This window comes from Levilactobacillus yonginensis (assembly GCF_964065165.1).
GTDB classification, from domain to species: Bacteria; Bacillota; Bacilli; order Lactobacillales; family Lactobacillaceae; genus Levilactobacillus; species Levilactobacillus yonginensis_A.
Map to the genome: position 1 here is coordinate 1,152,620 of NZ_OZ061549.1, position 461,373 is coordinate 1,613,992.

Here is a 461,373-nt window from a genome sequence, read left to right on the forward strand (position 1 = left end):
CTCGCTCGGGGTCTACGAAATTACTCGCCAAATCTGTGATAATTTCCAACGTAACTACCCGACCAAGACGCCGGGCGATGGTGGTTGGGACGATAACGAACGCTTGACTGCGCTGTGCGCTGCCCTGCTCCACGATATCGGTCACGGACCATACTCGCACACCTTCGAACACATCTTTCACACCGACCACGAAGCCATCACCGTTGAGATTCTGACTTCCCCCGAAACCGAGGTTAACCAAGTCTTACGGCAGGTAAGTCCAACCTTTCCAGCCGAAGTCGCCAGTGTGATTCAAAAAACGTACCCGAATCCACAGGTCGTGCAAATGATTTCCAGTCAAATCGACGCCGATCGAATGGACTACCTCCTACGTGACGCCTACTATACTGGCACACAATATGGAACGTTCGATCTCACCCGGATTCTGCGAGTCATGCGGCCCTACAAGGACGGAATCGCCTTTGCCATGAACGGTATGCATGCGGTGGAAGACTACATCGTCAGTCGATTCCAAATGTATCAACAAGTCTACTTCCACCCGGTATCGCGGGCCATGGAAGTCATCTTAGACCACCTGCTGGGACGAGCTAACGAACTTTATCAGGCCGGGGAAAGTGACGAAAGTTTCATCCCTCACCTCCTCTTACCGTTCTTCAATCACCAGTTCAACCTCCAAGACTACTTGAACTTGGACGACGGCGTACTCACGACCTACTTCATCCATTGGCGCCAGTCACCGGACGAAATTTTGGCCGACCTCGCGCACCGCTTTCTCGATCGCAAACCGCTAAAGAGTGCGGAATACACCGCTGAAACCCAATCCCTGTTGCCCCAACTTCAGGAAATGATTCGCTCCGTTGGCTTTAACACCGACTACTATACTGCTACGGATAATAGCTATGACTTGCCATACGATGACGCCTACGATCCGAAAATGACGTATCCGTTGACCCAGATTGAGCTGCAAGAACCAGATGGCACATTGCTCGAACTTTCGACGGTATCCGACTTGGTCAACGCTATTCGCGGTAAATTCAGCGGGGATCAACGCTTCTTTTTCCCGAAGGAAATGTTGAATCCTGGTGACGACGCACCCGAAATTTTCCAACCAATCTACGACGAATTCGGGAGTTATATTCAAAACAACCAACTCATTCAACCCAAGGAGATTTAACCAGATGACCATCAAATTAATTGCAATCGACATCGACGGTACCCTGCTGAACGAAAAGAACGAACTGGCTCCCGCAACGGTGACTGCCGTTCAAGCCGCCCTCAAGCAAGGCATCAAAGTCGTCCTCTGTACCGGCCGGCCCCTGGCTGGGGTTCAACCCTACCTAGACGCTCTAGGCATTAGTGGCGACGAACAGTATGCCATTACGCTCAACGGCTCAGTGGCTCAAACTGTCTCTGGCAACGTATTGACGTACCACTCACTAAGCTACGATAACTATGTTGATTTAGAAGCTGCTGCCCGGAAACTCCAAATTAATTTCCAGATTGAAACACCCGACTATATCTACACCACCAACAAAAACATCAGTGCCTACACGATTGGTGAAAGTTATCTGGTCAAGATGTTGATTCGGTACCGTGAACCTAGCGAAATGAGCCGCGACTTGACCATTTCTAAAGCCATGTTCGTGGGTGACCCGAAAGAAATCGACCGCATCGTGCCGTTGATTCCACAGGATTTGAAGGACCGGTTCTACGTCGTGCAAAGTGAGCCCTACTTCGTGGAGATCATGAACAAGAACGCCAGCAAGGGAAATACCCTCCACGAGCTGGTCACCAAGCTGGGCCTGACGCCGGCTGACGTCATGGCCTTAGGCGATCAAGGGAACGACTTGACCATGATTAAATACGCCGGCCTAGGTGTCGCCATGGGTAACGCCATCGACGAAGTCAAAGAAGCCGCTCAAGCGGTCACATTGACCAACGCCGAAGATGGTGTAGCCGCGGCCATTCATAAGTACGCATTAGACTAAATCACCTTACTAAGTCATTGAAAATACTATCCCCAAGTGACGAATCCGACTAAACTCGGCGTGACTTTGGATAGTATTTTTTAGCTTGCTTTATAGGAAATTACCAATGCTTTGATTACCCAAAACATTACAAGTGTTATCGACTTACCCGCCAAGCAGATAAGTCGATTTTTTTATAAACCAAACGAACCTCGGTTAAAATTTGGGATTTAACCGCGTTATTTAAACCTTTAGTGGGCGAGCGTGTTATCCTAACGGCAATCAGAGGAGATGATTGATTATGAACATGACTGAATTTGCGGCTAAGGTGGGGTGTAGTCGAGATACGCTGCGGTTTTACGAGAAGGCTGGCTTGCTAGTCCCCGTAAGAACCGCCCGTAACTACCGCCAATACACAGTAAGTGACCTTGCGACTTACCGAATTATTCATAGTTTGAAGCGGGCGGGCCTCCCCCTCGCAGAGATCAAACACATCTTACAGTTGCGTTCGGAAAATGTAAGCGCCACCTGTTGCGCGGATACCTTACGCTTTATCACGGGTAAACACACCCAGTTCATCGACAATCAGCATTTCTACGCCGCCCTCTCAGGACTGACCGATGAAATGGCTGAAGCACTGACTCGTTCCACCCTCTCACACAGTGAGTTAGAAACCATGATTGAACAAATCGGCGAATTAGATGACCAGGTCATCTAAAATTTGGACCGGATGAGGCAAATTGACATGAAGCAAACCTAGTTTCGGGGTGCCCGTTGGTTGGTACCTCGATTTTTTTGTCGCCAATTTAGTTCAACGGTAAGTACCTAATAGCTAACCGTCTATGATTGGCGGTAAACCCCCGATATGATAACGTCATCAAGATTTTTGTTAAAGAAAAGTGGTGTTAATTACCACGAACCGGCAATTAACACCACTTACTACTTCAGATTTTAGAGTTTGACCCCAGACCCATTCTTTGATGTATTAATTATTTTCTGGCTATAACCATTGGGTAATTACTTCACTCTCTGGGCAATAGCAAAAGCATAGAACTTAACGGTAAGGGGAGCATTATCTTTAACCTTATTGCCAGTTGTATTTTCGGCAATATTCAGCCCAATTTGATAGTTCTTCAAACGTTTTAGCTTTGCAGTTGTTAATCCGTAGTCTTTTGCTAGGATACGCTTAACTTTTTTAACTCGGGTAGCAGTTGCGACATTATTGCTCTGCTTTAAATAAGCAGTAACTTTAGGGAAATATGTAATATGCGTGTAGTTTTTTGTCTTTAGAGAGCTAGATTTAATACCGGAAATCGCCGGGTCTTCATCGGACATAGTTTCCGCAACTTTATAAGCAGCAATATTAGTTAAATCTAAGTTTAACTTCATATTGGGCAATGCTTTGACTAAAGCTTTAGTAATTCTTGGGTGTTTAAATAATTATGTGTAAATAGAAAAATAAGCAATTGAAAAGGGAAAGCCTCTCCCTTATGATAGTTAGCAACCACACTCACTTCATAGGACATAGGAGGCTTTCCCCATGACTCAGTTTAACAAAGAAATTATGGCAGCACTAGCACAAAAGCAAGATTTAGATGAAGTTTTTCGGCAACATTTGGAAACGGCCATCAATGATTTAATGCACGAGGAACTTTCGTCGTTCCTCGGTTATGAGCCTTATGATCGCCAAGGTTTTAACAGCGGCAATTCACGCAATGGGCATTATCTGCGGACCTTTAAGACTAAGTATGGAGAATTAAATTTGGAGATTCCACGCGATCGAAATGGTATTTTTAATACGAAAACTATCCCGAGCTATCAACGACAAACGGATGGCTTAGAGGCTACTGTTGTCCAGCTCTACGAAAAAGGGATTACCACTAGTGAGATTGCGGATTTGATTGAGAAAATGTATGGGGCTCATTACACATCACAAACGGTTTCGAACCTCACGAAGGTCGTTGACCAACAGGTCAACGCCTTCAAAACGCGTCCTCTAGCGAGCCGATACGCAGTCATTTATGTGGACGCAACATACTTACCACTTCGCCGGGACTCAGTGGCTAAAGAAGCCGTGCATATCGCCATTGGCATTCGACCAAATGGAATGAAAGAGGTCCTAGCATACCAAGTCGCTCCAACTGAATCCAGTACCGTTTGGGAAGAGCTTCTCGTGGACATCCAGCAGCGTGGTGTAAAGGAAGTCCTCTTATTCGTGGCCGATGGCTTAGTCGGCCTTACCAACACAATTGGTGACCACTTCCCTAAGGCTAAGCTCCAGCAGTGCCTGATCCACGTCAGTCGGAACATTGAAGCTCACGTTCGAACTAAGAACGTGTTTGGATACTTTGACATTCGATTTGATTTTAGTTAAATTAGATCAAAAACAGGAGTTTTTAATCCATGAAAAGCTTTGCACACCATTATAGTAGCGACATCTCTCGTGAACAATTTGAACTAATCCGGACAGATCTAGAAGGCATACGTAAGCGGACTAAGCCAAGAAAGGTTGATTTATATGATATCTTTTGTGCCCTGCTTTATACCTTGAAAAATGGGTGCGTTTGGCGCGATTTACCCAGCGATTTTCCTAAATGGGAAACCGTCTATTATTACTGGTTACTTTGGACTAAAACGCCATCTCCTGCTGGTATCACTCCTCTGGATAAGGTTTTAAAAAAATTGTCAGCCAACATCGGTTGGCTCAGAAGCGTTCAGTTTATACATCGTTCGTCATTCTAGATGCTCAAAGTGTCAAGAATACCGATCCTGCTGAAAGTAGCGGCTACGATGGTGGTAAAAAGGTGAGTGGGATTAAGCGCCATCTTGCTGTAGATATCAATGGGCTGCCGATGGCAGTCCATGTGACAACCGCCAATGTTTCTGAGCGTGATGGCGCCAATGCGCTACTGGCGTTAAACAAATCACAGTTTGACCTGGTTCAACGAGTAATGGCCGATGGTGGTTATACTGGTAACAACTTTGCTCAATCAGTTCAGGCAATGATTAACGCTGAAGTCATTATTGCTAAACAGAGTGACCTTAGGCACGGTCAAGTGACCCCGCAACGCTGGGTTATCGAACGCAGTTTTAGCTGGCTAGGAAAATATCGGCGCCTCTGGCGCAATTGTGAGCGAAAGCTGAACACCAGTAAGATGATGATTAGCTTAGCCTTCCTGCGAATACTCTTGAAAAGATTCTAAACACGTTCTAAGGACCGACAAGAGGTTCTTAACGACTTCAAACTGATCCATCAAGCAGCTACCATGGACGACGCAAAACAAGCCTTAGCTGACTTCATAGACAAGTGGCAAAAGACGTATCCAAAAGTAACGAACAAGCTAGAAGATAATCTTCATCTCTTGACCTGTTTCACGTTTCCAGCTGCGATACGCAGTAGCATCTACAGCACAAATCTCATTGAATCGTTCAACAAGAAGCTAAAACGACAGACAAAGAAGAAAGAACAATTTCCAAATGAACCAGCGCTAGAACGAGTTCTGGTCACAGTTATTCGTGACTACAACGGCCAAAATTTTGAGCGAACGCATCGAGGTTTTAAGCAAATTCAGGACACGTTAGAATCCATGTATTAGAAACTAGCTAATGGGAGAGGACTTCCATTTACACAAAAAATTTGACACTCCCTAATTCTTTGTGATTTAGAGTATTTAATGTAATTGGCATAGTCTGTGTTGTTATAAAATAGTTCTATTGGAACATAACGCCGCTTGAGCTGATCCATTGCTAATCCTTTGGTTAAGTATCCACGCCAAACATAGCCAAGCGTTTCTTTAGGATGCTTCTTGGTGCCATCAGCACTTACATAATAATAGACGGCTTTTGTATTGCCGTGTTTAAGAACCGCAATTGAAGTACGTGAGAACGTCGCGTTGGGACGATCGGTCAAATAACCGTATCTTTTAGTGTGCTTCTTATTCCAAAGGGCAACCTTTTTATTAGGGTACTTGGCCCGAAAACAAATTGGTGTGACAATGCGCCAATTTTCTGAAACTACAGTGTACTTTGTCGCAGCTTGAGCTGGTTGGAAAGATAGCAGACATAACACAGTGCCAAGTGCGACACCCAAAACAATACCTAGTCCCCTTCTTAATTTCATAGCATTCACTCCTCTTACTTGAGTCTACCATAAATTGGAGACGATTTAAGACAATGTCCGATGGCTAGGCTAAGACAGATAGATCCGGACAATCTGCTATATCAAGGGATTAGACGGTGTAATTTTGCGATTCATATCCAAGATAGCGGTCCTCTCACCACTTTTAAGTTGGATTGTTTTTTTCCGGTAGGGAACTTAATTCTACACTGAACTCCCAACTCCCTTCGTGAATCCGGACCAGTCTTTGCGGTGTCGACTAAAACGAATTGACTTCATTGCTAAGCAGTTACCCATTTGGTTAAAGGCACCGCCAGGTTCTGTTATTGGTAATTATATAATACCAACGCTCGTTAGGTTCACTGTAGATGAGTGAGCAAAGTATGCGTCAGTGGACAAAACGTCTAAGCTAATTAGACGGTTCACCTTTAGCAGAATGTCACCGATGTTTCGTGCTTCTTAGTGACAGATATGATTGTAATTAGGAAAAACATATCCGTAGGTACTAACGCTCAACGACGTCACTACTCATAAACTACGTAAAAACTGACAGGCTTCACGCCATTCATTGAAAATTTTTGTCAAAATAAAAAGCGACGCTATTTTTCAACGGTCCGTCGCCAGATTCAGGTAAGTCTAAATTGTAAATACGATTCCTAAAATAATGTAGCAGATGCCGGTCACTAAACCAAACCGGGCCAAAGGGTTCACCACAATGGGAGAGTTTTTGACACTAGCCACGTGCCGCACACCTATTTTTTCGCCGGGCAACGGATCTTGGCCCTTTTTCCGACGATGTCGCCACCCCGTAAAGAGGTGACCCTTCGCCAACACACAGAGAGCCCCGAAGACCAAGAAAGCTAGTCCCAACATAAAAAGCAGGTTGCCAATCAACATAAATGATTGACCTAAGACTTTCATAATCAACGCAATTAACAGTCCCGCCGCAACGGTCCCCGTTGTAGCTCTTTTCCAGTTTTTCATTGAATCACAGTCCTTTACAGAATCTCATTTGGGCAACTTGATGATGACTAACTTGCTACGTTGCCGATACATGCAGAATGAGGCAGTCAGCTCCGCTTAACCCCGTTAATACTCACCGACTAACCGCCTCATTCTACACTCTAAAATTTATAAAAAAAACTCAAGTCAACGCCCAGCGCTGCTCAAGTTTTTCCTGTCGTTTTATTGTTCGTGACTCCGGAAACGGTTCTTGAACAATGGGCTGACTGGCCGGTTTTCGTTAATCCGCTTGATGGCTTGACCAATCAGTGGACCAACTGAGATTTGTTCAATCTTATCAATTTGCTTATCTGCCGTCAGTTGAATTGAATCAGTGACCACTAATTTCTTAATTGGCGAGTCCTTGATTCGTTCGATGGCGGGGCCAGACAACACGGGGTGGGTACAACTAGCATAAACTTCCGTGGCGCCAGCTTCCATCAACGCCCGGGAACCTAAAGTGATGGTACCGGCCGTATCAATCATATCATCGATCATGATACAACGTTTGCCTTTTACATCCCCAATGATGTTCATGATTTCCGCCACGTTGGCTCTTGGCCGCCGCTTGTCGATAATGGCAATTGGGGCCTTCAAGAATTCAGCTAAGGCCCGTGCCCGCGTCACCCCACCATGGTCGGGTGAAACAACAACGGCGTCTTCTGCTAAACCATTGCTCAAGAAGTAATCCGCCAGCAAAGGCGCACCCATCAAGTGGTCAACGGGAACATCGAAGAATCCTTGGATCTGTGCAGCGTGCAAGTCGAGGGCCAAAACCCGTGTCACACCAGCTGTTTGTAACATGTTGGCGACTAACTTCGCCGTAATCGGTTCACGAGACCGGGCTTTCCGGTCTTGCCGTGCGTAGCCGTAGTACGGAATGACCACGTTGATGGTGGCCGCACTCGCCCGCCGCAGGGCATCAATCATAATCAACAGTTCCATCAAATTGTCGTTGACGGGTGCCGACGTTGATTGAATGACATAAACGTGACTGCCCCGGACACTTTGTTCAATGTTAATCCGAATTTCACCGTCACTAAACCGGTCCACCGAAGTTTTCCCTAATTCAACCCCAACTTCGTTAGCGATTTTTTCCGCCAACGGTTTGTTGGAATTCAACGCAAAGATCTTTAATTTAGGGTCAAAATATTGCGTAGCCATAATTTCCTCCAATAGCAAGTAAGCTGCCTGAATTTACTACAACAATTTTATGCTAACGGGTCGCGAAACACAAGACCTTAGCCTTAATCTTCACCACGATATGGTAGTTTCTGATAATAATTAGGCTTGTTGGTCTGGCGTTCCCGTGCGATTGCCATGTCATATTGATTAACAGCATCAGTAATCGTCGAACCCGCTGCGATAAAACTATGGTCCGCCACATTCAGTGGCGCCACTAAGTTAGAGTTTGAGCCAATGAAGGCGTCATCCCCCACCACCGTTTCGTGCTTGTTCTTGCCGTCGTAATTAACGAAGACCACACCACACCCAACGTTGATGTTCTTCCCCAACTTGGCGTTCCCCACGTAGGTCAAATGCCCCACCTTGGTTCCTTCGCCAATCGTGGCTTTCTTAACTTCCACAAAATTTCCAAGATGAACCTTAGGCCCGATGTGTGATTCTGGTCGTAAATGACTGTTAGGGCCAATATTACTGCCACTTGCCATATCGGAGTCTTCCAATAGGGATGACGTCACCGTGACGTGGTCAGCTAATTTGGCATTACGTAACTCTGAGTGAGAACCGATGTAACAGTCATCACCGATAACCGTGTCACCCTTTAGCAGGACGCCAGGTTCGATGATGGTGTCGGAACCAATCTTCACATCCGCCTCAATGTAAGTCGTGGCGGGATCAACCAGCGTTACACCGTTACGCATGTGCTGTTCGTTGATCCGGTTACGCATAATGCGTGTAGCGGCGGACAGTGCGACTCGGTCGTTGACCCCCATGGATTCGTCGAAATCAGCCATTTGGTAAGCCGCAACGATGTCACCCTTGCTCTTCAAGATCTCAATAACATCAGTCAGGTAATATTCCCCCTGAGCATTGTCGTTGGATGTTTCGTGCAACGCCTTGAATAACTTTTGGTTATCGAACACGTAGACCCCAGTGTTAATTTCATGAATTTCTTGTTCTTCGGAACTGGCATCCTTTTGTTCCACGATTTTTTCGACAATACCAATGTTGTTCCGCACGATTCGACCATAGCCAGTAGGATCTGGTGCCATCGACGTCAAAATCGTTGCTGCGGCGTGCTTCGCTTCGTGATAAGCAAATAAATCTTCAAACGTTTCAGCTCGGAATAATGGCGTATCCCCACTGACGATCAGGGTCGTTCCCTCTTCGTCCTTTAACATAGGTTCCGTCTGCAAGACCGCGTGGCCCGTTCCTAGTTGTTCAGCTTGTAAGGCGTACTGTGTCCGGTCACCCAGCGTTGACTTTACTTCTTCAGCACCGTAACCAACGACCGTCACAATCTTATCCATCTTAGTCTGTTCAACCTGGCTCAACACGTGGTCGACCATGGCCTTACCACAAACCTGATGTAACACTTTGTACAGCTTAGACTTCATCCGGGTGCCCTTACCGGCAGCGAGGATAATGGTATTTCTCGTACTCATTCCGATATCTCCTAGTTTAATTGATTATTTTCATCGCCAAAAATCTGCGTCAGGTAATTACCTGGAGAGACGCGGATTTGTTCGTCCTTGGTCTGAATCTTCAAGAGCGAGGTGTATTTGCTGACAGTCCGTTGACCGTCAAAATCACCTTCAGCGAATACGGCAACCCCAGCCAGTTGAGAATCAAATTCATCAACCAACGAACGCAGACCCCCAACGGTCCCGCCGCCTTTCATGTAGTCGTCCACGATTAAGACCCGTGAACCTGGCTTCACGCTCCGCTTAGAGAGTGCCATGCGTTCAATCCGCTTGGTTGAACCAGATACGTAGTTCACACTGACGGTCGACCCTTCAGTAATTTGTGAATCATGCCGGACAATCACGAACGGAACGTTCAAGTAGTTCGCCACACTTTGGGCCAAAGGAATTCCTTTGGTCGCAACGGTCACAACCACATCAACGTTTTGATTCAGGTACTGAGTGGCTAGAATCCGTCCAATCTGACGCAATGCTGCGGGCCGTCCGAGAATATCGGACATATACACGTAACCACCTGGCAGGTAACGATCCGCTTCGGACAATTCAGAAATCATGTCGTCAACGAACTGCTGTGCTTCCTCGCGCAATACGTACGGAATGAACCGTGCGCCACCAGCAGCCCCAGGAACCGTCTCAAGCAAACCAGTTCCCCGAGCCTGGAAGGTCCGCTTCAGAATGGTCAAGTCTTCACTGATTGAAGACTTGGCCGATTCATAGCGCGCTGCAAAGAACGTCAACGAAACCAATTGATGCGGCCGTTCCAATAAATACCGGGTCATGTCAACTAACCGGTCACTTCTTCTGACTTTCAACTTCTTCACCTCAACATATTATTTTAGAGTTAATCGTAAGGCCAATTTTAGCATAATTGTTCGGGTTTTTCGTTACATTTCCGTGAGAATTGAAAAATCTTATGGAAAATCAAGAAGCCAATGCGAAGAAAAAAGCTTCGCACCGGCTGATTCTCTTGCTTTTCACAAATATAATTATTCTGGAAAGATTTACAGCGACTAAATGCGAACCACTGACGACCCAGCTTTCTCCGTTTGTGAGCAAGCTAAAACCACCATCTGAATAGTAATCTCCCAGTAGCCACTTAATTGCCAATAGTGGCGACTTTCTGCCTAACTGGCAGCGCTCGCAGCAAACAAAAAACGGTGACCGCCATTCAAACTGACTAGTCACCGCCGACCTATTGGTTAAATTAAGTTTACTCAGCTGTCTGTAATTTCTGCCACCCCAACGCAATGAAGTAGAAAATAGCTTCAATGGCTGCAATGAAGAACGAGACAGGATAATTTGTCACGTAACTCAATGTCAAACCGGCCCAAACACCGACCAAGGCCAGTGCAATTGCCAGCACCATCATTCCACCCACAGTATGGGCAAAGTACTTGGCGGTCGCAGCAGGTAGGGTCAATAGAATAAAGATCAACAGGGACCCCACGATTTGAGCCGCCACGCTGACGCTCAACGCCAACAACACCAAGAAAGTGATCGACAAAGCGTTGGTCCATAATCCCTTGACTCGTGCCCCGGTATGATCAAATGAATCAAATTTCAGGAACCGGTAGATTACAAAGATGACTAACAGCACGAATAACGACAGCCACAGCATTTGTTGGACATCACCAGCACTGATTCCAATCACGCTACCAAAAAGAATGCTAGTCGCATAGCTAGCGTTCTTATTGGCTAACGAAAGGAATAGAATCCCCAGACCAATGAACAACGCTGAGATGGCACTCGTTGCTGCCTCACGACGTTCACTGCGGGCACTTAGCTGGCCCACAATCACCGAACTAACGACCGTAAACAGCAACATCCCGTTCAGAGGTGCCCAACCGGCGAAGACCCCGAACGCCGCTCCGGAAAAACCAATTTCAGACAGCGTATGTGTCAAAAACGACATATTACGGGCAATGACAAACACACCCATGATGCCACAAATGATGGCAATAATGGTTCCAGCCGCGAAGGCGTTGCGCATAAATTCATAACTAAACATTTTCGCCCTCCCAAACCTTCTGTTGTGTCAAACCAGCGATCTGCCCCTGCTCCGTACCATCCGGTGTCAACATCAAGTACTGTGAACTATACTTACGTGCCATTGGAATATCATGGGTCACGAATAGGACCGTCAATTGTAGTTTTGTGTTCAATTCCTGAACCAAGTCTAACAACTCGGTCTTCGTTACAGGGTCCAGACTGGCCGTCGATTCATCCAAGATCAACAGGTTAGGCGCCTCAACCAGTGCTTGCGCCAGGTAGGCTTTCTGGCGTTCACCACCGGAGGCCTGACCAATTGGTCGGTTGGCGATCTTCTCTAAGCCCGTTTCACCGAGAATTTGTTGCACAGCTGCTTTTTCTTTGCGGGAAAGCCATGGCCATTTCCAGCCAGTTAGGTTTAAACCCACAAAGTCGCGAATAGTAAGCGGATAGTCCGCATCGATATTCCGAAATTGAGGTACGTAGCCAATACGAACGTCGCCAGCATTCGGCCAATAGCTCACGCGCCCATGGGTTGGCCGCAACTGATGTAAAATCGTCCGCATCAGTGTTGTTTTACCAACGCCGTTTTTACCAACGATACTCCAAAATTCTCCCTGATTGATGGTGAGGTTCAAATCCGTAAAAACCGGATGGTTGGGGAAGGTCACCCCGAGATGTTCAAGTTTTAAAATGGGTGTCTCCTTCATAAGCGACTCTCCTCCTGAATCCGTTGGACTTGGCGATACTGTTGTAACATCCATGCACGATAAGTTTGCTTGGCTGGCATAGTTTCCGTGACTTTAACCACAGGAATGTGGTGTTTCCGTGCCAGTTTAACCATCGCCGTCACGTTCTTACTTGAATTTTGCGTATTCTCAACAAAGAACGCAATGTCGTGCTGCTTAATCTGCTTTTGTAGCTGGGTAATGTCCGTTGGTGTGGGGTCACTATCCTCCTCAATGGCCTGGGCGAAGTGATTATCACTGACCTCATAACCCATGGCCTTTAACGCCAAATCAAAGACTGGCTCACTGACGGCTACCTGATGTCCCTTCGCTCGTTGCGCGATCCGCCGAGCAACTTGTGGCAGAATGGCCAATTGCTTTTCATAGGCTAGCCCCCGCTGCTGAAACGCCTTCGCGTGCTGCGGGTCCACTTTACTGAATTGCTTAACTAGCTGATGGGTCACCAACCGCATCGTCTGAGGATCCGTCCATAAGTGTGGATTAGCCCCAGTCGTTTTGCCCATCAGTTGCCCAATATTGAGGGTCTTGGTTCCAGAATTCTGATTAGCCGCTACGACTTTATCCATCCAACTATCGTAGCCCAAACCATTCTCAATCACTACGTTAGCTTTAGCTACCTTCTTCGCAGTGCTAATGTCGGGTTGATAGCTCTCGGCATCAATACTGGGACTGTTGATGACGGTGGTCACTTGTCCGCGATCACCCAAGATAGCCTTAGCAGCTTCACCGTAAAAGCCAAGTGTAGCAACAACTTGAATCTGACTGGTGTGCTGTGGTTGAGTGTCCTTAGCACACCCCGTCAACGTTAGAATCACCGCCAGCAAGCCAATTACGGTGAAAAACCGATACTGCTTCATCTGCCTGCTCAACGTCCGTCATCTCACTTCATCTAAAATTTATGTAAACAGTAATGATTACCGTTTAGTTATTTTACCAGAGATTGAAAACTTGTCAACAGGCCTTGTGTATTTCTTAATCAACGTAAGGTTTTAGAAAATCTGCCACCATTTGATCATACAAAACGGGGTCTTGGCTGCGCGTCGCGATGTGGGCAGCTACAGGGTCCCGGTACTTCTGCTTAGGTCCGGCGGCAGCTTGGTACAAGATGTTGAGGTTTTCAACCGGCACCGTCTGATCGTTGGCCCCCTGAATCAGTAAAATTGGTAAATTGCTCTTCTTTAACTGGCCAGCAATATCGCCATCTGCCAAACGATAGTCAGCAAATCGGGAATATTGATCAGCCAATGATAACGTTGGCGTTGCTGGCAAATGATATTTATGATGCAGCCGGAACCGGGCTTCAGCCATAACAGAAGCATATCCAGAGTCTGCGATGATCGCTTTAACGTTGTTAGGCAAGTCTTCACCAGCTGTTGCCATGACTGTAGCAGCTCCCATTGAAATTCCCATCAGGACAATTTGCGTATCCTGACCACACTGCGTCAAGACTTTTTGAATCCAGCCCTGATAATCGATTCGGTCCGGCCAACCATAACCAATCGTATTACCTTCACTATCACCATGAGCGCGGGCATCCGGCATTAGGACAGCATACCCCCATTCATGAAAGACGCGAGCGTAGGGAATCATCTGCTCACGCGCATGGCCCAAGCCATGGGCAAGAATCGCCACTTTAGTCGTCGGCTCATCAGCCTCAATAAAGCTCCCCCGCAAGAGGAGACCATCCAGACTCGTTTGTGTCCATTCAATTGGATGTTGACGTAAATACCAAGCGTTATCTGCCGCAGAATTTTCCGCAATCGCACGCTCCTTCGCCTTTAACCGCCCACGTGAAAAGGACTTTGTCGCCATCTGATAGACGATAGCGGCACCACCTAATACACCGACAGCACCAGCAGCTACCAGCACCCCAGCGCCAGTCGCAAATTTTTGCCAAGTCTTCATCGTTCACTACCCCATTTCATTTCTAGTTACCTTCACTGTACCCAAAAAGCGTAAGCGTTACCACTATTTCCAAAAATAATCTTAAAATTCTTGAAAACCTGGATAAAATGGTCGTAGCGTCCTAAGCCACCTAAATACAATCCACGGCCTCTTTTACGCTTTTCTTCCCTGCTAGTAGTCCACCTGGTTTTTAGACCGTCAGCGCGTTATCTGGGGCAAATAGCAATATAAAAGCCGGCCACCCCACCGAAATGACCGACCGTCCTTAGTTCATTTGATTGCCAATTGTAATTTTCTAATCTAATTCAACTTTTTCATGATTCTTAGCAGCCTGATACAACAACTGAATCAGTTCACTCTGACTAAGTTCCGCGTGACGGAGCGCTTCACACGCTTCCGCTACCAGCTTAGGATCCACGGCCACCCATGATGTCTCTTCTCCCAATCTTCTCACCTCACAAACTTTAGAATGCCGCTTTACTGAAACTAGTGCAACCATACCGTCTTACAAATTAAATCATGCTAAGAACGCCGCTAAATCAACGATTTAACTATCACAATTCTTATAAAAACGTCACTAAAAAAGTCGCCCATCAACTGAGCGGCCCACTTGTTTGTCTTAACAATAATTTATGTGCTTAGCCTATAATCGTATGCACCCGTACTTGAAGCTCTGGGACCACATTATCTACAAACCAAGGATGTTGATGCATCCAACCATAATTCAGGGGTGACGGATGGACCAGTGGAAAATACGTTGGTAGATAATCCTGGTAATGGGCCACCGTCGCCGTTAGCGTCTTCTCCCGTTTGGATAAATACGCTTTCTGCGCGTACTGCCCAATCAACAAAGTCAACCTGATGTCCGGCATTAATGCCAGCAACGGGGCATGCCACTTCTCCGCGAACCCTTTTCGTGGTGGTAAGTCCCCACCATGCAGATGTTTTCCCGGATAATAAAAGTCCAGCGGTAACACGGCCACCTTTCCTGAATTGTAGAATTCATCCTTCGTGACGCCCATCCAATCACGCAATCGATTCCCACTAGCATCATCCCAAAAGGTCATGGAGGCTTGAGCTTGCCGGCTGGGCGCTTGGCTAATCAATAAAATCTCTGCGTGTGGATCAATGTGATACAGCGGCAAGATTCCCTGCGCCGTGAACGTTTGGTTCATTGGATCTGCCTGAATCGCTTGAAAAATATCATCAGCTGACTGAATCGTAACCATCCACCTTCCTAGGGTAACGGTCGAACGAGATACACCTCTCGACAGAAACCCTTCATGCCATTAAAAACTCGCTGTGCCCGGGACTGCTTCCCACACAGGCCAAAGACCGTGGGACCCGTCCCACTCATCTGAGCAGCATCCGCACCAAACTTCAACATTTGCTGCTTCAGCTGCGTAATCTCGGGATAACGATGAGCCGTCAGAGGCTCCAATGCGTTACCCATCCGATCACACATCGCGTTGATGTCTTGATCCCGCACAGCTCGCAACAGGCCTTCAATATCCGGATGCTCCAATCGATCATAACGAATCTGCTGAAGAATACTGGGCGTTGAAACGCTGACCTTAGGTTTGGCTAATACGACCCAAGATGCCGGTAATTTAGAAAGCGGCGTAATCCGCTCTCCCCGACCACGAACGTGTGCTGTCCGGCCGTACACACAATAGGGCACATCCGAATCAATATTTAAACCCAGTTCGGCTAATTCCTGCCAACTTAGATGCAGCTGCCACAACTCATTCAATCCTCGTAAAACGGCAGCTGCATCTGAAGAACCACCACCTAGTCCGGCGGCCACAGGGATGTTTTTGGTGATTCGGATATTGACGCCCTCCGCGATATTAAATTTAGTCTGTAGTAAATGCGCCGCTTGAAAGGCCAAATTTCGTTGATCATTCGGCAAAAAGCCACTATCCGAAGCCACTCGAATGCGTCGATGCTTCGTTAACGTTTGAATTTCTACGTAGTCCGCCAAGTCCACGGACGTCATGACCATGTTCCACTCTTCCGCCCCATCCTGGTGATGAAAGGGAGTGTCGAGGCCGAGGTTGATCTTGGCTGGCGCCTTTTCAATCAGTTGCATGAGCTCACCTGAATTCCAGATAGACCCGCGTCTACCTTCTCGTGAATTTAATTAAGCTTATTATACTATGCTTACCCGTAAAATAAAAAGGATTCTCTGATTTACCGGGTAAGTCGCCCTAATTTTGTTGGCGAGTAGAACAGATGGTTCCTAGCATTTATGTGGCCTGAAACAATCTAAACTGAATCTCAGTCCCCCGGAAACCACCAAGCATCATTCCTCGATGTAATCGAATGTTGGCAGAGGGGAACTGACTGTGTCACCGGTGTTTACCGATGAATTATCCAGCTTACAGTGTAGGACTCAGTGTTTTTCTGCGACCGCTAGTCGAGGAACGAGGCCAGATTGTGGCTCGTTTCAGTCTCCACAGCGAGCTCTTCACTGCTAGTCCTCAGCGAAAAAGTTATCGATTTTTGGGTAAAATAAAAAGGCCAATCGGCCCAATTATTTATTCATCAAAGTCTACTTCGATGTTTTTAGTTAAGATATCAGTGTAACTATATGAAACCCGTTCAAAAGAGTTTTCGTTTTGGTCTAAATCCACAACGAAGACAGCTGGATAGGTTTCCCGAAGAATTCCATGCCGCTCTGTCGTCTTCTTACGCCCGGCCTGCGCGATCACCATCAACTTTTCGCCGATGCGATCGTCCAGTTTGTTCTTAATGTTCGCTAAACTTGTTGGCATGCATTTCACCTCTGTGAAACAATTATACCAGGGTTTCACAGAAATTGCAAATTATACCACAACCACTTACAAACCGCAAGAATCAGCAGTTGGTAAGGGTTACATCAATCCATCATTGTGGAATGCATTGGTTAATTCAATGAAATTAATCAGTGTTAGCCGTTCGGGCCGTAGTTGCCGCGAGATTCCGACTTCATTCAGAACCTTTTCAATCCGTTCACGAACCTCTGGCTGCTTTCCAAAGATGCCTTGAAGATTGTTCCACAGCGATTTCCGCCGATGAGCAAAGCAACCCTTAACAAACTTGAACAGCGCACTATCTTTGTACGGTTCAACTGGTAAGGTCTCACGCGGCGTCAACCGAATAATTGCGGAATCAACGTTCGGCTGTGGAATGAAAGCCGTCCGTGGAACGGAGAAAGCCACTTCAACGTGAGCCCGATATTGCATAATGACAGACAATGACCCGTAGGCCTTAGTTCCTGGTTCGGCAACTAAGCGATCGGCCACTTCCGCTTGCATCATGACTACGATAGCGTCAAACGGTACCGTACTTTGTAGAACCCCCATCAGGATTGGCGTTGTAATGTAGTACGGCAGGTTGGCCACCAACTTCAAAGGATGGCCAGGTTCAAACTCTGCCTTCACCACCTCTGGCAAGTTGGCTTTCAGAATATCTTGATTGATGATTTTCACGTTGTCGTAATCCATTAAAGTTTCATCCAAGACAGGCAATAGGTTTTCATCGATTTCAAAAGCCACGACTCTTCTGGCTTGCTTAGCGATTTGTTCCGTCAGCGCACCAATTCCGGGGCCAATTTCGATGACGTTGTCTTGTTTGGAGACGTCACCCGCTACCACGATGTTTCGCAAAATGTTTAAATCTGAGAGAAAGTTTTGTCCCAGACTCTTCTTAGCTACCAAGTGATAGCGCGTCAGGATGGCCTTTGTCCGGGCCGGAGAACCAATTTCAGGTACACTATTCTTCATACTTATCCTCCTTTGCACGAACCTGCTTCAGAGCAGTCGCAAAGTCCTCGGGTTGAATACCAAACATTCGGAGACGCTTCGCCAATTGCTTGCCATTAACATAACCAATCTGTAAGATTTCTCCCAATTGTTCCCGACGTTCTTTGGCGCCGGGACCACCAATCAACCCCGCCGCCATCAAATCCTCGTGCGTAATCAACGTAGGAGCCGCCGTGGTCTCGGTATAAACGTGATCCAAGGCTGCACGGATAGCGGCCGGACTAGCATGTTCAACCCCTAAAGACCCACCGGCCTTATCTGGGCGACCCTCAGCTTTCGGCAAAAAAGCGTGCTTAGCGTTGGGAACTGCTTCCGCCACAATTTTTCGAATCTTTTCTCCGGAAAAATCTGGGTCGGTGAAAATGATGACGCCCCGCTGATCTGCTAACTTCGCAATTAAGGCCAGCGTATCATCATCAATGGCCGATCCCCGCGTCTCAATGGTATCAGCGTTAACCGCCCGATTAATTTGTTTGGTATCATCCTTGCCCTCAACCACGAGGACCTCTTTAATCTTTTTCATTCGTTTTGTAAAACTCCTCTGCGTTTTTAAACGTGGCCGCGGCAATTTTTTCTGGCGTCGTCTCACGTTCCTTGGCAATCGCCTCAACCGTATAACGGGTAAACCCTGGTTCATTTTGTTCGCCACGGTGTGGTTCTGGGGTCAGGTACGGCGCATCGGTCTCCACCATCATGACATCAAGTGGCGTAGCCCGTACGGAATCGTGGACCTCATGGGCGTTCTTAAAGCTGGCCACACCAGAATAAGAAATGTGCATACCCAAGTCGAGGAACTTCTTCAACCATTCTGGATCACCGTTAAAACTGTGCATGACTCCACCGATTTCACTAATATCAGCATCTTTAATAATTTGATAGGTATCTTCAAACGCATCCCGATTGTGTACCGCAATAGGTTTACCAACCTCTTTGGCAATTGCAATCTGACGGGCAAATACCTTGCGTTGCACGTCCTGTGGCGAACTGTCCCAGTGATAGTCCAGGCCAATCTCACCTAAGGCCACCACCCGTTCATCAGCCAACTGTTGTTCCAACAGTTTTTCAGCCGCTGCATCATAATTTTTCGAATCTTCAGGGTGCCAACCGACTGCCGCGTACATTTGTGGGTACTGGTGCGCCAGCTTGATGGCATCAGCATTCAACTTCGCGTTGGAGCCAATGTTCGTCAACTTAACGACTCCCAAATCCGCCGCTTGTTTAAGGTAACGGGGTACGTCATTGATGAATTCTTCACTGTTCAGGTGCGTATGTGAATCAAATATTTTCATCTTGGTCCCTCCTTGAATTATTTGTTTGTTTTAAATTAGTTTTTTTGTGCCGCCCACGGCAGTCAGGGGCCGTGGCTTTAGTTTGGTGAACCTTGCTTAATCAGAACTGCTAGATACCTACAAATAGCCACAATGCCCGATCAATTCTAACGTTCATTAGCCCTGTACGAGAATAACCTGGTTTAAGCACATTGTCTACCACTGCAGCCAATTGACGCATTCATTACTCCCTATTGATTATAACAACCACCATAAACAAATAATACCGTCCCCGCTATTTGTTTTGGAAAATTGACAACCATCTTAGCCGGCGGCCAATTTTAAAAACTTCCCAAATAAAGAAAAGCGCGGGCAAGCGTCTCCATAATGGTCCGCCGCCCACGCCTCAATTTTTAATTATCATTCAAATCAATCTAGCTAACGGAGGATCCGTTGACCAAACTGTCTGGTAACGTCAGCAATTGAACCTTACCGTCGTGTTCAGCAGACAACAACATCCCCTGACTCACTTCGCCACGCATTTTCCGTGGCTTCAAGTTGGCCACGATGACGACCTTCTTACCGACTAGTGCTTCTGGTTCTGGATACCATTCGGCAATTCCAGAAAGAATTTGCCGGTTGCCTTGGTCTCCAGCATCTAGTTGGAACTTCAACAATTTGTCGGCACCTGAAACGTGGTCAACCGCTTTGATCTGAGCTACACGAAGTTCAACTTTTTCAAATTTGTCGAAACGAATTTCCGGCTTTTCCAAAGTTAATTCCGTGTCCTCTGCCTCGCTCTTAGCAGCTGCTTGCTGTGCCTGAGCCTTGGCAGCCATAGCGGCCCGGCCTTTAGTCTTTTCAGACTTCGTCATTTGACCCTGAATAAAGTCGACTTCTTCTTGTACGTCGATTCGTGGGAAGATTGGGGTTCCCTTGGCAACGACTTGCTTGCCAGCCGGCAGGTCAGCCAATGCTAAATCGCTCATCGTCATAGTAGCAGGATCTAAGCCTAATTGGTCAAAGATTTCCTTTGGTGCGTGCGTCATAACGGGACTGATCAACGTAGCAATAACCCGCAAACTAGCAGCCAAATGAGCCATTACTGCGGCCAAAGCTTCACTTTGACTATCGTCCTTGGCTAACTGCCAAGGTTCCGTTTCGTCAATGTACTTGTTGCTGCGAGAAACCAGTTTCCAAATTTCTGACAGTGCATCAGCAAAGTGCATCTTGTCCATCAAGTCGTGGTAGTTCGCAATGACGTCCACGGCCGTTTGCTCTAATTCAGCATCAAATTTGGTAACACCAACGTGGTATTCAGGCAGCTTACCGCCTTCGTACTTGTTGATCATGGCTACGGTCCGGTTCAACAAGTTTCCAAGGTCATTGGCCAAGTCGTAATTCAACCGGTCAACGAAGTCTTCAGGAGTGAAAGTCCCATCATTTCCGTAAGGCATGGCCCGCATCAGATAGTAACGCAAGGCGTCCAACCCGTAACGGTCAACCAACGTTTCGGGGTAAATGACGTTTCCCTTAGACTTGGACATCTTACCGTCCTTCATCAATAACCAGCCATGCGCAAATAATTCGTCCGGTGCTTCAACCCCCAGCGCGTGTAACACGATTGGCCAGTAAATGGAATGGAAACGAACGATTTCCTTCCCCACCATTTGAACGTTGGCTGGCCAGTATTTCTTAAAGAGGCCTTCATCGTCACTGGTGTAACCCAGGGCAGTGATATAGTTCAAGAGGGCATCGATCCACACGTAAACCACGTGCTTCGGGTTACTCTTGACGGGGACCCCCCAGGTAAACGTCGTCCGAGAAACGGCGAGGTCTTCCAAACCAGGCTTGATGAAGTTGTTGATCATTTCGGTCATCCGTGATTCTGGCTGGATGAAGTGTGGGTGACTGTGATAGAAGTCTAACAACCAGTCGGCATACTTACTCATCTTGAAGAAGTAGGACTGTTCCTTGACCAGCGAAACTTCGTGACCAGAAGGCGCCTTCCCACCAATCACTTTACCGTTGTCATCATGGTAAACTTCAGCGAGTTGTGTTTCGGTGAAATATTCTTCATCATCTTCGGAGTACCAGCCTTCGTACTCACCCAAGTAAATGTCACCTTGCTTTAACAGGCGTTCAAAGATTTCTTGAACGGCAGCCACGTGTTCTTGATTCGTCGTCCGAATGAACTTGTCGTTAGAAATTTCCAACGTTTTCCATAGCTTCTTGATACCTTCGGCCATACCATCCACGTATTTTTGGGGTGTTTGACCCTGTGATTGTGCTTTATCCTCAATCTTCAAACCGTGTTCGTCGGTCCCAGTCAAGAAGAAGACGTCATACCCATTGCTACGCTTGTAGCGGGCAACCGTGTCACAAGCAATCGTCGTATAGGAGTTACCGATATGTAACCGCCCTGATGGGTAGTAAATCGGCGTCGTAATGTAAAAAGTTGGTTTTTCAGCCATAAAGAAAATGCCTTCCCTCGCTCTAATTTTTCCGTTATTTTCGGGTTAAATTTTAATGTAAATTCTAATCCAGTATAGCATAAACCCCTGGTGAGCCATAGCGTTCACTTGGGGTTTTTCATCGTTAAATTTTGCTGAAGCCTCGCCTATTTTACCGGTGAAATGAAAAAAAGCACCCCGTCCGTCACGAACAGATAGGTACTTCCCTGATTGTTTACCTAAGGACCCTTAAAAGAGATCCAGTTGTTGCGGCGCCAAATTTTGCCAATGCAGCCCCAAGATTTCCTGAAGCCGCTGGGCATTGGGCGCAGCGTCCCGACCGGAGTTGTTGTTAAAGATCACGCAAACAGCCCGCGCCGATGCCGCTAACCGTTTGGTCAGGGCCGCCAGCTCTTGGAGCTCCGCTTCCTGGTAACGGTAAAGCGTCCGCGTCTTGCGCCAGTTCTGGCCTTGATTGAACCAGCCCTCAGCGTTACGACCATGGAGACGCACCACCGCTAAGTCTGGTGTGGTCACGGTTTCCACCAGCGGAATTCCGTTATTCAAGTTGTGCGGTTCGTCTGTGATCACGTTGGTAAGTCGTAGCGACTGCAGATATTGCATGACGTCAGCCGTCATCTCTGGGGTCTCAAACCAACTGGGGCTACGGAACTCAACGGCCACTGGTAAGTCCCCCATCAGCACTCGAACGTCACGCAAATACTGAATGTTAGCCGTCGTACGGTTAAAGTACGGCGGAAACTGAAAGAGCACCGTTTGCAGCTGCTGGGCTCGAACTAATGGGCGAATTGCCTGACGGAACTCGTCAAACGCCATGTTCCGCGCAATTTCATCCACCGGTTCCTTACGGTCATCATGGTGTGTCATGACCTGATTGGCTTTCAAAATGTACTGAAACCCATCGGGAACGGCCGCTTGCCACTTGGCAACAGTACTCTCCCGGGGAATTCCGTAAAAGGGCGTATCGAGCTCCACCATCGGAAAATTACTGGCATATTCAGATAACGTTACCGGACGGTTTTCCCCACCAATTAGTGCCGGATGTTCCGTCCACGTCGTCAACCCAATCGTTATCACGTTGTCACCTTCTTATTTGAAACGTTCAAATTGCTTGATCAATTCAGCCTCTGGGGTCGTTAACCGACCGCTAAGCTGACTGATCAAACGCTTACCAGCCAGTCGATCATTATAGCGAATCCCCGTCACACAGAGATCAATTAGGGCAAACATGACGGTCACCATCACCGCCTGCCGCCGAGCAAAGCTCGCATTGAACAGGGTCACTAACTGACTACTGAAAGCTAACTGCAGAATCCCGTAAATCACGAGTGTATCTGGAATTAGCTGAATCACGTTTAACCACTGCAAACGTCGCACCAGATGCCGCAGTTGATTGATTACTTCTTCATGGTTCATCGGCAGGACCTCACACTCGTAAGTTGTTGAAAAATTCAGTGGCATCAGCTTGGACCATTTGGTAATCGAATCCTAAATCTAGTTTTTCCTGGTTGACCACGACGACCCGTGCACCATCACTGCGATAATCCAGCAATCCAGCAAATGGGTAGACCCGCATGGAGGTCCCAACAATCACGACCAGGTCGGCTTGCCCCATAGCGGCCACGGCCCGCTGAACGTTCAGCGTGTTCAACCCCTCATCGTAGAGTACCACGTCTGGCCGGAGCCAGCCGCCATCGTCCTGATGGTACGGCGATTTCAGGTAGTCCTGCCAGTCGACCGTGGCACCACAAATCTGGCAGTAGACCTTGTACAAGTTGCCGTGGAACTCAACCAAATGCTTCGTTTTTGCCACATTGTACAGGTTATCAATATTTTGCGTAATCACGGTGGCCCGATCCTGCTGGGTCAATGCCGCTTGCTTCTGGTGAATGACGTTGGGTTTGGCATCCGGATAATACAGGTTTTGCTTCACATAGTCGTAAAAGACCTGTGGTTCCTGAACTAAACAGGTGTGACTCAAATAATACTCGGCGTTACGGTGTCCGGTGTACAAGCCATTTTTCGACCTGTAATCTGGGATACCAGACGGCGTCGACACGCCCGCACCCGTCAAGAATACGATGTGCTTTGCGTCATCAAAGGTTGCTTGTAAGCGCGCTTCCATCCCCATCATCCTTTCTTAAAAAGCCTTAGCGTAAAATATAAGGCATCTTTAATTCCTTGAAAAGTTCTTCAACCGTCATGCTGTAAATCTTCGTAAAATATTCTGGTGTATCGTTCTTGGGCGCTGGAGCGGGCAGCACAAACGCATTTTGATTGTCTGCGCGGTTAAACCCGACGTAGCCCCGCCGTTGTGTCGTCTTCTCGTGCATATCGGAATGATATAATTCAAAAATTTGCTTAACGGTCAAGCTAAGTTGCCGCTTGGACAAGACGCTCGTCAGTGTTGTAAATTCCGTGTTGTGCAGCGCTGGTAAATGCCAAGCTTCCAATTGTTCATCGAAGGCCTTGAATAGTTTGACCACGTTCCGCCGTAACGTAAATGGCGAATCGATTGGCTTAGCGGTAATGATTGCGTACAGTTTTTGGGCTGCTTCAAAACTAATTGGATAGTCCCGCTTGAACTGCGCCATCAACTGATCATCATCCGTACCGAAGAAGACCAAGGCATCTAACAACGTCAAGGTCCGCAACGTCATTTCATCGTCCACAGGGGTTGGCTCTGGTTTAATCGTGGCTGTGACCCCGTTTAAGTATAGGTCCTTAATATGGTCATCAATCAAGTGATGCTTCTTTTGTTCACTGACCACCACAATGTGACTGACAATATCGTAGAGTTCAGTTCCCATGATCATCAGCTGCTCATCCAGCTGGTCCTGACCAGTCGTCAATGAGAAAAAGACCTGTGGGAAACCAGATAAGATCATTAAAAGATGCAGTAATTCATGGGAAGCCGTATAGTTTGGTGCCGTCAGGTCAGCCACCTGAATGGCAATGTCCTTACCCATTTGCATCTGTTGGGCTTGATCATGTCGGACGAAACCGGCTTGCAGTTCACCAATAAATTGGACTTCAACCTTCCCTGGGTACAGGGCGTTGACCTGGTCCAATAAGCCTTGAACCTCATCGTTCAGTTGAATATCTTGTGCTTTCATGCGTTTCAATCCACCTATTTCTTTAAATTTGCCCGGCGCACGGCCGCCAATGCTGCTTGGGCTTGAGCCGCGGTCGGTTGTTTAATTGCTTGTAATTGTGCCACAACTGCTGGCAATTCGGCTGATGTGGTCCCAACGGACAGAGCCAATGACTTTCGTTGCAAAGCCATGTGCCCTCGTTGAATGCCATCGGTTACGAGCGCTCGTAAAGCCGCCACATTTTGAGCCAGTCCAACCGCCGCCGTCACTCCCATCAACTGCCGTGCACTCGTCAAGTGAGCGACTTGCTGGTTGATGGCTACGAGGGGAAATACCTTAGTAGCGCCCCCAACAAATCCTAACGCCAACGGAACCGTTAACTCGCCGTGGAGCTCACCATCCGTGAGCCACCAGCGACTGAGTCCACGATACTGACCTGAGCGACTGGCATAAGCGTGAACACCACTTTCGACGGCTCGCCAATCATTGCCCATTGCTAAGACGACCGCGTCGATGCCGTTCATGATTCCCTTATTATGGGTCACTGCCCGGTACGGATCAACTTGCGCGTACTCACTCGCCGCCACCAGACGTTGTGCCACCACGGCACCAGACATGGTTTTCGTCCGCAATTGAGCAACGGGCACCACACAAGAGGCAGTTGCTAAACTGTGTGTGGCATAATTACTTAGAATACTCATTAAAATATCTACGTCGCAGCTGGCTTTAATATCCGCCGCAACGGCTTCAGTCAACGTATTGACCAAGTTAGCCCCCATAGCTTCACCAACGTCAATGAACAGGTCTAATGAGACCCAATCTGGTGGTAAGCAACGAACCCGAATCGAACGGGCCCCACCGCCATGTGTCAATAATGATGGGTGAGCAGCGTCAGCCACCTTTAAAAGACGAGGTGTCCTATGCTTCAACCAGGCTGCCAGCTCTTCCTGATCTGCCACGTGACTGAAGACAATCTGCCCCATCACTTCACGTTGGCCGACCTGCGTCGTGATACCAACATCGCTGGTTAATAACCGGCCACCATTGCTCGCCGCAGCAATCACAGAGGGTTCCTCCGTCACCATCGGTACGGCAATCGTTTGCCTATCGACGCGTAGATTAACTGCAACCCCCTCCGGTAAACCATAGGTTGTCAGGTAATTCTCTATGAGATCTTCATCGGTTGCCTGCCGGTGAGTGGCCAACGTTCCTAACTGAGCCACCGCTAAGTGACTCTGGGCAGCCAGCTGATCTCGCCGAACTCCATAAGGTAACTTGTAGAATGGACGATTGTCCATCGCAAACACCTCCTAGTGTTGACTCACGTACTCAGAAATAATGCCCTCGCGCACACCACTTTCAGAGAAAATGACTCGGTCAGAGTCCAGCATCTGCAGTAATGTAACCAATGGCAGCATCCCACCGACAATAATGTCGGCTCGCTCTGCTTCCAAACCGGAAATACGTTTTCGTTCCATCAACGGCACACGGAGTAACCGCTCAAACGTCTGCATCACTTGCCCCGTAGTCAATCGGTAACCGTGGATATTTTCCACGTGCAGAATCTTTTGTTGCTGGCGATTCATTCGAGCCAGAGTTCGGTTAGCACCGCCTAGCAAGACGAGTGGCAATTGCTTGGCATCGTTTAACCACCAAATATCGCGGAGTCGTTCACGCAAAAAGACTTGTGCGGAAAAGAGATCGACGGCCGTCACCAAATCGTCCAGGTGGAACTGTTCCGACAGGTTGACTGCACCAAAAGGAACACTGATCAGACTGGCATCTTTGCCATCCCGCACATGGACCAGCTCGCAACTGGCACCACCAGTGTCGAGCAACAAGCAATCCTTGACTTTCAGCCGGTTTACAGCGCCCAGATAATCATAATAGGCTTCCTGGTCACCAGACAATACTTCGATCTGGATTCCGGTAGCGGCAGCGACCCGGGTCAAAAATTCATCCCGGTTGCGTGCCTGACGAACAGCCGCCGTCGCAATCCCCCGGACGATGAGGTTGGGGAGGTGTTCATAATAGGGCCTGAAAGATTTTAAGGCCGCAACGGTCCGATCCATCGCCTTAGGCTGCAGGATTTTCTCGGGACCCATTCCCTCGGACAGACGACTGTCGACCTTTACCCGATTGACCTCACGGTAGGAACCGTCGTCATGCAGTTCATTAACGGCCATCCGGACTGAATTAGAGCCCAAATCAACAATGGCTAGGTTTTGCATTGTTCATCCCCCGTTTCGCTTTAGCCGAAGTAATCGATACCAATGGCGTGACGGACTTCGCGAAGCGTTTGAGCAGCCACTTGGTTGGCCTTCTCACTCCCCTGCTTGAGGATATCGTAAACTGCACCCTCATCAGCAGCGAAGGCTTCACGACGTTCACGGATTGGCTGTAACTTCGCCTGTAAGACGTCGTTTAAGTACCGCTTAATTTTAACATCGCCGAGACCACCGTGCTGGTATTGTGCTTTCAATTCTTCGACGTGTTCATGGTCGTCCGCGAAAATGTCCAAGTAAGTGAAGACCGTGTTGCCTTCCACGTGACCAGGATCTTCAATGTGAATATGTTCAGGATCAGTGTACATGGACATGATCTTCTTTTGAATCGTGTCGGCACTGTCACCCAAGTAAATGGCATTGTCGAGGGACTTGCTCATCTTAGCATTCCCATCGAGCCCAGGAATCCGGCCTTGGCCCTTAGGTGGGAAGTAGCCCTCAGGTTCCACCAGAATTTCCTGCTGATAGATATTGTTAAAGCTCCGCACAATTTCACGAGTCTGTTCCAGCATTGGTTCTTGGTCTTCACCTACGGGAACCGTGTCGGCCTTAAACGCAGTAATATCAGCAGCTTGGCTAACTGGGTAGATAAAGAAACCGGCTGGGACACTTTCACCAAATGCCTTTTGTTTGATTTCAGATTTAACCGTTGGGTTCCGATTTAGCCGGGAAACGGAAACGAGGTTTAAATAAGCCATCGTCAATTCATTCAGGGCCGGAATTTGTGATTGCACCAAAATCGTGGATTTAGCGGGATCGATACCCACAGCTAAGTAATCCAAGGCCACTTGTAAGAGACTGTGGCGAATTTTTTCGGGATCACGGGCATTGTCGGTCAGGGCCTGCATATCAGCAATCATGATATAGGTGTCATAGTCACCGGTGTTTTGTAACGCCACCCGATTTTTAAGTGACCCAACGTAATGGCCGATGTGCAGTTTACCGGTTGGTCGATCACCTGTTAAAATAACGTGTTTCTTGCTCATAAATGTTCATCCTTTCTGAAAAAGCGCCCTACTGACTAATGCCAATAGGACGCTCATGCGCGGTACCACCTAATTTGTGGCCAATTTGACCACCACTTTTGTCGTTAACGGGACACCGCGATAATTTAATTATCGGTTTAAATAACACACAGCTTGAGTCCATTTCAACCATAAAATCGTTTCAGCACGGGCGATTTCTCTCTGATATCGGTCTACTACTCTCAAGTAACTATCCCTATATTTTAGTGGTTTTGGGGCAGAATGTAAACTGTCAGGGACTTGCAAAATTTCTGGCCCACCAAGCATCGTCTGAAAACGGCCAAGTCTTTTTCTAATCATCGCCCATCTGGCGGTCAAGGTCAATCAAATTCGGTGGTACAGACCCAACTATCGTTTCACTGATTAATTCACCGAACTTAACGACTAATTAGCTGACGAGTGATTGAAAGGAATACTTATTATAGGAACAATCTGCTCGACTAGCAGCGCTAATTTGCCTGACTGATCGGAGGTTATGGGCTAAAAGTGGGGACAACTTGAAGTCGTCAGGACCAGTCGCCCAATCAACCGTCTACTGATATTTTCCGCCGCGGTAGCCCTTCAGCTGGCCGGGTGAGTGACAGCTGAGGCTGACAACCGGGATTATTCACAATAAGTTGGCTCAAAGCGGTGTGTTTGATTGACACAGCCTCGAATAATGACTAAACTTGTTAGGCAATTTAGCCTATCCAAAGGAGGCGGTCATTTTGACCACCAGCGAACAAACACAGGAACAACAGCGTGTTGACCACGTGGCCCAGCAAATCGGTAACCGCATTGATAAGACGACGGCGGATTACAATGCCGCCCATCAAGAACTGCGGAACGTGCTGAAGAACTACAGTGAAAACACCTCGGTCAACTGGTTCGAAGTCGATGACCGAATTGAAACCAGTGCCGAGCTGCAACAGCAACGGGCGTTGGTCTCCCGGCTAACTGAAAACCAGAATATTATTCAAGATCAACTCGACACTTTTAAAGAACTCCAAAAATCCCCGTACTTTGGCCGTATTGATATTCAGGACCCAGAAGAAACGTCTCCTGAATCCCTCTACATCGGCACCGCCTCCTTCGTGGACGATGACCAAAACTTCTTGGTCTACGACTGGCGAGCCCCCATTTCTAGTATCTACTACAATGGCGTGCTGGGCAAAGTTGCCTATAGTACGCCCGCTGGTGACCAACAGACGGAACTCTTGAAGAAACGGCAATTTTTGATTCAAAACGGCAAAATTGAAAGTATGTTCGATACCAACGAAACTGTTGGTGACGAGATGCTCCAACACGCCCTAGGTGAACAAAACGACGCCACTATGCAAAACATCGTGGCTACCATCCAGCGAGAGCAAAACGACATTATCCGGGATACCCGCAGCGACCTGCTGGTGGTTCAAGGGGTCGCGGGGTCTGGTAAAACGTCCGCTATTTTACAACGGATCGCCTTTCTGCTTTATCACAGTCGGCGGGACTTAGAGGCCGACCAAATCGTCCTCTTCTCGCCTAACCGCTTATTCAGTCACTATATCAGCGACGTCCTCCCTAGCCTAGGTGAACGAAACATGCGTCAAGTCACGCTGGCTGAATTTTTAACACAACGGTTCCAGGGCCTCAACGTGCAAACTCAGTTCGAACGCTACGAGGCCGACCAACAACAGCCCGTAAACCTCCCACTGCGAAATTTCCGCGAGAGCGCCGACATGATGACCGCCGTCAAAGACTACTGTTACCAAGTTACTCCCGCCGAGCTAAAATTCACCGACATTCGTTTCAAGAGTCGGGTCTTCTTCGACCGCGAGGAAATTCGTGAGATTTATGCCCAATTTCCAGACGCTACGGCACCGGCCGACCGGTTACTTCGCACCAAGAACGCACTTGAGAAACGCCTTAGACACCGAATTGCCGAAGAAGCTAAGGAAGACTGGGTTCGCGATGAAATCGACCAGTTAAGTGATGAAGACTATCACAACCTTTTGGGTGAAAAACACCTGGGTAAGTTTGAACAACTCGACGATGAAATCGACTTTATTGCCCGCCAGATTGTTCGAAAACGATTGCGACCAGTCGACGACGCCATTTACAACGGCTATTTTCTAGACACTTACAGTCAATACACAGCTTTCCTTAAACAGTGTCCACTACCAGAGACCGTCGCACCGGCTGACTGGCAACACGTCATCGCTACCTACCAACACGACATTGAGTTTCACAAATTGGCACTGACGGATGCCGCCCCATTGCTTTACCTGCGGGACATTCTTGCAGGTGGCGGCGCCAACCACCGCATGCAACACCTCTTCGTGGATGAGATGCAAGACTATTCAATGGCCCAACTGATCTACTTACAACACGCCTTTCCACGGGCTAAGCTCACGCTGCTAGGCGACAGTGAACAGGCCCTCTTCAAGGCCGTTGAAGCCCCCGAAAAAATTTTAAAGAAGCTGGATAGCGCCCTAAACGTCAAACGATCGCGTTTGATTACGCTGCACCGGTCTTATCGATCCACGCTCCCCATCACGACCTTCGCCAAGGCCCTCTTACCTGACGGCGACAAGATTGAAGCCTTTAACCGTCCGGGAGACTTGCCGAAAGTTGTTCTGCGTTACGATGAAGCCTCAGCGTTCAAAGCACTCGCCCATGAACTCAAATTAGAGTTGGCCACTAGCGGCACCGTGGCGATTCTGACCAAGAGTACTGCTGAAGCCAAGTACGTTTACCAGGAGCTTCACCGGGACTTTGACCTGACCCGGTTAACGGATACTGACCGCTCACTGCCCAAAGGGGTGGTCGTCCTGCCAATTTATCTGGCTAAAGGGTTGGAATTTGACAGTGTCATTGCCTACAACGTGTCTGCAGACAATTATCCGGATGAACAATTGACCGGGACACTTTACACCATTGCCTCGCGTGCCATGCATCACCTGACGCTCCTGTGCATTGGCCCCGCTTCCCCCCTAATTGCTTCTGGCAACATTCCTCAGGCGGACCTGCAGATTGAACATGAATTACAAAACTAACGCGATACTTTCACGGGGGTGTTACGTGAAACATCGCAGGTCAATTCAGAACGGATCGTAGCGTTGGCTACGATTCGTTTTTTGTCTCCGCCACCACCTTCCGTTACCTTAACGAAACCGCTATACTGAAAGTTAAGGGGATGACGGTATTATGCATTTATCTAAGGGACAACAGCTAACGGTGGCCTTCATCGGTTGCATCGTCTTAGGCTTCCCACTATTCTTAATTATTGATGGCAGTCTTGAATTTGCTATGGGCAACTTAGACCACCCTGACACGTTCATCCTTTTAGGATTATTACTCCTAAGCCTTGTTGGTCTAGTAGGCACTATTGTCTTCGGCTGGCGTTGGTACTATTACCGATGGCAAAATTTGCCGACCAGCTCAAAAATACTCACCGGCTTGTACATTCTGGCCCTATTGATTGGAACGGTTACGTGGATTATCCTCAATCATAACTTGCCACTTAAGTAAAGATGATAGCGGCAAGTTATGATTAAAATAAAAACCACCCGTTGAACGGGTGGTTTTCTCGAGGGCTATAAGCCCTGGATACTGGCCAGCGTCTCAAGGCGCTGGCTTTTGTGTGTCAAAGCCAAATTGCGTTTGCCACTTTTGCTGCCGCTTTAAGCGGCGTTTGTATTACTTACCCTGACCCTTGAAAGGGTCTTCATACTCCCGAACGCTGAGTCTATCCACCGCCTGATCACTTTTTTCTTGATCACGAATATATTTTTTGATGGTGGCTTCGTTCAAGCCCACCGTGCTCACGTAGTATCCGATTGACCAGAAATGTCGATTTCCAAATTTATATTTCAAATTTGCATGCTGGTCAAACATCATCAACGCACTTTTTCCCTTTAAATATCCCATAAAGCTCGACACACTGAGCTTGGGTGGGATACTTACCAGGAGATGAACATGATCTGGCATCATATGACCTTCCAAAATCTTGACCCCTTTATACTGGCATAAAAGTCGAATATCCTCCTGTAAGTCACGTCGATATTGATTATAAATCATCTTTCTCCTATACTTTGGAGTGAATACGATATGGTACTTGCATAACCACTTTGTGTGCGCAAGACTGTTGAGTTTATTCGCCATTTAAAAAGTCCCCTTTCGATTTAGCAATGTTGGCTTCGACACCTACATTCTAATTCTTATGGAGGGCTTTTTGGTACAACCGATCTATTATCCGCCCGCATAGCGGGTGGGTTTTTGTTTCGCACGCTTTAGCGTGCTCAACTGGGCCTAAAGGCACTACTCAAAAAGGAGCAGGAAAATTTCCTGCTCCTTTTATATGTCCTATCATTTCACAGTTATGCGTTCACAGGACTCTTCATCGTCTTAAACTTTGCCTGACGATCGTAGGTCTGGTACCCTTTGTAAAAGTGCACGTGTTTTTTGGTAACCTTTACCTTATAAGTCAACCGTTGACCGTCGAACTGAACCTGAGTCCCTTTGGGCGAATACTGAATACCAGATAACCGGTAAACATGCTTGCCTAGTGACTGGTACTTCAGCTTTTTCAATCCATACCCTGGTAACCGATAGAAACGATGGCTAACGGCATCCTGTTCAAAAACATTCCCCGTGCTTTTGGACTTGGCGTACGTAATGTAGGCTTTATTGCCATCCTTGCCGTTGTAATACCAAGTGTGGCGCAGCCCCTTGGGTGTTCCGGCGTGCCAAGTTGCGGCATCTGCTGATGAAACATCGACCATCGCCAACCCCATAGTGGCAACGGCCAAGCCAATCAAAAAAACTGATTTATGCATCATGATGGTTCCTCCCCTAAATTGTCTGAGTCAATGTGCTTTCTTGAGAGTACACGTTACGGTCGGGAAATACAAGCACAGATTGGACAAACACGCTGATTGTCTTTTCTATAAATACTTAGCAATCCTATCTCAAAAACTTAAAATTATACCACGTCCTAAATCCCCCAACCGATCAACGGCAGGGGGATTTAGGACGTGCTCCCTCGAGCTATTTAAAGTTAAGAATGACGCTCTTTGCAATCCATGCCTTGTGACCCGCCCGGTCATTTACTTGAAAATAAGTGGCCGCTTTTCCATTAATCTTAACCTTTTCTTGCTTGACCAATTGCCACTTCTTTTTACTGTGTTTTGGCGTATGTCCCTTAATCTTCTGCAGGTGGGCATCCTTGAACCACACCTTGTTGCCCTTTAATCGGTACTTATAGGTCGTACGCAGTTTCTTAGTCGAAACGATTTTAACCACTTTCTTTTTCCCTGGTTTGTGGGTCCCACCGGTCGTGTTCGTTGGCTTGCCTGGTTGGGCGGCCTCATTAGAAGTCACATTGTTTGAGGTGTTGGTCCCGCCCGTTTGATTGGCACCACTGCTATCATTTTGGTGGTTATCATTCGTCACGTTACCCGTGCCACTATTTCCAGAATTACCCGTGTTATTTCCAGGTACGACTGGTTTCTGAGCTGCCGGATAAGGGGTCTTTTTACCATCCGTAGAGACCAGGAACTTAGCTCGCAACTGTTCCTGTTGCGCCGGACTGAATTCTAAACACTCCGTGATGTAGGCTTCCATCGAGCCGTAATTTTGCAGAACTTCCTTGTAGTATTCCATCAGCCAAGCCCGTTCAACCTTTTTACCGACCTGGTTCGATTGCATGTAGTCGGCAATAATTGTGTTACGGCTGACACCCATGATGGAAAGCAACAGAACGGTCGCAATCCCCGTACGATCTTTACCGGACGTACAGTGATAGAGTGTGGCCTGTGGGTTCGCCAAGACCATGTTCAAAAATTTATGGTACCCAACAACGGCCGGGTGACCAAACGCTAATCGTTGATTGTAGAATTCGCCATCACTCCCTGAATCCGTGTAGGCGTGCGGTCCCAGTACTGAGATATTCGTGTTCTTAGCCCCAGGGAGTACTTTATCCGGCTTCCCCTTAACCTGGCCGGGAGTCCGTAAATCAATGATCGAAGTAATTTTAAATTCCGTCGTTAATTTTTGACTATCTTCCGTCGTCAGTCCAAAGAGTTGATCCGAACGCAACAGGCTGTGAGAGCGAACCTGCCATTTGCCATCTGCCGTCGTGTACCCACCCAAGTCCCGGGTGTTCACCGTCCCTGCTAAGGGAACTAATGTCTTGTGAATATCGCCGTAGTCGGCTGGAGGCGTTGTCGGTTTAACCGGCGCTGTTAACGCTGTTTGGTCGACCGCTGAGGTGGTCGTTGCGGCTAACGCACTAGGCGTCCCAATTCCCATAAGTGACAGGACCACTGAAGCGAGACTCAAAGATTTAACGATAGCTGAACGTTGCATGTAATCCTCCTGATTAGACCGTTTTATTTTGTTTTTGATAACAGATATAAGAATATCAATTCAATGTAGATTATTCGTAAAGATAACGTACAGACTAGGTAAAGGTGGGTTAAAAATCACTCTTTCATACCGATAAGTTAAATGAATAACTAACCTTATCGTCATCGAATTGTACTAATTATTCAGCAACTAAAACAAGGCCTTATTTTTGAAAAATTCTCTCAAAAATAAGACCCGTTATTTAACTAATTCGGTTCGATTCATAATTATCTGCCTCTCCGACCGCTAGCGCAAAAACGTTAGTAACCAGTTAAGCCGTTTCTTCCGTGACTGTCTTAGTCTTAGACATCCGCTTTAAGGTCTGTTTCAGTAACAATGGGGCCACGATAGTTGCTAGAATAATTACCAGAATCATTGCGGAGTAGTCACTCTCACTCATCAGCCCAGCTTGGTGGCCAATTTGGGCGGTGATCAGTCCCATTTCACCACGCGCAATCATCCCAGTACCAATCACGGCGCTACTGGTACCGTCAAACCCACTAAGGCGTGCACCTAAACCACAGCCTAGCAATTTGGTCAAACAAGCTAATACCGTTAAAATTACGATGATTCCTAAATTACCTAGGAAGTGATCAAAGGTCATGTTCAACCCCACGCTCACGAAGAATACTGGGATAAAGATGGCGTTCCCCAGTGGCTCAACGTGATCGGCTAAAACAGCTCGGTAAGGTGTGTGTGCGACAGCAATTCCGGCAAAGAAGGCGCCGATAGCCCCACTCAAACCCACAATATTCGCGAGCCAGGCCATTGCCATACAGATGACCATCGACATGATGGTTACACTAGAAGCCATAACTAACCGTTCGCTCAGATGCATCAGATACGGCGCAATCCATTTGACCAACACGTAGGTTCCTCCGAAGAAGGCCACCTGTTCAATCAGAACCAAGGCCAAAGCTGGCTGACTTCCCGCCGCCTGGATTCCTTGACTAGCCAATAGACTAATCATCAGGGACAGTAGCACGACCCCAATAATGTCATCCGCTACCGCTGCTCCCAAAATGGTTGCCCCCTCACGCGTGGACAGTGCGTGGTACTCTTTAAGCACGGCCACCGAGATAGAAACGGACGTGGCTGAGAAAATGACACCGATAAACAATGATTCCAATAGCGTAAACCCCCACCACCAAGAAGCTAGCCCCATTAAAATGATGGGGAAAATTACCCCAGAGGTTGCCACAACAATGGCCGGGCGCAGATATTTCATCAGTAACTGCAGATTGCTCTCCAGCCCCCCGAGAAACATCAAAATAACCACACCGATGTCAGCGAATAAACTGACCAGATCATTTAATTGGACCCAGTTCAAAACTGCTGGGCCGATTAAAATACCGACCAATAGCTCACCAATCACAGCCGGAACACCCAACCGGTTCGACAAGTTACCCGCTAAAGTCGTCAATACCAGGATTAAACATAAAGTCCCTAGAAATGCCACGCGGACCCCTCCTTTAAGAATTTTATAATAAAACCCATGATACACCAAAACGCCGCCACGCAAAACCCATCCGTCGGAATTTTCTGACCTGACCGACCAATAGTTCTTAGTGACGACGCTTAATCTAAATAGCTTTAAGTCAAATGGAGTAACAGTGAATATTTGAAGAACTGGCCCGATGGCTGCGGCAAAAGGAAGCTAAAGCGTGCCTCCTGTAGCCGTGCCTGATAACTCTCATCAGGCACTGTAAATTCAAGAAATCCCGACTTCATTCCCGGACTATGAAGCTCCTGTTCGGTAAATAACTGGCCTGAAGGGTGCGTTAATCCCCGTGACTGATTACTGATTGCATAGGGGATATTTAGCCACATGTTCTCAGCCAGATTAGCATTTCCCGCCTTCAAGCCATAGTGATACACTCCCAATTGTTGAATCTGCAGGTGAACTTTGACCCGCTTCTCGGCGGTTGCCGATTGGTGTTCGACCTGAGTGACCTTGAAGCGGACGTTTGAATCTACCACCCAGTTGCCTTGATGGAAAATCTTTTCCACCACCAGCGGTTGCTTTGCTTTCTGATTGACATGCCGATACTGCCAAGCACTCCCAATACTCAAAAATAATAGGGCGAAGATAATCAACAACGTTTTAAACTTCATAAGCTGTTCCCGCCTCCACTAAAATCCGCTTATCCGAGATGGCAGACACAAACTCGTGGTCGTGAGAAGCTACCACCAATGTGCTGCCAGCCGCCTTCAACGATTGCAGGTAGGTAATCAGGGCTACAACACTTTCGGTATCAAGCGCATTGGTAGGTTCATCCAACACAATCAACTCACTTTGGCCTAAAGTTGCCTGGGCAATTCCCAATTTCTGCTTCATCCCTAGCGAGAAGTGCTTAACCTTTGCCCCATTATCTCGGGGTAACTGAAACTGATGGAGTAACTGCACAATGTCTTGGTTGGTGACCCCGGGCATCAGATTCGCCAGCAATTTCAAATTTTTATACGCCGAAAATTCTTCGATGAAGCCCGGTGCTTCAATCAAGATGCCTGCTTGAACCGGATAACGCTGGCCAGTCCGAAGGGGGATATCGTTCACTGTCACACGTCCCCGGGTCTTAACCAACCCCAACATGGCCTTCAAAACCAACGTTTTTCCTGAACCATTAATCCCCTCTAAAGTAGTAATGCTTTGCTGCTCCACAGTAAAAGAAACATCCCGTAACACAGGTTGCCGCCGAATTGTCTTAGAAATCATGCTCAACTGAATCAACGTCATTGCTATATTCCCCTATCTCATCATAAGTCTCGGCGATTGACGATCATCACCATCAGGCCCCACAGTAACCCCATACCACCAATCAACAGGCCCGTTGCGACCCAATCCATCTCGGGAGTTGACGGTGACTGAAAGCGTAAGAACGGTGACTGCGGCTTGGCCAATACATCCTCGAGCAGCATTTCACCCAGCCAAGTACCCATAATGGCAATCAACTTCTGTTGGGTCGCGACATAAACTGCCAGCGCCACGCTAACAAAAAAGCCCTGATTGATTCCAACTTGGACACAGCCCCATAACACAATCCAACTAGGCGGCCACCCCGCCAGTTCAGAGAATCGTGCCACTATAATTCCGCTCCACATTAGCCACAACGTTCCCTGTAGTAAAAGACTTTGTACACCAAGCTGCCGAATCCAAATTAGCCGGGACCCGGTTACACCATAGTCATTTAACCGCGGTGAAATCACGCTGAGTCCGACAATTAACCCGATGGGCAAGTAACCCCAGCTAAATCCGCCAATCTCAAATAAAGCTTTATACAACGCTAACGGGGCTAAGTGAGTTGACTGGGTCCAATGCCATCCTCGTAATCCAGAAATAACCGTCGCAAATAGCCCCATAGACAAAAGCCATCGGTAACGGGTCAGTTGGCTACACTGTTGCCGCCATAATCTACGCGTGAACAAGTTGTTGCCACCCCCGAGCTACTAAATACAAGGTGATGCCACTAAATACGATTGTCACCCCCGCTGTTGTCGGCCAGCTGACATTGGCATTGGCCGTCTCACGGAGAAAATCAGCTGGCGCTAAACTATGAGGCACCACTCCCAACGGCTGCACTAAAAATAACCCCAATTGTGTCAGAACAACCGTCCCGATACCCATAAAACGCTGACGCGTGTATAACCCCGTCCCCGTGACAAACAGAGAAAAGAGTCCACCCCAGACAAATGTCCGCCCAATAGCCAAACCAGCGTGTAAGAGGGGCTGGGAATAATACATGCTTACACTCAGGGTATTAAAACTGATTGCCAAGATGTTGCTATGTAAGAGATTGTCCGGCCGATAGCTGGGAAGTACCAACAGATGGCCCCAGAGGTTAACCAGCAATGGCAAGGCCGTAACCAAACCGCCTAGTATGAACGACCAACCAAAATAGCCTCGAAACAAAACGGTTGTCGGAACCTTCATTCGTAACTGCGTTAAAAAGCCATTCATGCGATCCTGGTTTAGCACGGTGCCCACAGGCAGTGCCGCTAGTAGTGGTAGGACGAAGTAATAAGCCTGACTAACTGATTGAAAAGTGTCCACACCTAGCCACTTGGTATATGCCGAGTCAAAATAATTAGACTGGCCGTCGATGAGTCGTAAGGTTGGATAAAGTTGGCTCATCGCTAAAATCAAAGACACACTAAATGCCAAAATTAACGTTCGTTTGTTGAGTCGCTGCCAAACTACCCCCATTAATTTCTCCCCTTCACTCCCGTTTTCGCCACTATACAGGACTTTGGTGGAGATGCCAATAGACCGTTCTAATAAGTCACCAGTTGATATTAAACCATTAATTTTTTCTCTTGCCTCAGCCTACAATCTGGGGCCCATACGCAAAGGAAAGCATCCTAAAAAGTCGCTTAATTTTCAAAATTCGTCACTACTCGATATTTATTTAATTATGCCCGCTAAGCTAATCTTGCCAGCCAAAAAAGAGCCACGGCAACTGCCTTGGCTCTAGTATCTCTAAGTTTTAAGTTTCAAGCAGGCCAGCTACTAGCTAAAGTACGTCAGATCAGACGCCAGAGTCGGGTAGGCCGTAATCGTTTGACTGATATCCGCTGGTCCCATATGATTCTGGATCACGAAGTCCAGGTAATTAATCACCTGTTCGGCCTCGCTACTCAGCACAGCTGCCCCAACAATGTGGGCAGTCGATTTATCAATCACAACCTTGATTCGAGCATGCAGGTCCTGAATCCGCTGGTAACTGTACCAGTGCGTCAAATCCAGGTCACTTACCCGATACGTTTCTGGTTCGGCCGCTGCCTGTGCCGTAGTGACCCCCAGTTGAGCCAGCTGCGTTTTACCATACACGACCGATGGGATGACCGGATACTTGATGGCCGGCGCATCACAAGTCGTCAACGTCTCCGTCAAATAGCGACCTTCGTAACCCGCAACGGGAGTTAACTTAGGTTGCGGCCGATCAACAACATCCCCTAACGCAAAGATGTGAGGATTCGTGGTTCGCAACGTACCGTCAACTTTAATGCCATGCGTCGTCGTGGCAACGTCCACCCTGTCTAAATGGAGACCAGCAGTAACTGGCACTCGTCCAGCCGTCGCAAAAACCATTCCGGTTGTCCAACTCCGACCATCAGCTGTGATCACACGATACTGATCATCAGCCGGGGTCACCTGGGTGATTTCCGTGTTAAGTTGTACATCGATGCCATTAGCCTTTAAACGGTCCAACAAGTCACCGACAAGGTCATCATCAAAGGCACGTAACGGACGATCACTGTGATGGATCAAGTGAACCTGCGCGCCAGCCGCGTTAGCAATAGCCGCCAACTCAACCCCCACGTACCCGGCACCCATCAACGTAATGTCCTCGGGTAAGTTGTCTAAATCCAAGAACTCGTTACTGGTTCGCAACCATTCCTGACCGTCAATCTGTGGCAACCGGGGTTCCTGACCAGTCGCAATAATCCAATTGGCGGCATTCAACTGATCATCACCAACAGTCAAGGTACCATCATCATTGAAGCTGGCTTCCCCGTGAAAAGTGGTCATACCGGCCGCTTGCAAGCCGCTGTGCGTGCCAGCCGGAATCTTCTCCGTATACGCTCGCTTAGCAGCCATCAAAGCCGGCCAGTCCAGCTGTGGAACCCCGCTTAATCCGTGGCCCCGCAAAGCCTCACTATGGCCCTGTGCCTCCACAGCAGCCATTAGAATTTTCTTGGGATCACACCCGCGATTAGGACAAGTGCCGCCCCACAGATCCTTTTCCACAACTGCCACGTTCATCCCCCGGGCATGTAACCCGTAGGCTGCAGCTAGACCACCAGGACCGCCACCAATCACAACGATATCAAATTCTTGCATCTGCTTGAACCTTCCCTTCCTGAACCCTTAACTCTGATTCTAGCACGCTCCCCTTTATTCACCAGTATTTTGGTCTTGACGCAAAACTAAGATTCCCTATTCGCCCTTTCTAAAAATTATCGTGATAAACTATATAGTAGAAATTATTTTAGGGGGAACACGATGACATTTTATACTTATGGCTATCTAACAACCCATCACAACACTTGGCAGTATGCCCGTATCGCCCTACTAATTGCGTTACTCGTCATCTTCATTGGTTTTTTCATTCACTACCTTCGGAATCGTTGGAACGTGAAATACAAAGACCTAACCATTATCACGGGGACACTTCTTCTACTCGTACTAGGATTTCAGATCAATAGTCTGGTTTCCCTACAGTCCGCCACCAAACAAACGGGCGAGGTCACAGCCACGGTGCAACAAGTTGCCAAGCAGCTCAAGGTACGACCAACCCAATTGAGTATTAACACGACCTCCACCGGGAGTAACTTTCTGGTCAAGGCACCGCAGGGATACTACCGCCTCAACTACAACTCAGACGGATCTGCTTTTGTCTTGGAAAAAATCACGCTAGAAAACCCGAAAATCACACTGGTAAAGGAGTAGCCCATGTTCGTTTATTCAGACGTTTTTATCAAATTAGTTGTCGGTTTTATTTTTATGACATTGCTCATCAATTTTTCCGGTAAGGGAAATCTGGCACCAACGTCCGCCATTGACCAAGTTCAGAACTATGTTTTGGGGGGAATCGTTGGTGGCGTTATTTATAATTCCGCAGTCACCTTACTACAATTTATCATTGTGCTGTTAATCTGGTCCCTGTTGATCCTAGTAACCCGCTACCTAAAGATTCACATCCGAACTATCGGCAAATTCATTGATGGTGGCCCCATCACTGTCATTCGTAACGGTCAATTACTCGTCCACAACTGTCTAAAAGCCAACCTCTCCGCCAAGGAAATCGACTTCAAACTCCGAACAGCCGGGGTCTACCGAATTAACGACGTGAAGCGGGCCATCGTTGAACAAAACGGGAACTTAACCGTTCTGCGCCAGGGTGACGGTTCCATTCGCTATCCAATTATTGTGGACGGTCAGATTGACCAAGACGTACTCGAACTTATGAATCACGACGAGGCTTGGCTGCTGACTCAGTTAAAAGAACTCGGCGTAACTAACGTTCGGGACATCTATATGGCTAAATATGAAAATCACCAGTTTGAAATTACCCGTTACGATGAATCTTAAGTTAGGTTAGGAGGCAATTATCATGGCAGCAGACCGCCTGAATGAATATTGGGATATCTATAACCGCGACTTGCAAATCACCGGTCGCCGTCAGCGGCGAGAAGCTCTCCAGTCCGGGGAATACCATCTGGTAGTCGATGCATTTATTTTTAATGAGCACGGCCAAGTGTTACTTCAGCAGCGCTCATCCAACAAGATTCACTTTCCCGGTTACTGGGACTGCTCTGTCGGTGGGTCAGCCGTGGCAGGCGAAAGTATCGAAGCAGCCATGAACCGTGAAATAGCTGAGGAACTTGGTCTGATCATCCCCGTCACAGCAGCTGACAACTTTTTGATTGTGCCCCACACCCGCTGGATCGAAGCATGGTTTGCGTTTCAAACGACCGAGTCTGTCACCCACCTAGCCCTTCAACACGAGGAGCTACAACGTGTGGCCTTTTTTGACCAAGATGCGGCCCAACGCCACCTCCATCAGGTTGGATTCAACCCGTACACCGTGGAAATGCAACGAGCATGGTCCCACCTTTTGGAGCACGCTCAGTAATTGGGAGAGCACCTTTAAGATTGCCGCTTGATAAATTCAACAAATCCAATGATGTTACTAACGAAGGAGTTGGGACAAAAGTCTCAGCTCCTTTTAGTGCGCCAGGCGTCTATAGTCGCAGCGTGCGACAATAGACCGTCAACTCCGCTTAACTCTGATAGACCAACGTTTCAAGGCCGGAATTGTTCGCCTATCGCCATTAATGCCCAGTGACTGACCGCCGCTTGCCTGACGCTCTTCTTTTTAAGCGTTTATTTTTTCTTTCGCCCGAGTAACCAACTCAAAATAATTGCTCCTACTAAAGTCACACTTAACCAAATAACGGCGTGTGTTTTTTTCTGCTTTGGCTGAGGCGTTACCATGTGCTTGGTAGCAACGACTTTTACCGTCCGCGGTGGCGTAGGCGTAGTCACTGATTTAACTGGCTGAGGGCCTTCACCTCCAGCATATCCAGTAAACTTATCGTCGACAACCGGGGATGATGCCCCTGCAACTTTCTGGGTGGCTACTACCCGCCGCTGAACCTTGCGTGTCTGTTGTGCTACAGGACAATACCGGTAGGTCACAGTCTGTTGGTTAACTAAAAACTTTCCCCGCTGATTCTTAGGCAGCGTGGCAATCACGTACCCAGCCATTCTAACTGGCGCCGTCACATAATGGTGGCCCCGTTTCCCCGTCACTAGCTGATCTGCTGTGACTCGATTTCCCCGTTGATCTAAATGTCGAACTGTCACCTGGGACTTCGTTTCTAGTCGATAAATGTACGTAATTTCTTGCGGAAAAGTCGTGAACTCACCAGTTGCGGCTCCAATCATCCGGTCGAGTCGGTACCCTGCAATAGTGGCCGGCTGTACTTTGTACCCTGTTGCCACCTTGCCCACCAACGCCTCGTCAGCTGCTAGGATCGCCCCATTCACACCTCGATGATGAACAGTCACCTCCGCTGAACAGTCCGAATTGTCTGCAGCCAACAATTGTGGCGAAACATTGGCTACTTCTGTCGGAATCACGGCCGTTGCAGTGGCCTCCCCCATACTCACTTCAGACCCATTTGCAACAGCATCAGGACCGGATGTGCCTAGTAAAATCATCAGTGTCGTAATCCAGGCCCACTTCTTAAAATACAATGACATGTCTCTCTCCCCCGCGGATTGTGCTTTTTTGAACAGATAAGATATGCCCTAGCATAGCAGGTTCAATGCCTGAATAAAATTGAAATCCACCTTCACAATCAAAAAAGGAATCATAGTAATCTAACTATGATTTCCCTTTCATAATTGACCTAATCATTACCCCATAACTTGGCCAAAAACATATTACGTTCGTGATTGGAGCTGTGCTGTTTGCTCAGCTAAGCGTATTTTCTGCTGCCGTCGTTCCCGATTGATTTGCCACCCGCTGACTACAAAAAGGGCCAAGAGGACGCCAAACCAGCTAAGCTTTAATAACGGCTGTATACCACTTTTATTCGTTCGACGACTTACATCATCGGTGTGATGCAGTTCTTGCGGTTGATCAAAATCCTCATCAATTGGCGTTGTTCGAACGGATGCTGATCCCTTCTGTACCACAAAATCGACTGATTCTTGTTCCGGTTGAATTACCGCCGCATCAGCAGTCACGATGTTACTTAGAAGAACCATCCCCAATATCATTGTCATCATAATTGGCCAAATGCTAGTAAATTGGTAGTACTTTCCTTGCATAATAACTATCACTCCCCGTTAATTGTCCCCGTCCATAGCAGGGTTCCCCTCGTTTATTCGTTAATAATTGCATAATCCCATAACTCGAAATACACTTCTACTCCACCGATTAGGCCCTGCTATTCGCTTAAAACTAATCATTAATTTCTTTAACACCACTACTTCAGTTAATGACTATTGGCCCCCGTTGGTTGGACCTAAACTTACTAAACTGTTGCCCACAGCGTTCTCGATTATGAAACTCCCCTTTCCACTTGCTCCTTGATCTCACGCCGATAACCACATGCTAACAGTTGCCCAACCTAAAGAAAATACAAAACCTTTATCTCTGTCAAAAATGAAATCGTTTTCCGCTACTAGTGATTTCAACTTTGTGAAGCTTTAGATATCGTCGATTTAAAATCCTGATACATCAAGGATTGAGCGTGTTTATTTATTCACCTGAGAACGTTTTCTCAATCTAGTCAGCAATTTATTTTGGACCATCAGTACTGACGCCTATCGTATTGGGCCGCAACCAATACTGTAATTTCATACATTTGCGACTAACTAATATAAAGAATGCCTATGCTACACATCAAAGGTGACATGCAACATAGGCATTCTCTTATATTATTTTTATAGGATTAAAATTTCCATCTAGGCTTGCTTGCGGCGAAAAATCCGGCTAAGACCCAATGTCATGATTCCCAGTAAAGCGCCTAACCAGCTGAGTTTACTACCAGCTTCATTTGTTTGCGGCAGCTGACCATCAACCTGCGTAGGACGGCCCAATTGGCCATCACCAGGTCCAGCTACCAAAGCTAGCGGATTCGTTGAAACATCCGTAATCACGTCAGCCGCGCCACCAACGTCATCAAAGGACCCCTCAAGAATCTGATTGTCATCGGTTTCACTCCCAGTTGAACTAGTTTGAGAATTAGAGCCGTCAGGTGCCTGATCCCCAATGCCGGCAGTATCTCCCTCATTACCATTGACGTTACTGCTGTCATCTACCGGGTCAATAACCCCATTATCACCAGTTTGTCCTTCATCATTTTCATGATTGCCAGAACCGGTGTCAGTCCCACTGCCTGAACCACTGTCTGAACCACCATTATTACCAGTGTCTGAGCCACTGCCGGTATCGTTCTCAGAGTCAGAATCCAGGTCGGAACCTGAATTGCTATCGGAATCTGAATCACTGTCGGAGTCCGAATCGCTATCCGAATCCGAATCACTATCTGAGGCTGAATCGCTGCCGGAATCTGAGTCACTGTCGGAGTCCGAATCGCTATCCGAGTCTGAATCGCTGTCGGAATCCGAATCACTGTCGGAGTCTGAGTCACTGTCGGAGTCTGAATCGCTGTCAGAATCTGAGTCACTGTCGGAATCTGAGTCACTATCCGAGTCCGAATCACTGTCGGAGTCTGAATCGCTGTCAGAGTCACTATCCGAGTCCGAGTCACTATCTGAGTCTGAATCGCTATCCGAGTCTGAGTCACTATCCGAGTCCGAGTCACTGTCAGAATCTGAGTCACTATCTGAATCTGAATCATTGTCGGAATCCGAGTCACTGTCGGAGTCTGAATCACTGTCTGAGTCCGAATCGCTATCGGAGGCTGAGTCACTGTCGGAGTCTGAATCACTATCTGAATCCGAGTCACTATCCGAGTCTGAATCGCTGTCAGAATCTGAATCGCTATCGGAGGCTGAATCACTGTCTGAGTCTGAATCACTATCTGAATCCGAGTCACTGTCGGAGTCCGAATCGCTATCGGAGTCCGAATCGCTATCGGAGTCCGAGTCACTATCGGAGTCTGAATCACTGTCTGAGTCCGAGTCACCATCCGAGTCCGAGTCACTGTCGGAATCTGAGTCACTATCTGAATCTGAATCACTGTCGGAATCCGAGTCACTATCGGAGTCTGAATCACTGTCTGAGTCTGAATCACTGTCAGAATCCGAGTCACTGTCGGAGTCCGAGTCACTGTCGGAGTCCAAGTCACTGTCGGAGTCCGAGTCACTGTCGGAGTCTGAGTCACTATCCGAATCCGAGTCACTGTCGGAGTCCGAATCGCTATCGGAGGCTGAATCGCTATCAGAGTCTGAGTCACTATCGGAGTCTGAGTCACTATCGGAGTCTGAGTCACTATCGGAGTCTGAGTCACTATCGGAGTCTGAGTCACTATCGGAGTCTGAGTCACTATCGGAGTCTGAGTCACTATCGGAGTCTGAGTCACTATCGGAGTCCGAATCACTGTCAGAGTCACTGTCAGAGTCACTGTCAGAGTCACTGTCAGAGTCACTGTCAGAGCCTGAATCACTATCCGACTCTGAGTCATTGTCGGAATCTAACCCATTACCAGGCTTAGCGTCACTTTCTGAGTCAGAGTTACTGTCGGAATCTGAATCGCTGCCCGACTGCGAATCCCCTGCTGAATCATTGTCTTGACCTGAATTATCATCAGTCTCCGAGCCATTTCCTTCAATATCCGAGTCTGCGTCAGACACATTTCCCTGACTAACGTCTTCATCCCCGGCATTCCCATCAACATTATCGCTAGTGTCTGACCCACTCCCAGTCCCCGTCTCATTACCTGAGGTCAGATTATCTCCTGGTTCAAGTGAGCCGTCTGCGTCAGAATCTGAGGTATCCCCCCCGTTGGGATTTCCACTCGTATCATTATCTTCATCAGTATCTGCGCCCGCATCGACGTCTGTATCAGGAGTTGCACTAGTATCATCAGTACTATCTTCACTACCGTCCGCCGATTCGCCGTTGGTGTCTTGGTCGTTGGTATCAACCTCTGTCCCTTGGGCTGGGCCACCGGGATTATCTGTGCTGTCCCCAGTCTCTTCCCCAGTGCCCGTTACATCCGTCGTCGTGTCATCACCGTTACTGCCATCACCGTTACTGCCATCACTCGACGTGGTTACCTCAGTACTATCCAGATTTTCATTCGTCGCATCACTATTATTCCCATCATTACCAGCATTATAATCACTTGTCTCACTGTTATTGACACTCACGTCTGGTGTCCCAGTCTGACCAGTATCTGCGCCATTCGACGTTCCTTCGGTCGTGTCAGTCGTCGTGGCGCTTCCTGTAGAATTCACATCAGTCGTCTCGTTACCACCATTAGGTGATGGCGTCACTGGTGCTGGTGTTTCTACCTGTGTCTGCCCTGTCTCAGCAGAATTCCCCGTTTGACTAAGGCCAGCTTGACTAGCCCCTTCAGCAGGAGTCGCTTTCGTCTGAAGTGACTGTTCGGAAATTGTCACCGTCGCCGCACGGGCCTTACGCTGGTCATCAGTAGCCATCATTCCCGTACCAACCAATGCGGCCGCTGCTGTGAGCCATAAACTCGTTCTTAAATTTTGTGACATGTGTTTTCTCCTTCTCAATTGACCTTAGTCTGTTTCTCAGTAAACAACATGTTATCAGGTTCACAACGAGAAGAAAATAAGAATAACTAATCACAATCAAAAATGGAACCATAGCCTTCTGGCCATGATTCCATTCTACACAATCAACGAATCACAACTGCTCGTGAATGCCGGCTGTGATAGACTTTCATAAAGTTATTGGTACTCGTCCAAAATACCTTGTTGGGCCATCCCTTTTGCATGTATGGATCTGCCACTAAAAACTTGCCGTGCTTATAGCCAACTAAGGCTAAAACGTGATATGGTCGTGACTTTTCCATATGCCAACCACCAGAAAAAACAATCGCATTTCCCCGTTTAACCTCACGGATCAGTTGGGTCTTAGCGGCCCCAGAAATGTTAGCTGCCCGTTTGTCATAGGTCTGGGCGTAGGCAGTCAGTGGTGCTGGATAGATTGTCCGCGTTTCACCAGGACGACTCTCTGTGTAAGGATTCCCAGTAAACCCTTTATTAGGTGTCTTGGCCTTGGGCATCCGATTAATCACCGTCTTCAGACTGGTCTTGGTCGCTACTCCTTTAACAGATAGGGCCATCTTAAGACTGGCCGCTTCGCAAGCGTTAGGCGCATACAGCGGATAAAGTTGACTGTTATACGTATATGGCAAACGGTAAGTCGTGGTCGTCTTCAGGGCCTGAGCGTTGAGCCAACCGTAGTTATGTCCCCGCCGACTAATCCGGAAATACGTTGCTTTCTTCGTCTTCGCCACGCGGTCTAGCTGAACCAACTTACCACTCAAGCTTCCCGTCTTTCTAAGCACTTTCGTAGTGGCTGGACTACGCCAAAGCCGCCACCCCTTACTCTTCACTACCCGTGAATTGTAGGCTCGCGCTGACTTAGCTGTCACCAAACTGGCACTAGCAACCGAATTTACGCTAAATATTCCTAAAGCAACTGCAACGCTAATAACTAACTTTGTCCATTTTCTCACAGTAAATCCTCCTCTACTGAATTGCCACGGCAAAATGCTTGTATTGATAGCTTCGTGCAAATTTCTTCGCACTGACCCAGTACTTTCCCTGGTTCGGATCAGCTACGTGGTACGCACCCTTCTTATACCCGTCTAGCAGCATGACGTGACTGTTATTGATACCCGTGCCCCAGAAATAATGTCCATACTGGGCCTTGGCAAAGTGTAACGTCACATACACCACCACCGGATTATGCAGGCGTAATTGCGATCGCAGCTTGCTCAAGTTGGCACCGCTAACGTTCTTAACTTTGTGATAACGATTCCCCCACTTAGCCAGTGGCTTAGGGAAAATCGACTGAAAGACGCCGGGGGTGACCTTGTAAGGACTGCCAGCGAAACCAGTGTTCGGATTATTGGTCTTGCTACGGGGTAATTTTTTCATGAAGGCTACTAAACCGGTTGATTTCAAAACACCCTTATAGTGAAGACCTTCCAGTAAGCTAGCAGATTCACACCCCATCCAGGCTTTAACTGCTCGCTGACTCACGTAGGGTGCACCTAAATTCACCTTTGTTGGTGTCTTCAAGTCACCACGCCAAACCCAACCGGAATACGTTTTCTTGGACTTAGCATTGGTGCTGGTCACATAGTAATACCGGTAATGCTTGCCGTTCGCCTTTTGAATGAGAGCCGACTTACGGATGATCCAAGCCATTTTGGGAAAACTTTTCAACTGGTGCGTGGTCGTCAAGGTAAGGCCAGTGCCATCGTTTTCAAACGCCACCAGTTTTCCCTTGGAATTACCAGTAACCTTGCCGAACGGCGTGACTTTTTTCTGTGACAAGATCTGTGAAGTCGTTGCAGCCTGTGCAGTAGCAACACCCAACCAGGTTGTTAGCAGGGCCATCCCCACCATTAATATTTTTTTCATATGATCGACTCTTTTCTAATACTGAAAGAGTTGAGCCATCATGCCAGATCCGTCAGCAGCAAAGCTAAAGCCAACTTCACTGTAGTGGGCCCACGTATTCAACTCAGTATCCCGATGTAATTTATCACAGGTCATTAACTCATTGACCGCGGTCTTTGCCGTTCCCTTGTAAGTAATATTGCCTTTCGCATTATATACCAACGTGGCACCTAGGCCGCCCGCCATGTAACCGGCTGGCAAGTAGTACGCTGGAAGTTCCGCCATCGTTTCGGCGTAACCACTCATCTTGGCATTGTAGGATTGACCGTTCGGCCGAATGTGATCGTCACGAACCCACAGTTCATGCGCCCGGACATTGACCTTTTTCAACAAGCTCTTCCGATGCTTCAAGGCACTGAGCCCCTGGTGTTTCCGGTAGGCATTAAATTGTTTCAGATAACTCTTCCCAACTTTTTTATTCAGAACAGATTCCTTAACGTATTTAACAGTAACCTTAGCCGGTAACTTACTATAGCTGTACGTTTTTTTGAGGGAAAATGGCACGTATCCCTTAATTTTTGTAACATACCCTTTGCTGGTATTCCAAGGATCACCAGTTCCTTGCGGGCCAAATTGGCTTCCATAGCTCTTAACACTGGCACCTGTGCTAGTAAAGGTTTTGTTCGCTTTCAATCTTTTACCAGTGGTCGATTGATAGTGGACAACCATCTGCTTGGCCGGTTGTTGCGTTGTCGCTGCATTTGCACCGACTGGAAAGGCTAACCCCACTAAGGGCAATAGTAATAGTGTCCATTTAGATGATATTTTCATAATTAGATTCCTTTCAAATTTAAAATGGTTGACTCATCACATTCATAACGTTGTAGACTGTGCCGTTTGACGTAACCTTAGTGGCAATCCCGTAATAAATGAACTGGGATTCCATCAACAGTTGCCAGTGAGCCCCCTGGTCATTGCCATGTTGATAATCGTAGGCAATGCTCTTAGCAGTGGCGGCGTTTGTCTTCCCCACGCCATTCATATCAAGCACCTCACCGTGAGAAGCGTGCTCTAACCCGGCATTCTTAAACAACCCCTGCTGAATCACGTGGCCTGCCCGGTCATAGTGACTGAAGTTGGTCGTAATTTGCGTAACCCGGACATTTGAGACTTGTGTTTGAATCAGCTGATTCGCTTGTAAAGCAGAGAGTCCCTTAGCAGTCCGAGCACGATTTAACTGGGTGATAAAGTCTTGGTTAACGGTCGCTGCGTTAAATGATTGCTTGGCGTTGGCTTGGGATCTGGCTGGCTTGGTACGCTTAACTGGTCCCTGCTTCAAGTAACGGCGTGAAACCCACCCCGTGTGTTTGCCATTAGCACTCGTCACTTGGTAGTAGATCCGCGTCTTATGCGTTTGCTTGACGAGTAATTTTTCATGCTTGGTGGTGTACCAGGTCGTGTGAGGAAAAGTCTTGAGTGCTTGATAGCGATCGCCAAGATGCTGACTATACAAGTAACCGGTAGTGCCATGAAAGGCGTGTCGCTTCATCGACTTACGCCAAACTACCTTAACACTTCGACTACGTTTGGCGCTGTATGTACTGGCCTGTGCTGAAGTTAAACTGCTTAAACCAATCACGCCACCGCTAAGAACCGCGATGATGGTCATAAGCTCATGAAACTGATTCATCAATTGTCCCCTGCTTTCCTGATATAGGGCGTCATACCACTCACTTCAACAGAGTCGATACCGTCCAATTTGAATCCAGCATATGTTCTATTAAGTCAATAACTTAAGTATACCGCTAGTCATGATAGCGAGACAATGAGACTTTAAGTCCTGATTGATAATCAAAAAGCATTTAGTTGACGGTCGACTTAACCGAAAACTAAACGCTTAGTATTTCATTCTTAATAGATACTTGATGGTTTAACCTTGATGGTCTTACGAACGTGCGTCTTATGATGACTGTATACTAGCGCTGTCTTGCTACTAGATGGCACCTTCGTATATTGCAGGAGCACTTTTTGTTTCTTACCATTGAACTTCATGGTTTTAACCTTGTAATCAGATGCAATCACGTACCTTGCCGTGACAAATGATGTCCAGCCATTCTTCATCTTAGACATGCTGAAAGCTTTTTCGTAGTTGCCCTTGATCTTAAAGACTTGGGTCTGCTTGAATCCTTTATGTAAGTATGGAAAACCATAGTATTCTAATTTACCGACCTTGTCAGCAGAAAATTGATAAGTCGATTTTGAAATTTTAACGTGTTGATACTTTTTAGCCTTTTTATTATACGCGTACCAGTTGCCTTTCAAAGCACTCGGAACCTTATGAACCTTAGGCCAAGTTCGAAAACCAGAGGACGCAGAAGCAGTTGTACTGGTTGAAACAGTGACACCACCGACGGTTAAACCAACTAACAAGGCGGCAGACATGATAAATTTTTGTTTTGCTTTCATTGAGAAACAACCCCTTTACATTAGTTAAGGTACGCTTTGATTTTAACCTTAAATAATTTATTTATCAATACAAAATATCAGCGAATTTCTTTACGACGTCTTCAACTATCGACTGTCGTTGACAATTTTAACCGGCTGTAAGCCATAAAAATGTCCGCTTCTGTTCACTAATTATTTCCAGCTTTGAACGACCAGTTAGTGTGTCACAAAAAAAGACCCATAAGACGGACGGATTAGTCCAAACTTACGGATCTACTTTCAGCGCTGTAAAAGGTATTAGCCTAGAGACATTGTCGATTTAATTTAAGCCGCTTATTGGATTTGAACCAACGACCTCTTCCTTACCATGGAAACGCTCTACCTACTGAGCTAAAGCGGCATAACATCCTCTATTATGGACGAAATTTATCACAATAGCAATAAAAAAAGGAATCCATCACTGGATTCCTTACTCTTTGCGTAGCGACGTCCTATCCTCGCAGGGGGCGATCCCCCAACTACTATCAGCGTGCTGAAGCTTAACTTCCGTGTTCGGCATGGGAACGGGTGTATCCTTCAGGCTATCGCCACTACACTATGAAAGAACTTCTTCTCTCAAAACTAGATATTATTCAATTATTTCCTTTGAGAACACCAACTCTACTTGGTTAAGTCCTCGACCGATTAGTACTGGTCCGCTCCACGCCTCACGGCGCTGCTACTTCCAGCCTATCTACCTGATCATCTCTCAGGGGTCTTACTTCCATATAGGAATGGGAAATCTCATCTTGAGGCGAGTTTCACACTTAGATGCTTTCAGCGTTTATCTCATCCATACATAGCTACCCAGCGATGCGCCTGGCGGCACAACTGGTACACCAGAGGTATGTCCATCCCGGTCCTCTCGTACTAAGGACAGCTCCTCTCAAATTTCCTACGCCCGCGACGGATAGGGACCGAACTGTCTCACGACGTTCTGAACCCAGCTCGCGTACCGCTTTAATGGGCGAACAGCCCAACCCTTGGGACCGACTACAGCCCCAGGATGCGATGAGCCGACATCGAGGTGCCAAACCTCCCCGTCGATGTGGACTCTTGGGGGAGATAAGCCTGTTATCCCCAGGGTAGCTTTTATCCGTTGAGCGATGGCCCTTCCATACGGTACCACCGGATCACTAAGCCCGACTTTCGTCCCTGCTCGACCTGTCTGTCTCGCAGTCAAGCTCTCTTCTGCCTTTACACTCAGCGAATGATTTCCAACCATTCTGAGAGAACCTTTGGGCGCCTCCGTTACTTTTTAGGAGGCGACCGCCCCAGTCAAACTGCCTACCTGACACTGTCTCCCACCACGATTAGTGGTGCGGGTTAGAGTGTTCACACAGCGAGGGTCGTATCCCACCAGCGCCTCACTCGAAACTAGCGTTCCGAGTTCTACGGCTCCGACCTATCCTGTACAAGCTGTGTCAACACCCAATATCAAGCTACAGTAAAGCTCCATGGGGTCTTTCCGTCCTGTCGCGGGTAACCTGCATCTTCACAGGTAATATAATTTCACCGAGTCTCTCGTTGAGACAGTGCCCAGATCGTTACGCCTTTCGTGCGGGTCGGAACTTACCCGACAAGGAATTTCGCTACCTTAGGACCGTTATAGTTACGGCCGCCGTTTACTGGGGCTTCATTTCTGGGCTTCGCCGAAGCTAACTCATCCACTTAACCTTCCAGCACCGGGCAGGCGTCAGCCCCTATACGTCATCTTACGATTTTGCAGAAACCTGTGTTTTTGATAAACAGTCGCCTGGGCCTTTTCACTGCGGCTACACTTGCGTGCAGCACCCCTTCTCCCGAAGTTACGGGGTCATTTTGCCGAGTTCCTTAACGAGAGTTCACTCGCTCACCTTAGGATACTCTCCTCGACTACCTGTGTCGGTTTGCGGTACGGGTAATTAATCACTAACTAGAAGCTTTTCTCGGCAGTGTGACATCTGGCACTTCCCTACTAAAATTCGGTCCTCGTCACGCCTTGTCCTTAGCGATAAGCATTTAACTCATCGCCAGACTTGACGCTTGAACGCACATTTCCAATCGTGCGCATACCGTAGCCTACTGCGTCCCTCCATCGTTCAAACATGATTAACTAGTACAGGAATATCAACCTGTTATCCATCGCCTACGCTTCTCAGCCTCGGCTTAGGTCCCGACTAACCCTGGGAGGACGAGCCTTCCCCAGGAAACCTTAGTCATTCGGTGGATCAGATTCTCACTGATCTTTCGCTACTCATACCGGCATTCTCACTTCTAAGCGCTCCACTAGTCCTTGCGGTCTAGCTTCGTTGCCCTTAGAACGCTCTCCTATCACGCGACCTATTGGTCGCATCCATAATTTCGGTAACATGCTTAGCCCCGGTAAATTTTCGGCGCAGGATCACTCGGCTAGTGAGCTATTACGCACTCTTTAAATGGTGGCTGCTTCTGAGCCAACATCCTAGCTGTCTGTGCAACTCCACATCCTTTTCCACTCAGCATGTATTTAGGGACCTTAATTGATGGTCTGGGCTGTTCCCCTTTCGACGGTGGATCTTATCACTCATCGTCTGACTCCCGGATATAAATCAGTGGCATTCGGAGTTTATCTGAATTCAGTAACCCATGACGGGCCCCTAGTCCAAACAGTGGCTCTACCTCCACGATTCTTAACTCCGAGGCTAACCCTAAAGCTATTTCGGAGAGAACCAGCTATCTCCAAGTTCGTTTGGAATTTCACCGCTATCCACACCTCATCCCAGCATTTTTCAACATACACGGGTTCGGTCCTCCAGTGCGCTTTACCGCACCTTCAACCTGGACATGGATAGGTCACCTGGTTTCGGGTCTACGTCAACTTACTGCAACGCCCATTTCAGACTCGCTTTCGCTACGGCTCCGATCTTTACATCTTAACCTTGCAAATTAACGTAACTCGCCGGTTCATTCTACAAAAGGCACGCTATCACCCATTAACGGGCTCTAACTAATTGTAGGCACATGGTTTCAGGAACTATTTCACTCCGCTTCCGCGGTGCTTTTCACCTTTCCCTCACGGTACTGGTTCACTATCGGTCACTAGGGAGTATTTAGCCTTGGGAGATGGTCCTCCCGGATTCCGACCACGTTTCACGTGTGTGGCCGTACTCAGGATCCTGAACTGAGGGTCAACGATTTCATCTACGGGGGTATCACCCTCTATGCCGTGCCTTCCCAGACACTTCGATTATCATTGACTTTGGTAACTCAAATGTTCAGTCCTACAACCCCAACGAGCAAGCTCGTTGGTTTGGGCTGTTCCCCGTTCGCTCGCCGCTACTTAGGGAATCGATTTTTCTTTCTCTTCCTGTGGGTACTTAGATGTTTCAGTTCCCCACGTCTGCCTCAACTTAAGTATGTATTCCCTAAGTTGTAATAGTTGGTTAAAACTACTGGGTTTCCCCATTCGGAAATCTCCGGATCAAAGCTTACGTACAGCTCCCCGAAGCATATCGGTGTTAGTCCCGTCCTTCATCGGCTCCTAGTACCAAGGCATCCACCATGCGCCCTTCATAACTTAACCTAACGATTACTTCGTAATCGCTGATTAATTGAGTATTAGCGATATAAACTAATTAAAAGAACTCAAAATTACGCGGTGTTCTCGGTTTAATTATCTTTAATAAAAATAATTAATAAGAAAATAATTGATAATATCTAGTTTTCAAAGAACAAGTTAGAGAGGTAAGCCCCTCAAAACTGAACATTGTTTCGCCAAAGTATGTGTAGCCTCCGTATATTCCTTAGAAAGGAGGTGATCCAGCCGCAGGTTCTCCTACGGCTACCTTGTTACGACTTCACCCTAATCATCTGTCCCACCTTAGACGGCTGACTCCCGAAGGTTATCTCACCGGCTTTGGGTGTTACAAACTCTCATGGTGTGACGGGCGGTGTGTACAAGGCCCGGGAACGTATTCACCGCGGCATGCTGATCCGCGATTACTAGCGATTCCAACTTCATGTAGGCGAGTTGCAGCCTACAATCCGAACTGAGAACGGCTTTAAGAGATTAGCTTAGCCTCACGACTTCGCAACTCGTTGTACCGTCCATTGTAGCACGTGTGTAGCCCAGGTCATAAGGGGCATGATGATTTGACGTCATCCCCACCTTCCTCCGGTTTGTCACCGGCAGTCTCACCAGAGTGCCCAACTTAATGCTGGCAACTGATAATAAGGGTTGCGCTCGTTGCGGGACTTAACCCAACATCTCACGACACGAGCTGACGACAACCATGCACCACCTGTATCCATGTCCCCGAAGGGAACGTCTTATCTCTAAGATTTGCATAGTATGTCAAGACCTGGTAAGGTTCTTCGCGTAGCTTCGAATTAAACCACATGCTCCACCGCTTGTGCGGGCCCCCGTCAATTCCTTTGAGTTTCAACCTTGCGGTCGTACTCCCCAGGCGGAGTGCTTAATGCGTTAGCTGCGGCACTGAAGGGCGGAAACCCTCCAACACCTAGCACTCATCGTTTACGGCATGGACTACCAGGGTATCTAATCCTGTTTGCTACCCATGCTTTCGAGCCTCAGCGTCAGTTACAGACTAGACAGCCGCCTTCGCCACTGGTGTTCTTCCATATATCTACGCATTCCACCGCTACACATGGAGTTCCACTGTCCTCTTCTGCACTCAAGTCTCCCAGTTTCCGATGCACTTCTCCGGTTAAGCCGAAGGCTTTCACATCAGACTTAAAAGACCGCCTGCGCTCGCTTTACGCCCAATAAATCCGGACAACGCTTGCCACCTACGTATTACCGCGGCTGCTGGCACGTAGTTAGCCGTGGCTTTCTGGTTAAATACCGTCAACTTCTGAACAGTTACTCTCAGAAGTGTTCTTCTTTAACAACAGAGTTTTACGAGCCGAAACCCTTCTTCACTCACGCGGCATTGCTCCATCAGACTTTCGTCCATTGTGGAAGATTCCCTACTGCTGCCTCCCGTAGGAGTTTGGGCCGTGTCTCAGTCCCAATGTGGCCGATTACCCTCTCAGGTCGGCTACGTATCATTGTCTTGGTGGGCCTTTACCTCACCAACTAACTAATACGCCGCGGGATCATCCAGAAGTGATAGCCGAAACCATCTTTCAAACAAAAACCATGCGGTTTTTGTTGTTATACGGTATTAGCACCTGTTTCCAAGTGTTATCCCCTGCTTCTGGGCAGATTTCCCACGTGTTACTCACCAGTTCGCCACTCGCTTCAATGTTGAAATCAGTGCAAGCACGTCAATCAACGGAAGCTCGTTCGACTTGCATGTATTAGGCATGCCGCCAGCGTTCGTCCTGAGCCAGGATCAAACTCTCATCTTATAGATGATGTGCTTGAATAGCTCATCGATTGTTGTTACATTTTTAAAAGCGAATTGACTTCGCAAATATTGTTTGGGTTTGATACCAAGTATCAAACCGCCCTACACATATTTGGTTTGTCGAAACAATGTTCAGTTTTCAAAGGTCTACCAGTCGTCTGCTCTCGCAGACAACTTAATAATCATATCATTCAATCAATATGATGTCAACAGGAAGTTTGATTTAACAACGTTTCTCGTTGACCATTGTCTCAATGAGACAACAAGAATAATATATCACTTTATTGGCACGGCTGTCAACAACTAATTTCAATCTTTCGAATTGGTCTAGCTGATGAATCGCCGTGACAACGTATATAACTATACCAACCAGAGGCCGACGCGTCAACTAAAATATGAAAACAAATGAATGCTTTTTCAAAGGCATATTTTACATATGAAAACCACTAAAATAGTTACCCGACGGCCGTGTGTTTCCTGATTCATTAATTATAACCGTTCGGCTTTATTTTAGCCAGCAATAACCCCGAACATTCTCGATGAACGTTCGGGGTTATTTATGTCCCGCCATTTCCCAGCAACCCACTCAAAAAGAGCTGTAGAAACCCCAAATGGATTTCTACAGCTCTCTCGAGTTTAAACTAACCTGCTACACGTACCAAGAAATACCGTTTCTTACCACGACGAACAATAACAAACTTACCATCAAAGGCACTAGCTGGATCAATATCTGCATCCGTATCTGTAACCTTAGTCCCATTGATGCGAATAGCACCGTTAGTCAAATCTTCTCGTGCTTGACGACGAGAAGATTCAATCTTGGTATCATCAACTAGCCATTCAACGATATTCTTCTTGTCGGCATTGACTGTCACAGAAGGCATCTTCTTGAAACCTTGTTCAATTTCATTAGCCGTTAAATCGGCAACATCCCCGGAGAACAACGCCTTCGTAATATGCTGCGCCTCAATCACGGCGTCTTTACCGTGCACAAATTCAGCCACTTCTTCAGCTAATCGAATCTGAGCTTCACGCTTTTCAGGATGAGCTGCTACGGCGTCTTCCAAGCGCTTGATTTCGTCTTGGTCCAAGAAGGTGAAGTACTTCAAGAACTTGATGACGTCACGATCATCCGTATTGATCCAGAATTGGTAGAATTCATAAGGAGACGTCTTCTCGGGATCAAGCCAAACATTACCGCCTTCAGACTTCCCAAATTTGGTCCCATCAGCCTTCAACAACAACGGAATGGTCAACCCGTAAGCCTTAGCATCTGCGCCCTTTTGCTTATGGATCAAGTCAATCCCAGCCGTAATGTTCCCCCACTGGTCAGCACCACCAATTTGCAGTTGAACGTCTTCTGCTTCAAATAAATGAAGGAAATCAATTGACTGCAGGATCTGGTAAGTGAATTCCGTATAAGAAATCCCAACTTCCAACCGTGAAGCAACAACTTCCTTATTTAACATGTTGTTCACGTTAAACAGCTTCCCGTAGTCCCGTAAGAAGTCCAACAGAGAAACCTTAGACAACCAGTCGTAGTTGTTCACAATCTTAAAGGAGCCATCTTGACCAAAGAGGTGTTCCATTTGGCCCGTCAAACATTCTTGATTGTGACGCACTTGATCCATCGTTTGCAGAACCCGTTCTGCCTTTTTACCTGAAGGATCACCAATGGAACCAGTAGCCCCACCAATCACAATGTATGGTCGGTGACCAGCTAATTGGAATCGTTTCAGAATCATGAATGGAATCAAATGACCAATATGCATGGAATCCCCAGTTGGGTCGATACCAGCGTACAAACCAACCGCCTTTTCATTGACCAACTCACCTAAACCAGCTTCATCAGTCTGTTGGTTGATAGCGCCGCGCCACTTTAACTCATCAATAATCGACATATTTTTTCCTCCTACAGTGTTTGTCTCAACAAAAAAGTCCCCAATGGCCCAAGGCCATCAGGGACGAATTGAAATCCGCGTTACCACCCAAGTTGTTGTCAATTGACAACCGCTCGTCATTTTTAACGGAATGACCCGCCGATTACTCGGCCGCTCCGCAGCGTAATTCATGAAGACGGACGTTCTGACTCCCAGCACCGTCAGATCTCTTGACCGGAGCCGCCCTCACTACTGAACTGTTTCCTAGCTTATGAACTCGATGATACCGGGACACCGGCGAAAAGTCAATACACCAGTTGGTTAAAAGAGATCGGTCAGCGTGGTCCAGACAATCTGAATATTCAAAATGGTCAGCACAATCGTACAGATCCACGCTAGAATCGTCACCCATTTTTTATTAACCCATTGTTCTCCCATAATCTTCTTCGATGACGTAAAAATCGTCAACGGAATCATTGAGAACGGCAACGCAATTGATAAGAAGACTTGCGAATTAACCAAGAGATTATCCAACGCCGCTTCACTACCACCATATATGATAGTAATAATGATAACGGGAACGACGGAAATCAACCGGGTCACCAATCGCCGCACCCAAAGTGGAATCTTCATATTTACGAAGCCTTCCATGATGACCTGCCCAGTCAAGGTTCCCGTAATCGTTGAATTTTGACCCGAAGCCAGCAAGGCAACTGCAAATAGCGTTGATAACACTGGTGATGCAACGGCCCCTGCCAAATGATTGTCTTGCAAAGCAGCATACAGGTTACCAAACGTGCCCAATTGGTCCGTACTCTTACCGAAGAACATAGCTGCTCCCAATAATAGTAAGAGACAGTTGATCACGAACGCACCGATTAATTGAATGTTGGAATCCCAAGTTGTGAATTTGACTGCACGGGCCATTTCTTGAGGATCTTCCCGGTTAAACTTCCGCGTCTGTGAAATGGAAGAGTGCAGGTAGAGATTATGCGGCATTACCGTTGCGCCCACGATTCCCAACGCCATCGTTAATTGACCAGGGTGGGCAATTTCGGGACGGGGAATAAAGTTGGCTACCGCTGCTCCCATATTTGGCTGCGCAATGATGACCTCATAAGCAAAGACCACCAAAATCACGGTGATCAAACACAGTACGATAGCCTCAATCTTACGAAACCCAAGTTTAGTTAATAGTAATAGTAGTAATACGTCAAAAACGGTCAGGGAAACTCCGATAATTAGGGGAACCCCAAACAGCAGTTGCAGGGCAATCGCGCCCCCAATCACTTCCGCGATATCAGTTGCCATGATAGCCAACTCCGTCATGACCCACAACACGGCCCCAATCCGCTTACCCGTATGTGCCCGAGTTGCTTGAGCCAAATCCATCTGCGTCACAATGCCCAGTTTAGCCGCCATGTACTGAAGCAACATCGCGATTAAACTCGAAATCAAGATTACAGACATCAGTAGATAACCATACTTGGCCCCCCCACCGATTGACGTTACCCAGTTTCCTGGATCCATGTACCCCACGGCAACTAATGCACCAGGACCAGAAAAGGCCAATAAATTCTTCAAGAAGCCCTTTTCCTTTGGAATCGTCACGGTCCCGTTAATTTCTTCTAATGACGGGCCGTTTGCGTAACCGCCAAGATTAGTCGGCTTCGTTGAAACGTTGTCTGTCATGTTTTCAACTCCTCTTTCTAAATGGTATTTTATCATTATACTGGCTCACCGGCGATTGTAAAGCATTTTTTAACTAGTCCTAACTTTGTTTTTAAATTACCCATTAAATAAATAATCCTAAAATTGCAAATTATCCTTGCATTTCCAATAGGTTTGCAACATAATATCTTTCATATTGTTTTTTTACAGAAAGTGGTGAATTAAATGACCAACACACGAATTTTCATCGATATGCTTGCCCCCTTATTCATTGCGATCATTGCGCTTGCCGGATTGGCCGCATTGATTAACCTCCGCATCACCGCTGCTGTTATCGGTCTCGGAGGACTGGGCTTTGGTGGACTCGCCATCGTAGTGATTGGCGGTCTCCTTACTGATGCCATTGCCCATCTGAAAGAATCTGCTCAACTTAAATCGCCAACAAAAAATCGGTAGCCTACCAGCCAACTTGCTGATAGTCACTCCCGATTTTTTTCTTGCCTAAAAATTGAAAAATAAATTGTTTACTTAAATCCAGGATTACCAAGCGACGGCCACTCCAGCCCATCTGTAGCGGCCGGTAAGGTAAACTGGCTGCCAAATCTTAGTTAGCCGACCCGTATAGCTCCTGAAGTGTCTTATGTAAAATATCTGGTAATTGCTGTTGAATTACAGCCAGCTGCTGTTGGCCCTGCACTGTTAAGGCCAAGTACCGTCGACGGCGATCATTTGAGGCAACATGCTGCTTAAGATAGCCCCGCTTACATAGATCAACCACCAAATTGGACGTCCGGGTCGCCGAGAAACCTAGCTTATGGGCGACCTGGGCTACTGAAAGTTATTCACTGCCAACGTATCCCAACAATTGACATTGCGGCAAATTAACTGCCATGTCTGCCAGGGGTTGATTGTAACACTGCGTCACGACCGTATAAATCTGGGTCAGACGTTGTAACTGATCTTGCGCCACCATGCGCCCCACTCCCTCCAAATCTTTTTTGTATCCGCTTTCATTGTACCACGACCACATTTCTGTGGCGACCTGCTTAGGCCAATCTATAGTCCATAAAGGCAGCGTAATCCGTCTTAACCTGTTCCGCGTAAGCCCAGGAAAAAGCAGCTAAACTCTCATCAAAGTGTTTACCACTCCCAATGTATCCACGAATCTCCGCGGCCGTTGGGCTTTGACAATGAGCAATTGCCAACGTCCAAGCGCAGGTATTCGCATAGCTCTGGAACTGGTCCCAATCTAACTGAGCCAAATCGATTGATTCCTTCATATCCCGAAACTGCCGAACGTAAAAGCTCTGCCGCTGCCCAGCAAAGTAGCCTAAGAAGGGATCTGAAGCCGACTGTAGAATTTTCTGGCAATCCACAATTCGTTGCCCTTCTGTTTGTTCAAGCGCCACCGTAATCTCGGTTTCTGCCTGACTACCGACCTGCCGAGTTGGCAACGCCTCTTTGACCTGCAATACCAGATGAGAACCGTCGATACTCGTCAGTAGTACCAGATAGCAACGGGAACCGAAACTGCCAACCCCCACGCTGTGCCGAACTATGTCCGTAATGTGGTACTGCGAAAGCAACAAATTCACGTCCGGCCGTAAAGACTGCCGATAAGCCGCAAAGTAAGCCGCAATGTGACTAGTCACATCATCATCCACGTGCATGGTTCGTGGTACATTCTCACGAAAACACAAGTTTCCACGAACATCCAGCGTCGTAAATTTTCGAACAACTTGTTCTGAGTCCCGCTTACTAGCCCGATTGATAATTGTGGTTAACAGCTGAGAATTATCATTGTCCAACGCACTGGCCTTCACCAACCGGTCCACATCATTCAACGGGTAAAAGCGGGCCAGCGTTGTTTGCTCAAACATCTGTTTGTTACTCTTACGATAACTCTCAGCCACTAATGGTAATAGTTGCCGCAATTTCTTTTCCTTGAAACCATTCGCCTCACCCGCTAGAAGAACGCTGACCAACAATCGCTTCAGGTCCCACTCCCAGGGATTGATACCCGCTTCATCGAAATCGTTCAGGTCAAATAATAATCGGCGCTCTGGCGACGCATAAAACCCAAAATTACCGATGTGGGCATCCCCACAAATAAAGGTCGTGATTGGCGTGTTCAACTGCTGGCGTAGGTCAGCTTCCATTAATTCTGCCGTTCCCCGAAAAAAAGCAAAGGTCGACGCCCCCATACGGCGGGTCCGTTCCGGCAAAAGCTCTGGTAACAATAATTGACGAATACGATCCATCAGGAGGTTGCTATCCCGGTCAACGGGGCGATAAACGCCAAGCTGTTCAAATGAAACCTGTCCCCGGGCCCGCTTACCCAGCTGGCGTAACTCCGCAATCGTCTTATTCACTTGAACCTTTCCGGTACTAAAAGCTGCTGGCGTCATAGCGCCACCTCCCGTCATTAATTGTCCCCTATTTTACCGCAAATCAAGCTAACCGAGTCAAGATTAACTGCAACCATCCAGCAATTGTCGCCGCCAACGTTCAGCGCTGATTTTCCTCTGAAGACCCGCTCCATTTCATCACGACATCGACCACCGAATGTTGTTCACCATCACCTAATCTAAAAAACTAGCTAACGCCCTTTATATATAGTAGGTTTTCGACAAAAAAATTTGCTGTTAGTGGTTACTAGCCCCCAGTACCAGACTGTTTCATGACAAACGGGGTTACCAAATTTATACAATCAGTAAAGGGAGACCCCGACTTACGTCGCAGTCTCCCCATTATCTACCTGTGAGTGTTCAACCAACTTAGCCGCCATTCACGCCATCCCGATGCGTAATCTGATTGCTCCGGTTATTGAAGTCCAACGCAAATAATGACAATTCATGGTGGCGTAACGTCCGAATCAACCGATCCAGATTTTCCCCGTATTCCAGTTCCTTGACCCAGTGAAAGGCCTCTAACTGGTGGCGTTGCGCAAAATCAGCCGCCAACGGGTCGATCCCATATACCACCAGATAATTATCTCGGTGGTTCTGATCGATTACCGTTTGATTCGTGAGTAACGTTAAATGCACGATACCACTTAACAACCGGTTAAAAATATCCGTGGTGACACCAATCATGTCGTAGGTCACTAAGATTTCAACCTTAGCCGCCGTCAACGTCAAACCGTTCGTATATTTACTCAGGTAACGTTGAACGAGTCGTAGGTCAGCTGGCCCCACTTGTCCCGGGTACAACCGCCCCATACTGTCAGCCAAGGCCAAAGCCGCCGCCATGGATGCTGGCGTTGGTCGGTACAATGCCGTGATTTCTGGGCGTAAGAGCGGATCGACCCGAAAAAGGAGCATGAACTGGCAGAGTGCAAAGAGCCAGTTGGCGAACCAATCCGCCCCACTGGCGTAGTCTTCAAGCTCAGTGACCCCCGGCGCCAATTGATAAAAGCCGCCGTGTTGTTTGAGTCCCCGATACAGCCGAGCCATTGCTTGTGGCTGCAGAGCCCGCACAAAGTATGGCGAACTGGTCAGTAAATAATCCAGCGTGGCTAGTTCCGTCAGCACCTCCTGTGGTGAGTCGCCCAGCTGGGCCTGCATTTGTTCGGCCAACGTGCGAAGATCCGTCAAGTGAGCCAACGGAAATCGGAGTGCTTCGAACCGGTGTCCCTGCTCCAACCGTAACAGCGCTATCGTGATCATTAGGTCGCGTCGTTGCGCCAGACTAGCAGAATCTTGATATAACCGTGAAGACTGATAAGTCTGCACCAGCTCATCGTGAAACGTCATCAACCGTTTCGCTAGCCGCGGCAAACCGACCACCGGCGTCAATGTAGTAGTAAACAACATAAAATAAAAGAGTTGAATCAGGGTTTCATCCCCTACGACCTGCAAAGGACTGGCAGTCAGCTGTAAATTATACTGCGCCAGTTGCAGCTTCATCGGCCGCATCCGGCGATTAAAGGTGGATAAGCTGATATTGTGACGTGCGCAAAAGTCTGCCGTCTCCTGTGACGGTGTCGTGATTGTCGACAATAAAGCCTGATAGGGAATACTCTGTAAATACAGCCAGTGGCGGTACGTGTCCATTGAAACGGTTGTTTCTAGATAATCCTTACTCAAACTCGTGGTACCATCCAAAACTAATAGGTCAGTTCGCAAATTAAGCAACACATGATAAGCGCGTGAATAACTCACATCGGCCGCTGTCGCAAAGGCGGTCAAGCTAAAACGTTGTCCATGGTCGTTGATAAACGTTAACAACCGCAGTTTCAGAATATCCTTAGCCGTTAACATGGCAAAATCAATTTTCACTGCAATCCTCTCCCCCACGCAAGTTTAGATAGCGAAAACCCCTGAGCCATGGTTAAACCTACCACCAGCTCAGGGGCCCGTTACCCGCACGTTCTCTCTCAGTCGATGCTAGTAATGGTCACGCCACGTTCATCGAATTCCGCTAAGGTTTCTTTTAAAATGATTCGGGGATCGTCGTACCGAATTCCCGGTAACACGCTACTGGTAAAGTTTCCGGTCAACTGACCGTCTTGAACTTCCGGTGAAATCCGAACATCGGCGCCCTCACTGGTTGACAGCGTAACACTCTGTCCTTCAGTTAACCGATCGACTAACGGTAAAATTGGCATCTGTTGCATCAATTCGATCACCCTTCCCATACTTACTTTCTCCCTCATTCTACCACGGTCTGAGCGAAACAGCCGTTGCCCCCGCTCAGCGAACCAGAATTAGAAATAACTTTCTTAATAACTCCTTAAGTTTCCCCCACATTTGCCATCTACTATTCCCTGAATACGCTGGTTGTGGTATTCTCAAGGCCGTCTATTTAATAGCATGAACGACACATTCTGGGGGAGAATAATAAGTTATGTGGTTTAACAATCTGAACACCGGCTTTGTGGTGGGCTACCCAATTTTCGTTTCCATTATTTGGATTACTGGGTGCCTATTCTCAGGCCTTTTAAGGCGTCATCAAGTACGCCCCGCACTCAAGCTGACAACTGAACCATTCGTCTCAATATTGGTTCCGGCTCATAATGAATCGGATACACTCCGATCAGCCGTCCAGTCTTTGGCAGAGCTAGAGTATGAAAAATATGAGGTCGTCTTGATTGACGACTGTAGTTCTGACGACACGTTGGCCATCATGCACGACTTAAAAATGCAGTGGTCCGACGAACTTGCCATCACCGTTGTCGGACTCCCCGTTAACCAGGGAAAAGCCAATGCGCTGAACCAAGGACTTAAAGCAGCTAAGGGTGACTACTTAGTTGGCATCGATGCTGACTCCTTGTTAGCCCCCGATGCTGTGACCCAACTCATCACGACCCTGACCATGCAACCAGATTATGGCGCGGTCACTGGTAAACCAGTCGTCCGCAACCGGTCAAGTCTATTAGGTCGTCTTCAGTTGCTAGAATACGTCGGTGTCATCGATATCATCAAGAAGGCGCAGGCCTACCTAACCGGGAGTATCACCACGGTATCCGGCGTAATTGTCGCCTTTCGCCGGGCGGCCCTAGAGGACGTTGGTGGGTGGAATCCCGCCGTGATGACCGAAGATATCGATATCACCTGGCGGCTATACCGGCACAACTGGCGGGTAGCCTACGAACCGCGCGCGGTTTGCTGGATTTTGGTTCCAGAACGTTTTCGTGGTTTGATTAAGCAACGTCAACGCTGGTCACGAGGAGGTCTAGAAGTCCTCTTCACCAACTGGCGTGGCTTCTACCGTAACCCATGGGGCCAACGCTTCCTGTTGCTCGAAACGGTCATCAGTAATATTTGGGCCCTAATGACAGCACTCAGTGTCTTGACCTACACCATCAAATTGATTTTCCTGCACGGTCTATCACTGGACGGGAACCTGCTATTGATTTTGTTGATTCTTAGCTTTGTACAGTTCACATTGGGATTCCTGGCTTCTCAGGTCACGGCCAAACTAGCTGGACCAGAACTGCTGCTGGTTCCCATCTACGTGCTGTACTACTGGATGATCAACTTGATCAGCTGTTTGGCCGCCATTTCTTCGTACATCATTGATCCTAAGCGACGAGGCACTTGGCGTAGTCCGGATCGGGGTATCTAATTATGAAAAAACAAACGAACTTTGACCCCGTCATTCGTCACCAGACGGGTCACACCAGCCACCTCATTCGCATCATTATCTTAATTGCTTTGTGGATCTTCGTTGCGTTGGTCGTGTGCATGAATATTGCTTTTAAGCTCGGAATCTATAGCGACAGCCTAGTCAGCATTTACCTACTGTTGAACCTGACGCCACACGCCAATGACGGCTTTCTTGCGTTGATTGGCTGCCTGCTGATTATCGCACCCATCTACTGTATTTACCGCTGGATTCACATTAAAAAGGAGGGTCATGCATGACGCCCCGTTCACGAAAAGGCCTCTTGATTGGCCTCCTAATAGCTCTCGTCTTTAGCCTCGGGTGGACCTTTCAGCGCCAAGCTGTTAAGCTGCACCATACGGAGGAAAGCTACGCCCTGCCCGCGCGCTACCAAAAGGACCAGAACGGCATCATGGTCTTCTGTTACCACCGGGTTGTTAAGGGAACCGTCCCCACCCAAATCGCTCAGAAACTTTCAAACAACTCCCAGCTACATGAGTTCAACGTTCCCGCCAGTGAGTTTGCTGCTCAGATGAAGGAACTACACGAGAATCACGTTAAAGTCATTTCATCTGAGCAAATGACCCGAATGGTTGCGAGTCACCAGCCCATCAAGGGTAAATACGCCGTACTTTCCTTTGACGACATTGACCGCAGTGTTCTAGATAACGCTGTACCCGTGATGAAGAAATACAATTTTCCTTTCACGGCCTTCGTAATCACCGGAAATACCGGCCAATACCGGGAAGGTAGCCAAATGGCCACTTGGTCCCAGATCAAGGCGGCTAAGAAGCTGATGGGTGACAAGATGACGCTGGGCTTGCACACGCACAACCTACATCATTTGACAGCTAAAATGGAACCGGTCTTCATGCAACCCCACTACTTGGGCAAGTTTGAACGAGACTTCCACCTATCTGCCAAGGAACTCAAAGCCCACACTGGTGTAACAGCGAACGCGTTCGCCTACCCCTATGGTGGTGGGACGACGCAGATTAACAACTTCCTAGCCCACCAACAACTGAACTGGGTGGCTACCCTAGATTCTGGAATTGTCACCAACCAGACCAACATGAATGCGACGCCCCGGTTGATTGTTAACCACGAAAGCTGGCCGTCCATCATCAAATGGTTGAAAACCAGTAAGTGAACTTGATATTACCTCAAAGAGCTAGTTATGAAATTACTTATAATTAGCTCTTTTTATGACCCTTTTAAAGCCTGTTATAACCCCAATGTTAATGTGTCTTCCCACCTTACCGGTCGTCAGATATGGGCTGGAACGGTGCAGACACAACTTGAAGCCTCGAAAGATCCGAGTCTACAAGCTTGGTCTTCTGCTAAGCCAGCAGGAAAAGCACCTACTGGCAAAGCAGAACGATGCGCCTGAGCCCATATCCGACGACCTCTCGGCTTACACACTATCTTACTGCCAGCTGTCCGTTATCAGTGAAACTATCCAGAGTGGCTCAGCCCCTCTGGCAGCGATAATCATGCTACGCCACAATCAGTGCCAGAGGAGGCCAGGGATGTAGCCAGCCGTGAAAGTGGTGTTAGCTGGTGATTTTGAAGACACGGGGGGCTTCGTGGCTTCAAAGCGAGCGAGAAGCCCGCCCTTTGGCTGAAGCGTCCCCACAGCAGGCGGAATCCCTGGCCTCCGGAGTGCAACCAATTTAACTAATCGATAATTAAAAACCGGGTCCCCGCCAAAGGTGCGGGAACCCGGTTTTTATTTTTATTAATCCTGGTAACCCGCTTAGCCTTCACCAAAACCCGCGCTGAGTTACACAATTTTAAACACTTATTTTGCTGGAACCGCCCGTGCCCGGGTTGCCCGCATCAAGAACCAGTAGATTACCGCTGTAATGGCCATCGCAATAAACGTTGCCCCAACGGTATTAGCAATCGCTGGTACCTGCTTTAGTCCCCAGTAAGAGACGACTCCCAGAATCCAACTGATAACCGCCAGCCAATTAATTCCGTGCGAGTACCAGTAAGCACCTCTGACTTTTGTGAACTCATCAAGCTGATACTGCTTACGTTTCAGGAAGAAGTAATCGACCAAGAAAATGGCAATTTCCGGTCCTAAGAACATCCCAATTCCATCCAAAAACGCCTCAAACACGTCCAGAAAACTGGCCAAGTAAACCGGAATGAACGTCACCAACGTGGCCGTTAACGTCACAATCCACAGACTGACATTCAACGACAGCCGATGCGTCATGTTCGTCAGCGCCGACCCGGCCGACATCAAGTTCACCGCGTTAGCCGTAGTACTAGTCAGGACGATGACCAACAGTGCAATGATGCCTAAGCCTAATTTAGCAGCGACCGTACTGGGATCAGAGTTATTCGGGTCGAAATGGTTCAGCGAGACCGCCGTCCCAATCGTGGCGAACAACCCAATGAACGCGAACCAGAAGAGACCGAGATTAGCTCCAAGGAAGGAATAGGTCGTCGCTGCCGACTTCTTAGCCGTGAACCGACTAAAGTCAGAGGCCGCCGTTACCCAGGCTAAGTTGAATGCTGCTAGTGTATCAGCCGCAACCCCCGAGGACATCCGCAAGCTGTGCGGTGGCTGCCAGGACACAATGTCGTGGAAGGAGACCGTTTGAAAGACGACCACTGATTCCCACAAGACAAAGATGACGACCAGCACAATGCCGACCCGTTCAATCATCCGCACAGACTTTTCCCCGACTGAAATACTCAATAAATGCAGGATACTCATAATAATGATGCCGACAATCAGCCCAAACGTACCACCTGGCTTGCCGTAAAGCGGCCAGCCAAACAATTCCCCAAAGATATAGCTGATCGACGTCGCCGCAATGAAGGTGTTCACTGCAGCCCACCCAATGAATTGAATCACATTGATTACGGAAGGAATAAAGCTCCCCCGTAACCCAAACGATGCCCGAGTCAGTGCCATAGCTGGCACACCGGTCCGATAACCCATGTAACTCGCAACCGCGAGCAGGGCGTATGAAATCAGCCCCACAATCACCAACGTGGTCGACGCCGTTAGAAACCCACAGGCGGCAATGACTCCCCCAATGTACCAAGTTCCGTTGTTCGCGTTAGCCCCGATCCACGTTGCAAATAAGTCCCAGTTAGACATCCGCCGATGAGCCAGCGGAATCGATTCAACCCGTCCAAACTCAGCCGGGCCTTTGTTGCCAGAAGGTTTCAGGTCTTGTGCCATGGATTCTCACCTTTCTCTTTAGTTCTGCGAAACTGTCCCTAACTGCCACGCTACACATTGATTGTCAGATTCACAATTGATGTCACTGGCTTAGTTAACTCAAATGACTGGACATATTTCATTTAATCAATAACCCACCAAGTTGTAACGTCCGCCCATCAAGATGTGCCAGAATTTCAAATATTTACCGAACATAAATTACCACTATTTAGCTAGCGGAAGGCCGTGGGCTCAGCCGTGGAACTGCCTTAACGGCATGATTTTCGCCGTTTAGGCAGTTCCGGCTTGGGAGACCGCTTTTTGGCTCCCAAACGTGCGCACAGCGTTCCAGCCCTACAAGGCCTGTAGCTAGCGGCATACACCCGACAACGTTTACTTAAAGGATTTCACCAACAAATTCGCCAGGAGTCATCTGATTAAAATCATACGTTTCAAAGTCGGCAACATTCTTGGTATACCAGTACATGCTTTCAGTAATCATCAGGTTAACCGCTTCATCCTTTTCCTGCAGGGCTAAAATTGGCTTATCGCTCATCGTAGCGACGCCCAATTCGTAGGCCGTACCAGAGTCTAAGTTTTTAGCCTCGAAGTCAATGACCGTCACAATCACGTCCGCTGCGGCAATTTGCCCCATATCGCGGTGGAAGATTTCTGTGGCCCACGGCTTCGTGAACTGTTCATGCTCAGCATCTTGATGCAACCGGGGTGAATAAAAATCGGTCACCGTCGGGTTGGCTTCCAAAGCGGCCTCCAAGCGTTTCACCCGGTCGACCTGTTCGGGACTAAAGAACGGACTTGCTACGTAAATCTGTGCCATGTATAAAACTCCTCCATCGTTTGTCTTTCAACCAATTGGCCATGAAAAAAGCGGCCAGATTCCGCAAGGATTCAGGCCGCTAGGTGCATGCCAAGGGCATACTTCTACCGAACCTTTGTTAGCCTCACGGGACTAAGTTAAAAGGACTATTTGGTTGTTGTTAGGTATTATACGGGGCCAAAAAGTATCCGTCAATCACCATTCAGTAAAATTAGTTTGAGGTTAACCGTTACACTCTGCAGACACCACGGCCTGTCAGCCTTTTAATTTTTATTTTTAACACGGCCGGTTAACCAACAGTGGCGAATTTTATAATCAAGTTAGCCACTTGAAATTTAGGACAAAATAAATACACCAAGACGTAAATCTCAGGTATCATTGGAGTTCTCACACAAACAATGAAAGAGGTCTTCGTCTTGATGCAAGAACAGCTTACCATGAATCGTCCCAAGGGTCACCATCTAACTTTGAAAGAGCGTGGAAACATTGAGGTCTACTTTAACCACGACAAGCTTTCTCGGCGGAAGATTGCTGAGTTACTTGGCGTTAGCCCGCAAACCATAAACAACGAAATCAAGCGAGGCTTGGTAACCAATAAGAAAATCGTTAACGGTAACGTAGTCTTCTATGAGGTCTACGTGGCGGAACTAGCCGACCAGCGGTACCACGAGAACCGCAAGGCCTGCCACAGGCCTTGTAAGTTCTTCCAGGCGGCTGACTTTATAGCCTTCTTTGTAGAACACTTTAAGACTGATGGCTGGGCTCCAGATGCTGCTGTAGGCCGCGCCAAGGTGTTAAACCTTTTTCGGCCTGACGAGATGGTCTGTACCCAAACGTTGTACAAGTACATCGACGAACAACTTTTAGAGGTCTGTAACTTAGATCTTACCGAGAAAATGCGGCGGCGACTACCCAAGCACGTTAATCACAAAAATAAGCGTGTAATGGGACGGAGTATTGAAGAACGTCCGGCTGAAGTTGACTCTCGCAAGACGTTTGGTCATTTCGAGATTGATACTATCGTTGGTAAACGTGATGGCCATGAGAGTGTGATTATGACCCTGATTGAGCGTCAAACTCGCTTCCAATTTATCCGTCTGATTGACGGGCGTGACGCCGATTCGGTTGAGTACGCCCTGCGAGAAATCCTCGCAGAGTATGGACCAGTTATCAAGTCGATCACCGCTGATAACGGACCTGAGTTTGCCTTGCTGAGCGAGGCATTGCGTTCAGTGGCACCAGTCTTTCATACGCACCCGTTCACCTCTAGTGAACGGGGAACCAATGAGGTCCATAACCGGATGGTCCGCTATGACTTTCCCAAAGGCATGTCCTTAGACGCCGTAAGTCCTCGGGCTGTTGCTAGAACAGCGGACAAGTTGAATAACACACCTCGTCGTCTGCTAGGCTTCCAGACTCCCGCCGAACTCTTCGCCGCCGCCTGCGGCTAGGCTCCTCGCGCCACCAACTTCAACCCCTGAGAATCCCTTGGTATCAGTATTTGGTCCTAGTGACTAACTTGTTCTTGCAATTTGCGGTTAACCAACAGTTAGAATAAGTCCAAGTTTTGAAACTCGCGGTCTGCGAAGCTTCAACCTGTGTCGGCACTGTTCCGGCCGATCTACGTTGGCTGGTAAGGCGGTCAATAGCGGTCAACTTGTCAGGGCCACGGCCAGTTGCTACACTAGAAACAACTCAGGAGAGGAGTTTCATCTATGACATCAACGACCCACCATTTACCACCCCGTATCAAGTTGATCTGGGGATTTAGCGCACTGGGAAGCTGCGCTGCACTCATGGTCATCACCGCCCTACTGTGGCTGACCTACCGTTACTGGAACTGGCCCTTTTGGATCACCATCGCTGGCCTCGTCATCGCCATTGGTGAACCACTCATCGAGGCGGGACTGATTCCCTACCGCTATCGCTTTACACGCTACCAGATATCAGATTTAGCTGTCGAAATGCAGGCCGGCTTCATCTTTCAAAAACGGGTGGCGATCCCAATTGCCCGCGTGCAAAACGTCACATTAAAAGCCGGTCCCCTCCTCCAGTGGCAAAAGTTGACGGCCATTTCGATTGCCACTGCCTCAACCAACCACAACATTGAGGGGTTAGAACTAGCCGAAGCAGAACAGCTCCGGGAACAAATCATGCGGCTAGCACAGGAGGCCCGCCATGACAACGCCTAGGCGAACCAACATTTTAGGACTAATTCAACACATTGCGACGGCCATTAAGGATTATTGGTATCTCTTTGTTATTTTGTTAGCCCAAAACGGTGTCCCCGGCTTCATCCTCTGGGGCGGGATTTTCCTAATGCTTCTTGTATTTCTGATTTGGCCAATCCTAAAGTGGGTGACGCTAACCTACGCTGTGACCTCTGACGCCCTTATCATTCACTCGGGTATCTTGGTCCGGCACCACGAACACATCCCCTACGCCCGGATTCAGACCCTTCAACGTAAACAATGGTTTTATCTCCAACCATTTCACCTCGAAGAAGTTCAGATTGAGACGGCCAGCCACGAGGAAGGCAAACCAGAGGCTCGCCTGGCTGCCGTTCCTTTAACGGTAGCGCAAGAAATCAACCGATTGCGTCAAGCAGCGCCAGCCAGCGCCACATTGACCCCAGACGTCGTCAAAGGCGTCCCAGTCAATACTCCCACAGCCCACTACCAAATCAGCTTAGCTGACCTCATTAAATTTTCGCTGACTTCCCTGATTTTTTTGCCATTTTTACTAGTTCTGTTGGGGCTTTACGATAAACTGCCCCACTCTTGGACGAACCTGCTCGTCAACGAAGCCAGTCATCTCGCCATCTTATTCCTAATCGGTAGCCTGATTATCATCATCGGGTTGACCTGGCTAGTGGCCTTCGTGGGGACGCTTTTGCACTATTATCGCTTCACCCTAACTCGCGACGGCGATCAGCTTCACACCGCTAAGGGGCTAGTTCAGCGAAATACCATCAGTGCCCCGCTGGACCGCATCCAAGCCCTGCGTTTCAAACAAAACCCGCTTCGTCGGGGGCTACACCTCCAAACGGTGCAGGTCTTGCTTGCCTCCAAAGCAGCAGCCAAGGATGACGACAACGACCTCACCATCTTACCGGTGATCAATGAACGAGTAGCTCGCGACACGATTCACCCATTTGTCGACTGGCTCCCTACCCAGACACCTAGTCTCACAGAATTACAGGTCAGCCGAACGTGGTACCAGATTCGAAATGCCGTGCTGACTGTCTTGCTTCCAGCCCTTCTGATTGCCTGGCTCTGGCCGACAATCGGCTGGTGGCTTTTCCCCATCTGGTTAATCATCGCGGTGGCAGCTGGTCGGTTTGCGGCACGCCACACGGGTGGTGGCCGCTTACAACACGAACTACTCGTTCTCCAAACGGGCCATTTTTTTACTCTGGATCAAACGTTCGTTCCACTGCAAAATATTCAGTCGGTTCGCCTGTCTCAGTCTATTTGGATGAAACATACCCACCTCGCTCACCTGACAATCGACATCCGCCGGGGCAATGGTAACCAAGCCATTCGCCTTCGCTACCTGCCTCAACAAAACGCACAAGCCATTTACGATTGGTACCGTACTCACAGCTAGAAAGGAATCTTGACAATGACGAAACCCAGAATCTACAGCATGCCCTTCGCCAAAATTTACCCCCTCTATCAACAAAAGTTAGCCAAGAAGGGACGAACCACGGCTGAACTTAACCAAGTAATCACTTGGCTCACTGGCTACGATCACGCCATGCTCGAACAACAACTTGCGACGACCATCAGTGTTCAAGACTTCTTCACCCAGATGCCACGGCTGAACCCCAAGGCTAGCGAAATCACAGGCAGTATCTGTGGCGTTCGCGTCGAAACCATTGCCGACCCCACCATGCAACGGATTCGCTACCTGGATAAACTCGTTGATGAGCTAGCCAAGGGTAAAACGCTGCAGAAGGTTTTACGCGAAGAGTAGCAACTATTTGTGAATGGTGCCGTAAACCACTTAACGATCTAGCTAGCATTATCAGCAACACTGCAGACAACATTAGTTAGAATCAGCGATACCCGTAGTCACGGGCTGGCCCGTGACGGCAATCGGAAACGCTAGATTTTAAATTCCAAGGAAAACAAAAACAGGCACCGCAGCGAAGTCCGTTGCGGTGCCTGTTTATTGTCACAGCTACGTTCCCAACGTAACCGTGCTCCCCTTGGTATCGGCTGCGCTTCCCCAAGCCGCTACGACACCTAAAATCAATTTTAATTCCTACTCTCTAGCCAAAATAAGTCTTTATTGATGTTGACGCCATTGGTGCCAAGCTTCACCGATTCGTGGCCGCCAGAGCCAAATATACCCAAAGACAACGGTCACGACAAAGGTGATTAAAACAGTGTTGAAGTCCGCTTGGTTAAAGAGGCTTAACCCCGTTACGTAGACCACGAACACGATGTACACCGGCAGCTTCAGTCCTGGGAACAAAAGGTACTCCCCATTATGCTCCAAGGACAACCGGTTGTAGAGGTACGCACCCCAGATAACCAACACGATGGCAAAAACCAAGAGCGTCAAGATGATTGTCCAGTCACGTTGTGAACCGTTCAAGTGAAACGGACCTCCGTGTAACATATTATCATAGATTGTGTCTAATCCAGCTAAAGAAATTGTAAAGCCGAGCAAAGTCAGAATCATCGTTCCCGTTTGACCCATGATCAAAGCGGCAAACCAACCGATAGAGAAGAGGCCAAAGGACATCATCAGCCCATAGGCCCAGGAAGTGAGCAATCCTGGCCAAGCCAGCTGAAAGCCCATTCCTGCCGGTGCGGCCACCCAGTAAGTCAGGTACTGCAACCCAGTCACCACAATGACGATACCTACCAACACGGCCAAAACAATGCGTAACTTGGCCCAGTAGACCTGTTTGCGTGAAAAGCCACTACTGAACAAGAACTGATTGAAGTTATCCTTCAAGTCCTGATTCATGAAGGCGGCCCCGATACCTAAGAACATAAAGTGGAAAAATGTGCTATAGGCCACGAATTGGTCATCCGAATAGATCTGCCAACGGCGGATGCTAACATCCACGATTTGGGTCGTATCCACGTACCTTAAACCTGAAATAGTGGCAAACGTCATGGAAACACAAATTAGGATTGCTAACACAGCCATCGTCGCAAATAATTTCCGGTGACGGCGCCAAATGAGTCGATCTAATTGAGTCGTTAACATATGAATCCGTCCCCCCTACTTAATTAATTGATAACCCGTATCGTGTGCCAAGTTAGCACGGAACAGGTCCTCTAACGTCAACGGTAATTCTTCAAACAAGACGGGATGCAGTGCCCGTAGTTCTTGGTCGATCTCTGGTGTGTAGTCCGTGATAACCACGACTAAGACACGACCAGAAGCCCGAATCACCTGACTGTGCGCCTTCAAGACTGCCGGAATCTCCTTGTCGTTAAAGACTAACTGAAGTTTCTTAGCCTTCGACCGGACGTCCTCCAAGTTATAATCATGGAGTAATTTAGCATCCTTTAATAGTAGTACCCGGTCACTAAGGCCATCCAACTCGTTGAGGTCATGGGACGAAATCAAGAAACCCTTCTCCTGATCGGCTACTTCATCAATAATCATGGTGGCGATATTTTCCCGTACGATAACGTCCAGTCCATCAAACGGTTCATCCAAAATGATATAGGTGGCGTTCGATGACAGCGCCAGAATCATGTTGACCAGGGCGCGCATCCCCTTAGACAAACGCCGATACTGGCTGTTTCGATTGAGCTTAAAGTCAGCCAACAGCTGCATATAGCGTTCCTGATCAAACCTGGTATACACCAGTTTGAAAAAATCTGGTAGCTCCCATAACCGGTAGTTGTTTAAAAAGTTGTATTGTGTGTCCAGAAAGAAGAGCCGTTGTTGCAACGCTGGTTTGGTGAGCGTGCTGGTTCCATCAACCAGCACTTCGCCCCCGTTAGCGACGTAATGATTCATCATCGTTCGAAAGAGCGTGGTCTTCCCCACACCGTTCCGACCAACCAAACCAATAATTTCACCAGGCGCCCACTCAAAACTAATATCTTCAATGATTGGTCGCTTATCAATTTGCTTACTTAATTGCTTTACTTGTAAGGTCACTGGTTCTTTTCCCCCTCGTATGCTGCCTTGATCCAAGTCACCACTTCTTCAAGTGGGACACCCAGGTAACGAATTTCCGTCAGTAGGGTCAACAGTTGCTTTTTCGTTGCCACCACCTGGGCACTATCCCCTGGTTGTTCAGTCGCTTCACGGACGTAGGTTCCTTTACCATGGACGGTGGTGATGACCTGCTGAGACTCCAATTGCTTATAGGCTTTGCTGACCGTATTTGGATTCAGCTGTTCTTGCCGCGCCATGTCTCGGACAGACGGTAGCCGGTCCCCCGGTTGCAGAATGCCTTGGACAATCTGTTGTTTGACGCGTAAGACGAGCTGCTCGTAGTACGGCAAACCCGATTGATCCTTCATTTGCATATTTTCACCCCTTGGTGTCTGGCGATGTGTCCTGTGTGTACTATTATACTTAGTACACTCGTTTTGACAAGGGGTATTTTACTCCCTCAGCAAAATCACACACTTACCAGTGCTACCGGATACCCGTTAACTGCCAACTATCAAGGGACTACTCAGCTAATCCCCGTTAGCTCATCAGAAAGCGTTTCACTTGCCGCCCGTCCTCCTACGACCGCTGATTATTTTCCACCAGATTAGGCTAACTCTCACCCCGGCTTGACTCACTAGACCAATTCCGCAAACAAATTTTGTTATCCTTCAACAAGTTCCTCAGAAATAAAAAAGACGCCTGTTAGTGGCGTCTCCGATTATTTAGAATTACGGTCTAAACCCAGCTGCTGATTCCTGTTCCTTTTGCTTCAGTAGCAGTTGGTTATAGAACTTAGCCTGCGTTTGCCAGAAGTACGGCAGAATGAACAGGTTGGCCAACCCATACGTAATGGACCCGACAATGAACCACAGCAGAAAACTCAACGCCATCAGAAACATGAAGCCCTTTTCTCCGTTCATCAACTCCCGTGAGCGGGTAATCGCGTCAATCAAACGAATTTCTTCGCCTCGATCAACGGCATCCCGGTAAATGTAGAACGCCTGCGAGTACGAAAAGGCTTTGATGATCCCCGGCACAATCAATAGCAATGACCAAAGCACCACCAGAATCGTACTGATGATTCCGATGCCAATCCAACCCCAGAAATACCGCGACTTATCAAATAGAGCAAACGACCGTTCAATAGGCTTATCAAAATCCGCCTTTCCCCGGTCAATATCAATCATGGTGATACTCATGCCAGCGTTTAGCATCCCCGCTACCAGGTAGAGCACAGTGCCCATCAACTCATCTCGCATTGACGGTTCCACGTCCAACGAGTAAGTCTTGGTTACCCAATCACCCAAGATGAATAGGGCCACCATTAAAATCCCGTTTAATAGATAAAAACTACGGTGGTCAGCAATTAATTTTCGAGCACCAGCTTTAAATCTTTTGCGATCTTCTGAATCCATAACGTCCTCCTCCAATGGTGACTAAGTTCATCTCCCCGAATCATTCACCCACCATGCTTTAATTAGTCTACACTTCTAACTGCATACTGCCAACTGGTAATTCAATCACGCACAGCTCCCACAGTGACACACCACCCCTTGACCAACCCTCATCCGGTTGTCATTCAAAAATATAATTGCTAGAATGACAGGAGTAAGTTAAAAGGACCTAGTGTTAATCATTTGAAGGAGTTAGTTACATATTATGAAGAAATTTTGGAAAATCAGCCTAGGCATCATGTTAGCCCTGATTATTATCGGTGGTGTAACGGCCTACCATGAGCGCCACAACGTTCGGCGTCTTCTGCTGGTCCACCAGCATTACCACCGAAGAAATATTCTCTCGGAGAACCAGATCAAGCTCAATCTCCGACCGGCACTTTCAACGAAACACACCACGGCCACTAACCGGCTCAGTGCGACGTACAAGGCACAGCTCAACGCCTTAAAATCCGGTTCCGCCAACGCTAAGATCATCGTCAATCCTTACAAGACTTCACCGTTGAGTGGCCTGATTTTGGTGAAGACCCAGGCAGCCACCAAGGTTAAAGTGACCGTCCACGGGGATACCCCGGCGACGACCATTACCAAACACCTCAAGGGCTATCACACCACCCATTCAGTTGGTGTTTTGGGACTCTACGCCAACCGGACCAACCGGGTGACGCTCCAATTTACGAAGGAAAATGGGAACAAGTCCTACACCACCTACACCATGACCACCCACGGCACCCCCAAAGACATTGGCAAAAACACGCTTAAAACCAGCCAGCCACAAAAAATGGCGCTGGGTAAAGGCAATCAACGTCTGACCTTTGCCGTCAGCAGTCAGGGAACCACTTACGGGCTGGATGCCAACGGGCAGGTGCGCTGGTACAGCACTGCACCGATTTCACACGTCTTTAAGCGCCTTAGCAACAATCACCTACTGATTCTGACCAAGATTTCAGCCAGTGAACACAAGTACAACGCTCTGCGGGAAACGGACTTCTATGGCCGCGTCTACCGCCAATATAATTTCAGCGGTCTCTTCCCTACCCGGAAGGACCACTCGAAGCTGGCCACGAACACGGTCATTCACCACGACGCTATCGAATTACCGAACCATAATCTGTTATTGACGGTGGACGACGGGAGTAGTAAGTACGTCGAGGACACGATGGTTGAAATCAACTACCAGACGGCGAAAATCGTCAAAGTCATCGACCTGAAACGCTTGCTACCCAAGTCAGCCTATACGCAATACGACGGCACCCACCGGCCGGATGGTAAAATCGATTGGTTCCATCAAAATTCCATGGTCTATGATCGAAAACGCGACGAACTCATCGTATCCGGTCGTAACCAAGATATGATTTTTGCCATCAACTACAAGACGACCAAGCTGAAGTGGATTCTTGCCGCACCGGACAAGTTGCCGAAGAGCTACCACCACTACCTTTTGCAGCCGAAGTCCCAGCACTATCGCTATAACGGCGGGCAGCATGCCGTTAACCTCATCCACAAAGACACGCATCAGGGGAACACACTGGCGCTTGAATTCTACGACAATAATGTGCCCGTCACTCGGGGTAAGACCAAGCAATCCAAACAGTGGTCGGCCGGTGAAATCGTTTCGATTAACCAACTCCACCGAACAGTCCACAAGACCTGGAGCTTTGGTAAGTCACTGGGTAAGCGAAACTTCACCAACATTGTTGGAAGTAGCTACGCCGTTGGTAAGGGAAATACCCTGATTGGTTTCGGTTACGCTAGCAAAGGCAAACGCAGTGAATTCGTCGAGGTCAACCGTAAGACGAACCACATCGTCTATGACGTCGACCGGACGGGCTTCCACCACGGTGATTGGTCATACCGGGCACAACGCATGAGTCTCTATCCCGGGACCGGTGCCGTTGGGCTAAAGGAAATCACACCAACTAATTAAGAATAGGCTTTGCGCCAGTCACCCGTTTACGGGGTTGCCGGCACAAAGCCTATTTTTATGTTCTATTTGACGCTTGCCAGACTCTTATCAAATTGCCGCTTGGCCTGTAAATATAGCCGCATGGATGCCTTAGAATCACGCCGGTGTTTGGCCAGGGTCGCCAACGCCCATTTAGCAGACACATAGGCTTTCGCCGTGTCATTCGGTAACACGTACAGAACCTGCCCCTTCTTCTGGGCCCGCTGTAGCCGCTTATGTAGAGGTTGTTGCCTCAATAGTTTGCGCGTGACTAATGCCGTGTTCCCCGCGGCTTCTAGCCGTGAATCCATCAACGTCTGCCAATCCGCGTGACCGTAATAATTGTACTGGCTACTATCAGCTAACACCCCCACCGTCCCCTGAGCGGTCGTCTTTGGTGTCACCATGTCGCCATAGTCTGCGGCGGTCCAGGGCGTGGCCTTATGATAAACCTGCTTTTTTCCGTGCTTGATTGTGAAGTCAACGACGAGCCATTTCACACCCTTGGACCGACCGACGACATAAGTAAAGTGCCAGTTAGACCGCTTTTGGGTGAGTATCAGTCCCACCTGACCTTGCTTGCTAACCTTAAGACCAGCAAAGTGATAACCTAACTGCGCCGTGGTCGTCGTCAACCGGGCGCTGTCGCTGGTATCGATGATGGGCTTGCTCTTCGCCTGTGCTTGAGCCGTTCCCAGAACCCCCGCAATGAACACCGCGGCCATCATAATAACCACTCGTAAACCTTTAACTCGCATCTTACAATCTCCCCTAAAACAAATATTCGATTAACAATCAATCCCTATTAACCAATGATTATATAATCCCCTTCTCCTGGTACCTTGTCAATCCGAATTAAGCCACGGAATGACGCGTAATACTACCTTTTGTCGCACGTCTTGACTATAGACGTTCAGAGAACAAAAGGGGGGTGAGACTTTTGTCCCCCCCTTCGCTAACTGTAAATTTATGCCGAAGCGTGTACCAGCAGGCAGCTCACTTTGCTTAATCCTAAAGGTCACCGCTCACTAGCTAATCTCCGCTGGCCTACTTTATTTAAAAATTAAAACTATCATTGGTCAGGACACCTTCGCGGAGACCCAAAAAGATGGTTAGGATCAGTAGATCGGCCGACCCACCCAGGCTCAGGTTACGATCGTCAAAGACCCGGTTCAATTCCAGCAATTTTTCCCACCCCGTCGGCGTCTTGCTGCCTCCGGCGGCCAGATAAGCGTTGGCTTGTTCGTGGGCCCACGCCACCACATGGCTATCACCACCGGAACGTTTGACCAAGTTAGTATCCACACTATTGGCCACGATTGCCATTAGGGTATCCAGCAACCGTTGATTGGCGGTTCCTGAACTCTGCCGCAACGCTGGCAAGGCGTGGGCAAAGACCGTTGGATAACCCTGTTCGGCTTCCCCCCGAATGCCCGTGATGCCGTAACGCAGATACAGCCGTTCTCCGGCCGTTAAGTCTGCTTCCAGCTTATCACCTACGTGAGCAAAATCATTGGTCGTAAGACCCTTGAGCATGCCTTTAATGGTCGCTTCCAGGTCTAGACCCAGCCGTTCACTGTATGCGCTAGCCGCCACCAAGATTCCTAAGGAAAAGACGGCACCTTTGTGCGTATTTACCCCGTTAGTTGCCTGAAACATGGCGCGTTCAGCCGCGATGCCAATTGGCCGTAACTGCGCGAACAATGCCGGCAGGTTGGCATCGTTAAACGCCGTCCCAGCCGCCGCACACTGCTCGAAGTAGGTTCGCAGGCTCAGTGCACTGTCGATGAACGTGAAGACCGTCATATCCGGGTGTGGTCCCTGTGATGCGGGATCGACTAACCCAGGCTTGGGCGTCACACTCACTTCAAAGAGCAGGGCTCGCAAGGCATCGTTCGCAATGGTGGTTGACTGGTTCGTGTTTTCCATGACTTCTCCTACTTTCTAATGATTGCTTGGTAGACCTGATCAATGTGATCCTGCAACTCTGCCACGGAATGACGCCGTGACCGCGCACACTCTTTAGCGGGCCGGTTGCAAATAAAACACCGACGAACAGCGGAGCCTAACGCGGTCCGTGACAAGGAGGTGCCACTCCCCGCCATCAATACATCCACGTCAAAGATGCGGCCCAGGTCGTCCTCATCTTCAAACGCCACGGCAACCTGCTTGACGGTTTGAGCTACCATTGGCGTTACCCAGAACAGTTCGTTACCGGCGGCAGTATGCCACTGAGCCAGCTCAGTCGTTGTGATACCAGCCTGCTTAAACGCTGCCGTGAGCCGCTCGATTCCCACCGTAAACAGGTCCTGAATTCCCTGATTGTTCTTGATGGGTCCAGGAATGTTGAGTTTCACCGCAACCAGCGTCTCTGCCGGATGCTTAGCGAGGACTTCCTGCTGAAAGGCCACTCGCCGGTCTTTGTTGGCTAGGACGTCGGCAATGGTCAGGTCCTGCCCCTTATCAAACAACGTGGACATGTTGATTCCTCCTTAGGTTTTGTTATGGTTCTTAGTTTTAAAATTTTAAAATAGTCGATGCCACCTTCGGGTGGCCGGGATGGGGGCTGCTGTGGGGACCGCCTGCGGCCTGAGGTGCGGTCCTCCGGCTCGGTTTGAAACCACGCTAAACCCGCGCGTTTCCAAACACGTCCCGTGCTGTAAGCTCGGGAATCCCCCCCCCGAGCAACACCACCGACACAGCAGCCCCCATCCCAACCACCCTGCGGTTACACTAGTTGTTAACAATAACCGTCCATGAACGTGAAAACCAACATCGTTCAATCAACATTCTGGGCGTTAAAGCACTGACAATTACCGAGATAGTTAGAAATTAATCATCACTAGAATAGCAGCAATTGTGGCTACCATCATAATGACTTGTATATAACGGCACAGCTATTGAACAAGTATCAACCAAGCAATTTGGTTAATAACAATCAACCAGCTAATTTACCATCATTCCAGCCGTGAGGCCACAAAATATGGGCTCAGGCGCCTCGTTGTTCTTAGTCCCGGTGATTTCCCGGGGCTTAGAACAAGACCAAGCTTGTAGACTCGTGTTTTTCGAGGCTTAAAGTTGTGTCGGCACCGTTCCAGCCCATATTTTGTGGCTGGTAAGGCGGTACACCAACGGCTCCTCAACTGAACAACCACCAACCAAGCAAGCTGATTGTAACGTTCAAACAACTGATTTACCGTCAGTCCAGCCGTGAGGTCACAAAATATGGGCTCAGGCGCCTCGTTGTTCTTATCCCCGGTGATTTCCCGGGGGTTAGAACAAGACCAAGCTTTAAGACTCGTGTTCTTCGAGGCTTAAAGTTGTGTCGGCACCGTTCCAGCCCATATTTTGTGACCGGTAAGGCGGCAACACCAACGACCAAATCCAGTCTTTGACTCTAACCAGATTAGCACTTGTGAATAAGTAAGGCCACCCAAACCTGATTGAGTGGCCTCACATTTATTGAGCTGTCATAGGAAAAAACTTAGTCCTTAACTTGCTTGATGGAATCGATCACAGTCCCGTCACGGTATTCGATCAAAGCAACCGTCCGGTCAGTGTATTCCAATGGCTTTGGCGTACCAACGCGCTTTTCAGCCATCTTTTGTAGGTCTTCAATCTTGTAGACTGGTAACCCAGGAATGTTGCTCAAAGCGTCCAGTAAGTCTGTCCGCTTAGGGTTGATAGCAATCCCAAATTCAGTGACTAAGACGTCAACTGAATCACCAGGCGTAACCACCGTGGTAACGTCAGGAACAACCGTAGCGATCCGGCCCCGAACCAGTGGTGCGGAGATGATCGTCAATTTACCAGTAGCGGCGTCTTGGTGACCACCAATGGCCCCACGGATCACACCGTCAGAACCAGTCATGACGTTGACGTTGAACTTGGTGTCAATTTCCAAGGCACTCAAGATAACGACGTCTAATTGGTCAACCATGGCACCCTTGTTGTCGGGGTCAGCGTACCAAGAAGCATCGATTTCTTGTTGGTCGCCGTTGGTGTGCATAGAATCCGCAGCACCCTTGTCAAAGTCTTGAACGTCCATAACCTTCTTGACCAAGCCTTCATTTAACAGGTCGGTCGTTGGCTTCGTAATCCCACCCAAGGCAAAAGAGGCTTTGATTTGGTTGTCGATCATTGCCTGACGCAAGTAACGCGTAACGGCTAATGCGGCACCACCAGAACCCGTCTGGAAGGAGAAGCCATCTTTGAAATATGGTGAATGGGTGATGACATCGTTTACCATGGAAGCAATCTTTAATTCCTTAGGATCCTTGGTGAAACGCGTAGCACCGGAACCAATTTTGTCGGGGTCCCCTACCTTGTCGACCTTGATGACGTAGTCAACTTGCGTTTGCTTGATAGAAGCTGGCGTGTTGGGGTAATCCACGATGTTATCAGTCAGTAAGACAACTTTGTCAGCGTATTGGGCGTCCATTAAGGCATAACCCAATGACCCAAAGACAGCGTCACCCTTCATCCCGTTGGCATTCCCTAATCGGTCAGCACTTGGAACACCTAAGAAGGCTACGTCAATCTTAATGTCACCGTGTTCGATGGAACGAGCCCGGTTTCCGTGAGAACGGAAGATAACCGGGTTCTTCAAACCACCGTGTGAAACGAAGTTCCCGAGGGAACCACGCATCCCAGAACTGGTGATGTTCGTGATAGTCCCAGCCTTGATGGCTTCAATGACCATGTCGTTCATGACACCAGTCAATGAGGAAGGTGCCAAGGTTAAGTTCTTGATGCCGGCGTCAATGATGACCCGCATCACCTTGTTGAAGACGTAGTCCCCGTTACGGAAGTGGTGATGGAAGGAGATGGTCATGCCATCTTCAAGCGTTTCATCAACGACCTTCTTAATAGAGTCGACAATCTTGTCGTCCCCCGTTGAAACGTGAACTTTAGGCGCAACCCGTTGGATTTCGGGGTTACCAATTTCAGTCGTTTCAAATGGCTGGTAGTTTAATTGCTTCATCAAATCATCTGGTAATTCGCGATTTACTTTACTTTTCAAGATAATTACCCTCCTCATCAACTAAGTTGGAAGCCTTGGCCAAGCTCATGACCCGTTGTGCCCGGAGTACAACGGGGCGGTCAACCATTTGACCGTTCATGGAGATAACACCGGAGCCCTTTAATTTAGCTTCTTGAATAGCGTTGATTACGTTCTTAGCATTCTTAATTTCAGCGGCCTTTGGTTCGTAAACCTTGTTGACCATTGGGATTTGACGTGGGTTAACCAGGGACTTCCCGTCGAAACCAAGTTGGTGAATGTATTCAGTTTCACGGTAGAAGCCTTCCGTATCGTCCATGTTCGTGAAGACCGTATCGAAGGCGGCCACACCAGCAGCACGGGCAGCGTGTAAGACCATGTTCCGGGCAAATTCAAGTTCCTTGCCGTCTGGGTAACGGTGAGTCTTCATGTCGGTCGTGTAGTCTTCGGCAGAAAGCGCGATCCCAATCATCCGGTCAGAAGCAGCGGCGATATCAGCAGCCCGAAGAACACCCTTGGCGCTTTCGATAGCGGCCATCAGGTGCGTCGAACCAGCTTCACGGCCAAATTGCGTTTCAGCAGCGGCAATGTCTTGGTCCAACTTTTCAACCATTTCTGGAGATTCAGCCTTAGGCAAACGAATAACATCGATGCCAGCCTTAACCATTGCCTTCACGTCGTTGTCATAGAATGGCGTATCTTGGCCGTTGACCCGGACAACCAGTTCAGCGTTACCGTAGTCTTGCGTTTGCAAAGCTTCGTAGACCAATACCCGAGCGGCATCCTTTTCTGGCAAAGAAACGGAGTCTTCCAGGTCAAACATAATGGAGTCGGCACCGTAGATCCCGGCATCCTTGACCATCGCTGGGTTATTCCCTGGCACGAACATCATGGTTCGGCGTAAACGTTCTTCATTTTCAGCCATTAGAGTACCTCCCATTCTGGTGTGTCCGTCGTTTCAGCAGCACGTTGAATTGCGGCGATCGTCCGGGCCTTGATGACACAGTCCAAGGCACCCTTGTCGACAGCTTTGACCTTAGCGTCTTTGACGTCTAGCTTAGCTAACGTGTCTTTGATTACTGATTCGATTTGATCCCCAAATACTTTTTTAACATCCGATTGCAGGTCGATGCTGATTCCGTTGTCGGCCTTAGAAATCGTTAACTGAATGTCGGAGGATTCAAGGGTTCCGGCAATCGCAGTCTTTTTAATTTCCATGAATAGTCATTCCTTTCTGAATTCTGGCTTGTAAGGTGGTTAGATGTTTTTGGATAAATTGATAGGTCGTGGCGGGCAAGAAATCTTGCACCGTCGCAATCTCATTCTGGGCAATCGCCTCGCGAACCTGGGTGGCCGTGATGACTTGGCCACTGGCTTGCTTACGATCAACCACGTGCACGGTAATGGCTGGCGCCAATTCCTTCTGCAGAACCTGATTGTAGATTCCCGTCGTCCGGGAAAAGGGTTCACTCCCCAGGTACCGTTGTGTGATGTTCAATCCTGGCGCGATGGCATTCTTAAAGATCCGCGCGTCCAGCGTCGTTTGATACGTGATGGCTTCATCCGGCGTGGGTAAAAAGTACGCCGGGAACGTGACGTAACTGACCATGTACTGGCCACCATTGACCACGATCACGTTGCTCAAGTCGGCCGTCCCAGCTTGAACTAGAGCTAACCGTTCCGTCGTGCTAAACAGGGAAACGTCGTCGCTAACAACGAAGACGTAGACCAAGTCGTTTGCCGCGGCCGCCTGCTCAACCAGGTAGCGGTGCCCCAGGGTGAACGGATTGGCGTTCATGACAACGCTGGCCACCTGTAAGTCTGCTTGGTTGGGCTGTTGCGGAATCCGGCGAACGTAATCCTTGACGTCGGTGTCCCCCGTTTCCAGGATAGCGCCTAAGTCCGTGTGGGCTAACTCGTTGAAGCCAATGTGTTGAAAACTCTGAGAGTACTTTAGTTTGGTGAAGACGAACACATGAAAGATGTCATTTTGCGCCAACAGGTTCATCAGAGACGAGATAATCGTGTTGAAATGGCTTCCGTGAACGGAAAACTTGTTGCAGACCCCCACGTACTTGAGGACGTTACCAGCAACCGAGCCGGTTGCCACCAAGCTACCGGCATCATTGTACATGCCAAGTGTGCTATCGATCTGTGCGAGTTCATTTTCTTGGAAGTTACTGATACCTAGGGATTCCAGGAACTCTTTCCATTCGCGAAAGACCTCACGATCCTTAAGATTCAGCAGTTGCACATCGTTATTAATGAGTCGTCACCACTTTCTTAACTATCAGAGACAGCAATTACATATTTTGAATAACCATGATGATTGGAACCACCACGATGAACAATACTGAAGTTGAAACCACGATGTTCGTAGCAAATTTCACGTCACCATGGTACGTGTTAGCCAAGATTGGTAGAACGGCCAGTGAAGGCGTAGCGGCTTGGATGATCAACGTTTGTTGGAACACGTCGTTCATGTGAACCCCCACGTGCAAGCCGGCAAAAATAATAATTGCCATGATGATTGGTGAAATCACGAACCGACCCAGTAAGGTCCAGATTACGTTGCCGTCGAAACGCATGTTTAAGATACCAAAACTCTTTAACATAATCCCAATGTAGATCAAGGATAGTGGCGTTACCAACGCACCAATATCAGATAAGGCGGTTGTGGCAAAAGTAATCTTCATTAAACCACTTTGCCATCCTGGAATGTAGATAACTGGTAGGGCAATGATGAACCCCCAGAGTGGCGTAGGAATCAAGTGATGCCAATCAAAGCTGGCCTTGCTGCCATCGTTGGTTGGGTCGTCACCGGCAATGACCCAAACCCCTAAGGTCCAGATGATAACCGTGTTGACAATGTAGTAAGTCAGTAAGTAAGGAACGGAAACTTCACCGAACAAAGCAACGTTCAGTGGCATCCCGATGAAGACGGTGTTGGCACCGTTGATGGCCGTCATCATCAAACCACGCCGGCCGCGGGCCACGTGGAACATCCGCACGGCGATCCAAGCGACAATGTAGCCGATCAGGATGGACATGACGGTGTAGATGACCCCAGTTGACAAGTTAGCCAACTCTGAAGGCTTAAAGAACTTCATCATTGCCATAAAGATTGAAGCGGGCAATGAAATCTTCATAATCAGTTTAGACAAGGAACCGGAAAACTTTTCATCAAACCACCCTTTTGATTGGCCGAAGTAACCAACGGCAATCATCAAAACAATGGCTAAAACACTTTGGATAGAGGTTAAGAATACATTCATGAGTCGTAACTTCCTTTACTATAGGAATATTTATTTTTGTGACGCGATAATCGCTTTCGTAACTGTCTCAACGACGCCTTCATCAAAGACGCCGGGAACAATCTTGTCAGCCGTTGGTGCCGCAATCGTCTGAGCCAAAGCTTCAGCAACAATCTTTTCAACATCCATGTTGACCGTCTTCAAGCCGCTCTGGAGCAAACCTTTGAACAGACCGGGGAAGACCAGGATGTTATTAACTTGGTTAGGATATTGACCTGAACCAGTTGCAACCACACCTGCACCAGCTTCGTGGGCAATGGCGGGGTCAATTTCTGGCTTAGGGTTGGCCAAGGCGAAGATGATTGGCTTAGCAGCCATCCGCTTAACTTGGTCACCAGATAAGAGGTCGGCATCGGATAAGCCGATGAAGGCATCCTGCCCGTCAATAACGTCATCCAAGGTCGTGCCTTGAACATCGTTACCAACTTGCTTAGCAAAGTCTGTTTGGTAACAATTGTCCTTGGTTGAATCGGGTTTAACGACCCCGTTGATATCAACTAAGGTCAGATTCTGGATGCCCACACCGTAGAGTAACTTGGCAGTGGCCAAGCCTGAGGCACCGACACCGTTCAAGACGATCTTTAAGTCTTTCAGCTCTTTGCCAACCACTTTAGCAGCGTTGATCAAGCCGGCCAAGACAACGATGGCGGTTCCCTCTTGATCATCGTGGTAAACGGGAATGTCTAAGGCTTGCTTCAATTCATCTTCGATTTCGAAACACCGGGGTGCCGCGATATCTTCCAAGTGAATCCCAGCAAATGACAGGGACAAGTTCTTCAGCGTGCTAACGAAGTCCTTAACGGGTACTTGGTTAACGGCCAATGGTAAGGCGTTGACACCGGCTAAGTCCTTGTATAACAATGACTTGCCTTCAACAACGGGTAACCCACCGGCTGGACCAATGTCACCCAGACCCAAGACAGCGGAACCGTCAGTCACAACCGCAACCAACTTCCCACTCAACGTCATCTTGTCTTTAAGACTAGGATTGGCTTCGATGGCCTTTGAAATGGTTGCAACACCGGGTGTGTAGGCTTTGCCTAAGTCGCTCTTGTTATTGACAGCCATTTCGGCTTCCATCCCAAGAACACCCGTATGTTCTTCATGCAAGGCAACAATTTCATCTTTATCCAATGCATTCATTCCTTTCGCGTATGTAAACAAATAGTTTGTGAATACTTTATCTTATTAGCTAACAAAAGCTATCTTACACGCATTTTTTAAATATTGCAAATTTAATTGATATTTTTTAAAATTTAAAAGTTTATCTTTGGATAATTAACAATACTGTTGATTTTTTTGGTAATATTAAAAGAGTTAAAGTGCCCACATCACCCCTAACTTGTGCTCGGAGTCGGAAGTTACCACTGTGTGGGCTCACACAACACCACACAAGCTCGGCATCTCCAGCGGTACGAACCGCCGATTGCCGGTTGAACATGGTATACTAATAATAGAAGATTGACCCAGCGGAGGACCCTAATTATGGACAAGAATATGACCCACGAGGAGCTACTCGTTCAAGTGTCGCAGGACTACTACTATAGTAACCTGGCCGTTTCAGAACTCTCTCGTAAATACAATTTAAGCCGCTATCTTGTGACCAAATACCTGGAAGAGGCCCTGCAATCAGGAATCGTCACTATTCACGTGAATTCTCCAGTGGCCCGTAATTTTCAATTGGAAACAGAATTCAAGAAAATCTTTGATATTCCCCACATTGCAATTCTGCGGGGTGACGGCAGTTCCGACGCCAATGCTAATAACATCGTGGCGTACTCTGCCAAACGAATTCAGCTCTTAATCGCTGAAAGCCACGTGGTTGGACTGACCTGGGGGAGCACCGTCCACAGCATCATCGACCATTTCAACTCTGAACTGGTCGATGGCCTGGTCTTCACCCAGTTTGTGGGCGAAAACATGAAATACAACTCACGGACTGGTTCGACCCGCATGGTGGAACACGCCGCCTCCCGGTTCGACGCCAACTACCACGTCCTGCCAGCACCGCTGTACGTGGTAAATCAGACGGTTCACGACCTCTTGCCACAGGAACCCGCCCTTCAACAGACCATGACGCTGGCCTCGCGGATGGACCTCCTCTTCTGTGGGATCGGAACGATTGCCTCAATCGATTCAATTCCTACTTGGAACAATACCAAGGCGGACCTCTTCCCCGGCGTTGACCCCAGTCAGATTGCCGGCATGTTGTTCGGCCGGCCGTACGATATTCAAGGAAACTTCTTGATTCCTGAGCGAGACACCGTCATGGGCATTTCGCTCGACAAAGTTCTGGCAACTCCCCGGCGGTTTGGGGCCATTAAGAGTAAATTCAAAACCCATGCAGCACTTGGTGCGTTGCGGGGTAAGCTTTTGACCGATCTAGTCATTGATGAAGGCATTGCCCAGCGAATCCTAACCGCCAATAAAGACTTAAACGAAGACTAATGTACGCAAAAGCGCAAGAATCCTAGCTGGATTCTTGCGCTTTTTGCATTCATTGCTCACAATGCCCGCCTCCGGTGATCAGGACCGGGGCCTGCTATGGGGACCGCCTGCAGCCAAAAATCGGGCTTCCGGCTCGACTCGAAGCCCCCGCCAAGTTCGCGCGGTCTCCGAGCTCGTCACATGCTGTAGGTTCGGGAATAACCCACCCGAACCAACACCATCGTCACAGCTGTCCCCGGTCCTGACCACCTTCGGCTACGTTGTCGCTTAAGGGACAACGTAACTAAGCGGTCTCTTTGAAATTGAACAATGGTATACCTCTATTTCTATTTGTTCAAGCTATCGCTACCTGGTCGATTGGATTTAATAGCTAGCTATGACAAGATTTTTTACACTCTACAGTTTTCCCAAAAATCCATCTAACACCTGGTTAAACGCCACTGGCTGTTCTGCCATGACGATGTGCCCGGCGTGAGCAATCACTTTGGCCGTTCCGTTGGGCGCCAGGTTCGCGCAGGCCGCTGCGAATTTTGGATTAAAGTATGGTGACTCCTCACCAGCCACAATCAGCAATGGTACTTTTAATTGAAGCAAAACATCTCGCCAATCCTGGGCGGCATGGTCGACCAATAGTGGATAATTCAATTCCGCATCGTAAGGATACTGATCGTTGACCGCCTGAACCTTAGCAAACGTGGTATCACTGATTCGACTGACCGTCGCTTTCCCCAGTGGTTCACGTAATAACGTGGGGAATTGTTCCCAGGTAAGATTCTTGAACCCAAATGACCAGTCGGCATCGGCCACCATCTTGGGACTTTGATCAACGTCAATAATGGCCTGAACCTTAGCCGTTCCAAATAAGGAGACATAAGCAAAAATTGTGGCCGCACCCATTGAATTTCCTAATAAAATAACATCTTGTACGTTCAAGTGATCCAGCAACTCTGCCAGATCCATCGCGTGCCGCGTAATTCGCCGGCCCTTAAACGTATGGGCAGATGCCCCTTGGTTGCGGGCATCCACATTAATTACCCGGTAGCCTTGAGCTAACAGGTGCTCAACTTGATTTTCCCAAATAACCCGGCTTCCCCCGATTCCGGTCAAAATCACGACCGGGGTCCCAGTTCCCTGGTCATCGAAGGCGAGTTGAACGCCATCGTTGGTTGTAAACTTCATCGTTGTTTCCCCCTCTTCGTCGAAATTTAGTGTACGGCTATGTTGGAGGCGGGTCAACTTACCGTGAAAAATTGCTGCAAAAATCACATAAAAAACGGCCCCGGTAAACCTAACTAGGCATATCGAGGCTGCTTTTAGAAATAATCTACCTGAAGCTTGATGATTTTTAAAACCCAATCTTGCTTGTCGTGACACCGATTTTAGCAGGCCAACCGGTTGTGGCCGGACTGGAATGACACAGGTTGAGCCGTCACTGGCAGCCTATTCCTCTATCAACTAAACGCTATTATCAGTTAGCCCATAAAGAGTGGCACGCATACATCCTTCAGCTTTGATCATGTTAAACCACAATCAAAGCCGGAGGAGGACAGGGATAGCGTCAGCCGTGGAGGTGGTGTTAGCTGGTAATTTTCCAGCATACAGCACGGGCGACTTTGAAGACACGGATTTTTCGTGGCTTCAAATCGAGCGAGAAGACTGGTGATTTTCCAGTCTGAAGCGTCCCCACAGCGGATGGAATCCCTGGCCTCCGGAGTGCGCTCAATTCAGCAGTAGCTATACTTGCTAACACTGGATTGAAACAAACAATTCATCTTTAAGCCCTTAGTGATTTACACTTAATGTTCGTTAATTATTACTGCTAGTTTTACTTGGTATGCCTTTTGGAGCGCCGGATGGTTTGCCACTCATGCCTTTAGGCGCGTTTTTCATCTGGGTCGTTTGTGCTGATTTTTCCTGTTGTTGGCCGAGCAGGTACCCCGTGCCACCACCGCCAGCGAATAATATCATCCCAGCAACGACTAAGGCCAACCAATGTTTGGGACCTTTACGACTTGGTTGCATGTAAACTTCATCCTTTCTGATCAATCGGATACCTTGACCATGATTCCTAGTATACGGCGGTTTCCTTAAGCCTAGCTAAATCAACTAACAACATTACTTGCAACGTCTCCAACAATTCGTTAAAATGAGAACTATCAAATGGCAGTTCCTTATTAATATTCGTATATTGGAGGATGACTATATTTATGCGTAACGTCTATTTTAACCATGATGGTAGTGTTGATGACCTGGTTTCCTTGCTGTTATTGCTCCAAATGGAAGATGTCCACCTGACCGGCGTGGGTGTCGTTGGTGCCGACTCGTACCTGGAACCCGCCTTAGCCGCCAGTCGCAAAATCATTGACCGGTTTGGCCATGGTGAACAACTGGACGTCGCCGCTTCTGATTCCCGCGGCGTGCATCCCTTCCCTAAGGAATGGCGATTAGACGCTTTTAGTTTAGATGCCTTGCCAATCCTGAACGAAGCTGGTACCGTACATACACCAGTGGCAGCACAACCCGCTCATTTAGACTTAGTAGCTAAGGTCCAAGCCACCGACGGACCCACTACCCTAGTTATGACCGGTCCTTTGACCGATCTGGCTCGGGCTTTGGAATCCGATCCCAGCATCGCCGAGAAAATCGACCGCTTGTACTGGATGGGTGGTACGTTTGATGGTCGTGGTAACGTCGCAGAACCCGAACAGGACGGCACCACGGAATGGAACGCCTACTGGGACCCAGAAGCCGTTAAAACCGTTTGGGACAGCCAAATTCCGATTCAAATGGTTGGACTCGAAAGTACCCGCCAGGTACCATTGACACCAGCGATTCGCCAACACTGGGCCCAACTTCGTCAACACCCAGCCATCGATTTCATTGGCCAAGGCTACGCGCTGGTTCCTGCCCTCCAACATTTTGAGACCAACTCCACCTACTTCTTATGGGACGTCCTCAACACGGTGGCCAGTGAATTTTCTGCTACCGTCACGACTAAACAGGTCATGAGTGACGTACTAACAACCGGACCCGGCCGCGGTCGAACCTTTGAAACGCCGGATGGTCGCCCCGTCACGCTAGTTACTCAGGTCGACCACGATGCGTTCTTCCAGCATATTGATGACCTCGCTATCTTAGCGGATGACTAGCATCCCCTGACTTTTAGATAAAATCCAGCAAAAAAGCTGACCTCATTGGTCAGCTTTTTTTAGTCGTTACTATCGAATTCATCATATAGCGTTGACGTATCTGGAATCTCAACTGAGACAGATTTTTCATACTTCACATCAGTTATATTAATATCCACAGATGTACTATCGCCGTAATCATCTTCCACGGATGCGTAGCCTGAATAATGGTCCCCACCCGTGTGTCGCTCAACGGTGACATCTGTCGCCTTAGCATCCAAGTCAAAATCATCTTGAATCATGTTGGTAACGACATCAACCGCATCCTTGGACAATCGCCGTTCTGTCGACTGTATCTTAGATTCACTGGACGACCTTGAACGACTGACCCGGGCAATTGAAGCTTGTTCAGCTTTTTGCTTGGCTTCTTGTTGTTTTTGAAAGATAACGTTCATGGTAATAATCACCACGAGAGCTAGACCAATTGCAACACCACCAATGGTGGCCCACTTTTTAAAATTAGGACTATTAAGAAACGCCCACCAATTCGTGGTGGTTGACGTTGGCTGTGGCGTCGGTGTTGATTGCGTCTGCTGTGGCGTCTGTGGTTGTTCACTAAACTTATACCCGCAGTTCCGGCAAAAGACCGCGTCCGCTGGTAACTTGGTTCCGCATTGCGGACAGAATTTTTCCTGTGTCATTTTAATACCCCACTATATCACTAACGTAATGGTGTTCTGCCCCCGTCACGTCCTTAGTTTGGACAATGACGTGTTGTGGTGCAGAAATATCCGTTGCAAATAAATCGTAGCCCTGTAAATACACCGCGGTGACGTTATTACCACCGCCGATGCTATCCTGATGGCCGTTGCTATACATAAAATACCGTTGATTGGCGACCCAGAGTCCTTGCAGTTTTTGTTCGGGACTCTGCCTAAACCGCAGCACGGCCGCGCCATTTTTTTCGCTCAAGGCGGCAAGTTGATCCGTACTGCTCATCGAAAGTTGTTTCCCACCATTCACCAATAGTGGGACCCGCAAGGTCTTACCATTGAACGTTGCCGTAATTAAGGTCATGCCATCAGCGATTGGTGTCACGTTCCCCCGCTGATCGACCGTCGCAACCGCTGGCCGTGTACTACCCCAGACCACGGGATGGCTGACTGTCGTATCATCATCGTAATAGATTTCCACGTCCGCCTTCTGTCCCGGTTTCACAATTCGGTATTCACCCTTGTTGTCGTCAAACCACGAGGTTGCCAAAGCGTCCAAGGACAGCTTACGTACTTTCACCGACCGCTTCACGTTGAAGCGATAACCAGCCGTATCCGTGACGTGGTAAGTCACCGTGTACTTACCGGGAACTTTGGTGTTCACGTGACTAGTAGCTGTCACCTGAACTTTATCCGGTCGGGTAACCCGGAGTTGCTTGCCCGCTAGTGGTTTAAAAGCTGCGTCCTGCTGGACTGATTGCCGTTTAAACGTTAACTGGGGTCGTTGAACCTTAGTCGTAGCGTTAGCCCGAATGTAGCCTAAATTTTGGTGATGATTCGTTAATCGATAATATGTATACCCCTTGCTGCGTACCCGTTTCGTCACCCAGAGAATCCGCTTACTGTAAGTTTTGCCACGATGCTTAATGCCTGTCGAACGAGGACTCTTCAATAAGTTCACGCGGGTGTTACGGATGACCACCGGTTTTTCTGTGGCGGCTTGGACTGGGTAACTAACTCCCATGCCCATTAAACCGATAACCACTGCTAACCAGAATTTGACGCCCTTATTCATGTGGGACTCCTTCCAAAACAATCTTTCAACCACTAAACCGGTCATTAATTATGATAGTTGAATATTGTCCGTTTGACAATCTCAGATTCTTACTTATTGAAAGAAATACCGGACTAGCTGATAATCGGTCACGCTCGGCCACCTGCGGCGGTCAGAGATTCCGCCTGCTGTGGGGAACGCCTCCGGCCTGAAAAGCGGTCCTTCGGCTCGGTTTGAAGCCTGGAAAGATCGCCAGTCTTCAAACACGTCCCACGCTGTAAGCCGAAAATCGGCTAACACCGTTGACACAGCTGGCTCCACCTCTGACCTCCTCCGGTTAAACGGGTTCTTGGAACTAAGCTAGCTTAAATGACTGCACTTACTCATCATTATTGGCGCGCTACTAGGTAACCGAGAGTGAGTCAAATTTAAAAATAGCGACTTGAAGACATGCTTTGCGGCTTCAAGTGAAGGGCAGGACCACCTTTTGGTTTGCCCTGCCCCTCCTACCGCGTTCCAATCCAAATTTGGCGAATAGTAAGGCGGCAATTTCCCACTATATCTGACTAAACCCCAATACCCAATCTTGATTGAATCAGGCATAGTGGGTGTTTCAATGTTTTCACCTTTAGTTAAAATATCTAACCTCAACTATCATCCTAATACCTTCTAATTAACTGCTAATTAATAATTCCACAACAAGTCTCAATCTGTTGCTAGCACACCAAAAAGGCCATGACATCCGCCACAGCCCCGCTAAATCACTATTTATCAAAATCTGTAAATAGATCCAGTCGATTCACCGGATTCACTGATTATCGTTCAAGTCCTGCCAGAGTTCCTCGACCGAAGCAAAGGTCTGAGTCTCGCCCATCTTCGCCTCTCGTTCAACTTCCTGACGCAACGCTTGCTTAGAGAGCTCAACGTCAAACGGCAGGGAACCGTCCGCCACGGATTGTTGTAGAAATAAATTAATGGCCGTGGTCAGACTCATGTCGTACTGCGCATATACTTTGGTTGCTTGTTCTTTTAGGCCGGCAACTAACGCCACATCAAGGTGTTCCGGTTGATTGATGTTCAGTTCTGAATGGTTCATGCTCTTCACTCCTTCATAAAAGTCTACCTAACCTCACCTGCAAGCCAACTTTAGCATGGCCTTATAGGGTCAGACAACCATTATCGTTTTAGGGTCGTCAGCCATTAAGATATTCAATTATTTGTCGGCAAATCGGCAATGCGGTCATCTTTCTAGGTACCAAATCGCCAGCCACCTGCATCTGTCAGAGATTCTGCCTGTTGTGGGGAACGCCTCCGGTTAACCGGGTTCTTAGGCTTAAATGCCTGAATGACAGGAACTTACGCAATATCATTGACACTCAACTAGATAGCCGAGAGTGAGCCAAATTTGGACTCAGCCGTGGGATTTTCAAGTGATTTTCTTGAAAATGGCGACTTGAAGACGTGCTTTGCGGCTTCAAGCGAGGGGCAAGACCGCTTTTTGGCTTGTCCCGTCCTACCCACCGCGTTCCAGTCCAAATTTGGCGAACGGTAAGGCGACATTTTTTCACTATGCCTGACCCACTCCTGGTTGTATCAGGCATAGTAGGTGTTTCAGTACTTTCAACCTTTAGATAACAAAAAAAGACGTCTGTCCCCCGTCCAGTCAGCCCTGAGGCTACCGTCGTGGTGTCAGACGTCTATGAATATTAAAGCTTATTTTTCATCGTAAAGTGCAGCGACTTGTTCCTGAACTTGCTTATGATTCAGGAATTCGTCATAAGTAGAATCTGCCCGGTCAACGATGCCCTTAGGACTTACTTCGATGATCCGGTTTGCAATCGTTTGGATGAACTCGTGGTCATGGGACGTGTAGATGATACTGCCCGTAAACGAAACCAGGCTGTCGTTCAATGACGTAATGGATTCCAAGTCTAAATGATTCGTTGGGTCGTCCAGTAACAGGACGTTGGCCTTACTCAACATCATCTTGGAAAGCATTGCCCGGACCTTTTCGCCCCCGGACATCACGTCGACTTCCCGATTTACGTCATCCCCAGAGAAAAGCATCTTCCCTAAGAAGCCGCGCAAGAAGGTGTTATCGCTCTCTTCCTTGGAAGCAAATTGCCGTAACCAGTCAATGACGGATAGCTGGTTTTCAGCAAAGTAATCGTTGACGTTCTTGGGGAGGTAGGTCGTGCTGGTCGTTTGGCCCCACACAACGTTCCCACTATCTGGTTCCATTTCACCAGCGATGATCTGCATCAACGTCGTGGTGGTCAAGTCGTTGCGGCTAGTGAAAGCCGTCTTTTCGCCTGGCCGTAACGTGAAGCTCACGTCGTCCAAAATCGTCACGCCATCAATCGCCTTAGAAACGTGTTCCACCCGCAGGAGGTCGTTACCAAGTTCCCGTTCCGGGTTGAACTTGATGAAGGGGTACTTCCGTGAAGAAGGCTTGATGTCGTCCAAGGTAATCTTTTCCAACTGTTTCTTTCGTGAAGTGGCCTGCTTAGACTTGGAGGCGTTGGCACTGAATCGCGCCACGAAGTCTTGTAATTGCTTGATTTGATCAGCCTTTTTGGCGTTGGCGTTCGCCTTCAGCTGGGCGGCTAACTCGCTGGATTCCATCCAGAAGTCGTAGTTCCCGACAAACAGCGTAATTTTCCCAAAGTCCACGTCACACATGTTCGTGCAGACCTGGTTCAAGAAATGCCGGTCATGGGAAACCACAATGACGGTGTTTTCGTAATCTGCCAGGAAATTTTCCAACCAACTAATAGATTGGACATCTAACCCGTTGGTCGGTTCGTCCAAGAGTAACACGTCAGGATGACCAAACAAAGCTTGGCCCAACAGGACTTTCACTTTTTGTGATTCCGTCAGTTCACTCATCAAGACCTGGTGTAAAGACTCATCAATACCCAGCGCTTGTAACATCTGAGATGCTTCGGATTCGGCTTCCCAACCACCCATTTCACCAAATTCACCTTCTAATTCAGCCGCGCGAAGTCCGTCGGCGTCACTGAAATCAGGCTTCATGTAGATGGCGTTTTTTTCAGTCATGATATCGTAGAGCTTTTGATGGCCCCGAATGACCGTGTCCATCACCTTTTCATCTTCAAAGGCAAAGTGATCTTGGTTCAAGCTGGACATCCGTTCGTTTGGTCCCATGGAGACGTTCCCGGTCGTGGGCTTCAACTTACCTTCGATGATCTTCAGGAAAGTGGATTTCCCAGCGCCGTTAGCGCCAATGACCCCATAACAATTCCCCGGGGTGAACTTAAGATTAACATCGTCGTAGAGCTTCCGGTCGGAGAACTGCATACTGACATTATTGACGGTTAACATGAACGATACCTCCTGTGATTTGTGCGTAAAAAACCAACGCGTCTGATTAACGGCAACGTTGGTTTCAACTTATATTCGTTATGACATGTTAGGGTAGTTTACCATAAAACCAAGCGACAAGCAACGCTTACGCTACGTCCAGGTCTGTTGGGCGGCGTAACGTTCCCGATAAGACTTCGGGGTCATCTGGAAACGCTGCTTAAACGTCACAAAGAAATTTTTCTCCGTCCGAAACCCCGTCTTGAGGGCAATGCTTTGAATGGATTCTTGCGATGTCATCAACAACTGGGTCGCCCGTTCCAACCGAATCTGTCCGAGATACGCTTTGGGCGAGATGCCCATGTATTCTTTGAAGTACCGAGAAAAATAAACACTGGAGTAGTTTAGTCGTTCCGCTAACTCAGCAATGGACACCGCCTGGCTATACTTTTCCTGAATCTCCGTAACTGCCTGGCGCAACGGTTGGGGTAACGGTAACTGGTCGCTATTGACCTGACCGTTAACAGTTAGCTTCTTTAACAGCTGACCCACCAATTGATACTCCGCACCTAGGCTGGCAAGATAGTCCGCCTGATCGACTGGTTCTTCACCACCACTCGCCGCCAGCGTTCTCACCGAACGCGCTAGTTCTTGGTACGGTTCACTATTTAAGTCCAGATCCAGCGGCCCCCAAATAGGCAACTGGTCGTTACCCACCACGTTACGCAACCACGCTGCTGGTAGCAACAGTGTCATCACTTGATTATCTTCATCCAAGAAGGTCTCATAGCTATGGACCACTTCCGAATTAATCACGTACAGGTGGCTTGGCTGCATTTCATAAGTTGAACCACCAATGTGGACAGTTCCTGGTCGGCCCTTGTAGGCAAAGGCCAGTTCAACCGCCTGGTGCCAATGTGGTAAAACTAGCTTCAGACCAACTGTTCCGTGTGAAATCACTCGTAACGGTAACGCCATTTTAAAATTCAAACGCTCATGATAAGGCCGTGGCATGACAGGTCCCCCATTTCTGTTCGCGGCAAATAGAAAACGGTTTCATTCCAACATCTATTAAATAGACCAATTTCTTTCATCTAGCATACCACGTCTGTTCGCTAGATGGTTAAATTTAGTAATTTAATCATCATATTACGGGATTATGCAATTATTCAATCCCCGGTACAATGAACTTGCAACATGCGGTGGGGGACTAAAATGTTTCCCGCCAGTCAGGTTGTCCGTAGTCTGCAAAGACCGCAAACGTTCACCGCTTGGTCTTGGGGGCCAAGCACGAGCGCATTCTTAGATAGCGTGGGCCGTAACCAGGCTATTTAACCAATTGAAACAGACCGCACTGATCAGGTGTTGGGGGACAACTGATCAACTGAAACTTTCCAACGATTTCATGCGACCGACAGGGCTTGCTTGGGGGAGCATTCACTGTTGGCTTCTTCTGGAGAATGATATGGCCATTGGAGGCTACTGGGGGACTAAAAAGGGCTTGTTGAAGTGAACCCCCAAGGTTGGACAGAAAGTCCAACCTTGGGGGTTTTACTATGGTTAAGTTTGATTTAGATTTTAGAATTAAGGTCGTCACTGAATATTTGAGTGGAGTTGGATCAACCTCATTGGCCAGAAAACATGGTATCAGCAAGGAAGAAACTATCCTTCTTTGGGTTAGTCGCTTCCGGAAATACGGTATAGCTGGATTGAAGCTGAAGGATCAGAAGCCAGAATATTCTAGTCAGTTCAAGGTTGATGTATTAAACTGGAGAAAACAACATCAGGCCTCGCTTCCGGTAACGGCTCTGCACTTCAATCTATCTTCGCCAAGCACCATCTGGCAATGGGAGAAGCGCTTTGAGGAGCAAGGAATCGCTGGCCTTGAACGGAAGCGAGGAAAGCCTAAAATCATGGCTAAACATAAGCAAACGAAGCCTTCAAAGAGTCGCAATAACTCCAGTACCGCCGATGAATTGAAGCAATTAAAACAAGAAAACTTGATGTTAAAGATTGAGAATGAATACCTAAAAAACTCGATGCCTTAGCTCAGAAGAAGTCAGCAGACAAGAAATCTCGCAAATAGTGACCGAGTTAAGGCAGGTCTTTCAAGTGCCCATCAAGCTCCTACTCAAGGTCGTCAAAGTACCAAGAAGTACGTATTATTACGCACGCTCACATCGTCAGCGTGAAAAACTAGATGATTCTCCAATCATTCAGGCAATCGATGAGATTCGGCAGGAGGATTCTAAGTACACCAAGAAGTATGGTTATCGACGACTAACTAAAGCCTTACAAGAACATGGATTCACAGTGAATCATAAGCGAGTCTTACGCTTAATGCATGAGCATGATTGGCTTTGTTTAGCATACAATCGCCAAAAACGTAAATATAATTCATACAAAGGAACCGTTGGTAAAATTGCGTCAAATCGGTTAAACCGACGATTCAAGACGGACCGTCCTTATCAGAAACTGGTCACAGATGTTAGTGAATTTCGATATGGTGGTATGAGTCAAAGTGAACGGGTCTACTTAGAACCAGTCATTGACCTCTTCTCAGGCGAAGTATTGGCTTTCAACATCAGTGACCATCCGACAGTAGAGTTCGCTTTAAAACCGCTTAAAGAAGCCTTAGAGAGATTGCCAAAATTAGGCTATCGAACAACAGTCCACACGGATCAAGGCTTCCAGTACCAACACAAATTCTGGCGAGAAACACTCAAAGAACATCGCGTATTTCAAAGTATGTCACGCAAAGCAACTTGCCTAGACAATGCGTCAGTTGAATCATTCTTCCACATCATGAAGGTCGAAGTTATGGATGAACATTTTGAGAACAAGGAAGACTTGACTCAAGCTATGACTGAATGGATCAACTTTTACAATAAACGTCGGATCAAAACAAAACTGGATGGCAAGTCCCCGGAAAAATACCGGGAACTCGCCATCCAGAAGGCAGCGTAAATTCTGTGTCCAACTTTAAGGGTTCACTTCATGTGGCACTGTTGCCGCAAGCCCTTTTTCATGTTTGTTAGTAAATTAGAATCTAAAGTACCGTCCTCCGGCTACGTTACTTTTCACCCGCAACATGGTTAAACTTGCCGTCAAACTGACCACGACGTTAGCATCGGTTTCACCCTCATTATTCATGGTAATCGTGCTTACTAACTTATATCAATTGGCTCGTCTAAACAGCGAATATAGCAAACCACCCTGCCACTAGCTAAGACCGCCGATACTTTTCGGAGCTTAAGCCACGCTCCGTTCTCCACGGTCGGCGCTGCCCTGAACGTTCAGTGATGGAGTCAAAACACTAGTCTGGTAAAATTTCTACGCTGGCTAATAAATCACCTTTAACAGTCATCCGGAACGGACTAACCCCGTTGAAACCCTTGCCAGTCACGCTCAGATGGACCGTCCAGGTCGTTGCATCATCCTGCGTAAAATCCTGTAATGCAAACTGAGACTCCTTACCAATATTGTCGGTCTGATTCCACTTGGCAATCTCAGCTGAGCCACGGTAAACATTGCCCCAATCATCTAAAAAAGCGTCCGGCGCGAACTGGGCGACAAATTGCTCGGAATCAGCATCGTTGGTCGCGGTAATGAAATTCGTAATTGCGGTAGGTAAAGTTAAATCATCCATAGTCGGTTCTCCTTTATGTATGGGCACATTATTCATTCAGCCCATGAAGTGTCTTTAGTATGCAAGAATCCGGTTTCATTATCAAGCAACTCGGCTCTCTAACTTAGATCCGTTAACGACGCCCAATACTGGTACCAGTGAATCTCAACTGACTGCATTACGTGCCACAAAATCATTTCTTGCAATGAACCATGCCGGGGCGTAATCTTTTCCGTAAAGGGGATTGATACTCATGGATGAAATTGTCTATTTTGAATATTCTGCAGGGGCCCAAGCATTAGATCCAAATATTTTCAAATGTAAGGTGGATGGGAAAAAGATTTTGAAAATCGATTATCCAGATAGTAATGGCTTCATCGCCATTCATAAAAAGAACGATGAAACGGAGTACGTGAAAGCTAGTTTTATGAAGTTTAAAACGCGGAAACAATAATTAATCATGGCGGGCGTAGACAAATCCGGATGGATGATGTTTATCGCCTTTTTAATTTCAGGGCCCTTCTCTTGCGCATCAAGAAAAGCCTTACCAGGCAATCCCGGTAAGGCTTAATGACTCAACGATCTCTTTATCTGCCATAGTACTCGTAGGCTTTCAAATGCTTGGATTGCTGCTTCGTCTTGTAGGCGAAGGTAGCAAATGTATTCCGCTCGCCGTATTCCTTAAGCACTTTGATTTTCTTGCCATGATAGGTCTTGGTGATAATCTTTTCGTGAAATTTAATCTCGTTAAATGCACTTAACTTAGGCTTCTTGCCTTCTGGCCAAAAAGAATAGTAAATATTATTATTGGATGTTTTGAATGCATAGAGCCAAGAATCAGTGCCCTTTTTTCGACTAATTTTGTGTAACTTGAACACTGAGGTGGTGCCTGGATCGTAATCAGTCCATTTCTTAGCGCTAATTTTCGTTCTCGTACCGTCTTCCTTGTTATACCAAGTTCCCCGGAAGTTTTTGGGAAAACTAGTCATTGCTGTCAGCTTGGCCGCGGAAGCCGTGTCAGTTGGTACCGCCACAGCGACACCACCAAAGGTCGCAGCCGCCAGTGTCGTCAATAGAATATTCTTGATTTTCATTGCTTACTAACCCCTAACTCAAATTATGTATTGTTGGGTAGCTGGCTTCGTACTCGCCCACCACCCAAACACCATTGTACAAAGTTAGGGTGTCACAATTTGTCATTTGCAGAGTCTGACAGCAAAATACTAAAATTTCTAAGTACAGTAAAGGCCCGGCATGCCGGGCCTTTACTGTACGATTTACTTTTAATCTTTAACCATCTTTTTTAACCGACTAAAAGTTGTCGCTGAAACAACAACCCAACTAATCGACTGGTCTCACAACGTAGCCGCAGGGCGCCAAGGCTGGTGCCCGCAGTGAAAGTGGCGTTAGCTCGGTGATTTTTCCGAGCTTAGGCCACGGGACGAGCTTGGAAACACGCGCTCTAGGCGTGGTTTCAAGTCGAGGAGCGAGACCGCCCTTCGGCTCGCTCCGGTCCCCACAGCAGGTACCAGCCCTGGCGGCCAGAGGCGGCCCATTCTTTCTACTGAATGTCCAAAACTAGTCTGAAGACGGTTGTTTCTGCTGCATACTCTCGGGACGTTTCAAAAGAAAGGCCATCAGATAAGAAATCACCAGGAACACCGAAACGACCAAGTAAGGGTAATGGGAGTTCATATCCAGCAACATCCCCGACATAATTGGCCCGACAATGTTCCCAACGCTAGTCAGCGACATGTTCAAGCCATTGATCAAGCCTTGGTTGGACTCACTCGCCTTAGTCAGCAAAGTGGTGATGGCTGGCCGAAGTAAATCAAAGGCGGAGAAAACGATCAACGTGGCAATCATAACTTCCAGTTTGGTATGAGCTTGCGTAATCCAAATTACGCAGACTGCACCCAGGAAGAAACACACTCGGATAACTCGCCGCTCGCCCCACTTGCTAACTAAGGTATCGAACATCGCGACCTGCAGGAACAGTGAGATCAACCCGTTCAACGTCAGCACCAACGCAATGTTGCTCAGGCTGAAGTGAAAGACCTCGTTAACGTAAATACTGTAAATACTTTCGAACCCTTGCAAACCAAATGATGATACCAAAATCATGGTAAACAGAATGATGATAGGCACCGTCCAGAACGCCCGACTCATCGGATGCGCCGTTGGCTGAATTGCCGCTTCAGAAGTATCTGCTGCCGCCCGCGTTTCGGCATCGCTAGGCAATAAACTAATCAACACGATTGCACTGATCAAGCCTAAGCCCCCGGCCGCCCAGAAAGGCGTCTTGTAGCTGATACCGGCCAAGATACCACCGATTCCGGGTCCCAGAATCAAGCCCCCACTAAATGCAGCCGACAGCCAACCAATCACCCGTGCCCGTTGCCGTTTCGTGGTAATATCTGCAGCTAAGGCCATGGCAGTTGGCACCACCATTGCGGCCGACAGCCCACCGATTACCCGCGAAACGTTGAAGACCCACAACTGGTTGGTCAGCGCAAACAAAACTTCGGACACCATGAATAGGAACAACCCAGTCGTCAGGACTGGTTTCCGACCAATCTTATCGGATAACCGCCCAATCAGGGGTGAGGCCACGAACTGGGCAAAGGCAAACAGGGAACTCATGATGCCCATGTCCGTTGCGGTCAGATGCAACTGTGTCTTCAAGAATGGCATCACTGGAATCACCAAACTAATCCCCAAACACACTAAAAATTCACTAAATACTAAAATAAAAATGGCACGCTTCGTTTTCTTGGTCACGGCGGCTCACCCCTTCTCTCGTTTTTTTCGACAATATTATCATAATAACAATAACCTGTATAAATTGTCTAATTAAACGCTCATTTTCACAGAGAAGTTTTAATTTTAGTTGACATGTATAGGGGAGTCAGATATGGACTCAGGCGCGTCGTTTGCTTGGTCAGTAGGTGGGGTCCCTACTGGCCTAGCAGAACGACCAATCTTGAAGACTCGGACCTTTCGAGGCTTCAAGTTGCGTCCACACCGTTCCAGCCCATATCTGGCGGCCCGCAAGGCGAGCATTCACACTAGGCTGATAATATGCACGCCACTATCATTGTCATAACAAGCTTATCTGGCATTCGAAAACTTTCAACCTTTAATGGTACCCTATTTTAACCAAGCGGCCCACTCCTGATATAACTGTGCGTACGGACTTTCATGCTGGTAGACCAAATCCAAGTCGTGGCGTAGCTGACTAGCCGTTAGGGGGAGTACTTTAAGGCGCCCAGCGGCCAAGTCTTCAGCTACCACGGAACGATACACAAAACTCACGCCGGCCCCCCGTAAAAGTAACTGGCGAATGGCGGCTGGATTATTCACCGTGATCAACTGGTGGAACTCAGTCAGGGACACGTTAGCCGCCTGCGCCAGGTTCACCAAGATTTCACGGCTTCCTGAACCGGTTTCCCGAACCAGCAATGGTGTAGTCGTCAGGTCCGTCCAATCAATGGTCGCTTGCTGCGCCAGTGGATGATTGCTGGCTACCACACCCACAAATGGTTCCTGCCGGACGACCCGAAAGTCATACCGGGTCTTATCAAAATTTCCTTCAATTAGGGCAAAATCACTAGCACCACTATCTAACGCTGCCAGCGCATCCTGAGTATTGGTCACCTGACAACTAATCTTTTGATACCGCTTGCTAGTCTGTAAGTGCTGAATCAGCTGTGGCGCCAGAAACTCACTAAGGGAAAGCGTGGTACTAAAGGTCACTTGGCGCTGCAACCGGGGGTGTTGCAGGGTGGCCACCAGTTTATCGGTCTGCACCTGAACCCGTTGAATAAAGTCCGCCAGTTCTTGCCCCGCCGGTGTGATAGTCAAGTGTGGCCGCTGATAGTGCACCAATTCCAGTCCCAGTTCCGCCTCAAGACTTTTGATCTGCTGTGTGACGGCTGGTTGTGTGACGTATAGTTGCCGTGCCGTTTGGGTATACGACTTGGTATGAGCCAGCACCAGAAATGTTTGATACCGAGTATCGAGCATAGTTAGCCTCCTTGATAACCTGTGCTTATATCATTATTAAATATGACAATTTTAACTTATAACGAGTTTCCAGTAAACTAAGGATATTCATTTTTGAGGAGGAAATTAGCTTGGATATTCGAACGACAATGGTCACCCGGAGTTTCTGGGGAGCAGCGGTGTTGACATTGATTTGTGCCGTCGCTGGGAGTGAACTAGCTCAGGTTCCTTACCTGAACCTGGTCGGTGCCTTGGTTATCGCCCTGTTATTGGGTATGGCCTGTCAGTTAGCCCCCCGCGCCATCAACGCTAATCGGGCCGGTATCGGTTTTATTAGCAATAAATTTTTACGATTAGGCATCATTCTCTTAGGCTTCAAATTAAACTTGATTCAACTAGCGCAAGCAGGGGTGAAAACCATCACCTTGGCCGCCGTTGTAGTCACTGGGATGGTGTTACTCACTTTCAACCTCAGCCGGAAACTCGGCGTCGACCGGGAGCTAGCCATCTTAACCGCTACTGGGACCAGCATCTGTGGGGCCGCAGCGGTCATGGGGGTTTCTCCCCAAATTAAGGTCGGCCCGGACCAAGCGGAGCGTCAACGGGAAAACGAAGTCCTAGCGGTCGCCATTGTCGCCATCTTAGGAACGGTCTTTACGCTGATTGAAATCGGTTTGAAGCCACTACTCCACCTAACCGCCGTTCAATTTGGGGTCATGACTGGTGGCTCGCTCCACGAAATTGCCCATGCCGTCGCTGCTGGTAGTGCAGGGGGGCCGGTCAGTTTAGACACCGCCATTATCACAAAGTTGTCCCGGGTACTTCTATTAGCGCCAGCAGCGTTAATTATCGGCTGGTGGTATCAGAAACAAACCACCACGACCGCCAGTGAATCCAGCCACACGAAGTTGCCCATCCCCTGGTTCATGGCCGGCTTCCTACTGACTAGTATCATCGGAACCTGGTTGCCATTGGGTACAGCGGCCTTAGCCGCTCTGGTCAAGTTGGCGTACATCTTTTTAGGAATGGCCATGGCTGCTCTCGGAATGAGCGTCAACTTCCGGGTCATTTTCCAGCGCGGGGGCAACGCGTTCCTAGCCGCAACCCTTTCTTCAGTTGTTTTACTAACTGGCGTCACAATTGCTAGCAAACTGTTCTTTTAATCTACTTAACTGTAGCTACCTTAAATCAACCATGTTATACTGCATGTGCATGGGAGAGCGCCTAATTACTACGTTCTAAGGAGCGATACTCAGATGAAAAACATTAAGAGCTGGCTGATTGTTTTAGCCACGGCGTTGGTTGGAGCCATTGGGTTACTGGCTTACACCGCCTATCAACAAGCCCAGGAGTCAACGGTCCCGGTGGAAAATACCACCTCCAATCAGGATTAACTCGGTATTACAAATAGCGTAGAAGTCGACATGCGGCGGCTTCTACGCTATTTTTTGGTTATTTTTACCTTGGTGATTGCTACTGTCTCCGGTTATGTTGTATCGTGATCAAATAAATTTTGAAGGACGAATACGAAAATTTTTTCATTAATAGGTAACGTCTCAGGTCAATCTGATGCCATATCTACTGTGATAATTTCCCATGATAACCCTCAACGTGCTCTTCATAATGTTCCGTCTTATCTTTAATCAAATCATAGGTATGCTGAATTTCTTGTAACCGCTGCGCAATTGTCTCTAATTGCTCACGCAACAAATCCTTGCGGGCTTGTAGTGTGGCATCCCCTTGCTTAAACAGCGTAATATACTCAATCAAATATTCAATACTAACACCAGCTTCGCGCATACATTTGGCAAAAACAATCCAATCAAGGTCTTCGTCATCATAGTCACGATATCCCATCTCATTACGAGTTACGGGCGGAATGGCCCCTTCTCGTTCCCAATAGCGTAGCGTATCAGCCGGAATATTAAATTTAGCAGAAACTTCTTTAATTTTCATAGTATCTCAAGTTTACCATGGCTGGTCAGTTGGTCCTACTGTGAACTCACTGACGTTCGTATCATCTGGCTGGTCAATCGCAAACGCAATCACATTAGCCACCCGGTCCGGACTAATTTGATATTCATCGTAAAGTTTCTCAGCATCTTTAAGGGTCGCCTGATCAGTCGTCGTCGACAATAGTTCGGTTTTAATCGCCGCTGGATAAATCGTGGCCGTCCGAATGTGACTATTTTCTTGTGCTGATTCCATCCGTAAAACTTCCATTAGGTCGCGAACAGCCCACTTGGTCGCGCCGTAAACTGCTCCTCCTGGATAGGCTTTAAGCCCAGCAACCGAGGACGTTGCAATCACGTGGCCCGACTTTTGAGCCTTAAAAGTTGGCAGAACCGCCGCAATCCCGTTGAGCACCCCTTTGATGTTGACATCGATCATGCTGTTCCATTCGTTCGTCTTTAATTCTGACAACGGTGAGTTAGGCATCAACCCGGCATTCAGGAAGATAACGTCGAGACCCCCGAATTTGTCCTTGGCAAACTGAACGATTCGCTGATTGGCTTCAGCATCGGTGACATCAATGACTTCATACGCAACCGTTCCCCCCGCCGCTTCAATTTCACCAGCTAATTTTTGAAGCTTATCTTCACGACGGGCACCTAAGACCAATTTGGCACCCCTACTAGCGAGGAGCTTAGCCGTTGCAGCACCAATACCTGAGGAGGCCCCCGTAATCAAAACAACTTTATCTTTAATCATCATTAAAACCTTCCCTTCAAAACTTGATGATCAAAGCATAGACCTTTGAGTCGACTCCAAGGCAAGCCGTAAATTCTAAAAAATTTCAGTAAGCCAATCAAAATAGCATTGCTAACCGCCAAATTAGACTATCATGCCCCATTAAACCGGTCTTCACCGCCGACTAATTCTCAAGACTGTGCTCACAAAAAAGCGTGCGTGCCCCGTTCATCAAAATTTTGTTAGGTAGCCAGTGGTGCCGGCTGGGCCGATGACGTTGGGTGATTGTTTCTCCCCGGCCTTACAACATGGGACAACCTTGAACCCACAGCAGGCACTGCACCTAGAAACCGCCAGCGGCAATAACCACTCAAATTCTACAAGAAATGGGCAAAGGTGCCGTTATCCCATAGGATGTAAAGCCCAATTAGAATGTACACAGCAATGGTCAGATAACGCCCTTGCTTCTCCAACACAGTCGCTACCTTAGGCAGACAAGCCAGTCGGTAGCCAATTTCCCAAAACAGAACGACCATCACCGCAAACGTCAGCAAAATTACCGGAATAGCAACCAGTTCTACGGTCGTAAACAGTGGCACGTAAATGCCCACGTTATCCGCTCCACAAGTGGCCATGGTAATCACCGCCACGCTCATAATCAGGCTCTGAGGATTGGTTACCTGGTCGGCAATTGCTGCCGTGTCATCGTCATCGCCCTGAAACCAAAGTTTTAATCCAAGATAAATCGGAATTATTCCCAACAGTCCCAGTAACCACGGTGCGGGCACAAATCCCAATACTAACGCTAAAATGAGCGAACTGCCCACCAATACGACGGTTCCCACGAAGTCGCCCACCAGCACCAGCCACCGGTCGTGGTGCTTTACGCGACTGAAAATTACCATTAGAATAATTAAGTAGTCGAGTCCGGTCGAAATATAGGCCGTGACCCCTGTCAAAATCGTTTTCAACATAACCCCATCTCCTATGTATGTTATTTATAACATATGTTAACATGGACATATGAAAGGAGCAAGCTTTATATGGCTGATTCACCTAAACCTATCAAAAAAATCGACCAACCCATTTTAGCCGCCTCACAGGATATCTTTAAGCTCCTCAGTAATACCACCCGCCTCCAACTACTCTACCTGCTCGAGCAACGCGAACTCAACGTTAGTCAACTTAGCGAACAGCTTCAGGTTGAACAATCCGTAATCTCTCACCAGTTGGCCCTACTCAAGAAAGAGCAACTCGTGACCGTCCGCCGGGAGGGCAAACAAAATTTTTATCAGCTAGATGACCCGCACATCCTTGACATTGTCAACGAAACTCTGGCCCACGTTGATCACATTCTGCGGGGTAAAACGCACGGTCACTAACACAAGTAAAACCGATTACCGGAAATACCGCTGCGAATGCAGTATACTTTCCTTACACACTAAACCAGTTGTCGACCAATCCCTTTGGTCGGCCAATTAGAAAGATGGGTGAACTACAATGCCTACTATGAAGGAAATTGCCAAACGCGCTAACGTTTCGGTCGCAGCGGTTTCGGTCGTTTTGAACAATAAAAAGTCCCGAATTTCCAAGGCTAAAAAAGCTGAAATCAAGCAAATTGCCAAAGAACTGAACTATCACCCCAACATTGCTGCGGTCACACTCAGTAAAAATATTAGCCTGACCATTGGCTTAATTGTGCCAGACATCACGAACCCTTTCTTTGCCACGCTCACCCGGCTGATCGAACAGCAACTGGGCGCTCAAGGATACTCGACCCTCTTCGTTGACAGCAACAATTCTTTCACTGCTGAGAGTGATGCCGTGCAAAACATGGTGTCACGCGGCGTCGATGGCATCATTCTGGTACCTTCTAACGAGTTTTTTTTGAGCAAAAAGAAAGAACGAAAAGCGCTAATCGAAAAGAGCGACAAGCCCATCGTTCTGTTAAATGCGTACACAGATCTCAAGGTCAGTTACGTCAACTTCGACAACGTCCAGGGCGCTTACCTCGCCACCCAGGAATTAATCAATTATGGTCACACCCACATTGCCTTTATTCGTGGAAAAGCCAACTTTGTCAACGCCGCCGAACGACTCGAAGGCTATCGCAACGCTCTCAGGGACAACCGCATTGCCTTCAATGACAACCTGGTTTTCGAAGGCGATTACACCCTAGACTCTGGTGCCAAACTTGCGCCCAAGATTCTTGAAGACCCGGCAACGACCGCCATTCTGAGTGCAAACGACCTCATGTTATTTGGCGTCATTAAGTGGGCCAAGCAGAACTTCGTTGACATCTTCAGCCGGGTCTCCATGGTAGGATTCGATAACGACCCTTACGGTGAAATTATTGAGGTGCCGTTGACCACGGTCGACCAACAACCCCTAGAAATGGTTAACGAAACCATCGACCTCCTTTTAGAAATGTTAACAACTGGTGAGAAAGTGGTACAGCATCTCATCGTCAAGCCAAAATTAATTAAGCGGAGTTCCATTCACAAGATTGAAAACTAGAAAGCTTATGTTTAGTGACGGGACAGCACGAATTGTCGGATTAATGATTAAATATTAACAATTGCTTTCACTTATCAAAATGATAAAGCGTTTAATCATGAACTTTTCTCACCTTTTGACGCGCTAATATTCTTGACTTGAACCTTTAGCGTGCTGTATGATGGCCATAAATAAAAGCGCTTACAGAAGAGCGCTTTTAATTTTAATCAGTTGGTTAAGCGCTTAACCCAACTAAGGAGGACATTTATTATGGCAAAAGTTTTACTGGCTGGTGAATCCTGGATCTCGACGACCACCGAGTACAAAGGGTACGACTCTTTCACCAGCACGAAACTAGAAATTGGTTGCGACGACCTGTTACAAGCACTACGCGGACTTGGCCACAGTGTCACCCATTTACGGGCACACGACGTACCGGAGCATTTTCCCTGGACACTAGCCGAACTCAACCAATATGATGTCATCATTCTTTCCGACATTGGGAGCAATTCCTTCACCCTCTCCAACGGCGTCTTCGCTGGAGGGAACTCGTCCATCAATCGCTTAGAACTCTTGAAACAGTGGGTCGAAGCCGGGGGGGCCTTAATGATGGCTGGGGGCTACCTCTCATTTGGTGGCTTTGAGGGCAAGGCCCACTACCACAACACTCCCATCGAGGATATCTTACCGGTCACTGTGGCCCCTTACGATGATCGCGTGGAAGCACCCCAAGGGGTGGCCCCACAGACTACCCAAGCTAACTCCATTAGTGATGGCCTCGGTGACTTTCCGGTCATTCTGGGCTATCAGGACGTGACGCCTAAGGCTGACAGTCAGGTACTCATGACCGTGGCCGACAAGCCGCTCCTGATAACCGCCACGGTTGGTAAAGGCCGGACGTTAGCTTACACCACCGACATTGCACCGCACTGGGCTTCCCAGGAATTTATGGCCTGGTCCCACTATGGTGACTTCTTCTCTCGCTGCATCCAGTGGCTGGCCGGGGACTTAGCTTAACTTATCTGTATGGTTATCTGAATTTTAGAAATGGGGAAATAAAATGAATGAACAACATTCTTCAAACGACAAGCTAAATACTGCTGAAAAGACCGTTGTTGTGCCATTATTATTAGTTGCTACCATTCTCGCCGGCATGCTGTCACCCATGCAGTCCGCTGTGAACGGCCAAGTCGGTAAGCTACTGAAAGACGGCAATGCCTCTGCCGTTGTCTCCTTTGGTTCAGGGCTGGTCGTCATGGCCATCATTATCTTAGCCCGTCGCTCTACCCGTCAACAGTTTGCATCTATTCCGCATAAAATTGCTGCCCGTAAGATTCCTTGGTGGAACTGGGTAGCTGGCTGCTGTGGGGCCATGGTCGTCTTCTCCGAAGGGGCTTCTGCCTCCGTTTTGGGGGTGGCTACTTTTCAAACAACCTTGATCTCTGGCATGGTGATCTCCGGATTACTTTGTGACCGCTTGGGCATTGGCGTTCCCGAAAAGCAGATGTTTAACTTCCCCCGGATTTTGGGGGCTCTCCTCGCCATCTTAGCAACCGTCCTGGTGGTATTGCCTAGCTGGCAAGCACCTAAGGTCGTGGCCTTAGCCGTATTACCATTCTTAGCCGGACTACTAGCCGGCTGGCAACCAGCCGGTAACTCCGCTGTGGCTCAGGAAACCGGGTCCATGCTGGTGTCCATCACCTGGAACTTTATCGTTGGTTTCACCATCTTAGGGGCCGCCCTCTTGATCCGAGTCATGATGGGGCAAGTAGCCTTCACCCTACCAACCGCTTGGTGGATGTACCTCGGCGGACCACTCGGGTTACTCTCAATTGCCCTAATGGCCCTGTTAGTTCGTGGTTTGGGTCTGTTGTTACTGGGGCTCGCTTCCACTGCCGGCCAGCTGATTGGGTCCGTCCTGATCGACTGGATGATCCCCGCTCTGGGCGCTCAAGTCTACACGGTCACCGTCTTAGGCGCTGTTGTTGCCTTGATTGGTGCCGGCATCGCCATGATGCCTTCCGCCAAGAAGAAGGTTGCCGTCAACGACCTTGAAACCCACTGATTATGCAGAAAGGAGCTTCCTTATGGCCTGTACAGGTATTGAATTAATTAGCAAACAGGGGCATCCCTTCTGGGGTCGCACCCAAGACTTTGAACAACATTTTGAATACTCTGGCGTGAAGATTCCCAAGGGCTACCTTTTTCAAGAGGCCTTTACCCCGTTCAAAAGTGAACGTAACGTTATGGGTATCGTCTGGGCCAATGACATTCACAAATCACCGGTCCTCCTCGACGGTATCAACGAATACGGCATCTGTGGCGGTTCCTTTTACTTTGACCACTTCTACCGCTACGTGCCGACTGCAGAAATCACGGCCAGCGGTAAGACCGCGATTCGTGGCGAGGAGCTCTGCACCTGGATTCTGACCCATTACCGAAGTCTGGACGACATCAAAGAGCATCTCAGCCAAGACATTGGTATCACCAATGAATCGGGCCCGATGATGGGTATGTCCGTCCCACAACACTGCGTCTTTCACGACGAAACGGGCCGGTCCATCGTGGTCGAACCATCAGTTGAAAACGGCTTTCACATCTACGAAAATAAGCTCGGTGTCTTCACCAACGCACCCACCTTTGACTGGCACTTGAGTAACTTGAAGACCTGGTTGGAACGAACCACCGACCGCCACTACGACTTCACAGTTGACGAACCCATCGACCAGATCAAGCTGGGTGAACCAACCAGTGGTCTAGTAGGCATCCCCGCCGACTACAAACCCGAATCACGGTTTCTTCGGGCTGCCTTCTCCAAACTCCTTTCCGTGGACGTTGACGACGATGAGGCACTCAACCAGATTTTTCAGCTTCTGACCACGGTGAATACGCCGAAGGGGTCCCTACGGATTCCGCAACCGGATGAAACGTTGGTCGCCTGGACGCAGTACACGGCTGGCTACGATATTCAACAAAAAATTCTGTACGCCTTCACCTACGACAACCGGGATCTGCGGTCGCTAGACTATGGCGATCCGCGCGATTGGGGCAGTGATATCCGCTACTTTAGCTTTATCTCCAAGCAAACTGCCCGACCATTTACTGAGAAGAATTCCTGGTCAGCTGGAGAGAATACGATTTAGAACTGGATAATACTTTAAGCAAAATTGAATTTTATCACTCAGTGGATAGCTAGTTCCAAGAAAATCTTTTGGGACTAAGCTATCCTTTTTGAGTTGGGTCCGCCGGGATTATTGATTTCAGGAATCTAAACCCAATTCAAAAAGGAACTGCAATAGTTAACAGTTCCTTAGCAGTGCAAACGACATTGTATAATTGTCAGACTCCCATTCTTCCCAATAAAAACCGATAACTAGTAACGACCAGTTATCGGTTCATCAACTTAGTAGATTCATTCGTTGTTTCTTAGTTTTGAATTTGAACTGGCTATCCCTGTCCTGGCTGCTTCTGAAACGTGCTCCGTGAGGCAGACCCCTGCGCTTAGTATGAAGATAGGTTATAAGACTGGATTGGCTCTCGCCTGTTTATCCCTGTCCTGGCCGCTTCTGAAACGTGCTCCGTGAGGCAGACCCCTGCGCTTAGTATGAAGATAGGTTATAAGACTGGATTGGCTCTCGCCTGTTTATCCCTGTCCTGGCCGCTTCTGAAACGTGCTCCGCCAGACAGGTTCCTGCGCTTTGTATGAAATATAGGTTATAAGACTGGATTGGCTCTCGCCTGTTTATCCCTGTCCTGGCCGCTTCTGAAACGTGCTCCGTGAGGCAGACCCCTGCGCTTAGTCCAAAACTGGGCCTTGTCCGGCACTGCCGAACAAGGCCCAGTTTCACACTAATGCTCAGGGTCTAAACGCCTCACTCCGCACTCTTTACATCTTCATTCCCATCTTCTCATAGGAACTCATTCCGGCCAGGTGCAGGTCCTTAACGTCAATACCTCGCTCCTCAGCGACCGCATTCATTAGCGTGTCCATATCCATCAGCTTGTACGTCTGTGGATGTTGTGGATCGTACGCTTCAATTTGGGCCATCATTCCACCATCTTCATGCTCAATAATGTGGCAGTGATACATGAAGACACCCGGCTTGTCGAACCGAACCTTTAACCGGACCGTTTCACCAGGGTTGACGCCGACCGTGTCCTTAAAGCCGTGCTCGTTGGCGTACGGTTCGTGGCCATTGCGAGAAACCACTAAGAATTGGGTGCCGTGCATATGGAATGGGTGGACCATGCCGCCCTCCATGTCATTGGTATTGGTAACGTCCCATAACTCAACGTTGCCTACCTTCTGTTTGGCATCGATCCGTTGCATTTCAAATTTCTTACCGTCGATCATGACTTGTTCATCCATCCCAGACATTACGACTTTACGAATCGGCGTGTCTGGCGTCACTTCTGGGTCTGGGATATCAACCAGGTGGTCTGGTAATTTCGCTGTATCCGTCGCAAAATCATGGACTCTGAACCGAACCAATGGCACATCGTCACTGTACAGTGTGACTGTCTTACCAGGCGTGACCTTACCAAAGTCCACGATGATTTCAGCCCGTTCAGCACAGGTTAACATCAGGTGCGTAAATTCAACCGGTTCTGGCATAACCCCACCGTCGGAGGCAATCTGCGTGAATGGCAGGTCATCGTCAAAGTGTAGCCGCCATTCACGTCGGTTAGCGCCATCCAAGATACGGAGGCGAACCCGTTGGGTGGTGACATCAAAGTAAGGATTGATGGTCCCGTTGATCATTGGCGTCGGCCCTTGAACCCCGTCAGGATCGTAATCAGCGTTGTAATCCCACTGATTGTCTTCATGAAAACGCCGATCTTGTAGAACCAACGGAATGTCATCCACCCCGTAGTTCCGTGGAAATGGCAATTTGGCTTCCACGTCATCGGTCACCAACGCCAACCCGGCTAACCCGTGCCAAACCTGTTCGGCAGTTGATGGACACGGATGGGCGTGTAGCCATAACGTAGCAGCCGGTTGATCAACCTTAAAATCAATGTGACGCGTCTTGCCAGGATAAACGGGAGCGTGACAGCCACCGTCAGTATATGGCCCTGGCACGTTCAAACCGTGCCAGTGAAACGTAGTCAACTCTGGTAAACTATTTTTTAGATCAATGTGCATGGTCTTGCCCTTAGCAAACACAATGGTTTGGCCAAGTAACGAGCCGTTGTACCCCCAGGTCTTCGTTTTCTTCCCGGGCAGTAGTTGGGTTTCCCCAGCCTGAGCCTCGACCGTGTAATATGTATCCGTTGTCGTCTCTTTATCGGGTTTCAACAATGGTGGAATCCGCAACGGTTGTTGTGGTGTTTTCGGTTCTGCCAGCGGCACATACCCACCATCGTGTGTATTGTAAGCCGCCTCATCAAAGAAATAATCGGTGTAAATTGATTTTGTCATCTTAAAGGCTCCCCTACGAGTTATTTAGAACACTTACAAAGTAATCATACCGCATTCATTCAAGCGAGTAATAATAATCCGTTTGTGAAATTGCCAGGTGGACATTGCTCCCACAGCAAAAAGGCCTGAACCAAAATCGTCAGGTCTCCTTAAAAATTAACTTGATTAAAAGTTAAAATCTATAAAAATAACAATTTGAACCCCGACCAATACCAACGGACATATCGGCCAAATCACCCTAGTAGCCCCGCTGATACGACCCAAATTATCGATCCGTTCGGGCCCGCAAAGCGTAGAGAATCGTCACTGTGTCGACAATCTCTTGAAAGACAGCCCCAATGATGGCCGGAATCACCCCAAAGCTGGCAACTAGCATCAACGCAGTACAGATGAAAATTCCAATTAATACAGCCTGCTTGGCCACGCGCATAGTATCTTGTGCAATCCGTCGAGCCATATTGACTCGGGTCAAATCGTCTTTCAACACCACGGCATCGGCGGACTCACTCGCGGCCGTGGCACCATGGGCTCCCATAGCGATTCCCACGTCGGCCGTGGCCAACGATGGCGCGTCGTTGATACCATCACCGACCATCGCAACTGGTCGCTGATCAGCCGGCAATTTCGCCAGTACCGCAATTTTATCAGCAGGTAAACACTCTGCGTGAATCTGGTCAATTCCCACTTCACTAGCAATCTGCCGAGCAATTGGTTCACGGTCGCCCGAAATCATCAGCAGGTGACTGACCTGAGCATCCCGTAGTGCCGTCATGGTAGAGGCGGCTTCTGGCCGCACCCGGTCGCTAAAGCTGATATAGCCTTGATACAAGCCAGCTGCCGAAACAAACACCGCCGTCTGGTCAGGTTTGTCAACGTCTTCATCCGTTACAAAACTGGCCTTACCGACCCGGATTTTTTGACCATCGATGGTAGCTTCAACCCCTTGAGCCGTCACTTCAGTTACTTCGGTCGCGTTCAGGAGAGCCCCCGTGGTTGCCGCAACTAGTGACTGAGCTAAAACGTGGCCGGAGTGCTGTTCCGTGCTGGCAGCCAATTGAAGAAGCGTCTCCACGGTCACCGCCGAAGCAGGAACAACGCGATCAACCACCAACTTTCCCTGGGTAATCGTTCCGGTCTTATCAAACGCAAACGTATTCACCTTCGCCAGCTTTTCCAGTGTGGTCCCAGTCTTCACAATAATACCATTTCGACTAGCCCGACTCATGCCGGAAATTAAGGCGATTGGTGCCGCTAAAATCAAGGGACATGGTGAGGCCACGACCAATACCTCAGCAAACCGAACCGGATCACCCGATACTGCCCAGGCGATGCCGGCAATCACGTAAGCCAACAATGTGAACGGCACAGCGTAACGGTCCGCCATTCGAACGAACTTCGCGGGCTGTTCTTCAGCCTGTTTGACCAATCGCACAATGTTTTGGTACTGGCTGTTGCTCGCAGTCTGGTCGGCCTGTAACTGGACCGAAGCCTCCCCGTTGATACTCCCAGACATGACAGTGTTACCAATCACCTTCTCAATCGGCTGGGCTTCACCGGTCAGAGACGCCTCATTAACCGTAGTGGGCCCAGTTAAGAGAGTCCCATCAACGGGAATAACTTCACCAGGACGAACGACCAGGTGGTCTCCTACCACGACCTTCCCAACGGGGATATCCGCGAGCTGGTCAGCCACTAACCGATGGGCCGTCTGGGGTGAATTATCCAGGAGTTCTTGAAGTTCACTGTTTGCCCGTTGCGCTGCAAAATCTTCCAGCGCATCGCCCCCGGTCAACATTAATAACACAATCAAAGCGGCCCAGTATTCGCCAACCGCCAGTGTGGCCAACACTGCAGTGATGGCCAACAAATCCACCCCGAATTTACCGGACCGCAGGGTCTTGACCATGTCAATAAACATCATTAGTGCCAACAGAACTCCCAAAGCGGTCACAATCACTTGCGCCACACCAGCTTGGTGAGTAACAAATTGAAGCCATAAAGCAATTACCCCTAAAACAATGACACACCAAAACTCCCGGTACTGTCTTAAACGGCGCATGCTAGTTCCCCCTTTATAATGATTCTTATTTAGTTCGAGTATACCAAACCGTAACCGCTTTACCAATAAAGAGTGTACCTCCAGGTGGTTGGTCGACGAGCATTAACGGTGACAATCGAATCATCCGGAGTTGGGGTTACTATCAGTAGTCAGCAGAATTAGCTGTCTTCTATCACACGTTTCATCGAGATAATCTTGACAACAAAAAAGTCAGGACCTAGGCCCCGACTTAGTCGTTTCTTGCAGTTCAGTGATATCTCCCAACTGGAAGGGTACGAAATGAAACCTTAATTAGAAGTGACGACGCACCAGTGCGCTGGCACCCAACGTGGCCGTCGCTAAAGCGACACCCCAAATGCTCAGTGAAGTGGCGTTGGCTTCACGCGTCTGAGGCAACTTAGTGTTCCCTGCAGAAACGGTATGGCCACCATTTTCGGTAACCGTCGCCTTGGCTGGTTGGTGCTTCAGACTAGCAGCTTTAGCGGCAGCAGCCTTTTTAGCTGCGGCTTTCTTGGCTGCAGCCTCTGCAGCTTCCTTCTTGGCAGCTTCATCCTTTTCTTTTTGCTCACGTTCTTCTTGTTCTTTGTCGGTTTCAATACCTTCGTCAACATCGATTGTTCCGGTATTGTTGTCTTCCTCTTCTTCATCGGTTTCGTTCGTGTTCGTGTCACCACCACCAGAACCGCTGTTACCGTTAGAGGAGGAAACCTTCCCATTAGCTTCTTCGGAATTCTTGCCACCAGAGGTACCGCCACCCCAATTCATCACGGCGTTGTTCCGAAACTTATAACCAGAATCAATCAGGGAAGGGTCGGTAACCTTAGTGTAGTAGTCAATAACCACGAGGTTGTTGACTGTGTCGGTAAATGCCAGGTCAAACCCCTTGTCATTATATGTAACGTTGTAGTCGTCGCCCTCAGTCATAGCTGGCTTTTCACGCTTGTAGCTGGTTGTACTCGTCCACGTCCCATTGCTGACAGTCACGCCATGAATCAAGTCTTGGTGATCACCAATCGTATCAGTGACATCCAGGTTCTTCATTTCAAGTTCTTGACGGTTAACCAGGATCGTCCATTTGATGGTGCCATCGTCTTGTAAGACACCCTTCTTGGACAAATTGGCTTCGTCAGACACAATGTTGATCTGTGACGTGCTGTTGCCCTTATCTTTCAATTGGAACGTAACGTCCTTTTCACCAGTATCTTCGTACCGGTACTTGGTAGCTAGGTTCAACGTTAATTTATCGTTGGTCTTACCCTCAAGGGCCTCATTCATGGTAATGACGACACCAGTGTCAGAGACTACGGCGTTGCCAATGACAGTCCCATCTGTGTCATAGACTTTGAATTCATCACCCGGCGTTTTCCCTTTCAGATTCTCAGGAAAGTCCAACGTAATGGTATCCCCACTATGAATGGGGGTGTTTCCAAAATTCAAGTTGTACTGAATATCAATCGTATCTTTATGTTTGAAGTCCGGACCATTGGTCACACTTGCTGAAGTGGTGAAGTCCGCACCATTATAATTAGTGGCCGCTTTGGCCGGTATTGCCATCTGACTGACAACTAATACCAGGACCATAGCTAATAGTCCGATTATCAGTCGGTACACTTTACTATTTTTAATCAAAAAAATCCCCTCCCGAAACTTTTGCATAGACAAAGTATACGCGCCTAGGTAGTAGCTTGGCAATAGGAGCTGGACAGGTTCAGCGAACTGTGTGGAAAAAGTTTGTCCCTCGAAAAAGAACAGTAAAAAAGGGTTGAAACAAAAGTCTCAACTGAATTGAACCCCCAAGGTTGGACAGAAAGTCCAACCTTGGGGGTTTTACTATGGTTAAGTTTGATTTAGATTTTAGAATTAAGGTCGTCACTGAATATTTGAGTGGAGTTGGATCAACCTCATTGGCCAGAAAACATGGTATCAGCAAGGAAGAAACTATCCTTCTTTGGGTTAGTCGCTTCCGGAAATACGGTATAGCTGGATTGAAGCTGAAGGATCAGAAGCCAGAATATTCTAGTCAGTTCAAGGTTGATGTATTAAACTGGAGAAAACAACATCAGGCCTCGCTTCCGGTAACGGCTCTGCACTTCAATCTATCTTCGCCAAGCACCATCTGGCAATGGGAGAAGCGCTTTGAGGAGCAAGGAATCGCTGGCCTTGAACGGAAGCGAGGAAAGCCTAAAATCATGGCTAAACATAAGCAAACGAAGCCTTCAAAGAGTCGCAATAACTCCAGTACCGCCGATGAATTGAAGCAATTAAAACAAGAAAACTTGATGTTAAAGATTGAGAATGAATACCTAAAAAACTCGATGCCTTAGCTCAGAAGAAGTCAGCAGACAAGAAATCTCGCAAATAGTGACCGAGTTAAGGCAGGTCTTTCAAGTGCCCATCAAGCTCCTACTCAAGGTCGTCAAAGTACCAAGAAGTACGTATTATTACGCACGCTCACATCGTCAGCGTGAAAAACTAGATGATTCTCCAATCATTCAGGCAATCGATGAGATTCGGCAGGAGGATTCTAAGTACACCAAGAAGTATGGTTATCGACGACTAACTAAAGCCTTACAAGAACATGGATTCACAGTGAATCATAAGCGAGTCTTACGCTTAATGCATGAGCATGATTGGCTTTGTTTAGCATACAATCGCCAAAAACGTAAATATAATTCATACAAAGGAACCGTTGGTAAAATTGCGTCAAATCGGTTAAACCGACGATTCAAGACGGACCGTCCTTATCAGAAACTGGTCACAGATGTTAGTGAATTTCGATATGGTGGTATGAGTCAAAGTGAACGGGTCTACTTAGAACCAGTCATTGACCTCTTCTCAGGCGAAGTATTGGCTTTCAACATCAGTGACCATCCGACAGTAGAGTTCGCTTTAAAACCGCTTAAAGAAGCCTTAGAGAGATTGCCAAAATTAGGCTATCGAACAACAGTCCACACGGATCAAGGCTTCCAGTACCAACACAAATTCTGGCGAGAAACACTCAAAGAACATCGCGTATTTCAAAGTATGTCACGCAAAGCAACTTGCCTAGACAATGCGTCAGTTGAATCATTCTTCCACATCATGAAGGTCGAAGTTATGGATGAACATTTTGAGAACAAGGAAGACTTGACTCAAGCTATGACTGAATGGATCAACTTTTACAATAAACGTCGGATCAAAACAAAACTGGATGGCAAGTCCCCGGAAAAATACCGGGAACTCGCCATCCAGAAGGCAGCGTAAATTCTGTGTCCAACTTTAAGGGTTCACTTCAACCCTCGTTTGCGCTCCGACCATACATGGTCGAAACGTGCGCTAAAAGACAATCTCACACAAACCAAGACCTAGCAGATACGAGTTCCTAACGTTTGCATTTCCTTTTTTAAGTCTAAATCAGATTTTTCTTCAGCCGTGTAGGTAATTAGGCCCACCGCGCTGTCCAAAATTCCGGAGTCATCACGCAGCGACAACTGATTGAACACCCGATCCAGAATCAACCCGTTGCTGAGATACAGTTCCGTATCAGCATTGGTAAACAGTTGCAGTCCCAAGTTGTTTTCTAAGGGAATGGCATAATCGGGATCACTGTCGGTCAACGCCACAAACTGAAATTTATCTCCAATGGCACAGGTCCCACCAACCGTAGAGTACCGGTTGGAACCATCATCCGTCGTTAATAAGAGCACGGCGTCCGACTGAACGTTCTCTGCCAAATAAGCCTGTGCTGCATCCTTAATCGTGATTTTCATGATTAATTTCCCTCTTTCCTGCCAACCAACTGTCAGTTAATTGTGCACAACTATTTATACCTTTTTAATGGGAACTTGTAAACTGATTAGCTCAGAGTGTGTCTGTAGGCGCTTAGTTCGTGAGCATTTACGGTGACAGGCAGCTCTAATCCCACACTTGGATTATTTGTTTGCTGTTAAGCGGAGCGAACTGCCCACTGACGCACGTTTCGGCTAGATAAATGTGAAGACAAGAAAACGGGCCTGAGTTAATCCCCGGACCCGCATAATTTGCTTAACAAATTTAACGCAATACTGACTATGTTGCCATTTTTCAAGCAGCAAGCTTACTCACAGTAGCTGCAGGTCGGCCAGGGACTGGCCGATCGGAAGCGGATCAACGTCAATCACGGTTACTGCTCATACCCACGTTTGATCAGAGCAACCACCTCATCCTCCGACAAGTTCAGCTTCTGTGCCTCACTGGTGAACCGGCTGACATAGCGATCAAAAAACTCTGCCCGCCGCTTCTCACGAATGCTTTCTGCAGCCGTGGCCGTAACAAACATACCGACGCCCCGCCGCTTTTCAATAACCCCGGCAGCGACCAGTCGATTAATCCCTTTGAGCACCGTCGCTGGATTGATATGAAATTCTTTCGAGATTTCCGTTGTCGACGGAACCTGTTCACCCGCCCGGTAGATGCCGGTAAAAATGGCCTCTTCAACCTGTTCGGCTACTTGTAGGTAAATGGGTTCCGGACTATCAAAGTTAAAATTCATAATCATCCTACATTCTGTATAAACTCGTTTTGTCGTTACTTAACCGCGGCCTTAGGTAAGACGATCCGCCAATAAAGAACCAACGTAATCAGGTAGTAAATGGCGTACAGTCCTAAGAAAATCGCGAAGGTGCTCCCGATGCCCAGGTATGGGCTCATCGGCGATTGCATCAGTGGTTTGAACATTTGCAGACCGAACAAAACATCAATTATACCCATGATACCAGGAATCAAGAATAAAATCCCAATTTCTTTTGCGATTCCCGACCGCATCAGCTGGTAACGAACCCCAACTTTGTAGAGCATCCGGTAACGTCGCTGGTCCCCAGGAGCGCCGGACAAAATCTTGAACATTAGGCAGGAGGCCAGCATGGCCAGGAAGGCAATTCCCAGGAAGTAGCCCATAAATTCCAAGCCACCGAAGAACCCGGTCATCATTTCGTACGACTGATAACTACCAATCGTCATTTCGGTTGGTTGGCGGAATCGTTGCCGTTCCAATTTAGCCAGCTTTTTAATTGTCGGCGTATCTCGCTGTAGGTCTTTAACCCGCACCGTCGTCACCGTGGTCGTCTTTCCTGACTGCTCAGCGAATTGACTAGCCGACATAATTTTGGGCGTCAACATCCGCTGAGACGTTGTGGCTAACCCCAAGAAATCAATATCAGTGGGGCCAGTCTTCTGAAATTTCTTAATGGATTCCGTGACGTAACTGGTCTTCACGTTATCACCAGTGGTCATTTGCAGTTGTTCAAAGGGGTGCTTAGCTAATTCAGCCGCGTTATAGTAAACCATCTTCCCTTGACGTTTTTGCGTGTAGGTCGCTTGGTGACTAATATCCAGGCGATCAATTAATCGCTGTTCCTGCGCCGTCTTATCGTGAATAGCAATGGTATAGGCACCGAAATTACCCGCCATCATTGGTAATTGGCGGTGGTAGCCGGAACCGACCGTTATCGCCCCAAGGGCCATGGCAAACAGCAGTGAAACAATCGTCAACATCCGCGTGTAGTTGTGAACCCGGAAGTTTAACTGACCTAATAGGAAGCTATTCAAATGTTTCTTAGCCCAAGCCGTCTTGCGTAACGACCGAATAAACATTAAGATGGTCGCTCTGAAGAGAAGATACGTTCCCAACGTAATTGTGACCAGTGCCAGCGGAATAGCTGCCGTCTGCAGAACCTTAATGGCCGCCAAAGCCCAGTACCCGATAGCTAGTAGAATCAGCCCCAGTACCCCAGCAACTGCTTGCCGGAATGGCTTAACTTGTGTTTGATTTGCCTGTTCGTCACTATGCAGTAATTTCAGGACGGTCGTTCTGGTCAGGCGAATCAGGTTGAACAGCGATGCCAAGATGAAAAGTCCCACGTACAAGATTGCCGTGGCTATAATGGCTGGTACGTAAAAGGATGTCAAATGTGCCAGGTGTAAACCTAAACTATCTAGTAGAAAACCGACTAAAAATTTACTCATCAATAAGCCTAAGACCAGCCCAATTGCCGTGGCGACCATTCCTAGAATCAATGTTTCTAAGAAAACCAATTCCCCGATGCGCTTGCGTTTGGCACCCAACATCATGAATAATCCGTAGTCGTGCTGTCGCATGCTGAGGAGGAAGCTGTTGGCATACATGATATAAACGACGGTGATCAAAATCAACAGAACCGCACCAAAACCAAAAATCAGGCTGGCAGATGAAGCGACCGCGTTGGCTTTGATGAAGGCACGATTGGTTGCCAGGTTGGCAAACATATAGAAGATGGCGGCCGACATGGTCAGACCTGCCAGTAAGACCAGGTAGTCGCGACGGCGGTTCTTGATCCCGGCTAATGCTAATTTTCCTAACATGCTAATCCCCCTACTCGTTGAAAGTGCCGAGTTCGTTTAAGATCTCTTGGTAAAAGGCACTCCGGTCTTGATTTTCTCGCCGCAACTCTGAACCAATCTGGCCATCTTTGATGAATAGAATACGTTGGCAGAAACTAGCGGAAAACGGATCATGGGTCACCAGGAGAACCGACATGGCTTGTTTCTGATTGATGGTCGTCAACAAGTCCAACAGTTCCCGAGCACTCGTCGAATCCAACGCCCCAGTTGGTTCGTCCCCCATTAAAATTGACGGATGGTGGACGATTGCCCGTGCTGCAGCCACCCGTTGCTTCTGACCACCGGACAGTTCCGCTGGATACTTCTGCAATAGGTCAGCGATGGACAGCGTCTCCGCCACTTCATGAATGGCTTGGTCCATGACTCGTGATGACGTACCTTTGAGGGCTAGTGGTAGGCCGATATTTTCTTCCGCCGTCAGGCTTTCCAACAGATTAAAATCTTGAAAAATAAATCCAACTTCTTCGGCCCTAAAGTCAGCCAGCTGGTTGCCCCGCATCTTGGTGACGTCGTGGCCGTTGACGATGACATCGCCCTTAGTTGGTGTATCGAGCGTCGACAGCATGTTTAAGAGCGTGGTTTTCCCGGAACCAGATGCGCCCATAATCCCGACGAATTCCCCTTTGGCCACCTGAAAGTTGATGTCTTTAAGTGCCTTGTACTGGCGTTCATTAGCTTTACCATACGTCTTTTCCAGGCCAGCAACACTGACGACTGCATTTGATGTTGTCATTTTTAAATCCCCACTCTTTCTCGTTCGTTGGTTAGTTACTTGTGTAATTAACTATAACGGTTGGCGAGAAATTGTCAACCACCATTTGCAAAAAAAATTGTCAAACCTAGCAGAGACGCTCCACGAGAAATTCGTGATTATTCGGTGTACACTGGTACTTGTAAGCTTTAAATCTGACACAAAAGGAGCTTTTTTGATGAAACAATTAAATTTAGGTGGCACATCCTGGCAAGCCTCCGCAGCCGCTTTAGGGATCATGCGGATGGGCACCCTCAACGTCGATGACGCCGTAAAAGCCCTCCAAGCCGCTCACGAAGCGGGTATCAACTATATTGATTCCGCTGACATCTATGGGGGTGGACTCTCCGAAGAAACCTTCGGTAAGGCCCTCAAGGCTTCTGACCTGAATCGTGACGACTTCTACATTCAATCTAAGGGTGGCATTATCTTAGACCCTGCCCGGAGTCACGACGGTTTGGTCTTCGGCCAGCGCTACGATTTCTCCAAACAACACCTATTAGACGCCGTGGATGGCATCTTGGAACGGATGGGGATCGACTACCTGGATGCCTTTCTGTTGCACCGACCAGACCCACTGATGGAACCCGCGGAAGTTGCAGACGCCTTTGATACCCTGCAACGAGCTGGTAAGGTCCGTCATTTTGGGGTTTCTAATTTCAACGTCCAACAGTACTTGATGCTGCAGGAAGCCGTTAATCAGAAATTGATGTTCAACCAACTTCAATTCAGTGCGGCCCACTCCCAGATGATCAGTGAAGGCTTACAGGTCAACATGGACAACTCACCAGTTGCCACTGATGGTGGCATGTTAGAGTTTGCTCGGCGAAAGAACATTACCATCCAGGCCTGGTCCCCATTCCAGTATGGCCTGTTTGAAGGCATGTTCATCAACGACCCGAAGTACCCTGAATTGAACCAAAAGTTGCAAGAACTCGCTGACAAGTACGGCGTTTCTAAGAATGGTATTGCTACCGCTTGGATTCTCCGGCACCCAGCCAACATTCAGGTTCTACTCGGTACCATGAATCCAGACCACATCAAGGATAGTGCGGCCGGTGCTGACGTTAACCTGACGAAACAGGAGTGGTATGACATTTACCTGTCTGCCGGCAACATCTTACCTTAATAAAACACCTTTAACCAACCTAGGCGTCATCCGAAATCTTTCTGTCAAACTGACTCAAAGATTCCGGATGACGCCTTTTGTTTCTACTAGAATCCTTGTATAACGGGAATTGCAACGCTAAATCACCGCCATAAAATTATTTATTGAAAAGGGTTGCACTTTGGCTATTTGGTGTTAAACTAAAGGTGTTCTTAAGGGCGAGTGATTACTCGCTCGACAATCAAGAAAGGGGATTATAATCATGTTTACCACTACTTTTTGGATTTTAGCTATTTGGTTAATTGTCAACGGTGTTTGGACCTGCTTTGCCACCAACAACCAGCAGCTGATGAAGTGGTTCGGTTGGATCAACGTGATTGCAATCATCGCTGGATTCTGGGTATTCTACGGTGCAGCTAGTGTTGCCGCACTTGGCGGCTGGTTCACTGCCGTTAACTGGGTCAATGTGATTCTGGCCATCATCCAAATCGTCTTTGCCTACCGGAAGATGACTGCCAAGAATTATTAGTGAATAAGTGTGGTGGCTAAAGCTACTGAATGATCTCGTCCTAGTCTAGGTGACTCGTGTTCTGACATTCAGCAGGCGTTCCTCCTTCAAACTCATGCACCTCTAATCCAATCAATTCGATTGCTGAAAAAACCGGCGTGTCTACTGCGAGACCACGCCGGTTTTTTCTACGGGAAATAAGTCGCGAATTCCCGAATTGCCTGCTAAGATAGACTTAACTAGAAACTACAAAGGTGGTAAAGTCATGGCGAACAAAAAAATCTTGGATAAGTTTCCAGAAATCGTTCAGGCCAACCCGGAGCTGACCCAAAAACAGAAGGATGTGTTAATCGCTAGCATTCGTCTGTTTGCTGAACAGGGGTACGCGAATACCAGTACCCACCAGATTGCGGTGGCCGCCCACCAGTCAGAGGGCACCATGTTCAAGCACTTTAAGTCGAAGGCTAACATCCTACGCGTGGCTCTGGATCCCGTGATCAAGCAACTCATCCCTGATGTGGAAGCGGAGTTCAAGCGGGAATCGTTGCAGCATACTAGTGCCAGTCTCCACGAATTTCTCGACTTTTTCGTCCGGAATCGCATGGCCTTTGCTGCAGAAAATCAGGACGCCATCAAGGTCTTCTTCAGTGAACTTCTATACAATGAAGACCTGCGGCAGAAGTTTATTGAAACTGCCCGTAATGAATTGATTGCCGCCTTTCATGACACCATCGTGGAAATGCAGCGTCGTCACGTCATGATTGACTGGCCATTTAACGAAATTTTCCGGTACATCATCGCCGTCATTGTCGGTTACGTGGTCGACCGCTACGTCCTCTTCCCTGAACGCGAGTGGGACGACGATGTCGAGGCGAAATATTTAATTGCCGAACTTGAAAAAGTATTACAGCCCTAGTCATGGGTAAGGTTGAGAGAAAGCTCTCAGCCTTTTTATTTCTCAACTTTTAATACTTACTACTTGCCTTTTGGTGCTTCCTGCCCAGTTGGGGCGTTGTTCAACGTCCACTGGAAGGTGCCGTTGTAATCGCCCTGTGCAGCTCCGGCTCCCACGTTTAGGGTTGGTCCGGTGGTGGCCCCCCAGGTACCAGAGATATTTGTCTCGACATCATCCCCCGCAGTCATCTTGTGGGCCATAACCACTCTAGCATTTTCATCCAAGACAGCCGGTTGCTCACCCTTTTGGGCAAACAGGATATTTCCGTCCAGCGTCTTGCTGAGGTCATTCCCAACGTGAAATGGTTTAAGTAGGGAAACGGTCACTAACCACTGACTGTTTTCGTCACGGTCATCGTACACACCGAGATTCCAGTTGTTCGGTTCCCGACCAACCAATTGGCTGTTTCCCGTCAGTTGCGTTGATGTGAAGGCCGGCTTGTCAGGTAAGGCTGAGAAGTAAACCTTACCCGGCTCACGCGTAATCACATAGTCCACCGCCTCAGAGGCCGAAGCATCCTGGCCACCAGTTGCCTTTAAAGATAAATGATTCTCACTCTGGTTCAGCAGTTCCGCCGGAATCGTCCATTGGTAGTGACCGGGCGTTGAATCGCCGGCAATCGCGGCCTGGGTAACTTCCTTGGTGACATCTTTCCCGTTCAACGTTGCCGTGATTGGATACTTAGCGGCCTCAGCCGCGGTGGCAAATGCCTTGCCGTCATTGGTCAAGCTGGCTTTCACTGTGGCATCATCCCGATGTTTCACGGTCTGATTGGTCTCCCCCAACGCAGCCAGTTTCAACTTCACAGCATCTTGCACCTTGAAGCTGGGCTGCTTTAAAGTCGTCTGGTAGTTAGTCCCGTAGAACCGACTCGTCGTGCCTGGCACAACTGGATCGGCGTTATGGTCTTTGACCGTTCCCGTAATTGAGACAGTCGCCGTTTTATGATTCTTGCTTAACGTTTGGGTCCACGCCTTGTTGAGCGTCGCTTGGCCATTCAAGTCGCTGTCATTAAACGGATCACTCTGAGCACCCCAGTCATAGCTGACGTCACTACCACTCGTGGTCCATTTAAGTTGGGTAGGTAGCGGAACATTCATGGTTAGTGGTTGAATTTCCTGCTCACGCTCATTTTTATTTACCGGCTGCTTGTAGGTAAACTTGTATTGATACTTGACCTTGTGACCACTAATCACGGTCTCGCCTTCAGCAATCGGTTTACCAGTGGTCTCATCAGTTAAGCTAACTTCTGGAACTACCCGGTCTAAACTATCGGGATCATCAATGACGACAAAGCCATTTTCACTTCTATCCGGGTCTGGGTTATTTACAGTTTGATTAGCCGTTCTACCAAAGTTGGAACCGGTAAATCCCCAGAAAACATCCCCATTGCTAGCTGGCGCAATCAGTTTCGATGTATCAATTTTGATTTCATCCCGAATAACTTTACTCTCATTCTGCTTCTTACCAGTCTGAGCATCCACGTCATCATACTGATACGTCATTGTTTTATTTTGCGCATCCCAATCTAACGTAACGTGGTGCCATTGCCCGTCATTAAATCCCTCTAACACCTTGGGTTGAAAATGCTTCATTGAATAATAATGACGCTGATACGAGTCAGTGAACATATGGTAGGTATCGTTATCCCCCGGGTAACCACTCGCAATATGTGGACCAGTCAATTCTGGGACTGAATCCCCATCAAGATCAAACCCCTGCAAGGCATTGTAAGCTTTAGAACGATTTGAATGCGTATCGAATTCTAATGCCCAACTCGTCTGAATTGCTTTTGAAGCAATATTTTCACCTTCAATTCCCCAAACCCCTAATGATTCGCCACTTCCAGAAAGTTGTTTATCCTGAAGATAGCCGTCCTTTCTGCTGTTTTGTAGAACAAAGGCCATTCCTTCCCCAATTTGATCAATAGGTTTATCTCCAAAGTGTAACCACATTGAAAAATGGGCATTCTTATAAAGATTTAATCGGTTAGATGAATCCACTTTAGACCAAATCGCCCCCTCCTGTTCTTGCTTTCCATTCTCCGTTAACTTCATAATTGAATTGGGAACCCACTTTGATGAGCTAAATAAATTGCTATCATTCGTAAGTGCACGATCACTTAAATCTGAGCCGTCGACACGTTTGATTTTGCGAGTTCTAAACACATTATGACTGGACTTCTCATCTGTCCCTTCAAGCAACATCACGCCCTGTGGTGCCGTCTTTAACGCATTATCTAAATCTGCATCCGCATGCCCCAGAATCGTCTGGGCACTTGTCAATGTCAGTCCGGTTACGCCCGCAACCGCCAGTCCAATTAACCACCTTTTCACAATAATCTCCTCCCATTTATCATCTAAAGTGAATTATACAGGTGTCAATGGACAATGGTGTATAATATGTGCCATTATGACAATTTAAATAGTTTGTCTGTTATGGAAACGTTTACGAACGCTGTTAACTCAGTATATCCTTATGGCGCGTCATAAAGTTCCCAGGTCAGTTGCCCTGCGTACTCACCCCTGACCGCATCACTGTTAACATTCAACATTAGTCCCTCGTCCGCAGCCCATGACCGTGTGACATCAATTTCTTCTCCTTTGGGTGAAGTTGGTATGAGAAAAGCTTCGCCGGTTTTAAGATGGGTCGTCTGCTTCTTCTGCACCCAGGCCAAGTTCCCAGATAATTGACGCTGCTCCGTCGTGGCAAACGGTTCAGACAACCGCACTGTCAGCTTCCAGCCCCGGCCAGCCTCACGCGTGTCCCGGACCTTCAATCCCCAGTTCAGGTGACGCTGAACCAGCTGGCGATTACCCGTCAGTCGCGCGGCTTTAAACGTACTATCCTTGGGCAATTGAGTGAATTGTAACTGCCCCGCTCGTTTAATCACTTGCACGCTAAACGGCCGCCTGGTCACGTTGCCATACCCATCGTCAGCTGAAATAGTCACAACATTCTGGCCCATTTTAAGACTGTCATGCGGAAGCGTCACGTGGAAATCTCCCGGTTGACTGCCCGGTTGCCGGGCTTGCGTAACTTTGGGCTGCATCACGATCCGGTTATTCAGCGTCACCTTTACGTGACTGTTATCCCACTCCTCATGGGTCAACGGGTCACCACCATTAGTCAGCCGGCCAGCAATCAGGGTATGTTGTTCAGCCACCGTGTGTATCTCACTCTTACCCAAATTATCCACTCGTAGATCAGACTGGCCATTAATCAAATACGGTATCGTCGCTGAGGGACTTCGATAGTCTGGTCCGTAAAAATTCCCAATCACCGAAGGCATCCGCAACAACCGACTAGTCGGTCGAACAGTGCCTTCAATGCTCACGAGGATGGTATTTCTGGCGTGTAGCACATTAGCCGTCATTGATTGCTTCAATTGATACTGAAAACGGTCGCCCTGCAAGGTCCGCTCCTCAAAAAAAATGTCATCTGCCATCTGTAGGGCCACCTTTGCCCGGCGCCACTTGATTTCCTTAGGCAACGGGACATCAATTTTCACTCCGGCTAACTCAGTTTTGCCCGTGTACCGGGCCCGGAAAGTGTAGCGGACCCGGTGGCCCGGATCAATTTTGTCGCCCGCCCGCAGCAACCGGCCGCCCTCTTCCATACTGTGCAAGCCGGTCACATCCCGCACGACGGCAGGTAACTTATCAAATTTGGGGGTGTCGCTCAACTGGTCCACGACCACCAATCCGTTCTCACTTCCAGCCGCACTCGTTGCCCCGGTCACGCCCCAGAACACGCTGTTCGGCACGCTCCCGTTCACCGCAAACTGTTGCTGGTCAATCCGTACCTGCCCGGCTAAATAATCATCCTTACTCTGAAAGTTACCCGCCGCATCCTTGTCATTCAACTGATAGACCAGCACACTTTCCTGAGCTTGCCACTTCACGGTCAAATGGTGCCAGCGACCATCCGCCAAATTACCGACTGGCCGCGGTTGGGTCGGTCTCAACCCATAATAGTGCTGCTGAGCGGATCCCAGGCGAACGTAACTACTGGCCATCCCCGGATACCCGTGATCCACGTGCATCCCGTTGGGGATCGTCGGATCACCATCAAAGAAACCGTGCATCCCCGGCAACGGTGTCCGATTCACGTGCGTATCAAACTCCAACGCCCAGCTATTCTGAATGGCTGACTGGGCCACCGCTAATGGCTCGGTCACTACGGGCGTCCTATCCGCTCCCCACACCCCCAGAGACTGACCAGCGTGGGACTGGGCACTAGCCTGTTGCGGTGCATTATGCAAAACGAAGGCCAACCCGTCGGCCGCCGCCTGACCCTTATCCCCAAAGTACAACCAGAGACCAATCTTCTTGTCCTGCTTCAAATTTAATTTAGCCTGAACTGCGTCCTGACCACCATCCTGCGACCAAACGGACCCCGCCTGATTAGGCGCCGTTGCGGGTTGGTCTCGGGTAATCAGGGCAATTGACTTGGACATACTTGGTGAATCCAGCAGTTCTGCTGAATTTTGTGGTGCCTGTGTCGTAAATAATTTATCCAGTGGTAAGCCCACCGGGGCGGTCCGCACGGCGTGAGCCAAATCTGTGTTATCCGCTGCTTGGGCCGTGACCCACTGGCACCCCAAGCCACAGACCACGGCCAGTACCATCAAAAGTGATTTCATGTGTGTTGCTCCCCCTGCTTTAACTTTCGGACACAGATTATACAGAGACCGGTCAAGCCACACACCTTAAATGCTCGAATATAATTATTAAAATATGTAGTTAGTTGTGGCAGCGCTTACAATTGGTGCCAAAAAACGGGTAGCCTAGGTCTCAACCCCAGGCTACCAGCCAGGTCACGGCTATTTAGTGACCTCATTTTACATAATGTCTAAATTCGATTGAATTTCTTCACTAAACGCTTCACCGGCCGTGCCAGCTTGATCAAGCCCAAGGTCAGGCCGATGCTGATGGCCACCATCCCAGCGCCGAAGACGGGCGTCCAACTCAAACCAAATTGGCTCGTCACCTGACCACCAATACCGGATCCCAGCGCGATTCCCACGTTGAAGGCCGCAATATTCAGGGCCGACGCCATGGTAATGTCGTTGGGCGTGTTCTTTTCAGCTAACTGAACAATGTATAGCTGTAAACCTGGTACGTTCATGAAGGCAAAGAACCCCATGAACAGCACCGTCAGAAGGCCTAGCCAATGACTACCAGACGTAAACGTCAGGACTAGCAACGTCACGAACAGGCCGGTAAACATCTTCAAGAGCGCAGCCAACGGCTTGGCATTGGCCCAACGACCACCCAAAGTATTACCAATCGCAACCATCAACCCGTAAACGACCAGGATAATGACCACGGCACCAGCCGACCACCCCATCTTCTGTTCCAATAAGGGTGAAAGGTAGGTGTACGCCACGAAAGTTCCCCCGTAGCCCAGCGCCGTGACTAACAGGGCTAATAACAGTTGCGGATTACCTAGTACCCGCAAGATACCCTTGGCAGTAGCCTTGCTTGGCAATGGCAGGTTCCGGGGCACTAAAATGTAGTCCGCAATCAACCCGATCACACCAATCACACTAATGAAGATAAAGGACCAGCGCCAGCCACCAAGCTGACCGATCATGGTCCCCATGGGCACCCCGGTCACCGTGGCGACCGTCAAGCCGGTGAACATCACAGCGATGGCCGATGCCCGTTTGGAAGGAGCCACCACGTCCGCCGCAATTACGGACGCCACGGTCATGAAGATTCCGTGAGCCAGCGCGGCGATGACCCGACCAGCCAACAAGACGATAAAAGCCGGAGCAAAAGCCGCAACTAAATTTCCTAAAATAAACAGTAACATGATGATCACCATCAAGGTGTGCCGGTTAATCTGCCCGGTCAGCAACGTCATCAGTGGCGCACCGACCATAATACCCAGTGCGTAGACGGACACCGTCATGCCGGCCTGGGCCATGCTGACGTGGAAGCTCTGAATCAGTAACGGAATCAGGCCGACGCTGATGAATTCCGTGGAGCCGATGGCAAAGGCGCTAACGGCCAGTGCCAGTAAAGTCAAGGTTGGTGAAATTTTCTTAGTCATAATGACCTCCTCGTTTTTCGTTTGCTAACGTGATAAGTATTGATTATACTGGTTAGTAACCTGAGTACAAGAACCCACTTTAAAGTGCGATACCCACCAAAAGGTAACTATTAGATAGGAGGCCGTTTCATGCCCACAAAAACGTATCACATTGGTGTTGAAGCCACGATGGAAATTATTGGTGGCAAGTGGAAATCCATTATTCTCTGCCATCTCCGCCACCAAACCATGCGCACCAGCGAATTGGCCCGGGCCATTCCGCAGATCTCACAAAAGATGTTGACACAACAACTGCGTGAACTGGAAGCAGCTAATATTGTGACCCGTCACGTTTACAAGCAAGTTCCCCCCCGGGTCGATTACGCGCTCACCGATTACGGCGAGTCACTGTCTGGCATTCTCCATGAGCTCTGCGTTTGGGGGGAAGATAATATCGATCGGCGGCAGGCTGAGGGTGAGGAGATCACCCTGTTAAGTCGCGACGATGTCTAACGGTTGATGGATAATGGTCGCCTCCGGCTGTCAGGGCGGGTGCTAGCTGTGGGGACCGCCTGCGGCCTGAGAAACGTCCTCCGGCTCGACTGGAAGCCTTGGTCAAATCGCCAAGTCTCCCAGCTCGTCCCGTGTTCTAACCTCGGAAAATTCACCGAGCTAAGAACACCGTCACGGCCAGCACCCGCCCTGACAACCTGCGGCTACGGTAGCGCATTGACGTTAGACCAGTGTTCACCGTCAAACTTGGCTTGTCACTGATTCCACTTAACTAGATTTCAACCTCATAGTTACCAAAAAAGTAGTTGATTACTTTGGATGCTACCATCCTTAGTAATCAGCTACCTTTTTTGGGTTGAATTTGAACCGCAACTACGTGTAGTGATTCTCAGAAGTCTTTTTGTACCGCGGTGTTAGGTATGTATCCGTCGCATCCTATCCTGCTTAAGGGCAAATTTTTTATTGGTGATATGGCTGTGAAATTACCTCGAACGTTAATCTCAGCACGACCGCTGCTAGTGGCTTTACTTCTTAGGAATCCAAGCTGTCATCTTACCCATCTTGGTGTAATGACCGCCGCCATTCGGATAATACGTGACAAACTGTAGCCTTTTACCAACTTGATGAATCCGAACCTTGTAGGTCTTATTTGAGTACATGGTTTCAATTCCTTTAAACGTATAGTAGTGTTTGCTGGTCTTCTGATACTTTACCTTCCCCATGACGAAGGGATCCGCAAAAGAATATGCCGAAAAACCCTTCTTGGTGATTTTTACACCTTCTGGTGCTCTAAAAGCATTCTGACCCTTCCCAACCGTTATCTTGTGTTCCCATTTACCGCGTAAAACCTTGGGCGTTCCCTGGTGCCACTTGGCTGCACGAGCGGTAGTTGGTTGATTAATTGCCAATGGCAGACCAACTGAAAGGCTCACGACAACGAGGGCTAACATCTTCTTCATAACTTCAGCTCCTTCTAAAAAAAAAAAAACTCGACAAATTAAAAATGATATTAATGATATTTATCACCAACATCGTTAATACACCTTAGTTTACATCATTCTATATTTTATATAAATATATTTCACGCTAATGTGATACATGATACTAATCGACAGAACCACCGCCACCAAGCCATGCTGGTCAGCAAGTAGGCAGCCAAAAAGTGTTCATTAATTATCTCTACTACAAAAGATCAACCAACTATTGGCCACACGTCATCCCCAATAAATATCCCGTATTCAAATCCAACGAGTGCGGTAGCCGACGGGTGGCAGGGGTGGGGCTGGCTGTGTCGATGGTGTTAGGCCGGGCGATTTTTTCCCGACCTTACACCATGGGACGGGTTGGGAGACTTGGTGGGGTATCCAAGGCTTCCAACCGAGGGCCAAGACCGCTCCGCAGGCTTGGTCCGGTCCCCACAGCCAGCGCCGCCCCTGACGCCCGTCGGCGGCAATCCCTTCACACATCTCAGATTCCAACGATTTTTAAACCACAGATGAACTTTATTACCGGATTAAACGGTTGGCGCGTTAAATTAACGCAAAAACTTACTGAACTTCCCCCTTGAAAGGTCTATAATTATTTTTATTGCTATTTAAGATTGTTAATTTAATTAACGGATCTGGGGAGAGAATGTACTATGCACTTATTCATCAATATTGTGCCGCAAGATCAGTTGGATTGGGAACGTTTAACTACGCTCATCAGGGAAATTACCGACCAACACTTTGCAGCCATCACTTTAAACTTACAACTGCCCACGGACCAGCAGCTAACCGACGACCAGACTCGTCAGGCGGACGCTTGGTCCCTTACCCAAAACGCCCAGCCCCAACTCAGTGACAACGAGACGACCCTCCTGAACTTACGTGAGACGGATCACTTGTTGCCGGGTGCCTTCCAGCAATGGGCACAAGTCATCACTCAACACGCCAACAGCCTGGTCAGCTTGGCAACATTTGACAGCGCCGAACCAGTGGCCGACCAAATTACCAACTACCTGGCCGACTACCAAGATAGCAACACCCACCTAACGCTACAACAACTAGCCGGTGACACGCCCGTGACCAACACGACCACCCTGTGGGCCCTCCAAAGCTACAGCGTTCAGGATAATCTGCAAACGCAACGCCTGTTGAGCCAGCGACTACGGTTAACTGGGCTCTTACTACCCAAAGCTCTTCTGCGCGCCGACCTACCACTGGTTTCCCTGGCCCAAACGCTCACGGTCCTGCAGAACTCGACCGATGTCGTTCGGCTCCACGTGCCAACGTTAGCGCGCCAAGCTTGGTCTGCCACCACCCCCCTGGCATGGTTGGATCAGCTACAAAGCATTACGGTCAGCGACCTCGACGTCAGCTGGCAACCGGTCTTCACAACCTACGCCCAAAATCAACTTAATACCCTACTCGACGTTGCGGGTCGTCACGCTCTGTCATCTTCGGTTCATTTACAACTCTTACAACGGATCAAACATTTGACCATTCAGCCAACGCGCCGATGGTCCCGTCTCGGTCTCCTACAGCTCGTGTCGCCCCGTATGGCGCACCGGCTGTTCTACTAGGAGGTGACCTGATGAAATTTAGTCTGATTACCCCCGTTAAACCCGAAGAACTGGCACAACTACAGGCCCTCAAACGTAACTTAGAGGCCCAAACGACTCAGGACTTCGAATGGCTGATTGCCACGACGCTGCCAATTGACAGCAGCCAACCCGAGTGGCAAGCCGACTTTGCCATTCACGTGGTCACGCCAGCTACGGCGACCATTGGGAGCGCTCGTAACGCTGCCCTGGCTGCCGCGACCGGCGACTGGCTCGTGTTCGTCGATAGCGACGACTACCTGTTGCCTAACGCGCTCACCGAAATGGCGGCCAGCCAAGCACTGACGGCCACCACCATGGCGGACCTCAACCAGTATGCCACCTACGAGCCTCACGTATCCTTCACCAATAGTCTCACGCCGGATGCGGCTCGCGATAGCCTGCCCAAATGGGGTGGTAAGAAACGCCACGCACCTAAGAACCGAGCCCTCAATTTAACGCCTGAACTGGCGGCAGCTCTGCCCGCTGATTTACCAGCTGTAGCCCAAAATTGGCTGCAGCATAAGACGCGGCTCTATCAGGGTGAACAACGTTGGCAAGCCTTTGACCGCCAACTTAAAATCAGTGGTAAGGTCATCAGCCGCGAATTGGTGCAACAAGCCAAGTTAACTTTTGACGCAACCAACGCCCTGTATCCGGACTATCATTTCCTAACTCAAGTCATGGCCCGGACCTCCCGTTACGTCGTCCTGGCCAACCCCACCTACATTCGAGTTCGGCACAATGATCCCATCAACTCACCGGCCGTTCACCAGCTAGAAGTCCCTAACCGTTGGCATCTGCGAGTGGCAGCCTGGGAAGCGGGTCTCACCGATCTGACCGATAGCGGCCTCCAAACGGCCTTTAGTGCCTACACGCTTCGTCGCCTGCACCGGTACCTTTTTCAGGCGCTGGCTACCAGCACACCGGTGACCGTGGCAGACGTGGCCGGCCTCATGACGCAACTACAGCATTACCTGCAAGGCGTCGCGCCAGTCGCCTTTAACACGACACCCCGCTTCAGTCGTCAAATCTTACGCAAAATCCAGCACACCGGCAAACTCCCCCAAACACGAATCAACACGCTAGTGCGGCTACGCCAATTGAACCGAGTCGTCCGTCACCGGGGCCGTGGGGTCACGCGTTTGGCGTATACCTGGTGGTTTACCAAACTCCCGATCAAACCACGGACGATTCTCTACGAATCCTTCCTGGGTCGGAACTTTTCCGACAGTCCCAAGGCTATTTACAACTACCTACAAAAAAATTACCCCGGTCGTTTCAAGCACGTCTGGATCATGAACCCAGATGTAACCGAAACACCAGCGGGTCAGCCAAATACCAAGGTGGTCAAACGCTTTGGTTGGCGCTACATGTACTACCTGGCAACGGCTAAATTTCAAGTCATCAACATGCGCCAACCCAAGTGGTTCGTCAAACGCCCGGGGACGCGTTTCCTGTCGACTTGGCACGGAACACCACTGAAGCATCTCGTCTTCGACATGGACAACGTGGCCAGTGCTAATCCACTGTACAAGGCCATTTTCTACCAACAATCCCGTCAGTGGGACTACCTAGTCACGGCTAACCAATTCTCCGTGGACGTCTTTGAGCACGCCTTCATGTACCCCACCCAGCAGATGTTGCCGTCGGGTTACCCCCGCAACGACATCCTCAGTGCTCCGGACAAGGATGACCGTGCGCACCAAATTAAGGTCAAACTGGGAATTCCTTTAGACAAAAAAATCATCCTCTACGCCCCAACCTGGCGTGACGATGATTACTATGGTGTCGGTGACTACAAGTTTACGCTGAAGCTCGACGTAGCTCGGCTCAAACGTGAGCTTGGCGACGACTACGTGTTGGTCTTACGGACCCACTACTTCATCACGGAACACTTAGACACAACTGGTTTCGGTGACTTCGTTTACAACGAATCTAGCTATGACGACATCAGTGAGTTATACCTAATTGCAGACGTGCTGATTACCGACTACTCCAGCGTGTTCTTCGACTACGCTATTTTGAAACGGCCGATTCTCTACTTCGTTTACGACTTTGAGAAATACGGTAGCGTGCTGCGTGGCTTCTACCTGGACATGGCCACTGACCTCCCAGGCCCGCTGCTGAAAACGAACGATGACGTACTGGCAGCCTTGCACAACTTGCCAGCCGTTAAACAGGATTACGCAGCCGCTTACCAGCAGTTTAGTGAGCGGTTCAATGCCTGGGAGGACGGCCACGCATCTGAACGCGTCGTGAACGCCTTCTTCGCTGATGATTTGAAAGATTAACCCCTGATTGCCGCCTCCGGTCGTTAGGGGTGGCGCCTACTGTGGGGACCGGAACAAGCCTGTAAAGCGGTCTTGCTCCTCGACTTGAAGCCCCGCGAAGGTCACGCGGTGCTCCAAGCTCGTCCCACGGTCTAGGCTAGCTAAAAACGCTAGCCAACACCGTCGACACAGCCAACACCGCCCCTAACAACCTCCAGCTACACTGGGTTGAATCTTTTTACACCTAACAGTTTGTTTCTACCATAACGTATACAAAAAGGGTGAGATTGGAAATTACTTCCAGTCTCACCCTTTTTGCGTAGTATGAATTTGACAATTCAGGTTCAGACAGTCGCTTAATATATAAGACAATTCACTTAATATATAAGCCAACATAGATAAATATTTTAGATTTCATTTGACTGTAACGTTGGGGGACAGTTTATAATAAAAAAACGTTGACCGACGGCAATCCGAAATCACGGAAGAAGGAATTTGAATGTCACATCCTAATAAAGAATTTAGCAACGTGCAAGAATGGCTCGGCGTGCCTTATGGTACTGCTGACCGATTTCAAAAAGCTCAAATTGTCCCTTTTGAATCCAACCAAGAATACACTCAAAGTGGCCCCGCATCCGTTCAATTAACGGATCCTGCTTTTTTAAATTCCGACAAAGGTGAAAGTGAAGATTGCTTGAATCTTAATATCTGGGCACCAGATAATATCCAAGAAAAACTACCAGTAGTGGTCTATATCCATGGTGGTGGTTGGACTTACGGCGCTAATTCTCAAGATACATCAGATTTATCTGGCTTAGTCGCTAGTGGAAAAGTGATTGGTGTTTCCATTAACTACCGCCTAGGACCACTGGGTTGGCTTGAATTATCCCAATATGGTGGGAAATTTAAAAATGCCAGTAATTTAGGCCTGCAAGACATCGTCCTGGCTTTAAAATGGATTCACCAATACATCAGCCTATTTGGTGGTGATGCCAATCAAGTGACGCTTACGGGTCATAGTGCCGGTTCATTCTCACTACTAACGCTCTTAGCCGTACCCGAAGCCGACGGACTATACAACAAATTAGCCGCATTTTCAGGATATGCCGCCCGTTATATCCCCGCTTGGTGGGCGGAAGAATTAGCCGCTAAAGTTTTAAAAACATTGGAACTAACATCACCAGAACAGTTATTAACGGTTGATACCAAATCACTAATGAATGCCGTTAATCAAGTTTTACCAACTGACGTTTTGAAACGTGGTAATTTAAATACACTTTCAATTGGCATTGTCGACGATGAATTTTTGCCAAATGGTATCTTAAAAACGCACCCTGCTGATATTATCAAAAGTGGAAAACACAAAGATGTTGACTTAATCATCACTTCAACCACTGCCGAAGCCAGCTGGTATGCGGCCAACCTGCCAGACAACGTTGATCCAAAAACAATTGAAAATGTCATTAATGAAATGGTTTACGATTGCCATATACCACGCAAACAAGCTGAAGCTATTGCTTTACATTGTGGCGCCGGCAAAGATTCACCACTCAATGTTAGAACCCGCTTCTTTACAGATTACAATTTCACCTTACCAGCTATCCGAGAAGCCCACGATCATGCCCAAGCTGGTGGACGCGTCTATCAGCTGAGTGTTGGTCCAGTCGAAGGCTCTCCCGCCTATCATGGCACTGATATGTACGGTATTGTCGGTCAAGTTGCCCCTCATGCCAGTCAAGAGCAACTCGTTCGTGATAACTTCATTAGTCAGGCATTGCTGAACTTTGCGACAAATCAACTTGAGAAGTTATGGTCACCAGTGACGGCCGACCAATTCAACATTAAAGATATTGGTCAGCGACCTTATGAAGGAAATGCACACGCCCAAACCGTCTTGGAGCTGTTTAAAGGCATTCCACGTCCATAATTAATATTTACAAAAAGGTGGTTATAAACCCCCTTTTTTATTTGGTCAAATTAGACTTCAAGGGAGCAAAATAAGCTTTGACAAAGAAATTTTCGTTTTTTTCAAAAGATATTGTTTGCGTCATGTTAGCAACCTTTTTTTACCAATTTAGTATTCAGGCAGTTAACCCACTAATGAATGGGTATGCCCGCAATTTAGGAATCAATAGTTCATTTGCCGGGATCATTGTCGGGATCATGAGTATTACCTCGATGATACTGAGACCCTTCGCTGGAAATTTAACCGATCGAATTTCTAAATATCACTTGGCCTTAATCGGTGGTAGTTTGTGTGCGATGAGTGATTTTGGCTACCTGTTTGCTGTCAATGTGCCCTGGCTATTAATCTTTAGAATCGTTAATGGGCTAGGATTCGTCCTATGTACCATTTGTCTAGCTACTTGGATGGCCTTTTTAGTGCCACGACAACATCTGGGCGCAGCAATGGGATACTACGGTTTACTAAACGCTCTCGCAATGGCGATTGCTCCCGCCCTAGCAATCAGCGTCTATCAACTTCTAGGTTATAAATTTATTATCATATTGGCAGGTTTGAGCGCTGCGGCGATGGTGGGCGTCATCCAATTAATCCATGATCGAGCCCAACCCTCAGTTGAATTACGGGACCAGCACTTTAAAATCATCCAACGCGATGCCTTACCCGTAGCCATGATTTTTTCACTATTGTCTATTCCCTACTTCGTTACCCAAGCTGATATCGTCATGTACGTTCAAGAACGTCATTTAAACATTACCGTCAGTCTCTTCTTTTTATGTTACTCACTTGCTTTGATTGTGCTTCGAATTCTATTAAAAAATTATTTTGATACTATTCCATTTGGCATTTGGTTTTCCATCTGCATATTGGCAACCATTGGCTATATCATCCTGTTAACAATCATGCGGAACAACTTTGAAATAATTTTGGCTGCCGGCTTAATGGCTATCGGCTTTGGCGTCATGGTTTCCGTGTCACAATCGACGGCCCTCTTATTAGCCCCAATGGAAGAGCAGGGCCTGGCTAACGCGACTTATTACTTGGGAAGCGATATTGGCATGTCGTTTGGCCCCATCATTGGCGGGATCCTACCAACTATTTTCCCACTCGAGTTCTTCTATCCCGTGATGTTGCTGATTATTCCTTTAACAGCAATTCTTTACTTAAGCAATCGTCGTAAGCTCAATGCTGCAGTTCAATTAAGCTAACGTGTGATACTAACCTGTTGTAATTGAAGGTAGAGAGTTCGAAAACCGTTGTCAAATATAGACTTAAGACTAGTCCCACGCAGCCATCTGCGGCTGTCAGAGCTTCCGGTCAAACGGGTTCTTGGAACTAAGCTAGTTTAAATGTCAGAATGACAGCACTTAATCAATATTATTGGTGTTCCCCTAGGTAGCCGTGAAATCTTCAAGTGATTTTCTTGAAAATGGCGACTTGAAGATGTGCTTTGTGGCTTCAAGCGCGGGGCAAGACCGCCCTTTGGCTTGTCCCGTCCTTCCCACCGCGTTCCAATCCAAATTTGGCGAACGGTAAGTCTGCAATTTCCCACTATGTCTGGCTAAATCCAAATACCCAATCCTTGCTGTATCAGGCATAGTGAGTGTCTCAATGCTTTCAACCTTTAGTTGATAATTAACTAAAATAGCTGATCAACGAAACCAAGTTTTGTACTAGTCCCTGTCAAGTTGTCATATGAAATAATATAATTTTATGTTGTCTCTAAGCGGCCTCACTCCGGTATTCTACCGGGGTGAGGTCGTTTCTTGCTGGTGAGCGATCTAGGTGATTGAAGTAGTGGATTCCTTCCTTTACCAGCGCTTCAAATTCTTCGTAGGTTTTGGGCATTGGATGACGATCCATCCAATGCGTCTTGAACTCATTCCACCAACGTTCCATTGGCGCGTTATCGCAAGGCGTACCCGGTCGTGACATACTGCGTGTGACTTCGTAGGGGACCAGAAAGTTATTGAATTGTTTGGACGTATAAGCCGATCCGCGGTCAGTATGAACTACCGGATTGACGTCACCAGCGTACTCAAAAGCCCGCCGAAATACTTCGATTTCGGCATCTGCTGTTTCTGTTTTACTTAAGTTAGAGGCAATCAAGACCCGTCCGTAAAGGTCCAAAACGCCGCTCAACCGCATTTTGAACTGCCCATTAACGCCGTAAGATAATTCAGTTGAATCGGACAGCCAAACCTGATTAGGGGCGGTGGCCGTAAAATTTTGGTTCAAAAGATTATCTTGCATGTACTGTTCTTGTTCCTTGATTCTATGATGCTTCTTGACCCGAATCTGGCATCGAATCCCTAGGTTACCCATAATGCGTTTGACTCGCTTAATGGTAACGTCAAAGGTGATCTGCTCGTCTCGGTTCAGGTTTGATAAAATCTTACCAGCACCGATTGCTTGATGATGTTGTTTAAACCAATATGTGATGCGTTCTTCTAGTAGCTTTTCTTGAGCGCCCCAGACCGTTTCTTGACGGTGGAGGAACTTATTGTAGGCTTGCCGGCTCACGCCGACGTATGACAATAATTTTGTGATGGCACCGTGTTTCCCTTGACTGACCTCGCTGATTGCCCGATATGCCAGTCGATGTTGTTGTTTCACCCCTTGCGCTGAAGTTCCTGATATTTTTTTACAAATTCTTCCAGTAGTTTCATGTCGGCGACCTGACCTTCCAATTGTCGAATCCGTAGATTCGCTTTGTCTAGGTCGGTCACTTCTTTTTGTGCCTTACGGCGCCCACGGTTGTCTCTTAGAACCTCATATCCGCCATCTTTAGCCTTCATAACCCATGAACGAGCCTGCTGATAGGAGACTTGATAATGTTCGGCCGCTTCGCTATATGAGTGCTTGTGTTTGGTAATGAATTCAACGACTTCAATACGCTCTTCCCACGTGGTTTTTCGACTCATTTTCGGGACCTGCTTTCTTGACGGCGACGCCGTCACAGTTTTGTCCCTATTATACTTGGAAACCCAAGTCATTACTTGGGAAAATGAACGTAAACCATACTTCATAGCTAGTTCCTGTGCGGAACCTTCACCGTTCAAAAAGGCATAGATAACCTGTAGTTTGAAGGCACTACTGTAGTGATGATTTTTCTTGGCTTCCCTCAGTCCATCAAGGCCATCACGGTGGTATCGATCTAGCCACTGAGCCACCGTATGCTCACCTAAACCATTTGCTTTTCCAAAGGCTGTACTTGATAGTCCCGAAGCCTCAAATTCGTTAATCAATGCCAGCTTCTCCATGGCACTAAACTTGGCTCTTGGCATACAAAAAATCCCTCCGTCATTGTCAGATGAATTATATTATTTCATCTGACAACCACAGAGGGATCATAACATTTTGATTTCGTTGATCAGCTATTTTTATAACACAACATTTTCAAATTTAACCAAACTATCCCGACAACCATACCAACGACTAGTATCAGTCACTGGTTACTAGGGACAGAACCCTGTTGTGTCGGTCCGCTTAGCCCGGTGGTCCACCGGACTTAGCAGACGGCCGAGCTTGAAGACGCGGTGAACTTATCCGTGGCTTCAAGCAGCCCTGGGAACCGCTTCTCAGGCCCCAGGGCTGCCCTGGCCGTTCCTAGTAGCCAGTGACGCCAGGAACAACTTACTGTGTCTTAGCGTGATGGCGGGTGAGGATGCCGGCAATGATTTGGGCGAGTGTCTGCTGCTTCAATTGAATCTCCGCTGCCCGTTGCACCTCATCGTAGGCCTCCCGCAACGTATCCTGAATATTAGCCCCCACCACACACTTGGGATTGGTCTTATCATCCACGTGCAATAGGTTACCGTTTTCTTCAACGGCCTGGTAAACGTCCAGTAATGTGATTGTTGCCGGATCCCTGGTCAATCTAGGCGTAGCCGAGCCCTGCTGGGTGGTTAACAGACCTGCTCGCCGTAATGCTCCCATCAGCCGCCGCACCAGTGCCGGATTCGATTCCACACTGGCCGCAATGGTTGCACTAGACAAATCATCATTCCGATAGATCGACACGTAAGCTAAAATATGAATCGCATCGCTAAGTTTATGCGAATAGCGCATCCGATCCCTCCTTCACTCTCTTCAGGACACATGATACCAATCTGATACTACTTTGCAAGCTCCTGGGCTAAGAAGTCTGGCAATGTCTGCGCTGGCCGACCCATAATCGTCTTGAAATCATCGGTCACCGTTGCCAGTAGGCCTTGCGCACCACCAGCGTACATCGACGCCAGCATGTGTCCCTCGTTGCCTTGGTTGTACATCTTTTCAAATTCAGATAGCGTGACTGGGGCGTAGCCAATCGGTTGCCCTGAAACTTCCTGTAGGACCTGGGCCAATGCTGGCATGGTGTAGGAGCGTTCTTGGGTCAACGTGTACATTGGTTGCGTCCACAGCTCGGGACGGACAGCCACTTCAGCAAACGCCGCCGCACTCTCCATCAGACTGATAAAGCTCAGTGAGGCGTCCCCCATCGGATAGATCACGTTCTTGCGTTCAATCAATTCTGGCAGATAAGGTACCAGCGGATCGGCGTACAGGGCGTTGCGCAAAATCGTGTAGCTCAGTCCGGAAGCTGCCAACCGCCGGGGAACGTACCCATAGAAGGCGGACAGATCAAACGGATTCGTGGCCTGATCGGCAATGAAGCCCATGACAATGAGATGCCCCACCTGAGCCTGCTTAGCCGCAGCAATCACGTGTTCAAACTCCGTGACCCGGCTGAAACTATCGTGACTCTTGCTGGGCACGTAAATGGCTACGTCTGCGGCAGCTAAACTGGTAACAATACTCCCCTGATCACCATAGTCTAATGGGAGAATCTTCATCCCCTGGTCAGCAAAGTTCGCGGCCTTCGCTGGCGTGTGGACACCCAGCGTAATGTCAGTAGCCGCAACGCGTCGCGCCAGTTGTTTCACGATTTGTGACCCCAGATGACCCGTGGCGCCAGTAACGACAAATTTCATAGTAAAGACTCCTTATACGTTTTGATGTTACTTTATATGTTACATCAGTTAAGCAAAAAGTCAACGAAAGCGACCCTTCACTGATTAATTCATCCGTTGCGCCCGTTCTCGCTGATATTGAAGCCGAATCTGCTTGGGCAGCGACCCGTACATCTCCTGAAACATCTCCCGCGCGGTCCGGCGGTTAGTCAGGCCGTGCTTGTCCATTAAGACGTCCACCGGTGTATCCGTGTCGATCAGATCCCGATACAGATTATTCAAGCGAATCAGATAGACGTAACGTCCCAACGTAACCCCCGTCTGGGCCTTGAATAGCCGGGATAGGTAGCTGGCATTATATCCAAATTGGTGAGCCACCGCTTTGACGCTTAGCTTTTCGCGGTAGTGCTCGTTGACGTAAATGACGATGGACTTCAGGCTGCTGGAGCTTTCCGTCAGAGGGTCATTTGGATCGGTGAAGTTCAGAATCAACGTCTTTAACATCGTGAGTACCGTGATTCCCGTATCAATGAGGTACCCCCGCTGCCGCTCCCGATTGATTTGGTTCAACCGTTCAAAGGCCGCTATGACCTCCTGGTAAGCTGGCGTAGTCTCCAGCCCCACCGTTGAAAAATTCAGCCGCTCCGGGTGCGCAACGTACCGTTCAATGAAGCGTAACGGAATCTGTAGAACCAGCGAACGGTTCGGTGTGTTGGTCACGTCATGAATGACCCCAGACGACACAATGGAAAATTGGTTGGCTCGAATCACGTGGGCCTGACCGTCGAATTGAAAGGTCAGTTGCCCGGCTAACACACATACCAACTCAATACTACTGTGCCAATGAAACGGGACGTAACCGCTCGTCGCCACGTTGGATTCATAGAACCGAATCCCAATATCCAAATTTGAAACCACGTTCTCATGATGTTGCCGGGTCATCTGACTCATCCTCTCTAAAAAAAGTGACAATTATTACCTACTCGCCGCCAATAATCGACAACATAGTAAAACATCGTTGACTTGTATCCGCTTTCAAAGTATTCTGAGTTCAGCAATTAGTTCTCGAAAACAACTAACTTAAAATTCTGATATGACGGTTTATAAGTAACTTAATTTTAACAAATGGAGCGTGAAAATACTATGTCACGAATTCAAAATCCAATTATTCCCGGAATGGCCCCCGATCCCTCAATCATTCGGGTAGGTGCAGATTATTACATTGCCACCTCAACCTTCCACTGGACCCCCGCTGTTCAACTTTTTCATTCAACCGACCTGGCCAACTGGCAACTCATTGGTTACGCCTTGAATCACGGCGAAGTCGACTTGCGCGGAACTAACACGCCCGCTGGTATCTGGGCCCCCCACTTATCCTACGACTCGCAGACTAAGAAATTCTGGCTAGCCTACTCGCACATGCAAAACATGGCCGGCCGCGAATTCAACTCGGATTCCTTTGCCGTCTCAGCCGATAGCATCACCGGCCCCTGGTCCAAGCCCGTCTACCTGACGTCCATTGGCTTCGACCCAGCTGTCTTCCACGACGATGATGGCAAGCACTACGCCGCCATTCTGGAATGGGAGACCCGGACCGGCTACCAGGCACCCGGCCACATTGTCATCGCGGAGGTCGACCTAGAAAACGGCGGCATCATTGGCGACTGGCACCGCGTTACCACGGGCTTTACCACCCGCGGTTGCGCCGAAGCTCCTCAACTTTACAAACATAACGGGTACTACTACTTGTTGATTGCAGCGGGCGGCACCGGCTACGGTCACGGCGTTGAGATTGGCCGTGCCAAGACAATCTTTGGCCCCTACGAATCCAATCCAACCGGCGAACCCATCATCACCTCATCCCCGCACCACCTATTCTCCTTGGGCGACCCGGATGCTGGGCACTTCGAAATGTTTAACCCGAACTCTCTGATGCAAAAGGCGGGTCACGGCTCCCTCGTCCACACGCAAACGGACGAATGGTACGTCGCCCACCTGATGTCCCGCCCACTTCCTGGTCAGAAAAAGAATCCACTGGGTCGTGAGACTTCCCTGCAAAAGATGGAATGGACCGCTGGCGGCTGGCTAGAAATGGCCGATGGCAGCAACTTAGCTAAGATGTCCTTTGAGGGATTAAAGAATATCCCGACTACTCAGTCGACCACTCAATTTGATATTGACGACGACTTTACTGGGGACACCTACGACGTCCGGTTCATGACGCCGTACAGAACGCAAGCTCCCAGCTGGGTCAATACCACCGAAAATCCTGGTCACCTGCGAATTCACGGTCACAATTCATTCTTCTCACAGGTCAACCCCAGCATCATGGCAACCCGGGCCACCTCACTTGACTATACGGTCCAGACCAAGCTCACCTTCCACCCCGACCACTATTCAGAGACGGCCGGACTGGGACTCTACTATGACTCTAACAACTGGCTGTACGCTCGTCTATGCCAGGATGATACCGAAGACCACACCGTGTTGCGCATCTTACAGGCCAAGTTAGGCGACCGCGTCGATCACCTCTTTGATGAGGTCACGGTACCCGACGATACCGCTGAAATTCGACTGGACTACCACCAAGGGATTGCACAAATTTCCTACCGGCTAACCGCTACCACCGACTGGCAGCCATTAGGCGACAGCTTTGACGTCACCTACCTGTCCGACGAAGGCGTCAACGGGGCACCAGGCGAAATCGGTGGTTTCACGGCCCTGTTCAACTTCATTGGTGCCGTCGATGCCCACCAACTGCAGTCATTTGCTGACTTTGACTACTACACCGTCAAAAACCATTAAGAAAGAGGCATTCAATTATGAATAAAACGACAATCTCTCTCAAACGACTGATTCCGGGGTTAATCATCGGCCCCGCCAGTTGGCTCGGTCCTTACATTGTCATGAACAGTCTGTTCCTACCAGCGTTGATTCAACACTTCAACGCTACCCACAAAGTTGAACTAGTCGCTCTATTCTCAACCTGCGGGATGATTGTGGCAGCACTGTCTAATATGATTGCTGGCGCCCTGTCGGATAAAACGAAATCTCGATTCGGAAAACGAGCCCCTTGGTTACTGGGTGGTGCCTTCGTCTTCATGCTAGCCATGATTGCGGCCTCCTTCTCACCCAACATTCCGGTACTTCTAACAGCCTGGATGATTGGTCAAGCGGCCCTCAACTTCATCGTGGCTCCCATGGTAGCCTGGATTGACTTCGCTCCTAAGGATGGGCGGGGGACGGCTTCCTCCGCTTACGGTGGTTTAGGGATGGCCCTGGGGAACAACGGTTTCAACGTAGTTGGTGCCATGTTTCTCAGCCAGTACCGGCTTGGGTTCATCATTTTTGGGATCATCACCTTTATTGGGGTTGCCATCGCGGCTTTTATCGTCCATGAACCCTCTAACTTAGACGAAAAGCTTGAAGAAAAAGCGCCTAAGCCAAAATTAACGCTAAAGGACGCTGCTTCAATCTTCCCCCGCTGGTCGATTGGCCGGGACTACTACCTGGCCCTAATTGCTAAGCTGTTCCAAGGGGTCGGTAACTTTGCCATCACCGGATACATTCTCTACATCATGACCGACTTTCTTCACCGGGGCAGCCAGACCCAATCCTCCATTCAATTGATCAACTTGATTATGCTAATTTTCGGTGTCTTCATGGGTTTCGTTGCTGGACCCGTTTCCGACAAATTTAAAATCTTAAAACTGCCCGTTGGATTCTCCACGCTATTTCTGGCCCTAGCAGCCCTAATGTTGTTCTTCTTCCGTGACACGTTTGGCATCATCACCTACGCCCTCGCTGCCGGAATTGGAATGGGGATGTGGAATTCCCTGGATAACTTACTGAACTTGGAAGTTATTCCTGATCAAAACCGGGTCGCTTTCTTCCTGGGGGTTTACAACCTTGGGAACACGATTACCCAAGCAATCGCTCCCGTCCTCGCGGCAGCTGTAATCTCCCTCTTCGGGTACTCCGGTATCTTCATCGTTTCCTTCGTCTTCTCCCTGATTGGTGGGATTTTAATCCTAGGCATAAAATCAGTTAAACGGTAAGTAATTAACTTTAAAAAAGAGCATTTATAAGGTCATTCGTTTGGTTAATCTTGCCAAGCGAATGACCTTTCGCCTTACACCGTATTTAGTTGTCTGTTGTTGGCGAATCCATTATAAATAGCCCAACTAAATCCTATCGGCAATAACCATGTTGCATCACAATCAGCAGGCAGAACTTCTGCCCCCTGGCGTGCACTCAGTTTACCTGCACAGTTGTTGGTTACACCTGACTTGTCAACACATTGACGGCTAACCAAGTTATCGTTAAACTTATCTACATGCTAAATTAGGGAGACGAATGCACATATGGAATGGGTTACGTTAGTTGTCATTGGATTTTTAGTCGGATTACTGGTGATTTCTACCGGTGGTGGCGGGGCAGCCATTTACTTGGGAATTCTAACCAGTGTTTTTGGCCTCGCCCCGGCTGTGGCCGCGTCGACCTCACTAGTGACGGCCTTTCCATCCCTGATTGTTGGTGCGTACGGCCACTACCGGACTGGCCAAATTCATTTCAAAGTCGGTAATCAAATGTTAATAACGGCAATTCCCGCTACGGTGGTGGGAGCCTTGATTGCGCCCTACATTCCTAACCGCCCATACACTTGGATCGTGGCAATCATTCTAACCGGACTGGGTGTCCAGATTCTAGTCAAACGGTTTCTCAGTCATAGCGACCGACCCGCTAAACACCAGACCGCGCAAGCCGCCACGTATGGTGTGATTAGCGGTATTTTGGTCGGCGTTGCTGGTTTAAGCGGTGGTGGACCCATTATTGCCGGACTATTGGTCCTGGGCTTAGATATGCTCCCAGCGGCCGCGACGTCGTCCTACGTTTTAGTGGGAACATCCCTGTTTGGCCTAATTTTCCACCTCTCTGCTAACAACATTGACTGGTCGATTGGTCTCAGCCTGATGATTGGTGCGGTAGTCGGGGCATTCTGTGCACCGCGGCTGTTGGCCCACGTCAATCCGACTAAGCTTAACGACTACGCCAAACCGTTCATCGGTGTCATGCTGCTGTTCATGGGCGTGCGGATGGTCTTGCCATTGTTCTGAAATGAATCACTTTACTGGTGAGCGGCTGTGATGGCTACTCACTTTTTTATTGTCATTTTATACCTTTTATATCCCCGTCTAATTGCCGCCTCCGGTCGTCAGGGTGGGGGCCGCCGGTTTCCAGGAGTGGTGCCAGCTGTGTCGATGGTGTTAAGCTGGACGCTTGGACTTTCCCAGTTTTACAGCATGGGGCGAGCCCGGAGACGCGTTGAGTTTCACGTGGCTTCAAGTCGAGGTGGGAGACCGCTCTTTGGCTCACGCCGGCCCCACAGCCGGTACCAATCCTGGAAACTGGAGGCAGACAACGCAACAAAAAACGTGAACACTCAGAAAAGTGTTCACGTCTTTTAGATCAATTTAAATTGTCGAAACGTGCGCCAGTAGGCAGCTAGCTAACCGCCTTCTGACTTACTCTTTAGTTGCGACGTTTGCGCCGAACAACCGCGGTTCCCAGCAAACTTGTTGCCAGTGCCAATCCTAAGACTTGGGCCCAGTTACCCTTAGCTTCACCAGTTTGTGGTAAGCCATCGGCCAAGCCTAATGCTGCCAAAATCTGTTGCCGAACGGATTCCAGTTGTGCGACCAATGCCGTGTTGCCCTCAGCCCGCGCCTTAGCAATTGCTGCGTCGACTTGGTTCAGAAGTGCTTCTTCAGCGGCCGTATTGCCTTCTTGTTCGAAGTCGATCAGGTCATCCTCAAACTCTTCCGCCATGTCCTCGGTGTACTCTGGGTGTTCGTGTTCATAATTCAAATCTTCGTCGCCACCATTGGCTTCTTCACCCGGTTCGCTTGGCGTTTCAACATCTGGCGTCTCAACGTCAGGAGATTCTGTGTCAGGAACTTCGATACCGGGAACTTCTGGTTCAGGCTCGTCAATGTCAATGTCACCATCACCATCGCCCTCATCCGTATCCTTGTCCTCTTCTGAATTATCTTGCAGGTCCCACCGGTGAGTTTCGGCCTTCACAACAACCTTATCCGCAATAATGTTCCCATCAATGTTTTGGTTAGCGATAACCGTTGCGGATGGCGCTAAAATGCTACCTTGGAACGGTGCGTTGATGTTAATATCACCGGTAAATTGTTTGTCACTAGCGGTACTGTCATAGAAGTTCCACAGCAAGTGGTTATCTCCAAAGTGTTCCGTTTCTTGGTTATCCCGGTCACTACCGTCACTGTACTTAATTCTGATTTGTGAGTTCACAGTGTAGTCTTCGGCACCACCAGTATCCACATTGATAATAATCGTGGTCCCGGTATCCTCAGGAGACAGGCCCTTGATAGTCAGTGGTGTGTTCCCGGCCAGAACGTCTGGCGATAGATTAATGACAATTCGGTTATCAGCATCTGGCTTCAAATCACTGACATCGATGACCCGGTTGTTTTGGTCAGCGAAGTCACTAGACGTGTAGCTGGCTTCACTCTTCCGGTTAGCCAACGACTCATTGACCTGTTTCAATTTAGCAAATTCTTCATCAAAGTCAATGTAAGTCTGGCCCATCTGGTCTTGATAAACTTCAGATGACAGCAGGTGGTCAATGTAAGTTCCGTTAACCATGGGCCGGTTAGGATTGCTGACGTCAATTTCTACGCCCTGACCAAAGACGACTTTGTTGACCCGGGTATCCCCAGCCGAAACGAAGGAACTGCCAGCAATATTGGTGATGTTTTGTATGTAAGAAATATCTTTGTCCAACAATTCTTCAATGATGTTCGTCCCAAAGTTGACGTTCCCAATCAGGTTTTGAACAGCAACGTTCCCGTTGGTGTGGGTGTTTAACTCGGCTTCGCGAGCAAATATGTGGAATTGTGAAGATACCCCCAGGATGTTATTCAAGTCAGGATAATCATCGTATACGCTCCCACCAGCCTGGATACCCTCAGCACCAGTTGGCGTCAACGCCGTCGTAACGATCGTTTGATTGGCAATCTTGGCCAACGCCTTAGTTAAGGCTGCCCGGGCCTTGGCGGCTGCCGCAGCTTTAGCAGCAGCTGTCTGCGTACTCGTACTATTAGTTGCAGGAGCAGTGGTGGTCGTTGATGGATTCGTAGGTGCCTTAGCGACTGGTGCTGATTTCAGTAAACCAGCACGAGACTTTTTCATCTGGTTGTTGGTTACTTGTGAGCCATCTTGCTTAGAACCATTAACTTTATCTTGATCAGAATTAGAATCGCTCTTCTGGTCAGTCCCTTTACCTGAGTCGTTCTTTTGCTGACCGTCTTCCAGTTCTGAACCGGCTTTGCTCTGATCCTGAGCAGGCTGGTCCTTGTCCCCAGCTGGTGCCCCTTCGGACTCACCGGCCACCTTCGTGATTCCGTCCGCAGCGGCTGGTTGGGTAGCAGCCTGAGCCGTTACCGCGGTGCCGGCGCCTAAGGCTAGAATTGTTGCACAAGCAAAGACCCACTTACGGCCTGCCTTATACATCTTAAAATGCGTCCGTTTCATTTCCATATCGAATTATCCCTACCTTTCGCATTAAACTCCGTCTTTATTTTCTCTCTCTCGTGGGGAACATTCAACATCAAACGGAAATTATTTTACTTAAAAACTACTCATTAATGCGGTAGTTTACCATAATGACGAATGTGGATAGAAATAATGAAGCACTTTGTCATGATTTTCCAGTTTTATCAACCAAGTTTCAATATAATTTCAGCAATTGGCCCTCCACCAGACAGACTTTCAATATGACGTGAAAACCAACCATTTCTAGGAAACAGCCTCCCGCTTAAAACTTCTATGTGATTTGGTAAACAACTGTTTGCCGTAACCGTCAGCCAAACTGACAGCCACTCCCACTTAAAATAGCGGACACAATTTATATCGGTTACGTTAGGACAGGTAGAATATGACATGAACTCAGCGGCTACCCCAATAAACTTGGCAAAATTTTCAAAGGATCTACAACTTAACAAAATGACTGATCATGCTTAATTCATCAGGCCTACACGTTCAGATTCAGGTGTCATGTAACCGCAGGCAGCCAGGGATGGCACCCACTGTGTCGACAGTGTTGGTTGGCATTTTTAGCCAGCCTACAGCGTGGGACGTGCTGAAAGACTTGGCGGGCTTACCAAGGCTTTCCGCCGAGGATAAAGACCGCCCTTTGGCTTTATCCGGTCCCCACAGTGCGGTACCATCCCTGGCTGCCGAAGGCGGCAATCATAGCTACCCAATCAAAAAAGGGTGGAAGTAAGCTCCCACCCTCAAACATAGTTTAAATTTAGTTACGACGCTTGTTCTTAAAGCCAGCTAAACCAAGACCGCTGACCAATACGGCTAATCCAGCGGCGACAATACCAGCAACGGATTTGTCACCCGTTTGTGGCAACGTGGCCTTCGCAGCAGCCTTAGCCGGTTGTTCACCTGACTTAGGGCTAGCTGCTAGGTTAACCTTAGCAGCCGCTGCACCCTTTTGGACACTAGCAGCAGTTGCCGTAGCAGCTGATTGGCCGCCCTTGTTAACGACTGCAGCCGCACCGCCAGTAGTCACCGTAGCAACAGGCGCTTTGGGGTCTTTAATTGGGTTATCTGTAACGATGGTAGCACCATCACCACCGTTAGCCAGCTGGTTGTAACTGAAGGTAACCGTTGAACCATTAGCTGAGTACGTACCACTAGCAACACCGGATCCCGCGACCTGGTAACCGTCAATTTTATCAGCGGTGACGTTGTACGTATCGCCGACGTTCCCAGTCTGAACGTGCTGACTGATAACCTTACCATCTTGGTCAACGTTGACGATGGTGACCGTCCCCGTCGTCGTTCCAGGCGTTGGGTCGACAGGGTTAACTGGGTCCACCGGCGTAACCGGTTTGACCGTCTTGTCGTTCGTCAACTGGAAGGTGACGTAAGCAGAGTAGTGTGAACCAGCAGGGCCTTTAACCACGATGGTGTAGTACCCATCCCGGGTGTTGGCGTTGGCAACCAGTTGGTCACCCTTGATGGCAACGTCGCTAGCAGCGTCATCCATGCTGGCCAGATCCGTTTGTGAAACTGGGGCTGTTTCCGAATAGTTAACGGAAGCAATGGTTCCCTTCAAAGATGGGTCAATGGTGCTAGCTGTATCGAATTTGAATCCGATACCAGCACCCGTCACTGGGTTGAAAGTGTATTTTCCGTTGTAAACCGTGACAGGTTGACCAGTAAGCGTTTGATCCTGGGAATAGTACGTCTGTTGGGCAGTTGGCACAATCCCCACTGTGAGGTGGTTGTTCCATGAACTAAGCTGATTGTTTCCAATGATTGGTGCCGAGATATCGCCACTAAAGTTGTTGTACACAATGTTAACATCCGCGTTAATTTTAGAAACGTTCTCCATGCCACCGCTTAACTGGTTATATGCCAGGACTAAAATATCTAGTTTTGGCAAGTAACTGTAATCTGGAATGTCGCCAGTCAACTTGTTGTTCCACAGATTCAAGTTTTGAATATTTAGATTGTTATGCAGATCTGGTAACTGACCCACTAAACCGGCACCGTCAAGTGACAGAAAACCTAAGTTAGGATTCTTATCAAAGCGACTCTGGATAAATTGATCTGGCGTAATATTCCAGTTAGCTGGTGCATCATCTGGGTAGACCAACGTAAAGCCCGCCAAGTTTGGTGCAAACGAGAAGTTAGGAATCGTTGCCGGGTCAACGTCGGCATTTTCCAAATCAACGCTAGTCAAACCCGTAAAGTACTGTAAACCGGTCAAATCTTTAATCTGCTCTTTTTTATCCGTGCTATTAGTAAGAATATCATTCAATCCGACCCGGAACCCAGTCCATGCATAGAGTGACCAGTCTTCAACCTTGTATTGACTCCCCCACTGTTGTTCAAAGCAGGCTTCAAGCGCGTGCCGTAAAGCTGGATCAGGCATCCAGACCGACGCATTAACACCCTGAATCTTAGAGACATCGGTTGGTAGGGTCGGCGCAACGACGGCGTTACCCCGTAATAAGTCAGCCCGACTAGCAACTGGGGCCTGAATTGTCTTAACGTCTGAGGTCACTTGATTGTCCTGCTTAACGTCTGTTTCCGGTTGAACGGATTCTTCAGCAACCTGCCGCTTAGGAGCTTCTTGTTTAGGCGCAACCTTTTGCCCATTACTTTGGTTTTCTTGTGATTGGTCAACGGGTTCTTGAACATCTTTTTGACCAGATTGTTCACCGAGTGATTGTTTGTCTTTTTCATTGGAAGCGCCATCATTTCCCTGACCAGCGGACTGTTCCTGTTGCTTAGCCGGTCCCTCAGAGTCGTTTGGTTGTTCACCCTGTACACTGCCATCAGAAGTAGCGGCCGGTTCACTCACTTTGGCAACCGGTGCAGCATCACCAGTGTCAGTGTCCGCCTGAGCAGACACACTAACCCCCGCCACGCCAAGTCCTAAGCCCAGCACAGTCATGCAACAGTAAACCCAGTGTTTGCCTGCCTTGTAACTCTTATAATGTTCTTTAGTTTCCCCTAAAACTGTTTGATTCCGCATGATTTTTTCCTCCTCGTGAAATGTGTGATTCCCTAGTAACCGCCGATGTCACCTTGAGGTGGTCTATTACGTCAATATGTACTTGTCTACTTTATAATCCTATCTTCCGGGTCCTTCACCACATTTTTTGTAATGTGGGCAAAGAACCTTACAGCTTCATTATAGCCTGATAAATATTTTTTTCAATACGAATTATAAATATCCATAACAAAACTAATGTAAAACCGTTTTGGGGGACAAAAATGGCGGGGTGCCAGGTGATATACGTTAAGGTTGGCTTTCCAAAATTCCCAGTTTAACTTAGCTGAAGGTTAGACTTATCGGCTACTAGTCCCCCAGGTGGCACCGTTTCATGAAGCTTGTCATAAACCCAAGTAATACCGATTGAACCATCAAGTCCTATTTGTTAATTTAAAAAACATTTAGTCCCACTTTGCCCATCAACATATCTGACAATTATACTTAAACTGTCTGCCACTTTAAGTTGGTTCCCTGGCGTTAAATTTGAGCTACTATTTTCGCATTTTTGATAAAATCAGCGAATTGTGAACGGCAATTTAACTCAGGTATCTTCCAAAATGCCAGAGTCACTTTGAACAATTAAATTTAATTTCCGTTATCGACTAACACCGTGTAAATAAAAAATATTGTCTTATATTTTATTTTGTGCAAAAATCATTTATAACACCGACGTAACACATTCTGAAAGACGGGGTAAAATTATGATGTCCCAGAAAAAAGATTGTCACCTAATGGATCGATTTAACCGTGTGCTCATGAACAAAAATAATCATTACCTACTCTTTGCTGGCTTAATCTTAGTCAGTCTCAATATTGGACTAACGACTGGATCCACCTCAAAAGCATCAGCTGAAACGCTATCTCCCCAAGTGGCTATGACCCCAGGCTCATCACCCAGTTCCGCCCCGAGCCAAATCAACGAGACTGTCAATACCGGTAATGTTGGTTCTACGGCTGACGAAAAATCTGATTCAGGCTCTTTACCCGCTGGTACATCAGACGCTTCAAGGGACAGCAACCATGCGACGACAGATAAGCGTGCGAATGAACTGACTTTCAACGAAGATGTTTCGACTAGCCGTTCTTCCATTAAATCTAGAACTCGAACGACTAACGCCGACCTTGATGCGGCACCAAGCGTCCTCAACAATTCTGAAAATACCACAGCTAGCAATTTCGGCGATGAACCGACAACGTCGGCCCACCAACACCAGATTGCCGTACACTACTACAAAAAGGACACCACGGAGCAACTAGCTCCCGATAGCGCAATAACCGTCATCGATGGCCAAGCCTACACAGCCCCCTCAAGATCATTTACCGGCCACAACCTCAGTTCCCAGACCAATACTACTGGCAGCTACAGCGGTGCAGCCGATACCGCCTTCTACTACGCCGTTCAAAAGGGAACCGTGCACGTTTCTTACAAGACCAGTATTGGTGGCGAGCTTTTCAAAAAAACTATCACTGGTAACGTCGGCGACAAATTCACAATAGACGCCCTTGACTTCAACGATGGCGATCCTAAAGACTTCATGCTTAAGGGTGCTCACCAAGTAACCGGAACTTATACCTCGGCACCTCAAACGGTCACCTTTACTTATCAGATTCCCAGCGTTCATTCTTCTACGCAACATGGTATGACTGTTTTCACGACAACCTACGCCGACGGTAATTTGAAAAAAATCGAGATTTTTGATGGCAACTTTGACATAACCTGCGGCAAAGATTCTAAGGGGCACGCCATCGTTGCGATTCACTCGTTAGTCACGCCTTTAGCAAATAATCACGCCCAACTTTCAAACAAAGCTATCGCGAACGTTGGCAAACGTTTCGGCTATTTCGCTACTAAAGCGACCAGTTATATTTTTGAAAAATCAACAAGCAGTACTTCCGTTAAAGTTATGAAGATTAACAATCAGTTTGGCGCTTTGACTGTCGCAACTATTGATCTAACGTCCAAAAATACCAGTGCTGACGCAGTGGCCCAAACGCTGGGAATCAGTGGGCAGACCACCTTCACTGCATTCTGGCATAAATACATTGCTGGAAAGGCGCCAGCTACCTCTTCAATTCGAGAAAAGGACGCCCGTCATCCTGTGTTGAATTCACAGTCAACGGCTCCTGACAACAACTTACCAGGCCGCACCAAGCTCCCCCAAACTTCTGAAGCTCAGGCAAACTTCTCTATCTACGGCTATTTCCTACTATTACTTCTTAGTATCGTGGGACTGCTCAAAAAAGAGGGGGAAATACGGAAATTCTAAGGTTTACAATCCAGAAAAAGATGGCATTCTCAAGGCCTGAGGACGCCATCTTTTTTCAACCCAAAAAGCCCTGAGATTTTCACCCAGGACCTCTAAATTCTATTCTGCCTTTTAACGGTCACATAATTTTAATTAGGCATTCTTACAATCACATTTTATAAGAAACTAGGTTAAACACAGACTAGTCGTTCTTCCGAGACTTAACGGCTAAACCTAAGGTAGCCAGCAGCATGCCGATGCCAGCAATAATAGCACTGGCCGTACTCTGTTCGTTTGTTTGTGGCAAGGTCGTCTTAGCTGTTGCTTGGTTAACAGTTTGACCACTGGCAGTCGTACTGGTCTTGGCAACCGTTGCTGCTTGACCACTGGTCTTAACGGCTGAAGCAGCCGTCTTAGTAACCGTCACCTGAGCCGCCTGTCCGTTGGATTGAACGGCCGCCGCATTCTGATGGGAACCTGCCTTCTTTGCAGCCGCCTTAACATCTGGTCGATTAGCCTCGGCTTCATCGATAGTTGCAGCATCCCCACCATTCGTGATAACTGGTGAAGCGGCATCAGTGGTCGTATCGACTACTGGCGCAACTTCTACTGGGTGATCAACGTCAGGTGTCGGTTCAGTCGTGGTCCCAGTATTAGGAGCAACAACTGGCGCTTTATCATTCTTGATTTCAAAGCTAACGTAGGCAATGTAGCCACCGTACTGACTGGTGTAACGACTGTTCCGAATGGCCATGTAGTAAGTCCCATCTGGGGCATCCGCGTTGGCAACCAGGTTGAAGCCCAGCTTGTTAGATGGATCTGCTTCAACCGTGAACCAGCTCGTGGCATTCTCTTGCTTACCTTCCCAGGCAAGTAGGTCCGTCATCGCAATCGTAGCATCGGGTGCGCCGTAGGTGATGCGAACGCCCTTGGAATACTGGGTGAGAATGATAGGGTCGTTACTGAGTTGCCCGGTCTTACCATCTTGAACCCCACTAACCACATTCGTGATGGGGTCGAAGGTCCGGTTCTTAGCCGTCAACGTGTAACTCTTGCCGTTCAAGAATTGGTAGTAACTGTAGTTATTGATTTGAGTCGAGCCATTGTAACGGTCCAACATCCCAGATGAAAATTCATTGTAAATGCCATAGAACATACCGGTAAAGTTGCTGAGGTCTGGTAGATCACCAGACAGCCGGTTATTGTTGATATACAGGTATTGGATATCTGGCCAGTTACTGAGACTTGGCACACTCCCAGTCAATTGGTTGTTCGCCAGGTTCAGGTTGTTCAGGCTAATTAAACTGGCAATTCCAGATAGGTCACCGGACAAGTTGTTGTTAGCCATGTTTAAGTATGAGAGTGCGGTATACCGGGACAGGTCTGGAATCGTGCCCGTCAAACCAAAATGACTCACATCCATACTGCTCAACTTTGTGTTTGAAGCGAGGTAGGTGTTGAAGAAACTAGCCACGTCTTTGGTCGTTGCGGTTCCTTTTAGACTACCTAGGTCCAGTTGCTTCAGATCAGGCGCAAAGGAGAAGTCGATCATTTGGTCTGCTGGGATATCGTAACCGTAGTCGAAGTATTGCAGATTCGTAAAGTACTGGAGACCTTCAAATTCTGACGGCATTGGAATCGGGCCACTGTAATTGCTGGTGGTCAGCATCTTTGCATCTTCAATGTACTGATACAAGTTAGCGTCGGTAATCTTAGCCCACGGTGCAGACTTCTGGACATTGTTTTCCACCCAAGTCCGCATTGTTTGACTTGGCATCCATACGGAAGCGTCTACACCATCAATGCTGGGCTTAGCAACTTTGGCTAAGTTAGACCGATCAACTGCTAATTTAGATGCTGGTGCACTCATTAGCTTTGGCGCTTGCTGATTATCATTCTGGACAGGTTTCTCGGTTGCTTTTGGTTCATCCTTGACAACCGATTCCTGACTATCTTTTTGGTCTACATTTTGAACTTGTCCTGGCTGATTTTCAGGGGCAGCTGGTGTTTTCTCTTTAGATGTCTGGTCTTTGACTGGCGCAACTGGTGCTTGTGGTTCCTGTTGCTGGTCTTTATCGCCACTTGCATCTCCAGCCGTCTGGTCTTGAGCTTGATCATTAACCACACCAGCTGGCTTAACAGCGGAACCCGCATCCTGCTTTACAACGCTGCTCTGCACAACATCGGCGTCGGGCGTGTCCGCCTGGGCCACACTAACACTGGCCAGGCCCATCCCTAAAGCCAAAACGGTGATGCAGGCGTAAACCCAGCGTTTGCCTGCCTTGTAACTCTTGTAGTGTTCTTTGGATACTCCCTCAACTTTTTGTAACATGGTAGTTCCTCCTCTGTGTGAAGTCCTGTATCGCACCCTAGTAAGCGCATACATCAAACCGATCATAGCCACTTTATATTTTTGTGATTGACGATTGTGGGCATCCCTAGTTTGCCACACATTTGATAAAGTGGATAAATTTCTTTACGACCCCATTGTAACGCGTCTGTGATAAATATCAATAGAAATTGTAAATGATTATAACTATTTATTTGGTTGGTTCCACGACCTTACCAAGTAACTTTAGTCTCTCCGAGCGAGCCAGCTAAACGCCTTGGTAAGCGAGGAGCTTAAGGATGTCGTATCAAACCGTTTTACGAATTTTGGCAACTATGTCAACGCGAAAATCTTATCTGACTTTACGGCGGCACCTACTCATTTAGCCAACAACTTTAGTTGCTTTTCCGGCGACCGTCAAAGCAGCTAAATAATGGTTTATACTATAACGAAAAAGTGACCTTGTCTCAACTGACAAGGTCACTCTAATCACACAATTCCTATTTTGAGTCATTTACTGGTTCAGTTTGCCCACCCGCTTATTTCGTGCGCCGGCGGAAACCTAGCCAGCCCCCCAAGGTGAGCAGTAAAGCCACGCCCCACCATGGTGATGTTGATTGTTCATCCGTCTGAGGTAAAACTGTCGACGTTGCCGTTTGACCGACCGTCGCAAGTGGTTCAGCGGTCACAGTTGCCCCCTGACCACCGGTCGTAGTGCCGCTCCCACCAGGTGTCGCCGGCTTACCCGGCTCTTCTGGTCCTGGTAAGTCCACGTCTGGATCATCAACATCTGGATCAGTCGTCCCCTCATCTCCATCGCCACCAGTCTCAACAGCTGCATAGATATAGGTCACACTGATATCTTCGTCACCGAACGTGCCACTGGCATTGGCCGGCGTTGAAACTAACTGATACCCCTCTACTTCTAAAGCTTCAGTCGTGTAAGTCGTTCCAGGTTGGCCGGTCAAAACTTTATCCGCCGCGATCGATTGGCCGTTAGCCAACTGATAATGGACGGTCACGTTGGTATCCGCCACCGGGGTCACCACGGGTGGCGTCACTGTTCCACCGCCATCCTTCTTATAGACATAGTAAACGTCAATAGCGGTATCACCGTATTTGCCGACCGCATTTTCCGGGGTCTTCAACAACGTATATCCCTTGATTGTCTGGGCCTCAGTCACGTAGTCGTCGCCCACCATACCGGCCGGTAGTGTCACGGCGTCTGCCAAATCCTTGCCCGCTTCATCCTGGTAATGCACCGTCACGGCCGCCGCTTTATCCGCAAGCACATAAGGCTGGACCACAGCGAATTGATAGCTTCCATAGGAGTCGCTACCTGAAGCATTTCCCGTCATAAAGTAATACTCATCCATTGGAATCACGTTGACGCCGGGGTAAGTGGTCCCACCAGGTTTTTGATCAGGAATCTTGGTGAAGTACAGCCCACCCTGACCATCACTCGTCGCGGTCCCCCCCGTATTATAGATACGGTAGTACAATTCGTTATTGGTGAAAGAAACGGGTTCTCCCACAATAGACGTCGCAGCAATTTGAATGACTTTGCCATCGATCGTGGTAAACGAAATTTTTAAATGGCCCTCTCGTAAATCAGTATCAACGTTGACTGGATTCAATTTCACAAATTGACTGCCAGCGTGAAATGTCGTATAGCGGTTCCCTTTCAATGGTGAAAAATCCTGAACGTGGTTAAACGCCATCAAAAGGGTCTTCACGTTCGTCAGTCCAGCTAGCGGAGTCACGTCTTCAATCCGGTTATGTTGCAGATCCAAGTAAGTTAGCTTGTTCAGCTTAGCCAGTGGCGTCAGGTCGACCACATCCCCGTAGTAGTAGCCCGGATTCTGGTCCAAACTACTGCCGAGACTCAAGCGGGTCAGGTTGGTAGCGTACTGCAGGCCCTCTAAGGAAAATTCTGTTTTTCCGTCGATATACGTGTTAACTTTTCCTTGAATACTGAGCGTCGTCAATAACAGCAGGTCATCTTGCGTGATATCAGCAACGCTACCCCAGGTTTGGCCCGGATTCTGACCACGTAACGCAGTTAAAATAGCTTGCTGGAGAATTTGGTTTGGCATCCATTCATCAATTGACGACACCTTTGCCTGGTGATTCAGCTTAACGGGTGCCGCTTTGGCCACCTGAGCCTTAACCAATTTCACAGCCTTAATAGATGGATCAGCCCCCTGCTTGACGGTGGCCGGTGCTGGACCTTCAGCAGAAATGGGGACTGCCGTTTCCTGTCCACCCGGAGACTTTTCTGGCGTAGAAATCGGTTGAGCGACCTCCTGATCAGTCGCGGCGGCTGGTGCTTCTTCGGTGATTGGCTCATTTATGTTAGCGTTTTCATTTTCGACCGAATCAGTCACAACCGGTTCTTCTTCAGTCGTCTCTGTCTGCTCCGTAGCTGATGAATTCAGCGTCACAGAATCTGCTTGTAAGTGCCGTGAAGGCGTTGTGACCGCCGTGTCAGTGCTCGTAGCCACTGCTGTGTCTGCCTGTGCAGTCTGGTTGTCAGTTACAGCAACGACTAGTCCCGCAGTAACCACGGTGGCCCAGACCCAGCTGCGCCCCTGTTTCGTCAACGTCCAAGTCGTGGGTGTGTCGTTCATTTTACGCACGATAATCCTCCTCATTCGGTTGGCATATTGCGCTACATCCAGTTGTAAAATTTAGTGATGCCCTAGTAAAAATACCGGTTGTTTTGATTCACCCCCATTATAACTGGTTCCTCACCATAAAGCTAGTATATAGTGAATGATTAATGCTGTTGTAGCCACTATAAACCAGTTGTCCGCAAATCTATTCCATTGATTAATTTGTTGATTTGACAGTCTTTATAACTATTTTTTATATTTAATGTCGTCAATTGACTTTTCAATCATTTCCTATGTTACACAATTTCAAATTTGGTAAACACCGGTCCGAAAAGGTTTGTTTGGTCATTTCTCGAACGATTCGCTTAATTATAAGTAAATTAGGTTGTCCCACCCCTATTCCCATGCTACACTATGTCCAACTTAAAAAAGTTTCTGGGGATACCGTCATACGGCACGAGAGTAAGTTGTGAACTTTGACCCATCGAACCTGTCAGTTAACACTGGCGTAGGGAGAAACGCACGGATACTTCATCTTGCGGCGGCGACTTCCCCTGAGATGAAGCTTTTTATTTTGTAAAGGAGGTTATTTATGAAACGTAAGCTATACCCGTTAGGTAGCCTGGTCTTGCTCCTAACGGTCTGGCAAGTGGCGGTCACGTTACTTAAGACCCCGGCCTTCATTTTGCCCAGTCCCGTGGCGGTCATCCAAGCACTGGTGGCCGACGCTTCTGGCCTACTGGCAAATTCCTGGGTCACGCTCCACGAATCACTGATTGGACTACTCATTGCCTGTCTGTTAGCTTTTGGGACCGCGCTCGTCATGGACCGCTGGCAGTTACTTTACCAATCCTTCTACCCCCTACTCGTTATCTCACAGACACTGCCAGTCATGGTTCTGGGACCACTGCTGAGCCTCTGGTTTGGCTTCGGCATGGCCCCTAAGGTCATCCTGGTCGTGTTGATGAGCTACTTTCCCATCATCGTTTCCTTCTCGGAGGCGCTGGGAAAAGTCTCTAAGGAACAGATTCGATTCCTCCAAACCATAGGCGCCAAGGATTGGCAAGTCTATCGCATCCTGAAGATTCCGCAAGGCATGCAGGGCTTCTTCGCTGGCTTACGAATTGCCGCTACCTACTGTGTGAGCGGTGCCATCATCGGGGAATGGCTCAGCGCTGAGGCCGGGCTGGGATATTACATGATTCGGGTGAAGAATGGTTATCAAATTGACAAGGTCTTCGCCGCAATTTTTTGCGTTATCGTTTTAAGTTTGGGACTCAACATAGCAACGCGTAGTTTGCAAAAATTATATTATAAAACATTAATCCAAGGGAGATCATCATGAAATTATCTAAACTTTGGCTACTAGTTCCGGTTCTGCTCTCACTGACCGCCTGTGGCAACTCCAAGAGCTCATCGTCTGACACCAAATCCGCTAAAAAGTTGACCGACGTCTCAATCGTCCTTGACTACGTTCCCAACACCAACCATACGGGACTCTACGTGGCTAAAGATAAGGGTTACTTCAAGGATGCTGGACTAAACGTCAAAATCATCGAACCAGGCGACAACGCCACCAGTGTCGGCATGGTCGGCGCCAACAAGGCCCAATTTGGGGTCAGCTATCAAGAAGATGTAACCTATGCCCACGCGGACGGCAAGAACATCCCCGTCAAGGCTATCGGAACGGTCATCAAGCACAACACCTCTGGCTTCGTCTCCAAGAAGTCTAGCGGTATTACCTCGCCTAAAGACTTTGTCGGCAAGACCTACGCCGGTTGGCAGACACCCAGTGAGGAGGCCGTATTGAAGGCCGTTATGAGCGAAGCTAAGGTTAATCCAAAATCCTTGAAGATCGTCGGTGCCACTGGTGATGGTCCTAAGAGTCTTGGGAAGAAGAACGACATCCAATGGTGGTTCCAAGGTTGGGACGTTATTCGGGCTAAGGACGACGGCATCAAGATCAACTACATGCCCCTCCGTCAATTAGACCAGCGCTTAGACTACTACACGCCCGTCATCATTACCAACAACACTCAGCTGAATAAAGATCCTAAGTTGGTCAAAGCTTTCATGAAAGCCACAAAGAAGGGGTACCAGGACGCTATGGCGCACCCTAAGGCCGATGCCAAGATTCTCCACAAATATGCCAAGGATTACGACCTGAAGTTTCTTGAGGAATCCCAAGCCTTCCTGTCTAAGAACTACACGGATGACGCTAGCAAATGGGGGCAAATGGATAGCAAAGTCTGGAACAACTACACCGGCTTTATGAAGGAATATGGTCTGATCAAGAAGACCATCCCAGCCAGCACGCTGTACACCAACCAATACGTCGGAGGTTAGCCTATGGCGATCACACTGGAACACGTCGGCCTAACACTAGATGACTTGGAGATTCTAAATGACGTCACGGCCACTATCAATGCGGGCAGTTTTGTGTCCTTGATTGCACCCAGTGGTGCCGGTAAATCGACCCTACTGAAGATTCTGACCGGACTGTTACCCATTTCGACTGGGTCAGTGGTGGTCGACGGTCAACCCATTACCGGACTGAACACCACGTTTAGTTACCTTCCACAGGAGGATATGTTGTTACCGTGGCTGAACGTGGACCAGAACATTACGCTCTACCAACGGATCAACCATCAAACCGTGGATCAGGACCACGTGACGGACCTGCTAACCCTCTTTGGGTTGGTCGACTACCGCCACTTCTTGCCCCGTCAGCTCTCTGGTGGGATGCGGCAGCGGGTCGCCTTACTACGAACCATGATGAATCCGGCCAACTACCTACTCCTAGATGAGCCGTTTGGGGCCTTAGACGCCATGACTCGTGGACTGATGCAGGACTGGCTACTCAGCCTACCAACGGCCTTGAAACGAACGACGGTATTAGTAACGCATGATATCGAGGAAGCCATCTACTTGTCCGACCGAATTTTAGTCTTGTCAGCCCGACCGGCGCACGTTGTTCAGGACATTTCACTGACCCCTGCGACTCGTGACCGGGAGTGGTTGGCTACTCAGGCGCCACTGAAGACCGAAATCTACCAACTCTTACTGGAGGATTCCGATGTTAAGTGATGCCCACTGCCATCTGGCTGGAAGCCGGGAACTGGCTAACCTGCAGCAACAAGACCAGATTTTAACGATCATCAACTGTCAGTCCCCCACTGAGTGGGACCACAATACATTACTCACCGGCGCTAATCAACACTTGAGCTTCGGTATTCACCCCTGGCAGGCCACAGACTTTCGCTGGCCGGAAGTCACTCCCTACCTGGAGAAAACTGCCGTGGTCGGCGAAATTGGCTTAGACAACGTTTGGACAGACGTCAACCTACTGGACCAGTCGCGTGTCTTTGAAGCCCAGCTCCAATTTGCACATGACCACCGCAAGCCCGTCATCCTGCACACGAAGGGGTGCGAGCGAGCGGTTCTCAAAACCATTCAAAAGTATCCCAATCGCTATATGGTCCACTGGTACGCCACGAAGGAGTATCAACGTGACTACATCCGCTTGGATTGTTTCTTCACGATTGGTGTAGATGTGCTGACTGACCCCGCCGTGGCACAATTAGCGCAGGACGTCCCGCTGAACCGAATTTTAATTGAGACGGATGGTCTGGAGGCCATCCGTTGGGCGGGCGACGATAAGGCTACCGTGGCCGACTACCCCCACGTGTTGCATCGGAGCATCCGGGCCGTGGCAGCATTACGGGGAATGGCTTCGGACGAACTGGAAGCACAGGTTTATCGGAATTTAGAGGCGTTTCTGGCTTAGTGATCATTGAAGAATTGCCACCTCCGGCTACACGGATATCGATGTCACACGGCTTTCCTCAATCCAGCAGCTCAAAAAAAGTGGTCCCAGTAATCAATAACTGATTACTGGGACCACTTTTATATTGACTCATTTTCAAATGATGCACAATTTGTGTTAATCTACCAACGGTTCCCCAGAATCGGTTGGCGCTAGGTTCAAACCAATACTAAGCAAACTGTTAAGTAATTTTAAGCCGACATTTCTTTTGAAGTCGATAGCCATCTTAAGCAGATGGGCTCAGACGCCTCATTCTTCTTAGCCGTTTACGGCTTAGAAGACCAAGCTTTAAGACTCACGCTTTTCAAGCTTAAAGTTGTGTCGGCACCGTTCCAGCCCATCTACTGCGACCGGCAAGGCGGTCAAATCAAAGACTATTTTAAAAGGAATTCCAATCCAGCGGCGAGCAACCCACCGATGAGCGGCCCAAACATTGGGACCCAAGCGTAATTCCACTCAGTCGCCCCCCGGTTAGGGACGGGTAAAATGGAGTAAGCCAACCGTGGTCCCCAGTCCCGGGCGGGGTTGATGGCGAACCCAGTGGTCGTCCCTAGGCCCATCCCGATAACCATGATTAGAGCCCCGACGATGAACGGTTTCAAACCTTGGGTGAAGTCCCCCAGATTTAAGAGAATAAAGATAAACGCCCAAGTAGCCACAATTTCAGAAATGAAATTAAACAACGGATTTTTAATAGCTGGCCGGGTCGCAAAGATACCGACCTGGTTACCAGACGCCTCATCCGGTGTTGCTTTAAAGTGGGGATAGAATTGAAGGATAACCAATGCCGCACCCAGAAAGGCCCCTAAGAACTGGCCCAATAAATAAGGTAATACATCGGCCCACGGGAAGAACCCAAATACAGCGAAACCAATTGTAACGGCCGGGTTCAAATGACCTTGCGAACCCAACATGCCGGCCACGTAAACTCCCATGGTCACGGCCATTCCCCAGGCAATCGATACAAAGGTCCAGTCGCTCCCCTTCGCGTACGTCTTGTTGAGGTTGATACTAGCACCAGTCCCGGCACCTAACAAAATCAGAATCAGGGTACCGAAGAACTCGCCAATAAAACCACTCATAAAATACACCTACCTCATAATATTATGTAACGAAACTAACGATTGAAAGTTGGTTTGATGTTTGCCGCCTCCGGCTACGTGACTGCTTTGAATCAATCGAATACCGTGCTTAGTTAGCCTTTGACATCAGTCAGCCACGCAAACAACTCAACCCTAACTTTCAACCCTTAATCTTAAATCAGCGCCATTAACAGTCTACCATAGCTGACTCCTGCTGGCGCGATTATTTGTTTGCGCTTTCAAAGAAGCCGCTAACCACACAACCGTCCAAGTCTTGTAATATTACGAACACGCCATAAAAGTTAACGCCAATGATGTTCACCCGTAACTATCCTGTAAAAGAAAACGGCTATCTTAGTAAGTGTACCAGCGACATGAACTTACATATGAGGGATGGATATAAAGATGAAGACACTTAAAAAAGTCAGTTTAGCCGTGGCCTTTGCCGCAGCTTTAGTACCAGCATTTAGCCTGGGCACCACCGCTCATGCCAATGCCACGAATACCATTGTCAGCACCCGCAACATGACCGATACCGCCTACACTCGTAAGAGCGCTACTGGGTGGACCTACAACCTAGGCGGTACGGCAACCAATATGACCTTTGGAAAAAAAACGCACTACTTAAAAAATTATCCCCACACGACTTGGCACGCCACTAAGAAGCGATACATCGTGAAGAAAAACGGCGTGAAGTACCTTTACTACTATGTGACCAACGGTAGAAAGACGGCCTCAGGTTGGATCTGGCACGGCTACCTGCAAAAGAAGAGCTACGCCCACACTTCGACCAATGCCACTACAACTGGTAACGGTACTTATAGTGATGTCTACAAAGCAGCCAAATCAAAACTAGGTAAACCTTACGTGTTTGGCGCCAACGGTCCCAGTTCCTTTGACTGCTCTGGCTTTACCAAGTACGTCTTCCACAAAGCCATCGGACAAACTCTGCCGCGGACCGCACAACAACAGTACAATAGTTACGACCACGTGAGTGCCCAGAATGCTAAAGCCGGGGACCTGATTTTCTTCGGTACTAGCAAGAACAATATCTCCCACGTGGGTATCTATAAGGGCAGCAATAAGATGATCGACGCCCAATTACGAGGTGTCGTCAACGAAGCCACCAACGTATCCTGGTGGCACACGGTCGGTTACTCACGACCAGCAACGTTAGATTAAATTTAAGCGAGTGGGACAGAAAGCGGTTAGCTAGTGAGCATTAACTTCGAACCGTTAAAAATCCTGAACTTGAATTATTTGCCGTTCGGGGTTAAGCGGAGCTAGCTGCCTTCTGTCGCACGTTTCGGCTAAAGTGCATCACAAAGAGTCTGGGCTTCCAGGCTCTTTTAATTTGTCCAAACGGTTTAAATTGTCTGCCCCATCCCCAGCTCTGAAAGTGGTTCAGCACGATCAGAACTAAGATTGTGACATACTCCCATCTTTACGGACCAATTGATAACGAATTAGTTGAGTGGCTTGCATGTGTACAGTTATGGGCTCAGGCGCGTCGTCCTACTTAGTTAGTAGGTGATTTTCCAACTCGACAAAGCTTGTAGACTCGGTATTTTCGACGCTTCAAGTTGTGTCCGCCCGTTCCAGGCCGGTAAGGCGGAAGGCCACACTAGGTTGCCTAATTTTCCCGCCAATACGTTTGCTATAATCAGCGTAACTAAACTTTCTAGTTTTTGCCCAAAATCCCACAAAAAAAGCTACAACCGAAATGGTCATAGCTGGTTAAGTCTTCTATTAAGCTGGTGATACACCCAAGCCCTTGCCGTTCAAAATCTTGAAGAAACTAGCCAGTTCCTTCTTCCGGTAGGCAGCGGGAACGAATTCCCGAATGGTTTCCAAATCGAAACCAGTGGCTAACTTGTTACGATCGACGACAATCGGGTTCTTTAAGATGCCCGGATTCTTTTGTAAGAGATCAACCAATTCGTTCATCCCCATATCCTGAACGGATGCAGGTAAAGCTTTGTAGGCCTTAGAACGCGTTGAAATCAGGTCGTCAGTACCTTCTTCAGTCAAAGATAACATGTAGAGAATCTCTTCTCGCGTTAAAGGTTGTTTTTTAATGTCACGTGCCGTAAAGATAGCGTCGTGGTTAGCTAACCACTTCATAGCCTTGGTTACCGCAGTCGTTTTCGCATGAAAGTACATTTTAATCATAGAATCGCCCTCCAATAATCTGTCTTCGATGAGGTGCAGAATTTTTTAGCACTCGGATGTTTGAGTGCTAATTTATGATTCTCATTGTACACCACAATGAGAAAGGATGAAACCCAAATCTCTCGGTCTAGCCCACCTTTTAACAATTTCTTCACTTCTCGTTAATTTGGGGGTTAAATTGTCCCTTTTCATCGGCTTACAATACACTCTAACAGGGGAATGCAACCGTTTTAAGGTGGAAAAATGAAGATTTTTTGAAGATGTTCATTGAAGCTTGGAAACAGCTTACCACTTTTCATGACAAACCGTCTTTGATTTGAATCAACATTGAAGAGAAATTTAAGAAACCGTTCTCACTATCAAAAAAAGTAGCGTCGTCGAAATCTCAACCACGCTACTTGTCTTAAATCTTAATTTACCTAATTGACTGGACCGGCTTTTTATTAAGGAAACTTATTTAGCTTTTCTCAATGCAACTATCCCAAATACGAATTACCCGTCTAATTCGTGGGGTCGTCAGACACCGGTAACCAAATGTCAGCGCCATCACTCGTATCCTCCCATTCCAGGACCCCGGTGCTAGACACCCGGAACTTCCCAATGGTCGGGGCAATCTCATCGCGTCCCATATCCCGGACCGTCACGACCACCCGGCCCTTACTATCCTTCTCCGGTGTCGAAATACCAGATTGTTTGTAGGTGTGGGTGGTCCCGCCAAAGTCCGAAAGGTGACGGGTGATCCAATCATCTAGCTGCTTTTCCGTTAGCTGTTTGGCCGGATTATTGCCAAAACCAAAGGCCATCCCCGGCTTATTGGCCACCTTTGTCATGTCCTTCATCTCCGTACCATCCCCTGGCACGGTCAGCTTGTTACCACTCAGGGTCACTTTATAAACGCTGCCTAAGTACTTATCTGAATACGTCTTCAATAAATAAGTCCCTTGCCCGAGACTTTGATAGTAAACGGCGTTGTTAGCACCCCAGCCATTTCCCGTTTGATAAACGGTATAATTTTTCGTAAAGCTATCAATCTGGCCATCGATGCTCTGATCACTAATAAAGAACCGGGTTCGATCGTAAGCAATCTTTTTCTCATCGGTTCTAGTCGATGAGGTAAACCCAGTGGACCAGGTCCCCACTAACTCAGTCGGCGCACCAGTCCTCCAAACACCAGTGGTGTCACCGATAATATAGACACCCTTGATGTGTTGGTAACGCGTCTTCACGGTATAATAGGAGCTTTGCTTCATATACGTTAGTTCCAACGTATACGCTTCACCCTTAGGACTCTTCATAGCCAATTTGTACTCACCATCTTGGCTGCTTTGAATCGAGACAACCAGGCCACTCGCAATGGTCCCCCGACTCCGGGAGGTCACCTGCCAGTGCCAATTGCCCTTCCGGTAGTAAAACTGTGAGTAGGTCATTTCTCCGTTACTCTGGGTACTCCGGTCCTCAGCATTCTTCTGTGTGAGACCACTCAGCAAGGTCGTTAACGCGGATGGTTTGGGAGTTTCCGCCTTAGTTGATGTGGCCCCCGCCTTGGTGGCTGCCTGCTTCTTCACTACCGACTGGCGACTACTGGCCTTATCCGCCGACTTCGTTTGATGGTGACCACAGCCCGTTAAGCCAACTACCAGCAAGGCCAATACACTGACACCAATTACTTTGATTTTCATCTTGTTCTCCTCAATTTTAAAACAACCGTCATTCAACCCGGTTAGTGAGCCTCATCGTTGGTGTATCTACCGTCAATATTTTGATAGCTGGTCCATAAGTGGTAGGTATTGGATGACCAGTCATAGGAAACGCTCACGGTGAAGTCCTTTTGTTTCTCCATGTCTGACATCTCAAATGACGTCGGGTTCCCGGCGTAGTCCACCTTCACACTGCCGATCATGGCATGGATGATTGGCCCACGTTTCTTTGAAGAAAAGTCCCAGTACCAATGAGCATAGCGACCATTTCCACTGGGATTCATACCATAAAATTCGCTGGTCGTTTGGTCGCCGCCGTTGGTCTGCGTGCTGGCATCTTCGTAGCCCTTTCCACGACCGACCGTCGACTGGATAACATCTTGGAGGTTCACATCTTTGGCTGGCGTCACGTCATCTTCAGTATCGCCCAACGTGTAATCGCCGTTGATCTGCTTAAAATCCGTATTTAAATTATACTGGGTGTTTGATCCCGCTAACCAGTGAAAAGTCAACGTGTAGTCGGTTCCCTGATCATAGTACTCACTCTTCATCTTCAGCTGTGCGGCCTGACCATCCTTAGCCACACTGCGCACCTCGCCAACTTCAATCGTTCCCCGTTTGCTGGAGGTCAACCACCAGTACCAGGTCCCGTTCTGTTGTTTAAATTGTGAATAGGTCTTTTCATTGTTGTTCGTTCGGGTACTAGCATTCTCGCCCGCCTTCTCCGTCAAATCTGACAGAACGTCGACATCCCCAGTTGAATCAGGGCGCCGACTGCTAGCCACCTTATGGCTGGATTGAACCTTGACCTTACTACTGGTAGCTGTGCTGGGCTCAGTCTCCGTTGACTGGTGACCCGCTATCGACAAGCCTAGGAAGAAGGCTAACCCAACAACGACAATGATGCCGACGCCCGCCCAAAGCTTGCGAGTAGGTGTCCATTTTGGCGACGATTGTTTATGACGCATAAATTTTCCTCTTTTCTCTATGTATAATTAAAATATTTTAGCTAATTGATTCTTTTATGTATAACGTTATTCTACCAGTTTACCGGATGCTTGACAGCCATGGATTCGGCAAATTAGTTCAATTGGATATATTTGATAGGCTGGACTAATCGGTGACGGAGAGCTAGGTCATTAAAAGAAAGACGATCAAAGGTGGTTTAATCAATGAGCATTAACGTTAATAGACGAATAAGCCTGGTCTTGGATTGTTTATCTAGCGAAGTTCTGCCCGCTGTCGCACGTTTCAACTATCGACGTTGGGCGCGTAAAAAAAGGGCTTGAGACTTTTGCCTCAAACCCTACGTATTTACTTTAGCTGAAACGTGCTACCGACAGGCAACTGGCTCCGCCTAACCCCATAAGACCAAGAATCCAGATTCAGGATTCTCAGTCTTATGACGTTAATGCTCACCCTTTGTTTTTTACTTAGCTGAAACGTGCGTCTGCCGGGCAGACAGCTCCGCCTAACCCCGCTAGACCAAGAATCCAAGTTCGGGATTCTCGGCCTAGCGACGTTAATGCTCACCGTCTAAACGCCCTTCGTCGCACTCTATGAATCTAAATCAAACGCCAACGCCCGTGTCCACAGGCCATTGCTCATTTGGTAGTAGGTTGTGACCTTGCCATTTGAGTCTGTGCGCTTGACCCGATGTGTAATCGTGACGCGCCGTTCCGCTAAATCAGCCGTTGTGCCCTTTTGCTTGGCCAACAGCGGATCATTAAATGGTCGCGTGTAGACTGGGTAGATCTTCATCAGCGTTAAATCGCGGTCGTATTCTTCAACATTGAAGGTATCAAACTGCAACGCCCCCGTCCGAATCCAGTACTTTGTTTTAGCATTCTTACCAAATCGAATCCGGTACCACTTACCAGTGTCAGCCGTGGCACGCATGTCAACGTAGACCCGCTTGCTCTTGAGCTTCTTCCAGTTGAATTTCATGATGTTCCAATTCTTGTGCCCGCGAATGTGATTGTACACGGAGTAAGTCTTATAGTTCTTTTTCAATTGTGCGTGTTGCGTGGCTAAGCCGCCCACGTACTTTTCACTCTTGTTGGTCTGCTTACGCTTCTTCAACTTTTGCGAAGAGGTGCTGCTAGAACTGCTAGAATTAGAAGTTGGTTTGTGTACTGTCGTGTTCGTAATCGTCTGTTGCGCCGCCACGTTGGTGATGACTGCCTTTTGCTTCTTCACCGTGTTATTGGCAATATCAATGTCCGACCCGGTCAGATCAAAGTTTCCTTTCACAAAAGCTGCTTTGGTCCCGGATTGTGTCGTGGCCTTGTTATCTGTAATTGAGACACCCGTCATTGGATTGTTAGCTTTCTTACTGTCCAGGTAAATATATTGCTTAGTTGGGTTGACGTTAGTGAACGTGTTATCGGAAATATTTAGGTTTGTCATATTGTATTCGGGTTCAGAATTGTACAGGTAAATGTAGTTTCCAGATCCTAATACGTGTTGATTGATAAACTTGTTGCCAGTGATCCACAGGTCGGAAATCCCTTTAAAGTGAATCGTAGCGACCCCATCAGACATCAGTGGTTTAGGATCGACCACCGTATTGTTGGTGAAAAAGACATCATGAATGATGCCAGCTTTACCGTGACCATAGATGGCATGTTCACCAATTGGGTTAGGCGCGTATGAAGCCACCTGACCGGAAGCCTTAGAGACTGGCAAGAATTGGTTATGATCGACCTTCACGTTAAAGCTTGGCAGATTATCGTACTTGTCACCCTTGTTCTTGTAGGACATGGCTTTCGCGTTGGAATAATCCACCTGAATGGCTTCCTTGTAATCCATAGAGCCGTTGAACCCGGTAAAGACAGAATTCTTAACCCTCACAGCGTGGCTCCCATCGATATCGATGTAGTGACCAGTTGGTGATTCGGCGTTATCGAAGACACACTTGTTAAACGTCACGTTGCTAGCGTGGTGAATACTTTGGGTGAAGACGCTCTGTCCAGCAGCGGTGTTGTCCCCCTGGAAGGTTGCGCCCGTCCAAGTCACATTACTGATACCGCCGTCATAGCCAGCTTCAGGACTAGGGTAGACAAAGTTAACCCGCTTGCCCGAAGTCACACGGAACACGGCACCCTTATCAAATTTAAAGTTGATGTTTGAGTGAAGCTTGATGGCCCCCGCATTAAAAACATACGTCCCCTTGGGCACGTGAATCGTAACCGCTCCGCTCCATTTGTTGATCATATTCTGCAAGGCGGCATTGTTGCTCGTCTTAGCATCGCCAACCATCCCCTGGTGCTTGGCATTGATCTTGGTGGCCGCATAAGCCACCGATTCATTGGCCGAACGTGGTGTTACTGTTACCGGATTTAGTCCCAAAAACGTTGCTCCCGCAACAACCACGGCGAATAAGCCAAATTTTGCTCGCAAATTCAAAAAATCCCCTCCACTTCCTAATTTCTTTCTTCATAACTCATTATAACTAAGACATGCAAGCGTTGCGTTGTCTTAATCAAAATGTCATACGAATGAAAGATTCCGGACTTAAAGGGGACCCTTTTTTAATTATATAATTTCTTTATTAATTACATTAATTTAGCGATATCGTTGTGTAAGTTGGTGAGTCGTTCAACAACTTGGCCACGAACTTGCGTGTAAACCTTCACGCCATCTGGTGTCAGCTTCAAGTTGTGTTGCCGACGATCGACTTGTGAGGCGATGCTTTCGATTAAACCAGCCCGCAACAACCGTGAAATCTGGCCAGAGATCATCGACTTGGAAACACCGATTTGACCGGCAAATTTCGTTGGCGTGAATTCTTCACGTTGATCAGTGATGGCGTGTAACAAGTTGAATTGTTCCAAGGAGATCGTGATATCCTCCGTTTTGATGGTCGTTACTGGCCGCATGATTTTTTGGAGTTGAGAAAACCATTCCAAGGATTGGTTTAAATCGTTCGTTTGCGTCATTAATCTTTCTTCCTTTCTGCATAGCTCTAGCAGGGATGACTCTTACTATCTTACCCGCTAATCATTTATTATAGCCCTTATTTCTACTCTATATGTTACCGATTCATTAATAGTTTATAGCATAGTGCTCAATAAAACTAGTAATTGCAATCATTTTGTTATATTTCTTCCCCAGCGTCCCATTGAATTCCCAACATCAAGCCATTATGATTAAGGTTAAGAAATTCTAAACACAAAGGGAGAACTGTATGACTCAAATTAAACTGATTGCAACCGACGTCGATGGGACCTTTTTAAATTCACAACGGCAGTACAATCATGACCGTTTCGATGAACAACTCACCCGTTTGGCAGCGGCCGGCATCCACTTTGTCGTGGCCAGTGGTAACCACTTAGGTCACCTTCACCGCGTCTTTGCGCCCACCCCCGCCGTTCAAACGTTCGTTGCCGAAAACGGTAGTCTGATTGTGAACCAAGGCAAAACCCTATTTGAAACCGCGATTCCCAACCCCATCGTCAATCAAGTTGTCACCGCAATTCTAGCCGACGACCATTTACGACCACAAGTACTCCGATTATCTGGTGCTCACGGCACCTACATTAACCGGCGGGACCATCCCACGGACGAAGCCTCCCAAGATTACTTCTTCAATAACATTGTCCGCGTTGATGACCTCACAGAGGTTCACGACACCATCTACAAAATCAACGGTGAGTGGCCCAACGAGACGATTCAACACTTAGCCGCCAAGCTTAACGCCCGGTTCCCTGGGCAGATTCACGCCACCGCTAGTGGATTCGGCAGCATTGACATCGTTGCGCCCCACATGAACAAAGCCATTGGCTTGATGCAACTGGCCGAGTCCTGGGGCTTACGTAAGGAACAGGTCGCAGCATTCGGGGATAATGATAACGACCGCGAAATGCTAGAACACGTTGGTCTCGGCGTTGCCATGCAAAACGGGACAAAGTCCGTCCGTGACGTAGCTAACTTGATTACTCCCACTGACAACGATCACGATGGCGTGCTGAACGTCATTGACGCCATTCTAGCCGGTGAAGTTTAAAACTAGCTAAACGGTTCAGTGACTCGTTAGCTTACCTGGTGACCAGAGTAGTCGAGCAATCAAACGCCACATGGCAGGACTGGCGTGCAGTTGTCCGTGACTAACGCCGCGAACATGGTGTTCCTGATAGGTGACCGGACTGCCGACAACAATTTGCCGGAGCGCCTGTACTTGCGTCGCAGGAACTGAACCATCCGTCTGCCGTCCTAAGAGCGTGCCGTAGACGTTATAAATGGTCAATAGACCCACGGCCTGCAAATTAGCACGCTGGTCGCGTAGCCGCTCAAATGCCTCATCAACGGGTCGCGTTGGCTGACTTTCGTCGACCGGCGCACCTAACAGAATCAAGCGATTAGGCCGGGGCAGATTCACCGCAGGCCCATGCAGGACCAAACTGCCGACCGCCGCACTGCCGCCCCACGAGTGGGCAACCACGTTATAGCTCGTAATACCATAACGGTGCCTAAGTTGACGCAGAATTTCCGTGATCCAACGAATCTGTTGCTGATAATCCGCCGTAAAACTGTGCGTAAACAGGACTTGAATCAAGGGATTAGTGGCCTGGCCAGTCCACGTTCCAGTAAAATGGAGCACACCGATTCGCGAGACGGTCACGGTCAACACCTTGTGACCGTATCCGTGACGGGCCAGCCAACGCAACAACCCATTATAGGTCCACGCGTTGCCACCCCATCCTGGTATAAATAGGGTGGGGACGGCCGTGTATTCAGTATCCGCCCGACGATTAGTCAAAGGAACTGCTGGCGTAGCGACCTGAGTCGTCCACCGGTAACCCAACCAACTACCACCAAGGAAAACCGCTAACCATCGCCATTTGCTTGCCATGTCACGACCCCCTTAAACTAACCTATTATGCCAGTTTCATCGATTGCGTACAAGTGAAATTTTGTTCACTAAACATTTATACCAGTTACCGACTCAGTTTACAAATTTGTCCGTACAAACGTAAATGGCACAAAATTAAATTGTTCCTAGGTAAATTGTTGGGTGCTGAAGGCTTCACCAATTAAACGTTTATGCCCAAACTTCATTTGACAATTGTCCGGATAAAAAAGTACTATAGGGATAAATGAAAACGCTTTATAACTCTTAGAATCGAGGAATTTACCTATGAAAACTGCTGTGAACCATTGGGATACTTACCAGGCGCAAGCTGTCACAGAGTACGCCATTGAAAATAAAAATGGGGTTAAACTCTCTATCTTAAGCTGGGGAGCTACCCTCCACAAGCTGACCGTTCCAAGTGCCAACGGAGACAAGAATTTGGTGCTATCTTACCATAAGATGGCCGACTACCTCGACAATCCATTCTACGTTTGCATGGGAATTGGCCGAACCGGTGGTCGAATCGGTGGAAGTTCATTTGAACTCGGTGGTCAGACCATCCACGTCGATACCAACGAAGGTGATGACACCAACCTCCATGGTGGTCCTAACGGTTTTAACACGGTCAATTGGGAGGGTGAAGTCGACGACAGTAATCCCACTGAGGCTAAGATTATTTTGTCCCACACGTTCAAATCCAGCGAAGATTCCTTCCCTGGCGATATGCGGGCCAAAATGATCTACTCTCTGGATGACCACGACCACGTTAACCTGAAGTTCGAAGCCAATTCAACCGAACTGACCCTCTTCAACCCAACGTTGCACGTCTACTTCAACCTGAGTGATGACCAACTGATCTCTGGTCAAACGTTACAGATCAACGCGCAGGAACACTTGGAGGTAACTGACAAGAAAATTCCAACGGGCAACATGATCGCCAACGCTGACACACCTTACGACTTTGCCAAGGGGCAAAATCTGGGGCAAGCTATCCGTGGCCTGCAAGGTATTCCGGAAAAAGGTTTCGATGACCTCTTCCACGTAGAACCCGCTGCTGATGGCACGATTGCCAAGTTGAGCGACCCCCAATCCAACCGCGCAGTCACCATCAAGTCCCAGCGCAATGGCTTAGTTGTCTTCACTGCCAACTCCTTCACGTCCGATATGAAATTAACGACTGGCCCTGGCCAGCCATACATGGGCGTTGCGTTGGAAGCCCAAACGCTCTCCGACACGCCGCATCATCCTAACTTTGGGGACGTCAGCTTACCAGCTGGTGAAACGCAGAGTTACGAGATTTCTTACGACGTTACCTATTAATGTTACTAGAAACGACCCCTCACTGCTAGTGAAGAGTCGTTTTTTTGACGAAATTGTAATGTTTCATCCACTATTGGCCGCCTGCGGCTGCCAGGGACCACGCTGTGGGGCAACCCCTGAAGCCTCGAAAATCACGAGTCTTCAGGGCGCCCAGAAACCTCGTGGCAGACCACCCCGAGTTTCCTAGGTCGGCCCATGTTCTAGGTGGCATAGCCCCCGCCACCAAGAACATCGACACAGCGCGGTCCCTGGCCTCCTCCGGCTTAGGATTGGTGTAAATTTAAAAATACTCAAATTGAGCATGCTTTGTTCATCAATATTTCTGCCGAGATAACTCTTTAATTGCAGTTTAGATATAGCATTTTCTACCGCCTAACAAGTCCTCGTCCAGCTATGGTCAATTTAGCCTACGTAGTCCACTAAGACTTGGTATTTCATCTTTCAAAGGCGCTGACAATCTCAACGAGTCACATTCGTTGACAGGCTATTTGCCCTATGATAAATTGGTAAAGCGTAATTATTATCATTTAATAGTAAAGGAGCCTCATCTATTCATGGCAAAGAAATCCAAAATTGCAAAAGCAAAACGTATTGAAGCTACTGTCGAACGCTATGCTGAACGGCGAGCCGAACTTAAGGCCGCTGGCGACTACGCAGCATTAGCTCTGCTTCCTCGGGATGCTTCCCCTACTCGGATGCACCATCGTGACCATTTAGATGGCCGGCCTCACGCTTACATGCGTAAGTTTGGGCTCTCACGCCTGAACTTCCGGCAACTCGCCCATGAAGGCAAGATTCCTGGCGTTAAAAAAGCTAGCTGGTAAGCATCCGTTCCTCTAAATTCAACTCAAAGTAACCCACGTCAAGCGCTGTCCGCGGCTCCGTTTGACGTGGGTTTTTCTATGCCGTACACTGAATTCATTACGTTTAACAAAAGGAGTACACCTCACATGGCAGAAGTTTTAACGGTTATCCGGGCTTTCGACGTCTTCGGCAACGGTGCCCAGACACCTTATGGTATTGACACACCTAAAATTAACGCCCAATTTGTTGGCATCAGTCCAGCGATGGCTTTCGACGTGAATAATCAACCGAAATTAGCCCGCCAAATCGAACGGCAGCTACGGCAAATCGAAGCGGAAATCCGCGATCAATTCCGCGATGAACTCATCAATCTGGGTGGCACTGATTTGACCCAAAACCTGCAGGTTACCCAACAATTGATCACCACTTTTAAGGAACGGTTGGAACAGGACCTCCTGGTTAAAAATCAGCTCGAGCTGGAAAGCCTGACGACCAGTGGCGAGTGGCTCACTTACTGGCAGGATGATGCGCCCTTAGTTAAGACCAAAGCGCAGCAACAACAGAACTTGCCGCAAGATTTCTAACAATTACTTAGTTAGATTGCTGCCTCCGGTTGCCGGGAATGGTGGCCGCTGTTGGGGCCGGAGAAAGCCAAAGAACGGTCTTTCTCCTCGGCTTGAAACCGGGCCCAACAGCGGCCGTTTCCAAGCTCGCCCTACAACATAAGCTGGCCAGCCAGCTTATGTTGTCGTCACTGCGACCACCATTCCCGTCAACCTACGGCTATATTTGCGTTTAAGTTAAATACGACGGAAATTCCATTATTGTTAGTTGTTGCGTCATCTCGACTAACTTTGAATTTTCAAACAAAAAGCGATCATCCGGCATTTCAGCTGGGTGGTCGTTTTCGTTTATCTATATTTTAGATACAGTCTAATTGTAGCGTCAGTGCTGAACGCACCCACGGCACAGTTCCCAGCGGCCATAGACGGTTAAACACAAAAAGCAGCCACCTAACTAATAAGTCAGGGGACTACCTCATTTACATACAGTTTAATTGTACTGTCAGTGCTGAGCGCACTCATCAGCAATCCAGTGAGCAACGCTCAGCCGGAGGACGCCAGGGACTGCGCTGTGTCGATGTTCTTAGCGGAATGATTCTTTCCGCTTAGAACATGGGCCGACCTGGGAAACTCGCGTATTGGGCGAGGTTCTCAGGCGCCTGGGGAGACCGCACTTCGGCTCTCCAGGGTCGCCCCACAGCGCAGTCTCTGGCGGCCGCAGGCGGCCAAGCTCCACCACAACTCAACAACCTACTTCAGTTCAACACTTTCACCAGCGACATCAATGGTCAGAGGATCACCACTAATCAGCTTGAAGTGTGGCCCGTCAGCGTGAACGCTGACTTCGACCAACCGGCCATGGAAGACCTGACGGAACGTGTAACTCGTCCAAGTCTTTGGCAAAAATGGAGCATAGTGCAGCTGGCCATTGCGAACTCGCATACCAGCAAACCCTTGAACCACAGCAATCCAACCACCGGTCATAGCTGTGATGTGCAGCCCATCCGTGGTGTCGTTGTTGTAATTATCCAAGTCCAACCGTGCCGTCCGTGAGTAAAGTTCCACAGCCTTATCCTTGTAACCCAGGTCGGAAGCCAAGACGGAGTGAATAGCTGGTGACAGACTGGATTCGTGAACCGTCAGTGGTTCATAGAAATCAAAGTTGGCCTTCTTTTGTTCTGGCGTGTAATCGTCGATGAAGTCCCAGATTCCTTGCAGCACATCCCCTTGCTTGATGTAAGGTGACCGCAGAATCTTATCCCATGACCAGTGTTGGTTGATTGGCCGTTGGTCGGCTGGAATTGAGCTGACCGGTTCGATATCCTTGTCCAGGAAACCGTCATGTTGGACGAAGATGTTCAAATCCTTGTCATAAGGCAGGTACATCCGGTCAACAATGTCTTGCCACTTAGCCTTTTCTTCATCAGAAATGGCCAACTTCTTGGCCGTTTCCTGGTCGACCTTACCCAAGATTTCCAACGTGTATTTCAACGTCCACTGTGCCAACATGTTTGTGTCCCAGTTGTTATCAACGTTGTTTTCGTACTCGTCAGCACCGGTAACCCCGTGGATCATGTATTTCTGATTCCGCTTGCTGAAGTGTACCCGGTCAGCCCAGAAGCGAGAAATTTCGCTGAGGACCTTGGCCCCTTCATGCAGAACGTAGCTGGTATCACCGGTGTAACGCGTGTAATTGTAAATGGCAAAGGCAATATCACCATTCCGGTGGATTTCTTCAAAGGTAATTTCCCATTCATTATGGCATTCGATCCCGTCAAACGTCACCATTGGGAAGAGTGCCCCGTTCAGGCCCTGTTCCTTGGCGTTGACGTAGGCTCCGTCAAGTTGTTTGTAGCGGTACATCAACAGATTGCGCGTCACTTCGGGGTTCGTAATCCCCAAGTAAACGGGAACGGCGAAGGCTTCGGTATCCCAGTAGGTGGCACCACCATACTTCTCGCCAGTGAACCCTTTTGGTCCAATATTCAAGCGAGAATCCTTGCCATAGTAGGTAGAAAAGAGTTGGAACAAGTTAAAACGAATTCCTTGTTGCGACTCGTCGTCACCCTTGATGACCACGTCAGACTTTTCCCAACGGTCAGCCCAGATAGCGGTATGGGCGTTGAGCAATTCTGCGTAGCTTTCCTTAGCGACCTTGTCGCTAAGTTCATGCATGGCCGCGGTCAGCTTTTCCTGCGTGTCGTAATCACGTGAAGTAACCACGATGACCCGCTTTTCCAACGTCGTTTCAGCTTGAGGGGCCAGCTTGCCGTTGAAGGCAGTAACGACTTCCTTGTCATTAGGTTGGGCAACGTTGACAGCGTTTAAATCAGTAACCGTCCGCATTTCCATCCCAGAAGTGAACTGTGGCGTGCCAAATGGATTTGGCGTCGTCTTGGCAATGATACTGCCACTCTCAGCCCGTTGATCAGCATCCAACACGTCCCAGAAACGTTCGTCATAGTTGGCTTCTTCGTTCTTCACGTCGGCGTCGATACTTGGCTTGATGGTCACGTCTACACTGTCCGCGCTCAAGTTCTTAACGCTGACCCGTTGAACGGAAAGTTCTTGTTGGCTAACACTCAGAAAACGTTCAAACTTAAAGGCTACCCGCACGTCACCCCGTTCAACCACGAAGGACCGGTTTAATACGGCCTGCTTCATGTCTAGGTCCAAGACAAAGTCGCTGATCTTGTCCTTGGCCAAGTCGATGGCTTCACCATTAATTTCGATGGGCAATTTGATGAAGTTGACAGCATTCACAACTTTCCCAAAGTACTTAGGATAGCCGTTCTTCCACCAACCCACTCGGGTCTTGTCAGGATACCAGACACCACCTAGATAGATTCCTTGCAGGGAGTCACCGCTGTATCCTTCCTCAAAGTCACCACGCATCCCCATGTACTCATTCCCTAAACTGGTCATGGATTCCTGGAGGCGTTTGTCTTTGGGATCAAACGTATGGGTAATGACGTTCCATGGCTGTACCTCAAAAATTCGTTTCATGGTCAACATTTCTCCTTTATCTACGTTGGACTAAATGGTCTGACGTTGGTTCGCCTGCGGATGACAAGTACTGCGCTGTGGGGCAAACCTGAAGCCTCCAAAACCGAGTCTTCAGGGCGACTTGAAACCTCACCTAACCCGTGAGTTTCCAAGCTCGGCCGTGTTGTAAGCCAGGACAAAACCCTGACTAACAACACCGACACAGGCTCCGTACTTGTCTTCCTCCGGCTAAACTGTACGTCAAAGACAACTAGTCAACGAAATGATTTTCAAAATTCATTAATTAACTTTGATATAGCCAAACGTTAACGTTGGTTTTCTTTTAATCAAGCATAACAATGATGGTTACCTATCACCAATGACTGGACTTGGCATTTGGAAATCACTGATTAATCTACCTCTCAGGGCATAATTTCCAATCGTTTGTCGCCGTCATTTTTTTCGTTTATGCTCGGAAAGTTTCTTTGATACTCATAACTGAAATTGCACCGATTGCCATGATGACCCCACCTAACAAGAACATGTTGGCTTGGGCACCACCAAGCAGTGGGAACAGTGCAAAGCTGGCCAGAGAAGCCACGATTTGTGGCAAACAGATGGAACCGTTGAACAGCCCCAGGTAAGTTCCCATGTGAGCACCAGACAGAGCGTTGGTAACCATGGTCAGTGGGTAAGTGTTCATCGCAGCCCAAGCAATCCCAACTAAGATAAATGAGCCAATCAAAGCGTATTGGTTGTGGATGAAGAAAACGGATAAGAATCCGAGTGCCCCTAACCCTAAGCTACCGGCATAACCCAATTTATGAATACTGTTAGGTAACTTAGCCAAAACGTATGACCACACCACAGCAGCAATAGATTGCACGGCGGCTAACACCCCGTACCAGTTACCAGCAGCCTGGTAGCCAGCAGATGCGGCGTTCGTGGTGTGCCAAACGTTGGAAGCAATGGCCCCAGCGGAGTAAGTCCATAAGTATTGGAAGGCCACCCAGCAGAAGAATTGAACTAAGGTAACGGTCCAGAAAACCTTGGGTGCGGACTTCAGTAATGCAAACCAGTTCCCACCCTTTTCGTTATCTTCCTTTTGGATACCATGGTACTTGGCGTAAGTATCTGGATCGTATTCGTGAACCCGGAAGATGGTGAACAAACTGGTGATGACTAACAGAATCGCCCCAACGTAGAAGGCAACTTTAACCGTCGCTGGTACAACCCCTTTGGACGCCGTGTTGGCGATCCCAATAGCGGCAAACAAGAATGGCAGAATGGCGGCTAAAACGGCACCCGTGTTGGACAAGAAGCTTTGAATCCCGTAAGCATAACTCTTCTGATCATCGTTGACCATGTCCCCAACCATCATCTTGAACGGTTGCATCGCAACGTTCGATGATAAGTCCAGGAAAGCCACGGTGATGGCCCCGAACAACAAGGCTGCCAGTGACGCGTAGCCAAAACCCATACTTCCTGAGTTTGGTAGCAGACACATGACAATGACCGCGACAATCGTTCCTAACAACAGGTAAGGCAACCGCCGACCACCAAACTTAGGTGCCCAGGTTCTATCGGAATAGTACCCGACAATCGGTTGCACAATTAAGCCAGCCAATGGTGGCAAAATGAAGAACCACCCTAAACTGTTGGGGTCTGCCCCAATGGTTTGAAAAATCCGACTCATTTGAGAACTTTGTAACGTAAAGGCCGTTTGCACCCCTAAGAAACCAAAGTTGATCATCCAAATAGTACTAGCAGACAACGTCGGCAAACCGTTTTTCTTTTGCGCGGCGGCCGCTGACGTGTCTTCTGAAGCTGCAACGTCTGACATAGCGAAAACCTCCTCAAACTAACTTTAAATAATAGCTAAATGACTTTACGAGATACATTATGGCACCGCTTTCATTCTAATGCAACCGTTTGCGCAAATTTTTTTTGGCCATTTGTTTGCTCACTTTGAAAACGCTGACAGTTAAAAAAGGCTCGCCAACTGGATTTAGCACCAGTTGTGCGAGCCCTCACAATTTATTTAATTTCGTACGGAATTTTTATTTGACCAGGCGTTGGTGACTCCAATGGTTCACGATCACTAAACAACAAGGCCACCGTGGCGGATCCCATTTTTTCTGGGAACAAGTCCACTGAATGAAGGTTAGCGTCCGTCAGGCCGTCAGGTAGTGAGTGGTTGAAACTAACGATGGGAAACCGGCTAATGTCGTATTGTTCACGCAACAGCCGGTAGAACTCAATGGCATTATAGTCATCAGTGGCCATGATACCGTCAATTTCAGGGTGCTGCTTGATAAAGAGTCGCACCCGGTTCAACTCGCCCAACTTGCACGTCAACGGCTCCACGTTAAACTCAGCAGTCACCCGTTCATACCCTTCTCGCCGTTGCTGCTCATAGCCCCAATCATGTTCGGATTCCACGAAGACTGGGTGCTTGACGGCCAACTGGTCGAGTAGGTAGGTCGCCCCACCGATACCGGCCTGTAGGTTATCGTTGTCCACGAAAAAGTCCTCGGCGTGATCGGCGGGATGGCCAATCGTCACGAACCGCAGTTTGTGTTGCCGCAGGAAGTTCGTGATGGGGTCGTCAGCTTGCGCGTAGAACAAAATAAACCGTTTGATTTTCCCCTGCGCGACCATCGACTTCACGTTCTTCAGCAGGTCCTCTGGGGTCTTACTGATGGCAACGGATAACACGTATTGGCGCTGAACCAACTGGGTGTTGATCCCCCGCAACAGGTCAATGTAAAACGGGTTCTCGGGCAACGTGTGGTTAGCCGTCGGAAAAACCACGCCCACCGCGTTGGCTTCCCCCGCCGTTAGATTTTTAGCGTTGTAATTTGGCAAATACCCTTCGGCATCGGCCAAAGCTTGAATACGCTCCCGGGTCGCTTGACTGATCCGGGGATTATTATTTAATGCACGTGAGGCTGTCGATACCGACACACCAGCCTTGGCGGCAATATCACGGATAGTTAACATCTCTAAAGGCTCCTTATACGCAGACACTTCTCATAAGTCAAATCTTACCATACATGTTCGGGTATTGAAACTTTTTCCAGCGCCTTAACGACAGGCTTCACGGCACGCAAAAAGGGGGGGTCAACAAGGAACCCCTCTTTGCGTTTATTCCTAACTAATGGTTGAAAGGACTGAAACACCCACTGTTCCTGATACAACCAGGATTGGGTATTGGTGTTTAGTCAGACATAGTGGCGTGCCAATAATATTGCGTAAGTGCTGTCATTCAGGTATCTAAGCTAGCTGAGTTTCCAGAAACTCGCTTAACCGGAGGCAGTCAGAGGTGGAGCCAGCTGTGGCGACGGTGTTAGCCGATTTTCGGCTTACACCGTGGGACGTGTTTGGAGACTGGTGCTTCTTCCAGGCTTCAAACCGAGCCGAAGGACCGCTTTTCAGGCCGCAGGCGTTCCCCACAGCAGGCGGAATCTCTGACTGCCGCAGGTGGCTGGGTGAGACTAGTTTTAAGTCTATAACGCTTAGGTGCAACTGATAGTTAACCAGTTGCCATTACAAGTTCTTACTTGTACCGGTAATAATAGGCACCTGAGGTTTTAACCAAAGCACCCGGATAAGTGGCGTGGAGCGCCGTTTTACCGTGATGCTTGACTCGGGTCCAAACTGCCCAGTCTTTAGGGTACAGGTCATCCTTTGGTGAAACGCGGTAACCCTTACCGACTTTTTGCAGCTGTAAAGGACTTTGCGTCGACGTCGTCTTATTTGACTTACCCGACATGGTAAACCAATGAATTTTAAACCCAGCGGTTGTGTTCTTAGATTCCCATTTCGTGAAAATTTGCATTTCATAATGATGGAACCCCTTGTCATAAAGTCGCCAGTGACCGCGCAGTGACTTGGGAATCTCCGTACGTTGCGTAGCGGCCTGAGCGGTGACGGGTGCCGAAGTAATCAGCGAGAAACCACCGATCACCGTGAGACCCAACGCTAAAGTTAACCAAAGCTTTTTCATCCGAACTGTTTCCTACTTTCCGTTAATGATAGTATCTCGTGACTAGTCTTGGTTCCGGCGACGACGCATGAGCGCGAAGAACCCGGCAAAGGCCGCAGCAATCAACACAACCACACCGGCAATCGTGGTGACTTGCTTACTGTTGTCCTGCTTGCTGGAGGATTGGTCAGCCTTGGGTGAAGCCGTCTGCTTGCTGGTACTGGTTGACGTGTTCGATGAGGTCTTCGCCTTCTTTTCAGGCTTAGCCTTAGTCGTGTCAGCCTTCTTAGCAGTCTGCTTGTCAGTTGCCGACTTCTTAGTAGTGGTCGTGTCTGGCTTAGTTGCCGCATGGGCCACCGTTTCACCAGTCAATTGGTCTGCCGCCCGGGTAACGGCTGGAATAATCACGTTCAGGGCGTGACCACCAGCGTTCCCGGCAAATGCTAAGACGGAGGTTCCGCCGTTGGCAGCAGAATGCGACGTCGTCAACGTAGCCTTCTTACCAGTTTGGCCACTAAGACCGTATTGGGCTAATTGCCGTGAAGTAGTCGTACCGGCCTTCTTAGCGCTGGTCTTGGCTGTCGTCTTCTTGGTAGACTTCTTCGTGGCCTTGACCGTCTTCTTAGGCGTTGTCTTAGGTGTCGTCGTTGTCGTTGCTGGAGTCGTTGCTGGGGTCGTTGCTGGGGTCGTCGTTGGCGTGGTTGTGCCGGTCGTTTGGCCAGGGTTAGCTGGTTGAACTGGCGTGGTTGGTGTCGTCGTCCCGGTTTGACCACCGTTATTCTGACCAGCGGCAATCAGTTTGTCTAAGACAGACTGACGGACGGCGACGAGGTTATCCTCAGCGTCTTTTTGATCTGTTTGAGCTTTTTCAAGAGCAGCTTCAGCATCTGGCAACTTAGCCTGAGTGTCAGTCAAAGTCTTTTGAGCTGCGGCCAGAGTTGTACCAGCATCGGTAACAGCTTGGTTAGCATCTTTAAGCGCAACAGCGGCAGTTTCTGCCTTAGACTGTGCATCCTTAACTGCCTGGTTAGCAGCGTCCAAACTAGGTTGATCCTTAGCTAATTGTGCGTTCGCATCAGCTAACGCCTGTGCCAGTGGTTTTTGCGCCGTATTAGCTGCATCCAGTTTAGCCTGGGCAGGAGCAACGGCAGCATCAGCCTTGTCCGCTGCTGCCTGGGCATCAGCAACGATTGACGCTGCTGAATTGTAATCCTTCAAGGTTGAGTTGAGGCTATCCAGATCACTTTGATCTTGTTTAACTGTCGCATTTTGATCAACTAAATCACTTTGCAGCTTGGTTAAGGCTGTCTTCTCAGTTGCTTCAGCGGTTTGGGCAGCAGTCAATGCATCCGCTGACTTCTTAGCATTATCTTGTGCCGTTGTCAATTTGGTGTTAGCAGCCGTTAAGTTGTCCTGCATTGACTGTGCGTTATCCTTGGCATCTTGTATACTCTTAGTTACTTGGTCTACCATGCCTTGTGCATCGGATACTGCTGTAGTGGCATCCGTCACGGATTTATTAGCAGCTGTTACTGCGTCCTGCTTAGCAATAACGTCGGCATTAGCTTTGTCAATTGCAGCTTCAACGCTAGCTGCATCTGCGACAGCGGCATCCTCAGTAGCTTGTGCAGTTGCTGTGGCGGCCGTAGCTTTGGCTAATTCAGCCTGTTGGTCATTAAGAGTCTTCCGCATAGCCTCGGATTGCTCAGTACTGATACTCGTATCTGGGTTAGCAATGACTGCACTAGCTGACGTATCAAACTTGGTTGCGTCCTCAATATAAGAAGGGCTTTCTGTTACCGTTTCAAAGTGGACTTGTCCCATACCATCTAAGGCCATCCCAAAGTATTGCGTTGTGTACTCATTTAGAGAATCATAGCCTGCTAACCCCATCAAATGACCAAAACCAGAACTAGCATCATCAAACAGCATACCGGTAATTGTCGTGTAAATGCCGCTTCTGATATCATCTAAAGTTTTAGCGGTGCTTAAGGTCGTGTTCGCACCCATGTTTTCATAATAGTTCCCGGTTGCCGATAAACCATATTCCCCAGCAACTGCTTCAATGGCTGGCACATCATGAGCCCGCTTATCATAAATATTCCAGTTATCCGTATCATACTTGGCGGCAATTTCCTTAGCAAAGGACATCATCGTCGTCGTAATCGTTACCTTTGGTTCACCAATTAATTCCCGAACCTGGTTGATCAAGGTTGCCGTGTACTTTGCTAGATCCTGATACTGAGCATCCGTCAGCGAAGCAGCGTTAGTGTAGGTAACAGCGGCAGCACTAGCATTCGTCTGATATTGATTGCTATCAAGACCTAACCCAGGACTGGCAATTGCATTCAAGGTAGCCGCTGCTGAAGCTGCAGCTTCACTCGTTGCATCACCACTTGTAGTAGCAACATATTCCTTAAGGGCATCCAACGTCAACCCAGCTGGTAGCGTAATCGCGTTACCAGTCATACCAGTCAGTGAAGCCGCCGTCTGGTTTACCGTATCTTTAACAAGTTGTTGGTAAGCTGCCGCCTTGTCTACTGCCGTCTTGGCAGCATCAATCGCAGCTTCTTTATCAACTGCTGCGGTAGAAGCAGCTGCGGCTGCATTAGAGGCCAACGTCAAAGCATCGCTTGCTGCGATAGAATTATCGGTTGCAGTCTTAAGTGCTGTATTGGCATCCTTTAAACTGTCATTGTAATCAGACAATGCTGATTGCTTATCCGTCACTACCTCGGCAGCAGCATCTGCCATACTTGCTGCATCAGTTTGCGCTTTTTGAGCTGTCTCAACTGCAGCAGCTGAGTTGGCAGCGGCGGTACTAGCAGCCGCGGTACTATTAGTTGCCGTGGTAACCTTAGCCTGCTTAGCTGGAATGTCAACGTCAGACGTATTCTTAGCAGTGGCAGTATCAGTCTTCAATTTATCTTCTTGAGCTGAAATCTGTGTCTTTAGGTCTGCGATGCTCCCTGGTGTTGCATTCCCAGCCGTCGTCTTAGCATCAGCCAAAGACTTCTGTGCAGCGGCTGCAGCACTCGTTGCTGCATCAGCAGCTTTTTGAGCATCATTAACCGTATCTTGACCGGCCTGGCTATTTTGGGTTGCAGTATCAACGGCAGTCTGATCGTCATTAACTTTACTCTGTGGATCAGTAACGCCCGCTTTCGCAGTGTCAACGGCTCCATTCGCTGCTTCCTGATCCTTAGTTGCTTGATCAACCTTAGTATTTGCATCAGTAACAGCTTGGTTGGCCTGATCGACAGCACCCGAATCAGTCGTAATTTGACTGTTGGTATCGTCAACCGTCTTTTGTGCCCCGGAAGTGGCGTTTTGGGCTGCCGTAACGGCAGTCTTAGCATCCTTAACCTCTTGAGAAGCCTCTACTTGTTGATTCAGTTCATCTGAAACTGATTGTGATTGCGTAGCACCACTACTGACAGGTGCTGTTGAATCCGCGTGAGCAACTAATCCACTGCTTAAAGCGGTTCCTGCTAAAATAGCAGCTGTCCCAGCAGCGATTTGAATGGTTTTTTTCATCTAAATTATCCCCTTAGATTATAGAAATATTTATTTCTCAATGATTGATGCTTGGTCTGTCGAACTGACCGAAAAGTCCCAGCCGGTTCATAGCCGTACTGACGGTTGCACAAATTGACCAGAGTGCTGGGCAGTGTCTATCTGATTCTTCCCTTTATGTACATACACCCGAAAAAGCTTAGCCACGTGTCAAAATAAGAAAGCGTTTCATTTATCGATCAATTTGTGACCGGCTATCTATCAAACATCCGGTACCGCCAACTTTCCAGGCCGATAAGCCACCTAGAAAGCATACCGCTCTAAACCACCACCTAATTTTTTTAAAATAAAAATATTTTTGTTATGTATTTGTTTGCGGCATAACTAGTTATTGCCACCCTAGTTTACACCTTTATCCCGTTGATATAAATAATATTTTCGGGGTTTCATAAAGCCCTTAAAAAGGCCCAGTGACAGTCATCACCTCTCGATTAATTTCTAGAACGAGAGATGACCATCACTGAGCCTAATAACATCAACGAATTCATAATATTTCACAGAAAATTTCATTCAATTTTTAAGTGATTCTACCCAGACAAGTCTGCTAAAATCATCATATTTATTTACTAATCTGACGAATCACTGAATCAACCACTAATCAAAAAACATTATCCAACGTCAGGCAAAGCACCACTACTACCGTTAAATAACGACCACAACGGTAGCCTTCGGTTGTCAGGGAGGGGCTCGCCGTGTCGGTGGTGTTAGTCACGGGTGACTTGGCCCGGGGCTTACAGCACGGGACGAGTTTGGAAACTTGCGGGTTGGGCAAGGTTTCAAATCGAGCCGGAGGACCGCTTCTCAGGCCGCAGGCGGTCCCCACAGCGGGTCCCTCCCTGGCGGCCGAAGGCGGCCACTCTAGTCTTTGCCACGACGGTTGAGCCCAGTCGAGGCATTCAGTGGCAAGGTCGTCACAAACTGGCTTCCCTGCGGACTATTAGGCTTAACCGCAATATTCCCATGATGCAAACTAACAATCCAGCTCGCAATCGACAATCCCAACCCGTTACCACCAGTCTGGCGACTTCGGGAAGAATCGACCCGGTAGAACCGATCAAAGATGCGTTGCCGTTCACTCGACTTAATCCCGATACCCTGGTCAGCCACCACAAGTTGCCATTTACGACCGGTCAATTTCGCCGATATCGTAATCGTACTGTCCTTGGGTGAATACTTCATCGCGTTATCGATCAAAATATTCATTAGCTGATGAATCAGATTCTGATCCATCACTGCCGCAAAGTCCTCGACCGGTGCTAATTTTAACTGCTTACCTTGACTGGCCGCAATCTCCGTATACGGTTCGACCGTGTGCGCCAAGAAATTTGCAACCTGAGTACTCTCAAAGTTCGTTTGGACCGTGTTGGAATCAGACCGTGCCAGCGCTAATAAATCCTGCGTCAACTTTTGGAGCCGTTGACTTTCACTATTGGCCACCGCAATGCTCTCCGCCTGATCAATAATTTTATCGTTCGGCTTGGTCAGCAGTAGTTCCAGTTTATTTTGGATAATTGTGAGTGGCGTCCGCAACTCATGGGCGGCATTCCCCACAAACTCAGTCTGCCGCCCCCACGACTTGAGGATTGGCCGCATGGTCAGTCGCGACATCCAACTGCTCATGGCAATCGATAGGAGCCAGAAGACCCCCATCGTAATCAACATAACCTTAGTAAAACTACGCATAGCCGCCTTCTGGGGATCAATATTTTCCATGATCAGCAGGTAGCGTCCAGCCACGGACTTGTCCGCGTTGCTCTTTGGTACCTTGACCAAGAGCGTTCGAAAATTATACTTGTCCTTGACTAAAATTGACCGGAGTTTGCCCACCTCGGTCGTATCTAACGTAATGTTTCTTAACGTTTCGTACCGCGACCCCAGTTGCAACTTGTTCATCACTTGCCCTTCATTGTTGAAAATCAGGGTGGTCGTCATGAACGGGTGAATCGAACGATGCGGCCGCGCTAACTGTTTATCCTGCGCCCCGTCCTGTCCAAAGGGTTGCACACCATCTTGCCGTGGTGGCCCAGCCAACCGAGCACTTCGTTCGACCCGCAGTGCTTGGTCAGTACTAGTCAGGATAGCTTGTCGAAACAGCACAAACACAATGATGCCCAGCAACAAGAAGATAATGGAGAACCCAATAAAATTACTCCAAAATAGGCGCCACTGTTGGGCGCGATTAACTCTATTGCTCATCGGGGGCCTCCATAATATACCCCGCGTTCCGGATAGTTCGCAACGACAGGTCGCTACCGGCGTGCTTAAGTTCCTTACGTAAATTGCTCATATAAACTTCAACCACGGACAGACTAGTCTCCGAGTCAAACCCCCATAAACGATTAAATATCTGTTCCTTCGTGATAATGGTCCCGGGATTGGCTACCAGATAAGCCAACAAATCAAATTCCCGACCTTTTAAGGTTAATGGGTTACCGTCAAAAGTTGCCAGGTGCTTGCTGGTATTGATTTCCAACTGACCCAGACTGATGACATCACTGCTATTTAGGTGCCCCGTCCGCTTCAACAGCGCCTTCATGCGAGCTAATAGTTCTTCCCGGTGAAATGGCTTGGTTACGTAGTCATCCGCCCCATCGTTAAACCCCCGCAACTTATCGGCAATCGTATCCTTAGCGGTTAAAATCAGCACCGGTGTGCCTACCCCTTTGTTGCGGATGTGTAGCAACAGGTCTAAGCCGCTTTCGCCAGGCAACATCAAGTCTAGAATAATGGCGTCAAACACACCCTGACTCGCTAGAAATTCTCCCTGTTCACCGTCAAATGCGGTGGTTGTTTCACAAATCGGCTGGATTAATTCAACAATGTCCGCAGACAGTTCTTTTTCATCTTCTACAACTAATACCTTGGCTGAGCTACTCAACGGGCGTTCCTCCTTTAAAATTCTAAAGTTAACAATAGTTATTAATATTACGTAGTCGTTGTTTGGCCGCCTACAGCCAACAAATTACTTAGCTGCAGGTTGAATATCCGCTGACTTCCCGGCTTACACAGTGTTCTTAGACGACTATGATCAACGACTGAAACAGTCGTTGTCAATTGGACCAAAGCTGCTAAGTGTCCGCATTTTCCGACTGTCGTCGTGGTAAAACACAATCAGAGTCGAAAGCAGCCAAGGATGGAGCCGACCGTGTCAGTGGTGTTAGCTGGCGATTTTTTCAGCCAGCTTATAACACGGGCGACTTTGGCGGCACGGGTCCTTCATGGCTGCAAGCGAGCGAGAAGACTGGTGCTTTTCCAGTCTGAAGCATCCCCACAGCAGGCGGAGTTCCTGGTAGCCAGAGCGCGGCCAATTTAGAACAATTCAACGGTTCAAATTCTTACCAATACTGGGACAAGCTACGTATTTCAGCTTTCTACCTTTAGTTCTTAGCAAAAAAGCTCTCTACCAGTAATCATCCCTAACAATACGTCAATTAGGGAACCCACGCAATCATTGCATCACGCGGCATTGTTAGACTTTAACTAGACACCCAATCGTAAATGAGCAACCTTTCAACTAAGAGATTCACTACGTCAAACACCCCGACATCTCCGACAATCGGTTGCTACCATCCACTACTTGGCAGTCTGAGGTTATAGTGTACCTGCTTAACGATAACGTAACCTTAAGTTGTTTGCTTTACCAAACGCTAAATTTTTTCGAAGATTCGGCCATCAACTACGGAACTTATCTTAAAGTGAGGTAGACTTTTATCAAAGTAGTCTGCATGGTATCCTATTAAGGTCAGACATTTTGTTCGTCATCAACGGAGGGGTTTTCATGAATCAACAACGTCACACTCTAGCTGCCCTACGCGTTAGCCGCTGGGTGTATGGGGGAGCATTCTTACTACCACTGATCATTATGTGCGTGGTTTTCTTTGAACTAAAAATCACACCGTTTGGTCACCGGAACCTATTATTTAGTGATATGGGCGCACAATACATTCCCATTCTCGAGAATTTACGACACACAATTTTAAATGGACAGTTCCACCTATTTTCATTTTCACTAGGAACTGGTAGCGGCATCTTGCCGTTACTGACCTACTACGTCATCAGTCCGTTCAACCTACTGATTTTCCCGTTTTCGGCGGCGCACTTACCGACCGCCATCACCTGGATCATCATTTTAAAAATTAGTACCATTGGCCTCAGCATGGCCGTCTTCCTCCGCCACGCCTTTCTTCGCAGCGGCTGGTCCATGCTACTATTCTCCACGGCCTTCAGTCTCTGTGGTTTTGTGGCGATGTACTTCTACGATATGATGTGGCTCGACGCCTTAATCTGGTTACCGCTGGTTGCGTTAGGCCTTCACCGGATCGTTAGCCGCCACCGCTACGGACTCTACACTGTCAGCCTAACCGCCACCATCATCTGCAATTACTACTTAGGCTATATGACCTGTCTCTTCTCCGTCATGTACTTTATCTATTTAATTATTGAACATCAACCAAACCCAACCCCGTTCAAAGACGTTTGGCACATGCACCTGGCCGCCATCCGTCAATTCATGATTGGCTCGTTGTTAGCAGGCGGGATGTCCATGATCGTCCTAATTCCGACGGCAATGGGCATGCTACTGACCGGAAAAAATGCCATGTTCGTGGCAAACTTCCTACCAACACCACTCTTCGGACCGGAAGTCATGGCCCAATTTGGACCCTTAGCTGGCAACTATCAGTCCCACCTGTACCACGCACCATCAGTCTTTATGGGAACGCTGATGTTCCTGTTGCTCATCGTTTACTTCGTTTCTCCACGTATTCGTGCGGTAGAAAAACGTCGGACCATGTGGCTCCTAATTACTATGGGATTAAGCCTATTTGTGACCCTCTTCAACACCATCTGGCACATGTTCCAGCAACCAGCCGGCTTTCCGTTTAGAAACGTCTTTTTCTTCACCTTCTTGGTGTTAACGACGGCCTACCGCGCTTGGCAAACTCGGCCTGCTCAAACCATGAACGACCCCCAAAAGGTGCTCGCTTTGGTTTGGGGCATGGGCCTGCTGGCGATTGGCTTTCTCTCAGCGCAAGTCATTCCCCGCATCTGGGCACGCTTCCTACCTAGCTACAACAACGACCTCTACTTACACAGTCAACCGCAATTTCACTTACTCTGGCTGGCGTTGGGACTCCTACTCCTAAATACCATGCTCTTATTCATTAGTGAGTGGCGACCGATTCGAATCGGCCTGCTGGGATTGCTCCTATCGGTCGAACTCGGAAGCAACTTCTACACGGGTACGCAGGGCATCAATTTTGGCTCACAAACGAAATTTGAAAAATCCTTTAAACAGGACGCGGCTATTCTAAATAAAATCCACGCGAACCAGGCTAAGGCCAACCTTCACCGAATCGACTACCAGCATTCCGAAATTGGCCAAGCTTACAGTGGGGCTTACAACCACTACAATGATCCGATCATGTTCGACTATCCTGGCGTGAGCCTTTATAGTTCAACGTTGATGGAACAATCGCGCGTTTTCCAACATGATTTAGGTTATTTCAGCGCCAACGTTCGCCGTATCAGTACGCAGGGGTACACACATCTGACAGATACTTTGCTGGGCGTAAAATACCGGTTAAATGCTGGTAACCCCCACCCGGTCACCAAGTTGAGCGCCTATGCCGGCATCGGTTTTGCCGTACCCAAAGCGATGACCGACCTCCAACTGAATGACCAATCGGCCTTCTACAACCAGCAACGTGTGTTAAATGCCCTGGGTGCAGAACGTGACACGCTCGACCCCGTTACGGTTAAGAGTGTGGCCACCCGGCGGGCTAAGGTGGCCGAGGTCAACAGCATTCCTGATAAGACCTACATTCCGGGCCCGCGCTACCTACAGACGTTTACGGTCCGGATCAACGCAACTGGCTTATTACACGGCTATTCACCGTCCAACACGCTGGTCTATTCCAGCCTGAGGGTCAACGGCAAGAGTGCCAAGCCGATGATCAATGCCGACGGTTACCGTTACATCTTCCGACTTGGTCAGTTCACACGAGGCCAAACTTTGAAAATCAGTTACATTACGCAGGAACCCGCTGCGGGCTACAGTAACCAGTTCGTTTCATTGAATCAAACGCGGTACGCATCACTAGTCACCCAGCTAAAGCAGAACCGTTTCAAGCTTCGCAAGAATAGCGGTGTTTCCTGGTTGTCTGGTGATGTGAACGGCACCAAGCAAAAATCAATGCTATACCTGGCCATTCCCAAAACACCGGGGTGGTCAGCCACCGTGAATGGTCGACCGGTTAAGATACAATCGGCTATGCATGCGCGGTCGGTCGTGCCCATCATCCGCAATTATGACGGGATGATTGCCCTGCCGTTGCAACGGGGTAAGAACCACGTAACATTGACGTACCAAACGCCTGGGTTGAAGGCCGGTGCGCTCATCAGTGCGGCCAGCTTCATCATTTTCGCCTTTCTGTGGGTCACCGTCGAGTGGCGGCGCCCATTGGCTAAGCGGACGGATGATCAGAAGAAGGAACGACATTTCTAACTGAATTTTCTGGTGTCCAGGCTTTGATTGCCTGGACACTTTTTAATTATCCTAAGGACAGACAGGATGGATTGCCGCCTCCAGAGGTTGGGGGCAATCCTCGCTGTGGGGACCGGGGGAAGCCACAGAACGGTCTTCCCCCTCGACTTGAAACCTTGCCCAATCCGCAAGGCTTCGAGCTCGTCCCGTGGCGTTAGAACGAACATTGTCTCCAGCCTCTTCCGGCTACATGACTACTTATCTGGTACATTATGCGCATTCTATTCAGCAATTAGTCTGATATAGTTGGCAGAAATAACCTCAGATCGAGATGTCATATACATTTACCTTGCCAAGTTAGAAAAAATCGACTCGAGTAAGCAACTCTTGCCAGCCTGACCAATCCAATCTCAACCATACATCAGCCTAACATTCGTACCGTAATCGCCCATATAACGTTAATGACTCACCGTAGCCAGCCAGTGCCAGGGAGGGTTCCCGCAGTGTCGATGGTGTTGGTCTGGGTGAACTTCCCGGACTTACAGCATGCGATGCGTTTGAAGACTTATTTGGGCTTTAATAAGGCTTCAAACCAAGCTGGAGGACCGCTCCTCAGGCCGCAGGCGTTCCCCACAGCGGGGATCCTCCCTGGCACTGGCTGGCGGAATCCCGAATCTACACCACGGGATGCGTTCCTCACAGCGGGCAGCGGGGACTCTCCCTGGCGCCGGCTGGCGGAATAACTCCACAATATTTAAACAAATTACGGTTTGAAGTTAGCGGTGTTCATTTCACGACGAGGGGTGTATCCTGAACGCAGGAGGGGATTTTTTATGACTGGATTACATAAATGGGGATTGGCCTTAGCCGTCACATTGCTCGCTGTTGGCGGTAGCGTCACCGGTGCTTCTGCGGCAACCAAGACCAAAGATTTACCGTTATACACGACGTACGTTCGAACCAAGAAGGCCATGACCATCGGGGCTAAGTTGAAAACCAAGGCCGGATACCGAACCGTTTACGTTAAAAAGAATCAACTGTTAGCTGTGAACACGGTCGACACCAAGCAAGTTGGTAAGCAATTTAAGGAATATGCGACCTTCACTCTGGGGGCGGTCCATTATGCTAAGATCAAGAGCTTGAAATACAGCCCGAAAACTATTCGGTTCAGTACTGCCAATTTTAAACGGGTCAAAACACTGAAGGCACCCGTTCGCACACAGCTGTTACTCAAGGGAACGGGCTACAAGATGGGCCGCAACCGGATTTACCAACCAGGCCTCGTACTGACGCTGGATAACTATCTACAAACTTATAGCAAGTCCCAGCTCAAAAAATACGATCCCAACTGGACCAATCCAACAACCGATGTCAGTGACTTCACGTTTATGAACAAGAAGCCACTCGGCAGCGTTAAAGTGACGAAGCTGACCAAAAAGGGCCAGACCTACATCCTGGATTACAAGACGCCACTCAAGGGTTTCGCCGACAAAAAAATCAGTAAACACCACTATCGTCTAACGATTAAGCAATTAGGCACTAGCAAGCAAAATTATCTGCCAATCGACGATACCTACGATGCTGCGGCTTCTTGGACCAATTACCAACTCAACAACAAGCCCTACTTCGCTGGGCAAATGGAATGGGGTCTCGACTAGTCCCTACCTCTACTAACGAAATTGGGACCGAATTTGTCACCCATTTTCACGAAAAAAGTCAATTTTACACAGAAACGGTCCTCACCCCGGCATATTGCCGTTGGTGAGGACCGCTTTTAGATTTAAGCATATCAGACAAACCATTACTACTCGCTGACCACTCAACAGCAACCGTAGGCGAAACACCAATCCTATTCTGCGGGTCGAACCTTGGAACGGTCGACCTGACCACGCCGCACGTGGTCCATCGCCCAGCGTAACAGAAACGGCGCCAATAAGGTGGCAACAATGATGGCCGCAACGATAGCAGAATACCGGACCGGTGACATTAGCTTGGCCTGGTACCCGATTTGTGCGATGATCAATGCCATTTCACCCCGGGAAACCATTCCGGCACCAACTGCTGTGGAGCTCCCCAATGAGAAACCAGCCATTTTGGCCCCAGCCCCAGCACCAACCAATTTGGTCAGAACTGCCACAATGGTCAGGACCGCGATGAAACCGATTTGTTTGCCCAGACCATTGAAATCCATGTTCAGGCCGATACTGACGAAGAAGACAGGGATAAAGAGGGCGTAACCCACCGGTTCGATGTGCCGGTCAACCGTAGAACGAGCCGAAGTCTGCGAAATAGCGATACCAGCGAAGAATGCTCCCACCACATCGCTCAACCCAACCAGCTCAGCAACGTAGGCCATCCCAAAGCACAGGATAATTGCCATTAACGTTGCACCCATCGGAATCATCAGCCGGTCGCCGATTTTTGCCATGTAAGGCGCTAACCAGCGGACGACAAAGTAAATGGCTGCGAAGTAAATGATTTGTTCAATCGTCGTTAATAAAAGGCTGCTGGATTGGGCGGCACTCTCGCCGACAGCCGTTCCGGTCGTGCTAACCAAAACACTCAGAATCACAACGGCCAGCACGTCATCCACCACCGCGGCACCCAAGATGGTGGTCCCTTCACGGCTGTTGAGGGCGTTCATTTCCTTCAGCACTTCGACGGAAATTGACACGGAAGTTGCGGCAAAAATCACGCTGATGAACAAACTCTCCGTGGTTCCCAGATTGTAGAACATCCCGACCAAATAAGTCCCAATGACTGGAATCAGTACTCCCATCAACGCGACCAGGACACTGGGTTTCAAATACCGTTTCAGCAGTTGGAGGTCACTTTCCAGTCCAGCAATGAACATCAGGATAATGACCCCAATTTCCGCAAAGCTTTCCAACGAATGGGACAGGGTAATCCAGCCTAAAAGTGCTGGTCCCACTAGAACCCCCACGAGTAATTGCCCAATAACGGCCGGAATTCCAATTCGGGTACAGTAGTGGCCCACCACAGTTGTTGCCAACAGAATCAAGGTTAAGTCTTTTAATAGTTCCACGAGTAGCCTCCTTCAATTTAAACAGTCATTTTATTCAATAATTGCTGAATCCTTCACCCAGCATAGTCTTCCAACGCCTAAATAGCGACCTGGTAGCCTGTCAGTTAGGTGAGTAAATTTAGTCCGTTTACCCGTAAGCAAACAAAAAGCGACCGCCAAAACGGTCCCCCCAACCCAAGGAGGACGCCGTTCTTGAAAGCAGTCGCTTCAACCATCTCTAATTCAATTAAGATTTATTATACGGGAACCCCTGACAATCCGCAACCCAGACGCCTCTGGCCAAAAAGTTCCAATCAAAACATCAAGTTATTTACCCGCTGAACCCTGAATCGTGGTAGAATTATATCGATTGTGAGGTGACGCGTGTGAAGTGGCTTGAATCTAATTTAGTCGTGATTTTCTGGGCGGTTATCTTCGGTGAAGTTGTTGGTTACATTGGCGGAACTCTGGAACAAATGACCTGGAAGCCCCTACAAATGGGAGTTTCAATGGCAGTTGTTGCTTTGATTGCGGTCAACGGAATCACGCTACTCAGCCGTGATGACCAAGCTTCGAGCGAAAAATAACGCTCTGAATAAGCATGATCGTAAACTTTAGTCTTAGCATTTATGCTAAGGCTTTTTTTGACTGGTCAGGTGCCCATCGTTCCGGTGGTCAGGTACGCCGCCTGTGGGACCGTCTAAAGCCTATGGTGCGGTCTTTAGACTCGACTTTAAGCCTCCAAGGACGAGTCTTAAAGATCGTCCTAGTCTTGTAAGACCAAGCAGCCCACTTGTTCTAACAAGACCGTCACGGGCGCCGCACCTGACCACCTCCACTAGCGACTAACCAGTAAATACAGATATGCCTTCTCCACTAAAATTGACTTACTCAGCAACTAATTCTGTACTTCTAGTCGTCATCAAAACCATACATAATGAGCCTAGTTTGCTTGACGTAATTTCTACCGTCAACCAGACTAGGCTCTTTTTTATTTAACGATTCATGAACACTAGAAATACACCAACCGATTGGAGAACGAAGCCAATTTCACCTTCGGAACCAGGGCCTCCCTGACAATCGCAGGCGGCCCAGACACGTTAGGACCGCTTTTCCTCCGCCCGAATCTGGTTTTTAATGGCATTCATATCCTGGTCGAGTTGATGAACCAACTCAGCCTTCGCCACCAGTTCATGTCGTAGTTCATCCTGGTGCTGGACGTTTTTCTTATAACTTAACTCATGTTCCAGCGAAGCCCAGAAGTTCATGGCAATCGTACGGATCTGTACCTCAACCGTTACCTCTTCGACACCCGCTGCCAGAAAGACCGGGACTGCCAGGATTAAATGCAAGCTTCGATACCCGTTTGGCTTAGGCTTCGATACGTAGTCCTTACGGTTCAAAACTTTAATGTCCGGTTGTTTTTCTAGCCGCCGCTCCATAGCTAAAATATCGTCCTCAAATCGCACGATAATCCGAATACCCGCGATGTCATGCATCTGTTGCGGTAACGTCTCAAAGTCAAAATTCAAATGCTTCCGTTGCACCTTTTCCAAAATACTTTCGGGTGACTTGATCCGGGACTGGAGACTATCCACCAATGTATGACCATTTTGAATGCGATATTCTTGGTCCAAGTAGTGAATCTTCGTCTCCACAACCTGCACAGCACTCCGGTAATTCAACATCAACGAGCGAAACCGATCGATTGCTTCTAGAGACGTTGGGTCATTAGGAAACTGGGCGGGCAAATTATTTGTCGTATCTGTCATTCATTTATGTTCCTCTTAGTAGGTTTACTGCGCCACTGGCGAATCTCTGGAATCAGCCACCATAGTAGTAGAAAGTTTAGTAACAAGGTAAATGCGGTAAACGTAAATACACCACTATAATTAAACCAATTGGCCACTAATCCCCCAACTAGCGCTCCCAGCATACTGCCGAGTGCTTGGAAGGATTGGTTCCAGCTGAAGACCGTTCCCACCAATGAGTGAGGCGCGTTCTTGGTCAACATTGTTTGGACGGCCGGGAATAGCGCCCCATCGGAGACGCCAATCATGAACCGGAACACGCCAAGTAGCCAGACACTGGACACGAAGCCTTGCGGAAAGTACATTAAGACGGCAAAGACGTACCCGAAGACCAACACTCGTTGTGTCCCGTGACGGTCACCGTACTCACCTAGCTTAGGTGCCGCTAACAGCGTTGAAATTCCGGGTAACGCCGCAATGATCCCGGCAACCAACGTAATTGGTCCCGTACCATTCATGAGTTGTTTGACGTACAGACTGATAATTGGCGTGATGGAGTTATTCCCCATTTGAATAAACATGGTTGAAACTAACAACACCAAAACGAGTTTAGGATTTTTAACCTGTTTGAGCCAACTACCCGCTTGCGCTTGTTTCTCGCGGCTGATGGGGGTGAAATGTTCGTGGACCAACGTGGCGCTTAGAATAAAGACCACAATCAAGAAGAAACCAGTCAACAGAAAAGTCCAGCGAATCGTGAAAACCTGGGCCAAAATACCACCCAAAACTGGGCCAATCAAGTTCCCACTCACGTACCCCGTTGTCAGCACACCCAACGCGTTGCCACTCTTTTCCTTGGGCGTTTCGGCAGCAATCAGCGCACTAGCGTTAGGAATATAACCGGCAAAAAAGCCCTGCAAAAAACGCAAGCCAATCAACTGCCAAACGTTCGTCACAAAGCCCATGAGGCCAATCACGATGGCCATCCCGATTGATGACCGGAGTAACATCAATTTCCGACCCTTACGATCGGCCAGCTTGCCCCACAGCGGTGAAACCGCCGCAATGACGAAGAAGGTGGCCGCATAGGTCAACCCACTGTAAATGGTGACTTGGCCCTTCGTAAAGTGGCCCAAACCTTCAACGTACAACGATAAAAATGGCATAATTTCACTGAAACCCATGCCAGCAATAAACGTTCCTAACCACAAAACGGCCAAATTCCGCCGCCACTGTTCAGATTTACCTTTGCGTGTTCCCACGACTTCTTCGCCTCTTTAACTATTTATTTACACAATGACATTCCGCAAGATTATCCATGTCATTCGAGATTCAAATCGTCTTTTAATTTAGAAATCCAAAATAAGCGACCATACCGATGACCATCACCACCAAGCTCATAACAAAACTTAACTGGATACAATTATTTAAATTTTTAAACTCACTGAATCTATTAGTAACTAGTGTAGCATAAGTTGAGCAGCTCACTGCAAATAAGGGTAGTGTCCCAATCGAAAGAAATTACTTCACAAATGAATGGTTTTCAGGCATAATAAATTTCGGCATGTGATTAGAGTAACAGAAAATTGATAATGGAGGAGATTTTATGTCAAATCGTTTAGATGGTAAAGTTGCAATCGTTACGGGTGGCTCATTGGGCATCGGTTTAGCCGTTGCCCAAAAGTTTGTTGAAGAAGGCGCAAAGGTGATGATTACTGGTCGCCACGCCGACGTTGGTGAAAAGGCTGCTAAGTCCGTTGGCACCCCTGATGTCATTCAATTCTTCAAGCATGACGCCACTGACGAAGAAGGCTGGAACGACTTATTTGATGCCACTGAAAAGGCTTTTGGCCCCGTTACCACGGTCGTTAACAACGCCGGGATGGCCATCGCCAAGAGCATCGAAAACACGACGACTGCCGAATGGCATCAACAATTAGGCGTTAACCTAGATGGTGTCTTCTTCGGTACCCGTTTGGGTATTCAACGGATGAAGAACCAGAACCTCGGCGCTTCCATCATCAACATGTCCTCCATTGAAGGTTTGGTTGGTGACCCTAACCTGGGTGCCTACAACGCCTCCAAGGGTGCTGTACGGTTGATGTCAAAATCTGCTGCTTTGGATTGCTCCTTGAAGGACTACGATGTTCGGGTCAACACCGTTCACCCTGGTTACATCAAGACGCCATTAGTTGACGCACAACCTGGTTTCGAAACGAACATGTCTCAACGGACCAAGACGCCAATGGGTCACATCGGTGAACCTAACGACATCGCCTACATCTGTGTTTACTTGGCTTCCAACGAATCCAAGTTCGCTACGGGTGCTGAATTCACTGTCGATGGCGGTTACACTGCCCAATAATCTCTGATTTTTCTGACGAAGCAACCGACCTACTTGGGGTTGGTTGCTTTTTAATTGGATCTGAGGTAAAAGTCTCAGACCCTTTTGGCGTTCTGAACGTATATAGTCGAAACGTGCGACAAAAGGCAGTCAACTCCGCTTAACCCCGCTAGACGAGTAATCCAAGACCAGGATTATTCGTCTAGCGACGTTAATGCTCATTGACTAACCGCCTTTTATCGCACTCTCCTTACTTGTCCAAAATTGATAAAACACTTAACAAACTCAGCGAGTTGTAGCATAATAGTAATTAACTTGTATGTGAAACTAATCACGTAAACACTTTATGGAGGTTATAATTATGGCAAATCGTTTGGATGGAAAAGTTGCAATCGTAACTGGCGGAACGCTTGGAATTGGTTTAGCCGTTGCTCGTAAGTTTGTTGAAGAAGGCGCAAAGGTCATGATTACTGGCCGCCACGCTGACGTTGGTGAAAAGGCCGCCAAGTCCATTGGCACTCCTGACGTGATTCAGTTCTTCCAACAAGATGTTTCGGAAGAAGCCAGCTGGAACGCCGTTTTCGATGCAACTGAAAAAGCCTTCGGTCAAGTTACTACGGTGGTTAACAATGCTGGTATCGGTTTAACTGGCCCTATTGAAAGCACAACAACGGCAGACTGGCACAAATTACTCTCCGTTAACTTAGATGGTGTCTTCTTCGGTACCCGGTTAGGGATTCAACGGATGAAGAACAAGCATCTGGGTGCTTCCATCATTAATGTCTCCTCCATCGAAGGCTTAGTTGGAGACGCTAACGCCGGCTCCTATAACGCTTCTAAGGGGGCTGTGCGGATCATGTCCAAGTCAGCCGCTCTAGACTGTGCCATGAATGACTACGACGTCCGGGTCAACACGGTTCACCCTGGCTACATCAAGACGCCAATGGTCGAAGCCGTTCCTGAAATCGAAGCAGCTATGTCTGACCGTTCCAAGACGCCAATGGGCCACTTAGGTGAACCTGACGACATCGCTTACATCTGCATCTACTTGGCTTCTAACGAATCCAAGTTTGCTACCGGTGCTGAATTCGTTGTCGACGGTGGTTACACCGCCCAATAAACACCTCTCCTTGCGGCATTTCCTGCCGCCACTCAACTCGTTCACGTTCATTAATACCGCAACAGCAAAGAAGCTCCGACCAATTTGGCCGGAGCTTCTTTGTCTCTTCTATTCTCTTTGCTGGTCGTTTTCCCTGTATTTCCGCCTTCGGCTACCTTAGCTCGAGCTACCGACCCACTATCACTACAACTTTACGTCACATTCATGCTTCCAAGTAAGTCATTAATCCAAGCTCAACGGCACACGCTTGATTCTTCCAAATTTTTGGTTAAAGCAACGTCTGACCATTTTATCTAATACTAGTGTCAGTCGCAGGCTTTCGGGCAGGGTGTGGCTGTATGGAACCGGAGACGGCGTTTAGCCATGAACCCCAATTAAGAGGGCGGCAATCAAAATGAATAAGACTAACGTGGTAATCGCCACGTACAGGTGATCTCGCTCTTTGTAGAACGCGTAGATGGAAACGATAACCCGTAAAACGGGCGTTAAAATCAAGCAGTACACGCCTAACATCATGATGGCATACGGCCGCAATTGCCAGGTTCCCGTTAAAATCGTGGCCATCCGCCGCGGAACGAATTCTCCCTCATAGCCCGAATAACCGGTTGTCAAAAACATCGCTAAACCAATCAACATAATAATGGCTGAAACAATTACACCAACCTGTAGAATTCGACCAATAACGGTTTCAACTTGAGCCATTTCATTAGCCGTTGCTTTCTTTGATTCCATTAGAAGTGAACCCCCAATCCTTTAAACAACATTTGAAAACCGATGTACAAAATAATGGGAATAAACACAATACGAATCCACCGAGCTGGTAGGACTTGCATGATCCGCGACCCAATCACGGCACCGACCAAAATCCCCAAAGCCATCGGCACGGCAATTCCTGGTAAAATGGCGCCATTGAAGAAGTACACAGTTGCACTAGCCGCTGCCGTAACCCCCATCATCAAGTTGGATGTTGAGCTGGAAGGCTTCAACGGCATCTTCATAAAGGTATCCATCGCCATGACCTTGAACGCCCCGGAACCAATTCCGAGGAGCCCACTAGCTACGCCGGCCCCGAACATAACGGAGAAACCGGCCGGTACATTTTCAACCTGGTAATCAATACTCTTCTGTTCGGCCTTGTCGTAGTAGCTGCCATTTAGTTTAAGCTTGGCAGCAATCTTGTCTGGTTCCACGCGTTGTAAAACCTCTTGTCCCCGCTGTAACTTCCGGTACATGTTCCACCCAGAGAAGACCAATAGACACCCGAATAACAGGTACAGGTACTTGGGGTCCAAAACCCCGGTTAACAAAGCGCCCACGATGGCCCCTGTGGTGGTCGCAATCTCCAAAAACATGGCCACCCGCAAGTTCAACACATTGTCCCGTAAATAAGCGATAGTTGAGCCCGAACTCGTCGCAATCACCGCGATAATGCTGGCTCCAATTGCATATTTAATATTTAGCCCCATCCCTAGGGTTAAGATTGGCGTGATGATCATCCCGCCACCAATTCCCAGGATTGATCCCGCAATCCCGGCAAAGATACCCACGGCTAACATGATTAATGCTGTATGAATCATAACTTTTTACCTCCTGACCAATTCCCAATGTCGTCTTTGATTATCAACTTTTACGCGACTGGTGGCAAGTTGGTCAGCTCTCTCAGCGAGTAAAAAATGAACTTGATTCACAAACGAAATTCTTGTAATTACGGTTCTTAATTTTAAAAAATCGCTTATTTATATAACCCTTCACAAAACAACTTGTTTCGGCTATCTGTCTATCTTCCCAATTGACCAGGCACATATTCCCGCTATAACGGCATTTATGACTAACAATAAACGGCAACTCTCCCATACAAAAAATATATGGAAGAGTTGCCTAAATTGTATTTACAATATATCTAATAACTGTCAATAAACCGCTGTACCAGTGGACTCGGCGTAATCTCTGCCGACCACACTAGCTTCAAGGTGGTCCGCCACGGCTGATAACGAATTAGCCGGACACTGGTCTGTGGCCCACTGACCTGCTCAGCTACTGAGTGTGGCACGATGGCCACCCCCATCCGGGCTTCAGCCCACTGAACGGCTGTCCGAGCATCATCACAGGTACAGGCAATGAACGGTGCCATCCCTTTCTGACTAAAGGTCGTCTCAAACAATTGTTCAAACCGCCGATAGATAATTAGCGGCACACTTTCAAGATCTTCCACCTTCAGGGTAGCCGCCGCAAAGTGATCGTACTTTTGCGGTACAACTGCCACCATCGATTCCGTAGCCAACTCCTTGCTAGTAAGCCCCGGTGCCGTGAACGGTGTCCGTACAATGGCTACGTCAATCAGATGCTTCGCCAGTCGGTCGATTAGGCCATAAGTGTTGTCCTCAAACAAACGAATCTGAACCTTGGGGTAATGCCGAGTCAGCGTCCGCAATTTAGCGTTTGGCGTTGCCCCGATTGACGACGAAATAACGCCAACGGATAACGTCCCCGCTAGGCCCTGGCCTAGTGAGCGCACCTGCGTATCCGCCCGATCTCGCAAATCAACCAACTGTTGCGCATAATCTCGTAACAGTTGACCGGCTGGGGTCAACGTGGTTCCCGTTGCCGAACGATTCAATAGCGTAACCCCCAGCTCACGCTCAAGCTGTTTCAGCTGGTAACTCAACGGCGGTTGTGCCATATGCAACTGTTGAGCCGCTGCCGTGATTTGGCCCGCATTCGCAACTGCTAAAAAGTATTCAAGTTGGCGAAAATTCACAAGCAAGACCTCCCACTGTTTCCACCAATTATAGCAGAAATGATCTTACGGTTGCGTCGTTTCTCCGTTCAAGGCTCGCCGCTTGGCCTGTTGGTTCTGCTGCCGCTGATCTGCCGGCAAATTCTCTTGCAGGAGGTACTGACGAATCAATAAAACAATTTGCTTATTCTGCGGCAAGTCAGAGTGACTGGTTTCATCCCCAGTTACTGTGATTTGGGTGTAATGGGCCACTTGATTTTGGAACACATACTTTCCCTGGTTCACGCTATTAGCTGGAACCGTGCCATCACTCGAATAGTTTTCAGTCCCCGCAACGGAATAAACCGTCAGTTTTTTCGGTAACTTTTGCCGGCCCGCAATCAACTCTTTCAACATGGTTGTCTGTTGCGTCGTGCTATCGGATTCCATATTGTACGGTGTCGCAATCGTCATCAACCGGTCGATACTGACGTGCTGAGTCTCCCCGAAGTACTTCTCTAAAAATAGACTCAAAATCAATCCACCGTTAGAGTGACCCATCGCTGAGAAATGATTAAAATGATAAGTCTTCACTAGATCCTTAAAGGCAATATTTAGCCACTTTGCCTGCTTATTAATGTTCGTGACCCCATCCTGATTATTGTCAAAGGCAATCACGATGAAGGGATGATTATCTCCCTGACGAATCGATCCCGTGTAAGTAACGCGACCATTCGTTTCCACCTGAACCTTCAAAACACTATGACGTACCTTGGTTTCTTTACGTAATTCCTTAATCAATGCATCAAACCGATTCTGACTAGCACTAGACCCTGGTACCATAATGGTCGGATTCAGTGCCGTTTTATATTGAGTACGATAGTGCGTCGTTCGTTGCCGCATCCAAGCTGTGCTGGGGACAAAGACGGCCAGAATTACTAGAACACCCAATACCCAATGCCACCATTTATGCCCCATGGTTCGCACCCCCTTGGCCGTTTAATAAGCGAACAAATGGCAAATAGACCAGCACAGAAATGCTCAAACATACCAAGCTTAAGGCCAACGCCCGCCAATCACCACCGGTCCCCACGAAGGCAATTAGGGGCCCCGGCGTCGTACTTGGCACCGGATAGACAATCGGCGGTACCAGTTTGAGCGTAATTGCCGCCCAAGCCACCCCAACGTTAACTGCTGGGGCCACAATAAATGGAATCAACAACACGGGATTATAAAGTAACGGCAATCCTAGCAGCGTTGGTTCATTCAAATTCACTAAATTAGGTAGAAAGGTCTGGTTGGCGATTCGCCGATAACTGACTTGTTTGGACCCGATCCAAATAGCAATCAGTAGCGCCAGCGTCATCCCCGCGCCCCCAAAGTTGGCGTAAGCGTCGCCCAAAGTATGGAGCGTTACTGGATTAGGCGCCCCCCACCCGGAACCGTGCTGGACCGCATAGGCTAAATTTTGAAGTGACGTCACCGCACTGTTACCGGCCAAAGAGACCGGTCCAATCAAACCGAACCACCACAACAGGTTGTTTAAGACCGTCACGCCCAGAATGACGAACCCCCGATGCCCCGGATTAGCCACCAGTTCGCTCAGACCCTGATAAACCAAGCCGTTTAATCCACCAGCAGTTAACCAACTCAAACCATAACCAATGCCAATGGTGACAATCAACACCACGGTCAACGGCCAGGCAACCCGACCAGTCCACGACAGTTGGTAGCGCGGGTGCTTTAATTGCCAGCGCGTTAACCACTGCATGAGGTGCGTGGCAAACCAACCCACACACAGCCCGACCACGATACCTAAGAAGATTCCTTGTGGTCCCAGGTTGGGCTCCATGAATTTAGACATGCCCTCACCGGTACTGCGATTGATCTGTTCTAACGCGTCATAGTTCACATTTAACGTTAAGAAAGCTAGCGCACTCATGACGCCAATAGCCTGGCCATCACCACGATAAGTCTTGGCCAAATAGCGACCGGTAGTGAAGGCAATAATCACAGCCACTACGCCGTTGATCACGGTACTGGCAACCTGAATTAGTTGTTGCCACAAATCCAGTCCGGGCAACCAGTCACCCACATGATAGATTTGAAAAAAGAACCCGTTACTGGCTAGAAAGCTCTGACCAATAACGTCGATCAACGTCATGACTAAGACAAACGGATAAGCGATACGTAAGGCTTCTCTAATTGCGCGAGCCGCCCGCCATCGACTCACCCGTTGATTGAACCGCCACAATCTCCTTAAAGGTCGCCACTGTTCCATGGTGCCACCTCTCCCCAACTACACATATTTATCACTATTATACGAGTTTCCCAGGCAAGATTAGCCCTGACGTCTTATAAATTATTCTTTAGATTGGTCAACTAGTCGATGGGCTACCTCCCCCATTAGTCACGAAAAGTGCCTATAAATACCCGTTCTCCCGGCGTATACTAAAGGCGTGTCAAAATACATAGTAATTGGAGATGGAGTCATGCAACTCAGACAGCGCCTACTAATCGCCACCCTGTTGGCCCTTGGCTTACTCATCGGCCCAGGATCATCGGTGACCGCCCACGCCAAATACAAGGGACATTCACAAACCCCAACGGAATTACGGGGAACGTGGTACCAATATCAGGGTCATCATAAATGGACAAAAATTAAAATCACAAAGTACAAAGTGATACATAACGGCAAAACGTTATATTCTAAGAAGAAAAAGGGTTCACAACGACTCTATGTTAAAAAATACAAGAAAGGTAATGGTGGTGTCAACTATTGCTTAAATGGTAAATTTAAGTATGGCTACCAGACCATGGGAAACTTTTGGCTGTCTAAGAAAAAAGTTCACGGTAAGCGAATTATGAAGTCTTATTACAACATGGGGTACTTCCAGGCTTATACCCGTGCTAAACTTGCTCACAACTACTCCTATCAATATGATGGGGCCGACTATATGAATAAAATTGGCCGCTAGCCTAAAAAATACCTCACCAACGCAAAGAAGTTGGTGAGGTATTTTTTAGTTCTAGACATTGAATCTCCTACGCCGCGTGATCTCGGCAGGAAAGCACGATAACCGTTTGCCCTTCGACACGGTAAATTATGCGTTGACGTGCATCGATTCGTCGTGTCCAGCATCCCCCAAAGACGCCGTGCAGGGCTTCCGGTTGTCCCGGTCCCTTAGTCGGGTTCTCCATGATAGCAGTCAGTAAGTCGTTGACTCGTAGTAATAAGCCCAAATCAGCCCGTTGCAAGGCTAAATAATCGGACCACGCATTCGTGGTGAACAAACTATTCATCCTGTTCAGCCACCTCCTGCTCAGTCAGTAAGGTGTGTGTTGCCACCTTACCGGCGTTGACCTGAATCAAAGATTCTTGCAACCAGGCCAGATTTTCCGGCTTATTCAGGACGTAACGACTCTCCAACAGATTGTTATACTCCTCAACCGAAATCAAGACCGCGTTACGCTTATTTTTACGCGTGATAATAATGGCTTCGTAGTCGTCTGTCACTTGGTCCACGAACCGTTTCATTTCCTTACGAAAACGTGCAAAAGTTGTTGCGTTCACTTAAGCTCCTCCTCTAGTCAAACCCCTACCAGATACCTGTTCTTCGGTGCCAGGCCATACTTTCGATCACAGCGAATTGCGTGAGTATCAGCCAAATTGAACGTGACCCTTGGTGATACATCTTTGGTTTCTTCAAGTCCGTTTCTTCCCCCCACAAAAGAGATTAGACCCAGCATAGCGTAATTTTAGTAAATAGGCAACAATAAATACAGTGCTATCTATATTATTGGATTTATGACAGCCGTTTCATCACCAACTTAACGGTATCAAAAAGGCCGTGAATGCCAACGAGTTCACGGTCAATTTATTTTTTTATGGTTTTCTGACCACTACACCAATCCCTTAAAGAAAATGCAGATTAACCGCAACGGGCGCAAAGTAGCCATGTTTAACCTTACTATGTGTGTAAACCGTGGCCGCATATCCCACGTCCTGAACAACTGTCGCCAACCCACCAAAAAAGCGTTGCTGGCAGCCCGCCATCCAGTGGCCACTTACTAGCAACGCCTCTTTAAATTGCTACCAATTCAATGAATTACCAGCCAAAATCTCCGGTTGATGGTTACTCATCAGGTAAGCCTGACCATCGCTCCCAAAAGTCAATCCCTCAAACTCACGGTGAGAAGCGAAACCGGTCCACTTAACATCCCCACTGTTAAGATGCTCGATCTTTTTAGCTGGTAAACTGGCAATGGAGTCATCCGCCACCAGATAGAGCCGCCCGTTGTCCGGATTGTACGCCATACTCTGAACACAGGTCCCAGGACCGTGCGCCAAAATCTGCTTCGTCAGCCGGAAGCTAACGTGATTCCGATGAACGTTCCCTTGGTAAATATAAACTTCATTCACACGTGGTCGCGTCCAAAAGTAGGCGTGGCCTGCCTGATCAAACGCCAACACGTGACCACCAGGAACCGCAAAGTGCTTCGCTTTCAACCGAAATTGAATCCGGTGGATCGGCTGCAAGGACGTTGCACTAATTTGTTGTAAGACCCCATACTGACTCATGTTGACGCGTGGAGCAGATTCTCGATCACACCACATATAGAACTGGTGGTTGTGCCAGTCGTAAGCTAATGATTGACCGTGACCCGTCGTAAAGGCTGGCCCCACCTTGATGGCCGAACGAATCATCATTTCTTGCGCCGACTGCGCCGCAGCATTGGTGTACACCATCTGTAACTGCCGCGGTGTTGCCTTCAGATCAGCCAAGGTCTGTAAATTAAACCGAACGATTCGGCCCCGATTATGCCAAGCCGTCGGACAGTAAACAACATAGAGGTAATGCCCCACGACCGCCGAGCTCTGAGGGTCGCCCCAGGCCTGATGTTGATACCCTGGGATTGGCAATAAATATTTCGTTTTAAACGTCACCGCACTGCCCCGATTACTGGCAATGGTGTTCACACCTTGTGGGTGGGCTGCGTTAGCATAACTACTTGGAACGGGTACGTAATGCACCTGGCGATCATTCAGCGTGGTCATTCGCTTAGACGTGACTAAGGCCGCCGAGGTTTGTTTAACCATCGTATCCGCATGTGCTGGCACCGTCGCTGTCAGGCCAAGGCCTAGACTAAGGATTAGTGCCCCAACTAAATGAATTGTTCTCATAATCCCTCATCCCCCAATCTTTTGCGCAAGTATAAAACCTGTGCTGAAGAGTGGCGGACTTCAGAACTTTTTTAACGATTTAAACTTACCAACTGGTGCGGTTACTAGTCAGAACCTCAGGATTATGGTTACTCAAGAGGTAAGCTCGTCCGTTCCGCGCAAAGGCTAAGCCTTCCAGTTCACGGCGGGGCGAGAACTTGTTCCATTTAACGTTGTGTTTCGTCAGATGGCCATTCCCATTCAACTTTTTGGCTGGCAGGTTGGCAATCGACCCATCAGATACGAGGTAGAGCTTGCCCGTGTGCGGGTTGTACCCCATACTCTGCACCCGTGTACCGGGACCGTGTGATAAGACTTGGTGCGTCAGGCGGAAATGAACCTTATTTCGCGAGATTCGACCCTTATAAATATAAACGCGATACGTGGATGGTCGAGACCAAAAGTAGGCGTTCCCATACTTATCAAACGTCAGAACATGACCACCAGGTACAGAGAACTTGTGACTCCGCAAGCGGAACCGAATCTTGTGTAGCACCTTCATTTTACTGGTACTGATTTCACTAATGTATCCGTACTGATTGACGGGTTGGCGGGGGGCCGATTCCTTGTCACACCACATATATAAGTGATGGTTATGCCAATTATACGCCAAAGATTGGCCGTGACCGGTGGTGAAGACGGGGCCCACTTTAATGGCCTTCCGAATAGCGCGTTCTTTCTTAGTGTGAGAAGAATAGGCTTTTTGCACCTGACGTGGCGTGGCCCGCAAGCCATCTAACTTCGTCATGTCATACCGAACGATTCGGCCCTTGTTCTTCCAAGCCGTTGGGCAGTAAACGACGTACAAATAACGTCCACTGGTGGCGATACTTTGGGGATTACCCCAGGCCTGATGCTTGTAACCCGGATATGGCAAAAGATATTTCGTATTAAATTTAACGGAAGACCCCTTGATACTCTTAATTAAGTTACTACTATGTAAATGCCTAGCGTGGGTATACTTACGAGGAACCCCCGTATAGTGCACGGCGCTGTCATTGATACTCCGTAGACGACCAACGCTTAAAGCCGAAGACCGCTGATGGACAATTTTATATGCATGAGCTGGTACGCTGGGGGTCAGGCTAACTCCCAGTCCAACCAGTAGCACCAACCAAATATGTCTAAACTTCATAGATGCGTTCCTTTCTTCCTAATAACTTGTTATCGAAATTATTCAACATATAAAGTGTATCGCATAAGATTCAGGCCATCAATTGAAATATTAATTTTTTAATAAGCAGGATAGCGGTCCCAATTAGGCTGTCATTACTTTAACGGGCGGTCAACCTCAATAACTGTTTAATTAATTACATTGAAAAAATTGTAGAAACTAGCGTACCCGGCCGACGATAATCCGGTCACTCAACCAGCTGCCATAGCATGTTGTGATTCAGTAATACCCGTCAATTTGAGGGCAGATAACGGTAGGCACGAACAAAAAAAGCCCCATCAGGTCATTAGACCAAACGGAGCTTCAACTTAAGTTTAAATTCGTTAAATAACTTCGCGTTTGAATGGATCCTTAGAGATTCCCTTGTCGAGAATATCCTTGCACCATTCTTGAGCAGAAAACAGACTGTGGTCGCGGTAGTTCCCGCAACTGTATTTGTCAGTCCCTTGAACGTCCTTCCATTCCGTATCAAAAGCAATCCGGTGAAGGGCAGCCTTCAGGGCCTTAGCAACTTCTTCAGTGGACTGTTCACCCCAAGTAATCAGATGGAAGCCGGTCCGGCAACCAAACGGCGAACAGTCAATAACGCCAGCCATTTCGTCACGGAGGTACCCCGCTAAGAGGTGTTCAATCGTATGTAACCCAGCTGTTGGAATTGCGTTTTGGTTTGGTTGAACCAATCGTAAATCAAAGTTAGAGATAACGTCGCCTTTGTTCCCGGTCTCACGAGTAATCAACCGAACGTAAGGTGCTTTAACAGCTGTGTGATCCAAAGTGAAACTTTCGACTTTTGCCATTATGTGCCAACTCCCTTTTAATTTATCTGTACTTTGCTTGCAACTTGGTTAGGCCTTTGGTTGTCGCCTTACCGGACGAACCTGTAGGTGCTGGAACGCCATGGGCACGGTTTTGAGCCAAAGAGCGGTCTCAAAAGCCGGCCCTTCTCTAACCTGAGAAAACCACTCAGCTAAGAGAAATTTCATGGCTGAGCACCTACAGGTTCGTCCTCACGGCTTAGTTTGATAATGCCATCAATACACTCTAATACGTGATGAGCGGCATGCATCAGCCGAGAGGGCGGGAAAAATAGGCTCAGCCGTGGCACTGTCTTAACACGGTGACTTTCCGTGGTTAGGCAGAACCGAGTTTCGAGACCGCTTTTTGGCTCGAAATCGTGTTCACAGCGTTCCAGCCTATTTTTCACGCCCGGCAAGGCGCAAAACCAACCACTTAACAAATTGCAAAGACACGTACGTCCTTACTGTAACCAAATTATTAAGAAATTGCCATCATTTTCTCCGAACGTTAGGTTTCCTTTCCGAACAGATGACAGATCTGCTAAGAAACCGTAAAAACCAATGGCTCTCACCGCCATTCTAGCTAAGGGTGGGTATACTAGATTGCGGATTAAGAGAGTAAGGGGAGGAATCATCATGCAAAATACACCATTACCACCACGACGAGAAAGTTTTGCTCCTCGTCGCCATCATTTACGCCACTGGCTCATCGCTCTGTGCAGTCTACTGGCGATTGGCGGTGGCGTCTACGGCTGGCATGCTTGGCACGCGGCCCAGCAGACCTTTTCTGCCACTTATCATGCCGTTGGCAAGCCCAGTGACACCACCATCACCAGCGGTAAGCCGTTTGCTGTGCTACTCCTAGGAACCGACACGGGTGCGCTTGGGCGTCACGACGTTGGCCGCACGGATACCATGATTATTGCTACCATCAATCCCCAAAAACAGACCGCTAAATTAACGAGCATCCCTCGTGACACGCTAGTCAACATCTGGGGAAGCCAACAGGACGAGGAAAAAATTAACGCAGCCTACCCCCTTTATGGTGCCCAAACCACCATCAAAACGGTAGAGCATCTGGTAAACGTCCCCATCCCCTATTACGTACTTCTCAACATGGGGGGCCTTAAGAAAATGATCAATGCCGTGGGTGGCGTTACGGTCGACCCACTACTGACTTTTCACTACCAACAGGCTAACGTAGCCAAGGGCGTCAAGATTCATTTGAACGGCACTAGCGCCTTGGCCTACTCACGGATGCGTGACCAAGATCCATTAGGTGACTACGGCCGGCAAGCCCGGCAACGCCAAATTATCAAGGCACTCGTCCTAAAGGAAGCTAGCATCGGGTCTTTGCCACGGTATCAATCCGTCCTGGACTCCCTGACTAACAACCTCCAGACCAACTTAACCTTCCAAGACCTCGTCTGGTTACGCGCCAAGGATGGCCACACCAGCCGCCACATTCAATCACAAACGCTGCAAGGGCAACCAGCGACCATCAACGGTATCGACTACCAAATCGCTCCCCAGTCTGAGATTGACAAGGTCTCTACCAGCCTACGTCAGGCCTTGAATCTATCAAGTAATGCTGGCTTTCAAACGGACGCGTTGGATCCCGTTGGTTTTTAAAGCAAAAGCTTAGAATCGGAGGTGATCAAGTAGTGCTAGTTGCCTTCTACTCCACGTTTCAGCAATCTAAATTTAGAGTCAGTAAAAGGACCTGGAAGAAATCCCAGGTCCTTTTTGCGTCGTTAACTTAAATCACACTATTTGCCGACTAGCCTTGACTTTGCTCATTCTGCCGAGCAGTCCAGATATGCCAACCAATCACTAAGACGCTGACATCCCCGAGAATCGTACCCAACGCAATCAACCAGCTACCAGCTGAAGTAACCATCAGACTAGATGTCAGTGGAATTCGTGCTAATAGGGCTAGCAACGTCGTAATCCACAGGCTCCCCAGGATAGCGGGGAACCAGGAGTTGACGTGCCGTCGCTGATGCCACCAGGTCAACCCGGTCACAATCAACGCAAACAATAGGAGTGTGATACTCCCACCAACACGCGTTAAGTAGACCAATCCTACGGCCGGAACTGTCCGTGCCGCAATCCACATTGCCACCAGTAGCCCAATAATAATGATCAACCAGCCAACAATCCTCCCTCGTGCGGACGCGCGTTGTGTCAACCACAGGCCCAAAGCCATGGCAATCACGAACAGGCCATACTGCACGGCCACTAACAAGAGTTGAAACGGAACTGCTGGCAAAATCACACTTGGTAAAATGGTTCCTAACGTAAAAATCAACAGTGGTACCAAGAGATCCCAGCTCCACCATTGGGGCTTCGTTTGTTTGGTCACAACGTTTGCTCCCTTCTTTTTCTTCAATGTGTTCAATGATAAAGAAGTTCCAGAGAAAATACCACTGATTTATCGTGATCAGCCGTGGGTAAGCCCCCACCAGAAGCCCGCCGCAGCCAGTAAGCACCCACCTAAGACACTCAACAGTAAGTAACCCAGCACTGCACCAAAACGCCGCTGATCAGCCAGCATCACGACCTCATGGCTAAAGGTAGAGAAGGTCGTGAATCCACCGAGAATGCCCGTCCCCAATAAAACGGCCCAAAGATTACTAGCCCGTAATCCGGTTAAACCGCCTAATAGCAGGCAGCCCACCCAGTTGATGGTTAGAGTAGCCACCGGCCAATGATTACTATACCAACGTTGAACCAATCGAGTTGTCCCGTAGCGGCCCAGAGCGCCGAGCATGGCCCCTAATCCTGCTAGTGCCGCCATCATCGTTCAGCCACCGGAAACGTTCCCCACTTACGCGCGCTCCACAGGCCGAACCAGCTACAAGCCAATCCGCCCACCAGGGTCAGCGCCAAGTAGCTCGCCGCGAGGCCCCATTGTTGCTGTTGCAGTAAGCGAACCACATCGACACTGAAAGTCGAAAACGTGGTGAAAGCCCCGACACCGCCGACACCCAAACCAACGGTAATAGCGCTCGGCCAATGAGCCGTTACCCGTTTGGCATGCGACAACCAGGCTAATCCCCCACTTCCCATCAAGTTAACCAGGACAGTGGCCCACGGAAATCCAGACGTCGGCGGCAAGCTCTGACCAATGAGGTAACGGCCACTGCCACCTAAAAACGCAAAAAGTGCAATCGAAACGATGTTTGCCAAGCCATTGACCTCCTTGTAAATGCTTCGCCCATTATAGCAAAAAAGGCCGCCCCACGGCGACCCTTCATCACGTTCTAATGCGTTTTAACCACGAGGTCTAAAGCATCTTGGAGTGCTGCCTGTTGATCTTCATTGAGTTCATCCTCGGCGACACACTGCTTAACGTTCTCCGCAACAACCACGCCCATCATGCGCTCCACCCCGGAACGCACGGCAGCTAATTGCGTCAAGATATCCTGACACTCCCGTCCCTCGTCGACCATCTTCAGGATTCCCTGAAGTTGGCCATCGGCACGTCGCAAGCGATTTTTCAATTGATTAGCGGTCGTTTGCACCATTAGGCTTTCACCTCAGTCAACTTTTCGTCGAGATACTTCTTCAAAGCCGCTTTAGGATGGAACCCCACCACTTTTTCAGTTGGCATGCCGTTCTTAAAGACGACCATGGAAGGAATGCTCATAATTCCTAATGATTGTGCCAGCTCCTGATTCTGATCAACATCTAGTGAAGCGAACTTGACCTGGTCACCATATTCTTGATCTAAGGCTTCCAAGACTGGCGTCTGCATCTTACATGGCCCGCACCAATCGGCCCAAAAATCGACAACGGTTACCGCGGTATCGTCGCCTACGTGTTCAAAGTCCTTACTCGTAATTGCTTGCATGAAAGAATCCCCCTCAAATTTTATTAATGTGGTTAGTATACCCCAAGGGGTATTAAAAAGCGAGATTTTTGTTTTCAGTTAGCCAGCGAGTCAACCCTCTAATATACCAGTCACAGGCACCCTCCTTGGCCAGCTTCAGTAAACCGCAACAATCAAGCAAATAAAAACCACCCGTTGAACGGGTGGTTTTCTCGAGGGCTATAAGCCCTGGATACTGGCCAGCGTCTCAAGGCGCTGGCTTTTGTGTGTCAAAGCCAAATTGCGTTTGCCACTTTTGCTGCCGCTTTAAGCGGCGTTTGTATTACTTACCCTGACCCTTGAAGGGGTCTTCATACTCCCGAACGCTGAGTCTATCCACCGCCTGATCACTTTTTTCTTGATCACGAATATATTTTTTGATGGTGGCTTCGTTCAAGCCCACCGTGCTCACGTAGTATCCGATTGACCAGAAATGTCGATTTCCAAATTTATATTTCAAATTTGCATGCTGGTCAAACATCATCAACGCACTTTTTCCCTTTAAATATCCCATAAAGCTCGACACACTGAGCTTGGGTGGGATACTTACCAGGAGATGAGCATGATCTGGCATCATATGACCTTCCAAAATCTTGACACCTTTATACTGGCATAAAAGTCGAATATCCTCCTGTAAGTCACGTCGATATTGATTATAAATCATCTTTCTCCTATTACTTTGGAGTGAATACGATATGGTACTTGCATAACCACTTTGTGTGCGCAAGACTGTTGAGTTTATTCGCCATTTGAAAAGTCCCCTTTCGATTTAGCAATGTTGGCTTCGACACCTACATTCTAATTCTTATGGAGGGCTTTTTGGTACAACCGATCTATTATCCGCCCGCATAGCGGGTGGGTTTTTGTTTCGCACGCTTTAGCGTGCTCAACTGGGCCTAAAGGCACTACCAAAAAAACGAGGTGCGACCTTCGTCTCACCCCGCTTCCAATTCAAGTCTTTAAATTAATCTTCAGAAAGTTCAGGATCTGGATCCATCCCAGCAGTTAACCGCGGATTGTTGTGGCCCCGCTTGGTTTCCTTTTCCACTGCCTGTTGCGCCACGATGTTAAGGAAATTAAACGGATCATCAAAGTTCGGGTTGAACAGCATGTCCACAAAGGCCAGGTCATCAATCGTGTTCCGGTTTTGGATAGCAATTGAAATGGCATTAGCCGATTGGGCAACTTCATGCTTACTGAGGAACTGGGCTCCTAGAATCCGTCGGTTCTTCCGGTTGTAGACCAAGTTGATGGTTAAATCATCCGTAGATGGCATATAACTTGGCCGCCAAGTCCCTTGGAAGGTTACCTGATCAGCGTCAAATCCCGCTGCCAATGCATGGTCGATGGTTAACCCAGTTGAGGCTAACGTCCGACCGAAGATCTGCATCGCAGACGTGGCTTGCGTTCCCATATATTTCTGGATGTCACCAAAAACATTAATCCCGGCAAGCATCCCTTGACGCACAGCGTTAGTAGCGAGTGGCGTGTACGCTGGCTTCCCCGTAGGGTTAAAGTTAACAACACTAGCGTCCCCACAAGCAAAAATGTCTGGGTTGGATGTCTGAACGTAGTCATTAATGATGATGGCCCCGTGCTTGTCCATGTCCACTTGTCCTCGTAAGAGCTCAGTGTTAGGGACAAAACCGGTACATACAACCGCTAGGTCAGCCGTAAATTCACCATTTGTCGTTTCAATGACTAACTCGCCATCGTCATTCCCAGTGAAGGACGTTACCCGCCGATTCAATAGCACCTCCACCCCATTATCCTTTAACAGACTGACAATGTGGTCAGATAATTCTTTATCGACGTAGTGGTTTAAGATGATGTCCCGTGATTGGATCAATTGAACATCATGCCCGGTCCGAGCGTAGCTTTCAGCAAGTTCCGTTCCAATATAACCAGCACCAATGATGGCAATCCTTTTGTTGCCCTTAGCAGCGGCATCAATTGCTACCGCCTGTTCGTAGTTCTTGCAAAGCATAACCTTATCTTCATCGATCCCAAAGATCGGTGGCACGGTCACCGTAGAGCCCGTTGCCATAATTAATTTATCATAAGTATCAGTAGTCAATTCGCCAGAATCCATATCAATGACATCAAGCGACTTGTTTTCTGAATCGATCTTAACGACGTTGTGCCGCGTTAAAACCTTAGCACCCGCTTCCGCCAGTTGTTCTGGTGAAGAATAAAACATGTCCTCCAAGTGCTTGACTTGTCCGTCTAAGAACAGAGAAATACTGCAAGACAAGAACGAAACGTTCGTGTGTCGTTCGTAAATGGTCACATCTGTATCTGGATGGTCACGCAAAATTTGTAGCGCGGCGTTAGTGCCAGCGTGTGTACTCCCAACAATGATGACTTTCATGTTTACCCTCCTACGTGAAAAACGATTCTGAATTAAGTCTACTTGAAAGTTAGCGAAAGATAAATGACTTCGTCTTGGAAAAACGATGATTTAGCCCCAAAACCTCACACATCGTCAAGATTGACGGAATTATGTGCTCTTTGCACACTTATTTCCCACTAAAATTCACATAATCATTACATAAATAATCGCTTAAAAAACCGTCATAATCACGTCGAGAGCATTTTCAACCTAACTTTAAAATTCACTTAGTTTGTTCAGTTACTCAGCTAATGTCGACACCATAATCCGTATACCCCAATGAAAGACTAATGGTTAATCGGCAACGGGTTAAACTGTCAGAAAGCCCGATACCGTTAGGAATACCGGGGGATTAAGCTTTCCCCTATCACCTGCTAACCTGATTGGGACGATGAACTGACTTGGGGTGCTCAACTACTAGCCATTTTTCGGAAATAGTCACATTTTGGTTGCAGTGTTTTTCAGAACTGACTATGATATCGATAGTTAGTTCGTGATACGTTCTGACCTTAAGCACTGTGATAGATGATAGGAATCACTGTCTATAGATGCACTCCCCCCAAAACAAGTGATTTATTAACAGATTCCTAATATTGGCCCTAAGTAATCCGCATGTTACTTAGGGCTTTTTTATTGTCTAATTTTAGGCGCGGTGGATCCGCAAATAGTGCCAGCCTTGCCGAACTAAGAATGGAACTGCCAGCAGAATCAGAAACAACCAGGTGAAGTTTTGTTGAATGAAGGGCGTGTTTCCAAAGAAATAGCCAACCGCCGAACAGCTAAAAACCCAGATGAAGCTTCCCGCCAGATTTAGAGCCCGAAATTGCCGCCAATTCATGTCAGTCGTGCCAGCAATAATGGGAACAAACAGGCCGACAAACGGAATAAACCGGCCAATCAACAAGGTTTGATCCTGATTACGATTGAAAACCGCCGTAGCCTGTGCGACCTTCTGCTCGGGTAGCTTACTGATGAGGCGTTCCTGCAGGTCACCCCATCGCAACGTCGTCAGATACTTGACCGCTGATCCAGCCGTAGCCGCCAACGTAAACATCAGAACGAGCCACCAGATGTTGAGCTGTGACTGGGGACTCGCCGCAATTGATCCGACCATGAATAAGAGCGATTGCCCAGGAATAAACGAGAAAATCAACATCCCTGATTCCAGAAAAATTAAAAAGAAGAGCACTGGATAAATACCAGTTCCCAGTTGATTCGTTAATGGAACCAACACGGTTAGGGGATGCCAAATCACATCCCAAACCATCGTCACCAGACTCATACGATCCTCCTAACTGCTCTCATTTTGTAAGGGGCAGTTTTGCTTGAATGTCCTCAATTATACGCTGACTTCGTGAAATACAAAGGTGGCTGTCCACCGTTTCTAGCTTGAGATTCTAATTCCCACTAATATTTAGGATTTTCAACAAGCCGGCCAACACTCGTCGAGCTTGACGTCTCCTGGTTCTACCCTATAAACAATTAACAGGTACTCGACAATCGCTTTTTGGGAAATATAAGTTATTTATCCCGAACGCCTTTAAATAATGTGCCTACTTCTAGCAACTCAAATCAGTGCCTGGGTGCTGCTATGATATCGATTACCACCTAGCCACTCCCCCTGAAGTGTCGCCATTGGCCGGCTTTACGTTGCCGAACCCAACACATGGACCGGTAGCATCCGCCATTACCAATCGGACCCACTGACCAAGTAACTAAAAACACCGGTCTTATCAGGTTCCTAGCCCTATTTACCACTGGAAATACTTCTGATTTTGCTGAACTAGCACCTGATATCTTACGTAAAAAGCCGTTGACGATCCTCATCGTCAGCGGTCTTTGGCGTTATTAGTAAATTTATGAAACCAATCAATTGCACCTAATCAGGCTAGGGGTTACACTACAAGCAAGTTAGTAACAACGAGTGTTACTGACGAGGTTGTACCAAATTCTTAATACTCTTTTACGAGCAGCACTTAGCACTCCCCCAAAGTTTCTATATTCTGCTCGTATCCCCCCTCAAGCCACGACGAGAATCGTGGCTTTTTTTGTTGGCATCAATCCAGGACTTGAACGCCGACACCGATCAAGCCTGGCCCCGTATGGACTCCTAAGGCTGGTGAGACGTCACCGGCATACCACTGTTCGACGTTAGGATGCGCTTCTTTCAGTTTTGTCAGCACCCGTTCCCTGAGGTCGGGATCAGCCCCGTCACACACGGCAATGTTGACGCGCTTGGCGTCCCCCACGGCATCATTGACTAACGCCAGTAATTTAGTCAACGTTTTCTTCTCACCACGAACCTTGGCAATTGGGTAATAGATACCCTCACTATCACATGAAATGATTGGTTTGACATTCAACAAGGTCCCTGTCATCCCAGCCACCTTCCCAATCCGGCCACCAGCCTGGAGATACTTCAGTGATGGCACGTAAAAGAAGACTTTGGTCTGTTTGGTAACACGTTCAACCTCAGTGACGATCTGGTCAAAGGTCAACCCCTGAGCACGTAATCTGGACGCATAAATCGCCGCAAATCCGCTTCCAATACCAACACTACAGGTATTGATCACATGGACCTTCAGCGGTGAATCCTGTGCTAATAACTGGGTCTCCTGAAAGGTCCCGGACAGAGCCGCTGAAATTGTCACAGCAATCACGTGGGTGTAGCCTGAAGCTTGAATTCGTTCCAAAGCTTCTACAATTCGCTTACCCGTAGGACTAGCCGTTGAAGCCTTCTCAGTTGCCTGACGACGATAAAATTCTGTTGGCGTAATAGTCAACCGGTCTTCGTAGACGTGATCCCGAAAAATCACGTTCATGGGCATCAGTGCCATATCCGCAGCCTCCAGGACGGCGGTCGGAACGTCAGAACATGAGTCCACTAAAATAGCAATCTTTTCTGGTTGCATGGGGGTTACCTCGTTTCTCCTAGTATCAGGTTCTCATAATAAATGTCATTATAACGCAATCACCTAGTTTTGGGAACTAGATGTGCTATCGTTTGTAACTTATCACGTCGTAACAGAGGTTTCTAACTTGCCTTTTAAGCTTTACTGATACCACTCCTAGTGGCTATTACTGATGATGCCTAATCACGATTAAAAAAATTTTTTTAACCGGTTAATTAACTCGGCACTAATAGTTAAATTAGCTTACCTGCCTGAAAAAAAAGCAGTCATTAATGACCTATTTTTTGTATAGGATTTCACACACTTTGCCGGGGCAAGCATGAAAACGGCACCAGTCTAAAAATTTAGTTAAGACTGCTACCAATAGGTTCTAGCAAATAAATCGTTACTTGAATATAAAATCTTTTTTGGCTCACCAAAATTAATTCCCGTCATGGTTGACATTGCGGCCAAATAGCCTATACTTACGGGTGGAATTAAAGCGCGTCATTAGAGTTAGTTTCGTTAATTTTGCCATTATTCGCACCATTTACGCCACGCTGACGCTGACTCGCGTTTACCAGGAAAGGCAGAAGTCAATCGACTACCTGAATTTCTAAGCCAATAGAAAAGAGGGATTTTATGAAGAATCATGAAACCGACGAAAAGACCAAGCACCATATGATTCAGTCAACCGGGAGTAACCAAAAGAGCCTGGATGAAGTCAATGGGACGGTGGAAGTTCCGCAAGATGCGGGCTTCTGGCGTACTTTGATGGCTTACACCGGGCCTGGTGCCCTAATTGCTGTGGGGTATATGGACCCCGGGAACTGGATCACGTCTATCGCCGGTGGTGCCCAGTACAAGTATACGTTGCTGACGATCGTCCTACTCTCCAGTTTAGTTGCCATGTTACTACAAGCCATGTCAGCCCGATTAGGGATTGTGACGGGAAAAGATTTGGCCCAACTCACCCGTGAACGGACCGGTAAGCGAACCGGCCTCTTCCTCTGGGTAGTCACTGAATTAGCTATCATGGCCACCGATATTGCCGAAATCATTGGGTCGGCGATTGCCTTGAAGCTGCTATTCGGTTTCCCATTGATCGTTGGTATCATCATCACCGCCATGGACGTTTTGATCCTGTTGGTCCTGATGAAGTTAGGGTTCAGAAAGATCGAAGCCATCGTGGCCACCTTAGTTGCCGTGATTCTCTTCGTCTTCCTGTACGAAGTTATCCTCGCACAGCCACACATGGCTGAGGTGCTCGAAGGCTATATTCCTTCCAGCAGCGTGGTCACAAACAAAGGGATGCTCTACCTCTCCTTAGGGATTGTCGGAGCGACCGTGATGCCCCATGACTTATACTTGGGGTCATCAATCTCACAAACCCGGAGCTTTGACCGTAAGGATCGTAAGAGTGTTGCCAAGGCCATCAAGTTCACGACCATCGACTCAAACATTCAACTGACCTTGGCGTTCGTCGTCAACAGTCTGTTACTGATTTTGGGAGCCGCCCTCTTCTTCGGAACAAACAGCGACTTGGGTCGGTTCGTTGACTTGTTCAACGCCCTGAGCGACAGCCAAATCGTTGGTGCCATTGCCAGTCCGATTCTCAGTATGTTGTTTGCCCTAGCCCTGTTGGCTTCCGGGCAAAGTTCCACCATTACGGTCAAATCATCATGGAAGGGTTCATCAACTTGAAGATGCCACTTTGGGCACAACGGTTAATTACTCGGCTACTCTCCGTGACACCAGTTATCATCTTCGCTGTCATCTACCATGGCAATGAAGCCAAGATTGAAAACTTACTGACACTATCACAGGTATTCTTGAGTATCGCGTTACCATTCGCCATGATTCCACTGGTTATTTTCACCAGTAGCAAGAGTCTAATGGGCGAGTTCGTTAACAAGACTTGGGTCAAGGTACTCGGCTGGATCATCGCCGTCATCCTGATCATCCTGAACGTCTACCTAATTTTACAAACCTTACACATCGTGAAGTAAACCTAAGTGGTTGAGACCGTGGTCTTGACCACTTTTTTGTTTGGTCTTTGCGGAAACCCTGCCGCTTCCGGTCGGTAGAGTGAGCGCTGGCTGTGGGGGCCAGCTCACCATGTGACGTAGACTCGAAAATTCACCCAGTTAACGCCAATTTCATAACCAGCCCCCACCCCTTCCCATCCTACCCACTATTCTTAGTTTGTAAGCGCTTTGACTTTCCCTAACAGAACAGGTATAACAAAATTATACTTATAAAACCTGAGGTGGATTCCATGCAATTATCCGTTACGGACAATATCTATATTGAAACACCGGCCATTAGTGACGCTGCTGGCCTGTACCCATTGATTGAGCAAGACCGGGAGAACCTAGCGCAGTGGCTACCCTGGGCGGCCGCGACCCAATCCGTCATTGATGAAGCCGGCTTTATCCGGAACTGTCTCCAGCGTATTGAGGACCAACAACTTTGGTTGGGCGTTATCTGGGTCGACCATCATCCTGCCGGCATGATCGACCTGCATGATTTCAAAGATAGCCACGCCGCCATTGGGTACTGGCTGGGCAAAGACTACCGTGGCCAGGGTATTTTGGCCCAGTCCTTAGCTGCGCTTGAAAAGTTTGGGTTTGGCCGTTACCGACTCCATAAGATCAGCATCCTGGCAGAGCCTGACAACGGGGCTAGTCGGGCCGTCGCCGAACGGGCGAATTACCATCAAGATGGCATATTGCGTGAACATATCCCCCATCAAGACAGTTTTGCCGACGCTGTTGTTTACTCGAAGCTAAGCACCGAAGCGTAAAGCCGACGAAATAAGTTTAATTGCAAACTAAAAGTGAGGTCCGAACGTCATGTTCAGGCCCCACTTTTTTAGATTTAATTTGTCAAATACTTAAGCACGTTGGCCGCCATCGACGGTAAACTCAGCGCCGTTAGCGAAGTGTGATTCGTCACTGCCTAAGTAGACACAGACTTCACCAATATCTTCTGGCTTGCCCATGTGACCAACGGGAATCGACTTGATAATCTGTTCCTTAGCCGCAGCTGGCACAATCGACGTATCGATCCAGCCGGGATGAACGGAGTTGACCCGAATATCCACGTGCCGTTGGGCTAAATTCAAAGCCGTCGCGTGTGTTAACATCCGACTACCACCCTTGCTGGCTGAGTATGCCGGGGCAAAGGGTAAGCCGACCAGTCCGGCAACGGAGGAAACGTTGATGATCGATCCCTTAGCGTCATTCGTTTCTTTCATTGCTTTGATGGCAACCTTTTCGCCTAAGAAGTTCGCCGTCAAGTTGACGTCGATGACGGATTGCCAATCGGCTAAGGATAGGTCTTCAATGGCACCGTTAACGCCACCAATTCCCGCATTATTCACCAGAATATCCAGCTTACCAAATTTTTCGAGTGTGGCATCCATCGCCTTTTGCCACCCCGCTTCAGTCGCAACGTCCATTTGAACAAAAAGACTAACGTCACTACCAAACTTTTCAACGGCGGCTTTCCCACCATCGACGTTATGGTTAGCGGTTACAACCACTTTTGCCCCTTCACGAACGTAGCATTCAGCAATTCCTAAACCAATCCCTGCAACGCCACCAGTAATGATAGCAACTTTACCTTTTAACCGATCTGCCATTCCTGTCACCCCTTAGTTATATTCTTACTCGTTCAGGGTATCACACTATGACGGTTAGAAAAATAATTATGCTCAATTACATTGGTAGATCATGAATAGCTAACCTAACTGTTAAAAAAATGGTTGATCAATAAACATTAACGTCGCTAGCCGAATAGTCCCGGTCTCGAATCGTTGGTCTTTTGGAGGTTAAGCGGGATTAACTGCCTTTTATCGCACGTTTCGACGATATTCGTTCGGAACGCCAAAAGGGTCTGGAACCCTCGTCCCAAACCCTCGGATTGACTTTACCTTCAAATTTTGTAGCCAGCGAGTCAACCACGCCCGTTTAAAAAACGGACGCTTGTGAGAACCACACCCTTTGGCATGGTGACCACAACTTGCTTAGATACAGCGTTAGCCTACGAATAGGACTTATCCGCTAATTACCAAAGCCTTTTAGGTCCGCAGGTTGCCAGACGGACTCGTTTCCTATAAGGTAGCTAACCCCTTAGCTAGAATATTCTTAGCTGCATTATGATCACGGACATGAAACGTCCCACAACTAGGACACGTCCACTTGCGATCAGCCAACGTCAACTTGTTCTTCCCGGTCATGACGTAACCGCAATGGCTACAAGTTTGCGTTGTATTTTGAGGATTGACCGTCAAAAACTTCCGGCCATACAAATCAGCTTTGTAGGACAACATGTTCAAAAGTGTTCGCCAACCGACGTCCGAGATGCTCATTGCCAAAACGTGGTTTCGTAACATGTTTTTACTCCGCAGTTCTTCAGCTACAACTAAATCGTGGTTTTTGATCAAGGTCGTAGAGACGTGGTGCAAAAAGTTCTTACGTTGATTGGCAACTTTAAGTTGTAATTTGGCCACTAATAATCGTTGTCTTTGATAATTCTTTGCTTCTGATAACCGTCGTTGACTCCTTTTAGCTCGTCTGGCTCGCCGTGACAGTTTCCGTTGAGCCTTAGCCAGCTTTCCTTTAATCACTCGGTAGTAACGGGGGTTATCAATCACCTGTCCATTGGAGTCTGTCAGAAAATTGTCAAGATTCAAATCAATGCCGACTTTAGATTTGACGACCGGTCGTTTGACAGCAAAAGAGTATTCTGACCCAATCTGTAGAGACACAAAGTAATGGCCCACAGCGTCCATTGAGACCGTTGTTGTCCCAATTCTAATGTCCTTAGCCCGGTCTAAAATCCTCAATGGAAGCTCCTTGAATCGGAGATACCCTAGCTTGGGTAGTTGTAGATGGCGGTTGTCGATTAGTCTAACGCTACCATTCTCCATAGTTGGGACTGTCACTTTAGCACTATAAAGACACGATGTTTGATAAGTCTGTGTGTAGCCACGCTTATGGAACTTAGGCGTCCCGGCCCGATGAACCTGGTGGAATAGCTTCCAAGCAGTCTTGTAATTTTTGATAGCGTTGGCTTTCATCAGACTGTCAAAATCCGGGTGATTTAACCACCCATGAATATTGGAGATAGCAGTCGATGGCTTCTTTAGACGTGCAGTCAGATCAGCGATTCGATCCAAGACAATTGTAATTGGAATCTTCACTTGTTTTAACCAGAACAGGTCATTATTCATTCCGTTCATCTGATTATAAATAAACCGACTAGCGTCACTGTTACGTTTGATCAGACGTTTCTGCTCGGTTGAAGGGAAGACTCGGAGCTTAACCCCATAGTGATAAGGTAATTGAGACATCGTTTTCGTCATAAACTGCCACCTCCCTTTGCTTGATAACCAGCGTACCATATGAATATACTGTATCCATAGCAAAGCGTCTTACAATAATATTTATGGAGATAGCATATGAGTATTACTGATCAACGAAAGGTATATTGGCATTCATCCCTTGCTTGAAAGCAAGGGAATTCCGCCTAATTTATATTAAATTAAAACTTGTGTGGCAGAATCAGTCCACCAGTTTCATCGTCATTAGGATGTTCCCGCTTAACCACGAGTTCTTGGTTCACAAAGCTCGAAATCCCAGTTTGGCCTAATTCACGACCAAAGCCAGACTTCTTAACACCACCAAATTCAAGCTCTGGCAGTGAGCTGAAGAACGTGTTTACGAAGACCATTCCGGTCTCAATCCGTGAAGCCAGTGCAGCACCAGATTCAGCGCTCCCAGCAAAGACAATACCACCCAAGCCGTAGTCAGCATCATTAGCTAATTCAACAGCTTCATCGTCATTGGCCACCTTGTAAACCTGCGCTACGGGACCAAACATTTCTTTTCCGTAAGCAGGGTTATCCTTGTCAATATTCGTTAAAATCGTTGGCAAGAAGAACTGACCATCACTATCTACCGCATCATGAACAAAGTACGCAGTGGCACCACCAGCAATCGCTTCATCAACCTGGGCTTGTAACTTTTCCTTGGCCTTCTTAGAGTTCATCGGTGCCAACGTCGTGGTTGGATCCATTGGGTCCCCCAACTTGACGCTGGCAAAGGCCGCTTTCAAAGATTCCAAGAATTCATCATAGTGGTTAGCCGTAACAATAAACCGCTTAGAAGACGTGCAGACCTGACCTGCGTTGTACAATCGTGCTCGTGGAGCAACCGCGTTTACGTCAGCCATATTGGCATCTTCAGCCACGATAAAGGCATCGACACCACCCAGTTCCATGGTATTCTTCTTCAAATATTTGCCGGCAACTTCAGCGACGGCAACCCCGCCTCGTTCAGAACCAGTCAAGGCAACCCCCTGAACCCGCTTATCAGCAACCACCTGTGACACTTGGTCATAAGATAAGAAGAGGTTGGTCAGCGAACCATCTGGTGCGCCAGCCCGCCGAACAGCATCTTCAAAAGCGAGAGCTGAACCTGGTGTAATAGCGGCATGCTTAAACACAATCGGGTCACCTACCGCAAAGTTAGGTGCGAAGATCCGCATCATTTGGTAGTACGGAAAGTTCCAGGGCTCCACGGCCATTAAAACACCCAGTGGGTGATTTTCCAGCTGTGCTTCACCAGCAATCGTTTCAATCGCTCGGGGCTTCAACATTTCTTCCGCATGATCAGCGTAGTAATCCGCAATCATCGCACAGAGTTCGACCTCACCCTGCGCTTCCGTAAACAATTTACCCATTTCTGTGGTTAATACTTTAGCTAAGCGATCCTTTTCATCACGAAAAAGCTGAGCTAGCTGGTGCAGTACGGGAATCCGGGTGGTAACTGGATCATTCCGCCATTCTTTATAGAGTTTTTGCGCCTTAGCTAAACTTTCTTCAACGTACTCGGGCGTGGCATTTTCATAAGTCTTGACGACTTCATTGGTATAGGGATTGGTCGTTTGATAAGCCATACTATAATTCCTCCTTATAGGTCCATTTGCATTCACAATGTAACCTCTTACAAAGGTAACTATACCCCCGTCAACCGCTTAATACCAGCAACTCGTTTGTGATATAATAATCAAAATGTTTGTGAAACAACCAAGCCTTGGTTGTTTCAAACGGTTGCATTTTTCGAAAATTGGTCTACAAAAAAAGCCGCCAGCTTTCGCCAACAACTTTACGCAAACGTTTAACTTAACTTCCAACGATCCAAAATCCCGTTCATCAGCCGGTTGGCCGTCGTAATTTGGTCGAGGACCGTTCTTGGGCTGGCGGTAAAACTATCATCCGCCCATTTGTTGATAATGCCCAATGAACCTGCAGCAATAAATTCTGCTGATTTATCAATAACGTCTTCTTTCAAATACCGATACTCCGGCATTGCATGTAGCAAAATTGACAGTCGTGAAGCCACAAATTCATTCATTGACTGGCGCCAAACCCCATCATCATAGGGGTAAGCGTTTAGGAAAATCTTTGAATTATCCGCAATCCGCTCCAATAATTGGATAACGGCCGGACGCCAATTTTCCAGAGTCAAGGTTAATGGTTGTTCGCGGCGTGGCGCTTCAACAATGAAGTGCTCGTAAACAAACGCTAACAACTCATATTTGTCCGCGAAGTAGTAGTAAAAAGTTTTGCGGTGGACATCTGCCTCATCCGCAATTTCCCGAACAGTTACCTTATCAAATGTATTGTGGTTCAACAACGAAGCCAAGGCCTCAGCAATCCGCTCCTTAGTTTCTGATGCAGCCATCGTGATACCTCCAATCGTTCACACACCATATTTTATTTAAATTTCGTTCGCTAGTAATCCCCCCCGGATGCTAGTAAACCTAACTAACGCCCTAAGCTGACTAAAATTATACGCGTTCTAACGAAAGAAGGAACCCCTTTCGTGAAAAAACACCCGTCAAATTTTGCTGGTTATGTATATTAACTGTGATACTCCTCAGCTTTTGAACACGCTTGATTATAGCATAACTAGCAGCTCATTGTACGATAGATTTGTGCACAATAAGTAATAAATCGGTAAACATTCAGCAAACACCCTAGTTCTTTGTGAAAGTCACCCGGTCCGCCGCATCTGTCAGTTGTCCTTCCAGCTGCAACAAAGCCACTTTACGGGTCAATCCACCGGCATAACCGGTCAGATCCCCGTTCCCTGCGACCACCCGATGACAGGGAATCACGATACTAATTGGGTTGTGTCCCACTGCACCACCAACCGCCTGACCACCTACAAAATGGCCGACCTGTTCAGCCGCAAGGCTTGCTAACTCCCCGTACGTGCAGACCTTTCCGTACGGAATTTCTTGTAGCAATGACCAAATCGTTTGGCGAAACGGTGTTCCTTGTGGTTTCACTGGAAAATCAATAGTCGGTTGTTCCCCAGCAAAGTAGGCATTTAGCCACGTTTGAACCCGATCAAACACCGGCCGGTCGCTGACTACCGTTAATCTCGGCATCGTGCTACCGTAGTATTTCTGATCGGTAAACCACAGTCCCGTCAAAGCGAGGCCATCGGACATTGCCGTGACCGGACCTAGTGGTGTGGTTAGACGTTTTTGTAGCATCGTCTTCCCCCTTTTCTAATCATTTTACCATTAAATAGGCGAGCCGGCTAACTTTACCCACCCATTAACGGAATTTTTTTATATTTACTTTATTTATGCTGCTGCACCACTCGAAACGAATAAAATCGGACTAATCAATCTTATAAGTTCAATGGTCTTGTTGGTAGGTCGGCATTACATACCCCCCTTAACGGTCTCATCCCTTCTAAAGGAAACACAAAAAGCCTGACAAATTCATGTCAGGCTTTCAATTGATTTTCCGTCAGTTTCGCCGATGTGTAACAGAACATTATTGCCCGTCTACCGGTCAGTAACTCACTTCTGTTTTAGTGGTACAGGTCGAAACGCCCCTTAGCCAGCGTAGTACTCAGGTGAGCACTTTCCATCAGCGAACGATCCGTGATAACCTTCTTCATAGCTGAAGCAATGTAACCATGAATCTTACGCTTGCTGGCAAAGATTTCACCAATACCATCCCGATCACTCAGAGAGGCAACGGTCCCACTAGACTTATAAACGAACGGCCGAGTTGCGTGTCCTCGTAACGATAAGCCGATATTTTTAGCAGCCTGAGCCCCACAAGCCAACGCAATTTGCGCGGTAGTTGGGTATGGGCGGCCACTTTCTGGATCCATTACAGCGGAAACGTCGCCCACAATGTAGACTTCTGGGTGGCCTTCTAAGCTCAAGTCATCCTTAACAACGACCCGGTTTCGACGTTGTTCAAAGCCAGAGTCAGCAATGACTTGGGAGCCACTGACCCCAACGGTCCAGACAATCGTGTTAGCAGCAACTTCATGTTCCGTATCGTCTTCACTATCCTTGTCTTTGTAAACCACAGCACCTGGCTTGATTTCAGTAATAGCTGCGCCCAGCTTCATTTCAATGTTGTTCTTAGACATGAAATTCAGAGCGTAGTCAGCTAATGACTTATCAAACATTGGCAGGATCGTCTTTCCCATTTCTAAACACACAACCTTGATGGCGGGTGTGTTGTAACGGGTCTGTAGCTTTGGTAAGGATTGGCTCAGCTCACCTAATAACTCGATTCCAGTAAACCCGGCACCACAGACGGCAATGGTTAAATCATTCTCATCCTTGGTCTCCGCGTAACCCTTGATCTTATCTTCAATGTGGCGGTAAACCGCCTCTGACGTCTCCAAATCATCCATCGGTAAAGCATTCTCAGCTGCACCCTTCAAGCCAAAGGTTTCGGACTGGAAGCCTAACGCTAAGACTAAATAGTCGTACGTAATCGCTTCATGGTCAGCCAAGGCTACCTGCTTTTGATCAACGTCAACGTTCGTGACCGTGTCTTGAATAAACTCGACCCGACTGCCAATAACATCATTGATTTCGTACGTAATCCGGTCCGGCGCAATAGTTCCTGCGGCCACCTCATGTAAATTGGTCTTTTCTGTATGCGTTCCGGTCTTATCAACCAAAATAATCTTGTCTTGACTGGGAACCTCTTTCTGCAGGAACTTGATGGCACGCATGCCAGCATATCCGCCACCTAGAACTAAAATCGTTGCCATAATTTAACGACCCCTTTTCTAATAAAGTTCTCCCCGATCACAGTTAGTCCGATACGTTCAATTTAGTTAAAACGGTTACATTTAACTAGTCACCACTACTCCCCCCAAACGGAACCAGTGGGTGATCTAACTGTCAGGGATGATTTGTCTCTATTATACGGCTTATCAGGCGAAAAACCAGTTCAAAGCTATCGTAATCTACTTCACAAATAAGTGTACACAATTGAATCGTTACTAAGCCAATGATTGCACGGTGTTTCGCTTGGCTGCCTTACCGGGTGAGCTGGTAGGTGCCGGAACACCATAGGTACAATTTTGAGCCAAAGCGCGGTTTCCAAGATCGACGTTTCTCCAACCTGAGAAGACCATTCAGCTAAGAGAAATTTCATGGCTGAGCACCTACCAGCTCACCCTCTCGGCTAACGCAGATACACCGCTGCAACAATCATACGCTTTAAGAATTTATCAAACTAACTTGAATAACGAATCTTCATTAATAGGCAAGCAATCTCACCCGGTAAGGCGTCAATTTTTCCAATCATCTATGAATTTGAGCATAATTCACAAGTCATTATTAATGAAATTATAGCTAAAAACATTTATGGTGAAGTTTGTAAGGTAACTTTCGAATGGAGGTATTTTGATGACAACATTAATTATTGGTGCGCACGGTCACGTTGGCCAGCACATTGTGGAACAACTCGCAGCGACTGGTGAGACCGTCTACGGCGGCATTCGTAAACCAGAGCAGGCTGAAACCATTACCAAATTAGGTGGCCAAGCCCGCGATGTTAATCTGATGGGCACCGTTGAAGACCTACTGCCGGCCATGAAAGGCGTTGACACCGTGATTTTCTCCGCTGGTTCTGGTGGCAGTACTGGTGATGACATGACCATCAACATTGATCTGGACGGGGCCATCAAGTCAATGATTGCTACTGAAAAAGCCGGAATCAAGCGCTTTATCATCGTCAGTGCAATGGGCACCGACGACCGCTCCTTCTGGGATAAATCAGGTATTCGTCCTTATTATGCAGCCAAATACTACGCCGATCAGTGGTTACGTCATCGGACTGCCCTGGACTATACAATTGTCCGGCCAGGAATTTTAACCAATGACGCCCCCACCGGCAAAATCACGACCAATTCCGCTGCCAGTGACAACAAGAAAATTAGTCGGACAGACGTTGCGGCTACGGTGGTGGCTATCGTTCAACACCCACAATCAAAGCAAATTATCGAAATGGTTAACGGCAATGCCCCCATTGCTGACGTCATTAAGTAATCGAATTGAGTTCCGTCTCCAGTGATTAGAGTGGGGTGCGGTCACAAGAACCACTTCCGGTCTAATCACCCACGGCTACGTATTAATTCAATTTACTTATAACTACAAATAAGAGCAACTAAATTATGGAGAAGAATGTACCGAAAGCTGGGTACTTTCTTCTCCATTTTTGTAGACTGCCAAGCCATGCTTCATTGTGCACAATTGATGCCGTAAAAGTATGCTAGAATAAGCTAAGTAAGCGCTACACAGCAGTCTAAACATAATCTCAAGCGATATCACTTAACCAGCGATACGCCCCTCATGCTGTTTAGCTTGTCATCGTCGCTGTAGCCACCGGTGCCAGGGTGGCGGCCACATTCCACCACTTGGAAGTACCGAACCAAACTAAAAAATCAGCAACGGTCCCGCCGTTACTGGTCAGATAGCTTCTATTCTGGTTGGTTGGCATTGCGCTGAACAACTGGCATCGTTTGGCGATGTTGCTTACTTCAGCTGACTCTCCGTGTGTCGGTTATCCAGGTTCAACGCACTGGCATCGATCACCGTCTGTACTTGACTGGAAATGGCTTTGGTTGTCACTCGTTTCAAGCGAATTTTAGTTGGCTGGATCTCGGCGTTGGGCCGGGAGCCAATTTCAACGGTCGTGTCCACGTCTAATCGTGGAGTGGCCACTGCTACCGTTGAGGTGGTTGCCGCTGAGGCCCCCGCCGAAGTTGCCAATAAAGTCGTTACCGTCATTGCCCCAAGCATTACTTTAGTCATCATTGATTTAATCTTAGTCATGTTCACCACTCCTTGGTTTGATTGTCTGATTGCTTTCGATGTATTAGTTATACCATCCAGAGTGGGGGCAAATCTTGAACCTACTTTAAGCTTAAAATATGAATTTCTTATTTTCGAAAACCTTTTTTATGATACTATGCCACTAAAGCTCGTCAAATAAAGGAGTCAGACCATTTATGAAGAATACAATTTTACTCGTTGAGGACGAAGAAGGCCTTGCCAGCTACGTTGCTAAAGAACTCACCTTCGAAGATTTTGACGTGCTGACCGCCACCGATGGTGAGGCCGCCTGGGAAACCTACCAGCAAGAAAAAGATAAATTGCTCTTAGTCCTCCTCGATTGGATGCTCCCTAAGATGGACGGGATGGAAGTCCTCCGCCGAATTCGCAAGCACGACGACCTGCCCGTCATTATGATGACGGCCCGCGACTATCTCGGTGATAAGGTTACGGGACTGGATAATGGGGCTGACGATTATATTACAAAACCATTTGAAATTGAAGAGCTACTCGCTCGGATTCGGGTGATTCAACGACGGACTGCCCACCAGAGTGGCCTAGATCAGACCTACCATCTCGGCGACCTCACCCTAGTCACTAAGACCCGCCAGGTCGACCGCGCTGGTGAAACCGTTCAACTGACCCAACGGGAATACGACCTACTTCTCTTCTTAATGCAACATCCGAGCCAGGTTTTCACTCGCGACGAACTACTCGACAATGTCTGGGGGGTCGACTTCTTGGGCCAACAAAACGTGGTCGACGTCTACATTGGTTACCTCAGAAATAAAATCGACGTAGCGGATGCTCCTAATTTGTTCCATACCATTCGGGGCGTTGGTTACAGTCTAAAGGAAGATGATCGTGATGCGCACTAACTCTCAGCCACGAACGTACGAAGATATTATCCGCCACTCCGTAACCAGTCTCCTGATGACCATTGGCTTAATCATTGTGCTCACAGTCAGTGTCACCCTAACCGTTGACCAACTTCTCCGTGCCCAGGATCAGGCCCAACAACTGAGTACCAGTTTACAAACGACTCAGGTCAGTAATTTCGAAGACTGGCTTATGGTCAACAAGGGAAGTGGTCTAAACTCACATAACACCTTTGTTCTCGTTAAGAATGCTAAGGGAGAAACCACTTCCTTGTTACCCCACACTGCCGCGCTGGCTAAGGCCAATACCTGGTCAGTGCCGTTCACCCATCTGGTTTATATCAAGGGTTGGGGGCTCTATTTCTCGGAAATGTTAAAGACTCGCTCACAAACCTACTTTCTCTTCATTGGGATGCACGTACTAGTAGGCAACCTTCACGTTTTAATCGCTGTGCTGATTATCGCCATTGGCTTGAGCCTACTGATTGGCTTACTCTACGTTCGACGTTTAGCCAAACGTCTGAGTGCCCCCACCATCGCCCTCGCCAATGCGGCCCAACAAGCGGCGGCCACTCCCGAACTCACCCAGCCAGAATTACCTCAGCCACAGGAACCGGTCGAAGTGGCCCAATTAGCTCGCGACTTCAACCAACTATTAGCTGCTCAAAATGGCCGTCTAGAACGAGAACGTCAGTTTATTTCCGACGCCTCTCACGAGCTCAGAACGCCCATTGCCACGATTCGGGGTAACATTAAACTAATTGAGCGGCGGGGTGATAAGCATCCTGAGGTCATCCCCGAGTCAATTGGCTTCATCGACCAAGAGTCACTGCGAATGCAACATTTGATTGAAAACCTGCTACACTTGTCGCGCGCCGATAAAGCGACGGTCACCCTACAATCCCTTGATTTGGCCGAGCTGACCACCAGCGTAGTCAGTCACTATCAACCCTTGATCCCACAGCCAATCGAGTTAACCGTTCCTGACCAGCCCGCGCTGGCGTTAGGCAATGCTGACATGCTCTACCAAGTGTTGACGGCCCTACTGGATAATGCCCACAAATACTCACCCACTGACCAACCCATCCAAGTCACCGTCACCCAACGACCTGGTTTGGTCAGCCTAGTAGTCGGTGACAACGGCCCAGGGATTCCCGAATCTGAACGCACCCACGTCTTTGAACGCTTCTACCGAGTCGATGCTTCCCGTTCCACTAAGATTGAAGGGAATGGCCTAGGATTAGCCATTGTTTCCCAACTTGTCAAGCTCAACGAAGGCCACATCACCATCACAGACAACCTTCCCAATGGTGCTCTATTTACCGTGACCCTGAAGGACACTAAGGAAAACTAAGAAATTCTCAGATAATCCTTAACGAAAATCGCTAGTTTCCTTCACGTTTTCTCGATATACTGGGTTCATAACTTGAAAGGAAGCGTGTAATATGCTGATTGATGACAACCCTAAAATTCACACGATTACTCCCGCCCGGATCACGAAGGTTTTCTACCCTTACGTCATTGCCCAAACGGAAGCTGGGCGTTACGTCAACATTAACCTGAGCGATCAGGAACGCCAAGACCCCCTGTTTTGGGAGTCCATCGCCAACATTGCCAAAGCTAAACTTTGGGTCCCCATTGGCGAACGGTTCCATCAGCTCCTCTCGTACGACTGGACTTACGCAGCCGAGTAAGCTTACAACTAAATACAATTTAAAAGGCGCTAATTAAGCGCTTTTTACCAAAATCTTGAGGTCCGAGACTAATCGTCTTGGACTTCTTTTTTTCATGCAACCAGGGCCTGAGACAAAAGTCTCAAGCCCTGGTTGTGCTCCGACCGTAGATAGTCGGAACTAGAAATAAATATTTACAGTTCACTGTCACCGCAACGAATTACGTAGAATCTCTGCCTTTTTCCGAAGTTGCGCACGGGTCTGGGTTAGCTGAATCTTTGTCGGTTTGGCAAGATATCCATCCAACGTCCCGCCTAGACTCGCTAGGCTAAACGCTAAGAGCCCCCACTCATGAGCTGACCAGCCACCCCCTAGCAACAGTGCTAGCAGTGCACTTAAACCGAATAACCCCAGGTCGATCAATGCTGAAGGTCCCTGCCGACCGAAGCGATTGAAGTAAGGGTACTGCCACGTCCAGAAGCTGTCGATAATCAGGAAGGCCAACACCACCCCCACCGTTAAGCGCAGCGCGTGGTGTTGTGCGACCACTGACGTACTCAATAAAATGACTAGAACCATCAGATACCAGAATGAATGAAACGCATACCGCCAGTCAAATTTCATGTCGTTCGCCTCACTTTCATCAGTTCGTTTGACCTTTTGTAAGTGAAGTTTAGCACGCGACAAATCAATAAAAAATAGCGTTACCCTCCTAAGTTAGGACAGTAACGCTACCAACTTGACACCAGCCTCAGTAATTACTGGACGGTCGTCACTTTACTCAATTTCAGTCCAATAATCATGCATACCAGCGTTCCAACACTCGCCACTAATAAGACCAGCAGGGCCCACTGTGAACCAGCCGCCGTCTTCACGAGCGTACTGCCCACACTTCCCGCCTGACTGGCACCAATGATGGCCGACACGATTGCCGTCCCCATGGCACCGGCAAATTGCTGCATGGCATTCATTAGCGCATTACCATCCGCCTTTAAGTTTCTGTCTAAACGCTTCAAGCCAGCGGTCATAATATTCCCAAATGCCAGACCAATGCCAACCATGTAACCCACGTAGAGGCCCAGAATTGCCAAAACGGACAGGCTGCGGGCGAAGCTCATCATTACTGCCAGCATAATAGCGACCAGCGTCAAACCTAATAGGATTGGCCGTTTAGCACCAAAGCGGTCCAAAATTTGCCCGCCAATTGGTGAAAAAGCAGCCCCAATAACTGCCCCCGGCAAGACAACCAGACCCGCAATAAAGGCGGACTGTTGATTAACCAATTGGAGGTAATTTGGCAGGACAAATGACAGCCCCAGCGCCGTGATCTGTAGCAAGAAGAAAGCCGCCAAGTGCCAGGCAAACGCTGGATTAGTGACGGCTGCCAGCTGAATCAACGGGTGGGCACTCCGCTTCGAACGATTGACAAAGTACAATAGGCCGAGAACTCCCAGTAGGAGCGCACCGCCCACCGACCAGCTGAGAAACGGCTGACTACTCAGCGAGCTAAAGCCAAAGATGAGACCACCAAACGTCACAATAATCCCCATCATGCTCAAAAAATCAAAGTGCTCATGCGTGGTTGGTGCCACCTGCTTAATGGTCTTAATTCCGACAAAGAATGAAATCACTAAGAAGGGCAGGAGAATCCAAAAAATATATCGCCAATTTAAACGGGTAACTAAGATTCCACCATACGTGGGGCCAATGGCTGGCCCAATGGCGGTAATCAGGGTACCAATTCCCGTCATCATACCAATCCGGCTAAGCGGTACCTGTTCCAAGATAATGTTAAACATCAAGGGCAAGGCAATCCCCGTCCCAAATCCTTGAATAGCCCGGCCGGTCAATAGCCACGGAAAGCTAGTTGCACAAGCGTCTACGACCAACCCCGTGATAAAGAGTAGGTTGGCGACGATAAACAGCTGTTTTAGCTTAAAACGCCGCTTGAGGTACGAAGAAATTGGGACGATGCAAGCGACAATCAGGAGATACAGGGTCGTCATCCACTGCACAGTCCCGGTCGTTACGTTAAACTGCCTCATTAAGGTCGGGAAGGTAATGTTCATCGCCGTCTCAACGATGACCCCGCTCAGGGACATCAGGCCAGTTGCCAATACGGCACCTACGACCCGTGGATCAATTCTGTCTGTCTTCGTCATTTTAAAGTTATTCCTCCTCTGATGTTGAATGATGCCAATGCGAAATCTGAATCAACGCGCGTTGAAAAGCGGCCGCCTCACTGACTGACAACCCTGCAACCATCTTGGCATCCTGTTGTACCAGGTGTGCGGTGACGATGGGGACCAGTTCTTGGCCCTTCGCAGTCAGCTGCAACTGCCGTTTGCGGCTATCTATCGTTGCCACGACCCGTTTCACCAAGTCTCGTTCAACCATCCGTCTCACTAGCAGTGATGCTGTCGACCGTTGAACGTGAAACTCCCGTTCAACGTCCACCTGATAGGTCACCGCATCCCCTCGTCGACCGAGGTAGTCAATGACGGACATTTGCATCCCCGTGAGCCCATAGTCGCGCGCGAAGTCATTCATTTCTTGATTCATTTGGTGCTCGGCATCTCGCAGCCAAGCCCCTAGTCTTCGATTCGCCAAAATCTCCGCCTCCTATTTTGTTAGTCAGCTAACAATTTTAACGTGCTCCTCGACTGATTGCAAGTGCAAACTGGTAGCAACTAAAAAAATCTCGGACTAGCCATCGGCCAATTCGAGATTTCTTTGATTAATAACGATTATTTTAATGACAAGTCGCAGTTTATAAGTTGTCACCCTTAGCCCGTAACAGTGCACCTAAGGATGGCTGCTTGGCGACGTCGATGTTATTTGCTTCAGCGTAGGCCTTCACTGTGTCTTCACCGTACAATTCAGGATCCAGTGGCATGAAGGCTGTTCCAATTGGGTCATCATCCTTGATAACGGCATTGACCACGATTGGCTTTTGATTGCCTTGAGCTTGCAGGTCTTTAATTTGATCAAAGACTCGTTCCACTTCAACGTTGTTGGTAACCGTGAAGCCAATACCACCCAGACCTTCGGCAACCTTAGCCCAATCAGCATCAGTCAAGTCGACCCCGTACAAGTGTTGCTTCGTGTCGACCTGTTCTCTGTAAATGAATCCAAAGCGCCGGTTACTAAAGACCACGTTGATCACTGGCAGCTGGTACCGGGCTTCCGTGATAATATCTGGTGCCACCATGGCGAAACCACCGTCACCTGACAGTGACCAGGCCTGAGCATCAGGAACACTCAACGCACCAGCTAACCCAGCCGGCAGACCATAACCCATCGTGGCAAACAATCCAGACAACGCAAACCGTTGTTCCTTATCCATTGGTAGTCCACGAACAGCCCATTCGGAGACGTTTCCAGTGTCGACACCGTACGTATCTTTAGGTCCCACCATTGAAGCAATCTTTTGGGTAACTGCTTCAGGAGCCAGGCCCTTGCTATCATCGGCGGCTTGCTCTGCCAACCAGGCATTCCAATTCTGCTTATTTTGCCGGTTAGCCGTCAGCCAATCGGTTGCTGGCAACGTCTCACCCGTAGCAATCATCGCCTGCAGATAGCTCTTCGCATCACTGAGAACGGCGTAATCAACGGGAACCATTTTCCCAATATCAAATGAATTATTGTTAACCTGGATGATCTTGATGTTCTTTGGCCAGAACTGGGCAAATGGAAATTCGGAACCCAGGAAGAGAATCAAGTCGGTATGCTGTAAAGCTTCAAAACCAGACTTCGACCCTAGCCGACCAAACGTCCCAATGGCATTAGGATTGTCGGTAGGAATCACCCCCGTCGCTGGCACCGTATTCAAAACTGGTACGTTGAATTGCTCACTGAACTTGACCAGCTCTGTTCTAGCCCCCAGTAAACCGCGGCCCGCGTATACCAACGGGTGTTTAGCCTGCTTCAACAGCTTAAGCGTTTCCTGAACAGCGGTTGGATCGATAACTTGAGTGTATGTGTTGGAAACAACGTTAGGTGTCTTGACAGGTTCGTAGTCAATTTCCTTAGCGGATAAATCTTCAGGGATGATGACGACCGCTGGCCCCTTTTGCCGGTAAGCTTCTCGAATGGCTTGGTTGACCATGTATGGCAGCTGTTCCGCCGTCGTGGCCGTCCGGTTGTACACCGCAACGTCACCAAACATAGGCGTTTCATCCATTTCTTGGAAGTAGTTCGTATTCATCGTTGGCTGAGGCACTTGCCCAACCAAGGCTAGCATTGGGACGTGATCCATCTTGGCATCATAGAGACCGTTGAACAAGTGTGTTGCACCGGGACCCGCTGACCCAAAGGCAACGCCAACCTTACCAGTGAACTTTGCATCAGCGGCTGCGGCTAGAGCACCAACTTCTTCATGACGCACCTGAATATAATCAACTTTATCTTTTTCAAGATACAACCCTTCAACCGTATGGTTAATTGAACCACCAGGAATCCCATAAATGTGGTTCACGTCCCATGCTTCTAAAACCTTTACTAACGCTTGTCCCGCAATCATTTTTGTCATGTTAATCGCGCTCCTTAGGTCAGGGGTCCTGGCAGTGAATCGTTCGTCGAACACCCCAAAATTATTGATTGGTGTCATCATAGTCCCCTTCAACCACGAATGCCAGTAATTATACTTACTTTTTGTTAGTGAATATTTTCACGGCAGAAAGCGGTTTTACCTAAACCGATAATATTGCCGCCGGTGGGCAGGGCCGTCGGAGATGACTGATTTCGACCAATGCCTCATCAAGTTGCTCTTGACGAAGCCACCATTCCTGGTCAATTTAAGCACTAAAAAAGCAAGACTGAACCCACCTCAGCTCAGTCTTGCTTAATTGCTATTGCATAGAAAAATCCGTGCTGCGACAGCTATGACAATGCCGCTAGCTTGCGTACCCCCACAACAGGCGAAATTTTTGGTCGGTTCTGTCGGCACAACACAAATCCTGGTATCTACCAGAAATGACGATGGCGGAGCATCATGGCTACGAGACCCATGACCCCCAGCATCAGTAATACCGTGAAGACCCAGGAAACGGCATCGTTTGCGAATGGTAATTTGACATTCATCCCGTAAAAACCGGTAACGATTGTTGGAATCGTTAGGACCAGTGACCAAATCGTTAAAAACTTCATCGTGTCGTTCAGGTTATTGTTCAAGACGTTGTTAAACGTATTCGATATCCGGTCGACGACGTCCGCCTCAATCGCCGTCATTTCAGATGTTTGTCGTGCTTCGATTACAGCATCCGCCAAGTGTTCATTGTTCTTGTCAGATAGCTGTTTTCCAAACGGTGTACTATTTAAGTTCACGACCATCATAGCGTTATTTCGGGTGGCACTCACAAAGTACGCCAGACTCTGCTGCAAGTTCGACAGAGCAATTAAATCTTTGTTGTCGGGCGCCTTATTCAGTTGCCGATCCAACCGGTTCTGCTCGGCATTGATTTTACGAATTGGCGGAATAAATTGGTCAAACAGGATAAACATCCCAATCAACATAAATTCATTGGTATCCGAAATCTGCGGTAACTTTAACCGTTCGGTCAACGTTTGGTTGACCCACTGCGTTCGCTTGGTGGTAATCGAGAAGACCTGATTACCCTTCAATAGAAACGTTACTGGTCGCGTGATATACCGCTGCGACACTTGATCGATCACCACGGGAACGTGGAGCACAAACAATTGTGTGTTCAAATACTCATCACGGTCATAGTGGGACCGTTCGTTTTCATCGGTTACGTAGGTCAAAATCTCATCAGTCAGTCCATACGTCGTCTGCAAGGCGGTTCGGTCCTCTTCGCCTTCAACCATGGCCATGACCCACACCAGGTCCTGTTCCCCCGTCCCAATCTTTCTCTCGACAATCATTGGGGAATCCCCCTTCTCTTATTAAGCAATTGGTTTAAGTGTACCACGAGCGACGAGGAAATTCTTTAAGATTATCCGAACGAATCGAAGGGCCTGACTGACCGCCGTAACTGGCTAGTTATTCGACTCTAAGCTAGCCGCGTAAGCTGCTTCCTGCTTAATGACCCGTTGACGCTCCTTCTCGTTATACCAGGGAGAAATCGTGAACGCCAGCACATCATTGGCCAAGTAGACGGAACTGTTGATGAACATAGCCAAGGTTGCCGACCCTTGCCGGAAGGAAATGAACCACAGCACCATTTGTGCCAAACCAGACGCAATCCACCAAACATACTGGTTGTTAAAGCGCAAGAAACAGATAATACCGGCTGCTAAACTAATGGCAAAGCTGATAGCATCAACCCATGGCCGCGGATCATCCGTGAAAGCACCAATGGCCCAACCCGAAAGCAGGTAGACGGCCACCGTCGAAACGATAGCAATTACCCAACTGCGCCCGGTAAATTTCCGAATTTTAGACGCCATGTTGACGTTCCAGCTAGCACTGATCAACACAGGAATGTCCAGGGTCGCCACGTAGGCAATCTGCTCAAAAATACTCAAGTAATTTTTGGCAGCGAAGCCCGTAACGATGAAACATAACGCTGAGACGATTCCTAGAAAACCATTAACGGACTTAGCCGCATTAATGGCCAAGACACAGAGTACCCCCAATGTAGTTCCCACAAACGTGAGTAGCGTCAGTGGCGTAATGGGCGAACTAACTAAGGTCATCACCTGACATCCCAGACTAAAAAAGAACAGGCAGTAATTCTGTTGTGGCCACCCTTTAAGTTGGTGAGCTAGAAATTGAAAATAATGGGTCATGCTGATGATCTCCTCGTAATTTTGATTTACCATATCTGGTAGTTCTCACGCCGGCAAGGTGCGATTTCAGCACAATATATTGTGGTGCCCGTTTTGAGCAACAGATTTGATTATAGCACTTCCATTTTGACCTGCGGGGCTCATTTTAAAATTTGTTTCATGCAAACCACCCCAGATTTAAGCGATTACATCCCCGCAGATTCAGCTGTGAAACAGCATTTTTAGTAAGGCAGTCAGCCTCACACATTATCCTGGTTGGGGTAAAAAAGCCAAAATAAAAGGGACTAGTCGCGTACGACTAATCCCTTTAGCAAAAACATTTAAGTATTATTCTTCAGCCTCTGCCGGATCATCTTTACTAGTAACAGCCGCTAGCATTTGCGTCAACTGCCCCACGGTCAAGGCACTCCCATTGCTGTCCAACTGAACGCCACTCATGGTTTTAGCAGCTTCTCTCAGAGCATCTAAACAGGTAATTTCAAGTTGTTCACCGGTAGACGTCAACGAAAACGGGCGGACCCGCCGGTCAGAGCTTTGATAACTTTGCACGACATAACCCCGCCGAATCAATTGGGAAATTCCCCGTGATACCGCGGCCCGTGAGATACCCCGACTATCCGCTACAGTAGCGGACGTAAGCTTACCTGGGTTCTCTAAAATATGGTGCAAAATTGCGTACTGGTCCACCGAGATCCCCATGGTCCGTTGGAAGCGCGTAGCTGCCTTTTCTAATTCTCTTTTCAACTCCATGAAAGACTCAAAGAAGCTTTCTGCATGTACGACCTTACTCTTTACCATAGTATTCATCATATCCTTATCTTCACTTACTAACCCTGAATATAATTAACATGATTAGCAATACGCAAAATGGTTGACCCCATAGAAATATCTATATAATTAATAATAAAGAACAACCTTACAAAAATCAAGCACTATTCACTGATTTGTAAAAAAGTTTACGGTATAAAAAAGGAACCGAAGATTTGTTCTCGGCCCCATACGTTTCATTCTAGCTTTCGTAAGTGGTAGAGTCGGGCTTCCCAAGGCTGAATCTGCGGCTCATCTGAGTCCGCATCCACAGCCATATTGGTCAAAATCAACTCACTGGTGTTCAGGTCAAACTCCTGAGTCGTCGCAACCTGATTACTCATGTTAACGACCACCAACCAGTTATCGCCGTTCAAAGTCCGCCGATAAACATACAACTGATCATCTTGTGTATCAATCAGCTCGTAGCGCCCTGTTGTCAGGGTCGGGACAGACTTCTTTAGTCGAATCAACTGCTGATAGAAGTTTAAAACACCATGTGGGTCGTGCCGTTCCTGTTCCACGCTTAAGCCACCCGATCCCAATCCCATATCAATCCACGGGGCGTGGTCGGAGAAGCCACCATACTGCGCATGCGTCCAAGAAATCGGGGTCCGCGCATTATCCCGACTCTTCATGGCTAAGTTATGAAGAGCCGTTGACGTCGGCACCCCGGCAGCCGTCTGCTGCTGGTAGAACAGTCGACTGTCTAAATCTCGGTACTGACTCGCTTGGGTGAACGCAGCATTGGCCATCCCTAGCTCCTGTCCCTGATAAATGAAGGGGGTCCCCTTCATCAGGAAGTACCAGAGTGCCAAGGCTTTGGCGGAACGCCACTGATAGTCAGCAGCATTCCCATAGTATGAAACAGCACGAGGTAAATCATGATTTTCAATGAACAAGGCGTTCCAACCGATACCCTCTAAGCCGAGTTGCCACTTTGAAAGCGTCTCGCGTAACGCGGCAACTGGGAGTTTGGGCTCAGCTTTTTCCCAGAAATGCACATGATCAAATTCCAAAAGTAAGTCGAAATATCCTGTCCGTGGGTTCAACCAACGTTGGGCAGTCGCCATATCAATCCCACCGACTTCCCCAATGACGAAGGTATTATTCCGTTGCAGCACGGGCTTCAAAGCAGAAAGGAAAACGTCCGTTCCAGCAACATCTCCAGTGTAACCAGTCCGTGGGCGGCCAACATTAGCAAAGTCCTGCCGCTTCTTCAGATGCATGACGCCATCCAATCGAAAGCCGTCAACACCACGGTCCACCCACCACTGAATGATGGCACTCATTTCTTGCCGAACAGCCGGATTTTCCCAGTTCAAGTCGGGTTGGCCTTCAGCAAATGTATGCAGATATGCTGCCTGTACTTCAGCACTATAAGTCCACGCAGAACCACCAAAGACGGACTCCCAGTTGTTGGGGGCAACACCTGGCTGGGCATCCCGCCAAATGTAGTAATCGTGGTAGGGACTGGTTACGTCCGTCAAGGCGGCTTGGAACCAGGGATGTTGACTGGACGTATGATTCAACGCTAAATCGATGACCACTTTGATACCAGCGGCGTGGAGGGCTTCAACCAAACGAGTAAAGTCGTTAAGGGTCCCAAACTGGGGAGCAACAGCTCGGTAATCTGTCACATCATAACCGTTATCCACGTCACCTGATGGATAAAACGAGGACAACCAGACAAAATCAACGCCCAGTTCCCTTAGGTAGTCGACTTTTGTTTGGATGCCGGGAAGGTCGCCCACCCCATCGTGGTTACTATCAAAAAAACTTTGCGGGTAAATCTGGTACCCTACCGCGTGTTGCCACCATTGTGCGTCAGCCATTCCCGTCTTCCTTTCGTTGCTCATTCTGCAACCGGTTGTCCCTCTTCATATTCGGGGATTGCATTCGCTTACAATTGTAACAATAATTATCTTATTTGTCGGCCGATTTGGCAAATTTATTGCTCACAACTAATTTGGAAGTTAAATGTTACGGCCATTATTAATTGCGGTGAGCGCTGATAACGTAGCTACGATCGACTAAAATCAACTGACAATCGAGTGTTGCCAGCTCGTCACATTTTGCTTGAAGAATCAAAATAGGCTAGTAGAAACTAAGTCTGCTAGCCTAACGATTAATGATCACAAAAGTATCGCTAATATTTACAAAATATTCAGGAGAGAAAGCTAATGCTGGCAATCAGCTGTGTCAGGATTGGCTTCCGGCACGGACCCTTTTCGTAAGTTTAATCAATTTTACGCTTAGGATTTAAGAGGTTCATTGGATCAAACAGTGTCTTGACCTGGTGTTGTAATTGATCGACTGTTTCGCCAAGTTCAGGGTTGTTCCACTGGTTCTTCAGCATCCCCACGGCATGTTCACCGGAAATAGTGCCGCCCAATTCCAACGTCTTCCAGAAGGTCTGACGTAAAGCCTCGATAACGACCGCAGGAACTTGGTCTTCGTCCTCAGACCACGTGAAAGTCGGGTGCACGTTCCCATCACCAGCATGACCAGCCGTATAAATCTTAATCCCCAGCTTCTTGCCCAAGTCCTGGAGGTAATCCATCATTGGCGCCAACTTAGACAGTGGCAGGGCCATGTCTTCCATCAGGTGATTGTTGCCCGAGAAAACGGCTGGTAACATATCTTGTCGCAATTTTTCCAGAGCAGCTTGTTCATCAGGATCGGTCGTCACCTGAACGTGTTGCCCGTTGTACTTAGCCAACAAATCGTTCAAAACGCCAACGCTCTCGTCACTACTACCATCTAGCCGGAAGATTAACATAGATCCGCTGTTTTCAGCATAGTGAGTGCCTTTGTAACGGTCCAAAGCAATGACCGTATTTCCATCCAAAGCCTCCAACATTGTTGGATAAACGCCAGACATCCGAATAGCTGAAACACCTTTGGCCAAAGCACTCATATCATCAAAGAAGGCCACTCCCATGACAGACTTACCCAGTGGAATCGACATTAATTTGACTGTGACTTCGTAAATGATTCCCAGCGTACCTTCAGAACCCACGAAGAGTTGGGTCAGGTCATATCCGAAAGCCTGCTTCAACGTCCGGCCGCCAAGTTTCACAATCCGACCATCAGCTAAGACGGCCTTCAAGCCCAAAACATTGTCCTTGGTTGCACCAAACCGCACGGTGCTCATCCCACCAGCATTGGTTGAAACGTTCCCACCAATAGATGAAAATGGCTTAGATCCTGGATCTGGTGCGTAGAACAACCCCTCTTTACGAGCAGCCTTATCCAAATCACCGTTAACGACCCCGGGTTGAACGACCGCCACGGAATCTTCCTTGCTGAGCTCCAGAATCTGGTTCATCTTACGCGTCGACAGAATGATGGCACCATCGATCCCGTCGGAACCAATCACCGTACTGCTAAACGTCGTTTGTGGAATGACCGCAATGTGAAACTTCCGAGCAGTCCGTAAGACACCCTGAATGTCTTCAACACTGGCAACTTCCACAAATGCCCGTGCTAGTCCGGTTTCTCCACCCGAAGCATTGGGGTTGAAGGATTGCTTCTTCAACGTAGCTTCATCGGTGTGAACCATTCCGTCCTTAACCTGTTCTTGAAGGTAACTTAAAATATCTTCGTCAGAATATGCACTAAATACTGTCATGGTACCGGCCTTCTTTTCTCAAAATTAAGTTTGCACGATCAGTGTAACACGTAATTTTTAAAAGTACAGGTTAAATACTTTCAACCCGTGAGTCTGAACTAACCGGGGCGACCGTTTCATCCACCTCTGGTCGTCAGAAATAGCCCCGCTGTGGGGACTGGGGAAAGCCAAAGAACGTCGACACGCAAACTTAATTCCTGACCACCTCCGGCTACAATGGTTTCGTTGTGCATAGAAAATAGCCACATGACAATTGAATTATCATGTGGCTACGGAGCCTTGTATATTAGTTAAATTATACAGATAGATTCATTGAAAAAATCAGTTAATCCGAGAATGTTTGCATATCAGTTAAACACAGTGAGTCTGTCTCTTCCAGTCATACGACTGCTGACACAATCACGCAAGTTCTATAGCCACTGGCCAACGGCGCCTCTGGCTAGCAGGGATGGGGCCGGCTGTGTCGGTGGTCTTAGCTCGATGATTTTCTCGAGGTTAGACCACGGGACGAGCTTGGAAACTCGGTGGTCTTCCGAGATTTCAAGTCGAAGAGCAAGACCGCCTTTTGGCTTGCTCCGGTCCCCACAGCAGGAGCCGGCCCTGAGCCCATGACATAAAAAGGGCAACAAAAAAGGGCCCAAGCGCTGTCTTGGGTCCTTTCGTGAAAACTAATCGCTTATCAAATGATGTAGTTTTTAAAGACGTTTCAAATAAGCATTATTGATGCTCATAAGGTCATCATACGCTTCAATTTATCAAAGTTCAATAATTTTTATCTTAACGAATGTATAACTATTTTGTGAAAATTAACACGAAATCGGATAAATCCTTACTAGTTAATTTATCCGATTTTCCCTAGATTTGCAAGAAAAAGCACTGGTTAACTTCCGCAGCCGTCAGCCCATTTTCCCCTCAAGCTAGCTCTACAAACCGTTTATTCTCTAACCGAAATTGGTGATCACACTGACTCGCGACGTCCGGTTCGTGGGTCACGATAATGACACATTTTCCTTGCTCATGTGCAATCTTTTGGAACTGTTGAATGACTTCTTTCGTATTATCTTCGTCTAAATTTCCAGTCGGTTCATCAGCCACCACCAGCTTCGCATCGCAACACATCGTCCGCGCAATGGCCACCCGTTGTTGCTGGCCCCCGGAGAGGTGTTGGACGTTGCGTTCGGCTAAATCAGCGCCAATACCTAAGTCGCTTAATACCTGGCGAGCATAGGCCTGATCACCCGTGTGATCCGCGTTCGTAATCGCCATCGCTGTGAGCAAGTTATTTAACGGTGACATATAGGTAAAGAGGTTGTAAGCCTGAAACACAATGGAGACATCGTGCCGGCGGAAGTTGGTCAAGCCAATCTGCTTAAGGGAACGATCATTTAATTTAATATCCCCCTCCTTAGGCCGGTCCAACCCGGCAATCAACGATAGAAACGTGGTCTTTCCCGATCCGGAATGACCAAGAATGGCGTAGGACTGACCAACATCAAATTCCAGATCAATCCCCTGAAACAGTGGCTGGTCCTGATCCCGATACCAGTAGCCCAAATCTTCTGTTTTTAACATCTGCATTCCTCCTTAGGAAATCAAAACTTTCTTCGGCTCTAGTCGGAGGATTCCGCCAGAAGCAAGCATGATCGACAGGAACGTAATAGCTAAGCCCAAGCCGCCCAGTTCCGCCAGGTTAACGGCGCTCACCGTCACCTCTAGTTTCGTGTCAGTTGCCTGCTTAGCCGTCTGGCCAGTGCTACCGGGGCCACCATTGCCACCTCGCAGGCCACTGCCACCATTGCCGCTAGGTTGACCAGTACTACTATTCGTCGTCTGCGTGGTGATTGCACTCTGCGAGACTAACTGAGTGCCTAGCTGATTACCGACAAACTTGCCACCAGCACCGGCAATCGCCACGGCTACCACAATAACCATCAGCATTTCCGTAAAGAATTGGGCAATGATTTTCCACCGAGCTTCACCCAGCGACAACAACACGCCAATTTCAAAACGCCGTTCCCGAATCATCAAGATGACGATCAGTGCCAGAATAATGGTTCCCGCGATGGCTACCAACCAAACGATTTTGTTGGCAAATCCTTCGACGTTGTCCATCGATGCCTTGACCGCCTGATAGCTCGCATCATCGGTACCCAAGGAATACTTGCTAGTATTGATCAGCTTTTTGCCCGCTGTCTTGACGCTGCTGACCTTCGCGGGATTGCTGACGTTAAAAGTCACTGAGTCAGCTATACCAGCGTATTTACTACCCTTAAAAGTGTTGGCTAAAGTGTACGATGTATACATCGTATTCGCCGGATCCGTACTCATTGGACTGGCGGTACTGGAACTCGTGGTACTGGCCTTGTAGATTCCAACGACTTTCAGTTTGACCTTATCCTTGTCGCCAGCGGTCTCCTTAACGGTAAGCGTATCGCCGACCGTCAAGTCATTCTGACTCGCTAAGTCCTTTTCAATCACAACGTTGTTCGTATTCTTATCCGCCGCAGTAATGCCCCGGCCCTTGATAATTTTGCTCTGCTTGTTGCTAAAAGCTGTGGCCAAGCTCGTTGCCGTGACCCCGTCGATTTGCGTATCGCCTGTGCTGGTCGCCGATTTCATGCTACCAGGACCGCCACCGTTACTCCCCATCCCCGTATTCGTGGAAACAGTATCGTAGGAACTGGCATTGACCGAGGTACTACTGGTGACGTTGTAACTACTGATATTGCTGAGTTTGGCCACCTTAGCTGCATCACTCAGCTTCACGGGTGTCAGTGTCAGTTTTGGCCGGGTCGACTTACTACTAGCCGTACGACTCTGCATTTTCTTAAAAGCTGCTTGCCGGTTCGCCGATAGTGTGACAGTCGCACCGACGTCCGCCTTCGCCTGACCGGTCGCCTTGACCGCCGCACTCCGAATCAGTAATCCCGCCAAGACAAACATTAAGATGGCGGACGAGACTAGGATCAGTAAGACTGACCGCCCCTTCTTCGACCACACGTTTAACCAGGCCCGTTTGAAAAAATTCATTGAGGTCGCCTCCATTTCATAACATGTCGTTGATTATGGCAAACCGGACTTGTTGGAAACTTAAAGTCGGGACGAATGCCGCGCAAATTAAACAATTCGCTGGTCATAAAAAATAGCGAACCCCCACGGGTCCGCCATTTTACGTACACTTTTTACTTTATAGCATCGTTAATAAATCGTTAAGGCTCAAACTCGTCTGGCGGTAAAACATCCGGGTAAAGCGACGAAAATTCTTGATACCAGGTGAAGCCAGTCGTGGCCAACACCTTGAGGACCGCAAAACCCGGCACACCGAAAATCACACCGACTAGTCCAAACATTTTGCCAGCTGCCAGTAACACGAAAACAATGGTGATAGGATGCATCGCCAGACTATTCCCCATGATCAGTGGCGACAGGACCTGGGTCTCCAAGACCCATTCAATCAGGTAGACGATGACCACCCCCAATAACATTGACGGGCTGGTGACCACCCCAATTATCAGAGCCGGAACCAACGCAATGGCCGATCCAAAGTACGGGATTAGGTTTAATGGCCCTGCCAATAACCCGATCAACAATGCGTAGCGGAGACCAATGATGGTATACCCCGTTGTAAAGATAATCATGACGCACAACGCCACGGTCAATTGTCCACGCACGTAGGAACTAACCTTCACGTTCATCTGGTCCAACATCACGATAAACCGGTCACGGTACGCGGTTGGGACGACTTGACTCACAAATTTAGGGAACCGAGACCCATCCTTCAACATGAAAAATAGAACCAACGGCGCTGTGATAATCGTAATGATCCAGTCAGAGACCGTCGTGACCACGTTTCCCAAAGAACTCAAAGTCCCGGTTAACAGGTTCAATCCCCGCTTAGAAAAGTAAGTGGTCACCCGCTCGTTGATGTCGGCCAAATTTTTGTTCGACAACCAGTGGTGTTCTTGATTCAAATGGTTGATATTCCGAAGCATATCATTGGCAAACTGAGGCAGCGCACCAATCGCTCCGGCAGTCTGCCGGGCTAGAAATGGAATCAGATTCAGAAAAATCAGGACGATGATGGCCGCCGTGAGAATCATCGCCGTTGCAATGGCAACTCCCTGCCGCATGTGCCAGCGACGTTCCATGAAGTGAACGAACGGGTCTAACACGTAGAACAAAATTCCCGCCACCACGACGGCTGGCATCGCAATGCCAATAAACTTCCATAGCGGATCTAGTAATCCCGCGTTCTGAACGATTTCGTTGAGTACCAATAAGAATAGAAAAATATTTAATAGTAGAATCGTAATATGATTGTTTAAAAACCGCTTATAGAACCAGGAGAATCCCGATTCAGGCTGACGCAAATTATTCAATGCGACCCCTCCTGTAAGTTTGCATAGCTTTAGTTTAAGGCTGGTCGGGGCTGGTGACCAGCCTTTTTTAATGATAGCTGCAGAAAGCGTGGGGCAAAGGGCGCCGAGCTAGCGATCAGTAACTTAAATACCATACCGGGATTAAGTGCCTGTTGACGCGTATTTCAACTAGATAAGCTTGAAGAGATGCTATAAGAAGAGGTCTGGAACTTTTTGCTCCAGACCTCTTCAAAACTATCTCGCTAATGATTAAGCCATTATCAACCTAATCCGTCACATTTTGAGCTACCTTTACCGTCGCATCAGCGGTAGTTCCACTAACCTTGTAAACCTGCTTACCGTCTTGCCAAGTCACGGAATTCGCTTCCTGATTCTCGTCTTGACTGTAGACAGTGACCGCTCCCGTGTCAGCACTCTTGGGGAGGTCTTTCTTAGAAAGTTGCCGGTTAACCTGCTTTGCAAACTGGGTTGGCGTCCCCGACTCATCAGCGTTACTGGTAACGGCCGTCACTGACCAGTCGCCCTTGGTCCAGTGAACGTAAGTGTGACCCATGGTGCCCTGAACCACGGCATGCGTTTGCTGGTTCAGCTTAACTGTAGCTCCAGCCGCACTACCGACGTAGTCCACCTGATCCCGCGCAGTGCTCGTTGTACCATAGGTTTTCCTCTGAAACGTTGCCGAATCTTCGTCGTTGGTGCCATCTGAGTAAGTCACTTTATAGTTCTGCTTGGTCCCACTTGCACTATCAGCCGTCAGTTTTGTACTGTCAGCACTGGCCGTTTTAGGCGCGGCCGTCTGTCCCACCGAGCTGATATCATTGGCGGCGTGCATTTGCATCATGGTGCCAGAACCTAACGCCAGAAAAGCTAACGTGGCCGTTACAGCCGTCATGATTTTTATTCGTCGTTGCATCTCTATTCAGCCTCCTTCATTATTCCGTCACGTGACTTTTAAGTGCCGTCACATATTTGCCATTACTCAAGACAAAGTAGCGGGAACCAGTCGACCGCTTTTTCACACCCGTGACCTTCAGTTTAGTCCCCTGCTTAACTGGCGTTGACCGGTTCGCCTTTTTGAAGGAAGACTTCGTGTATTCGTAGACTTTCTTCCTGGTCGTAATCTGCTTGGAAGACCCTAACGACTCGTAGTAGGCGTGATCGGAATACTTGCCGTTCCCAGAGATGTACCCCAAATTAGTCTTAATTCGATAGGAGTGGCCACTTGGAGCCTTGACCACTTTTCCAGCGACCTTGTCGCCAGCCACGTAGTAACTCCCCGTCTTCTTAGTCAAAGCAGCATCGGAATAAATATTTAGCCTATGCGTCAAATTAAAGGCCCCATGTTGGCCAACCCAATAACCGGTAGCGTCCTGAGAAAGGACCCATTTGCCTAATTCACTGATATACAAGGCTTGTTTCGATTTGGACCGGGTCAAGCGCTTCACTTTAGAAATTTTGTAGAACTTCTGCCGGTCTGAAGACGCAATCGCCGAGCCATCGGTATATTTCGTTGCGCCCTTATGTAGGTAGATGTGCTGGCGCACTTTATAACTGCTGTAGGCGTACGTCACGTGATTAAACGCTGTTGTCACACCATCCGTCCACCAAGTAATTGGGTGAACGGCGGTAACCGCCTTACTATTATCCGTGTACTCACTCAGCGCCGACAGATAATTGTGGTCCGTGTACTGCCACAAAGCATACGAAATTGTTGGCGTTGTTGAGTAGTTGGCAATCCACTGCGCATCAAAACTTTGTCGCGCCGCGTTGGCATAACTTGTCGCAAACGACTGATAAGAATAGAAAATCAATTTTTTATTCGTCAACGCACTCATTTCCGAATACCAAGCCTTAACGGCAGCGTTTGTAGTCCCAGAACTCACGTCATTTTCTTCAAAGTCCAACACGTAAAATTGTGCGTTTTTATTCGAGCGATTGTAAAAATCTTTAGCTTCCTGCTTGGCACTAGCCACGCTGGTAAAGCGGGCGTAGTCGTATTCCCCAAACGGGATGCCATACTTCACGTAAAGCGATGTATTATTTGCAGCATAAAGATCTTGATATGATGACCCGTATTGTCGCCGATTAATCACGAACGAAACCTGACTCTTTAAGTTGGCTACCTGGCTGGAAGACAGTTTGCCTTGCCATTCTGAAATATCCGGAATGGCCAAGGTACTGGCATGAGCAACTGTTTGGCCGCCCAAGCCAATCCCAATGAGGGCACTCGCAGCAACGACAGCCTGCGTTAGCCGCTTGGTCCAATGATGCTTGATCAACATAACTTGGCACTTCCCTATTTGAATTTGATGTGCCTACTCCTATTGATGCCTGTCACGTCCCCGACACCTGAAAACTCCCCGCTAACTGTTCATCACCTCGTTCCACCACTTTCTAAGATAGCCCTCTCAAATGTGCGCAACGTAACAACGTGATTGCAGTTCAGTTACCACATTTTACAATTATATTTATTACATAAGCGCTGTTAAATCAACGATATGCAGCATGGTTATTAACTTAAATTAGTTACCACCATCATCAAAAGGCAAGATCCACTCATCTTATGAATAATTGCGGCGATTGTTCGTGTTTAATAAAAATAATAATAAGGTCATTATTCTCGGCATAAGCCTAACTATCAAAATGTTTGTTCGTTAAATTAGTTTGTAAATTAAGGCAAATCCAATTCATGAATTATCCATAATATACGAATATTTATATTTTATTCCGGTTGATTGTTCAGCACAATTCGCGTATGATAAATCTAACGCAAAACGACTACAGGAGGTTACCTTATGCGCCGTGCCCTATTAAGTGTTTCCGATAAATCGGGAATCGTTGAATTCGCAAAAATGTTGACTGCCCACCAGTTTGAAGTTGTCTCGACTGGCGGCACCCAGGCTGTGCTGGCAGAAGCTGGCGTTGCCGTGACCCCCATCGAGGAGGTCACGCACTTTCCAGAAATGTTAGATGGTCGGGTCAAGACCCTGAACCCACTGGTTTTTGGTGGTATCTTAGCCAAGCGGGACAATCCTGAACACCAACAAACACTGGTTGACCACGATATCACTCCGATTGACTTGGTCTGTGTTAATCTATATCCCTTTGCCCAGACAATCAGTCAACCTAACGTCACCTTGGAAAATGCCGTTGAACAGATCGATATCGGTGGTCCCTCACTCATCCGTGCTGCCGCTAAAAACTACGCGGACGTTTTAGTGGTCTGCGATCCAGCCGACTACGATCAAATTGGAGAAGCTCTCGAGAATCACACGGATAACCTTCAGCTCCGTAAGCACCTAGCGGCCAAAGTCTTCCATCACACGGCCCACTACGACGCGCTCATCGCCAACTACTTGACGGACGAAGCAAAACCTGACACGCTGACTCTCACGTACGAACGCCAACAAGCACTTCGTTACGGTGAAAACCCACAACAAACAGCGACCCTTTACCGTGATTGCCAACCAGTACCTTTTTCCATTACCGCCGCTAATCAACTTCACGGAAAACCACTATCCTTTAACAACATCAAGGACGCCGACGCTGCCCTGGGTTTAATTCGTGAGTTTGATGCACCTACCGTTGTCGCTCTAAAGCACATGAATCCCTGTGGCATCGGATCAGCTGACGTACTGGAAACTGCTTGGGACAAGTGTTATGCTGCTGATTCCATGTCCATCTTTGGCGGTATCATTGTCTTAAATCGCCCAGTCGATCTCGCAACGGCAACAAAAATGCACAAGCTTTTCTTAGAAATTATCATTGCTCCCGACTTTGACGACGACGCCTACGATTTACTTGCTAAAAAGAAAAACTTGCGCCTGCTGACTGTCGACTTTACACACGCCAAAGATCCTGAAGCCGACGAGTTGGTCAGCATTCGTGGTGGCCTATTACGGCAAGAACGGGACAACGTCTTTGACGATCCCAATGAATTCAACGTTGTCAGCCACGCCCAACCAACTGCCGATCAGCTTGCAGCCATTGAATTTGGCTTAAAAGCAATTAAATTCGTCAAGAGTAACGCCATTCTTGTTAACACAGCAGATCAAACGTTAGGCGTTGGGCCCGGCCAAATGAACCGAATTGATGCCGTTAAAATCGCCGTAGGTAAGGCCGAAGAAAAGGACCATTTTGACCAAGGTGTCCTGGTCTCTGATGCCTTCTTCCCAATGGACGATTGTGTTGAATATGCCGCAAAACATGGTATTAAAGCCATTGCTGAACCCGGTGGTAGCATTAAAGACGAAGCATCCATTGCGATGGCTAACAAATACGGGGTCGCCCTGATTTTCACTGGCAACCGTCACTTCCGTCATTAAACTTTAAAATAACTCCGTTAGGCGTCATAGGCACTGGCTCTATGACGCCTAATTTATCTTCTCAGGCAATGTTAATCTCCCTTAAAAATCGCTTATTTTTGGAGGATTTCTCACCTTTAACCCCGCAATCGGTTTATCATAGTAGCTAATATATTAAAGGGGCTCCAGGGGGGGCTTTGAGGGAGATAAGTAAATCATGAAACTAGTCAGTGAACCACGGCTAACCATTGTGGTACCGTGCTATAACGAGGAACCGGTGCTGCAAACCAGCGCCCAGATTCTCAATGGGATTCTACAAAAGCTGATCACCACCAATCAAGTCCGCACAGATAGTAAGATCCTCTTTGTCGACGATGGTAGTCAGGACACTACGTGGGACTTAATTACCCAGTTAGGCCAGCAGAATGCTGTTTTTACCGGTCTAAAATTCAGTCGAAACTACGGCCAAGAGTCCGCGTTAATCGCCGGTATGGAAGTCGCCAATCGCCATTCAGATTTTATCATTACGATTGACGCCGACTTACAGGATGACCCTCAAATCATCCCCGACATGGTTACCCAAGCCCTACACGGCATCGACGTGGTCTATGGTGTTCGCAACGACCGAGCCAGCGATTCCTGGTTCAAACGAACTAGTGCGGAGGGGTTCTACTGGTTCATGAAGAAGCTCGGCGTTGAGCTGGTTCCCAACCATTCGGACTTCCGGTTGCTCACAAACCGGGTTGTGACCGCACTCATGGCGTGCAAGGAAAGCAACCCTTTCATTCGGGGTATCATCCCACAGCTAGGATTTCCATCAGCTAAGCTCTACTACAAACGCCAACCACGTCAGGCCGGCAAGTCAAAGTATCCACTACACAAAATGATTCAGTTTGCCCTAGATGGGATTCTGTCCTTCTCCATCGCGCCAATCCGGATGGTTCTGTACTTCGGCCTACTGGTCTGCGGTGGCGCCTTAGTTATGCTGTTATGGATTCTCATCCAGCACGCTCACGGCGATGTCGTGACCGGTTGGAGCTCTATCATGCTTTCCGTCTGGTTCTTAGGCGGCTTCCAACTCATCGCTATCAGTATTATTGGAGAATACGTGGGTCGGACCTTCACCGAAGTTAAGCACCGGCCCCGGTTTATCATTCAAACTGACACTTACTCCAAGACGTTTAAATCAACCGAATCAGCCAAGTCGCCACTCACTCGTCAAACAGTCACTAAATAAGGAGTCCGCTCATGAAAATTCGCCAACACCTAACTATTGGCTTAGGCGGTCTAATTAGCCTAACCCTATTTACAGTTTTTGCTTTAGCACTCTGGCCGGTCGTCGTTCGGGTCGATCACGATTGGCTCCAGCCCTTGGCCTTACTGATTGGTTGTGCTATTTATCTGGGTGGTGTGGGACTCCTTTTTCGCGGTCTACACCGGCTCAGCAAGCGTGCCAATCAGGCTGTCACCGTGGGACTCTGGTTGATTCTACTAGTTATTCAACTGTGGGTCGCAACCGCATGGATTGCGGCTCCTCGGGCTGACCTGTACTTTGTTCAGCAACAAGCCGTGTCGCTTCTCAAAGGGAGCTACGACTGGTTGCCTTACTTCTACACCTACCCGAACAATGTCAGTTATACCCTATTGCTAGCGGGGTTATTAAAATTAGCCAGTATGTTAGGCATTACTGACACCGGGGCCTTTCTAAACATCATTCAGTTCATCTGGATTGACCTAGGTGTGCTGGCTATTTGGCACGAACTTAAGCATCGTAGTCCCGCCCGATCCAACCTACTCATGGTTCTCGTCATCACGGCCGTTCCCTTATATGCTTACGGTCTTAACACATACAGTGACACGGCAATTCTACCGCTGGCGCTCTTCGCTATCGTTGCATTCAGACACCTTCGCCACGCCAACACGTGGCAACGAATTACCTGGTGGAGCATTCTGCTTAGTTTCGTCTTAACCGCTGCACTACTGCTTAAGCCCAACTTTCTCGTTCTAATCATTGCAGCACTAATGATCCTGTGGTTTCGCGCGAACCGGTCTCCTCATCAGGGAACGACTCGGTGTGTGGCCACCTTGCTTCTCTTAGCTACACTGGCCACTGGCACCGGACTAGCACATAACCTACAAAAATCCTATGGCTACCAGGTCGATCATGACCAGGCGCTTCCGGTAATGAGTTGGGTTGCCATGAGTTGGAACCCCAACTATTATGGCCAATACAATCGGCACGACGTCACCCAAATGATTAAGGCGCCCACGAAAGAAGCCAAAGCTACACTAGCCAAACAAACGCTGACCGAGCGGCTCCACAAACTAGGAGCCGGTGGTATTCTCTACCATTTAGTACAGAAAGCTCGACTCTTTATCGCAAATGGGACCTTCGATAGTTTCCAAATTAATCCTGCCTTCACTAAAGCTCCCAACTGGTACCGCCAGCACCGAGCAACCAGTGATTGGTTTCTAGCAAACTGGTGTCAGATTAGTTATTTGGCTCTGCTCTTGGTAAACGCAGGCTGGGGATGGCAACAAGTCCGTCGCCGTCACTTGTCAACTGGTTACCTCTTAGGCGGCGTCTTCGTCATTGGCTTGATTTGCTTCCACGTAATCTTCTGGGAATCAGAGGAGCGCTATGCACTCCCCCTTCTTCCCCTACTCCTCGCTGGAACCGCAGCCGGCTACCGCCAACCGTTGAATATTCTCCATTACTCAGAACGATCACGTTGGTTACCACTAGGAATGGCAACCGCTTTCACCGTACTTCTATCTCTAGCCGCTTGGCAAAGTAGCGGCTTGATGACCCATTCCAACAGTGAACCGGTCAGCGTTCTCAGCCAAAACGAGGGGCGCTACTATCAAAATCATCACCTCCGGCTCAAGCCTAATGCCAGTCTGACCCAGCCATTTTCGACTACGTTGCCATTTGATCAATTAATCATCAATAATGGCGAACGTTTCCCGGGTCAGCTGACGCTAAAAAAGGCCAACGGCCGAACCGTTTGGCAGTCTAAGGGAAAGACTTCCATGTTGGCCCAAACTTTTCCTGTGCAGCCAGCAGGCACGTACACCTTGACCGCTACGAATCATGGCAAACGACGGGTCAAACTCATCACAGCACCAGCCAATTATGACTTACTACCACAGTCCCTGATTGGCCATCCCAACCAGTATCTCCGTTTCGAGATCCAGCAAAGCAGTGTGGCCCCAGTCCTTTCCAACGGTAAATTTTGGTTACTCTTTGGCGGTATGTGGCTAGCTGGACTATTAGTGGTCGACCGCTTCTATTGGTATCGCCGCCATATTTAACTTTTTTGCTAAAAGACTTGCCTTAAGGTCACTCTAAGGGACTACGATGAGATACGTAGAGGTCAACCTCTTCAATCTAGTCCCTTCATCGGCAAAAAGGAGTCGAATCATATTTTGACAAAAACATTAAACCAACAAACATTTACGGGGGAACGGGTCCTCTTTCAGGCACACGACCTCCATATCACCAATAGCACCTTTGTCGACGGCGAATCACCATTGAAACACGGTGCTAATCTCACCATCGATCACACAATTTTTAAATACAAGTATCCACTGTGGTATACCAACAATGCCCAGCTCGACTACACAACGTGGCAGCCAGATGCCCACGCCGGCATCTGGTACACGACCAACCTCACCATGAGTAATTCAATGGTCCGTGCCACCAAGACTTTTCGGCACGCTAGTTATTTAAAAATAAACGATGTGACCTTTGCGGACGCTGGCGAGACACTCTGGTGGTGTGACCACGTCGAGTTGAACAACGTGACTGCTAGCGGCGATTACTTTGGTATGAACAATGATCACGTGGTGGCCAACAATCTGAAGATTACCGGTAACTACGCCTTTGATGGGAGTAAAAACGTTGAGGTCCACAACTCCACGTTCATCACGCACGATGCTTTTTGGAACTGTGATAACGTGACCGTGTACGATTCCACCATCATCGGCGAGTATCTGGCTTGGAACACTAAGAATATCACCTTCATCAACTGTTGGCTGGAAAGTGATCAGGGGCTGTGTTACGTTGAACACCTAACGTTAAAGAATTGTTCGCTGCTCAATACTGACCTGTCCTTTGAGTACTGTTCAGACATTGATGCCGACATCAATACCACCATTGATAGTGTTAAGAACCCTATCAGTGGTAAGATTTCTGCACCGAAGATCGGTCAAGTAATCTTTGACGATCCCCAGATTGACGCTTCGCGAACGACTATCACAACGACTGAGGAGGAACATAACTAATGCGTTATAACTTTTCTGAAATGGTCGACCGCCGCCACACCGCTTCTATCAAGTGGGACGTTAAGGACAAAGAGCTCCCCATGTGGGTAGCCGACATGGATTTTCGGACGGCTCCCGAAATCGTAGCGGCCATCAAGCAAAAGGCAGAAACCGGTATCTTCGGCTATGAAGAAGTACCTGCCGCCTACTTTGAGGCGGTTCAACACTGGTACGCCACCGAACACGACTGGGCACCCAACACCGACTGGATGCGTTTTGTAACCGGTGTGGTCCCAGCACTTTCATCAGCCGTGCGCCGCATTAGTCATCTTGGCGATAACGTACTGATTCAAGCGCCTGTTTACAATATCTTCTATAACTCCATTCTTAACAATGGCCGCCACGTCCTTTCCAGCGATTTAGTTGAAGATAAAGGAACCTACAGCATCGATTGGACAGACTTAGCGGATAAGATGGCAGACCCCCTCACCACCATGATGATTCTATGTAATCCACACAATCCGATTGGCCTCATCTGGCAACCGGCTGACCTCAAACGAATCGCAACCCTGGCGGCAGCAAACCATGTGACCATCTTCGCTGACGAAATTCATGGTGATATTACCGACCCTGGATATGGTTACACGCCGTTTGCATCCGTTAGTGATGACGCAGCCATGAATAGTGTTACCGCTGTGTCTCCCAGCAAAACCTTCAACGTAGCCGCCCTGCACGCAGCAACGTTGATTATTCCTAACGAAAATTTGCGTAACCAAGTCGACCGGGGAATCAACAGTGAGGAATTAGCTGAACCCAACGCCTTTGCCATCCCCGGGAGTATCGCTGCTTATACCAAGGGTGCTGACTGGGTTCATGAGTTAAATACCACCATCACGGCTAACAAGCAAATACTGAGCAAATTCATCGGCAACCAGCTACCAAAACTCCACGTAATTGCTGGCCACGCTACTTACTTGGTGTGGATTGACTGCCATGAAATCACGAATGACACCACCGCACTCTGCGACCACATTCGGCAAACAACTGGCTTATATATTTCAGCTGGCGAAGTTTACGGTGGTGACGGTCATCACTGCATTCGTATTAATGTTGCTTGTCCTGCTGAACGCCTCAAAGACGGCCTGAACCGTCTAGCTAAAGGTGTTGCCAGCTTTAAATAATGACCAAATCGATGACGCTTGTTAACTAACTTAACGGGCGCCATCTTTCTAACTGCAACCACATCGCAATTCTCAAACCGTCAAGCGCCATCCCGTCCGCTGACCATGCTATACTCGTTGAAACGACTGATTATTGAACTTCAGAGGAGGAACCTTGCATGCCTATTAACCCTGCCGACGCCCAAGACGTTTACCGTGATGCTGGTGACAATATCATGTTTACTACCTACTTGATTGACCGTGACCACTTAGATTCAGACCGTGACGCCCTCGCCGAGTTTGCCGACCGCCTAGCTGCCATCGAACGGAGTATGGCTATCCGTTATCCGGACGCCCAGTTGAAAGTGGCGTTTGGAATTGGGGCGACTGCTTGGCAACTCCTCTTTCCAACCGCTAATCGGCCCAAAGAACTCGTTGACTTCCAGGCGGTTCAGGGGCCAAAATACACGGCACCAGCCACACCGGGTGACCTTTTTCTGCATGTTCGGGCCAAAGAAATGGCCGTCGTCTATGAAGTCTTAGACCAGGCTCGCGAGTTTCTCCGTGATTGGACGACCGTCGTTGACGAAACACCGGGATTTCGGTACTTTGAAGGCCGCGCTATCATCGGCTTCATCGATGGCACAGAAAATCCGGCTGGTCCCGACGCGACACAATACGCCTTGATTGGAGACGAAGACCCAGAATTCAGCAACGGTTCTTACGCTTTCGCCCAAAAGTACGAACACAACATGGACGCATGGAACGCCCTCAAGACTGAAGACCAGGAGAAGTCGATTGGCCGACATAAGTTTAGCGACCGCGAGCTAGAAGATAATGAAAAGTTGCCTAATGCTCATAATATTGCTTCGCAGGACAACGAAGATGACATTGAACACAAAATTGTGCGCATGAACGTACCGTACGCCCTGCCTGGCCAAGGCATCGTGGGAACCTACTTCATCGGCTATGCTCGTCACTTCACCGTGACCCAGCGCATGCTGACTAACATGTTCAGCCAAAGTGACCGGCTCTTAGACTTCAGCACTCCCATCACTGGGAACGCCTTCTTCATCCCATCGCGCCGCCTACTTGAACGAATTGCCGATGGTGATTACTTCCCAGAAGCCTAACCAATCAATACTAATTTAAAACAGTAGCGGGTACGCCATCTACACGACGTACCCGCTATTTGCGTCTTGACACTGCTAGTCGCCCTTCAAGAAATTTTAAAATTTAACGCCGCATTACGCTCACAACCAATTGCGAGCGCATACAAATAAGCACTAAGCGTTGACCTTCCGGGAATATGGGGGTATGTTAGTAGGGTTGCCATTTCGATTAAGTCACGATTAGTTTGCGTTACTACGGGTAATCTCACTAATCAATTCATTCAATAAGGAGTTGAACCGTTTTGGACGAAACTGAAAGAGAACACGGACCTTGGCGTCGTAATCTGCGGGTTCTCTGGTTTTGTACGTTCGTTGCCGGCATGGCTTTCAGTGAAATCATGCCATTTTTATCGTTATATATTAGTAGTTTAGGTGATTACACCAAATCACAAGTCACCATGTACAGTGGATTAGTCTACGCGGCCGACTTCTTTGTCAGCGCCATCGCCTCACCACTTTGGGGTATGGTTGCTGACCGCAAGGGACGGAAACTCATGCTGCTTCGGTCTTCATTAGGTACGGCCGGTGCTATGGCATTGATGGGTTTTGCTACCAGCGTTTGGCAGTTGGTGGCACTGCGAGCCCTCCAGGGGGTCTTCGCCGGTTTCATTTCTAACGCGCAGGCCTTGGTGGCCTCGCAGACACCGCGGAATCACAGTGGGGCTTCCCTCAGCACTTTAATGACTGGTGTTACTAGCGGAATGCTGCTGGGCCCCGTCATCGGTGGTGTACTAGCACAGGTTTTCTCAATCCGATTAACTTTCTTCATCACCGCTGCTCTGTTATTCATCACCTTTATCATGAGCTGGGTCTTAGTAGAGGAAAAGTTCAAACCAGTTCAAAAGAAACCAGCGTCGGAACGCAGCCACAATCCACTGGCCGCCTTCCCGAATCCTAAACTAATTCTGGTGCTTCTGACATCGACCTTGATTGTCCAATTTGGGAACATTTCCATTTCTCCCATCATCAGTCTCTACGTCAAGGAACTGATGCACAACGTTGGTCCCATTACCGTGGTTGCCGGAGTCATTGCAGCCCTGCCCGGAATTTCAAACATCTTTGCCTCGCCACGACTAGGACGTTACGGTGATGAACACGGCTCTGGTAAGGTACTCATCTTCGGTTATGTTTTCGCGTTCCTGATGTACCTGCCACAAGGACTGGTCACCAGTGTCTGGGTCTTGGGGATTCTCCGGTTTATGATTGGTATTTCTGATGGGGCCCTGTTCCCTGAAATTCAAACGTTGTTGACCAAAAATTCACCGGTCGAGTTAACTTCCACCGTCTTCAGTTGGAACCAGTCCTTCCAAGCAATTGGAAACATGCTAGGATCACTATTAGGTGGGTGGATTGCCGGGGTCTTCAACTACAACGCAGTCTTCTTCTCAACGGCGGCCCTTATGCTGATCAACCTCGCGTTGATTTGGTGGCTCGTCCCAGAAATCCGCAAATCTAAGGTTCAATCGGCCGCTTAATGACCATTACCAAAATAGACGCTGTCGCAGAATGGCTTGATCTTTCAAGTCCTTCCGCGACAACGCCTATTTTTGGTCAAAAAGTTCTGGGAGCACCGTCTCCGGTCGGTCGAAACGCCACCCCGTGAGGCAGACCTGGGGCCTAAGAAACGGTCCCCAGGGCGACTTGAAGCCTTCAACCCAAGTCTTCAAGCTCGGCCAGTCCTCTAAGATCGGGAAGTTCACCCGATCTTAGAGGACCGACACGGGGTTCTGTTCCTACCGACCTGCGACTCCCACTGGTTTAAACCAAAAAGACACGCTCACTAAGGCTCGGATAGTTCTGAGGTGAATAAACTCACCGCCCAAATTTTCAGTACTTCATGCATTCACCAATATGGCAAACAGCAACCTGCGTTTTGATTGAATATCGACTACTCCAAATCATCCTCACTACAGGTGCCCGCACCCCACTACCGTAACCGGAGGTCGCCAGAAATGGTGGCTGCTGTGTCGGTGTTCTTAGTCTGATGAACTTGCGGACTTAGAACACGGAATGAGCTTGGAAACTCGGCAATTTTTTCGAGATTTCAAGTCGAGGAGTAAGACCGCTTCTCAGGCTTACTCCGGTCCCCACAGCAGACGCCATCCCTGGCAACCGCAGGTGTTGTACTTACCCCGCGAACTTAGTTAGGGGCACGTCAGCATCGTCGCTCCCAAAAACCTTAACGGGCGCTGGGTTAATTGCCAACAGCGTGTTGATTTCGCCAAAGCCATCCACGAGGTCAAAGTCCAGGCCAGCCGTCATTAGTTGCCGCCGGGCATCTCTGATTTGGCCGGGCAATTCCACAATGTCGTCAGTTCGACCGACCAACAACCGGCGCGCTCCAGCAGCCTGGGCCGCGGTAATCAGCGTTGACACCGTCTGGGTTAATTTGATAGTTGGCACCAAGGCCACCACCATATCTTGGTCGAGCATGGCGGCCGTTAAGCCACCCTCGTCCAACGTCTCACCGGTCAGTGCCATGACAGATTGCGGTAAGTCGACCGCACTCGGCGTGTACACGGTTAAACTCACGTGACTATTTTGACTGAGTTGGCGGACAAAGGTTTGGCTGGTCGTGTCTAACGCCCCAGCGAGCAGGATTCTTTTCAAGGTCATAACTCCCTTTCGTTTTGATGATGTTTCTTAGTATAAGGGGTTAGACTTAGTCGAAGGCAAGCTCTATTTTTAAAATAATTTCCGCTGAGTTTAATAAGAAATTTCTTATTAAAAATTCATTTTTCCTAGGAATTTTTGAAGGCGGTTCATTGCTTACTGCTATACGGGATAAGGGCTTACGTGAATTCGTTCACACTCACATACCATCAACACTCACAATAGTTATCTTTTGGATTACGGGGGTAATTCGTGTACAATGAGTACTAATCGAGAGTTGAGAATTCAAATACGACCGGTCCCCAGGTTGCTTCGTGACTAACGCGTGCTGCCGGCACACCGATCGTTATTTTTACGCCGAAGAATTGTCGGCGAATGTGACACCATCACACAGGAGGTTAATCTATGCTACTTTCAATGGAACATCTACGTAAAGAATATCCTAACGGTAAAATAGCCGTCGACGACTTCAACTTAGAGGTCGACCGCGGCGAATTTATTGCCTTCATTGGGACGTCTGGTTCCGGTAAGACCACGACCATGCGGATGATCAATCGCATGCTCAACCAAACTTCCGGTACCATCAAGATCAACGGTAAGGATATTTCCAAGATGGATCCAGTCAAGCTCCGGCGGTCAATCGGCTACGTGATTCAAAACACCGGGCTGATGCCCCATATGACCATTCAAGAAAACATTGAAATGGTGCCGAAACTATTGGGTTGGTCCAAGGAAAAGCGCGAAGAACAGGCACATAAGATGATTGCCCTGGCACAGTTACCAGATGAAATGCTGCAACGCTACCCCGGAGAGCTATCCGGGGGGCAGCAGCAACGGATTGGGGTCGTCCGCGCCCTAGCTGCCGATCAAGAGCTTATTTTAATGGATGAACCCTTTGGGGCTTTGGACCCCATCACACGTGAATCACTTCAGGACCTGGTTAAGCACTTACAAGAGGACCTCGGCAAGACCTTCATTTTCGTCACCCACGATATGGATGAAGCGCTGAACCTCTCAACCAAAGTCGTGATCATGAGTCAAGGGAAGCAGGTCCAGGTCGACACACCCGAAAATATTCTCCGTCACCCCGCCAACGAGTTCGTCACGAACTTGATTGGAGAGGAACGCCTGATCAGAGCACAACCAAACATCCTGACGGTTAGTCAGATCATGTTAAAGAACCCTGCCGCTATCACGCCTGACAAGACGTTGGAAGACGCCATTGATCAAATGCATGAGCGGCGAGTTGATACACTGTTGGTTACCGACAAGGACAACGTCTTGCAAGGGTTTGTTGACTTAGATGACATCAACCGTATCGCAGACGCCCACACGCCGGTCAGTCGGTTCACGCAAGATCGGGTTTTCTACGTTAAAGCAAACGCGTTGATCGGTGACACTGTTGACCGTATCTTGAAAAAGGGTGTGAAGAACGTACCCGTTGTCGATGAGAAAAAACACTTAGTCGGCATCGTTACGCGGACTGCCCTCGTAGATATCGTCTACGATGCCTTACGCGGCGCACCTGACGCTAATGAGAAACCAGCTTCACCAATTAATGCTGACATCCATGCTGCCGCAACCCGTGAAGGAGGCGAAATGCCACAATGATGCACTTTTTAGCAACTTATGGGACTCAACTGCTCAGTAAGACGGGGCAACACCTGTTGATCTCCGCAGCTGCCCTGGGGCTAGGTGTCATCGTGGCCGTTCCGCTGGGAATCTTACTCACCCGCATGAAACGCGGCGCTAACCTGGTAATGTCACTGGCCGGGGTGCTGCAAACCATCCCCGCCATGGCCCTGTTAGCGATGATGATTCCTATCTTTGGTATCGGCTCCACACCTGCCATTGTGGCCCTCTTCATTTACTCGTTGTTACCGATCCTCCGCAACACTTATTTAGGCATGCAGGGGGTCTCACCGACCGTCCGGGATGCCGCTAAAGGGATGGGCATGACCTGGTGGCAAATGATGACCCGCGCCGAGATTCCGTTGGCCGCGCCCGTCATCATGTCTGGGATTCGGCTATCCGCCACCTACGTGATTGCCTGGGCCACACTGGCTTCCTACATTGGTGCCGGCGGTCTCGGGGACTTCATTTTTAATGGGCTGAACCTTTATCGATCCGACCTGATTCTTGGCGGCTCAATTCCCGTTATCCTGTTGGCGTTACTCGTCGACTATCTGCTGGGTAAAGTGGAACGCGCTGTCATGCCCAAGCCATTACGATAGGAGGTCCGTTATGCGAAAACATTTACGCAAATGGCTCGCCGGACTTCTGGTAGTCATTGCAATATTACCGTTAAGTGGTTGCAGCTTCAGTTTACCTGGGCTATCCGGTTCGGGCGACAACACCGTTCGTATCGCCTCTCAGAACACAACTGAGCAGCAGATCATGGCCTACATGATTCAAGGCATGATCACCCACTACACCAAATTAGATTCAACCATCATCAACAACCTGGGCTCTGGTAACGTTAGTTTCAATGCCCTAAAAAATAAGCAAGCTGACATCTCGTCCATCCGATTCTACGGGACCGACTTAACGACCGTCCTGAATGAGAAATTCGAACGGGACCCCGCCAAGGTCAAGTCGACCGTCAAAGATGAATTTCAGAACCGTTACCATATGACCTATCTTAAGGATTATGGGTTCTCAGATACCTACGCCTGGATGGTCAAGCAGAGCTATGCCAAGAAACACAACCTGCAGACCGTCAGCGACTTGCAAAAACTTTCACCCAACATGACCGTCGGGATTGACCAAATCTGGCAGAACCGTCAAGGAGACGGCTACCCCGCCTTCCAGAAAATGTACGGTTTCGGCTTTGGTAAAGTTTTACCGATGCAGACTGGACTGCTCTACGATGCACTATCTGCCGATAAAATGGACGCCATCTTGGGTTACTCCACCGATGGCCGGGTCTCCAGCTATCATTTGAAATTGCTAAAGGATGACAAGAACTTCTTCCCGCCTTACGATGCCGCACCGGTTGCGACCGACGCCATCCTAAAGGCCCATCCGGAATTGAAGCCCGTCTTAAACCGGTTGGCTGGCAAGATTTCCTTGAAGACCATGCAGACGTTGAACTACAAGGTGGACGACCAACTCGAAGAACCACAGACCGTGGCCAACGACTTTTTGAAGGCGCACCACTACTTTGAAGGGGGGAACGACTAGTATGAAAGACATGGATCTGTTCAATCAGTTAATTTACTATTTCAGCCATAACGGGATGTACGTCCTCAGTCAATTCAACCAGACGTTCCTGGTCTCCATCTACGGCGTGCTCCTGGGCGCCATTGTGGGGATTCCGCTGGGGATCTGGATTTCCCAGTACCGGCGGCTCTCACCAGTGATCATCGGGATTGCGAACGTGATTCAGACGGTGCCTTCACTGGCGATGCTGTCGATTCTGATGTTAGGCTTAGGACTCGGGGAAAATACGGTGATTGCGACCGTCTTCCTCTACTCCCTCTTACCCATCATCAAGAACACCTATACTGGGATGCTCAGTGTCGATGGTGACGTACTGGACGCTGGTAAAGGAATGGGGATGACGCGGTTCCAAGTCATGAAGACCATTCGGATTCCACTGTCGCTCTCCGTCATCATTGCTGGGATTCGTAATGCGCTGGTTATCGGAATTGGGATTACCGTTATCGGCTCGTTCATCGGTTCCGGTGGGCTCGGAGACATCATCGTCCGCGGGACCAACGCAACGAATGGTGGGGCAATCATCCTGGCCGGTGCCTTGCCAACCGCTTTAATGGCAATCATCACCGACCTGGTACTGTCCTTCATCGAAAAACGCTTAACGCCGAAGACTTCTTCGGAGGGTTAATTTTAATTTGTTTGACGTCAGTATGCCGCTTGGGTATGCTGGCGTTTTTTGTTTGCTCCTAAATTGTTAGTCTTAGATCAAAGTGCAGGTAGTGGGCAGTTGGCCGCCTGTGGCTGCCAGGTAGTACGCTGTGGGGCAACCCATGTTCTAAGCGGCAAAACCGCTAAGAACATCGACACTGCGCACCACCTGGCCTCCTCCGGCTCTGAATTGCGTATCAATTTGAACGAGACCAATAAGTATCCAACTGGCGCATGATAACCTAACTAAAACACTAAAGGAGATGGTGAGGTGCACAGCGTCCGCCAAATGGGCATCGACTTCTCCGTCGGCACCCTCAACTTTTTAGCTAACATTGGCATCATGCTGCCCTACATCCTGATGCTACTAAAGTATCAACAGACCCAGAGTGAGACGTTTCTGATTGCCCTGGTTGCCTTCTACATTTCCCGAGCCGCCAGCATCTTCTACACCAAGCGGCTCAACCTGCGTTCTACGACCTATCTCATCGTGAGTCTAGTCTTTGGGGCCGTCGGTAGCCTGACGTTTGCCCTAAACAGTGCCGTTGGCTGGCTGATTGTCGGCAGTCTGTTGTGGGGCTACAGCGCCGCCACAATTTGGCCGTATTTTCTGACCGTCAAGCTCCACCTAAGTACCAGTTCCGGCTTCAAAATGAAGCGGCTTTACTGGGCCATCTTTCTAGGGCTGGGCCTCATCCTCGCTGTTGATCTGGCAGTGGGTCTCAATTACTCGCTGACTTTCATCCTGCTCGCCGTACTCTACTTGGCCGCAGTGCCCGGTGGCATCCTGCTTGATAACTTTACCAATGACTTTTATCAAAACCGCCATCTGCGGCCCCACCGGCTCCATCAAATTTGGCGGTGGGTGTTGTCCCTGATTGGGTTCGCAGCAATTGCCGTCCTGACCACTCTACGTAAGCAAAGCCTCAACCTCCCCGGCGGGCTGCTCTTGACGATCATTGCGGTGGCCCTCTTGGTCTTGGCCATCGAACTGTATAGCGACCGCCACGTGTTGCCCAACTACAAGATTCGCCTACTGAACCGCGGTTTTCTGGTCAGCCTGGTTTTGCTCTTCAACGGTTTCTTTGCCTACTTCTATTTTGGCACTGTTGGCATGTACGTGGTGTTTGCCCTGTATCTCGTCGGTTTTGAGACGGGTTACCCGGTCTTTCGTAAACTTGGTCACGGTGACCCCACTCGCGCTCTGAAGTACAGCCAAGTGGCTCTGGTGGCCGGTCACCTTTTTCTCCTGATTCCGTGGTGGCCAGCTTATGCGCTTGGCATCCCGTTCATCACCCTCTTCGTGGGCTACGATAACCCCACCATCAACGCCACCCTCTACGGCTTACCAGAAATCGATAGCGACACCGCTATCGTCCATAAATACCGGTTCTCCACCTATGGTGGTCTACTCTGCCAGCTAGTGCTCTTCGGACTCCTGATTGTCGTCAGCACGGTTCAGGGAACGTCTATTCTGGGATTCTTCAAACCCACGACAATCGCTAATTTCTGGCTGTATACTTGGACGTTAAGCTGGCCGTTGATCCTGATTTCCTTGGGGATTTCGATTGGCAATATTTGCCATGACCCTCATGAGGAGCAATCTCGTTAGGTATATCAGCATGCTGCTATCTAAGTGTGACCAAAAATAACACCGCGTTTAGGAAAAGATCCCAACCGCGGTGCTATTTTATGGCCTAATCCCCGATAACATGGAAAAGATTAATGCTTAGACCATTTCCAAGTCGGATGCCAACCGTACCCTTTAGAGGCATGGTGCATTGAATTGATAATAGTTAAGTAAATATTGTTGTTCGAATAATATGTAACGGTATGTTTATTTTTGAACTCCGGCATATACAGACTATCCATAGCATTTTCAGAATCACGGAAACTGTTGTTAACAACCTTGGTATGATGCGGTTTTACCGTAACGTACTTGTGAGGCCGATTGACATGAAAAGTTGAATCTTCATTATAATCATTATCTAACGGTGCAAAATAAAGTTTGGAAAAGTAGAATCTGACCGATTTTTTACTGCGATTCTTGATCTGAGTATCGTAAACCGCAACATTGTTCCAAGTGTTCGGGTTATTTGAAACGTGGCTCAGATGCCGATTGAACTTAAACCGGACGTAAACCCCGTGATAGGATGAGCCCCTAGCAATCGAACCATAATTGATGGTCTTAGCATTAGCGGTAGTTGAGGTCGTAGCTAATCCTAACCCCAGCGAAACCATTGCTAGACCAATAAATACAATGTTTCTTTTCATGTTCCAGCCCCCAATTTAATTACTCTTAAAAGAATATCATGGATACTAACAGTTTAATAGAACCAACATAGACGGCTAGGACAAAATCCTAACCACCGCTGCTGGTTCTATTTGTTCAATCGAAAGCTAGTCCCCAACACAGGCGATGCCGTCACAAACTGCCCATTACGTGGTGAGGTGATAGGACTGGTTAAAAAACTGGGGTGGCATGAATCGCTACACAGTTTTTCTGTTATCCGTTATAAATTATGGAGAAATCCCAGCCCCACCGTTCCCGAGTACTCAAAAACGTTAATCTACAGCAAAGTTACCCGTTTCCCCGCTAAAGCAATCAAACCATCATCTACCAGAAGTCCCAACTGGCGACTCAAAGTCTCCGGCGTAATACCCAGAAAACTAGCCAATTCCTTCTTCCGAACCGGCAACTCAAATTGTGCCGCCTGTTTTTCCCGACCGATCTGCTGGAGATAAGCCAATACCCGATTCTTAGATTTTAAATTACCAGTCAACGCTGACACGGACTCCAGTTCGGTTAGCCGCTCACCTAGGATATTCAACAAATTAAAGGCCACCGCGGGTTCCCGATGCATCAATGATTGAAAATCGTCCCGTCTGATGGAACAAATTTTAGCGTCCTCGACGACCTCGGCATAGTTAAAGTGATTCCGATTGGCAAACAGTGCCGCTTCGCTATCAATGGCACCATCCCGCAACATGTAGAGCACCTTCTCCTTACCATTTTCGTTGAGCTGATAGACTTTGACCCGTCCCTGATCGACAATCATCATTCGGTCAAGCTTGGTGGTGGGATCGTACAACACAGTCCCCTTCTTCACGGCCTGTTGGTGAACGGAAATCTTCGCCAGTTCAGCAATTGCAGCATCGTCCAATCCGCGAAAAATTGGGGCGCCCTGGACACATTTAAACGGTGAATGGGTCATCTTTTTCTTCCTTTCTTGATAATTATCAATTTTTTATTATTAGAATCATTATATACTAAGCTCATCAATTCGAGGAGGCTTTTCACATGAAAATTTATCAAGCAAATATCGTCCCATTAAATGACCAAGTTATTGGTACTGCCGCCCACGGGACGGCCCTGTTCACCGTCAATGGCGGCTCACTGACCATCAACATCGAGATGTTCGATACGCCAGCCAATCTCCAACACTGGGAACATTTTCACGGTTTTCCCGATGGCAAGCCGGCTGAAATTGCTACGGCTGCTCAGGACGTCAACCACGATGGCTTTGTCGACCTCCCCGAAACCGGTGCAGTATCCGGAACCACAATGGTCCCTTTCAACGACGCTCCTCACGAGATGGACATTCCCAACGATGCCTACCCAGTATCCGACGCCAACGGCTACTTCGCGTACACTAAAGTGGTGCCCCTAGCTGCCCTGAGTAAAAAGTTCAAGGAAACCTTCAACGATAGTGACCTAGAACTTGATAAGCGGGTCATCTACATTCATGGTGTCACAGACGATGTAACGTTGCCAGAGACAGTTGCTGGGGCAGTCGGCCACTACTCAACTCACGTAACGTTACCCATCGCCGTCGGCAAGATTACGGCGCTCAACTAATGACTCGTCGAAAAACCTGGCGATTGATTGCCGTCATTTTTTACTTTGCCGTCTTCCTACTGGTGGCTTTCCATCAAGATATGCTCGCCATGTACGGCATGGCCCTAGGGATGTTGGTGGAAGCATTGATGCAATTCATTCAAAAATAGCCAACTAAATAGAGACCCATCACGGGAACCACAATAGGTAAGGTTCCCGTGATGGGTCTCTATTTATTCGGTTAAAAACCACTATTCACAATCGGTCTCGTCGACCCACTCTCTGAGCTGGCGTCCGCATTATTAACAATGCTACTATCAGACGAGTCATCGGTTGTGGTACCAGACATGTTCGGCACATTACCCAAGTACCAGGTAACGGTCCCTTGATAGGCGGTGGAAGCTGAACCGGAGTAAACATTTGGCATAGCATCCAGGTAAATCCCTTCGGGGGTCTTACTGGTATCACTCTTGGCTGTAGCCCAACCAGCCGCAATATTCTGCGGGTAGGTGGTACTACGGTCACGTTTACCAGAAGCCACTTGGACGATAGACGACATTGGTTCTTGATTGCCGTCAGTATCCACATAAACTAGATGGCCGTTCAGCGTACGGTTAGCGCCATCTTGAGACGTAAGTTCGGAAGCCTTGGCCGTAACATACCAGTTGGTATTAGCCGCCTGACTATCATCAATCTGGATATTCGGTTGATCAGCCGGTGCAATCAACGTTTCCTTAGATGGCACGGGAACTGACCCAAAGTTTAACCCACTCATGGTCCCGAACTTGAGCTGACCATCGCTTTTGGTAACGGTGATTGGTTGAGAACCATCGCTCTTAGTTCCTGGGGTAGCTACCAACGCCGCACTAACATCAATTATCATACTCTGCTTGTCGGTCAAACTAGCAATTTTAGTTGCTAAATCAGTAGTCGCGCTTGAAAAGGTCACGTCAGAGTTCACAACTGGATCTCCGTCATGAGTCACAGTGATTCCAGCCTCACCGACCAACCAATTCAAAACTTGGGCATCAGTCTTTGCAGATATATTGTCAGACACACTATCAGGATACATGGTTAAATTAGGATTAGCGACATGTATGTCTAGAACCGGAACAACGTAATCACCGGCCATAGAAATATCACCCATATCGTTATATTGATATAGGCTAGTTCCCTTTGGTGAAACTTTTCCAAGAGGGCCCCCAAGGTCAAAGCTGTATGTTCCATCTGCACTAACCGTTTTCGTCATTGTACTATCGACACCTGAAGCAGATGTCAAAATCATCATGACTGTCATACCTGGCATCCCAGTCCCAGAAATTAATGTATCTGAGGACTTTAACCTGGCAACATTTCCGCCACCACTTGAACCATACGTTGAATTTACTTTCAAGCCATGACCTGAATTGTCCCAGCCCGTAGTAACTGACTGGTTGGGATTAATTTCGGCATACTTCATATAAGCATAGTCTGCCTGATCACTGGTCTTCACATCAATACTAATTGAAATGGGCCAATAATCTCTCAAGTCACTTAAGTTCACATCAATTTCATAGTAACCGCTAGACATCGTAAAACTCTTGGTTGCTCCAGAAAAGAGACTCTTCATCGCAATTGAATCTAGTTTCTGAGACCTAGTGATATCTGCTCTAACATTCGTAATGTTCATTGAACCATTTCCAGGAACTGAAACAGTCCCCGAAAAAGCAACGTAAATTTTAGTTGTTTTATCAGTGAGCCGACCATCTTTAACATTATTTGCCGCCACCGAAACCAAGCTAGGCTTCATAGAAGACAATGATGACCACCCAGTTGATGAGGTTCCAGCAATTCTCAATGGTGAATTCCCATATCCTTTAAAAGTTACCGAATTTCCACTGATCAAGCTAGCACCTGCTGGTACAGTTGCCGCTTTCGCTGTTTGTTCGCTTACCAAACCAACACCCACAACAATGGTCAACAGTAAGCCAAGCTGAAGCATAATTTTCTTAAATCTCATCCTGACTCACTCCTTCTCCCGCAACAGGCGTGCCTGTTGGTAGATTAATAACGCTAAGATTAGCGCAATCAGGAGAAAGATGCCTACTAAGCTTGCCAGAAACATGCGCGCTTCACTGGTCTGTGGTAAACGACCAGCAACCGTATCAGCTGCTGCAGCTCTCAGGGTAGTCACTCCTGATCGACCGTTGCTTGTTGGTGGATTTAGGGCGTCACCAGCGCCTAAACCATTCTTATTTCTTTTCGTTCCATTGGGTATACTGCCATCGATAGTTGCTGGATCACCACCATGGGACAGATTCGATGTATGATTATCCGTAAATCGAATGCCCACCTGGGTAGTCCCACTACTATTGCTAACAGTCTGAGCGAGCGCTGATGTTCCCATCTCCAGACCAGAAGCCACTATAAGTAGCAAAACCAATCGCAAGAGAACCTTCTTCACAATCAACGCCCCCTTTCTTGTTTATTTATTTGTCACCATCTTCATCTTTCTTGTCACGACGACGCCGACGAATCAAGTAAATAATCAACAGAATCAGAAGTACCAGAATCAACATACCTAAGGCACCTAAAGCAATTAAAAGCCAAATACTAATCCCAGGATTTTCAATTGCATCATGGTTATATTTATTTGCCTGAGCCTGTGTAATAGTAAAGTCACGGTCAAAAACCCACTCATGGTCACTATTTTTAGCAACCATGTGTAAATGATAATGGCCTGCTTTTAAAGGCGTCTCCCCATAAAGCATAGGGTAATTGTAAACCGTGTTCGGGGCCATCAGGACATTTTTATTAGCATCCTTCTTGACGACACTTCCACCATCACGGTTGGTAATAGTGGAATTCACTTTTAGCTTAGGAATCATAACAGCCGTTGGGTTACGTAAATCTGCAATCACCCCACGACGCTTATACGATAGTCCTGCCGCTACTTTACCCAACTTCATGTTGGGATTGGGAACTTGTCCCTTAGTGTACTTCATCCCAACAACGTAGGTATATTCGTTGCGAATATTATCAGCACCTTTAACGGTTCCGGTAACCTTATTATCAACCCGTTTAAAGTACCAACCACCAAGAATGACACCATTAAAACTCGTCTTAGGCATCTTAACTGTTGCCGTGACGACCTTTGATCCGGCCGCTGGAATCGTGATGGTCTTTTTCCCTTGAATCTTAGTAATATCACTCATTTTGTAACGTAACGAAGAATCAAACGACTTTGCTGGTTTTACATACTCAACAGATCCACCAGAGTTCGTCCAGGCCGTATGAATCGCAGTTTTAACCTGAATATCCTTGTTTGTCACGTTGTAGATTCTAACCTGTAACGTCTGTGTTTGACCTGATTTCATTCTCAAATCAAAGAATGAATTGTTCTTGTTAATCTGATTTTTAGGAATTTTAGCAGAAACACTGTAACCAACATTATTCCCAGCAGCTTGTGCAGTTGTTTCAAATGTTACCCCAGCAACAACAATACTAATAGCCATCAAAAAGAATAGGCCAACTTTTTTAATTCCCTGCATCCTCGCACCTCTACATTAACCGATTTTATATACACCTATATAATACTACACATGCCAGAAAAAAAGGCGCTCATTTAAATTCAATGAGCACCTTTAGTCATAATAAATATTAAGATTCTGGAGTGTCACCCAAAGTCCAGTTCAAGGTGCCAGTGTATGTGCCAGCCTTAACGTTAACTGGCAAGTTACTCAAGCTAATGTTGTCTGGGGCAATCTGCATAGCAGTCGTACCTGCACCATGACCTACAGCTGCAGAGTAAAGCATTTCTGCACTCCCACCAGTAGTTAAAGTCTTACTGTTGGATGCAATAGTGTCATCAGCAGAGTTCATAACCTTGTTCTTAGCATCAGTTGCAGCACCATTCAGTTGAAGAGAAGCACCAGTAATGGAAGAACCGTTGTCACCAGTTAAGTCAGAAGCAGTTACACTTACTTCCCAACCAGCGTTAGTCCCACGAGCATCACTAACTTCAGTTACTAAGTTAGCATTAGGGGTACCAGTACCGAAGTCCTGACTATCAACGCTTTCAGCTGTAAATGATTGGGCAGCTGCTTCCGTCTTAGTCGTAACAGATTGGTGAGTCCCAAAGTTGATGCCCTTTGAGACGTACAAGAAGGCTAAATCTCCGGCCTTACTTGGATCAGTAGCACCACCATGATCGGTCTTACCTGGATCCGTTTTTACAGGTGTGCTAGGGTTATCTGGATCAACTGGCGTAACTGGCGCAGTTGGCTTAGTGAATTCAACGCTGGTAGTTGTCTTACCAGTTGATGATGTAGTTGCGGCGCTTGCTGTGACTGGCGCTACGGCCCCGACTAATAATGCCCCGGCTAATACTAAACTGCTTAATGATTTTTTCATGATATCTGCACCCCTCTGTGTGATTTAGCTCTTCATTCCTCAACAATTAATTAATAACTTCACTCGATAGTAGGCACCAGTTCTCTAGCCATCCTAGTAATGACTATTTTGAAGAGTGGTATGAAGTGTAGGTCCTAAACCTTCGTTACACTTCCCTGTCTATGTAACAACATTATTATATTGCTTATATGTCGATATGTAAACAGTTTTTTTGAAAAAGTTCGATTTATTTTATATTTCTTGTTTTAAATATAAACACCGTCATGTCGCTAATCTTCGAGCCAATTTTTCTTTTCTTAATATTCCATGATCAATCTACTTTTGCCACCATCTGATAAATGTCCCAATTTATACTAGTCAGATTGTTTAATCTAAATCTGCATAACAGCAGTAATTGCCATCAATTCAAAACCATTGAATTTTACTGTTTTTACATTAAGTAATCCCTATAAACTAATATGATAGTATTACTGGTTCTTATTGTTTTTCTACCAAAGATAACTAGTAAAAAAGCAACGTTCTCATAATCAAGAACGTTGCTCACTCTAAACCTCTTATGAATAAATTGTTTTTCAGCCTAACGTTATTGTCCGGTTACTGAACTCTGACCAACAGTCCCAGGGGCATTAGTCAGCGACCAAGTAACTTCACCAGTATAAGTGGTCGACGTCGTCCCAGAATAAATATTAGGCGTTGCATCTAGGAAGATACCAGCCTTGCCTGCTGTATCCGTCGAGGTCGCCCACTTACCAGCAATGTCAAAGCTGTTACTACCAGATTGACGAGCTCCGGTAGCAACCGTAATATTCTGATCAGTCATTTGGTATTTATTACCATTGCTGTCCAAGTAAACTAATTTTCCAGCCAGTGTATGGCCATTGCCATCAGTCAGCGTGCTTGCATTAGCACTCACAGACCAATCAGAACTAGCTACCCGGGTGTCTTGAACGTTAACCGACAATCCCTTAGGGGCAATTAGAGTCTCCTTCATTGGAACAGCTTGACTACCAAAGTCCATGCCTTGACTGATATCGCCAAATTTTAGCTCGCCATCGTTTTTGGTTAGCTTAATTTCAACATTACTATTAGTCTTATCACCGGCAGTATCAGTTGCACCCACACTCAAAGTTGTGCTAGCACCATTAGCCAAGCTACCGATGGTCTTCGCCAGATTCGTATCATCACTAGTATATTTCAGGCCATCCGTATCTTCAGTAATAGCTTTCGAATCCTGCGTAACATTCATCCCGGCGTGGCTAACCAGCCAAGCATACACGGAATCATTCGTCGTCCCCATTGCTTCAACATCAGCGGGCGTGATATCCAGACTCTTATTCGTTGCATCAATTACCAATGGCTGTTTAGCCTGAACATAGGCCGTTCCAGTCTTAGAATCACCAAAATCATTCGTCTCAGTAAAGGTTAATTTACTACCGTCAGCGACATTCTTTAGTCCGTCGCCCACAGAAATAGAGAAATTCCCGTCAGAATCAGCTGTTGTGCTATACATTTTACTCGTTCCATCAGCACTCAAAACTGGAACACTAATGACCGCATTTTTGGCAGCTGTACCAGTAATTGTTGAATCGACCGTTTTAATCGTCGGATTGCCATCAGCGTTGGCGGTCGCCGTCCCTGTCACTTTAACTGGGGCCATCAAGGCTTCTGCCGTTGTATCAGCCTTAAGTGTCACAAAGGCACGTGGTACCGTGATTACAGTACCATAATCATCTGCAGTATACGTATATCCAACTAAGACTGGTAACCTGGATTTCGTTCCTAAATCAGAAAAATCTACATTGATTAACTGATAGCCACTAGGCGCTGTTACGCTGGCAACATTCGTCGCAATGTTTGGCGTCTTTGTACTTGCCGCTGAAGAAACATCATCACTTGTTCCCGCTCCGGTCGTTTTTAAAACATCAGCGTATACGCTCAGAAAGTTATGTCCATTCTTAAGTGTCATGGGTTTACCCATTAGGCCTAACGTATATGCTACATAAAGTTGGGTTGTCTTTCTGGTAATTCGACCGTTAATCGTATTATTCCCATAAATATCGCCCACAAGCATATTCTCTGACGTGTTAATACCATCGCTATCCCAACCAGGCGCCACGTTACCAGCATAGCCACCATTATCTATAGTAGAACCAGTTAGCTTAGCAAAACCAGTACTCGGTATACTGGCAGCCTTTGCAGTCCCTGTATAAACAAAACTAATTCCAAACACAGTTAAGAGCAAACCAAGAAAGATCAAAAACTTTCTAAATTTCATCTTGATTCACTCCCTTCCTGCAGTTTCCGCGCTTGCCGATAGATCAGTGCCAGCAAAAGTAAAACTATCAGTAAGAGAAAACCAACTAAACTCACTAACATCATTTGAGCTTCACTCGTCTGAGGCAATTTCCCAGCTACAATATCTGCAGCAGTGGCTTTTAACGTTTTAGCTCTAGAGTGCCTGTCAGGCGTAACCGTTGCACCTGATCCACCATTAGTCGGTTTCGGCTTAACGGGTCCATTTGGAACCCCAGTATCTCCGCCGCCACCACGTGTCACTTTAGTCGGCGAACTGGTAAACGTCACACCCGTAGTCGTGACACCACTACTATTCGTCGTACGAGCGAGCGCTGACGTTCCTGCACCGAAGCCAATCGCAACGATGATTACCAGTACTAGTCGTGTGATAATCTTTTTCACGGTCAACGCCCTCCTTTCCATAATTAAAGAGGTTATTTATAAGGTAATCATTTTTAACAGACATAAGTCGACTTCAAAAGAAGTTAAGCACACCTACAATCTAAACCCTAGTCATAATAATGCCATGCCCAAACTGTACGTATTGGTTAAAAATAATCTAACTACTCTATTCTTTTGTAAAACCCTTAAGGCCCTATACAAAATATCCAGAATCAACCATTCAAAAGCTAATTACAGCCTTTGAATGGTCATCAACCACTTTCTTATTCAACCTATGTAAGATAAAAGGATGCTCATTAAGCTAATGAGCACCCTCAGTCTTCGTAAATATTAACCTTCTGGAGTGTCACCCAAAGTCCAGTTTAAGGAACCCGTGTAAGTACCGGCCTTAACGTTAACTGGCAATTTGCCTAAAGTAATGTCGTTTGGGGCAATCTGCATAGCGCTGATACCAGCACCAGTACCTGCAGCTGCTGAGTACAGAATAGCACTGTCAGCACCAGTAGTTAATGTTGGGGTACCGGCCGTAATCTTGTCACCAGCAGAGTTCTTAAGAAATTCAGGGTTAGTGTTGGCAGCCAACTGGATTGAAGCACCAGTGATGGAAGAACCATTGTCACCAGTTAAGTTGGAAGCTGAAACAGAGACTTCCCAACCAGCGTTTGTCCCACGAGCATCACTAACTTCAGTAACTAAGTTTGGGTTAGCAGTCCCAGTACCGAAATCTTGGGTGTCAACCGTTTGAGCTTTAAATGACTGAGCATCAGCAGCTGCTTTGTCAGTCACTGACTGGTGACTCCCGAAGTTGATTCCTTTTGATACGTATAAGAAGGCTAAGTCGCCGGCCTTACTTGGGTCAGTGGCACCACCATTGTCACCACCATCTGGCGTCTTTGGATCAAGTGGCGTTGTTGGATCAGTTGGGTTAACTGGTGCCGTTGGTGCAGTTGGCTTAGTGAATTCAACACTAGTCGTCGTCTCTCCAGTTGAAGGTGTTGCTGCCGCGTTTGCCGTAACTGGTGCAACGGCCCCTAATAATAATGCTCCGGCTAATACTAAACTGCTTAATGACTTTTTCATAATTAATGCACCCCTCTATTTGTGTTTGTTCTTAAGTAATTCATGTCTAGTTCCATACGATAGTTGTTGCGCTCCCCGCTCGGTAAGTTATCCCTAGTGACAACCTGCTAGCTTCGAAGTTAACCAGAAGCTTCATCCCCTCAAAGATGTAACGCTTCTTTAACTATGTAACAACGTTAGTATATGACTTAGATGTCGATATGTAAACAGTTTTTTATAAAAAAGTTGAACTTTTTTTAAAAATAATTAGGAAGTCCATAAATACCGCCATTCCGGGCTGCATAGCAATTTCAAAGTGACTATTTGCACCGCTAATCATTCATATTAAGTGAGCACAATGCTATTTGTGTCCCAAAAATTTCGTATTTTCCTAGAAAGCGCTTCAGTCGTTGGTATAGTACTTTTTAAAAAGCACTCATCTTCCCTCAAATCGTTCAGGGGCATCGTAAATAACTGTAACCCGTATAAACTATTTCGTTAAGGTTCTGTCATAATTCTTCAATCCCAGCACCATTTAAAACGCTTACTATAAATTAAAAAACCGGACGGAGCACGTTTAGCTACTAAGCATCAATGACGAAAATTCTGGTCCGGGATTATTTGACGTTTGAGGTTAAGTTAAGCTGAGTTAGCCGCCTACTAACGCACGACTTGCAAAATAAAATTGGCAATAAGAAAAGGTCCAGGACTTTTATCCCGAACCCAGTCTTCAATTTATTTCTGTTTGAACAATTGCGTCACCAAGTTGTCAGTTGCCTGCTGGCGTTGGGCCCGTTGATCCGCCACTAACAACGTATACCGTTGCAGCGCCGACAGGGTTACCGCCTCAGCCTCAGCTGGTAAGGCATACAAGCGGTGATAAGCCTGAGCCGTTGCTGCAAAGTTCGGTTGCCGGTCCACTAACCGCCGCAATTGCTTGGGTGTGACGTGATTTTTCTTGGCTGGCACCCAGCCGGTCTTGGGTTGTCGCGCTAATCGTTCTGAAATAGCGATCTGTAACGCCTGAGGCCAGTCAGTTGGTAAGGCAACGCCGTTTACTAGTCGCTCCCGTAATGTCGCCAGTTCTAGATACACCTGTGCCGGAACCCGCTGTCCCTCCCAGCTGTCATGCAGCTGAGCTAAGCGACTCTGCCGTTCCGAAGGTGTGAGGTCGAACCCGACGGCTGCGTTGAACACGTCATCGTTCCAATCCCGCTGGCGTTGAGCCGCCAACTGCCGACTCACCTGATTCAAATCAGCTACTAAATAACGTGGCACAATCTGCAACCGCGCCGCCTGAATCTGACCAGTCCGGGCAAACTCCGTGGCCATGACGCCTAGCTGATAAGAATTTATTAGCCGTTGGAGGGAGCGAGGCATGTTCAGTTCGCCCAAGCGCTCCTTGAACCCAGCTAACGGTAAGTGCTGAACAATCAGCGTCGCCACTGCCTGCAAATACCCACGATAGTCAGTCGACGCCCGCAACCGTTGTTCCGCAGTCGTCTGAGCCTGGTTAGCTGCCGTCCACGCCGCTGCCGCTGCCTGTTCAGCAACTCGTTCATTGGCTGCTACCACCTGTTCCTGCTGTTTAATCTGAGCCGTTGCGGTCGCCTGATCAACGTCTCGTAGGATCTGATATTCCGTTAAATAGGGTGCCAACTGTTCCTCAGGCAGCGTTGGACTACGATGCTTCAGGTACCCGGTCACCGTTGACTTCGTTCCCTTTTTGACCCAGTGTTGGCGGCGCTGATGGCTCTGCGGCAAGTGTGGCAACGCCTGATTATCCCACAAAATTTCTGGCACCTGTGGGTAGTGCGCGGTCAAGTCATCGTACTGCGCAACCGCGTGGAAATTATCCTCCGTCGTGATTGTCATCAGGTACTGCATTTCATCGCTCATAAACTTCTTGACGCACTCAGACCCCACCACAATTTCATGGCCGTCCGTTCGCAACACCACGTGATATTCATAACGCACCGGCTTATGGCACAGCGCACAGTGGCGCCAATCCGTGCGGTGATCACTGTCGTTGATGGCGTATGGCAATCGCGCCAGCAACTTCCACGCCTCACTCCCCTGTACCAGCCACGCCACCCGCTGGTCTAACAGGAGCTGACGGGCCGAGCGGGACAGAAACTCACTGCTGTCTTTTATAGTCGGGTGGTCGCGCAGTAGCGGCATCACCCTAGTCAAATCCGGCAACTGTAGGGCCGGCTGACTCAATTGTAGGAACCGGTTCTCAGCCGGCGTCAAAATAGTCGTTGCCATCAGAAACTTCTCCTCTGTGATGAAAATAGTCTTTTAAGCATACCATATTTCGACGGCAAAAGAACATACGTTTTCTCGAAAGTTGCGGTCCTTCCGGTAAAGTAAAAGCACGCGGCTACTTCGCCACGTGCCAGTAATCTTATTAAATTTGTACCATCACCACAGCGCCAAAGATCAAGATGGCTAACCCTGCCGTAGTTGGCTTTAATTGTTTGGCATCGGCTTCCCGCAGAATCACAATCCCCAGAATCGTCGAGACCACCACGTTCAACTGAGTCAGAATAAACGCGTTGACTAGGCCGTTTAATCGTAGTGAAATCAGGTAGGTGGCTGCCGCCACAGAGAAAATCAGACCTGACGTGATATTCCGCACGCCCCACGCATCGTTGCCTGAAAACTTCTTACGACCACCCAAGTAGATGAAGAACGAGGTCGTCAGCATCCCCAATGACTGTGGCAGGAACCCATTTAACCCCGTCGCACCCGAAACGAAGTGGGGAAACGCCGAGTAACCCCAGTAGCCTGCCGCCGTGACCAGCAACAGTAGGTACGCCCCCAACTGATCACGTGCAATCTGGATCATACCGTTAGTCACCATGACGCCAATGAGAATGATAATCAACGCTAAGATTCCCAGCAGGCTATCATGCCAACCGGCCCACTCGCCGAAGGCCCAACCACCAATCAGAGAATTACCAATGATTTGAAACGCCGTCGATACGGGAACGGCATTGCTGACGCCCAGGCGCGTGTACCCCCAATACTGACCGCCCTGGCCAATGCTCCAACAGGCACCGGACAGATAGTACAACAAAAAGTCCGGCCAACTAATGTGAAACCGAAAAATCAGCTGCAGAATGATCGCACTGATGACGATTCCTGAGCTGGTACCAAGAAGTTGTTGTAAAAAGCTACCGCCTGTTTTCTTTTGCATCCAGATGGGCAGGACGCCCCAGAACAGGGCGGGCAGCAGACCAATCAGTAAGTTCATATGTATTTACCCGCTTCTTCTTTAGTGACGGTTCTAAATGGTAAATATCGCTTTACCAGCCACCCAATATAGGCTGGAGCGGTGCCGGCACAATTTTGCGTCTCAAAACTTGCCCTTATTCTAAGCAGAAGCGCCCCGGCTAAAATATCGAGGCGACTGAGCCGATATTGAGTGGTTTTTCGGTTCAACACTGCCTTTCATCGCTTTATTGCTTTAGTAACTGCAATATTGCCAGCAATGACGGCAGTCCAGTCAACGATGATACCACCCATGTATGGTTATCGTACGCCAGTCTTGAAAGCGCTGTCAATGACTATTCTACAAGTTTTTTTAAGTCTACCCCGAACTCTCAGAAATCAGAAGAGAGTGCGCCAAAAGGCGGTTAGTCAATGAGCATTAACGTCGATAGGCGAGCAATCCCGGTCCTGGATTGTTTGTTTATCGGGGTTAAGCAAAGTTGATTGCCTTTTGGCGCACGTTTCGACCATGCATGTTCGGAGCACAAAAAAGGTTTGAGACTTTTGTCTCAAACCCTAGTTTCTTCTATAGATTACTTTCTGGTAGTATCACCCATATCGCTCACGCTTCTAGTTAGCCTAATCTGCCAGTCATAAACTGCGCTTCACCATCACCAAAGCTCCAGTCAGCCTTCGTGTTACTGGTAATGTTAACCATCACGTCACTAGGAGCAACGCCAGCACCGGCTGCTAATTCCTTGACCAACCGCGCGTAGAACCGTTCCTTATCCCCTTCGTCACGAGGACTGGACGTCAGGCTAAAGACCAACACCTTATCCGTGCGATCAAAGCCCAAACCCACGTCTTCAATGATCATTTCTTCTGGATCGTGTTGCGTGACGATTTGATAACGGTCCCGCGGTAGTAAATGTAATTCTTCGGTCGCAACTTTGTAAGAGATATCCAGAATGTTTTTGATTTCAGCTTTACTCCGACCTCTGAACATATCGATGCGCATTAATGGCATTATCTACAACCCCTTTTCGATTCTTCTGTGACTCACGGTGAGTTACTATTGCTGACTCAGTTTTATAACTAACCCAGCTTGGATTCCCGCTTATTTATAAGAGACGTTCCTTAATAACCTGATTTAGTTTACTGCGGAATAGGTGCGACTAAATTGATATTTATCAAGGAATCTATTGGCTACTTGCGATAACTTAATTAGGGCAGGTGATTTTCTATGGCTGAAACGTGCTCTGGAAAGCAGTCAGCTCCGCTTAACAGCGATAGGGCCAAAATCCAGGACCGGGATTTTCACCCTATCCCCGTTAATGCTCACTGACTAACCGCCTTCCAGACCACTCTTATTCTCAATCCACGCCTTCAACGCTACCCCCGTCCGGGACGTTGCTACCTTAACTGACTCTCTAGGCGTGCCGCTATACTGAATCTGGCCACCATACCGACCAGCGTCCGGGCCAACGTCAATTAACCAGTCAGCCTGGCCAATCACTGCCAAGTTATGTTCGATGATAATCAACGAGTTTCCTGCGGCGACCAGCTCGTTGAACAAGGTCATCAGGCGTGCTGTATCCTTCAAATGTAACCCAGCCGTGGGTTCATCCAACAGATAAATCGTTCCCTTCTTACCTAACTCAACGGCTAGTTTCAACCGCTGTAGCTCCCCACCAGATAGCGTGGTCAGGGGTTGGGCCAACGTCAAATACCCTAAGCCAACGCGGTCCAAGTTGTGTAGTTTAGCGGCTACCTTGGGCGAACCTGCAAAGAACGTCGCTGCAGCCGTCACCGACATCTGGAGGACCTCAGCAATGTTCTTTCCATGATAACTATACTGCAGCGCCTCCTCACTGTACCGCTTACCCTGACACAGCTCACAGGTCTGCACGACCGGGTCCATGAACGCCATGTTGGTAATTGTGACGCCTTTCCCCTTACACCGTGGGCAGGCCCCTTTACCGTTGTAACTAAACCAACTGGTCCCCACACGGTCATTGGCCTGACTAAATATCTTTCGAATCTCATCCAAAATACCTAGGTAGGTGGCTGGCGTCGAACGGATATTGATGCCGACGGGTGCCTGCGCTAAGTCGATGTAGTCCGTGGTCAACTGCTCGCGCAGTGCCGAAACCAACGACGATTTTCCTGACCCAGCGACCCCAGAGATGACCGTCATCACCCCTAGAGGGACGTCCACGTCGACCCCTTTTAAGTTATTCCGGGTGACGTTTCTCAGGGCTAAATGGCCTTTGGGTTGCCGCTCAGTGCCCCATTGATGGGCCTTCCGTAACCAAGTCCCAGTCAATGTGGCCGATGCCAATAACTCTGGGTAGGTTCCGGTAAACGTCACGGTTCCTCCACCTTGACCAGCCTGTGGTCCCATCTCAACGACATAATCGGCAAAGTCGATCATTGCGGGATTATGTTCAACAACTAAGACGGTATTGCCCTTATCCTTCAACCGGGTCAATGCCTGTTTGATCAATTGAATATCATGGGGATGCAACCCTACACTGGGTTCATCCAAGATATAAACCATGTCGACCAACGCACTCGTCAAGTATTTGGCAATCTTAATCCGTTGGGCTTCTCCACCGGACAAGGAACTTGTGCCGCGATCCAACGTCAAATAGCCCAGCCCAATATCGACCAACGACTGAATCTTAGTCGAAAGTTCTCGCACCACATCTGTCGCTAACGGCTCCGTGATTCCGTCCAAGAATTTTAGCACGTGACGCAGGTCCATAGCAGAAACTTCTGCAATATTTTGCCCATTAATATGATTGGTCAAAACCTCTGGTCGTAACCGGGTTCCGTGACAAACGGGGCAGGGCTTTCGGGTAACGATGGCCGCAATGGCTTCACGATGGTGTTCCGCTTCCTTCTTGCCAATCACCGATCGCCGAATCCGGGGCACCACGCCTTCATAGAGGGCTGTGCGGGGGAACCCCTCACCAGGATGCTCTAGTCGTTGCTGAGGCGCATGCATCAGAAGTTCATATTCTTCCTTGGTGTAGTCTTTAATTGGCTTATCGTCGTCAAACAAGCCACTGGTTCCGTACCGTCGCCAGCGCCAGGTGTCAGGCCCAAAACTGACAAATGTAATGGCCCCCTGATTCAGCGACTTCTCTGGATCAATCAACTTGCTCTCATCAATGTCGTCGACGTAGCCTAACCCCTGACAAGCCGGACACATCCCTTGCGGCAGGTTAAACGAAAATGTATCGGAATAGCCGATGAAGGGTTTACCGATACGCGAAAATAACAGTCGCAGGAGGGAGTAAATTCCGGTATAGGTTGCCAGTGTGGACCGCGCGTTCTTACCCAACCGCTGCTGCTCGATCACAATCGCCACTGGTAGGTGTTCAATGTCTTTCACGTGGGGTTGCCCGAACTTCGGCAAGTACTGTTGTGTAAAGCTTGGAAAGGTCTCGTTTAACTCCCGTCGTGATGCTGCCGCAATCGTATCGAATACCAATGACGACTTACCCGACCCAGACAAGCCCACAAATACCGTCGTTTCATACTTAGGTACCCGCAAATCAACGTGCTTCAAATTATTTTGCGTGGCGTCTTGAATCTCTATGTATCCCTGATCAAAAATTTTATCCATACGAAACTCCTCTCTGACGCGTCTTCTCTTCTCACCCGTTCACTCACAATCCACCATATCACAACAAAAAATAGAATGCGCGTGTGCCGTTCTACAAGCTAATTTCCACCGCAAAATATCTAATAAGTTTATACTTTAATTGTACTTATCCATTGAAGGAGGAATCTTTTATGTCCTTATTTAAACGTCATCCCTTAAATCTCACTGCCGCCGTAATTGCTGGCGGGGCCGCCGGGGTTATCTCCGGCCTGGTCAAACTCGGCTGGGAAAACGTCCTGCCACCCCGCACGGAAGAACGCGATGCTACCAACCCACCCCAAACATTGCTAGAACAATTTGGCGTGCCCAAGACTGTGACCCACGCAACCTATCACTACTCTGGGCACGAACTACCCTGGGTCAGCTATGTGATTCACTTCGGCTTCTCCACAACCTTTGCTGTCCTCTACCAAATCATCGGTGAGAAGATTCCAGCCGTGAAGAAGGACGCCGGTACCTGGTTCGGTCTGGCTATTTGGGTCGCCTTTCACTTAGGCATCATGCCCGCCATGGGTACCGTTCCAGCTGCTAAAGACCAGCCAAAGACGGAACACGTTTCTGAAGCTCTGGGCCACATCGTCTGGATGGTCACCAACGACCTCGTTGGCGCCGAAGTCTACCAGCGATTGATTCGGCAGAGCCAGCGTAAGTAGTCGAAAGGAGGCTACGACAAGTTGAATTCACCTTGGCAAACCAAATGGCCGGAGCGTTTGAGCTACGGTCTGAGTGACGCAGCGGACAACCTGGTCTTTCAGATGATGACCACCTACCTACTGTTCTTTTACACCGACGTCTACGGCCTATCTGCCAGTGCGGCCGCCATTCTCTTCATCGTCGCCCGCTTAGCCGACGTGGTGGAAAGTCTCATTATCGGGTTAATGATCGACCGGACCCATTCAAAATGGGGCAAGAGCCGACCGTTCTTTCTCTGGTACGCTCTGCCCTACGTCCTATTTGCTGTGCTAACCTTCGTTACCCCGCCGTTCAGTGGCACCGGCAAATTAGTCTGGGCTTATGTAACTTACTTAGGATTGGGCTTCTTCTATACGGCCGTCAACCTCCCGATTACGTCGATCCTTCCCACTATGACTCAGAATGAATCGGAACTGACCCTTCTGGGAGTCATCCGCCAATTTGGAGGGAGTTCCGTTCAAATTATTGTCGCGGTCTTTACGCTTCCCTTGGTTGCCTTCTTCGGTCACGGTAACCAGCAACGAGGCTTCCTTCTAACAATCGTGCTGTTCGGCCTAATTTCACTAGCACTGATTTGGAATACCTTTTTCCACGTCCGGGAACGCTTCACCAATCCGGAAGCCTCCCACCAGTCTTGGCACGCGGTCAGTACCATGTTGCGAAAAAATCAGCCCTGGCTGGTCATCTCGGTGGTCATCCTGCTGTATTGGCTGACCACCGCTATCAAGAATCAAACCACCATCTACTATTTCAAATACATTCAGCACAGTGAAAACCTGGTCCCCTGGGCCAATAGTTTTACGTTTGCTGCACTGATTGGTGTATTGTTGATCATTCATTCCACCCACATCTGGGGCAAGAAACGTACCATGCTCACGGGTATCACAGTGGCAGCAATCGGCCAAGGTATTCTAACGATTGGTGTTTTACTAAACCACCTGGTCGTGCTGTTTACGGGAATTCTGATTAACTCCGTTGGTAACGGCATCATCATCGGTCTGGTCTCCATCATGATTGCTGACACCATCCGTTACGGTATGGCAATGGGCATCCAGGCAGAGGGCATCCTCGCTTCCACCGATGACTTTGGCGTCAACGTCGGTTTAGGCTTGGGTGGTCTGGTAACGGCCGGTCTTTTCCACTTCTCCGGCTACGTAGCCAATCACCCGCAAAACGTCGCAACCCAACACATGATCACGTTGAACTACGCGTGGATTCCACTGATACTTTACGTTATCATGTTCAGCATCCTCTTGTTATACAATGAACGTCAGCTCGAAGCTACGATTTCTAAATAGTCTGTGAGAGTTCGCCTCCGGCTTAGATTGTGGATTTACCGCAACTTCAACCTAGGCATTCACACCATATGTAGCTAGTATCATTTAAAATTAAACTTACAGTAAAACAGAACCTGCTGGATTTCTCAGTAGGCTCTATTTTTGTTATGGATTAGGTTGTTGATCCGTAGGCGCAGGAATTCTAACAAAAATTTCCCGAACTACAAATCATTTTATGTAATCTAGTTTTCTTCCGTCCGATCATGAACTCCCCACACCATGACTAATAACCGAGTGACTTTTCACCATTGCCACCACCGCAATTTAGTGGTCACGCACAACTTAGCCGGAGGCTGCCGGGGAGTGAGACCGCACTTTGGCTCGCTCCGGTCTCCACAGCGGTCCCCCTCCCTGGCAGCCGCAGGTGGCTACAATCATCCAGCATAACCCAAAACAAAATAAAAACGACCACCAGGAAGAAATCTCCTACGGTCGTTCAGTATTATCAAACAGATTATTCATTGGTGTGCCCGTGACTCCGACTCTTGTTAGAGTTCCGACGCTTATCATGTAAACTGTCGAATCCAACAAAGCCAGCAGCAACGGCCCGCTCATTGGCTTGGTGGAGAACCCGGATAAAGCGTTCAGCTTCTTCCTTACCACCAAAGAATTCTAACCAACGGTGGAACCGTTCGTCGGTAGCCTCAGAGAGGTTCCGTTGAACGCGGCTCCCCGCAGCCGTCAGCGTAATGTACTTAACGCGTCGGTCATTAGGATCAACCTTTTGCATCACGTAGTTCTCCTTCAAAAGAACGTTCACTTGCCGGGCAATCGCACTCTTGGAAACGCCCTCGAGTTTAGCCAATTCAACTAAGGTTTGACCATTTTTACTCCGAGCAACGTTGTCCATCACCATAAACGCTTCAAAAGTTAAATTATACTTTTGTGTTGGAATGGACACAAAATCACCAATGTACTTGAAGATGTGCATGTACAAATCGTCAAATTCTTTTTTCAGTTGTGCTTCAGTAGTTACTGCCTCATTTGTCGTCTCTGTCATTGTCAGTCCATTACTCCTTCTCATTCAGCGCGAGGCGCTGCCATTTACCGTCCTGGAAAATGTGCACAGCTACGGGACTTCATTGTAGCCTAAAAAAACGCAGACGTCTTTGACCAGATTCCACGAAATGGATAACCCTACGTACATTTCACCGTCAAATCAAGTTATCCAATAATATTAAAAAACTGGTTTGCAAAAACGAACACTTGTTCTATAATGAAAACAACCTTTATTTTAAGGACGTGATCTCATGCACAGTGTTAGTCAGCGAATCAAAGCCATACTCCAAACGGCTTATCAAAACAATCAAATCACTACCCTAATATTTCATGACGTTACCTACACGGGAACGGTCGACTACGTTTCCGCGTCGACCGTTTACATGGGTTTAGCTGCTGGCCAATCGCAGGAAATTCCCCTCACCGAAATCAGCCATGTCAAGTTACACCAATTACAATCATGGTGGTATCTTTATGATCAAGCCCGTGAGTAACTTCCTCTAGTATCACCTCTATCAGCCAAAAAATAAACCCTTTTTTCTGAAATTGTTGGCATTTTCTTTACAATTTGAAGAAAACGCTACCTTGGTTAATCCGTTAGGTTTTTCCGTCCGACGCTGGCAACGTCATTTTAACGATAAAACCCCTTTTAAGTTAGTCCTAGTCTACCTAGAGTATAAACCCAAACGACCGGAAATATTGACCACAGTTTGAGTGAACTGGTAACAATCCGAAAGTTATATAGATTGACTGATTGATTGATCGAAATCAATTAGCGGGCAAAATAATAGACCCAACTCATTTCACGATAGCCAAAAGGTCGTGTACACTAGTAGATAAAGGAGGTCCTATTCTTGATCAAGATGATTGCTCTAGACCTAGATAACACGCTACTTGATAACCACAAAAAAATCAGTGAGGCCAACGTTGCCGCACTACAACGGCTCCATCAACAAGGCTTAAAAATTGTCCTATGTACCGGCCGACCACTTGCGGCTATCCACCCCTACATTGCCCAACTGGGCTTAACTGCGGAAACCGACTACACCATCACCTTTAATGGCGGTTTAGTCGTCCACAATGCCACGGGTGAGGTTCTCTATCAAAATGGCCTCCACAAGACGGACTTCGAACCGCTCTACCAGTACGCTTCACGCTACAGTCTCCCGCTAGATATCTTAGATTTTGATCAGGACTTCCAAATTAAAGAACTTGGCCCCTCACTTTATCACCGAGCCAAAAAGGTGGGCGTCGACTATTTTCCCGTAACGTTCAAAGAGTTACCCGATAACCTTTTTAGCACAGCATTAGTTTCGATTAAGCCAACAATGCTAGACGCCGTCAACCAACAACTACCAGAGGCCCTCTTTTCAACCTACCACGTGGTTCGCTCGCAGCCCCACATGCTAGAATTTCTCTCACCAGAAGTGGACAAAATCGTAGGCATCAAGGCTCTCCTGGCCCGTTTCAACTGGGATACCAGCAACTTGATGACTTTCGGTGACGCCGAAAACGACTTCCACATGATTCAACAAGCAGGCGAGGGGGTCGCTATGATCAATGGTCAGCTGGATGTAAAGGCCGTCGCCGATCACATTACCACCAAGGACAACAATGAATCCGGCGTGGCGGACTATCTACAAAGATATTTTGAGCTGGTTTAGTCGTAAAACCTACTTCCAAAGTAAAATCACACGAAACGGCCTGCTAGAAGTCATTGGGAAGATTACCCTTAATGATCGGTATGGACTTCTTAGACCATCCTTACAATCCCCAATTCGCACCATTGGTTATGGTATACTGAGACTCATTATTTGCAAACATTCATAACTTGATTAACTGGTGGTGACCACTATCTGGGGCATCACCTTTTACGTGAAGGAAGACTTTCATGAACGACGTCATCAACTACTTCCAGTCAATTCGGATTCGTGGTCTTGGCTGGCTTCTCTTGGCAAGCCTGTACTTATTCGCCAACCAGCCCATTCTAATCATTGTGTACATCTACTTAGCGACGGTAATGGTTCTGCGGACGTGGCTCGCGCAATTCCCCCGTCCAGCTAAAATTGGCCTGACCGTCATCTACGGCCTTCTCCTAGTTATTCAGCTGGTCTTCATTTCTGCGGTCGTCTTCCCGTTGCGAGGCCAATCGCTCATCTATTTCCCAGCCAAACTGATTGGCGTGCTCATCGTACTCTTCCCATTATGGGTCGAGCGCTTCGTAACGACCAACAACCAAACGGTCTTCTACTTACCCACGGTAGAAGAGACGGCCACGGTCAGCTTCGATGAATTACGTCAAAGTGCTGATAAACTGAGCGCGCTCATGGATAATGCCGCTGCGGCTAAAGATAAGGTCTCAGTCGACCACGTAAAAACAATTTTAGAAGACCTACCGCGTCACAGTTCCGTACACTACATCAATCACGGAACCCTCACAGATGCTTACTTTGATGCTGCTACGGCGACGTTAACCGATTCCAAACTTTACTTGGCCGTTTCCAACACGGGCAGTGCCGCCAGCGAGATGATCTCAGTGTTTACTCGTAAGCAGTTCAATCACGTGTCGCTCGCCTTCGACCGCGACTTAGAGACAATTATTAGTTATAATGGCGGCGACAACGTTTATCCACCAGGAATGAACGCCGAGACCCTGGAATTCTTCCACCAAAAGACTGGGGCTTCTGTCCTGGTATACAGCCTCCCGGTAACCACCGCTCAAAAGACGTTTGTCATTGACAAAATCGCCGAAATCAACCGTGAAGGCAGCGCCTACAACATGCTTGGATTGGTCTCTAAGCATTCTGCTAAGCCCAACATCATGTTCTGTTCACAATTTGTCTACAAGATGCTCAAATTGGCGGGAGTCGCCTACTTCGACATGAAGGACGGTGCCGTCCGACCAACGGACTTTATCGAACAGGATTATTATAAGAAATTGAAGTTTGAATACGAACTAAAATTCTAAGGACACGAAAGACGAGCCACCAACGCTGCATGCTGGTGACTCGTCTTTTTTAAGAAGGTTGAAAGTTTACCTGAATATACTCAGACTAGTTGCATCTAGACTGCTGCTATCTACCGACGATGCAGCTACAGGCTAGGAAGTCTTAGCTGACCCGCACGCTACCGCTAGTTGCGTAAACACTAATTGCGTGTTCTGGCTGATCACCGACCGTCCCAATCTTATGGGAGTCATCGTTTAAGCTCAGCTGTGCTTCTTGTGGTTCTCGCACGCGATCATGCTTACTCTTCAGATCCAAACGATAGTCAGTCATCAATGGCATCTGCAGGGTCACGCTGCCCCCAGCCTCAACCTTAAAATCATCAGTTAAGCCGGCCAGCTGAACGTTGACATTCCCGTTCCCAGCACGAAATGTACCGCCACCAGTAAAATTGCGGCCCTTAATGGCCCCATTATTGGCCGCAACAATGGCTTGTCCCATGTACCCGTCCAGCTTGATAGCGCCGTTTTGTCCGTGCAAATCAACGTCACCCGTGTGGTCTACCAATTTAATTGCGCCATTACGGGAATCGACCTTCAAAGTCCCGGACGTTTCCCGCGACGTCACGCTACCATTTTTGCTTAACAGTTCCAGCTTAGCCGCATGAACTTGGTCTAGCCGAATGGCACCGTTGGTGGACTTCAGTAGGAGCTCACTCACATGGTCATCAAACGCCCGCATACTGCCGTTGATAGCGTGCGCCGTAATTTTCAGTGGCGCACTGAGGTCGCTGATTTCTAGACTCCCATTACCAGCATGGACACCGACCATTGCCGCCAGGTTAGCCGGCAAAAAGATTTCTGCGCGGACGTGGTTGGGCCACAGACGGGGCCGGTCTCCCTGTTTAATTGTGAGGAGATCCCCGTGCCGTTCAGCTCGCAGGTAATACCGGGCATTGTCCCGGCTCATGTACTCATTGATCACGATTTCGTCGGCATTAGCCGGGCCCAATTTAACTGCCGCATCCCGGTAGCTCAGGTCCACATGTGCCAAATCTGCCACGTTAAAGGACTGTGTGTTGACCAGTCGCAGCGACTCCACAAAGGTCCGTCGTGGCCGCTCACCATTCACATAAACGTCGTCACCCTGGACATCGATCATCCCGCCGGCTACCGAAACATGGTCGCCATCAACTTTGACCAATTTACCAAAATCAACCTTATCATTTTCTCCATCTACCAGAACGTGGTGACCCCAAGTCACTTTGTCCCCGTGAATCTTCAATTTGCCAATTTTTACTTGGGAGTCGTCAACGTCACGTTCCGTGGCGTCATCAGCTGACCCATCCGCCGCATCTTCTGCCGCCACTTCTTTAAGCAAAGCATCGATGTCGCCCAGCTGTGCCATGGCTTCGTCCACGGCCAGTGCTGCAGCCTGTCCCTGATTCACTTTATCCGTGACGGCCTCGGTAAGGTCCCCCACAAGTTCTTCCTTCAATTCCGTCAACGCCCGTGAAGGCTGATACTGGCTGAATCGTTGATCCAACCGCGTGCGAATTTCCATTGTGATATCGTCCATGCTAATCCTCCTCGGGAACCGTTCCCGTAATTAAGTCATCAATAATTGGTTTGGCCACTTGCCAAGCCGCAGTATTTTTCTTCAGCAGGGCCACCCCCACTGGCGTCACGTGATAGTATTTTCGCCGAGATCCCTGAGATTCATCCCCCCAGTAGTCCTCCAATGCCCCATTCTTTTCCAGCCGGCGAAAGACGGTATACAACGTGGCCTCGTTGAGTTCATAATGTCCCTGACTTAGTAGCTTGACTCGTTTGGCGACCTGATATCCATAACTATCCCCCTGTTGCAGAATATTTAAAATAATCGTATCCGTATGGCCCCGGATGAGATCTTTGGAAATAACCTCAGCCATATTGCCACTCCCTTCCGTTTTCTCAATGGAACTAATGTATCACACACTACTATGTGTGTCAAAGTAATTTATCTAAAACAGTAAAATACCTAATAAAGAGAGTGAGCCAAAGGGCGGTTAGTCAATAAGCATTAACGTCGATGGACGAATAATCCTGATCTTGGATTGTTTGTCCATCGGGGTTAAGCGGAGTTGACTGCCTTTCGTCGCATGTTTCAGCTATATATGTTCAGAACGCAAAAAGGGTCTGAGACTTTTGTCCCAGACCACTTAGTCTAAAATTAAGTTTGCATGACTGGCTTGAGTTCTACTGAAGCTGGATCAGCCACAAACTAAGGTCGGTGTACTGCCTAACACGTAACCCCCACTTTAGCTACCAACCACTTTAACTACCAACCCGAGGTTTTTACGCCAACGGACAATTGCAACGACTAATGTAACCGCAGGCCCCAATTTCTGGCAGTCGAAGGCGGCTTTTAAAGTCTATTTCAGCTCAGTAAACGCCCCAGGAAGAATACCCTCAACGGTAGTCTCAGCAAAAGCGCCGGACTGATTAGTTAAGTAGACCGGTGCATCAGCATCAAAGAACTCAGCAATCACCTGCCGACAGATACCACAAGGTGCGATGGGACCTTCCGTATTGCCAGTGACTAACAGCGCCGTAAAATGTTTCTCACCAGCAGCGATACCGGAAAAGATTGCCGTCCGTTCGGCACAGTTGGTTGCGCCGTACGATGCGTTTTCAATATTGCAGCCACCATAGACCTTGCCACTAGCACCAACCGCCGCTGCCCCAACGTGAAAGTGGGAATACGGGGTGTAGGCTTTGTCCAACATTGCCGTAGCAACTTTCAATAATTCAACTTGTTCTGCCATGTTGATTCCTCCTCGTTATTAAACGGTTTTACTTCACTACATTGTTACACAAACGGCTTGTAAGCGCTACCGTTTCGGCCAACTTTCTACGTATTTCGTTAATTTTTCACTAAACTGGCTAAGCCTGAGACGAGCTATGCTAGAATAAACGTCATAACTACACCTCAATAAACCAAAATTCAGGGAGATAATTCGTCTAATGAAAGCCTTTCGCAGTATTCTAAGCTGGGTTTTGCCTATCTTGATTGCCCTTGTGGTCGTCTTGCTGGTACGCACCTACGTGTTTGAAGTCGTTAAGGTCTCAGGTGGCTCCATGGAGCCCAACCTGGCTGACCAAGAACGAATGGTGGTCGTCAAACCACTGAAGTTAAAACGGCTCAGCGTCATTGTCTTTGACGCCTACGGGGAAGACCCACAAGCCGCCAAAAACACCAACTACGTTAAGCGGGTCATCGGCCTGCCTGGTGACAAAGTCGTCAGCAAGAACGGCTATATTTACGTGAACAACCAAGCTATCAATCAGTCCTTCATCAGCAAAGACGAGCGGACTTCGGGAACTGGTAATTGGACGCTAAGCAGTCTTGCCAAGGCGCATGACTGGAAGTATCAGGGGAATACAGTTCCCCAAAACCACTACTTCGTGCTCGGTGATCACCGGAGCATTTCCGAGGATGGCCGCGCCTGGGGTTACGTGGATTCTGACAAGGTCATGGGAATTGTGAAGGTTCCCTTCTGGCAAGGCACCACAACTCATCGGACCAACGTGAATAGTCTGGCAAGCTAAGCTAACGACAGCAATCAAAAATGGATTCAGGGCGAATAACCTTGAATCCATTTTTTAACACGCTATTTACGCATCCACGTTCTATTTTTTTACAAATCGGTTAGCTCTCACGACGCTTCACAAGTGCCCCACTGATCACTGCCGCTAAAATTAAGAGTCCCAGCATAACCAGCGAAGTGGCCTTCGCTTCATTCGTTTGAGGCAAAGCACCAGCTGAACCCGCTGAAGGGGCAGCTGCAGCATGGTGTGAAAGGGTTGTCGCTGGTGTATTCCCAGTTATGGTGTCGGCACCACCCCCGTGATTGGTAACATCAGGCGTATTAGGTGAAACACCATCGCCCTCTTCACTAGTTGGTGTCTGATCATCCGGAACGGTGACCGTCTGGCTGGCATCATTGATATCCGCGTGGGTAGCAATCTCCTTGCCATCCTGGTACAAGTTTTCAAATACAACCAGTTGCTTGCCAGCTAAGCCACTTGCATCAAAGGTAAAGTCAACGTAAACGTAGCCATTAGCCGACGTTGGCGTAAAGGTCGTCGAACCGGCAACCTCTTTACCATTGACCAGCAGTGCGTTCCCCGTTTCCTTGTCCATTAAGATACCAGAAACGGTGTAAGACTTACCTGGCGTTAAATTCGTGTATTGCACCCGATCTTGTACGGTGACCGAGCTATCAGCGTCAACTGATTTGTCGCCATCACTGGCATCGGTAGCCGTCGTTTGTAGCGTTGGATTGGAAACGATAACCGTTTGACCATTATCGTTAATATCAGCGTGACTAGTTACTTGATTGCCGTTGTGATAGAGCGTTTCAAAGACCACAATGTCCTTACCACGTAGTGAACTGGCATTAAAAGTAAACTGGACATTGATGATACCATTGGGTGCTTCAGGGGTAAAGGTGGTTGAACCAGTAATTTCTTGCCCATCAACCTTGAGCGTGTTACCAGTCGTCTTATCCATCAAGACACCCTTGACCGTGTAGGTCTTACCCGGCGTCAAATTGTGGAAAGTAACGCGATCAACAATGGTTGTGTCGCGGGTTGGATTGATTACCTTATCCCCATCGTTACCATCAACCGCAGTCGTCCCAATTGATGGTTTTTGCGTTAGATTAATAGCCACAGTCTGGCCGCTATCGTTGATGTCTTCATGACTAATGACCACTTTACCATCTTGAAGTAGGCTTTCAAAAGCAACGACCTGCTTCCCGTTCAGAGCGCTCGCATCAAACGTAAACGCAACATTAACTGACCCTGCGCTTGAAGTTGGTGTGAACGTCGTTGAGCCAGTAACCTGTTTGCCGTTCACTTGTAAGGCGTTACCCGTAGCTTTGTCCATTAGAGTGCCTTTAACCGTGTACGCCTTGCCAACGGTGAGTCCTTTATACTGAACCTGATCGACAATCTTAGCCTCACCAGACTGGGTAATCGTTTTATTACCGTCACTAGTCGCCGTCGTCCCAATGGTTGGCTTCTCAACATCTGACTTCCAACTCATCGTGTCAGTGGCCTTTTGATCATCACTGACATACTTATCACCCACAACTAACGCCTGTTGTTGGTTCGTCGCAGGTCGATCGTACTTCGCGAAGGTGTAGGAATCGGTCCCACCATTAGCAACGACATCGACCGATCCATCAGCCGTCGTGTCCGGCACGGAAATGCTGAACTTATCACTGACCTTGACGTTAACGCCCTTGGTCGAACTAATTTCTGAACTCGTTCCGTCCGCCGTCTTAACCTGAGCACCAGTTACGTCCTTACTCAAAGTAATATCGGCTTGCCCTTGTAAATCATGCGGCGCGGTTAACTCATAATTCTGCGTGAACTGACCATTCTTATCAGTAACGCTTCCATCCTTTTGCAGCTGAATATCCAGGTCTTCGTATACCCACTGTTTAAGGTTAGCCATCGCATCGTTCAACGTCGGATTTACAATATCAAAATCATCAACGTTAATCCCATCGGTTGGGACAATCTTATGAACCATCCACTGCGTTGCAATGAAGGCATCGATGTTGCTCAGGGTCGAAACACCAGCCCCTTTATATGTATCGGTACCGTGTTCAACATAACCCAACTTTAACAGGTTACTCAGTTGCTTCTTCTGGGTGGCACTCAAGTCGTCTAGCGGTGACGACGAGCCATTTGGTGTTTCTTGATCAAAGTTCAAGCAGTATGCCAAAGCACCATCAGCCGTCTTAAACTTTTGACCATTCCAATCAGCGCCATTTCTTTGGGCAAATCCCCAAATTAACCCATCACTATCATATTTCAAATAGGTCCCTTGCAGTGGCACGCCATCATTCCAGGCATTGGTCGTCGTATCAATGCCAACTGGTGAAAATGTCTTTGAACCCGCTGGTGTAACCGCATCTTGGGCGGCTGAAGCCGGTGTGGGTGTGACTAAAAAGAATAGCGAAACCGCCAACAGTCCAACGAGGCTAAGAATCCCTAGTATTCTCTTTTTCATTTCTAAGACCCCCTTAAGGAAATTTTAATGTCATTTATAGTTTGATAATATTACATAACATTCAATCCTGCAATAGGTTCGTAGGGCATAATTCTAGCGGGTGTTAAACACTTTATGAATAAATTATATGACTAATCAAGTGATAAGCCCCGATATCAGACAATCGCTGTTAAAACGTTTATAAAATCGCACCACATCGGGCTATTTGGATAGTATAAACATCATAGTATGTTTAATTAAAATAATTTTTAAATGGCCGTAAACTGGGGCTATTTTGCGATTTTAGCGATTGGTTTGTTTGTTCAGCTTCATAACGTCTGCCCTCACACAAACTGAATAGTGGCTAAATATTGTGACGATAGCTTCCGACCCTTTTCACAAGCACCTGATTATTTTAGAAAACGACAGCTATGCGTACCAAGCTTCTCAACCACTACTTGTGGTCTCTGCCGCTTTTTCAAATGTGCTATACTGCTGAAAAATCGAGGTGATTTGATGGTTCGCAAATACCTAACTAACTACTGCCACAGTCTCCTGCCGATTCTCAGTTACCTGCTATTCACGGCCCACACGTTGGGCTTCACCGTTAAATTAGATCACGGACCGCTCACCATCTATCTGCTAAGCTCTTGGCTTATCTGTTATCCCTTGGTGGCGGACACGTTGCAGCGACTCCGACCCGAACGATTTTTGGCTCGACGACCTGCTATTCGATTACACAACCAGGATCTCCAATTTCACGACCACGGTTCTAACTGGCGCGTCCCCCACACCAAGGTCTCCCTTCTCGCTGCCAAAGATGTCGACACACCTGCGACGATTGGGCGCTGGCTATTCCTTCAAATTGCTATTCTGGGGCTGATTTTGCTAGCGCCTGCCTTATTACTGGGAAAATTACTCTGGCGACGTGGCTATCATTAACATTACCAAAAGACGCCTAGTCTCAGCCCAACACCACTCACATGGAATGGTGTCTAAGGCTGAAACTAAGCGTCTGCTTAATTTATTGTGTTTAAACTAAACTGTCATTATTCCTAGCTAAACATCCGCCGCGTAGCTTTCAACAAGGTCCTCTTATCCTTGTCGTAACGTGGTGTATCCACTAAGTTATCCATTGAGATTCCAGCAAAGTGGTAAGCGGCAATTTCACCTGAACGAACCGCACTCTGCTCCGTGAAGATCATCTGGTAAGGCTGCTCCGCAAACTCACCAGTGAAGGCTAAGTTAGTGGAATGCGCTGGAATGACCTCTGGCCGGTCCGTCTTAGCCCGGTTGTTAAACAGTGCTGAGGCGTAGGGCATGTAAACTGGAATGTTGTTAATGATACTGTCCAAGATTTCTGGTTCCTTATCCCGAATATTGTTGGGACCAGGGTCGACCTTAGCCAGTTGTCCAATCAATTCCTGGGCCATTTCCTTCCCATTCATCTTAATGTACTGCTTGTGGACGAACTCACCAGTCCGCCGTGGGTATAGGAAGTAGCCCCAAATGACGGATTCGTTAGGCTTTTGGGTGGTAAAGTGTGGTTGATGATGAACCACGATCGACATGTTCACGTCCTTTTGTCCCAGTGGTGTGATCGGTGTCGTGGACAGGAAGGAGTTCAACGCGTTTCCAGGAACCTGCGTCGTAATCCGGGTAATTTCGTTCAAGAGTAGGTGATTCTTGGTAGTCAACGTAAAGCTGACCCACTCGGAATTCTTACGGTCGTCGAAGAACTTGTCTGGCGTCCCCAAATTGTAGAAGCGTTCGGTGGCCTTCTTCCACAGTGCCGCACTGATCCCATATTCCATGTTCTCCCGCGCTGGGGTGTCGTAATCTCCCATGGTAGCAGAGTCCGTGATGGAACCGTTGGTGAAGATAACAGCCGTGTCACCATCCACATCGACCAGCTCTTCCGTATCATCGGCCACATTCTTAACGTGCAGGCCGGTCACGGTAATTTCATCCTGTAAGGCACTGTCCGCAAACTCCCAGTCAGTCACGATTCGGTTGTCCAAGAAGGTTACACCGTTATCCTTCAAGTAGTTGATCAGCGGTAACATAATACTTTCAAACTGATTATAACGGGTCCGGTTGACCCCAACTAAATGTTCAATCTGCGTAAATTCATAGATCATTTGGTGCATGTAGCGCCGCAATTCTTGCGCGGAGCTTTCAATTCTGAAGGCAAAGGTCGTTTCCCACGTGTACCAGAAATTGGTTTGGAACATGTGCGGGTCGTCCTTGAAGTACTCGGCAATCGTCACGTTATCGAGCTTGGTTTCCTCTTCGTCAGGCATTAAAACTAACTTGGATAGCAAGACCCGGTCCTTGTTATTCAGACCTAATTTACCGCCATCAATGATTCCTTTGCCCCCCTGCATCAACCGTGCCTTATCAAAGGTTTGGTGATGAAAATCAAAGTCGTGGGTATCTTCAGCGGCCGTCATGCCCTCTTCGGTGGCTGACGGAATCCGGTCGAGCAGGTCCATCAAATCAACGTAAGTCCGGTAGTTCAACATTCGACCACCACGGGCCACGTAACCCGTTTGGTTATCCAGCGGGTGGTTCTTGTTCCAATACTCATTACTGAACTCACCAGTCTCGCCACCGTCATTGGCCCCGTGCATGTCAGCCCCATAAAATGTAATCTGACTGCCGTTCCAATGGGCTTCTTGAATCAGGTAAACCGCTGCGGCCATATTAGATAAGCCGGCACCGATCATTACTGCTTTTGTCTTTACCATCAAAAACACCTCCGTAGATTCATAACGCCTTTTACGCCCCCATTATGCTTGCTTTGTCAGACGTTGTAAAGCGATTACTTTTCAGTATTAACCAGTTCTAAGAATCGCTAGAAATCCTTAATCTAACGGCAATTGTGATAGGTCGTGTTGTAGTTGTGGGTTATCTGTCCAGGTAGGTCAAGATCCCCAAAATGGCCGCCTCCGGCCGCCAGGGATGGCACCTGCTGTGGGGACCGCCTGCGGCCTGAGGCCCGGTCCTTCGGCTCGACTTGAAGCCCCGCCCAAGCCCAGGCGGGTCTCCAAGCTCGTCCCGTGTTGGTGGCTCGGCAACCCCACCGAGCCACCAACACTTTCACAGCCGGCACCATCCCTGACAACCTCCGGCTACGGTAGTTTTCTGGATTTAATCCGGTTTAGGCCCACGACACGACCTATCACAGTTGTCTTAGCTATCAGTTTAATCAGTAACAATTGCAGCGGCTATTAAGCACGTAACCGACATCAAACTTACTGACTACCATATCGTGATGGCAGGCTGACCAATTCCATCGAACTTCAACTGCATAACCGGCTTGCGTTTACAGTGTTGCCATTTCCCATACACAGAAGCCGCTGGTAGCTAGACTTGGATCCTGTGTATGGGGCTGGTTTCCCAAGATTAGGCCACGGGACGAGTTTGAAAACACGGTGATTTTCCGAGGTTTCAAGTCGAGACTAAAGACCGCCTTTTGGCTTTAGTCGGTCCCCCCAGCGAAACGTCTAGCTACCAGCGGCGGCAATCTACAACTAATCCCAACAAAAAAAGAAGCACGCCATCAAGCGTGCTTCTAGTTGAAACAACCACGTTAATCTGCTGCCATAAACTTACCAGCGGTCAGCAATGATGCCTTTACCCAGCCTTTGTTGGTAACGTAGAGGTACTTAACGTTCTTCTTGTTCTGTTTAATGGTAATCTTCTTAGTTGCGTAGAAGGTCTTGCTTTGTGGCAGGACGCCCTTCTTGGTCAACGTCACCTTGGCCTTGTCAGCAGCGAACTTGCCACTGAAGTAGGCCGGTGTGGTGCCCTTGAAGTGGAAAGCGGCCTTCTTGATCTTAGCAGAGCTAACCAAAGTGTAGGTTTTCCCCGCAATCTTGTCAGCAGCGGCTTTCTTAGTTGCTTTCTTACCATCAGCTGCCATAAACTTGCCTGCTGTCAATTTAGAGAGAGCGGCCCAGCCTTTGACCTTACCGTTAGCACTCTTCACGTAAGCATAGGTCACCTTCTTGGCCTTAGCCTTCTTGGTAGCCTTAGTCTTGATCACAATCTGCTTAGTGACGTTGTAAGTCTTTTCGCCAGCCAGAGTCCCCTTCTTAGCTAAGGTAACTTTCGCCTTGTCGGCAGCAAATGCGGCGCTATACAGTGCTGGTTTACCACTCTTTACGTGATAAGCGGCTTTTTTAATGTTTTTAACGCTTACCAGTGTATACGTGGTTTTTTTGGCGGCCACTTTAGCGGCCGCCATCGCAGTTGTTTCACCAGCTGCGGGAGCAATAGCCCCTAACCCTAATGGCAATACCATCGCTGCTGCAGCTGCGATCATTGCAACTTTTTTCATCATAACAATTCCCCCCAATAGATTTCGTGGTGAATCCATCCCTGAATTCACTTGGTATGTTACCACGTAACGTAATTGAGACTCTCATCTGTTTACTCGAAATGGTCCCGAATCCCCCAAGAAATTGCGTCCACTGGTAAATTAACGGAACTAACATCTCGGGGGCAAATTGGTGAACCAACAAAAAAATCGCAAATCCCTGTCAATCCGGGATTTGCGACTTGGTAAGCCACTTAAAGGTTAAAATGAACGATAGTTTTTCAAGAGATATCCTGTGTTTCATCGCCTTACCGGTTGGCAGCTATGGGCTGGAACGGTGCCGACACAACTTGAAGCCTCGAAAACCACGAGTCTTCAAGCTTGGTCTTCTTCTAAGCCATAAACGGCTAAGAAGAACAAGGCGCCTGAGCCCATAGCTGCCAACCTCACGGCTTAGACAGTGGAAAACTAATCACTAACTATGCCTTAAATAAGCTGACGACAATCAGCCAATGCTTAGCCGTCTAGTTAATCCAGTATTTAAAGTCTCATTCACCAGACAATCATTCCTCGATGATCATTCAATACACCCGATTAAGACTGACGGCCAACACACTGGTTATTTACACAACTACCGTAGCCGCAGGTTGTCAGGGCTGGTGGCAGCTGTGAAAGTGGCGTTAGCTCGGTGGTTTCCCGAGGTTACACCACGGGACGAGCTTGGAAACACGTGACCTGGGCGTGGTTTCAAGTCGAGGTGCGAGACCGCACTATGGCTCGCGCCGGTCCCCACAGCAGGCACCAGCCCTGGCGGCCGGAGGCGGCCAAGTCATGCCAACTGTTATTTAGAAGTCTTAGCCATCGACTTAGCGATCAGTGACGTGAAGTACCGGTTCCCCAAGTTATTAGGATGAACGTGATCGCTAACGAACCACTTATCATGGCCCTTAGCCGTCCCGTACCAATCGATCTCATGGACGTTGTCGTACTTGGCAGCCGTCTTAGCGATCATCTTGTTCACGGAATTCTGCCATTCACGCGTTGGGACGTGCGCGTTGACCCAGAAGATCTGGCGCTTAGGCCCAATGGCATGCACGATTTGGTCCGCTTGGTCCGCCGTCACGTACCCGTTGGTCCCAATGTTCACCAATACCGTCTTGGCCAGTTGACCTCGCTGTGCCAGACCGTTGATTACACCTGGCAAAGCATCTGCTTGCCGACCAACTGCCCCATCTACAACTGCACCAGGGAAGACCTCTTGGAGGTCACCTGAGTCATCTAGCAGAACGGAGTCCCCCACTGCCGTGATTGGCGTTTGCTTGCTAGTCGTCAGTTCCTTAGCGTTTAAGAAGTAGTATTTCGCCGTCTTCTGGTCCGCCTTGGACATCTTTGAAAAGGCCACGGCCTTCTCGTGTTTACGCTTAGAGGCAGCCGCTGCTAACGCTTTTTGCTTCTTGGCCGCAGCAGCGTTTTGCTTCTTCGTCGAGGCTTGCCGTTCCGTAATCGTCCGCTGAAGGGCCGTTGGCTTAGCAGCGGCTGGCTGTTGGACGAAGCCGACAGCGGTGACACCAAACAGAACGGCAGCAATCACCGTAAACGTGCTGGCCACCCGGTGGGCACCGGGTTGTTGCAACAAACTCTTCACATCATGCGTCAACTGACCGTAATGGTAGTGCCGCATTGGGTTTTCAATAAACCGGTAACTCAGCTCCGTCACCAACATGATCAAGGCTACCTCAACCAAAGCGTTGAACAACGGATGATTTCCGATATTCACCTTAGCTTCGTAGAAAATCATGACGGGAAACTGATACAGGTAAATTCCATAGCTCCGCTTACCCACGTAACTAAAGACGGGGGTCGAGAGCAGACGATTCATGTCACTCCCCGGATGGGCCACCGTTGCCACCAGAACACCAGCTAACACGGTGAACCAGAACATGCCGCCACGATAAGTGCTGGCTGCTTGCCCATTCATGGTAAAGAACATGTAAATTAGAACTAATAGTGACACCAGGCCCGCACCATTTAGAATCCAGCGATGGGCCTGTGAGACATTTGAATTAAGTTTGTGAGCCGGCCACAGGAAGGCCATACCCGTTCCAATCAGGATGGCAAACATCCGGGTATCAGTCCCGTAGTAGACCCGGTTCGTGTTCGCTGGGTCGTACAGTAATGCCATCAACACCGCTGATACGACCGCCACCGCAAAGAGAATGGCTACGGCCCGGGCCCGCTTCCGTAAGAAGAGTAGCAGGGCTAGCACCACGAACGGCCAAACCAGATAGAATTGCCCTTCAATGGATAACGACCACAAGTGCGTGAACGGTGACTCCCCATTAAACCGATCGAAGTAGGATTGGCCGTGTTTAATTTCAAACCAGTTATAGCCATAAATTAAGTTGGTGAGCACGGTGCCCCGAATATTCGCCAACAGACTCCGTTGGAATAGCGTGATGTAGGCAGTCGTTCCCAGGATCATGGTGACTAGCGCCGGATATAACCGTTTTAGTCGCCGCCCATAGAAGCCCCAAACGTCAATTTCATTGTGCGTATCCCACTCTTGAATCAATAGATAAGTAATCAAGTAGCCAGAAACCACGAAGAATATGGGCACCCCTAGGTAACCCCCCTGTAAGGTGGATGGTGCTAAGTGATAAATGATAACCCCCAAAACGGCTAACGTCCGGATACCATCGAATCCGGTTATGTATCGTCGCTTTCCTTCGCGCTGACTACGCAAAAGCGTTCGCGTGAGCCGCGTGTAAGTCTGATCCATAATAATTGCTCCTTCTCTTTATAAAAACCAGTAACTGTCAGACTGGTGATACTCCCCAAATGGTTGTAAAACTAGTTATTAAGTTGATTTTATTATTCGTTATGTTGATATTTTTCGCGATAATTTACCAGATATATGTACTGACCCATCTAACGGTCCTAGTTACCCGGCAAAATCTCGGTAGTTAACTAGACCTAATCATATAATGTTTACCCCGTAGAAACAACGTTTTTACCCACATTTTTGAAATTGTAAAATTTGACATCAACAAGTAACCGTTCCCATCTCACAAAAGCGAAATTATCGGGATTTTCAAGCAATCTCAATCAGCCAGTTAATTCGCTAATCAAACATTCAGAAGGGCAAAAAGACGGGTCATTCGCTTTAGCTAATGTCAGTAGTCGATTTTTCTCTGGCAGTTAAGCGCTTTCATGATATACTTAAAAGAAGCTATTCACCAAAGGAGGAGTTCACCATGTCCCGCGTCAAACCTTTTACTGAAGATAACGTCCGCCAATACCCCAAGGTTGAATTACACTGCCACCTTGATGGGTCAATTTCTCTGCCAGCTCTCCGGGAAATGGCAGCGGTGACGGGGACCCCGCTGCCCGCCGACGACCAAGACTTGCGTCACCTGGTCACCGCCCCCCTTGAAACCGAAAGTCTAATTGATTACTTACAACGCTTCCAAGTCGTAACCGACCTGATGCAGACCGCCGAACAGCTGCGAATTGCTGGCTTCGATATGGTGCGCACTGCGGCCGCCGATGGCCTCATTTACTTAGAAACTCGTTTTGCCCCAGCCATCTCCACCCAAAAGGGGCTGTCCGTCCGTGATGCCATCCAGGCAACCTTAGATGGTCTCCACGCTGGTACTGAAGAATTTGGCATTCCAGTTAACGCCATCGTCTGTGTCATGCGTGATCGCCCCATCGACGAATGCATTGGCGTCTTTGAAGTTGCCAGTGAATTCATTGGCAAGGGCATCGTTGGCCTCGATTTTGCTGGCGACGAATACAATCACCCATCCATCGACCTTGCCGAAGCCATGAAAGCTGGCCGGCAAACTGGCCTGCCATTCTCATTTCACGCGGGTGAAGCTGGCCCCGTTGACAACGTGGCCGTTGCCCTCACCATGGGGGCCGAACGGATTGGCCACGGGGTCCACATGAGTGGCTTTCCCGCTACCATCAAGCAAGCCAAGCGCGCCGACGCGACCATTGAAATGTGTCCCACCAGCAACGTCCAGACTAAGGCCGTCACTGGTTATGACAACTTCCCACTCTCTGAATTCTTGAGTGCCGGCCTGAACGTCACCCTCAACACCGACGACCGGACCGTTTCCAACGTCACCCTGACCAGTGAATTCATGACCGTTCATGCACACTACGGACTGGGCTGGCAACACTTAGAACGCCTGACTTTAAACGCCATCAACGGCGCCTTTATCTCCGACGAGGAAAAAGCCGCCCTCCGAGACAAGGTTCACGCTGCTGTCACGGCTTAAACTTTGTTTTAAGAGAGTGGGACAAAAGGCGGTTAGTCAATGAGCATTAACGTCGATAGACGAATAATCCCGGTCTTGGATTGTTTGTCTATCGGGGTTAAGCGGAGTTGACTGCCTTTTGTCGCACGTTTCGACTATTTATGTTCGGAGCACAAAAAGGGTTTGAGACTTTTGTCCCAAACCCTTTATTTTACACGCGTTTAGCGTAAATCTGGTAGACTGGAGGTAGCTTAATACTTACAGTCATTAGGAGTAGCGCTGGCTGTGGGGACGGGACCTGAACTCGGGAAATCGCAGAGTCAACGCACCGTTCACACCCAACTTTCGACCAACCAATTCAGATAATCCGACACCTGATCAATCAATAATGGCAGGGCACAATCGTAGCCGCAGGTGGCTGGGGATGGGGGCGCCGTGTCGATGGTGTTACTTGGTGGTTTTCCAAGTTACAGCATGGGACGAGCTGGGAGACCCGCTGGGCTTGGCGGGGCTGCCAGTCGAGGAGCAAGACCGCTCCTCAGGCTTGCTCCGGTTCCCACGGCGCTCCCATCCCCGGCCACCGGAGGCGGACGCTACCCACAAGACTTTCCGATTGGTTAAAGTAATTTTTAGAAAGTGAGGCGGTTGAATGCCGCAAGAATACCCGTACCAAGATGCCTTCAACCGAACGCTGGCCGACCGGTCAATGGCCACCGCCACCCGCGACGAATATACAGCAACGTTGAAGGACTTCTTTCACTACTTAGAAAACTTCAACCCCACCTACCAACGCGATCACCGGGTCAACCAGCTTCAGACTCCCGACGTGGAACAGTATCTGGCCATGCTGGTGGATGCCCGTCAAATTCAAAACCAAACCTATAACAAAATTCTGTCCCATTTAAACGTCTACTTTAAGTTTCTCTTCTCTCACCGCTGGACGCCTTACCTGCCCACGCTCGACCTCAAGAGTAAGCCTAAACAGGCCGCCCAACCGGTCAACTACCGGTGGGTCGACACCCTAGCCGACTTCTTAGCCGACCAGCGGCTCCACGTTTACACTCGGCTGACCCTGTTGCTGATTGCCCACGGCTATCCCGTCCAGGTCTTTTTGCAACCGGATTTCACGGCCAACCTGATCACCGCTGACTGGTCCGCCACCGACCAGGCCTTTCTGCAAGAATTCCGAGTATTTGTGACGCCCTTACAGGACCGTTTTCAAACCGGTGATTGGTTCTTAAAGCAGCGGGCCGCGGCCGACCCCCACCTGACATTGCCCGGCCTCCACAAGTATCTCAAGCCCGACGAAAGGATCATTGGTTTCGCCCTCAGCCCCACCGTTCTATATCAAGGTTACTTAGTTAACTATCTTCGCCGCCACCCGCAAAAGACCGACAGAGAGGTTGTTGCGACCCTCAATTTGGAACCAGATTCCATCGACTACTACCGCCGACTGGCCCAACGTGCCGATTGAGTTCACTTTTTATGAAATTAATCTTATAATATAACTTATATAAGATTAATTATTTGGGGGAATAATTATGCGTAGAAAATGGTGGTTATTGGGTGGCTGTCTGGCCCTTGCCGCCCTACTCGTATGGGGAATCAATCGTTCCCAAGAGCGGCCCAATCACAACGTGCAATCTCATCCGGCTCAGGAAAACGAAGTCTCCAGTCACGACGTCTCGGCCACTCAGGTCAAGGCGCCCAAACCGTGGTTGAAGTTAAAACACCCGTTAAAGTTGCCGATTCTAATGTATCACAGCATCGCCAGTGGCAACCAACTGCGGGTGCCCAAGAAACAGTTCGCACATGAGATGGCCTACCTGAATCAGCACGGCTACCAGACGCTAACGACGACGCAGGCGATTCGCGCACTGACAACCAACACCGTGCCCCAGAAAAAAGTCGTCTGGATCACGCTGGATGATGCGTACAAGGACAACCGCAAGATTTTACCCATTTTGAAAAAATATCATCAACACGCCACAATCAACGTGATTACTGGCTTCACACACAAGTCTAACCACCTGACCCTGGCTGAGATGAAGCAATTGAAAGACTCCGGTCACATTGATTTTGCTAGCCACACGGTCCAACACCTGAACCTCGATAGCCTCACGGCGACGGAACAAAAGCAGGAACTGACGGCTTCCAAGACTTGGTTGGACCAGCACCTTCAGCAGGACACCAAGATGCTCTGCTACCCCGCTGGTCATGCTAACAAAACAACTCACAAGCTCGCTAAACAGGCTGGCTACAGCATTGCTCTGACAACCCAGGAGGGCGTCGCTACCATGAAACAGGGCCGCTACAACCTCGCTCGCTTACGAGTCACCCCGGGCATGACGCTGGCCACGTTTGGTGCAATGATAGGTTCCGGGAGTTGATTCTTCATTACTTTGCTAACTAACGGCTCTGGCTAAGCTTCACCAACCAGGGCCATTTTATTTTGCTCGAATGTAAGCGCTTCCCATTGTTTAATCTCACCTTTCGCCGTACAATAAAACTAGTTAAAAAGATCACAAGGAGGTCTTGATTATGGGGAGCGTGGCAACGTTAGTCACTTGGTCATTCATGGTAATCTTGATCGGGGCGGAAATCGTCCGGGGCATCTTCATGTTCCGCGGCTAAAATGATGATTGGAACGGGTTTGGGACACACGTCTCAGGCCCGTTTTGTGTTTCGACCGTATTTCGTTCGCCGACCAGCCTAACTGTCGCCTCCCACTGCCAATTGCCACCGCCTCGTGCTAGGCTGTGGCAACTTCATCGAGCAAAACCGCTCGTTAGGCAATTTAGCAGCGAGAAGGTGACCCCATGTGGTCGAAGTTGAATCCTCATTTCTATCGAACGTTGCCCTTTTGGCTGGGCGTCCTCTGCATTATAGCTGAACGATTCCTCTGGCAGTTTGATAGCCAATCGGCGCGGTTACTGGGGGTGGGTACCGGCACCTTTCTCATTCTCTTGAGTTTTGACCATGAACCGAAGGATAATCCTTGAAGCGAGTTGCTGAAAACCCCAGCAGCTCGCTTTTTCGGTCAACAGCCAGGCCGTACTGTCCGTTGACAGTTTATAAATTTACTCATAAGATGGACTCGTCGAAATTATAAGGAGGAACCCCTACATAATGAAAAAAGTAACCATGTTGATTGTCACACTACTAGCCGTCCTAGGATTGACCGGGAGCACAGTTTGGCTGAGTAACCACGCCACCTCTGCACAAGCTAAAACGTCCAAGACTACGAAGGCCCCTTCCTGGAAGCAGCCTTCTGAATCCAAGCCCTATCCGAACCTAAAGAAGCACAAGCACGCCTTTATCAAGGTCTCCATTGCCAAGCAACGGGTCTACATCATGGCCAGCAGGAAGAAAGTCCTGTACACCATGAAGTGCTCGACCGGTAAGAAGTCCTCCCCGACTCCTAAGGGCACGTTCCACATTCAAAATCGTGGTAAGTCCTTCTACAACGCCAGTTCCCGTGAAGGTGCCCGTTACTGGACCTCCTTCAAGGATTGGGGCGTTTACCTGTTCCATACGGTCCCAACCAACGCCAAAGGGAAGTACGTGGTCAGTGAAGCCAAAAAGTTGGGCAAGCGCGCCAGCCATGGTTGCGTGCGCCTCAGCGTTGCGGACGCCCACTGGATCTACACCCACGTGCCAGCCAAAATGAAAGTCGTTATTCACTAGGCTTACAAGCCTGACTGATCATATCTAAAATGAACATATTTAAGCGAGGTGGCCCTCTTGGCATCTCGCTTTTTTAGTTGTCTACTGTCGTATCTTTTATCATTGACAAATGTAAACGCAGTGGGGCTCATGCAGTATCTCAAACAGCTGGCGAATGAAGATTAATGAATAAAGCAAAGTGACAAATTATGTCATGCCACTCATATATACTCTATCATAACAACTAATCTATGAAATCAAGGAGTGTACTTTCATGTTAAATCATAAAGGATTGATCAAGTTCGTCACCATGTTGGGTATCGGGGTTAGCCTGTTAGGTGTTGGTTCGGTCACCGCCAATGCCTCAAGCAAGCCATATTACGGGAGTCTTTATTCTCGGAAACTTACATATCATATTGATTCAACTTCCAAGCATTGGAAAAATATTTGGAAGGGTGCTATCAATTCATGGAACAGTCTGCATGTTGTTAAGCTTCGTGCTACGAAAAAGGCATCAAATGCTGACATCCGATTAACGACAGTCAAGGGGCTTAAAAATAATACTTACCTATTTAATCCTGTTTATGACGGATTTGAACATCGGGGCGGTATTTATTGGATCAAAGTTAGCATGAATCGTCAAGCCCTGACGCATTTAAATGAAACGGAGCTAGGAAAAGAAAAGGACGCCTTATGGGCTGTTGGAATGGCACTTGGACTGGAATCAAATGATGACGAAACAAGTGCCTTATCGGGTCATGCTTCTAAGCCATCAACTAAAGACAAGGCCAACTTAAAACTTGCATACAAGGGAATCAAGTAAATAAAAAAAGCACCCATTAACTGAGTGCTTTTTTCAATCAATCAATGTATCTCTAACCAGCGCCACGACGCCAGTCCCAAACTTAGTTGTCCCAGACGTGATAGTCACCGAGCAGCTCCTTTGATCAGTCTGGTATACTGTTACCTGTAGAGTGTTAGAGTGGTGGCGAACCCTCAACTATGATTGGAGTGATGCGTATGCAACACAACATCAAACTTGAAAGGCTCGCTGTATGTGATAGGTCTGTCGGCATGCCTCCTGGGCATCGCCGCAATCTTGAACGCTGTTGCCAAGGTGATTACGGCTTATGCCAAAATCATCGAAGCAAACAAAAAGAACCGCAGCTAACTTGGCGGTCTACTCGGTTCTTTACGCTGTAATGTGACTGGGTGAGCTGTCGCTCTACATCTACCGTGTTTCTGCGCTAATTATAGCACAGGACACGGTGTTTTTGTACAGCGTTGAATTCAGGGCAAAGGAAAGAACCGTTGCTAACTTGACCGTCCACTCGGTTCTTTACGTCGTAATGCAACTAGGTGAACTGTCACTCGACAGCTACATAACTATAACACCTAAACTATTCGATCAGAACCAGTATGCCTGACGTGTTTTGGTATCAAAAGCTATCCTTTATCTGGAGTAGCTTTTTTATTTTGGCATTCAAAAATTAAATCACGTTAACTATTGAAGCATCTCTTCAATGACCATATAATAGGTCTTATAAACGCATTGTCACTACATAAACTGGTTATTGAGGAGCAATAATATCGTGAAAACTACAAAAATGATCATCGCTACGGCAACCCTGTTAGCCGCAGTTGGTATGGGCTCGGGTACTGCAATCCCCCAAGCAGGTTTGGGAGTCGATCAGGCTAGTGCCAAGTCCGTACGTCGCACTGCAACGCCTAAGTCTTACAAGAAGTTGGCTAAGAAAGCCGTGCACGTTTCTAAAGGAAATATGTATTCATCAGCTAAGCTCAGCAAGATTTCTCACAAGGCTAAGAACTATAAGCACACCACCTTTTATCGGACTAAGCAAGCTAAGGTTGTTAAGGCTAATAAGAAGACTGCCGTTTATAACTATATTAAATCAAGCAATGGTAAGACTAAGGGCTGGATTTGGCATGGCTATGTGAAGAATGGCAAGGCTCCAAAAGCTAAGACAAGCAAAGCTGTAGCCACGAGTGCTAAGTCTAAATCAAGCTCATCTGTAAGCTCGAGCAATAAGATTAGTAAGAGCAAGTTGAAGAGCATTAATAGTGCGGCAAGTAATTCGACGCATACTAGTATTATTAATAATTGGCTTATCGAACCAGGTAAAAAAGGTTCAGGATCCTTGACTAATTCTAAGGGATATTTAAAAGTTGCTAAGGGAACAAAGTTATATAATGTCGCTGGCGGCGCTGTTATTGGAACTTTGTCTAATGGACATCGGATGATGGGTGCTAAAGCTCATCCTTCTAAGTATTTGGAAGTTATGCCCGGAACTTATAGTAATTCTACTAACTTTAAGAATAATAGTAAGCATTGGGTTGTTTATTATATTAGTGGAAATGGACTAAATAATCATGGAACAGCGGCGAGTCCTCACAAAGGATTCAAATATCTAAGCGGTATGGACCAGGGACTCAGCAATGAATTTACTGGTGTTTGGCTGAGTATGAATGCTCAATCCGATAGTGCTTTGTATAATTGGACTCAGAAAATTTTATTGATTAATAAAAAAGCAGCTCAAGCAAAGTTCTTTTAGTATTAAATGGCTATAAAAACACTCTATATTTGGGTGTTTTTATTTTACACTTTTTGATATGCGATTTGTATTAAAGTTCTTCACCTCCACCAACGTGTGAAGGACAATTAATAAGTTAGACACCATTCAAACTTATACCACTAGCTTTATGTGCTAATATTCCGCGGGCGTTGGGAGTGTCAAATTTTTTGTGTAAATGGAAGTCCTCTCCCATTAGCTAGTTTCTAATACATGGATTCTAACGTGTCCTGAATTTGCTTAAAACCTCGATGCGTTCGCTCAAAATTTTGGCCGTTGTAGTCACGAATAACTGTGACCAGAACTCGTTCTAGCGCTGGTTCATTTGGAAATTGTTCTTTCTTCTTTGTCTGTCGTTTTAGCTTCTTGTTGAACGATTCAATGAGATTTGTGCTGTAGATGCTACTGCGTATCGCAGCTGGAAACGTGAAACAGGTCAAGAGATGAAGATTATCTTCTAGCTTGTTCGTTACTTTTGGATACGTCTTTTGCCACTTGTCTATGAAGTCAGCTAAGGCTTGTTTTGCGTCGTCCATGGTAGCTGCTTGATGGATCAGTTTGAAGTCGTTAAGAACCTCTTGTCGGTCCTTAGTTCGAACGTGAGCTTCAATGTTCCGACTGACGTGGATCAGGCACTGCTGGAGCTTAGCCTTAGGGAAGTGGTCACCAATTGTGTTGGTAAGGCCGACTAAGCCATCGGCCACGAATAAGAGGACTTCCTTTACACCACGCTGCTGGATGTCCACGAGAAGCTCTTCCCAAACGGTACTGGATTCAGTTGGAGCGACTTGGTATGCTAGGACCTCTTTCATTCCATTTGGTCGAATGCCAATGGCGATATGCACGGCTTCTTTAGCCACTGAGTCCCGGCGAAGTGGTAAGTATGTTGCGTCCACATAAATGACTGCGTATCGGCTCGCTAGAGGACGCGTTTTGAAGGCGTTGACCTGTTGGTCAACGACCTTCGTGAGGTTCGAAACCGTTTGTGATGTGTAATGAGCCCCATACATTTTCTCAATCAAATCCGCAATCTCACTAGTGGTAATCCCTTTTTCGTAGAGCTGGACAACAGTAGCCTCTAAGCCATCCGTTTGTCGTTGATAGCTCGGGATAGTTTTCGTATTAAAAATACCATTTCGATCGCGTGGAATCTCCAAATTTAATTCTCCATACTTAGTCTTAAAGGTCCGCAGATAATGCCCATTGCGTGAATTGCCGCTGTTAAAACCTTGGCGATCATAAGGCTCATAACCGAGGAACGACGAAAGTTCCTCGTGCATTAAATCATTGATGGCCGTTTCCAAATGTTGCCGAAAAACTTCATCTAAATCTTGCTTTTGTGCTAGTGCTGCCATAATTTCTTTGTTAAACTGAGTCATGGGGAAAGCCTCCTATGTCCTATGAAGTGAGTGTGGTTGCTAACTATCATAAGGGAGAGGCTTTCCCTTTTCAATTGCTTATTTTTCTATTTACACATAATTATTTAAACACCCCGGGCGTTAGACCACCACGCCTAAATACGATAAACTAGAGATGATTAGTAACACGCCACATAGGTAAGAAACTTCCTGCCAACTTAGAAAGGGTTACATCCATTATGCTATTAGTCGCATTCTTCTGCACACTAGCCGCCTTTATCATGGGCATTATGGGGCTGGTTCAGCGCCCCCGGCACGCCAAACTGTTGATTGGCGTCTACGTCTTTTACTACCTGATTGCCCTGCTGGCCGTCTTCGTGATGCTGCCTAGCAAAGCGCTCTTTAGCTTGATCATCCTCAACGTCATCAGTGGTATCGCCTACCTGCCATTCTTGGCTTTCAGTAGTCCCAACGTGACGATCGAAGGTCCCGAAAAGAGTGGTCGGCCCCGCTTCCGTAGTCGTAACCGCGGCCTCAACGTCGCCGCTGCCATCCTGGGGCTGCTCTTCTTAACCAGCCTCTTCGGCGCCGCCCAGACCCGTTTCGGCGTAAAACCCGTCTACAACTCTTTGAAAATCAAGACTATGAAGACGGCGCCCCTCTTGGATAAAGACGCTACCCCCATCGCCATTGCGCCTAAGACCGTCCGCAACAAGATGAACAAGGCCATGAGCACCGTCCCCAACACTTCTTACTACAAGCTAGGTGACCTTCAGACGCAAGTCGTCAAGGGCAAGACCGTCTACATTGCCCCCGTTGAATTCGACGGATTCTGGCGGTGGCAACGCGCCCGTGAGACACCGGGGTACTTCATGATCGACGCCACCAACGTGAACGCCGAACCCCATTTCGTCAAACAGGCCATGAAATACACGCCGAGTGCCTACCTGATGGACGACGCCCAACGAGTCATCTACAATCGTTTTCCAGGTTGGGTCCAAGAAGGCCAACCGCAACTCGAAATCAAAGACAACGGCGAACCCTACTTCATTCAAACGGTTTATAAGGCGCGCGGCGTCTCCAGTCGTATCAATTACCACAGCCTGCACGTCGTGGTCCTGAACGCCAAGACCGGGACCACTAGTCTCTACGCCGCCGCCAAAGCCCCCAAGTTTATCAACGAATCGATTGCCTCCTCCACCGCTGCCGAAATGAACGACATCTTCGGCTGGTATGGCAACGGCTACTTCAACGCGCATTTCAACAAGACCGGCGTTAAGGAACCCAACAGTAACGGGACCGAGGACGGCGTCACACCCGTCGTCGACAAGCACGGCAACATCTCGTACTTTAACGACTTCACCTCACCCAAGACCAGCGCGGATTCAACCATGGGTTACTCCATGATCAACGCCAGAACGGGAACTCTGACCTACTACACCGGGAAAAATATCGGGGTCATGGACAGTGACGGTGCCAAGAAGATTGCCGAAAAGGAGTACGTCGCCCAGAAATGGACCGCTACCATGCCAATCATGTACAACATCGATGGCACGCCAACCTGGGTCGTTTCCCTGCTAGACTCCACTGGGGCCTTCCGGAGTTACGCCTACATCAAGGCGGCTGACCAGAGCGTGAAGGCTTACGCCACGACGGCGACCCAGGCGCTGGACCAGTACCGGGTGCAACTCGCCTCCGTTGGCTCCACGGCCAGCTCCACCACGAACTCCAAGCTCACTAAGACCAAGGGAACCGTAGAACGAGTCGTCGTCATTCCGAATGGGGACACCCAAAACGTATTGTTTGCCTTAAAGGGCAACGACACCCTCTGGACCGTGGGAACGGCCGATTACCCCAAAGCTGTCCTGATGAAGGCTGGCGACCAGGTCAAACTGACCGGCCGGATTAACCAAAGCGCCAAGACGGGGACCGTCGAAACCTACACGAACCTGACGTTTAAGTAATCCCTACTCTTACTAACGAATTTCAGATGAGATTTGCCACCCTCTTTTTGAATAATTGACGATTAATCTCACTTTAAGAAAATCAGGCCTCTAATCTGAAGCTCACTTGTCCAAGCAGACTGTTTGATTAAACAAAGATGTCAAAGAACATGCCGCCAAAGTTGCCTCTGGCATGGGAATAGACTTAAGTACTGCCGTCAACATGTTCTTAGTTGAACTAAGTAAAACCAATAAGTTACCTTTCACACCAACCGGTCCCGAGTTCCCAGACATTTGGAAAGATGCTCCCAAGGATATCGCAAACTTTAATCAGAGCATCGGCATATTAGATGATGGGAAAAATTATGGTAAGGAAAACAGCGATTAAACAAGGTCAACTTTTGAACAATTAGCGTATCCCAAAGAAGTTGTCCTTCGCATGCTTTAGTGATCTATCGAATGATTTTCTAAAGTTCAAGAATTTTAGAAAAGGTTTGAGACAAAAGTCTCAAACCTTTTTTACGTTCCGAACATATATAGTTAAAACGTGCGACAAAAAGCAGTCTATCACCGTTAATGCTCATTGACTAATCGCCTTTGGCCACACGCTATTTACCGTTGAAAGTTCGTATCGTCTGAAGCCAACGGTCCCACTAATTCGTGGGGCACGTATGGCTCTTCCAGATATTGTACGTCCGCCGGCGTCAATTCGAGGTCCAATGCCTTAATGGCCCCCTGCAAATGCGAGGACTTCGTAGCGCCAATGATGGGGGCAGTCACCGTCTGCTTCTGTAACAGCCAGGCCAAGGCTACCTGAACACGGTCCACACCATGCTTGTCGGCAATTTCACCAACCCGCTGGATGATTGGCATATCCAATTGCTTACTGTCATCGTACTTGGAACGGGCCACTTTATCGGTCGCATACCGCTTCGTGTCCCCGGCCCAATCACGAGTCAACCGACCAGATGCCAGTGGGCTGTATGGTGTCACCGCAATCCCCTGGTCCGCACACAGCGGCAACATTTCCCGTTCCTCTTCTCGGTAAAGGAGATTCAAGTGATTCTGCATCGACACAAATTTAGTCCAACCGTGCTGTTCAGCCACCGCTTGCGCCTTTTCAAACTGCCAGGCAAACATGGCCGAGGCGCCAATGTAACGCGCCTTACCAGACTTCACAACGTCGTTCAACGCTTCCATGGTTTCTTCAATTGGCGTAGTGTAATCCCACCGATGAATAATGTACAGATCCACGTAGTCCGTCTGCAAGCGTTCTAAACTTTGGTCGATTTGGGAGAGGATGGCCTTGCGGGACAACCCTGCCACGTTAGGCGCTTGATTCGGGGTGAAGAACACTTTCGTAACTAACACAACTTCGTCACGATTAGCTAATTTGTTCAGTGCATGACCCACAAACCGTTCGCTATCACCATGTGAGTAAATATTCGCCGTATCAAAAAAGTTAATGCCCAGGTCTAGCGCCTCACGAATGACTTGTTCACTGGCTGCCTCATCGATGGCCCAGGGAAACATCCCCGTCGACGCATTACCGAACCCCATGGTCCCTAAACACAACCGGGAAACATCCAATCCGGTACGTCCTAGTTTTACGTAATCCATTGTCTACCATCCTTTTCTGTCACAATTTTTATGTACGCCTATCAAATCCACTGACCGACTTTAGTATAGAACCTTCGACCAACTCGAAGGTAAGCCACACAGGGACGATGCTACACCCAATTGCTAGCCTTCAAATGCCAACCCACCCTGACTAACCAGCGTGTCCGCCGTCAAAATAGTGGTTGTCGATTCCTGAACTAGGGCCTGACCGGCTGCTTGATAGCGTCGATAGCCGGCTGACTGACAGAGCGTCTGGTAAGCCAACAAATCGGTATAAATGTCAAAGCGTACCCAGTTCTGTGGTGCCGTCACTGACCGCCCAATGTACGTCGCCAGAATCCCCTGAGTTCCCGCTAACCAAGTCCGGAGGGACGTTTGCATTAACTTCCGGTACGCTTCCTCCTTGCCCGCCTGCAACGTGAACTCATGTAACTGAATAAAGTGCCCGTCATCCTGAGTCCCCTGCAACGATTGTTTCAGTTCCAGTAAGAGTACCGGCGTCAAATTGATCACCGTCTGGTCGGTGACCGCTTGCTCAGCGACGCCCTTAAAAGCCGAAAACTGTGGTGACTTTGCGTGCGTGTCATAACTAGCTTGATCGCGATAAATTTCCACAACCCGGTTAGCCATCCCCGCCGCATCGACGTGGGTCGCATACATGGCGAGGGTCCCCGCCTCATTTTCAATTGAAGTTTGTAGATTGTGCTGCCCCGCCGCAACAAAAGCGTCACGTTGGTCCGCCTTAATATTTAATTTAAATAATCGAAACAATGGTGCTGGATGTTCCTGTGCCATCGAAATCGCTGCCCTTCACTCGTTTAATTAGTTGCTTATGCCAATGGTGTTAGTGGTTTGATGACCCGCGCAGGTACCCCGCCAACGACCGTATTAGCCGGCACGTCCTTGGTGACCACTGCACCGGCACCCACGACAACGTTGTTGCCAATGTGGACGCCGCCAATAATGGTGACGTTGCCACCGATCCACACGTCATCACCAACGGTAATCGGCTTGGTGTAGGTGACCAAGTAACGAGAACCGTCTGGACGCACGCCAAATCGTTGCGTTGCATCCAACGAGTGGGCCCCGCAGTAAAACTTGGTATCCGGTGCAATAATGACGCGGCTACCCAACGTAATTTTGTTGGAATCTTGAAACGTGCAATTGCCATTGATGAAGACATCATCGCCAACTGCGATGTGTTGCCCGTAGAGCGCACTAAACGTCCCAGTAATGGTCAACCGTTCTCCCGTCCGACCAAAGAACGCTCGAATGGCAGCAGTCCGCTGCGTCCCAGCCGCCGTGTTGATGATCGTAACCAACTTGCGGCCACGGGCTAAAATGCCTTGCAACTCCGAATCCCGGTAATCATAATCCTGGCCGGCTAACATTTTTTCGTGTTCCGTCATCATCTCGTTAATCTCTCCTAACGCAAATCGGGCAACCGAACCAGTTGGTTCAAGGTCACCCAATTGTCCCTTTATCGCTGACCTGATACTTACGCCATCAAGGCCTGCCAGTTATCTTTAAAAATAGCCTGCTTCTGCGCCGCTGTAATCGCCATGTCATTCACGGCCTGTTCAATGACCGCCGTTGGTCCCACTGGTGGGATGCCAAACGGTGAATCGGTCCCAAACAAGACGTGGTCAACGCCGAAGAAGTCAGCCGCTAACTCCAGCGCCTTGGGGTTACCCAGAATGGCCGTATCCACGTAAAATTTTTGAAAATCCGCGTAGTCTTCAGCCGTTTGAATGTACTTGATGCGTTGACTAAAGTACGGCACCATCGCACCGGCGTGATGAACAATGACCTGCAACCCCGGATACTTCCGGAAATACTTTGCAGTCACGATGCCATACATCGCTTGCGTAAGCTCGTATTCCCAGCTAAACGTCAAATTATTAGCCGGCTTTTGCATATCGAAAACCGGGTGCAACCAAATTGGCGCTCCAATGGCGGCCATCTTGGCAAAAACGGGTTCGTATGCTTCATCCGTAATCGGCTGGCCCAGGGCCTGCGTGAAGAGCTGGACGCCGACCAACGCATCACTGCCAGCCACCTGATCGTCGATGATCTGCAAGGCGGCGGGCACGTTATTCATCGGTAACATGGCCACGCCGGCTGGAAAAATATCGCGGTTGGCCCGTACCAAGGCGGCAATTTCATCGTTGGCAGACCGGCACAACTCAGCGGCCTGATTGGGGTCAACAAAGTCTTCCGGATTCAAGTTGACTGCTGAAATGATTTGTTGGTGGGCCGTTGGTAACGATGCTCGGTGTTGCGCAACGTCCGTCAACAGGTCGTTTTTCATGTAGGGAAAGTTGGCCAAGACGTTGGGGTGAATCGCGTCCATTTGTGCCAAAAACTCGGGTGGTAGAACGTGGGCAAAAACATCAATCACTGCCATCGTGAGCCCCCCTTAGTACCAGCTAGGCTTATCGCCGTCAGTTCCAGCCTTGTTCAGCCCAACACTAACGTTTTCGTAAGTCGTTGGCTGGTTGATGACCTTGACCACAAAGTCCGCCACACTGTGCCGGGAAACTTCGGTCCCTTTAAACCCATCAGCCAAGGTCGTCACCTCGTAGTCGACTTCGGCGTTATTCGTCAGCCAGGCTGGTCGAACTTCAGTGTAATCCAAACCGGACTTAGCCACCAGTTCCGCCGTCCGGGCAAACGCTGGTAAGTAAGCACCGATCATCTGATGGTTCCACTCGCCAAACTTGCCAGGTACTTCATCGTGAGCGCCAAGTGAGCTGATGTAGATCAACCGTGATTTGCCAGTCTGCTTCATAGCATCCACGACGCTCTGCGTTTGAACGTCCAAATCGGATCCGCCCAGGTTGGAGTAAACGACGTCGGCACTACTCATCGCCGTGGCAACGGCTGCTGTATCGTGCACATCCCCGTCCACCAAGGTGACCCGGTCATTTTGTTCATACTTAGCCAGTCGCGAGGCGTTCCGCAAGAACAGGATCAACGTATCGTCGGTCTCCTGCAGTAACCGTTCAGTGACTAATTGTGCCATGGCACCATGGGCACCGAGAATCATAACTTTTGTCATTTTAAATCCTCCTAATTTTTATCATGGGCAGCTTCGTATCTAATTTTTAGCCGCCAGTTACGCCCCGCTGAGTAAAATCTGCGAGTTGGAAGCTAGTGGGCCAATATTTCAAATATAACCCTTTCAATCGCTAAATACGCAATGATCGGTCTGGCAATTAAAAAAGTTTAGTGGCAACGTTCTGTACAGTCACACAGAGCGTTGTCATTCCGACCCGCTTCAAGTTTGAGGCTAGGGCAACTCTATCCGAACGGTTGCGCTAATGGGCCCCGCCGCAACCATTGGCGGTAAATAGGGACTCCCCGCGTACTTCGCTTCATACGCCTCACTGATAGCAGCCGTTAATTGATCGTCAGTCTGGACTGGCACGTAGGCGACTTCAAAGTCCTGACCCGCCAGATGAATGCGGCCGGCCCCCTGTTGTTTCGCCGATTGATACCACCGTGACTGTTGGCCGTTCCAAGCCCGCACGTACAGTTGGTCACCGACCACCACCGACCAGATCCAGGTTGGTGTGCCGTAGGTTTTACCATCCTCATAGAATGGTGAGACCCGCATATCATCTGCCGTGGAAAATGCGGCTAATTGTTCCTGTGTCCACTTACTCACGTAAAAACACTCCCTTCGAGTTCAACCCATTGACATCATCATACTGGCGATTAATAATTATGTAAAATACTTAGTTTTAATGCTTCACCATTCATTTTATGTATGCTTGTAGAACGTCGCTAATGCCGCTCCGGCGGTCAGGGATGGAACCAGCCGTGGGGTCGCTTCAGCCAAAGAGCGGGCTTCTCGCTCGCTTTGTGGTTTCTGAATCCGGTAAGGTCATTGACGATCGCCGTCATGCTCCTCACAATTGGCTGCTGGATTTAGAGATTGAAAAACTAGTCCCTACCCTTACTAACGAAATCCACGGTGATTTTGTCACCCCTGTAGCAAAAAATCGTCGCGACCCCCTAAATGGGTAACGACGATTTTTATGAATCGACTAGCAGTCACACGTTTCTAAAGCAATCCAGAGAAAAGAAGGTCTTATCCATGGAATTACGCGTTCTCCGTTACTTTATGATGATCGTTCAGGAGAAAAACATTAGTAAAGCGGCCAACCGCCTACACGTGTCACAGCCGACCGTGTCCCGACAACTCAAAGACTTAGAAGCCGAGTTGGGAGCCACCCTATTTGACCGAGGCAATCGAACCATTCGATTAACGGCAGATGGCGAGTACTTTGCGAATCAGGCCAAACAAATCTTAGCGCTAGCGGACAAGACACTGACAAATATTCACCGGAAACAAGACGTTGCCGGGTCCGTCTTTGTTGGCAGCGCTGAGGCCCGAAGTATGTTGACGGTGGCCCAAGCCATCGGCCATTTAAATCACCAGCACCCCCGCGTTCAGGTCAACCTGGTCAGCACCGATGCCGCCGAAATTCACCAACAGTTAAGTTCCGGGGTCTTCGACTTTGGCGTGGTCATGGAGCCCGTCGACAAGACCGACTATGACTTTCTGCGGTTACCAGGCGAAAGTCGCTGGGGCTTACTGGTTCAAAGTCGGTCAGCACTGGCCCAACAAGCCACGGTTAGTTTGGACGATGTGGCCCACACGAAATTGATTCTCCCACAACAGGGCGGTAGCCAACGCATCCACGACCTATTTGGCTTCACCCAGGCTGATTTGGACGTCGCCGCCACCTATAACTTACTGTATAACGCCTCGCTACTAGTGACTGCTGGTGTCGGCAACGCCCTAGGATTGGATGGCATCATTAACACTAACCAGACTGACCTGACCTTCATTCCCCTAAAGCCCCGCATCTCGTCGGGAGCCAGCCTAGTTTGGTTAAAAGGCCAACGCCTTTCTACGGCCGCGCAAGCCCTATTAGCTGAAATTCAAGCGACATTAGCCCCTACTCAAACTCACGAATAACTATTAACGCCACTAAGCTACGCCTCCGTAGTCCCTTTGACTCGCCGCAAAACTTTGGCTGGCGTTCCCACCACGACCACGTTGGCCGGAACATCCTTAGTCACCACAGATCCGGCCCCTACAATAGCATTCTCACCCACTGTCACGCCGGGTAAGATCATAGCGCCAGCACCGACCCAGGCATTCTTTTCAACGTGAACGGCACTGGCTTGGACGTCCCGCCGGTGGCCCGGGTCCTCAACGTGATTGACCGTCAACAACATGGCTCCAGGTCCAATCAACGCCCCGTCACCCAAATAAATCCCGCCTAAGTCGACGAACATCACGCCCTGATTCACGTAAACGTTGTCGCCGATAAAGAGATGCGGCCCAAAGTCGCTGTGGACCGGTGCGTTGATTTCAGCAGATTCCGGGACACTGTAGCCAACGACTTGACTCAGAGTCGCCCGCCGCTGTTCGTTGGTTTGATCAATATGGTTGAACTTCTTTAAGAGTTCCTGCGTACGTTGGACCGTTTGGTTGATGAGTTGAAAATCCTCACCGGTAAAGTCTAAGGGTTCTCCGGCCAACGCACGTTGAAAAATTGCTGGTTCTGTCATTAAAATTCACGACTCCTTCTTTGTTCTCTAGCCGTTAGTATAGAGACGACGCAGACGTATATCCAATACTTATCTCAAATTAGAAGCCATAGCATTTAGGCATGGCTGTAGACGCAAAAAGCAGAACCGCCACGGGGGAGTGACGATTCTGCTTTTTAGTTTGTTTGTTTTCTCTTGTCGTTGTGGATATTTGATGATTGTGTTATTTAAAGCTGTTGGAAAAAGTATACCCGTCGTTGCCTTTAGCTGCTGGGGACTAGCAGCCTCTGAAACGTGTTCCACGAGCCAGGTCCCTGCGCTTTGACTCTCTAATGCTCAGGACCTAACCGGCTCGTTCCACACTCTTTAATCCCCAACCGGATGCCAGCCATTGGCGTCACTTAACCGGTTCAGGAAGGCCATATCCTTTTCGCTGATGTCGAAGTCCAGCTGGGCGTTGGCTTCAACGTGGGCCATTGCTCGGGCCTTTGGCAGTGGTGCGACACCATTTTGAATGACGAACCGCAGTGCTAATTGGGGAATGGAGACACCGTAGTTACCAGCAACGCGTTCCAGTTCTGGGCTGTCAACCAAACCACCAGTTGCGAGTGGTGAGTACGCCTGAACCACAATTTGGTTGGTCTCAGCTGTCTTTACAATAGTTGGTTGGGTATGACCCACGTAGTATTGAATTTGGTCAACAGCTGGTTTGACCGTTAAGCCATCCCAGGTTAACAGGTTTTCCAAGTCGTGGGAGTTGAAGTTTGATACCCCAATCGCCTTGGCCCGCCCACTGTTATAAATGTCTTGCATCGCCCGCCAAACTTCACGGTTATCAGCATCGTGGTTTGACCCCATTTGGGCCCATGGCCATGGTGCATGGATGATGTAGGAGTCGACGTAATCGAGATTTAAAGCGGCCAAACTACTCTCAAAGTCAGCCATAGCTTCGTCATAGGACTTCGATTCAGCTGGCAACTTCGTTTGTACAAAGATATCGGCACGCGCCACGTCGCTGGCAGCAATGGCTTCACCGACGCTTTGCTCGTTTTGATAGGCCTTGGCAGTATCAATGAACCGGTAACCAGCCTTTAAAGCATTACTAACGGCATCGTAAGTTTCCTTACCAGGTCGTGTTTGCCAGGTCCCAAAACCAACCTTAGGCATCTTCAGACCATTGTTTAAGTCAAATGTATCCGTAATTGTTGGCATTCAAATTCCTCCTTGATTGCTGATAGGTCTGAGTATAGACCCTTAGGGCCACACGAAGGCAACGCTAAATTAGTTAAAATTCAAAAAAACTACTGATTTATCACGCAATCAGTTAATTCTTTCAAAAAGTTTGGGGCTTGTTCACTAATCACGTGTTCAATTAGCTATCTTGCTGAATTGACAGCTATTTAACGACTTTTATCAAATGAACAAAGACGTTAAATTCCGATAATATCTTTCATTTTAATCATTTTGGATATTTGTATTTATTCTAAAAGAGTATATACTTACGAATTGTAAGCACCATTTACAAATTCTCGCGTTCTCGCAGGCGCGGATGACTACCGTTGACTTGAACTGAAAATGGAGGAATTTACCGATGGATACAACTACTACACCATGGACCAATGAACAATTAGACTTATTTTTAAATGGCCACACCTTAACGATGAAGCCTTATAACCCAGACATGACTACCTTTGAAGAAGAATCTCCCGTTTGGGAAGTCGTTGTTGATGGCAACGTTTACTCCCGCGGCTGGAACGGCCAACAGACCAAGTGGTACATGGCTGCCGTCGCCCAAAGTGCAGGTGAAATCAGCGTTAGCGACCACAACTTTGCGGCCCGTTTCGAACCAGCCGAACAATCGGCCGATTTAGACGCCAAAATTACGGCAGCGTACAAGGCTAAGTACGACGGCCAACGTTCTTTACCAAGAATGATTTCAGAAAACCCAACTGCCGCTACGCTGCACGTCATGCCTCGTTAGACAGCGTTGACGCTGAAACTGGTCAGGAACTCCAGCCTATGGGGACCGATCGAAGCCTGAGAGGCGGTCTTCAAGCTCGGTGGTAATCCTTGCCCAACCCATAAGTCTTACCACCGTCCAGTAGAATCGGACCGAAAGTTCCGGACCGATTCTACCTTCACAGGCTCAGGCCGGAGGCGTTCCCCACAGCAGGCGGACTCTCCGAGCGCCTCCGGTGGCTGAGTCAGGCTAGAGTTAAATCTAAAGTCTTACCCAGCCACCGAAATAAAATACGCACAGTCAAAGTAAACTCAAAAGAACAAGAGACCTGTGCTTGATAACTTAACGTGAAACAGCAAATAACCAGCAAACACAATTGTGCTTGCTGGTTATTTGCAATTACTGAAATCTAATGTCATGCAATCGATTTCACAAAGTGTGTTATGATTGCCTTAATACAAGCGATAATATATGAGAAACTATCGGAGGCGGTTTTATGGGGTTACGAAGACGATTTAAATGGTTACTAGCGTTAGGAAGTTTACTGATTGGTATCGGACTCATCGGGGGCTTGACCAGTGCCAATGCTGATTCTGGTGCCAGCGGCCACACCGTGTGGACTTCGATTGAGTTGGTGCCTAACCACGCAATATTAAAAGTTCACGGAACAGCACCAACAGGCACGCTCATTAACCTCACTGATACCGTTCCTCTGTATGATAATACTGGCAAAGTTGAATCGGTCCGACGACTTGCTAGGGGCTTCGAGAGTGAATCAGACCAAATCTTACTGAACTTAGATACTGGTAAAAGCTATTATCAAATCAATAAGACGGAATACCTCGATGCAGCTGATGTAGACTACACCGATCCGTCCGGTGACACGACCACCACGACACTGACCATCAATTGCGTTAACCCATCGAAGACTTCCTTACAGAAGTTGACGTTTACGGTTGGCACTCAACAAGCGGCGGCCCTAATGACCGAATTAACAACGGCCAAGCCCGCGGCTGACATTACGGGTTACAAACTAGATACGGTCGCACCTGCAGGAACAAATGAAGTCACCTACACTTACAATCCAACTGTGACCTTTAAATTTCAGGACGCCAGTGGTAATCAGCTGGCAGACGATGAGGTCGTCTCAGGTAAGCCGGGCGACAAGTATACCTTGCCGGACAAATCAACCGACGCTGCTTTCAAGGGCTTGACGTTAAAGTCCATTAAAGGTGGTACACCCACGGGTATTTACCAGGATACGCCGCAAACTTTCACTTACGTTTATGGTAAGCCAACGGCCACCACTACTGACACGAACACCACTGAAGCAAAAGCGGCGCCAGTTACGGTGCACTATCAAACGGCCAGTGGCACGAAATTAGCCAAAGATACCGTCATTAATGGCACAGTTAATGCACCTTATCAGGCTAAGCAAGGGGCAATCAAGGGGTATACCTTGGTCAAAACCATTGGCACGCCAGCTGGCAAGTTCACAACCTCTGCGCAAACGGTGACTTACGTTTATACCAAGAACGCAGCTACTTTCCAGCCATTCATGATCTACACCAAGCAGGGACTCTATCGGTACGCAAAACCAACATTTAAAGTTAGTCAACGCGATGCCCACGTGAAGGGCCTGCCACGAATCCAGGCCAAGACGTTCAAGGTCGTGGGAATTGCCAAGTCAATTCAAGGACGAACCCGCTACCAGTTAGCTGATGGAACCTACGTCACAGCGAAGAGCAACTTTGTGGCCAACCTATACTGGCAAGGCAAACACTATCAAAAACTAGTCGTATTTAATCCCAAAGGAACTTATGAATATCAACAGGCTACCTTTAGTCATGACAAACGCGTTAAACACTTAAAGAAAGGCACCGTTGTCCACGTTAAGCGGCTGGTTCGGCGGGGTGTCATGACCCGCTACCAACTAACCAATGGCACCTACCTGACTGGTAACAAACAATGGGTGTCCGTGAAGTAGCTCTAACAAACTAAAGGTTGAAAGTTCGAAAACTGTTATCAAGCCACGTTATCGACTTAAGATTAGTGCTCCACTAGGTAGCCGAGAGTGAGCCAAATTTGGACTCAGCCGTGGAATTTTTAAGTGACCTTCTTGAAAATGGCGACTTGAAGACGTGCTTTGCGGCTTCAAGCGAGGGACAAGACCGCTCTTTGGCTTGTCCCGTCCTTTCCACCGCGTTCCAGTCCAGATTTGGCGAACGGTAAGGCGACAATTTCCCGCTATATCTGACTAAACCCCAACACCCAATCCTTGTTGTATCAAGCATAGTGGGTGTTTCAGTACTTTCAACCTTTGGTAACAAAGACAAGCCGTCAACACTATTTGAAAAAGTAGTGTTGACGGCTTGTTTATTTTAATCGTCGCTATTTATGGGCCAATCCTTTAAGCTAAGGCACTCGTAACCGGCGTAACCAACGCTTTAAGCAACTGATCCGTAGTCTGCTTGCTGTGGAACACGACGCGATCCGCAAACAGCGTCGCGGTCTGCTGGGCCTTGTACACAATCTGTTGCTTGGCTCCAGTGGTTGCATCGGTGACGGTCGCCTGGGCAACCGGATCGCCGGCATCGACCATCCCGCTGCTCAACTGAGCTGGTGTCAATTTTGTCTCCACCTTGGTGCTCAAATTAGCCGCCTTCTCTTGGTACCAAACGCCCGCCTGACTGATGATCGGCGCCGCTGTAACCTTGGTTTCTAAACCATTAGCCAGTGACACTGACTGGTTTGCCAACGGCGTGGTCTCTAACTGGTACATTTCTTTCGTCTGCTTGATTAACTTGTTCATCGCGGAAAAGGTCGTGTCGCCACCGATAATGGTCGCAATCATTCGCTGACCATTGACCTTGTACGAAGCGGTATAACACAGCTTGGCACTCTCCGTAAAACCAGTCTTCAAGCCATCGATTTGGCTTTCCTTCTTATAATGGCTCTTACCCTTTAAACAACCATTTTCATTATAAATGGTGGTGCCATTGATTTTGGCTTCAGTCTGATTCGACATCTGCGTAATCTCGGGGTCCGCAGCCAACAAATGCTGGGCGACCAACGTGATCGCCTTAGCGGAAACTAAATTTTCTTCCTTCTTGCCAGTATTGGGGAGAACCAAGTTGTAATCCTTCAAATCTCCGTTATCTAACCCAGAAGAGCTAATGAAATGGGCCTCGATGCCCCAGTCCGCGCTCTGTTGATTCATCAGGGCGACAAATTTAGCATTATTGCCGGCCACGTACTCTCCTAAGGCTGTTGCGGCACTGTTCGATGAAGCAATCATGGCCGCAGCCACCAACTGTTTCACCGTAAACTTCTCCCCGGTCTTCATCCGTAGAGAGGAGAATTCATAGCTGTGACTCAGCTTTAAGAGGTCGTTGCTCATTGGCACATCATCGTTCCAACCAATCTTGCCATCATTGATGGCCTTAACCGTCAGATAAACAGTCAGTAATTTTGAAAGTGACGCGATTGGGTATTTCTTATCCGCATTTTGTTGGTAGAGTACCTGGCCACTCTGGGCGTCCATGACGAACGCAGCCCGGGCTGGGACCTTAGAAACGGTCTTTGTGGCCGCATTTGCGGTCACACCACCACCCAAGCCAATTACGGTCAGGCCAACGATAGCGGCCTGCCATAACCAGCGTTTAAATTTTTGCACGAGCGTAAACGCTCCTTTCAAGATAGTAAGTTGTATATATTATACAGAAAGTTTGGGCCCATGGGGTGACAAACCGCAATCTTGCCCAAATTTTAACCTATTAAAAATGTATTTGTAAAAAAAGTTGGCCATAACCCTTGACCATTTGTGTTTACAGTTGTAAACTAAACTCATTAATTAAGATTACAATTGTAAACGAAAGGAGTTGTATCTATGGCAGCCACAGAAGTAGCAGTCACCATTTCCGACGCAGAATGGCGGGTCATGCGGATCGTTTGGACCCTCGGTCAAGCCGATAGCCGGACCATCATTGATTTATTAGAGCAACAACACGACTGGAAAGCGGCCACCATCAAAACCTTGATTGGCCGGTTGGTCAAGAAGGGCGCCTTGGCCACAGCCAAAGATGGACGCCAATTCATCTACACCCCGAACATTGACGAACAAACGGCAATGGACACGGCACTGCAGACTGAGCTCGATCAGATGTGTGCCATGCACCGGGGAACTGCTCTAGCGCACGTGTTAGAGCAGACCGAACTGAGTCACAACGACGTTCAAGAATTACTGAACGTCCTGAATAAGAAATTAGCCACAGCGCCAGCTGAAGTTGCCTGTGACTGTCTACCTGAAAATTGCGAGAGGAGTTGTGAATAATGAAAGAAACTGAGATGCACAACATGGACATGCACGACGACATGGCGGGCATGAACCATAGTCAAATGAACCACAGCCAAATGAACCACGATGAAATGGCCCACATGGACATGAGTAACATGGATATGAGCGACATGGATATGGACATGGGCGACGGTCACATGATGCACATGGGTAACCTGAAGCGTAAGTTCTGGGTCTCCCTCATCCTCATGATTCCTGTGATTCTGATGTCCCCCATGATGGGCGTTAAACTACCTTTCCAACTCATCTTCCCCGGTAGCGACTGGGTCGTTGCCGTGTTAGGTACCATCCTCTTCTTCTACGGTGGTGGTCCCTTCTTCAGTGGCGCCAAGGCTGAGCTTCAAATGAAGCAACCTGCCATGATGACCCTGATCAGTATGGGGGTCGGCGTAGCCTACATCTACAGCATCTACGCTGTGATTGCCAACAACGTCTTCCACGTGACACCGATGGTCAACAATTTCTTCTGGGAACTCTCCACCTTGATCGTCATCATGTTGTTGGGTCACTGGATTGAAATGAACACGGTCATGAACGCTGGTTCCGCCGTGGACGCTCTGGGAAAATTACTTCCGCAAGAAGCCCACGTCGTCGACGAGCAAGGTAATCTAACCGACGTTAACCTAAGCGACTTACAAGTTGGCCAAACGGTCTCCGTCCGGGCTGGTGAACAAATCCCAGCCGATGCCGAGATTATTTCCGGGGCTTCCGACGTCAACGAATCACTGGTAACTGGTGAATCCAAGGCCGTTAAGAAGGCTGCTGGTGACAGTGTTATCGGTGGGTCCGTCAACGGTACGGGAACCTTTACCGCGAAAGTCACGGGAACTGGGGACTCCGGTTACCTAGCGCAAGTTATGAAACTGATCAACGACGCCAAGAGCGCCAAATCTGATTCAGAAAATCTGGCCGACCGGGTCGCGGGCTGGTTATTCTACGCCGCCCTCTTTGTTGGGATTCTGTCCTTCATCATCTGGCTGACTGTGGCCAACTTGGCCGTGGCCTTGCCAGTGGCCGTCGCCGTCTTCGTCATTGCCTGCCCCCACGCTTTGGGCCTAGCTGTACCCCTGGTTGTGTCCCGGAGTACCGCAATTGCCGCCCAAAACGGCTTATTGATCCGTAACCGGAATGCCATGGAACAGGTTAACCACTTGAAGTTTGCTTTGATGGACAAGACGGGAACGTTGACTATGGGTGAATTTAAAGTTAATCACCTGGTCAGCTTCGACAACCAACGCTCTGAAGACGACGTGCTGAGTCTGATGGCTAGTCTAGAAAAAGGCTCTAGCCACCCCCTTGCCACCGGAATCTTAACTGCTGCAACGACCAAAAACTTAAGCTTCACAACCGCTAGTGACACCCACCAAGAGACTGGGTTGGGCCAATTCGGAACGGTTGCGAACACCACTTACGGGGTCGTGTCCGTGAACTACTTGGAACAAAACAACTTAAACTACGACCGTGACCAATTTAGCCAATTTGCTGCTGAAGGAAACTCCATCAGTTATTTGGTTGCTGGCAAGCAGGTCTTAGGGTTAGTCGCTCAGGGTGACCAAATCAAGCCCGCCGCTAAGATGCTGGTAACCGCCCTCAAGAGACAAGGGATTACGCCCGTTATGCTGACTGGGGATAACCAAGAAACGGCAAACAAAGTGGCTGCTTCCGTTGGTATTGACGACGTCCAAGCCCGCTTGCTACCAGAAGACAAGGAACGCCTGGTTCAGAAGTACCAAGAAACTGGGAAGGTCCTCTTCATTGGGGACGGGGTCAACGATGCACCTAGTCTGACCCGGGCCGACATTGGGATGGCAATTGGTTCTGGGACCGACGTGGCCCTTGAATCCGCCGACATCATCCTAGTTTCCAGTGACCCGGCCGACGTGATCCAGTTCTTGGACCTCGCTCGCGCAACGCAACGGAAGATGACCGAGAACCTCTGGTGGGGTGCTGGGTACAACCTGATCGCCATTCCACTGGCAGCCGGCGTCTTAGCTCCCATTGGCTTCATGTTGAACCCCATGGTTGGGGCAATCATCATGTCCTTCAGTACCATCATCGTAGCCATCAACGCCATGACGTTACGGATTAAGAACGTTCCTGCTGAATAGCGGACCTTATGGGATTTGCGGAATTTGCCGTCTCCGGTCGTCAGGAGGCCGCCTGCTGTGGGGACCGGAGCAAGCCTGAGAGCGGTCTTGCTCCTCGACTTGACGCCTTGGTAAAACCCACCAAGGCGTCAAGCTCGTCCCACGCTATAAGTTGGCTAAAAACCGCCAACTAACACCGTTGTCACAGCTGGTGTCCTCCTGACAACCTGCAGCTAGGTTACAGATTCTACAAAATTTTAGACCCACTTTCCCTTTCCTAATCATTAATCATTTAAATGGCCCAGATAAAGAGCACTGAATTCATCTCCAATTGTGGAGGTGAATTCAGTGCTCTTTTAAGATCTATTTAGGTCGTACTGCGACGACGGTGAAAAAAGTTTACCAGTTTCCGACTGTTCATCGATAAGATCATAACGGCCAGGATAATCAGCGTCCCACCAACCAAATCAAAACCTGTTAGCTGAACACTCAGGAAAATAACCGAGAAGACCGTTGCCGCCAGCGGTTCAAAGGCGTCCAACAATGTGGCCGTTGTCGGTAAGATGTAAGCCAAGCTGTGAGCGAACATTTGGAAGGGAATGACCGTCCCGAAGACGATGATGATGGCCACTAACGTCCATTCAGTAGCTGTGACGGTCGTGTGGAATTGCCAAACGGGTTTAACAAAGTTCAGTGACAATCCCGCAATTAACAGGCCCCACCCCGTGACGGATAAGGAACCATACGTTGAGAACAGTGGTCGTGGCAGCAACGTGTTGGTTGCCACCCCGATTGCTGACAGGAACCCCCAGAACAGGACGACCGGCGAGATGGCTAACGCATTGACGTGGCCGTGCGTCACAATCAAAAAGGTCCCGACAAAGGCAATGACCATCCCCACACTCTCTGGCCGGGTCGGCTTTGTGTGTTTGAACAAGAAGTAGTAGATACTGATGATGAACGGTCCTAAGAACTGAATGATGGTGGCAATTGGGGCGTTCCCAAATTTAACCGCTTCAAAATAACACAACTGAACGGGAACCATCCCCAACAAGCCGTAACTAACGATTCGACCAGCCGTGTTTTTGTGCTGCCACAGCCGCATGGGCTTAGCACCAATCAGCTGAGCAATGATCAGCAGAACGATTCCCGCCGTGGTCATCCGTACTTCTGACAGCCAAAGTGCGGTTACGTGTGTGTTTAGGGTAAACAGACTGCTCGCGACCACCCCAGAAATCCCCCACATCATGCAGGCTAGACTGGCTAGCAATACCCCTCTTAAATGATGTTGTCCCGTCATGACCGTTCCTCCTTGAATTTATGTATACTTTATCTTGAAATGTAGCCGTCTCCGGTCGACAGGAACTCCACCCTGTGAGGCAGACCTGGGGCCTAAGAATCGGTCCCCAGGGCGACTTAAAGCCTCAAAGAACGAGTCTTCAAGTTCGGCCAGTCCTCTAAGTCCGGAATTCCACCAGACTAAGACGACATCCACTGGGTTACGTCCCTGTCGACCTGCGACTACCTTACGTTCAAGTAATCAATCTATTAATTTGTTTTTATTTTAAATATCTTAATCATAAATCACATTTTTATTGATAATGATTAATGACACATATAGTTTTTCGTCTCGTAGAACTCATAAGACACTATCATAGCCGGCGGTTGCCAAGGATGGGGTCCGCCGTGTCGCTGGTATTGGACCGAGTGATTTGCTCGGGGCAACACCAGGGGACGTGTTTCAAGACCCACACGATTTTTAGTGGGGCTTAAAACCGAGCCGGAAGCCCGCTCTTTGGCTGAAGGCGGCCCCACAGCGGGCCCTATCCTTGACGGCCGCAGGCGACCTTAGTTCTGCGCCTGAATAACTAACCCAAAAAATTCCACAAAGACCATTATAACAAAGGTCAGACCCGTGACCAGCACGTTTCCGGAAAACTTAGCCGATTATCATTTTCTAGTCAAAAAGGGGACCGCCCAAATGACGGTCCCCTTAGCTCTATACTTATCGTTTTGGTCGGACAATGCTTAAAAACTCGGCGAGTGCCTGTGGGTCAGTCAACTGACGGTTACACTGCGCGCTGTCGCGGCAAATATAGTTACCGTTACGCGTGTAGGTCCCCAGTCCCGACTTCTTGGTCGTCGACACAAACAACGAAACGTTCCCAATCGTCTGGCAAATGGCGCAAACACCCTTCACCACTTGGGGGGCGAGGTCACCTTGAATGCCAATTAAGCGATCCTGGTACGGTGCTACCAGATACTTCTTCTGGCTGCCACCGTCGTTCCACCCTAGATAGGTCAGTTCGTGTAAGTTTAAGTCCGCCCACTCTGGCTGCTTAAGCTTCTTCACCTTACGAAACAGCTTACTCAGTTGCTTAATCGATAGCTCCGGAAAAGGTACGACTAAGGGTTCTAACGTCGGCAGTAGCTTGGCCGCTGCGTCCCGTGATAAACGATCTGGTTGTAACCGTCGCAAGAATTCCTGGCTAATTGGTTCCTCACTAGGAAGTAGTGGCGTAATGCGCTCCAACGTCGTCGCCCGAACGGTATCCCGCATCCGTCGGTCGTTGATTGATAGGTAAGCACTGACCAGGTCATTGACCTGCTGGGTAATATAACTGTATTCATAGGTGGTAATTGTCGGTTTCATTTTTTATTTCCTTTCAGATTCAAACCTGACACTTCTCTGAAAGGTTTTGCAGAAAAGTGTCGCTAACTAGCAGCACTTTTCCGTACAAATAACGATGCCATCATCGTCGATCATCTCCTTGTCCTCAGCTTTGATAGCCGAAGTGCTAATAAGTATACAAAATATTTTCGTGGAAGGCAAGCCGTCGTTATCGCCTGTATTGATTCCAGCAAAAAGGACTCAGAACTGTCCGTTCCAAGCCCCTTGATACCGACCCAGCTCCCGAATCCGTGTCAGTAACTGTTGATGGTAGTCGCTCGACATTATCCGTTATTTCCTTGTAAAAGCTGAGTATAAACCCAAGACATCCGAACTTAGCCGCATGCCTTTAACGTTATTTTACCCAAAACCATCTACTAAGTGCCCGTCCCCCTTCCTGGTTGGCACAGTTAGAAAATTAAGCCCCACAACCTTGTTATCCTAATAAATGTACACGTTTACAATTCATCCGGATAAATGCTATACTAATGGGCAACAGGAGGTATCCCCAATGAAAACTGAAAAAGAAAAATTTCTCGCTGGCGAGCCCTACAACATCATGGACCCCGAACTCGCCGCTGATGAGACCAAGGCACGACGACTCTGCAAGGAATTAAACGAGTTAGATGATACCGCCACTCAGGAAAAAGACTACATCATCCGCCAGCTCTTTGGTTCCGTCGGTGAACGTCCTTGCGTGCAACCCAACTTCCGCTGTGACTTTGGCTATAACATCCACGTCGGTGATGACTTCATGTGTAACTATGACAACGTCATCTTGGACATCGCACCAGTTACCATTGGGGATCACTGCATGATGGCGCCCCACGTCCAAATCTACGCCGCCTACCATCCCCTTGACCCAGCAGGTCGCGATGCCTTCATTGGCCTGGGCAAACCCGTCACGATTGGCGACCACGTCTGGATCGGTGGCGGTGCCGTTATCTTGCCCGGCGTCACCTTAGGCAATAACGTGGTCGTGGGGGCCAATTCCACGGTCACCAAGTCCTTCGGTGACAACGTGGTGATTGCCGGTAGCCCCGCCCGCGTGGTTCGTGAAAACGTGCCAAATACTGATACCGCGGATATCTAGAACATCCCTCACTAAAAAATAAAATTAAAAAAGTGTTCTCCGATTCATAAACAGACTGTCTATGAATCGGAGAACACTTTTTTCAGTACAGTTGGCGTGACGAATTGTCAAACCAAGCGCAACACTTTATCAAATAAAATTTCTTCCGGGGTACGATAGTCTAAAACTCTTTTAGGTCGTCGATTTAGCCGATTCTGGCACTTCAAAACTTCCTCTAGGTTGTGACCGTTGAGGCTTTTCCCTTTAGGAAAATATTCTCGAATTAACCCATTGGTATTTTCATTGGTTCCACGTTGTTCTGGCGAATATGGATCCGGCCAGTAAATGGTCACTTGTAACTCATCGCGAATATCTGCTAGTTGTAAGAATTCAGTTCCGTGGTCCGGCGTAATTGAGTGGATAAATTCCTTAGGAACACGGCTAAACATGGCCAATAGAGCCTCGTTTATTGACTCAGAATTCTTACGCAATGCCTTAGTAATCAAGGTATATCGTGTTTTACGATCAACGGCAGTCACTAGAACTTCTTCACCAACTTTTCCTTGAACTGTGTCGAGTTCCCAATCCCCGATGCGACGACGTTCATTAATGAACGTCGTCGCTCATGGATGGAAATGTAGTCTACCTTAGGTTCACGATGTTTACGGTCACCTGGACGATGCCGTTGGCGACCTCGGTGTCTTAACTTGCGCCGAATACCAGTATCTCCATGAGAAGTAAAAGATTGGTTGAGGTTATGTTGCTCAATGTGGCGGTAGATAGTATTGTAGCTAACAAACGTTTAGCCCTCTAATTTCAGACGATTGGCGATCTGTTGTGGGGACCATTGGCGTTCCCTGATTAAATAGGCAATTCTTGAACACAGTTGAGGTAGCTGATCAAGAAGTCGGGGTTTGTGGCTATTTCGGCGTCGTTTTCGATAATCCTTTTGAGCCTCAGATGGTGAATAGTGCCCATTCAAACGACCTAATTCTCTCGAAATTGAACTAGGTGAACGCCGTAACTTCAAGGCAATCCCACGAATTGATAATCCTTTAGCCGAAAGTTCTAGAATACTTTCTCGTTCATTTATAGTAAGATGGTGATAGCTCATAGCGAGTACTCCTTTGCTTTTCTTGGTCGTTAAGTAATTGTACCCGCTATGGGTTTTTTTATTCAATTAATGTTGCACTTCAATTGTAAATTCGTCGTAGCAAAAAAGAGCCCAGGTTTTACCCCAGACTCTCCGTGATTAATCTGCATTTAAGCGGTCCACCCAAAGTAAACCGGAATATCAATCTCGCCCTTCGGTGAAATCGTTCCCTTGTAAGTGGTCCCATTGATGTCAAACGCAGCGACTAACTTAAAGCTCAAGGTGGCTACCGGCGCAATTGACTTGGTGCTTAGCACCTTGCCAGTGGCACTCCGCGTCGTTTCCTTGACTGCCTTACCATTCTGATAATCGTAAATCATCGTTTGGCTGTTTTGTTGTAGCAGTACGACTCGCTGAATTTGCCCATTGGTCGTCGCAATACCAATCTTGATGTGCGCCGCCTTATCCAACGTGGCCACCTTAGTGGTTGCCGTCGTGGCATTGCGGTTGAGCTCGCGCGTCATGATGTTCGGGTACGTCCCCTTGACCACAGCGCTCTTCGGTAACCAGCCAATTGCCTTACCAGCGGCCGTCTCGAAGTATAGGTACTGCTTCTTACTGGTCGTGGTCAGTGACTGAATGGCGTAGAGCGTCCGGTAACCGTACGTGGTACCGTAATGATTGGCCGCCGTCGTGCCGAGTGACTTGGCCGGCATGTCCCAGAAATCATGGGTCGTGGTTGGCGTCCAGTAGGCCGTCTTCTTGACCGACTTCATCTGACTGATCTGTTGGTGAAATTTCAGCTTGCTCAGTGCCACGTAACCGCCCACCAATTTGGACTTCTTGGTGGCTGTCGATCCAACAATCGTCCCGTGCGGCAGCTTCTTAGCCGTGACTTTGGCCAACCGCACGTAACGCTTGCCTTTGACCGTCATGACCTTATCCACCGTCCACTGCTTCGTCCGACTACGTTCGGTCCCCAAAACGGTGCTGTGCTTATAAGCCGCGCGTGGATAGCTGTACACCTTCGTGCCAGTCGACTTAAACGTAAAAATCCGATGCTGCGGGTAGGCTGGTAATGTCACTTTTTTGGCGGCGCTGGCCGTCGTTAAGCCACCCCAAAATACCAGTCCCAAAGATCCCGCTAAAATGAATTTAACCCATTTAGTCATGATTACCTCCTAGTCATCACTCAACCTGTGCTTACTCTCCAAGATTAACATGCTAAACTTAACATTACATTAGAGGTTTTGACCCTTTTCCCAAACCGTCTTAGATAACAAGAGGCCGTGCTTAACCAGATCATCAAACAATTGGTGCGTCCGCTTAGAGACTTCACCAGCCGTTTCCAAATTGCTCTTAGTCAAGAACTCAGTCGTGTCACCACTAACAGCTTCATCAGTTGCCGCAACCCGTTGCCGACCATAGGATTGGCACCCTTCGCGGAAGGCGTTAACTGCTTCAACGTATTCATGGAAGTGGGGCTCAATGATAACAGAGAGCGTCTTGTTAAGCCAGTAAACGTTCTCGACATCGACCGCCGTCGTTGTATTTTTGTAATCTTCCGGCGTGTCGTTGATGTTCGTAAAGAATGGCACGTATGGTGCGTAGGCGAAGAAGCCCATGGCAATCCATTGAATGGCTGCCCGGTCGGCTGGAACATCGTTTCTGATTTGGAGAATCGATGAGCATTGGTTCCGGTCCATCGCGATTGGCCGGAATTTCTTCTGGTCATCGGCTGAACCAGAGGCAAAGGTTCCAAATGGATCATACTTCGTCCCGTTGTAGTGGGAAGACAGGAAGAATTGCACGTCTTCGATGGCAATCTTCTTGGCTGGCTTCCGCGTGAATGGCATGTCTTGGTCAGTTGGCTGTTGATCCTTGATTTCAGGATTGAACAGGCTTTGGCCGTACCAAGTCCGTGGCGTGTTGTAGTACGCGTCATCCTCGCCGTGAGTTCCGAAGATTTCACGGAAGTTAAACGTGTCTGGATTAGGATTCAAATGATTCTTTTTAACAAAGTCGACCAGGTCCGTGGCCACTAAAAAGTTGTCGGGATCGTTGAGATCAACTTCTTGCATCAGCGTCTGGTTAGGTGCAATGGCGTAGGTATCTTCTGGTAAGCGCATCGCCGCCCAGTGATGACCACCGGCCGTTTCCAGGTACCAGATTTCGTCATTGTCGTTGAAGGCAATACTGTTGCTTTCACCGGTCCCGTATTTTTCTAGCAAGGCACCCAAGCGTTGGGCCCCTTCCTTAGCAGTCTTGATGTATGGCAAAACTAAGGTAACCATGGCTTCTTCGTTGATACCATCGTTCACCAATGGGTCGTAGCCCAAGACACGGGCGTTCGTTGCGGTGGTTTCGGTCGCACTCATACCAACATTTAATTCATTGATACCAGCTTCTTCGTATTGACCATCACTCTGGTCGGCCTGAGGCGTCCCCGTATAGCGGTAGGCGTGGTCGGGTAACGGTACATTTACGCCGGTAACGATCGACGTAAAGGATTCCTGCGATTGGTCCATTGCTGGGTGGACCACAAACTTGATTGGGTTGACTGGACCGTAACCATCTTCGTTACGTGCCACAATCGTTGAACCGTCCATACTGGCGGCCTTTCCCACTAAAATCTCTGTACAATCGGAACTCTTCTTCAACATTATTGTGTTCCGCCCCCTTTATTCCTTAAGTATAAGATTATCAGGTGCTAAGGGCCACCCATTTTTAACATTTTGACGTTTTAATTATTTCAGATGAGAATATTTGGTTGTCGAGGATACTGGTAAAGTGACTAGGACTAGGACCAGCATTAGCCAAATTGCCGCTTCCGGTTGTCAGGGTGGGCGTCTGCTGTGGGGACCGCTTTCGGCCTGAAAAGCGGTCCTCCAGCTCGACTTGAAGCTTCGCACAGCCCACGAATCTTCAAGCTCGTCCCGTGGCCTAGACTCGGTCAGCCCACCGAGTTAACGCCACCAACACAGCCGTCACCCGCCCTGACAACCTCCAGCTACGTTGGCTCACTGAAAGCACATTAACGTTCACTATGTCATAGTCATCATCAACGTTGACTAAATCACAACTGATAGGCCGACATCTTAAAATAGCAACCGACATTCTTCAACAAAAAAACCGGCCATTCCCAATTAAGGAAATGGACGGCTATCGTTTACAAACTTTCAGTGAGACAAGAAACCACACCGTTACCCGTAGCCAACCAACCGACGATTTGAGCCGGAGGCAGCTAGGGGGTGCGCAGTGTCGAGCCACTTAGTCAGCGTTTTTAGCTGGCTTAGTGGCTGGGTCGTCTTTGGGCATTCGCGGGTTAGGCGAAGGGCCAAGGCGCCCCGGGAGACCGCTCTTTGGCTCCCGGGGGTCGTCGCCCCACAGCACAACTCCTAGCTACCGCAGGTGATAACAAAAAAAACCGTCCACTCCCAAACTGAGGAAATGAACAGCTATCGTTTACAAACTTTCAGTGGAACAAGAGACCACACCGTTACCCGTAGCCACCCAACCAACTATTTGAGCCGGAGGCAGCTAGAGGTTGCGCAGTGTCGAGCCACTTAGTCAGCGTTTTTTGCTGGCTTAGTGGCTGGGTCGTCCTTGGGCATTCGCGAGTTAAGCGAAGGACCAAGGCGCCGCGGGAGACCGCTCTTTGGCTCCCGGGGGTCGCCCCACAGCGCAACCCCTAGCTGCCGCAGGCGGCCAAGATCAACGACCGATCTGTTGCTCACGCGTAACAGTGGTGGCATCGATGCGATGACGGATCCATTTGGCTAATTCAGTCACCAACAAGACCACGATTCCAGCAACGATTGGAATCCCCCAACCATAGTGAAAGTTCACGCTAGTGGTATGGAAGACGCCCTGCATGGCTGGCCAATAAATAATCATGGCCTGGAGCGCCATCAAAATCGCCACGATAACGAAGCTCATCTTGTTGCGGAAGAAGTACTTGGAGAAGACGGGGTGGTCATTTTGCAGGTTGAAGAGGTAGAAGACCTTCCCGAAGATAATCACGTTCAGCGTCATGGTACTCCCAATCACCGCAGACAGCCCCTGGCCCGTCAACAAGTCGTAGGCAAAGATTCCCAGTCCGGAAATCAACAACGACACGTAAGTCACCTCAAACATGTCGAGCTTAGAAAGAATTCCCTGCTTAACATCCCGTGGTCCCCGCTTCATAATGCCACTCTCAGCCGGTTCGAAGATAAACGCAAACTGAATCGTCAAGGCAGATACCATGTTGATCCACAACAATTGGGTTGGGAACAGTGGCAACTCTTGATCCATCAGAATACTCATAACCACGATTAGACCTTCAGCAAAGCTGGTTGGTAACAGAAAGCGGATCGTTTTCCGAATGTTATCAAAGACGTGGCGACCTTCACGGACCGCCCCCAGAATCGAGGTAAAGTCGTCATCGGCCAGCACCATATCGGCGGAGTCCTTAGCAACGTCGGTTCCCCGAATCCCCATGGCAACCCCAATATCAGCCTGTTTCAGAGCGGGGGCATCATTGACCCCATCACCGGTCATCGAAACCACGTGGCCGCGGGCCTGTTGGGCCTTCACGATCCGTAGTTTATCCGCCGGTGTAGTTCGGGCAAAGACGGTGTACTTATCAATCTGACTAGCCAATTGTTCGTCGGTCATTTCAGCCAGCTCAGGACCGGTAATGGCCCGCGCCTGCTCAGATAAATTCAGCTGCCGGGCAATCGCCGCGGCCGTTTCGGGGTCATCCCCGGTAATCATCTTCACCTTGATCCCCGCGTACCGCAATTGTCGAACGGCGTCGGCCACACCGGGACGTGGTGGATCAATGATACCGGCCATCCCAGCTAGGTGGAAGTTCTGACCAATGACTAGGTCATCCACCTCAGTCGCATCGGCGGCCACTGGTTGGTAACCTAACGCCACAACTCGTTTACCCTGGCGTGTTAGCTGTGACAAACGCTCTTGCCAAGCCGCTTCATCCACGGTTTCACCCTGAGTCAGCATAAGCTGAGTCAAGGTTTGTGGGGCCCCTTTGACTAACAGATAACGTTGGCCGTTATGATCCACCAACCGTGCCGAGTAACGAATGGCCGAGTCAAAGGGTCGGGAATCAATTTCTTGCGGAGCTGGGTCAGCGCCCACCAACTTATGATACAGGGCCGTTAACGCCCCGTCGGTTGGTTCACCGGTCAGAATCCACTGTCCGTCTTCCTCATGGAATTCGGCATCGGAGGTTTGCCCAGCAATTTGGACCAACCATTCCAAGTCGGTATCCTGACGCCAGTTGACGTCTTGACCTTCATCATTTTGTACCTGACCAGTCGCGTCGTAACCCACTCCGGAAACGGTGTAGGTGTCTTGCGCCGTCAAAATATCCGTTACAGTCATTTCGTTCTTGGTCAGGGTTCCCGTTTTATCAGTATTCACAATGTCGACGGCCCCCAGTGTTTCTACGGCGGGCAGCGTCTTCACAATCACATTTTGTTTCGTCATTGCCTGGGTTCCCATGGCTAACACGACGGACGTGCTGGCGGGCAATCCTTCTGGCATCGACCCCACGACCATCGTGATAACGGCAATCAGTAAGGTTGGTAAGCTGTACACGTGGGTAATCATCCCCAGGATAAACAGCAAGACTGCCGCAATTAAAATGGCAACGGATAACCCTAAACCTAAACTATTGAGGTTTTTCATCAACGGCGTGGTCTGTTGCTTAACTTCAGCAACGTTTTGCTGGATATGACCAATTTCAGTTTGGGCACCCGTCACGGTCACGATTCTCCGACCAGAACCATTTGTCACGGCGGTGGAGGCAAACGCTTGATTTGTTCGTTCGGCCAATGCCAGATTGGCCACATTCAAGGGGTCTTCACCCTTTTCAACTGAATCGGTCTCACCGGTCAAGGCAGACTCTTGGATCTTTAAGTTATCCGCGTCAATCAGTCGGAGGTCGGCGGGAACGGTGTCCCCCGCTTCCAACTGAACGATGTCTCCGGTCACCAGCTCACGTGCTGGTAACGTAATTTTCTGGCCGTCACGAATGACGACGGCCTCGGAGACCAGTAGTGCCTTGATTCGGTCCAGAGCGTTATCCGCTGACCGTTCCTGGAAATAGCCAATAAAGGCGTTCGCGACGATGACGAGTCCGATAACAATTGAATCGGAATAGTGATGCATGAAGAAAGTCATCAGTGCAGCTGCTGCTAAAATGTAGATGATGGAGTTGTTAAACTGCTTCAAGAAGCGTAAAAGATTGGATTGCTTCTTGGCAGTCAACTCGTTGGGGCCGTTAGCTTTCAGCCGTTTCTGGGCTTCAGCGGTGCTCAGTCCCTCGTCTTCATTCGTGGCAAATTCAACAAGTAAGGACTCAGTCGAACGCTGCCATAGTGGCGGCTGCTGGCTGGGTCCAGGGTCAGTGGTTTCTGCTTCTGTGTTGGTTGATGCTGTTACTTCTGGGTCTTGTGCCATGTAATAAGGTCTTCCTTTCTATCTGTGAAAACGTCTGATTAGCGGTCGGGAATTGGGTATGCAGCGTACGGTTGGTGCAAGGCGTCCACCTCCATGTCATCTTTTTTAAGTTAATTAATTCTACCAACTTTCCAGGAAAATTGCACTTCATTAGAAGTTTTGCAACATAACTTTAATAATAGGGTGAATGGCTAACGGTTACAACTAAACGAAATCCTGTAATTCTGCCGCTAACTTGGTTAAGATGAAGGTGGTGCTGCCCACTTAAACTGGTCGGCTCTAATTTTCTAGTGACAATGAATCACCGCAGATACATAACACATTAACTAATCAACTCAAAGGATGACCATAATGAAAGCTTGGACAATTACAGGACCCGGTCCCCATTCTCTAGAAGAACTCCAGTTACAAGAAATCCCGGAACCCCTACCAGCCGCCGATGAAATCAAGGTACGGGTCCGGGCTGTAGGCCTCAACCCCGCCGATTACAAAGTCATTGAAAGTGGTTCCTGGGACGACCCCCACGTTATTGGCTTAGACGTGGCGGGTGAAGTCGTCGCTATTGGTAATAATGTCAGTGACTGGTCAGTAGGTAAGCGGGTGATGTACCATGGTGACCTCCGCCGTAACGGCAGTCTGGCCGAATTCACGGTGACCACACACCTCAGCGCTGCGCCCATTCCTGACAGCGTCAGCTTTGAACAAGCGGCCGCTAGCCTCTGTGGCACGCTGACGGCCTACCAAGCGTTCTATCGCAAGGCCAACCTATCCGAGCTCCCAACCGTCTTGATCCATGCAGGTGGCGGGTCCGTAGGATTAGCCGCCCTCCAGTTTGCTCGCAACCTGCATTTACCCACGATTACCACGGTCTCTGCACGCAAACGGCCATTGGTGGAACGGGTCGGGGCCGGCACCATTATTGATTATCACCAAGCAGACGTTACCCAGGCCGTGATGAAGGCCACAGCTGGTCGGGGCGTGGGTCTCAGCATCAATCCGATTGGCGGGGAGTCACTGGCAGCCGACGTGAACCGTATGGCTTACAACGGTCAAATCATCGCCATTGGTGACGGCATGCCCGATCACCTGAACCTGAATACCAAGGCCCTGAGCATCGCCCGGTGCGCTCTCGGTGGCGTCTATCGTTCTGAGAATCCGACCGAAATTGCCGACCTAGGTCTAATGGCCGGCGTGGTCGGCCAAAAACTGGCTGCCGGTGAATTTGACCCAGTGATTGACCGCGTTTTACCATTTAATCAGGCGGCCACGGGGCTGAAGCTCCTCAAACACGATGAAAATTTAGGAAAGTTAGTCGTTCGGGTTTAACCTAATCTGACATGTATGGAGGGCTTTAGCGTTGCCCCAACACCGATTTGTTTACAATATACACGTTCATTAAAACACTTCGTTAAAATTGTAATATTACAAATTGCCAGAATTACCCGCAGGCCTTGATTTCTCTGTTATAGTAAAGATGTCGTAAAACAATTGCTTAACAAACTGACGACAAACTAAAGCTTTTTTGGTAACAGTTGTCGAAGTACCCGGAAAATGCTTCGATACTGACTGTCCCCAATTAAATAGTTAACCTGATTGCATCAGACTAAATCCCAGTTCGATTCAATCAGGTTAATTTTTTTGCCCCAAAATTAGGTTGTGCACAATTAGCTTCCCAATCGGCAACAAGCCGAACATTCAATGAACACCATCACAAAAGGGTTTGGGACAAAAGTCTCAAACCCTTTTTGTGCTCCGAACGTAAATAGCCGAAACGTGCGACAAATCTAGCCTACGCGACCCACCACTGATCCTCGGTCGGCAGGTAGATCCAACCCACGCGCCGCACGTCCACACTGAGTTCATTTTGACTAGATACCGGGAAGCCGGACATGCTCAGCATGCCGACGTCCGCTACGACTGGCCGATCAAGACTAAACGAAATCGTCTTCTCTGCTCGCCAATTACTAGCATCTGGTGTCAACTGGCTAGCCACTGACGGCAGCGGTGAATGGTATCCGGCCACGTATAACCGCGCGCTGCTCTGCGGCGTAAGCAAGGCTAGACCCGTCAATACCAAAACCGTACCCGTGACCCACTTACTGGCGCGGTCAAAGGTCACACCGAGCCGAGCGTTGGCTAACAACCAGCCTGTGAGCAAGGTCAACGCTGGCAATAACGGTGCCACGTAAACGCTCGCCCGCTCATTGGAAAATAACGTTAACACTAATAATGCAACCGAACTGATAACCCACGGTCGTTGCCGCCGCGCAAATCCCGCAACAATCACTAACCATGGCACCAGCAAAAGTAACAGCTCACCGACCGACGCCATCACCGTCACAATGTTCAATCCACTTAGGCCATTAAAGGCAACCCAGCCAATGGTTCGTAGCCACCAAAAAGCATAAAAACCAGCGGTGATCCCCCACCGCTGCCAGTTTAGTCGATTCATCAATTTCCCCACTCCAAAGTTCCCCACGTGTTTAATCGTCATCTCGCTCAGTTGCCAGTACCTTCCCGGTGGACGCATCAAGCGTCACTTCGTGGTAAGTCCGGCCACTTTTGACCTTCACTTCCCACTGTGCCTGACCGTTCTCGCGGTCCAAAGACCAAGAAATAGCGTGACCACTGACTTTTTGGGTTGCCGCTCGCGTGATAGTCGCCAACGACTTCAGCTGATTTGTGTCGAGACCCTCTTGCTTGCGAGCCACGCCCTGATCCTCATCTGCGTCTAGTTTTTCCCGGTGGACACGACTTTGCTTACCGCTTTGCGCATCAACCGTCAGCTCGTACTCGTGGTTACTGTCGACCCCCGTAAGTTCATACGCATAACGCGGACCAATTGGCTCTATGGCGAGTTCCGTCACAACAGCTGTATTCCCAAATTCTTGGTGAAATTGGCGAATCGCCCCCTCGACGGTAACTTTGATTTTCTTCTGAGCATCACCGGTTGCCGCAGTATCCGCTAGCTTACTGGAACTGGCTTCGCTAGAAGAATCGGCTGGCTTATTCGCTGATTGGCTGGCACCACACCCGCTTAAAAGGAGACTGGTCACCAGCAACGTCAATCCTAGTTTACCCATAATCTTTTCCTCCATTGATTAGTAAAGGGGTCGTCAGTTAATAACCCAAGTCTACCAATCTCCTTGAAAAATAGCTATTAGGACCCTCTAGTCCTCGGAATCTTCAGAAGAATTTAACGTACTGACCAAGTGTTGGAGAGCTCGTACGAGGTCGGCCCGTTCTGTATCAGAGTAGCCTGCTAACCGCTGTCGTAGAGCCGTCTCCCGCGCAACTTTAATCTGCAACAGTGCCCGTTGCCCTTGTGGACTCAGAGTGATCCGTCGAACGCGTTGGTCGCGCCGCTCTACCTCCGTGAGTACGCCCGCTTCGACCAGCTTATCGACCTGGCGGCTAACTGACGAGTGGTTCCGACCAATCTGATTGGCCAGTTCACCAATACTGATTTCCGGTTGCCGTCCGACCCGCACAATAATTGGCAGCGCGACTGGCTCCAAGGTAATCCCTGCTCGCTTCAACAAGTCATGATCCTGCTTTGGTTGATTAAAAAACGTGACAATTTCAAATATTGCTTCAAAAATTTCATTATCCATAGTTGTCATTATACCAGAAGCATGCTAATATGTGTGCATATTGCACCTATAAGATTTCTCACGAAGGAGACGCTCCCATGACTAAAAAAATTGGCTTAATTATTGGTTCCACTCGGCCCAGCCGCATCAGTCCTAGCATCGGTAGCTGGTTGCAGCAAGCTGCCGCGCAACCTGAGTTGACCATTGATCTGATTGACCTGGCCAAGATCAACCTGCCCTTCCTGGACGAAGTGGCAATGCCCTCAGACGGCAACTACGCGCTGGCTCACACCCAGCAGTGGAGTGAGTTGATTCAGGGCTACGATGGCTTTATTTTGCTCTTTCCACAATACAACTGGGGCTACCCCGCTCCCCTGAAGAACGCCCTGGATACGCTTTACGCTGAGTGGCGCGGTAAGCCGGTCAGCCTGGTTTCCTATGGTAGTCATGGTGGCTTTCAAGCCGCGTTGGGCATGCAATTGGTTGTCCGTGGCTTGAAGATGCCAATCATGACAAACAACCTCAGAATCGACTTGAAGAAGCCTGATCTGACCGAGGATGGTCAATTCATCGACCCCGCCCAGGCACTCGCCCCTTACACTTTTGATGCCCAACAACTAGGTGCTGAATTCGTGCATCGTTTGGCAGACTAGTTTTCCCGGGGGGGCGAGCACCAGTAGCGTTCCCAAACCTTCGTAATTTAAAATTGGTTCTAGAAATTATGCAATTTCTAGAACCAATTTTTTCGTTTCATTAATTTCAAAGCTAGTTGTGCTAAAAATTTTCAAAATCAAGTTGCGATATCTGTCACCGGAAAAACCGGGCAAAGTTACCCTTGTTTCTGATCCCGCAGACGCGTCATACCGACAAAGTCATCGGTGAAGATTCCCGCCACGTGCTTCGCAAACAGCTTTTCTGCTAAAGCCGGATCATCCACCGTCCAAATCCGTTCAGCCACCGGCACGTCGTCCTGGTAATGGCTCAAATGAAGCCCACTCAAATGCTCATTGGCCACAAAGGCCGCCGCATTCACCACCGGCTGATCCGTGAGCCAACAATACGATTCATTCGGCGCTAATTGTTGACACGTCTTTAAAGTTGGCAGATGGAAGGACGAATAAATAACTGGGTGCCGCAGTGGCGTGGCATTAACCATCCCCATCACAATTTTTTCAATTCCCGGATACTGGATGTTGTTCGTCTTAAATTCCAAATTCAGTTGGACGTCCTGGTTGCTAACCAACGTCAGGAACTCCGCTAACGTGGGAATCAACTCGCCCGCTGCTAACTGAAAGTGCCGCAACTCTGCCAGCGTATAATCTTGAATCAAGCCGGTGCCATTAGTTGTACGGTCGATTCGCTCATCGTGCATGATGACGGGCACTAGGTCCTTCGTCAGTTGAACGTCAAACTCAATCCCTTCGATACCGTGTTCAACGGCGTATCGAAAACCCGCCAGACTATTTTCTGGAAATTTTGCGGGATACCCCCGGTGACCAAACACAACCGTTTTCTCTGCCATACCTATCCGACTCCCTAATCTTGGCCGTGAACCGACCAGCTCATTTTTTGTCTTCCCCACTATTATACCGCGCTGAGTTTCTACCATAGAAATTAACCGTCAGATGCGGTGCCTTACTGGTGACCGCTCTGACGGTCGAAAGTATTTATACCTGCCGATTTTAGTTTACTCCTAATATTTCAAGAATCAGTATCGGTTCCGTACAAAAATCGTAAATAAAACGACCTTGCAGCGGGGGTCGGGGCCACTGCAAGGTCGGGTAATACCGTATTAAATGAAGGTTGACCGTTTTTAGAAATCGGTTAGTCTTTGTGATAACAACGCCGCTATATTCTAGTATGATCTTACGTCTACCGCCCGCCAAATATGGCTAGACTGGTGTGGGCGCGCCTGAACCTATAGCCGTCATGAGTGGTGCGAGTGAATCTTCAATCGTAGTACAATCAGAGCCGGAGGTGGCCAGAGATGGCACCGGCCGTGAAAGTGGTGTTAACTGGTGATTTTCCAGTTTACAGCACGGGCGACTTTGAAGACACGGGGTCTTCGTGGCTTCAAATCGAGCGAGAAGCCCGTTCTTTGGCTGAAGCGTCCCCACAGCCGGCGCCATCCCTGGCCGCCGGAGTGCGCCTAATTTAGCAGTCTCAGTAGATCACGTTAGTCCGCACCCCACACGTCGTCGGCAATCTCCTTCACCAACTTCAGCTTAGCCCACTGCTGGTCTTCCGTCAGCTCATTACCCTCCTCAGTAGAGGCAAAACCACACTGCGTGGAAAGCGCCAGATTAGCTAGTGGCACCTGCTTAGCGGCAGCCTGAATCCGTGCCTTAACGCTAGCCACGTCCTCCAACTCCGGAAACTTCGACGTAATCAGACCTAAAACCAACCGTTTATCGGGGTTGCCATTCCAAATCCTTTTGAGTGGCGTAAAGCTCCCAGCCCGTTCATTGTCGTACTCCAGGAAAAGGCCGTTGTAATTTAGCTGCCCCAGGTAATCGGCAATAGCATCGTACCCCCCTGAGAACAGGTACGTCGACTTGAAGTTACCGCGACAAATATGAGTTGTGACCGTCAGATCTGTCGGCAGGCCCGTCAACAATTGGTTGATGACCCGCACAGCATCCTCGGCTAAGCTCACATACTTTTGATGGGCCGTGGCATCACCCTGTGTTTCGTGCAGCTTACTAATTAAAAAGGCCCAAGTCGTATCATCAATCTGCAAATAACGACAGCCCAGATCATAGAAGTGTTGAATCGTTTCATGATAGGCCTTGGCTAAATCATCCAGGTAGGCGTCCCAGGTCTCATAAAATTGCTGCCAATTGTCACTACGGTTATCCCGAAACAGCATAGTGGGGGACGGAATCGTCTGCTTCACCAGCACATCAGCTGGTACCAAGCTCTGTAGATACTGGAAGCTCTCAAAGAACGGGTGGTCCGGGTTAAACGCCACTTTTCCGACCAGATCAGCGTTATCGGTCCGAGTCTTACTGCCGTGGAACTGATAACTTTGTTGGTAATCGTAGTGCCCCACGCCCGTCAGGCCCCAGAGAAAGTCCAGGTGCCACCAACTCCGGTTAAACTCGCCATCGGTGATGGCCTTCAAGCCTAGACTGACCTGAGCAGCAGCGATTCGTTTGGTTTCAGCCCGCTGAACGGTCTGTAACTCATCAGCGGTAAGCTCACCCTGGGAAAACTTCGCCCGAGCCTCCTTCAAAGCGGTTGGCCGTAATAGGCTACCCACAACATCGTAGCGGTAAGGGAATTTCGTTTGCGTCGTTGTTGTCATCTTATTTCCTCCTAGAATTCACTGTCGTCTGGTCCGTCACTGTTTTGGATAAACCGCCTAAATCGTTCGACTGGCAACGTGTTTCGCTCACACTACCAGCGTCAGTTTGCCAGTGCCTGCTCAGCGTGCACCGCTAAACAGTCACGGGGATTAGGGCTTGGGACAAAAGTCTCAAACCCTTTTTGTGCTCCGAACGTAAATAGTCGAAACGTGCGACAACAAGCAGTCAACTCCGCTTAACCCCGATAGACAAACAATCCAAGACCGGGATTATTCGTCTATCGACGTTAATGCTCATTGACTAACCGCCTTTTGTCCCACTCTCAGTCCAGCGATATAACGCAAGTCCATCCATCTTTCTAATCGATCAGGACGACGAATTTACAATTGAAGTGCAACAAGTAAGAAGAAAATAAAAAAGAACTCATAGCCTGAGTCCTGTAAAATGAAGTCACCACAACAATCACTTAAAGGAGATCTTAGGCTATGAGTCCGTACAATCATCTTACCTTAAAAGACCGAGAATGCATACTGTTAGGAGTCACTTTAAACGATACTTATCAAGGTATTGCGGAGAAAATTGGCTGCTCAAAAGCCACCGTATCACGCGAAATTAAGCGCAACGGTGGCCGTGATGCATATTCAGCTGTCAAAGCACAAGAGAACTATCAGAGACGGCGACTGAAAAGCCGACGTCCTAGGATCTTAGCTGACTTGAAACTACGAGATTTTGTCCTTCACCGCATCGTTCAATGCCAATGGTCTCCGGAACAAATCTCAGGCCGTTTAGTTCACGAAAATAGCGAATGGCAAATCAGTTACAATACTATTTATCGCGGAATTAAACTCGATAATTTAGGGATTAAACGCAAGAGTCACGGTGCTCGTGGTTTTGCCCGAAAGTTGCGCCACCGTGGCAAAACCCGTAAGGTCAAAGGAACGGTTAACGAACGACGTGGTCGGTTTAACGAAGTTCTTTCAGTTCATGAACGACCAGTTTCGTGTAATAAACGGAGCTGGTTCGGCCATTGGGAAGGCGACACCGTTCGGGGTAAAACTGGGCGTTCAGCTTTGGTTACATTGGTGGACCGTAAATCACGGTACTTATTGTCTCAACGAGTTTCCAAAGTAAACGCCAAGAACGTCACGCAAGCTATGATTGACCTACTGCATACTGTGACGCCCAAACGAGTTCGTACGCTTACGCCGGATCGTGGAACTGAATTCGCAGGATACCGCGAAGTTAGTCAAGAACTTGGTATTCCAGTCTATTTCCCAGATCCACATGCGCCCCAGCAACGGGGAACCAATGAGAATACCAATGGCCTTATTCGTGAGTACTTCCCCAAGGGAACCGATTTAGATCAGCTCACTGACCAAGATATTTATCAGTTCGTTGAAGTGCTAAATAACCGACCACGCAAGATTTTAGGCTGGAAGAGTCCATCTGAAGTTTTCTTTGGGACAAAGTTACACTTGATTTGACAATTCGTCACACAAAAAAACGCGCTCATCCCCAGAACTAATTGCTTAGTTCAAGGGACGAACGCGTCGTTTTACCACCCTAATTCACACAGCCCTCACAGACTCTGCCTCAACGGTACCAATTGATACCCGGAAAGTTAACGGTTCCTACCGACCAAACAGCGCGAACCGCTTGATAGCTATCGGGAGCTCATCTTCATGGCTAACCACTGGCCCGTTTCCACTTACCGGGCTCACTGAACAGCGGCGTCGTCACTACTCTTCTCCTAGCTGAGATTATGACAATTCGATTAGAAATTAATGATAAGCTTATGCTCTGGCCTCATAATTGTCAAGTGGTTTTTTAGGAAAGCACCACCACTTTGCCAAAACTCTGGTGGCTCGCTAAATATTCGTGTGCTGCCCGCATATCTTGCAGGGCAAAGACTTTAGCCGGTCGTACGTCAACGTGATGCGTATCGATCACCCGGAACAACTCCCGTAACCGGGCTTCGTCGATATCTCCGGAGCTAAATGCCGTCAGGTACGTGTTGCTGGGAATCCTAGCAACCGGTTCAAAATCCTGGAATCCCCACTGCCCACCTAGTTCTCCAGTAGCACTCACAATTCCGCCAGCCGTCAGATGTTGCAAGGAATTCGGCACCGTCGCGGCACCGATCAGTTCTAAAATTTTGTCGTACCGCTGGTCGGTCTGCAGCTCCCCATCCTTATCCAAAATAACTGCATCAAAACCTGCCGCCAGGAGTTGGTCACGTTTGGCTAAATTGCGGGTGGTCGCGGTCACCGTGAAATCAGCAGCTAGCGCATGGGCTAATTTAGCCGCCATCACGCCGACACCGCTGGTGCCACCCCGGACCAGCAACTGATCATGGTTCCGAATCTTCAGCCCCTGAAGCGCGCCAAAGGCCGTATAACCGGTCTCGGGGACAGCCGCCAGGTCAGCCCAGGATAACGTGGTTGTCACTGGGAAAATCTGCTGATTAGGAATCAAGGCAAACTCAGCGTAACTGCCATTGTACGCCCGACCCATCTCACCCATAAAGGTGACTACCGTCTGACCCACCGGAAGCCGCTGGACATCAGTCGTCTCTGCCACGACGCCCACCGCCTCAATCCCCAGGATCCGGGGAAACTTAACGGATGGTGACTCACCATCGCGGGTGAAGATTTCAGAGTGGTTGACGCCCCGACCTTTGACCTCAATCAACGTCCAGCCTGGTTTAACGGTTGGCCGGTCAACCTCATGTAACGTCAATACTTCTGGTCCCCCGGGATGCTCTACGACAATTGCTTTCATTTTTACCAGTCCTCCCTAGTTCAACAAACCGTGACTCTTCAAGTAATCCCGCGCAACGGTCGCTGCCTTCTCATGCTTGACGGTTACCCGGTAATTCATTTTCTGCATGTCAGTTGTTGACACCTTACCCGCTAATTTGTTCAACGTCGTCTGAAGTTCCGGATGCTCTGTCAATAACTTTTCCGTCATCAACGGTGCTCCTTGATACGGTGGGAAGAACTGCTTATCATCCTTTAAGACCACCAGATGGTACTCCTGAATCTCGGGATCAGTTGTATACCCATCGACCAAGTTAACCTTCCCGTTGGCAATGGCCTTGTAACGAATGGAAGGTTCCATCGTCTTAGCACTGGCGAATTTGAGATTGTAGGCCTTACTCAATCCAGGATAGCCGTCCTTCAGTTGATAGAAGTCCGGATCAAACCCAGCGTGAATCTTATCCTCAACGGCAACTAAGTCAGAAACGGTCTTTAAGTTGTACTTCTTAGCAAATTGTTTCGTCACAGCCAAGTCGTACCCATTTTGGTACTTCATCGGCTTCAGGTAGGCCAACTGCTGTTGCGACTTGAGCGCTTGCTTCGCCACCCGGTAGGTGGTCGCCGGATTGTGACTCGCCGACTTCTGCCCTGTGACTAGCGACTCCAGGACCGTCCCAGTAAATTCAGGATAAATATCAATGGACCCCGATTTCAAGGCCTTGTACAGGAAGCTGGTTCCACCGAAATTAGCCTTGGTGCTGACCTTCATGTTTGGATGATCGTTCTCAATCAAGTCCTTGTACATGTTGATCAGAATTTCGGGCTCACTGCCCATCTTCCCAGCAATGGTAATGGTCGTTTCTGGTTTGACCAGCTTACGATAGCCTGCGAAGCCCCCAATCAAGACCACCAACGTGGCTAAGACGATACCGACCTTTTTAAATGACAGCCGGCCCAACCAGTCGATCGCGGCACCAAAGACTAGCGCCAAAATGGCGGACAGTACGGCACCAATAATCAGTAATGCATTATTGTTGGTTTCAATTCCCAACAGAATGTAGGTCCCTAAACCACCGGCACCAATCAGGGCAGCCAACGTCGCGGTCCCAATGATCATGACCATGGCGATGCGGATGCCCGAGATGATCATGGGCAAAGCTAATGGTAATTCAATGCGAAATAATTTCATCCGGCGGGACAGGCCAAACGCCGTCGCCGCCTCCTCCAGGTTTGGATCAATCGTCGTTAACCCGGAATACGTATTTTGAAAGATGGGCATCACCGCGTAGATCACTAAGGCAATGATCGACGGAATCGTCCCGATCCCCACAATGGGAATCAAAATCCCCAACAATGCCAGACTGGGAATCGTCTGCAAAACACTGGTGATCTGAAGCATCACGTTGGCCGACCGCTTATGAGTCATCAAGACGATGGCCAAGGGAATGGCAATGACCGCCGCAATCAGCAATGAAATCAGTGATAACCCAATATGCTGGCCAATGGCGTGAACGATGTCACCACCCTGGGTCTGCAAAATATGCATAATCTGTTGCAAGCTAGTCCGCCTCCTTCGTGGCTAAATAGTCCAATAGATCTGGCGTCGTCAGCGACTGTGAACCGGTCGGTGTCGCCACCACGACCGCACTAGTCGTTTGCAATGCTGCCGCCAACTCACGCACGAGTGCTGTTGCTGACAACGTTGCCGGCGTCGTGACCGGCGTCCCGTAACCCGCATCCAATAAAGCCTGAACGGTCACCATTCGAGACGCGTGTTCATTCTCAAAAAAGCCGCGAACAAAGTCGTTGGCGGGATGTTGCATGATTTCTGTACTCGTTCCCACCTGTTGAATGTGCCCCAACCGCATCACCGCAATGTGTTGGCCCAAACGCAACGCCTCGTGCATGTCATGTGTCACGAAGACAAAGGTCATGTCTAATTCATGATGAAGCCGGAGCACCAGGTCCTGTAACTGCTTTCTGGAGATAGGATCCAACGCACTAAACGGTTCATCCATCAAAACGACCTTGGGCTTAATTGCTAGTGCCCGAATGATACCGACCCGTTGCTGTTCCCCACCGGATAGTTCACTAGGCATCCGGGTCGCATACTTATCCGGATCCAAATCCACCTGCTGCAGGAGGGTGCGGGCTCGTTCAATGCGTTGCTTGCGGGGCCAACCCAGTGACTCTGCTTGAATGGCAATGTTATCTTGAATCGTTAAATTAGGAAATAGCGCAATATTTTGTAAGACGTAACCCATCTGTAAACGCAACTGAGTCAGGTCATAGTCGATCAACCGTTTACCATCGAAATAAATGTTCCCCTCAGTGGGAGCAATCAAGCGATTAAGCATCTTGAGGGTGGTCGTCTTCCCACTCCCACTGGGACCAACCAACACAAAAAAATCCCCCGTCGGAATGGTCAAGTTTAGATCATTGATGGCTTGGTTCCCGCTATAACGCTTGCTAACGTTCTTAAATTCTATCATGTTGACCTCCGACCAATAATTTTTGAGACAAACTCACGGACTCATCTGCCGCTCAAGCAGTTAGAGCAAATCCTTAAACTCGCTGGACTATCTGCGGATCGACGCCTTTAAATTCACGCCAACCGAAATTTCTACCGTCTATGCATAGGGTCAATTATACAAACATTCATCTCATAACCGAAGCAAACGGCTTGTAAAGTTTTCTCAGCAACATTGTCTACTTTACACGCCGAACTAGCGACTGTTAATATTAAAACGAAAGAGTTTTAGCCCCGAAAACTTAGAAAACAAGGTGTTCTTCATGTCAGACGAAATTGATCTTGCCATTATCAAAGAACTTAACCGTGACAGCCGCATCAAGGTCAGCCATCTGGCCCAACTGGTTCACCTGACAGCTCCGGCAGTTGCTGCTCGAATCCAACGGCTAGAAGAAATGGGAGTCATCACCAAATACACGATTGAAGTCGACCTCGACAAGGTGGGCTTGCCCCGCCAAGTCTTCATCCAGGTTGCTGTCCAGGCTCAGAAACAATCGGCCTACCTGGCCTTCATCAAGACCCACCACAACGACTTCCGTCACCACTACCGCACGACCGGTAAGTTTGACTATCTCTTAGAGGGGGCCTTTCTCGACCGACACGTGTTGAACGACTTTCTTGTCCAGCTCAACCAGTTTGCGACCTACCAAGTCATTGACGTGATCGACGACATTTAGCTACTTAGATTCTTGACCCCTTCCAGGAAAAGTGCTGTAATCAAAATGTACACAACTGTTTCTTTCCTTAATAAGTTATAGTATCCAGAATAAATTTCAAATCTAAGGTGGTAGACAACATGGATGAAGTAGTCCAAGCATTAAGCGATATCATTAAATTAAACACGGTCAACGGCCACGAAAAACTGGTCGCTGATTATCTAGCAGATTTACTGAAACAACACGGCATTGACAGTCGCACTTACGCTTACGAACCTGACCGGGTCAGCCTGGTCGCCGAAATTGGTGATGGTAACGGCCCCGTCGTCGGGTTCGACGGTCACGAAGACATTGTCGCCCTGGGTGACGCGGCCAAGTGGCAAGTTGACGCGCTGTCCGCCACCATCAAGGACAATATGATGATTGGCCGGGGAACGTCCGACATGAAATCCGGTTTGATGGCCGGGGTCTTCGCCATGATTCATTTGAAAGAACAAAACGTGCCCCTTCACGGAACGTTCCGGTTAATGGCCACGGTTGGTGAGGAATACGGCCAATATGGCGCCAAGCAGTTATCTGAAGAGGGCTTTGCCCAAGACCTCGACACACTAATTGTCGGTGAACCTAGCGGGGTCAACAAGCAATTGCTACTCCAAAAGCAGATTCAATTTATGCTACAAATCAATGAAGCTGGCGCTAAAAAGCTCTTAGACGCCAACCAAACCGGTGAACAACACTTTATTGAATTGGCTCATAAGGGATCTCTGACCTACACCGTTCACTCCAAAGGGGTGGCCGCCCACAGTTCCATGCCTGAGATCGGTAAGAACGCGATTACACCACTGATGGCTTTCTACCAAAAGGAAGAGGATTACTTTGCCTCCATCAAGGACTACCGCAACCCCGTCTTAGGTGCAATTACGCCAGTCGTTACCATGGTTAAGGGCGGCGAACAGATCAACACGGTTCCCGCCACCGCTGATCTCTCTGTCAAGATTCGGACCATCCCTGAACTTCCTAACGCTGACATCACGGTTGCTATCAAGGCCATCATCGCTGATTTAAACGCTACCGGTGCTGACTTAACGTTGGAAATACACAGCGACTTACGGCCAATGCACACCATGGAAGACACGCCACTGGTTCAGGCTGCCAAGGAAATTGGGAGCACTGAACTGCAACAGGCTTTGCCATTGATTGGCGTTCCTGGTGGCACCGATGCCTCTTCATTCCTGGCAGCCAACCCCGATATCGACGTCATTGTCTTTGGACCGGGTAACATCACGGCGCACCAGGTCAATGAATACGTCGACCTCGACATGTACCACCGGTTCATCACCATCTACGAAAAACTCGTCACGAAACTGTTGAAATAGTTTCAGCGATGGCCGCCTTACCGGCCACCGCGGATGGGCTGGAACGGTGCCGACACAACTTTAAGCCTCGAAAACCACGAGTCTTAAAGCTTGGTCTTCTTCTAAGCCGTAAACGGCTAAGAAGAACGAGGCGCCTGAGCCCATCCGCGGTGACCTCACGGCTAATATAGAGAACACTTATTCAACAGTTCATTAACCATTCCTATAACAGTTGGCCGTACCCCGGCGACCAGTGCGACCAGTGATTCCGCTAGCGGTGGGGACGCTCCAGACTGAGAAGCGGCCTTCCGCCTCGATTTAGAACCGCTAAAGACCAGCGTCAAAATCAACTGTGGTAAGCCACCAGTTAACACCATTGGCACTGCTAGCTTCATCCCTGGTCCCCTACGACAAAAGTATGGGATTACGTGATTTGGGCATTGACCTTCTACAAAATACCCGCTTAAATTTGTAACAAAATAGTCGTTTCATTTCGCCGAGGGTATCAGTCCAGCTCTGACGAAAACAACTAAAATAAGTTGCCAATTAACCACCAATGTAGCCGTAGGTTGCCAGGGCAGGTGTCAGCAGTGAAAGTGGCGTTAGCTCGGTGGTTTCCCGAGGTTACGCCACGGGACGAGCTTGGAAACGCGCGTACTTTGCGTGGTTTCAAGTCGAGCCTGAGGACCGCTTCTCAGGCCGAAGGCGGTCCCCACAGCTGGCGCCGGCCCTGGCAACCGGAGGCGGCAATCAGCGAGTAACACAATAACCAAACAAAAAGAAAAGGATCACGGCAAAATTGCCGTGATCCTTTTTGACCATTCAGTGAGATGCAATTCAGAATACCTTCTGGCATTTACCACTGGCAATAACGACTAACTAGGTGCGTCCAACAACGTCCAAGTAATGGTTCCTTGGTAGTCACCAGCTGCGGCGCCACCATTCAGTTCCAGTAGGACCCCGGTATCCGGTGTCCAGGTCTTGGCGACGTTGAACATCCCATCATCAACGGAGTCATCCGTAGTGTGAGTCAGGACCGGCGTCGGTGTCTCGCCAAGTGAGATCACCCGGAAATCGTCGACGTAGACTGGCTGCCCTGACATTACCGTTCCATCACTGGTGGTAAACGGCGATGCCTGTGCAACTAACGTCCACTGCTCACCAGTTCCACGGGTGTCTGAGATAGCAAGTTGCCAGTCACCCTGACGTTTGACGAACTGGGTCTTCCCCGTCAGCTTGCTAGCCGCAAACGTTTCGTTCGACGACACAGCTGCAAACTTCAATTCTCCAGCCACCGTGATAGGTACGACCACTGTTTGTGAGGTATCTCCTAGGAATGACTTTGCCACTAACCGAAGTCGGTTAGTCCCGGCCTGTAGCTGTTTGCCCGCCAACGGGATTTTAAAGGTTCCGTCCTTCTCGACCGTCACCGTGCTCAACTGCTTACCATTTAGAACTGGGCGAACCATGACCTTAGGCGATGTCGGTGTGTTGGAAACAACGTCCACCCGCCCTTTGACCGTGGTACCTTCGCCCTTATTCAGACTAGTAGCGTGGTTGCTGGTTACCGTCAGCTCAAGGTGTGCGTTCGGGTTGATGATAAATTGGGGGGTATCTGCCGAACTGATTCGGGCTGAAGAGGTAAACGACCCACTTGCTGCCGGCACAACCTTAGTTTCTTTAACGGTATCCGCCCGCCCCACTAATTTAATAGTCGCGTGCGCATTACTCTGACTCAGGCTCTCTGCCAACCGAATACCCAGCTTGCCATCCTGAATGCTGTCCAACGGAATCTTCTGCGTTGCCCCGTGACTGTAAGTCACTTCGGCGGACTCATAGGTGATACCCGTTGGCAGATCAATGTTCGTCTGAATGTCCGACCAAGGTTGCTGACCATCCTGATAATCAAGGTGATAGTCCACTTGTAGCTTATCATTACTGAGAACCTGACTATCCGTGGTCAGTTCCCGTTTCCGTTTAACGTCCGTGATTTCACCAGAAGTGTTAACCACGATTAACCCCGGGATGTTTTCAAAGACAACCATATTGTTCTCGTACCGGTCGGTCGTCGTTGCGGTAACCCCCCAACGTACCCGATTACTCCGCTGCGGATCAATCTTTTTGGTGTCAATGTGAACCGTCTGGCTCTTCCCAGGAAGCTTGGCTTCCGTCACGGGATTCTTGTCATCAAAAACATAAGTCATGTTCTCGGCCTTAGCATCCCACTTCAACGTGAGATGGTGCCAGCTACCATTCGACAAGAAATCCGGACGATTAGTATTGGTAATTAACCCCTGATGAATCAACTGGTAGTGGTAATCCTTTTTGCTAAAGAGGCCGCCCCAGAAGCCATAGTCCGTCACGAGCTGATCGTACGAAGAAGCCTGCGCGGGATAATTCGAAGCAATGTGGACCCCAGCCATCCCAACGTCAAATGAGTTAGCATTGCCAGGGGCTTTACTACCCGTTACCCCGTTATACTGCGTGTCAAATTCCAGTGCCCAACTATTCTGAATTGCAGTCGCCGCAATTCCACTTTTAGTTGACTGGGATTTGTTATTATCAACACCCCAGACACCTAACGTTTCACCAGGCAGTGACTTCTTTTTTACAGAAGACTGAGACATCGCCGCCAAATTACGTGAATCATTTTGCAGAACAAACGCCATGCCCTCACCGGCTAAGTTTCCCCGGTTACCCAGGTACAGCCACACGGACAGCCGTTGATCCTTCTTCAGATTCCAGTAACCAGAATTCGTGGACCAGATTGATCCAAACTGATTCTTGCCGTTCGTTAAGACAGCGACTTGTGTTCCTGGTGAAGCAGGATTCTCGCCGTTCACAATGGTCGCCGAGCTCTTATTAGTCGTGTCCGTTGTTAAGAACGGGTTTGTCTTGCTGATTAAAATTCCTTGCGGCGCTGTTGCCAACGCCTGCTGGTTATCATTATCAGCACGGGCTGTGATCACACTACCCCCAAGACAAACGGCTAGTAGAATCAAGCCAGCGCTCAACCACCGTTTGAACAACTTTCATCCCTCCTATTTTGCTGATTTTTCCCGACGATTACGATAGAGCAGGTAGCCAATGATGGCTAACAACATCGCAATCAGTAACCCTAACAAAGCGTAAAGCCAGTAGTTTGGCTGCTTAGCCGGTGTCAAAACCGTCTTATTCAAACGCCGCACCGTCTTATTCGCAATGGTAAAGTTACGCGTGAACTGCCAATTCTGTCCGTCCGCCTTGGCCGCTAAGTGAAGCGTGTACCGACCAGCTGGAAGGTTCTGGTTCCCCCACGGAATGCCGAAATTAAAGTTACTATTCGGCGCCATTCCCAGGTTAGCTTGTTGTTGCCGAATCAAGGTTTGGTTGGAAGCCACTTTGGTAACGCGCGCATTAACCGTGAGTTTCTGCATGATACCGGGTTGGGGGTTTTGCAAATTAGCCGTAATAAAATTGCGTCGGTTGATTTGTACCGCTTGAATCTGGTGTAGCTGCATGTCTGGCACCACTGTCAGTGGACTCTCCCGAAGGCGAATCCCAATGGCGTACGCAAATGCGTTATTGAGCAAGATTTTCGCCGCGGACTTCTTATGCGTCTTTGACGGCACTTGTTCAACGTAGACCCCACCAAGAATAATGCCCCGCAGCCTTTTTGCAGGCATGGTGTAGGTGAGATACACCCGTTTCTGAGTATTTGCCGGAACCGTAACCTTCTGATTCGACCCCTTAGTGAAGATGTCCTTAGTGCCCACCTTCAGTGAGGGATCTAACTTAGGTTTCAACTGACTGTAGTCGATCACCCCGTTATCGTTGGTGACCGCTTGATTCACACTGACCAGGTACTGCTGGCTGCTATTACTAGTGTTATTGATCAGAACTGCCAAACGTTGATGTTCTTTCGGCTTAACCCGTAAGGCAAAGTAATTGGCTTGCGGGTCATCCTGATTGCTTGGCAAAATTGCTCTGACGGAATAGCCCACACTGTCGGCAGCGACCGTTGGTAATTTCCAGGCCAACACTAAAAGTGCTAACCCAATCGCGAGCAAAAGTTTCAGTCCTCGTTTCATCATCACTGACTCCCCCCATCAGTCGTCAGGAAAATTAACGCCATCCTCACTGAATAATTGCTGCACCTACTGTGGTGTGTCGCTTAACTGCCAGGTCATCGTCGAGGTGTAAACACCACCCAATTGCCCAGCTGGAACGGCTAAGTTAACGTTAGCGAGACCATATTCGGCGGACCAAACACCTAAGCCACCCTTAGCAGCAGCAGAGAAGACGATTTGATTCGTCCCGGTGCCGTTCAAAGAGGTGCTAGCCCCAGCCGTTGGTGCAGTCGAAGGGTTGCCGGTGTTAGCGGCTGCGACGTCAGGTTCTCCCAAAGACAGAACCGCGCCGCCCAAGCTGTCCCCCGCTGCGTCCGTAAATGGTGTGTTCTTCAATTGAACGCTCCACCCACTTGGTAACCCAGGGTTGGAAACTTGAACGGGATTGTCTGCCGTTAAGGCTGTGTAACTCCCATTAGTCTTACTGTTAGGCGTTACATTGGTGCCAAAACCGATGTTCGGTGCAGAATCGAGAGAAATCGCTGCGGTGGGACTCGTATCAAACTCGGCCGTAGTGGTCGTGGTCTGAGAGGTTGGTCCCACTGAACTACTAGAACTGCTACTTGCACTAGTTGATGTGGTGTCGGTCGTTTCTGCGGCAGCTGGTACTGCTGCAACAAATCCGGCGCCTAATCCTAATACAGCTAGGCTACTCAGCAGAGAAATCTTTAATCTGCGAGTCATCATACTCACTCCTCTAAAATAATATCGTGATTACCAGTTTTAGAGTAAACGAGTAGCTCCGGTAATGGTTGAACCACCCGCTAGTGACTTTCCTAACTTGTTCCATGCCGACCACTTTGTCCGCCGACTGTCTGACCGAATAAACCATTTCTATCTCCGACGCTTGATTCAATGAAGATAATAACTTGTCCAAAATAAAAAGGCCAGCTTTTCGCTAGTCTTTCGTATCGACACATTTAGTCATGGAAGTCGCTCACCGTTAAGGCCAGCAACCCATTTAACCATTGATGGACTGGTTCATCCGCCGAGGCAGTCACCTGGAAGTTCATTGGGCTAAACAGGCTTTCTATAGCGGGCCACTGAACCTGACCAGTAACTAGGAAGCTCTGAGTGAGCCGCTCACGCTGTTCGACAGTCACAGGGGTTGCCATAGTCGTTAACAAGTTAACAGCCAACTGGTCGGCTATCAGGGTCTTCCAGGCGGTCGCCGTTAACGGCGTGATTACTTGCCGTGGTGTCGGCAATGGGACGACGGGGCCCTCCCGGAGGAGAAACTTCTGCCAACGCATGACCTGCCCCAACAAAACGCCATAGAACTGCCAGGGAACCTGATTTCCAATCCGCTTCAAAGTTGTGGCAGAAATCGCGGCAATATCCCACTGAACTTGTTGCTCGCCCTGAGCTAAAGCAGTCTCCAACCATTCACTGAAGAACCGCTGAACAGTGACATCCACCAGCTGCGGTAATTTGCCCCCTTGAACCAGCTGATAGCGGGCCAGTAGAAAGTCCTCCGTCTGGTCCCAAGTGATGGTCCGACTAGTCTGCGACTGTTTACGCCGACGCAATTGCCGAATCTTTTTAATGCGACTAGATTTACCATAATTTCCGGGACGACTCATATAAGTTACCTCCAATTTTAACCGTGAATGAAATGAATTTTGACATCTCCTAAAGTGAGATGCACCGTTCGTTGATTGTCTTAGTTATCTTACCACGAATCACGCCTAACTAGAGATTGAATGCTAAACCAGTCTAAATTGAGCGCTTCGGCGGCCAGGGCGGTAGCCTGCTGTGGGGACGCTTCAGCCAAAGTACGGGCTTCTCGCTCGATTTGAAGACACGAAGGCCCCCGTGTCTTCAAAGTCGCCCGTGCTGTAAGCTGGCCAGCCAGCTAACACCACTGTCACGGCCGGCTACCGCCCTGGCCACCTCCGCTCTTGATTGTAGTTTTATATGACTACCGCTAACGGTCTTACGTGGGTCACGATTTCTATGGGCTAACTGGTAACAACTTTCTCGTCACTACTAATGTTAAGACGAGAGGTCGCCAGATACCAGCTACTCTAAATTGCCTAAATTAACACACTAATAACGTTGGTATAACCAACTTGATTGACTTTTACCAGGACTCAACCTTCAGTCCGCAAAATAAAAAGGACCCACCAGTCAGCTACGAAAAATCAGTAGCGACTCGCAGATCCAGTTAAATGCCAACTAAATTGTGATACTAACAACGCGGCTAATTCAGTCCAACCAACCGGAATCAAGGCTAGCCCAGTTGGTGAGTAACCACTAAGCAGCAATTACTCACCAATGTAGCCGGAGGCCGTCAGGACTGGTGCCGGCTGTGAAAGTGGCGTTAGCTCGGTGGTTTACCGAGGTTACGCCACGGGACGAGCTTGGAAACACGCGCCCTTGGCGTGGTTTCAAGTCGCGGCGCGAGACCGCACTGTGGCTCGCACCGGTCCCCACAGCAGGTACCAGTCCTGACGGCCACAGGCGGCCATTTGAACGAATCAATAATCAATCCTGTTTGTTCTGCTGCTTAGCCTTAGCAACTTCCTTAGGATGGAATTTCACGAAGTAGAGTACCGTCATGATAGCCAAGAAGACCACCCCAACGAGAATGGAAATTCGCGTCTCAGGGTTCAAGAACATGAAGAACAACGTAATCACCAGGAAGGCTAACGTCACGTAGTTTGAGTAAGGTGCCCATGGCATGGTGAATGGGTGATTGACCAGTTCATCGGCTTTCTTCTTCCGGAAGTCAATTTCACTGATCAAAATCACGAACCAAGGAATCATCCCGGGTAAGACACTGGAACTATAAACCATCACGAAGATTTGGCTAGCATCCTTGTAGATCAGTGGCAGAACCACGTTTAAGATGACCCCGATACCGATACCGAGAGAAATCGCAATAACTGTGATGTAAGGCACACCGTGCTTGTTCAGCTGAACGGCCTTTTTAGGTAATTGACCCTCTTCAGCCAACGTGTAGGCCATCCGACTGGCACTGTAGATTCCGGAGTTTGATCCAGACAAAGCCGCCGTAATAACCACGAAGTTGATGATGGAAGCTGCCGCCGTGATCCCAATTTTGGCGAAGGTTTGCACAAATGGTGAGCCCACGGAATTCAGTTCATTCCAAGGGAAAATGCTGACAATCACGAAGATTGCCCCCACGTAGAAAATCAAAATCCGGAACACGGTGGAACGAATAGCCTTAACCAACGTTTCCTGTGGATTTTGAGCTTCACCGGCAGTAATCCCGATCAGCTCAACCCCTTGATACGACGCTAATACGATGGCAATCGCAAAAATAAAGCCCTTGGCACCACCAGTAAAGAAGCCATGCGTCCACAAATTGCTAATTCCTAATGGGTGACCACCATTCCCAAAACCAAAGAGAATGACGCCTAACCCAACGATGATCATCAAAATAATCGTCACAACTTTAATGAGTGAGAACCAAAATTCTAGCTCCCCAAACATCTTAACTGAGACCAAGTTAGCGACACACAAGAACGTAATGGCCACTAATCCAGGAATCCATTCCGGCAGGTTGGGCCACCAGAAACGGAAATAACCACCCAATGCAATCATTTCACTCATTCCAACAACGATCCACTGAAAAATGTTACTCCAAGCGGTCAGGTAACCAAAGACGGGGTGCATGTATTCTCTGGCAAACGTGGAGAATGACCCGGTCGTTGGGTGAACGTACAGCATCTCTCCCATCGCCCGCATGATTAAATACAAAAACATCCCAGAAATTATGTACGCCAACAAGACGGATGGTCCCGTCCACTTAATGGTGGAACCGGACCCCATAAATAATCCGACACCGATTGTTCCACCCAACGCAATCATTTGCATTTGGCGGGCAGTTAGTTTTCTTTGCAATCCAATTCCTTCTCTCTATCTAATTGATTATAAATTAAAGCTTCATGAGAAAATGCTACCTGATTTTTGCATATTTCGCAAATTTTTCTTCGAAATATGCCACGATATCATTAATTTAATATATTGGCCATTATGCAACAGAACCCGGTTATATTCAATGATTATTTAGCTAAAAGATTACGTCCCTAATCAATTAATTTTTTGCCCGATTCCCAATGAAAGCTTACGCCCTTTAACGTTATAACAAAAAAACATTACCAGATTTTCTCTGATAATGCTTTGTGCTTAGAGTAACTTTTCATAAACGTAGCAGTAATCAGTTGGTTGATAAACACCAACAATTTTGCCAACCCGTTTGAAACCAAATTTTTCAATTAAGTACTGCATCTTCGTATTATCCCGGTGGGTATCGATCCGGATACTGTCAGTCGTCGAGTGGTTCTCGGCAATGTAATCGAACAAGTCACGGAACAATTTAGAAGCGTAACCCTTTCCCTGATGATGGGAGAAAATGGCAACCCGGTGAACCGTCACGTACTTGTCAGAAGGCCGTAACCATTCACCTTCCATAGTATCATACGCATGGTCAGGCGCCTCGTTGATCACAGCAACCCCCAACGTTTCGTGGTCATCACTGTTATAAATAACGGCCCGGCCATCTTCAATATCCCCTTTGATAATATTGCGGTTAGGATAGTCATCCTGCCATTGGTCAATACCGGCATCAGCCAGTTGCTGCTTGCCATCTTCAATAATATCGCAAACTAAATCTAATTCTTCCATCCGTGCTTTACGTAAATACATCTTGTCTTCACCTCGTCATTAATTCCTAAGCTAAGCTGGCCAGTACGTTCTGGGCTAGCTGATCCAGACGTTGATAGTCTGCGTCGTCAGGATCTTGATCAATTTTAACGCTGTCTGCTACTTGTTCACCGTTGCTAGAATTGAATTGAATGGTCAAATAGTCAACGGCTCGACCGAAGTGGATGTGGCTTTTCGAGCTCGATCCGCAGACCGCAAATTTTGTCCGTTCGAGGTCGACTTCCTTTAAATCTTCAAAGAAGTCCTGGGCCTCGTCCGGAAGGTCACCATCATGATAAGTATAACTCACCATAATCACAGCGTCCGCTTGTGTTAAAGCAAAGGCATCGACCTGCGAAATTTCCGTAATCACCGTCTGCGCCCGTGACGCGAGCTGGGCCTGCAAGTGCCCAGCAATGGCCCGATTACGGCCAGTTTGACTAGCAAAAATTATTTGAATTGAAGGGGTCATCAGTTTAAATTTCTCCTTGAGTCTAGAATTCGTTAGTAGGCCAAACGTTAGACTAGGGCCCACTAGAAACTGCTAAATATTATAGACCTTTTTGGCCCATTACCCCAGTAAAAAGATGCATCTATCGGTTAAAAATACAGCCGCATTCCGTAAAATAGTCACTGAGCCACACTAGAAACTAAGCAACGCCTAAAACCTCAAGTCAGCCAGCTGATCCAAATCGACGACATCCCCCACGCCCGGCACCGCAAACCCGTTGAGCTGACGGAACTCCCGCCGAAATTCCTGATAGCCGATCAATTCCGGTGAGAAATTCTCTGGTGTCAACTGTGGGAGTAGGCGTTCAACTTCTACCTGGACTGCGGGTGCTAACTCGCGGGCATCCGGGCGTAGGCGGCCCTCCTGATCACATTCCCGGTGTGCCCCGTAAAACATGTCCCGAAATAGCCGGTCAATGTGGGCGCCCGTTTGCTCGCGTAAGCCTAACGCCTGTTCAACTTGATAAAGCGCCAGACAGTAGCGAGAAAATCCCGGGATCACAGCGGACGCCTTGGTCGTTACTGAGCGGTTCACGCTGATTAAGGCCTCCCCACCACTGGGAGCTAATTGTCTCTGTAACCGGCGGGCACTGACCTCGGCTGCGCGTTTAGCACGACCCAACGTCCCATCGTGGTAAATTGCTGCCGTAGCCCGCGGCCCTTCATATGAATAAAGAATCGTTTTGAAATTAGGGGCCAACACACCCGCTGCCTGGAGTGAATGCACCCACAGCTCCCAGTCTTCACCACCCATGACGTGGGTGGTGGCACTGATTTCAGCAGGAGTCGCCGGTTCTAAGAAAATTGACTCTAATCGCTGGTGTTCAAGGTTGACGGAAAAGTCGCTAACGGGTTGCCCAATTGGCTTGATGACAGAACGCCAAACGTTATCTGGATCAACCGGATCCTGCCGTTTCGGAGCAGCAATCGAATAGACCAAGAGGTCAATGCTCCCGCCAAAATTCCTTTGAATCGCTTCGATCACAGCCCGCTTAGTCGACGGCAAAAAAGCGTTGGCGTTGATATTATCCGCTTGTAATCCCGCCGCTTCAGCAGCCTGTTTAAAGTAAACTTGGTTCCACCAACTAGCGGTACCGAGATAATCATCCTGGGGCGGTCGACTGTACCCCACAGAAAGGGTGGCGGCTCCAGCACCAAAGGCGGCAGTGATTCGACTAGCCAAACCATAACTGGAGGAGCCACCCAGAATCAATGCGCGTTGTGGCCCGGTAAAGCGGCCTGCATCGGTCACTGCTTGAATCTGCTGCTGAACCATCCGTTGAATTCCCAGTGGATTGACCGACCGCGCTACGTTGCCCGTAATTTTTTCTGCTACCGTCACCTGTGTCATACCGTCATCACCTTCCACCACTTTTCTTTAGCTTAACACCCCGACGCCAGAGTCTCTTCTAATTTGTCTTATATTTTAAGCGGCGCTAGGTCACAACAATAGACTGCCTCACTCGTGGACACATCCGCCATATAATAGCGCAGCAAAAAAGCCCGAAACATACACGTTCCGGGCCATAGTTTTAGAAATTTGAAGATATAGTTGGCCATTTGACCAGCACGGAAACAGTGATCACGCTTGGACTTCATTAAACACTTAACTTGATATAACTATCTAAGCCGAGAGGTCGGCAGATATGGGCTCAGGCGCGAAATTATTCTTAGCCAGTGGGTGCTTTTCCCCAATGGCTTAGAATAAGGCCAAGCTTGGAGACTCGTGATTTCCGAGGCTTCAAGTTGTGCCCGCACCGCTCCAGCCCATATCTGCCGACCGGTAAGGCGCTGAATCCGTGCCAATCTTAGTCAGTAAAGTCTGACTCCGCCAACAGCTGACGCACCTCATCCGTAGTGTGTGCCTCCATCATCGCGTTTCGCAAACTCGCAGCGTTCCGCTGGTTACGCACATAAATCTTGAAGAATCGCTTCAAGGACGGGAAGCGCGAGGTGTCAAAGCGCCGTTCAAAGTCATCGTACAGGTCGAGCTGATAATTCAGTAAGCCCAACAATTCCTTGATATCGTGCTCCTTAGGTTCCTTTTCAAAGGCAAAGGGACTAGTAAAAATCCCCCGGCCAATCATAATACCGTCAACGCCAGGATGTTCCTGGGCTAGCTTGACGCCCTCTTGATAGTTCTCAATGTCGCCATTCAATTGAAGCAACGTGTCCGGTGCAATCTCGTCACGCAACTTCACGATGTCGTCAATCAGTTCAAAATGGGCCGGTACCCGACTCATTTCCTTCTTGGTCCGCAGGTGAATCGTCAACAACGGAATATCCTGTTTAAAGAGGAAGGTTAACCAATCGCGCCATTCATCCAGGCGGCTGTATCCCAACCGTGTTTTCACACTGACGGGCAGGCCCGCCGTCTTCGCGCCAGCAATCACAGCCGCCGCACTATCAAAATTGCGGATCAAGTCACTACCACCGTGATTCTTGATGACAGTTGCGTCCGGGCAACCCATGTTCAGATCGATGGCTTCATAGCCCCGGTCCTTGACATCTGCTGCTGCCCGTACAAAGGCGTCAGGATCATTGCCCCATAGTTGTGCCACTGGCATGTGAGCCTCTTCAGGCGCCACGTAGAGCCGGCCCTGGACCGTGAATTTGGCCTTGGGATGGGTCACACTGATAGCATTCGTAAATTCAGTGAAAAAGACATCAGGTGCAGCCGCACGGGCCACAACCTGGCGAAAGATAGCGTTAGTGACGGCTTCCATGGGAGCCAAGCTAAAGAACGGCCGGTTCTCGGCCTTAGCGTGGTTCGCAATGTTTTGCCAATAGGATGATGAATCAGACACGATAAAGTCTCCTCGATTACTTAAATTTGATGTTTAGTCCGGTATATGCAGTCTTTACATTCTACCACGTTTCTAGCCTGAAGCCACCAAAAAGGTTGCCCACAATGGACAACCTCATTTAGTTACTTATCCGTTGATAGATGAATATCCCCATCATGTGAGCTTAGTTGATACCAAGCTTTGGCGCCGCGATTCAAGCGGTAGCCACTCTTCTGGGACTTACCTAACACGTGAATATCTCCATCAGCACTGTTAACGACCGCCCCCGCTGATCGGGCAATGTGTGCCTGCACATCCCCATCGGTGGTCGTCGCGGTCAGGTGATCCTGTAACCGGTTATTTTGCAAATGAATATCCCCATCATGCGTCGTCACCCGGCCACCGCCCAGCTTCGATTCAGTCAGCCGAACATCGCCGCCTTCCTGAGCGGTAACTTGGTTATGCTTGCTAGTCAAGTCAACGCTAGTCAACGTAATATTCCCATCGGCCGCCTGAACTTTTAGCTGTGGCGTCGTCAAGGAGGCCAACCAAACGTCACCATCTTGGCTAGTCACGTTGGTTGGTTCCGTGGTCGTCACCTGTTGTAGCGATACATCGTCAGCCGTTGCTACCGTTAATTGACGTAGCTTCAGGTAGCGTAGATTGACCCCTTCTTGACTCTTAATGATTCGAACGTTCCGCAACTTTTGGCTAGCTGGCACCGTGATGGTAAGCCCATTAGCCGCCGAGCTCGACAGGTCTGCGCCAAAAATAACGTTGTCATGGCTACTTCGTGAGCCTGCCGTTACGGTCAATTGTCCCCGTTTGACTGTAACCTTGGGTTGCTGAGCCATCCCCGAACCCGAACGCACCGTTACCTGACTAGTTGCGCCCCGTTTGATGGTCACTGGCAGCGCCGACGTCACCTGAATGTCTTGATACTTTCCAGGATAATAGACTTTGTGAGCCGTATTCGCCACGCGTAACCGTCGTGACTGGTTGTTCCAAACAATGGTTTTATCCCCGTGATTCCACCATCCTAAACCGGCTAAAATTGCACCTAAAATCACTAATACTAGTGAGATTTTCACACTGCGTTTCATAATTTCCGCCCCCGTTCTGCTCGACTACGCGGAATGAAACGCCGGTAAATATCCCGGGCCAACCACGCCATGACTGCTAGCAGTTTTACACAGATCCATTTTAAAATAATTGCTGCAAAGCCCATCATCCCCAGAGCTGTTAACCCAATCCCCAGATAGAAGATACCGACCCAAGGTGCCTGCCAAATGACCAGCACACCAACGACTACACCAACCACGCCGACCGCTACGATACTGAATAAGACGGCAATCAAAGCTATGACCAATGATCCCACCACGGCCACGCCGGCAAACCCCAGCGCAAGTACGACAATCATAATCGGAATCGTAATTGGTGTTGAGAGTAAGGCTAGAATGATCAGCCAAATCGTCTTTGCATTGCTCCTGGCAGCCTGCGTCGTGGTTCGCGATTCCTGGTGATTGCTTTCAACTAACCTAATAGAATAGTCCGCTAAGACTTTACGCGCCAGTGACCGCGGCGAACCTAATTCATCGACGGCCTGCTGATAGGTCGTAATCTCCGCGTCCTGCAGGTATTCACGGTAATATTCCACAACGTCTTCCTGCTCAGCCGTTGTGAGTTGGCCGAGTAATTTTTGTACGGCCTGAATGTACTCATTCATCTTGATTGCCCCCCAGTAACTTGGTAATGGCCTGATTGAAATCAGCCCACTCCGCTTGTATTTCGGCTAGCCGCTCGCGACCACTAGTTGTCAGACGATAGTAGCGCCGATTACGTCCCTGAAAGGGTTCGTCGTAAGTCGTCAGCCAACCATTCTTCTTTAGCCGCCGAAGCACCGGGTACAGCGTCGATTCTGAAATAGGAATCAACTGTCGCACCTCCTGAGTCAGCGTATAACCGTAATGATCTTGACGTGTTAGTAAACCGAGTACGCTGCCATCGAGCAACTCAGTCGGCACTTGAATGGCCATGTCTTAGCCTCCTTCTATACTATATCACGTATAATATAAATTCATTAATAATATACGATACATCCCAAATCATGTCAAGCTGACTGCAGCAATCTTTTAGCCAAGAACGACGCTCGCCAGCCATTCTTGTTTAACTTAAGGGCCTTCAATATCACTTAATTAATATAAAAAAACAAATAGCCACTTTCGTTGACTTATCCCCCGGCAATCCGCATACTAACAGCAATTATAAGGAGGATTCCCAATGACAAATCAAGCGTTACTAATCATCGATTACACCAATGACTTCGTCGCAGATAAGGGTGCACTAACCTGTGGACCAGCGGGCCAAGCTCTCGCTCCAGCCATCGTTCAGTTGGCGGAAAATCTTCACCGCAATGGCGAATGGATCCTCTTCCCAACAGATGTTCACACTCCGCATGATCCCTACCACCCCGAGAGCCAGCTATTTCCCCCACACAACGTCCGTGACACTTGGGGCCGCGAGCTCTTCGGTGAAGTCAATGACTGGTACCACCAACACCGGGCTGACGATAATGTTTGGCTCTTTGACAAGACCCGCTACAGCGCATTTGCCGGCACTGATTTAGATTTACGGCTGCGTGAACGCCGCGTCGACACCCTTCACTTGACTGGGGTTTGCACGGATATCTGTGTTCTGCACACGGCCGTCGATGCCTACAACTTGGGCTACCATCTGATTATTCACCGTGATGCTGTAGCTAGTTTCAACCAAGCCGGCCACGACTGGGCGTTGAACCACTTCGCTACGGCACTAGGTGCGCAATTAATTTAATGGACTGGGGTACGTCCCTACCTTTTCCGGTGTCTAACTAAGCGTTACAATAACCACATAGACGATTAAATGTTAGGTGGTTTTAAAATGCAACGTTCTCTTAAACTCATTGGGGCCCTATTATTGGCCCTGCTCATCGACGGGGTCACCGTCAGTCAGTCCGCCCAAGCAGCAACCCCCTTGCGGACAGTGACCCGAACTAAAAAAGTAAATTACTACACCAAAATCGGGCCCAATAAAACGCATAATTATCGGGTTTATAAGTCTGGTGGAGCCAAGTCCTCAACTGCTAACCTGACGCCCATTGCCACTGGCCGACAGTATGCAAACAAGCAGGTCCACATCACGCGAGAACAAACGATGGCGGACGGAACTTGGCTTAAATTCACTTACAATCACACGAAAACGGGCTGGATTCACCGTAACGGAACCGTTAAGTCCTACCGTTGGTTGAACGTCCCGTTGATTGGCCAACGACCACAATTACCACGCGGCTGTGAGGTTACTGCTACCACCATGATGGTCCAATATGCGGGTGCCAAGGTTAGCAAAGTTCGGCTGGACAAGGCCCTCCCCCGCAATAGCAACCCCAACAAAGGCTTTAACGGCTGGGTCGTATATCCTAAGGGCTTGATGAAACTAGTTAAACAGAATACCGGCTCCGCTAAAAACCTGACAGGGGCGTCTTTTAAACGCCTCAAGCGACAAATTAATGCGGGGCACCCCGTCGTAGTCTGGATTGCGTGGTTTGATGGTTTCAATACCCACGCCATTACGCTAACGGGCTACGGTCACAACCGTGCCTACTACAACGATCCCTGGACCAAGAAAAAGACGAGTATGTCTCTAAAAACGTTGCATAAGCATCGCCAGCAAGACGCTTACCGGGCTTTAAGCTACTAATTTGGCTCACGGCAAACACCAGCACCTTCGTTACGTTAGACCGCACAATTAGTTGAAACCTAAACAAAAAACACCGACATTAGCTGAACACCTAGAAATTCACTCCAATTTTTGGGGTTCACTTCAACCCGTTAATGTCAGTGTTTTTTTACTATCAGTCGGTTGTGGCCGATAGGCAATTTTAGCTTTGCCAAGCACTGCTTTGGGCGACTTAGAATTCGCAATTCTACTTGAAACCCACGATTGTTTCAACACATCTTATTAGTAGCGTAATGTTCCTTTTGTAAAGTGTTGTTTACCTAAACAATTTTGATGTACAATTAAAGGCGTACCTAGTCGATATACATATATTTAGGAGGAATCCGCATGGATAAACAACATTTTAGTAAGCGCTTAATTCGTAGTGGTGCCGCTTTATTAGCCACCATTATGTTTGGTAGTAGCGTCCTGCCACTGGCTGCTCCAGCCGAAGTCAGTGCCAGTGCTGCGACTACCACGGTACCCGTACAAGCCAGCAAATCTTGGAAATCCTACAAACACAGCATTCACTTTGTTAAAAAAGGCTATAAGGTCTATCAGGATAAGTGGCACGCCGTCTCATCTTCAAACAAGCTGTTCCATAAGGCTTATAAGGCCAACGGCAAGTACAAGTTGAGCAACGGGCGGACCTACTACCGGCTGTACAACGCTAAGAAGAAGTACTTAGGCTACGTGAATGCTCACGCAGTTGCTACTAGTACGACCAGCAAGATCATGAAGGTCCCTTATATCAGCCAATATAAACCCGTCTTCGCCCCTTGGGGCTGTGCTTCCGCTGCCATGACAATGCTACTTCGTTACCGTGGCAACAAAGTCAACCTGCGTTATGCGCAAAACCACTTACCAATGGTCCCAACCAAGGGTGGCCAAAAGGGTAACGTCTATACTGGGGTTGGCTTTGGCCACGTAATTAACGCCGCAGCTTTGACGAAGTACTCACATCACTGGACAAAGAGCACCAAAAACATTTCTAAGTCGAGTGCGAACACTATCAAGATGTACGTTCAGGGTGGCTACCCCGTTCTGTTCTACGGTTACTCTTCCTACCAGAAGAACGGCGACAAGAAGCGGAACCACTGCAAGGTCATCGTGGGCTACAAGAACGGTAAGTTCAAGGTCAACGATCCCCTGTACTACAGCTCAAAGGACAAAGCTGGTTCTGGTGGTAAGAACATGAAGTACGACCACGGCGCCATCAGCTGGGAATCCATGAAGAACTTTAAAAAGGAATACGGTAAGCAAGCTATGACCATTTTCTAACACGTCCACTAGCTAGTTCCAAAGAAAAGTTCTTGGTTCCCAACTAAAATTTCAAAAGATCTGAGGCTGTGATGAAAATCATAGCCTCTTTTTTTAGATTCCCCCGCTTAGGCCATTAGGTCATTGGTTTGATTGAATCATTACTGACGGCCTTCATGACTTTTTTAGCTCCACTGAGTTGTGATATTTCCCGGGTTAAAGGTGTGCCCCTTTACTTCATCCCACAATACATCGTAACGTCTACTTTTCCATAAATTCCTTTATCGTCTTCACAGCTTATTCACAAAAATGTTAGGAATTGGTAACATCTCTAAAACAAACAAGGTGTACGATTGTAGGTGTTACATAAGAAATTTGGGGGAGATTGGTCTGGTGACCAGTCTCTCCTTTTTTCGAAATTTCATTAAGGAGATGGCTCATTTGCAATTCAAACACCCCCGGATGGTAGCGCTTGCTGCTGCCTCCCTGGCGATTCTGACGGTTGGCCTGGCCGGCTGCTCTTCAGCGACCTCGTCTGCATCCAAGGAATCGGAAAGTTACAACATCAAGGATAACAAGCCTGTTCTGACAACGGCCCAGATCACCAAGAATCTGGACACTAAACTCATTACCACGCGTCAAGACAATCAGAAAAGCTTGACGGCGACCTATAAAGCCGCTGCCGAAAATGATAAATATACACTAGACCGTCCGTTTGTAAAGGTCGACCCTTACGCTGCCTCCCCTCTTTCTGCGCTGGTAACGTTTAAGACCGATGATGCCGTTAAAGTAACCTACACGGTCGTCGGTAAGACAGACAAGACATCTATCACCAACACCGTTAAGGGGGGCTACACCACAACTCATCAAGTTCCTGTGGTCGGCTTATATGCGGATACCAATAACACGGTGAAGATCACCACCACTACCAAGGGTGGCAAAACCCAGACCAAGACCCTCATGATGCAGACTGGTTCCCTACCAAAATACATCAAAGACGCCAAAGTAACCGTCTCAAAGAATGATAAAGATCAAATGGAAATCGGCAAGAACAAGCTGACTATCATGAACCGAACCACGAAACAGCCCTTTGCCATTGACGCCGACGGGGCCGTACGGTGGTATGATAAGAACTATTCGCAACACACCATTGAGCAGTGGTCGAACGGCCACATTATGATGCTCTCTAAGAAAGATGTGAACTCAGACGTTTACAACGACCTGCTGGAGACCGACTACCTGGGCCGAGTCTACAAGGAATACAGTTTCTCTGCTGGAACCAGTAGTTCCGACGGAAGCAGCATCTCCAAAGCAGCCGCCAAGGCCAGCTCAGAAACGACGGTCATTCATCACGATTTGGTTGAACTACCAAACCATAATTTCCTGGCAACCGTCTCCGATGGCTCAAAGTACAAGGAAGATACGATGATTGAGGTGTCCCATAAGACTGGGAAAATCGTTAAGGTCATCGACATGAAAAAGCTTCTGCCGAAGTCCATGTGGACCAAGTTTAAGAAAGGCTTGGACGGTAAGGTCGACTGGCTACATCAAAACGCCGTGGACTACGATAAGAATGATAAATCCATCGTCATTTCTAGCCGGAACCAAGACATGATCATGAAACTGGATTACAAGACTGACCATATCAAATGGATCTACAGTGGGAAGAAGAAGTCCACCTGGCCTAAGGCGTACCGTAAGTACCTGCTGAAACCAACCAAAGGAACGACGATTACCGGTGGGCAACACGGGCTGTACCTGTTGAATAACGGCGGAAAGAACACCGCTAACAGTGAAAACTTCCTACTCTATGACAACAACATTGCAGTCACCAACGGGAATAAACAGACCTCTGGTAAGTACTCACAGGCCGTTGAATACCACGTGGATGCCAAGAAGATGACCATCAAACAAACCTGGTCATACGGCAAGTCCCTGGGTAAGACTAACTTTACCCCGGTCATTGGTTACGCGCAAAAATTGGCCAACGATAACGTACTGATTGACTTTGGCTTCAAGAACGGCGGAAAAGAAAGTAATGCTATTGAAGTTACGCAGTCGGGTAAACAGGTCTTCAATGTAACGATGAAGAGCGCGGCCTCTAAGGCCTACGCTTACCGGACTTACCGCGTACCATTCTACGGTACCGCTTATCAGTTCGACGCCACTAAATAGCCGATTTGTCACGCTTCGGTTGGTAGGCCCGGCATCTGCTGTAGGCTCGAAAAACCATCGAGCCAACACCACTGTCACAGCTGACACCAGCCCTACCAACCTGCGGTAATGATTGCTATTTAGCAACAATGACTGGCTCTTTAACAGTAAACTCAACTGCAGCTGGTTAACGCATGAATCATTAATTACTTACAACCAAAAGCGGCTTCACGCCACTCTCACAATGAGGGTGACGTGAAGCCGCTTTGATGTTAACGAATTTACTATTTATTCCTAGATTTAATTTCTATCGATTATTAAAATTTCAAAAGTTAATGTTTCCATTTACGTTGGCGCGTTTGTTCATAGAGCCAGATCGTCAATCCCAACACAATCAGTACCGGAATGAGCAACGCCCAATTTCCCAACGTTTTCGTAAACAAGCCCACCAAGAAGGCCCCAGCAATAAAGCTGAGCATTAAGGTCGCCGTATCCAAGGCCCGGCCACGTGCCGCCTTGTCACGATAGCGAACACCATCATAAGCAGACTCAGACAACCGCCGCACATTTCCCGTCATCATCAACGGCGTAAAGGGCGCTCCCTTGATCTGCCGGAATTCCTGCAACTCCGCAGCAGCGGCTAGAGATAACAGTGCCGCCACTAAGAAACCAGGAAGTCGCTGCCCCAGAAATAAAACTGCTCCCAGTAGCACCAGCATATAACTCAACACCACTAGTTGACGATTTACTCGCCGCTTATCAAGGATGTGCTGCAGAACGCGAACAATAACCGACCCCAAGGCAAAAGCCAGTAGTGACGCTAAATAGCGCCCACCCGCGGTAAATTGTAGGTGGCTTAGACTGGTTCCCAATAAAATCAGATTCCCAGTCTGTAAACCAGCAAAGACCTGCCCGTGGACCAGATAGGAATACGCATCCAATCCACCAGCAACCATAGTTAATCCGCACCCAAAAATTAATTGCTCGTGGGCGGGAAAAGCTGTTTCTCTCAATTCAGTTCACCTCTCCGAAGTTTTTGCGTTCAGCTAGTATAAACTAAATTGTTAATAAATCAGTTAAATTTCTTACGCAAATTGCAAGAACAAGTTAGTCACTAGGACCAAATACTGATACCAAGGGATTCTCAGGGGTTGAAGTTGGTGGCGCGAGGAGCCTAGCCGCAGGCGGCGGCGAAGAGTTCGGCGGGAGTCTGGAAGCCTAGCAGACGACGAGGTGTGTTATTCAACTTGTCCGCTGTTCTAGCAACAGCCCGAGGACTTACGGCGTCTAAGGACATGCCTTTGGGAAAGTCATAGCGGACCATCCGGTTATGGACCTCATTGGTTCCCCGTTCACTAGAGGTGAACGGGTGCGTATGAAAGACTGGTGCCACTGAACGCAATGCCTCGCTCAGCAAGGCAAACTCAGGTCCGTTATCAGCGGTGATCGACTTGATAACTGGTCCATACTCTGCGAGGATTTCTCGCAGGGCGTACTCAACCGAATCGGCGTCACGCCCGTCAATCAGACGGATAAATTGGAAGCGAGTTTGACGCTCAATCAGGGTCATAATCACACTCTCATGGCCATCACGTTTACCAACGATAGTATCAATCTCGAAATGACCAAACGTCTTGCGAGAGTCAACTTCAGCCGGACGTTCTTCAATACTCCGTCCCATTACACGCTTATTTTTGTGATTAACGTGCTTGGGTAGTCGCCGCCGCATTTTCTCGGTAAGATCTAAGTTACAGACCTCTAAAAGTTGTTCGTCGATGTACTTGTACAACGTTTGGGTACAGACCATCTCGTCAGGCCGAAAAAGGTTTAACACCTTGGCGCGGCCTACAGCAGCATCTGGAGCCCAGCCATCAGTCTTAAAGTGTTCTACAAAGAAGGCTATAAAGTCAGCCGCCTGGAAGAACTTACAAGGCCTGTGGCAGGCCTTGCGGTTCTCGTGGTACCGCTGGTCGGCTAGTTCCGCCACGTAGACCTCATAGAAGACTACGTTACCGTTAACGATTTTCTTATTGGTTACCAAGCCTCGCTTGATTTCGTTGTTTATGGTTTGCGGGCTAACGCCAAGTAACTCAGCAATCTTCCGCCGAGAAAGCTTGTCGTGGTTAAAGTAGACCTCAATGTTTCCACGCTCTTTCAAAGTTAGATGGTGACCCTTGGGACGATTCATGGTAAGCTGTTCTTGCATCAAGACGAAGACCTCTTTCATTGTTTGTGTGAGAACTCCAATGATACCTGAGATTTACGTCTTGGTGTATTTATTTTGTCCTAAATTTCAAGTGGCTAACTTGATTATAAAATTCGCCGTTAAATTTCTTAACAACCCCCTGATGCAGTAGCCAGTATCCTTGAAATACCGCCAATTTCGTACCTAGTTAAAAGTATCTAAAGAATCAAATACAAAAAACTGGCCTGAGAAATTAAACCGCGGCTTCTCAGGCCAGCTCAAGTAAGTTAAACAACGGTAATTCTTAAAACCAATGGGTCAACCCCTAACTATTGATAACTAATCTAATCCATTATTAATAATTAAAAGTCAACATCATTTTTCTTCAATGACCAGACATATCCGTCCACGTCAATTCAGTCGAACCAAAATTTCTTGATTTCACGCCACAGGGATAACCTCAAAACTGAGCGGTCATCGCCGCTGATCATGAAACCCAAGATAGCCCCGCAAGCTTTAATTTTTCAACGCGGGGACATCTGGCCATTGCGGCCGACACGTTCTTAGCTAGTCCTTGTCCCGTTTCACAACGGTTAAGCCTAAGGCCTCCAGCTGATCTGCAGACACCGTTTCCGGTGCATTAGTCAGCGGCTCCGTTGCCTTAGAATTCTTAGGGAAGGCAATCACGTCACGAATATTCTTACTACCCGACAGAATCATGGCAAACCGATCAAGCCCAATCGCTAAGCCACCATGAGGTGGAAAGCCCATGTCGAAGGCGTGAATCAAGAAACCAAAGTTCCGCTCAGCCCGTTCCTTAGTAAACCCAAGGGCTCTGAACATCTTCTCTTGAACTTCACGCGTGTGGATCCGGATGGACCCGCCACCAATTTCATACCCGTTCAAGACAATATCGTAGCTTTGCGCGTGGGCCAAATGTGGGTTCTCGCCCTCTTCTAGATAATGCAAGTCTTCTTCGTTTGGCATAGTGAATGGATGGTGAGCGGCAATCCAGCGTTTAATTCCTTCATCGTATTCAAACAGTGGCCAGTTAACAACCCACAGGTAAGCAAATTGAGACTCATCGATCATACCCATTTCCTTGGCAATCGACTTCCGCAAGTAGCCCAGCGTATCCGAAACCACCTTAAAGCTATCCGCAATGAACAGGATCAGATCGCCCGCCTTAGCACCAAGAGCGGCACTGATTTCGGCCTCCTTACCCGTCACAAACTTACTAGTTGGCCCGGTAAAGCCGCCGTCATCCGTTACCTTGACCCAAGCGATTCCTTTAGCACCAAAGCGCTCAACGTACTGCGTCTTCGTATCGAGATCCTTGCGGGAGTACTTATCAGCCCCGCCAGGAACACAGATAGCTTTCACGAAGCCCCCATCGCTAACCGCATCGTGAAAAACTTTGAAATCCAAATCCTTCACGATGTCAGACAGGTCGTGTAATTCCATATCAAACCGAATATCTGGCTTGTCTGAACCAAAACGATCCATGGCTTCCCGCCATTCAATTCGCTGGAATGGTGTTTTGATATCCTTACCCAGAACGTCGTGCATTACTTGCTTCAGTAGGCCTTCGACAATACTCTGAATCTCGTCAGCCTCTAAGAAACTCGTTTCCAAGTCGATCTGCGTAAATTCTGGTTGCCGGTCGCCTCGTAAATCTTCGTCACGGAAGCAACGCGCAATCTGGTAGTAACGGTCAAACCCTGACCCCATCAGCAACTGCTTAAATAGTTGTGGTGACTGTGGTAAGGCGTAGAAGTGACCCGGGTAAACTCGAGACGGTACCAAGTAGTCCCGAGCCCCTTCCGGCGTTGACGCCGTCAAATCTGGCGTTTCGATGTCAAAAAAGTCGTGAGTATCCAAGTAGTTTCGGGTCGCCCGCATAATCAGACTCCGGGTCTTGATGTTATGCTGCATTTCTGGCCGGCGTAAATCAAGATACCGGTACTTCAACCGCAACTCATCGGACACATTGTTGTCATCCTCAATGTAGAATGGTGGTGTCTCCGCAGCAGCTAACAGCTTGGCTTCATGGACTTCTACTTCCACCTGACCAGTCTTAATATTGGGGTTAACACCATCTCTGGCCCGCTTTTTAACGGTCCCTTTGATCTCAATCACGTACTCACTACGCAAGCCATCCGCAACTGCTAGTGCATCCGCACTAAATTCTTGACTGAAGACCAATTGAACAATTCCTTCACGGTCTCGCAAGTCAACAAAAATCAGATTACCCAGGTCCCGACGCTTCTGAACCCAGCCCTTCAAAACAACTTCTCGATCCAATAAATCAGTATCGACTAATCCGGCATAACATGTTCTCTTCATTGTATTAACATCTCCCGTCGGTGAGTATGGGCCATAAACCATCAAGGCTATTTAATAATTTTTTTCAAAAAAAAGATAAAACCCAAAATCGAGCCTTATCTTTTTTAAAGGAACTGTGACTTATTTAACTGCGATGCTCTACCTTTTCTAGGACTGGGTGGTTAGGCGCCTCGTCCCGAAAAGGCTTATTCTGCTAACCAAATCGCTTAGCTCAAGAGAACTAAGAAGATCGGTCCAAGCAGCGTTAAGACAATGTTACCAATTACATATGCAGGAGCCACGGTAGCCGCGTAGTATGGACCACCAATATCTCCAGCACGTTCTGAAATGGCGTTCAGTCCAGCGGACAACGTATCCGCCCCAGTCAATGACCCAATCAGTGCAATTGGTTCCATGTGCAGGACATACTTACCAAAGTACAAGGCAATGATATGTGGCACGATGGAGATAAGAGCACCAATCAAGAAGATACTGATCCCCAATGACTGGAAGGCGCTCGTAAACGTCCGCGCAGCGTTCAATCCAACAGTAACGATGAATAGGTTCAAGCCTAAGCTTTGGAAGAATCCACTGACACTGTCAGGAATGGATTCAAGGTATTGATAACGGTTAACCCAGATACTTAATGCTAACCCCATCAACAGACTGGCAGTCCCATCACCTAATTGCAATGGAATACCATTAACCTTGAAGCCGGCAATCCCTAAGAGGGCACTGATTGCAATCCCGAAACAGAAGAGTGCAAAGTTGATAGCGTCCCGGTCAGACCGCCATAAGCCCATGGTATGCAATAGCTTACCACTGTTGCTGGTATCACCGGTCAGCCCAATAATGGAACCTGGCTTCAGTTCATCAGCTTTTTGCTTTTGACCATCCTTAGGATCGAACATGTTGATGAAGACATTGTCTGCCTTCAATTCAGCAAGTTGACTCTTGTTAAAGTTCTTAGCAAGAACAAACATTTTTTCTTTGAAACGGGTCTTTTGACCCAGAACTTCGGCGACATCTTCACCGTTGATCGCTTGTGAAACGTTGTCGGCATAACCAGCCAACGTAATGCGGTCCCCAGCTTGTAAGAGGTAGTCTTGATCAGCAATGCTGTTGCCTTTGCTATCAAAGGCTTCCAAGGCGTTCACGCCGAAACCAATGGACTTCCGTAACATTGGCATCGTCCAGCCAATGAAGCGAGATTCACTTTGGATTGCAAAGGTCCGTACCCGAGTAGGGCTTGGAGCTGCAGTATGGAAGTTCATCTTCAATGCAACGTCAGTTGATTGCTTCTTGATGTCGATATGCAACAGTTTTGGTGCAATATCACGCAAGAAGATCAGAACACCGATAGTCCCAAATACGTACGTCAAAGCGTAAACAATTGGAACCTGTGCGGAGTAGGTTGCCCTGACCGCCGCACTGACGGGTAACTTAGAAATGGTTTCCAGAGAACTCCCAATAACAGCAGATTGTGTTAAGGAACCAGCAATGGCCCCGGCAGCAATCCCTGGTCCAACGTGGAATACTGTGAAGCAGGCCCACGCAACCAAGAAGGCTGAAATTAAGAAGACACAACTAGAAATCAGGATCTTAGTCCCGAATTTCTTCATACTTGAAATGAATGAAGGTCCAACTCGGTACCCAACGGCAAACATGAAGAAGTCGAAGAAAATGGCACCTAAAACTTTATCACGGGTAAATGCCCCGATTTGGCCGATAATCAAGGAAACAATCAAAACACCAACGGTTGCCCCAAGGTTAAACGAACCAATTTTTACTTTTCCTAATAAATATCCCAAAGCTAGACAAATGAAGATTGAGAATACTGGTGTTGCCACCATAAAACTAGCTATTGCGCCCATAGTAATTACTTCCTAAACGTGATTATTTTTTATGCTTTTTGGTCTTGTTGAAATTCCATGTAGTACTCATCAATTAATGACTTAATGCACTTAGCAAGATCACGGTAATCATCGGAAGTTAAGTTAGCTAATGAGATCCGAACGTAGCCCTTACGAGCACCAAATCCAGAAGCATCCATAACAACGGCACCGAATTCCTTAGCTAATCGGTATGGGAAGCTCAGGTATGAATATTGAGAACGGAAGTACTTCCCAAATTCTTCACCATGAACCTTTTCAACCAGGTCATAAATATCAACCAACGTGTAGTACTTCGTGTTGGCATGTGAGTTATCAACGTTAACACCGATTTCATCCCAAAGGGCGTGGTAACGGTAGTTAACAACTTTCTTAGAAGTCAACAGGTAATCATCAACGTCGTCAGTAATCAAGCTGTTCAAAGCGAACAGATCCATCATGATTTGTTGAGGAGTTGACAGACCAGAAGTATGGTACAGTCCGATGGCACGACTGTCAGCAACAGTCCGGTCAATGAACTTCATTTCGTTTGGTTCTGGAACGACCATGGCATAACGCTTTTCCATAGCATCCTTGACGGACTTATCGTTGTTCGTAACTTCCTTGATAATCCGATCGCAAACGTTGTTCTTGTTAGCAGCAATCAAACCTAAGCGTTGGCCAGTTGCACCGTAAAGCTTAGAGAATGAGTAAACCAACAGGGTGTTGTGAGGAATAGCAGCGTAGATTGATTGATAGTCATCTGCGAAGGTCCCGTAAACATCATCTGAAATAACCACTAAGTTAGGGTTAGCTTCAACGACTTCTTTGAACTTATCAAGTGTGTGAGGACTGTAAGCACGAGCTGAAGGGTTAGTAGGGTTAACATCGAAGAAGCCCTTGATAGATGGGTCCTTCAAAGTATCCATTTGCTCGTCAGTCATCTGCCAGTTGTCATCTTCGTCAGCAGCCAACTTAACGATCTTCAAGTTGTATTCTGCTAATTCAGGAATTTGTAAGTAAGGCGTAAAGATTGGTGAGTTAATAGCAATAGTGTCACCAGGGTTTAAAATATGTGATTGCTTTAATTCTTGGAATAAGTAAACCATTGCGGCAGTCCCACCTTCAGTTGGGAAGACATCAGTCTCACCAGCCAGGTCGACACCCTTGTATAAGTTCTTTTGTAAGTAAGCGTTCAAAATCTGTTCCGTGTATTTGAGTGCACGAGAAGGAACAGGGTAGTTGTTACCAATTACTCCGTCTAATAATTCTTTAACGAATGCATCCTTATCAAAACCTAACTTGTCGACACAGTAGTCGAATGCAGAACGTAGGAATTGATCAGTTGAATCCGTATCTGATAAGGTAGCCAAGAAACGGTCAGCAACGCCTTCGCCTTCAATAAAGCCGGCCATGGCGCCATCGTCACGTTCAAAGGTACGCTTTGATTCTTCAACACCGAAGTTAACTAATTTTTGGTTAGCTAAACGGGCAGTCGTGTTGATCCAGTTAGGATTCCCACGACCGGCGTTGATAACCCGGTTATTTCTGATGTTCTTTGCAGCGTATTCCAGGAAAATTGCAGAAACTTCAAAATTTGATAGTTTGGTGAATTTGTCTAAACCTGATTCGTCAATCTTATTAAAAGTAGCTAAATCAGCATTTGCCACAACATCTTTGACAGTCATAAGAATAGCCCTCATTTCTAACGCCCTTCTCCAAAACTCAAATAATCGGTTCAAGTTATAAGAAGAAACACGTTAAGTATATTTTTTCTACTGGCCAGTAGTTGTGGATTCAACAATTTAAGCTTGCGGGGCTCTGTAATCGTTTTCATCCTTCTTTGTTATAACACTTACTTTATTTCATTGCAATATGTGAAATCACCAACAATGAAATTTAGGGCACCACAAAAAGGGCCCAATCGCTTGACTAGGCCCTTGCCAACGGTAATAATTTAATCTCCAAAAAAAACTAAAATGAAATGAGTTATTTTAGTTTTCGGAGCTGATTAGACTCCGGGAGGTCACGATACTTATCTCTATTTACGTGTTAAAGCCCCGCAAGAACTAACACACTTACAGAAAATTCACCAAGCTATCGTAAATCATCCAGAACCGTGGCTCGTTTTATGTATCGACATAATCGTTACCTCCTTACCAGTCTTCTTTTTCCAACATGCCATTAAATATCTAATTAAAAAATTGTACAAAAAAGCGCCCTTGCAATTGCAAGGGCGCATGACGCTGTACCACCTTAAATAGTTTCACTTTATTGATAACGTTCCTAAAATTTCCGAACGGACAGCCAGATACGCTGCCAGCCTAAGAAGTGTCTTCACGGATTTAGAAATACGATCTCCCACCAATCATCGCTCGCTAAAACCCATCAACCCGCTAATAATCTTCTAATCACGGCTTAATACGTATTTAATTTAACTGCATTATATCGCCTAGATTTACCCCTGTCAACCGATAAGTAAAATTAATAGACGGCATGTTGTATAATTTATATGATTAAATCAAAATGTATTCAATCAATTCATAACGAATATAATTTCAGGACAAACTTTCTCTACTACTTGTGACCCCATTTGAGTTTGCCGTTTTTGCTTGTGCAACAAGTAATTAAGCGCTACCAAAAATAAGACTTATTTTTCAGAAAATCTTTTTTTACAGCTAAAACTTTACTTGCAGGTTCAACTTAATTTAGCCGAAAAAAAACTACCGTCATAGCAATTGCTTGCTAATCGGTAGCGTTTAAGGCGTAACGAATTGGGCTAGCTGGGTTCGAACCAGCGCATCACGGGATCAAAACCCGTTGCCTTACCACTTGGCTATAGCCCAAAAATTGACGTCATTACTGACTCAACAGGTAATAATTTTAGCATTTATGCCCAAGAGTACGCAAGTCTTTTTTTACTTTTTTTCATCATTTTTCAAGATACGTTGACGCTAGTCTATCTAAAACGCTACCATAGAGGATAATTCAATGGACCGGGGACTCCTTTTTAGTCCTAATAATCGTAATTTTATTAATAAGAGGTGAATCTGTTTGACTGGAAAAGTAACCATTAAAGACGTAGCGAAGGCGGCCGGTGTTTCAGAAGCCACCGTTTCGCGGGCCCTCAGCCAAAGCCCGCGTGTCAAACGTGACACGCGGCAAAAGATTCAAAACATTGCCAATAATCTCGGATATCATCCCAATGGTCTTGCTCGCAGCATCCGGCTACAACAAACCCACACCCTTGGCGTCATCATTCCCGATATCCTAAACGACTTCTTTACCCGCCTAATTCGAGCGATTGAGGACGCCGCTGGCAAGGCTGGTTACGACGTTTTAATCGTCAATACTGATGAAAGCCTAGCTAAGGAAGCCAACGCGCTCAACCTGATGCTGGAAAAGCAAGTGGACGGCGTCATCATTACCAGTGCCGGCGGGCCAACGGATTATGCCGCCATTCTGGGCGACACACCTGCCGTCTTCGTAGACCGTATGCCACCCACTGGCGTTGAAACGCCCTTTGACCGCGTCTTAGTTGACAATGTCCAGGGAACACAAGACATCGTCGCCCAATTGCTCACTCAGGGGGCCCGGCGCGTGGGCATCATCAACAGTGCCGTGTCCTTCACCGCTACTGAGCGCTTACAGGGGTACCAACAAGCGCTCACTGCCGCCGGTCTAGAACCGGATCCCGCCATTGAAGCCACGGCCCGAACGGACAATAGTAACGTTCCTCAGATGACCCGCCAACTGCTGGTCAACCAGAAGTGCGACGGCCTCTTTGTTGCGGACAACACCATCATGGAGGGCGTTCTTCGGAAGTTACCTGAGCTAGCCATCCCCACCCTTCAGCTGGGAGGATTTGACGATCAGGACTGGTTTGACTTTCTCGTCCAACCCATCGTCACCGCTCGTCAACCAATCAATCAGCTGGGTAAGACTGCCATCGACCGCCTATTAGAGCGAATCAACGGCGCCGATATGCTACCTGCTGAGATTCGTTTAGCTGCCACGACCGTTTCACATTAGCCAGTCAACGCCGAGAAATAGTTGGGCGAAGTAGGCGGCCTGCTCCGTTGTCATCTGACAGCCTCGTACGTCCAGTGCGGTTGCTTGCAGTGTGGTAAACTCACAAGTCGTTATGTTTATCTTTTTTAACGACGTTTCCATGAAATTGGCGGCGTCTATATCACAGCCAACCAACTTCACCTGACGTAGCTGGGTTTCCAAGCAGTTTAATTCTCTCAAGTGAGAATCAGTAAACGTGACATTCGTGAGTTTTGCCTGATTGATGTTGGCTAATGACAAGTCACAATCCTGAAAAGACACGTCCTTTAAACCGGCGTGGTCCAGTGTGGTGCCCACCAATTTACAGTTCTTAAATTGCACCCGGTACCAGCTCGCACCAACCAATTGGCAATTCGCCAGGGTACAATTTTCAAAGATCACATCCGTTAGTTCAAATCGATCAAAGGTATCGTTTAAAAACGTCATGCCTTTAAACTAGCATTGCTCAACCAGCGGATGCTTCTGGGTCATCCCTTCAACCGCCTGACCTTGCAAGTCACCAAACTGTAGCAAATGGTCCTCATCCTGCTTAATGCTGGTAAAGTCAACGGACGACAGGGCGGACAAATTTAATCTAGGGGCATTCATTCAGCAAACTTCCTTTCTATTTTCACCAGTCACTTTAATGCTGCAAAGCTTAATATACGTTGAATCATTTGGCATTGCAATCCCTGATTACCATACTCAATCATAAAGCGATTAGTTTCATCATAAAAAGCATTGTAACCGTTTGCAGTTATGCTTGGCTTTCCCGCAATCAACAGGTATACTTGGCCAAACAACCAAGGGAGCCTATCATGAAAAAACGGACCGTTTACCCCATTATTGCGACTGAGTATCACAATCAGGAGGGTCACTACTACGTAGCAACCTCCCCCACGCTGCCTGATCTGAAAACCCGGGGAGCCAGCGTAGAACTACTGACCGTCGCAGCCAAAGCAGATATTCAGCAGCTTTTGTGTCATCCAGTTACCACCATCGATCAGGACCCCAAGCATTGGCGGCTCACCGCCAACCAGCGCGTCTTTGCTATCACGGTTACACTATAATTGCGTTAACTGCAAAAAGACTTATGCTACATTGATAAAAATAGCCACAATGTCTAAAACTATCAAATAACCAGATTAACAAAAAGAGGATTGCGGCAGCTAGGTAAAACCCCAGTTGTCTCAATCCTCTTTCTATTTGTAGAATTTCAATTTAGTTAACATAATATCGTCTCAAAAATACGTACAAGTTAACGATCAGTTCACCGAAGACGGTAAACTTACTGGATTGGTTCGTAGTTGGCACGAGGACCACCCACGTACTTTGGCCGTGACCGCAGCGCCGTAACGTGCGCGCCGCCTAATTCCAGTTGTGATGGGCGCACTGGAACCTGAACAAACTTGACGTGCATCCCGATTGATGTATCACCAATGTCCAACCCGGCTTGTGCAACAATGTGTTCGACTTCAACGGGGTCCTTGAATTGCTTGAAAGCGGCAATAGAACCAGCTCCACCAGCGTGCATAGCTGGCACAACGGTTACAATTTCAAAGCCCTTTTTCTCGGCCACTTCACGTTCAACAACCACGCTACGGTTGATGTGTTCACACCCCTGGACGGCTAAATGAATGCCCAGTGGTTCTAGCTTGCTCCGCAAGGTTTCGATAACGGCCATCCCGACATCCAAGTCAGAATTCTTACCAATATGGCCCCCAACGATTTCACTGGTTGAACACCCTAAGACGAACAGGTCGCCCCGGTGTAACTTTGCGGCGTCCAAGACGTCCTGCACAATTTTAGCTAACTGCTGTTTCAACTCATCCAAATTAATATCCAACATACCAACACACACTCCCTAGACTAAACTAAATTTGGTTTCAACTTGGCAAGGCTACCCACGATTGATAACGTGACCACCATGCCGAATCCAACTTGAATAATATTACTGAAGATTGAGGCTAACCCCGCAGGCCAGCCGAATAGTAAGGCCGTGGCAAAGAAGTACCCAACGACCATGATAACGCTACCAATCAACAGTGGCACAATCATTGTTTTGATTGACTTGTTATTTTGTGGGGTAAAGTACCCGACTGCTAACCCTTGCGTCCCGTGAATGACCAACGAGAACAAGCACCAAACTGGATACCCCGTTAAAATATCAATCAGGAACCCACTGGCACCACCGACTAGAAATCCCATCCGACCACCATACAGAATGGCGCTAGTGTAGATACCTACCTCACATAACGTCACCATCCCTTTGGTTGCGGGAATGGGGATAACGACTAAAATTGACAACGCCACGGTCATGGCAATCAGCACAGCTGCTAGAGTGTTTTCTTTTAACGATCCACGTTTCATTTTGTCTCTTCCTCCCATTGTCGACTTGCTCCCTGCCAAACACTGCCTAGCCGCTCGCTAATCCTTACACCGTGGGTAATCCCCATGTGGACGAACCGCTTGGCTACCTCAACAGCTTCCGGTAACGCCTGGCCCTTCGCCAATTGCGCGGTAATTGCCGCGGAGAAGGTACACCCAGCACCATCGGTCGTCTGTCGATCGATCTTTGGACTTTCAAACCAATAATCAACATCGCCCATTCGCAGACAATCGCTGGCCACGTTCCCAGCTAACCGGTTACCGCCCTTGATAATCACGTTATGGCAACCCGTTTCCTGAATTCGTTTGGCCGCTTCGACCATCCCCGTCTTATTGGTGATGGTCAACCCACTTAGCTGCGCCGCTTCCGCCAAATTTGGCGTCGTCACGTAGCCCAAGGGGAGTAGCCGTTGCTTAACGGCGGTTATGTAAGTTGCTTGTAATTGTGACTGTCCTTCCTTAAAGACCAGGACCGGGTCAACCACCAATTGCATGGTCGTCGACTCGAGCTGTGCACACACGGCCTCTAAGGTTGCCAAATCACCCAACAGACCCGTCTTAACGAAATGGATCGGCAATTGCGTCAGAATCGACGTCAACTGGTCATCAATTACCGTCGCGGGTAACTGATGAAGGGTTAAACTGGTTGGCGTGATGCTCGCCACACTAGTCAGGGCACTCACGCCAAAGACGTTGAGCTCTTCAAAGGTTTTTAAATCGGCTTGAATACCACCACCGGCCAGACTGTCTGATCCAGCAATCGTTAAGACGTTTTCCATGTGATCTCCTCCTACACGTTCTAGTATTGGTTTTTTGTGAAAAAATCACAACGGCCAATTGGCTTGTTTTTAATCCAGCCAATTACTATACTGGGGTCAAAAGAAAGGAAAATTACTTATGATCAATTGGCACGAAGATCTCCCACCTATTAAGCCCAAATACCTCGCCATCACCCAACTGGTTAAGCGCCTCATCCAAGAGGACAAGCTACTTCCCGGGCAACGACTCCCTGCGGAACGAGACCTAGCCAAACTGCTTCACGTTGACCGGTCGACCGTGACTCGGGCCTTCATGGAGCTGACCGCGAGTGGCCTACTGATTAAAAAAACTGGAAGCGGTACCTTTATTTCCGAGCTCCCACAAGTTAATTCACTCACAACCAGAGTAAACTGGAATGTCTTTCTGGAAAATGCCAGCTCATCTCGTGACGACACCTATCAGAGTAAACTCCTCCAGGCACGAACGTTAGATAAGGGCCATCTGATCGACGGCGCTGCTAACGAGCTACCAATGGCTTTAATCCCCCAGCTGGGATCCCTCCAGATGGATTGGCGAAGCTTCTTAATGGCCCAAAAACAGGAACAGGACGCGGGCTATCAACCATTGATCCATACGATTAGTCGACTCCACACGCAGCGCAACCAATTTAAAACCACCAATCAGTCTATAATTATTACTGGCGGTGCCCAGCAATCTTTGTTATTAATACTCAGAAGTCTGCTACAAATAGGTGATGCCGTGGCATTCGCCACCCCCTCCTATTTCAACTCCAGTGCTATTTTTAAGACTATTGGCGTGAAGACCTACGCCGTCCCAACCACCTCTGCCGGCCTAGATTTGGACGCACTGGAGGACGTAATTCTTAAGCATCGAATTAAATTATTAATACTTAATCCCACCTTTCAAAATCCAACCGGTCGTGTCATGCCCCTAGCTGAACGCCAGCGCATTCTACACCTGTGCCAATCCTACCAGGTCGCCATCATTGAGGATGACGTGTTTGGCTGGCTCGTACCCAAAGAAGACATTGTCCCAACATTCAAATCCCTGGCTCCTGAGAACGTCATCTACATTAGCTCCCTTTCCAAATTGCTGGGTTCCACGACCCGTCTAGGCTGGATTGTCGCTCCGCAAGCCATTGGTCAACGATTGCTTCAGGTTCAGAAAAAGCTCGACATCGTGCCCAGCATGTTGGCCCAGGTCATGGCGCACTTGGCACTCAGTAGTGACACCTTTACAGCTGAAATTACCAAGCTCACTGCCGAACTGGCCACCCGCCGTGAAGCCGTGACCGCCATCTTTCGCCAAGAACGGCCCAACTGGGAATTCATCACCCCCCGGGGCGGCTTCTACCTGTGGATCACTCAGGCCAATCCCGACATCTTCAACGATTTACTGGAAAGCCAGATTCTGGTTAAACCCGGTCCCATCTATGGCGCCACTAAGCAATCCTTCCGGTTCAACTTTGCTGGGATGGACGCTAACTTGCAGCAAGTCTTAACGCAAAAATTGCAGTGAAAATAGACTGGAAAAACCGGCAGCTAATCAAGGGGCCTTAGCCTCACCCCGGTCTTGAATTGTTTGTCCATCGGGGTTAAGCGAAGTTGATTGCCTTTAGTCACAGATTTCAGCGAGATAAAATTGACAATAAAAAAAGTTGCGGCCGTAGCCACAACTTTTTTTGCTGGTTATTCACATAGGAATCAAGCTAGCCCTTTGCTGACAGCGCCGGGCCAGTCCTAGTGAACGGACCTGCTGAACGTTTCACTTGAAGTGTTCGGCGCAACGTGATCCCCCCAGAATCGCGTTATCGCTAAACGACTTACTTGAGAATCTGACAGAATTCAATCGTTTCGTGATTAGGTCCTAAAATATTAAAGAACCGAATACCCTTGTCCCAGAATGATGGGATCGATTGAATCTCACTGTTGACCAAGTCCAAGCCCTGCTCCTTAGCAGCGGCAAAAGCCTGATCGACGTCGGTCGTGTTCAACGAAATGTGATTGATGGCACCAGCCGTTGGATTGGTTGGATCGCCCTCCCACGTTTCAATCGTCAGGTTACCAAACCGCATGAAGGCACACCGGTTGGCCCCGTTAGGAAATAGTCCGGCCTGTTCAAAGCCTAAGGACTTGTAAAACGCAATGGTCTTATCCAAATCGGCAGATGGAATGCCGACGTGTTGAATTCCAGTAATGAAGTCATTAATTGCCATGTTAACGGACGCCTCTTTCTTTTTTCAATCGTTATTTACCAACATCCACAGCCTGATGTTTCAGCTTAGGAAAGATGACGCGGTCAGCGACCCCAGTGATTCCACCCTGTGCCAGGAAGGCAAACACGGTTCCCAGACCAAAGTTGGTAAATTGACGGGTAATGATGATCGCAATGATGGCCATAATGGTTGGTGGAATGTACGATGCCCACATCGCCTTAGCAGCTTGCCCCTTAAAGTATCGGAACCGAAGAATCTGCATTAGATCATCAGCCGGATGTAAGACCAGGTTAACCCGCTGATAGATGGAAATGGCAACCGCAATGAAGGCCACTCCCAAGAAATTTAGGGCGATGTAGAAGATAACCATCCCCGTGCTGCGCGCATCTGGCAGTCCGGCAAACAATGCCGGATACTTGCCATCAAAGAAGTCTTCAAAAACTTGGATCAACGCGGAGAACGGCACCATGAAGACCATGTTCCCGGCGATTCGTTTCCAATCCCAGTGGTGAATCAGGACTGCGTTTAAGACTGCCGTCAAGAATCCCATGATCAGGAACGCCCAGAACAAATTCCAGTGGAAGGCCGTCCCCAGGTTGGCCTCCGCGGCTGACCAGTACGCCGCCCCCAAGAAGGACGGGTGAATCTTAGCGCTGGTAACCAATGTCAGCACATTTCCTGCCGAGTTGATGACCAGTGACAGGGCGAAGTACGCGATTGCCTTGGACATTGAAATGGTTCGTTGACCAGTTAACGCCACGTCCGGCGCCCCCTCATTCAAATTGCTCACTGCTTCAGCTTTCATGCTTATCCCTTACCTTTACGTGACTAGTCGGCAACCTTGACGACAGCCTTGCTGACGCCAGCGACCTTACCATTCAAGACGTCTTCGACTTGTTCCAGACTAACTTCGTGGCTGATCAAAGATTCTACGTCCAATTGACCGCTAGCCAGCAAAGCAATGGCATCTTCGAAAGCGTATGGGTTGATGAATGCCCCTTGGATCTTCAATTGCTTTTGGTAAACTTCATAGGTGTTCATGGAGAACGTCTGGTTAGGCTTCCCCACACCAAACATCAAGACTTGAGCACCCTTCTTAGTTGCTTCAACTGCTTGCTCCTGTGTTTGTGGCAACCCAACGGCTTCAATCACAACGTCGTAGTCTGCTGGTAAGCTATCGTGCTTGGTGTTGAAGGTGTTCGTAACGCCAAATTTTTCCTTGTTGAAGGCTAACTTCTGGTCATTGATACCGGCAAAATCCACTTGGTGAACGCCGTAAGCCTGTAATAATTGCACAAATAATTGACCCATGAAACCATCACCGATGACCAGGGCCTTTTGATAAGGCGTCAAGTCGAGTAATTTAACCCCGTGAACCGCACAAGAGATAGGTTCAGTCGTTGCGGCAGCTTTCAAGGAAACACTGTCAGGAATTGGGTAAACCACGGAGGAAGGCGCCGTAAAGGATTCTTCCAAACCACCATCACGTGTAACCCCAACGGCGGACAAGTTGTCACACAGTTCTGGACGATCAGTCCGGCAATATTCACATTGACCACAGTAGATGTTAGGGTCAACCGTTACCCGGTCGCCAACCTTCACGTTGGTCACGTTGCTACCAATAGCAGCGACAATTCCAGAGTTTTCATGACCTAACACGATTGGTGGCACAGCATCGGCGGAACCGGGAAGACCCGCGTACAATGCGCGGTCGGTTCCACAAATTCCAGCGTAGGCAGTGTTGACTAACACTTCATCCGCTTTAACTTCTGGCTTGACGAGGTCTTGAATCTCCATTTGCTTGGTTCCAGTTAATACTAAGGCTCTCATAATCTAGTTCTCCCTCTCTCACTTGTTATATTCATTGAGCGCTAAGGCAAAGTCACCTAGCGTGGCTGAACCGTTGTCTTTAACCGTTGGCATCACGATGTAATCTTCCAGTTTGCCAACGCTGACGTAGCCGTTCAATAGCTTGTCGAATTCGGCCCGGACCTTGACCAAGAAGTCTTCACTGACGACTCCGCCACCAAAGATGATCTTGTCAGGCCGCAACATCAACGTTTCCTGCAGGGCTGCTTGCGCCACGTAGTAGGCTAAGATATCCCACACGTGATCAGTTAATGGCACGTCCTTACCGGGTTTCCCCAGCCGCGCGTTGAACGTTGGCCCACTGACCAATCCCTCTAGACAGTCCCCATGAAACGGACAGATCCCGGGAAAGTCTAAATCATCAGGATGCCGCTTCAGGCGAACGTGGCCCATTTCGGGATGGCCTAGGCTCCCCACAAAGTTACCGTTGATAATCGCCCCAGCACCAACGCCAGTCCCAATCGTAAAGTAGACCAGTGAGTTGATGTTTTCGTTAAACAGCGTCGACATGACGTATTCACCATAGGCCGAGCCGTTGACGTCGGACGTCCAGTACATTGGCACGTCCAAATCCTGCTTGAGCCGCCCAATAAAGTTGGTGTTGGACCAGCCCTTCTTAGGCGTGTCTGTGATATAACCGTACTTGGGTGAGTTGTGCCGCAGTTCAATGGGACCAAATGATGAAATGGCAATGGCCTTGATTTCTGGGAATTGTTTAAAATAGTCGATGGTTTTGCTTAACGTCTCTTCTGGGGTGGTCGTTGGGATCCGCACCTTGTCCTGGACACGGTAATCTTCGTTACCGACTGCACAAACAAATTTAGTTCCCCCAGCTTCAATACTTCCGAGTTGCATAATTGCTACCTCCATATTTACGCCGGGGGCCGTGACCCGCGGCACCTTTTTCCAAAGCTATGAATGACCGGTACAGTCATTTTTAAATCGTTTTCAGTATAGCATCGCCTTGGACGTTTTTAAGGGGCCGATTCACACGAAAATTTTCAGAAAATCCGCAAAAATCCTATCAGGACGGAAATACAATCGATTGTATTTTTCGTGAAATTCGTCACTTATATGGGTAATAGCACGACTATCGCAGCTTCTTACACAAATTTTCACGCCCAGCTTGCCTCCTGTTTCAAACCATGCTAAACTAACGCTACTGACTCACAACTGAAGAAAGTTCTCTAGGGTTCCGCCACTACCATGGGTCTGGTCCGAGAGAGAACCCGTAGCCGCGGCTACGGCCACGGAAGGGAAAAAGCCTGGGAGATATCGTCGTTTATTCGGCAATATTTCTCAGGCTTTTTATTTGGTCGTGAGGATTAAGGAGGAACAGCATTTATGCTTAAACAGTGGTTACTTGTCGTCTTGGGCGCCGTCTTTGAGGTCAGCTGGGTCGTGGGCTTCAAACACGCCACCGCCCTTTGGGAATGGGGCCTAACTGGTCTCGCAGTATTTCTCAGCTTTTACCTATTGATTCGGGCCAGTCAGGTTATTCCCGCTGGCACCGCCTACGCAGTCTACGTTGGGCTCGGTACACTGGGTACCACCGCCGTGGGGATGCTGGCCTTTGGTGAGCCCATCAGCTTTAATAAACTCGTATTGGTCGGACTGCTAATCATCGGCATCGGTGGCCTTCAGTTCACCACAAATCAAGGAGGAAACTAATCATGGCTTGGCTATTTTTAATTATCGCCGGACTCTGCGAAATGTTGGGCGTCACGTTCATGAACTGGGCCCTTCACGCCCGCAAGTGGTGGCTGTGGGGACTGATGACCCTGGCCTTCACCCTTAGCTTTGGCGGCCTGGAACTCGCTTTGAACACCCTACCAATGGGGACCGCCTACGCCGTTTGGACGGGAATCGGTGCCGCCGGTGGGGTTATCACTGGGATGCTCTTCTTCCACGAGTCCAAGGACTGGCGGAAGTTACTCTGGGTGGCGGTGATTCTAGGCGCCACTATGGGATTGAAACTAATCAGCTAGTCTACCAATGGTAAGACCAGGTTGTACCAGGTCTCTCCCGCGTGGACCGAAGCGGAGACCCCTTCGTTCACATACCCATTGGCCTCATAGAAGGGCACCAGCCGCTTCAGGCAGGTCAGTGTAATGGCTTGACGGTTTTCCTGTCGGGCAACCTGGGCCAGTGCCGTCAAAAGTTGCCCACCAACGCCCTCACCCTGATGTTGCGGACTAACTGCCAGACTCAACACCGTTTGGTACGGTGCCCCAGCGGCATTGGGTGTCGATTTGGCAAAGAGGTCATCGGTCAGGTATCGGTGGTCAAACGCCGGCCCCACCACGTAGCCCAGCACCTCAGCACCTTGTTTGGCAACCAGAAAGGTATCTGGAATCTGCTGGATGCGTTCGGCCATACTGGCTTCACTGGCTGCTTCAGCAACTGAGAAACCAGCATTCTCAATCGCCATGATCTGTGTCAGGTCGGTTGTTTGTGCGTTCATAATTGTGACTGTCATCTTAATCAACCTCCATTAAGTATTCATGCCCTCAGTATACCTGATATCTAACCGTTTAGCGGCTAAACACAACCGCTATAAATTCAGGCCCTAGCAAAATGAGTATCTGTTATAATTGGATGGGTCTCAGGGGAACACTTAAGGAGGGGCACTTATCAAGAACGCAAAAACCATCTTCATTATCTATGACTTCTACTGTCTCGTTGCCGTCTTACTGATGGTCACGAGTCTAACCACCACCACCTTTTTACAGCTGGCCTTCGGTTACTATCTCTGGCTGATGTTGATCACCTATTTCTGGTTTGGTCGCAAACTCTGGCGGCAACACGTTACCAGCTATCTATCCACCCAGGTCATTCAGGTGGCGACCATGATTTTACTAACCATTACGCTGCTCACTAAACTGTTTGTCTAAAGGTTGAAAGTTCGAAACCGCTATCAAGCCAAAAATAGGATGGTGTTATAGACTTAAACTTAGTCTCACCCAGCTACCTCCGGTTAAACGGGTTCTCGGAAAATAAACTAGCTTAAATGATAGCAATTACGCAATATTATTGGCACTCCACTAGGTAGCCGAGAGTGCGTCGAATTTGGACTCAGCCGTGGGATTTTCAAGTGGTTTTCTTGAAAATGGCGACTTGAAGACGTGCTTTGCGGCTTCAAGTGAGGGGCAAGACCGCCTTTTGGCTTGTCCTGTCCTTCCCACCGCGTTCCAGTCCAAATTTGGCGAACGGTAAGGCGGCAATTCCCCACTATGTCTGATTCTTGTTGTATCCGGCATAGTGGGTGTTTCAATGCTTCTAACCTTTAGATTCAGACACTAAAATGGTCCCCAACCAAGGCTTTTACCACGGTTAGGGACCATTTTTATGGCTGATAGACTATTCGTCGATTCCACTGCGGTAACCGTCTCTGCAGCTACCTGCCAGCCTCACCATCGGCCACGATTTAACTTAACCAACCTTCACCAACGAAATCAGTTCACCATCCACGCTTACGCCGTAAGTCGGAATTGGGCCGCTGATGACCGTGACGTTAGTATCGTTAGCCGTGAGTTCAATCTCTAAGACACTAGCCGCAATCTTCATCCGGTACGTCAGTTTAGTGATTTCTTTTGGTAGGTGATTGTTGAAGTGCACGACCTCATCCTGCACGTAGAAGCCAGAGAAGCCAGCAACCAGCGCTAACCAACTCCCACCTAAGTTGGCCAAATGAAGGCCGTCAGCCGTATTCTTTTGCAGGTTGACCAGATCCATTTGCGCCGTATCCATGAAGTACCCGTAGGCCTTTTCTGGATCGCCCATCCGGGCTGCTAAAATACTGAAGATTGACCGGGACAGTGACGAATCGTGGGTCGTTACCCCCTCATAATACCGGTACTCACGCTTCAACTGCTCCGGCGACAAGTCTTCTGGAAAGAGGTAGTCCGCCAGCAACGTATCGGCCTGCTTAGCAATCTGGTAACGATAAATCGTCAACGGGTGATAGTGTAGCAATAATGGGAAGTTTTCCGGCGTCGACCGATCGACCGGCCAGCGCGGCTTGCTCAGGAAACTATCATCCTGTTCGTTGATCTTCAAGTCTGAGCTGTACGGCAGGTAGACGTGTTCTGCCAAGTTTTCAAAGACATCCAAATCCCCCTGACCAATACCGTATTTTTCCAACCCGTGTGAATCTTGCCTTAATATTTCCTTGGCTAAATAAATCACTAGTTCAAAGTTATGTTTAGCCAAACGGTTCGTATAGTAATTATTGTTGACCAGCGCCGTATACTCATCGGGCCCCGTGACCGTGTGGAACTCAAACCGGTTCTCCGTGCCTACCTGGTGCCAGCCCCCGAAGGCCTCCCAGAAGTGAGCCGTTTCCAAGACCATTTCAAACCCACACTGTTCAATGAAGTCGATGTCCCGAGTGATTTCGTAGTACTTCCCCACAGCGTAGGCTACGTCGGCATCAATGTGATACTGTGCTGTCCCCGCCGGGAAGTAGGCTGAGGCCTCTTCACCGTTGATGGTCCGCCAAGCAAACAACGCTCCCTGACTAACACCTAACGCTCGCGCCCGTTGCCGCGCCTTTGGTAGCGTCTGATAGCGGTATAACAGGAGCTGGCGCGCCATCTGTTGATTGGTATAAATGAAGTATGGCAACATGTACATTTCTGTATCCCAGAAGTAATGGCCCTCGTAGCCAGAACCACTGAGGCCCTTCGCAGCAATGTTCGTCCGGCCATCCCGGCCAGCCGCTTGATTCAACTGGAAAATGTTGTAGTGGATAGCGAGGTTCAACTCCTCATTACCACCCACGGTGACCTCACTGCGGTGCCAGACGTCCTGCCAGAATTGGCGGCTATCATCCTGCAAAGCTGAGACCGTGCTCGCCAGAAATGGGGCGGCAGGATCAATCGTATTTTGTTCACCAATCTCACCGACGTAAACCTCGTACTCTAGTTTATGCGTCGCACCATCACTCAGATCGACCGGTTGCTGTAAGAGGCTGGCCGTTTTATCGAGCATCCCCAAGTAAATGGTCACGGCCTGTTTGGTGCGTCGGGTCTTCACGTGATAGCGTTGGAGTCCCCGCGAAACAAACTGCGTTTCACAGATGGGAAGCCCCGCCATCCGAGTCTTCCGCGGGTCGGCCGACGGGATTGATTCCGCCTCAGCAGGTACGGCAATCGACTTGCTGACCAGCAACCCCCCAGTATAATTGCCGGCGGTAAAACGATAACTGGTCGCCCAAAAGTTAGTCTGGCGTTGCCCAATCACGGATTTCATCCCCATGGTGATGGTCTCACCCTGTTGCGTTTGTAAGATAAATTGTTCAGTTAATTCCCCGGTCGTTAAGTCCAGGTCGACCACCGTCCGTTCACTACTGGTAAACCGGTGGCCGCTGTCGGTCGTCACGTGAATGTGCCGCAGATCCGATAGATTTAGAATGGTTTGATGCTGTTGGGCGTAGCCAATCCCCGCTTCACCGTAGGTAATTGGCGACGTCTCGTAGAAACCGTTGATCAGCGTTCCAGTGATCGGATTGCCGCTGATCGGGTCGTTGGCGCGGACCCCGAAGTGGCCATTGGCCAGTGAAAAGATCGTTTCCAAATACTCCGGTTGATGGTCGGCTACGTCGTGTAACGTCAAATGATAATCGCGTAAAGTCACAATAATCCCCCCGTTTCGCTGCTATTTTAAATCAATTTAGCCCCCATAGCCAGTGCGTCCTCCACTGCCGGTACATTTCCGGTAAAGTTTAGGAAAGCGTGGCTGATACCCCCGTATCTGAAGTAGTGGGCATCCCCGTTGGCCTGACCGGCTTGCTGGACGAAGACCTCATCTTGTAGTCGGAACGGATCGTACTCGCCGACCAGCAGTGTGACGTTCTTAAAGGTTGCTGGGTCAGCTAGGAGTGGGGAAAGTAGTGGTGCCGTTAAATCGACCGGCTGATCCGCCACGTAATAGCCACTCATGATAGTGTCAAGTTGTTCAAATAACTGATAGCTACGGTGCAGTGCGTCTCGCTGCTCCGGAACCACGTCAATGCTGTGGTCATCCCACAGGGAACCACTCAAGTCGGAGCCCTGAATGACGGTTGGGTAAAATAATAGGTGACTTTCAATCGTGCAGATACCCATCGATTTACACAGCTGGCTGACCGCTAAGGCAATCGATCCCCCAGCGGAGTCGCCCCCCACACAAATGTGCCGATAAGATTTGACCATTGCCGCTACAACCGCCAAGCCATCCAGAATACCGGCTGGATAGGGTTGTTCGGGGGCTAACGCGTAGTCCACGTTGTACACCACGCAGTTGGCTTGCTCTGCCACAAATTTCAATGCCAACAGGACATCTTCGGGTGTCCCACCATAGTAGGCGCCGCCGTGGAAGTAAATCAACGCCTTGTCCGCGGTCAGATGGTCCATCCGGGCAATCCGAACGACACGGACCCGGCGATTCATGGCCACAATCTGTTGCATTTCAACCTTCATTTCCACGCTGGTCAAATCACGTTGCCCGCTAGTCTCGGTTCCCTGCCGCAGACTAAACAAATCAGTTGGCAATTGTGGATTCTCATCGATGCCTGCCACGGTCTCCCAGACCAGTGGTTCAAAGGTGTGGATGGGGTCCCGTTCCTTGATCCAATTGGTAACACCATCTACTTTGCCAGTTGGCTTGATGCTTCGCAGTCGTTTCAACTCTTCGTTGTACCCCAATGACTGCTTAGTTGTCGTATCATTCAACATCTTGATTACCCCTCTCTTGGTGAAAAAGATTTATAAATGGTTTAGTTTCGCCTGCCGGGCGCCAAATCTGGGCTGGAACGGTGCCGGCACAATTTGAAGCCCCGCACCCCCGAGTCTTCAAACTTGGCCTTACTCTAAAGCCGAGGGAAAAACACCCGCAACTTAAGAATAACGAGGCGCCTGAGCCCATATTTGGCACCCTCTCGGCTAACCTTATTAAGTCCACAATACGTTGTGGTCAATTCAGATTAGCCAACTAGGAAGAACCTCTACAGCTTACACAACGCTGCTAACTGGTCAGCCCTGATTCAACCAAAACTCATCCAGGTGCCAGAGTTCCCCTAGCCAAGCCATTTCGTTGGTAAACCATTTCGCCACGTCCGGCCGAATGAACCGCTCCCCTAAAGTCGGATCAAATTCTCTGGGAAATGCCGTGACCGCCCGAGCTAGGCTCAGTCCGTGGGGGCCGTGGGGATATATTTTACTGGTTACGGAAACTCTATTCTGTCGAAGAGCTGCCGTATAGCACTCTGTGTTCACTGCTGGCACCGTTTCGTCGTCCGCTGTTGTCCAGATGAACGTTGGTGGATTCTGCGATGTCACCAATTGATCTGCTTCGTGAGCGGGCCAATTGGCTGTAATGGCAGCTCTGGTTGCCTCGTCAGTCGGCCAGCCTAATCGCAAGCCAATGACCGGATACGCCAAGGCTAACGCATCGATCTTCAAATCGGTCGTCGCTACGTGACAATCCCAGCCTAGTAACGGCCAGAGGTCTGCATATAGAGCTGCTAAGTGACCACCAGCCGAAAATCCAGCCAACAGGATGTGATCTGAACTGATACCATAATCCGCTGCGTGGCGGTGAAATTCAGCTACCACCATCCCCAGTTGAATCAACGCGGTTGGTAACACCGGTGGGGCCGTTATCAAGCGGTATTGGACAACCGCTACGGTGAACCCCTGTGCCAAGTATTGGAACGCCACAATTTCATTTTCTCTATCCGAGTAAAAGCGATAACCACCACCCGGCAATAGAATCACCAACGGCCGCCGCGGCTGGTTGTGAAAATCAGCGATGGCGGCCGGTTGCATGAGTGTCACGGTGACCGGAAAGTTCGGCTCGCCGCAAATAAATTCATGATTAATCATTTTGTAACTTCGCTTGAGCAGCTTTATCGGCAGAGTCTCTGGCCTCCTTCGCAGAAGCGACTTCGTCCTCATCCAGCTTGTAGGCTCTGAGAATCAATGCAATCAGAATAGCGAGAATCACTGGCAGCCAAATGAAGGCAGTCCCAATAGCCGTCTGAGCATGAGCACTCTGAACCTTTGCGGCGGCATCAAAGCCACCCCAAGCCAGGATCCAACCGGCTAACGCGCCACCGAATCCCATGCCTAATTTTGCCCCAACCATTGGCACAGAAGACAAGATACCGGGTTCATCGATACGTAATTCTGACCGAGAATATTCAACTGTATCAGCAATCATGACAAAGGAAATGGAGAACGCTGCCCCCATGGCAATCAGGGAAATCACATTCCCAGCGAATAGCAACGGGATACTGTTGAAGGCCATCATGGCTTCCCCTACGGCAAACGTCAACAGTGACAATACCATCACGTTCTTGTGTTTCATGAATTTGCTGAGGAATGGGATGAAAATGTTCCCGATGACCGCGCAGATAACCAGCCCGTTGAATAGCCCCACCAAGTCTGGGCGCTTATAAACGTAGTTCAAGTAGTAGACAGCCACTTGCAGCCGCATTACCCAGAATGTTTGTAATAGGATAAAGCTCAGACTCAAGATAACCCACGGCTTATTCTTCGCAGCGCCTCTCAAAGATTCCTTAACCGATAGATGGCTCTTAATTTCTGAGCCATCCAGTGTTTCTGCCGTTTCCTGTTCACGTAGGTTAGCAAAGGCACCTAAGAAGAGCACGATAATCAACGCCCCAATAATGACACCCCAGATTGACCAGCCGCGCTCGGCATTTTTACCACCTAGGAAAGCAACCATTGGCAGTGAAACTGCACCGATAACCGCCGTCCCAATGTTGGTCATCACCATCCGGGCACTGGCTAAGTTCGTCCGTTCATCGGGATCCTTCGTCAGACTAGGCAGAATAGCTGTGATTGGCGTGTTAGCACCAGAGTAGACCAGGCTAAACAGCGTGTAAACGACGGATATCCAGACCAATTGGAACGTCTTGTTGCCACCAAACGATGGGTTAAAGAACAGGGCCATGGTTAAGATCCCTAGAGGAATCCCGAACCATAAGAAGTATGGCCGTGATTTCCCATACTTGGAATGCGTGTGGTCGATTAAAAATCCATAGACCACACCATCAAAGGCATCAATGAATCGAACGACTAAGAATAGCGTTCCCACGAAGGCTGGCGAAATTCCCATGACCGTCGTGTAATAGAACAACAGGTACAAACCAACAATTTGCCAAATCAAGTTGCCGGCCAAGTCGGTTGATCCATAGAAGAAACGCTGTTTCCACAACTGAAGCTTACTCATAATAAAAACCTCCCCCAAAGTCTAAGATAAATAATTGCACACACTCTTGTAACCGCTTACAGATACAGCATACCCAAAACTGGGTAACTTGATAATCCACATATCTAACTACCCACTTACCTTTTCTAACCTACTATCAACTGACCAGACTACCACTTAACAACCGTCAAGTTAACCTTTATCGTCGACTCTATCATAATCGATTCTGTCTGTCAGGCCAGTGTTTAGTCCCTTCATTAGTTTCCCAACCTAACTTTTTGCTTAGTTGGGATAAATGGCCGCCTCCGGCCGCCAGGGCGGGCACCTGCTGTGGGGGACGCTTCCGGCCTGAGAACCGGTCCTCCAGCTCGGCTTGAAGCTTCGGCAGCCCACCGAATCTCCAAGCCCGCCCCACGCTGTAGACGGCCACAGAACGCCCGTCAACACCGTCGACACAGCTGGTACCCACCCTGGCAACCTCCGGCTACATTAGTCGACTATTTCACCGTTAGTTATTTCTAATTATCAATGTTGGTGAGTCTCAATCGTTTACTATTAATCATTAGCTGAGTATTAAAGGTAACTGTCATTTCTAACCAGTCGGTCGAGGGAGCGTCCTGATACTTTTACTAACGAAATTCGCCAGAAATTTGTCACCCAAATACTGGTGAAAGTTCAAAATTCGTTGAGAATGCTGCTAAATTTGACCTATTCACTTAAACGGACTTAAAAAATGCTACTGCAACAGCCTCGATGGCAGTTACAGTAGCATTTTAAAACTTCTCAAATTTTGGAATCTTGAACCCATTTATTTTCTGATCACCGGCAATGAATAATGTCTGCTAGCACTTACGAGTTGAAATCCGCTAGTCCCCGTATTCTAACTCGCCAAAGAAGTAGGGCTTACCATTGACGGTGTAGTTGGTCCAAGTACCGTACAGATCAAAAACATCGTCCATTGGCAGCATCCCCAAGTTGCCAGTCGTCTTCTTATTTGTAATCGTCAGGCGGTAATGGTGCTTGCCGACCTTTTTGTTAGGCAGTCCCTTCAATGCCTTAGCGTAGTCAACCGTAGTCGTGTTGCCCTTCACGGTGACCTTCGACGCTTTCACAGAACGCGTCGGCTTGTAGTTTTGACTCGTGCCTGCCCAGCGTTGGCTCATGAGTCCGGAATCTTTAGCCATCTGGGCCTTACTATAGTACTGCAAGTAGTTATCCAGCGTCAGGAAAAAGCCGGGCGTGGGTGCCGCGTTAGTGTTGTCACTATTGGCAGTGTACCCCTTTCCAACCTTAAAGATTTGTGTGCGAATAGGTGCCTTCAAGCTGACCCGTTTGAAATTTGCCTTGGTAAACGGAATCGTGGCCCGTTCCTTATACTTCAGCTGATTAGCCCGCGCATAGTTCACGACGCCATAGGTGAACAGGGCCGTCGTCTTAACGCCACCGTTGGCCGTCCCCGTTGACATCGTACTCTCAGCATTTAGCAGCGTGTTCTTCTTCACCTTGACCTGGTGATACTTGCCATTTTTCTTCTGATAAATACCTACGTACATGGCCTTTTTAGTCCGCACGTAACCCGTATTCCCGGTTAAGTATTGGCTAGTCGCCGCGTGGGCCGTGACCCCACTAGCGCCGATTGCGGCTAACCCCAGCAAAGCGGCGACCCACCATTTTCCCCATTTTTGCATGTAATCTCCTCCTATTCATAGCTAGAGTATACAATATTAAGCTTAAATTCACCTGTCTTTGGCATCGCGCTTCAGTGAGGGGGAATTGGTCATAAAAAAGACCTGAAATTGTTATTCCAGGTCCTCAAAACTAGTTATTATTAAAACCACCTATTAATGATTACAAAATCATCGGCAACCTACAGACTATCTAAGCGCAGGCGGCCAGGATGCCGCCGTAGCGAACAATCAACCTAATGAGCTAAGTATTTCTCCAACCATTCAACGTAGTGTTCCTCACGTTCAATGGCGTGGTCCAAAATTAGGTAATGCCCGTACGCCTGGTCAATTGCCCCTTGATCTGGAAACACCGTGGTCTGTCGCTGACGCAGATGAGCTAGCTGGGCGCGATGCAGTGCCGCCTGTTCCTGCAACATTGGCTGCAGCCGCGGATCATCAACTGTCTTGATAAAGTACAATTTTAAAATAAATTCATCCTTAATGGCTGTCAACTCGGGCGATGGTTCCGTGACCCAGGCGACCAACTTCTCGTGCCCCGCTGGCGTTAATGAATATTGCTTTTTCGCCAGCTTTTCGCCAGTCACCGTATCCTCGTGGGTAATCTCCCCTGCCGCTTCGAGTCGTTTTAGCATGGGATAGATTTGGCTATGCTTGGCCTGCCAAAACTCACCAATTTCATTTTCAAACGCCTTGGTCAGGTCATAGCCCGTCTGGGGGCGTTGGTTCAATAGACCTAAAATAATGTATTGTAGTCGATTACGCTGGCCGATGACTGCCATCCCCTTACTTTCGTGAAATTACTTGTGTCTTCATTGAACCAGTTCCCCGCAGAAACATCAAGCGTCAATCACTTAAATCATCAGCAACTGAACCCACACGACTGACAAAATTGTTGACACTGCTGGCAAAACGATTTATAGTAATCAAGTAAATTAAAACATGTAATTAATTACATGTTTGACTCAGCAGAATAGAAACCAATTCATTTTTTAAAGGAGCAGACGACGGATGGCAAAAGAATTTAAAACACTTGATGACTTTTTAGGGACACACTTCATTTATACCTACGATAATGGTTGGGAATACGAATGGTACGCGAAGAACGACCATACCGTTGACTACCGGATCCACGGCGGCATGGTCGCCGGCCGTTGGGTCACCGACCAGGAAGCCAACATTGTGATGCTGGTTCCTGGTATCTACAAAATTGCCTGGACCGAACCAACCGGGACGGACGTCGCTTTGGACTTCGTGCCCAACGAAGGCAAGTTAAATGGGACAATCTTCTTCCCTAAGTGGGTTCAAGACCATCCTGAAATCACGGTTACCTACCAAAACGAACACATTGACGTGATGGAAGCCGCTCGGGAAAAATATGCCACTTACCCTAAACTGGTCGTTCCTGAATTTGCTAAGATCACTTACATGGGTGATGCTGGCCAAAACAACGAAGACGTCATCAGTGAAGCCCCATATCCAAGTCTGCCCGACGACATTCGTGCTGGGAAATACTTTGACGAGAACTATCACCGGTTGAATCAGTAATTACAAGGGACGATTCACGTGCGCTAAGTAGCGGCGCGTGGACCGTCCCTTTTTAGTTCATTACTTTTGCTGTTTTAATTAATATGATAATGCTCCCGAATGTGTTTTATCGCTTCTGAAGTCGTCATCCCAATCACCTCAGAGCCACTATGCCCTTCAAGGGGACTATCAGCGATTACACAACCTGGGAAACTTTTTGAAGGTTGATTTCAAAATCCATTCTGGATTTAGCAGTATACTAAAGACACCTTCACGTAGAAAGTAGGTTTGATACGATTGGCAAATTACATTAAAGAAATTCGCGAATTAGTCGGCCATAAACCGTTGATTCTTAACGCTGCGGCCGGGGTCGCTACTAACGACCAGCATGAGGTTCTGCTTAACCTACGGACCGACACGCACAACTGGAGTCTCCCTGGTGGCTACCTCGAATACGGCGAGACGTTCGACCAAGCTATGGTCCGGGAGTACAAGGAAGACGCCGGTCTTGACGTCGAACTCGTCAAATCGCTGGGGATCTTCGATCAAGGATTCACCAAATACCCCAACGGTGACGTCACCCAGGTCATTTCTCAACTGTACCTAGTCAAACCAGTCGGCGGCCACACGCTAGAAACAGCCACCGATGAGACCCTCGATCTGAAATACTTCTCGTTGGACGACCTGCCACCCCTGTTGAATCAACAGACTACTGATATGTTAGCAGCGGTTCAGGCTTACTTTGGGGACTAATCATTCCAAATTCAAACAACACTACTAAGTCAAAAAGAGCGCCCGTGGATGATAAATCCCAGGCGCTCTTCCTAACCAAAATCTAATCATCCAGTAAAAGTCACTTGGATTTGTCAGAATTGTCCACTTAATTTAACGTCTAATTCTCTAAATCCAAAACCGCATTAAACACTTCCTGTGGTAAATCAATATCGCTGTGGGCGGCCTGCCGCTTGTTCACACTTTGCCGCCGCAACAAGGCTTGCTTCTTAGCGGTACTACGCTTCTCTCCGTTAGCCGCGGCGTTCTTCCGTAACGGTGGCACGTCTACGCGGGACAGCGCCTTCCCTTCCACCACTCCCTGAACGGGCATGGGGTAAAGTTTACGTGGAATTACGAACTTCAATTTGTGGACTAGCTCCTGGGTCACCTTGGGCGCATCCTCCCGGTGAACCACAAAAGATAAGGCGTCTACTTTGGCGTAGTTGACGTGGACCTCAATCTTGACCACGTCAGCAATATCATAGCCTGCCAGCGCTGTCGTCAACGTGGCATAACCGTGGGACACCGACTTCAGCGCGTTGAAGAAATCATAAGCAATTTCCGCGAACGGTAGTTGGTAGACCAGGACCACCAGGTCACCCTGATTGCGCATATCCTGGAGCTCACCGCGATGTTGAGTCGCCAACTTCATGACGTCGCTCAAACTGTCACTAGTAGTTGTAATGGTCGCGGTGGCTAACGGTTCCTCCACGAAATCAATCTGCGAATAGTCTGGGAACTTAATTGGGTTATTCACCACCACGGGTTCCACTGCATTTTTCAAATGCACCCGATACGTGACGTTGGGCGCTGTTGTCAGAACGTCCAACCCGTACTCATCGTGCAGGCGTTCGCGAATAATCTGCAGGTGGAATATGCCTAAGAACCCACAACGGAAACCAGCTCCCAAAGCGTCCGAACTTTCTGGCCGGTAATGAAACGACGTATCGTTCAAGGCCAATTTTTCGACGGCCAGTTGCAGATCGTGGTAGTGGTCCCCCTGTGGATAGAATCCCGCGAAGACCATGGATTGCGATGGTTCATAACCCGGTAAAGCGGTCGCAGTGGGATTGGCGCTAGTCGTCAACGTATCCCCTACGCGCAAAGCTTGCGGATCCTTTAACCCGGTCACCACGTAACCAACATCGCCAGACCGCAACTGTTTAGTAGCCACCCGTTGCGGGGCAAAAATGCCGATTTCGTTCGCAGTGACTGCCTGACCATTCGCCATCAACGTTAGCTTATCGTTGGCGTTCAACACACCATCGACCAGCCGGACGTAAGCAATAATCCCTTTAAAAGCATCGTACTGAGAGTCAAAGACCAACGCTTTTAGTGGCTGCTGCTCATCACCCACTGGCGCTGAAATCCGCGTGTGAATGGCCTCCATGACGTCATGAACGTTGAGCCCCGTCTTAGCGGATATTTTCAGCATTTCTCCGTCCATAAAGTCTGGTGACAGCGCCCGAATCTGCTCGGCGGTCCGGTCAACGTCGGCTGCAGCCGCATCAATCTTATTAATGACGGGAATCACAGTCAGATGATTTTCCTCAGCTAAGCGCAAGTTAGCCACCGTTTGGGCCTGAACACCCTGAGTGGCGTCGACCAGCAACAGCGCACCGTCACTGGCGGCCAGGCTCTTAGAGACTTCATAGGTAAAGTCGACGTGCCCCGGGGTATCGATAAAGTTGTACGCGTACTCCTGACCATCGTCGGCCTGGTAATAGTTCCGCACGGTTCGCGACTTAACGGTCACCCCGTGAGCCTGTTCAACCTGCAGGTCATCCAGCAACTGGGCCTTACTTTCGCGGTCACTGACAGTCTGAGTCTGTTCCATGATGCGGTCGGCCAGGGTCGATTTACCATGGTCGATGTGGGCAATGATAGCAAAATTACGAACGTTAGATTGTTCCATGAATTTCCTCCTGAAAGATGCCGTCAAGGTAATAGCCAAAGGTGCGGCAAGCCTCGGCTTCGAGATTGATTTGAAAGGCGGGAAAAGCCGCCGTCAGCGTCGTGTGATTAAACTGGTCAAGACCAGCCAGGTTCATGAGGCCACTGATAATGGCACTCTGAATCACGAAAAGGTGCGTGGCGGTTTCCACTGATAGACCAGGAACTTGCTGCGCCAAAACGGCCCCTAACTGGGTATTCACGGTATAGAGGGCTTGACGATCCTGCTCTGTGCGCTGGCGGTCGGCGTGGGCCTCTAATACTGGGCCCCGCAAGGCGTTCAGCCGAACCAGCGTGCTGTGGTCATTAATCAGCGTCCGGGTCTCAGCCAACAGCCGCGCTTTGAGCGCCGCTGGCGTGCGCACGGGCTGAACGACGAACTTTTGCGTAAGGTCTGTCAGATACAGACGATACCCCGTCAGTAGGCCCGTCATAAAGATGCTTTCCTTAGTCTGATAGTAGTTAAAGAGCGTTCCCTTAGCGACCCCCGCCGTCTCAGCCAGCTGGGTCATCGAGATATCATTGAAGCTATACTGAGAAAACAGTTGCCAGGCAGCGGTCGCAATTTGTTGGGCCTTAGCAGACTTTTGGTCCCGGCTTAAAACGTTAACCACACAGAATTCCTTCTTCCTAAAATGACCATCAGTCATTTTTCAATCTTGTTATCGTAAACCTCTCGTCCACAACTTGTCAATTAATTTGTGAAAATAGTTATTCCACTTACCTTCTATTAGCGTATAATGACAATATGGTAAAAACTTAATATTTAGGTCGTGTGTGATGCGCAACTTTTTCAATTTTTGTGCATTTAATACCATACATAATTATCACGTCATTTATTCAAACCGGCTTCAGCTAACGCGAAGGGTTATCATGAACGCGGAGCTAGAGCCTTTTTTCGTACCTACCCACTTTTAAGGAGAGAAATTATGAAGAAATGTCCTAATTGTCACCAAGAAGTCGCAGCCGACAGCATTTTCTGTGAACATTGTGGCTACGACCTGCGCCAGGCAACCACCAAATCTGCTGCTCAGCCCAAGTCCAAGGCAAAACGACTGGGACGCCGGCGGAAGAATTCTGCTGCAAAACCTGGTAAGCAACCGAAGTCCAAGTGGTTCAAGCGTAGCGTCTGGGCCATCATTGGCATTGCAGTCATTATTGTCATCGTCCTAGGCGCCTCGTTCTACAACAAACAGGCCGGCAAAGACAAGCAGATTGCCAACATCACTGATATGATCAGCGATAACCAAAGCAACGACCTCGCCAAACTGTTGGTTAGTGATAATCCTAACCTAAAAATCACGGGTGACACCGTTCAACCCCTGTTGACCTATGCACGCACCCATCAGGACTACGTCACCAACATGCGGACGGACCTGCAAAAGAACGGGCAATCTGCTGATCACACGTTTACCCTGATCAAGTCGGGTCACACGATGTTGTTCTTCCCCGTCTACAAATTGAAGGTCACCACCATGCATCCCACCATTTCTACTAACGTCGCCAACGCCACGATTACAGCGAACGGCGATGCCCTGGCCACGTCCAAAAATGACCACTACAGCTACAAGGCGGGCCCACTGTTTCCTGGTCACTATACGTTTAAACTTTCTGGCAGCCAGTCCAACAAGAGCGTCAAAGTCAACCTGATTTCTAGCAGTGACACAACTAAGGACGTTAACCTGAGTGTGAAGACTGCCAAGGCTGGCAAGGACACTACCAACAATACCAATGACGATTCAACTGGTGCCACAACCACGGCTAACGACGACAACAACTCTGGTACCAACACCCACGATTCAGATGGCGATGACCAGGGCAACGGGCGCACATACTCGGACTACGACGACCTATCTTCCGATGGTCAAGATGCCGTTGATCAAATTTACCAAGCTACCGACTACATGGACGACATCGATGACTACGATTACACCACCACGCAGGCCCATGACAACGTTATCCAAGTTAAAGTTTACGACGATGATGACGGTGACCACATGGACACGTTCCGCTACGACAATGCAAACGACATCCTCGCTATCTACAACTCTGATACCGGCCTCTTCGACGAAGTTACTGACCGTTAAAATCCTACCCCCGAAAGGAAGATTCTCCCAATGAAACAGACTTACTACCGTATTTGCTCCAACTGTGGCAACCAAAATAGTGCCGACGCCAACTTTTGCCTCAAGTGTGGGACCACGCTGACCACAGCTGACGACTACGCCATGATTCCCCATGCCGCCGACCAATCGTTTCCACTCTTTGACTTGGAACTGACGCCCGACGAAGTGGCTCAGACCAAAACCTTTATCATTACCAAAGACACCGAAATTCCGACGGGCTACCGAACCGTTGGCATGATTTTCGCCGAAAGTGACGTTGCTCCCCGGGCCGGCGCTAAGGCTGCTTGGGAGGACATGATGAAGCACCTCTACGCCCTACTCTTAGCCAAGGGTTACGCCGGTGCTGCTCGCATCACCATTCAGGCCGAACCCATGTCTCCTGGCCAACTTTGCCTGTATGGCGAAGCTTTAGTTCACGATTCCCAACACTAATTCTGGAGGTTTAATCCATGCATTTAACACCGTTCATGGCTCCCGCGGATAATCAACCCGGCGGCCAATCACATTTCTGTCCCAATTGTGGCCAGCCCGTTGACCCAACGGACACCTTCTGCCAAAACTGCGGGTACAACCTCAATACTGGCCAGGCCTCAGTCGACCAGCCAACGACGCCCGTTCAACCGACGCAAACTGCTGCCGCTACGACGAAGCCTGCCCGGGTACGCAAGCCCCACAAACCGTGGGATAAGAAAAAGAAGCTCAAATGGGGCGGCATTGCCATCGCCGTTGTAGCAATTGCCGGCTTCTTCATCTGGGGTGGCACCCACTACTCCCGCTCGGCCACGTTAGACCGAACCATCAGCCACATCAAGAGTGGTAAGAACATGGCGCCCTACTTCACCACCGCCAGCTCAGATTTGAAACTGTCTAATCAGACGTTACTGCCCGTGAACCGCTATTACAGCGACCACGGCCAAGCACTGAGCGACTTGAAGTCTGCCTTGAACAGTAACGGCCGCAGTGATGATGGCACCATGACTTTTGAAAAGAGCGGCCACCATTTTCTGATTTTCCCCCGCTACAAAATCAACGTTAGTCCGGTCTATCCAACCGTTAAAACCAACCACTCTGGCAACGTCATCAAGCTGGATGGCAAGAAAATTGCCACGGCTAGCGTTGACGGCTACACCAAGAAATTAGACGCCATGGTTCCCGGTGAATACCACCTGGAAGCCTCTGGTACGGTAGGTGGCCACAAACTGGCTAACAGTAGCGACTACCACATCACCACCAGTAAGACCTACAACCTGGAACTGAAGACGATTTCCCTGTCATTTAACACCGTTCCCGGCTCTGCCATCTACTTAAATGGCAAGAAGCTTGGGACCGCGGATAGTAACGGTTCCTACAGTCTGAAGGATGAACCTTGGACTTCTGATATGGCCGTTTACGCGCAATACGCTTCGACCGCTGGTAAAGCAACGACCAACACGGTCAAGCTAAGCGACAGCGATGATCAAGGCAGCGTCGACCTGAAGTATCCTGACGTCATTTCCAACAGTGACGCTGATGACTTCATTAGCAACTTATTCGTAGCCGTTGACGGAATCACCCTTGAAGGTGATATGAGCGATGCTACTGACAGTGACGACAACGACTTGGCTGACTTCTTCACTAACGGTAGTGGTAACTCCGATTACTCTGAGTTAGTCTCCATGGCCAAGGGGTACGCCAACGATGCCGACGTCGACTCTACCGATATGACCACCACCATTAAGGACGTTAAACCTGGTCCAAATGGCACGAGCCTCGTCACATATAACGTGAAGTACGGTTTCTGGTTAGAGGACGCCGACTACACCCACGTTCAGGTCTTGCAATACACCGCAACTGTTAAGGATTCTAACGGTTCCAACTTGGGCTACGTCATTTCCTCTATCGGGCCTGCAACCAAGATCAGCGACTACCATGACAACGACGATTAGCACTTATTCAGGAGGCCACGCATGAACGAACCACAAAAATTCTGTCCCAACTGTGGCCACGCGCTACACGCGGACACACAGTTTTGCCCGCAATGTGGGTATGCCTTAAGCGGCAATACACCCGCAACCGACATCCCCGTAGAGCCAGAAACAACACCAACAGCCACGCGGATGGCGTCCACAACGACGCCCGCCGCAACGAACTTTATATCCTGGTGGTGGACTTCTTTGAAACGGCCGGGACAACCAGTCGCTGGAAGCACCAGCCTATTTGGTATTTTAAACCTAGTCCTGATGGTCATTATTAACACGGCCATGATTACCTCAATGGATAATCGCTACCTTCATTGGTTTAGTGACTATCCAGCGTATCTCAAGCGAATTCCAGGTCTCACGCTACGCTTTTCAGCGATTACCGCCCTTTCAGAGGGGCTGATCGTCCTCGTTGCCGTAGCTATTGGCTTCGGCGTGCGGCGGCTATTAGATCGTGACCAAACCTCCAACAATTTTCTCGAATACGTAAACCAGTTTGGACATACAGCAACTCCTGCAGTAGTCGTCAGTGTTCTGATGCTGCTGATCAGCTTCTTTCAAGATGGGTCTTACGGAACTTTTATTAATGCGAGTCGGTCCCTCTTGGTTCCTGGTTTTCTGCTCCTAAACGGCTGCTTCATCTACAGTCTGGTTCACAATATCAAGACACCCCGCTTTGATAAGCTCTACGCCGCTTTGCTGGGGCAGATTGTTTTAGGGCTGGGCATCACGATCCTAGTAAATCTGTTAAATGCTCTGCGTCTGTTCCCATTCACGCTTTAGGAAAGGAGTCCACCAATGTCCAACGAAACTAATTTTTGTCCAAATTGTGGGACTGCCCTTCCCGCTGGCTCCAGCTTCTGCCCCAATTGTGGGTACCAGTTGGCGCAACCAGCAGCTAGTGAACCGGCCCCAGTCATACCAGAACCAACTCCAGCAGCCGACACTACCGCTAAACCGCAACGCCAAGCGTTAGCCACAGGTACTTTGGCCAGTCGCAACTACTTCTCTTGGTGGTGGGAATCTTTCAAACATCCCCTGTCACCCGTTGAAAATGCCAATCACTTGTTTGGTGTCCTGACAGTCTTGCTCGAAGTGCTCCTAAACACAATTATTCTGTCCATGTTCATGCAACACGCTGTCAATGTCGCCTTGCGCGTGATTGGTTCTGACGGCAATGCCATCAATGGTGGTTCACTGATGACTGCTGTGCGAATGGACTTCTTCATCTGTGTCTTCGCGCTGTATGCGCTGGTGGTCGGCGCGGCCTATGGTTTACGCCGTCTGATCAACGCCCATCAGCCCCTGAATTTCTTCGAGTTCACCAACCACTTCTTTGGGGCGACGAGTTCGATTCTCGCGATTAACCTGGTAGCGTTTCTGATTGCTTCTATTCTGGTGATCAACGCGGCCACGATTACTGACTTGGGGTCATTAGCCTTGCACTACGCGATTCTGGCAACGAGTATCTTCGTACCCAGCATTGCCGTACTGGTTCTCGGCTACTACCTCACAATTATTCGGGACGTGACGCGTCCTCGGCTAGACCCACTTTATACTTGGATCTTAGCTTCCTGCTTACTGTTCGTCATCATTATCATTGTGATTCTGTTAGTGGCACTCTTTACTGCAGCGCCTCTGAGCAGTCTCGGCGATGCCATCGATACCTATTCAGGTTACTAAACCGGTCGCACTCCGGCTTTAATTGTCGTTTAATATCATCACCGCAAAAGATTTACGTACACCATTCATGATGACTAACTGTTAGCACATTAGTCAGTCACGAAATACAGTGTAGGCCGAAAAGGTCACCTCGCGGGGTGACCTTTTTATTAGTAGTGCCTTTAGGCCCAGTTGAGCACGCTAAAGCGTGCGAAACAAAAACCCACCCGCTATGCGGGCGGATAATAGATCGGTTGTACCAAAAAGCCCTCCATAAGAATTAGAATGTAGGTGTCGAAGCCAACATTGCTAAATCGAAAGGGGACTTTTCAAATGGCGAATAAACTCAACAGTCTTGCGCACACAAAGTGGTTATGCAAGTACCATATCGTATTCACTCCAAAGTAATAGGAGAAAGATGATTTATAATCAATATCGACGTGACTTACAGGAGGATATTCGACTTTTATGCCAGTATAAAGGTGTCAAGATTTTGGAAGGTCATATGATGCCAGATCATGCTCATCTCCTGGTAAGTATCCCACCCAAGCTCAGTGTGTCGAGCTTTATGGGATATTTAAAGGGAAAAAGTGCGTTGATGATGTTTGACCAGCATGCAAATTTGAAATATAAATTTGGAAATCGACATTTCTGGTCAATCGGATACTACGTGAGCACGGTGGGCTTGAACGAAGCCACCATCAAAAAATATATTCGTGATCAAGAAAAAAGTGATCAGGCGGTGGATAGACTCAGCGTTCGGGAGTATGAAGACCCCTTCAAGGGTCAGGGTAAGTAATACAAACGCCGCTTAAAGCGGCAGCAAAAGTGGCAAACGCAATTTGGCTTTGACACACAAAAGCCAGCGCCTTGAGACGCTGGCCAGTATCCAGGGCTTATAGCCCTCGAGAAAACCACCCGTTCAACGGGTGGTTTTTATTTAGTCAGTCGCGTACTACACCAACATCAAACATGTTAGAGAGAAGGCATCCGCTCATGAGTTTGATTTACATTCGCCGCGCACAACCGACCGATATTCCCGCCATCATACCGATCATTGCACACGCCAAGGCCCAATTAAAGGCCAGTGGTAGTCCCCAGTGGCAGGACGGCTACCCCAACGAGTCAGCCATCGCAACCGACATTGATCACCAAAACGGTTGGGTCCTGTTGGTCGATGGTCAAATCGCCGGAACTGCCACGTTGATTATCGGTGACGATCCCAACTACCATCGAATTGACGGTGCGTGGGCCAACACCACGGACCCCTACGCTACGATTCACCGCATTGCCCTCGGTGCCGGCTTCACAGGCAAGCACCTCAGTCACTATTTCTTTTCCAATCTACTGACCATGGCCTACCAGGCCGGTGTCCGTAACTTTCGTGTCGACACCCACGCCATGAATCAACAAATGCAGGCGTTAGCAACTAGCCTGGGGTACCAGTACCGCGGTCTGGTCAACGCCAATGGTGTCCGCCGGGCGTATGAACTCAATTTAACGACGTCCGACTAACCGATACTCCAACGATAAAAATGGCCCCGCCACGTCACCAACCATTGGTGACGTGGCGGGGCCGTTTGCGGTCTCAATTATGATAAATATTCGTTTAAAGTGGCCTCACCCTGGCCATCGACCCGAAACTTGGTTAAGGGTCGACCGCTGTTTTGGTACACGATGCGTGAGCCCAGGAAACCAATCTCCGTGAGGAAGTCCACGTACTTTTTGGTCGACACCCGGGATAACCCCGTCTGATCCGCAACATCTTGATTGGAAAACTCAGCATCAAACTGGCGTAACGTCTGAACAATCCGCTTGAGTGACAGCTTGGCTAACCCCTTAGGCAAATCCCGGCTCGTTTCCGGTTGCACTGTTGCCGTCATTCCCTGAAACAGGCTATCCAGGTCCGTCTGAGAGACGGTATGCTTATCGTCGACCACTTGTAGCCGGGTAAACTTAGCCATCGCCTGTTCAAACCGGTCAAACGAAAACGGCTTGATCAAGAAATCTAAAACACCGTAGTTGACGGCTTCTTTCAGGGTCTGCTGATCGTTGGCCGCCGTCATCATGATGACCTGCGGATGTAGCTGACGCTTCAAAAGTTCCGCTAAGAACTCGGTTCCACTCACCTGTGGCAAGTACATATCCAGTAAGATCAGGGCATACTCGTCCAAGTCTGCTAGGTCTAAAGCCGCCACTGCGCTCTCACACTCGGTGACCGTGGCACTGGCCAACTGTGGAATGCGGTCCAAAAACTTGTGATTGATCAACCGGACCATGGGATCATCTTCAATTATTAATATCTTCATTTCAACGCTTCCTTGGTTTCAACTAGAACGGTCATAATGGTGCCGTAAGGTTGATTATCGGTAATGGCTAATTGCCCATGCAGCGCTGTCACAGCGGCATGAATAATTCCCATCCCATACCCGCGATGGGGACCTTTGGTGGAGAAGCCCTGCGTAAACATCTGTTGGCGCACGTCAGGCGCAATACCACTCCCAGTATCACTGACCACAATTTGCAGGCGCGACCCCGTCAGGACTAACTTCAGACTAATCAGGCTTTGGTCATCGGGTTGACGAATGGCCCCAATCGCGTTATCCAGCAGATTGGAAACGATCCGGAGTAATAGGACCTCAACCTTCCCGTCAAAGGTTACCTGAGGTACTGAGGCGTTCTCAGCTACCTTAAACGCAATCCCCTGCTCCTTAGCTTCCTTGCTCTTCCCCAGAATCAAGCCAATCATGGCCGGCCACTTAATCTTATCCGTGACGTAACCAATATCGTGATGATAATTATCGGTAATCTGACCCACAAACTCTAAGGCTCGTGGATATTCTTCTAGCTCCAGTAGCCCGTTGATCACCTGGAGTTGGTTCATAAATTCATGTGTCTGTCCCCGTAATGAGGAAACGTAGTGTTCGGTCCCAGCGAGCTTATCGATAAGCCCAGAGATTTCAGACATGTCTCGGATCAGACAAACCTGACCAATTTGTTTCCCCCGAACCAGCAGGTCATTGGTGGATAACAGCAGCTGCTTATCACGGAAAGAGGCCTCGATACCTCCCGTGGCAGCCTGGGTCACCGCTGCTCCAGTAAAAAGTGTCTCCCGCAAGTCTACCGGCAAGACCTGGTTCACAACCAGCTCTCGACCAAACAGGGTTTGGGCCGTGTGGTTGGCGGAGATGACCACGCCGTCGCGGTTAATGGCAATGACACCTTCGGGTAGCGAGTTATCAATCAAAGCCTGTTGCGCAGTCTGTTCGGAGATTTCGCTGGGTTCCATCCCTAGCAACAGATAACGCAGATACATGCCCAGCAAAACGGAAAGTATCAAACCAACTAGTAAACCCAGCAGGCCTCCAATAAGGATGGGCCGCGTCTTATGTTGCAATTGTTGATTCAAATTTTGCTGCGTAACCCCCACGCAGACGACCCCGATGATTTTACCGTGAGTTCTAACTGGGTAAAAGACCCGGTACTCAGGACCCAGCACACCGGGTTTGGTGGAATAGCGGGTCCGCCCTTGCAGGGCTGGTGCGGGGTCCGCCAGTGAACTAAAATGGTGACCCACGTCCTGACTGTGCGGATGGGACAGCCGAATCAGGTCATGGTTCATGACCACGATAAAATCCACGTCGTCCCGTCTGACCAACGGTTTAATGTAAGTCTGTAGATCAGCCGACGCCCCCGCATTGGATGCAGCAATAACGCGTTGAACTTCCGTCATCTTAGCAGTCGACTTGGCAATTTTGAGAATGCGGCTCTGAATGGCCTGTTTATTCTCCGTTACCGTATCCCGATGAATCAAGAAAACGGTAGTTGCCACAGAAACCCCAATCGTTAACGTCATGATTGCTATCACCATCGCCCAAAATGGCAGGTGTTTTTTGAAAATCTTCATCAGCAATGTCCCCTCACTCCTCCTAATATACTGAAATCGGTTGCGTTAGGCAACTGTTAAGGCCAGTCGAAATGGTGGCCGTTAATCCCCTTTCAAACGGGTACGTTTCAGGGTAACCGGTTTAGCCACCCCATCAAAGTCAACATAGAACCGCGGGCTGACGCCAAAAAGGGTGCGGAGAAAGATTCCCCGCACCCTTTTAAAGGCAATTGCTTATTTAGCGTGAATGGCGTTCTTAGTAGAACCCGTCGTCAAAATATCGTGGAAGTTATCGTAACTAATGCTGATCATATCTTGCAAAGCTGGTTCCGTGTAAGAACCAACGTGCGGCGTAATCAGGACCTTAGGGTTAGCCCGCAACAGGTCTTGGACCTCTTGATTAGGCACAGCGTCAACGCTGTCGAACTTCTTGCCTAAGATATTCACTTCGTCTTGCACAACGTCGGCACCGTAGCCGTCAATTTGACCATCGTCCAAGCCCTTTAAGATGGCTGGGATGTTGGACAATTCACCACGCGCGGTGTTAATCAACACGGCACCCTTCTTCATTTGAGAAACGAAGGTGGCGTCGACCAGGTTTTCGTTCTTACCTGGGAAGTAAGGCACGTGAATGGAAACAATGTCACTTTGCTTAAGCAAGTCTGGCAGATCCATCAATTCAGCTAATTCCTTGGCAGCGTCAGATGGGTATGGGTCGTAAGCAACAACCTTGGCACCCAAAGCCTTGTACAACTTAGCTTCCGTGTAACCGATCCGACCGATACCTACGATACCAACGGTGGCCGTATGGATTTCCTTGCTGAACATTGCTGGGGAAATGGTGAAGTCGGCTTGGCGCGTTTGGCTAATGCCCAAGTTTACGTGACGGAAAAGGGTCATGCCCAAGGTAAAGGCTAATTCGGCAACGGCGTATGGGGAGTAGCCTGGTACTCGCGCCATTTCGATACCTAAATCAGCGGCAGCCTGCAGGTCCATGTGGTTAAATCCAACGGAACGGGTGAAAACGTACTTGATGCCCCAGCTGGCAAACTTTTCCAAGTTCTGGCGGTCGGCAACACAGTTCCCACGAACCAACACGGCGTCGGCACCCTTAGATGCTTCGGCGTTATCGTGAGTTAAAAGGTCTTCAACGTAGGTCATTTCAAAGTCATACTTGTTCAATTCATCAAAGTAAGGCCGTTCGATTGGCCGAACACCGTAGGACGTAATTTTTACCATTTTAAAAGCACTCCTTTTCTTTAATTAAACTTCTAGTGGAAAATACCTAAACCATTGATAACCGTCAAGATAGCAATCCAGATTGGCATCATTACCACGGCACAGATGGTCGAAATAAAGGACGCGTTGGAAGACATAACGGCTTCACGGTCAAAACTAATAGCGTAAGCGGAAGCAACGGCGGCAGTTGGTGTTGCCATCATGACAACGATTGTTGCAACGGCCGTGAAACTCAGTGGCAGGATACCCGTGATGTCGAGCACCCAAAGCAAAATTAGGTTCAATAATGGCACGATGATAACCTTGTTGAAGGCGTAGTACCAAGGCGTCTTGTCCTCGGCAGCGTCCTTGAAGGAAATTGATCCTAAGGTAACACCAATTGCCAACCAAGCTAATGGTGAAGACAGGTTAGCTAAGTAAGTCAGTGGCTTAAAGATCCAAAGCGCTGTTTGATCAATTCGGTAGAACGCCACGGTCGTCATGCCGGTTTGTTGAACCCCATTGATAGCGGCGTGAACCGTTACTTGAGGAACCAGGTGTTGACCGAGCCACATGAACAGACCTAAGAAAGTAGCGATAACGATTGGGTTGGCGAACATTTTCTTAATGTTCTTACCTTCCATCTTCAGGCCAGACATCTTGATGTAGGCGTAAGAGTAAAGGAAGATCCGGTAACCAATGTTGAAGATGGAACTGTACATAACCCCCTTGGCACCGTAAACGGCCCCAACGATGGGAATACCGAAGAAAGTGGTTGAACCGAAAGTGGTTAAGATAGCTAAGACTTCACGTTCTCCCTTAACATAACGTTGGTACATAAATGGGGTAACAAAAATCAAAAGAATATAAATCACAATCCCCCAAACTAAGACGCCCATACCTTGCTTGAAGGCATCGCCATCCATGGGTTGCATGAATGAATTAAAGGCCAGAGCTGGGATAGCCACGCTCAGGGCAACCTTGGTCAAAACCTTTCCAAAGTTTTCGCCGAAAGTTCCCCGCCGACGGAGGAAGAAGCCTAATAGGATAATGAAAATGGTAGAAGTAATGGAACTAATAATTGCTGCATTTGTGAATGTAGATTCAACTGCTTTAAGCACGCTCATTCTTGTCGCCTCCATGATTAATCTATATGATGATTCCATATTATCGTCCTTTTGCTCATTAATATACATATCGAAAGTTTTGTAAGTAATGTAACTTATGTAAGTGCTGGTCTAACCAGTGAAAAAACTCACGTTTGGTTATTTAACGGGACAGTTCGGAGAAATTGACGGACAAAATAAGGGACGACTTATACCATTTGGGCTGTAAATAAATTTGGCGATGTTGTATACTGAGTTTTACCGTTTAGCCTTAGAGTGCAACGGGAAAGAGGGTTTTATTCTAAATGTATCGATTCTTCGTTCAACCGCAAATTAACGCGGTCACACAAAAATTAGCGGGCTACGAACTGTTATTACGTTCGTACTGCCACGACTACTGGGTCACGCCAACTGATTTTACGGCCCTACCGATGGACCAGCAGGTCTCCTTGTCCTATCAGGAGATTACGAACATCCTGAAGGACCATCACGACAACCCTGAGATTTCATTTAACCTAAATCGCAAACAATTTATGGATCCCCAGACTATTGGGCACATGATCCATCTTAAAAAATCAATTAAGCAGCTCCACCTGACCGTTGAACTAACGGAGACGCCATCATTGGCAGAGCTACACCGGTACGTGCCCCTGTACCGGGTCTTCCACATTCAATTGAGTCTAGATGACGTGGGTACTGACAATCCGTGGTGTGCAGCGGTTCAAGCGGCACTGCCGTTTATGGACAGTATCAAGTTCGCCATGCAAAACTTTCGGTTGCAACACCGACAGGCGGAACTCATGGATAGCTTGAACGCTTGGCGTAAGATTGCCGACATGTATCAGCTAAAACTGACCGTCGAGGGCGTTGAAAACGAGGACGACGTCGCCCTAGCCCAGCACTACAATGCCCAGATGACCCAAGGGTACTTTTATAGTAAACCGGTGCCTTACTGCGCTGGGTAATTCATCCTAGAATCACCATGGAGACTTATTCTGACATCTATTTAGATGCAGATAGGTCTCTATTTTTATGCCTAGTTTCTCAAACAACCTCTTCATCCAGGACTTGTTAAACTGCAAAATGCCATCGTCTATTAAGTAATTATCCTAATAGTCATTTTTTACATAAATTATGAGTATTCCATGAGTCTATAAAATAATTTCCCAACCACTTCACCCCAATCCCTTCTATAGACCCTTTATAAATCCTGTAATACCGGATTTTAATGAATTTCAATTCAACTGTTGACAAAGCACAAGCCCCTCGTTATTATTAGAGGCATATTAGAAATACACGAACGCATCACCAGGAAGAGTAGCTGTTCACGCTAAGTCTAGAGACCACCGGTAGCTGAAAAGGTGGCTTACAACTGAGCAGCGAAGATGAGCCTGGTAGCTAACAGCTGGTGCAAGCCGGTTGTTCGACATGAAGCCCGTTACCGCTTCCGACTTTTGGCAACAGAAGTTACGGAGATGGTGGGCGCGAGTCCCCCATAAAACAAGGTGGCACCGCGAGTGAAATCGTCCTTATGTAGAGATTACATAAAGACGATTTTTATTTTAGGAGATGTTTTGGGATGAAGAAAAAGGGAACAGTTTTAGCAGTTGCAGCAGTTATTGGCTTAACGTTAGCTGGTTGTGGGAGTCAGTCTAGCAGTAGTAGTTCCACCGGCAAGTATGCCGCCAAGCAGGAGTTGAACTGGACGGAGTCTTCCGAACTCGCCTCCTCCGACCTGGCCCAAGCTACCGATACCCTAAGTTTCACGGTCTTGCAAAACACGCAGGAAGGTCTCTACCGCTTGAACAGTAAAGGCGTTCCCGCCAATGCCCTGGCCACAAGCACCAAGGTCACCAACGGCGGCAAGACCTACACTTTCAACCTACGCAAGGGTGCCAAGTGGTCCAACGGTGACACCGTGACCGCCAAGGATTTCGTTTATTCCTGGCAACGGACACTGGACCCCAAGACCGCTTCACAAGACGCTTTCTACCTCTACCAAGTCAAGAATGCTGAAGCCGTCAACAAGGGAAAGAAGTCGCTCAGTGCTTTAGGTATCAAGGCCGATGGCAAATACAAGCTGACCGTACAACTGACCAAACCCGTTTCCTACTTCAAAAAACTACTGGCTTGGCCGCTCTTCTACCCGTTGAATGAAAATGCCGTCAACAAGTTCGGCAAGAAGTACGGGACCAGCTCCGCTACCACAGTCTACAACGGCCCATTCCGTTTGACCGAGTGGAACGGAACTGGTAAGTCCTGGACATTAGCTAAGAACAAGACCTACTGGGACAAACAAGCCGTTCACTTGGATAAGATCAACGAGCAAGTGACCGAATCCACCACGACCAGTTACAACCTGTACAATGCCAAGAAGACCGATGAAACGCTCCTAAGTGGTCAACAGATCAAGAACAACAAGAACAGTAAGGATTTCGTTAAACGCCTCCCTACTGGTTCCCAACGGTTGGATCTAAACCAAAAGAAAGTAGCTGCCTTCAAGAACACCAATGTCCGCAAGGCTCTCTCCTTAGCCATTGACCGGAACCAATTGGTCAATGACGTTCTACAAGATGGCTCCATTGCCTCCAAGGGCTTCGTTCCAGCTGGCATGGGCAACAATCCTAAGACTGGTGAGGCTTTCAACAAGGAAGCCTACGTGAAATCTGGCGTTTCCTACAACTTGAAGCAAGCTAAGAGCCTGTTAGCCAAAGGCTTGAAACAAACCGGTGATAAGAAGCTTGACGTGACCCTGTCCGTTTCCGACACCGATACCAGCAAGCAAACCGCTGAATTCGTTCAAAGTTCCCTCGAAAAGTTACCAAACGTTAAAGTCACCATCAAGACCGTCCCTTACGTGCAATTGATTACCCAACAAAACAACGGAAACTACGAACTGACCTTAGCCGGCTGGCAATCCGTTTTCGCCGACCCAATCAACTTCTTGGACGTCTTCGAAGCCAACTCCAGCTACAACACAACTGGTTGGAAGAATACCCAATTTGATAAACTCCTCGATGAAGCCGAAAACCAAGACGGCAACAAGCCAACAACGCGTTGGAACAAGTTGGTCAAGGCTGAAAAGGTGCTGATCAACGACCAAGGAACGATTCCACTGTACCAAGCTGCTAAATCACAACTGTTACGCAGCAGCGTCAAGAGCATTGTGTACAACGGTGCCGGTGTCCCTTACGATTTCAAGACGACCTACATCGCCAAGTAATCGCCGACCGCTACCAAACGATTCGACTCAGTCCCTAACTCCCCCTCTTGTATAAACGTATTAATATAGAAGAAACAGGTTCCAACTAGCGTTTGAAGTGCGCGTAGTTGGAACCTGTTTTTTTAGTTTGTATTGGTTTAAAAATCGAAGGGAAAGTTGGTGAATGGCCGCCTCCGGTTGCCAGGGCAGGGGCCTGCTGTGGGGACCGCCTGCAGCCAAAGTACGGGCTTCCGGCTCGACTTGAAGCCCCGCTAAAACCCCTGCGGGTCTCCAAGCTCGTCCCGTGTTATCTGACCAAAAAACCGGTCAGATAACACCGACACGGCCGGCCCCCGCCCTGGCAACCTCCGGCTACGATAGATCAACAATCTTACACGGATCAGCAGGTTATAGACGTTATAACTGGTTCGTTTGCGAAAGCTAGGTTACGCTAACTCAACAACAGTAGGCGTAGGTAGTTATTGCCCACCGAAGTGGCTTGAGTGGTTTTTTCTTACTCGTATAAGTCCGCAGCGTAAAATTCTTGGTCAAGGATAATTTGACCACGCCGTAATAACGCCAATCATTCTCGTCTTTTCCTAAATAACCGTACTAACTTCCCTTGAGGTTACTAGGCAGTTTGACCCTTTTTGCTGGCCGGCCTGAACGGGGGTCGTGGTCCCAACTAGAAATAAACCGACGCTGACAATCCCTAAGATTACCCCTTTAAGTCCTGTTTTGATCTCACATTCGCCCCCTAATTAAAGTAGTTATCTGGTCCCCATGAATGGGTGCGTAGCGGTCGTCTAAAGGCATAGGTGTTGTCCCCCTCTGCCCGAAGCCAGAGCGCTGTCGTCTTTTTACCATTGACCTTGACCTGTTTCTGCCGCAACGTTGGCAAAGCTGAACCGGCAAACTTAACCGCATTGGCCCGTAAAACGTAGCGCTCATGACCCTTTTGGTTAACCTTCTTCGTGATAGCTAGTGGCAGAACCAAACTGTATTGCCACTTCTGGTGAGTTAAATTCTGGTTCGACGAAAACATATCGGCAACCGTGAGCCGAATATTGGTAATCGTCATCTTATCGACTTCATAGTAAGTTTTACCATGTTGTTTCGTCCTACCAACGTACCCGTACCACACACCCTGATAACTTACCGGTAACTTTGTCGATTGGCTAGCCGCCTGTGCTGGTACGCTACTGGCCGAGGCTAGTCCAAATACAGCTAACCCTAAGAGCATCAATTTTTTCATGATTAGGTATCCTCCCTAGACATCCGTTGGCGCAAAATCTTCAAAATCCCAACCCCAAGCGTGCGTCCGTAACGGCTTCCGGAAGGCATAGAGGTTATCTGGTTGTGCCGTCAGCTTCAGTGCCCGCAGCCGTTGACCATTGACCTTAACCGTGACCAATCGCATGTGATTGATGTCGTCAGCGAATCCCGCCGTGGAAATAGTGTAGTACGTTTGATGGTGTTTGTTGACCTTTTTGCCATAACTTGTCAGCGTGTGTTCTTCCCACTGCCAGTCCAGTTGACTGAGGTCACTGTGGGTCGTTTTCAAGTATGCGTAGTCGAATCGATTACGGGTAAAGCCTACCTTGACCACGTTGTACGTCCGCACGTGATCCACCTTTTCTGAACACACGTACCCGTACCAAGTTCCCTGATAACGCTTAGGTAACTGACTCTTCGCCTGAGCAGTGACCCCACCGGCCAATAACGTGAGTCCCAGACTGACCAGGACCACTAAAATATGTCGTTTCACTTGTCTCATCCCCACTCACACCCTCTCCGTATCACTCATAAATATCAAACGAATCTTCGTACTCTTCACCCCAGGCGTGACTACGGATCGGCTGACGAAAGAGGTAGAGGTTCTCGTACCCCACGTTCAAGATAAGCGCCGTCCGGGTACTACCCACACCCTTAACGCTACCCAAACGAATCTTCCCCAGCGCATCCTCATCGGTACGCGTGGTGAAGATCCGATAAGTCTGACGACCTTTCCGATCAGTCTTGGCGCGGTATGATACCTTCGCTGAAGCTCCCCAGGTCCACTTTAAATTCTTAAACCGAGGGTTAGTCGTGTTTTGATAGTCGTAACTAATGTGATTGGACTTAATCGTCACCTGATTGAAGTAATACCGCCGAACGTGGTGACTCTTTTCCGAACTAATATAGCCGTACCAAGTCCCCTGATACTGCGTTGGTAGCGTATCAGCCTGAGCCGGAACTGTTAACAATACGCCGCTTAAAACGACGCCTGCCAAACCAAACAGCAATCTCTTAACGTTCATCCGCTTCCCCTGCTTTCCGAAACAATTGTTGATTAAACTAACTAAATTAAATATAGTTCAACATTGTTAATAAGACAAGGCGTTTTTGTTTTCCAAGGATAAAGTCTGTCTTGATGCGAATATAGTTGTAAATTCGGTGTTTCTCAACTCCTTCAGTCTGTCCAAAGTAGGCACAAAAAAGCGCTGTGAATGACTCATCCACAACGCTGGCATACTCATTTTCTATAAAGGAAATAATGGTAGTTTTGCTAAATACTGGATGTCAGTACGGTCGGCCGCAGCCCCTTCGGCCAGCACTGCTACCTGTCCAACCACCGTGGCCCCAGCCTTTTCAATTAGGGCCTGTGCGGCGGCTAAGGAACCCCCACTGCTGATAACATCGTCGACAATCACGACGCGTTGATTGATCAAACGGTCAGCATCGACCCCGTCTAATACCAATTCTTGGGGCGCACTGGTCGTAATGGCCGTCACCGGTACCTTCAATGGCGCTCGCATATAATCCTTCTCTGACTTCCGCAAAACAATGAACTGCGGGTGTTTCGTCACCCGACTCAGTTCCTGAGCCAGTGGGATTCCCTTACTTTCCATTGTAACCAAATAATCAAAGTCAGCTGGCACCTGCTCAGCCAAAGCCCGAGCAGCATAGTCCGTCAGTTCAGCGTCACCCAACAACACAAACGAGGCAATAGCCACTTTGTCACTGATTGGAACAATCGGTAACTGTCGCGTTAACGGCCCCACTTTTAGTTCATACGTTTCCATACGCTCCTAGACCCCCAGTCCGATGAGTGGCAGAATAAGCTTCAACGCGGCTCCCGACAACAAACCAGCAAACGGATCAGCCACTGCCGTCACTACGAGGGTGATGGCTGCGACAGTCCCGTCCGCACCATGCAGAGCCGCGGTCGCATTCTCCGGAAAAATCACAACGGTGCCCAAAATAAACAGGAACCCCGCAATGGACGCACTTGGCACGTATTTCCCTAACTTGGGTAACCAGCCAACCGCTAAAATAGCCGCCATGATCAACATCATCATGATTCCGGCAACGACTGGTTCCGGCGCACTGGCCGTCGCGGAGATAATCGCCTCCACCGGTGCCCCACCTAATAGACTGGTTCCCATATCCGCCAACGCCTGCGTTCCCGTTAACAAGTTCAGGTCGACCGGATTGGGTTTCTGCCCCGTCATTTGACCGGTAATCAGGCCGTACGAAATGTTAGCCCCAATGTTCAGACAAGCCAGACTCAATGCTCCCCGAACGACCCGCAAACTGATGGTTGGCTTCGTGAAAATGAAACGCCGTGCTGTCACATGCTCCGGCAAATCAGCGCGGTAATGCTCGATAAATACCGCCGCCAAACTGGAACCGACGACGGAAATCACGATGGTCCATACCAGGTCCTTGGTTACCAGGTAAGTGATAGCGGCCAGACCAACTGATAACCAGCCAGTCAATCGTTCATCCTTTGCCATACCCAACGCAATCTTGGCGAGCATGATACCGACACCGGCCATCATTCCTGCCATAATATTATTCCCCAAGACCGCAACAATCTTAGTCAGCGTTCCCGTGACCCCAATCAGTAACATGATGATTGAGCCACCCAAAATAATGGACGTTCGCTCACGTAGGTTTCGACCCAATTTACCAGTCAGTGCTAACGACTCCGCCTGAAACGACAGCGGTGCCACGGCGCCGAAAGCCCCGTTGACCGCGGAAGCAAAAATAAAAGAAAACATGGTCGGAAAAATGGCAAATCCCAACGACATGGCCATGATTCCCTGTGGAATACCGTTTAAAACAACACCGATGGCTGCTAACAGATCAGCTAACCAATGCATATCCGTTCCCCCCTATGTGTCCACTGCTGTGCCAGTTACTATGTCCATAACCTCAGCCAGCCTCCGACTATCTTCAGAGGCTGGCAACTGCTAAATTCGTATTTATTGCTAATAATACGTGATTTACGGGTGGCTGTCTATCTATTTCACTTATATTTACGAACTATTTATATGAAATTCTTAATTAAATTCGTATATAATTTAGTCACAAAAAAATGTCACCCAACATTGGTCGGGTGACATCATAAATTCAATCCTGATTAGTTGTGGTTGCTAAACGTTGCCGTTCGATAACCGCCAAACGAATAAGTTGCCAGGAGGCTGGTAGGCGCAAAGCACTCACTTGTTGGTGGTTCAACGCCAAGACTTCATGAACCAGACGACGGCTACGTTGCCCACAACTCTCTGGTTCTTGAAATTTAGCCACAGCTATTGGTTCTCGTAACTGTCGCAGCAGACGCCGGAGAACTAGCATTCCTTGCGGTTGAAGCAACTGATGTGCGGTCAACTTAGTTTGCCATAACCAACAGAAAGCTTGCTGAGCTACCGCCAACGCATCGAGGGAATCCGGGGCAACCGTTAGTCCAATCAACGCGGCTGCCGTGCTCACAAGGTCCGCGTGACTCAACGCCGCAACATCCAGTAACAAGTACCAGCTTGCCTGCGTCAGAGCATCCCCCGGTCCTTCATTTGCTAGTGTCATTTGGGAAAGGAGGCGGTCAAACGGCGTTCGTTCCAGTCTTTGGATTACAGCTTCCAAAGTTGCCTGTGGCACAATTTCCATCAGGTCCTCATCGTCATCCAACACCAGCAAATCTCGCTGATCATTTGCCACTAAGGCCCGCACACTATCAGTTGACTCCGATGACCATCGCAACTCTGGCACAAAGTCTGCACCATGTACCTGTACGTTATACTGTTTCACACCGCTCGCCCCCATTTCTTCATTGAGTGTACCGCATTAGGGCGGGTAGAAGGCAACCAATTTATCTACATAATCCCGCTATTTTAACATTTAAAAGTATAAATTATTGCAGTTTAATTCATGAACGCGTAAGATGATTGGTATTACTTAGAGTTAGTCGAACACTAACCGTTTAGGAGGAGACCTGATGTCTTACACTATCCATGAAGTCGCCCAAAAGATGGGAATTTCTACTTATAGTATCCGTTATTACCACGATCACGGCATGTTACCTTACGTACAACGTGACGAAAACAACAACCGGATCTTCAATGACGTTGACCTTGAATGGCTGAACATCATTGTTTGCTTCCGCAAGACCGGGATGCCAGTGGAACGTATCCAACACTACTTGGACCTCGTCCAGGAAGGTGAAGCCACCGTTGCCGAGCGCTACGAAATGGTCAAGGCACAGCAAGAACGCACCTTAACTGAGATTGATGAACTCAAGAAGCACCTGGAAACCATCAACTACAAGGTTGACCACTACGCTGCTATCGTTGAGAATCACGAATCAGACTCTTTTGTTCCATCTAATATTCGCAATCAAACATTAAACCACTCTTCCTAAGATCTATCGATTTTTACTAACATCAAGCAACTAGAATCAACCCCAATGAAAGTCACCCATAACCTCAACGTTATTGGTGACTTTTTTGGTATCAATCTGGCTAGTAATGCGAGTATTCCCATCCTAAATTCGCTTTGGTTGGCTAGTCGAATAGTCGACAACTAACGGCCACGGTCGGGCTATTTTTTACAATTCATTTCTCTTGCACCCCCTTTACTAATTTGTTAATATAATAAGCCTGTGTGGGTATTAAGTTTATTTTTATAAGGGAGGCCTGACCTTGGAGACTTCACTGTTGCCGCATTGGCGGCGCAATATTTATTTATTTTTAACCAGTCAGTTCTTGTCTGGCATTACTAGTATGGTCGTTCAATACGCTATTATCTGGTACCTCACCAAACAGACAGGTTCAGCGACTGTCCTCAGCCTGGCCACGCTGCTTGGCATGTTGCCAATGGCCTTACTCAGTCCGTTCGTTGGCCCCTTCGTCGACCGTCTCAATAAAAAAGGTTTGTTGATTGTCCCCGATATTATTGCTGCAGTTTTTGCGATTATTCTTTCGGTCGTGGGCACGCTTCAGGATACCTTCCCGCTCTGGCTAATTTTTATTTCCTTACTCGTACGGGCCATCGCTCAGACCTTTCAAATGCCAACCATTCAGTCGATTTTACCAACCATGGTGCCAACCGAAGAGTTGACGAAGATCAACGGCCAGCTGGGAATGGTTCAATCCGCCAACATGATCATTGCCCCGGCGTTGGGCGCCTTTCTCTTTGCCATTGTGCCCATTAACTTTTTGATTCTACTCGATGTGATCGGCGCTGCCATTGGAATTGGCCTGTTACTCTTTGTCAGCATTCCCGAACATCCAGTAATTGATGACCCGGTCCACCTTCTGACCGACGCAAAATTTGGTCTGGATAAGCTCAGAAATACATCCGGACTGTGGGCCTTCACGCTGATTGGCGCCGTCTTCACCTTGATGTTTATGCCCGCCGCCAGCCTGTATCCACTGATGACCATGGGCTACTTCCACGGTACAGTAGGGCAAGCTGGTTTGATTGAGGTCGTGTACTCGGTCGGGATGCTAGCCGGTGGGACGATCATTGGCCTTATTCGGCAATTGGCGTAATCGGATGAAGCCCATTCTCTGGTCAATGTTGGCCATGGGACTGACATTTGGGGCTAGTGGCTTTCTGCCAGGCACCCAACACGGTTTTATTTGGTTCGTCATTCTCAACGCCTTGGCCGGAATAGCCACACCATTCTTCAGTACCCTAATGATGGCCATGATTCAGCAAAGTTTTCTTCCGGAACATTTAGGACGCGTCCTGGGAGTAATGAATTCAATCACCAGTATTGCTGGCCCCCTGGGACTCATCTTTGCGGGACCCTTGGCCGACGTCATCGGTGTTGAAAAGTTGTTCACTATCGGCGGTGTGGGCTCCCTGCTCTGTGGTCTCGCAATGCTAATAATGCCAACGGTTCGGCGCTACGATGCTCAGCTACAGGCCACTCAGCTAACCAACACCACTCACTAACTAGGGCATTCGGATTTTAGAAAGGGTTTGGGAGAAAAGTCCCAAACCCTTTTTGTGCGCTTACCCTAAATAATCGAAGCGAGCAACGAATGAATTGACAAAATGAATGAATTGAGATAATATTCATTCGAAAAGAAAAGGAGGTTTCTGGTAGTGGAACCAAAACAGCAGCGCCTATTCATGGCGGCCCATGACCTGTTTATCTCACAAGGTTTCAAACATACCAGTATTGCTGACATTGCCCAGCTAGCTAATGTCGCGGTCGGCACCTTTTATAACTTTTACGACTCCAAGGCCGACATTTTTGTCCAAGTTTATAATCATGAGAATGAACAAATCAAAGCTAAAATTATGAGTCGAATCGACCTGGACGCGCAACCAGCCGACTTGGTCCACACTGTCGTTCAACAAATTTTCCAACTCTCAGACGGTAACCAGATTCTCCAGGAGTGGTTTAACAACGCCAAGCTCAACGCGCTGATTGCACAAACCAATCAAAATGCCGTTGAGGAAAGCCTAGTCTACGCCACACTGATGCGACTGATTGATCGCTGGCTAGAACGGGGCTTAATTAAGGATGGTCTTACCAAGGATCGAATCATCAGTCTGTTTAACACGTTGACCGTCGTGGACTTCCATCAAAGTGAAATTCAAACAGATGACTATTATCAACTACTAAACGACTTAATTGATGGTATCTTGTCAGTCATTTTAAAATAACCCCCAACGGTTATTTTTTTAAATCAAAAATGAATGAATTTACTTTATATTCATTCACCAAGGAGCAGCTCATGAAAAAATTATTACTTAGTATCTTAGTTATGTTCATCGTTCTCGCCATTGTCTTAGGCGGCACCATCATCTGGGCCACAACCCAGCATCAAAGAATTAACGTCAACTCCCTGACCATCACACCACTCAAGACCCAACGACGCTCGTTAACAAACTCGCCCAAGAACGTGAATATCGCCGTTCACACCGCTAAGGTCATCATCAAACGCGGCCAAGTTAACCAACTAACCCTAAATCACGTCACGCCCAATCAATTTGACGTGACCATCAAGGGTAACCAACTGACGTTGCTGCAAAATGCCGCTAACAATCATCACGTTGAGTTGGGTAAGTCGGCCATCATCACCCTCACCGTTGCTGAACCTGCGGCATTTACTGACGTGACTATCCACCAATTTAACGGCACCCTACAGCTCAATGATCTAACTACTCAGCGACTGGCCATCGATCACACAAATGGCACGACCAACGCGAACCACCTCACCGTCACTGCGGGCGGCCACCTCCGCAAGCAAAACGGGGCCACCACGTTGACCCATTTGAAAACGGCCGGTCTACAGGTCAGTGTTAAGACTGGTCAATTTAAATTAAACGGGCATAAACGAGCTGGCAATCACCAACAGGCCAGCCTGCCCGGTACGCACCCACTGACGATTTCAAGTGGCTCTGGGCAAGTCCAGATAACGGACTAATCGACCAAAAAAAGCGTCTAGGAATTCTCGTCCTAGACGCCCACACTACCTAATTTTAGCAATGATTTTATACCAACCTACAGCTTCTTTTCAAACCCTTCCATGGGTGCTGCCTGATTCTGGTAGTCCTCAACCGTAGCGGGGTCATCCGTAAAATGCATGACTGAGTAGAAAGCACCCTTTAGATAATCCTGCATGGCACGCGGAATCTTAAGCGCCGTCATCTCACTCGGTGCTAACTGATAACGAATGCTAGCTTCGTCGCCGACTGCCACCTTTTCTACCCACTCTGGTTCACGAATCATCTCACGACCCATGGCAACCAAATCGGTGCCCATGGCCAAGACGGCGTCCGCATCAACTGGTGTTTCAACTGAACCCACACCAATCAGCGGCTTACGACCAGCCAATTGCTGGACCACCTTCGTCAGAATTGGGTCGTGGTCTGTCTTGTCATTCAAAGACGTCCGCTGAGCTGACCCCATTGACACGTGAACGTAGTCGATAGTCGTTTCCGCTAACATATCCACGAAGGCCAAGCTATCCGCCAAACGAATCCCCGGGGTTTCAATCTCTTCCGGAGAAAAGCGGTAACCCAGCAAAAATGGTCGGTCAGCATTTTCCGCAATAGCAGCATGTGCACTGGCAATGACGGCCTTAGCAAAACTCATCCGAGCCTCGCGGTCACCACCCCACTGGTCTGTCCGCTGATTAGAGTTAGGAGAAAAGAACTGCTGTAACAGGTAAGTGTTGGCCCCATGGAGCTCTACACCATCAAAACCAGCAGCGATGGCCCGACGAGTTGCCGCACCAAAAGCCGCAATGATCTCATCGACTTCATTGGCGGTCAGTGCCCGGGGTTCCTGAGAGTCGGCAGGATAGGCCGCAGCGATGGCACTGGCGCTAACGGGCTGTTCACCCCGCAAAATACTGTCGTTCGACTTTCGACCCGCATGGAATATCTGCAGAATTGCCTTGGTACCATTGCGTTTCATGGCGTGGGCTAACTCGCTCAAGCCAGCAATATCACCATCATCAGCAATCGACAGTTCCCCTTCAAACCCTTTACCGCTGGCAATCACATTAGCCACTTCACCGATAATCAGACCAAGACCGCCGGAACGGGCCCCGTAAAAGGCAATCTCATCGTTCGTGACCCGGCCATTGTAAAAACTAGACATCGTGGTCGTGGGTGACATGACCATGCGGTTCTTTAAGGTTAAACCATTGGCAAACCTGTACGGTTGCATAAAGTTATACGTCATTTGAACTTTCTCCCTTCACTTCTGAACATTTTTGAATGGCACTTAGGACGGGCCGCAGCGTCTCACCGGTAGCGGTCAACGTCCAACAGCGTTGTTTCATGTGAAACATCACGAGTTGGTGGCGTTGAAGTCGAACCAACGCACTAAAATACTGCCATTTTCGTTGCCACGGAACTTCTTGCCACAACGCCAATGACGTCCGCGGTCCCATTGCAAGTACCAGCAACAGGTGCCATTGGGCGGGCTGAGTCACCGTAGCTCGCATCACGTTAAGCCCCGTTATAGTCGATTTCATTTGCCACCTCCTCAACAGAATCTAGCATAACCGTTACCCAGCCATTAAAAAAGAAGGCACTTTAAAGTGCCTCCTCAAGAATTTTGTAAAAGTTGGTTGAAACCTTCGTGGTCGTGAGTGATTTCCATGTCGGGGACTTGATTCGCTCGCTGCTCACCCCACAACGACATCTGTACCAAAATTTCTCCCAGTGAATGGCCCAGCTCAGTCAGGGCATACGTCACTTTAAACGGTGCCCGGTCACCAGAAATCTGACGGGTAATGATACCATCCTGCTCCAGCTCCCGCAACTGTTGGGTCAAGACCTTCTGTGAAATAGCCGGTAACTTCTGGCGAAGATCACAAGTCCGTTGGGGCCGATTGCCTAAGTGGCAGAGCAGTTGGGGTTTCCACTTACCACTGATTACGCCCAACGTTGCTTCAACCCCGTTATTATACGACTTCTTCACGAGAAGACCCCCTTATCTTTTCACCCATTCTAATCGATACTCATCGTTTTGAACAGTAGGTACTTTTTGGTAACCATATCATTCAGCGAAACCGCCATTGGTCAGCTACAACCTGGCAGTTCAATTATCAGCCTTAAATTATTAATAACTGATTGATAACAAAAAAGAGGACCAGACAGCCGTCTGAGTCTCCTCTTTTCATTCAAAAACTTTACCAACTAGCTGCCAGGAATCGTCATGACGTCGGTATCAACAATTCCAAATTGGCAGCGCATCCGTGCCTCAATTTCTTCGCCCAGTTGATAACTATCTCGGACCTCCATGTGAGGATCCACGACAATCACCAAATTCAGCGTAACCACGTTCCCGTTGTAGTGGGCCTTGAGTTCCGCAACCTCCTGAACTGCCTCAAACTCATTAACAGCTTGACGAAACTTATCCTCTACTTCTGGATCAAAGTAATCTGCTAAGTTCAAACTGCTTTCCCGAAAAATCCGCACACCAGCCATTAGAATATAGATCCCCACTAAAATGCTGGCCACGCCATCTAGCCAGCTAACCTTAAACCATAAGGCACCGCCGATGGCTAGCATCGTTCCTAAACTGGTGACCGCATCACTTAAACTATCCTGGGCAGCCGCAGTCAACGCAGCGTTTTGTAATTTCCGACCAGCCCGCTTGTTTAACCACCAAACACCAACCATAATTACGGTCGCAATTCCAGCACCCACTAGGGTAATCGCCTGCGGGACTTCCTGAGTCGCTGGGTTCATCAACCCCCGAACGCCACCATAGATAACGCTAGCCGCAATGGCAATCATAACGATCCCGGTAATCATCGTGAAGACCGTTTCGTAATGAAACCGGGTCAGTTGTAGGCGCTGGCTACCATTGCCGTCTTCTTCAGGCAACGGTTGGCCCATCAAATCATCATCGTGGATATCCCGGGCAATGTAGATTCCAACCAACAGGAGGACCGTCGAAATAATACCAGACAGATTGTTGAAAGCATCTGCTCGCAAGGTTTGCGAATGGCCAATGATTGCTAGATAAAACTCAATCACAGAAATCAGTAGGTAGGCCCCAACGTTTAAATACAAGTGGCACTGAGCTCCGCGAAGCTTCTTTAATTCCTGTTGCTGACGCTTAGCCCACACCACCTGTTCAGCCTGACGATGGGCCTTAATGTCTTTCATCTGTATCCCTTCCTACCCATTAAAATTAAGTGCTAATTTACCCTAACTAACTCCCATTATAGCGGCTTCTGCAGCTAACCGTGGTGAATCTTTCGAATTATCTAAGTCACTTACTTAAAGACCACTGCATCGACCTGTTTGCCCAACTGGTTCATGGCCGCAACCTGTTCGGCCAACGTGCCACCCTGTGACAGGGCTACCACAATAACGGCCCGTTTGCCCTTCACAAAGATTGCTGCATCGTTTTCAACCCCGTAAGTGTCAAACTCACCAGTCTTGTTATAAATCTGTCGATCACTCGGAAGCAGCTTGGGAAGCTTACTGTGATTAGTATTGGCCGCCATCAACTTCAACATCGCCGTATCAGCCGACTTTGAAACCAACTGGTGCTGCCACAATTTCACTAATAATTGCCCCAAGTCACGGGCCGAGGTCATATTATCTTTACCCGCTGCTAACGACTTTTGATCCATCATCTTCCGTTGGAGAACTGTCTGAGTGGCTCCCAGACGTTTAATCTCTTGATTGACGGCGTCAAAGCCACCTACCTTACGAATCACCACGTTGGTGGCCGTATTATCACTCACCGTCATCATATATTTCAAGAGTTCTTGGTTCGTCAACCTGGTTCCGGCCGCCATCCCCTGCAGGCTCCCAGTTCCCCCGACCTTGTCACTATCCTTTAACGTGTACGTGGCCGTTAAATTAAATTTCCCCGTCTGAACCTGTTGATATACGGTAGCTAAGATAAACAGCTTGATATCACTTGCAGCCTTCTGTGACTTAACGTGCCACTGATAGGCTGCGCTCCCAACCGGTTGAACGTAGACGGCATTCTGTCCCTTTAAGCGGCCCATGGTTTGTGCCACGATTTGCTTAAACGGCGATGACTGTTTGGTTTTAACTGGTGTCGCCCGCTGTTTACCGACAGAACTACCCGTTTGTTTGCGAGATGACTGAGCCTTCGTGCTTGACCGAGTCGCCTGATCCACTGACTCCTTGTCGCTATTGCTCGTCTTTTTCTGACAACCACTTATTAAGGCAACAACGGCCAATGCGCTCAGACTCATTAAAACCCATTTCTTCATATGGGACTCCCTTCAATTTGATTAAAAAATACACGGGTAAGTTCTCAATTATTAGAGAGTCCCCCGTGTATCGTTTAATTATTAATCTTTAATAGTGAACCCAAACTTCGTTGACCAGGTCGCCATCGTAGCTCTTACCATCGGTCAGCACGGAATCACCGTCATATGACATGTAGCCATAGTAGGTTTCGTGTTCACCGTTACTCCAAACGACATCAACTTCAACGTTTGCATTGATACTCTTGGTATCGTTAGTGTCTGACGTCACATCATAGGACAGAACGCCTGTCTCACCAGAACTCTTCACCGTGGCGGACCCGTGGAATGCGGACCCGTCATTATTGTTTTGGATCACAGTGCCGTCAGAATTAATGGTCAGACTGGATTGTTGCCGGTCGCCATCATCATCGTTGTAAAAGTAGTAATCCCCAGTGAACTTCCCATAGCTATTGAAGCTATTGTTGGTCGTTGGCGCAGTATTGGACGTCGTTGACCCGCCATTGTTCGTAGCAGCGGTCTTACTACCGGACTGGCTCTTCTTCAACAGGAATTTATCGTTACTCTTCTGCAGGTTGAAGAATTCCGTCTTCAGCGTACCAAAGCCTTTCTTGTTTAAGTCAGCTAGATCAATGGTACTTAACTTTTGGTTGGACTTCTTGTATTTACCATCCGCGTTTAATTCTTGAGCTTCCTTCAAAATGGACTCATCCTTCGCCGTCTTGGCATTGGATGAATTACTTGAACTCGCCTGATCAGCATTCTTAGCTTGATCATTCACGCCAGATGAACATCCAGCTAAACCACCAACGGCCAACAGTGCCACAATTGCAATGAGCCAGTGTTTTCTCACTTTCATGTTGTCTTACCTCCGCATAAAACTTTTCTATGTATAAATGATGTGCCAATAAGTTAATTTTAAGCTATCTAATCAATAACTACAATGGCTAACGCGAAATATAAATCATACGATTAATATTTTTCTTTTCATTAGATGCCGGCCCTAAAAGGGTGTATTTAAGCGCTAATTCGTGCCTGCTCGTGAAATACATCATAATTTTCATAGTCAGGACGGTTAACTTGAAATCAAACGGTTTAATTTCAGCCGTTAACTGAAAAGCCTTAATAGCAAGGCTAGAAACGATTTGTAAATAAATTAACAATCTTTTTAGTAAAGCGGTTGTCAACTGTAAGTATTTCGGCTATAATTACATTGTGAAATTGATACTAATGGTTTTCAAAACTTCTGAAAGAAGGCATTTGCTTTATGGCTGAACGTAGTTATGATTTTCTGATGCCCAGTGTCAACTTTTTTGGCCCTGGCGTTATTAACAAGATTGGTGATCGTGCAAAGACTCTTGGCATGAAGAAGCCCGTCATCGTTACTGATAAGTTCCTTGAAGGTCTTGAAGGCGGTGCCGTTCAACAAACGTTGGCCTCATTAAAGGCCGCCGGTATTGACTACGTTGTTTACAACAACGTTGAACCAAACCCTAAGATCCGTAACATTAAAGAAGTTAAAAAACTTTATGAAGAATCCGGTGCGGACGCCATCATTACCGTTGGTGGAGGCTCTGCCCATGATACTGGTAAAGGTGCCGGGATCATCTTAACTAACGGTGATGACATCACCAAGTTAGCTGGGATCGAAACGCTCGACAAGGCTCTACCACCACTGATCGCCGTGAACACGACTGCCGGGACCGGTTCAGAACTGACCCGTCACGCCGTTATCACGAACGAAGAAACTCACTTGAAGTTCGTGGTTGTTTCATGGCGGAACATTCCGTTGGTTTCCTTCAACGACCCAACCTTGATGCTGGACGTTCCTAAGGGCTTAACTGCCGCTACTGGGATGGACGCCTTTGTTCAATCCATCGAACCCTACGTTTCTGTGGACCACAACCCCATCACCGACTCACAATGTATCGAAGCTATCAAGTTAATTGAAACTTCCTTACGTGAAGCCGTTGCTAACGGTCACAACCTGGATGCCCGGACCAAGATGGTCGAAGCTGAAATGTTAGCCGGAATGGCCTTCAACAACGCCAACTTGGGTTACGTTCACGCCATGGCTCACCAACTCGGTGGCCAATACGACGCTCCTCATGGTGTCTGCTGTGCCCTACTTCTGCCATACGTAGAAGAATACAACATCATTGCTTGCCCAGAACGCTTTGCCGAATTAGCTAAGATCATGGGTGAAAACACGGACGGCTTATCAACCCGCGATGCTGCTGAATTAGCTATCAAAGCCATGAAGCAAATGTCACAAGACGTTGGTATTCCTAAGTCTATCAAGGAAATCGGTGCTAAGCCTGAAGACTTCGAACTGATGGCCGAAAACGCTTTGAAAGACGGTAACGCCTTCTCTAACCCTCGTAAGGGAACGAAAGAAGACATTGTTAAGATCTTCCAAGCTGCTTACGACGCTGAATGATTTTTGCTAACCGAGTAACCTAGATAGCTTTAACAGTCAACCACTGCACCGCTACCCTAGTTGAAACGATTGGTATTACTGAAAAAGCCACCCGGCTGGGTGGCTTTTTCAGTATCGTAATTGACTAACCAATCACTACTTCGTGCCCTGTTCGATGCGGTATCGCAACACCGTTTTCGCTTTTTCCGGTGCCGTGCGCCGTGCATCGGTGAGATAGATTTCTCGGTGCCAATAATCTCCCATCGTGGGGATAACACGATAGTCGCGTTCCCTTAAAACCGCCTGTAACTTCGCAAAGGTTGCAGGTTCATCATCAAACGGACCGTGATGAATGGTCTGTAGGACCAACCCTTCCGCGTACGTTTCCCACTTCACCTGCGACAGCCAAGGATTGTCTTTCTTCTGTCGAACCCGAGCGAGCGCTTGAGCAAAATCATCCGCAGTCAGGCGGTCGGGTTGACGCAGCATAATTTTATACGTCAGTGCTGCCTTGTTGAGAGTGGTTCCCCGTGAGCCATCACTAGTGGACCACACCCCCTCTAACGGATAGACGGTATACGCGTAAGGCTCGCCCAACTCGCCGCGCTTCAGTGCCATCCGCAAATCATACGCAACGGGATAGAGCGCCGCCACGTGCTCACCAAAGGCCGGTTGATTCGGATCTCCCACTCCCGTAATCGTAATGAAATTCAGCTTGGGTAACGTCAATACTTGCGGTTCTTTCGGCAGATACCAAGCTTTTTCAGCCTTACGCCATTCGTGTTTCATCGGTTCAGCCTCCCTAACCTACTTCTCGACTAAAGGAACCAACATCTCACCGTGAACACCATTGGCATCCGTTCCAGTCATGTAAGACGTGTTAGGGCCACCTACGTAGGCGTAATCAGCCAACTGTGGCAGAATTTCACCGAAGGCGGGGCCTTCCAGGGAATTGTAAAGACCCACTTGATCCGCTGCCGTACCGGTGATCACCAGGTATTTCCCGGCAGGAAATTCAATCAGCCGTTGCCCAGCCGCCGCCTGCGTGTCAGCAGCAACCTGTCGACCGGCATAGTAGTGAAACTCACCATTAATAGCTTCGTTGACAGCGAATAGATAGTCATTGATACCAGGCAGCTGGTCCAGCGCGTGGTCGGCGGTAACTTTTTGCCAGAAGTCCTGCTTCTGTTGGCCCATTTCTGGGAACCCGCCCGTTAAGACCGTGTCTAACCCTAAAACCGTGAATGCTGGTTTCGTTTCAATCGTGTAATTTGCCATATTGTCGTGGCCTCCTTAAGATGATAGACTCAGTATACAAATTAATAGTTTCAAAAACTGACACCATTAGGAGGAAATTCATGAATAAAACGGCTCGGGTCAATACAATGATGCGTTATATCAATAACCGCCAATTCTTTACGATTCGTGAACTGATGACCCACTTTCACGTCTCGCGCAGTACGGTAATCCGTGACCTAAATAACATCCAGGAACTCGGCATGCCCTTGACAGCAAATGTCGGCCGCGATGGCGGTTACGCAGTCATGAAGAATCAACTGCTTCCAGCTGTTCAATTCAACAGTGAGGAACTCAAGGCCCTGTTTGTGAGCTTTCTGGCGACCCTGAACACCCAGTTACCCTACCTGCAGAACCGGAATACGCTGACCGAAAAGCTCGTTGCAATTGCCTCCCAAGCCCAGCAAGATGACCTCCTGACGCTGCAAGAGCTTCTAATCTTTAGTCACACTAATCCAGCCAACACCAAACTGACCGAGCTCACCGACTTTGCGCCAGCCATGCTTAAGACCTTACTCAACGCGTGCCTAACCAACCGACAATTACAGTTCCAACTGACAGATACCACTTGCACGATCTGGGTGCGCCACGTATACAGTCGTCAGGATGCTTGGTACGTCGATGCCTGGGACCTGACGACACAACACTTTCGAGAAATCGCCGTGACAGCCATTCAGCACATTACACCCGTTACCCAGGCTCAAACGTTGGATCCCCAAGTGATTGCAGCCGCCATCAAGGCTGCCCGTCCTAAGCCCAACGTTACCTTATCTTTACGCGCCACGGCTATTCAACAGTTCCGCCAACACCCGCATCCTACCGCAGCACTGCAGTTTCTGGATCCTTTTCAACAGACAGCCAAGCTCGAATGCACCGTGGATATTACTCAGCCACAGCAGCTAAGTGACTTCGCCCGGTGGTGCCTCTATCTGGGGCACGAGGCCCAGCTAACAACGGCGCCAACGGTCGTTAAGCAAGCCCTCCGTCAGGAACTCACCACGCAACTAGCTCAGTTGGACTAGCAGTATTTAACCTGAATTAGAGAGTTTTGTTTCAATAATGCGTTACCTTCAGTAACCACTCAGACACTGTGTCGCATACCGGCCAAAAAAGGGTCCAGGACAAAAGTCCTGAACCCTTTTTTGCGCTCCGAACATACATGGTCGAAACGTGCGCCAAAAGGCAGTCAGCTCCGCTTAACCCCGATAAACAAACAATCCAGGACCGGGATTGTTCGTCTATCGACGTTAATGCTCATTGACTAACCGCCTTTTGTCTCACTCTCTTCTGATTTATTTATCTGACATTTCAGCCTGCTTATCTTTATGACGTAATTCCATTTCGATTTCTTCCAGTGACTTGCCCCGTGTTTCAGGAACCAAGTAGTGGACGAAGAACATAGAAAGAACTGCAAAGACGGCAAAGACAGCGAATGGGCCCCCAACATTGTTATGGAAGTATGCCAGCATAACCAGGAAGAATTGTGAAACTAAGAAGTTCCCAATCCAGTTGGCAGCGGACCCAATGGAAGAACCGATTCCCCGCACACTCAATGGGAAAATTTCACCAATGGTAACCCAGGCAATTGGTCCCCAAGAAATGGCGAACCCAAAGATGTAAATCGCAATCAAAATCATGGTTGGTACGGCTGCGGTTTGAACATCCATGGTGAAGTTCATCACCGCAAGTACACTCAGTGAAACTGCCATGACGATTGACCCAAACATCAGGAAGGTCTTCCGATTGAATTTATCCATAATAAATGTTGCCAAGACGGTCACGACAAAGTTCACGATCCCAATCCCAACCGAAATCCAGATGGCACTGCCTTCAGGAAAGCCGAATCCCTTGATGAACACTTGTGGTAAGAAGTAAATCACGGAATTAATCCCAACTAACTGTTGGAGCAACATAATACCGACGGCAACGATAACGGCCGGCCGAGCAACTGTGAAGAGTTCCTTCAGGCCACCCTTAGGTTGGTTGGCAACGACTTGGATGTCAGCCAATTCCTTCTTAGGATCGTCACCACTACTTTTACGTAACATTTTTAAAACACTTAAGGCTTCATCATTTTTACCCTGTTCAGCCAAGAACCGTGGTGATTCAGGTAATAACAGGCCACCGATCAACAGCAGTGCGGCTGGAATCAAAGCTGACCCCAACATCCACCGCCAGTCCCGGACACCCAGCAGGTTATGGTGCAAGAAGCCCAGGTTAGAAACGTAAGCCAACAGAATCCCTAAGGTGATCATCAGTTGGAATAACGTCCCCAGTGAACCCCGACGTTCTGCGGGAGCCAATTCAGCCAAGTAGGCTGGCGTTAAAGCTGACGCAGACCCAACGGCTAAGCCCAAGATAATCCGGGCAATGACCATGGACCAGAACCCAACGGCGACCATGGACAGTGATGACCCCAGCAAAAACATGATAGCTGCTAAAATCAACAGACGCTTCCGGCCATACCGGTCAGCCAATGGTCCCACTCCCAGTGCCCCAACTGAAGACCCAATCAGGACGGACGAGGTAATGAATCCCGTCTGGGCAATGTTTAAACTAAAGTTATGTTCGATTAATGGTGAAGCCCCCGAAATAATCCCGGTATCAAACCCGAATAGTAGGCCACCTAACGCTCCGAATGTGAATATGAAAAAAGTACTTAAATGTCGATTCATGTTAATCGTCCTCACCCTTCATAAATAATCAGCAAATACACTATAGCGCTTACACGTTTCCTTGTAAACGCTTTCTTTCGTGACGGACTGAGCATTATGGTTGGCTAGTTTCGGTTATTCCAAACAATCAGTCTATACCAATTCAAGGCCCTGAAAACATGAAAAAGGGCCACCGCCACTGGCAACCCTTTTTCAGAAAACTAGACCAATTATCCCTAGTTTTCTAAGAAAACTAGCACGATCGATTAAAAGTTTTTTTATTTTTTTAAGACAACGTCATACGGCCATCCATAATGGTATACGTTTTGTCCGCAAACTCCTGCAACCGCAAATCATGAGTCACCACGACGATGGCCTTGTGATGCTGTTTGGCCAAATCGTGTAATAGACCCCCTACGACCTTAACCCGGTCGCTATCCAGAGCAGCCGTTGGTTCGTCAGCCAGAATAATTTCAGGATTCTGGTACAGCGCCCGCGCAATCGCCACCCGCTGAGTTTGACCACCAGAAAGTTCCCCGGGATACTGTTGGGTCAATTCTGCAATCCCCAATTGTTCCAACAGGGTTGCGAGCTTTGCCGCTGACAGGTTACCCTGTTTTTTAACCCGGTCAACCAGCCTAAATTGATCTGCAACCGTCAGATATGGTACCAAATTGTAGGCCTGTAGAATAAAGCCAATCTGATTTAGACGAAAAGCGTCCCGCGCCTTCCCCGACAAGGCTAGAAATGACCGGTCTTCAACCAATACTTCCCCCGACGTAGGCGTCTGAATCCCCCCGGCAATCGTCAAAAAAGTGCTCTTACCGGAACCTGACGGCCCAATCACCAAGCTAACTTCGCCAGCAACGGCTTCAAAGTTAACGTCAGTCAGGACCTGAACCTCGTTGGTACCGTGACCAAAGGTTTTATTCACATTTTTCAAAGTTAACGTTGGCATCATTCTTAACCTCCAATCACGCTGACAGGGTCAACGTGCAAAATAATTCGGACGGGAATCAAAGCGCCAATCACCCCAGTCAACAGGATGCCACCAGTCACTCCCGCTAACAGTGGCACGTTAAAGGCCAATGGTACGCCGAACGGCAAGACTGATACGGTCAAAGCGGTTAACCCGGCCCCAATCAGCAAACCACCCACAACTAGCAACAAGGCCTGAGTGAGCGTCGTGGTGACCAGCACCTTCGCTGGAATCCCCTGTGCCCGCAGTACCGCATAGTTCGGCAGTTTCTGCATGGTTAAGATGTAGAGGAAGACGGCAATCACCACCATGGCAATAATCATGAGAAAACCGATCATGAAGCTAAACGTCATATTTTGAGCAGAGTAACCGGGTAATTTATTGATGAATTGGCTGAGACTCAGTGTCCGTAAACTACCGTCGGCCCCCTTAAAGGTCGATCGGTCAGAAACAATTCCCCCGGCTTGGTACGCGGGCATCACATGGCTCAACGCCCGCCAAGTTGGCAACGTTCCGTATACGACGGGGGCCACGCTGAGCTTGGCATTGTGGGTAAAGCCGACAATCTGATACTTCCCAGTCAGTGAATTCAGAGTTACCTTATCACCCAACCGATAACCATTATCCTTAAAACTATCATCCACTAAAATCTGATGATTGGTGGTCGGCTTATGACCAGCAACCGTCGTTAATCTATGGTAGATAAACTGATTGTCTTGAATCCCCAGGAACTGAGCCGATAATTTGGCCTGTCCCTTAGCCTTGGCCACCACCCCCGCTTGACCAACGTAGGCTTCATGCTTGGTCAGGCTCAACTTATCGGTCGTCTGTTTCGTGATCAATGACTGCGACAAGCTATCGTTGGCATCACTGTTGAGTGCAATCTTGCTCGCATTCCAGGTATCTAGCGCTTGCGTATTTTGCTGGGCAAGGCCATAGGCCAGACCGCTCAGTACAAATACCAGGTACGTGACTAGAACGATCATGCCAACGATTAAGCCGTACCGCAGCTTCTCGTGACGAATCTCTCTTAGTGCTAAAAACACAGGCGTCCCTCCTACTCTTCTAAATGTTGCAAAGCTTGGCGAAATCGGTCCAGCGCGGCATCCCGGTTAGCGGGAGCCAGCATGATTTCTTTAATCGTTGCGTGACTTAGCGTCATTGCCGCCCAATCCACCACTGGTAAGTCGACTGAGATCGGTGTCTCCGGCAAAAGACTTTCATTTTCTCCATAGTGTCGTCTAACCAGTTGATCGTACTGACTGCCACTAAAGTGATCCACAAACGCTGACACCGCTTGATAGTACGACTCTGCAGAAAATTGCGCCGTTCCCTGAGAACTGAAATCACGATGAATTTCCTGCATTGCTTGTCGGTACAAGGTTTGATAGGCATCCGTCAGGTCATCAAAATATTTATAGAAGGCGCCCCGGGCAATCCCCGCGGCCTTCACAATTCTTGCAACCTGCGCATCTGCTAGGCTGTGAGTGGAAAATTCCGTTAGCAAAGCCGCCATAATTCGTTTTTGTTTGTCTGATGATAAATTTTCAAATGTCGATGAGGGCACTGTTAAGACTCCTTTCAAGGCAGGTGACACCGTGTCACTATTGAGGAGATTATCACGAAAGTGACATTGTGTCAACTTTTAACTCAAAAGAAAAGAGTAAGCCAAAGGACAGTTAGTCAACCAGTCTTAACGTTGCTAGACGAATAATCCCGGTCTTGGGTTGTTTATCTAGCGGCGTTAAGCGGAGTTGACTACCTTTTGTCACACATGTTCAGAACGCAAAAAAGGTCTGAGACTTTTGTCCCAAACCTTTCTACTTCTTTTAAATTAAAATTGCTGAACGGGGCAGCCAAGGCCGCCTAATCCGTTGCCAACTTGTCAGGCTCATCAATAATCAAGTGGCTGAGTACCGCTAACATCAGGAAGACCACGGCAACGCCACAGACACCATTCCAGCCCGCGTGACTCCAAGCCCAGGTTGCCGTCAGCGTACCAATCGAACCACCCAAAAAGTAGCTGAACATGAAGACCGAATTATTCCGGCTACTTTCCTTACGATTCAAAGACTGCACAATTGCTTGGCAAGAAACCTGGCTAAACTGCGTTCCCAAGTCGAGCAACACAATTCCGACGATCAAGCCCAGTAACCAGTGACCAACCAACCAAAAGATTCCGAAAGCAACGCCGGAAAAAACCATCCCCAGGCCCACGGTCAATCGGGGCGAACGCTGATCAACCAGTGTTCCAATCATCGGTGCGGCAATTACTCCCGCAACCCCGAGTAGACCCAACAACCCGGCAACGTTACTGCCCAGATGGTACTGAGCCGCTAAGTAGAAAGCCAACGTTGACCAGAGCACGTTGGACATGCCAAAGAGACAGAAACCATTGATGGCGGCTCCACGTAAAGGCTTTTGGGTTGCAAATAACTTAGGCAACATCCGAATCACTGGCCAGTACCGTAGATTTTGGTGGCCCCGAGCATCATGTGGTAGCTGGTAGTGAACGATTGCCAAAAATACCAAGTCAATAGCTGCCGCCACTAAATAGATATTTTTCCACGGCATGACACTACCTAGGAGTCCGCTAAACGACCGTGACAATAGAATTCCGGTCAAGAGCCCACTCAAGACAATCCCTAACACCTTGCCCCGTTGTAAGGATGGTGCTAAGTAACCCGCGTACGGAATGATGATCTGTGGGGCGACCGATGTAATTCCCACTAAAGCGGTGGCAACTGCAAAGATGCCCGCGTTCGGCGACCAAAATGCTAAGAGTAAGGATAGAATTGAAAGCCCCATCATAAACTGAATCAGGTGATATCGGTTGAAAATGTCTCCCAACGGAACAATCAGTAACAGACCAAACGCATACCCTAACTGGGTCACCATGGCCAGCATCCCCACCACGGCCTTAGATAAATTAAAATCTGCCGCAATCAGGTTTTCAATCGGTTGAATAAAGTTTAAATTGGCAACAATGACCCCCGTCACCACTGCCATTAGTAAAATTGTCCTTCGTGACAACGTTGCTTGTTCTTTCACAGGAAAAACCTCCTGATGAAAGTTTAAGACTTTTTTCAAGAATTGAAAACCAGTAAATTGAGATTAAATGGCTTACAGCTAAAACATTTGCTATACTTGTCCCCATCGGAGGGGATTTATATGAATAAGTTTGTAACAAGTGTCGCTATCGCGGCGGGTCTACTTGGCAGTCTTGGTTGGGGAACCACGACTGCACAAGCCAAGTCAAAGTGGACAACTGGGACGCCAAAAGCCCTCAGGGGTTCTTGGACGCAACACCGGATCCATCACAGCGGCCACGACACCGAAGTTTCAACCAATGCTATGATCTTAACCAAGAAGTGGCTCTTCGTGATGACTAACTTTGGTGGTCACGATTATGGGGGCAATCACCTGGTCTATCGCCAGAGCCGCGGCGTTTATCGGCTACGGGCATATGACACTCTAGAAAAGTCTTGGTCTTACACCAAAGTCACCCGTGACGGAAAGAAACTCACCTTACAGAAATACGGAAAACGTAAGTCAGGACAGCATTTCAAGCATGTTTCTGGTAAGATCACGCACTTGAAATATGACGCTCGTACTAGTCATGCGTTATTAAAATAGAATCTAGAAATCACTTAGGCGCTGTTTTTGAGCGTCTTTTTATTTTCCCCGCAATTTCGTCAATTGAGGGGCAATCACGGTCGACCACATGCTCTTCAAGAGGACGTAACCCACTAACGCGCCCACCATTGCACTCATGAAAAAGCTCGGTAGGAACAGCCAAACTGCTCCCGTCGTTCCCATTAACCACGCGGCCACTGGGTAAGCCACCAAGGCCCCTAAGATTCCGGAGCCCACCATCTCTCCAAATAATCCCGCTACCAGTTTACCCGTCAACCGAAAGAGCCAGCCGCTGAGAAAGGCCCCAATCATACTTCCTGGGAAAGCCAGCACCGTTCCCGTACCCATAAGATTACGAATCAACGAAGTGAGAAAGGCCTGTGCAACGGCCCACCACGGTCCCAATAACACGCCTGATACTAGATTGATCAAGTGTTGCATGGGTGCTACCTTAGCAACCCCAATTGAAAATGAAAACAAACTGCCACCAATCACGCCTAATGCCACTAACATGGCCGTTAATGTCATGGGATAAACTTTCTTAGACATCTAACTCACTCCCCAGTTTTTTTACCCAAAAGGACCCCCGTTCTACTCACCGCAAAACGAGGGTCCTAGGGTTCTCCCCAATCAACCGCACACTTTCCTTCGCGAGCATTAACTCAACAGGTTCAAAGGGATTGGCATCTGCCATCTCAGCCGCTTGGCACCCCTAGTGTCATCTTAAGTTAAGCCCAACTATACCGGGTCTGGCTGGCCGAAGCAACTCATAATAATCTGTACCAATTCGCCCTTAAATTGGTTAGCTAAACTGGTATACTGACTTGGGAGGGGATTTGTATGAAGAAATTCAGTTTGACCCTGATGTTGGGAATTCTCAGCATCTGTTTAGGTGGCGTCACAACGGCTAAGGCAAGTAGCTATCAGTTAAACAGAAGTCATAACTTACCTTACACGCAGGTCTTTCACAACCGTAATGCAGCCACACACTATCTCTGGAACAACACGCACACCCGTAAATTACATAATCTACGTAACTATCCACATACAACTTGGCACGTCAATCGCGAAGCCTGGTTCAGCCACGGTACCACAACTGCCCACTACTATTACGTCGTTAGCGGTAACCACCGGGCAACCGGCTGAGTTTGGTGGGGCTACTTAAAAGACGGTAGCTATTACCGCGAAACGGTCAAGAATGACGGCCTAAAGTTGGCTTCACCCGTAAGTTTCAACGACCGCGGCCAATTTGACCGATTTATCTACCAACGACTCCAACACGACGGTTACCCACTGAATAATCAGCTAGCTATGATGGTCAATTATTATTCATCTGGCAATGACCGCCTCGCTGATTACACCGTCAAAGATGTCATCCAAACGCTCAAGCTGAAGAACTTGAACGCTCACAACTTGACGCTGATCAATCAGCCAACTGTTCACCACCTCAATCGGCTAGCTGATCCACAGCATGGCAAATTGTCTATTGAAACGACCGGTAAGGGGCAACTGGGAGTAGGCCTGGTTCGGACCATAGAAAAACAGCTGCGTGCCGCTAACGCCTCAGAATATGCCATTCGTACCAACCTGACTGGTAGCGCACAAGCTGGGACGCTCAAATTACAGTACATCCTGTTGATGCGCTAATGCTAATTAATGTACATTTTTTGAATGATCTGATTAGGAGGACATAGTGACAATGAAAAAATTGTTGATTGGATTCATGGCCGCCGCCATGGTGACAACTGGGTTTGCCACCATCCCAACAACGACCGCACAACGTTTAAGGGGAATAAACTTAAAATTAGAATTGTGGGTCACACCTACCACTGGCGCTTAACTGGTCTGAAGAAACACAGCAAAACCATCTACTACGGTCGCCTGCACTTCAACTGGAAAAAGTCCAATAAGGGCTCCAAGCTAGTTAAGATTAAAATTCAAAATAAGCAGAAGTTTGATATTATCCAGAAGCATTTCTTTAACCTACGCGGCAACTACACCGGAAACGAGAATTACGGCGCGATGATTTTTAAACGTTAACATCAAGCACTTTAAACCAACACACACGAGAGTGAGACAAAAGACGGTTAATCAATGAGCATTAACGTCGCTAGACGAATGATTCCAGTTCTGGGTTGTTTATCTAGCGGGGGTAAGCGGCGTTGACTGCCTTTTGACGCACGTATCGACCATGTATGTTCGAAACACAAAAAGGGATTGAGACTTTTGTCTTAACCCCTTTTGTCTATTCTACTTGATAGTCTGGAAAAATTTATTTATGCACTTTAACTACGTGTGCCTTCAAGATCCAAGCTGTATGCCCCTTGTGATCTTTCACTTGGTAGTAAGCGTACGTCTTACCTGAGATCTTCACGCGCTCAACCTTGGCTAATCGCCATTTCTTAGCAGAGTGCTTGGGGGTGTGACCCTTGCCAAAGACTTTAGATAGCAAGGCGTCCTTAAACCATTTTTTATTTGCTTTCAACTTGTACGTAAATTTCGTGTGCAGCTTCTTGGTTGAAAGAATTTTGACCTTCTTACCCTTTACCGGCTTGTCAGCTGCGCCACCATGAATAGGCTTGACTGGCGTTGGCTTAACTGGCGTTGCCGTTTCTGGCTGCTTATCTGGCTTAGCCGGCGTCACTGGCGCTGTTGGTGCTGGAGTAGGAGCCGGTGTTGGTTTAACCGCCGTCTTATCCACGTATGGCGTATTCTTGCCATCAGTTGAAATCAGATATTTCGCCTTCAATTGTTCTTGTTGGGCTGGCGTAAAGCCCAGAACGTCGTTGATGTACTTTTGAAGAGAACCATAGTTTTGTTCAATTTCACGGAAGTATTCTGAGATCCATTCGATTTTCACAGTCCGTCCCGTGTATTGTGAGAGCATGAAATCGTTAACCATCGTTTGCTTGTCCATCCCAAAGATCGACATCAACAGAACGGTCGCAATCCCCGTCCGATCTTTCCCTGAAGTACAGTGGTACAGGAACGCGCCGCCTTCATTCTTCAAGACCATGTTCAAGAATTGACGGTAACCCATAACCGCTGGGTAGCCAAATTCTAAGCGTTGAACGTAGAAGGCACCGTCGCCTTGGCCATCAGCGTAGGCGTGCGCACCCAGCACTGATAAATTGATGTTGGGGGCACCAGGAATAACCTTATCCGTCCCCTTGCCTGAAGCTTGACCAGGCGTTCTAAAATCAACAACTTGCTTGACCCGGTACTTGTCCGTAAACAGCTTAATATCGTCTTCATCCAAGTTACTCAAGGCATCGGAACGTAACAAGCTGTTTGGCTTAATTTGCCACTTACCATCGGCCGTCTGATAGCCACCAATGTCACGCGTGTTTTTAGTCTTATGGAAGGTAATTAGGTGTTGCTTAAGGTCAGCTTCCTTAGATTGGTCGGATAATAAATACCTACCCAGTGATTCAGTTGGAATAGGGTTGATTGGTTTTGGCTTAGGCTTAGCCGGCGTTGTAACCGGTGGCGTCACTGGCTTACCAGTATCAGTCCCCGTAGCTGGCTTGTCTTTGTCACCAGGCTTAGGTGTCGTTTGTTCCGTTGGTTGGCCAGCAGTATTGGCATCAGCAGCGGCAACAACGCTTGGGACGCCCGCTCCCATTAATGATAGTGTGACCCCGGCTAGGCTAAGGGTCTTGACAATTGAGCTTTGCATTATATTCTCCCCGCTTATAGTTATTATTAGTGTTCAGCGCTTATCACAAGAATTGATATTAGCAAGGGATTGTGTTGTATTTGCAAACGTTCTGTACACGATTGGTAAAGACCATTACGATAATCTTTATGCAACCGCCGACAGGAACCGTTGTCACTAGCTTTAGTCTAAATCCAAATTAGCCAATCTTTTAAAAAAGTTGCGGACAAACTAGCGTACACCTCCAAACATCGAGTAATTTCTGAGTATTTTAAATATTTGTTATAACGTTTTACCTAAAGTCCTTGCGCCCATCAACTGAATCCTTTAAACTGTTGATTACAATAACCGTGTAAGCGTTTGATTAGTAAAGGGGATTCTGTATGAAAATTAGTAGAAAAGTCTGGTTGGATTCAATTGGGGTGGGATTGTTCACTCTCGTTTATAGTGTCGTCATGGGTAGTCTTTCCCTCTGGATGGGCTCCGCCGCTTTCGTTGCGGTCTCCTACTTTTTCGGCGCTGGCTTCCCTAAAGATAAGATTTGGAATATCTTGGTGAGCTTTGCCTTGGGCATTGCTTGGGGGTTAATCGCCTTTCGTCTGCTCCAAGTACCAGGAATGGACGAACTGTGGCCAAGCGCCATCATGTTTGGCCTCCTGACGTTCATCGTGCTATTCCTGCAAGGAACGATTATGAAGTTCACGATTGTTCCCGCTTGGCTGATTGCCTGGGGAACGACCATGTTGATCATTACCAACGTTCCCGTCCATCACTGGGCCCTGTTCGTGGGCCAACTCTACGGCTCTATGTTGCTGGGAATTTTTCTGATCGGTTACGCATCAGATTACTTCAACCAGATTATGGCACGGCTTCTTCCAGCAAAGGATACGTCTGAAGAAGCCCCCGCGGATTCCGCCGAAGAAGACTAGTCATTTCCATTTCGGACTGCCTTACCCAGTCACCACGACCGGTATTTATGGTCGTATAACGTCAATACCGGCTGTTTTCTTGAAAACATTGTCCCAATTTCAAAAATAATCCTTACGCCGTCAAATGAAACGTGGTATGCTAGCATCTCGTGGGAAATTCAAACGAGGAGCAACACAATGCCAAAAAATTTTAAAGAAGAACTACTTTTCACCGCCGTCATGGCTGGCCTCATGGTCTTAGTCATGGCTGGCTACAACATCGCCTTAGCCGACGGATTTTCAAATCACTTCATTCGTGAAGTGCTGACTGGCTATCCATTGGCCCTAATTGTCGCCGCAATCTGCGACTTGGGCATCATCGGCCCTGGTGTTAAATACATCTTTTTCCACTTTATCATCAACGATTACATGAAAAAGAAACAGATCCGCATCGCCCTCACCATCTCCGTAATGATGGTGGCCGGGATGGTTACTCTGATGTCGCTCTTCGGGATGGTCGTTACCCAAAACTTTGGTGGTAACTTCTTCCTGACCTACTTGCACACCTGGGTCTTCAACCTCTTCATGGCGTTACCTTTACAGCTTTTAATCGTTGGACCCATCGCTCGCGCT

Annotated in this window: 395 protein-coding genes, 2 tRNA genes, 3 rRNA genes, 10 pseudogenes, 3 riboswitches and 1 other annotated feature (2 of these 414 only partly in view); of the genes and pseudogenes, 141 read left to right on the forward strand and 269 right to left on the reverse strand. The window is 48.4% G+C overall.

Annotated features, from left to right (window positions below; translation table 11 throughout):
- From AB3Y94_RS05660 to AB3Y94_RS05670, 3 genes are all read left to right on the forward strand, one after another.
- On the forward strand, positions 1–1,174 hold the 3' portion of the coding sequence (locus AB3Y94_RS05660) for an HD domain-containing protein (protein ID WP_367295379.1). 191 nt of this gene lie to the left of the window's left edge; only the last 1,174 of its 1,365 coding nucleotides appear in the window; its start codon lies beyond the left edge, outside the window; it ends in the stop codon at positions 1,172–1,174.
- A 4-nt stretch (positions 1,175–1,178) separates the two neighbouring features.
- On the forward strand, positions 1,179–1,988 hold the full coding sequence (gene yidA, locus AB3Y94_RS05665; RefSeq protein WP_125694066.1) for a sugar-phosphatase: 810 nt from the start codon (positions 1,179–1,181) through the stop codon (positions 1,986–1,988).
- 280 nt (positions 1,989–2,268) lie between these two features.
- Positions 2,269–2,685 carry a MerR family transcriptional regulator gene (locus AB3Y94_RS05670; RefSeq protein WP_125684068.1) on the forward strand — a complete coding sequence of 139 codons (417 nt, stop codon included), beginning with the start codon at positions 2,269–2,271 and terminating at the stop codon, positions 2,683–2,685.
- 299 nt (positions 2,686–2,984) lie between these two features.
- Here AB3Y94_RS05670 and AB3Y94_RS05675 read toward each other — a convergent pair whose 3' ends face one another.
- Positions 2,985–3,356 (reverse strand): hypothetical protein, encoded by a 372-nt coding sequence (locus AB3Y94_RS05675; RefSeq protein WP_367295380.1) that lies wholly within the window; start codon positions 3,354–3,356, stop codon positions 2,985–2,987.
- Positions 3,357–3,507: 151 nt separating this feature from the next.
- On the opposite strand from AB3Y94_RS05675, the pseudogene AB3Y94_RS05680 reads away from it, so the two are divergent.
- The 3 genes and pseudogenes from AB3Y94_RS05680 to AB3Y94_RS05690 form a co-directional block, all read left to right on the forward strand.
- A pseudogene (locus tag AB3Y94_RS05680) lies at positions 3,508–4,302 on the forward strand (IS256 family transposase); the annotation flags it as partial.
- Between the two features lie 68 nt (positions 4,303–4,370).
- Positions 4,371–5,170, forward strand: a protein-coding gene (locus AB3Y94_RS05685) for an IS5 family transposase (protein WP_097558290.1) whose coding sequence is annotated in 2 segments (ribosomal slippage) — positions 4,371–4,641 and positions 4,641–5,170 — 801 coding nt in all. Because the reading frame shifts where the segments join, the coding sequence is not laid out codon by codon here.
- An 18-nt stretch (positions 5,171–5,188) separates the two neighbouring features.
- A pseudogene (locus AB3Y94_RS05690) lies at positions 5,189–5,563 on the forward strand (transposase); the annotation flags it as partial.
- Here AB3Y94_RS05690 and AB3Y94_RS05695 read toward each other — a convergent pair.
- The 24 genes from AB3Y94_RS05695 to trpS all read right to left on the reverse strand — a co-directional run bounded on the left by AB3Y94_RS05695 (position 5,560) and on the right by trpS (position 28,309).
- Positions 5,560–6,087, reverse strand: coding sequence for a hypothetical protein (locus AB3Y94_RS05695; protein WP_367295381.1), 528 nt, complete (start codon positions 6,085–6,087; stop codon positions 5,560–5,562). The pseudogene AB3Y94_RS05690 and the gene AB3Y94_RS05695 overlap by 4 nt on opposite strands.
- 633 nt (positions 6,088–6,720) lie before the next feature.
- Positions 6,721–7,068 (reverse strand): DUF3899 domain-containing protein, encoded by a 348-nt coding sequence (locus AB3Y94_RS05700; protein ID WP_367295382.1) that lies wholly within the window; start codon positions 7,066–7,068, stop codon positions 6,721–6,723.
- 201 nt (positions 7,069–7,269) lie between these two features.
- Positions 7,270–8,250, reverse strand: coding sequence for a ribose-phosphate diphosphokinase (locus AB3Y94_RS05705; RefSeq protein WP_125684175.1), 981 nt, complete (start codon positions 8,248–8,250; stop codon positions 7,270–7,272).
- Positions 8,251–8,333: 83 nt separating this feature from the next.
- Positions 8,334–9,713 carry a bifunctional UDP-N-acetylglucosamine diphosphorylase/glucosamine-1-phosphate N-acetyltransferase GlmU gene (gene glmU / locus AB3Y94_RS05710; protein WP_367295383.1) on the reverse strand — a complete coding sequence of 460 codons (1,380 nt, stop codon included), beginning with the start codon at positions 9,711–9,713 and terminating at the stop codon, positions 8,334–8,336.
- An 11-nt stretch (positions 9,714–9,724) separates the two neighbouring features.
- Positions 9,725–10,564 carry a pur operon repressor gene (gene purR, locus AB3Y94_RS05715; RefSeq protein WP_125684179.1) on the reverse strand — a complete coding sequence of 280 codons (840 nt, stop codon included), beginning with the start codon at positions 10,562–10,564 and terminating at the stop codon, positions 9,725–9,727.
- A gap of 398 nt (positions 10,565–10,962) precedes the next feature.
- On the reverse strand, positions 10,963–11,760 hold the full coding sequence (locus AB3Y94_RS05720; protein WP_367295384.1) for a metal ABC transporter permease: 798 nt from the start codon (positions 11,758–11,760) through the stop codon (positions 10,963–10,965).
- Complete coding sequence (locus tag AB3Y94_RS05725; RefSeq protein ID WP_367295385.1) at positions 11,753–12,451, reverse strand: metal ABC transporter ATP-binding protein; 699 nt, start codon at positions 12,449–12,451, stop codon at positions 11,753–11,755. The genes AB3Y94_RS05720 and AB3Y94_RS05725 overlap by 8 nt, the downstream gene beginning before the upstream one ends.
- Positions 12,448–13,347 carry a metal ABC transporter solute-binding protein, Zn/Mn family gene (locus AB3Y94_RS05730; RefSeq protein WP_367295386.1) on the reverse strand — a complete coding sequence of 300 codons (900 nt, stop codon included), beginning with the start codon at positions 13,345–13,347 and terminating at the stop codon, positions 12,448–12,450. Before AB3Y94_RS05730 ends, AB3Y94_RS05725 begins: the two co-directional genes overlap by 4 nt.
- 115 nt (positions 13,348–13,462) lie before the next feature.
- Positions 13,463–14,395 (reverse strand): alpha/beta hydrolase, encoded by a 933-nt coding sequence (locus tag AB3Y94_RS05735; protein ID WP_367295387.1) that lies wholly within the window; start codon positions 14,393–14,395, stop codon positions 13,463–13,465.
- 295 nt (positions 14,396–14,690) lie between these two features.
- Positions 14,691–14,840, reverse strand: coding sequence for a hypothetical protein (locus AB3Y94_RS05740; RefSeq protein WP_367295388.1), 150 nt, complete (start codon positions 14,838–14,840; stop codon positions 14,691–14,693).
- Positions 14,841–15,033: 193 nt separating this feature from the next.
- Positions 15,034–15,615, reverse strand: a complete 582-nt coding sequence (locus tag AB3Y94_RS05745; protein ID WP_367296487.1) for a uracil-DNA glycosylase family protein — start codon at positions 15,613–15,615, stop codon at positions 15,034–15,036.
- Positions 15,616–15,632: 17 nt separating this feature from the next.
- On the reverse strand, positions 15,633–16,487 hold the full coding sequence (ispE, locus tag AB3Y94_RS05750; RefSeq protein ID WP_367295389.1) for a 4-(cytidine 5'-diphospho)-2-C-methyl-D-erythritol kinase: 855 nt from the start codon (positions 16,485–16,487) through the stop codon (positions 15,633–15,635).
- A gap of 448 nt (positions 16,488–16,935) precedes the next feature.
- Positions 16,936–17,172: a Veg family protein gene (locus AB3Y94_RS05755; RefSeq protein WP_061777444.1), complete on the reverse strand. Its 237-nt coding sequence runs from the start codon at positions 17,170–17,172 to the stop codon at positions 16,936–16,938.
- 99 nt (positions 17,173–17,271) lie between these two features.
- A complete protein-coding gene (rsmA, locus tag AB3Y94_RS05760) occupies positions 17,272–18,162 on the reverse strand; it encodes a 16S rRNA (adenine(1518)-N(6)/adenine(1519)-N(6))-dimethyltransferase RsmA (RefSeq protein ID WP_367295390.1) in 891 nt (296 codons plus the stop codon).
- The gene (rnmV, locus tag AB3Y94_RS05765; protein ID WP_367295391.1) at positions 18,152–18,724 is read right to left on the reverse strand and encodes a ribonuclease M5; all 573 of its coding nucleotides are present in this window, start codon (positions 18,722–18,724) and stop codon (positions 18,152–18,154) included. The genes rsmA and rnmV overlap by 11 nt, the downstream gene beginning before the upstream one ends.
- The gene (locus AB3Y94_RS05770) at positions 18,711–19,490 is read right to left on the reverse strand and encodes a TatD family hydrolase (protein WP_367295392.1); all 780 of its coding nucleotides are present in this window, start codon (positions 19,488–19,490) and stop codon (positions 18,711–18,713) included. The genes rnmV and AB3Y94_RS05770 overlap by 14 nt, the downstream gene beginning before the upstream one ends.
- Before the next feature lie 413 nt (positions 19,491–19,903).
- Entirely contained in the window at positions 19,904–21,943 is a 2,040-nt protein-coding gene (metG, locus tag AB3Y94_RS05775; RefSeq protein ID WP_367295393.1) for a methionine--tRNA ligase, read from the reverse strand.
- Between the two features lie 228 nt (positions 21,944–22,171).
- A complete protein-coding gene (locus AB3Y94_RS05780; protein ID WP_367295394.1) occupies positions 22,172–23,020 on the reverse strand; it encodes a DUF72 domain-containing protein in 849 nt (282 codons plus the stop codon).
- 12 nt (positions 23,021–23,032) lie between these two features.
- Complete coding sequence (locus AB3Y94_RS05785) at positions 23,033–23,359, reverse strand: hypothetical protein (protein ID WP_367295395.1); 327 nt, start codon at positions 23,357–23,359, stop codon at positions 23,033–23,035.
- A gap of 10 nt (positions 23,360–23,369) precedes the next feature.
- Positions 23,370–24,068 (reverse strand): NAD-dependent protein deacylase, encoded by a 699-nt coding sequence (locus AB3Y94_RS05790; protein WP_367295396.1) that lies wholly within the window; start codon positions 24,066–24,068, stop codon positions 23,370–23,372.
- 25 nt (positions 24,069–24,093) lie between these two features.
- Positions 24,094–25,059: an IpaB/EvcA family protein gene (locus tag AB3Y94_RS05795; RefSeq protein WP_125684203.1), complete on the reverse strand. Its 966-nt coding sequence runs from the start codon at positions 25,057–25,059 to the stop codon at positions 24,094–24,096.
- Between the two features lie 14 nt (positions 25,060–25,073).
- Positions 25,074–26,336, reverse strand: a complete 1,263-nt coding sequence (locus tag AB3Y94_RS05800) for a hydroxymethylglutaryl-CoA reductase, degradative (protein ID WP_367295397.1) — start codon at positions 26,334–26,336, stop codon at positions 25,074–25,076.
- Between the two features lie 12 nt (positions 26,337–26,348).
- Positions 26,349–27,269, reverse strand: a complete 921-nt coding sequence (locus AB3Y94_RS05805; protein ID WP_367295398.1) for an exopolyphosphatase — start codon at positions 27,267–27,269, stop codon at positions 26,349–26,351.
- A 20-nt stretch (positions 27,270–27,289) separates the two neighbouring features.
- Positions 27,290–28,309, reverse strand: coding sequence for a tryptophan--tRNA ligase (gene trpS / locus AB3Y94_RS05810; protein ID WP_367295399.1), 1,020 nt, complete (start codon positions 28,307–28,309; stop codon positions 27,290–27,292).
- Positions 28,310–29,055: 746 nt separating this feature from the next.
- Between trpS and helD the strand changes: the two genes are divergently transcribed.
- Entirely contained in the window at positions 29,056–31,362 is a 2,307-nt protein-coding gene (helD, locus tag AB3Y94_RS05815; RefSeq protein ID WP_367295400.1) for an RNA polymerase recycling motor HelD, read from the forward strand.
- A 151-nt stretch (positions 31,363–31,513) separates the two neighbouring features.
- Positions 31,514–31,837, forward strand: coding sequence for a hypothetical protein (locus AB3Y94_RS05820; RefSeq protein WP_367295401.1), 324 nt, complete (start codon positions 31,514–31,516; stop codon positions 31,835–31,837).
- A gap of 168 nt (positions 31,838–32,005) precedes the next feature.
- Here AB3Y94_RS05820 and tnpA (AB3Y94_RS05825) read toward each other — a convergent pair whose 3' ends face one another.
- The 9 genes from tnpA (AB3Y94_RS05825) to AB3Y94_RS05865 all read right to left on the reverse strand — a co-directional run bounded on the left by tnpA (AB3Y94_RS05825) (position 32,006) and on the right by AB3Y94_RS05865 (position 40,556).
- Entirely contained in the window at positions 32,006–32,470 is a 465-nt protein-coding gene (gene tnpA / locus AB3Y94_RS05825; protein ID WP_367295194.1) for an IS200/IS605 family transposase, read from the reverse strand.
- 215 nt (positions 32,471–32,685) lie between these two features.
- Positions 32,686–33,147 carry a hypothetical protein gene (locus tag AB3Y94_RS05830; RefSeq protein ID WP_367295402.1) on the reverse strand — a complete coding sequence of 154 codons (462 nt, stop codon included), beginning with the start codon at positions 33,145–33,147 and terminating at the stop codon, positions 32,686–32,688.
- 208 nt (positions 33,148–33,355) lie between these two features.
- On the reverse strand, positions 33,356–34,675 hold the full coding sequence (locus AB3Y94_RS05835) for a tyrosine-protein phosphatase (RefSeq protein WP_367295403.1): 1,320 nt from the start codon (positions 34,673–34,675) through the stop codon (positions 33,356–33,358).
- A 310-nt stretch (positions 34,676–34,985) separates the two neighbouring features.
- Positions 34,986–36,173: a cation:proton antiporter gene (locus tag AB3Y94_RS05840; protein ID WP_367295404.1), complete on the reverse strand. Its 1,188-nt coding sequence runs from the start codon at positions 36,171–36,173 to the stop codon at positions 34,986–34,988.
- Positions 36,174–36,307: 134 nt separating this feature from the next.
- The gene (locus AB3Y94_RS05845; RefSeq protein WP_367295405.1) at positions 36,308–36,829 is read right to left on the reverse strand and encodes a hypothetical protein; all 522 of its coding nucleotides are present in this window, start codon (positions 36,827–36,829) and stop codon (positions 36,308–36,310) included.
- Positions 36,819–37,451 (reverse strand): ATP-binding cassette domain-containing protein, encoded by a 633-nt coding sequence (locus tag AB3Y94_RS05850; protein ID WP_367295406.1) that lies wholly within the window; start codon positions 37,449–37,451, stop codon positions 36,819–36,821. The genes AB3Y94_RS05845 and AB3Y94_RS05850 overlap by 11 nt, the downstream gene beginning before the upstream one ends.
- Before the next feature lie 20 nt (positions 37,452–37,471).
- The gene (locus tag AB3Y94_RS05855; RefSeq protein WP_367295407.1) at positions 37,472–38,140 is read right to left on the reverse strand and encodes a hypothetical protein; all 669 of its coding nucleotides are present in this window, start codon (positions 38,138–38,140) and stop codon (positions 37,472–37,474) included.
- The gene (locus AB3Y94_RS05860) at positions 38,127–38,918 is read right to left on the reverse strand and encodes a hypothetical protein (RefSeq protein ID WP_367295408.1); all 792 of its coding nucleotides are present in this window, start codon (positions 38,916–38,918) and stop codon (positions 38,127–38,129) included. Before AB3Y94_RS05860 ends, AB3Y94_RS05855 begins: the two co-directional genes overlap by 14 nt.
- A gap of 303 nt (positions 38,919–39,221) precedes the next feature.
- Positions 39,222–40,556, reverse strand: coding sequence for an NAD(P)/FAD-dependent oxidoreductase (locus AB3Y94_RS05865; RefSeq protein ID WP_367295409.1), 1,335 nt, complete (start codon positions 40,554–40,556; stop codon positions 39,222–39,224).
- 162 nt (positions 40,557–40,718) lie between these two features.
- Between AB3Y94_RS05865 and AB3Y94_RS05870 the strand changes: the two genes are divergently transcribed.
- From AB3Y94_RS05870 to AB3Y94_RS05880, 3 genes are read left to right on the forward strand one after another with little or no spacing between them, the layout of a single operon-like run.
- Positions 40,719–41,165, forward strand: a complete 447-nt coding sequence (locus AB3Y94_RS05870) for a DUF3290 domain-containing protein (RefSeq protein WP_367295410.1) — start codon at positions 40,719–40,721, stop codon at positions 41,163–41,165.
- 3 nt (positions 41,166–41,168) lie between these two features.
- Entirely contained in the window at positions 41,169–41,807 is a 639-nt protein-coding gene (locus tag AB3Y94_RS05875) for a DUF421 domain-containing protein (RefSeq protein WP_367295411.1), read from the forward strand.
- 22 nt (positions 41,808–41,829) lie between these two features.
- Positions 41,830–42,351: an NUDIX domain-containing protein gene (locus AB3Y94_RS05880; protein WP_367295412.1), complete on the forward strand. Its 522-nt coding sequence runs from the start codon at positions 41,830–41,832 to the stop codon at positions 42,349–42,351.
- Positions 42,352–42,602: 251 nt separating this feature from the next.
- On the opposite strand, the gene AB3Y94_RS05885 is transcribed toward AB3Y94_RS05880, so the two are convergent.
- From AB3Y94_RS05885 to AB3Y94_RS05950, 14 genes and pseudogenes are all read right to left on the reverse strand, one after another.
- Positions 42,603–43,484, reverse strand: a complete 882-nt coding sequence (locus AB3Y94_RS05885) for a MucBP domain-containing protein (RefSeq protein WP_367295413.1) — start codon at positions 43,482–43,484, stop codon at positions 42,603–42,605.
- A 183-nt stretch (positions 43,485–43,667) separates the two neighbouring features.
- Positions 43,668–44,015 carry a hypothetical protein gene (locus AB3Y94_RS05890; protein WP_367295414.1) on the reverse strand — a complete coding sequence of 116 codons (348 nt, stop codon included), beginning with the start codon at positions 44,013–44,015 and terminating at the stop codon, positions 43,668–43,670.
- A gap of 681 nt (positions 44,016–44,696) precedes the next feature.
- A pseudogene (locus AB3Y94_RS05895) lies at positions 44,697–46,835 on the reverse strand (hypothetical protein); the annotation flags it as partial.
- Between the two features lie 734 nt (positions 46,836–47,569).
- Complete coding sequence (locus AB3Y94_RS05900) at positions 47,570–48,415, reverse strand: C39 family peptidase (RefSeq protein WP_367295415.1); 846 nt, start codon at positions 48,413–48,415, stop codon at positions 47,570–47,572.
- A gap of 13 nt (positions 48,416–48,428) precedes the next feature.
- A complete protein-coding gene (locus AB3Y94_RS05905; protein WP_367295416.1) occupies positions 48,429–49,328 on the reverse strand; it encodes a C39 family peptidase in 900 nt (299 codons plus the stop codon).
- Positions 49,329–49,343: 15 nt separating this feature from the next.
- Complete coding sequence (locus tag AB3Y94_RS05910; RefSeq protein ID WP_367295417.1) at positions 49,344–50,138, reverse strand: hypothetical protein; 795 nt, start codon at positions 50,136–50,138, stop codon at positions 49,344–49,346.
- 19 nt (positions 50,139–50,157) lie between these two features.
- Entirely contained in the window at positions 50,158–50,997 is an 840-nt protein-coding gene (locus tag AB3Y94_RS05915) for a hypothetical protein (RefSeq protein WP_367295418.1), read from the reverse strand.
- Positions 50,998–51,218: 221 nt separating this feature from the next.
- Positions 51,219–51,773 carry a hypothetical protein gene (locus tag AB3Y94_RS05920; RefSeq protein WP_367295419.1) on the reverse strand — a complete coding sequence of 185 codons (555 nt, stop codon included), beginning with the start codon at positions 51,771–51,773 and terminating at the stop codon, positions 51,219–51,221.
- 306 nt (positions 51,774–52,079) lie between these two features.
- A tRNA-Thr gene (locus AB3Y94_RS05925) sits at positions 52,080–52,152 on the reverse strand.
- A gap of 78 nt (positions 52,153–52,230) precedes the next feature.
- Positions 52,231–52,347 (reverse strand): 5S ribosomal RNA (rrf, locus tag AB3Y94_RS05930).
- A gap of 69 nt (positions 52,348–52,416) precedes the next feature.
- Positions 52,417–55,335, reverse strand: a 23S ribosomal RNA gene (locus AB3Y94_RS05935).
- 224 nt (positions 55,336–55,559) lie between these two features.
- Positions 55,560–57,125 (reverse strand): 16S ribosomal RNA (locus AB3Y94_RS05940).
- Together the 16S, 23S and 5S rRNA genes with 1 tRNA gene alongside form the textbook arrangement of a ribosomal RNA operon.
- A gap of 640 nt (positions 57,126–57,765) precedes the next feature.
- Positions 57,766–59,025: a tyrosine--tRNA ligase gene (tyrS, locus tag AB3Y94_RS05945; protein WP_367295420.1), complete on the reverse strand. Its 1,260-nt coding sequence runs from the start codon at positions 59,023–59,025 to the stop codon at positions 57,766–57,768.
- A gap of 56 nt (positions 59,026–59,081) precedes the next feature.
- Positions 59,082–59,279, reverse strand: a binding site (T-box leader).
- A 46-nt stretch (positions 59,280–59,325) separates the two neighbouring features.
- Positions 59,326–60,696, reverse strand: coding sequence for an Nramp family divalent metal transporter (locus tag AB3Y94_RS05950; RefSeq protein WP_367295421.1), 1,371 nt, complete (start codon positions 60,694–60,696; stop codon positions 59,326–59,328).
- 204 nt (positions 60,697–60,900) lie between these two features.
- Here AB3Y94_RS05950 and AB3Y94_RS05955 point away from each other — a divergent pair, with 204 nt between their 5' ends.
- Complete coding sequence (locus tag AB3Y94_RS05955) at positions 60,901–61,131, forward strand: hypothetical protein (protein ID WP_367295422.1); 231 nt, start codon at positions 60,901–60,903, stop codon at positions 61,129–61,131.
- 148 nt (positions 61,132–61,279) lie between these two features.
- On the opposite strand, the gene AB3Y94_RS05960 is transcribed toward AB3Y94_RS05955, so the two are convergent.
- The 5 genes from AB3Y94_RS05960 to AB3Y94_RS05980 form a co-directional block, all read right to left on the reverse strand.
- A complete protein-coding gene (locus AB3Y94_RS05960) occupies positions 61,280–61,453 on the reverse strand; it encodes a hypothetical protein (RefSeq protein ID WP_367295423.1) in 174 nt (57 codons plus the stop codon).
- Between the two features lie 60 nt (positions 61,454–61,513).
- Positions 61,514–61,648, reverse strand: a complete 135-nt coding sequence (locus AB3Y94_RS05965) for a hypothetical protein (RefSeq protein WP_367295424.1) — start codon at positions 61,646–61,648, stop codon at positions 61,514–61,516.
- 73 nt (positions 61,649–61,721) lie between these two features.
- Positions 61,722–63,083, reverse strand: coding sequence for a DUF2252 domain-containing protein (locus tag AB3Y94_RS05970; protein WP_367295425.1), 1,362 nt, complete (start codon positions 63,081–63,083; stop codon positions 61,722–61,724).
- Between the two features lie 369 nt (positions 63,084–63,452).
- Positions 63,453–64,955 carry a helix-turn-helix domain-containing protein gene (locus AB3Y94_RS05975; protein WP_367295426.1) on the reverse strand — a complete coding sequence of 501 codons (1,503 nt, stop codon included), beginning with the start codon at positions 64,953–64,955 and terminating at the stop codon, positions 63,453–63,455.
- A gap of 98 nt (positions 64,956–65,053) precedes the next feature.
- Complete coding sequence (locus AB3Y94_RS05980; protein ID WP_367295427.1) at positions 65,054–65,314, reverse strand: hypothetical protein; 261 nt, start codon at positions 65,312–65,314, stop codon at positions 65,054–65,056.
- A 209-nt stretch (positions 65,315–65,523) separates the two neighbouring features.
- Between AB3Y94_RS05980 and AB3Y94_RS05985 the strand changes: the two genes are divergently transcribed.
- Genes AB3Y94_RS05985 through AB3Y94_RS05995 form a run of 3 tightly spaced genes read left to right on the forward strand, consistent with a single transcriptional unit; the run spans position 65,524 to position 67,933 of the window.
- A complete protein-coding gene (locus AB3Y94_RS05985; protein WP_367295428.1) occupies positions 65,524–66,744 on the forward strand; it encodes a glycosyltransferase family 2 protein in 1,221 nt (406 codons plus the stop codon).
- 2 nt (positions 66,745–66,746) lie between these two features.
- Complete coding sequence (locus AB3Y94_RS05990; RefSeq protein ID WP_367295429.1) at positions 66,747–67,043, forward strand: hypothetical protein; 297 nt, start codon at positions 66,747–66,749, stop codon at positions 67,041–67,043.
- On the forward strand, positions 67,040–67,933 hold the full coding sequence (locus AB3Y94_RS05995) for a polysaccharide deacetylase family protein (RefSeq protein WP_367295430.1): 894 nt from the start codon (positions 67,040–67,042) through the stop codon (positions 67,931–67,933). The genes AB3Y94_RS05990 and AB3Y94_RS05995 overlap by 4 nt, the downstream gene beginning before the upstream one ends.
- 651 nt (positions 67,934–68,584) lie before the next feature.
- Here AB3Y94_RS05995 and AB3Y94_RS06000 read toward each other — a convergent pair.
- Both AB3Y94_RS06000 and AB3Y94_RS06005 read right to left on the reverse strand, forming a co-directional pair.
- The gene (locus tag AB3Y94_RS06000; RefSeq protein ID WP_367295431.1) at positions 68,585–69,988 is read right to left on the reverse strand and encodes a cytosine permease; all 1,404 of its coding nucleotides are present in this window, start codon (positions 69,986–69,988) and stop codon (positions 68,585–68,587) included.
- A 376-nt stretch (positions 69,989–70,364) separates the two neighbouring features.
- Positions 70,365–70,805, reverse strand: coding sequence for a nucleoside 2-deoxyribosyltransferase (locus AB3Y94_RS06005; protein ID WP_367295432.1), 441 nt, complete (start codon positions 70,803–70,805; stop codon positions 70,365–70,367).
- Positions 70,806–71,203: 398 nt separating this feature from the next.
- Between AB3Y94_RS06005 and AB3Y94_RS06010 the strand changes: the two genes are divergently transcribed.
- From AB3Y94_RS06010 to AB3Y94_RS06025, 4 genes are all read left to right on the forward strand, one after another.
- The gene (locus AB3Y94_RS06010; protein WP_367294742.1) at positions 71,204–72,256 is read left to right on the forward strand and encodes an IS30 family transposase; all 1,053 of its coding nucleotides are present in this window, start codon (positions 71,204–71,206) and stop codon (positions 72,254–72,256) included.
- Positions 72,257–72,520: 264 nt separating this feature from the next.
- On the forward strand, positions 72,521–72,997 hold the full coding sequence (locus AB3Y94_RS06015; protein WP_367295433.1) for a PH domain-containing protein: 477 nt from the start codon (positions 72,521–72,523) through the stop codon (positions 72,995–72,997).
- Positions 72,984–74,414 carry a PH domain-containing protein gene (locus tag AB3Y94_RS06020; protein ID WP_367295434.1) on the forward strand — a complete coding sequence of 477 codons (1,431 nt, stop codon included), beginning with the start codon at positions 72,984–72,986 and terminating at the stop codon, positions 74,412–74,414. Before AB3Y94_RS06015 ends, AB3Y94_RS06020 begins: the two co-directional genes overlap by 14 nt.
- Positions 74,415–74,429: 15 nt before the next feature.
- Positions 74,430–74,783 (forward strand): DUF2200 domain-containing protein, encoded by a 354-nt coding sequence (locus tag AB3Y94_RS06025; RefSeq protein WP_367295435.1) that lies wholly within the window; start codon positions 74,430–74,432, stop codon positions 74,781–74,783.
- A gap of 315 nt (positions 74,784–75,098) precedes the next feature.
- Here the strand turns inward: AB3Y94_RS06025 and AB3Y94_RS06030 are convergent, their stop codons facing one another.
- The 4 genes from AB3Y94_RS06030 to AB3Y94_RS06045 all read right to left on the reverse strand — a co-directional run bounded on the left by AB3Y94_RS06030 (position 75,099) and on the right by AB3Y94_RS06045 (position 78,361).
- The gene (locus AB3Y94_RS06030; RefSeq protein WP_367295436.1) at positions 75,099–76,034 is read right to left on the reverse strand and encodes an ABC transporter permease; all 936 of its coding nucleotides are present in this window, start codon (positions 76,032–76,034) and stop codon (positions 75,099–75,101) included.
- Between the two features lie 15 nt (positions 76,035–76,049).
- On the reverse strand, positions 76,050–76,943 hold the full coding sequence (locus AB3Y94_RS06035) for an ATP-binding cassette domain-containing protein (RefSeq protein ID WP_367295437.1): 894 nt from the start codon (positions 76,941–76,943) through the stop codon (positions 76,050–76,052).
- Entirely contained in the window at positions 76,940–77,317 is a 378-nt protein-coding gene (locus AB3Y94_RS06040) for a GntR family transcriptional regulator (RefSeq protein ID WP_367295438.1), read from the reverse strand. Before AB3Y94_RS06040 ends, AB3Y94_RS06035 begins: the two co-directional genes overlap by 4 nt.
- Positions 77,318–77,674: 357 nt before the next feature.
- The gene (locus AB3Y94_RS06045) at positions 77,675–78,361 is read right to left on the reverse strand and encodes a DUF975 family protein (RefSeq protein ID WP_367295439.1); all 687 of its coding nucleotides are present in this window, start codon (positions 78,359–78,361) and stop codon (positions 77,675–77,677) included.
- Between the two features lie 244 nt (positions 78,362–78,605).
- Here AB3Y94_RS06045 and AB3Y94_RS06050 point away from each other — a divergent pair, with 244 nt between their 5' ends.
- Entirely contained in the window at positions 78,606–80,327 is a 1,722-nt protein-coding gene (locus tag AB3Y94_RS06050; RefSeq protein ID WP_367295440.1) for an aryl-sulfate sulfotransferase, read from the forward strand.
- A gap of 62 nt (positions 80,328–80,389) precedes the next feature.
- Here AB3Y94_RS06050 and AB3Y94_RS06055 read toward each other — a convergent pair whose 3' ends face one another.
- From AB3Y94_RS06055 to AB3Y94_RS06095, 9 genes are all read right to left on the reverse strand, one after another.
- Complete coding sequence (locus AB3Y94_RS06055) at positions 80,390–81,103, reverse strand: hypothetical protein (RefSeq protein ID WP_367295441.1); 714 nt, start codon at positions 81,101–81,103, stop codon at positions 80,390–80,392.
- A gap of 298 nt (positions 81,104–81,401) precedes the next feature.
- On the reverse strand, positions 81,402–82,274 hold the full coding sequence (gene citG / locus AB3Y94_RS06060) for a triphosphoribosyl-dephospho-CoA synthase CitG (RefSeq protein ID WP_367295442.1): 873 nt from the start codon (positions 82,272–82,274) through the stop codon (positions 81,402–81,404).
- 8 nt (positions 82,275–82,282) lie between these two features.
- On the reverse strand, positions 82,283–82,825 hold the full coding sequence (citX, locus tag AB3Y94_RS06065) for a citrate lyase holo-[acyl-carrier protein] synthase (protein WP_367295443.1): 543 nt from the start codon (positions 82,823–82,825) through the stop codon (positions 82,283–82,285).
- Positions 82,826–83,829: 1,004 nt separating this feature from the next.
- A complete protein-coding gene (gene citF / locus AB3Y94_RS06070; protein ID WP_367295444.1) occupies positions 83,830–85,368 on the reverse strand; it encodes a citrate lyase subunit alpha in 1,539 nt (512 codons plus the stop codon).
- Positions 85,358–86,272, reverse strand: a complete 915-nt coding sequence (gene citE, locus AB3Y94_RS06075; RefSeq protein WP_367295445.1) for a citrate (pro-3S)-lyase subunit beta — start codon at positions 86,270–86,272, stop codon at positions 85,358–85,360. The genes citF and citE overlap by 11 nt, the downstream gene beginning before the upstream one ends.
- Positions 86,272–86,565, reverse strand: coding sequence for a citrate lyase acyl carrier protein (gene citD, locus AB3Y94_RS06080; protein WP_125684446.1), 294 nt, complete (start codon positions 86,563–86,565; stop codon positions 86,272–86,274). The genes citE and citD overlap by 1 nt, the downstream gene beginning before the upstream one ends.
- Complete coding sequence (gene citC, locus AB3Y94_RS06085) at positions 86,555–87,601, reverse strand: [citrate (pro-3S)-lyase] ligase (protein WP_367295446.1); 1,047 nt, start codon at positions 87,599–87,601, stop codon at positions 86,555–86,557. The genes citD and citC overlap by 11 nt, the downstream gene beginning before the upstream one ends.
- 49 nt (positions 87,602–87,650) lie before the next feature.
- A complete protein-coding gene (locus tag AB3Y94_RS06090; protein ID WP_367295447.1) occupies positions 87,651–88,622 on the reverse strand; it encodes an AEC family transporter in 972 nt (323 codons plus the stop codon).
- 30 nt (positions 88,623–88,652) lie between these two features.
- Positions 88,653–89,804 (reverse strand): NADP-dependent malic enzyme, encoded by a 1,152-nt coding sequence (locus tag AB3Y94_RS06095; RefSeq protein WP_367295448.1) that lies wholly within the window; start codon positions 89,802–89,804, stop codon positions 88,653–88,655.
- Between the two features lie 342 nt (positions 89,805–90,146).
- Between AB3Y94_RS06095 and AB3Y94_RS06100 the strand changes: the two genes are divergently transcribed.
- On the forward strand, positions 90,147–91,109 hold the full coding sequence (locus tag AB3Y94_RS06100) for a sugar-binding transcriptional regulator (protein ID WP_367295449.1): 963 nt from the start codon (positions 90,147–90,149) through the stop codon (positions 91,107–91,109).
- A gap of 396 nt (positions 91,110–91,505) precedes the next feature.
- Here the strand turns inward: AB3Y94_RS06100 and AB3Y94_RS06105 are convergent, their stop codons facing one another.
- The gene (locus AB3Y94_RS06105) at positions 91,506–92,288 is read right to left on the reverse strand and encodes an alpha/beta fold hydrolase (protein WP_367295450.1); all 783 of its coding nucleotides are present in this window, start codon (positions 92,286–92,288) and stop codon (positions 91,506–91,508) included.
- Between the two features lie 627 nt (positions 92,289–92,915).
- Positions 92,916–93,131, reverse strand: coding sequence for a hypothetical protein (locus AB3Y94_RS06110; RefSeq protein WP_367295451.1), 216 nt, complete (start codon positions 93,129–93,131; stop codon positions 92,916–92,918).
- Positions 93,132–93,316: 185 nt separating this feature from the next.
- On the opposite strand from AB3Y94_RS06110, the gene AB3Y94_RS06115 reads away from it, so the two are divergent.
- The gene (locus AB3Y94_RS06115) at positions 93,317–94,258 is read left to right on the forward strand and encodes a nucleoside hydrolase (RefSeq protein WP_367295452.1); all 942 of its coding nucleotides are present in this window, start codon (positions 93,317–93,319) and stop codon (positions 94,256–94,258) included.
- A gap of 59 nt (positions 94,259–94,317) precedes the next feature.
- Here AB3Y94_RS06115 and AB3Y94_RS06120 read toward each other — a convergent pair whose 3' ends face one another.
- The 5 genes from AB3Y94_RS06120 to AB3Y94_RS06140 form a co-directional block, all read right to left on the reverse strand.
- A complete protein-coding gene (locus AB3Y94_RS06120; RefSeq protein WP_367295453.1) occupies positions 94,318–94,938 on the reverse strand; it encodes a zinc ribbon domain-containing protein in 621 nt (206 codons plus the stop codon).
- A 1-nt stretch (position 94,939) separates the two neighbouring features.
- Positions 94,940–96,025 carry an immunoglobulin-like domain-containing protein gene (locus tag AB3Y94_RS06125; protein ID WP_367295454.1) on the reverse strand — a complete coding sequence of 362 codons (1,086 nt, stop codon included), beginning with the start codon at positions 96,023–96,025 and terminating at the stop codon, positions 94,940–94,942.
- A 787-nt stretch (positions 96,026–96,812) separates the two neighbouring features.
- Positions 96,813–97,100 carry a type II toxin-antitoxin system RelB/DinJ family antitoxin gene (locus AB3Y94_RS06130; RefSeq protein WP_125684873.1) on the reverse strand — a complete coding sequence of 96 codons (288 nt, stop codon included), beginning with the start codon at positions 97,098–97,100 and terminating at the stop codon, positions 96,813–96,815.
- Positions 97,101–97,717: 617 nt separating this feature from the next.
- Positions 97,718–99,349, reverse strand: a complete 1,632-nt coding sequence (locus AB3Y94_RS06135) for an ABC-F family ATP-binding cassette domain-containing protein (protein WP_367295455.1) — start codon at positions 99,347–99,349, stop codon at positions 97,718–97,720.
- A gap of 132 nt (positions 99,350–99,481) precedes the next feature.
- Positions 99,482–100,342 (reverse strand): helix-turn-helix domain-containing protein, encoded by an 861-nt coding sequence (locus AB3Y94_RS06140; RefSeq protein WP_367295456.1) that lies wholly within the window; start codon positions 100,340–100,342, stop codon positions 99,482–99,484.
- Positions 100,343–100,884: 542 nt separating this feature from the next.
- Here AB3Y94_RS06140 and AB3Y94_RS06145 point away from each other — a divergent pair.
- Positions 100,885–102,295 (forward strand): annotated as a pseudogene (locus tag AB3Y94_RS06145) (IS3 family transposase).
- Between the two features lie 349 nt (positions 102,296–102,644).
- Here the strand turns inward: AB3Y94_RS06145 and AB3Y94_RS06150 are convergent.
- A complete protein-coding gene (locus AB3Y94_RS06150) occupies positions 102,645–102,977 on the reverse strand; it encodes a nuclear transport factor 2 family protein (RefSeq protein WP_367295457.1) in 333 nt (110 codons plus the stop codon).
- A gap of 232 nt (positions 102,978–103,209) precedes the next feature.
- Between AB3Y94_RS06150 and AB3Y94_RS06155 the strand changes: the two genes are divergently transcribed.
- Positions 103,210–103,410, forward strand: a complete 201-nt coding sequence (locus tag AB3Y94_RS06155) for a hypothetical protein (RefSeq protein ID WP_367295458.1) — start codon at positions 103,210–103,212, stop codon at positions 103,408–103,410.
- A gap of 133 nt (positions 103,411–103,543) precedes the next feature.
- On the opposite strand, the gene AB3Y94_RS06160 is transcribed toward AB3Y94_RS06155, so the two are convergent.
- From AB3Y94_RS06160 to AB3Y94_RS06170, 3 genes are all read right to left on the reverse strand, one after another.
- Positions 103,544–104,050, reverse strand: coding sequence for a hypothetical protein (locus AB3Y94_RS06160; RefSeq protein WP_367295459.1), 507 nt, complete (start codon positions 104,048–104,050; stop codon positions 103,544–103,546).
- Positions 104,051–104,534: 484 nt separating this feature from the next.
- A complete protein-coding gene (locus AB3Y94_RS06165) occupies positions 104,535–105,737 on the reverse strand; it encodes an MFS transporter (RefSeq protein ID WP_367295460.1) in 1,203 nt (400 codons plus the stop codon).
- Positions 105,738–106,106: 369 nt separating this feature from the next.
- Entirely contained in the window at positions 106,107–106,982 is an 876-nt protein-coding gene (locus AB3Y94_RS06170) for a LysR family transcriptional regulator (protein ID WP_367295461.1), read from the reverse strand.
- A 110-nt stretch (positions 106,983–107,092) separates the two neighbouring features.
- Between AB3Y94_RS06170 and AB3Y94_RS06175 the strand changes: the two genes are divergently transcribed.
- Together AB3Y94_RS06175 and AB3Y94_RS06180 are read left to right on the forward strand one after the other, a co-directional pair.
- A complete protein-coding gene (locus AB3Y94_RS06175) occupies positions 107,093–108,124 on the forward strand; it encodes a YeiH family protein (protein WP_367295462.1) in 1,032 nt (343 codons plus the stop codon).
- Between the two features lie 93 nt (positions 108,125–108,217).
- Positions 108,218–108,355, forward strand: coding sequence for a hypothetical protein (locus tag AB3Y94_RS06180; protein ID WP_367295463.1), 138 nt, complete (start codon positions 108,218–108,220; stop codon positions 108,353–108,355).
- Positions 108,356–108,539: 184 nt separating this feature from the next.
- On the opposite strand, the gene AB3Y94_RS06185 is transcribed toward AB3Y94_RS06180, so the two are convergent.
- The 3 genes from AB3Y94_RS06185 to AB3Y94_RS06195 all read right to left on the reverse strand — a co-directional run bounded on the left by AB3Y94_RS06185 (position 108,540) and on the right by AB3Y94_RS06195 (position 110,626).
- Positions 108,540–108,917, reverse strand: a complete 378-nt coding sequence (locus tag AB3Y94_RS06185; protein ID WP_367295464.1) for a MerR family transcriptional regulator — start codon at positions 108,915–108,917, stop codon at positions 108,540–108,542.
- Between the two features lie 12 nt (positions 108,918–108,929).
- Positions 108,930–109,673, reverse strand: coding sequence for an SDR family oxidoreductase (locus tag AB3Y94_RS06190; protein WP_367296488.1), 744 nt, complete (start codon positions 109,671–109,673; stop codon positions 108,930–108,932).
- Between the two features lie 356 nt (positions 109,674–110,029).
- Positions 110,030–110,626, reverse strand: a complete 597-nt coding sequence (locus tag AB3Y94_RS06195; protein ID WP_367295465.1) for a cadmium resistance transporter — start codon at positions 110,624–110,626, stop codon at positions 110,030–110,032.
- 69 nt (positions 110,627–110,695) lie between these two features.
- On the opposite strand from AB3Y94_RS06195, the gene AB3Y94_RS06200 reads away from it, so the two are divergent.
- The 5 genes from AB3Y94_RS06200 to AB3Y94_RS06220 all read left to right on the forward strand — a co-directional run bounded on the left by AB3Y94_RS06200 (position 110,696) and on the right by AB3Y94_RS06220 (position 115,291).
- Positions 110,696–111,034 (forward strand): ArsR/SmtB family transcription factor, encoded by a 339-nt coding sequence (locus AB3Y94_RS06200; RefSeq protein ID WP_367295466.1) that lies wholly within the window; start codon positions 110,696–110,698, stop codon positions 111,032–111,034.
- Positions 111,035–111,152: 118 nt separating this feature from the next.
- Positions 111,153–112,169: a LacI family DNA-binding transcriptional regulator gene (locus AB3Y94_RS06205; protein ID WP_367295467.1), complete on the forward strand. Its 1,017-nt coding sequence runs from the start codon at positions 111,153–111,155 to the stop codon at positions 112,167–112,169.
- Positions 112,170–112,418: 249 nt separating this feature from the next.
- Positions 112,419–113,165: a glutamine amidotransferase gene (locus tag AB3Y94_RS06210; RefSeq protein ID WP_367295468.1), complete on the forward strand. Its 747-nt coding sequence runs from the start codon at positions 112,419–112,421 to the stop codon at positions 113,163–113,165.
- Between the two features lie 43 nt (positions 113,166–113,208).
- Complete coding sequence (locus AB3Y94_RS06215; protein ID WP_367295469.1) at positions 113,209–114,213, forward strand: DMT family transporter; 1,005 nt, start codon at positions 113,209–113,211, stop codon at positions 114,211–114,213.
- A gap of 22 nt (positions 114,214–114,235) precedes the next feature.
- On the forward strand, positions 114,236–115,291 hold the full coding sequence (locus tag AB3Y94_RS06220; protein ID WP_367295470.1) for a linear amide C-N hydrolase: 1,056 nt from the start codon (positions 114,236–114,238) through the stop codon (positions 115,289–115,291).
- Positions 115,292–116,034: 743 nt separating this feature from the next.
- On the opposite strand, the gene AB3Y94_RS06225 is transcribed toward AB3Y94_RS06220, so the two are convergent.
- The 3 genes from AB3Y94_RS06225 to AB3Y94_RS06235 form a co-directional block, all read right to left on the reverse strand.
- Positions 116,035–117,570 carry a multicopper oxidase family protein gene (locus tag AB3Y94_RS06225; RefSeq protein WP_367295471.1) on the reverse strand — a complete coding sequence of 512 codons (1,536 nt, stop codon included), beginning with the start codon at positions 117,568–117,570 and terminating at the stop codon, positions 116,035–116,037.
- A 265-nt stretch (positions 117,571–117,835) separates the two neighbouring features.
- Positions 117,836–119,629 carry a heavy metal translocating P-type ATPase gene (locus AB3Y94_RS06230; protein WP_367295472.1) on the reverse strand — a complete coding sequence of 598 codons (1,794 nt, stop codon included), beginning with the start codon at positions 119,627–119,629 and terminating at the stop codon, positions 117,836–117,838.
- Positions 119,630–119,920: 291 nt separating this feature from the next.
- A complete protein-coding gene (locus tag AB3Y94_RS06235; RefSeq protein ID WP_367295473.1) occupies positions 119,921–121,258 on the reverse strand; it encodes a collagen binding domain-containing protein in 1,338 nt (445 codons plus the stop codon).
- A 203-nt stretch (positions 121,259–121,461) separates the two neighbouring features.
- Between AB3Y94_RS06235 and AB3Y94_RS06240 the strand changes: the two are divergent.
- Positions 121,462–122,872: pseudogene (locus AB3Y94_RS06240) on the forward strand (IS3 family transposase).
- 101 nt (positions 122,873–122,973) lie between these two features.
- On the opposite strand, the gene AB3Y94_RS06245 reads toward AB3Y94_RS06240, so the two are convergent.
- The 4 genes from AB3Y94_RS06245 to AB3Y94_RS06260 form a co-directional block, all read right to left on the reverse strand.
- On the reverse strand, positions 122,974–123,378 hold the full coding sequence (locus tag AB3Y94_RS06245; protein ID WP_367295474.1) for an iron-sulfur cluster biosynthesis family protein: 405 nt from the start codon (positions 123,376–123,378) through the stop codon (positions 122,974–122,976).
- A gap of 392 nt (positions 123,379–123,770) precedes the next feature.
- Entirely contained in the window at positions 123,771–124,139 is a 369-nt protein-coding gene (locus AB3Y94_RS06250; RefSeq protein ID WP_367295475.1) for a GntR family transcriptional regulator, read from the reverse strand.
- Between the two features lie 35 nt (positions 124,140–124,174).
- Positions 124,175–125,986 carry an FtsX-like permease family protein gene (locus AB3Y94_RS06255; RefSeq protein WP_367295476.1) on the reverse strand — a complete coding sequence of 604 codons (1,812 nt, stop codon included), beginning with the start codon at positions 125,984–125,986 and terminating at the stop codon, positions 124,175–124,177.
- 10 nt (positions 125,987–125,996) lie between these two features.
- Complete coding sequence (locus tag AB3Y94_RS06260) at positions 125,997–126,758, reverse strand: ABC transporter ATP-binding protein (RefSeq protein ID WP_125684632.1); 762 nt, start codon at positions 126,756–126,758, stop codon at positions 125,997–125,999.
- A gap of 196 nt (positions 126,759–126,954) precedes the next feature.
- Between AB3Y94_RS06260 and AB3Y94_RS06265 the strand changes: the two genes are divergently transcribed.
- The 3 genes from AB3Y94_RS06265 to AB3Y94_RS06275 all read left to right on the forward strand — a co-directional run bounded on the left by AB3Y94_RS06265 (position 126,955) and on the right by AB3Y94_RS06275 (position 129,308).
- On the forward strand, positions 126,955–127,905 hold the full coding sequence (locus AB3Y94_RS06265; protein WP_367295477.1) for an aldo/keto reductase family oxidoreductase: 951 nt from the start codon (positions 126,955–126,957) through the stop codon (positions 127,903–127,905).
- Between the two features lie 241 nt (positions 127,906–128,146).
- On the forward strand, positions 128,147–128,413 hold the full coding sequence (locus AB3Y94_RS06270; RefSeq protein ID WP_367295478.1) for a hypothetical protein: 267 nt from the start codon (positions 128,147–128,149) through the stop codon (positions 128,411–128,413).
- A 244-nt stretch (positions 128,414–128,657) separates the two neighbouring features.
- Positions 128,658–129,308 (forward strand): TetR/AcrR family transcriptional regulator, encoded by a 651-nt coding sequence (locus tag AB3Y94_RS06275; RefSeq protein ID WP_367295479.1) that lies wholly within the window; start codon positions 128,658–128,660, stop codon positions 129,306–129,308.
- Between the two features lie 59 nt (positions 129,309–129,367).
- On the opposite strand, the gene AB3Y94_RS06280 is transcribed toward AB3Y94_RS06275, so the two are convergent.
- The 3 genes from AB3Y94_RS06280 to AB3Y94_RS06290 form a co-directional block, all read right to left on the reverse strand.
- Positions 129,368–131,683: a lectin-like domain-containing protein gene (locus AB3Y94_RS06280; protein ID WP_367295480.1), complete on the reverse strand. Its 2,316-nt coding sequence runs from the start codon at positions 131,681–131,683 to the stop codon at positions 129,368–129,370.
- A gap of 140 nt (positions 131,684–131,823) precedes the next feature.
- Complete coding sequence (locus tag AB3Y94_RS06285; RefSeq protein ID WP_367295481.1) at positions 131,824–133,992, reverse strand: lectin-like domain-containing protein; 2,169 nt, start codon at positions 133,990–133,992, stop codon at positions 131,824–131,826.
- 209 nt (positions 133,993–134,201) lie between these two features.
- Positions 134,202–135,407: an MFS transporter gene (locus AB3Y94_RS06290; protein ID WP_367295482.1), complete on the reverse strand. Its 1,206-nt coding sequence runs from the start codon at positions 135,405–135,407 to the stop codon at positions 134,202–134,204.
- Positions 135,408–135,536: 129 nt separating this feature from the next.
- Between AB3Y94_RS06290 and AB3Y94_RS06295 the strand changes: the two genes are divergently transcribed.
- Positions 135,537–135,899: a helix-turn-helix domain-containing protein gene (locus tag AB3Y94_RS06295; protein WP_125684644.1), complete on the forward strand. Its 363-nt coding sequence runs from the start codon at positions 135,537–135,539 to the stop codon at positions 135,897–135,899.
- A 524-nt stretch (positions 135,900–136,423) separates the two neighbouring features.
- Here AB3Y94_RS06295 and AB3Y94_RS06300 read toward each other — a convergent pair.
- Positions 136,424–136,858, reverse strand: coding sequence for a hypothetical protein (locus tag AB3Y94_RS06300; protein ID WP_367295483.1), 435 nt, complete (start codon positions 136,856–136,858; stop codon positions 136,424–136,426).
- Positions 136,859–137,538: 680 nt separating this feature from the next.
- Here AB3Y94_RS06300 and AB3Y94_RS06305 point away from each other — a divergent pair.
- The 4 genes from AB3Y94_RS06305 to AB3Y94_RS06320 all read left to right on the forward strand — a co-directional run bounded on the left by AB3Y94_RS06305 (position 137,539) and on the right by AB3Y94_RS06320 (position 143,924).
- Positions 137,539–138,462 (forward strand): hypothetical protein, encoded by a 924-nt coding sequence (locus AB3Y94_RS06305; RefSeq protein WP_367295484.1) that lies wholly within the window; start codon positions 137,539–137,541, stop codon positions 138,460–138,462.
- Between the two features lie 11 nt (positions 138,463–138,473).
- Positions 138,474–140,774 (forward strand): CDP-glycerol:glycerophosphate glycerophosphotransferase, encoded by a 2,301-nt coding sequence (locus AB3Y94_RS06310; RefSeq protein WP_367295485.1) that lies wholly within the window; start codon positions 138,474–138,476, stop codon positions 140,772–140,774.
- A gap of 478 nt (positions 140,775–141,252) precedes the next feature.
- The gene (locus tag AB3Y94_RS06315) at positions 141,253–142,680 is read left to right on the forward strand and encodes a carboxylesterase family protein (protein ID WP_367295486.1); all 1,428 of its coding nucleotides are present in this window, start codon (positions 141,253–141,255) and stop codon (positions 142,678–142,680) included.
- Positions 142,681–142,757: 77 nt separating this feature from the next.
- Positions 142,758–143,924, forward strand: coding sequence for an MFS transporter (locus AB3Y94_RS06320; protein WP_367295487.1), 1,167 nt, complete (start codon positions 142,758–142,760; stop codon positions 143,922–143,924).
- Between the two features lie 514 nt (positions 143,925–144,438).
- Here AB3Y94_RS06320 and AB3Y94_RS06325 read toward each other — a convergent pair.
- The 5 genes from AB3Y94_RS06325 to AB3Y94_RS06345 all read right to left on the reverse strand — a co-directional run bounded on the left by AB3Y94_RS06325 (position 144,439) and on the right by AB3Y94_RS06345 (position 148,622).
- Positions 144,439–145,332 carry an IS3 family transposase gene (locus AB3Y94_RS06325; RefSeq protein ID WP_367294846.1) on the reverse strand — a complete coding sequence of 298 codons (894 nt, stop codon included), beginning with the start codon at positions 145,330–145,332 and terminating at the stop codon, positions 144,439–144,441.
- Positions 145,329–146,003, reverse strand: coding sequence for a helix-turn-helix domain-containing protein (locus AB3Y94_RS06330; protein WP_367294845.1), 675 nt, complete (start codon positions 146,001–146,003; stop codon positions 145,329–145,331). Before AB3Y94_RS06330 ends, AB3Y94_RS06325 begins: the two co-directional genes overlap by 4 nt.
- Before the next feature lie 349 nt (positions 146,004–146,352).
- Positions 146,353–146,787, reverse strand: a complete 435-nt coding sequence (locus AB3Y94_RS06335; protein ID WP_367295488.1) for an Rrf2 family transcriptional regulator — start codon at positions 146,785–146,787, stop codon at positions 146,353–146,355.
- Between the two features lie 47 nt (positions 146,788–146,834).
- Positions 146,835–147,692 carry an SDR family oxidoreductase gene (locus AB3Y94_RS06340; RefSeq protein WP_367295489.1) on the reverse strand — a complete coding sequence of 286 codons (858 nt, stop codon included), beginning with the start codon at positions 147,690–147,692 and terminating at the stop codon, positions 146,835–146,837.
- 84 nt (positions 147,693–147,776) lie between these two features.
- Positions 147,777–148,622 (reverse strand): helix-turn-helix domain-containing protein, encoded by an 846-nt coding sequence (locus AB3Y94_RS06345; RefSeq protein WP_367295490.1) that lies wholly within the window; start codon positions 148,620–148,622, stop codon positions 147,777–147,779.
- 192 nt (positions 148,623–148,814) lie between these two features.
- Between AB3Y94_RS06345 and AB3Y94_RS06350 the strand changes: the two genes are divergently transcribed.
- From AB3Y94_RS06350 to AB3Y94_RS06360, 3 genes are all read left to right on the forward strand, one after another.
- On the forward strand, positions 148,815–150,476 hold the full coding sequence (locus AB3Y94_RS06350) for a family 43 glycosylhydrolase (protein ID WP_367295491.1): 1,662 nt from the start codon (positions 148,815–148,817) through the stop codon (positions 150,474–150,476).
- A 17-nt stretch (positions 150,477–150,493) separates the two neighbouring features.
- Entirely contained in the window at positions 150,494–151,729 is a 1,236-nt protein-coding gene (locus AB3Y94_RS06355) for an MFS transporter (protein WP_367295492.1), read from the forward strand.
- A 306-nt stretch (positions 151,730–152,035) separates the two neighbouring features.
- Positions 152,036–152,788 (forward strand): sulfite exporter TauE/SafE family protein, encoded by a 753-nt coding sequence (locus AB3Y94_RS06360; RefSeq protein WP_367295493.1) that lies wholly within the window; start codon positions 152,036–152,038, stop codon positions 152,786–152,788.
- A 415-nt stretch (positions 152,789–153,203) separates the two neighbouring features.
- Here the strand turns inward: AB3Y94_RS06360 and AB3Y94_RS06365 are convergent, their stop codons facing one another.
- Positions 153,204–155,240, reverse strand: a complete 2,037-nt coding sequence (locus AB3Y94_RS06365; protein ID WP_367295494.1) for a collagen-binding domain-containing protein — start codon at positions 155,238–155,240, stop codon at positions 153,204–153,206.
- A 772-nt stretch (positions 155,241–156,012) separates the two neighbouring features.
- On the reverse strand, positions 156,013–158,259 hold the full coding sequence (locus tag AB3Y94_RS06370) for a MucBP domain-containing protein (protein ID WP_367295495.1): 2,247 nt from the start codon (positions 158,257–158,259) through the stop codon (positions 156,013–156,015).
- 752 nt (positions 158,260–159,011) lie between these two features.
- Between AB3Y94_RS06370 and AB3Y94_RS06375 the strand changes: the two genes are divergently transcribed.
- Positions 159,012–160,547: a MucBP domain-containing protein gene (locus AB3Y94_RS06375; protein ID WP_367295496.1), complete on the forward strand. Its 1,536-nt coding sequence runs from the start codon at positions 159,012–159,014 to the stop codon at positions 160,545–160,547.
- Positions 160,548–160,728: 181 nt separating this feature from the next.
- Here the strand turns inward: AB3Y94_RS06375 and AB3Y94_RS06380 are convergent, their stop codons facing one another.
- Together AB3Y94_RS06380 and AB3Y94_RS06385 are read right to left on the reverse strand one after the other, a co-directional pair.
- Positions 160,729–162,858: a KxYKxGKxW signal peptide domain-containing protein gene (locus AB3Y94_RS06380; protein WP_367295497.1), complete on the reverse strand. Its 2,130-nt coding sequence runs from the start codon at positions 162,856–162,858 to the stop codon at positions 160,729–160,731.
- A 536-nt stretch (positions 162,859–163,394) separates the two neighbouring features.
- Positions 163,395–165,485, reverse strand: a complete 2,091-nt coding sequence (locus AB3Y94_RS06385) for a MucBP domain-containing protein (RefSeq protein ID WP_367296489.1) — start codon at positions 165,483–165,485, stop codon at positions 163,395–163,397.
- 411 nt (positions 165,486–165,896) lie between these two features.
- Positions 165,897–166,002, forward strand: a riboswitch (TPP riboswitch).
- A gap of 60 nt (positions 166,003–166,062) precedes the next feature.
- On the opposite strand from AB3Y94_RS06385, the gene AB3Y94_RS06390 reads away from it, so the two are divergent.
- From AB3Y94_RS06390 to AB3Y94_RS06405, 4 genes are read left to right on the forward strand one after another with little or no spacing between them, the layout of a single operon-like run.
- Positions 166,063–166,815: an ABC transporter permease gene (locus AB3Y94_RS06390; protein WP_367295498.1), complete on the forward strand. Its 753-nt coding sequence runs from the start codon at positions 166,063–166,065 to the stop codon at positions 166,813–166,815.
- Positions 166,812–167,816, forward strand: coding sequence for an ABC transporter substrate-binding protein (locus AB3Y94_RS06395; protein WP_367295499.1), 1,005 nt, complete (start codon positions 166,812–166,814; stop codon positions 167,814–167,816). The genes AB3Y94_RS06390 and AB3Y94_RS06395 overlap by 4 nt, the downstream gene beginning before the upstream one ends.
- A gap of 3 nt (positions 167,817–167,819) precedes the next feature.
- Positions 167,820–168,557, forward strand: coding sequence for an ABC transporter ATP-binding protein (locus tag AB3Y94_RS06400; RefSeq protein ID WP_367295500.1), 738 nt, complete (start codon positions 167,820–167,822; stop codon positions 168,555–168,557).
- Positions 168,547–169,257 carry a TatD family hydrolase gene (locus AB3Y94_RS06405; protein WP_367295501.1) on the forward strand — a complete coding sequence of 237 codons (711 nt, stop codon included), beginning with the start codon at positions 168,547–168,549 and terminating at the stop codon, positions 169,255–169,257. The genes AB3Y94_RS06400 and AB3Y94_RS06405 overlap by 11 nt, the downstream gene beginning before the upstream one ends.
- 413 nt (positions 169,258–169,670) lie before the next feature.
- Here the strand turns inward: AB3Y94_RS06405 and AB3Y94_RS06410 are convergent, their stop codons facing one another.
- Positions 169,671–170,378 (reverse strand): MIP/aquaporin family protein, encoded by a 708-nt coding sequence (locus AB3Y94_RS06410; RefSeq protein ID WP_367295502.1) that lies wholly within the window; start codon positions 170,376–170,378, stop codon positions 169,671–169,673.
- 405 nt (positions 170,379–170,783) lie between these two features.
- Here AB3Y94_RS06410 and AB3Y94_RS06415 point away from each other — a divergent pair, with 405 nt between their 5' ends.
- Positions 170,784–171,560, forward strand: a complete 777-nt coding sequence (locus AB3Y94_RS06415; protein ID WP_367295503.1) for a C40 family peptidase — start codon at positions 170,784–170,786, stop codon at positions 171,558–171,560.
- 567 nt (positions 171,561–172,127) lie between these two features.
- Here AB3Y94_RS06415 and AB3Y94_RS06420 read toward each other — a convergent pair.
- The 5 genes from AB3Y94_RS06420 to AB3Y94_RS06440 form a co-directional block, all read right to left on the reverse strand.
- Entirely contained in the window at positions 172,128–172,550 is a 423-nt protein-coding gene (locus tag AB3Y94_RS06420; RefSeq protein WP_125681434.1) for a Spx/MgsR family RNA polymerase-binding regulatory protein, read from the reverse strand.
- Between the two features lie 500 nt (positions 172,551–173,050).
- Positions 173,051–174,229: a hypothetical protein gene (locus tag AB3Y94_RS06425; RefSeq protein ID WP_367295504.1), complete on the reverse strand. Its 1,179-nt coding sequence runs from the start codon at positions 174,227–174,229 to the stop codon at positions 173,051–173,053.
- 41 nt (positions 174,230–174,270) lie between these two features.
- A complete protein-coding gene (locus AB3Y94_RS06430; RefSeq protein WP_367295505.1) occupies positions 174,271–175,215 on the reverse strand; it encodes a hypothetical protein in 945 nt (314 codons plus the stop codon).
- Positions 175,216–175,804: 589 nt separating this feature from the next.
- Positions 175,805–177,655 (reverse strand): N-acetylmuramoyl-L-alanine amidase, encoded by a 1,851-nt coding sequence (locus tag AB3Y94_RS06435; protein WP_367295506.1) that lies wholly within the window; start codon positions 177,653–177,655, stop codon positions 175,805–175,807.
- Between the two features lie 149 nt (positions 177,656–177,804).
- Positions 177,805–178,188 (reverse strand): MarR family winged helix-turn-helix transcriptional regulator, encoded by a 384-nt coding sequence (locus AB3Y94_RS06440; RefSeq protein ID WP_367295507.1) that lies wholly within the window; start codon positions 178,186–178,188, stop codon positions 177,805–177,807.
- Positions 178,189–178,436: 248 nt separating this feature from the next.
- Here AB3Y94_RS06440 and AB3Y94_RS06445 point away from each other — a divergent pair, with 248 nt between their 5' ends.
- Positions 178,437–179,255, forward strand: a complete 819-nt coding sequence (locus AB3Y94_RS06445; protein ID WP_367295508.1) for a Cof-type HAD-IIB family hydrolase — start codon at positions 178,437–178,439, stop codon at positions 179,253–179,255.
- A 15-nt stretch (positions 179,256–179,270) separates the two neighbouring features.
- Here the strand turns inward: AB3Y94_RS06445 and AB3Y94_RS06450 are convergent, their stop codons facing one another.
- The gene (locus AB3Y94_RS06450) at positions 179,271–180,101 is read right to left on the reverse strand and encodes an alpha/beta hydrolase (RefSeq protein ID WP_367295509.1); all 831 of its coding nucleotides are present in this window, start codon (positions 180,099–180,101) and stop codon (positions 179,271–179,273) included.
- A gap of 285 nt (positions 180,102–180,386) precedes the next feature.
- On the opposite strand from AB3Y94_RS06450, the gene AB3Y94_RS06455 reads away from it, so the two are divergent.
- The 3 genes from AB3Y94_RS06455 to AB3Y94_RS06465 all read left to right on the forward strand — a co-directional run bounded on the left by AB3Y94_RS06455 (position 180,387) and on the right by AB3Y94_RS06465 (position 182,809).
- Complete coding sequence (locus tag AB3Y94_RS06455; protein ID WP_367295510.1) at positions 180,387–181,421, forward strand: aldose epimerase family protein; 1,035 nt, start codon at positions 180,387–180,389, stop codon at positions 181,419–181,421.
- Positions 181,422–181,975: 554 nt separating this feature from the next.
- Positions 181,976–182,245 (forward strand): 30S ribosomal protein S14, encoded by a 270-nt coding sequence (gene rpsN / locus AB3Y94_RS06460; protein ID WP_367295511.1) that lies wholly within the window; start codon positions 181,976–181,978, stop codon positions 182,243–182,245.
- A gap of 126 nt (positions 182,246–182,371) precedes the next feature.
- Complete coding sequence (locus tag AB3Y94_RS06465) at positions 182,372–182,809, forward strand: hypothetical protein (protein WP_367295512.1); 438 nt, start codon at positions 182,372–182,374, stop codon at positions 182,807–182,809.
- A 729-nt stretch (positions 182,810–183,538) separates the two neighbouring features.
- Here AB3Y94_RS06465 and AB3Y94_RS06470 read toward each other — a convergent pair.
- From AB3Y94_RS06470 to AB3Y94_RS06500, 7 genes are all read right to left on the reverse strand, one after another.
- Positions 183,539–185,794: a glycoside hydrolase family 65 protein gene (locus AB3Y94_RS06470; RefSeq protein ID WP_367295513.1), complete on the reverse strand. Its 2,256-nt coding sequence runs from the start codon at positions 185,792–185,794 to the stop codon at positions 183,539–183,541.
- Positions 185,795–186,239: 445 nt separating this feature from the next.
- Positions 186,240–187,616: an SLC45 family MFS transporter gene (locus tag AB3Y94_RS06475; protein ID WP_367295514.1), complete on the reverse strand. Its 1,377-nt coding sequence runs from the start codon at positions 187,614–187,616 to the stop codon at positions 186,240–186,242.
- 194 nt (positions 187,617–187,810) lie between these two features.
- Positions 187,811–188,776, reverse strand: a complete 966-nt coding sequence (locus AB3Y94_RS06480; protein ID WP_367295515.1) for a LacI family DNA-binding transcriptional regulator — start codon at positions 188,774–188,776, stop codon at positions 187,811–187,813.
- 556 nt (positions 188,777–189,332) lie between these two features.
- Entirely contained in the window at positions 189,333–189,782 is a 450-nt protein-coding gene (locus tag AB3Y94_RS06485) for a hypothetical protein (RefSeq protein ID WP_367295516.1), read from the reverse strand.
- Positions 189,783–189,824: 42 nt separating this feature from the next.
- Positions 189,825–193,298, reverse strand: a complete 3,474-nt coding sequence (locus AB3Y94_RS06490) for an SEC10/PgrA surface exclusion domain-containing protein (protein ID WP_367295517.1) — start codon at positions 193,296–193,298, stop codon at positions 189,825–189,827.
- 897 nt (positions 193,299–194,195) lie between these two features.
- Positions 194,196–195,533 (reverse strand): ATP-binding protein, encoded by a 1,338-nt coding sequence (locus AB3Y94_RS06495; RefSeq protein WP_367295518.1) that lies wholly within the window; start codon positions 195,531–195,533, stop codon positions 194,196–194,198.
- The gene (locus tag AB3Y94_RS06500) at positions 195,523–196,215 is read right to left on the reverse strand and encodes a response regulator transcription factor (RefSeq protein WP_367295519.1); all 693 of its coding nucleotides are present in this window, start codon (positions 196,213–196,215) and stop codon (positions 195,523–195,525) included. Before AB3Y94_RS06500 ends, AB3Y94_RS06495 begins: the two co-directional genes overlap by 11 nt.
- A gap of 900 nt (positions 196,216–197,115) precedes the next feature.
- On the opposite strand from AB3Y94_RS06500, the gene AB3Y94_RS06505 reads away from it, so the two are divergent.
- Entirely contained in the window at positions 197,116–199,842 is a 2,727-nt protein-coding gene (locus AB3Y94_RS06505; protein ID WP_367295520.1) for a YfhO family protein, read from the forward strand.
- Positions 199,843–200,654: 812 nt separating this feature from the next.
- A complete protein-coding gene (locus AB3Y94_RS06510) occupies positions 200,655–201,479 on the forward strand; it encodes a hypothetical protein (protein WP_367295521.1) in 825 nt (274 codons plus the stop codon).
- 191 nt (positions 201,480–201,670) lie between these two features.
- On the opposite strand, the gene AB3Y94_RS06515 is transcribed toward AB3Y94_RS06510, so the two are convergent.
- Positions 201,671–202,867: a cation:proton antiporter gene (locus AB3Y94_RS06515; protein WP_367295522.1), complete on the reverse strand. Its 1,197-nt coding sequence runs from the start codon at positions 202,865–202,867 to the stop codon at positions 201,671–201,673.
- Between the two features lie 365 nt (positions 202,868–203,232).
- On the opposite strand from AB3Y94_RS06515, the gene AB3Y94_RS06520 reads away from it, so the two are divergent.
- Positions 203,233–203,433: a YjzD family protein gene (locus AB3Y94_RS06520; RefSeq protein ID WP_367295523.1), complete on the forward strand. Its 201-nt coding sequence runs from the start codon at positions 203,233–203,235 to the stop codon at positions 203,431–203,433.
- Positions 203,434–203,946: 513 nt separating this feature from the next.
- On the opposite strand, the gene AB3Y94_RS06525 is transcribed toward AB3Y94_RS06520, so the two are convergent.
- Both AB3Y94_RS06525 and AB3Y94_RS06530 read right to left on the reverse strand, forming a co-directional pair.
- Entirely contained in the window at positions 203,947–204,618 is a 672-nt protein-coding gene (locus tag AB3Y94_RS06525) for a GTP pyrophosphokinase family protein (protein ID WP_367295524.1), read from the reverse strand.
- Positions 204,615–205,859 (reverse strand): multidrug efflux MFS transporter, encoded by a 1,245-nt coding sequence (locus AB3Y94_RS06530; protein WP_367295525.1) that lies wholly within the window; start codon positions 205,857–205,859, stop codon positions 204,615–204,617. Before AB3Y94_RS06530 ends, AB3Y94_RS06525 begins: the two co-directional genes overlap by 4 nt.
- Positions 205,860–206,203: 344 nt before the next feature.
- Between AB3Y94_RS06530 and AB3Y94_RS06535 the strand changes: the two genes are divergently transcribed.
- Complete coding sequence (locus AB3Y94_RS06535; protein ID WP_367295526.1) at positions 206,204–206,962, forward strand: SDR family oxidoreductase; 759 nt, start codon at positions 206,204–206,206, stop codon at positions 206,960–206,962.
- 340 nt (positions 206,963–207,302) lie between these two features.
- Positions 207,303–208,061, forward strand: a complete 759-nt coding sequence (locus AB3Y94_RS06540; protein ID WP_367295527.1) for an SDR family oxidoreductase — start codon at positions 207,303–207,305, stop codon at positions 208,059–208,061.
- A 357-nt stretch (positions 208,062–208,418) separates the two neighbouring features.
- Here the strand turns inward: AB3Y94_RS06540 and AB3Y94_RS06545 are convergent, their stop codons facing one another.
- From AB3Y94_RS06545 to AB3Y94_RS06565, 5 genes are all read right to left on the reverse strand, one after another.
- Complete coding sequence (locus AB3Y94_RS06545) at positions 208,419–208,793, reverse strand: DUF1634 domain-containing protein (protein ID WP_367295528.1); 375 nt, start codon at positions 208,791–208,793, stop codon at positions 208,419–208,421.
- Positions 208,793–209,638: a sulfite exporter TauE/SafE family protein gene (locus AB3Y94_RS06550; protein ID WP_367295529.1), complete on the reverse strand. Its 846-nt coding sequence runs from the start codon at positions 209,636–209,638 to the stop codon at positions 208,793–208,795. The genes AB3Y94_RS06545 and AB3Y94_RS06550 overlap by 1 nt, the downstream gene beginning before the upstream one ends.
- A 323-nt stretch (positions 209,639–209,961) precedes the next feature.
- Entirely contained in the window at positions 209,962–210,819 is an 858-nt protein-coding gene (locus AB3Y94_RS06555) for a LysR family transcriptional regulator (RefSeq protein WP_367295530.1), read from the reverse strand.
- A gap of 45 nt (positions 210,820–210,864) precedes the next feature.
- Positions 210,865–211,755, reverse strand: coding sequence for an alpha/beta hydrolase (locus tag AB3Y94_RS06560; RefSeq protein WP_367295531.1), 891 nt, complete (start codon positions 211,753–211,755; stop codon positions 210,865–210,867).
- On the reverse strand, positions 211,745–213,058 hold the full coding sequence (locus AB3Y94_RS06565; protein WP_367295532.1) for a PTS transporter subunit EIIC: 1,314 nt from the start codon (positions 213,056–213,058) through the stop codon (positions 211,745–211,747). The genes AB3Y94_RS06560 and AB3Y94_RS06565 overlap by 11 nt, the downstream gene beginning before the upstream one ends.
- A gap of 211 nt (positions 213,059–213,269) precedes the next feature.
- Here AB3Y94_RS06565 and AB3Y94_RS06570 point away from each other — a divergent pair, with 211 nt between their 5' ends.
- Complete coding sequence (locus AB3Y94_RS06570; RefSeq protein ID WP_367295533.1) at positions 213,270–213,755, forward strand: hypothetical protein; 486 nt, start codon at positions 213,270–213,272, stop codon at positions 213,753–213,755.
- Between the two features lie 67 nt (positions 213,756–213,822).
- On the opposite strand, the gene AB3Y94_RS06575 is transcribed toward AB3Y94_RS06570, so the two are convergent.
- The 6 genes from AB3Y94_RS06575 to AB3Y94_RS06600 form a co-directional block, all read right to left on the reverse strand.
- Positions 213,823–214,080 (reverse strand): Txe/YoeB family addiction module toxin, encoded by a 258-nt coding sequence (locus AB3Y94_RS06575; protein ID WP_367295534.1) that lies wholly within the window; start codon positions 214,078–214,080, stop codon positions 213,823–213,825.
- Complete coding sequence (locus tag AB3Y94_RS06580; RefSeq protein ID WP_367295535.1) at positions 214,073–214,351, reverse strand: type II toxin-antitoxin system Phd/YefM family antitoxin; 279 nt, start codon at positions 214,349–214,351, stop codon at positions 214,073–214,075. Before AB3Y94_RS06580 ends, AB3Y94_RS06575 begins: the two co-directional genes overlap by 8 nt.
- 342 nt (positions 214,352–214,693) lie before the next feature.
- Positions 214,694–214,834: a hypothetical protein gene (locus AB3Y94_RS06585; protein ID WP_367295536.1), complete on the reverse strand. Its 141-nt coding sequence runs from the start codon at positions 214,832–214,834 to the stop codon at positions 214,694–214,696.
- Positions 214,835–214,870: 36 nt separating this feature from the next.
- Positions 214,871–215,962: a hypothetical protein gene (locus AB3Y94_RS06590; protein WP_367295537.1), complete on the reverse strand. Its 1,092-nt coding sequence runs from the start codon at positions 215,960–215,962 to the stop codon at positions 214,871–214,873.
- Between the two features lie 85 nt (positions 215,963–216,047).
- Entirely contained in the window at positions 216,048–217,136 is a 1,089-nt protein-coding gene (locus tag AB3Y94_RS06595) for a hypothetical protein (RefSeq protein ID WP_367295538.1), read from the reverse strand.
- A 362-nt stretch (positions 217,137–217,498) separates the two neighbouring features.
- On the reverse strand, positions 217,499–217,972 hold the full coding sequence (locus AB3Y94_RS06600; RefSeq protein ID WP_367295539.1) for an S-ribosylhomocysteine lyase: 474 nt from the start codon (positions 217,970–217,972) through the stop codon (positions 217,499–217,501).
- Positions 217,973–218,608: 636 nt separating this feature from the next.
- Between AB3Y94_RS06600 and AB3Y94_RS06605 the strand changes: the two genes are divergently transcribed.
- Positions 218,609–219,604: an LCP family protein gene (locus AB3Y94_RS06605; protein ID WP_367295540.1), complete on the forward strand. Its 996-nt coding sequence runs from the start codon at positions 218,609–218,611 to the stop codon at positions 219,602–219,604.
- Positions 219,605–219,752: 148 nt separating this feature from the next.
- Here the strand turns inward: AB3Y94_RS06605 and AB3Y94_RS06610 are convergent, their stop codons facing one another.
- The 9 genes and pseudogenes from AB3Y94_RS06610 to AB3Y94_RS06650 all read right to left on the reverse strand — a co-directional run bounded on the left by AB3Y94_RS06610 (position 219,753) and on the right by AB3Y94_RS06650 (position 227,150).
- Positions 219,753–220,337: a hypothetical protein gene (locus tag AB3Y94_RS06610; protein WP_367295541.1), complete on the reverse strand. Its 585-nt coding sequence runs from the start codon at positions 220,335–220,337 to the stop codon at positions 219,753–219,755.
- A 78-nt stretch (positions 220,338–220,415) separates the two neighbouring features.
- On the reverse strand, positions 220,416–220,775 hold the full coding sequence (locus AB3Y94_RS06615; RefSeq protein ID WP_367295542.1) for a CrcB family protein: 360 nt from the start codon (positions 220,773–220,775) through the stop codon (positions 220,416–220,418).
- Positions 220,772–221,164 carry a CrcB family protein gene (locus AB3Y94_RS06620; protein ID WP_367295543.1) on the reverse strand — a complete coding sequence of 131 codons (393 nt, stop codon included), beginning with the start codon at positions 221,162–221,164 and terminating at the stop codon, positions 220,772–220,774. Before AB3Y94_RS06620 ends, AB3Y94_RS06615 begins: the two co-directional genes overlap by 4 nt.
- 74 nt (positions 221,165–221,238) lie before the next feature.
- Positions 221,239–221,502 (reverse strand): metal-sensitive transcriptional regulator, encoded by a 264-nt coding sequence (locus AB3Y94_RS06625; protein ID WP_367295544.1) that lies wholly within the window; start codon positions 221,500–221,502, stop codon positions 221,239–221,241.
- Positions 221,502–221,828, reverse strand: a complete 327-nt coding sequence (gene trxA / locus AB3Y94_RS06630) for a thioredoxin (protein WP_125681515.1) — start codon at positions 221,826–221,828, stop codon at positions 221,502–221,504. The genes AB3Y94_RS06625 and trxA overlap by 1 nt, the downstream gene beginning before the upstream one ends.
- A gap of 301 nt (positions 221,829–222,129) precedes the next feature.
- Positions 222,130–222,595 (reverse strand): annotated as a pseudogene (gene tnpA / locus AB3Y94_RS06635) (IS200/IS605 family transposase).
- A 215-nt stretch (positions 222,596–222,810) separates the two neighbouring features.
- On the reverse strand, positions 222,811–224,217 hold the full coding sequence (locus AB3Y94_RS06640) for an FAD-dependent oxidoreductase (RefSeq protein ID WP_367295545.1): 1,407 nt from the start codon (positions 224,215–224,217) through the stop codon (positions 222,811–222,813).
- A 664-nt stretch (positions 224,218–224,881) separates the two neighbouring features.
- Entirely contained in the window at positions 224,882–225,520 is a 639-nt protein-coding gene (locus AB3Y94_RS06645; protein ID WP_367295546.1) for a VTT domain-containing protein, read from the reverse strand.
- Positions 225,521–226,295: 775 nt separating this feature from the next.
- On the reverse strand, positions 226,296–227,150 hold the full coding sequence (locus AB3Y94_RS06650; protein ID WP_367295547.1) for a DegV family protein: 855 nt from the start codon (positions 227,148–227,150) through the stop codon (positions 226,296–226,298).
- Positions 227,151–227,771: 621 nt separating this feature from the next.
- Between AB3Y94_RS06650 and AB3Y94_RS06655 the strand changes: the two are divergent.
- Both AB3Y94_RS06655 and AB3Y94_RS06660 read left to right on the forward strand, forming a co-directional pair.
- A pseudogene (locus AB3Y94_RS06655) lies at positions 227,772–229,138 on the forward strand (Nramp family divalent metal transporter).
- Between the two features lie 269 nt (positions 229,139–229,407).
- Positions 229,408–229,935, forward strand: coding sequence for a GNAT family N-acetyltransferase (locus AB3Y94_RS06660; RefSeq protein WP_367295548.1), 528 nt, complete (start codon positions 229,408–229,410; stop codon positions 229,933–229,935).
- Positions 229,936–230,025: 90 nt separating this feature from the next.
- Here the strand turns inward: AB3Y94_RS06660 and AB3Y94_RS06665 are convergent, their stop codons facing one another.
- From AB3Y94_RS06665 to AB3Y94_RS06690, 6 genes are all read right to left on the reverse strand, one after another.
- Positions 230,026–230,775 carry a glucose 1-dehydrogenase gene (locus AB3Y94_RS06665; RefSeq protein ID WP_367295549.1) on the reverse strand — a complete coding sequence of 250 codons (750 nt, stop codon included), beginning with the start codon at positions 230,773–230,775 and terminating at the stop codon, positions 230,026–230,028.
- A 471-nt stretch (positions 230,776–231,246) separates the two neighbouring features.
- A complete protein-coding gene (locus tag AB3Y94_RS06670; RefSeq protein ID WP_367295550.1) occupies positions 231,247–232,500 on the reverse strand; it encodes an RNA-guided endonuclease InsQ/TnpB family protein in 1,254 nt (417 codons plus the stop codon).
- Between the two features lie 179 nt (positions 232,501–232,679).
- Positions 232,680–234,095 carry an NAD-dependent succinate-semialdehyde dehydrogenase gene (locus tag AB3Y94_RS06675; protein ID WP_367295551.1) on the reverse strand — a complete coding sequence of 472 codons (1,416 nt, stop codon included), beginning with the start codon at positions 234,093–234,095 and terminating at the stop codon, positions 232,680–232,682.
- Between the two features lie 221 nt (positions 234,096–234,316).
- Positions 234,317–234,883, reverse strand: a complete 567-nt coding sequence (locus AB3Y94_RS06680; RefSeq protein ID WP_367295552.1) for a TetR/AcrR family transcriptional regulator — start codon at positions 234,881–234,883, stop codon at positions 234,317–234,319.
- Positions 234,884–235,178: 295 nt separating this feature from the next.
- On the reverse strand, positions 235,179–235,703 hold the full coding sequence (locus AB3Y94_RS06685; protein ID WP_367295553.1) for a methylated-DNA--[protein]-cysteine S-methyltransferase: 525 nt from the start codon (positions 235,701–235,703) through the stop codon (positions 235,179–235,181).
- 326 nt (positions 235,704–236,029) lie between these two features.
- Positions 236,030–237,241: an NAD(P)/FAD-dependent oxidoreductase gene (locus AB3Y94_RS06690; RefSeq protein ID WP_367295554.1), complete on the reverse strand. Its 1,212-nt coding sequence runs from the start codon at positions 237,239–237,241 to the stop codon at positions 236,030–236,032.
- A 643-nt stretch (positions 237,242–237,884) separates the two neighbouring features.
- On the opposite strand from AB3Y94_RS06690, the gene AB3Y94_RS06695 reads away from it, so the two are divergent.
- On the forward strand, positions 237,885–238,526 hold the full coding sequence (locus AB3Y94_RS06695; protein WP_367295555.1) for an SDR family oxidoreductase: 642 nt from the start codon (positions 237,885–237,887) through the stop codon (positions 238,524–238,526).
- Positions 238,527–238,836: 310 nt separating this feature from the next.
- Here the strand turns inward: AB3Y94_RS06695 and AB3Y94_RS06700 are convergent, their stop codons facing one another.
- Together AB3Y94_RS06700 and AB3Y94_RS06705 are read right to left on the reverse strand one after the other, a co-directional pair.
- Positions 238,837–238,977, reverse strand: coding sequence for a hypothetical protein (locus tag AB3Y94_RS06700; RefSeq protein ID WP_367295556.1), 141 nt, complete (start codon positions 238,975–238,977; stop codon positions 238,837–238,839).
- A 35-nt stretch (positions 238,978–239,012) separates the two neighbouring features.
- Complete coding sequence (locus tag AB3Y94_RS06705; RefSeq protein WP_367295557.1) at positions 239,013–239,312, reverse strand: hypothetical protein; 300 nt, start codon at positions 239,310–239,312, stop codon at positions 239,013–239,015.
- A gap of 176 nt (positions 239,313–239,488) precedes the next feature.
- Between AB3Y94_RS06705 and AB3Y94_RS06710 the strand changes: the two genes are divergently transcribed.
- The 3 genes from AB3Y94_RS06710 to AB3Y94_RS06720 all read left to right on the forward strand — a co-directional run bounded on the left by AB3Y94_RS06710 (position 239,489) and on the right by AB3Y94_RS06720 (position 241,884).
- Positions 239,489–240,190 carry a response regulator transcription factor gene (locus AB3Y94_RS06710; RefSeq protein WP_367295558.1) on the forward strand — a complete coding sequence of 234 codons (702 nt, stop codon included), beginning with the start codon at positions 239,489–239,491 and terminating at the stop codon, positions 240,188–240,190.
- Positions 240,180–241,544, forward strand: a complete 1,365-nt coding sequence (locus AB3Y94_RS06715; RefSeq protein ID WP_367296490.1) for a sensor histidine kinase — start codon at positions 240,180–240,182, stop codon at positions 241,542–241,544. Before AB3Y94_RS06710 ends, AB3Y94_RS06715 begins: the two co-directional genes overlap by 11 nt.
- Before the next feature lie 91 nt (positions 241,545–241,635).
- Positions 241,636–241,884, forward strand: a complete 249-nt coding sequence (locus AB3Y94_RS06720) for a hypothetical protein (RefSeq protein ID WP_367295559.1) — start codon at positions 241,636–241,638, stop codon at positions 241,882–241,884.
- A 186-nt stretch (positions 241,885–242,070) separates the two neighbouring features.
- Here AB3Y94_RS06720 and AB3Y94_RS06725 read toward each other — a convergent pair whose 3' ends face one another.
- From AB3Y94_RS06725 to AB3Y94_RS06790, 14 genes are all read right to left on the reverse strand, one after another.
- A complete protein-coding gene (locus tag AB3Y94_RS06725) occupies positions 242,071–242,487 on the reverse strand; it encodes a hypothetical protein (RefSeq protein WP_367295560.1) in 417 nt (138 codons plus the stop codon).
- A 134-nt stretch (positions 242,488–242,621) separates the two neighbouring features.
- Positions 242,622–244,025, reverse strand: a complete 1,404-nt coding sequence (locus AB3Y94_RS06730) for an MFS transporter (protein ID WP_367295561.1) — start codon at positions 244,023–244,025, stop codon at positions 242,622–242,624.
- Positions 244,026–244,032: 7 nt separating this feature from the next.
- Positions 244,033–244,473: a MarR family winged helix-turn-helix transcriptional regulator gene (locus tag AB3Y94_RS06735; protein WP_367295562.1), complete on the reverse strand. Its 441-nt coding sequence runs from the start codon at positions 244,471–244,473 to the stop codon at positions 244,033–244,035.
- 160 nt (positions 244,474–244,633) lie between these two features.
- Positions 244,634–246,394, reverse strand: coding sequence for a thiamine pyrophosphate-binding protein (locus AB3Y94_RS06740; protein WP_367295563.1), 1,761 nt, complete (start codon positions 246,392–246,394; stop codon positions 244,634–244,636).
- Between the two features lie 434 nt (positions 246,395–246,828).
- On the reverse strand, positions 246,829–247,746 hold the full coding sequence (locus AB3Y94_RS06745; RefSeq protein WP_367295564.1) for a magnesium transporter CorA family protein: 918 nt from the start codon (positions 247,744–247,746) through the stop codon (positions 246,829–246,831).
- 114 nt (positions 247,747–247,860) lie between these two features.
- Entirely contained in the window at positions 247,861–248,613 is a 753-nt protein-coding gene (gene pnuC / locus AB3Y94_RS06750) for a nicotinamide riboside transporter PnuC (protein ID WP_367295565.1), read from the reverse strand.
- Positions 248,614–248,940: 327 nt separating this feature from the next.
- Positions 248,941–249,363 carry a MarR family winged helix-turn-helix transcriptional regulator gene (locus AB3Y94_RS06755; RefSeq protein WP_367295566.1) on the reverse strand — a complete coding sequence of 141 codons (423 nt, stop codon included), beginning with the start codon at positions 249,361–249,363 and terminating at the stop codon, positions 248,941–248,943.
- A gap of 254 nt (positions 249,364–249,617) precedes the next feature.
- The gene (locus AB3Y94_RS06760) at positions 249,618–251,255 is read right to left on the reverse strand and encodes an alpha-glucosidase (protein WP_367295567.1); all 1,638 of its coding nucleotides are present in this window, start codon (positions 251,253–251,255) and stop codon (positions 249,618–249,620) included.
- 404 nt (positions 251,256–251,659) lie between these two features.
- A complete protein-coding gene (locus tag AB3Y94_RS06765; RefSeq protein WP_367295568.1) occupies positions 251,660–253,054 on the reverse strand; it encodes an FAD-binding oxidoreductase in 1,395 nt (464 codons plus the stop codon).
- A 912-nt stretch (positions 253,055–253,966) separates the two neighbouring features.
- Complete coding sequence (locus AB3Y94_RS06770) at positions 253,967–254,626, reverse strand: ABC transporter ATP-binding protein (RefSeq protein WP_367295569.1); 660 nt, start codon at positions 254,624–254,626, stop codon at positions 253,967–253,969.
- 12 nt (positions 254,627–254,638) lie between these two features.
- Entirely contained in the window at positions 254,639–256,084 is a 1,446-nt protein-coding gene (locus tag AB3Y94_RS06775; RefSeq protein WP_367295570.1) for an ABC transporter permease, read from the reverse strand.
- 179 nt (positions 256,085–256,263) lie between these two features.
- Complete coding sequence (locus AB3Y94_RS06780) at positions 256,264–257,433, reverse strand: AI-2E family transporter (RefSeq protein ID WP_367295571.1); 1,170 nt, start codon at positions 257,431–257,433, stop codon at positions 256,264–256,266.
- Positions 257,434–257,698: 265 nt separating this feature from the next.
- Complete coding sequence (locus AB3Y94_RS06785; RefSeq protein WP_367295572.1) at positions 257,699–258,346, reverse strand: hypothetical protein; 648 nt, start codon at positions 258,344–258,346, stop codon at positions 257,699–257,701.
- Between the two features lie 19 nt (positions 258,347–258,365).
- Positions 258,366–259,715 carry a GH25 family lysozyme gene (locus tag AB3Y94_RS06790; protein ID WP_367295573.1) on the reverse strand — a complete coding sequence of 450 codons (1,350 nt, stop codon included), beginning with the start codon at positions 259,713–259,715 and terminating at the stop codon, positions 258,366–258,368.
- Between the two features lie 513 nt (positions 259,716–260,228).
- Between AB3Y94_RS06790 and purH the strand changes: the two genes are divergently transcribed.
- From purH to AB3Y94_RS06825, 7 genes are all read left to right on the forward strand, one after another.
- A complete protein-coding gene (gene purH, locus AB3Y94_RS06795) occupies positions 260,229–261,758 on the forward strand; it encodes a bifunctional phosphoribosylaminoimidazolecarboxamide formyltransferase/IMP cyclohydrolase (RefSeq protein WP_367295574.1) in 1,530 nt (509 codons plus the stop codon).
- A gap of 196 nt (positions 261,759–261,954) precedes the next feature.
- A complete protein-coding gene (locus AB3Y94_RS06800) occupies positions 261,955–262,974 on the forward strand; it encodes a glycosyltransferase family 2 protein (RefSeq protein WP_367295575.1) in 1,020 nt (339 codons plus the stop codon).
- Positions 262,975–262,985: 11 nt separating this feature from the next.
- Positions 262,986–265,052, forward strand: a complete 2,067-nt coding sequence (locus AB3Y94_RS06805; RefSeq protein ID WP_367295576.1) for a hypothetical protein — start codon at positions 262,986–262,988, stop codon at positions 265,050–265,052.
- Positions 265,053–265,166: 114 nt separating this feature from the next.
- Positions 265,167–266,024: a DUF3737 family protein gene (locus AB3Y94_RS06810; RefSeq protein ID WP_367295577.1), complete on the forward strand. Its 858-nt coding sequence runs from the start codon at positions 265,167–265,169 to the stop codon at positions 266,022–266,024.
- A complete protein-coding gene (locus AB3Y94_RS06815) occupies positions 266,024–267,184 on the forward strand; it encodes a MalY/PatB family protein (protein ID WP_367295578.1) in 1,161 nt (386 codons plus the stop codon). Before AB3Y94_RS06810 ends, AB3Y94_RS06815 begins: the two co-directional genes overlap by 1 nt.
- Before the next feature lie 158 nt (positions 267,185–267,342).
- Entirely contained in the window at positions 267,343–268,296 is a 954-nt protein-coding gene (locus tag AB3Y94_RS06820) for a Dyp-type peroxidase (protein ID WP_367295579.1), read from the forward strand.
- A 281-nt stretch (positions 268,297–268,577) separates the two neighbouring features.
- Positions 268,578–269,810 carry an MFS transporter gene (locus tag AB3Y94_RS06825; protein ID WP_125694654.1) on the forward strand — a complete coding sequence of 411 codons (1,233 nt, stop codon included), beginning with the start codon at positions 268,578–268,580 and terminating at the stop codon, positions 269,808–269,810.
- A 652-nt stretch (positions 269,811–270,462) separates the two neighbouring features.
- Here the strand turns inward: AB3Y94_RS06825 and AB3Y94_RS06830 are convergent.
- Positions 270,463–270,945: an NAD(P)H-binding protein gene (locus AB3Y94_RS06830; protein ID WP_367295580.1), complete on the reverse strand. Its 483-nt coding sequence runs from the start codon at positions 270,943–270,945 to the stop codon at positions 270,463–270,465.
- A 408-nt stretch (positions 270,946–271,353) separates the two neighbouring features.
- On the opposite strand from AB3Y94_RS06830, the gene AB3Y94_RS06835 reads away from it, so the two are divergent.
- The 5 genes from AB3Y94_RS06835 to AB3Y94_RS06855 all read left to right on the forward strand — a co-directional run bounded on the left by AB3Y94_RS06835 (position 271,354) and on the right by AB3Y94_RS06855 (position 276,427).
- Complete coding sequence (locus AB3Y94_RS06835; RefSeq protein WP_367295581.1) at positions 271,354–272,559, forward strand: betaine/proline/choline family ABC transporter ATP-binding protein; 1,206 nt, start codon at positions 271,354–271,356, stop codon at positions 272,557–272,559.
- Complete coding sequence (locus tag AB3Y94_RS06840; protein ID WP_367295582.1) at positions 272,556–273,182, forward strand: ABC transporter permease; 627 nt, start codon at positions 272,556–272,558, stop codon at positions 273,180–273,182. The genes AB3Y94_RS06835 and AB3Y94_RS06840 overlap by 4 nt, the downstream gene beginning before the upstream one ends.
- Positions 273,183–273,192: 10 nt before the next feature.
- On the forward strand, positions 273,193–274,131 hold the full coding sequence (locus tag AB3Y94_RS06845) for an osmoprotectant ABC transporter substrate-binding protein (protein WP_367295583.1): 939 nt from the start codon (positions 273,193–273,195) through the stop codon (positions 274,129–274,131).
- Position 274,132: 1 nt separating this feature from the next.
- Entirely contained in the window at positions 274,133–274,795 is a 663-nt protein-coding gene (locus AB3Y94_RS06850) for an ABC transporter permease (protein ID WP_125681599.1), read from the forward strand.
- A 291-nt stretch (positions 274,796–275,086) separates the two neighbouring features.
- Positions 275,087–276,427: a hypothetical protein gene (locus AB3Y94_RS06855; protein ID WP_125681601.1), complete on the forward strand. Its 1,341-nt coding sequence runs from the start codon at positions 275,087–275,089 to the stop codon at positions 276,425–276,427.
- A gap of 110 nt (positions 276,428–276,537) precedes the next feature.
- On the opposite strand, the gene AB3Y94_RS06860 is transcribed toward AB3Y94_RS06855, so the two are convergent.
- A complete protein-coding gene (locus AB3Y94_RS06860; RefSeq protein WP_125681603.1) occupies positions 276,538–277,089 on the reverse strand; it encodes a hypothetical protein in 552 nt (183 codons plus the stop codon).
- Between the two features lie 296 nt (positions 277,090–277,385).
- Positions 277,386–278,030 carry a Crp/Fnr family transcriptional regulator gene (locus AB3Y94_RS06865; protein WP_125681605.1) on the reverse strand — a complete coding sequence of 215 codons (645 nt, stop codon included), beginning with the start codon at positions 278,028–278,030 and terminating at the stop codon, positions 277,386–277,388.
- A gap of 86 nt (positions 278,031–278,116) precedes the next feature.
- On the opposite strand from AB3Y94_RS06865, the gene AB3Y94_RS06870 reads away from it, so the two are divergent.
- Together AB3Y94_RS06870 and AB3Y94_RS06875 are read left to right on the forward strand one after the other, a co-directional pair.
- A complete protein-coding gene (locus AB3Y94_RS06870; protein WP_125681608.1) occupies positions 278,117–278,674 on the forward strand; it encodes a hypothetical protein in 558 nt (185 codons plus the stop codon).
- Complete coding sequence (locus tag AB3Y94_RS06875; protein ID WP_164506418.1) at positions 278,674–278,823, forward strand: hypothetical protein; 150 nt, start codon at positions 278,674–278,676, stop codon at positions 278,821–278,823. Before AB3Y94_RS06870 ends, AB3Y94_RS06875 begins: the two co-directional genes overlap by 1 nt.
- A gap of 71 nt (positions 278,824–278,894) precedes the next feature.
- Here AB3Y94_RS06875 and AB3Y94_RS06880 read toward each other — a convergent pair whose 3' ends face one another.
- From AB3Y94_RS06880 to AB3Y94_RS06930, 11 genes are all read right to left on the reverse strand, one after another.
- Complete coding sequence (locus AB3Y94_RS06880) at positions 278,895–280,652, reverse strand: WxL domain-containing protein (RefSeq protein ID WP_125681610.1); 1,758 nt, start codon at positions 280,650–280,652, stop codon at positions 278,895–278,897.
- Between the two features lie 6 nt (positions 280,653–280,658).
- Entirely contained in the window at positions 280,659–281,096 is a 438-nt protein-coding gene (locus AB3Y94_RS06885) for an LPXTG cell wall anchor domain-containing protein (RefSeq protein WP_125681612.1), read from the reverse strand.
- Positions 281,097–281,121: 25 nt separating this feature from the next.
- Positions 281,122–282,147 (reverse strand): DUF916 and DUF3324 domain-containing protein, encoded by a 1,026-nt coding sequence (locus AB3Y94_RS06890; protein WP_225428382.1) that lies wholly within the window; start codon positions 282,145–282,147, stop codon positions 281,122–281,124.
- Between the two features lie 145 nt (positions 282,148–282,292).
- Positions 282,293–283,045, reverse strand: coding sequence for a WxL domain-containing protein (locus tag AB3Y94_RS06895; protein ID WP_125681616.1), 753 nt, complete (start codon positions 283,043–283,045; stop codon positions 282,293–282,295).
- A 583-nt stretch (positions 283,046–283,628) separates the two neighbouring features.
- On the reverse strand, positions 283,629–285,320 hold the full coding sequence (locus AB3Y94_RS06900) for a hypothetical protein (RefSeq protein ID WP_125681618.1): 1,692 nt from the start codon (positions 285,318–285,320) through the stop codon (positions 283,629–283,631).
- The gene (locus AB3Y94_RS06905) at positions 285,317–285,742 is read right to left on the reverse strand and encodes an LPXTG cell wall anchor domain-containing protein (protein WP_164506419.1); all 426 of its coding nucleotides are present in this window, start codon (positions 285,740–285,742) and stop codon (positions 285,317–285,319) included. The genes AB3Y94_RS06900 and AB3Y94_RS06905 overlap by 4 nt, the downstream gene beginning before the upstream one ends.
- 330 nt (positions 285,743–286,072) lie before the next feature.
- Positions 286,073–286,822: a WxL domain-containing protein gene (locus tag AB3Y94_RS06910; RefSeq protein WP_125681622.1), complete on the reverse strand. Its 750-nt coding sequence runs from the start codon at positions 286,820–286,822 to the stop codon at positions 286,073–286,075.
- Positions 286,823–287,536: 714 nt separating this feature from the next.
- On the reverse strand, positions 287,537–289,069 hold the full coding sequence (locus tag AB3Y94_RS06915) for a hypothetical protein (protein ID WP_125681624.1): 1,533 nt from the start codon (positions 289,067–289,069) through the stop codon (positions 287,537–287,539).
- Between the two features lie 142 nt (positions 289,070–289,211).
- A complete protein-coding gene (locus AB3Y94_RS06920; RefSeq protein WP_367295584.1) occupies positions 289,212–290,060 on the reverse strand; it encodes a GRP family sugar transporter in 849 nt (282 codons plus the stop codon).
- 591 nt (positions 290,061–290,651) lie between these two features.
- A complete protein-coding gene (locus AB3Y94_RS06925) occupies positions 290,652–291,044 on the reverse strand; it encodes a tautomerase family protein (RefSeq protein ID WP_367295585.1) in 393 nt (130 codons plus the stop codon).
- A 318-nt stretch (positions 291,045–291,362) separates the two neighbouring features.
- Positions 291,363–293,651 carry an excinuclease ABC subunit UvrA gene (locus tag AB3Y94_RS06930; protein ID WP_125681629.1) on the reverse strand — a complete coding sequence of 763 codons (2,289 nt, stop codon included), beginning with the start codon at positions 293,649–293,651 and terminating at the stop codon, positions 291,363–291,365.
- Positions 293,652–293,821: 170 nt separating this feature from the next.
- On the opposite strand from AB3Y94_RS06930, the gene AB3Y94_RS06935 reads away from it, so the two are divergent.
- Together AB3Y94_RS06935 and AB3Y94_RS06940 are read left to right on the forward strand one after the other, a co-directional pair.
- Positions 293,822–294,343, forward strand: a complete 522-nt coding sequence (locus AB3Y94_RS06935; RefSeq protein ID WP_125681631.1) for a DUF1440 domain-containing protein — start codon at positions 293,822–293,824, stop codon at positions 294,341–294,343.
- A gap of 21 nt (positions 294,344–294,364) precedes the next feature.
- Positions 294,365–295,681: an MFS transporter gene (locus AB3Y94_RS06940; protein WP_125681633.1), complete on the forward strand. Its 1,317-nt coding sequence runs from the start codon at positions 294,365–294,367 to the stop codon at positions 295,679–295,681.
- A 493-nt stretch (positions 295,682–296,174) separates the two neighbouring features.
- Here AB3Y94_RS06940 and AB3Y94_RS06945 read toward each other — a convergent pair whose 3' ends face one another.
- Positions 296,175–296,720: a MarR family winged helix-turn-helix transcriptional regulator gene (locus AB3Y94_RS06945; RefSeq protein WP_125681634.1), complete on the reverse strand. Its 546-nt coding sequence runs from the start codon at positions 296,718–296,720 to the stop codon at positions 296,175–296,177.
- A 250-nt stretch (positions 296,721–296,970) separates the two neighbouring features.
- Here AB3Y94_RS06945 and AB3Y94_RS06950 point away from each other — a divergent pair, with 250 nt between their 5' ends.
- The 3 genes from AB3Y94_RS06950 (at position 296,971) to AB3Y94_RS06960 (ending at position 299,687) form a co-directional block, all read left to right on the forward strand.
- Positions 296,971–297,213 carry a hypothetical protein gene (locus AB3Y94_RS06950; protein WP_125681636.1) on the forward strand — a complete coding sequence of 81 codons (243 nt, stop codon included), beginning with the start codon at positions 296,971–296,973 and terminating at the stop codon, positions 297,211–297,213.
- A 369-nt stretch (positions 297,214–297,582) separates the two neighbouring features.
- The gene (locus AB3Y94_RS06955) at positions 297,583–298,383 is read left to right on the forward strand and encodes a Cof-type HAD-IIB family hydrolase (protein WP_225428384.1); all 801 of its coding nucleotides are present in this window, start codon (positions 297,583–297,585) and stop codon (positions 298,381–298,383) included.
- 227 nt (positions 298,384–298,610) lie between these two features.
- Positions 298,611–299,687, forward strand: a complete 1,077-nt coding sequence (locus tag AB3Y94_RS06960; protein ID WP_125681640.1) for a hypothetical protein — start codon at positions 298,611–298,613, stop codon at positions 299,685–299,687.
- Between the two features lie 142 nt (positions 299,688–299,829).
- On the opposite strand, the gene AB3Y94_RS06965 is transcribed toward AB3Y94_RS06960, so the two are convergent.
- From AB3Y94_RS06965 to AB3Y94_RS06975, 3 genes are all read right to left on the reverse strand, one after another.
- Positions 299,830–301,242 (reverse strand): DUF4097 family beta strand repeat-containing protein, encoded by a 1,413-nt coding sequence (locus AB3Y94_RS06965; protein WP_367295586.1) that lies wholly within the window; start codon positions 301,240–301,242, stop codon positions 299,830–299,832.
- Between the two features lies 1 nt (position 301,243).
- Entirely contained in the window at positions 301,244–301,594 is a 351-nt protein-coding gene (locus AB3Y94_RS06970) for a PadR family transcriptional regulator (RefSeq protein ID WP_125681643.1), read from the reverse strand.
- A gap of 483 nt (positions 301,595–302,077) precedes the next feature.
- Positions 302,078–302,470 carry a cytidine deaminase gene (locus AB3Y94_RS06975; RefSeq protein ID WP_125681645.1) on the reverse strand — a complete coding sequence of 131 codons (393 nt, stop codon included), beginning with the start codon at positions 302,468–302,470 and terminating at the stop codon, positions 302,078–302,080.
- A gap of 199 nt (positions 302,471–302,669) precedes the next feature.
- Here AB3Y94_RS06975 and lepB point away from each other — a divergent pair, with 199 nt between their 5' ends.
- The gene (gene lepB, locus AB3Y94_RS06980) at positions 302,670–303,254 is read left to right on the forward strand and encodes a signal peptidase I (protein ID WP_125681647.1); all 585 of its coding nucleotides are present in this window, start codon (positions 302,670–302,672) and stop codon (positions 303,252–303,254) included.
- Positions 303,255–303,354: 100 nt separating this feature from the next.
- Here lepB and AB3Y94_RS06985 read toward each other — a convergent pair whose 3' ends face one another.
- Positions 303,355–305,730: a VaFE repeat-containing surface-anchored protein gene (locus AB3Y94_RS06985; RefSeq protein ID WP_367295587.1), complete on the reverse strand. Its 2,376-nt coding sequence runs from the start codon at positions 305,728–305,730 to the stop codon at positions 303,355–303,357.
- Between the two features lie 495 nt (positions 305,731–306,225).
- On the opposite strand from AB3Y94_RS06985, the gene AB3Y94_RS06990 reads away from it, so the two are divergent.
- A complete protein-coding gene (locus tag AB3Y94_RS06990) occupies positions 306,226–306,651 on the forward strand; it encodes a hypothetical protein (RefSeq protein WP_367295588.1) in 426 nt (141 codons plus the stop codon).
- A gap of 113 nt (positions 306,652–306,764) precedes the next feature.
- On the opposite strand, the gene AB3Y94_RS06995 is transcribed toward AB3Y94_RS06990, so the two are convergent.
- The 3 genes from AB3Y94_RS06995 to AB3Y94_RS07005 all read right to left on the reverse strand — a co-directional run bounded on the left by AB3Y94_RS06995 (position 306,765) and on the right by AB3Y94_RS07005 (position 312,812).
- Positions 306,765–308,459, reverse strand: coding sequence for an oleate hydratase (locus AB3Y94_RS06995; RefSeq protein WP_367295589.1), 1,695 nt, complete (start codon positions 308,457–308,459; stop codon positions 306,765–306,767).
- An 845-nt stretch (positions 308,460–309,304) separates the two neighbouring features.
- The gene (locus tag AB3Y94_RS07000; RefSeq protein WP_125681655.1) at positions 309,305–310,057 is read right to left on the reverse strand and encodes a hypothetical protein; all 753 of its coding nucleotides are present in this window, start codon (positions 310,055–310,057) and stop codon (positions 309,305–309,307) included.
- A gap of 817 nt (positions 310,058–310,874) precedes the next feature.
- Entirely contained in the window at positions 310,875–312,812 is a 1,938-nt protein-coding gene (locus tag AB3Y94_RS07005) for an acyltransferase family protein (protein ID WP_367295590.1), read from the reverse strand.
- Positions 312,813–313,287: 475 nt separating this feature from the next.
- Here AB3Y94_RS07005 and add point away from each other — a divergent pair, with 475 nt between their 5' ends.
- The 7 genes from add to AB3Y94_RS07040 all read left to right on the forward strand — a co-directional run bounded on the left by add (position 313,288) and on the right by AB3Y94_RS07040 (position 320,537).
- Positions 313,288–314,319 carry an adenosine deaminase gene (gene add / locus AB3Y94_RS07010; RefSeq protein WP_367295591.1) on the forward strand — a complete coding sequence of 344 codons (1,032 nt, stop codon included), beginning with the start codon at positions 313,288–313,290 and terminating at the stop codon, positions 314,317–314,319.
- A gap of 628 nt (positions 314,320–314,947) precedes the next feature.
- Positions 314,948–315,772: a phage integrase N-terminal SAM-like domain-containing protein gene (locus tag AB3Y94_RS07015; protein WP_367295592.1), complete on the forward strand. Its 825-nt coding sequence runs from the start codon at positions 314,948–314,950 to the stop codon at positions 315,770–315,772.
- A 67-nt stretch (positions 315,773–315,839) separates the two neighbouring features.
- The gene (locus AB3Y94_RS07020; protein ID WP_367295593.1) at positions 315,840–316,688 is read left to right on the forward strand and encodes a polysaccharide deacetylase family protein; all 849 of its coding nucleotides are present in this window, start codon (positions 315,840–315,842) and stop codon (positions 316,686–316,688) included.
- 429 nt (positions 316,689–317,117) lie between these two features.
- Positions 317,118–317,300: a hypothetical protein gene (locus tag AB3Y94_RS07025; protein WP_367295594.1), complete on the forward strand. Its 183-nt coding sequence runs from the start codon at positions 317,118–317,120 to the stop codon at positions 317,298–317,300.
- A 127-nt stretch (positions 317,301–317,427) separates the two neighbouring features.
- Positions 317,428–317,985 (forward strand): L,D-transpeptidase, encoded by a 558-nt coding sequence (locus AB3Y94_RS07030; protein ID WP_367295595.1) that lies wholly within the window; start codon positions 317,428–317,430, stop codon positions 317,983–317,985.
- A gap of 253 nt (positions 317,986–318,238) precedes the next feature.
- Positions 318,239–318,787 carry a hypothetical protein gene (locus tag AB3Y94_RS07035; RefSeq protein WP_367295596.1) on the forward strand — a complete coding sequence of 183 codons (549 nt, stop codon included), beginning with the start codon at positions 318,239–318,241 and terminating at the stop codon, positions 318,785–318,787.
- Positions 318,788–319,556: 769 nt separating this feature from the next.
- Positions 319,557–320,537, forward strand: coding sequence for a hypothetical protein (locus tag AB3Y94_RS07040; protein WP_367295597.1), 981 nt, complete (start codon positions 319,557–319,559; stop codon positions 320,535–320,537).
- A 224-nt stretch (positions 320,538–320,761) separates the two neighbouring features.
- On the opposite strand, the gene AB3Y94_RS07045 is transcribed toward AB3Y94_RS07040, so the two are convergent.
- Positions 320,762–321,934, reverse strand: coding sequence for an IS256 family transposase (locus AB3Y94_RS07045; RefSeq protein ID WP_367294952.1), 1,173 nt, complete (start codon positions 321,932–321,934; stop codon positions 320,762–320,764).
- Positions 321,935–322,152: 218 nt separating this feature from the next.
- Here AB3Y94_RS07045 and AB3Y94_RS07050 point away from each other — a divergent pair, with 218 nt between their 5' ends.
- Both AB3Y94_RS07050 and AB3Y94_RS07055 read left to right on the forward strand, forming a co-directional pair.
- Positions 322,153–323,877 (forward strand): hypothetical protein, encoded by a 1,725-nt coding sequence (locus AB3Y94_RS07050; RefSeq protein WP_367295598.1) that lies wholly within the window; start codon positions 322,153–322,155, stop codon positions 323,875–323,877.
- 145 nt (positions 323,878–324,022) lie between these two features.
- Positions 324,023–324,244, forward strand: a pseudogene (locus tag AB3Y94_RS07055) (type II toxin-antitoxin system RelB/DinJ family antitoxin); the annotation flags it as partial.
- 224 nt (positions 324,245–324,468) lie between these two features.
- Here AB3Y94_RS07055 and AB3Y94_RS07060 read toward each other — a convergent pair.
- The 6 genes from AB3Y94_RS07060 to AB3Y94_RS07085 all read right to left on the reverse strand — a co-directional run bounded on the left by AB3Y94_RS07060 (position 324,469) and on the right by AB3Y94_RS07085 (position 329,146).
- Positions 324,469–325,476, reverse strand: coding sequence for an aldo/keto reductase (locus AB3Y94_RS07060; RefSeq protein WP_367295599.1), 1,008 nt, complete (start codon positions 325,474–325,476; stop codon positions 324,469–324,471).
- Positions 325,477–325,599: 123 nt separating this feature from the next.
- Entirely contained in the window at positions 325,600–326,271 is a 672-nt protein-coding gene (locus AB3Y94_RS07065; protein ID WP_367295600.1) for a putative quinol monooxygenase, read from the reverse strand.
- A gap of 35 nt (positions 326,272–326,306) precedes the next feature.
- On the reverse strand, positions 326,307–326,888 hold the full coding sequence (locus tag AB3Y94_RS07070) for a DapH/DapD/GlmU-related protein (protein WP_367295601.1): 582 nt from the start codon (positions 326,886–326,888) through the stop codon (positions 326,307–326,309).
- Positions 326,889–326,974: 86 nt separating this feature from the next.
- Positions 326,975–327,883: an amidohydrolase family protein gene (locus tag AB3Y94_RS07075; protein ID WP_367295602.1), complete on the reverse strand. Its 909-nt coding sequence runs from the start codon at positions 327,881–327,883 to the stop codon at positions 326,975–326,977.
- A gap of 12 nt (positions 327,884–327,895) precedes the next feature.
- Positions 327,896–328,537, reverse strand: a complete 642-nt coding sequence (locus AB3Y94_RS07080; protein ID WP_367295603.1) for an NAD(P)H-binding protein — start codon at positions 328,535–328,537, stop codon at positions 327,896–327,898.
- Positions 328,538–328,768: 231 nt separating this feature from the next.
- Positions 328,769–329,146 (reverse strand): DUF2255 family protein, encoded by a 378-nt coding sequence (locus tag AB3Y94_RS07085; protein ID WP_367295604.1) that lies wholly within the window; start codon positions 329,144–329,146, stop codon positions 328,769–328,771.
- Positions 329,147–329,578: 432 nt separating this feature from the next.
- Between AB3Y94_RS07085 and AB3Y94_RS07090 the strand changes: the two genes are divergently transcribed.
- Positions 329,579–330,466 carry a LysR family transcriptional regulator gene (locus AB3Y94_RS07090; RefSeq protein ID WP_367296491.1) on the forward strand — a complete coding sequence of 296 codons (888 nt, stop codon included), beginning with the start codon at positions 329,579–329,581 and terminating at the stop codon, positions 330,464–330,466.
- 17 nt (positions 330,467–330,483) lie between these two features.
- Here AB3Y94_RS07090 and AB3Y94_RS07095 read toward each other — a convergent pair whose 3' ends face one another.
- Complete coding sequence (locus AB3Y94_RS07095; protein WP_367295605.1) at positions 330,484–331,065, reverse strand: sugar O-acetyltransferase; 582 nt, start codon at positions 331,063–331,065, stop codon at positions 330,484–330,486.
- Positions 331,066–331,410: 345 nt separating this feature from the next.
- Positions 331,411–332,256: an aldo/keto reductase gene (locus AB3Y94_RS07100; RefSeq protein ID WP_367295606.1), complete on the reverse strand. Its 846-nt coding sequence runs from the start codon at positions 332,254–332,256 to the stop codon at positions 331,411–331,413.
- 379 nt (positions 332,257–332,635) lie between these two features.
- Here AB3Y94_RS07100 and AB3Y94_RS07105 point away from each other — a divergent pair, with 379 nt between their 5' ends.
- Positions 332,636–333,025 carry a DUF2255 family protein gene (locus AB3Y94_RS07105; RefSeq protein ID WP_367295607.1) on the forward strand — a complete coding sequence of 130 codons (390 nt, stop codon included), beginning with the start codon at positions 332,636–332,638 and terminating at the stop codon, positions 333,023–333,025.
- Positions 333,026–333,500: 475 nt separating this feature from the next.
- The gene (locus AB3Y94_RS07110; protein WP_367295608.1) at positions 333,501–334,991 is read left to right on the forward strand and encodes a MucBP domain-containing protein; all 1,491 of its coding nucleotides are present in this window, start codon (positions 333,501–333,503) and stop codon (positions 334,989–334,991) included.
- 423 nt (positions 334,992–335,414) lie between these two features.
- Here AB3Y94_RS07110 and AB3Y94_RS07115 read toward each other — a convergent pair whose 3' ends face one another.
- The gene (locus AB3Y94_RS07115) at positions 335,415–336,680 is read right to left on the reverse strand and encodes a D-alanyl-D-alanine carboxypeptidase family protein (RefSeq protein ID WP_367295609.1); all 1,266 of its coding nucleotides are present in this window, start codon (positions 336,678–336,680) and stop codon (positions 335,415–335,417) included.
- Positions 336,681–336,893: 213 nt separating this feature from the next.
- Here AB3Y94_RS07115 and AB3Y94_RS07120 point away from each other — a divergent pair, with 213 nt between their 5' ends.
- Positions 336,894–337,337: a CopY/TcrY family copper transport repressor gene (locus AB3Y94_RS07120; protein ID WP_125684713.1), complete on the forward strand. Its 444-nt coding sequence runs from the start codon at positions 336,894–336,896 to the stop codon at positions 337,335–337,337.
- 95 nt (positions 337,338–337,432) lie between these two features.
- Positions 337,433–339,469, forward strand: coding sequence for a heavy metal translocating P-type ATPase (locus tag AB3Y94_RS07125; RefSeq protein ID WP_367296492.1), 2,037 nt, complete (start codon positions 337,433–337,435; stop codon positions 339,467–339,469).
- Positions 339,470–339,815: 346 nt separating this feature from the next.
- Here the strand turns inward: AB3Y94_RS07125 and AB3Y94_RS07130 are convergent, their stop codons facing one another.
- Both AB3Y94_RS07130 and AB3Y94_RS07135 read right to left on the reverse strand, forming a co-directional pair.
- Entirely contained in the window at positions 339,816–340,748 is a 933-nt protein-coding gene (locus tag AB3Y94_RS07130; protein WP_125684715.1) for a DMT family transporter, read from the reverse strand.
- A 705-nt stretch (positions 340,749–341,453) separates the two neighbouring features.
- On the reverse strand, positions 341,454–342,101 hold the full coding sequence (locus tag AB3Y94_RS07135) for a FusB/FusC family EF-G-binding protein (protein ID WP_125684717.1): 648 nt from the start codon (positions 342,099–342,101) through the stop codon (positions 341,454–341,456).
- 529 nt (positions 342,102–342,630) lie between these two features.
- Between AB3Y94_RS07135 and AB3Y94_RS07140 the strand changes: the two genes are divergently transcribed.
- On the forward strand, positions 342,631–343,212 hold the full coding sequence (locus AB3Y94_RS07140; RefSeq protein WP_125684719.1) for a sugar O-acetyltransferase: 582 nt from the start codon (positions 342,631–342,633) through the stop codon (positions 343,210–343,212).
- A gap of 107 nt (positions 343,213–343,319) precedes the next feature.
- Here the strand turns inward: AB3Y94_RS07140 and AB3Y94_RS07145 are convergent, their stop codons facing one another.
- From AB3Y94_RS07145 to AB3Y94_RS07165, 5 genes are all read right to left on the reverse strand, one after another.
- Positions 343,320–343,802, reverse strand: coding sequence for an IS30 family transposase (locus tag AB3Y94_RS07145; protein ID WP_367296493.1), 483 nt, complete (start codon positions 343,800–343,802; stop codon positions 343,320–343,322).
- 191 nt (positions 343,803–343,993) lie between these two features.
- Positions 343,994–344,371, reverse strand: coding sequence for a transposase (locus AB3Y94_RS07150; RefSeq protein WP_367295610.1), 378 nt, complete (start codon positions 344,369–344,371; stop codon positions 343,994–343,996).
- 83 nt (positions 344,372–344,454) lie between these two features.
- Positions 344,455–345,456, reverse strand: a complete 1,002-nt coding sequence (locus AB3Y94_RS07155; RefSeq protein WP_125684721.1) for a GW dipeptide domain-containing protein — start codon at positions 345,454–345,456, stop codon at positions 344,455–344,457.
- Between the two features lie 69 nt (positions 345,457–345,525).
- On the reverse strand, positions 345,526–346,944 hold the full coding sequence (locus tag AB3Y94_RS07160; protein ID WP_125684744.1) for a C69 family dipeptidase: 1,419 nt from the start codon (positions 346,942–346,944) through the stop codon (positions 345,526–345,528).
- Between the two features lie 1,054 nt (positions 346,945–347,998).
- Positions 347,999–350,752 carry an HAD-IC family P-type ATPase gene (locus AB3Y94_RS07165; protein WP_367295611.1) on the reverse strand — a complete coding sequence of 918 codons (2,754 nt, stop codon included), beginning with the start codon at positions 350,750–350,752 and terminating at the stop codon, positions 347,999–348,001.
- A gap of 351 nt (positions 350,753–351,103) precedes the next feature.
- Between AB3Y94_RS07165 and AB3Y94_RS07170 the strand changes: the two genes are divergently transcribed.
- Positions 351,104–352,078: an alcohol dehydrogenase catalytic domain-containing protein gene (locus AB3Y94_RS07170; protein WP_367295612.1), complete on the forward strand. Its 975-nt coding sequence runs from the start codon at positions 351,104–351,106 to the stop codon at positions 352,076–352,078.
- Positions 352,079–352,541: 463 nt separating this feature from the next.
- On the opposite strand, the gene AB3Y94_RS07175 is transcribed toward AB3Y94_RS07170, so the two are convergent.
- From AB3Y94_RS07175 to AB3Y94_RS07185, 3 genes are all read right to left on the reverse strand, one after another.
- Complete coding sequence (locus AB3Y94_RS07175) at positions 352,542–353,246, reverse strand: hypothetical protein (protein WP_367295613.1); 705 nt, start codon at positions 353,244–353,246, stop codon at positions 352,542–352,544.
- Positions 353,236–353,835 (reverse strand): PepSY domain-containing protein, encoded by a 600-nt coding sequence (locus AB3Y94_RS07180; protein ID WP_367295614.1) that lies wholly within the window; start codon positions 353,833–353,835, stop codon positions 353,236–353,238. The genes AB3Y94_RS07175 and AB3Y94_RS07180 overlap by 11 nt, the downstream gene beginning before the upstream one ends.
- An 87-nt stretch (positions 353,836–353,922) precedes the next feature.
- Positions 353,923–354,366, reverse strand: coding sequence for a MarR family winged helix-turn-helix transcriptional regulator (locus tag AB3Y94_RS07185; protein ID WP_367295615.1), 444 nt, complete (start codon positions 354,364–354,366; stop codon positions 353,923–353,925).
- A 77-nt stretch (positions 354,367–354,443) separates the two neighbouring features.
- Between AB3Y94_RS07185 and AB3Y94_RS07190 the strand changes: the two genes are divergently transcribed.
- On the forward strand, positions 354,444–354,998 hold the full coding sequence (locus AB3Y94_RS07190; protein ID WP_367295616.1) for an NADPH-dependent FMN reductase: 555 nt from the start codon (positions 354,444–354,446) through the stop codon (positions 354,996–354,998).
- Positions 354,999–355,174: 176 nt separating this feature from the next.
- Here the strand turns inward: AB3Y94_RS07190 and AB3Y94_RS07195 are convergent, their stop codons facing one another.
- On the reverse strand, positions 355,175–355,867 hold the full coding sequence (locus AB3Y94_RS07195) for a glycerophosphodiester phosphodiesterase family protein (RefSeq protein WP_367295617.1): 693 nt from the start codon (positions 355,865–355,867) through the stop codon (positions 355,175–355,177).
- A gap of 465 nt (positions 355,868–356,332) precedes the next feature.
- Between AB3Y94_RS07195 and AB3Y94_RS07200 the strand changes: the two genes are divergently transcribed.
- The gene (locus AB3Y94_RS07200; protein ID WP_367295618.1) at positions 356,333–356,503 is read left to right on the forward strand and encodes a hypothetical protein; all 171 of its coding nucleotides are present in this window, start codon (positions 356,333–356,335) and stop codon (positions 356,501–356,503) included.
- An 18-nt stretch (positions 356,504–356,521) separates the two neighbouring features.
- Here the strand turns inward: AB3Y94_RS07200 and AB3Y94_RS07205 are convergent, their stop codons facing one another.
- Positions 356,522–357,652: a vitamin B12 independent methionine synthase gene (locus AB3Y94_RS07205; protein WP_367295619.1), complete on the reverse strand. Its 1,131-nt coding sequence runs from the start codon at positions 357,650–357,652 to the stop codon at positions 356,522–356,524.
- Positions 357,653–358,138: 486 nt separating this feature from the next.
- Here AB3Y94_RS07205 and AB3Y94_RS07210 point away from each other — a divergent pair, with 486 nt between their 5' ends.
- On the forward strand, positions 358,139–359,137 hold the full coding sequence (locus AB3Y94_RS07210) for an IS30 family transposase (protein ID WP_367294841.1): 999 nt from the start codon (positions 358,139–358,141) through the stop codon (positions 359,135–359,137).
- A 343-nt stretch (positions 359,138–359,480) separates the two neighbouring features.
- Here AB3Y94_RS07210 and AB3Y94_RS07215 read toward each other — a convergent pair whose 3' ends face one another.
- The 3 genes from AB3Y94_RS07215 to AB3Y94_RS07225 are packed head-to-tail and all read right to left on the reverse strand — an operon-like array spanning position 359,481 to position 362,904.
- The gene (locus AB3Y94_RS07215) at positions 359,481–360,434 is read right to left on the reverse strand and encodes a zinc-binding dehydrogenase (RefSeq protein WP_367295620.1); all 954 of its coding nucleotides are present in this window, start codon (positions 360,432–360,434) and stop codon (positions 359,481–359,483) included.
- A 15-nt stretch (positions 360,435–360,449) separates the two neighbouring features.
- Entirely contained in the window at positions 360,450–361,970 is a 1,521-nt protein-coding gene (locus AB3Y94_RS07220; protein ID WP_367295621.1) for an ABC transporter permease/substrate-binding protein, read from the reverse strand.
- A 1-nt stretch (position 361,971) separates the two neighbouring features.
- On the reverse strand, positions 361,972–362,904 hold the full coding sequence (locus tag AB3Y94_RS07225; protein ID WP_367295622.1) for an ABC transporter ATP-binding protein: 933 nt from the start codon (positions 362,902–362,904) through the stop codon (positions 361,972–361,974).
- A 301-nt stretch (positions 362,905–363,205) separates the two neighbouring features.
- On the opposite strand from AB3Y94_RS07225, the gene AB3Y94_RS07230 reads away from it, so the two are divergent.
- Together AB3Y94_RS07230 and AB3Y94_RS07235 are read left to right on the forward strand one after the other, a co-directional pair.
- Positions 363,206–363,619 (forward strand): Lrp/AsnC family transcriptional regulator, encoded by a 414-nt coding sequence (locus AB3Y94_RS07230; RefSeq protein ID WP_367295623.1) that lies wholly within the window; start codon positions 363,206–363,208, stop codon positions 363,617–363,619.
- Positions 363,620–363,738: 119 nt separating this feature from the next.
- Positions 363,739–364,974, forward strand: a complete 1,236-nt coding sequence (locus tag AB3Y94_RS07235) for an ArgE/DapE family deacylase (RefSeq protein WP_367295624.1) — start codon at positions 363,739–363,741, stop codon at positions 364,972–364,974.
- 854 nt (positions 364,975–365,828) lie between these two features.
- Here AB3Y94_RS07235 and AB3Y94_RS07240 read toward each other — a convergent pair.
- From AB3Y94_RS07240 to AB3Y94_RS07295, 12 genes are all read right to left on the reverse strand, one after another.
- Positions 365,829–367,982 (reverse strand): lectin-like domain-containing protein, encoded by a 2,154-nt coding sequence (locus tag AB3Y94_RS07240; RefSeq protein WP_367295625.1) that lies wholly within the window; start codon positions 367,980–367,982, stop codon positions 365,829–365,831.
- A gap of 12 nt (positions 367,983–367,994) precedes the next feature.
- Positions 367,995–369,026, reverse strand: coding sequence for a DUF916 and DUF3324 domain-containing protein (locus tag AB3Y94_RS07245; RefSeq protein ID WP_367295626.1), 1,032 nt, complete (start codon positions 369,024–369,026; stop codon positions 367,995–367,997).
- Positions 369,027–369,089: 63 nt separating this feature from the next.
- Entirely contained in the window at positions 369,090–369,746 is a 657-nt protein-coding gene (locus AB3Y94_RS07250) for a WxL domain-containing protein (protein WP_367295627.1), read from the reverse strand.
- A gap of 236 nt (positions 369,747–369,982) precedes the next feature.
- Positions 369,983–370,645, reverse strand: a complete 663-nt coding sequence (locus tag AB3Y94_RS07255; protein ID WP_367295628.1) for a hypothetical protein — start codon at positions 370,643–370,645, stop codon at positions 369,983–369,985.
- Between the two features lie 904 nt (positions 370,646–371,549).
- Positions 371,550–372,932: an amino acid permease gene (locus tag AB3Y94_RS07260; RefSeq protein ID WP_367295629.1), complete on the reverse strand. Its 1,383-nt coding sequence runs from the start codon at positions 372,930–372,932 to the stop codon at positions 371,550–371,552.
- 285 nt (positions 372,933–373,217) lie between these two features.
- Positions 373,218–373,736 (reverse strand): GNAT family N-acetyltransferase, encoded by a 519-nt coding sequence (locus AB3Y94_RS07265; protein ID WP_367295630.1) that lies wholly within the window; start codon positions 373,734–373,736, stop codon positions 373,218–373,220.
- 25 nt (positions 373,737–373,761) lie between these two features.
- Positions 373,762–374,205, reverse strand: coding sequence for a flavodoxin domain-containing protein (locus AB3Y94_RS07270; RefSeq protein WP_367295631.1), 444 nt, complete (start codon positions 374,203–374,205; stop codon positions 373,762–373,764).
- Between the two features lie 189 nt (positions 374,206–374,394).
- Positions 374,395–375,594: an enoyl-[acyl-carrier-protein] reductase FabV gene (gene fabV / locus AB3Y94_RS07275; protein WP_367295632.1), complete on the reverse strand. Its 1,200-nt coding sequence runs from the start codon at positions 375,592–375,594 to the stop codon at positions 374,395–374,397.
- Between the two features lie 457 nt (positions 375,595–376,051).
- Entirely contained in the window at positions 376,052–377,050 is a 999-nt protein-coding gene (locus AB3Y94_RS07280; RefSeq protein ID WP_367295633.1) for a tRNA dihydrouridine synthase, read from the reverse strand.
- Between the two features lie 122 nt (positions 377,051–377,172).
- Positions 377,173–378,132 (reverse strand): DUF4097 family beta strand repeat-containing protein, encoded by a 960-nt coding sequence (locus AB3Y94_RS07285; RefSeq protein WP_367295634.1) that lies wholly within the window; start codon positions 378,130–378,132, stop codon positions 377,173–377,175.
- Positions 378,129–378,755 (reverse strand): DUF1700 domain-containing protein, encoded by a 627-nt coding sequence (locus AB3Y94_RS07290; protein WP_367295635.1) that lies wholly within the window; start codon positions 378,753–378,755, stop codon positions 378,129–378,131. Before AB3Y94_RS07290 ends, AB3Y94_RS07285 begins: the two co-directional genes overlap by 4 nt.
- Positions 378,748–379,065 carry a PadR family transcriptional regulator gene (locus AB3Y94_RS07295; RefSeq protein WP_367295636.1) on the reverse strand — a complete coding sequence of 106 codons (318 nt, stop codon included), beginning with the start codon at positions 379,063–379,065 and terminating at the stop codon, positions 378,748–378,750. The genes AB3Y94_RS07290 and AB3Y94_RS07295 overlap by 8 nt, the downstream gene beginning before the upstream one ends.
- A gap of 244 nt (positions 379,066–379,309) precedes the next feature.
- On the opposite strand from AB3Y94_RS07295, the gene AB3Y94_RS07300 reads away from it, so the two are divergent.
- The 4 genes from AB3Y94_RS07300 (at position 379,310) to AB3Y94_RS07315 (ending at position 384,217) form a co-directional block, all read left to right on the forward strand.
- Entirely contained in the window at positions 379,310–379,861 is a 552-nt protein-coding gene (locus AB3Y94_RS07300) for a cysteine hydrolase family protein (protein WP_367295637.1), read from the forward strand.
- An 87-nt stretch (positions 379,862–379,948) separates the two neighbouring features.
- Positions 379,949–380,764 carry a C39 family peptidase gene (locus AB3Y94_RS07305; protein ID WP_367295638.1) on the forward strand — a complete coding sequence of 272 codons (816 nt, stop codon included), beginning with the start codon at positions 379,949–379,951 and terminating at the stop codon, positions 380,762–380,764.
- A 366-nt stretch (positions 380,765–381,130) separates the two neighbouring features.
- Positions 381,131–382,063, forward strand: coding sequence for a C39 family peptidase (locus tag AB3Y94_RS07310; protein ID WP_367295639.1), 933 nt, complete (start codon positions 381,131–381,133; stop codon positions 382,061–382,063).
- Between the two features lie 411 nt (positions 382,064–382,474).
- A complete protein-coding gene (locus AB3Y94_RS07315) occupies positions 382,475–384,217 on the forward strand; it encodes an aryl-sulfate sulfotransferase (protein ID WP_367295640.1) in 1,743 nt (580 codons plus the stop codon).
- Positions 384,218–384,528: 311 nt separating this feature from the next.
- Here AB3Y94_RS07315 and AB3Y94_RS07320 read toward each other — a convergent pair whose 3' ends face one another.
- From AB3Y94_RS07320 to AB3Y94_RS07345, 6 genes are all read right to left on the reverse strand, one after another.
- A complete protein-coding gene (locus tag AB3Y94_RS07320; protein WP_367295641.1) occupies positions 384,529–385,209 on the reverse strand; it encodes a YoaK family protein in 681 nt (226 codons plus the stop codon).
- Between the two features lie 161 nt (positions 385,210–385,370).
- The gene (locus AB3Y94_RS07325; RefSeq protein ID WP_367294742.1) at positions 385,371–386,423 is read right to left on the reverse strand and encodes an IS30 family transposase; all 1,053 of its coding nucleotides are present in this window, start codon (positions 386,421–386,423) and stop codon (positions 385,371–385,373) included.
- Positions 386,424–386,948: 525 nt separating this feature from the next.
- On the reverse strand, positions 386,949–388,727 hold the full coding sequence (gene aspS / locus AB3Y94_RS07330) for an aspartate--tRNA ligase (protein ID WP_367295642.1): 1,779 nt from the start codon (positions 388,725–388,727) through the stop codon (positions 386,949–386,951).
- Between the two features lie 206 nt (positions 388,728–388,933).
- A complete protein-coding gene (locus tag AB3Y94_RS07335; RefSeq protein WP_367295643.1) occupies positions 388,934–390,580 on the reverse strand; it encodes a YidE/YbjL duplication in 1,647 nt (548 codons plus the stop codon).
- A gap of 29 nt (positions 390,581–390,609) precedes the next feature.
- Positions 390,610–392,265 (reverse strand): bifunctional aspartate transaminase/aspartate 4-decarboxylase, encoded by a 1,656-nt coding sequence (locus AB3Y94_RS07340; RefSeq protein ID WP_367295644.1) that lies wholly within the window; start codon positions 392,263–392,265, stop codon positions 390,610–390,612.
- Between the two features lie 1,086 nt (positions 392,266–393,351).
- Positions 393,352–393,423, reverse strand: a tRNA-Gln gene (locus AB3Y94_RS07345).
- 208 nt (positions 393,424–393,631) lie between these two features.
- On the opposite strand from AB3Y94_RS07345, the gene AB3Y94_RS07350 reads away from it, so the two are divergent.
- Positions 393,632–394,609 (forward strand): LacI family DNA-binding transcriptional regulator, encoded by a 978-nt coding sequence (locus AB3Y94_RS07350; protein ID WP_367295645.1) that lies wholly within the window; start codon positions 393,632–393,634, stop codon positions 394,607–394,609.
- Here the strand turns inward: AB3Y94_RS07350 and AB3Y94_RS07355 are convergent.
- Together AB3Y94_RS07355 and AB3Y94_RS07360 are read right to left on the reverse strand one after the other, a co-directional pair.
- Positions 394,601–395,074, reverse strand: coding sequence for a pentapeptide repeat-containing protein (locus AB3Y94_RS07355; RefSeq protein ID WP_367295646.1), 474 nt, complete (start codon positions 395,072–395,074; stop codon positions 394,601–394,603). The genes AB3Y94_RS07350 and AB3Y94_RS07355 overlap by 9 nt on opposite strands.
- A 9-nt stretch (positions 395,075–395,083) precedes the next feature.
- The gene (locus tag AB3Y94_RS07360; RefSeq protein WP_367295647.1) at positions 395,084–395,236 is read right to left on the reverse strand and encodes a hypothetical protein; all 153 of its coding nucleotides are present in this window, start codon (positions 395,234–395,236) and stop codon (positions 395,084–395,086) included.
- Between the two features lie 209 nt (positions 395,237–395,445).
- Between AB3Y94_RS07360 and AB3Y94_RS07365 the strand changes: the two genes are divergently transcribed.
- On the forward strand, positions 395,446–395,697 hold the full coding sequence (locus AB3Y94_RS07365; RefSeq protein WP_367295648.1) for a hypothetical protein: 252 nt from the start codon (positions 395,446–395,448) through the stop codon (positions 395,695–395,697).
- 218 nt (positions 395,698–395,915) lie between these two features.
- Here the strand turns inward: AB3Y94_RS07365 and AB3Y94_RS07370 are convergent, their stop codons facing one another.
- Genes AB3Y94_RS07370 through thiD form a run of 3 tightly spaced genes read right to left on the reverse strand, consistent with a single transcriptional unit; the run spans position 395,916 to position 397,794 of the window.
- Complete coding sequence (locus tag AB3Y94_RS07370) at positions 395,916–396,476, reverse strand: TIGR01440 family protein (protein ID WP_367295649.1); 561 nt, start codon at positions 396,474–396,476, stop codon at positions 395,916–395,918.
- 20 nt (positions 396,477–396,496) lie between these two features.
- Positions 396,497–396,997 carry an ECF transporter S component gene (locus AB3Y94_RS07375; RefSeq protein ID WP_125691844.1) on the reverse strand — a complete coding sequence of 167 codons (501 nt, stop codon included), beginning with the start codon at positions 396,995–396,997 and terminating at the stop codon, positions 396,497–396,499.
- Positions 396,994–397,794, reverse strand: a complete 801-nt coding sequence (gene thiD / locus AB3Y94_RS07380) for a bifunctional hydroxymethylpyrimidine kinase/phosphomethylpyrimidine kinase (RefSeq protein ID WP_367295650.1) — start codon at positions 397,792–397,794, stop codon at positions 396,994–396,996. The genes AB3Y94_RS07375 and thiD overlap by 4 nt, the downstream gene beginning before the upstream one ends.
- 118 nt (positions 397,795–397,912) lie before the next feature.
- Here thiD and AB3Y94_RS07385 point away from each other — a divergent pair, with 118 nt between their 5' ends.
- The gene (locus tag AB3Y94_RS07385) at positions 397,913–399,313 is read left to right on the forward strand and encodes a PLP-dependent aminotransferase family protein (protein ID WP_367295651.1); all 1,401 of its coding nucleotides are present in this window, start codon (positions 397,913–397,915) and stop codon (positions 399,311–399,313) included.
- A gap of 304 nt (positions 399,314–399,617) precedes the next feature.
- Here the strand turns inward: AB3Y94_RS07385 and AB3Y94_RS07390 are convergent, their stop codons facing one another.
- From AB3Y94_RS07390 to scrK, 4 genes are all read right to left on the reverse strand, one after another.
- Positions 399,618–400,010, reverse strand: a complete 393-nt coding sequence (locus AB3Y94_RS07390; protein WP_367295652.1) for a VOC family protein — start codon at positions 400,008–400,010, stop codon at positions 399,618–399,620.
- 31 nt (positions 400,011–400,041) lie between these two features.
- Positions 400,042–400,740, reverse strand: coding sequence for a fructose permease (locus AB3Y94_RS07395; protein ID WP_367296494.1), 699 nt, complete (start codon positions 400,738–400,740; stop codon positions 400,042–400,044).
- Positions 400,741–400,838: 98 nt separating this feature from the next.
- On the reverse strand, positions 400,839–401,840 hold the full coding sequence (locus AB3Y94_RS07400; RefSeq protein ID WP_367295653.1) for a zinc-dependent alcohol dehydrogenase family protein: 1,002 nt from the start codon (positions 401,838–401,840) through the stop codon (positions 400,839–400,841).
- Between the two features lie 18 nt (positions 401,841–401,858).
- Positions 401,859–402,734 (reverse strand): fructokinase ScrK, encoded by an 876-nt coding sequence (gene scrK / locus AB3Y94_RS07405; RefSeq protein WP_367295654.1) that lies wholly within the window; start codon positions 402,732–402,734, stop codon positions 401,859–401,861.
- 321 nt (positions 402,735–403,055) lie between these two features.
- Positions 403,056–403,153: riboswitch (guanidine-I (ykkC/yxkD leader) on the forward strand.
- Positions 403,154–403,223: 70 nt separating this feature from the next.
- On the opposite strand from scrK, the gene AB3Y94_RS07410 reads away from it, so the two are divergent.
- Positions 403,224–403,550: a multidrug efflux SMR transporter gene (locus AB3Y94_RS07410; RefSeq protein ID WP_367295655.1), complete on the forward strand. Its 327-nt coding sequence runs from the start codon at positions 403,224–403,226 to the stop codon at positions 403,548–403,550.
- 2 nt (positions 403,551–403,552) lie between these two features.
- Positions 403,553–403,867 (forward strand): multidrug efflux SMR transporter, encoded by a 315-nt coding sequence (locus tag AB3Y94_RS07415; protein WP_367295656.1) that lies wholly within the window; start codon positions 403,553–403,555, stop codon positions 403,865–403,867.
- Here the strand turns inward: AB3Y94_RS07415 and AB3Y94_RS07420 are convergent.
- Complete coding sequence (locus AB3Y94_RS07420; RefSeq protein WP_367295657.1) at positions 403,864–404,358, reverse strand: GNAT family N-acetyltransferase; 495 nt, start codon at positions 404,356–404,358, stop codon at positions 403,864–403,866. The genes AB3Y94_RS07415 and AB3Y94_RS07420 overlap by 4 nt on opposite strands.
- A 217-nt stretch (positions 404,359–404,575) precedes the next feature.
- Here AB3Y94_RS07420 and AB3Y94_RS07425 point away from each other — a divergent pair, with 217 nt between their 5' ends.
- Entirely contained in the window at positions 404,576–404,773 is a 198-nt protein-coding gene (locus tag AB3Y94_RS07425) for a hypothetical protein (RefSeq protein WP_367295658.1), read from the forward strand.
- 538 nt (positions 404,774–405,311) lie between these two features.
- Here AB3Y94_RS07425 and AB3Y94_RS07430 read toward each other — a convergent pair.
- The 6 genes from AB3Y94_RS07430 to AB3Y94_RS07455 all read right to left on the reverse strand — a co-directional run bounded on the left by AB3Y94_RS07430 (position 405,312) and on the right by AB3Y94_RS07455 (position 413,553).
- Positions 405,312–407,516: a glycoside hydrolase family 65 protein gene (locus AB3Y94_RS07430; RefSeq protein WP_367295659.1), complete on the reverse strand. Its 2,205-nt coding sequence runs from the start codon at positions 407,514–407,516 to the stop codon at positions 405,312–405,314.
- 26 nt (positions 407,517–407,542) lie between these two features.
- Positions 407,543–408,595, reverse strand: coding sequence for an alpha/beta hydrolase fold domain-containing protein (locus AB3Y94_RS07435; protein ID WP_367295660.1), 1,053 nt, complete (start codon positions 408,593–408,595; stop codon positions 407,543–407,545).
- Between the two features lie 297 nt (positions 408,596–408,892).
- Complete coding sequence (locus AB3Y94_RS07440; RefSeq protein WP_367295661.1) at positions 408,893–409,744, reverse strand: alpha/beta hydrolase; 852 nt, start codon at positions 409,742–409,744, stop codon at positions 408,893–408,895.
- Complete coding sequence (locus AB3Y94_RS07445; protein WP_367295662.1) at positions 409,737–411,116, reverse strand: MFS transporter; 1,380 nt, start codon at positions 411,114–411,116, stop codon at positions 409,737–409,739. The genes AB3Y94_RS07440 and AB3Y94_RS07445 overlap by 8 nt, the downstream gene beginning before the upstream one ends.
- Before the next feature lie 845 nt (positions 411,117–411,961).
- A complete protein-coding gene (locus tag AB3Y94_RS07450; RefSeq protein WP_367295663.1) occupies positions 411,962–412,783 on the reverse strand; it encodes a hypothetical protein in 822 nt (273 codons plus the stop codon).
- Positions 412,784–413,016: 233 nt separating this feature from the next.
- Complete coding sequence (locus AB3Y94_RS07455; RefSeq protein WP_367296495.1) at positions 413,017–413,553, reverse strand: PadR family transcriptional regulator; 537 nt, start codon at positions 413,551–413,553, stop codon at positions 413,017–413,019.
- 238 nt (positions 413,554–413,791) lie between these two features.
- Here AB3Y94_RS07455 and AB3Y94_RS07460 point away from each other — a divergent pair, with 238 nt between their 5' ends.
- Together AB3Y94_RS07460 and AB3Y94_RS07465 are read left to right on the forward strand one after the other, a co-directional pair.
- The gene (locus AB3Y94_RS07460) at positions 413,792–414,328 is read left to right on the forward strand and encodes a phenolic acid decarboxylase (RefSeq protein WP_367295664.1); all 537 of its coding nucleotides are present in this window, start codon (positions 413,792–413,794) and stop codon (positions 414,326–414,328) included.
- Positions 414,329–414,604: 276 nt separating this feature from the next.
- On the forward strand, positions 414,605–415,060 hold the full coding sequence (locus tag AB3Y94_RS07465) for an NUDIX hydrolase (RefSeq protein WP_367295665.1): 456 nt from the start codon (positions 414,605–414,607) through the stop codon (positions 415,058–415,060).
- A 139-nt stretch (positions 415,061–415,199) separates the two neighbouring features.
- On the opposite strand, the gene lepA is transcribed toward AB3Y94_RS07465, so the two are convergent.
- Complete coding sequence (lepA, locus tag AB3Y94_RS07470; RefSeq protein ID WP_367295666.1) at positions 415,200–416,996, reverse strand: translation elongation factor 4; 1,797 nt, start codon at positions 416,994–416,996, stop codon at positions 415,200–415,202.
- Positions 416,983–417,648 (reverse strand): TetR family transcriptional regulator, encoded by a 666-nt coding sequence (locus tag AB3Y94_RS07475; RefSeq protein ID WP_367295667.1) that lies wholly within the window; start codon positions 417,646–417,648, stop codon positions 416,983–416,985. The genes lepA and AB3Y94_RS07475 overlap by 14 nt, the downstream gene beginning before the upstream one ends.
- 315 nt (positions 417,649–417,963) lie before the next feature.
- Here AB3Y94_RS07475 and AB3Y94_RS07480 point away from each other — a divergent pair, with 315 nt between their 5' ends.
- From AB3Y94_RS07480 to AB3Y94_RS07510, 7 genes and pseudogenes are all read left to right on the forward strand, one after another.
- Complete coding sequence (locus AB3Y94_RS07480; protein WP_367295668.1) at positions 417,964–419,121, forward strand: TcaA second domain-containing protein; 1,158 nt, start codon at positions 417,964–417,966, stop codon at positions 419,119–419,121.
- Between the two features lie 30 nt (positions 419,122–419,151).
- On the forward strand, positions 419,152–419,592 hold the full coding sequence (locus tag AB3Y94_RS07485) for a zinc ribbon domain-containing protein (RefSeq protein ID WP_125680905.1): 441 nt from the start codon (positions 419,152–419,154) through the stop codon (positions 419,590–419,592).
- Between the two features lie 17 nt (positions 419,593–419,609).
- A complete protein-coding gene (locus AB3Y94_RS07490) occupies positions 419,610–421,085 on the forward strand; it encodes a zinc ribbon domain-containing protein (RefSeq protein ID WP_367295669.1) in 1,476 nt (491 codons plus the stop codon).
- Between the two features lie 21 nt (positions 421,086–421,106).
- Positions 421,107–421,901 carry a zinc-ribbon domain-containing protein gene (locus AB3Y94_RS07495; protein ID WP_367295670.1) on the forward strand — a complete coding sequence of 265 codons (795 nt, stop codon included), beginning with the start codon at positions 421,107–421,109 and terminating at the stop codon, positions 421,899–421,901.
- Between the two features lie 15 nt (positions 421,902–421,916).
- Positions 421,917–422,801: a zinc-ribbon domain-containing protein gene (locus AB3Y94_RS07500; protein WP_367295671.1), complete on the forward strand. Its 885-nt coding sequence runs from the start codon at positions 421,917–421,919 to the stop codon at positions 422,799–422,801.
- A 312-nt stretch (positions 422,802–423,113) separates the two neighbouring features.
- Positions 423,114–423,579, forward strand: a pseudogene (gene tnpA, locus AB3Y94_RS07505) (IS200/IS605 family transposase).
- 197 nt (positions 423,580–423,776) lie between these two features.
- A complete protein-coding gene (locus AB3Y94_RS07510) occupies positions 423,777–424,295 on the forward strand; it encodes a GNAT family N-acetyltransferase (RefSeq protein WP_367295672.1) in 519 nt (172 codons plus the stop codon).
- Between the two features lie 77 nt (positions 424,296–424,372).
- Here the strand turns inward: AB3Y94_RS07510 and AB3Y94_RS07515 are convergent, their stop codons facing one another.
- The 4 genes from AB3Y94_RS07515 to AB3Y94_RS07530 all read right to left on the reverse strand — a co-directional run bounded on the left by AB3Y94_RS07515 (position 424,373) and on the right by AB3Y94_RS07530 (position 429,011).
- Positions 424,373–425,089 (reverse strand): response regulator, encoded by a 717-nt coding sequence (locus tag AB3Y94_RS07515; RefSeq protein WP_367295673.1) that lies wholly within the window; start codon positions 425,087–425,089, stop codon positions 424,373–424,375.
- Positions 425,086–426,687: an ATP-binding protein gene (locus AB3Y94_RS07520; protein ID WP_367295674.1), complete on the reverse strand. Its 1,602-nt coding sequence runs from the start codon at positions 426,685–426,687 to the stop codon at positions 425,086–425,088. The genes AB3Y94_RS07515 and AB3Y94_RS07520 overlap by 4 nt, the downstream gene beginning before the upstream one ends.
- 213 nt (positions 426,688–426,900) lie before the next feature.
- On the reverse strand, positions 426,901–427,905 hold the full coding sequence (locus AB3Y94_RS07525; protein ID WP_367295675.1) for a 2-hydroxyacid dehydrogenase: 1,005 nt from the start codon (positions 427,903–427,905) through the stop codon (positions 426,901–426,903).
- Positions 427,906–427,937: 32 nt separating this feature from the next.
- The gene (locus AB3Y94_RS07530) at positions 427,938–429,011 is read right to left on the reverse strand and encodes an AEC family transporter (RefSeq protein ID WP_367295676.1); all 1,074 of its coding nucleotides are present in this window, start codon (positions 429,009–429,011) and stop codon (positions 427,938–427,940) included.
- A gap of 284 nt (positions 429,012–429,295) precedes the next feature.
- Here AB3Y94_RS07530 and AB3Y94_RS07535 point away from each other — a divergent pair, with 284 nt between their 5' ends.
- Both AB3Y94_RS07535 and AB3Y94_RS07540 read left to right on the forward strand, forming a co-directional pair.
- Positions 429,296–429,955, forward strand: a complete 660-nt coding sequence (locus AB3Y94_RS07535) for an EAL domain-containing protein (RefSeq protein ID WP_367295677.1) — start codon at positions 429,296–429,298, stop codon at positions 429,953–429,955.
- A gap of 614 nt (positions 429,956–430,569) precedes the next feature.
- Positions 430,570–432,213 (forward strand): peptide ABC transporter substrate-binding protein, encoded by a 1,644-nt coding sequence (locus tag AB3Y94_RS07540; RefSeq protein WP_367295678.1) that lies wholly within the window; start codon positions 430,570–430,572, stop codon positions 432,211–432,213.
- Positions 432,214–432,949: 736 nt separating this feature from the next.
- Here AB3Y94_RS07540 and AB3Y94_RS07545 read toward each other — a convergent pair.
- The 6 genes from AB3Y94_RS07545 to AB3Y94_RS07570 all read right to left on the reverse strand — a co-directional run bounded on the left by AB3Y94_RS07545 (position 432,950) and on the right by AB3Y94_RS07570 (position 437,265).
- Entirely contained in the window at positions 432,950–433,447 is a 498-nt protein-coding gene (locus AB3Y94_RS07545) for a hypothetical protein (protein ID WP_367295679.1), read from the reverse strand.
- A 15-nt stretch (positions 433,448–433,462) separates the two neighbouring features.
- Complete coding sequence (locus tag AB3Y94_RS07550) at positions 433,463–433,969, reverse strand: hypothetical protein (protein ID WP_367295680.1); 507 nt, start codon at positions 433,967–433,969, stop codon at positions 433,463–433,465.
- 22 nt (positions 433,970–433,991) lie between these two features.
- Positions 433,992–434,492 (reverse strand): hypothetical protein, encoded by a 501-nt coding sequence (locus tag AB3Y94_RS07555; protein WP_367295681.1) that lies wholly within the window; start codon positions 434,490–434,492, stop codon positions 433,992–433,994.
- Between the two features lie 222 nt (positions 434,493–434,714).
- Positions 434,715–435,257, reverse strand: coding sequence for a phosphoribosyltransferase family protein (locus AB3Y94_RS07560; RefSeq protein ID WP_367295682.1), 543 nt, complete (start codon positions 435,255–435,257; stop codon positions 434,715–434,717).
- Positions 435,258–435,263: 6 nt separating this feature from the next.
- On the reverse strand, positions 435,264–436,340 hold the full coding sequence (locus AB3Y94_RS07565; protein WP_367295683.1) for an NCS2 family permease: 1,077 nt from the start codon (positions 436,338–436,340) through the stop codon (positions 435,264–435,266).
- Between the two features lie 250 nt (positions 436,341–436,590).
- A complete protein-coding gene (locus AB3Y94_RS07570) occupies positions 436,591–437,265 on the reverse strand; it encodes a hypothetical protein (RefSeq protein ID WP_367295684.1) in 675 nt (224 codons plus the stop codon).
- A gap of 187 nt (positions 437,266–437,452) precedes the next feature.
- Here AB3Y94_RS07570 and AB3Y94_RS07575 point away from each other — a divergent pair, with 187 nt between their 5' ends.
- From AB3Y94_RS07575 to AB3Y94_RS07590, 4 genes and pseudogenes are all read left to right on the forward strand, one after another.
- Entirely contained in the window at positions 437,453–437,875 is a 423-nt protein-coding gene (locus AB3Y94_RS07575) for a MerR family transcriptional regulator (RefSeq protein WP_367295685.1), read from the forward strand.
- Positions 437,876–438,155: 280 nt separating this feature from the next.
- Positions 438,156–439,416: pseudogene (locus AB3Y94_RS07580) on the forward strand (MFS transporter).
- Positions 439,417–439,569: 153 nt separating this feature from the next.
- The gene (locus AB3Y94_RS07585) at positions 439,570–440,136 is read left to right on the forward strand and encodes a TetR/AcrR family transcriptional regulator (RefSeq protein ID WP_367295686.1); all 567 of its coding nucleotides are present in this window, start codon (positions 439,570–439,572) and stop codon (positions 440,134–440,136) included.
- A gap of 71 nt (positions 440,137–440,207) precedes the next feature.
- Positions 440,208–440,900, forward strand: a complete 693-nt coding sequence (locus AB3Y94_RS07590) for a hypothetical protein (RefSeq protein WP_367295687.1) — start codon at positions 440,208–440,210, stop codon at positions 440,898–440,900.
- Positions 440,901–440,977: 77 nt separating this feature from the next.
- Here AB3Y94_RS07590 and AB3Y94_RS07595 read toward each other — a convergent pair whose 3' ends face one another.
- The 6 genes from AB3Y94_RS07595 to AB3Y94_RS07620 form a co-directional block, all read right to left on the reverse strand.
- Positions 440,978–442,165: an NADH-dependent flavin oxidoreductase gene (locus AB3Y94_RS07595; protein ID WP_367295688.1), complete on the reverse strand. Its 1,188-nt coding sequence runs from the start codon at positions 442,163–442,165 to the stop codon at positions 440,978–440,980.
- Positions 442,155–442,460 carry a hypothetical protein gene (locus AB3Y94_RS07600; RefSeq protein ID WP_367295689.1) on the reverse strand — a complete coding sequence of 102 codons (306 nt, stop codon included), beginning with the start codon at positions 442,458–442,460 and terminating at the stop codon, positions 442,155–442,157. The genes AB3Y94_RS07595 and AB3Y94_RS07600 overlap by 11 nt, the downstream gene beginning before the upstream one ends.
- A 74-nt stretch (positions 442,461–442,534) precedes the next feature.
- On the reverse strand, positions 442,535–442,909 hold the full coding sequence (locus AB3Y94_RS07605) for a winged helix-turn-helix transcriptional regulator (protein ID WP_367295690.1): 375 nt from the start codon (positions 442,907–442,909) through the stop codon (positions 442,535–442,537).
- 218 nt (positions 442,910–443,127) lie between these two features.
- Positions 443,128–444,105, reverse strand: a complete 978-nt coding sequence (locus AB3Y94_RS07610; RefSeq protein ID WP_367295691.1) for a cation diffusion facilitator family transporter — start codon at positions 444,103–444,105, stop codon at positions 443,128–443,130.
- Positions 444,106–444,215: 110 nt separating this feature from the next.
- Positions 444,216–445,193: a serine hydrolase gene (locus tag AB3Y94_RS07615; RefSeq protein ID WP_367295692.1), complete on the reverse strand. Its 978-nt coding sequence runs from the start codon at positions 445,191–445,193 to the stop codon at positions 444,216–444,218.
- Between the two features lie 88 nt (positions 445,194–445,281).
- Positions 445,282–446,049 (reverse strand): hypothetical protein, encoded by a 768-nt coding sequence (locus AB3Y94_RS07620; protein WP_367295693.1) that lies wholly within the window; start codon positions 446,047–446,049, stop codon positions 445,282–445,284.
- 408 nt (positions 446,050–446,457) lie between these two features.
- Between AB3Y94_RS07620 and AB3Y94_RS07625 the strand changes: the two genes are divergently transcribed.
- Positions 446,458–447,630 carry an iron-containing alcohol dehydrogenase gene (locus AB3Y94_RS07625; protein ID WP_367295694.1) on the forward strand — a complete coding sequence of 391 codons (1,173 nt, stop codon included), beginning with the start codon at positions 446,458–446,460 and terminating at the stop codon, positions 447,628–447,630.
- A 135-nt stretch (positions 447,631–447,765) separates the two neighbouring features.
- Here the strand turns inward: AB3Y94_RS07625 and AB3Y94_RS07630 are convergent, their stop codons facing one another.
- Both AB3Y94_RS07630 and AB3Y94_RS07635 read right to left on the reverse strand, forming a co-directional pair.
- Positions 447,766–448,398, reverse strand: a complete 633-nt coding sequence (locus AB3Y94_RS07630) for a GyrI-like domain-containing protein (protein WP_367295695.1) — start codon at positions 448,396–448,398, stop codon at positions 447,766–447,768.
- Positions 448,399–448,416: 18 nt separating this feature from the next.
- Positions 448,417–448,887, reverse strand: a complete 471-nt coding sequence (locus AB3Y94_RS07635; RefSeq protein ID WP_367295696.1) for a GyrI-like domain-containing protein — start codon at positions 448,885–448,887, stop codon at positions 448,417–448,419.
- Between the two features lie 80 nt (positions 448,888–448,967).
- On the opposite strand from AB3Y94_RS07635, the gene AB3Y94_RS07640 reads away from it, so the two are divergent.
- Complete coding sequence (locus AB3Y94_RS07640) at positions 448,968–449,927, forward strand: helix-turn-helix transcriptional regulator (protein ID WP_367295697.1); 960 nt, start codon at positions 448,968–448,970, stop codon at positions 449,925–449,927.
- A gap of 270 nt (positions 449,928–450,197) precedes the next feature.
- Here the strand turns inward: AB3Y94_RS07640 and AB3Y94_RS07645 are convergent, their stop codons facing one another.
- The 5 genes from AB3Y94_RS07645 to AB3Y94_RS07665 all read right to left on the reverse strand — a co-directional run bounded on the left by AB3Y94_RS07645 (position 450,198) and on the right by AB3Y94_RS07665 (position 455,589).
- Complete coding sequence (locus AB3Y94_RS07645; RefSeq protein WP_367295698.1) at positions 450,198–451,580, reverse strand: sugar porter family MFS transporter; 1,383 nt, start codon at positions 451,578–451,580, stop codon at positions 450,198–450,200.
- Between the two features lie 265 nt (positions 451,581–451,845).
- Entirely contained in the window at positions 451,846–452,517 is a 672-nt protein-coding gene (locus tag AB3Y94_RS07650; RefSeq protein ID WP_367295699.1) for an ABC transporter ATP-binding protein, read from the reverse strand.
- Positions 452,518–452,522: 5 nt separating this feature from the next.
- A complete protein-coding gene (locus tag AB3Y94_RS07655; RefSeq protein WP_367295700.1) occupies positions 452,523–453,584 on the reverse strand; it encodes an FtsX-like permease family protein in 1,062 nt (353 codons plus the stop codon).
- Positions 453,585–453,595: 11 nt separating this feature from the next.
- Complete coding sequence (locus AB3Y94_RS07660; protein WP_367295701.1) at positions 453,596–454,105, reverse strand: TetR/AcrR family transcriptional regulator; 510 nt, start codon at positions 454,103–454,105, stop codon at positions 453,596–453,598.
- Positions 454,106–454,404: 299 nt separating this feature from the next.
- Positions 454,405–455,589 (reverse strand): MFS transporter, encoded by a 1,185-nt coding sequence (locus AB3Y94_RS07665; protein WP_367295702.1) that lies wholly within the window; start codon positions 455,587–455,589, stop codon positions 454,405–454,407.
- 120 nt (positions 455,590–455,709) lie between these two features.
- On the opposite strand from AB3Y94_RS07665, the gene AB3Y94_RS07670 reads away from it, so the two are divergent.
- Entirely contained in the window at positions 455,710–456,174 is a 465-nt protein-coding gene (locus AB3Y94_RS07670; protein ID WP_367295703.1) for a hypothetical protein, read from the forward strand.
- A gap of 39 nt (positions 456,175–456,213) precedes the next feature.
- Here the strand turns inward: AB3Y94_RS07670 and thiW are convergent, their stop codons facing one another.
- On the reverse strand, positions 456,214–456,723 hold the full coding sequence (gene thiW / locus AB3Y94_RS07675) for an energy coupling factor transporter S component ThiW (protein ID WP_125680824.1): 510 nt from the start codon (positions 456,721–456,723) through the stop codon (positions 456,214–456,216).
- Between the two features lie 77 nt (positions 456,724–456,800).
- A riboswitch (TPP riboswitch) is annotated at positions 456,801–456,898 on the reverse strand.
- Between the two features lie 116 nt (positions 456,899–457,014).
- Between thiW and AB3Y94_RS07680 the strand changes: the two genes are divergently transcribed.
- The 3 genes from AB3Y94_RS07680 to AB3Y94_RS07690 all read left to right on the forward strand — a co-directional run bounded on the left by AB3Y94_RS07680 (position 457,015) and on the right by AB3Y94_RS07690 (position 458,014).
- Positions 457,015–457,320 carry a hypothetical protein gene (locus AB3Y94_RS07680; protein WP_367295704.1) on the forward strand — a complete coding sequence of 102 codons (306 nt, stop codon included), beginning with the start codon at positions 457,015–457,017 and terminating at the stop codon, positions 457,318–457,320.
- A 66-nt stretch (positions 457,321–457,386) separates the two neighbouring features.
- On the forward strand, positions 457,387–457,821 hold the full coding sequence (locus AB3Y94_RS07685) for a hypothetical protein (RefSeq protein WP_367295705.1): 435 nt from the start codon (positions 457,387–457,389) through the stop codon (positions 457,819–457,821).
- 52 nt (positions 457,822–457,873) lie between these two features.
- A complete protein-coding gene (locus tag AB3Y94_RS07690) occupies positions 457,874–458,014 on the forward strand; it encodes a hypothetical protein (protein ID WP_367295706.1) in 141 nt (46 codons plus the stop codon).
- Positions 458,015–458,446: 432 nt separating this feature from the next.
- Here the strand turns inward: AB3Y94_RS07690 and AB3Y94_RS07695 are convergent, their stop codons facing one another.
- On the reverse strand, positions 458,447–459,853 hold the full coding sequence (locus AB3Y94_RS07695) for a tyrosine-protein phosphatase (protein WP_367295707.1): 1,407 nt from the start codon (positions 459,851–459,853) through the stop codon (positions 458,447–458,449).
- A 362-nt stretch (positions 459,854–460,215) separates the two neighbouring features.
- On the opposite strand from AB3Y94_RS07695, the gene AB3Y94_RS07700 reads away from it, so the two are divergent.
- Together AB3Y94_RS07700 and AB3Y94_RS07705 are read left to right on the forward strand one after the other, a co-directional pair.
- Entirely contained in the window at positions 460,216–460,761 is a 546-nt protein-coding gene (locus AB3Y94_RS07700) for a DUF1097 domain-containing protein (RefSeq protein ID WP_367295708.1), read from the forward strand.
- A gap of 177 nt (positions 460,762–460,938) precedes the next feature.
- Positions 460,939–461,373: the 5' portion of a DUF2798 domain-containing protein gene (locus tag AB3Y94_RS07705; protein ID WP_367295709.1), read on the forward strand. The gene runs 72 nt beyond the window's last position; 435 of the gene's 507 nt are visible here — the first part of the coding sequence; its start codon is at positions 460,939–460,941; its stop codon lies off the right edge, out of view.

Bases quoted from the DNA above. Each gene is read 5' to 3' on its own strand.
- yidA (WP_125694066.1), top strand. From the start codon at position 1,179: ATGACCATCAAATTAATTGCAATCGACATCGACGGTACCCTGCTGAAC.
- AB3Y94_RS05670 (WP_125684068.1), top strand. From the start codon at position 2,269: ATGAACATGACTGAATTTGCGGCTAAGGTGGGGTGTAGTCGAGATACG.
- AB3Y94_RS05675 (WP_367295380.1), bottom strand. From the start codon at position 3,356: ATGAAGTTAAACTTAGATTTAACTAATATTGCTGCTTATAAAGTTGCG.
- AB3Y94_RS05695 (WP_367295381.1), bottom strand. From the start codon at position 6,087: ATGAAATTAAGAAGGGGACTAGGTATTGTTTTGGGTGTCGCACTTGGC.
- AB3Y94_RS05700 (WP_367295382.1), bottom strand. From the start codon at position 7,068: ATGAAAAACTGGAAAAGAGCTACAACGGGGACCGTTGCGGCGGGACTG.
- AB3Y94_RS05705 (WP_125684175.1), bottom strand. From the start codon at position 8,250: ATGGCTACGCAATATTTTGACCCTAAATTAAAGATCTTTGCGTTGAAT.
- glmU (WP_367295383.1), bottom strand. From the start codon at position 9,713: ATGAGTACGAGAAATACCATTATCCTCGCTGCCGGTAAGGGCACCCGG.
- AB3Y94_RS05720 (WP_367295384.1), bottom strand. From the start codon at position 11,760: ATGTTTAGTTATGAATTTATGCGCAACGCCTTCGCGGCTGGAACCATT.
- AB3Y94_RS05725 (WP_367295385.1), bottom strand. From the start codon at position 12,451: ATGAAGGAGACACCCATTTTAAAACTTGAACATCTCGGGGTGACCTTC.
- AB3Y94_RS05730 (WP_367295386.1), bottom strand. From the start codon at position 13,347: ATGAAGCAGTATCGGTTTTTCACCGTAATTGGCTTGCTGGCGGTGATT.
- AB3Y94_RS05735 (WP_367295387.1), bottom strand. From the start codon at position 14,395: ATGAAGACTTGGCAAAAATTTGCGACTGGCGCTGGGGTGCTGGTAGCT.
- ispE (WP_367295389.1), bottom strand. From the start codon at position 16,487: ATGCAACTGATTGAAAAGGCGCCAGCCAAGATCAACCTCGGCCTCGAC.
- AB3Y94_RS05755 (WP_061777444.1), bottom strand. From the start codon at position 17,172: ATGCCAACAAGTTTAGCGAACATTAAGAACAAACTGGACGATCGCATC.
- rsmA (WP_367295390.1), bottom strand. From the start codon at position 18,162: ATGAAGAATAGTGTACCTGAAATTGGTTCTCCGGCCCGGACAAAGGCC.
- rnmV (WP_367295391.1), bottom strand. From the start codon at position 18,724: ATGAAAAAGATTAAAGAGGTCCTCGTGGTTGAGGGCAAGGATGATACC.
- AB3Y94_RS05770 (WP_367295392.1), bottom strand. From the start codon at position 19,490: ATGAAAATATTTGATTCACATACGCACCTGAACAGTGAAGAATTCATC.
- metG (WP_367295393.1), bottom strand. From the start codon at position 21,943: ATGGCTGAAAAACCAACTTTTTACATTACGACGCCGATTTACTACCCA.
- AB3Y94_RS05785 (WP_367295395.1), bottom strand. From the start codon at position 23,359: ATGAACCATGAAGAAGTAATCAATCAACTGCGGCATCTGGTGCGACGT.
- AB3Y94_RS05790 (WP_367295396.1), bottom strand. From the start codon at position 24,068: ATGGAAGCGCGCTTACAAGCAACCTTTGATGACGCAAAGCACATCGTA.
- AB3Y94_RS05795 (WP_125684203.1), bottom strand. From the start codon at position 25,059: ATGAAAGCACAAGATATTCAACTGAACGATGAGGTTCAAGGCTTATTG.
- AB3Y94_RS05800 (WP_367295397.1), bottom strand. From the start codon at position 26,336: ATGGACAATCGTCCATTCTACAAGTTACCTTATGGAGTTCGGCGAGAT.
- AB3Y94_RS05805 (WP_367295398.1), bottom strand. From the start codon at position 27,269: ATGCAAAACCTAGCCATTGTTGATTTGGGCTCTAATTCAGTCCGGATG.
- trpS (WP_367295399.1), bottom strand. From the start codon at position 28,309: ATGAGCAAGAAACACGTTATTTTAACAGGTGATCGACCAACCGGTAAA.
- AB3Y94_RS05820 (WP_367295401.1), top strand. From the start codon at position 31,514: ATGCATTTATCTAAGGGACAACAGCTAACGGTGGCCTTCATCGGTTGC.
- tnpA (WP_367295194.1), bottom strand. From the start codon at position 32,470: ATGGCGAATAAACTCAACAGTCTTGCGCACACAAAGTGGTTATGCAAG.
- AB3Y94_RS05830 (WP_367295402.1), bottom strand. From the start codon at position 33,147: ATGATGCATAAATCAGTTTTTTTGATTGGCTTGGCCGTTGCCACTATG.
- AB3Y94_RS05835 (WP_367295403.1), bottom strand. From the start codon at position 34,675: ATGCAACGTTCAGCTATCGTTAAATCTTTGAGTCTCGCTTCAGTGGTC.
- AB3Y94_RS05845 (WP_367295405.1), bottom strand. From the start codon at position 36,829: ATGAAGTTTAAAACGTTGTTGATTATCTTCGCCCTATTATTTTTGAGT.
- AB3Y94_RS05850 (WP_367295406.1), bottom strand. From the start codon at position 37,451: ATGACGTTGATTCAGTTGAGCATGATTTCTAAGACAATTCGGCGGCAA.
- AB3Y94_RS05860 (WP_367295408.1), bottom strand. From the start codon at position 38,918: ATGGGGGTAGTTTGGCAGCGACTCAACAAACGAACGTTAATTTTGGCA.
- AB3Y94_RS05865 (WP_367295409.1), bottom strand. From the start codon at position 40,556: ATGCAAGAATTTGATATCGTTGTGATTGGTGGCGGTCCTGGTGGTCTA.
- AB3Y94_RS05870 (WP_367295410.1), top strand. From the start codon at position 40,719: ATGACATTTTATACTTATGGCTATCTAACAACCCATCACAACACTTGG.
- AB3Y94_RS05875 (WP_367295411.1), top strand. From the start codon at position 41,169: ATGTTCGTTTATTCAGACGTTTTTATCAAATTAGTTGTCGGTTTTATT.
- AB3Y94_RS05880 (WP_367295412.1), top strand. From the start codon at position 41,830: ATGGCAGCAGACCGCCTGAATGAATATTGGGATATCTATAACCGCGAC.
- AB3Y94_RS05885 (WP_367295413.1), bottom strand. From the start codon at position 43,484: ATGTCATTGTATTTTAAGAAGTGGGCCTGGATTACGACACTGATGATT.
- AB3Y94_RS05890 (WP_367295414.1), bottom strand. From the start codon at position 44,015: ATGATGACAATGATATTGGGGATGGTTCTTCTAAGTAACATCGTGACT.
- AB3Y94_RS05905 (WP_367295416.1), bottom strand. From the start codon at position 49,328: ATGAAAAAAATATTAATGGTGGGGATGGCCCTGCTAACAACCTGGTTG.
- AB3Y94_RS05910 (WP_367295417.1), bottom strand. From the start codon at position 50,138: ATGAAAATATCATCTAAATGGACACTATTACTATTGCCCTTAGTGGGG.
- AB3Y94_RS05915 (WP_367295418.1), bottom strand. From the start codon at position 50,997: ATGAATCAGTTTCATGAGCTTATGACCATCATCGCGGTTCTTAGCGGT.
- AB3Y94_RS05920 (WP_367295419.1), bottom strand. From the start codon at position 51,773: ATGAAAGCAAAACAAAAATTTATCATGTCTGCCGCCTTGTTAGTTGGT.
- tyrS (WP_367295420.1), bottom strand. From the start codon at position 59,025: ATGTCGATTATTGATGAGTTAAAGTGGCGCGGCGCTATCAACCAACAG.
- AB3Y94_RS05950 (WP_367295421.1), bottom strand. From the start codon at position 60,696: ATGACAGACAACGTTTCAACGAAGCCGACTAATCTTGGCGGTTACGCA.
- AB3Y94_RS05955 (WP_367295422.1), top strand. From the start codon at position 60,901: ATGACCAACACACGAATTTTCATCGATATGCTTGCCCCCTTATTCATT.
- AB3Y94_RS05965 (WP_367295424.1), bottom strand. From the start codon at position 61,648: ATGGTGGCGCAAGATCAGTTACAACGTCTGACCCAGATTTATACGGTC.
- AB3Y94_RS05970 (WP_367295425.1), bottom strand. From the start codon at position 63,083: ATGACGCCAGCAGCTTTTAGTACCGGAAAGGTTCAAGTGAATAAGACG.
- AB3Y94_RS05980 (WP_367295427.1), bottom strand. From the start codon at position 65,314: ATGGGAAGGGTGATCGAATTGATGCAACAGATGCCAATTTTACCGTTA.
- AB3Y94_RS05985 (WP_367295428.1), top strand. From the start codon at position 65,524: ATGTGGTTTAACAATCTGAACACCGGCTTTGTGGTGGGCTACCCAATT.
- AB3Y94_RS05990 (WP_367295429.1), top strand. From the start codon at position 66,747: ATGAAAAAACAAACGAACTTTGACCCCGTCATTCGTCACCAGACGGGT.
- AB3Y94_RS05995 (WP_367295430.1), top strand. From the start codon at position 67,040: ATGACGCCCCGTTCACGAAAAGGCCTCTTGATTGGCCTCCTAATAGCT.
- AB3Y94_RS06000 (WP_367295431.1), bottom strand. From the start codon at position 69,988: ATGGCACAAGACCTGAAACCTTCTGGCAACAAAGGCCCGGCTGAGTTT.
- AB3Y94_RS06005 (WP_367295432.1), bottom strand. From the start codon at position 70,805: ATGGCACAGATTTACGTAGCAAGTCCGTTCTTTAGTCCCGAACAGGTC.
- AB3Y94_RS06010 (WP_367294742.1), top strand. From the start codon at position 71,204: ATGAAAGAGGTCTTCGTCTTGATGCAAGAACAGCTTACCATGAATCGT.
- AB3Y94_RS06015 (WP_367295433.1), top strand. From the start codon at position 72,521: ATGACATCAACGACCCACCATTTACCACCCCGTATCAAGTTGATCTGG.
- AB3Y94_RS06020 (WP_367295434.1), top strand. From the start codon at position 72,984: ATGACAACGCCTAGGCGAACCAACATTTTAGGACTAATTCAACACATT.
- AB3Y94_RS06025 (WP_367295435.1), top strand. From the start codon at position 74,430: ATGACGAAACCCAGAATCTACAGCATGCCCTTCGCCAAAATTTACCCC.
- AB3Y94_RS06030 (WP_367295436.1), bottom strand. From the start codon at position 76,034: ATGTTAACGACTCAATTAGATCGACTCATTTGGCGCCGTCACCGGAAA.
- AB3Y94_RS06040 (WP_367295438.1), bottom strand. From the start codon at position 77,317: ATGCAAATGAAGGATCAATCGGGTTTGCCGTACTACGAGCAGCTCGTC.
- AB3Y94_RS06045 (WP_367295439.1), bottom strand. From the start codon at position 78,361: ATGGATTCAGAAGATCGCAAAAGATTTAAAGCTGGTGCTCGAAAATTA.
- AB3Y94_RS06050 (WP_367295440.1), top strand. From the start codon at position 78,606: ATGAAGAAATTTTGGAAAATCAGCCTAGGCATCATGTTAGCCCTGATT.
- AB3Y94_RS06055 (WP_367295441.1), bottom strand. From the start codon at position 81,103: ATGCGAGTTAAAGGTTTACGAGTGGTTATTATGATGGCCGCGGTGTTC.
- citG (WP_367295442.1), bottom strand. From the start codon at position 82,274: ATGGAAAACACGAACCAGTCAACCACCATTGCGAACGATGCCTTGCGA.
- citX (WP_367295443.1), bottom strand. From the start codon at position 82,825: ATGTCCACGTTGTTTGATAAGGGGCAGGACCTGACCATTGCCGACGTC.
- citE (WP_367295445.1), bottom strand. From the start codon at position 86,272: ATGGCTGAAAATGAAGAACGTTTACGCCGAACCATGATGTTCGTGCCA.
- citD (WP_125684446.1), bottom strand. From the start codon at position 86,565: ATGGAAATTAAAAAGACTGCGATTGCCGGAACCCTTGAATCCTCCGAC.
- AB3Y94_RS06090 (WP_367295447.1), bottom strand. From the start codon at position 88,622: ATGAATGTATTCTTAACCTCTATCCAAAGTGTTTTAGCCATTGTTTTG.
- AB3Y94_RS06095 (WP_367295448.1), bottom strand. From the start codon at position 89,804: ATGAATGCATTGGATAAAGATGAAATTGTTGCCTTGCATGAAGAACAT.
- AB3Y94_RS06100 (WP_367295449.1), top strand. From the start codon at position 90,147: ATGGACAAGAATATGACCCACGAGGAGCTACTCGTTCAAGTGTCGCAG.
- AB3Y94_RS06105 (WP_367295450.1), bottom strand. From the start codon at position 92,288: ATGAAGTTTACAACCAACGATGGCGTTCAACTCGCCTTCGATGACCAG.
- AB3Y94_RS06110 (WP_367295451.1), bottom strand. From the start codon at position 93,131: ATGCAACCAAGTCGTAAAGGTCCCAAACATTGGTTGGCCTTAGTCGTT.
- AB3Y94_RS06115 (WP_367295452.1), top strand. From the start codon at position 93,317: ATGCGTAACGTCTATTTTAACCATGATGGTAGTGTTGATGACCTGGTT.
- AB3Y94_RS06120 (WP_367295453.1), bottom strand. From the start codon at position 94,938: ATGACACAGGAAAAATTCTGTCCGCAATGCGGAACCAAGTTACCAGCG.
- AB3Y94_RS06125 (WP_367295454.1), bottom strand. From the start codon at position 96,025: ATGAATAAGGGCGTCAAATTCTGGTTAGCAGTGGTTATCGGTTTAATG.
- AB3Y94_RS06130 (WP_125684873.1), bottom strand. From the start codon at position 97,100: ATGAACCATTCAGAACTGAACATCAATCAACCGGAACACCTTGATGTG.
- AB3Y94_RS06135 (WP_367295455.1), bottom strand. From the start codon at position 99,349: ATGTTAACCGTCAATAATGTCAGTATGCAGTTCTCCGACCGGAAGCTC.
- AB3Y94_RS06140 (WP_367295456.1), bottom strand. From the start codon at position 100,342: ATGCCACGGCCTTATCATGAGCGTTTGAATTTTAAAATGGCGTTACCG.
- AB3Y94_RS06150 (WP_367295457.1), bottom strand. From the start codon at position 102,977: ATGGATGATTTAACTTTACCTACCGCAATTACGAATTTCATTACCGCG.
- AB3Y94_RS06155 (WP_367295458.1), top strand. From the start codon at position 103,210: ATGGATGAAATTGTCTATTTTGAATATTCTGCAGGGGCCCAAGCATTA.
- AB3Y94_RS06160 (WP_367295459.1), bottom strand. From the start codon at position 104,050: ATGAAAATCAAGAATATTCTATTGACGACACTGGCGGCTGCGACCTTT.
- AB3Y94_RS06170 (WP_367295461.1), bottom strand. From the start codon at position 106,982: ATGCTCGATACTCGGTATCAAACATTTCTGGTGCTGGCTCATACCAAG.
- AB3Y94_RS06180 (WP_367295463.1), top strand. From the start codon at position 108,218: ATGAAAAACATTAAGAGCTGGCTGATTGTTTTAGCCACGGCGTTGGTT.
- AB3Y94_RS06185 (WP_367295464.1), bottom strand. From the start codon at position 108,917: ATGAAAATTAAAGAAGTTTCTGCTAAATTTAATATTCCGGCTGATACG.
- AB3Y94_RS06190 (WP_367296488.1), bottom strand. From the start codon at position 109,673: ATGATTAAAGATAAAGTTGTTTTGATTACGGGGGCCTCCTCAGGTATT.
- AB3Y94_RS06195 (WP_367295465.1), bottom strand. From the start codon at position 110,626: ATGTTGAAAACGATTTTGACAGGGGTCACGGCCTATATTTCGACCGGA.
- AB3Y94_RS06200 (WP_367295466.1), top strand. From the start codon at position 110,696: ATGGCTGATTCACCTAAACCTATCAAAAAAATCGACCAACCCATTTTA.
- AB3Y94_RS06205 (WP_367295467.1), top strand. From the start codon at position 111,153: ATGCCTACTATGAAGGAAATTGCCAAACGCGCTAACGTTTCGGTCGCA.
- AB3Y94_RS06210 (WP_367295468.1), top strand. From the start codon at position 112,419: ATGGCAAAAGTTTTACTGGCTGGTGAATCCTGGATCTCGACGACCACC.
- AB3Y94_RS06215 (WP_367295469.1), top strand. From the start codon at position 113,209: ATGAATGAACAACATTCTTCAAACGACAAGCTAAATACTGCTGAAAAG.
- AB3Y94_RS06220 (WP_367295470.1), top strand. From the start codon at position 114,236: ATGGCCTGTACAGGTATTGAATTAATTAGCAAACAGGGGCATCCCTTC.
- AB3Y94_RS06225 (WP_367295471.1), bottom strand. From the start codon at position 117,570: ATGACAAAATCAATTTACACCGATTATTTCTTTGATGAGGCGGCTTAC.
- AB3Y94_RS06230 (WP_367295472.1), bottom strand. From the start codon at position 119,629: ATGCGCCGTTTAAGACAGTACCGGGAGTTTTGGTGTGTCATTGTTTTA.
- AB3Y94_RS06245 (WP_367295474.1), bottom strand. From the start codon at position 123,378: ATGAAAATCACGATTAAGGATGCAGCACAGGCTTATTTGGCAGAGAAC.
- AB3Y94_RS06250 (WP_367295475.1), bottom strand. From the start codon at position 124,139: ATGAATTTTAACTTTGATAGTCCGGAACCCATTTACCTACAAGTAGCC.
- AB3Y94_RS06255 (WP_367295476.1), bottom strand. From the start codon at position 125,986: ATGTTAGGAAAATTAGCATTAGCCGGGATCAAGAACCGCCGTCGCGAC.
- AB3Y94_RS06260 (WP_125684632.1), bottom strand. From the start codon at position 126,758: ATGACAACATCAAATGCAGTCGTCAGTGTTGCTGGCCTGGAAAAGACG.
- AB3Y94_RS06265 (WP_367295477.1), top strand. From the start codon at position 126,955: ATGAAACAATTAAATTTAGGTGGCACATCCTGGCAAGCCTCCGCAGCC.
- AB3Y94_RS06270 (WP_367295478.1), top strand. From the start codon at position 128,147: ATGTTTACCACTACTTTTTGGATTTTAGCTATTTGGTTAATTGTCAAC.
- AB3Y94_RS06275 (WP_367295479.1), top strand. From the start codon at position 128,658: ATGGCGAACAAAAAAATCTTGGATAAGTTTCCAGAAATCGTTCAGGCC.
- AB3Y94_RS06285 (WP_367295481.1), bottom strand. From the start codon at position 133,992: ATGAAATCACTTTTGATGGTACTGGCCGTGGTCTGTGGCTTGGGGTGC.
- AB3Y94_RS06290 (WP_367295482.1), bottom strand. From the start codon at position 135,407: ATGACTAAGAAAATTTCACCAACCTTGACTTTACTGGCACTGGCCGTT.
- AB3Y94_RS06295 (WP_125684644.1), top strand. From the start codon at position 135,537: ATGCCCACAAAAACGTATCACATTGGTGTTGAAGCCACGATGGAAATT.
- AB3Y94_RS06300 (WP_367295483.1), bottom strand. From the start codon at position 136,858: ATGAAGAAGATGTTAGCCCTCGTTGTCGTGAGCCTTTCAGTTGGTCTG.
- AB3Y94_RS06305 (WP_367295484.1), top strand. From the start codon at position 137,539: ATGCACTTATTCATCAATATTGTGCCGCAAGATCAGTTGGATTGGGAA.
- AB3Y94_RS06310 (WP_367295485.1), top strand. From the start codon at position 138,474: ATGAAATTTAGTCTGATTACCCCCGTTAAACCCGAAGAACTGGCACAA.
- AB3Y94_RS06315 (WP_367295486.1), top strand. From the start codon at position 141,253: ATGTCACATCCTAATAAAGAATTTAGCAACGTGCAAGAATGGCTCGGC.
- AB3Y94_RS06330 (WP_367294845.1), bottom strand. From the start codon at position 146,003: ATGCCAAGAGCCAAGTTTAGTGCCATGGAGAAGCTGGCATTGATTAAC.
- AB3Y94_RS06335 (WP_367295488.1), bottom strand. From the start codon at position 146,787: ATGCGCTATTCGCATAAACTTAGCGATGCGATTCATATTTTAGCTTAC.
- AB3Y94_RS06340 (WP_367295489.1), bottom strand. From the start codon at position 147,692: ATGAAATTTGTCGTTACTGGCGCCACGGGTCATCTGGGGTCACAAATC.
- AB3Y94_RS06345 (WP_367295490.1), bottom strand. From the start codon at position 148,622: ATGAGTCAGATGACCCGGCAACATCATGAGAACGTGGTTTCAAATTTG.
- AB3Y94_RS06350 (WP_367295491.1), top strand. From the start codon at position 148,815: ATGTCACGAATTCAAAATCCAATTATTCCCGGAATGGCCCCCGATCCC.
- AB3Y94_RS06355 (WP_367295492.1), top strand. From the start codon at position 150,494: ATGAATAAAACGACAATCTCTCTCAAACGACTGATTCCGGGGTTAATC.
- AB3Y94_RS06360 (WP_367295493.1), top strand. From the start codon at position 152,036: ATGGAATGGGTTACGTTAGTTGTCATTGGATTTTTAGTCGGATTACTG.
- AB3Y94_RS06365 (WP_367295494.1), bottom strand. From the start codon at position 155,240: ATGGAAATGAAACGGACGCATTTTAAGATGTATAAGGCAGGCCGTAAG.
- AB3Y94_RS06370 (WP_367295495.1), bottom strand. From the start codon at position 158,259: ATGCGGAATCAAACAGTTTTAGGGGAAACTAAAGAACATTATAAGAGT.
- AB3Y94_RS06375 (WP_367295496.1), top strand. From the start codon at position 159,012: ATGGATCGATTTAACCGTGTGCTCATGAACAAAAATAATCATTACCTA.
- AB3Y94_RS06380 (WP_367295497.1), bottom strand. From the start codon at position 162,858: ATGTTACAAAAAGTTGAGGGAGTATCCAAAGAACACTACAAGAGTTAC.
- AB3Y94_RS06385 (WP_367296489.1), bottom strand. From the start codon at position 165,485: ATGAACGACACACCCACGACTTGGACGTTGACGAAACAGGGGCGCAGC.
- AB3Y94_RS06390 (WP_367295498.1), top strand. From the start codon at position 166,063: ATGAAACGTAAGCTATACCCGTTAGGTAGCCTGGTCTTGCTCCTAACG.
- AB3Y94_RS06395 (WP_367295499.1), top strand. From the start codon at position 166,812: ATGAAATTATCTAAACTTTGGCTACTAGTTCCGGTTCTGCTCTCACTG.
- AB3Y94_RS06400 (WP_367295500.1), top strand. From the start codon at position 167,820: ATGGCGATCACACTGGAACACGTCGGCCTAACACTAGATGACTTGGAG.
- AB3Y94_RS06405 (WP_367295501.1), top strand. From the start codon at position 168,547: ATGTTAAGTGATGCCCACTGCCATCTGGCTGGAAGCCGGGAACTGGCT.
- AB3Y94_RS06410 (WP_367295502.1), bottom strand. From the start codon at position 170,378: ATGAGTGGTTTTATTGGCGAGTTCTTCGGTACCCTGATTCTGATTTTG.
- AB3Y94_RS06415 (WP_367295503.1), top strand. From the start codon at position 170,784: ATGAAGACACTTAAAAAAGTCAGTTTAGCCGTGGCCTTTGCCGCAGCT.
- AB3Y94_RS06420 (WP_125681434.1), bottom strand. From the start codon at position 172,550: ATGATTAAAATGTACTTTCATGCGAAAACGACTGCGGTAACCAAGGCT.
- AB3Y94_RS06425 (WP_367295504.1), bottom strand. From the start codon at position 174,229: ATGAAAATCAAAGTAATTGGTGTCAGTGTATTGGCCTTGCTGGTAGTT.
- AB3Y94_RS06430 (WP_367295505.1), bottom strand. From the start codon at position 175,215: ATGCGTCATAAACAATCGTCGCCAAAATGGACACCTACTCGCAAGCTT.
- AB3Y94_RS06440 (WP_367295507.1), bottom strand. From the start codon at position 178,188: ATGACGCAAACGAACGATTTAAACCAATCCTTGGAATGGTTTTCTCAA.
- AB3Y94_RS06445 (WP_367295508.1), top strand. From the start codon at position 178,437: ATGACTCAAATTAAACTGATTGCAACCGACGTCGATGGGACCTTTTTA.
- AB3Y94_RS06450 (WP_367295509.1), bottom strand. From the start codon at position 180,101: ATGGCAAGCAAATGGCGATGGTTAGCGGTTTTCCTTGGTGGTAGTTGG.
- AB3Y94_RS06455 (WP_367295510.1), top strand. From the start codon at position 180,387: ATGAAAACTGCTGTGAACCATTGGGATACTTACCAGGCGCAAGCTGTC.
- rpsN (WP_367295511.1), top strand. From the start codon at position 181,976: ATGGCAAAGAAATCCAAAATTGCAAAAGCAAAACGTATTGAAGCTACT.
- AB3Y94_RS06465 (WP_367295512.1), top strand. From the start codon at position 182,372: ATGGCAGAAGTTTTAACGGTTATCCGGGCTTTCGACGTCTTCGGCAAC.
- AB3Y94_RS06470 (WP_367295513.1), bottom strand. From the start codon at position 185,794: ATGAAACGAATTTTTGAGGTACAGCCATGGAACGTCATTACCCATACG.
- AB3Y94_RS06475 (WP_367295514.1), bottom strand. From the start codon at position 187,616: ATGTCAGACGTTGCAGCTTCAGAAGACACGTCAGCGGCCGCCGCGCAA.
- AB3Y94_RS06480 (WP_367295515.1), bottom strand. From the start codon at position 188,776: ATGTTAACTATCCGTGATATTGCCGCCAAGGCTGGTGTGTCGGTATCG.
- AB3Y94_RS06485 (WP_367295516.1), bottom strand. From the start codon at position 189,782: ATGAAAAAGCTTTGGTTAACTTTAGCGTTGGGTCTCACGGTGATCGGT.
- AB3Y94_RS06490 (WP_367295517.1), bottom strand. From the start codon at position 193,298: ATGAAAAAAACCATTCAAATCGCTGCTGGGACAGCTGCTATTTTAGCA.
- AB3Y94_RS06495 (WP_367295518.1), bottom strand. From the start codon at position 195,533: ATGAGCAATAGAGTTAATCGCGCCCAACAGTGGCGCCTATTTTGGAGT.
- AB3Y94_RS06505 (WP_367295520.1), top strand. From the start codon at position 197,116: ATGAATCAACAACGTCACACTCTAGCTGCCCTACGCGTTAGCCGCTGG.
- AB3Y94_RS06510 (WP_367295521.1), top strand. From the start codon at position 200,655: ATGACTGGATTACATAAATGGGGATTGGCCTTAGCCGTCACATTGCTC.
- AB3Y94_RS06525 (WP_367295524.1), bottom strand. From the start codon at position 204,618: ATGACAGATACGACAAATAATTTGCCCGCCCAGTTTCCTAATGACCCA.
- AB3Y94_RS06535 (WP_367295526.1), top strand. From the start codon at position 206,204: ATGTCAAATCGTTTAGATGGTAAAGTTGCAATCGTTACGGGTGGCTCA.
- AB3Y94_RS06540 (WP_367295527.1), top strand. From the start codon at position 207,303: ATGGCAAATCGTTTGGATGGAAAAGTTGCAATCGTAACTGGCGGAACG.
- AB3Y94_RS06545 (WP_367295528.1), bottom strand. From the start codon at position 208,793: ATGGAATCAAAGAAAGCAACGGCTAATGAAATGGCTCAAGTTGAAACC.
- AB3Y94_RS06550 (WP_367295529.1), bottom strand. From the start codon at position 209,638: ATGATTCATACAGCATTAATCATGTTAGCCGTGGGTATCTTTGCCGGG.
- AB3Y94_RS06560 (WP_367295531.1), bottom strand. From the start codon at position 211,755: ATGGGGCATAAATGGTGGCATTGGGTATTGGGTGTTCTAGTAATTCTG.
- AB3Y94_RS06565 (WP_367295532.1), bottom strand. From the start codon at position 213,058: ATGGAACAGTGGCGACCTTTAAGGAGATTGTGGCGGTTCAATCAACGG.
- AB3Y94_RS06570 (WP_367295533.1), top strand. From the start codon at position 213,270: ATGCAACTCAGACAGCGCCTACTAATCGCCACCCTGTTGGCCCTTGGC.
- AB3Y94_RS06575 (WP_367295534.1), bottom strand. From the start codon at position 214,080: ATGAATAGTTTGTTCACCACGAATGCGTGGTCCGATTATTTAGCCTTG.
- AB3Y94_RS06585 (WP_367295536.1), bottom strand. From the start codon at position 214,834: ATGGCGGGCTGCCAGCAACGCTTTTTTGGTGGGTTGGCGACAGTTGTT.
- AB3Y94_RS06590 (WP_367295537.1), bottom strand. From the start codon at position 215,962: ATGAGAACAATTCATTTAGTTGGGGCACTAATCCTTAGTCTAGGCCTT.
- AB3Y94_RS06595 (WP_367295538.1), bottom strand. From the start codon at position 217,136: ATGAAGTTTAGACATATTTGGTTGGTGCTACTGGTTGGACTGGGAGTT.
- AB3Y94_RS06600 (WP_367295539.1), bottom strand. From the start codon at position 217,972: ATGGCAAAAGTCGAAAGTTTCACTTTGGATCACACAGCTGTTAAAGCA.
- AB3Y94_RS06605 (WP_367295540.1), top strand. From the start codon at position 218,609: ATGCAAAATACACCATTACCACCACGACGAGAAAGTTTTGCTCCTCGT.
- AB3Y94_RS06615 (WP_367295542.1), bottom strand. From the start codon at position 220,775: ATGATGGCGGCACTAGCAGGATTAGGGGCCATGCTCGGCGCTCTGGGC.
- AB3Y94_RS06625 (WP_367295544.1), bottom strand. From the start codon at position 221,502: ATGGTGCAAACGACCGCTAATCAATTGAAAAATCGCTTGCGACGTGCC.
- trxA (WP_125681515.1), bottom strand. From the start codon at position 221,828: ATGCAAGCAATTACGAGTAAGGACTTTGAACACGTAGGCGACGATACC.
- AB3Y94_RS06640 (WP_367295545.1), bottom strand. From the start codon at position 224,217: ATGAAAGTCATCATTGTTGGGAGTACACACGCTGGCACTAACGCCGCG.
- AB3Y94_RS06645 (WP_367295546.1), bottom strand. From the start codon at position 225,520: ATGAGTCTGGTGACGATGGTTTGGGATGTGATTTGGCATCCCCTAACC.
- AB3Y94_RS06650 (WP_367295547.1), bottom strand. From the start codon at position 227,150: ATGCAACCAGAAAAGATTGCTATTTTAGTGGACTCATGTTCTGACGTT.
- AB3Y94_RS06660 (WP_367295548.1), top strand. From the start codon at position 229,408: ATGCAATTATCCGTTACGGACAATATCTATATTGAAACACCGGCCATT.
- AB3Y94_RS06665 (WP_367295549.1), bottom strand. From the start codon at position 230,775: ATGGCAGATCGGTTAAAAGGTAAAGTTGCTATCATTACTGGTGGCGTT.
- AB3Y94_RS06670 (WP_367295550.1), bottom strand. From the start codon at position 232,500: ATGACGAAAACGATGTCTCAATTACCTTATCACTATGGGGTTAAGCTC.
- AB3Y94_RS06675 (WP_367295551.1), bottom strand. From the start codon at position 234,095: ATGGCTTATCAAACGACCAATCCCTATACCAATGAAGTCGTCAAGACT.
- AB3Y94_RS06680 (WP_367295552.1), bottom strand. From the start codon at position 234,883: ATGGCTGCATCAGAAACTAAGGAGCGGATTGCTGAGGCCTTGGCTTCG.
- AB3Y94_RS06685 (WP_367295553.1), bottom strand. From the start codon at position 235,703: ATGCTACAAAAACGTCTAACCACACCACTAGGTCCGGTCACGGCAATG.
- AB3Y94_RS06690 (WP_367295554.1), bottom strand. From the start codon at position 237,241: ATGGCAACGATTTTAGTTCTAGGTGGCGGATATGCTGGCATGCGTGCC.
- AB3Y94_RS06695 (WP_367295555.1), top strand. From the start codon at position 237,885: ATGACAACATTAATTATTGGTGCGCACGGTCACGTTGGCCAGCACATT.
- AB3Y94_RS06700 (WP_367295556.1), bottom strand. From the start codon at position 238,977: ATGCCAACCAACCAGAATAGAAGCTATCTGACCAGTAACGGCGGGACC.
- AB3Y94_RS06705 (WP_367295557.1), bottom strand. From the start codon at position 239,312: ATGACTAAGATTAAATCAATGATGACTAAAGTAATGCTTGGGGCAATG.
- AB3Y94_RS06710 (WP_367295558.1), top strand. From the start codon at position 239,489: ATGAAGAATACAATTTTACTCGTTGAGGACGAAGAAGGCCTTGCCAGC.
- AB3Y94_RS06715 (WP_367296490.1), top strand. From the start codon at position 240,180: ATGCGCACTAACTCTCAGCCACGAACGTACGAAGATATTATCCGCCAC.
- AB3Y94_RS06720 (WP_367295559.1), top strand. From the start codon at position 241,636: ATGCTGATTGATGACAACCCTAAAATTCACACGATTACTCCCGCCCGG.
- AB3Y94_RS06725 (WP_367295560.1), bottom strand. From the start codon at position 242,487: ATGAAATTTGACTGGCGGTATGCGTTTCATTCATTCTGGTATCTGATG.
- AB3Y94_RS06730 (WP_367295561.1), bottom strand. From the start codon at position 244,025: ATGACGAAGACAGACAGAATTGATCCACGGGTCGTAGGTGCCGTATTG.
- AB3Y94_RS06740 (WP_367295563.1), bottom strand. From the start codon at position 246,394: ATGACAAAAATGATTGCGGGACAAGCGTTAGTAAAGGTTTTAGAAGCA.
- AB3Y94_RS06745 (WP_367295564.1), bottom strand. From the start codon at position 247,746: ATGATTGTCGAGAGAAAGATTGGGACGGGGGAACAGGACCTGGTGTGG.
- pnuC (WP_367295565.1), bottom strand. From the start codon at position 248,613: ATGACCCATTATTTTCAATTTCTAGCTCACCAACTTAAAGGGTGGCCA.
- AB3Y94_RS06755 (WP_367295566.1), bottom strand. From the start codon at position 249,363: ATGGAGTTGAAAAGAGAATTAGAAAAGGCAGCTACGCGCTTCCAACGG.
- AB3Y94_RS06760 (WP_367295567.1), bottom strand. From the start codon at position 251,255: ATGGCTGACGCACAATGGTGGCAACACGCGGTAGGGTACCAGATTTAC.
- AB3Y94_RS06765 (WP_367295568.1), bottom strand. From the start codon at position 253,054: ATGACAGTATTTAGTGCATATTCTGACGAAGATATTTTAAGTTACCTT.
- AB3Y94_RS06770 (WP_367295569.1), bottom strand. From the start codon at position 254,626: ATGTTAAAAACAGAAGATTTGGGCTACTGGTATCGGGATCAGGACCAG.
- AB3Y94_RS06775 (WP_367295570.1), bottom strand. From the start codon at position 256,084: ATGAATTTTTTCAAACGGGCCTGGTTAAACGTGTGGTCGAAGAAGGGG.
- AB3Y94_RS06785 (WP_367295572.1), bottom strand. From the start codon at position 258,346: ATGCAACGACGAATAAAAATCATGACGGCTGTAACGGCCACGTTAGCT.
- AB3Y94_RS06790 (WP_367295573.1), bottom strand. From the start codon at position 259,715: ATGTTGATCAAGCATCATTGGACCAAGCGGCTAACGCAGGCTGTCGTT.
- purH (WP_367295574.1), top strand. From the start codon at position 260,229: ATGCGCCGTGCCCTATTAAGTGTTTCCGATAAATCGGGAATCGTTGAA.
- AB3Y94_RS06800 (WP_367295575.1), top strand. From the start codon at position 261,955: ATGAAACTAGTCAGTGAACCACGGCTAACCATTGTGGTACCGTGCTAT.
- AB3Y94_RS06805 (WP_367295576.1), top strand. From the start codon at position 262,986: ATGAAAATTCGCCAACACCTAACTATTGGCTTAGGCGGTCTAATTAGC.
- AB3Y94_RS06815 (WP_367295578.1), top strand. From the start codon at position 266,024: ATGCGTTATAACTTTTCTGAAATGGTCGACCGCCGCCACACCGCTTCT.
- AB3Y94_RS06820 (WP_367295579.1), top strand. From the start codon at position 267,343: ATGCCTATTAACCCTGCCGACGCCCAAGACGTTTACCGTGATGCTGGT.
- AB3Y94_RS06835 (WP_367295581.1), top strand. From the start codon at position 271,354: ATGCTACTTTCAATGGAACATCTACGTAAAGAATATCCTAACGGTAAA.
- AB3Y94_RS06840 (WP_367295582.1), top strand. From the start codon at position 272,556: ATGATGCACTTTTTAGCAACTTATGGGACTCAACTGCTCAGTAAGACG.
- AB3Y94_RS06845 (WP_367295583.1), top strand. From the start codon at position 273,193: ATGCGAAAACATTTACGCAAATGGCTCGCCGGACTTCTGGTAGTCATT.
- AB3Y94_RS06850 (WP_125681599.1), top strand. From the start codon at position 274,133: ATGAAAGACATGGATCTGTTCAATCAGTTAATTTACTATTTCAGCCAT.
- AB3Y94_RS06860 (WP_125681603.1), bottom strand. From the start codon at position 277,089: ATGAAAAGAAACATTGTATTTATTGGTCTAGCAATGGTTTCGCTGGGG.
- AB3Y94_RS06865 (WP_125681605.1), bottom strand. From the start codon at position 278,030: ATGACCCATTCACCGTTTAAATGTGTCCAGGGCGCCCCAATTTTTCGC.
- AB3Y94_RS06870 (WP_125681608.1), top strand. From the start codon at position 278,117: ATGAAAATTTATCAAGCAAATATCGTCCCATTAAATGACCAAGTTATT.
- AB3Y94_RS06875 (WP_164506418.1), top strand. From the start codon at position 278,674: ATGACTCGTCGAAAAACCTGGCGATTGATTGCCGTCATTTTTTACTTT.
- AB3Y94_RS06880 (WP_125681610.1), bottom strand. From the start codon at position 280,652: ATGAGATTTAAGAAAATTATGCTTCAGCTTGGCTTACTGTTGACCATT.
- AB3Y94_RS06890 (WP_225428382.1), bottom strand. From the start codon at position 282,147: ATGGCTATTAGTATTGTTGTTGCTGGGGTAACATTTGAAACAACTGCA.
- AB3Y94_RS06895 (WP_125681616.1), bottom strand. From the start codon at position 283,045: ATGAAAAAATCATTAAGCAGTTTAGTATTAGCCGGGGCATTATTAGTC.
- AB3Y94_RS06900 (WP_125681618.1), bottom strand. From the start codon at position 285,320: ATGAAATTTAGAAAGTTTTTGATCTTTCTTGGTTTGCTCTTAACTGTG.
- AB3Y94_RS06910 (WP_125681622.1), bottom strand. From the start codon at position 286,822: ATGAAAAAGTCATTAAGCAGTTTAGTATTAGCCGGAGCATTATTATTA.
- AB3Y94_RS06915 (WP_125681624.1), bottom strand. From the start codon at position 289,069: ATGGCAACGACTATTTTGACGCCGGCTGAGAACCGGTTCCTACAATTG.
- AB3Y94_RS06920 (WP_367295584.1), bottom strand. From the start codon at position 290,060: ATGAACTTACTGATTGGTCTGCTGCCCGCCCTGTTCTGGGGCGTCCTG.
- AB3Y94_RS06925 (WP_367295585.1), bottom strand. From the start codon at position 291,044: ATGCCATTAATGCGCATCGATATGTTCAGAGGTCGGAGTAAAGCTGAA.
- AB3Y94_RS06930 (WP_125681629.1), bottom strand. From the start codon at position 293,651: ATGGATAAAATTTTTGATCAGGGATACATAGAGATTCAAGACGCCACG.
- AB3Y94_RS06935 (WP_125681631.1), top strand. From the start codon at position 293,822: ATGTCCTTATTTAAACGTCATCCCTTAAATCTCACTGCCGCCGTAATT.
- AB3Y94_RS06945 (WP_125681634.1), bottom strand. From the start codon at position 296,720: ATGACAGAGACGACAAATGAGGCAGTAACTACTGAAGCACAACTGAAA.
- AB3Y94_RS06950 (WP_125681636.1), top strand. From the start codon at position 296,971: ATGCACAGTGTTAGTCAGCGAATCAAAGCCATACTCCAAACGGCTTAT.
- AB3Y94_RS06955 (WP_225428384.1), top strand. From the start codon at position 297,583: ATGATTGCTCTAGACCTAGATAACACGCTACTTGATAACCACAAAAAA.
- AB3Y94_RS06960 (WP_125681640.1), top strand. From the start codon at position 298,611: ATGAACGACGTCATCAACTACTTCCAGTCAATTCGGATTCGTGGTCTT.
- AB3Y94_RS06965 (WP_367295586.1), bottom strand. From the start codon at position 301,242: ATGGACGATATCACAATGGAAATTCGCACGCGGTTGGATCAACGATTC.
- AB3Y94_RS06970 (WP_125681643.1), bottom strand. From the start codon at position 301,594: ATGGCTGAGGTTATTTCCAAAGATCTCATCCGGGGCCATACGGATACG.
- AB3Y94_RS06975 (WP_125681645.1), bottom strand. From the start codon at position 302,470: ATGGCAGAACAAGTTGAATTATTGAAAGTTGCTACGGCAATGTTGGAC.
- lepB (WP_125681647.1), top strand. From the start codon at position 302,670: ATGAAAGCCTTTCGCAGTATTCTAAGCTGGGTTTTGCCTATCTTGATT.
- AB3Y94_RS06985 (WP_367295587.1), bottom strand. From the start codon at position 305,730: ATGAAAAAGAGAATACTAGGGATTCTTAGCCTCGTTGGACTGTTGGCG.
- AB3Y94_RS06990 (WP_367295588.1), top strand. From the start codon at position 306,226: ATGGTTCGCAAATACCTAACTAACTACTGCCACAGTCTCCTGCCGATT.
- AB3Y94_RS06995 (WP_367295589.1), bottom strand. From the start codon at position 308,459: ATGGTAAAGACAAAAGCAGTAATGATCGGTGCCGGCTTATCTAATATG.
- AB3Y94_RS07000 (WP_125681655.1), bottom strand. From the start codon at position 310,057: ATGATGAAAAAAGTTGCAATGATCGCAGCTGCAGCAGCGATGGTATTG.
- AB3Y94_RS07005 (WP_367295590.1), bottom strand. From the start codon at position 312,812: ATGGATCAGACTTACACGCGGCTCACGCGAACGCTTTTGCGTAGTCAG.
- add (WP_367295591.1), top strand. From the start codon at position 313,288: ATGTCCCGCGTCAAACCTTTTACTGAAGATAACGTCCGCCAATACCCC.
- AB3Y94_RS07015 (WP_367295592.1), top strand. From the start codon at position 314,948: ATGCCGCAAGAATACCCGTACCAAGATGCCTTCAACCGAACGCTGGCC.
- AB3Y94_RS07020 (WP_367295593.1), top strand. From the start codon at position 315,840: ATGCGTAGAAAATGGTGGTTATTGGGTGGCTGTCTGGCCCTTGCCGCC.
- AB3Y94_RS07025 (WP_367295594.1), top strand. From the start codon at position 317,118: ATGTGGTCGAAGTTGAATCCTCATTTCTATCGAACGTTGCCCTTTTGG.
- AB3Y94_RS07030 (WP_367295595.1), top strand. From the start codon at position 317,428: ATGAAAAAAGTAACCATGTTGATTGTCACACTACTAGCCGTCCTAGGA.
- AB3Y94_RS07035 (WP_367295596.1), top strand. From the start codon at position 318,239: ATGTTAAATCATAAAGGATTGATCAAGTTCGTCACCATGTTGGGTATC.
- AB3Y94_RS07045 (WP_367294952.1), bottom strand. From the start codon at position 321,934: ATGACTCAGTTTAACAAAGAAATTATGGCAGCACTAGCACAAAAGCAA.
- AB3Y94_RS07050 (WP_367295598.1), top strand. From the start codon at position 322,153: ATGCTATTAGTCGCATTCTTCTGCACACTAGCCGCCTTTATCATGGGC.
- AB3Y94_RS07060 (WP_367295599.1), bottom strand. From the start codon at position 325,476: ATGGATTACGTAAAACTAGGACGTACCGGATTGGATGTTTCCCGGTTG.
- AB3Y94_RS07065 (WP_367295600.1), bottom strand. From the start codon at position 326,271: ATGGCACAGGAACATCCAGCACCATTGTTTCGATTATTTAAATTAAAT.
- AB3Y94_RS07070 (WP_367295601.1), bottom strand. From the start codon at position 326,888: ATGATGACGGAACACGAAAAAATGTTAGCCGGCCAGGATTATGATTAC.
- AB3Y94_RS07075 (WP_367295602.1), bottom strand. From the start codon at position 327,883: ATGGCAGTGATTGATGTTTTTGCCCACGTTCTACCACCCGAGTTTTTG.
- AB3Y94_RS07080 (WP_367295603.1), bottom strand. From the start codon at position 328,537: ATGACAAAAGTTATGATTCTCGGTGCCCATGGTGCCATGGCACAATTA.
- AB3Y94_RS07090 (WP_367296491.1), top strand. From the start codon at position 329,579: ATGGAATTACGCGTTCTCCGTTACTTTATGATGATCGTTCAGGAGAAA.
- AB3Y94_RS07095 (WP_367295605.1), bottom strand. From the start codon at position 331,065: ATGACAGAACCAGCAATTTTTCAACGTGCGTTGGCCGGAGAACCCTTA.
- AB3Y94_RS07100 (WP_367295606.1), bottom strand. From the start codon at position 332,256: ATGCCAACAATTACGGATACATTTGACTTAAACAATGGTCTGAAGATG.
- AB3Y94_RS07105 (WP_367295607.1), top strand. From the start codon at position 332,636: ATGGATACAACTACTACACCATGGACCAATGAACAATTAGACTTATTT.
- AB3Y94_RS07110 (WP_367295608.1), top strand. From the start codon at position 333,501: ATGGGGTTACGAAGACGATTTAAATGGTTACTAGCGTTAGGAAGTTTA.
- AB3Y94_RS07120 (WP_125684713.1), top strand. From the start codon at position 336,894: ATGGCAGCCACAGAAGTAGCAGTCACCATTTCCGACGCAGAATGGCGG.
- AB3Y94_RS07125 (WP_367296492.1), top strand. From the start codon at position 337,433: ATGGCCCACATGGACATGAGTAACATGGATATGAGCGACATGGATATG.
- AB3Y94_RS07130 (WP_125684715.1), bottom strand. From the start codon at position 340,748: ATGACGGGACAACATCATTTAAGAGGGGTATTGCTAGCCAGTCTAGCC.
- AB3Y94_RS07135 (WP_125684717.1), bottom strand. From the start codon at position 342,101: ATGAAACCGACAATTACCACCTATGAATACAGTTATATTACCCAGCAG.
- AB3Y94_RS07140 (WP_125684719.1), top strand. From the start codon at position 342,631: ATGAAAACTGAAAAAGAAAAATTTCTCGCTGGCGAGCCCTACAACATC.
- AB3Y94_RS07155 (WP_125684721.1), bottom strand. From the start codon at position 345,456: ATGACTAAATGGGTTAAATTCATTTTAGCGGGATCTTTGGGACTGGTA.
- AB3Y94_RS07165 (WP_367295611.1), bottom strand. From the start codon at position 350,752: ATGGCACAAGACCCAGAAGTAACAGCATCAACCAACACAGAAGCAGAA.
- AB3Y94_RS07170 (WP_367295612.1), top strand. From the start codon at position 351,104: ATGAAAGCTTGGACAATTACAGGACCCGGTCCCCATTCTCTAGAAGAA.
- AB3Y94_RS07175 (WP_367295613.1), bottom strand. From the start codon at position 353,246: ATGACGATTAAACACGTGGGGAACTTTGGAGTGGGGAAATTGATGAAT.
- AB3Y94_RS07180 (WP_367295614.1), bottom strand. From the start codon at position 353,835: ATGGGTAAACTAGGATTGACGTTGCTGGTGACCAGTCTCCTTTTAAGC.
- AB3Y94_RS07185 (WP_367295615.1), bottom strand. From the start codon at position 354,366: ATGGATAATGAAATTTTTGAAGCAATATTTGAAATTGTCACGTTTTTT.
- AB3Y94_RS07190 (WP_367295616.1), top strand. From the start codon at position 354,444: ATGACTAAAAAAATTGGCTTAATTATTGGTTCCACTCGGCCCAGCCGC.
- AB3Y94_RS07195 (WP_367295617.1), bottom strand. From the start codon at position 355,867: ATGGCAGAGAAAACGGTTGTGTTTGGTCACCGGGGGTATCCCGCAAAA.
- AB3Y94_RS07200 (WP_367295618.1), top strand. From the start codon at position 356,333: ATGGCACCGGCCGTGAAAGTGGTGTTAACTGGTGATTTTCCAGTTTAC.
- AB3Y94_RS07205 (WP_367295619.1), bottom strand. From the start codon at position 357,652: ATGACAACAACGACGCAAACGAAATTCCCTTACCGCTACGATGTTGTG.
- AB3Y94_RS07210 (WP_367294841.1), top strand. From the start codon at position 358,139: ATGAGTCCGTACAATCATCTTACCTTAAAAGACCGAGAATGCATACTG.
- AB3Y94_RS07215 (WP_367295620.1), bottom strand. From the start codon at position 360,434: ATGAAAGCAATTGTCGTAGAGCATCCCGGGGGACCAGAAGTATTGACG.
- AB3Y94_RS07225 (WP_367295622.1), bottom strand. From the start codon at position 362,904: ATGATAGAATTTAAGAACGTTAGCAAGCGTTATAGCGGGAACCAAGCC.
- AB3Y94_RS07230 (WP_367295623.1), top strand. From the start codon at position 363,206: ATGTCAGACGAAATTGATCTTGCCATTATCAAAGAACTTAACCGTGAC.
- AB3Y94_RS07235 (WP_367295624.1), top strand. From the start codon at position 363,739: ATGGATGAAGTAGTCCAAGCATTAAGCGATATCATTAAATTAAACACG.
- AB3Y94_RS07245 (WP_367295626.1), bottom strand. From the start codon at position 369,026: ATGATGAAACGAGGACTGAAACTTTTGCTCGCGATTGGGTTAGCACTT.
- AB3Y94_RS07250 (WP_367295627.1), bottom strand. From the start codon at position 369,746: ATGACTCGCAGATTAAAGATTTCTCTGCTGAGTAGCCTAGCTGTATTA.
- AB3Y94_RS07255 (WP_367295628.1), bottom strand. From the start codon at position 370,645: ATGAGTCGTCCCGGAAATTATGGTAAATCTAGTCGCATTAAAAAGATT.
- AB3Y94_RS07265 (WP_367295630.1), bottom strand. From the start codon at position 373,736: ATGTATTTACGTAAAGCACGGATGGAAGAATTAGATTTAGTTTGCGAT.
- AB3Y94_RS07270 (WP_367295631.1), bottom strand. From the start codon at position 374,205: ATGACCCCTTCAATTCAAATAATTTTTGCTAGTCAAACTGGCCGTAAT.
- fabV (WP_367295632.1), bottom strand. From the start codon at position 375,594: ATGACACAGGTGACGGTAGCAGAAAAAATTACGGGCAACGTAGCGCGG.
- AB3Y94_RS07285 (WP_367295634.1), bottom strand. From the start codon at position 378,132: ATGAAACGCAGTGTGAAAATCTCACTAGTATTAGTGATTTTAGGTGCA.
- AB3Y94_RS07290 (WP_367295635.1), bottom strand. From the start codon at position 378,755: ATGAATGAGTACATTCAGGCCGTACAAAAATTACTCGGCCAACTCACA.
- AB3Y94_RS07295 (WP_367295636.1), bottom strand. From the start codon at position 379,065: ATGGCCATTCAAGTGCCGACTGAGTTGCTCGATGGCAGCGTACTCGGT.
- AB3Y94_RS07300 (WP_367295637.1), top strand. From the start codon at position 379,310: ATGACAAATCAAGCGTTACTAATCATCGATTACACCAATGACTTCGTC.
- AB3Y94_RS07305 (WP_367295638.1), top strand. From the start codon at position 379,949: ATGCAACGTTCTCTTAAACTCATTGGGGCCCTATTATTGGCCCTGCTC.
- AB3Y94_RS07310 (WP_367295639.1), top strand. From the start codon at position 381,131: ATGGATAAACAACATTTTAGTAAGCGCTTAATTCGTAGTGGTGCCGCT.
- AB3Y94_RS07315 (WP_367295640.1), top strand. From the start codon at position 382,475: ATGGCTCATTTGCAATTCAAACACCCCCGGATGGTAGCGCTTGCTGCT.
- AB3Y94_RS07325 (WP_367294742.1), bottom strand. From the start codon at position 386,423: ATGAAAGAGGTCTTCGTCTTGATGCAAGAACAGCTTACCATGAATCGT.
- aspS (WP_367295642.1), bottom strand. From the start codon at position 388,727: ATGAAGAGAACATGTTATGCCGGATTAGTCGATACTGATTTATTGGAT.
- AB3Y94_RS07335 (WP_367295643.1), bottom strand. From the start codon at position 390,580: ATGGGCGCAATAGCTAGTTTTATGGTGGCAACACCAGTATTCTCAATC.
- AB3Y94_RS07340 (WP_367295644.1), bottom strand. From the start codon at position 392,265: ATGACTGTCAAAGATGTTGTGGCAAATGCTGATTTAGCTACTTTTAAT.
- AB3Y94_RS07355 (WP_367295646.1), bottom strand. From the start codon at position 395,074: ATGACGTTTTTAAACGATACCTTTGATCGATTTGAACTAACGGATGTG.
- AB3Y94_RS07360 (WP_367295647.1), bottom strand. From the start codon at position 395,236: ATGAATGCCCCTAGATTAAATTTGTCCGCCCTGTCGTCCGTTGACTTT.
- AB3Y94_RS07365 (WP_367295648.1), top strand. From the start codon at position 395,446: ATGAAAAAACGGACCGTTTACCCCATTATTGCGACTGAGTATCACAAT.
- AB3Y94_RS07370 (WP_367295649.1), bottom strand. From the start codon at position 396,476: ATGTTGGATATTAATTTGGATGAGTTGAAACAGCAGTTAGCTAAAATT.
- AB3Y94_RS07375 (WP_125691844.1), bottom strand. From the start codon at position 396,997: ATGAAACGTGGATCGTTAAAAGAAAACACTCTAGCAGCTGTGCTGATT.
- thiD (WP_367295650.1), bottom strand. From the start codon at position 397,794: ATGGAAAACGTCTTAACGATTGCTGGATCAGACAGTCTGGCCGGTGGT.
- AB3Y94_RS07385 (WP_367295651.1), top strand. From the start codon at position 397,913: ATGATCAATTGGCACGAAGATCTCCCACCTATTAAGCCCAAATACCTC.
- AB3Y94_RS07390 (WP_367295652.1), bottom strand. From the start codon at position 400,010: ATGGCAATTAATGACTTCATTACTGGAATTCAACACGTCGGCATTCCA.
- AB3Y94_RS07395 (WP_367296494.1), bottom strand. From the start codon at position 400,740: ATGTCCAAGGCAATCGCGTACTTCGCCCTGTCACTGGTCATCAACTCG.
- AB3Y94_RS07400 (WP_367295653.1), bottom strand. From the start codon at position 401,840: ATGAGAGCCTTAGTATTAACTGGAACCAAGCAAATGGAGATTCAAGAC.
- scrK (WP_367295654.1), bottom strand. From the start codon at position 402,734: ATGCAACTCGGAAGTATTGAAGCTGGGGGAACTAAATTTGTTTGTGCA.
- AB3Y94_RS07410 (WP_367295655.1), top strand. From the start codon at position 403,224: ATGCTTAAACAGTGGTTACTTGTCGTCTTGGGCGCCGTCTTTGAGGTC.
- AB3Y94_RS07415 (WP_367295656.1), top strand. From the start codon at position 403,553: ATGGCTTGGCTATTTTTAATTATCGCCGGACTCTGCGAAATGTTGGGC.
- AB3Y94_RS07420 (WP_367295657.1), bottom strand. From the start codon at position 404,358: ATGACAGTCACAATTATGAACGCACAAACAACCGACCTGACACAGATC.
- AB3Y94_RS07425 (WP_367295658.1), top strand. From the start codon at position 404,576: ATGGTCACGAGTCTAACCACCACCACCTTTTTACAGCTGGCCTTCGGT.
- AB3Y94_RS07435 (WP_367295660.1), bottom strand. From the start codon at position 408,595: ATGTTGAATGATACGACAACTAAGCAGTCATTGGGGTACAACGAAGAG.
- AB3Y94_RS07440 (WP_367295661.1), bottom strand. From the start codon at position 409,744: ATGATTAATCATGAATTTATTTGCGGCGAGCCGAACTTTCCGGTCACC.
- AB3Y94_RS07445 (WP_367295662.1), bottom strand. From the start codon at position 411,116: ATGAGTAAGCTTCAGTTGTGGAAACAGCGTTTCTTCTATGGATCAACC.
- AB3Y94_RS07450 (WP_367295663.1), bottom strand. From the start codon at position 412,783: ATGCAAAAATGGGGAAAATGGTGGGTCGCCGCTTTGCTGGGGTTAGCC.
- AB3Y94_RS07460 (WP_367295664.1), top strand. From the start codon at position 413,792: ATGGCAAAAGAATTTAAAACACTTGATGACTTTTTAGGGACACACTTC.
- lepA (WP_367295666.1), bottom strand. From the start codon at position 416,996: ATGGAACAATCTAACGTTCGTAATTTTGCTATCATTGCCCACATCGAC.
- AB3Y94_RS07480 (WP_367295668.1), top strand. From the start codon at position 417,964: ATGAAGAAATGTCCTAATTGTCACCAAGAAGTCGCAGCCGACAGCATT.
- AB3Y94_RS07485 (WP_125680905.1), top strand. From the start codon at position 419,152: ATGAAACAGACTTACTACCGTATTTGCTCCAACTGTGGCAACCAAAAT.
- AB3Y94_RS07490 (WP_367295669.1), top strand. From the start codon at position 419,610: ATGCATTTAACACCGTTCATGGCTCCCGCGGATAATCAACCCGGCGGC.
- AB3Y94_RS07495 (WP_367295670.1), top strand. From the start codon at position 421,107: ATGAACGAACCACAAAAATTCTGTCCCAACTGTGGCCACGCGCTACAC.
- AB3Y94_RS07500 (WP_367295671.1), top strand. From the start codon at position 421,917: ATGTCCAACGAAACTAATTTTTGTCCAAATTGTGGGACTGCCCTTCCC.
- AB3Y94_RS07510 (WP_367295672.1), top strand. From the start codon at position 423,777: ATGAGTTTGATTTACATTCGCCGCGCACAACCGACCGATATTCCCGCC.
- AB3Y94_RS07515 (WP_367295673.1), bottom strand. From the start codon at position 425,089: ATGAAGATATTAATAATTGAAGATGATCCCATGGTCCGGTTGATCAAT.
- AB3Y94_RS07520 (WP_367295674.1), bottom strand. From the start codon at position 426,687: ATGAAGATTTTCAAAAAACACCTGCCATTTTGGGCGATGGTGATAGCA.
- AB3Y94_RS07525 (WP_367295675.1), bottom strand. From the start codon at position 427,905: ATGGTAAAAATTACGTCCTACGGTGTTCGGCCAATCGAACGGCCTTAC.
- AB3Y94_RS07530 (WP_367295676.1), bottom strand. From the start codon at position 429,011: ATGAGCGTGCTTAAAGCAGTTGAATCTACATTCACAAATGCAGCAATT.
- AB3Y94_RS07535 (WP_367295677.1), top strand. From the start codon at position 429,296: ATGTATCGATTCTTCGTTCAACCGCAAATTAACGCGGTCACACAAAAA.
- AB3Y94_RS07540 (WP_367295678.1), top strand. From the start codon at position 430,570: ATGAAGAAAAAGGGAACAGTTTTAGCAGTTGCAGCAGTTATTGGCTTA.
- AB3Y94_RS07545 (WP_367295679.1), bottom strand. From the start codon at position 433,447: ATGAAAAAATTGATGCTCTTAGGGTTAGCTGTATTTGGACTAGCCTCG.
- AB3Y94_RS07550 (WP_367295680.1), bottom strand. From the start codon at position 433,969: ATGAGACAAGTGAAACGACATATTTTAGTGGTCCTGGTCAGTCTGGGA.
- AB3Y94_RS07555 (WP_367295681.1), bottom strand. From the start codon at position 434,492: ATGAACGTTAAGAGATTGCTGTTTGGTTTGGCAGGCGTCGTTTTAAGC.
- AB3Y94_RS07560 (WP_367295682.1), bottom strand. From the start codon at position 435,257: ATGGAAACGTATGAACTAAAAGTGGGGCCGTTAACGCGACAGTTACCG.
- AB3Y94_RS07565 (WP_367295683.1), bottom strand. From the start codon at position 436,340: ATGCATTGGTTAGCTGATCTGTTAGCAGCCATCGGTGTTGTTTTAAAC.
- AB3Y94_RS07575 (WP_367295685.1), top strand. From the start codon at position 437,453: ATGTCTTACACTATCCATGAAGTCGCCCAAAAGATGGGAATTTCTACT.
- AB3Y94_RS07590 (WP_367295687.1), top strand. From the start codon at position 440,208: ATGAAAAAATTATTACTTAGTATCTTAGTTATGTTCATCGTTCTCGCC.
- AB3Y94_RS07595 (WP_367295688.1), bottom strand. From the start codon at position 442,165: ATGACGTATAACTTTATGCAACCGTACAGGTTTGCCAATGGTTTAACC.
- AB3Y94_RS07600 (WP_367295689.1), bottom strand. From the start codon at position 442,460: ATGAAATCGACTATAACGGGGCTTAACGTGATGCGAGCTACGGTGACT.
- AB3Y94_RS07610 (WP_367295691.1), bottom strand. From the start codon at position 444,105: ATGAAAGACATTAAGGCCCATCGTCAGGCTGAACAGGTGGTGTGGGCT.
- AB3Y94_RS07615 (WP_367295692.1), bottom strand. From the start codon at position 445,193: ATGAAGAAATGGGTTTTAATGAGTCTGAGCGCATTGGCCGTTGTTGCC.
- AB3Y94_RS07620 (WP_367295693.1), bottom strand. From the start codon at position 446,049: ATGAAAGTGAGAAAACACTGGCTCATTGCAATTGTGGCACTGTTGGCC.
- AB3Y94_RS07625 (WP_367295694.1), top strand. From the start codon at position 446,458: ATGGCTGAACGTAGTTATGATTTTCTGATGCCCAGTGTCAACTTTTTT.
- AB3Y94_RS07630 (WP_367295695.1), bottom strand. From the start codon at position 448,398: ATGAAACACGAATGGCGTAAGGCTGAAAAAGCTTGGTATCTGCCGAAA.
- AB3Y94_RS07635 (WP_367295696.1), bottom strand. From the start codon at position 448,887: ATGGCAAATTACACGATTGAAACGAAACCAGCATTCACGGTTTTAGGG.
- AB3Y94_RS07640 (WP_367295697.1), top strand. From the start codon at position 448,968: ATGAATAAAACGGCTCGGGTCAATACAATGATGCGTTATATCAATAAC.
- AB3Y94_RS07645 (WP_367295698.1), bottom strand. From the start codon at position 451,580: ATGAATCGACATTTAAGTACTTTTTTCATATTCACATTCGGAGCGTTA.
- AB3Y94_RS07650 (WP_367295699.1), bottom strand. From the start codon at position 452,517: ATGCCAACGTTAACTTTGAAAAATGTGAATAAAACCTTTGGTCACGGT.
- AB3Y94_RS07670 (WP_367295703.1), top strand. From the start codon at position 455,710: ATGAATAAGTTTGTAACAAGTGTCGCTATCGCGGCGGGTCTACTTGGC.
- thiW (WP_125680824.1), bottom strand. From the start codon at position 456,723: ATGTCTAAGAAAGTTTATCCCATGACATTAACGGCCATGTTAGTGGCA.
- AB3Y94_RS07680 (WP_367295704.1), top strand. From the start codon at position 457,015: ATGAAGAAATTCAGTTTGACCCTGATGTTGGGAATTCTCAGCATCTGT.
- AB3Y94_RS07690 (WP_367295706.1), top strand. From the start codon at position 457,874: ATGAAAAAATTGTTGATTGGATTCATGGCCGCCGCCATGGTGACAACT.
- AB3Y94_RS07695 (WP_367295707.1), bottom strand. From the start codon at position 459,853: ATGCAAAGCTCAATTGTCAAGACCCTTAGCCTAGCCGGGGTCACACTA.
- AB3Y94_RS07700 (WP_367295708.1), top strand. From the start codon at position 460,216: ATGAAAATTAGTAGAAAAGTCTGGTTGGATTCAATTGGGGTGGGATTG.